This is a genomic window from Pseudarthrobacter sp. NS4, assembly GCF_024758005.1.
Taxonomy (GTDB): Bacteria; Actinomycetota; Actinomycetes; order Actinomycetales; family Micrococcaceae; genus Arthrobacter.
Window position 1 is genome coordinate 1,079,298 of sequence record NZ_CP103288.1, and the last position, 461,373, is coordinate 1,540,670.

The 461,373-nt window shown below is 64.9% G+C and carries 402 protein-coding genes, 5 tRNA genes, 3 rRNA genes, 11 pseudogenes and 3 riboswitches (2 of these 424 running past the window's edge); of the genes and pseudogenes, 250 read left to right on the forward strand and 171 right to left on the reverse strand.

What is annotated here, in order from left to right:
- From NXY83_RS05100 to NXY83_RS05120, 5 genes are all read left to right on the forward strand, one after another.
- A protein-coding gene (locus NXY83_RS05100; RefSeq protein WP_309484121.1) for an ABC transporter ATP-binding protein crosses the window boundary here: on the forward strand, positions 1 to 909 show its 3' end. It extends 1,155 nt beyond the left edge of the window; only the last 909 of its 2,064 coding nucleotides appear in the window; its start codon lies beyond the left edge, outside the window; its stop codon occupies positions 907 to 909.
- A 71-nt stretch (positions 910 to 980) separates the two neighbouring features.
- Positions 981 to 1,397 carry an acyl-CoA thioesterase gene (locus NXY83_RS05105; RefSeq protein WP_258806070.1) on the forward strand — a complete coding sequence of 139 codons (417 nt, stop codon included), beginning with the start codon at positions 981 to 983 and terminating at the stop codon, positions 1,395 to 1,397.
- Positions 1,398 to 1,464: 67 nt separating this feature from the next.
- A complete protein-coding gene (locus NXY83_RS05110) occupies positions 1,465 to 1,698 on the forward strand; it encodes a PLDc N-terminal domain-containing protein (protein ID WP_258805007.1) in 234 nt (77 codons plus the stop codon).
- 106 nt (positions 1,699 to 1,804) lie between these two features.
- Positions 1,805 to 4,036: an McrB family protein gene (locus tag NXY83_RS05115; protein ID WP_258805008.1), complete on the forward strand. Its 2,232-nt coding sequence runs from the start codon at positions 1,805 to 1,807 to the stop codon at positions 4,034 to 4,036.
- Positions 4,037 to 4,064: 28 nt separating this feature from the next.
- Positions 4,065 to 5,258: a 5-methylcytosine restriction system specificity protein McrC gene (locus NXY83_RS05120; RefSeq protein WP_397427592.1), complete on the forward strand. Its 1,194-nt coding sequence runs from the start codon at positions 4,065 to 4,067 to the stop codon at positions 5,256 to 5,258.
- Positions 5,259 to 5,297: 39 nt separating this feature from the next.
- Here NXY83_RS05120 and NXY83_RS05125 read toward each other — a convergent pair whose 3' ends face one another.
- The gene (locus NXY83_RS05125) at positions 5,298 to 6,953 is read right to left on the reverse strand and encodes a sensor histidine kinase (protein ID WP_258805010.1); all 1,656 of its coding nucleotides are present in this window, start codon (positions 6,951 to 6,953) and stop codon (positions 5,298 to 5,300) included.
- Between the two features lie 94 nt (positions 6,954 to 7,047).
- Here NXY83_RS05125 and NXY83_RS05130 point away from each other — a divergent pair, with 94 nt between their 5' ends.
- Positions 7,048 to 7,815: a response regulator transcription factor gene (locus NXY83_RS05130; protein ID WP_258805011.1), complete on the forward strand. Its 768-nt coding sequence runs from the start codon at positions 7,048 to 7,050 to the stop codon at positions 7,813 to 7,815.
- Here the strand turns inward: NXY83_RS05130 and NXY83_RS05135 are convergent.
- The gene (locus NXY83_RS05135; RefSeq protein ID WP_258805012.1) at positions 7,788 to 8,198 is read right to left on the reverse strand and encodes an Hpt domain-containing protein; all 411 of its coding nucleotides are present in this window, start codon (positions 8,196 to 8,198) and stop codon (positions 7,788 to 7,790) included. The two genes, NXY83_RS05130 and NXY83_RS05135, sit on opposite strands and share 28 nt — an antisense overlap.
- A 53-nt stretch (positions 8,199 to 8,251) precedes the next feature.
- The gene (locus NXY83_RS05140; RefSeq protein WP_258806410.1) at positions 8,252 to 8,524 is read right to left on the reverse strand and encodes a hypothetical protein; all 273 of its coding nucleotides are present in this window, start codon (positions 8,522 to 8,524) and stop codon (positions 8,252 to 8,254) included.
- On the opposite strand from NXY83_RS05140, the pseudogene NXY83_RS05145 reads away from it, so the two are divergent.
- Positions 8,418 to 9,171, forward strand: a pseudogene (locus tag NXY83_RS05145) (glycosyl hydrolase). The gene NXY83_RS05140 and the pseudogene NXY83_RS05145 sit on opposite strands and share 107 nt — an antisense overlap.
- A gap of 119 nt (positions 9,172 to 9,290) precedes the next feature.
- On the opposite strand, the gene NXY83_RS05150 reads toward NXY83_RS05145, so the two are convergent.
- From NXY83_RS05150 to bioB, 3 genes and pseudogenes are all read right to left on the reverse strand, one after another.
- On the reverse strand, positions 9,291 to 9,725 hold the full coding sequence (locus tag NXY83_RS05150; protein WP_258805013.1) for a very short patch repair endonuclease: 435 nt from the start codon (positions 9,723 to 9,725) through the stop codon (positions 9,291 to 9,293).
- Positions 9,726 to 9,759: 34 nt separating this feature from the next.
- Positions 9,760 to 10,188, reverse strand: a complete 429-nt coding sequence (locus NXY83_RS05155) for a pyridoxamine 5'-phosphate oxidase family protein (protein ID WP_258805014.1) — start codon at positions 10,186 to 10,188, stop codon at positions 9,760 to 9,762.
- A gap of 322 nt (positions 10,189 to 10,510) precedes the next feature.
- Positions 10,511 to 11,532: pseudogene (bioB, locus tag NXY83_RS05160) on the reverse strand (biotin synthase BioB).
- Between the two features lie 459 nt (positions 11,533 to 11,991).
- On the opposite strand from bioB, the gene NXY83_RS20995 reads away from it, so the two are divergent.
- The 4 genes from NXY83_RS20995 to NXY83_RS05175 all read left to right on the forward strand — a co-directional run bounded on the left by NXY83_RS20995 (position 11,992) and on the right by NXY83_RS05175 (position 16,222).
- On the forward strand, positions 11,992 to 12,621 hold the full coding sequence (locus tag NXY83_RS20995; RefSeq protein WP_397427593.1) for a DUF6318 family protein: 630 nt from the start codon (positions 11,992 to 11,994) through the stop codon (positions 12,619 to 12,621).
- Between the two features lie 189 nt (positions 12,622 to 12,810).
- Entirely contained in the window at positions 12,811 to 13,554 is a 744-nt protein-coding gene (locus NXY83_RS05165; RefSeq protein WP_258805015.1) for a PKD domain-containing protein, read from the forward strand.
- A 267-nt stretch (positions 13,555 to 13,821) separates the two neighbouring features.
- Positions 13,822 to 15,144, forward strand: coding sequence for an ISL3 family transposase (locus NXY83_RS05170; RefSeq protein ID WP_258805016.1), 1,323 nt, complete (start codon positions 13,822 to 13,824; stop codon positions 15,142 to 15,144).
- Positions 15,137 to 16,222 (forward strand): alkene reductase, encoded by a 1,086-nt coding sequence (locus NXY83_RS05175; RefSeq protein ID WP_258805017.1) that lies wholly within the window; start codon positions 15,137 to 15,139, stop codon positions 16,220 to 16,222. Before NXY83_RS05170 ends, NXY83_RS05175 begins: the two co-directional genes overlap by 8 nt.
- A gap of 230 nt (positions 16,223 to 16,452) precedes the next feature.
- Here the strand turns inward: NXY83_RS05175 and NXY83_RS05180 are convergent, their stop codons facing one another.
- A complete protein-coding gene (locus NXY83_RS05180) occupies positions 16,453 to 16,749 on the reverse strand; it encodes a hypothetical protein (RefSeq protein ID WP_258805018.1) in 297 nt (98 codons plus the stop codon).
- Positions 16,750 to 16,912: 163 nt separating this feature from the next.
- Here NXY83_RS05180 and NXY83_RS05185 point away from each other — a divergent pair.
- A pseudogene (locus NXY83_RS05185) lies at positions 16,913 to 19,372 on the forward strand (Tex family protein).
- Between the two features lie 63 nt (positions 19,373 to 19,435).
- Here the strand turns inward: NXY83_RS05185 and NXY83_RS05190 are convergent.
- Positions 19,436 to 20,233 (reverse strand): ZIP family metal transporter, encoded by a 798-nt coding sequence (locus NXY83_RS05190; RefSeq protein WP_258805019.1) that lies wholly within the window; start codon positions 20,231 to 20,233, stop codon positions 19,436 to 19,438.
- Between the two features lie 101 nt (positions 20,234 to 20,334).
- Here NXY83_RS05190 and NXY83_RS05195 point away from each other — a divergent pair, with 101 nt between their 5' ends.
- Positions 20,335 to 20,655, forward strand: coding sequence for a hypothetical protein (locus NXY83_RS05195; protein WP_258805020.1), 321 nt, complete (start codon positions 20,335 to 20,337; stop codon positions 20,653 to 20,655).
- On the opposite strand, the gene NXY83_RS05200 is transcribed toward NXY83_RS05195, so the two are convergent.
- From NXY83_RS05200 to NXY83_RS05210, 3 genes and pseudogenes are all read right to left on the reverse strand, one after another.
- On the reverse strand, positions 20,652 to 21,425 hold the full coding sequence (locus NXY83_RS05200) for a YqjF family protein (RefSeq protein WP_258805021.1): 774 nt from the start codon (positions 21,423 to 21,425) through the stop codon (positions 20,652 to 20,654). The two genes, NXY83_RS05195 and NXY83_RS05200, sit on opposite strands and share 4 nt — an antisense overlap.
- Positions 21,426 to 21,465: 40 nt before the next feature.
- Entirely contained in the window at positions 21,466 to 22,245 is a 780-nt protein-coding gene (locus tag NXY83_RS05205; protein ID WP_258805022.1) for an isocitrate lyase/PEP mutase family protein, read from the reverse strand.
- Positions 22,246 to 22,371: 126 nt separating this feature from the next.
- Positions 22,372 to 23,403: pseudogene (locus NXY83_RS05210) on the reverse strand (DUF222 domain-containing protein); the annotation flags it as partial.
- Positions 23,404 to 23,467: 64 nt separating this feature from the next.
- Here NXY83_RS05210 and NXY83_RS05215 point away from each other — a divergent pair.
- Positions 23,468 to 24,665, forward strand: a pseudogene (locus tag NXY83_RS05215) (IS3 family transposase).
- On the opposite strand, the gene NXY83_RS05220 reads toward NXY83_RS05215, so the two are convergent.
- The 4 genes from NXY83_RS05220 to NXY83_RS05235 all read right to left on the reverse strand — a co-directional run bounded on the left by NXY83_RS05220 (position 24,644) and on the right by NXY83_RS05235 (position 28,031).
- A complete protein-coding gene (locus tag NXY83_RS05220) occupies positions 24,644 to 25,657 on the reverse strand; it encodes a hypothetical protein (protein WP_258805023.1) in 1,014 nt (337 codons plus the stop codon). The pseudogene NXY83_RS05215 and the gene NXY83_RS05220 sit on opposite strands and share 22 nt — an antisense overlap.
- A 104-nt stretch (positions 25,658 to 25,761) precedes the next feature.
- Positions 25,762 to 26,157 (reverse strand): DUF1622 domain-containing protein, encoded by a 396-nt coding sequence (locus NXY83_RS05225; protein ID WP_258806071.1) that lies wholly within the window; start codon positions 26,155 to 26,157, stop codon positions 25,762 to 25,764.
- 98 nt (positions 26,158 to 26,255) lie between these two features.
- Positions 26,256 to 27,116 (reverse strand): NAD-dependent epimerase/dehydratase family protein, encoded by an 861-nt coding sequence (locus NXY83_RS05230; RefSeq protein ID WP_258805024.1) that lies wholly within the window; start codon positions 27,114 to 27,116, stop codon positions 26,256 to 26,258.
- Positions 27,117 to 27,119: 3 nt separating this feature from the next.
- Positions 27,120 to 28,031, reverse strand: a complete 912-nt coding sequence (locus tag NXY83_RS05235; protein WP_258805025.1) for an MSMEG_6728 family protein — start codon at positions 28,029 to 28,031, stop codon at positions 27,120 to 27,122.
- A 157-nt stretch (positions 28,032 to 28,188) separates the two neighbouring features.
- Here NXY83_RS05235 and NXY83_RS05240 point away from each other — a divergent pair, with 157 nt between their 5' ends.
- Positions 28,189 to 28,779: a hypothetical protein gene (locus tag NXY83_RS05240; RefSeq protein WP_258805026.1), complete on the forward strand. Its 591-nt coding sequence runs from the start codon at positions 28,189 to 28,191 to the stop codon at positions 28,777 to 28,779.
- Positions 28,780 to 28,944: 165 nt separating this feature from the next.
- Here the strand turns inward: NXY83_RS05240 and NXY83_RS05245 are convergent, their stop codons facing one another.
- Both NXY83_RS05245 and NXY83_RS05250 read right to left on the reverse strand, forming a co-directional pair.
- Positions 28,945 to 29,592 carry a LysM peptidoglycan-binding domain-containing protein gene (locus NXY83_RS05245; RefSeq protein ID WP_258805027.1) on the reverse strand — a complete coding sequence of 216 codons (648 nt, stop codon included), beginning with the start codon at positions 29,590 to 29,592 and terminating at the stop codon, positions 28,945 to 28,947.
- Positions 29,593 to 29,782: 190 nt separating this feature from the next.
- Entirely contained in the window at positions 29,783 to 32,338 is a 2,556-nt protein-coding gene (locus NXY83_RS05250; protein ID WP_258805028.1) for an excinuclease ABC subunit UvrA, read from the reverse strand.
- 48 nt (positions 32,339 to 32,386) lie between these two features.
- Here NXY83_RS05250 and NXY83_RS05255 point away from each other — a divergent pair, with 48 nt between their 5' ends.
- The 3 genes from NXY83_RS05255 (at position 32,387) to NXY83_RS05265 (ending at position 35,039) form a co-directional block, all read left to right on the forward strand.
- Complete coding sequence (locus tag NXY83_RS05255; protein ID WP_258805029.1) at positions 32,387 to 33,448, forward strand: adenosine deaminase; 1,062 nt, start codon at positions 32,387 to 32,389, stop codon at positions 33,446 to 33,448.
- A gap of 261 nt (positions 33,449 to 33,709) precedes the next feature.
- A complete protein-coding gene (locus NXY83_RS05260; RefSeq protein WP_258805030.1) occupies positions 33,710 to 34,639 on the forward strand; it encodes a glycosidase in 930 nt (309 codons plus the stop codon).
- A gap of 100 nt (positions 34,640 to 34,739) precedes the next feature.
- The gene (locus tag NXY83_RS05265) at positions 34,740 to 35,039 is read left to right on the forward strand and encodes an acylphosphatase (protein ID WP_258805031.1); all 300 of its coding nucleotides are present in this window, start codon (positions 34,740 to 34,742) and stop codon (positions 35,037 to 35,039) included.
- A 58-nt stretch (positions 35,040 to 35,097) separates the two neighbouring features.
- On the opposite strand, the gene NXY83_RS05270 is transcribed toward NXY83_RS05265, so the two are convergent.
- From NXY83_RS05270 to NXY83_RS05280, 3 genes are all read right to left on the reverse strand, one after another.
- A complete protein-coding gene (locus tag NXY83_RS05270) occupies positions 35,098 to 38,739 on the reverse strand; it encodes a TM0106 family RecB-like putative nuclease (RefSeq protein WP_258805032.1) in 3,642 nt (1,213 codons plus the stop codon).
- Positions 38,740 to 38,836: 97 nt separating this feature from the next.
- Entirely contained in the window at positions 38,837 to 40,036 is a 1,200-nt protein-coding gene (locus NXY83_RS05275; protein ID WP_258805033.1) for a TerC family protein, read from the reverse strand.
- Between the two features lie 52 nt (positions 40,037 to 40,088).
- Positions 40,089 to 41,765: a RecQ family ATP-dependent DNA helicase gene (locus NXY83_RS05280; protein ID WP_258805034.1), complete on the reverse strand. Its 1,677-nt coding sequence runs from the start codon at positions 41,763 to 41,765 to the stop codon at positions 40,089 to 40,091.
- Positions 41,766 to 41,954: 189 nt separating this feature from the next.
- Between NXY83_RS05280 and NXY83_RS05285 the strand changes: the two genes are divergently transcribed.
- Entirely contained in the window at positions 41,955 to 44,282 is a 2,328-nt protein-coding gene (locus NXY83_RS05285) for an FdhF/YdeP family oxidoreductase (protein WP_258805035.1), read from the forward strand.
- A 29-nt stretch (positions 44,283 to 44,311) separates the two neighbouring features.
- On the opposite strand, the gene NXY83_RS05290 is transcribed toward NXY83_RS05285, so the two are convergent.
- The gene (locus NXY83_RS05290; protein ID WP_258805036.1) at positions 44,312 to 44,641 is read right to left on the reverse strand and encodes a DUF6457 domain-containing protein; all 330 of its coding nucleotides are present in this window, start codon (positions 44,639 to 44,641) and stop codon (positions 44,312 to 44,314) included.
- Positions 44,642 to 44,936: 295 nt separating this feature from the next.
- On the opposite strand from NXY83_RS05290, the gene fdhA reads away from it, so the two are divergent.
- From fdhA to NXY83_RS05310, 4 genes are all read left to right on the forward strand, one after another.
- Positions 44,937 to 46,154 carry a formaldehyde dehydrogenase, glutathione-independent gene (gene fdhA, locus NXY83_RS05295; protein ID WP_258805037.1) on the forward strand — a complete coding sequence of 406 codons (1,218 nt, stop codon included), beginning with the start codon at positions 44,937 to 44,939 and terminating at the stop codon, positions 46,152 to 46,154.
- A 108-nt stretch (positions 46,155 to 46,262) separates the two neighbouring features.
- Complete coding sequence (locus NXY83_RS05300; RefSeq protein WP_258805038.1) at positions 46,263 to 46,613, forward strand: GNAT family N-acetyltransferase; 351 nt, start codon at positions 46,263 to 46,265, stop codon at positions 46,611 to 46,613.
- Between the two features lie 182 nt (positions 46,614 to 46,795).
- Positions 46,796 to 48,157: an MFS transporter gene (locus NXY83_RS05305; protein WP_258805039.1), complete on the forward strand. Its 1,362-nt coding sequence runs from the start codon at positions 46,796 to 46,798 to the stop codon at positions 48,155 to 48,157.
- 59 nt (positions 48,158 to 48,216) lie between these two features.
- Entirely contained in the window at positions 48,217 to 48,432 is a 216-nt protein-coding gene (locus tag NXY83_RS05310) for a hypothetical protein (RefSeq protein ID WP_258805040.1), read from the forward strand.
- Between the two features lie 31 nt (positions 48,433 to 48,463).
- Here the strand turns inward: NXY83_RS05310 and NXY83_RS05315 are convergent, their stop codons facing one another.
- Positions 48,464 to 49,216, reverse strand: coding sequence for an ArsR/SmtB family transcription factor (locus tag NXY83_RS05315; RefSeq protein ID WP_258805043.1), 753 nt, complete (start codon positions 49,214 to 49,216; stop codon positions 48,464 to 48,466).
- Positions 49,217 to 49,259: 43 nt separating this feature from the next.
- The gene (locus NXY83_RS05320; RefSeq protein ID WP_258805044.1) at positions 49,260 to 50,471 is read right to left on the reverse strand and encodes a mechanosensitive ion channel family protein; all 1,212 of its coding nucleotides are present in this window, start codon (positions 50,469 to 50,471) and stop codon (positions 49,260 to 49,262) included.
- Positions 50,472 to 50,671: 200 nt separating this feature from the next.
- Here NXY83_RS05320 and NXY83_RS05325 point away from each other — a divergent pair, with 200 nt between their 5' ends.
- Entirely contained in the window at positions 50,672 to 51,655 is a 984-nt protein-coding gene (locus tag NXY83_RS05325; protein ID WP_258805045.1) for a phosphotransferase enzyme family protein, read from the forward strand.
- Here the strand turns inward: NXY83_RS05325 and NXY83_RS05330 are convergent.
- Entirely contained in the window at positions 51,652 to 52,893 is a 1,242-nt protein-coding gene (locus tag NXY83_RS05330; protein WP_258805046.1) for an MFS transporter, read from the reverse strand. The genes NXY83_RS05325 and NXY83_RS05330 overlap by 4 nt on opposite strands.
- A gap of 270 nt (positions 52,894 to 53,163) precedes the next feature.
- On the opposite strand from NXY83_RS05330, the gene NXY83_RS05335 reads away from it, so the two are divergent.
- Together NXY83_RS05335 and NXY83_RS05340 are read left to right on the forward strand one after the other, a co-directional pair.
- Entirely contained in the window at positions 53,164 to 54,096 is a 933-nt protein-coding gene (locus tag NXY83_RS05335) for a 2-hydroxyacid dehydrogenase (protein WP_258805047.1), read from the forward strand.
- Positions 54,097 to 54,164: 68 nt separating this feature from the next.
- The gene (locus tag NXY83_RS05340; protein ID WP_258805049.1) at positions 54,165 to 54,632 is read left to right on the forward strand and encodes an SRPBCC family protein; all 468 of its coding nucleotides are present in this window, start codon (positions 54,165 to 54,167) and stop codon (positions 54,630 to 54,632) included.
- Between the two features lie 95 nt (positions 54,633 to 54,727).
- Here the strand turns inward: NXY83_RS05340 and NXY83_RS05345 are convergent, their stop codons facing one another.
- A complete protein-coding gene (locus NXY83_RS05345) occupies positions 54,728 to 55,987 on the reverse strand; it encodes an MFS transporter (protein WP_258805050.1) in 1,260 nt (419 codons plus the stop codon).
- Entirely contained in the window at positions 55,984 to 56,442 is a 459-nt protein-coding gene (locus NXY83_RS05350; protein ID WP_258805051.1) for a MarR family winged helix-turn-helix transcriptional regulator, read from the reverse strand. The genes NXY83_RS05345 and NXY83_RS05350 overlap by 4 nt, the downstream gene beginning before the upstream one ends.
- A 146-nt stretch (positions 56,443 to 56,588) precedes the next feature.
- Between NXY83_RS05350 and NXY83_RS05355 the strand changes: the two genes are divergently transcribed.
- From NXY83_RS05355 to NXY83_RS05390, 8 genes are all read left to right on the forward strand, one after another.
- Positions 56,589 to 56,855, forward strand: a complete 267-nt coding sequence (locus NXY83_RS05355; protein WP_258805052.1) for a hypothetical protein — start codon at positions 56,589 to 56,591, stop codon at positions 56,853 to 56,855.
- 556 nt (positions 56,856 to 57,411) lie between these two features.
- A 16S ribosomal RNA gene (locus NXY83_RS05360) occupies positions 57,412 to 58,938 on the forward strand.
- A 510-nt stretch (positions 58,939 to 59,448) separates the two neighbouring features.
- A 23S ribosomal RNA gene (locus tag NXY83_RS05365) occupies positions 59,449 to 62,574 on the forward strand.
- A 212-nt stretch (positions 62,575 to 62,786) separates the two neighbouring features.
- Positions 62,787 to 62,903 (forward strand): 5S ribosomal RNA (gene rrf, locus NXY83_RS05370).
- Together the 16S, 23S and 5S rRNA genes form the textbook arrangement of a ribosomal RNA operon.
- A gap of 407 nt (positions 62,904 to 63,310) precedes the next feature.
- Positions 63,311 to 63,823, forward strand: a complete 513-nt coding sequence (locus NXY83_RS05375) for a GNAT family N-acetyltransferase (RefSeq protein ID WP_258805053.1) — start codon at positions 63,311 to 63,313, stop codon at positions 63,821 to 63,823.
- A 65-nt stretch (positions 63,824 to 63,888) separates the two neighbouring features.
- Positions 63,889 to 64,215 carry a hypothetical protein gene (locus tag NXY83_RS05380; protein ID WP_258805054.1) on the forward strand — a complete coding sequence of 109 codons (327 nt, stop codon included), beginning with the start codon at positions 63,889 to 63,891 and terminating at the stop codon, positions 64,213 to 64,215.
- A gap of 11 nt (positions 64,216 to 64,226) precedes the next feature.
- A complete protein-coding gene (locus NXY83_RS05385; RefSeq protein ID WP_258806073.1) occupies positions 64,227 to 64,736 on the forward strand; it encodes a mycothiol transferase in 510 nt (169 codons plus the stop codon).
- Between the two features lie 225 nt (positions 64,737 to 64,961).
- Entirely contained in the window at positions 64,962 to 65,348 is a 387-nt protein-coding gene (locus tag NXY83_RS05390; RefSeq protein ID WP_258805055.1) for a VOC family protein, read from the forward strand.
- Between the two features lie 98 nt (positions 65,349 to 65,446).
- On the opposite strand, the gene NXY83_RS05395 is transcribed toward NXY83_RS05390, so the two are convergent.
- The 4 genes from NXY83_RS05395 to NXY83_RS05410 form a co-directional block, all read right to left on the reverse strand.
- Entirely contained in the window at positions 65,447 to 65,881 is a 435-nt protein-coding gene (locus NXY83_RS05395; protein ID WP_258805056.1) for an ester cyclase, read from the reverse strand.
- Positions 65,882 to 66,150: 269 nt separating this feature from the next.
- Complete coding sequence (locus tag NXY83_RS05400; protein ID WP_258805057.1) at positions 66,151 to 66,930, reverse strand: YsnF/AvaK domain-containing protein; 780 nt, start codon at positions 66,928 to 66,930, stop codon at positions 66,151 to 66,153.
- 65 nt (positions 66,931 to 66,995) lie between these two features.
- Complete coding sequence (locus NXY83_RS05405; RefSeq protein ID WP_258805058.1) at positions 66,996 to 67,271, reverse strand: hypothetical protein; 276 nt, start codon at positions 67,269 to 67,271, stop codon at positions 66,996 to 66,998.
- Between the two features lie 210 nt (positions 67,272 to 67,481).
- Positions 67,482 to 68,549: a glycerophosphodiester phosphodiesterase family protein gene (locus NXY83_RS05410; protein ID WP_258805059.1), complete on the reverse strand. Its 1,068-nt coding sequence runs from the start codon at positions 68,547 to 68,549 to the stop codon at positions 67,482 to 67,484.
- A gap of 69 nt (positions 68,550 to 68,618) precedes the next feature.
- Between NXY83_RS05410 and NXY83_RS05415 the strand changes: the two genes are divergently transcribed.
- Together NXY83_RS05415 and NXY83_RS05420 are read left to right on the forward strand one after the other, a co-directional pair.
- Complete coding sequence (locus NXY83_RS05415) at positions 68,619 to 69,845, forward strand: serine hydrolase domain-containing protein (protein WP_258805060.1); 1,227 nt, start codon at positions 68,619 to 68,621, stop codon at positions 69,843 to 69,845.
- A gap of 256 nt (positions 69,846 to 70,101) precedes the next feature.
- Positions 70,102 to 71,031, forward strand: a complete 930-nt coding sequence (locus NXY83_RS05420; protein ID WP_258805061.1) for a glycosyltransferase family 4 protein — start codon at positions 70,102 to 70,104, stop codon at positions 71,029 to 71,031.
- 24 nt (positions 71,032 to 71,055) lie between these two features.
- Here NXY83_RS05420 and NXY83_RS05425 read toward each other — a convergent pair whose 3' ends face one another.
- On the reverse strand, positions 71,056 to 71,745 hold the full coding sequence (locus NXY83_RS05425; RefSeq protein ID WP_258805062.1) for a TetR/AcrR family transcriptional regulator: 690 nt from the start codon (positions 71,743 to 71,745) through the stop codon (positions 71,056 to 71,058).
- A 105-nt stretch (positions 71,746 to 71,850) separates the two neighbouring features.
- On the opposite strand from NXY83_RS05425, the gene NXY83_RS05430 reads away from it, so the two are divergent.
- The 3 genes from NXY83_RS05430 to NXY83_RS05440 all read left to right on the forward strand — a co-directional run bounded on the left by NXY83_RS05430 (position 71,851) and on the right by NXY83_RS05440 (position 74,222).
- Positions 71,851 to 72,246, forward strand: coding sequence for a nuclear transport factor 2 family protein (locus tag NXY83_RS05430; RefSeq protein WP_258805063.1), 396 nt, complete (start codon positions 71,851 to 71,853; stop codon positions 72,244 to 72,246).
- Positions 72,243 to 73,136 (forward strand): SDR family oxidoreductase, encoded by an 894-nt coding sequence (locus NXY83_RS05435; protein WP_258805064.1) that lies wholly within the window; start codon positions 72,243 to 72,245, stop codon positions 73,134 to 73,136. Before NXY83_RS05430 ends, NXY83_RS05435 begins: the two co-directional genes overlap by 4 nt.
- A gap of 141 nt (positions 73,137 to 73,277) precedes the next feature.
- Entirely contained in the window at positions 73,278 to 74,222 is a 945-nt protein-coding gene (locus tag NXY83_RS05440; RefSeq protein ID WP_397427562.1) for a GmrSD restriction endonuclease domain-containing protein, read from the forward strand.
- 12 nt (positions 74,223 to 74,234) lie between these two features.
- On the opposite strand, the gene NXY83_RS05445 is transcribed toward NXY83_RS05440, so the two are convergent.
- Positions 74,235 to 75,809, reverse strand: coding sequence for a serine hydrolase domain-containing protein (locus NXY83_RS05445; RefSeq protein WP_258805065.1), 1,575 nt, complete (start codon positions 75,807 to 75,809; stop codon positions 74,235 to 74,237).
- Positions 75,810 to 75,963: 154 nt separating this feature from the next.
- Here NXY83_RS05445 and NXY83_RS05450 point away from each other — a divergent pair, with 154 nt between their 5' ends.
- The 3 genes from NXY83_RS05450 to NXY83_RS05460 all read left to right on the forward strand — a co-directional run bounded on the left by NXY83_RS05450 (position 75,964) and on the right by NXY83_RS05460 (position 77,625).
- Entirely contained in the window at positions 75,964 to 76,662 is a 699-nt protein-coding gene (locus NXY83_RS05450) for a hypothetical protein (RefSeq protein ID WP_258805066.1), read from the forward strand.
- A gap of 278 nt (positions 76,663 to 76,940) precedes the next feature.
- Positions 76,941 to 77,402 carry a PRC-barrel domain-containing protein gene (locus tag NXY83_RS05455; RefSeq protein ID WP_258805067.1) on the forward strand — a complete coding sequence of 154 codons (462 nt, stop codon included), beginning with the start codon at positions 76,941 to 76,943 and terminating at the stop codon, positions 77,400 to 77,402.
- A gap of 22 nt (positions 77,403 to 77,424) precedes the next feature.
- Positions 77,425 to 77,625 (forward strand): hypothetical protein, encoded by a 201-nt coding sequence (locus NXY83_RS05460; RefSeq protein WP_258805068.1) that lies wholly within the window; start codon positions 77,425 to 77,427, stop codon positions 77,623 to 77,625.
- Between the two features lie 41 nt (positions 77,626 to 77,666).
- On the opposite strand, the gene NXY83_RS05465 is transcribed toward NXY83_RS05460, so the two are convergent.
- Entirely contained in the window at positions 77,667 to 77,858 is a 192-nt protein-coding gene (locus tag NXY83_RS05465) for a lipopolysaccharide assembly protein LapA domain-containing protein (protein WP_258805069.1), read from the reverse strand.
- Positions 77,859 to 78,361: 503 nt separating this feature from the next.
- On the opposite strand from NXY83_RS05465, the gene NXY83_RS05470 reads away from it, so the two are divergent.
- Entirely contained in the window at positions 78,362 to 78,712 is a 351-nt protein-coding gene (locus NXY83_RS05470) for an HPF/RaiA family ribosome-associated protein (RefSeq protein WP_258805070.1), read from the forward strand.
- 207 nt (positions 78,713 to 78,919) lie between these two features.
- On the opposite strand, the gene NXY83_RS05475 is transcribed toward NXY83_RS05470, so the two are convergent.
- Positions 78,920 to 79,213, reverse strand: coding sequence for a hypothetical protein (locus NXY83_RS05475; RefSeq protein ID WP_258806411.1), 294 nt, complete (start codon positions 79,211 to 79,213; stop codon positions 78,920 to 78,922).
- Between NXY83_RS05475 and NXY83_RS05480 the strand changes: the two genes are divergently transcribed.
- A complete protein-coding gene (locus NXY83_RS05480; protein ID WP_258806075.1) occupies positions 79,094 to 79,927 on the forward strand; it encodes a hypothetical protein in 834 nt (277 codons plus the stop codon). The genes NXY83_RS05475 and NXY83_RS05480 overlap by 120 nt on opposite strands.
- Before the next feature lie 82 nt (positions 79,928 to 80,009).
- On the forward strand, positions 80,010 to 80,450 hold the full coding sequence (locus NXY83_RS05485; RefSeq protein WP_258805071.1) for a PRC-barrel domain-containing protein: 441 nt from the start codon (positions 80,010 to 80,012) through the stop codon (positions 80,448 to 80,450).
- Between the two features lie 11 nt (positions 80,451 to 80,461).
- Here the strand turns inward: NXY83_RS05485 and NXY83_RS05490 are convergent, their stop codons facing one another.
- Both NXY83_RS05490 and NXY83_RS05495 read right to left on the reverse strand, forming a co-directional pair.
- Positions 80,462 to 81,466 carry a bile acid:sodium symporter family protein gene (locus tag NXY83_RS05490; RefSeq protein ID WP_258805072.1) on the reverse strand — a complete coding sequence of 335 codons (1,005 nt, stop codon included), beginning with the start codon at positions 81,464 to 81,466 and terminating at the stop codon, positions 80,462 to 80,464.
- Between the two features lie 174 nt (positions 81,467 to 81,640).
- The gene (locus NXY83_RS05495; RefSeq protein ID WP_258805073.1) at positions 81,641 to 83,182 is read right to left on the reverse strand and encodes an alanine/glycine:cation symporter family protein; all 1,542 of its coding nucleotides are present in this window, start codon (positions 83,180 to 83,182) and stop codon (positions 81,641 to 81,643) included.
- A gap of 263 nt (positions 83,183 to 83,445) precedes the next feature.
- Here NXY83_RS05495 and NXY83_RS05500 point away from each other — a divergent pair, with 263 nt between their 5' ends.
- The 7 genes and pseudogenes from NXY83_RS05500 (at position 83,446) to NXY83_RS05530 (ending at position 88,643) form a co-directional block, all read left to right on the forward strand.
- On the forward strand, positions 83,446 to 83,712 hold the full coding sequence (locus tag NXY83_RS05500; RefSeq protein WP_258805074.1) for a hypothetical protein: 267 nt from the start codon (positions 83,446 to 83,448) through the stop codon (positions 83,710 to 83,712).
- Between the two features lie 93 nt (positions 83,713 to 83,805).
- Positions 83,806 to 83,955 (forward strand): annotated as a pseudogene (locus NXY83_RS05505) (dihydrofolate reductase family protein); the annotation flags it as partial.
- An 89-nt stretch (positions 83,956 to 84,044) separates the two neighbouring features.
- Positions 84,045 to 84,938: an EamA family transporter gene (locus NXY83_RS05510; protein WP_258805075.1), complete on the forward strand. Its 894-nt coding sequence runs from the start codon at positions 84,045 to 84,047 to the stop codon at positions 84,936 to 84,938.
- Positions 84,939 to 85,102: 164 nt separating this feature from the next.
- Positions 85,103 to 86,497 (forward strand): OFA family MFS transporter, encoded by a 1,395-nt coding sequence (locus tag NXY83_RS05515; protein WP_258805076.1) that lies wholly within the window; start codon positions 85,103 to 85,105, stop codon positions 86,495 to 86,497.
- Position 86,498: 1 nt separating this feature from the next.
- Positions 86,499 to 86,642, forward strand: a complete 144-nt coding sequence (locus tag NXY83_RS05520; protein WP_258805077.1) for an MFS transporter small subunit — start codon at positions 86,499 to 86,501, stop codon at positions 86,640 to 86,642.
- Positions 86,643 to 86,900: 258 nt separating this feature from the next.
- The gene (locus NXY83_RS05525; RefSeq protein ID WP_258805078.1) at positions 86,901 to 87,797 is read left to right on the forward strand and encodes a diacylglycerol/lipid kinase family protein; all 897 of its coding nucleotides are present in this window, start codon (positions 86,901 to 86,903) and stop codon (positions 87,795 to 87,797) included.
- Positions 87,798 to 87,866: 69 nt separating this feature from the next.
- Complete coding sequence (locus NXY83_RS05530) at positions 87,867 to 88,643, forward strand: type 1 glutamine amidotransferase domain-containing protein (protein ID WP_258805079.1); 777 nt, start codon at positions 87,867 to 87,869, stop codon at positions 88,641 to 88,643.
- Positions 88,644 to 88,720: 77 nt separating this feature from the next.
- Here NXY83_RS05530 and NXY83_RS05535 read toward each other — a convergent pair whose 3' ends face one another.
- From NXY83_RS05535 to NXY83_RS05550, 4 genes are all read right to left on the reverse strand, one after another.
- Positions 88,721 to 89,038 (reverse strand): hypothetical protein, encoded by a 318-nt coding sequence (locus tag NXY83_RS05535; RefSeq protein ID WP_258805080.1) that lies wholly within the window; start codon positions 89,036 to 89,038, stop codon positions 88,721 to 88,723.
- Positions 89,039 to 89,159: 121 nt separating this feature from the next.
- Positions 89,160 to 90,509, reverse strand: a complete 1,350-nt coding sequence (locus tag NXY83_RS05540; RefSeq protein ID WP_258805081.1) for a permease prefix domain 1-containing protein — start codon at positions 90,507 to 90,509, stop codon at positions 89,160 to 89,162.
- Positions 90,506 to 90,868: a PadR family transcriptional regulator gene (locus tag NXY83_RS05545; protein WP_258805082.1), complete on the reverse strand. Its 363-nt coding sequence runs from the start codon at positions 90,866 to 90,868 to the stop codon at positions 90,506 to 90,508. The genes NXY83_RS05540 and NXY83_RS05545 overlap by 4 nt, the downstream gene beginning before the upstream one ends.
- Before the next feature lie 99 nt (positions 90,869 to 90,967).
- A complete protein-coding gene (locus NXY83_RS05550) occupies positions 90,968 to 93,730 on the reverse strand; it encodes a carboxypeptidase-like regulatory domain-containing protein (protein WP_258805083.1) in 2,763 nt (920 codons plus the stop codon).
- 310 nt (positions 93,731 to 94,040) lie between these two features.
- On the opposite strand from NXY83_RS05550, the gene NXY83_RS05555 reads away from it, so the two are divergent.
- On the forward strand, positions 94,041 to 94,892 hold the full coding sequence (locus NXY83_RS05555; protein WP_258805084.1) for a hypothetical protein: 852 nt from the start codon (positions 94,041 to 94,043) through the stop codon (positions 94,890 to 94,892).
- A 225-nt stretch (positions 94,893 to 95,117) separates the two neighbouring features.
- Here NXY83_RS05555 and arr read toward each other — a convergent pair whose 3' ends face one another.
- Positions 95,118 to 95,546 (reverse strand): NAD(+)--rifampin ADP-ribosyltransferase, encoded by a 429-nt coding sequence (gene arr / locus NXY83_RS21000; protein WP_397427594.1) that lies wholly within the window; start codon positions 95,544 to 95,546, stop codon positions 95,118 to 95,120.
- Between the two features lie 78 nt (positions 95,547 to 95,624).
- Positions 95,625 to 96,320: pseudogene (locus NXY83_RS21005) on the reverse strand (alpha/beta fold hydrolase); the annotation flags it as partial.
- Positions 96,321 to 96,410: 90 nt separating this feature from the next.
- Between NXY83_RS21005 and NXY83_RS05570 the strand changes: the two are divergent.
- Positions 96,411 to 97,571, forward strand: coding sequence for a glycoside hydrolase family 28 protein (locus NXY83_RS05570; RefSeq protein WP_258805085.1), 1,161 nt, complete (start codon positions 96,411 to 96,413; stop codon positions 97,569 to 97,571).
- 88 nt (positions 97,572 to 97,659) lie between these two features.
- Here the strand turns inward: NXY83_RS05570 and NXY83_RS05575 are convergent, their stop codons facing one another.
- The gene (locus tag NXY83_RS05575) at positions 97,660 to 98,130 is read right to left on the reverse strand and encodes a hypothetical protein (protein ID WP_258805086.1); all 471 of its coding nucleotides are present in this window, start codon (positions 98,128 to 98,130) and stop codon (positions 97,660 to 97,662) included.
- Between the two features lie 262 nt (positions 98,131 to 98,392).
- On the opposite strand from NXY83_RS05575, the gene NXY83_RS05580 reads away from it, so the two are divergent.
- Together NXY83_RS05580 and NXY83_RS05585 are read left to right on the forward strand one after the other, a co-directional pair.
- On the forward strand, positions 98,393 to 100,213 hold the full coding sequence (locus tag NXY83_RS05580) for a calcineurin-like phosphoesterase family protein (protein ID WP_258805087.1): 1,821 nt from the start codon (positions 98,393 to 98,395) through the stop codon (positions 100,211 to 100,213).
- Between the two features lie 378 nt (positions 100,214 to 100,591).
- Complete coding sequence (locus tag NXY83_RS05585) at positions 100,592 to 101,668, forward strand: methyltransferase (RefSeq protein ID WP_425327183.1); 1,077 nt, start codon at positions 100,592 to 100,594, stop codon at positions 101,666 to 101,668.
- An 80-nt stretch (positions 101,669 to 101,748) separates the two neighbouring features.
- On the opposite strand, the gene NXY83_RS05590 is transcribed toward NXY83_RS05585, so the two are convergent.
- A complete protein-coding gene (locus NXY83_RS05590) occupies positions 101,749 to 103,407 on the reverse strand; it encodes a thiamine pyrophosphate-binding protein (protein ID WP_258805089.1) in 1,659 nt (552 codons plus the stop codon).
- A 118-nt stretch (positions 103,408 to 103,525) separates the two neighbouring features.
- Complete coding sequence (locus tag NXY83_RS05595) at positions 103,526 to 104,029, reverse strand: Lrp/AsnC family transcriptional regulator (RefSeq protein WP_258805090.1); 504 nt, start codon at positions 104,027 to 104,029, stop codon at positions 103,526 to 103,528.
- 93 nt (positions 104,030 to 104,122) lie between these two features.
- On the opposite strand from NXY83_RS05595, the gene hisC reads away from it, so the two are divergent.
- From hisC to NXY83_RS05620, 5 genes are all read left to right on the forward strand, one after another.
- A complete protein-coding gene (gene hisC, locus NXY83_RS05600) occupies positions 104,123 to 105,220 on the forward strand; it encodes a histidinol-phosphate transaminase (RefSeq protein WP_258805091.1) in 1,098 nt (365 codons plus the stop codon).
- A 55-nt stretch (positions 105,221 to 105,275) separates the two neighbouring features.
- Positions 105,276 to 106,688, forward strand: a complete 1,413-nt coding sequence (locus tag NXY83_RS05605; RefSeq protein ID WP_258805092.1) for an amino acid permease — start codon at positions 105,276 to 105,278, stop codon at positions 106,686 to 106,688.
- Positions 106,689 to 107,211: 523 nt separating this feature from the next.
- Entirely contained in the window at positions 107,212 to 107,655 is a 444-nt protein-coding gene (locus NXY83_RS05610) for an SRPBCC family protein (RefSeq protein ID WP_258805093.1), read from the forward strand.
- A 48-nt stretch (positions 107,656 to 107,703) separates the two neighbouring features.
- Positions 107,704 to 108,183, forward strand: a complete 480-nt coding sequence (locus NXY83_RS21010; RefSeq protein ID WP_397427564.1) for a hypothetical protein — start codon at positions 107,704 to 107,706, stop codon at positions 108,181 to 108,183.
- Positions 108,184 to 108,537 carry a type II toxin-antitoxin system HicB family antitoxin gene (locus tag NXY83_RS05620; RefSeq protein ID WP_258805094.1) on the forward strand — a complete coding sequence of 118 codons (354 nt, stop codon included), beginning with the start codon at positions 108,184 to 108,186 and terminating at the stop codon, positions 108,535 to 108,537.
- A 682-nt stretch (positions 108,538 to 109,219) separates the two neighbouring features.
- On the opposite strand, the gene NXY83_RS05625 is transcribed toward NXY83_RS05620, so the two are convergent.
- The gene (locus NXY83_RS05625) at positions 109,220 to 109,969 is read right to left on the reverse strand and encodes a FadR/GntR family transcriptional regulator (protein ID WP_258805095.1); all 750 of its coding nucleotides are present in this window, start codon (positions 109,967 to 109,969) and stop codon (positions 109,220 to 109,222) included.
- Between the two features lie 96 nt (positions 109,970 to 110,065).
- Between NXY83_RS05625 and NXY83_RS05630 the strand changes: the two genes are divergently transcribed.
- From NXY83_RS05630 to NXY83_RS05640, 3 genes are read left to right on the forward strand one after another with little or no spacing between them, the layout of a single operon-like run.
- Positions 110,066 to 110,944, forward strand: a complete 879-nt coding sequence (locus NXY83_RS05630; protein WP_258805096.1) for a carbon-nitrogen hydrolase family protein — start codon at positions 110,066 to 110,068, stop codon at positions 110,942 to 110,944.
- Positions 110,945 to 110,953: 9 nt separating this feature from the next.
- Positions 110,954 to 112,303 carry an APC family permease gene (locus NXY83_RS05635; RefSeq protein ID WP_258805097.1) on the forward strand — a complete coding sequence of 450 codons (1,350 nt, stop codon included), beginning with the start codon at positions 110,954 to 110,956 and terminating at the stop codon, positions 112,301 to 112,303.
- 47 nt (positions 112,304 to 112,350) lie between these two features.
- The gene (locus NXY83_RS05640; protein WP_258805098.1) at positions 112,351 to 113,130 is read left to right on the forward strand and encodes a carbon-nitrogen hydrolase family protein; all 780 of its coding nucleotides are present in this window, start codon (positions 112,351 to 112,353) and stop codon (positions 113,128 to 113,130) included.
- A gap of 48 nt (positions 113,131 to 113,178) precedes the next feature.
- On the opposite strand, the gene NXY83_RS05645 is transcribed toward NXY83_RS05640, so the two are convergent.
- A complete protein-coding gene (locus tag NXY83_RS05645) occupies positions 113,179 to 113,796 on the reverse strand; it encodes a DUF2510 domain-containing protein (RefSeq protein ID WP_258806077.1) in 618 nt (205 codons plus the stop codon).
- Between the two features lie 245 nt (positions 113,797 to 114,041).
- On the opposite strand from NXY83_RS05645, the gene NXY83_RS05650 reads away from it, so the two are divergent.
- The 7 genes from NXY83_RS05650 (at position 114,042) to NXY83_RS05680 (ending at position 123,442) form a co-directional block, all read left to right on the forward strand.
- Positions 114,042 to 114,956, forward strand: a complete 915-nt coding sequence (locus tag NXY83_RS05650; RefSeq protein WP_258805099.1) for a toll/interleukin-1 receptor domain-containing protein — start codon at positions 114,042 to 114,044, stop codon at positions 114,954 to 114,956.
- A 263-nt stretch (positions 114,957 to 115,219) separates the two neighbouring features.
- Positions 115,220 to 115,999 carry a carbon-nitrogen hydrolase family protein gene (locus NXY83_RS05655; RefSeq protein ID WP_258805100.1) on the forward strand — a complete coding sequence of 260 codons (780 nt, stop codon included), beginning with the start codon at positions 115,220 to 115,222 and terminating at the stop codon, positions 115,997 to 115,999.
- A 279-nt stretch (positions 116,000 to 116,278) separates the two neighbouring features.
- A complete protein-coding gene (locus NXY83_RS05660; protein WP_258805101.1) occupies positions 116,279 to 118,927 on the forward strand; it encodes a Z1 domain-containing protein in 2,649 nt (882 codons plus the stop codon).
- The gene (locus NXY83_RS05665; RefSeq protein ID WP_258805102.1) at positions 118,924 to 119,913 is read left to right on the forward strand and encodes a PD-(D/E)XK motif protein; all 990 of its coding nucleotides are present in this window, start codon (positions 118,924 to 118,926) and stop codon (positions 119,911 to 119,913) included. The genes NXY83_RS05660 and NXY83_RS05665 overlap by 4 nt, the downstream gene beginning before the upstream one ends.
- Positions 119,913 to 121,748, forward strand: a complete 1,836-nt coding sequence (locus NXY83_RS05670) for a hypothetical protein (protein WP_258805103.1) — start codon at positions 119,913 to 119,915, stop codon at positions 121,746 to 121,748. The genes NXY83_RS05665 and NXY83_RS05670 overlap by 1 nt, the downstream gene beginning before the upstream one ends.
- Before the next feature lie 91 nt (positions 121,749 to 121,839).
- Positions 121,840 to 122,616: a hypothetical protein gene (locus NXY83_RS05675; RefSeq protein WP_258805104.1), complete on the forward strand. Its 777-nt coding sequence runs from the start codon at positions 121,840 to 121,842 to the stop codon at positions 122,614 to 122,616.
- Between the two features lies 1 nt (position 122,617).
- On the forward strand, positions 122,618 to 123,442 hold the full coding sequence (locus tag NXY83_RS05680) for a DUF6339 family protein (RefSeq protein ID WP_258805105.1): 825 nt from the start codon (positions 122,618 to 122,620) through the stop codon (positions 123,440 to 123,442).
- A gap of 27 nt (positions 123,443 to 123,469) precedes the next feature.
- Here the strand turns inward: NXY83_RS05680 and NXY83_RS05685 are convergent, their stop codons facing one another.
- Entirely contained in the window at positions 123,470 to 124,930 is a 1,461-nt protein-coding gene (locus tag NXY83_RS05685; protein ID WP_258805106.1) for a DNA cytosine methyltransferase, read from the reverse strand.
- 722 nt (positions 124,931 to 125,652) lie between these two features.
- Between NXY83_RS05685 and NXY83_RS05690 the strand changes: the two genes are divergently transcribed.
- The 3 genes and pseudogenes from NXY83_RS05690 to NXY83_RS05700 form a co-directional block, all read left to right on the forward strand.
- Positions 125,653 to 127,839 carry an ATP-dependent nuclease gene (locus NXY83_RS05690; RefSeq protein WP_258805107.1) on the forward strand — a complete coding sequence of 729 codons (2,187 nt, stop codon included), beginning with the start codon at positions 125,653 to 125,655 and terminating at the stop codon, positions 127,837 to 127,839.
- Positions 127,820 to 129,715 (forward strand): UvrD-helicase domain-containing protein, encoded by a 1,896-nt coding sequence (locus NXY83_RS05695; RefSeq protein ID WP_258805108.1) that lies wholly within the window; start codon positions 127,820 to 127,822, stop codon positions 129,713 to 129,715. Before NXY83_RS05690 ends, NXY83_RS05695 begins: the two co-directional genes overlap by 20 nt.
- Before the next feature lie 104 nt (positions 129,716 to 129,819).
- Positions 129,820 to 130,068: pseudogene (locus NXY83_RS05700) on the forward strand (hypothetical protein); the annotation flags it as partial.
- A gap of 286 nt (positions 130,069 to 130,354) precedes the next feature.
- Here the strand turns inward: NXY83_RS05700 and NXY83_RS05705 are convergent.
- Both NXY83_RS05705 and pdxA read right to left on the reverse strand, forming a co-directional pair.
- Positions 130,355 to 131,131, reverse strand: a complete 777-nt coding sequence (locus tag NXY83_RS05705) for a DeoR/GlpR family DNA-binding transcription regulator (RefSeq protein ID WP_258805109.1) — start codon at positions 131,129 to 131,131, stop codon at positions 130,355 to 130,357.
- A gap of 70 nt (positions 131,132 to 131,201) precedes the next feature.
- The gene (gene pdxA / locus NXY83_RS05710; protein ID WP_258805110.1) at positions 131,202 to 133,604 is read right to left on the reverse strand and encodes a 4-hydroxythreonine-4-phosphate dehydrogenase PdxA; all 2,403 of its coding nucleotides are present in this window, start codon (positions 133,602 to 133,604) and stop codon (positions 131,202 to 131,204) included.
- A 190-nt stretch (positions 133,605 to 133,794) separates the two neighbouring features.
- Here pdxA and NXY83_RS05715 point away from each other — a divergent pair, with 190 nt between their 5' ends.
- The 9 genes from NXY83_RS05715 to NXY83_RS05755 all read left to right on the forward strand — a co-directional run bounded on the left by NXY83_RS05715 (position 133,795) and on the right by NXY83_RS05755 (position 141,484).
- Complete coding sequence (locus NXY83_RS05715) at positions 133,795 to 135,420, forward strand: ABC transporter substrate-binding protein (protein WP_258805111.1); 1,626 nt, start codon at positions 133,795 to 133,797, stop codon at positions 135,418 to 135,420.
- Between the two features lie 3 nt (positions 135,421 to 135,423).
- The gene (locus NXY83_RS05720; protein WP_104185496.1) at positions 135,424 to 136,359 is read left to right on the forward strand and encodes an ABC transporter permease; all 936 of its coding nucleotides are present in this window, start codon (positions 135,424 to 135,426) and stop codon (positions 136,357 to 136,359) included.
- Positions 136,356 to 137,276 (forward strand): ABC transporter permease, encoded by a 921-nt coding sequence (locus NXY83_RS05725; protein ID WP_258805112.1) that lies wholly within the window; start codon positions 136,356 to 136,358, stop codon positions 137,274 to 137,276. The genes NXY83_RS05720 and NXY83_RS05725 overlap by 4 nt, the downstream gene beginning before the upstream one ends.
- A complete protein-coding gene (locus NXY83_RS05730) occupies positions 137,273 to 138,121 on the forward strand; it encodes an ABC transporter ATP-binding protein (RefSeq protein WP_258805113.1) in 849 nt (282 codons plus the stop codon). Before NXY83_RS05725 ends, NXY83_RS05730 begins: the two co-directional genes overlap by 4 nt.
- Positions 138,118 to 139,014 carry an ATP-binding cassette domain-containing protein gene (locus NXY83_RS05735; RefSeq protein ID WP_258805114.1) on the forward strand — a complete coding sequence of 299 codons (897 nt, stop codon included), beginning with the start codon at positions 138,118 to 138,120 and terminating at the stop codon, positions 139,012 to 139,014. Before NXY83_RS05730 ends, NXY83_RS05735 begins: the two co-directional genes overlap by 4 nt.
- Positions 139,014 to 139,991: an aldo/keto reductase gene (locus tag NXY83_RS05740; protein WP_258805116.1), complete on the forward strand. Its 978-nt coding sequence runs from the start codon at positions 139,014 to 139,016 to the stop codon at positions 139,989 to 139,991. Before NXY83_RS05735 ends, NXY83_RS05740 begins: the two co-directional genes overlap by 1 nt.
- Positions 139,992 to 140,060: 69 nt before the next feature.
- Positions 140,061 to 140,822, forward strand: a complete 762-nt coding sequence (locus NXY83_RS05745; protein WP_258805117.1) for an HpcH/HpaI aldolase family protein — start codon at positions 140,061 to 140,063, stop codon at positions 140,820 to 140,822.
- Between the two features lie 135 nt (positions 140,823 to 140,957).
- Positions 140,958 to 141,161 (forward strand): antitoxin MazE family protein, encoded by a 204-nt coding sequence (locus NXY83_RS05750; protein WP_258805118.1) that lies wholly within the window; start codon positions 140,958 to 140,960, stop codon positions 141,159 to 141,161.
- A complete protein-coding gene (locus NXY83_RS05755; RefSeq protein ID WP_258805119.1) occupies positions 141,158 to 141,484 on the forward strand; it encodes a type II toxin-antitoxin system PemK/MazF family toxin in 327 nt (108 codons plus the stop codon). The genes NXY83_RS05750 and NXY83_RS05755 overlap by 4 nt, the downstream gene beginning before the upstream one ends.
- A gap of 85 nt (positions 141,485 to 141,569) precedes the next feature.
- Here the strand turns inward: NXY83_RS05755 and NXY83_RS05760 are convergent, their stop codons facing one another.
- From NXY83_RS05760 to NXY83_RS05800, 9 genes are all read right to left on the reverse strand, one after another.
- Positions 141,570 to 141,917 (reverse strand): PH domain-containing protein, encoded by a 348-nt coding sequence (locus NXY83_RS05760; protein ID WP_258806078.1) that lies wholly within the window; start codon positions 141,915 to 141,917, stop codon positions 141,570 to 141,572.
- 77 nt (positions 141,918 to 141,994) lie between these two features.
- Complete coding sequence (locus tag NXY83_RS05765) at positions 141,995 to 142,471, reverse strand: HNH endonuclease (RefSeq protein ID WP_258805120.1); 477 nt, start codon at positions 142,469 to 142,471, stop codon at positions 141,995 to 141,997.
- 195 nt (positions 142,472 to 142,666) lie between these two features.
- Positions 142,667 to 143,896, reverse strand: a complete 1,230-nt coding sequence (locus tag NXY83_RS05770) for a Wadjet anti-phage system protein JetD domain-containing protein (protein WP_309484123.1) — start codon at positions 143,894 to 143,896, stop codon at positions 142,667 to 142,669.
- A gap of 3 nt (positions 143,897 to 143,899) precedes the next feature.
- Positions 143,900 to 147,322 (reverse strand): ATP-binding protein, encoded by a 3,423-nt coding sequence (locus NXY83_RS05775; RefSeq protein ID WP_258805121.1) that lies wholly within the window; start codon positions 147,320 to 147,322, stop codon positions 143,900 to 143,902.
- Positions 147,319 to 147,963 (reverse strand): DUF4194 domain-containing protein, encoded by a 645-nt coding sequence (locus tag NXY83_RS05780; RefSeq protein ID WP_258805122.1) that lies wholly within the window; start codon positions 147,961 to 147,963, stop codon positions 147,319 to 147,321. The genes NXY83_RS05775 and NXY83_RS05780 overlap by 4 nt, the downstream gene beginning before the upstream one ends.
- Complete coding sequence (locus NXY83_RS05785) at positions 147,960 to 149,402, reverse strand: DUF3375 domain-containing protein (RefSeq protein ID WP_258805123.1); 1,443 nt, start codon at positions 149,400 to 149,402, stop codon at positions 147,960 to 147,962. Before NXY83_RS05785 ends, NXY83_RS05780 begins: the two co-directional genes overlap by 4 nt.
- Before the next feature lie 293 nt (positions 149,403 to 149,695).
- Positions 149,696 to 150,145 (reverse strand): DUF4383 domain-containing protein, encoded by a 450-nt coding sequence (locus NXY83_RS05790; protein ID WP_258805124.1) that lies wholly within the window; start codon positions 150,143 to 150,145, stop codon positions 149,696 to 149,698.
- A 168-nt stretch (positions 150,146 to 150,313) separates the two neighbouring features.
- Positions 150,314 to 150,517, reverse strand: a complete 204-nt coding sequence (locus tag NXY83_RS05795) for a hypothetical protein (protein ID WP_258805125.1) — start codon at positions 150,515 to 150,517, stop codon at positions 150,314 to 150,316.
- Between the two features lie 8 nt (positions 150,518 to 150,525).
- Complete coding sequence (locus NXY83_RS05800; RefSeq protein ID WP_258805126.1) at positions 150,526 to 151,251, reverse strand: hemerythrin domain-containing protein; 726 nt, start codon at positions 151,249 to 151,251, stop codon at positions 150,526 to 150,528.
- A 342-nt stretch (positions 151,252 to 151,593) separates the two neighbouring features.
- Between NXY83_RS05800 and NXY83_RS05805 the strand changes: the two genes are divergently transcribed.
- Entirely contained in the window at positions 151,594 to 151,869 is a 276-nt protein-coding gene (locus NXY83_RS05805) for a hypothetical protein (protein WP_258805128.1), read from the forward strand.
- A 33-nt stretch (positions 151,870 to 151,902) separates the two neighbouring features.
- Here the strand turns inward: NXY83_RS05805 and NXY83_RS05810 are convergent, their stop codons facing one another.
- On the reverse strand, positions 151,903 to 152,418 hold the full coding sequence (locus NXY83_RS05810; protein WP_258805129.1) for a GNAT family N-acetyltransferase: 516 nt from the start codon (positions 152,416 to 152,418) through the stop codon (positions 151,903 to 151,905).
- Complete coding sequence (locus NXY83_RS05815) at positions 152,415 to 153,281, reverse strand: ribokinase (RefSeq protein WP_258805130.1); 867 nt, start codon at positions 153,279 to 153,281, stop codon at positions 152,415 to 152,417. Before NXY83_RS05815 ends, NXY83_RS05810 begins: the two co-directional genes overlap by 4 nt.
- A gap of 142 nt (positions 153,282 to 153,423) precedes the next feature.
- On the opposite strand from NXY83_RS05815, the gene NXY83_RS05820 reads away from it, so the two are divergent.
- The 5 genes and pseudogenes from NXY83_RS05820 to NXY83_RS21015 all read left to right on the forward strand — a co-directional run.
- Positions 153,424 to 154,866, forward strand: coding sequence for an MFS transporter (locus NXY83_RS05820; RefSeq protein ID WP_258805131.1), 1,443 nt, complete (start codon positions 153,424 to 153,426; stop codon positions 154,864 to 154,866).
- A 34-nt stretch (positions 154,867 to 154,900) separates the two neighbouring features.
- Entirely contained in the window at positions 154,901 to 155,902 is a 1,002-nt protein-coding gene (locus tag NXY83_RS05825; protein WP_258805132.1) for a nucleoside hydrolase, read from the forward strand.
- 164 nt (positions 155,903 to 156,066) lie between these two features.
- Positions 156,067 to 156,504, forward strand: a complete 438-nt coding sequence (locus NXY83_RS05830) for a nuclear transport factor 2 family protein (RefSeq protein ID WP_258805133.1) — start codon at positions 156,067 to 156,069, stop codon at positions 156,502 to 156,504.
- Between the two features lie 2 nt (positions 156,505 to 156,506).
- A complete protein-coding gene (locus tag NXY83_RS05835) occupies positions 156,507 to 157,136 on the forward strand; it encodes a hypothetical protein (protein WP_258805134.1) in 630 nt (209 codons plus the stop codon).
- 12 nt (positions 157,137 to 157,148) lie between these two features.
- Positions 157,149 to 157,293: pseudogene (locus tag NXY83_RS21015) on the forward strand (MFS transporter); the annotation flags it as partial.
- A 133-nt stretch (positions 157,294 to 157,426) separates the two neighbouring features.
- Here NXY83_RS21015 and NXY83_RS05840 read toward each other — a convergent pair.
- A complete protein-coding gene (locus NXY83_RS05840) occupies positions 157,427 to 157,873 on the reverse strand; it encodes a hypothetical protein (protein ID WP_258805135.1) in 447 nt (148 codons plus the stop codon).
- Between the two features lie 321 nt (positions 157,874 to 158,194).
- Here NXY83_RS05840 and NXY83_RS05845 point away from each other — a divergent pair, with 321 nt between their 5' ends.
- Entirely contained in the window at positions 158,195 to 159,433 is a 1,239-nt protein-coding gene (locus tag NXY83_RS05845) for a S8 family serine peptidase (protein ID WP_258805136.1), read from the forward strand.
- Between the two features lie 28 nt (positions 159,434 to 159,461).
- Here the strand turns inward: NXY83_RS05845 and NXY83_RS21020 are convergent.
- Positions 159,462 to 160,243, reverse strand: a pseudogene (locus NXY83_RS21020) (GntR family transcriptional regulator).
- A gap of 415 nt (positions 160,244 to 160,658) precedes the next feature.
- Here NXY83_RS21020 and NXY83_RS05860 point away from each other — a divergent pair.
- Positions 160,659 to 161,504 (forward strand): hypothetical protein, encoded by an 846-nt coding sequence (locus NXY83_RS05860; RefSeq protein ID WP_258805139.1) that lies wholly within the window; start codon positions 160,659 to 160,661, stop codon positions 161,502 to 161,504.
- A 178-nt stretch (positions 161,505 to 161,682) separates the two neighbouring features.
- On the opposite strand, the gene NXY83_RS05865 is transcribed toward NXY83_RS05860, so the two are convergent.
- Entirely contained in the window at positions 161,683 to 163,503 is a 1,821-nt protein-coding gene (locus tag NXY83_RS05865; protein ID WP_258805140.1) for a DUF7594 domain-containing protein, read from the reverse strand.
- Positions 163,504 to 164,269: 766 nt separating this feature from the next.
- On the opposite strand from NXY83_RS05865, the gene NXY83_RS05870 reads away from it, so the two are divergent.
- Positions 164,270 to 165,520: a S8 family serine peptidase gene (locus tag NXY83_RS05870; protein ID WP_258805141.1), complete on the forward strand. Its 1,251-nt coding sequence runs from the start codon at positions 164,270 to 164,272 to the stop codon at positions 165,518 to 165,520.
- 18 nt (positions 165,521 to 165,538) lie between these two features.
- Here the strand turns inward: NXY83_RS05870 and NXY83_RS05875 are convergent, their stop codons facing one another.
- The 5 genes from NXY83_RS05875 to NXY83_RS05895 all read right to left on the reverse strand — a co-directional run bounded on the left by NXY83_RS05875 (position 165,539) and on the right by NXY83_RS05895 (position 173,308).
- Positions 165,539 to 166,321, reverse strand: a complete 783-nt coding sequence (locus tag NXY83_RS05875) for a GntR family transcriptional regulator (RefSeq protein WP_258805142.1) — start codon at positions 166,319 to 166,321, stop codon at positions 165,539 to 165,541.
- A gap of 169 nt (positions 166,322 to 166,490) precedes the next feature.
- Positions 166,491 to 167,708: a Wadjet anti-phage system protein JetD domain-containing protein gene (locus NXY83_RS05880; protein WP_258805143.1), complete on the reverse strand. Its 1,218-nt coding sequence runs from the start codon at positions 167,706 to 167,708 to the stop codon at positions 166,491 to 166,493.
- Between the two features lie 91 nt (positions 167,709 to 167,799).
- Positions 167,800 to 171,225, reverse strand: coding sequence for an ATP-binding protein (locus tag NXY83_RS05885; protein WP_258805145.1), 3,426 nt, complete (start codon positions 171,223 to 171,225; stop codon positions 167,800 to 167,802).
- Positions 171,222 to 171,869, reverse strand: a complete 648-nt coding sequence (locus tag NXY83_RS05890; protein ID WP_258805147.1) for a DUF4194 domain-containing protein — start codon at positions 171,867 to 171,869, stop codon at positions 171,222 to 171,224. Before NXY83_RS05890 ends, NXY83_RS05885 begins: the two co-directional genes overlap by 4 nt.
- Positions 171,866 to 173,308 carry a DUF3375 domain-containing protein gene (locus NXY83_RS05895; protein WP_258805148.1) on the reverse strand — a complete coding sequence of 481 codons (1,443 nt, stop codon included), beginning with the start codon at positions 173,306 to 173,308 and terminating at the stop codon, positions 171,866 to 171,868. Before NXY83_RS05895 ends, NXY83_RS05890 begins: the two co-directional genes overlap by 4 nt.
- A 171-nt stretch (positions 173,309 to 173,479) precedes the next feature.
- Here NXY83_RS05895 and NXY83_RS05900 point away from each other — a divergent pair, with 171 nt between their 5' ends.
- Positions 173,480 to 174,388 (forward strand): alpha/beta fold hydrolase, encoded by a 909-nt coding sequence (locus NXY83_RS05900; RefSeq protein WP_258805149.1) that lies wholly within the window; start codon positions 173,480 to 173,482, stop codon positions 174,386 to 174,388.
- 9 nt (positions 174,389 to 174,397) lie between these two features.
- Here the strand turns inward: NXY83_RS05900 and NXY83_RS05905 are convergent, their stop codons facing one another.
- Positions 174,398 to 175,528 carry a hypothetical protein gene (locus tag NXY83_RS05905; protein ID WP_258805150.1) on the reverse strand — a complete coding sequence of 377 codons (1,131 nt, stop codon included), beginning with the start codon at positions 175,526 to 175,528 and terminating at the stop codon, positions 174,398 to 174,400.
- A gap of 263 nt (positions 175,529 to 175,791) precedes the next feature.
- On the opposite strand from NXY83_RS05905, the gene NXY83_RS05910 reads away from it, so the two are divergent.
- Entirely contained in the window at positions 175,792 to 176,601 is an 810-nt protein-coding gene (locus NXY83_RS05910; RefSeq protein WP_258805151.1) for an alpha/beta fold hydrolase, read from the forward strand.
- A 162-nt stretch (positions 176,602 to 176,763) separates the two neighbouring features.
- Here the strand turns inward: NXY83_RS05910 and NXY83_RS05915 are convergent, their stop codons facing one another.
- The gene (locus tag NXY83_RS05915; RefSeq protein WP_258805152.1) at positions 176,764 to 177,150 is read right to left on the reverse strand and encodes a TfoX/Sxy family protein; all 387 of its coding nucleotides are present in this window, start codon (positions 177,148 to 177,150) and stop codon (positions 176,764 to 176,766) included.
- Between the two features lie 271 nt (positions 177,151 to 177,421).
- Between NXY83_RS05915 and NXY83_RS05920 the strand changes: the two genes are divergently transcribed.
- Positions 177,422 to 177,625 carry a cold-shock protein gene (locus tag NXY83_RS05920; protein ID WP_009372930.1) on the forward strand — a complete coding sequence of 68 codons (204 nt, stop codon included), beginning with the start codon at positions 177,422 to 177,424 and terminating at the stop codon, positions 177,623 to 177,625.
- A 123-nt stretch (positions 177,626 to 177,748) separates the two neighbouring features.
- Here NXY83_RS05920 and NXY83_RS05925 read toward each other — a convergent pair whose 3' ends face one another.
- The 3 genes from NXY83_RS05925 to NXY83_RS05935 are packed head-to-tail and all read right to left on the reverse strand — an operon-like array spanning position 177,749 to position 179,186.
- Positions 177,749 to 178,126, reverse strand: a complete 378-nt coding sequence (locus tag NXY83_RS05925; RefSeq protein ID WP_258805157.1) for a type II toxin-antitoxin system VapC family toxin — start codon at positions 178,124 to 178,126, stop codon at positions 177,749 to 177,751.
- 8 nt (positions 178,127 to 178,134) lie between these two features.
- Positions 178,135 to 178,401, reverse strand: coding sequence for a type II toxin-antitoxin system Phd/YefM family antitoxin (locus NXY83_RS05930; protein ID WP_258805158.1), 267 nt, complete (start codon positions 178,399 to 178,401; stop codon positions 178,135 to 178,137).
- Positions 178,402 to 178,451: 50 nt separating this feature from the next.
- Positions 178,452 to 179,186, reverse strand: coding sequence for a FadR/GntR family transcriptional regulator (locus NXY83_RS05935; RefSeq protein ID WP_258805159.1), 735 nt, complete (start codon positions 179,184 to 179,186; stop codon positions 178,452 to 178,454).
- 190 nt (positions 179,187 to 179,376) lie between these two features.
- On the opposite strand from NXY83_RS05935, the gene NXY83_RS05940 reads away from it, so the two are divergent.
- From NXY83_RS05940 to NXY83_RS05950, 3 genes are all read left to right on the forward strand, one after another.
- Positions 179,377 to 179,922 carry a gluconokinase gene (locus NXY83_RS05940; RefSeq protein ID WP_258805160.1) on the forward strand — a complete coding sequence of 182 codons (546 nt, stop codon included), beginning with the start codon at positions 179,377 to 179,379 and terminating at the stop codon, positions 179,920 to 179,922.
- Between the two features lie 46 nt (positions 179,923 to 179,968).
- A complete protein-coding gene (locus NXY83_RS05945; protein ID WP_258805161.1) occupies positions 179,969 to 181,372 on the forward strand; it encodes a GntP family permease in 1,404 nt (467 codons plus the stop codon).
- 107 nt (positions 181,373 to 181,479) lie between these two features.
- Entirely contained in the window at positions 181,480 to 182,307 is an 828-nt protein-coding gene (locus NXY83_RS05950) for an SDR family NAD(P)-dependent oxidoreductase (protein ID WP_258805162.1), read from the forward strand.
- A gap of 111 nt (positions 182,308 to 182,418) precedes the next feature.
- Here the strand turns inward: NXY83_RS05950 and NXY83_RS05955 are convergent, their stop codons facing one another.
- Entirely contained in the window at positions 182,419 to 183,831 is a 1,413-nt protein-coding gene (locus tag NXY83_RS05955) for a PLP-dependent aminotransferase family protein (protein ID WP_258805163.1), read from the reverse strand.
- Between NXY83_RS05955 and NXY83_RS05960 the strand changes: the two genes are divergently transcribed.
- The 4 genes from NXY83_RS05960 (at position 183,830) to NXY83_RS05975 (ending at position 187,920) form a co-directional block, all read left to right on the forward strand.
- The gene (locus tag NXY83_RS05960; RefSeq protein WP_258805164.1) at positions 183,830 to 184,765 is read left to right on the forward strand and encodes a DMT family transporter; all 936 of its coding nucleotides are present in this window, start codon (positions 183,830 to 183,832) and stop codon (positions 184,763 to 184,765) included. The two genes, NXY83_RS05955 and NXY83_RS05960, sit on opposite strands and share 2 nt — an antisense overlap.
- A gap of 21 nt (positions 184,766 to 184,786) precedes the next feature.
- Complete coding sequence (locus NXY83_RS05965) at positions 184,787 to 185,413, forward strand: FMN-binding negative transcriptional regulator (RefSeq protein ID WP_258805165.1); 627 nt, start codon at positions 184,787 to 184,789, stop codon at positions 185,411 to 185,413.
- A 147-nt stretch (positions 185,414 to 185,560) separates the two neighbouring features.
- The gene (locus NXY83_RS05970) at positions 185,561 to 187,003 is read left to right on the forward strand and encodes an amino acid permease (protein WP_397427565.1); all 1,443 of its coding nucleotides are present in this window, start codon (positions 185,561 to 185,563) and stop codon (positions 187,001 to 187,003) included.
- 149 nt (positions 187,004 to 187,152) lie between these two features.
- On the forward strand, positions 187,153 to 187,920 hold the full coding sequence (locus NXY83_RS05975) for an IclR family transcriptional regulator (RefSeq protein ID WP_258806081.1): 768 nt from the start codon (positions 187,153 to 187,155) through the stop codon (positions 187,918 to 187,920).
- On the opposite strand, the gene NXY83_RS05980 is transcribed toward NXY83_RS05975, so the two are convergent.
- From NXY83_RS05980 to NXY83_RS05990, 3 genes are all read right to left on the reverse strand, one after another.
- Positions 187,917 to 188,684 (reverse strand): IclR family transcriptional regulator, encoded by a 768-nt coding sequence (locus NXY83_RS05980; RefSeq protein ID WP_258805166.1) that lies wholly within the window; start codon positions 188,682 to 188,684, stop codon positions 187,917 to 187,919. The genes NXY83_RS05975 and NXY83_RS05980 overlap by 4 nt on opposite strands.
- Before the next feature lie 63 nt (positions 188,685 to 188,747).
- The gene (locus NXY83_RS05985) at positions 188,748 to 189,503 is read right to left on the reverse strand and encodes a cyclase family protein (protein ID WP_258805167.1); all 756 of its coding nucleotides are present in this window, start codon (positions 189,501 to 189,503) and stop codon (positions 188,748 to 188,750) included.
- Positions 189,500 to 189,988, reverse strand: coding sequence for a hypothetical protein (locus NXY83_RS05990; RefSeq protein ID WP_258805168.1), 489 nt, complete (start codon positions 189,986 to 189,988; stop codon positions 189,500 to 189,502). Before NXY83_RS05990 ends, NXY83_RS05985 begins: the two co-directional genes overlap by 4 nt.
- Before the next feature lie 55 nt (positions 189,989 to 190,043).
- Between NXY83_RS05990 and mmuM the strand changes: the two genes are divergently transcribed.
- Positions 190,044 to 191,030: a homocysteine S-methyltransferase gene (gene mmuM, locus NXY83_RS05995; protein ID WP_258805169.1), complete on the forward strand. Its 987-nt coding sequence runs from the start codon at positions 190,044 to 190,046 to the stop codon at positions 191,028 to 191,030.
- 34 nt (positions 191,031 to 191,064) lie between these two features.
- On the opposite strand, the gene NXY83_RS06000 is transcribed toward mmuM, so the two are convergent.
- Together NXY83_RS06000 and NXY83_RS06005 are read right to left on the reverse strand one after the other, a co-directional pair.
- Positions 191,065 to 191,283: a hypothetical protein gene (locus NXY83_RS06000; protein WP_258805170.1), complete on the reverse strand. Its 219-nt coding sequence runs from the start codon at positions 191,281 to 191,283 to the stop codon at positions 191,065 to 191,067.
- Between the two features lie 83 nt (positions 191,284 to 191,366).
- Positions 191,367 to 191,918 carry a dihydrofolate reductase family protein gene (locus tag NXY83_RS06005; RefSeq protein WP_258805171.1) on the reverse strand — a complete coding sequence of 184 codons (552 nt, stop codon included), beginning with the start codon at positions 191,916 to 191,918 and terminating at the stop codon, positions 191,367 to 191,369.
- A 208-nt stretch (positions 191,919 to 192,126) separates the two neighbouring features.
- Between NXY83_RS06005 and NXY83_RS06010 the strand changes: the two genes are divergently transcribed.
- Positions 192,127 to 192,636: a hypothetical protein gene (locus NXY83_RS06010; RefSeq protein ID WP_258805172.1), complete on the forward strand. Its 510-nt coding sequence runs from the start codon at positions 192,127 to 192,129 to the stop codon at positions 192,634 to 192,636.
- A gap of 32 nt (positions 192,637 to 192,668) precedes the next feature.
- On the opposite strand, the gene NXY83_RS06015 is transcribed toward NXY83_RS06010, so the two are convergent.
- Entirely contained in the window at positions 192,669 to 194,855 is a 2,187-nt protein-coding gene (locus NXY83_RS06015) for a sensor domain-containing protein (RefSeq protein WP_258805173.1), read from the reverse strand.
- A gap of 173 nt (positions 194,856 to 195,028) precedes the next feature.
- Positions 195,029 to 195,298 (reverse strand): GlsB/YeaQ/YmgE family stress response membrane protein, encoded by a 270-nt coding sequence (locus NXY83_RS06020; protein WP_258805174.1) that lies wholly within the window; start codon positions 195,296 to 195,298, stop codon positions 195,029 to 195,031.
- Positions 195,299 to 195,530: 232 nt separating this feature from the next.
- Here NXY83_RS06020 and NXY83_RS06025 point away from each other — a divergent pair, with 232 nt between their 5' ends.
- Positions 195,531 to 196,397, forward strand: a complete 867-nt coding sequence (locus NXY83_RS06025; protein ID WP_258805175.1) for an HAD family hydrolase — start codon at positions 195,531 to 195,533, stop codon at positions 196,395 to 196,397.
- Positions 196,398 to 196,406: 9 nt separating this feature from the next.
- Here the strand turns inward: NXY83_RS06025 and NXY83_RS06030 are convergent, their stop codons facing one another.
- Positions 196,407 to 197,816: a UDP-glucose dehydrogenase family protein gene (locus NXY83_RS06030; protein ID WP_258805176.1), complete on the reverse strand. Its 1,410-nt coding sequence runs from the start codon at positions 197,814 to 197,816 to the stop codon at positions 196,407 to 196,409.
- Entirely contained in the window at positions 197,813 to 198,970 is a 1,158-nt protein-coding gene (locus NXY83_RS06035; RefSeq protein WP_258805177.1) for a glycosyltransferase family 4 protein, read from the reverse strand. Before NXY83_RS06035 ends, NXY83_RS06030 begins: the two co-directional genes overlap by 4 nt.
- Before the next feature lie 281 nt (positions 198,971 to 199,251).
- Here NXY83_RS06035 and NXY83_RS06040 point away from each other — a divergent pair, with 281 nt between their 5' ends.
- From NXY83_RS06040 to NXY83_RS06070, 7 genes are all read left to right on the forward strand, one after another.
- Complete coding sequence (locus tag NXY83_RS06040; RefSeq protein ID WP_258805178.1) at positions 199,252 to 200,802, forward strand: sugar ABC transporter ATP-binding protein; 1,551 nt, start codon at positions 199,252 to 199,254, stop codon at positions 200,800 to 200,802.
- The gene (locus NXY83_RS06045; protein ID WP_258805179.1) at positions 200,799 to 201,848 is read left to right on the forward strand and encodes an ABC transporter permease; all 1,050 of its coding nucleotides are present in this window, start codon (positions 200,799 to 200,801) and stop codon (positions 201,846 to 201,848) included. Before NXY83_RS06040 ends, NXY83_RS06045 begins: the two co-directional genes overlap by 4 nt.
- On the forward strand, positions 201,841 to 202,929 hold the full coding sequence (locus NXY83_RS06050; RefSeq protein ID WP_258805180.1) for an ABC transporter permease: 1,089 nt from the start codon (positions 201,841 to 201,843) through the stop codon (positions 202,927 to 202,929). Before NXY83_RS06045 ends, NXY83_RS06050 begins: the two co-directional genes overlap by 8 nt.
- Before the next feature lie 59 nt (positions 202,930 to 202,988).
- Positions 202,989 to 204,044 carry a rhamnose ABC transporter substrate-binding protein gene (gene rhaS, locus NXY83_RS06055; protein WP_258805181.1) on the forward strand — a complete coding sequence of 352 codons (1,056 nt, stop codon included), beginning with the start codon at positions 202,989 to 202,991 and terminating at the stop codon, positions 204,042 to 204,044.
- A 129-nt stretch (positions 204,045 to 204,173) separates the two neighbouring features.
- Positions 204,174 to 205,634, forward strand: a complete 1,461-nt coding sequence (locus tag NXY83_RS06060) for an L-fucose/L-arabinose isomerase family protein (RefSeq protein WP_258805182.1) — start codon at positions 204,174 to 204,176, stop codon at positions 205,632 to 205,634.
- Positions 205,635 to 205,863: 229 nt separating this feature from the next.
- Complete coding sequence (locus NXY83_RS06065) at positions 205,864 to 206,718, forward strand: PRC and DUF2382 domain-containing protein (RefSeq protein WP_258805183.1); 855 nt, start codon at positions 205,864 to 205,866, stop codon at positions 206,716 to 206,718.
- Between the two features lie 457 nt (positions 206,719 to 207,175).
- The gene (locus tag NXY83_RS06070; protein WP_258805184.1) at positions 207,176 to 208,489 is read left to right on the forward strand and encodes a DUF6350 family protein; all 1,314 of its coding nucleotides are present in this window, start codon (positions 207,176 to 207,178) and stop codon (positions 208,487 to 208,489) included.
- A gap of 33 nt (positions 208,490 to 208,522) precedes the next feature.
- Here NXY83_RS06070 and NXY83_RS06075 read toward each other — a convergent pair whose 3' ends face one another.
- Positions 208,523 to 208,954 carry a hypothetical protein gene (locus NXY83_RS06075; RefSeq protein ID WP_258805185.1) on the reverse strand — a complete coding sequence of 144 codons (432 nt, stop codon included), beginning with the start codon at positions 208,952 to 208,954 and terminating at the stop codon, positions 208,523 to 208,525.
- Between the two features lie 39 nt (positions 208,955 to 208,993).
- On the opposite strand from NXY83_RS06075, the gene purN reads away from it, so the two are divergent.
- Together purN and NXY83_RS06085 are read left to right on the forward strand one after the other, a co-directional pair.
- Complete coding sequence (purN, locus tag NXY83_RS06080) at positions 208,994 to 209,563, forward strand: phosphoribosylglycinamide formyltransferase (protein ID WP_258805186.1); 570 nt, start codon at positions 208,994 to 208,996, stop codon at positions 209,561 to 209,563.
- A 576-nt stretch (positions 209,564 to 210,139) separates the two neighbouring features.
- Entirely contained in the window at positions 210,140 to 210,652 is a 513-nt protein-coding gene (locus NXY83_RS06085; protein WP_258805187.1) for a hypothetical protein, read from the forward strand.
- Positions 210,653 to 210,745: 93 nt separating this feature from the next.
- Here NXY83_RS06085 and NXY83_RS06090 read toward each other — a convergent pair whose 3' ends face one another.
- On the reverse strand, positions 210,746 to 212,098 hold the full coding sequence (locus NXY83_RS06090; protein ID WP_258805188.1) for an MFS transporter: 1,353 nt from the start codon (positions 212,096 to 212,098) through the stop codon (positions 210,746 to 210,748).
- Between the two features lie 144 nt (positions 212,099 to 212,242).
- Between NXY83_RS06090 and purH the strand changes: the two genes are divergently transcribed.
- Positions 212,243 to 213,928, forward strand: a complete 1,686-nt coding sequence (gene purH, locus NXY83_RS06095) for a bifunctional phosphoribosylaminoimidazolecarboxamide formyltransferase/IMP cyclohydrolase (protein WP_258805189.1) — start codon at positions 212,243 to 212,245, stop codon at positions 213,926 to 213,928.
- Positions 213,929 to 214,019: 91 nt separating this feature from the next.
- Here the strand turns inward: purH and NXY83_RS06100 are convergent, their stop codons facing one another.
- A complete protein-coding gene (locus tag NXY83_RS06100; RefSeq protein ID WP_258805190.1) occupies positions 214,020 to 214,238 on the reverse strand; it encodes a hypothetical protein in 219 nt (72 codons plus the stop codon).
- Complete coding sequence (locus NXY83_RS06105) at positions 214,222 to 215,190, reverse strand: trypsin-like serine peptidase (protein WP_258805191.1); 969 nt, start codon at positions 215,188 to 215,190, stop codon at positions 214,222 to 214,224. Before NXY83_RS06105 ends, NXY83_RS06100 begins: the two co-directional genes overlap by 17 nt.
- A 331-nt stretch (positions 215,191 to 215,521) precedes the next feature.
- Here NXY83_RS06105 and NXY83_RS06110 point away from each other — a divergent pair, with 331 nt between their 5' ends.
- Both NXY83_RS06110 and NXY83_RS06115 read left to right on the forward strand, forming a co-directional pair.
- Entirely contained in the window at positions 215,522 to 217,741 is a 2,220-nt protein-coding gene (locus NXY83_RS06110) for an NADP-dependent isocitrate dehydrogenase (protein WP_258805192.1), read from the forward strand.
- Positions 217,742 to 217,907: 166 nt separating this feature from the next.
- On the forward strand, positions 217,908 to 220,124 hold the full coding sequence (locus NXY83_RS06115) for a catalase (protein WP_309484124.1): 2,217 nt from the start codon (positions 217,908 to 217,910) through the stop codon (positions 220,122 to 220,124).
- A gap of 81 nt (positions 220,125 to 220,205) precedes the next feature.
- Here NXY83_RS06115 and NXY83_RS06120 read toward each other — a convergent pair whose 3' ends face one another.
- From NXY83_RS06120 to NXY83_RS06160, 9 genes are all read right to left on the reverse strand, one after another.
- Positions 220,206 to 220,736, reverse strand: a complete 531-nt coding sequence (locus NXY83_RS06120; RefSeq protein WP_258805193.1) for a hypothetical protein — start codon at positions 220,734 to 220,736, stop codon at positions 220,206 to 220,208.
- Positions 220,733 to 221,959: a serine/threonine-protein kinase gene (locus NXY83_RS06125; RefSeq protein ID WP_258805194.1), complete on the reverse strand. Its 1,227-nt coding sequence runs from the start codon at positions 221,957 to 221,959 to the stop codon at positions 220,733 to 220,735. Before NXY83_RS06125 ends, NXY83_RS06120 begins: the two co-directional genes overlap by 4 nt.
- A gap of 287 nt (positions 221,960 to 222,246) precedes the next feature.
- Positions 222,247 to 223,824, reverse strand: coding sequence for a beta strand repeat-containing protein (locus NXY83_RS06130; RefSeq protein WP_258805195.1), 1,578 nt, complete (start codon positions 223,822 to 223,824; stop codon positions 222,247 to 222,249).
- Between the two features lie 88 nt (positions 223,825 to 223,912).
- Positions 223,913 to 224,863 carry a hypothetical protein gene (locus tag NXY83_RS06135; RefSeq protein ID WP_258805196.1) on the reverse strand — a complete coding sequence of 317 codons (951 nt, stop codon included), beginning with the start codon at positions 224,861 to 224,863 and terminating at the stop codon, positions 223,913 to 223,915.
- A 185-nt stretch (positions 224,864 to 225,048) separates the two neighbouring features.
- Positions 225,049 to 226,122: a Gfo/Idh/MocA family protein gene (locus NXY83_RS06140; RefSeq protein ID WP_258805198.1), complete on the reverse strand. Its 1,074-nt coding sequence runs from the start codon at positions 226,120 to 226,122 to the stop codon at positions 225,049 to 225,051.
- A 165-nt stretch (positions 226,123 to 226,287) separates the two neighbouring features.
- Positions 226,288 to 227,382, reverse strand: coding sequence for a sugar-binding protein (locus NXY83_RS06145; RefSeq protein ID WP_258805200.1), 1,095 nt, complete (start codon positions 227,380 to 227,382; stop codon positions 226,288 to 226,290).
- A 50-nt stretch (positions 227,383 to 227,432) separates the two neighbouring features.
- Positions 227,433 to 228,719: a multiple monosaccharide ABC transporter permease gene (gene mmsB / locus NXY83_RS06150; protein WP_258805201.1), complete on the reverse strand. Its 1,287-nt coding sequence runs from the start codon at positions 228,717 to 228,719 to the stop codon at positions 227,433 to 227,435.
- Between the two features lie 45 nt (positions 228,720 to 228,764).
- Positions 228,765 to 230,321 (reverse strand): multiple monosaccharide ABC transporter ATP-binding protein, encoded by a 1,557-nt coding sequence (gene mmsA, locus NXY83_RS06155; RefSeq protein ID WP_258805202.1) that lies wholly within the window; start codon positions 230,319 to 230,321, stop codon positions 228,765 to 228,767.
- A 131-nt stretch (positions 230,322 to 230,452) separates the two neighbouring features.
- On the reverse strand, positions 230,453 to 231,643 hold the full coding sequence (locus tag NXY83_RS06160; RefSeq protein WP_258805203.1) for an ROK family transcriptional regulator: 1,191 nt from the start codon (positions 231,641 to 231,643) through the stop codon (positions 230,453 to 230,455).
- A gap of 205 nt (positions 231,644 to 231,848) precedes the next feature.
- On the opposite strand from NXY83_RS06160, the gene NXY83_RS06165 reads away from it, so the two are divergent.
- A complete protein-coding gene (locus NXY83_RS06165) occupies positions 231,849 to 232,643 on the forward strand; it encodes a nitrilase-related carbon-nitrogen hydrolase (protein ID WP_258805204.1) in 795 nt (264 codons plus the stop codon).
- On the opposite strand, the gene NXY83_RS06170 is transcribed toward NXY83_RS06165, so the two are convergent.
- Complete coding sequence (locus NXY83_RS06170; protein ID WP_258805205.1) at positions 232,622 to 234,313, reverse strand: PucR family transcriptional regulator; 1,692 nt, start codon at positions 234,311 to 234,313, stop codon at positions 232,622 to 232,624. The genes NXY83_RS06165 and NXY83_RS06170 overlap by 22 nt on opposite strands.
- 110 nt (positions 234,314 to 234,423) lie before the next feature.
- Between NXY83_RS06170 and NXY83_RS06175 the strand changes: the two genes are divergently transcribed.
- Together NXY83_RS06175 and NXY83_RS06180 are read left to right on the forward strand one after the other, a co-directional pair.
- Positions 234,424 to 235,941, forward strand: coding sequence for an amino acid permease (locus tag NXY83_RS06175; protein WP_258805206.1), 1,518 nt, complete (start codon positions 234,424 to 234,426; stop codon positions 235,939 to 235,941).
- Between the two features lie 48 nt (positions 235,942 to 235,989).
- Complete coding sequence (locus NXY83_RS06180) at positions 235,990 to 237,726, forward strand: flavin monoamine oxidase family protein (protein ID WP_258805207.1); 1,737 nt, start codon at positions 235,990 to 235,992, stop codon at positions 237,724 to 237,726.
- 35 nt (positions 237,727 to 237,761) lie between these two features.
- On the opposite strand, the gene NXY83_RS06185 is transcribed toward NXY83_RS06180, so the two are convergent.
- Positions 237,762 to 238,280, reverse strand: coding sequence for a gamma carbonic anhydrase family protein (locus tag NXY83_RS06185; RefSeq protein ID WP_258805208.1), 519 nt, complete (start codon positions 238,278 to 238,280; stop codon positions 237,762 to 237,764).
- Between the two features lie 33 nt (positions 238,281 to 238,313).
- A complete protein-coding gene (gene purU / locus NXY83_RS06190; protein ID WP_258805209.1) occupies positions 238,314 to 239,174 on the reverse strand; it encodes a formyltetrahydrofolate deformylase in 861 nt (286 codons plus the stop codon).
- Positions 239,175 to 239,216: 42 nt separating this feature from the next.
- Positions 239,217 to 239,302, forward strand: a riboswitch (ZMP/ZTP riboswitch).
- Between the two features lie 147 nt (positions 239,303 to 239,449).
- Between purU and glyA the strand changes: the two genes are divergently transcribed.
- The 10 genes from glyA (at position 239,450) to NXY83_RS06240 (ending at position 248,838) form a co-directional block, all read left to right on the forward strand.
- Positions 239,450 to 240,748, forward strand: coding sequence for a serine hydroxymethyltransferase (gene glyA / locus NXY83_RS06195; RefSeq protein WP_258805210.1), 1,299 nt, complete (start codon positions 239,450 to 239,452; stop codon positions 240,746 to 240,748).
- A 3-nt stretch (positions 240,749 to 240,751) separates the two neighbouring features.
- Entirely contained in the window at positions 240,752 to 241,657 is a 906-nt protein-coding gene (locus NXY83_RS06200; RefSeq protein WP_258805211.1) for a bifunctional methylenetetrahydrofolate dehydrogenase/methenyltetrahydrofolate cyclohydrolase, read from the forward strand.
- Between the two features lie 145 nt (positions 241,658 to 241,802).
- Positions 241,803 to 242,786: an ABC transporter ATP-binding protein gene (locus tag NXY83_RS06205; RefSeq protein WP_397427595.1), complete on the forward strand. Its 984-nt coding sequence runs from the start codon at positions 241,803 to 241,805 to the stop codon at positions 242,784 to 242,786.
- Positions 242,779 to 243,624: an ABC transporter permease gene (locus NXY83_RS06210; protein ID WP_258805212.1), complete on the forward strand. Its 846-nt coding sequence runs from the start codon at positions 242,779 to 242,781 to the stop codon at positions 243,622 to 243,624. Before NXY83_RS06205 ends, NXY83_RS06210 begins: the two co-directional genes overlap by 8 nt.
- Positions 243,621 to 244,463: an ABC transporter permease gene (locus tag NXY83_RS06215; RefSeq protein ID WP_258805213.1), complete on the forward strand. Its 843-nt coding sequence runs from the start codon at positions 243,621 to 243,623 to the stop codon at positions 244,461 to 244,463. The genes NXY83_RS06210 and NXY83_RS06215 overlap by 4 nt, the downstream gene beginning before the upstream one ends.
- 62 nt (positions 244,464 to 244,525) lie before the next feature.
- Positions 244,526 to 245,089, forward strand: a complete 564-nt coding sequence (locus NXY83_RS06220) for a hypothetical protein (RefSeq protein WP_258805214.1) — start codon at positions 244,526 to 244,528, stop codon at positions 245,087 to 245,089.
- Positions 245,090 to 245,099: 10 nt separating this feature from the next.
- Positions 245,100 to 245,933, forward strand: coding sequence for an exodeoxyribonuclease III (locus NXY83_RS06225; protein WP_258805215.1), 834 nt, complete (start codon positions 245,100 to 245,102; stop codon positions 245,931 to 245,933).
- 20 nt (positions 245,934 to 245,953) lie between these two features.
- Entirely contained in the window at positions 245,954 to 246,997 is a 1,044-nt protein-coding gene (gene trpS, locus NXY83_RS06230; protein WP_258805216.1) for a tryptophan--tRNA ligase, read from the forward strand.
- A gap of 4 nt (positions 246,998 to 247,001) precedes the next feature.
- Entirely contained in the window at positions 247,002 to 247,718 is a 717-nt protein-coding gene (locus NXY83_RS06235; RefSeq protein ID WP_258805217.1) for a 2'-5' RNA ligase family protein, read from the forward strand.
- 37 nt (positions 247,719 to 247,755) lie between these two features.
- Positions 247,756 to 248,838 carry a YihY/virulence factor BrkB family protein gene (locus NXY83_RS06240; RefSeq protein WP_258805218.1) on the forward strand — a complete coding sequence of 361 codons (1,083 nt, stop codon included), beginning with the start codon at positions 247,756 to 247,758 and terminating at the stop codon, positions 248,836 to 248,838.
- Here the strand turns inward: NXY83_RS06240 and NXY83_RS06245 are convergent.
- The 5 genes from NXY83_RS06245 to sdhC all read right to left on the reverse strand — a co-directional run bounded on the left by NXY83_RS06245 (position 248,795) and on the right by sdhC (position 253,155).
- Positions 248,795 to 249,565, reverse strand: a complete 771-nt coding sequence (locus NXY83_RS06245; protein ID WP_258805219.1) for an alpha/beta hydrolase family protein — start codon at positions 249,563 to 249,565, stop codon at positions 248,795 to 248,797. The two genes, NXY83_RS06240 and NXY83_RS06245, sit on opposite strands and share 44 nt — an antisense overlap.
- A gap of 98 nt (positions 249,566 to 249,663) precedes the next feature.
- Complete coding sequence (locus NXY83_RS06250; protein ID WP_258805220.1) at positions 249,664 to 250,446, reverse strand: succinate dehydrogenase iron-sulfur subunit; 783 nt, start codon at positions 250,444 to 250,446, stop codon at positions 249,664 to 249,666.
- A gap of 1 nt (position 250,447) precedes the next feature.
- Positions 250,448 to 252,247: a succinate dehydrogenase flavoprotein subunit gene (gene sdhA / locus NXY83_RS06255; RefSeq protein WP_258805221.1), complete on the reverse strand. Its 1,800-nt coding sequence runs from the start codon at positions 252,245 to 252,247 to the stop codon at positions 250,448 to 250,450.
- Positions 252,248 to 252,354: 107 nt separating this feature from the next.
- The gene (locus NXY83_RS06260) at positions 252,355 to 252,816 is read right to left on the reverse strand and encodes a succinate dehydrogenase hydrophobic membrane anchor subunit (protein WP_050055919.1); all 462 of its coding nucleotides are present in this window, start codon (positions 252,814 to 252,816) and stop codon (positions 252,355 to 252,357) included.
- 3 nt (positions 252,817 to 252,819) lie between these two features.
- Positions 252,820 to 253,155, reverse strand: coding sequence for a succinate dehydrogenase, cytochrome b556 subunit (sdhC, locus tag NXY83_RS06265; protein ID WP_258806084.1), 336 nt, complete (start codon positions 253,153 to 253,155; stop codon positions 252,820 to 252,822).
- Between the two features lie 311 nt (positions 253,156 to 253,466).
- Between sdhC and NXY83_RS06270 the strand changes: the two genes are divergently transcribed.
- The 24 genes from NXY83_RS06270 (at position 253,467) to NXY83_RS06385 (ending at position 278,535) form a co-directional block, all read left to right on the forward strand.
- On the forward strand, positions 253,467 to 254,600 hold the full coding sequence (locus NXY83_RS06270) for a mannose-1-phosphate guanylyltransferase (protein WP_258805223.1): 1,134 nt from the start codon (positions 253,467 to 253,469) through the stop codon (positions 254,598 to 254,600).
- 106 nt (positions 254,601 to 254,706) lie between these two features.
- On the forward strand, positions 254,707 to 255,906 hold the full coding sequence (locus tag NXY83_RS06275) for an amidohydrolase (protein ID WP_258805224.1): 1,200 nt from the start codon (positions 254,707 to 254,709) through the stop codon (positions 255,904 to 255,906).
- A gap of 77 nt (positions 255,907 to 255,983) precedes the next feature.
- The gene (locus NXY83_RS06280; RefSeq protein WP_258805225.1) at positions 255,984 to 256,418 is read left to right on the forward strand and encodes a MarR family winged helix-turn-helix transcriptional regulator; all 435 of its coding nucleotides are present in this window, start codon (positions 255,984 to 255,986) and stop codon (positions 256,416 to 256,418) included.
- A 43-nt stretch (positions 256,419 to 256,461) separates the two neighbouring features.
- Positions 256,462 to 256,893: an organic hydroperoxide resistance protein gene (locus NXY83_RS06285; RefSeq protein ID WP_258805226.1), complete on the forward strand. Its 432-nt coding sequence runs from the start codon at positions 256,462 to 256,464 to the stop codon at positions 256,891 to 256,893.
- Positions 256,890 to 257,909, forward strand: a complete 1,020-nt coding sequence (locus NXY83_RS06290) for an NADP-dependent oxidoreductase (RefSeq protein ID WP_258805227.1) — start codon at positions 256,890 to 256,892, stop codon at positions 257,907 to 257,909. The genes NXY83_RS06285 and NXY83_RS06290 overlap by 4 nt, the downstream gene beginning before the upstream one ends.
- Positions 257,910 to 258,165: 256 nt before the next feature.
- A complete protein-coding gene (locus NXY83_RS06295) occupies positions 258,166 to 259,272 on the forward strand; it encodes a BMP family lipoprotein (RefSeq protein WP_258805228.1) in 1,107 nt (368 codons plus the stop codon).
- 178 nt (positions 259,273 to 259,450) lie between these two features.
- Positions 259,451 to 261,025: an ABC transporter ATP-binding protein gene (locus NXY83_RS06300; protein ID WP_258805229.1), complete on the forward strand. Its 1,575-nt coding sequence runs from the start codon at positions 259,451 to 259,453 to the stop codon at positions 261,023 to 261,025.
- Entirely contained in the window at positions 261,018 to 262,421 is a 1,404-nt protein-coding gene (locus tag NXY83_RS06305; RefSeq protein WP_258805230.1) for an ABC transporter permease, read from the forward strand. Before NXY83_RS06300 ends, NXY83_RS06305 begins: the two co-directional genes overlap by 8 nt.
- Positions 262,418 to 263,743 carry an ABC transporter permease gene (locus NXY83_RS06310; RefSeq protein WP_258805231.1) on the forward strand — a complete coding sequence of 442 codons (1,326 nt, stop codon included), beginning with the start codon at positions 262,418 to 262,420 and terminating at the stop codon, positions 263,741 to 263,743. Before NXY83_RS06305 ends, NXY83_RS06310 begins: the two co-directional genes overlap by 4 nt.
- A gap of 62 nt (positions 263,744 to 263,805) precedes the next feature.
- Complete coding sequence (locus NXY83_RS06315) at positions 263,806 to 264,156, forward strand: cytidine deaminase (protein ID WP_258806085.1); 351 nt, start codon at positions 263,806 to 263,808, stop codon at positions 264,154 to 264,156.
- Entirely contained in the window at positions 264,153 to 265,469 is a 1,317-nt protein-coding gene (locus tag NXY83_RS06320; RefSeq protein ID WP_258805232.1) for a thymidine phosphorylase, read from the forward strand. The genes NXY83_RS06315 and NXY83_RS06320 overlap by 4 nt, the downstream gene beginning before the upstream one ends.
- A gap of 6 nt (positions 265,470 to 265,475) precedes the next feature.
- Complete coding sequence (locus tag NXY83_RS06325) at positions 265,476 to 266,105, forward strand: DedA family protein (RefSeq protein ID WP_258805233.1); 630 nt, start codon at positions 265,476 to 265,478, stop codon at positions 266,103 to 266,105.
- A gap of 214 nt (positions 266,106 to 266,319) precedes the next feature.
- Positions 266,320 to 267,039, forward strand: a complete 720-nt coding sequence (locus NXY83_RS06330) for a DedA family protein (protein WP_258805234.1) — start codon at positions 266,320 to 266,322, stop codon at positions 267,037 to 267,039.
- Positions 267,040 to 267,081: 42 nt separating this feature from the next.
- On the forward strand, positions 267,082 to 268,218 hold the full coding sequence (locus NXY83_RS06335) for an adenosine deaminase (RefSeq protein ID WP_258805235.1): 1,137 nt from the start codon (positions 267,082 to 267,084) through the stop codon (positions 268,216 to 268,218).
- A gap of 85 nt (positions 268,219 to 268,303) precedes the next feature.
- On the forward strand, positions 268,304 to 268,870 hold the full coding sequence (locus NXY83_RS06340; RefSeq protein WP_258806086.1) for a MazG nucleotide pyrophosphohydrolase domain-containing protein: 567 nt from the start codon (positions 268,304 to 268,306) through the stop codon (positions 268,868 to 268,870).
- A gap of 141 nt (positions 268,871 to 269,011) precedes the next feature.
- On the forward strand, positions 269,012 to 270,292 hold the full coding sequence (gene eno, locus NXY83_RS06345; protein ID WP_258805236.1) for a phosphopyruvate hydratase: 1,281 nt from the start codon (positions 269,012 to 269,014) through the stop codon (positions 270,290 to 270,292).
- A 137-nt stretch (positions 270,293 to 270,429) separates the two neighbouring features.
- Positions 270,430 to 271,158, forward strand: a complete 729-nt coding sequence (locus NXY83_RS06350; protein ID WP_258805237.1) for an FtsB family cell division protein — start codon at positions 270,430 to 270,432, stop codon at positions 271,156 to 271,158.
- A 28-nt stretch (positions 271,159 to 271,186) separates the two neighbouring features.
- Positions 271,187 to 271,858, forward strand: a complete 672-nt coding sequence (locus tag NXY83_RS06355; RefSeq protein WP_258805238.1) for a DUF501 domain-containing protein — start codon at positions 271,187 to 271,189, stop codon at positions 271,856 to 271,858.
- Positions 271,855 to 272,802: a Ppx/GppA phosphatase family protein gene (locus NXY83_RS06360; protein WP_258805239.1), complete on the forward strand. Its 948-nt coding sequence runs from the start codon at positions 271,855 to 271,857 to the stop codon at positions 272,800 to 272,802. The genes NXY83_RS06355 and NXY83_RS06360 overlap by 4 nt, the downstream gene beginning before the upstream one ends.
- Positions 272,803 to 272,807: 5 nt before the next feature.
- A complete protein-coding gene (locus NXY83_RS06365; RefSeq protein ID WP_258805240.1) occupies positions 272,808 to 274,211 on the forward strand; it encodes a S8 family serine peptidase in 1,404 nt (467 codons plus the stop codon).
- A gap of 59 nt (positions 274,212 to 274,270) precedes the next feature.
- Positions 274,271 to 275,755, forward strand: coding sequence for an NAD(P)/FAD-dependent oxidoreductase (locus tag NXY83_RS06370; protein WP_258805241.1), 1,485 nt, complete (start codon positions 274,271 to 274,273; stop codon positions 275,753 to 275,755).
- Between the two features lie 165 nt (positions 275,756 to 275,920).
- Entirely contained in the window at positions 275,921 to 276,865 is a 945-nt protein-coding gene (locus NXY83_RS06375; protein ID WP_258805242.1) for an N-acetyltransferase, read from the forward strand.
- 20 nt (positions 276,866 to 276,885) lie between these two features.
- Positions 276,886 to 276,959: transfer RNA gene (locus NXY83_RS06380), tRNA-Leu, on the forward strand.
- Between the two features lie 217 nt (positions 276,960 to 277,176).
- Positions 277,177 to 278,535, forward strand: a complete 1,359-nt coding sequence (locus tag NXY83_RS06385) for an ABC transporter substrate-binding protein (protein WP_258805243.1) — start codon at positions 277,177 to 277,179, stop codon at positions 278,533 to 278,535.
- Between the two features lie 71 nt (positions 278,536 to 278,606).
- Here NXY83_RS06385 and NXY83_RS06390 read toward each other — a convergent pair whose 3' ends face one another.
- Genes NXY83_RS06390 through NXY83_RS06405 form a run of 4 tightly spaced genes read right to left on the reverse strand, consistent with a single transcriptional unit; the run spans position 278,607 to position 282,738 of the window.
- The gene (locus NXY83_RS06390; protein ID WP_258805244.1) at positions 278,607 to 279,380 is read right to left on the reverse strand and encodes an ABC transporter ATP-binding protein; all 774 of its coding nucleotides are present in this window, start codon (positions 279,378 to 279,380) and stop codon (positions 278,607 to 278,609) included.
- On the reverse strand, positions 279,377 to 280,468 hold the full coding sequence (locus tag NXY83_RS06395) for an ABC transporter ATP-binding protein (RefSeq protein ID WP_258805245.1): 1,092 nt from the start codon (positions 280,466 to 280,468) through the stop codon (positions 279,377 to 279,379). The genes NXY83_RS06390 and NXY83_RS06395 overlap by 4 nt, the downstream gene beginning before the upstream one ends.
- Complete coding sequence (locus NXY83_RS06400) at positions 280,465 to 281,433, reverse strand: branched-chain amino acid ABC transporter permease (RefSeq protein WP_258805246.1); 969 nt, start codon at positions 281,431 to 281,433, stop codon at positions 280,465 to 280,467. Before NXY83_RS06400 ends, NXY83_RS06395 begins: the two co-directional genes overlap by 4 nt.
- Before the next feature lie 9 nt (positions 281,434 to 281,442).
- Positions 281,443 to 282,738: a branched-chain amino acid ABC transporter permease gene (locus NXY83_RS06405; RefSeq protein ID WP_258805247.1), complete on the reverse strand. Its 1,296-nt coding sequence runs from the start codon at positions 282,736 to 282,738 to the stop codon at positions 281,443 to 281,445.
- A 480-nt stretch (positions 282,739 to 283,218) separates the two neighbouring features.
- Between NXY83_RS06405 and NXY83_RS06410 the strand changes: the two genes are divergently transcribed.
- On the forward strand, positions 283,219 to 284,139 hold the full coding sequence (locus NXY83_RS06410) for a Bax inhibitor-1/YccA family protein (protein WP_258805248.1): 921 nt from the start codon (positions 283,219 to 283,221) through the stop codon (positions 284,137 to 284,139).
- Between the two features lie 114 nt (positions 284,140 to 284,253).
- Here NXY83_RS06410 and galK read toward each other — a convergent pair whose 3' ends face one another.
- Both galK and galT read right to left on the reverse strand, forming a co-directional pair.
- On the reverse strand, positions 284,254 to 285,444 hold the full coding sequence (gene galK / locus NXY83_RS06415; RefSeq protein ID WP_258805249.1) for a galactokinase: 1,191 nt from the start codon (positions 285,442 to 285,444) through the stop codon (positions 284,254 to 284,256).
- Complete coding sequence (gene galT, locus NXY83_RS06420) at positions 285,441 to 286,598, reverse strand: galactose-1-phosphate uridylyltransferase (RefSeq protein ID WP_258805250.1); 1,158 nt, start codon at positions 286,596 to 286,598, stop codon at positions 285,441 to 285,443. Before galT ends, galK begins: the two co-directional genes overlap by 4 nt.
- 96 nt (positions 286,599 to 286,694) lie before the next feature.
- On the opposite strand from galT, the gene NXY83_RS06425 reads away from it, so the two are divergent.
- Genes NXY83_RS06425 through NXY83_RS06440 form a run of 4 tightly spaced genes read left to right on the forward strand, consistent with a single transcriptional unit; the run spans position 286,695 to position 290,905 of the window.
- Positions 286,695 to 287,654 (forward strand): aldose 1-epimerase family protein, encoded by a 960-nt coding sequence (locus NXY83_RS06425; protein ID WP_397427568.1) that lies wholly within the window; start codon positions 286,695 to 286,697, stop codon positions 287,652 to 287,654.
- Positions 287,655 to 287,693: 39 nt separating this feature from the next.
- Positions 287,694 to 289,019: an AI-2E family transporter gene (locus NXY83_RS06430; RefSeq protein ID WP_258805253.1), complete on the forward strand. Its 1,326-nt coding sequence runs from the start codon at positions 287,694 to 287,696 to the stop codon at positions 289,017 to 289,019.
- A 3-nt stretch (positions 289,020 to 289,022) separates the two neighbouring features.
- The gene (ilvA, locus tag NXY83_RS06435; RefSeq protein WP_258805254.1) at positions 289,023 to 290,261 is read left to right on the forward strand and encodes a threonine ammonia-lyase; all 1,239 of its coding nucleotides are present in this window, start codon (positions 289,023 to 289,025) and stop codon (positions 290,259 to 290,261) included.
- An 8-nt stretch (positions 290,262 to 290,269) separates the two neighbouring features.
- Positions 290,270 to 290,905, forward strand: coding sequence for a rhomboid family intramembrane serine protease (locus NXY83_RS06440; protein ID WP_258805255.1), 636 nt, complete (start codon positions 290,270 to 290,272; stop codon positions 290,903 to 290,905).
- Positions 290,906 to 290,960: 55 nt separating this feature from the next.
- On the opposite strand, the gene greA is transcribed toward NXY83_RS06440, so the two are convergent.
- Both greA and NXY83_RS06450 read right to left on the reverse strand, forming a co-directional pair.
- The gene (greA, locus tag NXY83_RS06445; protein WP_258805256.1) at positions 290,961 to 291,455 is read right to left on the reverse strand and encodes a transcription elongation factor GreA; all 495 of its coding nucleotides are present in this window, start codon (positions 291,453 to 291,455) and stop codon (positions 290,961 to 290,963) included.
- A 142-nt stretch (positions 291,456 to 291,597) separates the two neighbouring features.
- Positions 291,598 to 292,065 (reverse strand): DUF4307 domain-containing protein, encoded by a 468-nt coding sequence (locus NXY83_RS06450; RefSeq protein ID WP_258805257.1) that lies wholly within the window; start codon positions 292,063 to 292,065, stop codon positions 291,598 to 291,600.
- Positions 292,066 to 292,182: 117 nt separating this feature from the next.
- On the opposite strand from NXY83_RS06450, the gene mca reads away from it, so the two are divergent.
- Both mca and NXY83_RS06460 read left to right on the forward strand, forming a co-directional pair.
- Positions 292,183 to 293,088: a mycothiol conjugate amidase Mca gene (gene mca, locus NXY83_RS06455; protein ID WP_258805258.1), complete on the forward strand. Its 906-nt coding sequence runs from the start codon at positions 292,183 to 292,185 to the stop codon at positions 293,086 to 293,088.
- Between the two features lie 100 nt (positions 293,089 to 293,188).
- Positions 293,189 to 293,527, forward strand: coding sequence for a hypothetical protein (locus tag NXY83_RS06460; protein ID WP_258805259.1), 339 nt, complete (start codon positions 293,189 to 293,191; stop codon positions 293,525 to 293,527).
- 111 nt (positions 293,528 to 293,638) lie between these two features.
- Here the strand turns inward: NXY83_RS06460 and trhA are convergent, their stop codons facing one another.
- Positions 293,639 to 294,382, reverse strand: a complete 744-nt coding sequence (gene trhA / locus NXY83_RS06465) for a PAQR family membrane homeostasis protein TrhA (RefSeq protein ID WP_258805260.1) — start codon at positions 294,380 to 294,382, stop codon at positions 293,639 to 293,641.
- Positions 294,383 to 294,532: 150 nt separating this feature from the next.
- On the opposite strand from trhA, the gene NXY83_RS06470 reads away from it, so the two are divergent.
- Both NXY83_RS06470 and NXY83_RS06475 read left to right on the forward strand, forming a co-directional pair.
- On the forward strand, positions 294,533 to 295,294 hold the full coding sequence (locus NXY83_RS06470; protein WP_258806088.1) for an isoprenyl transferase: 762 nt from the start codon (positions 294,533 to 294,535) through the stop codon (positions 295,292 to 295,294).
- Between the two features lie 239 nt (positions 295,295 to 295,533).
- Positions 295,534 to 296,952 carry a PhoH family protein gene (locus NXY83_RS06475; protein ID WP_258805261.1) on the forward strand — a complete coding sequence of 473 codons (1,419 nt, stop codon included), beginning with the start codon at positions 295,534 to 295,536 and terminating at the stop codon, positions 296,950 to 296,952.
- A 243-nt stretch (positions 296,953 to 297,195) separates the two neighbouring features.
- Here the strand turns inward: NXY83_RS06475 and NXY83_RS06480 are convergent, their stop codons facing one another.
- Together NXY83_RS06480 and NXY83_RS06485 are read right to left on the reverse strand one after the other, a co-directional pair.
- Complete coding sequence (locus NXY83_RS06480; RefSeq protein ID WP_258805262.1) at positions 297,196 to 297,843, reverse strand: GNAT family N-acetyltransferase; 648 nt, start codon at positions 297,841 to 297,843, stop codon at positions 297,196 to 297,198.
- Positions 297,844 to 297,886: 43 nt separating this feature from the next.
- Positions 297,887 to 298,681: a hypothetical protein gene (locus NXY83_RS06485; RefSeq protein WP_258805263.1), complete on the reverse strand. Its 795-nt coding sequence runs from the start codon at positions 298,679 to 298,681 to the stop codon at positions 297,887 to 297,889.
- Positions 298,682 to 298,740: 59 nt separating this feature from the next.
- On the opposite strand from NXY83_RS06485, the gene NXY83_RS06490 reads away from it, so the two are divergent.
- Complete coding sequence (locus NXY83_RS06490; protein ID WP_258805264.1) at positions 298,741 to 299,283, forward strand: prepilin peptidase; 543 nt, start codon at positions 298,741 to 298,743, stop codon at positions 299,281 to 299,283.
- A 27-nt stretch (positions 299,284 to 299,310) separates the two neighbouring features.
- Positions 299,311 to 299,781 carry an NUDIX hydrolase gene (locus tag NXY83_RS06495; RefSeq protein WP_258805265.1) on the forward strand — a complete coding sequence of 157 codons (471 nt, stop codon included), beginning with the start codon at positions 299,311 to 299,313 and terminating at the stop codon, positions 299,779 to 299,781.
- A gap of 175 nt (positions 299,782 to 299,956) precedes the next feature.
- Here NXY83_RS06495 and NXY83_RS06500 read toward each other — a convergent pair whose 3' ends face one another.
- The 3 genes from NXY83_RS06500 to NXY83_RS06510 all read right to left on the reverse strand — a co-directional run bounded on the left by NXY83_RS06500 (position 299,957) and on the right by NXY83_RS06510 (position 302,769).
- Positions 299,957 to 301,378, reverse strand: a complete 1,422-nt coding sequence (locus tag NXY83_RS06500) for a class II fumarate hydratase (protein WP_258805266.1) — start codon at positions 301,376 to 301,378, stop codon at positions 299,957 to 299,959.
- An 86-nt stretch (positions 301,379 to 301,464) separates the two neighbouring features.
- On the reverse strand, positions 301,465 to 302,079 hold the full coding sequence (locus NXY83_RS06505; protein ID WP_258805267.1) for a carbonic anhydrase: 615 nt from the start codon (positions 302,077 to 302,079) through the stop codon (positions 301,465 to 301,467).
- A gap of 9 nt (positions 302,080 to 302,088) precedes the next feature.
- Positions 302,089 to 302,769 (reverse strand): DUF4245 domain-containing protein, encoded by a 681-nt coding sequence (locus tag NXY83_RS06510; protein ID WP_258805269.1) that lies wholly within the window; start codon positions 302,767 to 302,769, stop codon positions 302,089 to 302,091.
- Positions 302,770 to 302,993: 224 nt separating this feature from the next.
- Between NXY83_RS06510 and glpX the strand changes: the two genes are divergently transcribed.
- Both glpX and NXY83_RS06520 read left to right on the forward strand, forming a co-directional pair.
- A complete protein-coding gene (glpX, locus tag NXY83_RS06515) occupies positions 302,994 to 304,016 on the forward strand; it encodes a class II fructose-bisphosphatase (protein WP_258806089.1) in 1,023 nt (340 codons plus the stop codon).
- Positions 304,017 to 304,101: 85 nt separating this feature from the next.
- Complete coding sequence (locus tag NXY83_RS06520) at positions 304,102 to 305,145, forward strand: lipid II:glycine glycyltransferase FemX (protein ID WP_258805270.1); 1,044 nt, start codon at positions 304,102 to 304,104, stop codon at positions 305,143 to 305,145.
- Here NXY83_RS06520 and manA read toward each other — a convergent pair.
- Genes manA through NXY83_RS06540 form a run of 4 tightly spaced genes read right to left on the reverse strand, consistent with a single transcriptional unit; the run spans position 305,142 to position 309,809 of the window.
- Complete coding sequence (gene manA / locus NXY83_RS06525) at positions 305,142 to 306,389, reverse strand: mannose-6-phosphate isomerase, class I (protein WP_258805271.1); 1,248 nt, start codon at positions 306,387 to 306,389, stop codon at positions 305,142 to 305,144. The two genes, NXY83_RS06520 and manA, sit on opposite strands and share 4 nt — an antisense overlap.
- A gap of 36 nt (positions 306,390 to 306,425) precedes the next feature.
- Complete coding sequence (locus NXY83_RS06530) at positions 306,426 to 308,072, reverse strand: LCP family protein (RefSeq protein ID WP_258805272.1); 1,647 nt, start codon at positions 308,070 to 308,072, stop codon at positions 306,426 to 306,428.
- Positions 308,073 to 308,082: 10 nt separating this feature from the next.
- Positions 308,083 to 308,664: a 5-(carboxyamino)imidazole ribonucleotide mutase gene (gene purE, locus NXY83_RS06535; RefSeq protein WP_258805273.1), complete on the reverse strand. Its 582-nt coding sequence runs from the start codon at positions 308,662 to 308,664 to the stop codon at positions 308,083 to 308,085.
- Positions 308,661 to 309,809: a 5-(carboxyamino)imidazole ribonucleotide synthase gene (locus tag NXY83_RS06540; RefSeq protein ID WP_258805274.1), complete on the reverse strand. Its 1,149-nt coding sequence runs from the start codon at positions 309,807 to 309,809 to the stop codon at positions 308,661 to 308,663. Before NXY83_RS06540 ends, purE begins: the two co-directional genes overlap by 4 nt.
- Before the next feature lie 221 nt (positions 309,810 to 310,030).
- Here NXY83_RS06540 and NXY83_RS06545 point away from each other — a divergent pair, with 221 nt between their 5' ends.
- Positions 310,031 to 310,588, forward strand: coding sequence for a GtrA family protein (locus tag NXY83_RS06545; protein WP_258805275.1), 558 nt, complete (start codon positions 310,031 to 310,033; stop codon positions 310,586 to 310,588).
- A 30-nt stretch (positions 310,589 to 310,618) separates the two neighbouring features.
- On the opposite strand, the gene NXY83_RS06550 is transcribed toward NXY83_RS06545, so the two are convergent.
- Complete coding sequence (locus tag NXY83_RS06550) at positions 310,619 to 311,317, reverse strand: TIGR03089 family protein (protein WP_258805276.1); 699 nt, start codon at positions 311,315 to 311,317, stop codon at positions 310,619 to 310,621.
- Between the two features lie 391 nt (positions 311,318 to 311,708).
- Here NXY83_RS06550 and NXY83_RS06555 point away from each other — a divergent pair, with 391 nt between their 5' ends.
- The 3 genes from NXY83_RS06555 to NXY83_RS06565 are packed head-to-tail and all read left to right on the forward strand — an operon-like array spanning position 311,709 to position 317,276.
- Positions 311,709 to 312,242, forward strand: a complete 534-nt coding sequence (locus NXY83_RS06555) for a WhiB family transcriptional regulator (protein ID WP_258805277.1) — start codon at positions 311,709 to 311,711, stop codon at positions 312,240 to 312,242.
- Between the two features lie 29 nt (positions 312,243 to 312,271).
- Positions 312,272 to 315,622: a glycosyltransferase family 2 protein gene (locus tag NXY83_RS06560; RefSeq protein ID WP_258805278.1), complete on the forward strand. Its 3,351-nt coding sequence runs from the start codon at positions 312,272 to 312,274 to the stop codon at positions 315,620 to 315,622.
- On the forward strand, positions 315,615 to 317,276 hold the full coding sequence (locus NXY83_RS06565) for a DUF5719 family protein (protein WP_258805279.1): 1,662 nt from the start codon (positions 315,615 to 315,617) through the stop codon (positions 317,274 to 317,276). The genes NXY83_RS06560 and NXY83_RS06565 overlap by 8 nt, the downstream gene beginning before the upstream one ends.
- A gap of 47 nt (positions 317,277 to 317,323) precedes the next feature.
- Here the strand turns inward: NXY83_RS06565 and NXY83_RS06570 are convergent, their stop codons facing one another.
- Positions 317,324 to 317,836: a metallopeptidase family protein gene (locus tag NXY83_RS06570; protein ID WP_258805280.1), complete on the reverse strand. Its 513-nt coding sequence runs from the start codon at positions 317,834 to 317,836 to the stop codon at positions 317,324 to 317,326.
- Between the two features lie 120 nt (positions 317,837 to 317,956).
- Here NXY83_RS06570 and NXY83_RS06575 point away from each other — a divergent pair, with 120 nt between their 5' ends.
- The 4 genes from NXY83_RS06575 (at position 317,957) to NXY83_RS06590 (ending at position 321,549) form a co-directional block, all read left to right on the forward strand.
- Positions 317,957 to 318,346: a DUF3499 domain-containing protein gene (locus tag NXY83_RS06575; protein ID WP_258805281.1), complete on the forward strand. Its 390-nt coding sequence runs from the start codon at positions 317,957 to 317,959 to the stop codon at positions 318,344 to 318,346.
- A gap of 80 nt (positions 318,347 to 318,426) precedes the next feature.
- Positions 318,427 to 318,663 (forward strand): Trm112 family protein, encoded by a 237-nt coding sequence (locus NXY83_RS06580; protein ID WP_258805282.1) that lies wholly within the window; start codon positions 318,427 to 318,429, stop codon positions 318,661 to 318,663.
- A gap of 105 nt (positions 318,664 to 318,768) precedes the next feature.
- Positions 318,769 to 320,247, forward strand: a complete 1,479-nt coding sequence (gene ahcY / locus NXY83_RS06585; protein WP_258805283.1) for an adenosylhomocysteinase — start codon at positions 318,769 to 318,771, stop codon at positions 320,245 to 320,247.
- Positions 320,248 to 320,310: 63 nt separating this feature from the next.
- Positions 320,311 to 321,549 carry a L,D-transpeptidase gene (locus tag NXY83_RS06590; RefSeq protein WP_258805284.1) on the forward strand — a complete coding sequence of 413 codons (1,239 nt, stop codon included), beginning with the start codon at positions 320,311 to 320,313 and terminating at the stop codon, positions 321,547 to 321,549.
- A 2-nt stretch (positions 321,550 to 321,551) separates the two neighbouring features.
- On the opposite strand, the gene NXY83_RS06595 is transcribed toward NXY83_RS06590, so the two are convergent.
- A complete protein-coding gene (locus tag NXY83_RS06595; RefSeq protein ID WP_258805285.1) occupies positions 321,552 to 322,352 on the reverse strand; it encodes an RDD family protein in 801 nt (266 codons plus the stop codon).
- A gap of 72 nt (positions 322,353 to 322,424) precedes the next feature.
- On the opposite strand from NXY83_RS06595, the gene NXY83_RS06600 reads away from it, so the two are divergent.
- Both NXY83_RS06600 and NXY83_RS06605 read left to right on the forward strand, forming a co-directional pair.
- On the forward strand, positions 322,425 to 323,417 hold the full coding sequence (locus tag NXY83_RS06600) for a stage II sporulation protein M (RefSeq protein ID WP_258805286.1): 993 nt from the start codon (positions 322,425 to 322,427) through the stop codon (positions 323,415 to 323,417).
- A 127-nt stretch (positions 323,418 to 323,544) separates the two neighbouring features.
- Positions 323,545 to 324,738: a TIGR01906 family membrane protein gene (locus NXY83_RS06605; RefSeq protein ID WP_258805287.1), complete on the forward strand. Its 1,194-nt coding sequence runs from the start codon at positions 323,545 to 323,547 to the stop codon at positions 324,736 to 324,738.
- On the opposite strand, the gene NXY83_RS06610 is transcribed toward NXY83_RS06605, so the two are convergent.
- Both NXY83_RS06610 and NXY83_RS06615 read right to left on the reverse strand, forming a co-directional pair.
- The gene (locus tag NXY83_RS06610; protein ID WP_258805288.1) at positions 324,729 to 326,558 is read right to left on the reverse strand and encodes an AMP-dependent synthetase/ligase; all 1,830 of its coding nucleotides are present in this window, start codon (positions 326,556 to 326,558) and stop codon (positions 324,729 to 324,731) included. The two genes, NXY83_RS06605 and NXY83_RS06610, sit on opposite strands and share 10 nt — an antisense overlap.
- A gap of 67 nt (positions 326,559 to 326,625) precedes the next feature.
- Entirely contained in the window at positions 326,626 to 328,368 is a 1,743-nt protein-coding gene (locus NXY83_RS06615; protein ID WP_258805289.1) for a dolichyl-phosphate-mannose--protein mannosyltransferase, read from the reverse strand.
- A 46-nt stretch (positions 328,369 to 328,414) separates the two neighbouring features.
- On the opposite strand from NXY83_RS06615, the gene rsmI reads away from it, so the two are divergent.
- Positions 328,415 to 329,290, forward strand: coding sequence for a 16S rRNA (cytidine(1402)-2'-O)-methyltransferase (gene rsmI / locus NXY83_RS06620; protein ID WP_258805290.1), 876 nt, complete (start codon positions 328,415 to 328,417; stop codon positions 329,288 to 329,290).
- Between the two features lie 180 nt (positions 329,291 to 329,470).
- Positions 329,471 to 330,971: pseudogene (locus NXY83_RS06625) on the forward strand (NAD-dependent succinate-semialdehyde dehydrogenase).
- Between the two features lie 92 nt (positions 330,972 to 331,063).
- On the opposite strand, the gene NXY83_RS06630 reads toward NXY83_RS06625, so the two are convergent.
- The 3 genes from NXY83_RS06630 to NXY83_RS06640 are packed head-to-tail and all read right to left on the reverse strand — an operon-like array spanning position 331,064 to position 336,104.
- Positions 331,064 to 333,544: a transglutaminaseTgpA domain-containing protein gene (locus NXY83_RS06630; protein ID WP_397427569.1), complete on the reverse strand. Its 2,481-nt coding sequence runs from the start codon at positions 333,542 to 333,544 to the stop codon at positions 331,064 to 331,066.
- Positions 333,541 to 335,001, reverse strand: coding sequence for a DUF58 domain-containing protein (locus NXY83_RS06635; protein WP_258805291.1), 1,461 nt, complete (start codon positions 334,999 to 335,001; stop codon positions 333,541 to 333,543). The genes NXY83_RS06630 and NXY83_RS06635 overlap by 4 nt, the downstream gene beginning before the upstream one ends.
- 8 nt (positions 335,002 to 335,009) lie before the next feature.
- Positions 335,010 to 336,104, reverse strand: coding sequence for an AAA family ATPase (locus NXY83_RS06640; protein WP_258805292.1), 1,095 nt, complete (start codon positions 336,102 to 336,104; stop codon positions 335,010 to 335,012).
- A 193-nt stretch (positions 336,105 to 336,297) separates the two neighbouring features.
- On the opposite strand from NXY83_RS06640, the gene NXY83_RS06645 reads away from it, so the two are divergent.
- The 5 genes from NXY83_RS06645 (at position 336,298) to NXY83_RS06665 (ending at position 342,482) form a co-directional block, all read left to right on the forward strand.
- The gene (locus NXY83_RS06645) at positions 336,298 to 337,203 is read left to right on the forward strand and encodes a TatD family hydrolase (RefSeq protein WP_258805293.1); all 906 of its coding nucleotides are present in this window, start codon (positions 336,298 to 336,300) and stop codon (positions 337,201 to 337,203) included.
- A gap of 279 nt (positions 337,204 to 337,482) precedes the next feature.
- Entirely contained in the window at positions 337,483 to 338,664 is a 1,182-nt protein-coding gene (locus NXY83_RS06650) for a resuscitation-promoting factor (protein WP_258805294.1), read from the forward strand.
- Between the two features lie 127 nt (positions 338,665 to 338,791).
- Entirely contained in the window at positions 338,792 to 339,664 is an 873-nt protein-coding gene (rsmA, locus tag NXY83_RS06655; protein WP_258805295.1) for a 16S rRNA (adenine(1518)-N(6)/adenine(1519)-N(6))-dimethyltransferase RsmA, read from the forward strand.
- Entirely contained in the window at positions 339,661 to 340,623 is a 963-nt protein-coding gene (locus NXY83_RS06660; RefSeq protein WP_258805296.1) for a 4-(cytidine 5'-diphospho)-2-C-methyl-D-erythritol kinase, read from the forward strand. The genes rsmA and NXY83_RS06660 overlap by 4 nt, the downstream gene beginning before the upstream one ends.
- A 32-nt stretch (positions 340,624 to 340,655) precedes the next feature.
- Complete coding sequence (locus tag NXY83_RS06665) at positions 340,656 to 342,482, forward strand: ABC-F family ATP-binding cassette domain-containing protein (protein WP_258805297.1); 1,827 nt, start codon at positions 340,656 to 340,658, stop codon at positions 342,480 to 342,482.
- A 487-nt stretch (positions 342,483 to 342,969) separates the two neighbouring features.
- On the opposite strand, the gene NXY83_RS06670 is transcribed toward NXY83_RS06665, so the two are convergent.
- Positions 342,970 to 343,596: a TetR/AcrR family transcriptional regulator gene (locus NXY83_RS06670; protein WP_258805298.1), complete on the reverse strand. Its 627-nt coding sequence runs from the start codon at positions 343,594 to 343,596 to the stop codon at positions 342,970 to 342,972.
- Positions 343,597 to 343,730: 134 nt separating this feature from the next.
- On the opposite strand from NXY83_RS06670, the gene NXY83_RS06675 reads away from it, so the two are divergent.
- The 9 genes from NXY83_RS06675 to sufU all read left to right on the forward strand — a co-directional run bounded on the left by NXY83_RS06675 (position 343,731) and on the right by sufU (position 355,821).
- Positions 343,731 to 343,802: transfer RNA gene (locus NXY83_RS06675), tRNA-Gln, on the forward strand.
- 102 nt (positions 343,803 to 343,904) lie between these two features.
- Complete coding sequence (glmU, locus tag NXY83_RS06680) at positions 343,905 to 345,380, forward strand: bifunctional UDP-N-acetylglucosamine diphosphorylase/glucosamine-1-phosphate N-acetyltransferase GlmU (RefSeq protein WP_258805299.1); 1,476 nt, start codon at positions 343,905 to 343,907, stop codon at positions 345,378 to 345,380.
- Between the two features lie 2 nt (positions 345,381 to 345,382).
- Complete coding sequence (locus NXY83_RS06685) at positions 345,383 to 346,363, forward strand: ribose-phosphate diphosphokinase (protein WP_258805300.1); 981 nt, start codon at positions 345,383 to 345,385, stop codon at positions 346,361 to 346,363.
- Positions 346,364 to 346,663: 300 nt separating this feature from the next.
- Complete coding sequence (locus NXY83_RS06690) at positions 346,664 to 347,269, forward strand: 50S ribosomal protein L25/general stress protein Ctc (protein ID WP_258805301.1); 606 nt, start codon at positions 346,664 to 346,666, stop codon at positions 347,267 to 347,269.
- Between the two features lie 111 nt (positions 347,270 to 347,380).
- On the forward strand, positions 347,381 to 347,971 hold the full coding sequence (gene pth, locus NXY83_RS06695) for an aminoacyl-tRNA hydrolase (protein WP_258805302.1): 591 nt from the start codon (positions 347,381 to 347,383) through the stop codon (positions 347,969 to 347,971).
- Between the two features lie 122 nt (positions 347,972 to 348,093).
- On the forward strand, positions 348,094 to 350,826 hold the full coding sequence (locus NXY83_RS06700) for a LuxR C-terminal-related transcriptional regulator (RefSeq protein WP_258805303.1): 2,733 nt from the start codon (positions 348,094 to 348,096) through the stop codon (positions 350,824 to 350,826).
- A 67-nt stretch (positions 350,827 to 350,893) separates the two neighbouring features.
- Positions 350,894 to 353,473: a LuxR C-terminal-related transcriptional regulator gene (locus NXY83_RS06705; RefSeq protein ID WP_397427596.1), complete on the forward strand. Its 2,580-nt coding sequence runs from the start codon at positions 350,894 to 350,896 to the stop codon at positions 353,471 to 353,473.
- A 551-nt stretch (positions 353,474 to 354,024) separates the two neighbouring features.
- Positions 354,025 to 355,350, forward strand: coding sequence for a SufS family cysteine desulfurase (locus NXY83_RS06710; protein ID WP_258805305.1), 1,326 nt, complete (start codon positions 354,025 to 354,027; stop codon positions 355,348 to 355,350).
- A gap of 21 nt (positions 355,351 to 355,371) precedes the next feature.
- On the forward strand, positions 355,372 to 355,821 hold the full coding sequence (sufU, locus tag NXY83_RS06715) for a Fe-S cluster assembly sulfur transfer protein SufU (RefSeq protein ID WP_258805306.1): 450 nt from the start codon (positions 355,372 to 355,374) through the stop codon (positions 355,819 to 355,821).
- Between the two features lie 70 nt (positions 355,822 to 355,891).
- Here the strand turns inward: sufU and NXY83_RS06720 are convergent, their stop codons facing one another.
- From NXY83_RS06720 to NXY83_RS06730, 3 genes are read right to left on the reverse strand one after another with little or no spacing between them, the layout of a single operon-like run.
- Positions 355,892 to 356,113, reverse strand: a complete 222-nt coding sequence (locus NXY83_RS06720; protein WP_258805307.1) for an SCO4848 family membrane protein — start codon at positions 356,111 to 356,113, stop codon at positions 355,892 to 355,894.
- 4 nt (positions 356,114 to 356,117) lie between these two features.
- Positions 356,118 to 356,615 (reverse strand): DUF2505 domain-containing protein, encoded by a 498-nt coding sequence (locus NXY83_RS06725; protein ID WP_258805308.1) that lies wholly within the window; start codon positions 356,613 to 356,615, stop codon positions 356,118 to 356,120.
- Positions 356,616 to 356,659: 44 nt separating this feature from the next.
- Entirely contained in the window at positions 356,660 to 358,168 is a 1,509-nt protein-coding gene (locus NXY83_RS06730; protein ID WP_258805309.1) for an SDR family oxidoreductase, read from the reverse strand.
- A 233-nt stretch (positions 358,169 to 358,401) separates the two neighbouring features.
- On the opposite strand from NXY83_RS06730, the gene mfd reads away from it, so the two are divergent.
- On the forward strand, positions 358,402 to 362,067 hold the full coding sequence (gene mfd / locus NXY83_RS06735; RefSeq protein WP_258805310.1) for a transcription-repair coupling factor: 3,666 nt from the start codon (positions 358,402 to 358,404) through the stop codon (positions 362,065 to 362,067).
- A 6-nt stretch (positions 362,068 to 362,073) separates the two neighbouring features.
- The gene (locus NXY83_RS06740) at positions 362,074 to 362,886 is read left to right on the forward strand and encodes a metal-dependent hydrolase (RefSeq protein ID WP_258806091.1); all 813 of its coding nucleotides are present in this window, start codon (positions 362,074 to 362,076) and stop codon (positions 362,884 to 362,886) included.
- 124 nt (positions 362,887 to 363,010) lie between these two features.
- Here NXY83_RS06740 and NXY83_RS06745 read toward each other — a convergent pair whose 3' ends face one another.
- From NXY83_RS06745 to nirB, 6 genes are all read right to left on the reverse strand, one after another.
- Complete coding sequence (locus NXY83_RS06745) at positions 363,011 to 363,274, reverse strand: hypothetical protein (protein WP_258805311.1); 264 nt, start codon at positions 363,272 to 363,274, stop codon at positions 363,011 to 363,013.
- A 53-nt stretch (positions 363,275 to 363,327) separates the two neighbouring features.
- Positions 363,328 to 364,044, reverse strand: a complete 717-nt coding sequence (gene deoC / locus NXY83_RS06750) for a deoxyribose-phosphate aldolase (protein ID WP_258805312.1) — start codon at positions 364,042 to 364,044, stop codon at positions 363,328 to 363,330.
- 111 nt (positions 364,045 to 364,155) lie between these two features.
- Positions 364,156 to 365,016, reverse strand: coding sequence for an FAD-dependent oxidoreductase (locus NXY83_RS06755; protein ID WP_258805313.1), 861 nt, complete (start codon positions 365,014 to 365,016; stop codon positions 364,156 to 364,158).
- 208 nt (positions 365,017 to 365,224) lie between these two features.
- Entirely contained in the window at positions 365,225 to 366,373 is a 1,149-nt protein-coding gene (locus tag NXY83_RS06760; protein WP_258805314.1) for a uroporphyrinogen-III synthase, read from the reverse strand.
- Positions 366,374 to 366,387: 14 nt separating this feature from the next.
- A complete protein-coding gene (gene cobA, locus NXY83_RS06765) occupies positions 366,388 to 367,422 on the reverse strand; it encodes a uroporphyrinogen-III C-methyltransferase (RefSeq protein ID WP_258805316.1) in 1,035 nt (344 codons plus the stop codon).
- Between the two features lie 2 nt (positions 367,423 to 367,424).
- On the reverse strand, positions 367,425 to 370,055 hold the full coding sequence (gene nirB / locus NXY83_RS06770) for a nitrite reductase large subunit NirB (protein ID WP_258805317.1): 2,631 nt from the start codon (positions 370,053 to 370,055) through the stop codon (positions 367,425 to 367,427).
- 270 nt (positions 370,056 to 370,325) lie between these two features.
- On the opposite strand from nirB, the gene nirD reads away from it, so the two are divergent.
- Positions 370,326 to 370,697 carry a nitrite reductase small subunit NirD gene (gene nirD, locus NXY83_RS06775; RefSeq protein WP_258805319.1) on the forward strand — a complete coding sequence of 124 codons (372 nt, stop codon included), beginning with the start codon at positions 370,326 to 370,328 and terminating at the stop codon, positions 370,695 to 370,697.
- A 77-nt stretch (positions 370,698 to 370,774) separates the two neighbouring features.
- On the opposite strand, the gene NXY83_RS06780 is transcribed toward nirD, so the two are convergent.
- The gene (locus tag NXY83_RS06780; RefSeq protein ID WP_258805320.1) at positions 370,775 to 372,532 is read right to left on the reverse strand and encodes a phospho-sugar mutase; all 1,758 of its coding nucleotides are present in this window, start codon (positions 372,530 to 372,532) and stop codon (positions 370,775 to 370,777) included.
- A gap of 103 nt (positions 372,533 to 372,635) precedes the next feature.
- The gene (locus tag NXY83_RS06785; protein WP_258805321.1) at positions 372,636 to 373,454 is read right to left on the reverse strand and encodes a purine-nucleoside phosphorylase; all 819 of its coding nucleotides are present in this window, start codon (positions 373,452 to 373,454) and stop codon (positions 372,636 to 372,638) included.
- 102 nt (positions 373,455 to 373,556) lie between these two features.
- Here NXY83_RS06785 and NXY83_RS06790 point away from each other — a divergent pair, with 102 nt between their 5' ends.
- The 3 genes from NXY83_RS06790 (at position 373,557) to NXY83_RS06800 (ending at position 375,769) form a co-directional block, all read left to right on the forward strand.
- Positions 373,557 to 374,972: an NAD(P)H-quinone dehydrogenase gene (locus NXY83_RS06790; RefSeq protein WP_258805323.1), complete on the forward strand. Its 1,416-nt coding sequence runs from the start codon at positions 373,557 to 373,559 to the stop codon at positions 374,970 to 374,972.
- A 152-nt stretch (positions 374,973 to 375,124) separates the two neighbouring features.
- Positions 375,125 to 375,310, forward strand: a complete 186-nt coding sequence (locus NXY83_RS06795; RefSeq protein WP_258805324.1) for a PspC domain-containing protein — start codon at positions 375,125 to 375,127, stop codon at positions 375,308 to 375,310.
- 6 nt (positions 375,311 to 375,316) lie between these two features.
- A complete protein-coding gene (locus NXY83_RS06800; RefSeq protein WP_258805325.1) occupies positions 375,317 to 375,769 on the forward strand; it encodes a flavodoxin domain-containing protein in 453 nt (150 codons plus the stop codon).
- Positions 375,770 to 375,794: 25 nt separating this feature from the next.
- Here the strand turns inward: NXY83_RS06800 and NXY83_RS06805 are convergent, their stop codons facing one another.
- Genes NXY83_RS06805 through NXY83_RS06815 form a run of 3 tightly spaced genes read right to left on the reverse strand, consistent with a single transcriptional unit; the run spans position 375,795 to position 381,059 of the window.
- A complete protein-coding gene (locus NXY83_RS06805; protein ID WP_258805326.1) occupies positions 375,795 to 377,357 on the reverse strand; it encodes an FAD-dependent oxidoreductase in 1,563 nt (520 codons plus the stop codon).
- Positions 377,354 to 379,582 carry a molybdopterin oxidoreductase family protein gene (locus NXY83_RS06810; RefSeq protein WP_258805327.1) on the reverse strand — a complete coding sequence of 743 codons (2,229 nt, stop codon included), beginning with the start codon at positions 379,580 to 379,582 and terminating at the stop codon, positions 377,354 to 377,356. Before NXY83_RS06810 ends, NXY83_RS06805 begins: the two co-directional genes overlap by 4 nt.
- Position 379,583: 1 nt before the next feature.
- Positions 379,584 to 381,059, reverse strand: coding sequence for an MFS transporter (locus tag NXY83_RS06815; protein ID WP_258805328.1), 1,476 nt, complete (start codon positions 381,057 to 381,059; stop codon positions 379,584 to 379,586).
- A gap of 274 nt (positions 381,060 to 381,333) precedes the next feature.
- Here NXY83_RS06815 and NXY83_RS06820 point away from each other — a divergent pair, with 274 nt between their 5' ends.
- Entirely contained in the window at positions 381,334 to 382,746 is a 1,413-nt protein-coding gene (locus NXY83_RS06820; RefSeq protein ID WP_258805329.1) for an MFS transporter, read from the forward strand.
- A 149-nt stretch (positions 382,747 to 382,895) separates the two neighbouring features.
- On the opposite strand, the gene NXY83_RS06825 is transcribed toward NXY83_RS06820, so the two are convergent.
- From NXY83_RS06825 to NXY83_RS06870, 10 genes are all read right to left on the reverse strand, one after another.
- Positions 382,896 to 383,627 carry a glutamine amidotransferase gene (locus NXY83_RS06825; RefSeq protein ID WP_258805330.1) on the reverse strand — a complete coding sequence of 244 codons (732 nt, stop codon included), beginning with the start codon at positions 383,625 to 383,627 and terminating at the stop codon, positions 382,896 to 382,898.
- 68 nt (positions 383,628 to 383,695) lie between these two features.
- Complete coding sequence (locus NXY83_RS06830) at positions 383,696 to 384,133, reverse strand: YybH family protein (RefSeq protein ID WP_258805331.1); 438 nt, start codon at positions 384,131 to 384,133, stop codon at positions 383,696 to 383,698.
- 18 nt (positions 384,134 to 384,151) lie between these two features.
- Positions 384,152 to 385,963 (reverse strand): acetyl/propionyl/methylcrotonyl-CoA carboxylase subunit alpha, encoded by a 1,812-nt coding sequence (locus NXY83_RS06835; RefSeq protein ID WP_258805332.1) that lies wholly within the window; start codon positions 385,961 to 385,963, stop codon positions 384,152 to 384,154.
- Between the two features lie 130 nt (positions 385,964 to 386,093).
- A complete protein-coding gene (locus NXY83_RS06840) occupies positions 386,094 to 386,738 on the reverse strand; it encodes a Maf family protein (protein WP_258805333.1) in 645 nt (214 codons plus the stop codon).
- A gap of 9 nt (positions 386,739 to 386,747) precedes the next feature.
- Positions 386,748 to 389,288, reverse strand: a complete 2,541-nt coding sequence (locus tag NXY83_RS06845) for an MMPL family transporter (protein WP_258805334.1) — start codon at positions 389,286 to 389,288, stop codon at positions 386,748 to 386,750.
- A gap of 18 nt (positions 389,289 to 389,306) precedes the next feature.
- Positions 389,307 to 390,035: a TetR/AcrR family transcriptional regulator gene (locus tag NXY83_RS06850; protein WP_397427570.1), complete on the reverse strand. Its 729-nt coding sequence runs from the start codon at positions 390,033 to 390,035 to the stop codon at positions 389,307 to 389,309.
- A 112-nt stretch (positions 390,036 to 390,147) separates the two neighbouring features.
- Positions 390,148 to 391,584, reverse strand: a complete 1,437-nt coding sequence (locus tag NXY83_RS06855; protein WP_258805336.1) for a dicarboxylate/amino acid:cation symporter — start codon at positions 391,582 to 391,584, stop codon at positions 390,148 to 390,150.
- A gap of 184 nt (positions 391,585 to 391,768) precedes the next feature.
- Positions 391,769 to 393,454, reverse strand: a complete 1,686-nt coding sequence (locus NXY83_RS06860; RefSeq protein WP_258805337.1) for a DUF885 domain-containing protein — start codon at positions 393,452 to 393,454, stop codon at positions 391,769 to 391,771.
- A gap of 62 nt (positions 393,455 to 393,516) precedes the next feature.
- Positions 393,517 to 393,810, reverse strand: coding sequence for an acyl-CoA carboxylase subunit epsilon (locus NXY83_RS20890; protein WP_309484125.1), 294 nt, complete (start codon positions 393,808 to 393,810; stop codon positions 393,517 to 393,519).
- Positions 393,807 to 395,390 (reverse strand): acyl-CoA carboxylase subunit beta, encoded by a 1,584-nt coding sequence (locus NXY83_RS06870; RefSeq protein WP_258805338.1) that lies wholly within the window; start codon positions 395,388 to 395,390, stop codon positions 393,807 to 393,809. Before NXY83_RS06870 ends, NXY83_RS20890 begins: the two co-directional genes overlap by 4 nt.
- A gap of 225 nt (positions 395,391 to 395,615) precedes the next feature.
- Between NXY83_RS06870 and NXY83_RS06875 the strand changes: the two genes are divergently transcribed.
- The 10 genes from NXY83_RS06875 to NXY83_RS06920 all read left to right on the forward strand — a co-directional run bounded on the left by NXY83_RS06875 (position 395,616) and on the right by NXY83_RS06920 (position 405,028).
- The gene (locus NXY83_RS06875) at positions 395,616 to 396,503 is read left to right on the forward strand and encodes an SDR family oxidoreductase (protein WP_258805339.1); all 888 of its coding nucleotides are present in this window, start codon (positions 395,616 to 395,618) and stop codon (positions 396,501 to 396,503) included.
- A gap of 87 nt (positions 396,504 to 396,590) precedes the next feature.
- A complete protein-coding gene (locus NXY83_RS06880) occupies positions 396,591 to 397,499 on the forward strand; it encodes a biotin--[acetyl-CoA-carboxylase] ligase (protein ID WP_258805340.1) in 909 nt (302 codons plus the stop codon).
- Positions 397,492 to 398,091, forward strand: coding sequence for a PH domain-containing protein (locus tag NXY83_RS06885; RefSeq protein ID WP_258805341.1), 600 nt, complete (start codon positions 397,492 to 397,494; stop codon positions 398,089 to 398,091). The genes NXY83_RS06880 and NXY83_RS06885 overlap by 8 nt, the downstream gene beginning before the upstream one ends.
- A complete protein-coding gene (locus NXY83_RS06890) occupies positions 398,081 to 399,205 on the forward strand; it encodes an adenylate/guanylate cyclase domain-containing protein (RefSeq protein ID WP_258805342.1) in 1,125 nt (374 codons plus the stop codon). The genes NXY83_RS06885 and NXY83_RS06890 overlap by 11 nt, the downstream gene beginning before the upstream one ends.
- Before the next feature lie 92 nt (positions 399,206 to 399,297).
- Complete coding sequence (locus NXY83_RS06895) at positions 399,298 to 400,083, forward strand: PP2C family protein-serine/threonine phosphatase (protein ID WP_258805344.1); 786 nt, start codon at positions 399,298 to 399,300, stop codon at positions 400,081 to 400,083.
- A 328-nt stretch (positions 400,084 to 400,411) separates the two neighbouring features.
- A complete protein-coding gene (locus NXY83_RS06900; protein ID WP_258805345.1) occupies positions 400,412 to 400,849 on the forward strand; it encodes a hypothetical protein in 438 nt (145 codons plus the stop codon).
- Between the two features lie 24 nt (positions 400,850 to 400,873).
- Entirely contained in the window at positions 400,874 to 403,150 is a 2,277-nt protein-coding gene (gene ligA, locus NXY83_RS06905; RefSeq protein ID WP_258805346.1) for an NAD-dependent DNA ligase LigA, read from the forward strand.
- Entirely contained in the window at positions 403,147 to 403,986 is an 840-nt protein-coding gene (locus NXY83_RS06910; RefSeq protein ID WP_258805347.1) for an inositol monophosphatase family protein, read from the forward strand. Before ligA ends, NXY83_RS06910 begins: the two co-directional genes overlap by 4 nt.
- A 108-nt stretch (positions 403,987 to 404,094) precedes the next feature.
- On the forward strand, positions 404,095 to 404,598 hold the full coding sequence (locus tag NXY83_RS06915; protein WP_258805348.1) for a GNAT family N-acetyltransferase: 504 nt from the start codon (positions 404,095 to 404,097) through the stop codon (positions 404,596 to 404,598).
- Between the two features lie 46 nt (positions 404,599 to 404,644).
- Positions 404,645 to 405,028: a RidA family protein gene (locus NXY83_RS06920; protein ID WP_258805349.1), complete on the forward strand. Its 384-nt coding sequence runs from the start codon at positions 404,645 to 404,647 to the stop codon at positions 405,026 to 405,028.
- A gap of 4 nt (positions 405,029 to 405,032) precedes the next feature.
- Here the strand turns inward: NXY83_RS06920 and NXY83_RS06925 are convergent, their stop codons facing one another.
- Positions 405,033 to 405,695: a response regulator gene (locus NXY83_RS06925; protein ID WP_258805350.1), complete on the reverse strand. Its 663-nt coding sequence runs from the start codon at positions 405,693 to 405,695 to the stop codon at positions 405,033 to 405,035.
- The gene (locus NXY83_RS06930; RefSeq protein WP_258805351.1) at positions 405,688 to 407,409 is read right to left on the reverse strand and encodes a sensor histidine kinase; all 1,722 of its coding nucleotides are present in this window, start codon (positions 407,407 to 407,409) and stop codon (positions 405,688 to 405,690) included. Before NXY83_RS06930 ends, NXY83_RS06925 begins: the two co-directional genes overlap by 8 nt.
- 209 nt (positions 407,410 to 407,618) lie before the next feature.
- On the opposite strand from NXY83_RS06930, the gene NXY83_RS06935 reads away from it, so the two are divergent.
- From NXY83_RS06935 to NXY83_RS06955, 5 genes are all read left to right on the forward strand, one after another.
- Positions 407,619 to 409,088 carry a CitMHS family transporter gene (locus tag NXY83_RS06935; protein ID WP_258805352.1) on the forward strand — a complete coding sequence of 490 codons (1,470 nt, stop codon included), beginning with the start codon at positions 407,619 to 407,621 and terminating at the stop codon, positions 409,086 to 409,088.
- A gap of 148 nt (positions 409,089 to 409,236) precedes the next feature.
- Complete coding sequence (gene gatC, locus NXY83_RS06940; RefSeq protein ID WP_258805353.1) at positions 409,237 to 409,533, forward strand: Asp-tRNA(Asn)/Glu-tRNA(Gln) amidotransferase subunit GatC; 297 nt, start codon at positions 409,237 to 409,239, stop codon at positions 409,531 to 409,533.
- A 3-nt stretch (positions 409,534 to 409,536) separates the two neighbouring features.
- Positions 409,537 to 411,117 carry an Asp-tRNA(Asn)/Glu-tRNA(Gln) amidotransferase subunit GatA gene (gene gatA / locus NXY83_RS06945; RefSeq protein WP_258805354.1) on the forward strand — a complete coding sequence of 527 codons (1,581 nt, stop codon included), beginning with the start codon at positions 409,537 to 409,539 and terminating at the stop codon, positions 411,115 to 411,117.
- Positions 411,117 to 412,625, forward strand: a complete 1,509-nt coding sequence (gene gatB / locus NXY83_RS06950) for an Asp-tRNA(Asn)/Glu-tRNA(Gln) amidotransferase subunit GatB (RefSeq protein WP_258805355.1) — start codon at positions 411,117 to 411,119, stop codon at positions 412,623 to 412,625. Before gatA ends, gatB begins: the two co-directional genes overlap by 1 nt.
- Positions 412,626 to 412,827: 202 nt before the next feature.
- Entirely contained in the window at positions 412,828 to 413,445 is a 618-nt protein-coding gene (locus tag NXY83_RS06955; protein ID WP_258805356.1) for a DUF5666 domain-containing protein, read from the forward strand.
- A gap of 54 nt (positions 413,446 to 413,499) precedes the next feature.
- On the opposite strand, the gene NXY83_RS06960 is transcribed toward NXY83_RS06955, so the two are convergent.
- The gene (locus tag NXY83_RS06960; RefSeq protein WP_258805357.1) at positions 413,500 to 414,411 is read right to left on the reverse strand and encodes a LysR family transcriptional regulator; all 912 of its coding nucleotides are present in this window, start codon (positions 414,409 to 414,411) and stop codon (positions 413,500 to 413,502) included.
- Positions 414,412 to 414,544: 133 nt separating this feature from the next.
- Here NXY83_RS06960 and tdh point away from each other — a divergent pair, with 133 nt between their 5' ends.
- The 6 genes from tdh (at position 414,545) to NXY83_RS06990 (ending at position 420,946) form a co-directional block, all read left to right on the forward strand.
- Positions 414,545 to 415,591 (forward strand): L-threonine 3-dehydrogenase, encoded by a 1,047-nt coding sequence (gene tdh, locus NXY83_RS06965; protein ID WP_258805358.1) that lies wholly within the window; start codon positions 414,545 to 414,547, stop codon positions 415,589 to 415,591.
- Between the two features lie 8 nt (positions 415,592 to 415,599).
- Positions 415,600 to 416,796 (forward strand): glycine C-acetyltransferase, encoded by a 1,197-nt coding sequence (locus tag NXY83_RS06970; RefSeq protein WP_258805359.1) that lies wholly within the window; start codon positions 415,600 to 415,602, stop codon positions 416,794 to 416,796.
- 40 nt (positions 416,797 to 416,836) lie between these two features.
- Complete coding sequence (locus NXY83_RS06975) at positions 416,837 to 417,937, forward strand: NAD(P)/FAD-dependent oxidoreductase (protein ID WP_258805360.1); 1,101 nt, start codon at positions 416,837 to 416,839, stop codon at positions 417,935 to 417,937.
- Positions 417,938 to 417,948: 11 nt separating this feature from the next.
- Positions 417,949 to 419,160 (forward strand): imidazolonepropionase, encoded by a 1,212-nt coding sequence (hutI, locus tag NXY83_RS06980; RefSeq protein ID WP_258805361.1) that lies wholly within the window; start codon positions 417,949 to 417,951, stop codon positions 419,158 to 419,160.
- Positions 419,161 to 419,257: 97 nt separating this feature from the next.
- Positions 419,258 to 420,046 carry a DeoR/GlpR family DNA-binding transcription regulator gene (locus NXY83_RS06985; protein ID WP_258805362.1) on the forward strand — a complete coding sequence of 263 codons (789 nt, stop codon included), beginning with the start codon at positions 419,258 to 419,260 and terminating at the stop codon, positions 420,044 to 420,046.
- Positions 420,047 to 420,166: 120 nt separating this feature from the next.
- Complete coding sequence (locus NXY83_RS06990; RefSeq protein WP_258805363.1) at positions 420,167 to 420,946, forward strand: CPBP family intramembrane glutamic endopeptidase; 780 nt, start codon at positions 420,167 to 420,169, stop codon at positions 420,944 to 420,946.
- 187 nt (positions 420,947 to 421,133) lie between these two features.
- Here the strand turns inward: NXY83_RS06990 and NXY83_RS06995 are convergent, their stop codons facing one another.
- Both NXY83_RS06995 and NXY83_RS07000 read right to left on the reverse strand, forming a co-directional pair.
- Positions 421,134 to 422,885, reverse strand: a complete 1,752-nt coding sequence (locus tag NXY83_RS06995; protein ID WP_258805364.1) for an HNH endonuclease signature motif containing protein — start codon at positions 422,883 to 422,885, stop codon at positions 421,134 to 421,136.
- 247 nt (positions 422,886 to 423,132) lie between these two features.
- Positions 423,133 to 423,771, reverse strand: coding sequence for a VOC family protein (locus NXY83_RS07000; RefSeq protein ID WP_258805365.1), 639 nt, complete (start codon positions 423,769 to 423,771; stop codon positions 423,133 to 423,135).
- Positions 423,772 to 423,936: 165 nt separating this feature from the next.
- Positions 423,937 to 424,052, forward strand: a riboswitch (SAM riboswitch).
- A gap of 45 nt (positions 424,053 to 424,097) precedes the next feature.
- On the opposite strand from NXY83_RS07000, the gene NXY83_RS07005 reads away from it, so the two are divergent.
- The 4 genes from NXY83_RS07005 to NXY83_RS07020 all read left to right on the forward strand — a co-directional run bounded on the left by NXY83_RS07005 (position 424,098) and on the right by NXY83_RS07020 (position 429,572).
- On the forward strand, positions 424,098 to 425,423 hold the full coding sequence (locus tag NXY83_RS07005) for a bifunctional o-acetylhomoserine/o-acetylserine sulfhydrylase (protein WP_258805366.1): 1,326 nt from the start codon (positions 424,098 to 424,100) through the stop codon (positions 425,421 to 425,423).
- Between the two features lie 118 nt (positions 425,424 to 425,541).
- A riboswitch (SAM riboswitch) is annotated at positions 425,542 to 425,657 on the forward strand.
- 12 nt (positions 425,658 to 425,669) lie between these two features.
- The gene (metX, locus tag NXY83_RS07010; protein ID WP_258805367.1) at positions 425,670 to 426,785 is read left to right on the forward strand and encodes a homoserine O-acetyltransferase MetX; all 1,116 of its coding nucleotides are present in this window, start codon (positions 425,670 to 425,672) and stop codon (positions 426,783 to 426,785) included.
- A gap of 181 nt (positions 426,786 to 426,966) precedes the next feature.
- Positions 426,967 to 428,349 (forward strand): MFS transporter, encoded by a 1,383-nt coding sequence (locus NXY83_RS07015; protein ID WP_258805368.1) that lies wholly within the window; start codon positions 426,967 to 426,969, stop codon positions 428,347 to 428,349.
- Between the two features lie 104 nt (positions 428,350 to 428,453).
- Positions 428,454 to 429,572, forward strand: coding sequence for a zinc-dependent alcohol dehydrogenase family protein (locus NXY83_RS07020; protein WP_258805369.1), 1,119 nt, complete (start codon positions 428,454 to 428,456; stop codon positions 429,570 to 429,572).
- 23 nt (positions 429,573 to 429,595) lie between these two features.
- On the opposite strand, the gene NXY83_RS07025 is transcribed toward NXY83_RS07020, so the two are convergent.
- The gene (locus NXY83_RS07025) at positions 429,596 to 430,495 is read right to left on the reverse strand and encodes a LysR family transcriptional regulator (RefSeq protein WP_258805370.1); all 900 of its coding nucleotides are present in this window, start codon (positions 430,493 to 430,495) and stop codon (positions 429,596 to 429,598) included.
- Between the two features lie 138 nt (positions 430,496 to 430,633).
- Between NXY83_RS07025 and mmsB (NXY83_RS07030) the strand changes: the two genes are divergently transcribed.
- Complete coding sequence (gene mmsB, locus NXY83_RS07030) at positions 430,634 to 431,536, forward strand: 3-hydroxyisobutyrate dehydrogenase (RefSeq protein WP_258805371.1); 903 nt, start codon at positions 430,634 to 430,636, stop codon at positions 431,534 to 431,536.
- Between the two features lie 13 nt (positions 431,537 to 431,549).
- Positions 431,550 to 433,034, forward strand: a complete 1,485-nt coding sequence (locus NXY83_RS07035; RefSeq protein WP_258805372.1) for a CoA-acylating methylmalonate-semialdehyde dehydrogenase — start codon at positions 431,550 to 431,552, stop codon at positions 433,032 to 433,034.
- A gap of 6 nt (positions 433,035 to 433,040) precedes the next feature.
- Here NXY83_RS07035 and NXY83_RS07040 read toward each other — a convergent pair whose 3' ends face one another.
- Positions 433,041 to 433,571, reverse strand: coding sequence for a hypothetical protein (locus tag NXY83_RS07040; protein ID WP_258806093.1), 531 nt, complete (start codon positions 433,569 to 433,571; stop codon positions 433,041 to 433,043).
- Positions 433,572 to 433,710: 139 nt separating this feature from the next.
- Entirely contained in the window at positions 433,711 to 434,580 is an 870-nt protein-coding gene (locus tag NXY83_RS07045; RefSeq protein ID WP_258805373.1) for an SGNH/GDSL hydrolase family protein, read from the reverse strand.
- Between the two features lie 78 nt (positions 434,581 to 434,658).
- Between NXY83_RS07045 and NXY83_RS07050 the strand changes: the two genes are divergently transcribed.
- Positions 434,659 to 435,309, forward strand: coding sequence for an alpha/beta hydrolase (locus NXY83_RS07050; RefSeq protein ID WP_258805374.1), 651 nt, complete (start codon positions 434,659 to 434,661; stop codon positions 435,307 to 435,309).
- A 56-nt stretch (positions 435,310 to 435,365) separates the two neighbouring features.
- Here NXY83_RS07050 and NXY83_RS07055 read toward each other — a convergent pair whose 3' ends face one another.
- A complete protein-coding gene (locus NXY83_RS07055; protein WP_258805375.1) occupies positions 435,366 to 435,596 on the reverse strand; it encodes an RNA-binding S4 domain-containing protein in 231 nt (76 codons plus the stop codon).
- Positions 435,597 to 435,628: 32 nt separating this feature from the next.
- Between NXY83_RS07055 and NXY83_RS07060 the strand changes: the two genes are divergently transcribed.
- The 3 genes from NXY83_RS07060 (at position 435,629) to NXY83_RS07070 (ending at position 439,185) form a co-directional block, all read left to right on the forward strand.
- Complete coding sequence (locus NXY83_RS07060; RefSeq protein ID WP_258805376.1) at positions 435,629 to 436,633, forward strand: DMT family transporter; 1,005 nt, start codon at positions 435,629 to 435,631, stop codon at positions 436,631 to 436,633.
- A gap of 129 nt (positions 436,634 to 436,762) precedes the next feature.
- Positions 436,763 to 438,148 (forward strand): glycine--tRNA ligase, encoded by a 1,386-nt coding sequence (locus NXY83_RS07065; protein WP_258805377.1) that lies wholly within the window; start codon positions 436,763 to 436,765, stop codon positions 438,146 to 438,148.
- A 2-nt stretch (positions 438,149 to 438,150) separates the two neighbouring features.
- Positions 438,151 to 439,185 (forward strand): GNAT family N-acetyltransferase, encoded by a 1,035-nt coding sequence (locus tag NXY83_RS07070; RefSeq protein WP_258805378.1) that lies wholly within the window; start codon positions 438,151 to 438,153, stop codon positions 439,183 to 439,185.
- Between the two features lie 72 nt (positions 439,186 to 439,257).
- Here NXY83_RS07070 and NXY83_RS07075 read toward each other — a convergent pair whose 3' ends face one another.
- Together NXY83_RS07075 and NXY83_RS07080 are read right to left on the reverse strand one after the other, a co-directional pair.
- Positions 439,258 to 440,058: a DUF1295 domain-containing protein gene (locus tag NXY83_RS07075; protein ID WP_258805379.1), complete on the reverse strand. Its 801-nt coding sequence runs from the start codon at positions 440,056 to 440,058 to the stop codon at positions 439,258 to 439,260.
- Positions 440,055 to 440,813, reverse strand: coding sequence for an alpha/beta hydrolase (locus NXY83_RS07080; RefSeq protein ID WP_258805380.1), 759 nt, complete (start codon positions 440,811 to 440,813; stop codon positions 440,055 to 440,057). The genes NXY83_RS07075 and NXY83_RS07080 overlap by 4 nt, the downstream gene beginning before the upstream one ends.
- 135 nt (positions 440,814 to 440,948) lie before the next feature.
- Here NXY83_RS07080 and NXY83_RS07085 point away from each other — a divergent pair, with 135 nt between their 5' ends.
- The 7 genes from NXY83_RS07085 (at position 440,949) to NXY83_RS07115 (ending at position 448,416) form a co-directional block, all read left to right on the forward strand.
- Complete coding sequence (locus tag NXY83_RS07085; protein WP_258805381.1) at positions 440,949 to 442,415, forward strand: YibE/F family protein; 1,467 nt, start codon at positions 440,949 to 440,951, stop codon at positions 442,413 to 442,415.
- 79 nt (positions 442,416 to 442,494) lie between these two features.
- Positions 442,495 to 443,673, forward strand: coding sequence for a tRNA dihydrouridine synthase DusB (gene dusB, locus NXY83_RS07090; protein ID WP_258805382.1), 1,179 nt, complete (start codon positions 442,495 to 442,497; stop codon positions 443,671 to 443,673).
- On the forward strand, positions 443,666 to 444,955 hold the full coding sequence (locus NXY83_RS07095) for a deoxyguanosinetriphosphate triphosphohydrolase (protein WP_258805383.1): 1,290 nt from the start codon (positions 443,666 to 443,668) through the stop codon (positions 444,953 to 444,955). The genes dusB and NXY83_RS07095 overlap by 8 nt, the downstream gene beginning before the upstream one ends.
- A 52-nt stretch (positions 444,956 to 445,007) precedes the next feature.
- Positions 445,008 to 446,933 carry a DNA primase gene (gene dnaG, locus NXY83_RS07100; protein ID WP_258805384.1) on the forward strand — a complete coding sequence of 642 codons (1,926 nt, stop codon included), beginning with the start codon at positions 445,008 to 445,010 and terminating at the stop codon, positions 446,931 to 446,933.
- A 90-nt stretch (positions 446,934 to 447,023) separates the two neighbouring features.
- Positions 447,024 to 447,096 (forward strand) — tRNA-Asn (locus NXY83_RS07105).
- A 122-nt stretch (positions 447,097 to 447,218) separates the two neighbouring features.
- Positions 447,219 to 447,294 (forward strand) — tRNA-Asn (locus NXY83_RS07110).
- 357 nt (positions 447,295 to 447,651) lie between these two features.
- Positions 447,652 to 448,416, forward strand: a complete 765-nt coding sequence (locus tag NXY83_RS07115) for an FAD-dependent monooxygenase (protein WP_258805385.1) — start codon at positions 447,652 to 447,654, stop codon at positions 448,414 to 448,416.
- Between the two features lie 42 nt (positions 448,417 to 448,458).
- Here NXY83_RS07115 and NXY83_RS07120 read toward each other — a convergent pair whose 3' ends face one another.
- The 3 genes from NXY83_RS07120 to NXY83_RS07130 all read right to left on the reverse strand — a co-directional run bounded on the left by NXY83_RS07120 (position 448,459) and on the right by NXY83_RS07130 (position 450,397).
- Positions 448,459 to 448,866, reverse strand: coding sequence for a hypothetical protein (locus NXY83_RS07120; protein WP_258805386.1), 408 nt, complete (start codon positions 448,864 to 448,866; stop codon positions 448,459 to 448,461).
- 70 nt (positions 448,867 to 448,936) lie between these two features.
- Positions 448,937 to 449,125: a hypothetical protein gene (locus NXY83_RS07125; protein ID WP_258805387.1), complete on the reverse strand. Its 189-nt coding sequence runs from the start codon at positions 449,123 to 449,125 to the stop codon at positions 448,937 to 448,939.
- A 48-nt stretch (positions 449,126 to 449,173) separates the two neighbouring features.
- A complete protein-coding gene (locus NXY83_RS07130; RefSeq protein WP_258805388.1) occupies positions 449,174 to 450,397 on the reverse strand; it encodes a multidrug effflux MFS transporter in 1,224 nt (407 codons plus the stop codon).
- A gap of 175 nt (positions 450,398 to 450,572) precedes the next feature.
- On the opposite strand from NXY83_RS07130, the gene NXY83_RS07135 reads away from it, so the two are divergent.
- The 6 genes from NXY83_RS07135 (at position 450,573) to NXY83_RS07160 (ending at position 455,878) form a co-directional block, all read left to right on the forward strand.
- Complete coding sequence (locus NXY83_RS07135; RefSeq protein ID WP_258805389.1) at positions 450,573 to 451,427, forward strand: phage holin family protein; 855 nt, start codon at positions 450,573 to 450,575, stop codon at positions 451,425 to 451,427.
- Between the two features lie 106 nt (positions 451,428 to 451,533).
- Positions 451,534 to 452,157, forward strand: coding sequence for a CDP-alcohol phosphatidyltransferase family protein (locus NXY83_RS07140; RefSeq protein WP_258805390.1), 624 nt, complete (start codon positions 451,534 to 451,536; stop codon positions 452,155 to 452,157).
- Complete coding sequence (locus NXY83_RS07145) at positions 452,157 to 453,065, forward strand: DMT family transporter (protein WP_258805391.1); 909 nt, start codon at positions 452,157 to 452,159, stop codon at positions 453,063 to 453,065. The genes NXY83_RS07140 and NXY83_RS07145 overlap by 1 nt, the downstream gene beginning before the upstream one ends.
- A 113-nt stretch (positions 453,066 to 453,178) precedes the next feature.
- Positions 453,179 to 454,375, forward strand: a complete 1,197-nt coding sequence (locus tag NXY83_RS07150; RefSeq protein ID WP_258805392.1) for a glycosyltransferase — start codon at positions 453,179 to 453,181, stop codon at positions 454,373 to 454,375.
- A 72-nt stretch (positions 454,376 to 454,447) separates the two neighbouring features.
- A tRNA-Ile gene (locus NXY83_RS07155) sits at positions 454,448 to 454,521 on the forward strand.
- A gap of 166 nt (positions 454,522 to 454,687) precedes the next feature.
- On the forward strand, positions 454,688 to 455,878 hold the full coding sequence (locus tag NXY83_RS07160; protein ID WP_258805393.1) for an acyl-CoA dehydrogenase family protein: 1,191 nt from the start codon (positions 454,688 to 454,690) through the stop codon (positions 455,876 to 455,878).
- 31 nt (positions 455,879 to 455,909) lie between these two features.
- Here NXY83_RS07160 and NXY83_RS07165 read toward each other — a convergent pair whose 3' ends face one another.
- Positions 455,910 to 456,476 carry a M23 family metallopeptidase gene (locus tag NXY83_RS07165; protein ID WP_258805394.1) on the reverse strand — a complete coding sequence of 189 codons (567 nt, stop codon included), beginning with the start codon at positions 456,474 to 456,476 and terminating at the stop codon, positions 455,910 to 455,912.
- Between the two features lie 447 nt (positions 456,477 to 456,923).
- Here NXY83_RS07165 and rpsB point away from each other — a divergent pair, with 447 nt between their 5' ends.
- From rpsB to NXY83_RS07195, 6 genes are all read left to right on the forward strand, one after another.
- Positions 456,924 to 457,781 carry a 30S ribosomal protein S2 gene (gene rpsB / locus NXY83_RS07170; RefSeq protein WP_258805395.1) on the forward strand — a complete coding sequence of 286 codons (858 nt, stop codon included), beginning with the start codon at positions 456,924 to 456,926 and terminating at the stop codon, positions 457,779 to 457,781.
- 126 nt (positions 457,782 to 457,907) lie between these two features.
- A complete protein-coding gene (gene tsf / locus NXY83_RS07175; protein ID WP_258805396.1) occupies positions 457,908 to 458,744 on the forward strand; it encodes a translation elongation factor Ts in 837 nt (278 codons plus the stop codon).
- 119 nt (positions 458,745 to 458,863) lie between these two features.
- Entirely contained in the window at positions 458,864 to 459,601 is a 738-nt protein-coding gene (gene pyrH, locus NXY83_RS07180; protein ID WP_258805397.1) for a UMP kinase, read from the forward strand.
- 126 nt (positions 459,602 to 459,727) lie between these two features.
- Complete coding sequence (gene frr, locus NXY83_RS07185; protein WP_258805398.1) at positions 459,728 to 460,285, forward strand: ribosome recycling factor; 558 nt, start codon at positions 459,728 to 459,730, stop codon at positions 460,283 to 460,285.
- On the forward strand, positions 460,285 to 461,208 hold the full coding sequence (locus tag NXY83_RS07190; protein ID WP_258805399.1) for a phosphatidate cytidylyltransferase: 924 nt from the start codon (positions 460,285 to 460,287) through the stop codon (positions 461,206 to 461,208). Before frr ends, NXY83_RS07190 begins: the two co-directional genes overlap by 1 nt.
- Positions 461,209 to 461,286: 78 nt before the next feature.
- Positions 461,287 to 461,373 carry the beginning of a DivIVA domain-containing protein gene (locus NXY83_RS07195; protein WP_258805400.1) on the forward strand. It continues 498 nt past the right edge of the window, so the window shows 87 of its 585 coding nt (coding positions 1-87); the start codon lies at positions 461,287 to 461,289; the stop codon falls past the right edge of the window.

A 461,373-nucleotide genomic window follows, 5' to 3' on the forward strand; every position in this document is an offset into this window, starting at 1 on the left:
CCGCTGGGCCAGATGGCGGGCATGGCCAACATGCTCCAATCGGGCGTGGCGTCCGCGGAACGCGTGTTCGAGTTCCTGGATGCCGATGAGCAGGACCCTGAGACGGCCACCGAGCGCCTTCCGGCCAGGACCGACGGGCACGTGGATTTCAAGGACGTGACCTTCAGCTACACCGAGGACCGGAAACTCATCGAGAACCTGTGCTTCACGGCGGAACCCGGAAACACCGTGGCCATCGTGGGACCGACCGGCGCCGGAAAAACCACTTTGGTGAACCTGGTGATGCGGTTCTACGAGCTGAACTCCGGCGCCATCACCCTGGACGGAGTGGACATCACCCACCTCAGCCGGTCCGAACTCCGGTCCAAGGTCGGCATGGTGCTGCAGGATGCCTGGTTGTTCGGCGGGTCCATCTACGACAACATCCGGTACGGCAACCTCGACGCCACCGAGGAGCAGGTCATGGCCGCAGCCAAGGCCACCTTCGTGGACCGTTTCGTGCGGGCACTGCCGGAGGGCTACGACACCATCATTGACGAAGAGGGCAACAACGTCAGCGCCGGCGAAAAGCAGCTCATCACCATAGCCCGGGCATTCGTGGCCAACCCCTCGCTGCTGATCCTCGACGAAGCCACCAGTTCCGTTGACACCCGCACCGAACTCCTGGTGCAGAAGGCGATGGCGGCGCTCCGCTCGGACCGGACCAGCTTTGTGATCGCGCACCGGCTGTCCACCATCCGTGATGCCGATACCATCCTGGTCATGGAGAACGGCAGGATTGTCGAACAGGGCAACCACAAGATGCTCCTTGCTGCCGGGGACGCCTATTACCGGCTCTACATGTCGCAGTTCGCCGGGGTCGACGCCGGGGAGGTCCCGGTGGATGATTCGACGGCGGTGCACAGTTGAGCGCGCAGGACGGCCACATGGGGCAGGAGAACGGGAAGAACGGCAGCCGGCGGATCGAGGTCCTGGTCCCGATGCGCTGGGGAGACATGGACGCTTACGGCCATATCAACAACGTACAGATCGTCCGGATGCTGGAGGAAGCGCGGATTGGGGCCTTTGGGCCTCCCAAGGGAGCAGGGCTTCCCGGCATCGAACCGCACGTGTCGCTCTTCAACGCTGTCCCGGACGGGACTATGGCGCTGGTGGTGGACCACAGGATCCGGTACGTCAGGACCCTTGATTACCGCAACGTTCCTGCCGTGGTGCAGGTGTGGGTGGGTGCCGTCAAAGGGGCGAGCTTCGACATCCACTACCTCATCCAGGACCCCGTCACCGGGGAGGACTGCGTGAAGGCCAGCACCCATCTGGCCTTCGTGGACGAAACCACCGGCCGCGTGCAACGGCTGACTTCCGAACAGAAGGAACGGTTGGCTCCCTACACTCACTGAACTACCAAGGCAGGGATTGCCCTGCCCGGCCCCACACCTGAAACTGGACACACAACAAAGGAGCATCATGGCCAAGAAGAAGACCTGGAAAGAAATGTCGCCGTCCGCGAAGGCCGGCACCATACTGGTGGGCATCGCGCAGATTTCCCTGTTGGTGGCGGCGCAGCGGGACATTTCAAAGCGCCCGGCGGCAATGATCAACGGTCCCAAGGCTGCGTGGCGGGCGGCGTCCTTCATCAACTTCATTGGCCCCGTGGGTTATTTCACCTTCGGCCGGAAACGGGCTGCCCCGGCCAAGTAAGGCACACTTCGAAGGCCGGGCATCGGGCGGCCAGTACATCCTGCCGGAACTGCCCAACCAGCGGCCATTGAGCAGCCTTCCAGCTTCACCCTGTAAATTTGAATCCATGACCCCCGCCTCCACTGCTGCCATGACCCGCGCCCTCGGCATCTCCCGCGAGATCGAGGACGCGGCATGGTTCGTCCTGGGGCCGGGGCTGCAGGGCAAGCCGTCGGCGTTGGACGGGCAGACGCTGACGTGGACGTCGGAGGCGGCAGCAGAGCTTCTGGAGCGGCTGGAACGCGGCGCGCCGGACTCCAAGGCGCCCATGATGACCAACCTTCGGCATAACTTGGACGGGGCGCCCCGCGAGGTGAAGCAGCTGGCGGTCGAGCTGCTCTTCCTGCAGTCCCTGCCGCTGGCGCACGAGGTGAAGTCCCTCAAGGTCAAACGTGCCCGGGTGGCCGAGGCCGCGTCCTGGCTGCAGCCTCCACTCGAGCTGCCTGGCGAGCTTTACCAGGGCATGACTGACCACGGCGTCATCCGGGACCGGACGGCCGAATTCAACTGGACCATCTGGGACCACCTGAGCTGGCTGTGCCGCTTTGTGCAGCATGTGGACCAGCAGCCGCCGGCAGTCATCACCGGCGCACTGCAGGACCCGTTGAACTTCCACCGCCTTGCCGCGGCCACTCCCGCTGACCAGCCCGCCATCCGCCGAAGCATCGAGTTCCTGGCCTGGCCAAGCTACTTCGAACCCGTGGTGGCGGATGTGGAACGGCAGGAAATCCGTGATGCCTTCGCCTCCCTGATCGGCGGGGCCAAGGGGGACAGCGAAGAGGACATCACCGCCGACATCCACCGCATCCGCCTGCACCTCGATGAGCAGGCGGGCCAGCGCATTGACTGGTACGCCCGGCAGCTGGTCAGCCAGTGGCGCAAAGTGGGCGACCCCGGGCACCGGGCCTGGCTGCTGCGGACCCACGGCGACAACACCGAGCTGCTGACTGCCTGGCAAGGCGAAGAAAAGGTGACGCTCGACGTCGAGCATCTCCGGCTGCTCGGCCCCGGCGTCGCGGCGGGCGTGGTGCAGCACGCCGTGGACGAGGACTACAAGCACCTCGGCTACGTGGAACGCGAGGACACCAAAACCGCTGTCTTTGCCTTCCTCACCGTCATGAAGCCGGGCGACCTGGTGTTGTACCAGCACAACGGCACGGTGCGGCTGGGCGGCGTGCTCGGCGAACCCGACTACAACGATGACAACCGGCGGCTTCGCCGGAAGGTCCGCTGGTTCGACGAAGGACATCCCACCGCCAGCCTGCCCCGGCACGTCCAGCGGCAGCTGGCCACCGCCGGCATCGTGGTGGACGTCACCCGCGTGGCGCAGGCCCTGCAGGCCCTCCTGCCGGCCGAAGCGGAAACAGAACCCGACGGCGATACTGAAGCCGCCGTCGTCGTCCCGCCGGTCCAGGAGGGGTTCCGCCAGCTGACGCAGGAATTCGCTGACTCGCTGCACATGGAGCTGGAACCACTGCAGGAGATTGCCGACCTGCTGGAAGAGAACCGGCAGCTGGTCCTCTACGGTCCGCCCGGTACCGGCAAGACCTACCTGGCGAAGCACCTCGCGGCCGAGCTTGCTGACGACACCACCGATGAGCGCGTCAAGCTGGTCCAGTTCCACCCGTCCTACGCCTACGAGGACTTCTTCGAGGGCTACCGGCCGGACAAGACGGACGAGGGCCAGGTGTCCTTCAAACTGGTCGCCGGCCCGCTCCGCCGCCTCGCTGAGGAGGCCGCCAAGCCCGGGAACGGGAAGAAGCCGTACTTCCTGATCATCGACGAGATGAACCGTGCCAACCTGGCCAAGGTGTTCGGCGAACTGTACTTCCTGCTGGAGTACCGCGACGACCGGATCTACTTGCAGTACAGCCCCAACGAACCCTTCACCCTGCCCGACAACCTGTACATCATTGGCACCATGAACACCGCGGACCGCTCCATCGCCATGATGGACGCCGCCATCCGCCGCCGTTTTTCCTTTATCGAACTCCACCCGCAGACGGAGCCGGTGAAGGGCTCACTGCTCCGGTTCCTGCAGGCCCGCCGGCTGGACACCACCCCGGCGCTGCTGATGGATGCTTTGAACAGTGCCATTGACGAGTGGGACCGTGACCTGATGATCGGCCCGTCCTATTTCATGAAGCAGGCGGCCCAGACGCCGGCCGGGCTGCGCCGGATCTGGAAGTACGAGCTCATGCCGCTGCTGGAGGAGCACTACCACGGCCAGCTCACCAGGGCGCAGCTTGAGGAGCGCTTCGGGCTGGACCGGTTGCTGGGTCGCCTTGCGACCGGGTAGCTCCGGATCTTCCTTGCGGCACCTGGTCCTGGACGAACTGTCCCGTGGAATCGTGGAGCGGCTGGATCCTGCCAGTGCATCCTTCCTGAACTCCAGTGGCCTGGCCAAAGCCTCGCCGATGGGTATGGGCCTGTACCGGATCGAGCCCGTGGGAAAGGTGGGTTCGGTCCGGACACCCACCGTGCAGCTGGACGTGCGCCCCAAGGACCGGCTGGGGCTCAGCCGGCTCCTGTTCCTGCTCAGCTACACCGGCGAGCAGGGCTTCCGGCCGGATGCCGTGGCGGCCGTCGAGGATCTGGACCTTTGGAGCGCCCTTGCTGAATCGTTGGCCCAGTTGGCCGAGCGGGCCCTGGGCCGGGGCGTCCTGCAGGGCTACCTCACCGTTGATGAGTCGTTGCGGACCGTCAAGGGGCGCATCCGGATTTCGGACCAGATCTCCCGCCGGCCGGGAATGCTGGTTCCCCTGGAAGTGTCCTATGACGAGTTCACCGAGGACATTGCGGAGAACAGGATCCTGCGCGCGGCACTTGAACGGATGGGCCAGGTCCCGCGTGTCCGCCCGGAGGTGCTGAGCCGGCTGCGCCTGCTCAAGGGAAAGCTCGACGCCGTCACCCGGCTTCCAGCAGGCGCTCCGCTGCCGCCGTGGAAGCCCACCAGGATGAACCTCCGCTACCACGCGGTGCTCCGGCTGGCTGAACTGATCCTGCGCAACGCCTCAGCGGAGGCCGGCGAGGGGCGACAGCAGACTGCCTCGTTCGTTGTGGACATGGCCCGGGTGTTTGAGGACTTCGTGGGTACTGCCCTGCGCGAGGGAATGGCCGCCTACCCGGGGGAACTCCGGCTTCGGTACGACGCAATGCTCAGCGAAGCGGTGCGGGACGCGGACAGGCTGTCGGTCCGCCCCGATGCGGTGCACCTGCTCGGCGGCCGCCCCGTGGTGGTCTACAACGCAAAGTACAAGGCAGCGTCCGACGCGGGCGCCTCCCTGACAGCCGATCATTACCAGATGCTGGCCCACAGCACTGCGCTGGCCGTGCCCACAGCGTGGCTGGTCTACGCCGGCGCCGGGGAGATGAAACTCCGCCGCATCCTCAACACGGATATCGACATCGTGGAGTACCCGCTGGACCTGTCCATGGCGCCCGCTGACATCCTGGCCTCGGTGAGGGAGCTGGCACGCCAGTCATGGGGAGAGGTTGTCAGGCAGGCCCGGAGCGGCTGACGCCGGACTGGCCCGCCGCCGTCGTACGCATTGGCGGTACTAGACCGGAACCCGGAACGTGAACGTGGTGCCCTTGCCCAGCGTACTGTCCACCTCGATGGTTCCGCCGTGTGCCTCGACGATGGCCTTGCTGATGGGGAGGCCCAGGCCAACCCCTGGAATGGCCGTGCGGCGGACGCTGCTGGTGCGGAAGAACTTGGCGAAAACCTCAGACGCGTCTTCCGGGGTCATTCCCATGCCCGTGTCCGTAACGTGGCACGCCAGGTAGCCGTCGTCCTGGGCAAGCCTGACCAGGACGTTCCCGCCGCCGGGGGAGTACTTGATGGCGTTTGATACGAGGTTGTCCAGAACCTGGGAAATGCGCGGCCCGTCGACGTGGGCCTCGAGCCGTTCTGGTACGTCCGCCTCCAGCACCACGCCGGAGGCAGCCGCCCTGGGCGCGGCTGAGGAAACACTTGCCCGGACAAGTTCCGCCACATCCACCGCGTGCGGGGTGACGATCAGCTGGCCATTGCGGCTGGAAAGCAGGTCGGAAACCAGGGTCAGGAGCCGTTCAGAGTTCCGCCTGACAATCTCCAGCATGTCCCGCTGCGATTCCTCCGGCTCGTCAGCGAGCAGGATCTCCACATAACCGAGAATGGATGTCAGCGGGGTCCGGAACTCATGGGAAACGCTGGAAACGAAGTCGTCTTTGGCCGTCAGGGCATTCACGAGGTCGGTCACGTCGCTGAAGGCGATCACGGAGCCGGCGAACTTGCCATCGGCATCCTTCATTGCCCGTGCAGTGGTGACAAAAGCCCGCTGCTCGTTCTCTACGCCCAGCCAGACCAGATAGTCCGTGAATGTTTCGCCGAGGACGGCACGGCGGACCGGGCGCTCCTCGACGGGAACCAGCGTCTTGCGGTCAGGCCCGAACACCAGGAGTTGCGACTCGTTCGGGTCCTCGATGTCCTTCGGCCGGGCGAGTTCGTGGTTGGCACGCTGCTTCCGGTTCATCAGGACGTCATGGCCATCGGCGTCGACGGCGAGAACGCCAAGGTGGACGGTGTCCAGGACGGTGTTGAGCAGGGACTCCTGGCGCTGGCTGGTCCGCAGGTTGGCCTGCAGCTGGGCGTCCTTGTCTTCGAGTTCACGCTGCTGGCGCATCATGCTCAGTGTCAGGACGCTGACGGACACGCCAATGCCAAGCATCATGACCGGCAGGAGCAGCGAGCGGGCGAAGTCCTGGGCGGTGAAGTTCCCTTTCAGGAACAGCGGAACCCAGATGATGGCCAGAGGAGCAAGGAAGGAAAGCCACAGGGCCACCCTCGGGTAGTAGCCGGATGCGCACCACCAGATGACCGGAAAGACGGCCAGGAGGCTGATGCCGGTAAGGCTTTCCTGTCCGCCCTCGCGGCCAAAACCGATCGAGACGAAGTCGAGCAGGGGGATGGCCAGGAAGCTTGTATAGGGGAGTCGGTCCCACGGAACGATGTAGCACAGGGCCATGAGGGCCAGCTGGGACACCAGGAACGTGACGAAGAACGGGTTGTTCATCGTGGCCGGGAAGAATGTCCACACCAGGAACGCCGTCAGCAGCGTCGTCACGAACAGCGGCATCTGGCTCAGCGCCACGCGGTCCGTCAGCCGGTATTCGTGGAAGGGCCGGCGGAAGAAGCTTAGCCTCCCTGAGGACCACGCCGTGGGACTAGTCATGGCGTGACGACTGACGGGGCAGGGGGTGCAAGGCCATACCAGCAGGATATCCGCAGCCAGCTATACTTCTGACGTTGGCTGCTGAGGGGGCGCTATGAGTGATGCACGTGTGGGGCTGGTCATCGAGGATGACCAGGACATCCGGGAACTGGTTCGCACAGTGCTGAGCCAGGCCGGTTTTGACGTGACCGTGGCCAGCAGCGGTGCCGAGGGTGTGCTGATCGCCAAGAACCTCAACCCGGACGTGATCACGCTGGACCTGGGACTGCCTGACATTGACGGGTTTGAAGTGTCCCGGCAGATCCGTGAATTCTCGGACGCCTACATCGTGATGCTCACGGCCCGCACCGAGGAGTTGGACACCCTCATCGGGCTTGAGTCCGGTGCCGACGACTACCTCACCAAGCCATTCCGCCCCAGGGAGCTGCGCGCCCGCATCGCAGCGATGATGCGCCGCCCCAGGTCAGCTCCGGAGGCAGCCGATACCCTCCCGGCCGAGGCAGCAGCGGACGCCAATGAACGCTCCGAGCATGGAAACTTCAGCCATAACGGGCTGGAATTGAGTTACGCCTCCCGGACCGTCGTGGTGGACGGCAAGGAGATGAACCTGACCCGCACCGAGTTCGAACTGCTCCACGCCCTGCTTGAGGCGGGCCGGACTGTCCGGACCAAGGCGGACCTGGTGCGCCGGCTGCGGGACGAGGATTACGACGTCGGCAGCTACATCAGCGAGGCTGACGAACGGTCCGTCGAGGTCCACATGGGGAACCTGCGCAAGAAACTTGGCGATTCGCCGCAGCAACCGCGCTGGCTGCAGACGGTCCGCGGGGTGGGTTACCGCCTGGCACCCGAAGGGGCCTGAGCCTGCAGCCGGTGCATGGTTTGCCGGCCGCATTGGTTGATGGGACGAAGGAACGTCGCAGCCAACCTGGGCAGGACGACGGCGGCTGCCTCCTCACGCGCCCCGGTGCGGATTTCGCCTTCCAACTCCATGGCCAGCCCGGCGAGGCGCTCGGCCCCCACCATCTGGCTGGATGTCTTCAGGCTCAGGACCGCGTCCACTGATCCCTCCAGGTCTCCCGTGGTCAGGGCCAGCCGGAGGCGGGCGATCCGGTCCGTCAGGCAATTGATGAAGTTCCCCACGAAGACCTTGCAATACCCTTCGTCCTCCTCCAGCTCCTCGCGGAGACGGTCGAGAACGGACTTGTCCACCAGCGGCCGGGGGGCACCATCCGAGGCGCTCATGGCGCTCCTTTCAGCCGGGGAATTCCACTCCGGCGACAGTGCGGGCGGGTGGGTCATTTTGTTGCTTTCAGGTTAGGTGTGACGTCTTTGCCCAGCAGGTTTTCAGACGAGAATTGTGGGTTTCTTGATAAGAGTGCAGGTTTTATCCCAATACTTGATTCAGCGCGTTTTGCACCTAAAAACTTGCGGCTGCAGCCGCCGTCAGCTGGGCCGGCAGCGCTGGTCACGCTGAACCCCGGATCGGGCCCGGCCGGCTCTGCCGTCACGGTCTCCGGTACCGGCTTCAAGGCCTCCACCACGGGCACGGTGACTGTGGGTTCGGCCACCTTCCAGTGGGCTGGCCACGCCGGGCGGTGCAATGGCGGCAGCGGAACTGGACGAAGTGTCCCATTTGGCGGGGGAGAGCCCCTCGATAATCCTGATGTACAAGGGCTTCCTCCAGGCGCCACCGCTGGCCGAGATGGACGCTGTCCGCGCCCGCGGCGCGCTTCCGCTGGTTACCTGGGAACCGTGGGCCTGGGGCGGGGGCGTAAACCAGCCTGCCTACGCTGGACCGGATTGCCGCCGGTGACTTCGATCCGCGGATCCGGGAGTAGGCCAAGCCCCCGCAGTGTGGGGCAAGCCCGTGATGATCCGCTTCGCCCATGAAATGAACGGCGACTGGTATCCGTGGGCGGAAGGGTGAACGGAAACCAGGCCGGCGACTACGTTGCGGCCTGGCAGCACGTCCACGACGGGGTCGCCGCCACGGGAGCAACCAATGTGCAGTGGGTGTGGTCGCCGAACGTACCCTACTGGGGGTCCACCGGCCTGGCCGGGCTCTACCCCGGCACAGCCTACCTGGCTGCCCAGCCGGACGTGATGGGTTTCGTGTGGTTCCACCTGCAGAAGGAGGCAGGCTGACTGGAGGATCAACAGCAGCGATTCTTCGGCTTCCGCGCTCAAGTCCGCGCTGCTGGCGCGGCGTAGTTAGCTGGCAGGAAGGAATTACGCTGCTCCGGACTGTTGGTTGGGACGTCCGCCAATCGGGACAACGGGTTCATCCTTTGGAGCCAGAATCAAGAACCGCGGCGGCAAAGGCTAAAGATTGCCTCAAGATGGTTGCCTGCCTTCCAGGAACTGCACCAGATGGGCTTCCAGCGCCGAACCGTCTTTGAGTTCGCATTCCCAAATGGTGAGGACTTCCCAGCCGGCGTCTTCGAGCTGGTGGCGCTGGCCGGCATCACGCTCCCTCGTCCGGGAGCGCTTGGCAGCCCAGAATTCCGCGTTGGCTTTGGGGGCGTGCTGGCCCACGCGGCAGTCATGGAAATGCCAAAAGCAGCCATTCACGAAGATGACTTTGCGGCGGCCGGCGAAAACCAGGTCCGGGTTGCCGGGCAGCCGGGCGGCGCCGGACCTGCCGTGCAGGCGATAGCGATAGCCCTTGGCATGGAGCAACCTGCGTACCAGCAGTTCGGGCTTCGTGTTCTTGCCCCGGATCCGGGACATGTTCCAGCTGCGCTGCTCAGGAGTGAGCTTGTCCGCCATGCTTCAAGTCTATGAGCCGGGCAGGAACGCGTTGTCAGGGCTCCGGCTGCTCGCCGAGCTGGAAATGGCGCCCGGTCACGGAGAGGGGCTCGATTTCCACATAGAAGTCCTTCAATGTGGGCACCCAGGATTTCAGCCCTAGTTCCTCCACGGCTGCCACTTCTGCCGAATTGCTGAGCACCCTGGCTTTCCCGCGGAGCACCACGGACCAGGCTTCGTCGGACAGGATGCCGTCCGTCTCGAAAAGCACGGTGGCATTGATGGTCAGCTGGGCGAGCTTATTGCCCGGCGCCGTCCGCAGATACAGCTTCCGGTCCGACGTCACATAGTTCACCGGGAAGATGTCCGGCTCGCCTGCCACAGAAACCACCAACCGGCCGTGTAAGGTGCCTTCCAGGAGGCGCCAGGACTGCTCATCGTCGAGTTCCAGGACGGGATTGCCGTCTGCATGTTCAAACATCATGCCGCCATTCTTCTACGTCATGTAGAAACACGCCAGAGGGTGCTGTGGTTGCAGGTGTGAACAGTTCCGGTTCCGGAGGTAGTGATTCCATGCCGGGAGCAGCGCGCCCACCAGCCCAGCGGCGAGACCTGCACCTTGAGCCGTCGTCTGCAGCACGTACAAAAGCGCGGGGGTTCCAAGTCAAGCCTCGCCTCGCATTCCCGGTGGGCGTCCGACGACGGCGCGCTCCCGCGGTCGGACGCTTTTCTTTCCGAGGCCATGCCGCAGAGGCCGCAAAAGCTTCCGGTGGTTGAGCTTGCCGAGCCTGGGGAGCGGTTGGGGATCATAGCGTCTTCTGGAGTTCCTTGATGGGCATGTTGAGGTCTACCAGGAGGTTGAGGTCTGCGGTGGCGGGGCGGCCGAGGGTGGTGAGGTAGTTGCCGACGATGACGGCGTTGATGCCGCCCAGGAGTCCCTCGCGGGTGCCCAGGTCGCCGAGGGTGAGTTCGCGGCCGCCGGCGTAGCGGAGGACGGTGTGGGGCATGGCCAGCCGGAACGCGGCGATGGCGCGGAGCGCGTCCTTGCCGTCCATGATCTGCTGGTTTTCCAGCGGTGTTCCGGGCCGGGGGTTGAGGAAGTTCAGTGGTACCTCGTGCGGTTCCAGGGCGGCCAGCTGGGCGGCGAGTTCGGCCCGTTGCTCCAGGGTTTCGCCCATCCCGATCAGAGCGCCGCAGCACAGTTCCATCCCCGCGTCCTTGACCATGGCGCAGGTCTCCAGTCGTTCCTCGTAGGTGTGGGTGGTGACCACTTCGGGGAAGTAGCTGCGCGCGGTTTCGAGGTTGTGGTTGTAGCGGTGGACGCCCCAGCTGGCGAGCTGGTCCACCTGCCGCTGGGTGAGCATGCCCAGCGAGCAGGCGATGTTGATGTGTCCACTTCCTCGTTGATCCGGTCGATGGCGAACTTGATCTGGTTCATGAGTTTGATGTCGGGGCCGCGGACGGCGGCCACGATGCAGAACTCGGTGGCTCCGGTGGCGGCGGTTTCCTTGGCGGCTTTGACCAGCTCGGGGATGTCCAGCCAGACGCCGCGGACCGGGCTGTCGAACAGACCGGATTGGCTGCAGAAGTGGCAGTCCTCGGGGCAGCCGCCGGTCTTGATGGAGATGATGCCTTCCACCTCCACGTCCTCGCCGCAGTGCCGGAGCCGGACCTGGTGTGCCAGCTCGAGGGCGGCGGGCAGTGCATTATCAGGAAGGCGAAGGACCTCCAGCAGTTGGGACTCTGAGAGGCCGATGCCCTCTTCCAGGACCTGCTGCCGGGCTGTCTCCAGAACTGGGTGCTGCAGGAGTTGGGGGTGCGTCGTCATTGAGGGTTCTTAGGCTCGAGGAAGTTCTCATCCTGACGGTAGTTCTGCATTCCCCGACCGTTTTTGTGGGAGGGCAACAACGCCGGCTCACCACTTTTGTTGACAGCGTAAGTCAACACTTAACGCATTGGAAAGTTCCGTGACGCCGCTGTCTTTCCTGCTGATTAGCCGCACCAGAACGTCCATAAAACGAAAGCGACGCACAGAAATGAGCACCGAACAGAAACAGCGCAGCTGCTGGACCCTGCTTTGCCGCCTGGCGGCCGCCGTCGCACCGGCTTCCTTTATGACTTTTGCCTGTCCTGTCTGGGTGGTAGAACCGGAGATGGCGCCTGTGGATAAGTTTGATCGTTGAATTGTGACGTGGGTTACCCTTAAGGCACTGTCCGAGCAAGCCGTCTTGAAACTACTGGGGGAATAGCGGCCATGACATCTCACAACGTTTCTATGTCCCGTGGCATGCGGTCCAGCGCAGTTGTATTTGTACTTGCCGCTTCCCTCGCGGTGGCTGGATGCGCGGGCGGAGCACCAGCAGATCCGGGAACGTCGTCCCCTGCTGCTACAGAATCAACTTCGCCCAATGCTTCCCCCAGCCCGACCGCGACGCCCAGCGCACCCTACAAACCGGCCGACGCATCCGGTCCAGCCCAAAACGTCCCGGTCCCCGTCCTGCCCGAGGTGGCAAAGACGGAGACGAAGGAGGGTGCTGAGGCGTTCGCAAAATATTGGTTCAATATGCTGAGTTATTCCTATGAAACGGGCGACGTTTCTAACTTTGAAAGTTTAGAACCGCCGTCATGCGTGGCTTGCCAGACAGTCAAAGAGGTCATTGTGAGTTGGCACTCGGATGGTCGCTGGTTGGTAGGGGGTAAGTTATCGACGCCAGTCACAAACACGACTTTCGTCAAGGGCCAGGACGGCAGGTATCAGGTCGCCGTCCAGGTCCATCAGGAGCCCTTGTCGTATATGCGAGCTGATGGGACTGTAGCTAGGACGGACCCTCCGGCGCCCGACCAAGGGAACCTATTATTCCTAGCCTACGAAAATGGGGCATGGTCCGCGGTTGAGCTCGGAAGTATTGTTGGCTAGAAAATGTCCGGTTCCCGAATCCTTTGCCTCATCCTGGCAGCAACGATATCTATCGGGCTAGGTGCAATGCCGGCACAGGGTGACGATAGCAGCGATCCGGAATTCGGTGGCGCATGGAACCCGGGTCTCGGAGTAGGTGGTCACATATGGGACGGTGAACGAAACGAATTTATTCCAGCTGATCCCAAGGTGCCGTCGACTGACCCCAACGAGTACAAGTACGAGCTCCAGTGCCACCTCGGTGGGGGAGACTTCGACACTCCTTGCCTCGCCAGGCAAATCGAATGCAAGGACGGGCCTGACGCCGAAGATGGCATCCCGGTCACCTGGCTCTCGCGGCCCCGGGGAGTGCCAGGTGCTGTGTGGGCGTTCCATTCGGGACCTACCTGCCTCTACGACGCAAAGCCCGAGGACTTGCTGCCGCGCATCGCCGCGGAGATCCAGCGGGAGTTCCAGAACCTGCCGGTGAACGCCGGGTCTGTCGTGGCGCAGCCCAGCCCGCACACGCTTCGAGGTGCCGAGACCAACTTCTACGCCGAGGCCGTCGAGCAGCAGTTCGACATCACCATGTTCGGCCAGCAGGTTCATGTGGTCGCGACGCCCGTCCAATACACCTGGAACTACGGGGACGGCACGGTGCTCGGCCCGCAACCCTCCATGGGTGGCCCGCTCCCGCAGGACCGCTGGGGTGAAAAGACAAGGACAAGCCACGCCTACGGCGATACCGGAGACTTCCAGGTGGTGCTGACCACCACCTTCCAGGGAACCTACTCAGTCAACGCCGGACCGCCCCTGCCCATCCCGGGCCAGGGCCAGTTCAGTGCACCGCCGCAGACCATCAGTGTCTGGCGTTCGCTGACCCGCAACTACGCCGACGACTGCAACGCCAACCCGCAAGGCCAGGGCTGCCCGGGAGTAGCAACACCGCGCTAGAAGCCCGCCGACGGCCCTGTGATTCCCGCCGCATCCGGAATAGTTGCATGCGCGCCCCAGTTGGCACGAGCAGTACGACTTACGCCTTCGAAAGGAACTGCGCATGCTGTTTTCCCGGCCCTTCGCAGATGAGCATGGTTAGGGCCATCTGACGCCGAGGGCAGGAGCGTGTCCTGATGCCGCTGCGGCGTGGTGCGGGAGGAGAGGGGTCAGGGCCTCTTTGAATTGGTAGCGACCAAGCTTCCAAGTAAATAAAGAGACCCTGATATGCCCAATGCTACTTCCTGCCCGGGCGGGCGCTGGTGCGAGCGGGCAGACGCGCTTCTTGGTGTCGACGGCATCCACGTCTGCTCGGTCACGGCGGTCGGGACCGGCCTGGTTCTGCACGTTGAAACATCCGAAACTCTTAGCGGGTGTCCGGACTGCGGTGTCGTCGCGGTCGGGCATGGCCGCCGGCAGGTCCGGCTCCATGACACCCCGTGTTTCGGGCGGCCGGTGCGGTTGCTGTGGGCCAAGCGTGTCTGGCGCTGCCCGGATCCGGACTGCCGAAGAACCACGTTCACCGAAGAGCACCCGTTGGCCGGGCCACGGGCGAAACTGACCGCCCGCGCGGCGGCATGGGCGACGGATGCGCTGCAGCGTTTCGACACCTCGGTATCGGCCCTGGCCCACCAGCTCGGCGTCTCCTGGCACACAGCCTGGGACGCCATCAAGGCAGAGGCGACCCGACGGATCGCAGCGACCGGCCGGCTGACAGGGGTGAACGCGCTCGGCGTCGATGAGCATGTCTGGTCCCACACCGGTCCGCCGGGATCCGGAATGGTGACCGGGATCGTGGATCACACCCGCGACGAGAAGGGCGTGGTGCATGCCAGGTTGCTGGACCTCGTCCCGGGCCGGTCCGGGAAGGCCTACGCCGACTGGCTTAAAGACCGCGGCGAGGAATTCACCGCCGGCGTCAAGACGGCAGCGCTGGATCCGTTCCGCGGCTACGCCAACGCCATCCGCGACGAGCTGCCCGAAGCGATCACCGTCCTGGACGCCTTCCACGTCGTGAAACTGGGATCGGCCATGGTCGACGAGGTCCGCCGCAGGGTCCAGCAGGAGACCCTGGGCCACCGGGGCCGCAAGGGAGATCCGCTCTACGGTATCCGGCGGACTCTGCAGACCGGCGCGGAACATCTGACCGAGAAGCAGGCCGCCAGGCTCGATGCGAAACTCACCGCCGGGGACCACGGCCACGAAGTCACCCTGGCCTGGCAGTGCTATCAGAAGCTACGGAACATCTACCACTCCCGCCCGGAACGCGGCAGGGGGCTCGTCAACGAGGTCATCGCATCGTTCCCGTCCTGTCCGATCCCGGAAGTCGCCCGGCTCGGTCGAACACTCAAACAATGGAAGGCCGCGATCCTGGCCTACTTCGACACCCGCGGCGCCTCCAACGGCCCCACAGAAGCAATCAACGGCGTCATCGAAACCACCCGCCGTATCGCCCGTGGGTTCCGTAATTTCCCCAACTACAGACTCAGATGCCTACTTGCCGCCGGCGGCCACCGACCCTACCGAATCAAACAGACGAACCATGCCTAAATGCGAAGACCCGTTTTCCCCCCTCGCCCTTGGCGAACTTGAGCTTCCCAACCGCCTGGTCATGGCGCCGTTGACCCGGCTCCGCTCAGGTGAGGAAGGCGTCCCCGGCCCGCTCGTCGTCGAGCATTACCGCCAGCGTGCCTCCCTCGGACTCATCGTCAGCGAAGGCACCTACCCCAGCCCGGCGGGACGCTCCTACCCGGGCCAGCCCGGCATCGCCACCGAAGAACAGGTCGCCGGGTGGAAGAAGGTCACCGACGCCGTGCACGCTGAGGGCGGCCGGATGTTCGCGCAGATCATGCACGGCGGCCGCGTCTCGCACCCGGACATCACCGGTGGCCACCCCCTGGTCGCGCCCAGCGCCGTCGCCATCGAAGGTGAAGTCCGCACTCCATTCGGGAAAAAGCCCTATCCCGTGCCGCATGCCCTCACCACCGACGAACTGCCCCAGGTGATCCAGGAAATTGTCAACGCCTCGCTGAACGCCATCGAGGCCGGCTTCGACGGCGTGGAACTGCACTCAGCCAACGGCTACCTCCTGCACGAGTTCCTGGCCCCCAACTCGAACGTCCGCGCCGACAGCTACGGCGGCTCCCCGGAGAACCGTGCCCGCTTTGTCATCGAGACAGTCAATGCGGTGGTGGCAGCGCTGGGTGCGAACCGGGTGGGCATCCGCATCTCCCCGGAGCACAACGTCCAGGGCATCGCAGAGACCGATGCCGCCGACGTCCGCGCCACCTATGAAGTCTTGGTGGACAGCATCGCCCCGCTCAACCTTGCCTATCTGAGCATCCTGCACCACGAGCCGACGGGTGAGCTTGTCCAGGACCTCCGCGCCCGTTTCGGCGGAACCTTCCTGGTCAACACCGGATTCGGGCTGGTCACCACCCGTGAGGAAGCCGTCGACCTGGTGGCTGAGGGGCACGCCGACGCAGTGGTGGTGGGCCGTCCCGCCATCGCAAACCCGGACCTGGCCCGTCGCTGGAAGGAAAACCTTCCAGTGAACCAGCCGGACCCGTCCACGTTCTACGCCGAGGGCGCTGAAGGGTACACGGATTATCCCCTGTACCAGGGCTAAGCACCCTTTTAACTGCGACGACGGCGGCACCCTGCTTTGGGTGTCGCCGTCGTTGGCTGCTCGGTGTGCTGTCCCGGCAGCAGGTGCCACAGGCCATCCGACGACCCTTCGGCATCTATTAATTTGGCCCGCCGGGCCCCTCTGGAAGCCGGCGGTGATCAGATGCTACTCCAGCGAATGGACTTTTGCTAGGGTCCAAATGGACAAGATTTCCAGAGCTAAAACCCCATTTATAGCAGCGCCTCCCGGCCCGTCCCTTCCTTCATCACGAGCCTGCCGTCCTCGATCGAAACGAGCACGCTTTTGGGCTTGCCGCTGACCTTCGTGATCGCTTTCAGGCCGCGGTTGGTGACCTCCACGCCCACGTGCGCGCCCTTCGCCGGCAGCTCCACGGAAACCTCGGACGCTATGCCGAGGAGCGGGTTGGTGGAAACCCCAAGGTCCCGCCACGCCTGCTTACCGTTCACTGTCACGGTGATATTGGCTTCCTCGAACCCCTCCTGAAACACGACAAGCAGTTCGCGCATGGCTGCCTCTTCCTTGAGCTGTGGGTGCCTGTGACGGCACCTCCACTACAGCACTTCCCGGGCGGGAGCGGAATACCCTTGCCGGGCATCATCCGGCCGCCGCGCAACTGCTGCTCGCTCGCCGGCAGTGGAGCCGGGCAGGTGGGTAAGGCAAGATGTTCTGGTGACCCAACTGCCGCAAGCACCCACCTCCGTTCCAACTGTTGCCCCAAAGCCGGACGACGCCATCTACACCCAAATCGCTACAGAACTGGGCGTCAAAGCCTGGCAGGTGAAGGCCGCGGTAGAGCTGCTCGACGGCGGGTCAACAGTCCCGTTCATCGCCAGGTACCGCAAGGAAGTCACCGGGACGCTGGATGACACCCAGCTCCGGGAGCTCGAAGACCGCCTGCGCTACCTCCGCGAACTTGCGGACCGACGTCGTGCTGTCCTGGAAGCGATAGAAGCGCAAGGCCAGCTGACGCCGGAGCTCAGGAAAGCGATCCTCGCTGCGGATACCAAGTCGCGTCTGGAGGACATCTACCTGCCCTTCAAGTCGAAGCGCCGTACCAAGGCGCAGATTGCCCGCGAGGCTGGCCTGGAACCGCTGGCCGAGGCCCTGCTCAAGCGGCCGGACCTCACCCCGGAGCGCGAAGCCGCTAAGTACCTGAACACTGAACACGCCATCGCGGACGCAGCCACCGCGCTCGCAGGCGCCCGCGCCATCCTCGTGGAACGGGTGGCCCAGGACCCCGACCTCGCCGCCACCTTGCGCGAGCGGCTGTGGACGCAGGGCCGGATGGTGTCGCGCGTGAAGAAGGGGAAGGAAGCCGAGGGCCAGAAGTTCGCCGACTACTTCCAGTTCGCCCAGGCTCCCGCCGGAATGCCGTCCCACCGGGTGCTCGCGCTGCTGCGCGGAGAAAAGGACGGCGTCCTTGAGCTCGACCTCGCCGAAGCGGATCCCGCGGACGACGACGCCCTCGCCGCCGCGCGCGCCCGCTACGAGTCAGCAGTGGCCCGGTGCCTCGGGGTTGCCGACCGCGGCCGTCCCGCCGATGCCTGGCTGATGCAGACTGCCCAGATAGCCTGGCGGTCCCGGGTCCTTGCCCGGCTGACGGCGGACCTCCGCGGGAGGATGTTCGCCGCAGCAGAGGATGAAGCGGTCCGTGTCTTCGCAGCCAACCTGCGTGACGTGCTGCTGGCCGCCCCCGCCGGAAACCGAGCCACGCTTGGCCTGGACCCGGGACTCCGCACGGGTGTGAAGGTGGCGGTGGTGGATGGCACCGGCAAGGTGGTGGCCACCGATACGGTGTACCCGCACGCCCCTGCGCGGAAGTGGGACGAAGCCCTGGCCACCCTGGTGCGGCTGGCGCGGCAGCACGCCGTCGAACTCGTGGCTATCGGCAACGGCACCGCCTCCCGGGAAACGGACAAGCTCGCCGCTGAGTTGATCAAGCGGCTGCCGGACGTGGACCGGAAGCCCCAGAAACTTGTGGTGTCCGAAGCCGGCGCGTCGGTATATTCTGCGTCCGCGCTCGCGGCCGCAGAGCTGCCGGGCATGGATGTCTCCCTGCGCGGGGCCGTGTCCATCGCCCGGCGGTTGCAGGACCCGCTCGCTGAACTGGTAAAGATCGACCCGAAGTCCATCGGGGTGGGCCAGTACCAGCACGACGTGACGGCATCGAAACTGGACCGGAGCCTGGACGCTGTGGTGGAGGACTGCGTGAATGCCGTGGGCGTGGACGTCAACACTGCTTCACCCGCACTCCTCAGCCGGGTAGCCGGCGTCGGGCCCCTGTTGAGCGAAAACATCGTGGCCTACCGGAACTAGAACGGCCGGTTCGCCAAGCGTGCCGACCTCAAGAAGGTGCCGCGGCTGGGCGCCAAGGCGTTCGAGCAGTGCGCCGGCTTCCTGAGGATTACCGGGGGAGCGGAGCCATTGGACGCTTCCAGTGTGCACCCCGAGGCCTATTCGGTGGCGCGCAAGATTCTGGTCGCTGCCGGTTCGGCACCGGCCTCGTCCCTGGATCCCCGGGACTTTGTGGACGATACATTCGGCCTGCCCACCGTTACGGACATCCTGGCCGAGCTGGACAAGCCGGGCCGGGATCCGCGCCCTGCCTTCGCCGCTGCGACGTTCTCTGAGGGCATCGAGAAGATCTCCGACCTGAAGCCCGGAATGGTGCTTGAGGGGACCGTGACTAACGTCGCGGCTTTCGGCGCATTCGTGGACGTGGGCGTCCACCAGGATGGCCTGGTCCACGTCTCGGCCCTGGCGAACCGCTTTGTGTCCGATCCCCGCGAGGTGGTGAAGTCCGGCCAGGTGGTCCGCGTGAAGGTTCTGGAGGCGGACCCGGACCGTAAGAGAATTTCCCTTACATTGAGGCTCGACGACGAACCCTCCGCTGGCGGGGCGGCTCCCGGCCGGCCCGGCGGCAGGAACCAGAACCAAAGCGGCGGAAAGGACCAGAACTCCGGGCGTGGGGGTAACCAGTCTGCTGAGCGCGGCGGGCGGCAGGATCCGCAGCGGTCCGGAGGACAGAAGCCCTCGAGCGCGGCAGGAGGCCGCGGCTCATCCCCGAAGCCCGCACCCGTGAACACGGCCATGGCCGAGGCGCTGCGTAAAGCCGGCCTGGGTAAATAGCCGGTTCCGGCTTGCTGGCGGTCTTTACCGGATGGGCGGGGCCCGGCGGTCAGGGCGGCCAGGTCAGGTCAGCGAAAGCACGAAGGCCAGGACGAAGCCTGCTGCAGTGCTGAGCGCGACGGCGGGGCCACCGTGCTCGTAGGCTTCGGGCATCAGGGTGTCGGCCAGGGAAGCGATGACAGCACCGGCAGCGAAAGCCAAGGGTATTGAAATGGCTTCCGGGTCCGTCCCGGACAGCGGTCCTGCACCGACAACTACAGCTATAACCAGTAGGGCAGCGCATCCCAGCCACAGTCCGATGATGCTTCCCGTGGACCGTCCTTGGCTGCGCATGGAGGCTGACCCCACCAGCGCTTCGGGAAAGTTGGAGACAAAGATCGCCGCGAGAAGCGCAAGGCCACCGGTACCTTCGCCCAGCGAGATTCCCAGGGCAACGTTCTCCGGCACGCCGTCCAGGGTGACTGCGGCCAGCAGTGCCAGCCCGGCCGCACCGCGTGTTGAGGCAGACGTGGCACGTTTATCCTCGGCCGCAGCATCCGTATCGAGTTTGGCACTGCCTTGGAATTCGTCAGCAGGTGTGGCCTGCTCCTGCTCTCCTGCTTGTGCCCACCGGTCCAGCAGTGCGCTCAGGACCGTGAACACCACAGCACCGCCCATGAGGCCGATGGCTGCGCGGATGATCCCGCCGTGTTCATACGCGTCTTCGAACAGTTCGAAGGCGAGTGCTGTGATCAGCGCCCCAGCGGCAAAGGCCAGCAGCATGGCAAGGAGCCGTTTAGGCAGTTCAAAACGAACGCCGATGAAGGCACCCAGGACCAACGCGCTGGATGCTATGACGCCAAACCACAGCGACATCATCATCCCGCAAGTATAGGAGTATGGCGTTGACGTGGGAATATGCAATTGGAGCTGCAGGAAGCTCCGACTTTCGGTGAGTGGTGGCTTTCTGCAAAGGTGGGTGCATGACTTATTTCCTGGAGTACACGATTCCTGCAGCGTCCCCTGATGCCGAGTTTGAGTTTCCCCATGATGAGATCAACTCCGGGACCACGATTCCGTTGTCGGAAACCGACGCGGAGGTTGTACATGCCCCGGAACTTCCTGCCAGGACCGGGATCATCGGGGCCACCGTACCGGAAGCAAAGCTCGAAGCCGAACAGCTGATCACTCATAGCCGTGCGTCCGAGGCGTCACTCTACTTTGACCCGTCCAACTCCCTCCAGGCCGGCGTGGGCACGCTTGTCGCCACGTTCAGCGAAGGTCGTGGCTGGCAGGACGCCTAAGTACCAGGCAGCTGGCCGCGGTCTATCACTACCCGCGGACGGCCGAATTGTGTCCGCACGCCTGGTGAATACAGGACCGATTCCGGCGGGCCGCTCACACTGATTCCCGCCGATTTCACCAGATCATCTTGAAAGTCGTGAAGTTCTGCGGCGTACAGCGGCCACGGTTTGTGGGTATTTGGTATATAGAATGTCCGCCCCCCGATATTGCCGTGCATGCCGAACCTCGCCGTCACGTGGATGGACAGTGCGTCCTGTGCCGGGGCGTTAAGCCGGGGAACCACGCTGAACCTGCTGCTGGCTCCACGCCTGTAGCGGCTGACGGCATAGCCCGTGGAGGGGGCCTGCGGGTCCGCGGACTGGAGCTGCCGGTAGTGAATTCGTGACCAGACGTAGGGTACTTGTGCTGCCCGCGCCGCGAGGACCACAGGCAGCCGGTTCGCATCCAGACTCAGGAAGACTACCCCCCTGGTTCCATCGGGTTCCCGCGAGTAGAGCCGCACGTTGACCTCGTTGAAGCTGCCCAGGTACGGAATCCCGGGGCCGCGTCCGATTCCGGCGTTCTTCATTCGGAATCCGACCAGGCCCACCCACGACGTACCGTCGAAGTTGTCCGGCTGCACGCCTTGCGGCATGAAGCGGGCAGCCACGGGTTCCGGTATCCGCCAATGCAGGAAGATTGCGTCGGTCCAGCGCTGGTCAGACATGGTGGGCGAGGGAAGCTCTGGAGGGGCCGGCCATAGGGCTGCTGCATTCAGATGCTTAACCATGGGCAGGGCCCCTCCTTCGCGTCGTGACCGTCCGGAACAGCTAGTTCAGCGCGCGGGTGCCTTCAGGAAGGGTGCCGCCGGAAAGCAGGCTCGCCGCCGTATCTGCCAGTGCTGTCAGGGCCACCCGCTGGGTCCAGGGACCGTAGGAGATGCGGGCGACACCCAACTCCTGCAGTTTTGCGGGAGGCAGGGATCCGGGGACATTGATCACGGAAACCTTGTTCCAGCCGATGCCGTCCACGAGGGCAACCACAGTTGGTTCATTGAGGAGTCCCGGCACAAAGACGGTAGTGGCGCCAACATCAAGGAAAGCCTTTCCGCGCTCGATGGCATCGGCCAGGACGTGGCCGGGCTCGCGGTCTTTGCCCTTCAGGAAAGCGTCGGTCCGTGCGTTCAGGACAAAGTCGATACCCTCTGCCGCTCCAGCTTTGGCTACGGCGGCCATCTGTTCCACTGCCTCAGCCAGGGGCCGCATCTGATCCTCGATGTTGGCCCCGACGATGCCCACGCCGATGGCCCGGCGCGTGGTCTCAGCCGGATTGCCGTAGCCGGACTCAAGGTCGGCGCTGACAGGGAGGTGGGTGGCAGCGGCGATGCGTCCCACAGCCTGGATCATCTCCTCGACAGGGATGTTCTCGCCATCCTGGTATCCCAATGACGCGGCAATGGAGTGGCTCGCCGTGGCCAAAGCCGTAGTTCCCGGCACATCCGTGATGACCTTCGCCGTGATGGCATCCCAGACATTCACTACCTGGAGGATCTCGGGCAATTGGTGGAGGCGAAGCAGCTCTGAGGCTTTGGCAGCCGTGGATTCAGTCATGGGTGAAGCCTAATAGACGCAGGTATTCGACCCAACGAAATCCAGAGGAGCGAGGAGAGTCTCTCAGGGGAGATGCCTGCCATCGCCCGGAGACGCGTAGCGGAAAAGACCGCAACAGGAACCCGTTCATTCCCTGGGGTGGGGTGGTGGTGGGGGTTTGAAGTAGTGGTTTTGTTGGGGTTTTTGGGTGGGGTCGATGTGGGGTGGCGGGATGAAGGTTGGGGTGCCGTGGGTGGTGGTGATGGTCCATTGTTCTTTGTGGATGAGGTGGTGGTGGTGTGTGCATAGGAGTGTGCCGTTGTTTGTGGTGGTGTGTCCGCCGTGTGACCAGTAGGTGATGTGGTGGGCTTCGCACCAGGGTGCCGGGATGGTGCAGTTGGGGAAGGTGCAGCCTTGGTCGCGGGCGGTGATGGCGAGGCGTTGGGCGGGGGTGAAGAGGCGGGTTTTGCGGCCGAGGTCCAGAATTTCGCCGTGGGTTCCGAGGAGGGCGGGGATGATGTCGGCGTCGCAGGCGATTTTGCGGAGGGTGACGGCAGCGACGGGGCCGGTGAACACGAACGCCCCGGTCCCGGCCCCTGTGCCTGTGGGGGTTCGTGTGCCTGTGCCTGTGTCTGTGTTTGTCCCGGCGCCGGCGCCGGCGCCGTTGCCGGGGTCGGGGAGGTGGGGGAGGAGGTCCTGGTAGTTGATGGTGGCGATGATCTGGGGCCGGTTGCCGCCGGTGGTGGGGAGCAGGTTGGTGGTGAGGGCTGCTTTGACGGCGGAGACGATCCCGTCGAGTTGTTGCTGCGGGCGGGTCCGCCGCTCCAGGTCCACGTCCCGCTCCTGGCCCACGTCCCGGCCCAAGTCCGGAGCCTGGGTTGTGCTGGTGGTGCTGGCACTGGTGTTGGGGGTGGTGGTGCGGGGGTTGGTGGCGGTGTTCATGACGGTGAGGAGGTGTTCGTATTGGTCGGTGGTGGCGAAGATTTCCAGGTGGTGCAGGCCGTGGCGGGGTTTGCGGATGAACGCGCCCTGGGTGTGGCGGAGGGCTTCTTCGGTGGGTTCGGTGCCGTCGGCGTCGATGGTGTCGGTCCAGCGTTGGGCCAGGCGGGTGAGGAAGTCGGGGTCGGCGGCAGCTGCGGTGGTGGTGAGGTGGTGTTCGATCCGGTCCAGGGTTTTGGGGTTAACCTCTGTTGGTGGACACCTGAAGTAGCGGGATCCTGGGATTCTGCGGGAAGGTGTTCTTGTGAGCACGACACGACGTAAATTCACTCCGGAGTATCGGCGGGAGGCTGCGCGCCTTGTCATCGATACGGGCAGACCGGTCGCGCCGGTGGCCCGGGAGTTGGGCCTGGGTGAGCAGTTGCTGGGCCGGTGGGTTGCCCAGGAACGGGCCCGGTTGGCGGCTCCTGAGGAGTTCGCGGCGGCTGAGACGGAGAAGTCTGAGCTGGAGCGTTTGCGCCGGGAAAACGCGCAGTTGCGGATGGATAACGAGTTCCTGGGAAAAGCCGCAGCCTTCTTCGCCTCCAAGCAGCAGAATCGGAATGCTTCGAGCTGATGGAGGCCGAGAAGGCTAATTACCCGGTCCAGCGGATGGCCAGGCTTTTGCGGGTGTCCCGCTCCGGGTTCTACGCCTGGCGCCGGCGCCGTGAGTCAGAGTCACCGGCGAGGATGCAGAGCGGGCGGAGTTTGACGCCATGGTACGGAGGGCTCACGCCGAATCGTACGGGACCTATGGGGCGCCGCGGGTGCAGGCCGCGTTGGCCAGGAACGGGACCGGCGTTGACCGGAAGAGTGTGGCCGCCTCTATGCGCCGGCAGGGTCTGGAAGGGATCTCGCCGCGGCGGTTCCGGCCGGTAGCGCCGATCGGTGACGCGCGGGTGCATTCGATCCCGGATCTGGTGGCCAGGAAGTGGGATACCGGGGCCTTGGATACGGTGTGGATCTCGGACATCACCTACCTGCGCACCGGTGAAGGCTGGGTGTACTTGTGTGCTGTCAGGGATGCCTGTTCCCGGCGCGTGATCGGATGGGCAATGGACTCGGTCCAAACCACCAGCCTGGTGGAGCGGGCGCTGCGGATGGCCTACATCCTGCGCGGTGGCGGCCCGGCCGGGGTCGTGTTCCATGCCGACCGGGGCACTCAGTACACCTCGTCCCAGCTCAACGCCGTCTGCTCCGGACTGGGCATCAGGCAGTCCGTCGGGCGGACAGGCGTGTGCTGGGACAACGCGATGCAGGAATCGTTCTGGTCCACCCTGAAGACCGAGTTCTACGACCGGCGCCGGTGGGCAACCAGGCAGGACGCGATCCGGGAAACCGGACGCTGGATCGAGGAGTTCTACAACCGCTCACGGCTCCACTCAGCCCTGGGCTACACCACGCCAGTGGAACACGAACAGTTCCTCACCAGCAATAAACCTCAGCCGGCACAAGCCGCCTGATCAACTGTCCACGATTTGCGGGTAACCCCAGTTTCGGTGCTGGTGTGGTGCTTTAGCCGGTCCAGGGTGGCGGTGATGATGGTCGCGGCGTGCGAGGAGACCACCGGTCCGGCCGGCAGGTCTGGTTCTGTGGAGGTGAATTCCGGCTCTCTGGGGTTGGTGGGGGTCAGGGCGGCGGCCAGGTGCTCGTGTGCCGGTGGGGTGGGTTCGCCGGCGAGGGTGGTGCCGGGCAGTGTCTGGTGGGCCAGGGTGAGGCGGCGGCGGGCTTCCCGGATGGGGATCCGGAGCCGGAGCCGGAGGAACTCGGCGGTGTTCCTGCACCCGTCATCGGCCGGGGATGTCACTGGGCTGCCCAGCTCCGCGCGTGTGGGCTGAGCGGTGGGTGCGGGCCAGTTGGCGTCTGTTTCGTTCAGGGTCTCGACACCGTTGGCGTCCCAGCCGGTCACCCACCCCCGGCCGGTACTGCCCGGTCGACCCGTCCTGCCCTGGCCGGTGCGGGAGGCCGCAGCGGCGGTAATTGCTTGGGTGCGGGTCCGGTCTACGGTGGAGGCGGCGATCAGCTGCAGGTACTCCACGGTACGGGACAGGGTTTCGACCTGCCCGGCGAAATCCGCCGCCTGAACGTAGTCAGCCGATGCCAACGCATCCCCGGCAGCAACAGCAGCGGCCGCCAGTTGGTTTCCGAATGCGGCCAAGTCAGGCCGTTCCCCACGGGCACCAATGGCTGTTGATCTTTCAGCCGCGGCGGTGCCTGCCACCGGTGGGGGCACAGCGACAGCGGGTGAGGTCGCGGGTTCAGCCGCGGCAGCGGCTCCGCCACAGGGCTCGGATTCGCGGGCAGTGACGTTGGCCGGGACGGCGTGAAGGCGACTGGACTGCCTAAGCCGTGCGCCGGCGTCGTGTGCGCCGTGTATGCGATCACCACGAAGGGCGCGGGGAAGCGCAGCGGCGGACCCGCCGAACTCCACAAGCTGATCCCCAATGGCTTCCATAGGACAACTCTGCCAAAGACCACCGACAAAACATCCTGCTCATATTCCTATGTGGAAAACCAGATCAAGTCATATTCCTATGTGGAAAACCCGATAAAGCGCGATTATCCCGCCGCTGCTTTAGCAGGATTGCCGGATTTGCTGGGCTCCTTTTGCCACGGCCACCGCCCGGTAATTTCAAGCTCGAGCGAGAAGCTGAGGAACGTCCGGATCAGCACGATGATCGCCAGGACCCCCACACTTTCGAAGGTGGGCGTGATGGCGACGGTTTTGATGATGTCGGCGGCCACCAGCAGTTCGAGCCCCAGCAGGATCGACCTGCCCAACAGTTGCCGGTACAAGCGGTAGAAGCTCAGCTCCTCGTTGCCGGCGCGAAGCTTCTTCGGCCGGTACCCACGGAGCGCCAAAGGGATGGAAACCAAGGCGCCGATCACCATGACGGCGACGCCGGCAAAATCGACCAACTCCCCAACGGTCTCTATGATGTGCCGAAAATCCATGGCTTCCTGCCTCACTCTGCGCCAAATCCCTGACTCGAATCCGGACCCGAATACCTAAGCAGCCAGCCTAGACGCAGATACGGCCCGGCCGACGTTGGCTAGGGATGACGCACGCCGTTTCCGGCAAGGATGTCCCGGTAGCCCTCCCGGAAGGAAGGAAAAGTGAAGCTGAAACCGCTGCTCCTGAGGAGCTCGTTGCTGCAGCGTTTGTTGCCGCCGCGCGCAGGTCCCGCCGCACCAACAGGCGGCTCGGACAGCCCCATTTCGGCGGTCAGGAAGCGCAGTACCGTGCCGAGCTCGGCGGCGTCGTTATCCGCGCCCACATAGGTTGGAGCAGGTTCCCCGCGCATGGTGACCAGGTGGACGATGGCGGCCGCGGCGTCGTCGCGGTGGATGCGGTTGGTATAGCGGATGTCCTCAGGAACTACTGCCGATCCGGTGCGCACCTGGTCGATCAGGCGCGTCCGGCCCGGACCGTAAATGCCGCCCAGCCGGAGGGACACGGGTGTTGTACCTGTCCCAACCAGCCGGGCCCGGAGAAGTTCCTCCGCTTCTACCAGGACGCGGCCGGAAAAGCCGGTAGGCGCAGGAGCGGTACTTTCGTCGACCCAGCCCCCGCCGGAATCCCCGTAGACCGCCGTCGAGGATACAAAAAGCACCCGCTGGGGCTTGACGCCGTCGCGCTCCAAAGCGTCCAGGACGTGCGTCACCCCGCCAAGGTACGCCGCACGGTAGTCCTCCTCAGAGGGCGAGTCGGCGGCAACGGCTATGACGACGGCGGTGGCGCCCGCCGGGACCGGCGGAAGGCCAGGTGTGCTCAAGTCCGCCGCTGCACCTTCGATCGCGTCGGGCAGCTTTGCGGGTGAGCGGCGCCAGCCCACCACGCGGTGGCCGAGAGCGGCGAAGCGCAGCCCGGCTTCCGTTCCGAGATCCCCGCAGCCGGCCAGGAGGATTGTCATGGGCTACGGCGCTTCGACCGGGAAGAACACGCGCGGATCCTGCAGGAGAGCCGGGTAGGCAAACGCAGACCGGTCGATGATCTCGGTGACCGTGAAGTTCCGGCCGAACCTGCCATCCTCCAGGGTGATGGGGCGGCCCACAACCTGGCCTACGGCGAACTTGGTTCCGTGCTCGAACGGGACGGCCACGGGCGTCTTTCCCGGAAGGGTTGAGAAAGCCTCCTCCTGGGCCAGGCGCTTACGGGTGGGCTTCTTCACCAGTTTCTTGGGCGGCGCCTTCCGCGGCCGGCGCGAGGGGCGGCGGGAACCGTCGTCGAGGTACACGGGGGAGTAGTCATCGTCCATGCCGGCCGCGGCAGCGATGCTGCCATTCACGGGCGGAAGGGCCACGGTGTTCAGTGTCTGGGGATCGACGTCATCATGGGGATCGCGCAGGATCCACATGATGTCGCCCTCTGGCTCCTGCGGGAGGAACTCGTGCTTCGGCTCCGGCCAGATGTAGTCCATCTCCGGAATCGCATCCGTAAAGATGGAGGTGTAGAACTTCGGCTCCTTGCGCACCAGCTTGGAGCGGTGGCTGAGGTGGAAATCGGGATCGCCGAGCCATGGCGGCATGGGAATCTTGGCCACATAATCGGGGTGTGCCGCCTGCGGCGCGAACTCCGTGATGTTGGCGCGGGTATTGTCCGGGTGCCCGCGCTTCGTCCACTCGTCCACCATCGCCAGCCCGTACATGGTGAGTGCCGGCACGTAGCCCATCCACATGCGGATGGCCGGGTGGGTCTGCCAGCCGTATCCGGGAATTACCAGGGCGCGGAGCGTCTGGAGCGCCTCCACCCGCTGCTTGCCGAGCCGGGCGGTGTCCAAGGCTGCGGCGCTTTGCCGGAAATCAGGGTACGGGAGGAAGGTTTGCATTTATTCAGTCTGACGGCAGCAGGCGGATGTTCCAATTGCAGTGCCGGGGACCACAGGGGAACCACTGCGGGTGTCCAAATAGTGGACGCATGCATACGAATGGATGTAAAAACCACTAAGATCTCGGCAACCACCCCAGCGTTCTGGAAGCCCCCTCATGACATTAACACCTGAAAAGACCACCGGAAACACCCACACCAGCGCGCCCCGCTACGGGCAGATGCTGAGTCCGGAAGCAAAGGGCATCCTGGTCCTTGATGAATTTACTATTGATCCCGCCGCAGCGCGCAAGGAACAGCATCGCTTCCGCGACGGCATGGCCGCTGTCGCCCTGACAATGCGCAGGATCGCCGCCCTCCGCATCGTGATTGCGCTTGTGGCCATCGGAAACCTGCCGCTGTTCCTGCTCTCCAGCGGCTGGTGGATCTACGGCGTTTCGCTCACCCTTGTGGTTGCGGTCCACGCCGCCGTCACCTGGCTGAACCGCCACGAGCCGCGGCTCAAGCAGCGCTCAGCTCTTGAGCTGCACAAGCACAGGGAAAGCAGCGCAAACTACCGCAAGGTCCGCGATGCGGTGAAATATATGATCGACACCCCAGCCCGGATGAACGAGCACCTCTACCTGGAGCTGCTCGCCGTCAAACGCGTCGCCCTCAACTTGGCCCACGGCACCGTTGCCCTGCTGGACACCACCGACGACTCCGCCTGGAAGGTGCGGATCGTCCGGGAGATACCAGCCGCCCACTAGCCCGCCCCGGGCAACGGCTTCACAAGGAATTAAAGAACGACGCCGGCACTCCCCTTGTGGGGGCGTGCCGGCGTCGTTCTTGGTCAACGGAATTTGTCTATCGCCGACCTGATTGTAGGGCCCTGTGAAGGCCGGGGCAGCTGGCCTGCAGCTGCATCCGCGCTTCTATGCGGGAAGCTGGATGACCTGGCCCTCGAAGACGAGGTTGGGATCGGCAATGGTGTCCAGGTTGGCGTCCGCAAGATGCTGCCAGCCGCCCTGGATGCCGAGCTTCTCGGCGACGATGCTCAGTGTGTCGCCGGCCTGCAGTGTGTAGGTCTCGCCGGACAAAGCAACTGACGTAACGTGCTTGGCAACCGGTGCCTGGGCAACACTGGCTGCCTGGACCGGAGCGGACTGAACGGGGGCGGTCTGGACCGGAGCCTGCTGGACCGGAGCCTGCTGGACCGGCGCGGTGCCGGTGGCGCCGCCGCTCAAGCCGAGCTGGGCTGAGCAGGAAGGCCATGCTCCCCAGCCCTGCGACGCCTGTACCTGCTGGGCTACGGCGATCTGCTGCTCACGGCTGGCGTCAGCAGGCGAACCCGTGCCGCCGTAAGCAGACCAGGTGCTGGGGCTGAACTGCAGGCCGCCGGCGTAGCCGTTGCCGGTGTTGATGGCCCAGTTGCCACCGCTTTCACACTGCGCCAGCGCGTCCCATGTGGAAGTGCTGGTGGTGGCGTTTGCCGCCGTGCCGGAGAGAGCCAGGCCTGCTGCTGAGATGACGGCTACCGTTGCTCCACGGCGCGCGGCAGTACGGAATGATGTGTTTTTCATTTCGGTGATGCTCCTGAAGGCCACCGGCGCTGGTTCCGTCCCCGGAGATCATCGCGCCACTGCCCGCCCCTGACAAATAGAGGTCAACTTCGGTGGCTGCCGCTGGGCAGTTCTGGTGGAGGCAGCACCTGGCATTCATGCGCCCGCTGGACGGGCATGCCTTTCACGCTAGGACATGACGCTGGCGTTATCAAATCGAGATCTTATCTGGACGTCGGCTGGTGGTTGGCTGACCGAGGGCCGCTGCCAGATAGGGAGCGGTGCGGCTTCGGGTGGATTGTGCGAGGGCAACGGGCGTCCCGGCTGCCATGATCTGCCCGCCTTTGTCCCCTCCCGACGGCCCAAGATCGATAACCCAGTCGGCGCCGGCAACTACTGCCATATCGTGCTCGACAACCACCACGGAATTTCCGGCGTCAACCAGTCCGTGGAGCTGGGCCATCAGGAGCTGCACGTCAGCCGGGTGGAGGCCGGTGGTGGGTTCGTCGAGGAGGTAGAGGCTGTGGCCGCGCTGCGCCCGTTGGAGCTCCGTGGCCAGCTTGATGCGCTGCGCCTCACCGCCGGAGAGCTCAGTGGCCGGCTGCCCCAGGCGCAGGTAGCCAAGGCCAACATCCTGCAGGCTCTTGAGGCTCCTCGCCGCGGCGGGGACGCTGGCCAGGAATTCGGCGGCGGCATCCACCGTCATGGCCAGGACTTCGGCCACGTTCAGGCCGCGATACTCGACCTCAAGCGTCTCAGGGTTGTAACGGGACCCGGCGCATTCCGGGCACGGGCCATAGCTGCCGGGCAAAAAGAGCAGTTCGACGGCGACAAACCCCTCGCCCTGGCAGGTTTCGCAGCGCCCGCCCGCCACGTTGAAGGAGAATCTCCCGGCACCGAAGCCGCGCGCCCTGGCCTGCTCCGTGGCGGCGAATTCCTTGCGGACGGCGTCAAAAAGCCCGGTGTATGTGGCCAGGTTGGAACGCGGGGTCCTTCCGATGGGCTTCTGGTCCACAGTCACCAGACGGTCGATGCGGTGGCTGCCGACGACGGTTCCCAGCTCCAGGGGCTCCGCCGGTTCGTCCTGCTCCACCGGCGTCTTGAGGCTGGAGCCGACCACCCCGCCGAGTACTTTGCTCACAAGGGTGGACTTCCCGGAACCTGAAACACCGGTCACGGCGGTCAGCACGCCCAAAGGGAAGTCAGCATCCAGGCCGCGCAGGTTGTGCCGGGTGATGTCCTTCAACTCCAGCCATTCCTCCGGCTCCCGGACCGGCCTGGCACCGGCACCGCCGCGTGGAACCGACGCGCCGTCGTCGAACAGGAAAGGCCTGGTGACTGACGCCTCAATCCCGGCCAGACCGTCAACCGGTCCGCTGTAGAGCACTTCGCCGCCGCCTTCGCCGGCGCGTGGGCCGACATCCACCAGCCAGTCAGCGCGGCGGACAACGTCCATGTTGTGCTCCACCACGAACACCGAGTTGCCGGACGATTTCAGCTGCTCCAGCACCTCCAGCAGGGGCTCGGCGTCGGCCGGATGAAGCCCGGCTGAGGGCTCATCCAGCACGTAGATCACACCGAACAGGCCGGAACGCAGCTGCGTGGCAATCCGGAGCCGCTGCATTTCGCCGGGCGACAAGGTGGGAGTGGCCCGGCCAAGCGCCAGATAGCCGAGCCCGAGGTCCAGCAGGACAGTGATGCGCCGGAGCAGGTCCCGGGTGATGGCCACCGCCACCTCGTTGGACTCTCCGGATAGCTGCGTGCGGGAGGCCGTGCCGGCGTCGTCCAATTCAGTGGTGGGACGGACGACGTCCGCGAGCTCCACCATGGGAAGCCTGTTGAGTTCGGCGATGGTCCTGCCCGCGAACGTTACGGCCAGTGCCTCTGGGGTCAGTCCTGTTCCTGAGCAGCGCGGGCATGGGCCGGACTCCATGTATGCGAGCACGCGTTCGCGCATGGAGGCGCTCTGTGAATCTGCCAGCGTATGGAGGACATAGCTCCTGGCGCTCCAGAACCGCCCCTTGTACGGTTTGGCCACGCGGTCGCGCTGCGGAGTCACCTCCACCACGGGCTGTTCCTCCGTGAAGAGGATCCAGTCGCGGTGTTTCTTTGGCAGCTTGCGCCACGGGACGTCGACGTCGTAGCCCAGATGGGTGAGGATGTCCCGAAGGTTTTTCCCCTGCCAGGCGCCTGGCCAGGCAGCGATGGCACCGTCACGGATGCTGAGGGACGGGTCCGGGACCAGTGAGGATTCGGTCACGGTGTGTGCGATGCCCAGGCCATGGCACTCCCGGCAAGCACCCGCGGCCGTATTGGGGGAGAAGGCATCCGAGTCCAGCTGGGTGCTGCCTGCCGGGTAGGTGCCGGCCCGGGAGAACAGCATGCGCAGGGAGTTGGAGAGCGTGGTGACAGTCCCCACCGTTGACCTGCTGCTGGGCGCGCCACGGCGCTGTTGAAGCGCGACGGCGGGCGGCAGTCCGCTGATCAGCTCCACCTTGGGATTGTGCCCCTGCTGGATGAGGCGGCGTGCGTACGGCGCTACGGATTCGAAGTAACGCCGCTGGGCTTCGGCGTAGATGGTGCCGAACGCCAGCGACGACTTCCCGGAGCCTGAAACGCCGGTGAATGCCACGATCGCGTCGCGCGGGACATCGACATCCACGTTGCGGAGGTTATTTTCGCGGGCTCCGCGGACCCGGACAAAACCGTCGGCGGCCGAGCCTGGGTCCGGGTACTGCAGGTCATCAGCATGTTGGGCGTTCTGCATTGGGTCGACTCTAGTGGCGATTCCGGTGCTGGGCATTATCCTGACCCGATGGATAACTTTGCGGGCGCCACTGCCGTGCCTGAAACAGAACTGGACGCAGCTGAACTGGAAGCACACGCCCCGCTCCTCCCGGTGGCCGAACTGCATCTGCACATTGAAGGAACCCTGCAACCGGAGCTGATCTTCGCCTTGGCGGAGCGCAACGGCATCACCCTGCCCTATTCCGGGCTGGACGAACTCCGCGAAAGGTACGAGTTCACCGACCTGCAGTCCTTCCTCGATCTGTACTACGCCAATATGGCGGTGCTGCAGACGGAGGAAGACTTCGCGGCCATGACGCATGCCTACCTGGAACGGGCCGCTGCTGCCGGCGTACGCCACGCAGAGATCATGATGGATCCGCAGGCGCACCTGTCGCGCGGTATCCCGCTGGAAACCTGCGTCAACGGTGTTGCCTCGGTATTGGCTACATCCCAGGAGGATTTCGGTATTTCCACAATGCTGATCGCAGCCTTCCTGCGTGACCTTCCCGAGGACTCGGCCCTGGAAGTCCTGGACGGCCTGCTGGCCATGGATGCACCCATCGGAGCCATCGGCCTGGATTCCGCCGAGGTGGGCAACCCTCCGGCCAAGTTCGAACGGCTCTTTGCCAAGGCGCGGGAAGCAGGCCTGCGGCTGACGGCCCACGCCGGCGAGGAGGGACCGGCGTCGTACATCATTGAGGCGCTGGACGTCCTGGGCGTGGAGCGCATCGACCACGGCATCCGCTGCATGGAGGATCCGGACCTGGTGGAGCGCCTCGTTGATGCGCGGACTCCGCTGACCGTCTGCCCGTTGTCCAACGTCCGGCTGCGCGCCGTCGATACCCTGGCTGACCATCCGTTGCCGGCCATGCTCGCAGCTGGGCTGAATGTGTCCGTCAACTCGGACGATCCCGCCTACTTCGGCGGCTACGTGGATGACAACTTTGCCCAGCTCGAGGCCGTGTTCGAACTCTCACATTTCGACAAGGCCCGCCTCGCCGCGAACTCCATTCATTCGTCCTTTGCATCCGAGGAACGGAAGGCGGAGCTGCTGGAGGAATTGAACGGCGGAGAAGTTACGTCCTGACGTGCTGTGTCCGGAGCAACAAGCGCACCGTTGTGCCGGTAAACTGGGTGCCGCAGGCGTGTCTGGGGAGCGCAGGGCGGCACCCATGCCAGCACTTCAGGGGTTGTGCAGCCAGCCCTTCACCCGAGACCCTAGCCTCATTTGTTGCGATGGCCGCTTCATAGTCGGTCACGACACGCAGAGTTAACCAATTAAAGTCGCGCGATTTAACGGGCAGTTGGCAAGATGCCTAAGACCGATCGCTTTCATAAAAGGGGAATCATGGCCAAGTCCACCGCAGAAAACACCTTCCTTCGACTCAAGACCGTTTTGGATGTCCTGACCGAAGGCGTGTGGTCAGGCGATGCACTGAACGCGGGCCAGGTCCTCGCGGAGGCGACGGCCCGCGTGCCGTTCAACGAGCACGAGGCCGAGTTGCTGAGCGGCGGTATTCCCCGCGGCCATAAAACCCTCACCTCTGCAACCGCCAAGCTGGTCAAGGCCGGCTGGCTGGTGAAGGGCCGTTCCGGCTGGACCATCACCGAGGACGGCATGCGCGCCACCGTCGCCTTCCCCGATCCGGTGTCCTTTGCCACCGCGCTGGATACCGGCGCTCCCGTCCCCGCCGACACCCCGGTTCCCACCGCCCCGGAAGGTTTTGTCCGTCCGGTCTCCGCCGCCGCGGCCACGCTGCAGGCACCGGCCAAGGAGGAAACTCCCAAGAAGGCGACGGCCAGGAAGACTCCTGCCAAGAAGGCTGCCGCCGCCGTGGGCAAGGCAGCAAAGGTACTTGAGGACGCAGTCGAGCCGGTGGTCAAGGCAGTGCGCAAGGGCAAGACCCCCGCCGAGGCCACGGCTGCAGCCGAACCTGCCGCTGCCGAGCCGTTTGAGGGCCCGGACGTTGAGACGCACCCGCAGCCCGAGGCCGTCGCCGTGGCAGGCGATTTCAACACCATCCTGGGCGCGCCCGAGAACTGGGCGCCGCAGTACGACGAAGCCCAGATGGAGTTCGACTTCCTGGACCAGCAGTGGAAGAAGAGCGCCGAACTGCCCGCTGGGACCTACACCTTCAAGATTGCGCTGAACCGGTCCTGGGACGAGAACTACGGCGCGTTCGGCACGTTCGATGGCCCCAACCACGAACTGCACCACGACGGCGGCACTGTCACCATCCGCTACGACCACCGCACCCGCGACATCACCATCAACTAACGTCCCCCAACCAGGTAGCAGCAGGTGTCGTTTTGACGCCTCAAAACGACATCAACTGCTACCTGGTTGGAAGAGGCGGCTGATATCCAAGGAGGGCACCATGGCCAGCCATGACGGTTCGCCGCCGGACCTGGTCCGGCTGGACGCGCGTGTGTTCGGCGTGGTGCAGGGCGTCGGCTTTCGCTTCTGGACCATGGGCCAGGCGGAGGAACTGGGCCTGGCGGGCGAGGTGAAGAATCTCGACGACGGTTCGGTGTCCGTGGTTGCCGAAGGTCCCGAACCGCAGGTCCGGAAACTCCTCGACTGGCTCAACTCGGACCGGACGCCCGGGCAGGTGGAGCGGGTGGAGGACAGGTTGTCTGCAGCAGAGGGTGGCTTCCGCGGCTTCAGGGCCCGCTGACACAGTCGGCTGGAACCTGGCCCAGCTGACGATGGCCCGCCGGGCTGGCAGCGTTTGGCTATGCCCGCGGACTGAGGCCGATGAACGCGCCCAGCTCTTCCAACGCTGCAGGTTTGTGCGGCATGTAGCTGGTGAGCCCGGGGGAGCGGATGATGACCGCCCGCCACTGTCCCCGGGACACCGCCACGTTGATACGGTTCCGGTTCAGCAGGAATTCCGCACCGCGGGGAGCCTCCGCCACGGCTGAACATGCCATCGAGACGAACACCACCGGTGCTTCCTGGCCCTGGAACTTGTCGACGGTCCCCACCCGGATCTTCGGCAGGCCGGCCTCTTCCAAGGCTTTCCGGATCAGGTGCACCTGGGCGTTGTACGCGGCCACCACCAGCAGGTCCTGCTGGTCCAGCTGACGTGCCTCGCCGTCCCCACCCGGAACCCATTTCAACCCAAGATGGCGCCTGGCCTGCCGGACCACCTCGGCCGCTTCCTGCTGGGACCCGGTGGTGTTGCCGGTGTGGTCGACGAATACGGTTTCCACGCCGGGCGGCAAACCTTCCAGTTCCCGCAGGGCCGCTGCCGGGGCGGACTGGAGTTTTCCTTCGTAGCTGAGGCGCGATACGGCAGCGCACAGCTCCGGGTGCATCCGCCAACTGTCCGCCAGGAAATAGCCCAGCCGTGCAGGAAGGGTAGCGTGGCCGGCCGCGAGCCATCCGAGGGCAGACTCGTCCACGGGCTCGGGATGCGCCCCTTGCGTCACTTGTGGCAGCTGCTGCGGGTCCCCGAGCAGGAGCAGCCTCGTGGCGGAACGGGACACCGCCAGGGTGTTGGCGAGCGAAAACTGTCCTGCCTCGTCGATGACCAGCAGATCCAGCGAGCCGGCCGGGACTTCCTTGCCGGTCATGGTCCAGGCGGTTCCGCCCACCAGGCACCCTCCGGGGGATGACAGCAGGCTCGCGACGTCGCCGTCGGACGTCAAGCTCCAGGGCACATCGTGGGGCGCGGCCAGCTTCTTGCCCACGATGGCAGGATCAACGCCGCCCGTGTCAATGGCCCGGCACAGCAGGTTCTCGACAACGTTGTGGGATTGGGCTACGACGCCGATCTTCCAGCCCCCGGCCACGAGCTGGCCGATCACGTGCGCGCCGACGTAAGTCTTGCCCGTGCCTGGAGGTCCTTGGACGGCAAGATAGGAATGGTCAAGGTCCCGGAGGGACTCCGCGATGGCGGCGGCGTAGTCGGCTGTACCGTCGTCGCCGTGGGGGACTTCCACCGGGCCGGGCAGCGTGCGGAAACGCGGCGGCTGCTTGCGCAGGAGGTCGAGGCCGGGCTGGGCGGGCAGCGAGGGCACTGACGCTCCCACTGAACTGGCTATGGCCGCTATGGCGGCTTCGATGCTGGCGGTGGACAGCGGCTGATCCTCGGTCAGGGCCACCGGAAGGTGCGGGTAAGCGGCCACCTTGCCCGATTCACGTTCGGCGATGATGATCACGGTGTGCTCGGGATTGTCCGGCGCCGGTGACAGTTCGCTGATCCTGGTGCCAAAGGAATAGGCCCTCGCCCCGGGAGCGGCATCTGGGGCGGCCATGCCCTCCGGTGGGGGAGCGTCGTACAGCCGGCACCAACTGGAGTCAGCCCGGAAATCGGATCCTTCCGTCATGGTGCCCCGCAGCCGCAGGACCCGGGTGCGCATCCGCTCCCGGGGCTTTGCCAGCGCCCAGTCCGAGGAGACTTCCGCGGACTCCACAACAAACACGTTCCGCTGGTCGGACCAGTTTTCGAGGGGTGCTTCAACCCGGTCGAAGTGCTGCCACCAGAACTGCTTCCGTTCGCGGCGGTGGTAGCCGGTGGCCGCCGCCACCATTGCGATGGCCCGTTCGTCGTCCGACCACGGGCGGTTGTCCGGCAACCCCGCCAGGTATTCGCGGAGCCTGGCTTCCTCGGGAGTCTCATCAGCCGCGGCGGGGCGCCCACCCTCGGCGGGACGTTCACATGTGGCAGGACTGTCATCCGCGTCGGCGGCCCCGGGGCGTCCGGCGGACTCAGCGGTCGTTGCAGGCCTGCCCCCGATTTCCAGGAGCCAGTCCCGAAGCCGAAGAGTGGACAGGCAGTCGTACCGGTTGTAGTCGGAGATGGACGTGAGGATCTTCCCAGCCTCGTCCTGGTTGGCGGCGTCCCGGGCCGCACAATACGCGGCGTAGGCCACTACGGATGCCCCGGCATCCTTGACGTCCCCGGAGCGGAGGTTATCGCCCATGTACAGCGGTTCGAGCTTCTTGATGGAGTACGAAGCCTCGGAGATGCGCAGCGAATGCCGGACAGTGGCGTACAGGTCCACCAGCAGGCCCTGCCGAAGCCACTCATCCACTGTGTCCTCACCCGCCTGATGGGCAAGGGAAAGGTTGCGCAGCGCCGTTTTTTCGTAGGGCGCGTAATGGTAGACATGCATGTCCGGGTACCGCTTGCGGCGTTCCTCCACGTACTCAAGAAAGTCCAGGAAGGCCCTGCGCTCGCCATTCCGTGAGTGGGCCCAGAAGGGGTGGAAGACAGGATCGCCGGCGGCTCCGTGCACCGGCGCTTCGATTACGCCGAAAAGGTACTCGATGCCCCATGCACCGGTGGCGGGATCCTGCCAGAGCGGGTCCCCTTCGAAATCGAAAAAGATATCCCCGGGGCTGGGTGCGGGAAGGGATCCTATGGTGTTGTCCGGCAAGACGGTATAGGAGACAGTGTGCGGCTGGCCGTCCTTGCTGAACGTCCGTGATCCGTCTGGTACATCCAGGCCGAGCTGCATCCGGGCCTGGGCGCGGAGCCGGACCACGGAGTTGTGGGCGTCGGCGGCAGGCATGGCGGCCAGCTGGTCGATGGTGGTGATGCCGGCGGTGTGAAGCTTCCTGCGCTGCACGACCGACATGCCCGCAACCATCAGCAGGTCACGGTGTATTTGCACCTGCTCGGCACAGTAGTCGCATCGGCCGCAGTGGACGATTCCGGGCTGCTGCCACACCACGGGGCCATCAGTTTTCCGGTGCCGGGCAGTGAGGTGGCGGAAGCGCCGCCGTCGCTCGCGGAAAACGGGCAGCAGGTCCGGCAGGGACTGGCTGCTGCGCAGCCAGTCGTCGCCCACCCTGGTGCCGAGCACCAGGGTGACGACCGGGGAGGGCTCCAGGCCCATGCCCAGGAGCTGGTCGCCGTAGGCCGCGAGCTGGAGAAGGGCGCCCACCTTGGCATGCCGGGCGAGCTTTGTATCCCAGACTTCATAACGCCCGGGGTTGCCGGTGCCTGCGGCTTCATTGACCAGGAAGTCCGCGTAGCCGAGGAATTCGCCGTCGAAGAAGGTGGCCTGGAAAACCACGTCGGCCCCGGACCTAAGCGCGAGCTCGGTCTCCGCATGCTTTGCCTGAAGCTCACCGCGGAGGTTCTGGCCACGTTCGAGGGAGTAGACACCGGCGCCCCGGCTGGCGTCCCATCTGCCGTACTTGCGGATCAGGCTGGCCAGCACCGTTTGCTCGTGGCGATCGCCAAGCTCGCCAGCGCGGACCCGCATCTCGTCGGGGGGAAACTCTGCCCTGGCAGCCCGGCCCAGTTTTTCGTCCATGATCCGGAGCGTGCGGTACTCACACTCGCTGGCAGCGACCAGGTCGCTGGCGGAAAAAACCAGGTCCGGCGGGGCGCCGGCAGTTGCAGCTTCGAGCAGAAACACGGGGCCTCCCCATTGACAGCCGGGCTGTGATCACAGCCTGAGGAGGGTTCCCCTGGCTTTGATTCAAACGTAGCAAGAGGGGCCGACAAAAGCCGTCCTAGCTCTTTGCGTCTGCACGCACCTGGGCTTTGTCGTGCTCGTTGTGGGCCTTCCGCAGCAGGTCCAGGAACTCGGTCTCGTTGCGGATGAGCCGCTTGTACTTCTCGGGCAGCTTCCGGATCTGGTCCTCTTCGCGGCACATCTTCGCGAAGAGCTTGTCCCGCTCCACCATGTCCGTCTCGTAGTTGAGGTCCAGGTACTCGATGGCGTGGCGCTTGGCCCCGGTTACGGCGTTCTTGGCTTTGCCCTTGGGGCTGAAGATGGAGGCAAGGACCGTGACAAGCAGGACGCCCAGGATTACGCTGAGCGAAACCTCGGTGCTTACTTCCACCACGCTGACGTGTTCGCCGTCATTGATGAACGGGAGGGTGTTTTCGTGCAGCGCGTGCAGGATCAGCTTCACGCCGATGAATCCCAGGATCACCGCCAGGCCATAAGCGAGGAAGATCAGCCGGTCCAGCAGGCCGTCAATCAGGAAGTACAGCTGCCGCAGGCCCATCAGGGAAAACGCCGTGGCGGTGAAGACGATAAACACGTTCTGGGTAAGGCCGAAGATGGCCGGAATGGAATCGAGGGCAAACAGGATGTCCGTGCCGCCGATGGCCACCATCACCAGGAGCATTGGGGTGAGGACCCGTTTCCCGTTCTCCATGGTGAAGAGCTTGTCGCCGTCGTAATGGGCCGACGCCGGGAGGTACTTCTTGGCGAGCCGGACCACCAGGCCTTCGGAGTGTTGGTCGTGGCCTTCCGGCCGGAGCAGGTTGCCGGCGGTGATGAGCAGGATCAGTCCGAAGATATAGAACACCCAGGCGAAGCTGTTGATCAGCGCGGCTCCGAGGAGGATGAAACCTGTGCGGGCGATCAGCGAGAAGACGATACCGAACAGCAGCACCTTCTGCTGGTCTGCGCGGGGCACCCGGAAGCTGGCCATGATGATGAGGAACACGAAGAGGTTGTCCACGGACAGTGCCTTCTCCGTGATGTAGCCGGCGAAGTACTCGGTGCCCATGGTCGGCCCGCCAAGCAGGAACACACCGAGCCCGAAGAGTACGGCGATGCCCACGTAAATGGCTGACCAGATGGCCGCTTCCTTGAGCGAAGGCGTGTGGGCCTTGCGCACGTGGAAGAAGAAATCGAAGGCCAGCAGGCCAACGATTCCCGCAATGGTCAGGGTCCAGACATAGGACGGTACTTCCACGTGGCAGGCCTTTCGTTGGAGTCTCCTTCAAGATTACCCAAGCAGGCCCTGCCTAAGCAGGTTTCAGGAGTGCATGCTCCAGGACGGCGGTACGGGACAGGGTCTTATACCCCTCCTGCTCGAACAGCACGGTGATGACGTCGTCCTCGTGCCGCATCACCAGGCCGGGCCCCCATTCCTTGTGCACCACGGCCGACTGGAGCGGGAACGGCTCGCCGGCAGCGCCCGGGGAAGCGCCGCCGTCGTGCATCCCTTGAACCTGAAGCGTCTCCTGGCCGGCCGCGGCGGCACAGCCGTCGCAGTTCCCGCACGGTCCGGGCAGGTCCTCGCCAAAGTAGCCCAGCAGGAATTGCCGCCGGCAGCCGTCCGTCTCGGCGTAGGCGCGCATCATGGTGAGGCGGGACTGCTCAACCCGTTGGCGGGCCTCGGCGAGTCCGACGGCGCGGTCCACCAGTGCGGGCAGTTTGGCTTTGGAGGCAAGGCGGATGCCGCGCTTGCCTGTGGTGACGGCGCCCGCCTCCTCGAGCTGGTTCAACAAACCGGTGACGCGGCGGGGCGGGAAACCGGTCAGCTCAGCCAGGGATGGCTTGGGTGTGGGCGCACCGGCGTCTTTGAGGACCTTCAGCACCGCCAGCAGGCGCTCCGGATCCGGAGAACCCGTGGTGAAGAACTTCCGCAGCCCCAGGTCCTCGGCACGGTAGTGCAGCACCGCGGAGGCAGGTCCGCCGTCGCGTCCTGCCCGCCCGATCTCCTGGTAGTAGGCGTCCAGCGACTCCGGAATATCCGCGTGCACCACGAACCTCAGATTGGGTTTGTCGATGCCCATGCCGAAGGCAGTGGTGGCCACTACGACGTCCAGCTGGTCATCCAGGAACTGCTCATGGATCCGCTCCCGGTCCGCGGCGGACCGGCCCGCGTGGTACGCCTCCGTCTGCAGCCCTTCCCCGGCAAGCCTGGCGGCGTACTTCTCGGTATCCTTCCGCGTGGCGGCGTAGACGAGCCCCTGCCCGTCACGGGCAAGCCCGGCCACCTGCTCCAGCACGGCGTTCCGCTTGCCCTTGTCCTCCTGGTGCCGGACCACGTCCAGGCTGATGTTGGGCCGGTCGAAGCCACGGACCAGCACCAGCGGATCCTCCATGCCCAACCGCTCCACGATCTCGTCCCGGACAGGCAGGGAGGCAGTGGCGGTAAGGGCGGCCACCGTTGGGTTGCCCAGCCGTTCCCTGACGTTGCCCAGGTTCAGGTAGTCCGGGCGGAAGTCGTGGCCCCAGGAGGACACACAGTGCGCCTCGTCCACGACGAACAGCGAGATGTCCAGGGCTGCGATGCGGTCCAAGGTTTCCTGCTTGGCCAGCTGCTCCGGTGCAAGGAACACGAACGTGGCCTTACCCGATTCGACGGCCTGCCATGCGGACTCCACTTCAGAATCGCTGTGCGAGGAATTGATGGCGACGGCGGCCTGGGCGCCGAGGTCATCGGCCAGGCCGTCCTGCTGGTCCTCCTGTAAGGCAATGAGCGGTGAAACCACGACGGCGGGGCGTCCCGTTTCGGTGTGGAGGTGCTGTGCCGCGACCTGGTAGATGGCGGATTTGCCATAGCCGGTGGGCATAACGGCCAGGACGTCGCGGCCGCCGGCGAGCGCGCTGATAGCGGCCAACTGGCCGTCCCGCAGGTCCGGCAGGGAAAAGGAAGACGCCGCCAGTGCGGCGAGGGCAAGGTCGTCGGGCATAAAGGGCTCCGCACAAGAAGTTCCTGGGGCCGCTTGCTTCAGCCTCGGGAACCAGCCTAGCGCGGGCCGGTCACCGCCGTCGTCCTTCCCTTGACTTCCATGACGGGGTGAATAAGTGTGGGATGAAGCTGGTCCGCCGACGTGTGCCGTCGCTTTTGGGGACCAGGAAAGAGCCGAGGAGTGTGCAGCGTGACGCGGAAGAACCCGAAGGTCGAAGAAGCCGACGAATCTGAACTGGAAGTAACCGGCCACCCCAAAACCTGGGCGGCCGGCGTGCCCGGCGTCTATCACTCGATGCAGCCGGCCATCAAGCACATGGGCGTGGAGCGGTCCCGGAAAACCCTGCTGGCGTTGAACCAGAAGGACGGGTTCGACTGCATGAGCTGCGCGTGGCCGGATCCGGGCCACCGCAAGACGTTCGAGTTCTGCGAAAACGGGGCTAAGGCGGTGACCTGGGAGGCCACGCCTGTTGTCATCGGGCGGGAGTTCTGGGACGAGCACCCGGTCAGCGAGTTGCGGCAGCGGTCCGAATACTGGCTGGGAATGCAGGGCCGGCTGACGGAGCCCGTGTACAAGCCGGCGGGGGAGGACCACTACCGGCCGGTCAGCTGGGAGCAGGCGTTCAGCATCATGGCGGACAAGCTGAAGTCCCTCCCGGATCCCAACCAGGCAGCGTTCTACACCAGCGGCAGGACGTCCAACGAGGCGGCCTTCCTCTACCAGCTGTTCATCCGTGCCTACGGCACCAACAATCTGCCCGACTGCTCCAACATGTGCCATGAGTCGTCCGGCTGGGGCATGGGGCAAACCATCGGCGTGGGCAAGGCAACGGTCTCCTATGATGACTTCGCCAAGGCAGACCTGATCATCATCATGGGCCAGAACCCCGGCACCAACCATCCGCGGATGCTCACCACCCTGGAGGAAGCCAAGGAGGCCGGGTGCAGGATCGTGGCGGTCAACCCCCTGCCCGAGGCCGGGCTGATGCGGTACAAGAACCCGCAGAAGGTGAAGGGCATTATCGGGCGCGGGACCGACCTGGCGGACCAGTTCCTCCAGGTGCGGATCGGCGGGGACATGGCGTTGCTGCAGGCGGTATCGAAGCGGGTCCTCGATGCGGAGGCCGCGAACCCCGGGACGGTACTGGACCACAAGTTCCTTGCGGAGCACTGCGACGGCCTGGAGGAACTTCGAGCCCACCTGTCCCGGCTGGACGACGACGCGGTCCTGGAGGCCACCGGGCTGCGCACCGAGGAGATCGACGAGCTCGCCGACCGCTACCTCGCCGCGGACAAGGTGATCATCACCTGGGCCATGGGCATCACCCAGCAGAAAAAGGGCGTGGCCACCATCAAGGAGATGATTAACCTCCTGCTGCTGCGTGGAAACATCGGCAAGCCGGGGGCCGGCGCCTCGCCCATCCGCGGGCACAGCAACGTCCAGGGCGACCGGACCATGGGCATTTGGGAGCAGATGCCGCCCGCCTTCCTGGACGCCCTCGGGCAGGAGTTCGATTTTGAGCCGCCGCGCGACCACGGACTCGACGCCATCCAAACAGTCCGGGCAATGCGCGATGGCGGCATCAAGGCTTTCATCGCGCTGGGCGGCAACTTCGTTGGAGCCATCTCGGACACGCACGCTGCCGAAGAAGCGATGGAAAAGACTGAGCTTTCCGTCCAGATTTCCACCAAACTCAACCACTCACATGGAGTGACCGGTGCCGAGGCCCTCATCCTGCCCACGCTGGGGCGGACGGAGATCGACCGGCAGGAGTCCGGGCCGCAGTTCGTTTCCGTGGAAGACACCGTCTGCGCGGTCCATGCCTCGCACGGCACCGTTGAGCCGGTAGCCCCCGGGCTGTTGTCCGAGGTGGCCATCGTCTGCCGGCTCGCCGCGGCCACGCTGGGTGACCGGACGTCGGCCGACTGGTCCGGCTTCGAAAAGAACTACGACCTCATCCGCGACCACATCTCCCATGTGGTCAACGGATGCGAGGACTACAACAGGAAGATCCGGCAGGAAGGCGGGTTCGTGCTGCCCAACGGGCCCCGTGATTCCCGCACGTTCAACACCCCCACAGGCAAGGCCATTCTCACCGTCAACGAACTGGAGCATGTGGAACGCCCCGCGGGCACCCTGATCCTGCAGACCATGCGCTCGCACGACCAGTTCAACACCACCATCTACGGCCATAACGACAGGTACCGCGGCATCAAGAAGGGCCGCGAGGTGGTGTTCGTGAACCCCGCTGACCTGACCGAGCTGGGCCTGGCCGACGGACAGCATGTGGACATCCATGGCGTGTACACCGATGGTGTGGAGCGGGTGCTGCGGAACTACCGGGTTGTGTCCTACCCTTCCGCCAAGGGGTGCGCGGCGGCGTACTATCCGGAAGCCAACGTCCTGGTGCCACTGGACAGCGTGGCTGAAGGAAGCCAGACTCCCGCGTCCAAGGCCGTCATCGTGCGGCTCGAGCCCGCTACGGTCCTGGAGGAGGAAGCGACGGCGGCCGGCTAAGCGGGCGGGCTGGATTCGCTCCCCGCCTGCTACTGGGCGGTGTCCGCCCATCCCTTACTGGCGGGGCCGCCGTCTGCGCCGTCGTCGCACAACTGGAAGGCCACCCGGGCCGCCTTCTCCACAGAGGCGCGGGAGGCTTCCCGCGTGCCCGCGCTGCCAGTTCCCGCGTCCAGGCCTGCGGCATAACCCACAAGGAACGTGGTGACCGGCGCCGCCGGGTGGATTACAGATTCCGCGGACTTCCGGGCCAGGTCCAGGAGCAACTCGTTGTCCACATCCATGTCCAGGATCTGCAATGCCTGGGCCAGTCGGTTGCTCCACTGGTCCAATACCCGTGCTTCTTCGTCGCTGACTGCCATGCTTCGCTCCTCGGTTCAGGGGGCCCAACAGGTCCCGGCTGTCTTTTGGTGCCGACACTACAAGGCTTCGCCGCGAAAGTCATCGGAACCCGTGCTGTTGGCACCGCCGGCAACCCTAGACCTTCCTGCCACCCGTGCCTAGACTGGGCGAATCCCCACCCAAAAGGAAGCTGTCCGGTGGCTGGCCAGCATGGCATTCGGAGATCCAGCGAAAGCGCCCTGTCGGCGGGGAACGCATCATCACTCATGAAGCGCGGTAGCTACAGGGTGGACCGCGGGATAACAGGAGACAGAGATGACAGGGAACAAAGCCGTTGCCTACAAAGAGCCGGGCAAGGTTGAACTGATTGACATTGACTACCCCAGCTTCGAACTCAAGGACGGCCCAGGGGTCAACCCGGCGAACGTGGGACGTCCTGTCAACCATGGTGTGATCCTCAAGACCGTGGCCACCAACATCTGCGGTTCGGACCAGCACATGGTGCGTGGGCGGACCACCGCTCCGCCCAACCTGGTCCTTGGCCACGAAATTACCGGCGAAGTGGTTGAGGTAGGCCGTGACGTCGAATTCATCAAAGTCGGGGATCTTTGCTCCGTCCCGTTCAACATTGCCTGCGGCCGGTGCCGGAACTGCAAGGAACGCAAGACCGGTATCTGCCTGAACGTGAACCCGGACCGCCCGGGCAGTGCGTACGGGTACGTGGACATGGGCGGCTGGGTAGGTGGCCAGGCGAACTACGTCCTGGTGCCCTACGCAGACTGGAACCTGCTGAAGTTCCCTGATAAGGACCGCGCCATGGAAAAGATCCTGGACCTGGCCATGCTTTCGGACATTTTCCCGACCGGTTTCCATGGGGCAGTCACCGCCGGCGTGGAGGTTGGTTCCACCGTGTACATCGCAGGCGCCGGTCCGGTGGGCCTGGCAGCGGCCACCAGCGCACACCTGCTGGGCGCCGCCGTCGTCATCGTGGGAGACCTCAACGAGGACAGGCTCGCGCAGGCGAGGAGTTTCGGTTGCGAGACTCTGGACCTGACCAAGGGCGGGCCTGCGGAGCAGATCGAGCAGATCCTGGGAGTCCCGGAAGTGGACTGCGGCGTGGACGCCGTAGGTTTCGAGGCCCGGGGCCAGGGCCACGGCAAGGAGGCAGAGGAAGCACCCGCTACGGTATTGAACTCGCTGATGGACATCACCACTGCCGGCGGCGCCCTCGGCATCCCGGGGCTTTATGTCACAGGGGACCCGGGCGGGATTGACGAAGCCGCCAAGAAGGGTTCGCTGAGCCTGAGCCTCGGCACGGGCTGGGCCAAGTCCCTCAGCTTCACTACGGGACAATGTCCGGTCATGAAGTACAACCGGCAGTTGATGATGGCCATCCTTCACGACCGGGTAAACATCGCCAAGAACGTCAACGCCAAGGCGATCCCGCTGGAAGAGGCGCCACAAAGCTACGCCGCCTTTGATGCCGGAGCAGCCACCAAGTACGTCCTGAACCCGAATGGCTACCTGAGCTAAGGAAAGTGGCGGACGGTGACGCTTCGGGGTCATGAGTTGCGGAAATAAGGGCAGGCCTGCCGGGGTTAGGCTTTGCAGAGCCCCTAAAACCGCATCGAAGGAGATCCCTTGAGTGACATCACCGTCCGCCACAACATCGAGCGCGGGCGCTTCGAGATCCTCGATGGCGGCAACGTGATCGGCAAGGTCGTGTACAAGGAGTACGACGGCGCCGGCTCACCCCAGCGGATTTTTTACCACACGGTGATCAACGAGGAATACGGTGGCCAGGGCCTGGCGGGCCGGCTGGCCACGGCGGCGCTGGATGAGACGGTGACGGCGGGCGTGGGCGTCGTGCCGGTATGCCCGTTCATCAAGAAGTTCCTCAGTAAGCACCCTGAGTACGCGGGCAACACCGTCCGCGTTGCCCCCGCGCACCTCGAGTTCCTGGACACGGCACTTTCGGCACGCACCCGGTAGCGGTCTTTCAGGCAGGTCACATCCTCAAGTGGTTTAAACGTGGCTGAGGCCCGGACTCCCTCAGGACGACGGAGCTCACGCGCGCAGTGTAGGACGCCCTGTTCCCGCTGGCGCCGGCCGGCAAGTAGCCGCTCCGGGTCTCAAAGTCGCGCAGGCGCAGCGCTGTGCACCACACTGTTACCGTGAGCAACAGACCCCGGACTGCCCTGGCCGTCGCCGGTCTCAGCCTGGGCACGGCGCTGAACCCCCTGAACTCCTCGATGATCGCCGTGGCCCTGGTGGTGCTCCGCGCCGACTTCGGGCTCGACGTTGCCGCGGTGACATGGGTGGTCACGTCCTTCTATCTCGCCTCGGCCGCGGGCCAGCCCGTGATGGGCAGGCTGGCAGACCGGTTCGGTCCCCGCCGGATGTTTATGCTCGGCATGGTGCTGGTGGCCGTCACCTGCGCGCTCGCTCCGCTGGCCCCAAACTTTGCCTTGCTCTGCGTCGCGCGGGCGGTGATGGCGCTGGGAACGGCCACCGCCTATCCCAGTGCGGTAGTGATGGTGGGTGCCATAGCCCACCGCGCCGGGGTGGAGTCGGCCCGTCCGCTGGGGCGGCTGCAGATGGCCAACACGTCGGCAGCGGCCGTCGGGCCCGTCGTCGGCGGCCTGCTGGTGAGTTTCGTGGGCTGGGAGGCACTCTTCCTGGTCAACGTGCCGCTGGCGCTGGCCGCGCTGCTGATCGTGCGGCAGGCGGCCCCGCCGGACGAAGCCCGCGAACGGGGGAGTGTTGCCGCGCTCCTGCGGGACTCGGACATTCCCGGCATCCTGGCGTTCGTCGTCGCCCTTCTGCTCGTGATGATGGCCGCACTGAATGTGGCCCCCGGATACCGCTGGTGGATGCTGGCTGTCGGAACCGGGATTGCCGCCGTGTTTGCCTGGCGCGAACTCCGCTTCAACCGGCCGTTCCTGGACCTGAGGCTGCTCGGGCGGAACCGGCCGCTGTTGCTGGTGTACCTGGGCTTCGCGGTGTTCAGCAGTGTCTACTACTTTGTCTTCTTCGGCCTGCCCCAGCTGCTGCAGGAAGCCGGCGGCTACGATCCAGGCGTCGTAGGCCTGCTGATGCTTCCCCTCGCCACCGTGTCCGTCGTAGCCACCCCGTGGGCGGTCAGGGCGATGGGAAGGTTCGGCGTGCGGAGCGTGCTGCTTGCCGGCGTCGTCCTCCTCACCGCGGTGGCTGCCCTGATGTGGCTGCTGACCGGAAGCCTGGCTATTCCGCTGGTGGCAGTGCTCACAGCGCTGATGGGGATTCCGTACGGGACGGTGGCCATCGCCTCGAATCAGGGAATGTTCGTCTCCACCCGGCCGCAGGAGCGCGGGGTCGCGGCGGGCATCTACCAGACCTGCCGGTACGTTGGTGCCATCGCCGCCACGGTAATGATCGGCGTCTTTGCCAGCACCGGCGTGGACCAGGCGAGCTGGGCGCGCATGGTCATCGCCATGCTGATCCTGTGCGCAGTGACGTTCGGTGTGAGCCTTCTGTGGCGGCAGCGCGAACCGTAGGCCGCGCGGTGTTACGACGATCCCGGACAACCGACCGCGGGTGGGTTTATCGTGGAGGGATGGACAATCCAAAGGTGCAGTTGTACCTGGATATCACCGCCAAAGGCCTTTGCCTGCTGGGCGTGGCGCTGATGATCTTCGGCCAGGGCGGATGGTTCTACGTGGGCGTCGCCACCGTGGTGCTGGGCGTCCTGTTCATCGGCGGCTCGCTGGTGGCCACGCGCAACCTGAGGCACCGGAGCTGGGACGGGCGGAACCGGCCGTCAGCCGGATAGTCGCCCATCCCCTCGCCGCCGTCGGCGATCCTCACGTATACATCAGCGACCCGGGCGTGGTCAGCTTTTCACCGGTTTCCAGCCACGTCTTGAGGCCGGAGAGGATCATGGGCCAGCCGCCGTAGAGCTGTTCGTTGGCTCCTTCGCGGAGGTCGCTGTGCGTGACGGTGAGGCGGCAGGAATCACCCACGGGCTCGATATCCCACGTGACCTTGGAGGTTCCCTCGGCCTTGACGTCCTCGCCCCACAGGGCGCGCATGGTCTGGACGAGCCGGCGGGGCGGGTCCACTTCCAGGTTCTCGCCTTCGCCAAGGGGCGCTCCGGCTTTGACGTTGTTCATGGTGAAGCTGCCGCCCGGGGTCCAGTCCGACTCGATGGTGTTCCCGAACTGGTACTTGCTGCGGATTTCACTGTCTGTGATGGCTTCCCAGAGCCGCTCCGGTGTGGTCTTGATGTAGATTTCGAAGATCTTTTCCATGGGACTTTCCAATCTGGATTTGAGGTCGCTGAGGCCAGCGGCCCATGGTTCTGCATATTTGCTCACCCACCGGTCGTGGACGAGCCGGATGGGTACCGGGTTCAGGAAGTGCAGCTTTTCACGCCCGCGACGGCGGGACACCACCAGGCCTGCATCCTCCAGCAGCCGGAGGTGCTTGGCAATCCCGAACCGGGTCATGTCGAACCGTGCCTCGAGCGCACTCAGTGTCTGGCCGTCCTCGCGGAACAGCTCATCGAGCAGGTCCCGGCGGGTGGGGTCGGAGAGTGCCTTGAACACGTCGTCCATGGCTCCAATGATAGGTGACCAAATGGTCACATAACAAGCGGTCCTAGTTCTTTGATGCCAAGGTTCTGTCGCGGTCCTCGAATACCTCGTCACCGGGGCCGGTGAAGGCGCGGGAGCGTTCCACCGCCTCGATGGATCCGGTGAAGAGCTGGGACTCGTGCGGGTCGGCCGGCGGCCGGGCACCGCTGGCTGCGGGTGAACCCAGCCCGCGCAAAGGTGCCTTGCGCTGGGCGGTGGAGCCGCCGTCGGACACTGCATGTTCCCAGCGCTGGTGGGGCAGGGCCTGCGGATGGCCCTGCTGCAGGAACGTGACCATCGCCTCGCGGATCAGGCAGCGCAGGTCAAAGAGCGCCGCACTGTCCGCGGCACTGACGAGGATGCGGACCCGGACGTAGCCGCCGGTGGCGTCGATGATCTGCAGGACGCCCACGCGCTCGTCCCACAGCCCGGTGCCGGACAGGACTCGGCGCAGCTCGGCACGCATGTCCTCCACGGGGGCGCGCCAGTCGAGGTCGAACTCCACCGTACCCATCACCTCGGACTGGCGGCGGGTCCAGTTCTCGAAGGGCGTAGTGGTGAAGTAGGTGGAAGGCAGGATCAGGCGGCGGTCGTCCCAGATGTGCACCACCACGTACGTGAGGGTGATTTCCTCGATCCGGCCCCACTCCTTCTGGACCACCACGACGTCGTCCACGCGGATGGCGTCGGTAAAGGCCAGCTGCATGCCGGCGAACACGTTCACCAGCGACGTCTGGGCAGCCAGGCCCGCGACGATTGAAATCACGCCGGCGGAAGCCAGCAGCCCGGCACCCAGCGCCTGAATCGCCGGGAACGTCAGCATCACGGACCCGACGGCGAGCACCACCACCAGTGCCACGGCGATCCGCCGGGCCAGGATCATCTGCGTCCGCAGCCGCCGCGCCCGCCGGTTATCCGCCACGTCCACGCTGTGCCGGCCCAGCACCACCGCTTCCACGATGAGCAGCACCGCTACGGCCAGCCAGGCGAGGGAACCGATGAGTGCAATCAGCAGGAAATGGTCGACGGCGCCGTGCCAGCTTCCGGCGGAGGCCGTCAGCCCCAGCGCCACCCGGATGCCGATCAGGCACAGGGCCAGCCTCAGCGGCTGGCGTGCCACCCGGGAGGTAGCCTGCAGTTCCGGGCGTTTGCGGTTGAGGCGGAGGACCAGCTTGCGGAGCAGCCAGGACAGGATCAGTCCTGCGGCCACCGCCATCGTCACAGCGAGAAAGGGCATGGCGGGATGAAGTAGGTCTTGCATCCTTTAACGACTATCAAGATGCTGCGGAGGGCTGAAATCGGGAGCGGCGGTGGCGTGTCCGGCCCGTTTCGATGCTTCCCCGCGCTCCAGACGTCGCTGAACGTCGAGTGTGCACGGAACCATCGAAACGGCCAACAACAGCGCCGCATAATCCAGCACCTGCGAGGATGGGCTGCATGCTGCCTTTGAGTCATATTGCGAATGTGCGGAAGACGGTCGACGACGAGTGGCGCTCGCCGGTCGCGGACGCCGTGGGCGAGCGTTGGGGCATTCCCGACGGCAACCTCCGCTTCTGGCGGTCATCCGCGGCCCACGTGTTCGTCCTTCCGCCCGGCGGGGACGCACGCGGCGTGCTGTACGCCCGCTTCGCTCCGACGGACCGGCCCTCCGGGTGGAACCTGGAGCGGGGCGCACGCCTCCATGCCCGGCTTAGCGAGGCAGGTGCCCCGGTGGCCAGCCTGGTCCGATCTCCGTCCGGGCGTGCTGTCGAGCGGGTCAAGACACCTGTCGGTGAGATGGTGGCCTGCGTGCTCCAGCGGGTCGACGGGGAGGAACTGGACCTGGATGAGCTCGACCCGGACCGTGCAACGGCCTGGGGAACGGCGCTTGCCGGGTTTCACCAAAAGGCCGGGGACGCAGCCCAGGAGGTGCTGCCGCCGTCGGACCCTTTTGCACTGCTGGCCGGACATGAGGCGGACGGCGAACTCGCAGAGGCGGCGCGGGTGCTGGGAAAGGTGCCTCGCCAAGAGCCGGCCCCGCTGGTCGTCGGCCACGGGGATTTCGAGCTGGACGACCTGCGCTGGCATGCGCGAAAGCCCACCTGCTTTGACCTGGACGAATCCGGCGTTATGCCCGCAGCTGCCGACGTGGCCTCTGCCGTGCGGGACCTCCTGGGGCCGAGGCCCGGCTCGCCACGGCACCCCGAACTGCTGAGTGCGTTCCTCGATGGCTATCGGAGGACAACAGGCCATTCAATTAGTCCGGAGGACCTCCTGCTGCACCGGGCGGCCTTCGCCGCCCAGCAACTGGCCCAAGCGCCGGCCGTGATGGATGTGGAGCTCGACGGCGGGGGCTGGCTGAGCGGCCTGGCCGCCTCACTGACCCGGCACTACGCGGAACAGCGCGCCATCGTGCTGGCGACTGCGGACGTGATGGGTTAGGCGCTCTCGTCGACCTTCTCCGGAACGGGCCGCGGCTCCAGCCAGACCTGTTCCCGCGGTCCCGGCGGGTACGCGTACTTCTTGCCCGCAAGGGTAATCACCAGGGCGGCCACCACCGGCAGGGCAGCGGCGACGGGGACCAGCAGTGCCCCGCCGGTTACCAGCGCCGCGGAGCCGTAGAGGGCGCCGATGGTGATGCCCAGCTGGATGGTGAGCACTGTGAGGCCGTTGGCCGCCTCCCGGTACTCGCCGCCGGCCCGGAGGATGGCGGACTGGTTGTAGATGCCGATCGCCCCCATACCCGCACCCCAGACCGTCATCAGCACCAGGGCGGCCGGAAGGTTACCCACCGCCAGCGGCAACAGGAACATCGAGACGGCGATGGCCGCCGTCGTGATCAGCAGCGAACGGCGCGGGTGCGAGTCCACGGTGAGGCCTGCCACCCAGATGCCCAGCAGGCCCGAGGCGCCCAGGACGGTGAGGGAGAGGCTGATGGCGTAGTCCGGGAGCCCCGCTTCGCGGACAAACGGCGCGATGTACGTGAACAGCGCGAAGTGGGCAAGGATCAGCAGCGGCCACGCGATGGCCACCGCCTTAACGCCCCGTTCGGCAACCGCACGGCGGAGTGACGGGCGGACGGCGCCGGAAATGCGCTGCACGCGCGGCAGGAGGAAAAACGCCAGGACCGTCAGGAGCAGTCCGAACCCTGCCAGCACCAGGAACGCAGCCCTCCAGCCGAGGAGACCGCCCAGTGCAGTGCCAACCGGTGCGCCGATGGCCAGGCCCAGGCTGTTGCCGCTGAAGACGATCGCCAGGGCCTTGCCCACCTTGTTCGGCGGGACCAGCCTGGTCACAAACGGTGCCATGGTTGTCCACAGCAGCCCATGCGCCAGGCCGCCCACCAGCCGGGCGATCATCGCCGTCGTAAAGTCCGGGGCGAGCCCCACCCACGCATTGCTGGCCGCGAAAGTCAGCACGAGCCCTACCAGCAGGGTGTGCCGGGGTATCCCTGCCAGCAGCCTGGCGGCCGGAATCACCGTCACAACAATGACGGCGGCATAGGCAGCAGCCAGGTAGCCGGCCACCGGCTCGGACACGTTTAGGCCCGCGCTGATCTGCGGCAGCAGCCCCGACGGAAGGAGTTCGGTGGTGATGGCGGTGAAGGCGATGGTAGCCAGGACCACCAGGGCGGCATACGGAAAACGGGCAGGTGCCGGCGCGGAAATCGCGGAAGACATGGGGGAAGGATCCATTCAAGGGGAGGGGTGGAACGCGGCGTTGCTGGCCGGACAAATTCCTCCCTTAAATTTACAGGATCGCGCCCCCTGGAAATGACGCAATTGGTCCTCGGCGAGGGGTCCGCACAGTGGGCAGAGCATTTGCCGGTGTGGGGTCAGCCAGTACGTTGGTACAGGAAGTACAGGACCCGTGCGAGCCGGCCGGGCACCACCACCAAGGGAAGGCGACATGGACGTTTTTGGACTTGCAGTGAAGCTGGTGGTTGCAGCGTGACGGCCCGGTTGCGGGTGTCCCTGCCCGATGAGAATCTGCTGGACGCGCTGGAGCCCATTGACGGCGTCGAGTTCGCTCTTTGGGACCTGACCGGTCCCGCTCCGGAGGGGCGCTTTGACCTTTTGGTACCTGCGTATATGGGCAAGCCGGCCGCGTTGGCCGCATTGGACGGCGTCGAGGTCGGGCTGGTCCAGAGCCAGTCGATCGGGTACGACGGCGTCGCGGACGTTCTGCCCGAAGGTTGCGTTTTCGCCAACGCGGCAGGGGTCCATGAGACGTCGACGGCGGAGCTTGCGTTGGGCATGATGATCGCCAGCCAGCGCGGGATCCCGGATTTCGTCCGGAACCAGGCCGGCGGCACGTGGGACAACACCCAGCGCCCCAGCCTGGCGGACCGGCGCGTACTGCTGGTGGGCTACGGGGGAGTGGGCAAGGCCATCGAGGCACGGCTGCTGCCTTTCGAAGCCCACGTTACGCGTATGGCCAGCCGGGAGCGCAGGGACTCCACCGGAACGATCTACGGGACTGACGCGCTGTACGAGCAACTGCCGCTGCACGAGATCGTGGTGGTCAGCGTTCCCCTCAGCGAGGAGACAGAACAGCTGGTGGATGCCAAGTTCCTGGCCGCAATGCCGGACGGTGCGCTGCTGGTGAACGTTGCCCGTGGTCCGGTTGCTGACACCGAGGCCCTCCTGGCCGAGACCTCCTCGGGCCGGCTCCGCGCTGCCTTGGATGTCACGGACCCGGAACCCCTGCCGGCAGGCCACCCGCTGTGGACCACGCCCGGCGTGCTGATCACTCCGCACGTGGGCGGGGCGAGTTCGGCGATGTTCCCGCGGATGGTGCGGCTGATCAAGAAGCAGATCGGACTGCTGCTTGAGGGCAAAGAGCCGGTGAACATAGTGCTGGGCGGGTCGTCCCGAGACTAAGTCCTGCGGTTAGCCGCCGGCGGTGCGGCAACCTGTTCAGGGGTGGCCCCGGCTCCTAAGCTGAGGCCATGTCCTCTTTTGAAGTCCGCCGCAGCGCGGTCATCCCCGCCCCCGCCGAAGAGATCTTTCCGCTGGTCAACAGCTTCCACGAGTGGACCAGGTGGTCCCCATGGGAGTCCGTGGATCCCGGCATGAGCCGGCGCTACTATGGCCCGGATTCCGGCGTGGGGGCCGGTTATGAATGGAGCGGCAACCGCAAAGCAGGCAGCGGCACCATGGAGATCGTGGAGTCAATTTCACCCAGCTCCATCATGATCACGCTGCAGTTCACCCGGCCCTTCAAGGCCCTGAACCCGACCACCTTCACGTTCACCCCGGTCCAGGGCGGCACGGAGGTCACCTGGCTGATGACCGGCGAGAACAAGGGGGCGGCCAAGGTGTTTGCCCTCTTTATGAATATGGACAAATTGGTGGGCTCCGACTTTGAGCGCGGCCTCAAGTCCCTGGCTTCGGCTGTGTCCGCCAGGAAGAGCTGAGCCTGATGGCGGGCATCGTTGACCACTCCGTCGCCGGCCTGCCCGCCCTGAAGCTGACGCAACGGCGGAAGTCCCGCGCCGCCGTCGTACGTTCCTTAGACAGCGGGTTCGCGCTTTCCGCTGAAGGCGATCAGGAGGGCGCCCCGGAAGGTCAGCCGGCTCCTCCTGCTGACCACGATCACGGCGGCCAGCCCGGTCAGAAGGACCACGATGCCGCCGAAGGCCACGGCCCAGCGCGCCCCGAATTCGCCGGCGATCCAGCCCATCAGGGGCGCACCCACGGCGGTCCCGCCCTGCAGGATGGCCAGGTACAGTGCCAGCACACGGCCGCGGAACTGCGGTTCCACCGAGAGCTGGATGCTGGTGTTGCAGCTGTTCAGGAACGTGATGGAGGCCAGGCCTACAGGGATCAGGACGGCCGCGTAGAGCCAGAACGACGGTGACACGCTGCCCAGCATTGTGAAGGCGCCGAGGCCCAGCGCCCCGCCGAGCAGGAACCGCAGCCGCGGTCCGGCCCTCCGCGCCGCGAGCAGGGCGCCGGCGAGGGTTCCGACGGCCATGATGGAGCCGAGGAGCCCGAACTCGCCCGCCCCTACACCGAACTCGGTGGTGGCCATCAGTGCGTTGGTGATGGGGAAGTTCATGCCGAAGGCACCCAGGATGCCCACCAGGACCATGATCAGCACCAGGTCCGGGCGGCGCCGCACGTAGTTCACGCCCTCGGCCACCTGGTGCTTGCCGCGTCCTGCCTGGGCGGCGGGGGCAAGCTCGGAGGTGCGGATGAGGAACAGGGAGATGATGACGGCGGCGTAGCTGGCCGCGTTGAGCAGGAAAACGGGACCGGTGCCCACCCAGGCGATGAGCACCCCGGCAACGGCGGGGCCGGTAAGCCGGGCGGTGTTGAAGGAGGCGGAGTTCAGGGCGACGGCGTTGGAGATGTTGTCCTGTCCCACCAGTTCGGAGACGAACGCCTGGCGGGCGGGGGCATCTATGGCGCTGGCGATTCCGAGGCAGAGGGCGGCGAGGTAGGCGTGCCAGAGTTGGGCGGAACCGGTGACCACCAGGAGTCCGATGGCCAGTCCGGTCAGGCCCATGGCCAGCTGGGTCCAGAGCAGGATGACGCGTTTCCGGTAGCGGTCCGCGAGCACGCCGCCGTAGGGGCCCAGCAGCAGCATGGGCAGGAACTGCAGTCCCGTGGTGATGCCTACGGCGGCGCCGGAGTAGTTGGTGAGGACGGTCAGGACAAGCCAGTCCTGGGCAATCCGCTGCATCCAGGTGCCGATGTTGGACACCAGGGCGCCGCCGGCCCAGATCCGGTAGTTGCGGTTCTCAAGTGCGCGGAACATGGCACTCACCGGCCGCTCATCTCCTGCATGATGTGGGCGGCGCGGCTGAGGATGAGCCGGTCCTCCTCGCTTAGTCCGGCCACGCGCTGGGCGAGCCATGCGGTCCGCTGGTTGCGCGCTTCGGCCAGGACGTCCTTGCCGGCGTCGGTGATGTCCACCCGGACCTGGCGGCCGTCGTCAGGATGGGCGGACCTGGTGACGAACCCCTGGTCGGCGAGGGCATTCACGATGCGGGTCATGGACGGGGCCTGCACATGCTCGCTTTCGGCGAGGGCACGGAGGGTGCTGGGGCCGTTGCCGTTCAGGAGGGCCAGGACGGTGTACTGCCCGGGAGTGATGACCTCCCCGGTTGCCTCAACGCGGAGCCGGCGGGAGGTGCGCATTACGGCAGTGCGGAGGTCGATGGCCAAGGTGTCGGGCGTGGTGGGGTTGGCCGTCTGGTTCTCTGCTTTGGTGGTGGTCATGGATACGGGTGCGCCTCCTGGCGGTAATACTTAGCGGCGCTAATTAGTCCTGCTAACGATTATGCTCCTGTCCCGGCGGGGCGGCAACCTGTCCTTGTTGTGCGATGTGCGCGAAACTGATGGTCCACAAACGAAAGCAGTTTCCCTTGATTACCCTCCAGCAAGACGCAGACGGCTTCATCCGGATGAACCGGCATTACCCCGCCAGTGTTCGCATCAAGATCGTGTTCACCGACGGCAGTTCCGCTGACTTCCCAGGCCGGGTGCTCAATGACGCCTACGACGCAGCCCTTGCAGATTTCCGGGCGAAGAACGACCTCGACGCCAAGGGATACGACCGGGCGCCCGCAGGCCGGACGAACCCGGGCAACAGGATCGACTTCGTTCCCGTACATCCGGGAATGGGGGAGTAGGCGGGCAGGCCCACCTGCTGTGCTGCAGGACACAAAGACCAATTACGACGGCGGCAGTCGCCAATGTCGTCCGGCGGCCCGTTCTGCCCCGGAATTTGGGGGTTCCGGGCCTTCCGGGATGCGATTTGCCGGGGGCCCGGAGTGGGTGTATTGTTTTCTGAGTCGCCGCCGCTGATGCGGAAAAATAGCGGCCAAACCCCCGAAATCGAAACCAAAATCTGGTGGCTCTTTAGGGCGCTGGAAAGTGGTGGGGATGGTTTTCCTGCCGATGAGAATCCTGAGATATGGGTTTGCGTCGGGGTGGGGGATCGGGTAGGTTTGAGAGGTTGCTCCGGAGCGATCCTGAACGTTGGTTTGGGTGGTGCCGGGTGTGTCTGTTGTTTGAGAACTCAATAGTGTGCCAAGTTTGTTGATACCGATTTGTTTTATGAATTGGTTGAATTGACTGGATCGTCCGCCCCTGTGGGTGGTCTGGTTTTTACAGCTGGTTTCAAATTTTGCAGTGTGGTGGCCGCGTTTTCCCGTGGTGCCATGTTGTGTCTGTTTTTGTTTTACTTCAACGGAGAGTTTGATCCTGGCTCAGGATGAACGCTGGCGGCGTGCTTAACACATGCAAGTCGAACGATGAAGGGAGCTTGCTCCTGGATTAGTGGCGAACGGGTGAGTAACACGTGAGTAACCTGCCCTTAACTCTGGGATAAGCCTGGGAAACTGGGTCTAATACCGGATATGACTGATCATCGCATGGTGGTTGGTGGAAAGCTTTTTGTGGTTTTGGATGGACTCGCGGCCTATCAGCTTGTTGGTGAGGTAATGGCTTACCAAGGCGACGACGGGTAGCCGGCCTGAGAGGGTGACCGGCCACACTGGGACTGAGACACGGCCCAGACTCCTACGGGAGGCAGCAGTGGGGAATATTGCACAATGGGCGCAAGCCTGATGCAGCGACGCCGCGTGAGGGATGACGGCCTTCGGGTTGTAAACCTCTTTCAGTAGGGAAGAAGCGAAAGTGACGGTACCTGCAGAAGAAGCGCCGGCTAACTACGTGCCAGCAGCCGCGGTAATACGTAGGGCGCAAGCGTTATCCGGAATTATTGGGCGTAAAGAGCTCGTAGGCGGTTTGTCGCGTCTGCCGTGAAAGTCCGGGGCTCAACTCCGGATCTGCGGTGGGTACGGGCAGACTAGAGTGATGTAGGGGAGACTGGAATTCCTGGTGTAGCGGTGAAATGCGCAGATATCAGGAGGAACACCGATGGCGAAGGCAGGTCTCTGGGCATTAACTGACGCTGAGGAGCGAAAGCATGGGGAGCGAACAGGATTAGATACCCTGGTAGTCCATGCCGTAAACGTTGGGCACTAGGTGTGGGGGACATTCCACGTTTTCCGCGCCGTAGCTAACGCATTAAGTGCCCCGCCTGGGGAGTACGGCCGCAAGGCTAAAACTCAAAGGAATTGACGGGGGCCCGCACAAGCGGCGGAGCATGCGGATTAATTCGATGCAACGCGAAGAAGAACCTTACCAAGGCTTGACATGGACCGGACCGGGCTGGAAACAGTCCTTCCCCTTTGGGGCTGGTTCACAGGTGGTGCATGGTTGTCGTCAGCTCGTGTCGTGAGATGTTGGGTTAAGTCCCGCAACGAGCGCAACCCTCGTTCTATGTTGCCAGCACGTGATGGTGGGGACTCATAGGAGACTGCCGGGGTCAACTCGGAGGAAGGTGGGGACGACGTCAAATCATCATGCCCCTTATGTCTTGGGCTTCACGCATGCTACAATGGCCGGTACAAAGGGTTGCGATACTGTGAGGTGGAGCTAATCCCAAAAAGCCGGTCTCAGTTCGGATTGGGGTCTGCAACTCGACCCCATGAAGTCGGAGTCGCTAGTAATCGCAGATCAGCAACGCTGCGGTGAATACGTTCCCGGGCCTTGTACACACCGCCCGTCAAGTCACGAAAGTTGGTAACACCCGAAGCCGGTGGCCTAACCCCTTGTGGGAGGGAGCTGTCGAAGGTGGGACTGGCGATTGGGACTAAGTCGTAACAAGGTAGCCGTACCGGAAGGTGCGGCTGGATCACCTCCTTTCTAAGGAGCACCTACAAGCGCCGGCCTCGTGTATGCGGGGTGCGGGGGTTTGTCAGGAGTAATGCCCGTTGCGCAGACGATTGTTCTGCGGCGGGTGCTCATGGGTGGAATATCAACAAATAGGTGCCTGGTGGCACGGACCGGCTTGTTAGTACGGACATTCCTTGTGGATGTTTTGGAACGCGGCTGGTGCGGGTTGCGGGGTAGTGTTTGGCACACTGTTGGGTCCTGAGGCAACAGGACCGGGGTTGCTGCGGCTTTGGCTGTGGTGGTTTCCGGGTTTGTTTGTTTCTGGTTTCCTGGCTGCACCGGTCATGCGCGTTTGTGTGTGTGGGGTGTGTGGTTTGGGGTTGTTGTTTGAGAACTACATAGTGGACGCGAGCATCTTTTATAAGAAGCAATTTCCAAGAATATGAACCTGGATCTGGCTGCGCTGTTGATGCCCTTTGGGGTGTTGGGGTGTGGTTGGTTTTCGTGGTTCTCTCGTGAATTAGTTTTTTGATCTTTTGTGGTCAAGTTTTTAAGAGCACACGGTGGATGCCTTGGCATTAGGAGCCGAAGAAGGACGTAGGAATCTGCGATAAGCCTGGGGGAGTCGATAACCGGACTGTGATCCCAGGGTGTCCGAATGGGGAAACCCCGCCGAGCGCGCGAGTGACTCGGTGACCCGCATCTGAACACATAGGGTGCGTGGAGGGAACGCGGGGAAGTGAAACATCTCAGTACCCGCAGGAAGAGAAAACAATAGTGATTCCGTTAGTAGTGGCGAGCGAACGCGGATCAGGCTAAACCGTTCCATGTGTGATAGCCGGCGGGCGTTGCATGGTCGGGGTTGTGGGACTTTCCATACCAGTTCTGCCGGGCTGGTGGGGTGTGATGTGCGCGCATAGGTGAACGGTCTTGAAAGGCCGGCCAGAGAGGGTGTTAGCCCCGTAACCGTAATGCGTTTGTGCCGCCTGTGAGAGTATCCCAAGTAGTACGGGGCCCGAGAAATCCCGTGCGAATCTGTCAGGACCACCTGATAAGCCTAAATACTCCCTAATGACCGATAGCGGACCAGTACCGTGAGGGAAAGGTGAAAAGTACCCCGGGAGGGGAGTGAAACAGTACCTGAAACCGTGTGCTTACAATCCGTCGGAGCAGCCTTGTAGTTGTGACGGCGTGCCTTTTGAAGAATGAGCCTGCGAGTTAGTGTTACGTCGCGAGGTTAACCCGTGTGGGGCAGCCGTAGCGAAAGCGAGTCTGAATAGGGCGTTGCAGTGGCGTGATCTAGACCCGAAGCGAAGTGATCTACCCATGGCCAGGTTGAAGCGACGGTAAGACGTCGTGGAGGACCGAACCCACTTCAGTTGAAAATGGAGGGGATGAGCTGTGGGTAGGGGTGAAAGGCCAATCAAACTTCGTGATAGCTGGTTCTCCCCGAAATGCATTTAGGTGCAGCGTTGCGTGTTTCTTGCTGGAGGTAGAGCTACTGGATGGCTAATGGGCCCTACAAGGTTACTGACGTCAGCCAAACTCCGAATGCCGGTAAGTGAGAGCGCAGCAGTGAGACTGTGGGGGATAAGCTTCATAGTCGAGAGGGAAACAGCCCAGACCACCAACTAAGGCCCCTAAGCGTGTGCTAAGTGGGAAAGGATGTGGAGTTGCTCAGACAACCAGGAGGTTGGCTTAGAAGCAGCCATCCTTAAAAGAGTGCGTAATAGCTCACTGGTCAAGTGATTCCGCGCCGACAATGTAGCGGGGCTCAAGTACACCGCCGAAGTTGTGGCATTCAAATATTAGCTAAGCCCTTGTGGTTCAGGCGTTTGGATGGGTAGGGGAGCGTCGTGTGGGCGGTGAAGTCGCGGTGTAAACCAGCGGTGGAGCCTACACGAGTGAGAATGCAGGCATGAGTAGCGAAAGACGGGTGAGAAACCCGTCCGCCGAATGATCAAGGGTTCCAGGGTCAAGCTAATCTGCCCTGGGTAAGTCGGGACCTAAGGCGAGGCCGACAGGCGTAGTCGATGGACAACGGGTTGATATTCCCGTACCGGCGAAAAACCGTCCATGCTGAACAGGGGATACTAACTGCCCGATACCTGCCTGACCGCCCTTGTGGTGGAAGGGTTTTGGTGGAGCGCAGGACCTGATCCTGGGAGGCAAGCGTATTAACAGGTGTGACGCAGGAAGGTAGCCAAGCCGGGCGATGGTTGTCCCGGTCTAAGGATGTAGGGCGAACGGTAGGCAAATCCGCTGTTCATGATGCCTGAGATCTGATGGGACCCCCGTTTGGGGGGATTTGGTGATCCTATGCTGCCGAGAAAAGCATCGACGCGAGGTTTTAGCCGCCCGTACCCCAAACCGACACAGGTGATCAGGTAGAGAATACTAAGGCGATCGAGAGAATTATGGTTAAGGAACTCGGCAAAATGCCCCCGTAACTTCGGGAGAAGGGGGGCCCCAACCTTGAACACCACTTGCTGGTGGGAGGGGATCGGGGCCGCAGAGACCAGGGGGAAGCGACTGTTTACTAAAAACACAGGTCCGTGCGAAGTCGCAAGACGATGTATACGGACTGACTCCTGCCCGGTGCTGGAAGGTTAAGAGGACCGGTTAGCCTCACGGCGAAGCTGAGAATTTAAGCCCCAGTAAACGGCGGTGGTAACTATAACCATCCTAAGGTAGCGAAATTCCTTGTCGGGTAAGTTCCGACCTGCACGAATGGAGTAACGACTTCCCCGCTGTCTCAACCATAAACTCGGCGAAATTGCAGTACGAGTAAAGATGCTCGTTACGCGCAGCAGGACGGAAAGACCCCGAGACCTTTACTATAGTTTGGTATTGGTGTTCGGAGTGGCTTGTGTAGGATAGGTGGGAGACGTTGAAGCCCGGACGCCAGTTCGGGTGGAGTCATCGTTGAAATACCACTCTGGTCACTTTGGACATCTAACTTCGCCCGTAATCCGGGTCAGGGACAGTGCCTGATGGGTAGTTTAACTGGGGCGGTTGCCTCCTAAAAAGTAACGGAGGCGCCCAAAGGTTCCCTCAGCCTGGTTGGCAATCAGGTGTCGAGTGTAAGTGCACAAGGGAGCTTGACTGTGAGAGAGACATCTCGAGCAGGGACGAAAGTCGGGACTAGTGATCCGGCGGTACATTGTGGAATGGCCGTCGCTCAACGGATAAAAGGTACCTCGGGGATAACAGGCTGATCTTGCCCAAGAGTCCATATCGACGGCATGGTTTGGCACCTCGATGTCGGCTCGTCGCATCCTGGGGCTGGAGTAGGTCCCAAGGGTTGGGCTGTTCGCCCATTAAAGCGGTACGCGAGCTGGGTTTAGAACGTCGTGAGACAGTTCGGTCCCTATCCGCTGCGCGCGCAGGAAATTTGAGAAGGGCTGTCCTTAGTACGAGAGGACCGGGACGGACGAACCTCTGGTGTGTCAGTTGTACTGCCAAGTGCACCGCTGATTAGCTACGTTCGGATGGGATAACCGCTGAAAGCATCTAAGCGGGAAGCTCGCTTCAAGATGAGATTTCCATACACCTCGTGTGTGAGAGGCCCCCAGCCAGACCACTGGGTTGATAGGCCGGATGTGGAAGCGAGGACTAACGACTCGTGAAGCTGACCGGTACTAATAGGCCGATAACTTACACCACACACCACCCCGCAAACGATCCTTCAAAAGCGTTTGCACCACGGGGTCGGTAAAAAGATAAACAAGACTGCTTGCGTCCACTATGTGGTTCCCAAACAACAAACCAAACCACGGTTCGTTGCCACGGGAACACAACTGAATAACAACACCACAATTGTTGTAACCACAAACTTCCCACACCACCCCCAAGGGGCCGGTGACGGGTCAAAGGGTTACGGCGGTCATAGCGTGGGGGAAACGCCCGGTCCCATTCCGAACCCGGAAGCTAAGACCCACAGCGCCGATGGTACTGCACCCGGGAGGGTGTGGGAGAGTAGGTCACCGCCGGACAACCATTAGGTCGAGAGCCTCCAAACACACGTTTGGAGGCTCTCCCACTTTAACCACCACCACAACCCCCCACCCACACCCCGCCCGGAAAACCCCGGCCCCGCACCCACGACCGGTTAACACCCCGGACCCTCTGGCACATCCCGCCGGAAAAGCCACCACCCTCCCTCACAGCGGGTAACACCCAACGGCAACACCCGCCGTCGAACTCCTTCCCGATGACAGAGCATCCCCCGGAGACGCAAGAGCTGGGAGAGCGCCACCCGGAAAACCGCAGGATCTGACAGAGCGTCCCCCGGAAAACCGCAGGAGGTGAAAGAGCGTCCCCAGGAGTGCTGCAGGAAGTGAGAGAGCGTCTGGAGGCCGCGGCGGCGCGAGTAGACGGGCGTCCCTGATTAGGCTGGGGTATGGATTATGTTCTTCGCCAGGCTGTCCCCGAGGATGCCGAGGCGCTGGTGCGGATGCATACGCTGGCTCACGAGGAGTGCTACACGCACCTGTTGTCCTCAGATTTCTTCCGTGCCCGCCGGGCCTCTGTTCACGAACGGGCGCAACGCCGTCGGGAGTTCCTTGCCGGCTCCGCCCCGCGGATCGTTTGCGAAGACACGAACGGCACCATTGTGGGATTTGCCGACGCAGGTCCAGGCCGCGATGATGACGGTCCGGTACCCCTGGAGTTGTACTCGATCTATACCTTGCGACGGACGTACGGCACGGGGCTCGGCGCGGTGCTGCTGGCTGCCGCGGTGGGGGAGATGCCGGCTTACCTTTGGGTGCTGGAGGACAATCCGCGGGCGCACGCCTTCTATCTTAAGAACGGGTTCAGGCCTGACGGGAGGTGCGCACTGCTGCCGCCGGAATGGGAGAACCTGCCCGAGATCCGGATGGTCCGGGCAGCCGGGCCTACTGGTTCCCTTTGATCGTCCGCCAGCCGAACTCCTTGCGGGTCTGTCACTGGCTGGCCAAGGCTCGTAGGGTGGGAGCCATGGCTGACACTTTTGCATCCCTGCTCGAAGCATTCAAGAACGTTGGCGTCTCCAGGGCCTACGGTTCCCCGGTCCAGCTCGGAGGGGAAGAAGTCATTCCCGTCGCGCTGGTGTCCTTTGGATTCGGAGGCGGCGGCGAGGCAGGGCAGGAGGGCGCCTCCGGCGGAGGGGGCGGCGGCATGGTTGTGCCGCTGGGGGTGTACCGGAAGGTGGGGGACCAGGTAGCGTTCCGCCCCAACACGGTGGTGGCGCTTGTGTGCGTGGTCCCGGTCATTGCAGTGCTGGGCGGCGCCGTGCGCAGGGCCATCCGTGCTGCCAAAGCGTAAGGGGGCAAATGATGAAATCCAATGAGCTGCTGCTGGACGCCTTCGGCAGGATCCGGGAGACAGTGGAAGCAGTTCTTGAAGGGCTCGACGACGGGTCCCTGGGCTGGCGGCCGGCGGGCACGGGGAACTCGATTGCGTGGTTGACCTGGCACCTGGCCCGGGTGGAAGACGCGCAGGTGGCGGATGCCGCGGGCCTGGAGCAGGTCTGGATCTCGCAGGACTTCGTGGGCCGCTTCGGCCTGCCGCTGTCCAGAACTGACACTGGCTACGGCCATTCAACTGACCAAGTGGACGCGGTGCAGGCGCCGGCAGAGCTGCTGATGGAGTACTACGGCGCGGTCCACCGCCAGACCATTGATTTTGTGCAGACCCTTGGCGGTGAGGATCTGGACCGTGTGGTGGACACCCGCTGGGACCCGCCGGTCACCCTCGGCGTACGCCTGGTAAGCACTATCGCGGACTGCCTCCAGCATGCAGGGCAGGCAGCCTACGCCAAGGGCTTGAACCAAGGCCAAAGGTAGTCAGAATCACCTATTTCCGTAGCCGCAATTCGGTTCCATAATGGCCCCATAAGCTTCGGGGACTTTCGCGACGATGACGGCTGGCGTAGTGCAGCAGAGTCCCAGGTGGCCAGCCCGGCCTATGGCGGAAAGGGCGGCCACGCGGCCCCGGACTAGCAATATTCCGGGAACGCAACGGGGGAGAGCATCGCCGCCGACGCGAACAATGCACAAAGGAATTTCATCATGCTCAAGGATTCTGCGGTCATAGCTGTCCTGCCCGCGAAGGACATCAACAGGGCGAAGGAATTTTATCGGGACAAGCTCGGACTTGAATCTTCCGAGGCGATGGGGGAGGACAGCCTCCTGTACCGCTGCGGCAACGGAACCAGTTTCCTGATCTACCAGACTGACAACGCAGGCTCGGCGAAGAACACCCAGTTGGGCTGGAATTCGGAGAACATCGAGCGCGACATGGAGGAACTGAGGAGCCGGGGTGTGGTATTCGAGGACTACGACATGCCCGGGCTGAAGACGGAGAACGGCCTTGCCACGGACGACTGGGGCAAGGCGGCATGGTTCCTGGACAGCGAGGGCAACATCCTTAACCTCTCCCAGCGCACCCAGGGCTGACCCCGGAAGGCAGCGCGGCGGGGACAAGATGCCGTGGAAACCCTTTTCGCAGGGTGTCCACGGCATCCCCCTTTGTTGTTTCTTGGGCGCACAACCCGTCAATGCGAGGACAGCTCCCGCATCAGTCCGAGCTGAGCCAGGAACTCCATCTGGTCGAAGTAGAAGTGGTGAGAGGTGATCTCCCCACCCTCGACCCTGGCGATGTCGCAGCTCCTGACCCTGATCTCTTTCCCGGTGGGCGGCAGGTTTTCTCCGGTGGGCATCATGAGGGAACCGGTGTTGGTCCCGGTGACGATGCCCTCATCAATTGCCACATTTCCGGCTTCGTGCACGTTCACGGCCTCATACTTGACGTCCGGGAAAGCGTCCCAGAAGTGAAAAAGGTAGTTGACAATCGCGTCGCGCCCGGTCAGCTCGCCTTGATCAGGGGTAGAGGCCACTGCGTCAGCGGCGTAGCATCCGGCCAGCGTCTCTCTGTCTTTTTCGTTCATGGCCGTGGTGAGGCGATCCATGACTTCGCGTGCCTGTCCCATTGTGGACCTCCAATTTTTGGGCGGCCTCACGGAAGCGGAGGCCGCTTCGTGGATTGGCTTCGGCTGCTGCTGGAGCCACTTTAATTGCACGTCTGCGGCGGATGGCTGTCAACGAACCGGGCTACCCCTTTGGAACGGCAAGGCCGCAGCCGCGGAGCCCGTGGCCCGGCTGGCGGCGTAGAAAGGCCAGCGGCCCGCCCTCCTGGCTGGAGGACGGACCACTGGCGTTTGGGTCATGCACCGGGAGTAGCCCGGCTTGAGGTGAGGCGTTAGCGGCGGGCGCGGCCGTCGTCGTCGAGCTCGATGTTTTCCTTGCGGACTTCCTCGTTGACGGTGTGCTCTTCGGTCACCGTCTCCTTGTCCAGGCGAACGCGTTCGACGGGGACAGTTTCCTTCTGCACCACGGGGCGTTCCTCGTGGAGGACCACTTCGTGTTCTTCCTCGCTGATGGCAGGCCCGTCCATGGCGTTGCCAATGTTCGCGTCCGTGATGGGCTCGCGCTCCAGGCGGACCTCTTCGCGCTGCACCGGGACGGTCTTGGTGACGTTCTCGGTGACCACGTACTTGCGCAGGCGCGCGCGGCCGGCCCGTTCCTTGCGGGTTCCCACGTGGAGCTGTTCTTCCGAGCGGGTCATCGCGTCGTCGGTGGTGGGGCCGGAAGTGTCGTGGCCAACCGTGCCGCGTCCGGTGGTTTCGTCGGTGTCCCGGCCGGTGCCGGCAAAGGCAGCGCCGCCGTTGAGCCCGTAGTAGGTGTAGAGCTCGTTTTCCTCTTCCGGCTCCAGGTGCCCGTCAGGGGCAACGCGGGGTGCGTCCTTGACCTTGTCCTTTGTGTGCGCAACCACGATGTTGTTGCCGTCCTGGGAAGCGGAGTCCAGCGGCGCGAAGGATTCGTGGGTCCCGAAAAGCCCTGTCTTGACCGTCACCCAGGTGGGTTCGGAGGTCTGGTCATCGACGTAGATCTGTCCGATGGAGCCGATTTTGCTTCCGTCGGAACCTACGACGTGGCCGCCGGCGGTGGTGAGTGCAGAAAGGTTATCAGTGCTGATCATTGCTGTTCTCCTTCTCGTACTGCGGTTGGGGCCTGTGTGGTTTTGGTGCGGCGTGTCTCGGTTGCCTAACCGAGACTGGGCTGGCTGGAGAGGATGTAGTCCAGGGCTGCCGGCCCTGTCACAGCAAGCCCGGGATATCGGCTGGAAGAGCCGCCTCGCCTGGTGTGTCCCAGTTGTTCCATGGCAGCACTGAGCGCACCGTCCGGGCCGGGCTGCTCCCTGTTCAGGAAGCACCAGCTGACGTACACCCCGTACAACTCGTCTTCGGGAAGTCCGGGCTGCCTGCCCGGCGCCGGGACGATGCATTCGGACAGGAACCGGGAGTAGTTCATAACACTCATATCTGTAGTCCTTCTGCCGGTGAAGCTCTACGAACAAGATCACCCCCGGTGTATTGCACCGGGGCTACCGGTAGTTCGGGGCGGTGGCGGGGACGGATCGGCGGGGATTGAAAAAGTTTTAAAGTTTTCAAGCCCGGTTCGCGTAGACCAAGCGGAAAACCCGGCAGCGGCTTGGAAAAGCAGCTGCCGGGCCGGCATCAATGGGAAAAGTCAGCCCTTAACCTCGTAGGCCTTGGGCAGTTTCAGTCCGCGTTCCTCCATGAGGGTGCGCAGGCGGGTGGGGTAGTCAGTGATGATGCCGTCCACGCCCAGGTCCATCAGACGCTCCATGTCAGCGGTGGTGTTCACGGTCCAGGGGATGACGGGCAGGCCCAGTGCATGTGCTTCGGCGACCATTTCCGGGGTGACGGAGCGGAACGCGGGGGAAATGACGTCGTACCCCTGGGCGGCTGCGGCCTTGGGAAGGGAACCGTCGTAGTCGTCGATGTCGATGCCGCCCAGGTTGGGGCTGGCGCCGGGCTGGCCAACGCCCATCCAGGCGTCGCCGGAGGAAAGCGCCACCAGTGGCAGTTCCGGCGCGAGTTCCTTGGTGAGGTTCAGCGAGGACCAGTCGAAGGACTGCAGGGTGGTGCGGTCCGCCATGCCGGAGGCCTGGATTTCTGTCACTACGGTGCGGGTGAGGGACTCCATGCCGGCGCCGCCGATCTGGGTGCTCTCCACCTTGGTCTCCACGTTGAAGCGGACCTTGGCGGCGTTGGTGTCGCGGACCAGCCAGTAGACGTCCTTGAGTTCGGCGATCCGGTTGCCCTCGATGACGTCCTGATCCGGGTAGCCGGGCAGTTGCGCGAAGCCGCAGTTGAGCGTCTTGATCTGCGCGAGGGACAGCTCGGCCACGCGGTCGCCCACGTACGGGAACTCAGGGTCGCCGGCGGTAGCGGGAGCGGTGTCCGCGCATTTGGCGGCCTGGATGGTGTCGTCGTGCCACACGATCACCTTGCCGTCCTCGGTCAGGTGGGTGTCCAGCTCCAGGGTGGTCACGCCCAGCGCCAGGGAGTTCGCGAACGCGGCCAGGGACTCCTCGGTCCATTCGCCACGGCCGCCCCGGTGTGATTGCAGGTCAAAGGAGCCGTTGCGTTCGTTCGTCTTGAGAGCGGATACGGCGGTTCCGGCAGCGTTCGACGACGGCGTGCCGGCTTCAGCGTCAGGGGCGGCGACGGCGGGGGTCGCCATGGCGGCGATCAGGGCGGCGGCTGCCGCGGCGGTCAGGACTGTGCGCATGGGTGGTTTCCTCCAGTGTTGACGGGGACCGGTTGATGGCGGTAGACCCCTCCACGCTAGGGGCGGAAGATGGCAGGAGAGGTGCCGGAAGTTGGAGCGGAGGTTAACGCGATGCAGGCAGGACGTTTCACCCTCTTCCGCACTGTTGCCGCGACTGCCGCCCTGGTGATTCTCGCCGTCGGAGCCTGCACGGCCGCGCCGGAGCCGCCGGCGGGGCAGTCCCCGACGGCGTCCGTCACCGCGACTGCCACCGCCTCGCCTGCTCCGGCTTATGCCGCCGTCCTGGAAAAGTACAGTGAAGACACTCGCGCCAGGGGAGCCACCGCCGTCGTGATCGAACTGAAGTCCCGCATAGGTGACTGGTCCTCAGCCGAGGGTGTCCGGAACCTCGACACCAACGAACCTGTTCGGCTGACCGACCAGACGCACGCCGGGGACATCACCATGACAATGGTGGCTGTGTCGGTGATGAAGCTGGTGGAGGAAGGGAAAGTCCGGCTGGATGACCCCATTCAGGACTACCTGCCGGACTTCGAGAACATCATCAAGCCACCCGGCCCCATCACCATAGGCAGCCTGCTCAGCCACCGGTCCGGCATGCCGCAGTACTGGGGAAACCTCCGCAAGGCGGGTGGTCCGGAGGCTGGCAAGAGGAGCCATCAGGAGCGCCTGGCCGTCGCCGCGACTGATCGATGGACCGGAGGATCGGGCAGCCTTTTCAGTTACTCAAGCACCAACTATTCTGCCTTGGCGCTGCTCGTCGAAAAGCTGCGGGACCAGGAAATCGGGGCTGTCATCCGTGCTGACAGCCTGGAGCCGTTGAGGTTGCACGACACTCTGATGACAGGTGACGAGCCGGGGCCGCAAAAGCTGATCCACGGCTACTCCCGGACGGAAAGCGGCGAGCTGGTGGACAACGCCTTGGCTCCCGTCCACCATGGTTCACCGGACACCGGCCTCATTTCCACCGTTCCCGACCTCAACACGTTCTTCGCCGCCCTGCAGAAAGGGACGCTGCTGGCCCCTGGAAGCGTGGCGGAGATGCACCACCCCAAATACCAGCAGTACGGTCTCGGCCTTTTACGCCACTACGACTCCTGCTCCAACAACGACTACTACGGACACACCGGGGTGGTGCCGGGGTACGCGGTGCTGGCTTTGATCAGCGCTGACGGCTCCCGGCAGATCGCGATGGCCGTGGCCCGCGCCCCGAAGCCGGACCCGGCCGGTTTCGGCGATCCGGAGTCGATGGAGATGGAGCAGGCAGCCGTGGAAGCGCTCAATCATGCGTGCTGACCGGCACCGGCAGGACATATCCGGATTTCAACCACGTAGGACGGAGCATCAGGTGATGGACAAAGGAACTGTCCACTGGCGTGGACGACTTGAAGGCTGCAGCGGATATTCGGTTGAAGGCCGAAGTTTTGTCAGGGTCCTGCGGAGAGCGGGTTACCGCGTCCAGGCAGTTTCGGTTCCTCCCCGTCCGGACAACGGATCAGGACAGGGAACCGACGGGATCCAGCGGTCAGGTTCCGGACTGACTATTGTGCACTTGCCGTGGCACGACTACGGGTGGGAGGACCTCGCCGGACAGGTTGTCTGGCGGGCTATGTTCGAGACCGCCTCAGTGCCTCCGGAATGGCTTCAACGACTCACGGAAGTGGATGAAGTATGGGTTCCGTCCAGCTTCAATGCCCGGACTTTCGCTGATGCCGGTGTGGATCCGGAAAAAATTGTGGTCGTGCCGGAGTTCATGGACCAAGGGTGGCCGAAGAAGAGTGCCGAGGGCTATACGGGCCAGGGAAGATTCAAATTCCTTTCCATCTTCCGGTGGCAGAAACGGAAGGGGTGGGATGTTCTTCTGCAGGCATACCTGGAAGAGTTCACGGCGGACGATGATGTTGAACTTCTCTTGCGGGTTGACCCGTTCGGCCCCCTGACAGCGGATATCGGTTCGTGCATTACCTCGCTGACCCGCCGGTTCCGGCCGTACCGTCCTCCCAAGGTCACATTGCTGCCTTATCCGCTTTCACAGCAGGATATGCAAAAACTTTATGCTTCGGCACATGCCTTTGTTTTGCCTACGCGGGGAGAATCGTGGGGCCGGCCCTTCATGGAGGCCATGGCCTCAGGGCTGATCACCATCGGTACTGCCTGGGGAGGCCAGCTCGATTTTATGAACTTCAATAATGCGCTTCTCATCGACTATGAGCTGGCGAAGGTGCCGGAATCAGCAGCGGTGGAATGGCCCTTTTTCCGCGGCCAGGTGTGGGCTGAACCTTCAGTTGCAAGTGTTGGGGACTGCTTGCGGCGGGCGTACCAGGGAGGTCCTGCCATTGAACGCCTCCGTGCGAACGCGGCTGTTTCAATGCGGGATCACTATGCTCGTGGCCAGGCCGGCGAGGCCATCATCAGGGAGGTGGGGAGGCTTGCGGACGGCCCCAGGAGGGCCGCCGTCGGAAACCGCGACGGCGGCGCCTGACCTTGGGGCGTGATGTTTCAGTGTCTACGAAGGCGCCGTTTGCAGCGGTCCTTCGTGGTGCCTCCCGGGGAGCAGGGAGGAGACCATATAGTGGGTGACGTACTGGGCGAACCGTGACAATGACCAGCCCCGCTTCAACACGAGCAGCTCGTAGAGCTCGGCGGAGCTGCAGACCCAAAGTATGTCGGTTGCCTCGTCCACGGAGACGCCCTCACGGAGGTAACCACGGTCCTTCAGGTAACGGGCGTGGTGCCGCATCCGTTGAAGGCGCTCGCCGTCAATATCATCGAGCAGGGTCGCCATTTCCTGATCGGTGACGGCGGCCGAACGCATCAGCAGCCGAATCGGCGTGACCAGCGAAGCCACTTCGGCAGTCAGGAGACCCCACTCCCGCATAACCGTCATGGGATCGCTCTCGCGTTCCCGCATGGCGTCGGAGCGCTCATATGCAGGGACCGGTCCGGCTCCGGCCAGGCCCCGCTCGTAAAGGGCGCGGACCAGCCCCGCCTTCCCGCCGAAGGCCTTGTAGATGGTCTCGACCGAAACACCGGCTTCCGCGGCGATGGCGGCTATCGTCGCGCCTGCATACCCGCTCTCAACAAGCTGCCGCTCTGCTGCCTGAAGGATGGCATCCCTGTTCCTCCGGGCCTGCTCCACCCGCCCGCTGGAGTCGTAGCGACGCTTACCCTTGACGTTTCCCACTATCCATTCCATGCTTAGATATCAGATACAGCTGACTGTATCAAATTCATTCGGGGAGTCGGAATGATGCCCACAGCAGATGCCGCGGGAAAAGTGTTGGAGCGTTTACTCCTCTCAGTGAACGCCCACAAGCTGGACGAGCTCGTTGCATGTTTTGCCAGCGACTATCTCAATGAGACCCCCGCCCACCCCCAACGCGGCTTCCGCGGACGGGATCAGGTGCGTCAAAACTGGACGGAGATCTTTTCCCGGGTTCCTGATATTTCCGCACGGGTGCCCAGCAGCGTCGGGCACGGTGACGCCCTGTGGACCGAGTGGGAGATGTCCGGGACCCGAACCGATGGGGCTCCTTTCTTGATGCGGGGAGTAGTCATCTTCGCCGTGGCCGACGAGCTCATCTCCTCGGCCCGGTTCTATCTCGAGCCGGTGGAGTATGCCACCGGTGACGTCAACGCAGCAGTCAGCCGTGTGCTGGGCACAGCTCAGGAGTCAAGGGAGAAGGAAACATCATGATTCTTGTCGTCGGGGCCACCGGCCAGTTGGGTGGCCTTATTGCTCAAGCACTCATCGAAAGAGGGTTCCAGGTCCGCATCCTGGTGCGTGAAGGTTCGGCATACGAGGCCTTCGTGAGGGCGGGCGCTGAACCTGTGGCCGGTGACCTCAAAGATCCCGGGTCACTCCTGGCGGCTTGTGCCGGTGTCGACACGGTAGTGACCACCGCAAACTCCTCCGCGCGCGGCGGCACGGACACCGTGGAGTCGGTAGACCGCCTCGGCAACCGGAACCTGATCGAGGCAGCCGGCAATGCCGGCGTCCGTCGGTTCGTCTTCCTGTCCAACCTCGGCGCCAGCCCCGGCAACGCCAATCCCTTCATGGCCGCCAAAGGCGAGACCGAGCAGCTGCTTCGCAACAGCGGGATGTCGTGGACAATAATCCAGCCCAACCTCTTTATGGATAAATTGCCGGTCATTGTGGTTGGATTACCGGCTCTAGCGGGGCAGTCGGTGACCCTCGTGGGGGAGGGCAGGCGTGTGCACTCCCTTGTGGCAATGCATGACGTGGCACAGTACGTGGTTGCCGTCGTGGAGCATCCGGAGCGGGATGGCCGGCTGCTTGTCCTCGGCGGCCCGGAGCCGGTCTCCTGGCGTGATGTCGTGGCGGCCTTCGAGCTCGAACTGGGGCGGCCAATTCCGGTACAAACCGTTCCCCCGGGACAGCCCGTTTCCGGTATGCCGGACTTGCTCACCGGCTTTCTCGCGCTGCTGGAGACATACGACTCAAGGCTGGACATGGGCGACCTCCCTGCAAGCTACGGAGTGGAGCCCACTACCCTTCGGACCTGGGTGCACCACTTCGTACTGGAGTCTTCAGCCGCCCCGGCCAGTGCCTTCGACAAAGCGTGAACCTTCCTGTCCGGGCACTTCCGGACGAGCTCATTGGACCGTCCCTTCACGCCAACGCAGGATCCGCACAGGACTCCAGCAAATTTGCCCCAGTTCCGCTGAAACAGGCACTTTTGGCCGGCTCAGGCCAATAGGCTCATCGTGGCCAAACAAGCCACGGTGCAGCTGCGCCTGCTAATTTTCGTGAACACACAACTGGGGAACCGCATGTCCAACCACACCTCCTTTTCCGGCTCCCGGGCATGGCTGCCCGCGAAAGGCGGCACGGCCGCCGTCGTTCTTGCCATGCTCCTTTCGCTCTTCACGGCAGGTGCGCCAGCCACCGCCCTCACCGCGGTCAGCTCCACGGCAGCTGCCGGGTCCGCGGCCACTACCGAGGAGGCCGCAGAGCTGCTGGCCACCCTGCCCATCAAGGGCCGGGCGCCCAAGACGGGATATGAGCGGGCGCTGTTCGGTCCCACGTGGGCGGACGTTGACCGGAACGGCCGCGACACCCGTAATGACATCCTCCAGCGGGACCTGACTGAGCTGACGTTCACCAACAGCGTGCCGTGCAAGGTCCAGAGCGGAGTCCTCGCGGATCCCTACACGGGCAGCACCATCAACTTCCTCCGCGGCACAACCACCAGCAGCGCCGTGCAGATCGACCATGTGGTGGCGCTCAGCGACGCCTGGCAAAAGGGCGCGCAGCAGCTGACGACGGAACAGCGGACGGCGCTCGCCAACGATCCGCTGAACCTCCAGGCGACGGACGGCCCCACCAACATGCAAAAGGGCGACGGCGACGCGGCCACCTGGCTGCCGTCCAACAAGGGCTTCCGGTGCGAGTACGTCGCCAGGCAGGTCTCCGTGAAAGCGCGGTACAGCCTGTGGGTGACGCAGGCCGAGCACGACGCCATCGCCGGCATCCTCTCCGGCTGCCCCGGCCAGCCTGCGCCGGCAACCGTTGGGTCCGCCGCCCCGGCTCCTGTCTACTACGCGAATTGCGATGCCGTCCGGGCGGCAGGTGCCGCACCCCTGTACGCGGATCAGCCCGGCTACCGGGCAGGGCTGGACGGCAACTCGGACGGGGTCGCCTGCCAGTAGGCGCTGCAGATCCTACCGCTCCCGGGGATGCGCCTTCAGGCGGAGGAGCAGCCACAGGGTCCGGGGGACTGACCAGAAGAGGGCAAGGCCGAGCACCGGCACCAGCATGACGCCGACGTCAGGGAACTGGCGGATGATGACGGCCAGGCCGGTGTCGAACCTGGCGGGGGCGTAGATGAAGCACAGCCACAGGGCGAGGCCGTCCAGGGCGAGCGCTGGCAGGCCCACAGCCGGCAGGCGCCATCTCCCGCCGCCGCCGGATGTTCCACGTGTCGTGAGCAAAACCCGAAGTGCGAGCCACAGGCTGAGCAGCTCCGCCAGCAACAGTGCCAGCGACACTGCCCAGCTGTAGCGCTGCAGCCAGTCCTCCTGGATAACTGCCGGCACCGGAGCCTGCCCGTGGAGAATGCGCAGGATGTTGGTGTCTATCGCCTTCAAGCGGGACGGCGCCGCCGTGTCATTCGCGTTGATGACCAGCGCGACACCCAGGCGGGAGGACGGGACCATCGCCAGGTAGGTGTGCGAGTTGCCCCATTCGCCCTGGTGCTCCGCGAGGAGCGGCAGGGTTGCTTCATTAACGGGTTCAGCGGGTCCGACGGACTCCACGAGCGGGCGGGTAAACCACCCCATCGCGTACATCTTTGACCCGTCCACGGGGACCTCTGGCCGGAGCATGGTCTGTACGCTTTCGGGCTGTAGGACGCGGTGGTCCCGGTACTGTCCCTCGTTGAGGAGCATGATGAGTTCCCGGCCCAGGTCATTTGCCGAGGAATACATGGTGCTCGACGGCATCCCGGTAGTCGGAGCGGGCACCTCCGTCTGCTGCCAGAAGGTGCCGAACCACAGCGAGTACCCGGCGGCGGCACCGTCGGCGCGGGCAGCAAAACGGGCCGGGTGGCTGTGGTCCATCCCCAGCGGCTCGAAGACGTGCTGGCGCATGTAGTCCCCGAACGGCTGTCCGGTCACTTCCTGGACCAGGAGGCCCAGGATGTTGAAGTTTGCGTTGGCGTAGCCGAAGGCTTCACCCGGGACTCCCGCCAGCGGGGAATCGGCGAGGTTGCGGACGCCTTCTTCGATGGCCTCCGGATGCTGCGCGAAAGAGCCTTCGAAGGCCGTGTCCTTGGCGGCCATGCCACTGGCCTGGTGCAGCAGGTGGCGAACGGTGATGCCGGAGGCTCGGCTGTCCCGCATCGTGAACCAGGGCAGGTAGGCCTGCACCGGCTCGTCCAGGCGGAGCCGGCCGGCCTCCACCTGCTGCATCACGGCGATGGCGGTGAGGGACTTGGTGGTCGAGGCGAGCAGTACAGGCGTGTCGGCGGTCATCGGACGGCCCGAATCATCCGCCCGGCCGAACGCGGCGGAGTGGACCTGCACGCCGTCCTGGACCACGACGACGGCGGCGCCCGGGAGGCCGATGGCGTCCAGTTGCTCCTGCACGAAGGCGTCCACCGCTTCAAATGCCTGGTCGGGGACGACAGCGGGCCCGGCTTCCAGCGCCGCGGCCGTCGGCGGCGCAGTGGCGCTGCCGAGAATCCCTACGAGGAGGAAGCACAGCAGCAAGCAGCGCGATGACCAGGTAGTTCGCATGGCTGCACCTGCTTCGGCTGGGCGTCCCTTCACGGTATGGCCTGATGAAACGGAAAACAAACACCTCGTGATCACCCATCCTGGCCGGGCCTGTGGTGCGAATCACTTTGCGACTACTGAACCCATTGGTAGCCCCTGGATAGGGAGCGAAAACATGAAAAGAAAATCGAAACTGGTTCTTGGCGGAGCAGCAGCAGCGGTGCTGACAGCAGTGTCAATGGGTGCAGGCCCTGTCCTGGCCCAGAACGATAAGGGGATGGACAAGCCAGTGACGCTCACAGCCGTCCTTACTGAATTGAACGGTTCCGGTGCTTCCGGTACTGCCACCGCCGTCGTGAAAAACCAGAAGATCGAACACATCGAGGTTCACGCCACTGGCCTGACCCCGGATGCACCCCACGCCCAGCACATCCACTACGGCAACGACGCCCTGAACGAGTGCCCCACCCTGGCCCAGGACGCCAACAAGGACGGACGCATCAATACTGTTGAAGGTGTACCAGCGTACGGGCCCGTGGTCGTGTCGCTGAACACGACCGGGGACACCACGCCTGCCAGCTTCCTGGATGTAGCCCGGTTCCCCGTAGCCCATGACGGCGTCTTCAATTACAGCCGGGACAATATTGAATTCACCGACGTCGCCGGAACCGGCTACCCGGGGGCAGGCGGGCTCGGAACAGCCAAGCAGATCGCCGATTCCATCCGGGACGGCGAAGGCGTCCTGGTTATCCACGGCCTGGACTACGACGGCAACGGGACCTACAACTTCAGTGACCCCGAGGGCGGCAGCGAACTGAGCGACGACCTGCCCGCCGAAGCTACCGACCCCGCAGTGTGCGGCGTCCTCCGCTAATACCTGACCGGACCGGACTGGCCGCAATTGGGGGGGGCGGCCAGATCCGGTTATCCCACGAACCCTGCTGACAGCAATAGATTCAGTCGCACGGCGGTTGCCGACAGGGCGGCGTGCCATTGCCGAGGGCATGGACTCCAGTAACAGGGGAATCAATGACGTCCTGAGGCCTGTTGCATTTCAGTCACGTGTGTTGAACGGGTCCGGAGCCCCGCCTAGCGTGGAACGTGAGTGATGATCGCACGCTACGGCCACGGAAGAGCGATAGGAGCACCACGATGGGACAACATTCAGGCGAACTGGTAAAGCTGGGTGACACGGACAAAACGGTCGCAAGGACGGCAGACGACATCCGCGGCTACACCGTCAGGACCGAATCCGGCGAGGAAATCGGCCAGGTGGAGGAACTCCTGGTCGATGTCGAGGAGGAAAAAGTCAGGTTCCTCATCGTCGCCTCCGGAGGGTTCCTGGGAATCGGCAAGGACAAAACCTTCATCCCCGTGGACGCGGTGACCAACATTCAGGACGGTGTGGTGTTCATTGACCGTACCCGTGAGCACGTTGCCGGGGCGCCGGAGTACGATCCCGAACTGGCTGAAGACCGGTCCTACTACGAACGTGTCTACGGCTATTACGGCTTTTCCCCGTACTGGAACCCGGGCTACGTCTACGGCGGTTTCCCCTATAACCCCGGAACTACTACCCCGGAACGCCCAGGAAGTGAGAGGAAAAAGCCATGAACGCCATCCTGACCAACCCTTGGTGGATCCACTTCTGATCCTGCACAAAGCCGACGTTGCCGGTGCGGAACCAGCCGAAAGGGTCAATGTCACCGGCATCGTCTACAGGGGTTTTGATGCAGCGGAAGTAGAGAAGGAGACCGGGATCGACCTGGATGAAGCCCTTCACCAGCAGTGGGAGGGCGATTCCTACATCGTTGCCTCCGGGGTCAAACCGCAATAGCGCAAGCCGGCCTTTAGCGGTGTCTCTTTAGCGGTGTCTCTTTAGCGGTGCCGGGGACCGCGTTCCCGTGCTGGCGGGCGTGCATCGGGGCGACTGCGCTTCGCGGTCATACGCAGCTGGCCGATGCGGACCGCTCCGGCAATGGCCACCAGGACTCCTCCGCAAACGGCGGCGATCAAGAGAGCCAGACCCAGTGGCAGGGCCCCGGCAAGGCCGAGATACTGGATGCTCACAGAGCCCTGGTTCTGAAGGATGAGAACGATCATCAGAATCAGGAGCACAAGCGTGGCTATTGTCGCGACCCAGATGACACCGGCCCGGGTGACCTGGGGCGGCTCGGAGGTGCCTGTCTTAGCAGCCGGGCGGGGACCTACCGACGGCGGCCTTGCCGGCCTGGGTGGTATTGAATGTTCGGCCACTAGAGGATCGGTTTGCATGTTTCCACGCCCTTCGTCGACTTCCTCACTTTCCACGCTACGCGGACCCTTGAGAGCAGCTCAACACCCGTAATTTGATCGCAACGGCCGTCCTGGGCCTTTTACCGGCCCGTTACTCAGGGGGCGGTGCTGGGAGGTGTTCGGGCTGGGCCTGCTGGCCACACTCCTTCCTCCCACCTAGGATCGAATGACCAGCCAGTAACCAGCCAGGGCCCGCAGGCGAGTACCGGCGGATCGACTCACCCGGTGTTCACGACTTGCCCTGCATGTTGTTGGAAGACGAGAGAAGGAGATCGCCCGTGCAAATTCAGGTCAGCACAAACAGCAGCGTCGACGGCAGTGAAGGATTGACCAGCGAGATCGAATCCACTGTCAGTAATACGCTTTCCCGCTTCGTCGATCAGATCACACGGGTGGAGGTGCACCTTGCCGATGAAAACGCAGACAAATCAGGCGGCGGGGACAAACGGTGCACGATGGAGGCGCGGGTAGCAGGACAACAACCGGTGGCTGTCTCTCATAACGCAGACTCCTTGGAGGAAGCCTACGCGGGAGCAGCTGACAAGCTCTCCAATCTCCTCACCAGCAAGCTGGGCAAGCTGGACAGGCGCAAAGGGAACCAGCCGATGGGAGGGCCCGGGGCTTCGTGACGGCTCCGCCATTCCAGTCAGCCCTCCCAAAGAGCGGCATCGAACGCTTGCCGAAAGGACCCTAAGTTGTTCACGCAAACCGACCTGACCCGACTCATGACCACCAAGTCAGCCACTGCTGTATCGATTTTTATGCCGACTCATCCCAAAGGGAAAGATGTACGGCAGGACCCCATCCGCCTGAAGAACCTCCTGGCCGGCGCCCGGTCAAAGCTCACTGCGGCCGGCATGTCCGAAGCAGACGCCGATACCATTCTTGAGCCCGCCACGGATCTTTTGGATGACCGTGATTTCTGGCAGCACCAGAGCACTGGATTGGCTCTTTTCATCAATGAGAATAGAACAAATGAATACCGGGTGCCCCTTGCCCTCGAGGAACGCGTGGTTGTCGGTGCGAAATTTCACATAAGGCCGTTGCTGCCCATACTGGCGGCCGACGGGCACTTCTCCGTCCTGACGGTCACGGCCGATAAAGCTGCTCTCTTCAGCGGGTCCCGGCACGAATTGGTTGAGGAAAAAACTGCCGGCCTTCCCGAGAGGTCTTCAGTGGAAAACGATTATGAAAACCCGCTGCAGGCAAGCCCTCCCGCGCGTCCAAATGTAGGAGCAGCGAACATTCCGAATGCGCAGGTTTACGGGGACAGCCCACCCGATTTCAAGAAAGCGCGCCTGCTGGAATACGTCGCGGATGTGGCCAAGGCCGTGGAAAGCCGCCTCGCCGCGGACCCCCAGCCCCTGGTACTCGTCGCCGATGCTGAAGTTGGTGGGCACTTCCAGCAGGCGAGCCACCTTGGCCAGCTCCTGGCAGGGGTGGTTGAGATCAATCCGCACGCACTCGCTGCTTCGGCGCTGCACGGCCTGGCCTACCCGCAGGTACAGGAGCGTCTGGACAGCGGACGCGTTGAGGCCCTGGCCAGCGCAGCTGAACTCCTGGGCCGGGGCGACCACACAGCCACGAGCCGTCTCGAGGACATAGTACGGGCGTCACACCAGGGCCGGATCGGCACCTTACTCCTTCACGACGGCGAGCCGGTCTGGGGGCACTACGACAGCGAGGCTGACGCCCTCGAGACAGGGCCCGAATATGAATCCGAGGGGGAGGACCTTTTAGGCATCGCTGCCATGAACACACTCCAAAACGGAGGGGATGTCCACGTTATGTCAGTGGATGAACTCCCCAAGGAAACGGATGCGGTAGCCCTCCTGCGCTACTGAAGAACCGATGTGTCTCCCCATCCTTCGCTGGCCCTGGGAAGGATGGGGAGAGCCGCGACAAGCAGTACGAGAAGGAGAAACCATGATTAGCACCGAGAAACTTTCTGCACTGATCGCCGCCGGCGGCAACGTCGTTGACTCCGACGGAAGCAACATCGGATTCATCGGACAAATTTACCTCGATGACCAGACCTCAGAGCCCACTTGGGTTACGGTCCAGACCGGGCTCTTTGGAAACCAGGAATCCTTCGCCCCACTGGACTCCGCAACCCAGGACGGCAAGGACATCCTTGTTCCCTACAGCAAGGACAAGGTCAGGGACGCGCCCCGCATCGCCCCGGACGGTCACCTGGAGCCGGAGGAGGAAGACCGCCTCTACAGCTACTACGGGCTCAGCGCCGGCGCCGGGAACACGGGCTCCACCACGGATGAGGAGCTGCCCCCCTCGGAAGAGCAGCTGCACGGCGGGACCCGCAAGGAAGAGCCCCGCCGGACACGCCTGCGGAAGTTCGTGGCTGCCTAGACCGTTGGCGCTTACTCCGTAACAGCCACCGGGGCCGGCTCGCCGCCGCGCAGGGCAGGAGCGCTGCGACGGCGCCAGTAAGCCGCCAGCACCGCGCCGGAAACATTGTGCCAGACCGAGAAAATAGCACCGGGCAGAGCTGCTTCGGGAGTCAGATACTGACGTGCCAGCCCTGCTGCAAGGCCTGAATTCTGCATGCCCACCTCAACGGCAGTGGTGCGCCTGGAGGGAATCGGCAGCCGGAACAAACGGGCGGCACCGTAACCGAGGGCGTATCCCAGGCTGTTGTGCAGAATAACGGCCGCGAGGACCAGCAGGCCGGCTGCGAAGATGGCCTTGGCGCTTCCGGCGACCACCGCAACCACCACAACGGTGATGGCGAGTACCGAAATCCAGGGAAGGGCAGGCAGGGCCTGGTTGACGAGGCGCGGCAGGAAGAACCGGATGACAAGCCCCAGCAGCACGGGGAACAGCACGATCTGGACGATGGACCACGCCATCGAACCGGCGTCCACCGGCATGTACTGGCCGGCCAGCCACAGTGCCAGCACCGGGGTGAGCAGGGGAGCGATCAGCGTGGACACGGTGGTCATCGCCACGGACAGGGCGACGTCACCCCTGGCCAGGTAGGACACCACGTTCGAAGCAGTTCCGCCGGGGCAGCAGCCCACCAGGATGACGCCCGCGGCCAGCGCCGGCGGGAGCCCCAGTGCAGCTGCGATTAACCAGCCCAGGAGCGGCATGACGGCGTACTGGGCCACAACTCCGATCACCACCGGGACAGGGCGTTTGGCAATGACGGCGAAGTCAGGGGGAGTAAGTGTCAGCCCCATGCCGAACATGATGAGTCCCAGGAGGGGCGTGATCCAGGGACCCAGCCCGGTGAAGGCTGTTGGGGCGGCAAGTGCTACGGCGCCTCCGGCCAGGATCAGTACGGGGAAAAGTGTGACGGCGATGCGGGCGCTGCGTTCTTCCGCGGCGGATGCCGGCGTGGAAGATTCGGATAAAGAAGACATACCTACCGGATTATCACAGTGCGGGTATGCTCCCGGAATCAGTGCGGGTTGATGACGCAGCGGGAGGTACGACGGCGCCGGGGGCAGTTCCGCGTTTACGTCACCGGCCGTCCGGGTGGCGGTAGGGGGTGACCGTGCGCCGCGTGAACGACGCGGCGCACGGTGCTCTGCGCACTAGATCCGCGCGGATTCCTTCTCGCGGATGGCCGGCTGGTAGGACTCCCAGAAGGTGGCCCCAACGATGCCGAGGGGCTTCGGGTCGAAGACGGGGTCGAGGCCGAGCTTCTGCTGCCGTTCGAAGTCCTTGAGCGCCTTGAATGCGGGCTTCTGCAGGATCAGGATGCCCAGGATGTTCAGCCAGGCCATGAGGCCGACGCCGATGTCACCCATCGTCCAGGCGTCGGCGGCGGTGTTCACGCAGCCGTAGGCCACGGCGATGAGAATCGCCACCTGCAGGGCCATGGTGGTCATGCGGCCCACGCTGACCCGGACGCCGGGAACCAGCTTGTTCGAGGAGTTGCCCACGAGGAAGCGCAGGTTGGTCTCCGCCATGTAGTAGTAGGCGATGACAGTCGTCAGGCAGAAGAAGATCAGCGTGACCGCGATGAACGCGGCGCCGAAACCCGGGAAGACGGAGTCGAATCCGGTCTGCACAAACTGGGGCCCGACGGTGGCCGTGGCCGAAAGCAGGCCGCCCTCCACGAGGACCTCGCCGTCTTCGGTGCCTCCGGAGAAGACACGGTAGGCGCCGGTGGAGAGGATCAGGAAGCCGGTGGCCGAGCACACGAACAGGGTGTCGATGTACACCGCGAAGGCCTGGACGAGGCCTTGCTTTGCCGGGTGCGACACCTCGGCGGCGGCCGCGGCGTGCGGGCCGGTTCCCTGGCCGGCCTCGTTCGAGTAGACGCCGCGCTTGACGCCCCACATCACGGCCAGGCCGATGACGGCGCCGAGGGCGGAATCCATGCCGAACGCGCTGCGGAACACCAGCGAAAGGATTTCCGGCAGCTGGCCGGCGTTAAGGAAGACGACGATCAGGGCAAGGATGATGTAGCCGGCGGCCATGAACGGCACGACGAACCCCGCAACGCTGGCGATGCGCTTCACGCCGCCGATGATGACAAAGGCCAAAAGGATGACGGAACCGACGGCGACAGTCCACGGCTCGAGGGTCCATGCGCCGCTGATCGCGGTGGCCATCGAGTTGGCCTGGACACCCGGCATCAGGGCCCCGCAGGCAAGGACAGTCACGGCGGCGAAGACGTAGCCGTAGACCTTGAAGAAACCGGCGCCCTTGGTGTGGGCGAACGCGCGGGAAAAGTAGTAGGCCGGGCCGCCTCGGTACTCGCCGGTCAGCGGGTCGCGGGTCTTGTAGATCTGGCCAAGGGTCGACTCGATAAACGAGGTGGACGCGCCCAGGAAGGCGACCGCCCACATCCAGAACAGGGCGCCCGGTCCGCCGAAGGCGATGGCGGTGGCGACGCCGGCGACGTTGCCGGTGCCGACGCGGCCGGACAGGGACATCGCCAACGCCTGGAACGAGGAGACTCCGGAGGCTGACTTCTCACCCCGCACCAGCTGCTGGATCATTCCCTTGACGTGCCGCACCTGCAGGAAGCGTGAGCGGACGGAGAAGTAGACGCCGGTGGCGAGACAGAGATAGACAAGCCAGTCGCTCCAGATCACGTTATTGATGGCTGACAGGACATCGCTCATAGGTGTGGGTTCCCTCCATGAAAGAGCGTGGGGCAATGCGGCTGGTGCTGCGCGCGGTCGGGTGGACGTAGTGGCGCGCACCACACCAAAACGTGTGAAGTGTCGCACAAAGTACCGGTGCTAGTCCATTTGGCCGTCTCTTCGGCGGCTTTGCGGCACACTCTGGCGAATAATATGTAGCCTGCCTGGCTGGTGGTTTTGGTATCTGCACGGCGCAATCTGAGCCAGACTGGAGTCTGGCCCCACAACGAAAGCAGACTTCCTTGATCACTCTCCAGCAGGACGCAGATGGCTTCATCCGGATGAACCGGCGCTACCCCGCCAGCGTCCGCATCACCATCAATTTCAACGACGGCAGCACCGGTGAGTTCTCGGGCCAGGCCCTCAACAACGCCTACGACACAGCGCTCGCCGAGTTCCGCGCGAAGAACGACCTCGACGCGCGGGGATACTCCAGGACGCCTGCGGGCCGGTCGAACTCGGGCAACAAGATTGATTTTGTTCCGGTGCACCCGGGCATGGGGGAGTAGCCGGCGTCTTAGCGGCGACAAAGGTTACCCGGTGCTGCGCCGCGAGCACGGGGACTACCAGCGAGTCAGCGCGCGCACCGGGGAGTTTCCCGCGACGAGTATGCGCTGGCCACCTATCCGATCCTGGTGGGCGGCGGCGCGCCGTTCTTCACCGCGCTGGACAGTTGGGTGAACCTGGACCTGGTGGAGACGCGGACGTGTCCCGGCGGCGTGGTCCTCCGCAGGTACGAGACTAGGCGCTGAGCGCGGTTCCTTCCGGGGAACCATCCTCCACGTTGAGCCAAGAACGCGCGCTGGTAAAGCGCCGCGGGTAAGCCATGCAGAATGAAGGTATGCGCACCTCCTCCGTTCCCGCTCCGGTGCTGATGGTCACCGCTGTACTATCTGTTCAGTTCGGTGCAGCGTTGGCCCAGACTCAGTTCGAAGTTGTGGGTCCCACAGGCGCAACGCTTCTCCGGCTGATCTTCGGCGCCCTGATCCTGCTGGTCGCCGTGCGACCGAAGGTCAGCGGATGGACGCGGGAGCAGTGGGCAGCCGCAACAGTGTTGGGCGTCGCGCTGGCTGGAATGAACACCCTGATCTATCTGGCCATCGGTGAGATTCCGATAGGTGTCGCCGTGACGCTTGAATTCACCGGGCCTCTTCTGCTTGCCCTTGTGCAGACGCGGCGCCTTGCCGACGCGGCATGGGCACTGTTGGCGTTCGCGGGAGTTGTTCTCCTGGGGCTCGACGGCGGCAGCGACCTCTCGCTCGCGGGTATCCTTTTCGCGCTCGGCGCGGGCGCCTTTTGGGTTGTTTACATCCTCGCCAGTGCACGCGTCGGCCGGCTGGTGCCCGGCGTCGAAGGCTTGGCAGTATCCATGGCGATCGGCGCGGTCCTCGCGTTGCCTTTTGGCGCAACGGCTGCGATGGGCGGAGCGGTGGCCTCACCGCTGGTGCTGCCGGTCTTTGTGGGTGTGGCGCTGCTGTCCAGCGCGCTTCCCTATGGCCTGGAGATGCTCGCGCTGCGGCGGCTATCCACCCGCGTCTTCGGCGTCCTCTCCGCACTGGGCCCGGCCGTGGCCGCACTCGCCGGCTTGCTGGTGTTGGGCCAGGCGCTTGGCCCCCGCGAGATCACAGCCCTGGTTTTGGTCAGTGCCGCCTCCGTCGGTGTCACGGTGGGCGTACGACGACGGCGCGCCGACAATTCAGCTTCCGTCCTTTCCCAACTCAAGAAAACGGACTAACCGTTCGCCGCGCACTTTCTACCGCCTGCCGCATAGAAGGTAAGTTTGCTGAGCATTTGCATCATGATTGCCGGAGGCCGCGGCGCTATAAGGGGACTTTTTCCTCTGGAGGGGTATGCGCCGGGGCGGCAATAGGACACGCCTTTGAAGAGCAAGGGAGCATTATGGGCTGGCTGGACCGAGAACGAACTGTTGCCCCGCCGGGGTTCAACCGCTGGCTGGTACCGCCCGCGGCGCTCGCCGTCCACCTCTGCATCGGCCAGGCCTACGCCACGAGCGTTTATAAGACGGCGCTGGTCAAGCATTTCGATGCCAGCCTGACCGAGATCGGCGTGATCTTCTCCATCGCCATCGTGATGCTGGGTCTGTCCGCCGCCGTCATGGGCACCTGGGTGGACAGGAACGGGCCGCGCAAGGCCATGTTCACCTCCGCCATGTTCTGGACCGGCGGCTTCCTGATCGGATCGCTGGGCATCTTCACGCAGCAGCTGTGGCTCGTGTACCTCGGCTACGGCGTGGTGGGCGGCATCGGGCTTGGCATCGGCTACATCTCGCCCGTGTCCACCCTGATAAAGTGGTTCCCGGACCGGCCGGGCCTGGCCACCGGCATGGCCATCATGGGCTTCGGCGGCGGCGCGCTGATCGCCAGCCCCGTCTCCACGGCGCTGCTCAAACTGTACGATCCCAACTCCGGCGCCGCGGACTGGGTGGCCAGCGGTGATGCCGTGGGCAGGCTTTTCCTGACCCTCGCCGTCGTCTACCTCGCGTACATGCTGTTCGGCGCCTTCACCATCAAGGTCCCTGCCGAGGGCTGGAAGCCGTCCGGATTCGACCCCTCCAGGGTCAAAGCCGCCAAGCTCGTCACCAGGGAGAACGTCTCAGCAAAGAACGCAATCAAGACCAGGCAGTTCTGGCTGGTCTGGATTGTCCTGTTCTGCAACGTGACCGCGGGCATCGGCATCCTGGAGCAGGCCGCGCCGATGATCCAGGACTTCTTCCGCCAGCCCGACGGCGTCTCCACCGTGAGTGCCGCCGTCGCCGCCGGCTTCGTGGGGCTGCTCTCCATCGGCAACATGGTGGGCCGTTTCGTATGGTCCTCCACCTCCGACATCACCGGCCGCAAGCGCATCTACATGGTGTACCTGGGTGTCGGCGCCGTCCTCTACACCGTGCTGGCGCTGGCCGGCTCCAGCACCTCCGTCCTGTACGTGGCGCTCGCGTTTGTCATCATTTCCTTCTACGGCGGTGGGTTCGCCACTGTTCCGGCCTACCTGCGGGACCTCTTCGGGACCTACCAGGTGGGCGCCATCCACGGCCGGCTGCTGACCGCCTGGTCCGCCGCCGGGGTTGCCGGGCCGCTGATCGTCAACGCCTTCCTGGACGCACAGGGAAAGCCCGGGCAGCTCAACGCTGTGTCCTACCAGCCCGCGCTGCTGACCATGGTGGTGCTGCTGGTGATCGGCTTCCTGGCCAACCTGATGGTCAAGCCCGTTGACGCACGATTCCACGAACCCCGCCCCGACCGCGGACGGGCACACGAACCTGCCTTGGAGGCCTGAGATGAGCACAGCACATACCCCCGGCGCCCAGGCGCGCGCGAAAGTATCTCCCGGCAAACTCACCGTGGCCTGGGCGCTGGTGGGAATCCCGCTGGCCTACGGGGTCTTTCAGACTCTGACCAGGGTTGCGGCGCTGTTCGGATAACGGCATCCGCTCCGGGCTTACGGGAACCATGCCCTGCTTTCAGCCGTTGTCCGTACCTTCTCCGGTGTCCTCCCACATACATCCAGGTTGTGGAAGGTCACGGGTCCGTCGCACAGTGCCGCCATCTTGGCAGCGGACTCCGACGTTTCGGGCCGGCCGGAATTCTCCATCGCCGAGTCAAAGGAATCGAACTCGACGATGGTGAAATGGGTGTGCGCGGCTAGGCTGGACTAAACCACAACCGGGGAGGATGGGCACATGGCTGATGGCCTGGCACCTGCCGTGCCATTTGACCGCGTGGTTCTGATCTTCAATGCGGGCAAAGCCGGAATGGCCACGCGGATTGATGAGTTGCAGCGTGATCTTGCCACTGATCTGCCGGGTCTGCCAATTGAACTGCTGCCGACGGACTTTGCCGGGCACGCCCGCGATCTTGCGCGGTCCGTGGCCGTGAGAGGAGCGCCGCTCATAGTTTCAGTCAGCGGCGACGGCGGATACAACGAGGTTGTCAACGGCGTGATGGACGTTCCCGCCAGCAGGGCGGTGTGCACTGTGCTTCCTGCAGGTAACGCCAACGATCATCACAGGAGCAGGCCGGTAAGGCCGTTTACTGAGGCCATTCGCGGGAGCCACGTCCGTCACATCGACCTGCTGCGCATAACGTTCCGCGGCGCACAGCGGGAGCAGGTCCAGTACGCCCACTCATATGTGGGATTCGGGCTCACGCCGTTGATGGCGATCGGGATCGAAAAAGGCGGGAAGGGGAAAGTCCTCGAACTCCTCTCCGTGGCCCGGACGCTTTCCAACCTGAGGCCGTTTGAGCTCGTGCGGGATGACGGGGCAACTGCGCAGTTCGACAGCCTGATCCTGGCTAACATTTCGAGGATGGCGAAGTATGGAACGGTGAGCGAGTCGCACCACCCGGACGATGGTCACTTCGAAGTGGTGGCGTTGCCCCATGCCGGACTATGGAAGATGGCGCTGATGACCCTTCGGGCCGTCACACTGGGACTGGGGCATCAACCCAGCGTCAGCAGCTATGCCTTCACGACGCGGAATGCTGTTCCGTGCCAGATTGACGGCGAAGTGGTACATGTTCAGGCAGGCACCCATGTTCTGGTGGAAAGTGCCAGGGGCGCCCTCGCCACGATCTGACTCCTGTCAAAGCCGTGGGCCCAGATTGGGCTGGGCGTAGGGTGGGAGGTGGACGAAAAGGAGCACTTCATGAAGAAAATCCTCATGGTATTGACCAGCGTTTCCGAGATCGGCGATACGGGAGAGAAGACCGGCTACAACGTGGCCGAGGCTGCACATCCCTGGAAGGTGTTCAAGGATTCCGGGCATTTCGTCGACTTTGCGTCCATCCAGGGCGGCCAGCCCCCGCGCGACGACGTGGACTCGAAGGATCCCATCCAGGTCGCCTTCACGGAGGATGAGACCACGCGCGCCGGTCTCTACAACACGGCCCGCGTGGACGTCGTTGATCCGGACCAGTACGACGCCGTCTACCTCGTGGGCGGCCACGGCACCATGTGGGACTTCCCGGACAGCGAAGGCCTGCAGAATCTGGTGGCGAGCGTCTACAACAATGGCGGCCTGGTAGGCGCGGTTTGCCACGGACCGGCCGGCCTGCTGAACGTGGAACTGGAGAACGGACTTCGCCTCGTCGAGGGCCGGAAGGTGGCCGCCTTCACCAACGACGAGGAGGTTGCCGCAGGGAAAGACAAGGTCATCCCGTTCTTCCTGGCAGACCGGCTCGAGGAACAGGGCGCAACACACGTCTCCTCTGATGTCTTTGAGGAGAAGGTGGTGGTTGATGACCGGCTGGTGACCGGCCAGAACCCGGCCTCAGCTGCCGGGGTGGCCAAGGAGATGGAGAAGCTCTTCGCCGAGGTCATCCACCAGGAGAAAGCAGAGGAACAGCACGACGCGCAGGCGCTGCGTGCCGAGAAAGACGCCGAAAAAAGCGCCAAGAAGGCCGCCGCAGAAGCGGAGCACTAACCCCAACAAAGCACTGAAACTGACGGCCACCCCTATGACGGGGTGGCCGTCGGACTGACAGCAGCCATGCCCTGTTGCTAGCCGTTTTCCGCACCGTCTCCGGTGTCCTCCCACATGACATCAAGGTTGTGGAAGGTCACGGGTCCGTCGCACAGTGCCGCCATCTTGGCAGCGAACTCCGACGTTTCGGGCCGGCCGGAATTCTCCATCGCCGAGTCAAAGGAATCGAACTCGACGATGGTGAAATAGGTTCCTGGGTGGTCCCTGTCCGCCGTGGCAATAATGCGGCGGAACGTGGCCGGAGTGCTTCCTCCGGTTCTTGAGGGACGGCCCAGCTCTTCGATCTCCTCGATGCGGGAGGTCTTGAATTCGATGATCTGCACAAACCCGGCCATGACGGCTCCTTCGCTGCGGTGGACGCTGGTGCGGATCAGGCTAGTCCCGGCGTCGGGCGGTGCAAAGGGGAGAAATGCCCCTATTTTGCCGCGCCGTGCAGCGGTCCGCTGGGGCAACCGATCAGGAGAAGCCGAACATGGGCGGGAAGGCCACGACCACGATCGCAGCCCACGCGCCGTAGACCGTCAGGTACCGCGTCTGCCAGCGCTCCAGCGCTGTGAAGGGGCGCCGCCGGCGCAGGAATCCGGCGTTGAGCCAGCCCGCCACGGCCAGATGCACCAGCAGCAGGAGGTTCAGGCCGAGGGCGGCGATTTTATTGGGACTGGAACCGAATTCGGCGATGCGGCTAAGCATTGCTGTCAGCATCACGGCGTCCACTGCGAGGGCCGCGACGACGAGCACCAACTGCAGGGCGTCCGGCAGGCCGGGGGGTGTTAGCGGATCGCGGGCGGAAAGTGAGTACAGCAGCAGGCACAGGACCAGCACGAGGATCGCGTCCATGAGGATCAGCAGGTCCCGGTTGACGTCCACGAGTCCTCCCGCGGCCGTGAAGACGCCCAGGAGGGTCAACAGCATGACGATGGTCAGGGGCGTGAACACCCGGGTGAGGACGGGGGCGATGTTCTCAACCACGTTCTGCTTGGCCTCGACGAGCCATGCGGCGATGATGAGCGCCCCCGGCATGGCGAACGGCAGGATCCACTCCGCCAGGACCGGCTCGAGGTCAACCCCTGCCACCTGGAGGGCCGCGAATGTAAGTCCCACCAAAACGGCGCCGCCCAGGGCAAGGAGGGTGTAATAGATACCGAGCTCGCCCGTGAACCGGACGAAGTCCATGCGCTTGCTGCCCGAACGCCACCTTCCTCCCGCATATGCCACCCCGGCCAGCAGCCACAGGACGACTGGGGCGTGCAGGATGGCAAGAAGCTCCGTGGAGCCGCCGGAGGCAAAGGGGTAGGCATTGACCACGATCGCCAGCGCGGCGAAGGGGATGAGGAGCATCGCTGCAACACGCGGGCTGAGCCGACGGGTCCACACGAAGTAGCCTGCGAGGAACGGGAAGACCAGCAGGCCGAGGTTGCGCACCTGGGCTGCGCCGCCGTCGAGCAAGTACAGCCCGGACTTGACCGCGATGCCTGCCCCTACTGCGAAAGCGAGGACCACCGCCACCTCGCGCCAAGGCGTAGCTGCGTTGTCGGCGTCCTCCGGGACGAGCACGAGCTGCTTCCATAGCCTGTCGGAGTGCTCGCGGGCGAACTCGCGCGAGACGGCGTCGAGGTTGCCCAGGCGCTTGATCGCGACGAGGAAGGCCTCCTCGTCGTCGAGCCCGGTCGCCTGGCGGTCGGCGATCTGCCCGCGCAGGTGGTCCTCCAGTTCGTCAATGTCCGCGGCGGAGATCGCTTTCCGGCGCTGGACATAGCCGCGCCACTGCTCGATCTGGGCCTCCAGTTCCGGGTGCGTCTCCATCATGCCCCTCCCGCCGCCAGGGCGGGCGGCTGCCCGGCCGCCTGCCAGACCTGACGCAGTGCGGCAGAGACGACGGACCACTGCACCTGCCGGTCGGCGAGTGCATTCCGGCCCGCCGGCGTTATCGCATAGTGCTTGCGCCGGCGCCCCGCGTCGGAGGTGCCCCACGACGACGACACGTAGTTCAACCGTTCCAGCCGGTGAAGCAGCGGATAGAGCATGCCGTCGGTCCACTGCATGCTTCCGCCGGACAGCTCACCCACCCGCTTGAGGATCGCGTAGCCGTACAGTTCGCCCTCCATCAGGATCCCCAGCACGAGCGGGGTGGCCGAGGCCGCCACTAAGTCCTTATCGATGCGCATGGCGCCTCCCTATACCTATAGCTGTAAGGCATTGGACCATAGCAGCTCTAGGTATAGCAAGAGGCCGCGGTCCCGCCAGCTCCCGCCGTCCCGTGGGCATTACCCCAGGATGTACCCCACCACGTCCACGATGACGTGAGTTTGGTCGCCGGACGTGTTGCGGACGCTGATTTTGCCGTCGGCCCCGATGGGGACGACGGCGAAGTTGGCTACCGTCTGGCCTTGTGAGTAGTTGACGTTTGAGGTGGAAGGCAAAGCCTTGCCCGCGGGATACGCCGTCAGGTGGCCGTACGACTTCGGTTCCGTTGCAGTCAGATTCACCATTGCCGCTTTCGCGCCCGTCGGGATGGTGTTCGCTCCGGCCACGGCCACATGTATGTCCTTGCCTGCACCTACGGGAGCAGGGGTCTGGCGGGTATCGAGCAGGCGTTTGGGTGCCACGGACTGGTAGGTACCGGCGGTGGTGGCTTCGCCGTTCCTGAAGTACCCCATCACATCAACAATGATGCCCACCGATCCGGGTGAGGTGTTGGCAATGCTGATCTTCCCGTCCGCGCTCACCGGAACGACGGCTAGGTTTGGGGTGTCACCGGTGGTCCAGTCGTAGTTCACGTTGGAGGTTGCAGGCCGGGCGGTTCCGGTGGCGAATGCGGTCAAGTGGCCATAACTGGTTTGCGATCTGGGATCCCAGGACCAGACGCGGGCTGCTGTCAGGTTCACCACAACAGCCCCGACGTCACTGGGCATTTTGGACAGGCCCGCCAGCTGCACATCGAACTGCTGGCCGCCTGGAGTCCCGCCCGTACCGCGGCTGTCGGCCGCCCTGAACGGCGTGAGTGGATGGTAGGCCCCGGCGTCGGCTGGTATGCCGCCGGTGAAGTAGCCCGCGACGTCGGCAATCAGGTGGGCAGCTCCCTGCCCTTCGTTGCCGAGGGCAATCCTGCCGTCCTTGATGGGCACAATAACGTAGTTGGGTACGGTTTCCTGCTGGTCGTAGTTGACGTTGGAGGTGTCGGGCGTCAGTGCCCCGAAAGGAACTGCGTAGACGTGCCCGTACGACGACGGCTCGGTGACAGTGAGGTTCAGGGCCACCGCGCTGGCATCGGCGGGGATGCCGGCTTTTCCTGCCACCTCCACGATCCGCTTGGTGTTGGGGCCTACGGGAAGGAGCCTTGTCCGGGTATCGAGGATCCGGGTGGGGGAAACCGGCGTGAACTTGCCAGCGTCCGGGGACGGCGTCCGGCCCGCCGTGGCGTAGGAGAGCGTCCCGGCGTCCACCGGCTGGCCGTTGCGGATGGAGAGTGTCTGGGCCTTTGGGCGCTCACGGACATTTCCGGAATACAGATGGCCGAGAGGGTAGAGGCTGTTGGAATAGGGGTCGAAGTTTGTTTCCAGGATGTAGTCACCGTCGGAAAGCCCGGAGATGGAGAATCTGCCGGCCGTGTCCGTCCAGGCTGAGCGTTCCTCCACTGAACCATTCAGCGAAACTGTGTTGACCGAGTGCGACGCGAGAGGCACGCCCTGGGTGTCGAGGATGAGGCCTGAAATGGCGCCACCCCGGGTCATGGCGGCATCAATTCCAGCCGTTGCCTGTCCTGGGGCAACCGTTACGTCCGCACCTGCGGTGTATCGGGCACCTTCGGCAATTCCCGGATAAAACTGTGGCATCAGTGGTGCCGAGGTGGAGCGGTACCCCACATCACCGAACCGCACCTTGAAGGCTCCCGGCCCGATCCGTCCCAAGACGTACTTGCCGGCGGCGTCGGTCTGGGCTGAACTGACAAGGCGGCCCAGCGAGTCCAGGAGCCTGACTCCCACCGTGGCACCCTCGGTCCCGGAAACGGTCCCGGTGATCGAGCCCGCCGGTGTCATGATGAGTTTCAGGTCTGTACGCGATTCACCCGGTGCCAGGTTGAGCGGTTCGCCTGAGGCAAATTGGCCCGCGGTGGGATACCACATGGAGGCGAAACCGGACTGTGGCGCGCTGCCGCCGAAGGATAATTTGATGGGACCTGGCGATACCTGGGGGAAGTGGAATGCGCCATCGGGGCCAAAGGTAGTCCTGGCTATTTTGTTGCCGTTTTCGGAGTACAGAGTGACGAAGCCGGGCTCAGGCGTCGACCCCGGCGGAAACACGGCAGTGCCGCTGACGCTGGCCGGTTTCAGCATATTTATGTTGATGCCGGAAGTGTCTGTCGCGGTTGCGACGTGCACTGGCTTGGCTGCTTGCTCGTCCGATCCGCTGCCATACCAGGTTTCCAGCAAGGGGTTAGTCCCGGCCTGGACCTGAACGGTGTAGGTATTGGCGCCGAGGCCCGCAATTCGGTAGCTGCCGTCGGGGGCAACTCCAACAGACCGGATGGTGGCTGGAAACGTCGTGCGGTGGGGCGACATGAACTCGCTGGCGGCAACGACGGTCAGGGCAGTGAGGTCAGTACCTGCAGGCGCCGAGACAACCCCGGTGATGGCGGAACCGGAGGACATGACAATGTCCACGCCAGTTACGGTCCTGCCGCCAACAGGAATGTTTGTTGCGTCCTCCTGCCGGGAAACGTTGCCGTACCAGGTGTCGGCCAAGCCGCTGGCACCACCCAGGACTTTGATGTTCGCGTGCTGAAGCCAGCTGTAGGGCGCCCTGTAACGACCGTCTGCTCCAACAGGAACCGCGGTATGTCCCTGGTAGTTCTGGATGTCATGGAGCTGAACCTGGAGCTGGTCGAGCGTGGTGCCGGGCGGGGCAGACACCACGCCCTCGATGTACGCGACAGGATTGTACTGAGCAGCAGCAGGCCCAATGCCGCTGAGTGCGACCAGCGCAGCGGAGATTCCGGCAACAAATTTCAGTGACGCGGTGCGAAACACGCCGCCGCCTTTCAATCACGGCGGCCAAAGCCGCACCCCCAATTGCTGCCTCCCAGAGCAGCAAAACCTAGTCTAGGGCCCAGTAGGGGAGTCCCGCATCAAGTGACAGGAATCGGTTTCACGGAGCGGGTGCACCACAGGTGCAAAACGCCGGTACCTGCTTCCAGATGGTGCATTGACGCGGGCCGGGCCGTGGAGGAAACTGCATGCCCTAACTGTTAGCCGTGGTGACCGCGGAGGCCGAAAAAATGTTCCCGGAAAGTTGCATGGCCACAAAGGCAGATGTGGCGATGGCCCCAGGCGGCGTCCGATGACAATTGCCATCATCGCGGGTTCGGTGCTGCTGTTCCTGGCCGGCATGTGGCTGATCGTCCGTTGGGGCGGCATGGCGATCAAACCGCCCGCCGGCGGCGGGCCATACCGGGATGGTCGAGCCGCCAGGGCTGCTGCAATGCGCCGATACTTCTGGTGGGCGGATCTTTGGTGCTTTGCCGCCTTGATCACCGGTTTGCTCATGACCTGGCCCGGTGGTCGTCTTCTGATGCGGATCCTGGCGGCCACTTCCCCGGATTCGGCGCAGGGCCGCCTAACAGAGGCCCAGGCCAACGTCGGGTTCATTACTTTAGACGGCACTCTGGCGCTGCTGCTGTTCGGTGGAATGCCGACGGCGTTTGTAGCGTCGCTGATCTACCTCACCATCCACCGGTTGCTTCCGCACGGAAGGCTCTCCGGTCCCTTGGCAGGGCTTTTGGGAATCGTCGTGTTCGGGGCGGGTGTTGAACCGTTCAGGACCAGCAACGTCGACTTCACGTTCATCGGCCCGGGATGGTTGTCCGTGCTGCTCTTTATCCTCCTCGCCGTTCTGACCGGGGCAATCGTGGCAGCTGCGGCTGGCTGGTACAGCCAACGGCTGCCGCTGTTCACGCGTCGGACGGTTCCGGCCTACCTGCCGCTCCTGACGATCATCGTCTTTCCGCCGGCGGCAGTGCTGATCCTGCTTGGCGCTTTGCTCGTCTTGGCATGGCCAGGCGTGATGGCGGGTGGTCGAAACAGGATGTTGTCTCCCAGGTATCTGTGGGCTGGGAGGGCGTTCCTCGCGCTGGCCGCCCTCCTGGCACTTCCGGCCTTCGTCGCCGCGGTGTCGTTTGTCATCACGGTTTAGGCGCGGGCCCCTCGGCGCGGGGACGCCCGCAGGACTTTGACTAACCAGCCACCGCCGTCGGCCCCATCAGACGTATCCAGGCCTTCCAGCCGGAGAATCCGGCTCCCATCAGCGGGCTCGAGGATCCTGACCGTTCCCGAGCTCGCATGTTCGTGGCTGATGAGCTGGCCCGTTACCAGCTCGCGTGGAGCGGCGGGGGCAGTGGGGACCAAAAACGCCGTTCCATTAGTCGATGGCCTCGATGCCCTGCCGCTTCAGTTCCTCCAGGTGGTTGCGCATGTGCTGCAGCGCCTCGGGGGAGTGCGGCTGCCAGTCCGGGACCTCGCCGAGCACGCGGAGGGGTTCGCGGGTGCGGTATGACCGGGTGGGGTTGCCGGGGAACTTCTTGTCGGTCAGGTTGGGGTCGTCCTCGAAAGGGCCGGTGGGGTCCACCCGGTAGATCCTGCCGGGCCCCTCGCCCGCACTGAGTTCGGCGCCCCAGGTGGCGGCGTCCAGGGTGGCCGTGAAGTAGATGTGGTTCGCGGTCTTCCGTCCCCCGTAGTTGGAGGCGTAGCCGGGAACCAGCAGGTCCCCGGGCCGCAGGCCGGCCCTGGTGCCGTGATAGAAGGGCCCGGAGTCGTTGGGGCCGGCCGGGATGTTCTCCAGGGCGTGCAGGAAGGCCGCGGCATCGGCCAGGATCCGGTCCGGGCACTCCCACAGGACCAGATGCCCGGCGTCGGGATAGACCGTGAGCACGGCCCCCGGAATTCGCTCCGCCAGGACCTCTTGGTCCTGCCGTGGCAGCAGGTCGTCCTGGCCGCCGTAGAGGATCAGCGTGGGCGTCCGGATGGCGCCGGCTTCGGTGGGCGGGGCGGCGGCCAGCCCGGCCAGGATCTTCTTCCACGCGTGGGCAGGCATCCGGACGCCGTCGCGCACCCGGTCCTCCAAGTACCAGTCCGGAACCGGCTGGTGCAGGGTGAACCAGGAGAGCGACGCCCGGACCCAGTCCTCATCGATGGGGTCGGCCAGCCGGTCCACCTCCTCGGCGAAGGCCGGCCGCCCCTGCAGGCTCAGCGGCGACCCCACCAGGACCATCGCCGCCACCCGCCCGGGATGCGCCACAGCGAGCTGCTGGGCCACGTAACCGCCGCTGGAGGAACCAAGGACGAACGCCGTCTCCACCCCGACAGCGTCCAGGATGGCCGCCGCGTCCTCGGCCTGTTCCGCCAGGGAATAGCCGTCCTCCGGTTTGTCCGCCTCACCCTGGCCGCGAAGGTCCGGGGCATAGACCCGGAAGCCGGTCAGCCCGGGCAGCAGGCGGTCGAAGCAGCGGCGGGATTCGCCCCATGCATGCAGCAGGAGCAACGGTTTCGCGGCCGCGTTGCCCTGGATCAGGCACGGCACCGTGATGCCGGTGCGCAGGGACAGGTTCCGGACCTCGGATTCCATGGCTTCAGGGTACGCCGGGGCGCTGGAAGAGGAGTACGACGGCGGCCGCCGTCGCTGATCAATGTCCTGCCGGCAGACAACGGAAGGTCCATGGAGGGGAGGGAGCCCGGCGCCGTTGCCAGTAACGTCAGGATCGTGGGCAAGGGCGTGGTGGACGGAAACGGCTGGAAGCGCACCACTGCCGGGTCGATCGTGGACGAGGCAGGCAACGAGCTCCCGCAGTACATTGCCAGCAATGCAGGCAAGGTGCTGCAGGACGGGCTGCTGGCCGCCAACCAGTTCCGCAATGCAAAAGAAGACCCGGAATCCCTCACCGGCGTGGTCAACAAGCCGGAAAACCTGCAAGATTCCGTGCTGTACAGCCAGTACCGCTCGAGCCTGATGACCTTTATGGGTGTGGAGAACCTCTACCTCGAAGGGGTCACCGCGGACAATCCGGCCTTCCATGGGGTGATGATCCTGGACAGCGAGAACACCACCGTGAACGCCATGAAGCACACCACCTACAACACCAACAACGGTGACGGGGTTGAGTTCGGGGGAACCCACAACGGCATGGTGGTGAACAACTTCTTCGATACCGGCGATGACCAGGTCAACTTCGCGGCCGGCCAGGGCAAATACGGGGCACAGGGCCGGGCCAGCGAGGATGTGTGGATCTTCAACAACTACATGCGCATGGGCCACGGGGGAGTGGCAGTCGGCTCAAATACCGCCGCCTGGGTGCAGCGGGTCCTCGCCGAGGACAACGTGATGTACAAGGTGGAGACCGGCGGCCTGCGCATGAAGAGCACCTCCGACATGGCCGGAGGCGGACGCGACTTCCTCTTCCGCGACACCGCCATGGCCTGCATGGGCAGCAGCGCGTTCATCATGACGCTCAGCTACAACCTCTCACCCACAGGCTATGTTGCCGCCGATTCCGCCACGTTCAAGGACGTGGTTGTCCGCAACGTGTCGGTGGACGGCAACAATTCGCCCACGTGCGGCATGGCGGTCTCGGACAGTAAGCCGGTTATCGACATCCAGGCAGGACCCGCCCTTGGCGAAGGGACGGCGACGTTGAGCAATTTCACCTTCGACGACGTGGTGTTCCGCAACGTCAACCCCACGAACATTAAGGGTTTGACCAACTCGACGTTCCGCGATGTGGCGTTCGAGAGCGTTCGGAACAACGCCAATCCCTGGCGGTTTGATCAGCATTCAACGGGCAACACTTTTGTGAACGTGACTCCGGCGCCAGCGAAGTAGGATCCGATTCCAGAGCCTGTAGAAAGATGGCCCCCATCCGCGGTACCGGATGGGGGCCATCTTTAGGTCGACGCCGATTGCCCAGGGGTTAGAGGCCGGGGGAAGGAGTAGCCCCGGCCTGCGGGGGCCGGTCCTTGAGGAGGACAGCCGCCGCGATGATGCCCCCGGCTGCGAGGAGGATCAGCGGGCTTTGCATGATCGTGCCCAGGATGGCGAACCCCGCGTCTGCCACGGGTTTTGACGCCGCAAACAGGCACGCCACGTCGAAAGCCAGCGCTGCCGCATAGCCGGCAACGAAACAGAGGAGCAGGGCAGGAGTCCGGTAATCCTTGGTGAATGCCCTGACGGCGACGTCGTAGACGAGGTACTTGAGGCCGACGATGGTGGGTGCGAAGGTCAGAACGAAGAAGACGTCTACGTCCCCGGGAAATTCCCTGAGCGGGACGTTGGCTTTGCCCTGGTAGACCCCGGCCGAATGGAACCACAAGCTGACCAGTTGGGCCGCTATCAGCAGGACCGAGACCACGGCGTACCGCAGCAGCGTTCCACCCCGCGTCATGCCTAATGCCATGGCCCAGTATCGCATTGTCCCTTCTCCGTCTTTGCGGCTGAGCACTGGCGGCGCCGGTGTGCGGGGCAGGCTCACAAAGATGTAAGCACGACGACGGCAGGCGCCTCGTCGGCCATGACTGGCTCGACGAGTGGTTACGTGCATGTCCCCTTCCCGTGGTCTACCGGTGGGCGAGCGTTCACACGGTCCTGTGAGGGTGGACGCGCCGGCTGAAACCGCCGGCAGCATTCACCCGACCCGGAGGATCTTCGTGTACTTGATTGCCAGACCGTCCAAGTTCCATCCCGCCCGGCCTTTGGCCCTGACCGCCAGCACCCTGGCCGTCATTGCCGCAGCCTCGCTCCTGAACCCTTCCACCGGCAACGCCGCCGAGACCCCCGACTGGGCCGCCACCGCCTACCGCGGCAGCGTCAACGTAATCGAAGGGCCTGACGAGAACCAGCAGGTGATCGACGGCGTCGCCTTCGTGGACGAGGACCAGGACTCCGTGCAGGACGGAAACGAGCGCGGCCTGCCGGGGGTGACCGTGTCCAACGGGCGTGACGTCACGAAGACGGACAATCAGGGCCGCTACGAGCTGCCGGCGTTCGACAACATGACCGTGTTCATGACCCAGCCGCGCGGCTACCAGGTTCCCGTGGATGAGGACAACGTGGCCCAGTTCTTCTACCACCACCTGCCGGCCGGTTCCCCGGAACTGAAGTTCGGCGGTCTCGAGCCCACCGGACCGCTGCCGGACCAGGTGAACTTCCCGCTCGCCAAGAGCAGCCTGACCCAGTCGCCCGAACAGCACTGCGTCATCGGCGGCGATGTCCAGACCTACAGCCAGGACGAAGTGGAATACGCCCGCACCGGCGCCTTCACTGACCTGGCCGCACGCACCGACTACGCAGGCTGCGGCGCCCTGTTCATCGGCGACGTGGTGGGTGATGACCTCTCGCTGTACCCGCAGACCCGGGAGCTGGCCGGCATGCTGAACGGCCCGGCCCGCTTCCTCCCTGGGAACCACGACCTTGATTTCGATGCCACCAGCAGCGAGCACACGTTCGACACGTTCAAGGCCAACCTGGGTCCGGAGTATTACTCCTACGACGCCGGCAAGGCCCACGTCGTGGCGCTGAACACGGTGGAGTTCCCCACCAAGCTTCCGGCCGCCAAGGGCGACTACACCGGTTCGCTGGATGAGCAGCAGCTTGAATGGCTGCGCAACGACATCGCCCAGGTGCCGCAGAACCAGCTGATCGTCCTGGCCGCACACATCCCCCTGCTGGACTACGCCGACCAGGGCAGCAGCAAGCACCAGGTGGAGCAGGTCAAGGAAATTTACAAGATCCTCGAAGGCCGCGAGGTGGTCGCGCTGGGCGGACACACCCACAGCATCGAGAACCTCCGGAAAGGCGACTCCCTGGCAGGCTGGTCGGAGCTGTTCGGTATCGACGCTCTGCCGTTCACCCACATCACCGCCGGCGCCATCTCCGGCGACTGGTACTCCGGACGCCAGACCGCCGAAGGTTACCCGCTGGCATACCAGCGCGACGGCGGCCTGCCGGGCGTGCTGACCCTGGACATCAAGAACACCGAGTTCCAGGAGCGCTTCACCGTCCGCGGCGAAGACGACTCACTGCAGATGTCCCTGGGCCTGAACACGCCGCGCTACCGCGAGTGGTTCGCCCAGAACGTGGGCAGCAGGGGCAACGCCCCGCAGTTCACCGACCCGCTGACGGTTTCGCGGGAAGACCTGGCCAACACCACCTGGCTGACCACCAACTTCTGGATGGGCAGCACCGGATCCACGGTGAAGGTAGAGATCGACGGCGGTCAGGCAGTTGAGGCTGTCCGCACCCAGCAGATGCAGGGCGAAGGCCAGCTGGTCGGTGCTGAATACTCCGACCCCGTGGCAGTGCAGGAGCAGCTGGTCAACGGCGGAAGCCTGGCGGACCGCATGATGCACCTGTGGCGGCTGCAGCTGCCCGCCGACCTGGCGGCCGGCGAGCACACCGCCACTGTCACCGCCACCGACGTCTACGGCCGGACCTTCACGGAGACCCTGACGTTCCAGGTCGCCGGATAGCGGCAAAGATCACGGCCCCTTGAGCGGGTCAGCCGCCTGGCGGTAGGGAAGCCCCGGCACGCTGAACGTGCCGGGGCTTTTCCATGTCCCGAACACCACGGGGACATTTAGGACGGCGGCGTCCGATGCCTGGCGGCCGGACAAGGCGGAGCTGATCCTGTTGGCCCCTGTATCCTGACAATGTAGGTCAAGGGCCCCGCGGCCCTCGACTAAGCGCGGTCCGCGGCCGGATGACGGTCTGGAATCTGGGCAGTAGCCGCTGGACGTCGTCGAATCACTGCCGCAATCGTCAGCCTGCGTTCGGCCCTGGAATCTTGGAATGGATCCTTAATCAGAAGCGACAAACCAGCTCCCGTGCCAACGCCGACGCCGGTCCCCTTGCCCGCGCGATGGCGTTCGGCGAACGGCAGACCGGCGCCGACGCGCGTCGAAGTGGTCTCCGACTCTCTGACGGCCGATGATGCGTACCGGATGGCGTCCCAGGGGATCGCGATGCTCTGGCACGGTGATTTCCACAATGCGCGGCAGATCCTCAACGCCCTGGACCGGCGGGTAGGCGCCGGAAAGAAAGAGACCGCAGGAACTCCGGCCGAAAAGTTCTATCGGCATCGCCAGTCCCGCTCGCATCGTGCACGCATTCTCGGCCTGCTGCTGATTCCTCTTGATCCGGGCCCAGTGGTGCCGCTGCGCCGCGCACCGGACATCCGGCAGGCCGCCGCTGAAGCGTACGGTGATATCGGCGAATCTTCGATCGTGTCGCTGCACGAGCTTATCGGGGCAATTGGCGCCCACGAGTGGCGACGGAATGGCGTCTACGTCGGCGCCCTGCAGGACCGCATCCACCCGCACTACGGCACGTTCTTCCCCACCCGGAGTGAGTACGTGGATCTCGTGGCCGCCGCTGCGCTGCCCTCTGACACGCTGGCGTTCGACGTCGGAACCGGGACCGGGGTGCTCGCTGCCGTCCTAGCGCGCCGTGGCGTCCAGCGCGTCGTAGCGACGGACATCGAACCGCGTGCCATCGCCTGCGCCGGTGAGAACTTCCGGAACCTCGGTGTCCAGGACCGTGCTGAAGCTGTCCTGGCCGACATGTTCCCGCCGGGACGGGCGCCGCTCGTCGTGTGCAACCCGCCTTGGATTCCGGCCACGCCGCATTCCACCCTGGACAGCGCCGTCTACGACCCCGGCAGCAGGATGCTGTTCCGCTTCCTGAACGAACTTCCCGACCATCTGGAACCCGGAGGTGAGGGGTGGCTTGTCCTCTCCGACCTGGCCGAGCACCTTGGGCTGCGGTCGCGTGACGATCTGCTGACCGCCATCGCTGCGGCCGGGCTGGCGGTGGTGGAACGGCTCGACACCAAGCCAACTCATCCGAAGGCCTCGGACCGTGACGATCCTCTGTTCGTGGCGCGCGCGGCCGAGGTCACGTCCCTGTGGCGGCTTGTTCCCCGATAGCCCGGGGCGATAGTGCGAAGTCCGGTTTGTCGGGCAGGCCGGCTCTTCGGAGCAGCTGCAGCCGTGTGCCCCTGGCTAAGTTAGCCCGCCACCGCCGCCTTGGCTGCATGGGACGCCTTCATCCACTCGCTCAGCCATGGGGCCCGGACGCTCGACGTGATCCGGCAGTCGGCCACGAAGGTTCCCTGTGCGCCCGCGTCGATCCAGTCCTTGAGCGCGGCCAGGTCCGCCAGTGAACGGATGATCGCCGACTCGGCACCGAGGGCCCGGGCGATGCCGCTGAAGTCCACTTCGGGGATCAGCATGGGCTTTTCGGTCAGGCCCTGGGAGCCGTACTGGTGGATTTCGGCTCCGTAGGCGGCGTCGTTGTAGATCACGACGACCGCGCTGCTCGCCGCGCCAATGAGCGATTCAAGGTCGGACAGGCCCATCAGGAAGCCGCCGTCGCCGGAGGCCAGTACCAGGGTGCGGCCGTCCTCCACGGCCCGGGCTGCCCCGACGGCGCTCGCGAGTCCCAGCCCGATGGACTGGAAGGCGGTCCCCACCATCACCAGGTCCTGCGGCCGGGGGATGTTCCAGTACATGGGTGCCCAGCCAATGAAGTGCCCGCCGTCCTGGACCACCGTGCGGCGCTCCGGCAGCACGGCATCCAGTGCCCTGGCAAGGGAACGCGGATCCAGCCGGCCGTCCGGGGTTTCGTCAGAGCCCAGGTGGTGGGCCGGTCCTTCGGCCAGGCGCTTCCGGGCTTCCGCCCGCCAGGCGTCCGCCGCAGTCTCACCATCAAGCAACTGCAGGAGACGTGCCGCAGCCATCTTCGCGTCTGCGCTGACGAACAGGTCCACCCGGGGGTGCGTCGGCTGCAGTGCGGTGTCGACCTGGATGACCGTGCTGTCCGGGCCGAGCAGGTGCCCGAACCGCATGGTGAAGGGGCTCAGGCTCGCCCCGGCCACTAGGACCACGTCGGCCTCGCCCATGAGCCCGGCCGCGGTGTCCGTGCCGAAGCCGCCGGCGACGCCGAGGTACCCCTCGCCCGGCAGGAGGTTGAGTGCCAGGGCGGTTCCGGCGGTCAGTGCGCCGATCCGGTCGGCGAGTTCGCGGAGTTCCGGGCCGGCGCCGGCGAGGTGCGCTCCGCGGCCAGCCAGGATCAGCGGCCGCCTGGCACCGGAGAGCAGACGGGCTGCCTGCCCAAGGCCGCCGTCGGCGTCGTCCGTCACCTTCGGTGCGTGCGGCGCCGGAAGCTCCTCGTCCCCGGCTTCGAGGGCCGCGAGGTCGTAGGGAATGGCAAGGACGACGGCGGTGCGCTTGGTGAGTGCGTACTCCACCGCCTGCTGCGTGATGGCGCCGGCGGCGTCGCGGGTGACGGTGAAGGTGGCTGCGCCGAGGCCTGCGGCGATGGCCGTCTGGTCCACGTCCTGGGGACGCGCGCCGCTGGTGGGGGCGTCCCCGGTGACGAGCACGACGGGGATCTGCGCCTGGACCGCCTCCGCGAGGGCGGTGAGTGCGTTGGTGTAGCCGGGGCCGTAGGTGGTGGTGCCGGCGGCGAGGCGTCCCGACGCGCGGTAGTAGGCGTCGGCCGCGGCGATGGCGGCGCCCTCATGCCGGACGGGGGTGAAGCGGAGGCCCTGCTTCTCCGCGGCGTCCAGGAAGTAGACGTTGCCGTTGCCCATGACGCCGAAGACGTCGCTGACATAGCTGCTGAGAACCTGCGCCACGCGGCCGGAGACGGTGAGAGTAGTCATGCAGGCATCGTGTGGCCTGCATCTCACATTTGCAACAGCGCCTCATACTGCTGGGACTTTTGGCAGCAGATGCTGGGAGAAGTGACAATTTGCCCAGTTAGGGCCCGTGTCACCCCTCTTAGTCCGAAGTGCGGGATTCCTGCTCTGACAGCCGGCTGATGAGGCCGTCGTAGCGGGGCGGCATGAGTTCCATGACGGAGATGGCGGTGCTGGTCCGCTGAATCCCGTCGATCTCCAGGATCTGGTTGGTGATGCGGTAGAGGTCGGCGGTGCCGCGGGCCACTACCTTGGCCATGAGGTCCGCGTCCCCGGTGGTGGCGTGCACCTCGATGACCTCCGGGATGGCGGCGAGCCCGCTTTCCACCGAGCCGAACCGCGTCTGGCTGATTTCCAGCGAGAGGAAGGCCATCAGTTCGTAGCCGAGTGCGGCGGGGTCCAGCCTGCGGCTGAAGGAGCGGAGGGCGCCGCTGCGCTCCAGTCGTGCCAGCCGGGCATGGACCGTGTTGCGTGCGACGCCGAGCGTCCGGGAGAGTGCCAGGGCGCTGGCCTCGGGGTCCTTGTCCAGGGCAAGGATGATCCTGCCGTCGAGCGAATCGAGGGTGCGAGAGTTCACGATGGTCATATTTTCACCACACACAGTAGAAGTTGAGCAAAAGTCCCAATGGCTAAAGCGTATCTTGCAATGTGGGCCGGCTCACAGTCATGATCGGTCCTCATGACGCCCGATCAACTCCTCACCAGACCGGACGCTGCGCTTCCCACCCTTAGAAGCGCGGTCACCGGCCTTCCGTCCTACGTCCCGGGCCGGCGCAGCGCCGGTGCGGACATCGCTGCCCTTGCCAGCAACGAAAGCCACTACTGCCCGCTGCCCGCAGCCATCACTGCGGTGGCCGAAGCGGCAGGCAGGATGAACCGCTACCCGGACATGGCCGCCGTCGAACTCCGCGAACGGATCGCCCGGCACCTGGGCGTCACCGCCGCAGAGGTTGCCGTGGGACCCGGCAGCGTGGGCGTCCTCCAGCAGATCATCACCGGACTGTGCGACACCGGGGATGAGGTGATTTTCGCGTGGCGCTCCTTTGAGGCCTACCCCATCCTGGTGGAGCTTGCGGGTGCCCGGCCGGTCCGCATCCCGCTGGACCACCTTGAGGGCCACGACCTCGATGCCATGGCCGCGGCTGTCACCGACCGCACCAAGGTCATCCTGCTGTGCACCCCCAACAACCCCACCGGCGTGCCGATCAGCCACGACCGCATCGAGGCCTTCCTGGGTGCTGTCCGCTCGGACATCCTGGTGGTGATTGACGAGGCCTACGTGGAATACGCCGAGGCGGGCAGCGGCCCCGACTCCCTGGCGCTCTACCGCGAGTACCCGAACGTCTGCATCCTGCGCACCTTCTCCAAGGCGTACGGACTGGCTGGCCTGCGCGTGGGTTACGCCGTGGCGGCGCCGGCCATCGCCGAGGGGCTGCGTCGGACCGCCCTTCCCTTCTCTGTGAGCGCGCTGGCCCAGAAGGCGGCCATCGCTTCGCTGGACGCGGGGGAGGAGATGGAAATGCGGGTCGCCGCCGTCAAGCTGGAGCGCGCTCGGATGGCTGCACAGCTGGAAGCCCAGGGCTGGAAACTGCAGCCGAGCCAGGGCAACTTCCTGTGGATCCGTGCCGACGGCCGCCTCCTGGCGAGGCTGGTGAACGCCTTCGACCACGCGGGCATCATGGTCCGGGCGTACCAGGGCGACGGCGTGCGGATCACCGTTGCCGATGCCGCCTCCAACGACCGCGTGCTCCGGCTCCTCGAAGCCCACGTGGCTTGAAACTCTTCGACCCTCAAGCCCCAACCCGTTCCACCTACACATCAGAGGAATCCCCATGGAACCACAGACAATGACGTCTGACCGCGCCCTCGGCGCGGCGCTCAAACCCCGCCAGCTCACGATGATGGGCCTCGGAAGCGCCATCGGCGCGGGCCTCTTCATCGGCTCCGGCGCCGGCATCCAGGCGGCCGGCCCGGCAGTGCTGATCTCCTACCTCGTGGCCGGCACCCTCATCATCCTGGTGATGTTTGCCCTCGGCGAGATGGCTGCCGCAAATCCGGACAGTGGTGCCTTCTCCGTCTACACCGCCAAGGCCTACGGGCCGGTGGCCGGTGCCACGGTGGGCTGGCTGTGGTGGATTCAGCTCGTGGTGGTTATCGCAGCTGAAGCGCTCGGTGCGGCTGGCCTGCTGGCCACCATCTTCCCGGCCCTGCCGGTGTGGCTGATGGCGTTAGTGTTCATCGTGGTGCTCACCGCCGTGAACCTCACCAGCGTGAAGAACTTTGGCGAGTTCGAGTTCTGGTTCGCCCTGCTCAAGGTGGCGGCAATCGTCGGGTTCCTGGCTGTGGGCGCTGCCCTTCTCTTCGGCTGGCTGCCCGGTGTGCAGTCGCCGGGCCTGTCCAACTTCATGGGAGACGGCTTTGCCCCGAGCGGTTTCGCCGGGATTGCGACGGCACTCTTCGTGGTGGCGTTCGCATTCGGCGGCACCGAAATCGTGTCCGTTGCGGCAGCTGAGACCGCCGAGCCCGCCCGCAGTGTAAAGAAAGCAGTCAAGACGGTGCTGTGGCGCATCCTGGTGTTCTACATCGGTGCCATCTTCATTATCGCGGCCGTTGTTCCCGTAGGTTCTGAGGGGCTGAAGAGCCCGTTCGCCGCGGTGCTGGAGGCCGCCGGCATGCCCGGCGCGGCCACCGCCATAACCCTGGTGGCCGTCGCAGCACTGCTCTCCGCGCTGAACGCCAACCTCTACGGCGCCTCACGGATGGCGTACTCCCTCGCGGAACGGGGGGAAGCGCCACGGCTGCTCGCGTTGGTGTCTAAGGCGCGCGTCCCCGTTGTCGCAGTCCTGGCCAGCGTAGCTTTCGGCGTCGTTACGGTTGTGCTGGAGCTGGCGTTCCCCGAGATGGTCCTCGGCGTCCTGCTGAACATCGTGGGCTCGACCTGCCTGCTGGTGTGGACGTCCGCGCTGCTCGCCCAGCTCGCGCTGCGTCTCCGCGCGGACCGCGAAGGGACGGAGCTTCCCCTGCGGATGGCAGGTTTCCCGTTTCTCACGTGCTTTGGTCTCCTCATCCTCGCGGCGATCTTCACGGTGGGCTTCATCGGGGAGGATTCCCGCCCCCAGCTCCTGAGCACCTTCGGACTCGTGGCGCTTCTGGCCGTGGCCAACTGGGTGAACCACCGGAACAGGAAGGTTCCGCCCATTGTCGAAACTTCGGACGGTGACAAGCAGCCGGTGCTCGTCGACTGAGAGCCGACAGGAATCGACCGGGTTTTCGCTGCCCAGGACCAGGCAATAACTGAACCGGCAGAGGCGGGTCCCGAATGGGGCCCGCCACCTGTCAGCGGCGGGCGCCCAGTGCTGCCCACGCCTGGTTCCGGCACTTAGCAAGATCCCGGCGGGCCTCCAGGGCACCAGCAAGGCCTACAGCCAGAAACGAAAGCAAGACGTGGGACGGGCAAAAGGACCAGGCAGGGCCGGCGGCAATGATCTGGGGATCAGTAGCGGCTTGGAACGGTTTAAATTCGTTACCGTGTTCTTCCCGCAGTAGCCTCGCGATCAGCGCCGAAGACGCGAAGCAGTTAACGGTCTTCGTCGCGCCCGCCGCGGAACCGCCGGACAGCGCCTGCCGACGCGGAGTTTCTACTGAACATACGCTGGTATTGACCAGGTTCCTGCCAAGGGCTACTTTGACCCCGCGACGTCCTTTCCCGTTCAGGCGGAACCGGCCCGCATAAAATGGCATGCTTCCGCCACTGAGAGAGGGCAGCTCATGAGAAGATTCCAGCTGGAAACGATCACCGAGCTGCGGGCACCGGCCTCAAAAGTCTTCGACTTCGTCGCGGATAACACGAACGCCCCCAAGTGGCAGAGTGGCATCGACGAGATACGACGCGTCACTCCAGGTCCTCTCGGCGTAGGCACCGAGCATGAACTAACGCGGCGGTTTGCCGGGATGAAGATCGTGGGACGTAACCACTTCACGGCCTATGAGCCGGGCCGCTTCGTCGCCTTTGAGATCCCCTCGGGCAAGATGATCGGAGTAGCCTCCTATCTGGTTGAGCCCACTGGCCCCAACTCCTGCCGCCTCATCAGCAACGTGGATTTCCAGGTGGCGGGCTTGGCCCGGTTCGCCGTTCCCCTTTTGAAGCTGCTCTTCAAACGGGACGACCAGAAGGCACTCGCCAAGCTCAAGGTCCTGATGGAGCGCCCATGATATCCACCCGCACCAGCCGCTTGGTTGCCGGTGTGTCTTCCGCTGCGGATGGCAGGTTTCCCGTGGCTCACGTGCTTTGGCCTGCTCATCCTCGCGGCGATCTTCACGGTGGGCTTCATCGGCGAGGATTCCCCTCCCCAGCTTCTGAGCACTATCGGACTTGTGGCGCTCCTGGCGGTGGCGAACTGGTTGAACCACCGCAACAGGAACGCTCGGCGCGCACTTCGCAATGCGCAGCCCACCTTGAGAACTGGTGCCAAAAGTGGCACCATGGTGCATGTGGCGAGCATCGACAAGATCGAAAAGCAAGCTAGAAACTCACCTGAGAACGTCTCCTACAGTGACATGCTCAAACTCTGTACGCATTACTTTGGTGAACCTAGGTCAGGTTCTGGAAGTCACAACGCAATCTTCAAAATGCCCTGGGCAGGGGATCCCAGGATTAATTTGCAGAACAAAAATGGCAAGGCCAAGCCGTACCAGGTGAAGCAAGCCATAGCCGCCATCGATCGGAGCAAGGAGAAGTAGATGTCCACTCGAAAAGCAGCTGCTGCGCCATCTGCGGTGGCGCAGTATCGGTACTCGGTCCAGTGGTCGCCGGAGGATCATGAGTTTGTCGCCACTGTTCTCGAATTCCCCTCCCTCTCCTGGCTGGACGAGGATCAGTTCGAGGCGCTCCGCGGCATTGAACGGTTAGTGTCCGACGTCATCGATGAACTTACGCAGTCGGGTGAGCCCGTGCCCGAGCCCATCGCGACGCAAAAGTTTAGTGGGCGGCTCAACCTTCGGGTACCCCCGGAACTCCACCGCAAGCTCGCGATTGACGCTGCCAATCACGGCGTGCCCCTCAACAAGTACGCAACGGAGCGGCTGACAGCCTGAGTTCTACGTCTCAGTGGAGTCTCGATTTCGTGGAGAGCTCCGCGATTCTGTCTTGCAGGATGCGCAACTTCAGGCTCTAGCTTGCTAGACGGGATAGAAGCAGCGGGCGGGACGTTAGCCCCTATCGGGGCAGAGTCTCGCTTCCGGTGCGCACGCCCACGCCGCCAGGGCTGCTGAGGAGCGGTTAGCAGGTAACTATTACGGCCCCGGACCGGAGGTGGGTGTCCCACCCGCGGGCGATGAGTTGCTTGACCTGTTCGGAAAGGCGGTTTCCGCCCTCGGTAAGGAGCGCTTCGCATTTGTGGCAGGTGTGATGGGCAGGTGACGAGCCGGCAGCACCTACTGACGGCGGGCATCGTAGTTGGGGAGGGACCCCTCTATCGACTCGGACGCACAGGGGAATCCTGCTCCCTCTGGTCCCGCAATGGAGCTCGACCTTGACGTAATTCGGTTGCATCACTGGTACTCCTTTCCTGCTGGTACTCGTCGAGGTGGGCCCGGACGATGTACACACGGGAAAAGCTAACAGCGGGCTCTGACATTTCCTGTGGGGCTTTGCCGTTTCCCTGGGCAGCGGATCAGTAGCGCATGTTGCTGCTCGGCTCCGCGGACCGCACATGCACCTTGCGGGCGTGCTGCGGTATCCGCTTCTGTCAGTTGCCCAGGGAATGAAGTCGACGGGTTAGGTATCGCCCTGCGCCAGCCCCATAAACATCGTCCGGTGCAGGATGTCCACGTGTTTCCGGGAAACCTCCACTGCCTCCTGCACGTCCCCGGCACGGAGGGCTGCCACGAGGGCGATGTGGTCCTTATTGGACTTGTGCAGCTTCTCGATGGGGTATGGGATGAAGTAGTCGTAGAGCTCGGCGAGCGTCTCCTGATAAACGTGGGCGGCAGTGCCCATTCCTGAGGCGGTCCCCACCAGCTGGTGGAACCGCTCGTCCGCCTGGTGGTAGACGGACCAGTCCGTTGCTTCGGCCATGTCGCGGGTCAGCCGCTCCAGCTCATCCAATTGCTCAGACGAGGCATTAACAGCGGCATAGTGCGTCACCGCGCATTCGAAGAGCAGCCGCCGGTCTACGAGCCGGTTTACGGCCTGGGACTCGGCCGGCGACGCAGAAAGTTCCGCCAAAACATCCGTAGGCGGCGAATCCGCTACAAAGGTTCCGCCGGCCCGGCCGCGCCGGCGCACCACGACACCCTGCTCCGCCAGGCTGGCCAACGCGCGGCGTGCAGTAATCGGGCTGACCGACAGGCCCAGCGCCACGTCCTCCTGGTCGGGCAGCCGCTCGCCCGGCTTCAGGAGCCCCAGGGAAATCGCCATGCCGATCCGCATCCGTACGGCGTCCATCGCGCTGCGGCGCTCCACCCCAGGCATCTTCCCGGCGCCGAGGCGCGGGGGCTCGGCGGTGTCCTCCAGCTGACGGGTCATGTCCGCTACTTTACGGCCCACACCTGCCCCCTTTCCTTTATTAGATCATTCTGATCTAATATAACCCGGATCACACCCCAACGCGGAGACAAACCCATGCAACGCATCCTTCCCCTCATCGCTGCCCAGTCCCGGCCGCGGCTCATCGGCGAACCAGTCTCGGCCTTCGCGGACGAGGTTAAAGAAGCCCTCCAAGCCCAGCCGCACAGCAAGCTGGTCGTCTTCCCCGAGCTGCACCTCTTCGGCGATGAAGACCCGGACCTGCAGCGCACCGAAATGCTCCAGGCAAGTGCCGAACCCCTGGACGGCCCAAGAGTCCAAGAGCTGAAACAACTGGCGAAAGACCTCACCATCTGGCTGGTCCCCGGCAGCGTCTGCGAACGCGGCCCGGAGGGGCAGCTGTTCAACACCCAGCTGGTCCTGTCCCCGGAAGGGGAGCTCGCCGGCTACTACCGGAAGATCTTCCCCTGGCGCCCGTTCGAGCCCTACGATCCCGGCGACCGGTTCACCACCGTGGACCTGCCCGGCATCGGCAGGGTGGGCCTGAACATCTGCTACGACGCCTGGTACCCGGAGGTGTCCCGCCAGCTCGCCTGGATGGGTGCCGACGTGATCCTCAACGTCGTCAAAACAACCACCCCGGACCGCAGGCAGGAACTGATCCTCGCCAAGGCCAACGCCATCGTCAACCAGGTCTTTATGGTCAGCGTCAACTGCGCCGGCCCCACCGGCCAGGGCAAGAGCATCATCGTGGACCCGGAGGGCAATACCCTCAGCGAGGCCAAAGACGATCAGCCGCAGCTGCTCACCGCGGAACTGGACCTTGCCGCCGTCGACCGTGTCCGCACGCACGGCACGGAGAACCTCAACCGCCCCTGGTCGCAGTTCGGCGAGGGGGAACCCGCCGTCGAACTTTCCGTCTACCAAGGCCGGATCAATCCGGCCACCTGGACACCGCCGTCCTACAAGCCGTAAGGAAACACCGTGACAACAACCCTCACCCGCACGCTGAAGCTGCCCTCGCTGGTCCTGTTCGGGCTGGCGTACCTAACTCCGATCATCGTCCTGGGGATCTTTGGCATCATCGCCGAAACCACCGGCGGCGCCGCGCCCGCCGCGTACCTCGTGGCGCTCGTGGCCATGCTGTTCACCGCGCACAGCTACGGCCGGATGGCCATCGCCTTCCCCGTGGCCGGCTCCGCCTACACCTACGTCCGCCGCTCCATCGATTCCCGCGTCGGGTTCCTGGTGGGCTGGGCCGTCCTGCTGGATTACCTCTTCCTGCCCATGGTCATCTGGCTCATCGGCGGCTCCTACCTGAGCGCCCAGTTCCCCGGCATCCCCATCGGCGTCTGGATCGTGGGCTTCATCCTCATCACCACGCTGCTGAACGTCCTGGGCATCAAGGTGGCGGACAAGGCCAACTACGTGCTGATGGCGTTCCAGCTGCTGGTCCTCGTGTTCTTTGTGGCGCTGGCCATCGGCAACGTGGTGTCAGCCAACGGCGCCGGGGCACTGGCCAGCGGGCAGCCGTTCTTCAATGACACCGCCAGCTTCGCCACCATCTCTGCCGGCGCGGCCATCGCCGCGTACTCGTTCCTGGGGTTCGACGCCGTCACCACCCTCACCGAGGAAACCATCAACCCGCGCCGGACCGTGCCGCGCGCCATCATGCTCGTGGCGCTGATCGGCGGCGGCATCTTCGTGGTGGTGTCCTATGTGACCCAGCTGGTCCACCCCGGCGGGGTGTTCGAGGACTCCGCCTCCGCGGCCAGTTCCATCGCGCTGCAGATCGGCGGGCAGCTGTTCGGCGCCGTGTTCCTGGCCGGCCTGGTGGTGGCGCAGTTCGCCTCCGGCCTCGCCGCGCAGGCCAGTGCGTCCCGCCTGCTGTACGCGATGGGCCGGGACTCCGTGCTGCCCAAGGCGGTCTTCGGCCGGCTCAGCGAGAAGTTCCACACCCCGGTGGCGAACCTGGTGGTCACCGGGATCGTGGGGCTGATCGCGATCTTCCTGGACGTGGCCACGTCGACGTCGTTCATCAACTTTGGTGCCTTCACCGCCTTCACGCTGGTGAACGCCTCGGTGGTGTTCCACTATGTGCGCCAGCGCCGGGCCGGGCAGCAGCTGAACCCGATGTCCTACGTGGTGATCCCGGTAGTCGGCGCGATCATCTGCGCCTACCTGCTCTCCCGGCTGGACAGCAACGCCATTACGCTGGGGGTGTCCTGGCTCGTCCTGGGTGTGGTGGTTCTGGCCCTGATCACGCGGGGCTTCAAGGCGGCGCCGCCGGAGATGACCGCCACGGAGAAGGCAACGGTCGAAGCAGCCGCCTGACGCTGGCAGTTAGTCGTGTGGCCGCCGGGCCGAGGGAAGGAACAGCCGTGAGGATAGCGCTGGGACAGCTGGAGTCGGGCGCCGACATCCGGACCAACCTCGCCGCGATCGACGGGTTCGCCGCCGAGGCGGCGCGCGACGGCGCCGCGCTGGTCGCCTTCCCCGAGTACGCCAGCTACGAGAAAAAGAAGGTGGACGCGACCTTCCCTGAGGTGGCCGAGCCGCTGGACGGTCCGGTCTGCCGGGAGCTCGCTGATATCGCCCGCCGCCAGCGCGTCGCGCTGGTGGCGGGCGTGGTGGAAACATCAGACGAGCCGGGCAGGGCGTACAACACGCTGGTGGCTTACGGGCCCGACGGCGGTCGGCTGGCTTATTACCGGAAGATCCACCTTTTCGACGCGCAGGGTTTCGGGGAGTCGACGTTCGTCAAGCCGGGACCGTCCACCGACCCGGTCGTGTTCGAGCACGGGGGAGTGCGGTTCGGGCTCATGACCTGCTACGACCTCCGGTTCCCGGAACTGGCCAGGTCGCTGGCCGACGCCGGCGCGCAGGTCCTGCTGGTCTGCTCGTCCTGGGTGCCGGGCGAGCACAAGACGGAGCAGTGGCTGGCGCTGAACGCGGCGCGGGCCATCGAGAACAGCATCTACGTGGCGGGGGTGTGCCAGGCGCCGCCGGTATCGGTGGGGCGGAGCGTGCTAGTGGACGCAATGGGGGTTGTTGAGGCCGACCTCGGACTGGAACCGGGCGTGCGCACTGTGGATGTTTCGCTGGAGACGGTGGACCGGGTGCGGGAGTCGTTTCCTATGTTCCGGCAGCGGCGGCTGTAGGGCACGAATTTCGCCACCCTTCCAGGAGTCGCCCATTCGGCACGGGTTTCAGTTATCCAATCTGGTTTGACCCGTCCATGACTGCCCGTCCCAGTAGGCCAGAACGCCTTTTGTAGATGTCGGATACCACCCGGCTTGTGATGCCACCTCGGCCCTTGACGGAGGCTGTGGAATTGCCACCTCGGCCTTTTCCTTGGCTAGGGCTTCTTGGACCGAACATACATGAATTGTCCATCTTGTTCCGTTCCACCAGCGTGCAGTGCCTTGGCCTTCGTCGTACCAGCCAGGAGCAGGACCCCTACCAAAGGAATTCACAAGAGATTTGCGAAGCGACGAGGTGACCAGCGAAGAGCTTTGGGGCGGGGGAGCCATACGGTTATGCCACTGCTCCGCCACGAATAACTCGGCTTGCTCTTTGGTCATCCGGCCAGCCTGAAACTCAGCGTCTGCCCACTTGCAGAGGTTGCCGTACTCGTTGGCCAACTGCTGCTGTCGCAAGTGGTTGAGCTGAGCTAACTGCTGCTGGCGGAGCTGGTTGAGCTGAGCAGCAGCAAGTTGTGCCTGAATAGCTCCCTGGGCTGCTAGTTGTTTCTGAATGTCGAGCTGTTGTCGTGACGTGATGAAGCTTCCGACATTGGCTGCCGTGTTGAGACGGTTGCCTTTCATCTTACCCACGGAACTTTCCTTCTAAGCGGCCTACGAAGAGTTGTCCCAGCCCTTGGCGGAAGATTATCGGAGATGGCTCCTCATGACTAGGTCTAGTTCGAGCACATGGTGCTAGCGGTCCTTCTCCCGCCTCGATGGATCGGATACGGAACGGCAAAGGTGGGCTCGAAACGAAGTCAGCCTAGAGGGCCCCTGTTGCTAATGTTGAGCGAAATTACATTCCTTGCAGGGAGCAGGCGACTGTCATGAAGGTATTTCTTAGTTGGTCCGGAGTCGATACGAAGAGTCATGCGGTGGCCCGAGCTCTTGACGAGTGGCTCCCCACTGTTCTCAATGCCGTTGACCCTTGGATTAGTTCACGCGGACTGATGGCGGGCTTGCAGTGGAACCAGCAGTTGGATAGAGAGTTGGACAACACCAACTTTGGCATCATCGTTGTGACTCCTTGGAACCAGCACTCCCAGTGGCTGAATTTTGAGGCGGGTGCTCTTTCGAAACGGGTTGGGGGTCTGGAGTCACGTGTAGCTCCCCTTCTTGTCGACTTCCCTAATGTGGCGAAGTTGACGGGGCCTTTGTCGAGCTATCAAGTCGTGCTGCCCACCAAAGACGGCATTAATCAACTAGTCCTATCGATCAATCAGGCTCTTGGTGAGGAGTCTAGGAAATTCGACGCTTTAGAGCGAGCGTTCGATGTCTGCTGGCCGGCGCTCGAATCGATGCTCAAAAAAATCGACGAGGACCTTCCGAGCGAGGCCGATCCGGCGGCTGCACCGACGCCCCGGCCGGCAGCGGCAGACGAAACCGACATGTTCAGTGAAATTCTTAATGCTATCCGCGGTCTCGCTCGATCCGATGCACGGCTTAGGAATGAAATTCACAAGAGTACAGCTGGCCAGCAGGAACCGACGGTTGTTTACGTCCCCGCTGCAACTGCTGCTGGGGCACCGCACGAGTCTTTAGGCTCGAGGACGGCCCGCGCCGTCGAGAGATTGGGATACGCCACGGTGGCAGTGAGGCGCGGCCCTAGTGGTCGGGTGCGCGTAATTCTTTCTCAGCCGATATCCAAGGAGCAGGAGCAGGAGCTGGCTGAAGGGTTGGACTGGGATGACCTCAAGATCAGAAGTCTCCACGTTGAGCCGTTACTGGAGGAAGAAGATTAGTCTCTCTAGACCACTCTCCAGTGTGGCTTTGCAGGTCAGAACAAGACCTAATGACGCTCGAGTCCCCCTTAGCTGCTGTACGCGATGGGCCGCAACGCTGGGGGTGTCCTGGTTGGTGCTGGGTATGGTGGTCCTGGCCCTGATCACCCCCGGGTTCAAGGCCTCGCCGCCGGAGATAACCGCCACGGAGAAGGCAACGGTCGAGGCCCCCGCCTGAGCCTGTCAGTCTGTTGTTGGTCCGCGGGGCCGAGGGAGGAAGAGCCGTGAGGATTGCGCTGGGGCAGCTGGAATCAGGTGCCGACATTCGGGCCAACCTCGCCGCGATCGACCGGTTCACCGCCGAGGCAGCGCGCGACGGCGCCGCGCTGGTCGCCTTCCCGGAGTACGCCACCTACGAGAAGAAAAAGGTGGACGCCACCTTCCCCGCGGTGGCCGAGCCGCTGGACGGTCCCGTCTGCCGGGAGCTCGCCGCCATGGCCCGCCGCCACCGCATCGCGCTGGTGGCGGGCGTGGTGGAAACCTCGGAGGAGCCGGGCAGGGCGTACAACACGCTGGTGGCCTTCGGGCCCGACGGCGGCCGGCTGGCTTTCTACCGGAAGATCCACCTTTTCGACGCGCAGGGCTTCGGGGAGTCCACGTTCATCAAGCCGGGCCCGTCCACCGCACCGGTGGTGTTCGAGCACGGGGGAGTGCGGTTCGGGCTGATGACCTGTTACGACCTGCGGTTCCCCGAACTGGGCAGGTCGCTGGCCGACGCCGGCGCGCAGGTCCTGCTGGTCTGCTCGTCCTGGGTGCCGGGCGAGCATAAAACGGAGCAGTGGCTGGCGCTGAACGCGGCAAGGGCGATTGAGAACAGCGTGTACGTGGCGGGGGTGTGCCAGGCGCCGCCGGTGTCGGTGGGGCGGAGCGTGCTCGTGGACCCAATGGGGGTTGTGGAGGCCGACCTTGGGCTGGAGCCCGGGGTGCGGACGGTGGAGGTGTCGCTGGAGACGGTGGAGCGGGTGCGGGAGTCGTTTCCGATGTTCCGGCAGCGGCGGTTGTAGCTTGGGGTTGGAAACAACATCGCGGATTGACCCAAACAGTTCGAAAGAAACAAGAGCATGCGGCAAACCATCGCCCACCGAATTTGCGGCAGTCGGTCGGAACGAGCCTGTGAATGTATCCCACATGCACAGCGATCCGAACGGCCCTTTCATTTACGGTGCGGCATTGTTGTTCGGGCGAATCCGGCGGCTACCATCTGACAAGAGTTGCTGAGAACACTCACGGATTATGGGGGAAAGATGGGGTCAACGGAGTATTCCGACAGTGAAGTCGAGAAGATGGCTGACACGCTCGCCACGCTAGTGGCTGGCGGAATGACGATGCAGGGTGCTCAGACGGCGTTGTTGTACGCGCCGGAGGGTCTGGTGCATGCGGGGCGTGTCGCCTACGAAAAACGGCTGAACCTCATCAAGGAGATACCCGATCCTGGCATTCTGGCCGAAAAGGAGCGGAAAGTCGGATTCTGGTACTCCGGTCCTCGCCAGGACGATGTCATTTGGCCGATCCTGAGATCGCGATTGCTACAAGAACTACCGGAAGCGGCAGTCGAGGGGGTAGATTCGGCCTCCTCCAAAGTGATCGGTCTGGGCAGTCCTCCAGGCAAGGAGTCCATCAGCACCCGAGGACTAGTTCTTGGCTATGTCCAAAGCGGCAAAACGACGAACTTCATGTCGGTGGTGGCGAAAGCGGCGGATGTTGGTTACCGACTCATCATCGTCCTCACTGGGACAACCGAAAACCTGCGCACGCAGACTCAGGATAGGCTCAACGATTACTTAATTGAACCGTGCAGTTCAATCTGGCATCCGCTGACTTCTGTCGACATTGACTTCAGTGTTACCACGCCGGCGGACGCGATTCTAAGCAATCCATCCATGCGTTCTATCGCCGTCGTTAAAAAGAATCCCTCCAGGCTTCGGCGTCTTCATAAATGGATCAAAACCGCGTCCGCAACTACTCGTCAGAATTGTCCTATACTCATCATCGACGACGAGGCGGACCAAGCGTCCATTGATGTAGGGACCAAGCGCCAGTCGACCATCAATAGTCTGATCCGAGACCTCCTTGCGAACCCAAAAGCGGCATACATCGCATATACAGCGACGCCATTCGCTAATCTGCTTATCGACCCAAGCGTCGAGCAGGACTTATACCCGCGAGACTTCATTGTGGACCTACCGCGCCCCGCGAACTATTTCGGGGCGGAGCGGATCTTTGGTCAGTTGGAAGCTGAGAGCCTAGAGGATTCCGTGGATGATGGCTTGGACGTGGTGCGCTTGATTTCCGACACGGAGGTTGACGCCGTTCGTCCGCCAAGGAACAAGACGCTCTTGGATCAGTGGTCACCTGAAGTACCCGATGGAATGGACGCTGCTATCCGGTGGTTCCTGCTAGCCACCGCCGCCAGGCGCCTCCGCGCTGGAAAAGTTGCGCATTCTTCAATGCTTATCCATACGTCAATGTTGGCAGGCGCCCATGAGAAGACTGCCGAAGCCGTCGTCGATCATTTGGACGGGCTCACGGCCGAGCTGATAAACGGGGGCCAAAGCGCCGTCGACCTGTTTCGGGAACTCTGGGAGGCCGAATCGGCCCGTGTGAAGGCTGACGCCTTTGGAAATCAGTCGATAGCATTCGACGATCTGATCCCGCAGCTAGTCAAGACAGCCCGGGCAACCAAAGTTATTGTGGATAATTATCAGTCGAACGACCGTTTGGTTTACGACAAAGAGCATCCGCAGACCGCCATTGTCATCGGCGGAAACACCCTGTCCCGCGGGTTGACTCTTGAAGGCCTCACGTCGAGCTACTTCGTCCGTGCCTCAACGGCATACGACACTCTGCTTCAAATGGGACGCTGGTTCGGGTACCGCGTGGGCTATGAAGATCTGATCCGAATCTGGATGACCTCTGAACTGAAGAGCTGGTTCCTCATGCTGTCCATAGTCGAAGCCGAGATTCGTGAAGAGATCCAGGTCTACGAAGCGGAGGGTAAGACCCCGGCTGAGCTTCCCGTCAAGATCCGGACACATCCACAGATGTCAGTAACGTCGGCCGCCAAAATGCGTTCCGCTGTCAAAGCGCAGGTGAGTTATTCAGGTCGTCGGGTCCAGACAATCATGTTCAACGAAGAAGACAAAGACTGGCTGGAAGGCAACATCAAGGCAACCAGAGACTTGTTTGAGCGCCTGATAAGCGAAGGTCATCACGAGCATGAACTTAACGCGGCTCGACGTGGATTCCGTGATGTTTCGGCTGACGAGATTCTGGGCTTCTTGGATAGCTATAGGGTTCACGACGCGGCTAAGTCCATTGATAAAGACGCGATCAGGCGCTACATCGAGAAGGAACGTGCCGAAGGTGATTTGAAGCGCTGGGACGTTGTGCTCATGGAGCCCCTTCACGGTGACGAGGAGCTCGATCTTGGCCTGGTCGGGAACGTCCGCCTTCTGCGCCGCAAAAAGATGTATATCCCCAGCGAGGACGGTACGGCCAATCTGAAGGCAGTCGCATCGACGTCTGACCGGGTTGCTGATCTCGATGTCGGATTGGACTTCATCCGTAAGTCACTGAATCTCAAGTCCACCGATAAAATCACTGACCGCCAGTTGCTCCAATTTCGTCAACTGCGGCAGGCGACGGATCGAAAGGGTCTCTTGTGCATCTATCCGATCGCCAAGAAATCCGACCCTGAGCTAGACGGCTCCGAGCTGAAGCCAGCCGAGAACCGTAGAGTTCCACTGTTCGCGGCGGCTGATGTCATTGGGCTCTGTTTCATGTTTCCAGATTCACGCAATCCTCGATCAGTGGTCGATTATGTGGCAGCGAAGGTGGACACCGAATACTTAGAAGCCTTGGAAGAGGAACTGGAGGCAGCCGACAAGTTGGATGAAGCAAAGGCAATCGAAGACGAGCTGGTGAAAGCATGAGAGAATCCTCGGCTTCCGTCTTTGAGTACCTGGCTAAGGATGTTTCTGCCGCAGGAAGCTTCCATTCCCGAAAATCTGGCATATCTTCAGCGGACGGAGAGGTGCTCTGTGCCGTGGACGCGGGCGGTCGGCCATCGTTGCTAGTGCCAGTGGGAGAAGTAAAGAGAGGTCCTCTCGACTGGCATAGCAAGTCGTTGGCACTGCAGACACTTGAGCTGTCTGTTGATGGATTGAATCAGCCTTTTATGATTCTTCGATGCATCGACCCAATGCTGCACCATCAGTTCGGGTTATTGGCGGACGACGTTCTGCATGCCGTGGAACTGGACCCCGAGACTGCACCAAACGCAGTATTGGCGACCCTGGAGCGTTGGAGAAATCTCTTTGAGGCGGAACGGGGAGCCCTCTTGGGGCCCGCGCAGTTGGCAGGCATAATGGCCGAGCTCTCAGTCCTGCAAGAGTTGGTAAGAACTCATGGACCCAAAGCTCTATATGCGTGGCAGGGACCAAACGGCAATCGACATGATTTCGTATTCGCGGACTGCTCCATTGAAGTGAAAGCGACGACCAATCACAACAATATGGTGGTAACAATCCATGGTGGCCGCCAATTGTCTGCACCAGATCAGGGGGAGCTCTATCTGCTTGCCCTCCAGCTGGAGCGTACGCCAAATGGTAAATCTGTTCCCGCCATGGTTGAGGAACTGATTGATTCAGGTTTTCCCCGGCTTGAGCTTCTGACTTTGCTAGGCAGCGCAAACTATTCCGATGGCGACTCGTCCGCGTACAAGGAAGTAAAGTTTTCAAAGCTTTCCGAGAGCTCATATCTTATTGACGCCAGATTTCCACGAATTACCGGGGAAACTTTAATTCCGTCCGGTACCATCGAGCGGCTCAGTAATATTTCTTACTCCATCGACCTTGGGCACATGAAGGAGACCGACCTCAATCTGTCCACGGTTGTCATAAGGAACGCTGAAGACTGATGTTGTCGCTGTATAGGCAGCAGTACGGTGCCGATGGGGGCTTGGACGCCCGCTCCGCGGACAACGCGATCGGGCGCACTTCGCTCGGGCTGTGGGATCTTGTTCTCCGAGAGTCTCTTCAGAACAGTTGGGATGCGCGAACAGAAAAGAGCGGGAGCATCTCATTTGCAGTGGATGAGTATGAACTTTCGGTAGAGCAAACTCGTATTGTGACACGCGATATCTTTGGCGAACTGCCCCCTCATTGCAAGTCTACTGATCTGCACAAACACATTTTTGATCGCCGAATACGAGTGTTGGTCATCTCTGATACCGGAACACGCGGCTTGGGAGGCCCCATACGAGCCGATGTTTCCGGAGCGTCGGGCGAACGGCGGGACTTTGTCGATTTCGTCCGAAACTTGGGTCGTTCCACTGCTAAAGGCCTCGAGGGCGGAACCTATGGGCTGGGAAAAGGCGTGCTGTATCGAGCCAGCCAAGTCGGCCTCTGCTTGGTCTATTCCCAAGCGCGTTACAACGGCTCGATTGAGCCGCGCCTGATCGGTGTGTCAGGCGGTGATGGCGATTATGACGACGACGGACGTCGGTACACGGGGCGGAACTGGTGGGGGGTACCCGGAGCAGACGGCATTGTAGATCCACTCACTGGTCGCAGCGCCCGGGAGCTTGCAGAGAGTCTGGGCATGCGAATTCCGATGGAGCACGACACCGGCACGAGCATCATGGTTGTAGCACCGGACTTCGCTGGGGTCACGAACGGCCTCGATCGAGTGGCAGCGATCGCTGATGCAGCAATGAAATGGGCGTGGCCACACGCTCTGGATATGGGGAAGGGACCAAATATTCGGTTTGTTTTCACAGCCGACAGCCGTTCGATCCCTAGCCCCGAGCCGCTAGGCCACCCGGTGTATCGTGAGTTTGCTTCGGCATACATGGAGGGCCGTCAGCGGATCTTGAACCTTGGCTATCAAAGCAATTGGCAGACTACGTCCACGCCGATTCGAAGCATGCGGCCAAGTCAAAATCTGGGACTCCTAACGCACCGTATCAGCCACGCCCCTGTGACAACTGGATCGGAACTTGAGAACACGGTTGCCCTTATGCGGGATCCGAGAATGGTGGTCAAATACTTGCCCGTTTCGGCTCAGCCGAATGGTGTGCCCGTCTTCGGGGTATTCATTTCGGCGCCTGACATGAACGAAAAGTTCGCCAAATCGGAGCCGGTGACGCACGACGACTGGGTTTATCAGCAAGCCTCCGTGGGAAAGAACGCTCCGAACCCTGTCAGGATTGCCATAGACAAAATTCGGGAAACGTTCCGGGTGCTATCGGTCCAAGGCGCAAAAGCCGGCAGTGGTGTCGCCTCCAAGGGGGCCTCAAGGGTGTCAGCTGCCCTAGGCAGCCTGCTGTCCGGGTTCGCCGGTAGTGGAGCCGAACGCCAAGAAGCGGCAGCGTCTTATGACCTAGGTGCAAGACGCCCGCGTAAGGCGACCATACGTCAACTCGGTGAGTCCTCATTGGATGTTATGGACGGCGAGATGGTAGTGAGGTATGGGTTCGCTGTCACCGGAGGGCGCCCTGGAAGTGCTGTCGCGGTACGTGTGGAGGCTCGCGTCGTGACGGAGTCTGGGGGAAATGAGTCCGCCAGCCCTGCCGACGCAGAAATGCCGCGTTTCCTAGGGTGGTTGTCCTCAAATGGAACGCTCTCCTCGGAGGACGTTTTGACCATGGCGGTGCCGAGCGAAGATGAAATCACAGCGGTCTTCACCCAGCCTGCCGAAACCGCGATCCGCGTCACGGCCACTGCAGAGGAGCTTGAAGTTGCGAGGAGTTAGCTTCGGGCACCTGACATTGCCAATAGAAGAGGTATCTGCGCTCTCTTGGGACATTTCTGTGGGCGAGACGCCTCTGTCTGCGGGGGAGACCTTGGCTGAAGATTGGACATACTATGACGACATCTTCATCAAATGTTCCTTTAACCTGAAGCTAGAGGATGCCTTGTTGCGGCTGAGACTGCCACAGGACGCTCGTTTAGGAGCGGTCATTATCGCCCGTTCCTCCGGCACGCCTCTAATCACGACGTCGGAGGTAATCGACGTTCGCGGTACGCGCCAGCAGGTATATCTGACTCTTCCAGGAAATCAGGTTGCCGGTACTCTGGCCCTAGAATTCCAGATATCCGTGTTAGCTACCGGGCACGGCGTGGAAAGTTCCATTGCTCCGAAAAGAATAGGCAACACGGTCTTTCGAAGTGACCGCAGAATTGTCCTAGAGGGCACTGCTCCCCGTCTGCCGATGCTTCCGGTGAGTTTTGCTGAGCATGGAATAGCCAGTTCAAGCGCATCGCTTTGGTGGCTCCGGCTAACAACGCGCGACTTGGCTGCGAGTGCCTCGGCCGCAATTTGGCTATGGCTGAATGCAGACAACCCATTCATTTCCAAAATGCTCGAGGACCCACAACCCTCGGAGTCGGACGCATGGCTGCGGTTTCTCCAGGTAGACTTTATGCGCCAACTTCTTCGTGAGGCAATCAGCAGCGACGAGTTGAGCCTGCAAACGGATTATCCGGAGGAATCTCTAGGATACGTACTAAGCAGCGTGGTCCGGCTCTTGGGTGAATCCTTGGACCAAGTCCGACAGCGGTACCGCGAAGATCCCGGTCGCGTTGAGGCTGAGCTCCAATCGAAAGTTGGGGCAAATTAGAGTGGCAGATATTCAAACATTGCTGTGCTATCCACGTATGCCCCTCTACCATGCAGCTCAATCGTGGGAGATGCTTCGCGGGCAGAGTCTGCGAGAGATTGGTGCTGCTATTGACCTTCGCACTGTTCATGCTAATTACTACCCACTTGCCCGACAACGTGCCGGTTCCGCGGAGTTACTTGGCTTGCGCGGGAAGATTCTCGGCATTGCCGAGGAATTTGGATTCCCCTCGACTGTGAGCAGCAAAGTGCTCGTGGAGTTCGATCGATCCGTCGGGCCAGAGCTTCATGCTCAGATGACTATCATGCCTGCCGACGCATCATCGATAGATGTTTGGAATTTCATTAACACTGCAGTTGTACCAGACGTTGTCCTCTGGCGGTATGGACGCTTCCATACTCAAACGAAGAAATGGAACATTTCTGAGGATCGCCTGTTCGACATGACCAGGACCACCATCGGCCGGTTGTGGTGGAGGGTTCACCTCCTTGGTGCCGAACTAGCGCGCAGGCTGGGTGAAGATGAGGTGGTCAACCTGCTGGAGAAGCCTCGGATCGGCGGCTACCCGCCACTCTCCCGTGCTATGGGTGCACGACTGTTGACGTTAGCCTCAGAATCGAACACGGGGAGACGGATGGAACTATTCCGAGATGCCACAAAACGTCTTCTCCGCAAGATGGCAGTCCAGTCCGTGTTCGTGATGACGCCTGAGCAGATTGACGAGTTCGTCACCTTGTTATTCCTGGAGTCCGCGGCCGCGTTGGACATACCCGTGGTGGAAGCCCCCCATGGAAATGCTCGCGCAGGAACGGACTCTTGCTACTGACGGGCCACCCGTCTAGATGGCAATGGCCTACTCTTCAAGGGAACGAAGCATGTCGGCTACTACGTTTCCGATTTGCCTAGAGAGCAAAGGCGGGACAGCGTTTCCCACTTGGTGAAATTGCTGTGTCCTGGAGCCTTCGAAGAAGTAGTTGTCGGGGAAGGACTGGAGGCGGGCTGCTTCGCGTACGGTGAGGCTTCGTGCCTGCTTAGGGTCCGGGTGAATATAATAGTGGCCATCTTTTGCGATGTGGGAGACCACCGTAGTGGCCGGAGCATCCCATATTTGAACTCGGAACCGGTCGGTAAATGGCGTGCTTGCCTTGCCAACATTGCTGTGCTCGGGATGTAACGACGTTGGGAGATCGGTGTACTTCGGACTTTTGCCCAAGTGCTCTGCTAATTCTGCCATCACTCTATATCGGACCAAGTCTGACACCATGTGCATGCGTGGTTGGTGTTGGATCGGCGCGCTAAGCCGTTCCTCATGAAGCCAAGCCTCGTACTCATCAACTGCGAGTGTGCCGGCCTTAACTGGTTCGGGCTTGGATTCCACATCCCTCAGCCGCACCTCAACCAAAGCCTCCTTCTGCACGGCCGGCCAATCGCGATCAATGGTAGGCTGCCGCTTCGACATCCTCGCTTGCAGACCCGGCATCGTTTGAATTGCCGCTCGTACCGTTACTGGCCCGTCTGCTTTGTTTAGAACTCGTCTAGGAAGACTCCCGGTCACGTCACTGCGGACTCCGAGTAGAATCACCCGATGCCGTTTCTGGGGTACGCCGTAATTTTCTGATCGGATAATAAAGTCCGAGGGCTCCAGATCTTGGGGGGCCGCATCAACGACTAGTGAGCGGATCTCGTAGCTGACACCGCTGGGTAAGCGCTTAAGGTCACTCAGAATTGTCTGGAACATGCTGCTATCGCCAACCTTCGATGACAACAGGCCCTTGACATTCTCCATTACGAAAATACTGGGCATAAACTTACTCAAAATGTGCAGGTACTCGCGGTAAAGGAAATGCTTGTGGTCGGCAGCGAACAACTCGTCTCCGGTCCTTCGCGACCGCCCAGCGAGGGAATATGCTTGACACGGCGGTCCGCCGATAAGCGCCCAGTGTCCTCGCTCTTTCTCCGGTCCAAGTTGCTGCTCGATGAAGCTGTCCACAGCCGGGCGGTTGCGCTCTCCTAGTTCGACTTGGTACACGTGAGCTTTTGCAGTTTCATAAGCTCTTTTGAAATCGCCTGTGAGGACAGACTGCCACGTTCTTTTTCCTTCGATGTAATCAAAGTAAGGCCGCAAGTCGCCCTCGGAGCGGACGAGCTCCCGGTAGGTTGCGCGCAAGCGCAGCGTCTGGCAAGCAAACGTGTCCATCTCGAACGACGCCAGTGTCTGGAACGCGAAGTCGCCCCGCTCGTCTCTTACGCTTGAGAACCCCTCATTCAGGCCTCCTGGCCCGGCGAAGAGATCGATAACTGGAAACACTTCCACCCCTTGATGCTTGACACTCAAAGATACCAGGTGCCGCCGACAAATCTGTTGCGGGCGCGATTAAGTACCGCCGTAGGATGAGCCTGGAGTACGCCGTTCTCGGTCTGTGGAGCGACGAACGCAGGAATACTTCGTGGGCTACGTTTTCCGGATGGAGGCCACGGTCGGAGCCGGGCATCCCCTGTGCCCCTTGGATTCGACGGTTTTTCGGTAGCTTCGGGCCGTGTCCCTCGCGTAGTTTTGCGCAGGCCGAGAGGTAGTCGATGAATGAAGGCGGGATCAAGCCCAGATAACTTAGCGGTCTATCCCATCGCTTCATGCTCTGCGGGACTGCGGTAGAGCATCGCTCGAAGCTTTGGGCTATTGCCCCGGCGCAACGAAGGGTAGGGGACAATGCACTCAAGGTTTCGTCAGCTGACCTATCGGGGCATCAGCTCCCCGAGTCGACGCCACACTGAACGAAGGTCGCGTTCCTGAACCTGGGAAGCTTCTTGCTGAGCGAGAAATCATTGATAGGCAGCCCAATGCCCTTACCGGCACTGAGGGCTGCGCAGGTGAAAATCGAATCCCCCCGAACCGCAGAAGGCCGTATTTGTAATGCGTGCTTGCCAGTACGCTTCGGTAAGTGGCCACGGACTTGGGTAACGGCAAAACATTCAGCGATGATGGTAAGGCGACCTCATAGAAAGTCGAGGTAAAACCTGTGGAGGCTGGAGAAGCACATGCATATCAAGAGTTTCCGGATTGGGAACTTCAGGCGCCTGAAGAACGTCAGGGTGGACCTCGAACCCGATCGCACGATCTTCGTGGGTGCGAATAACAGCGGAAAGACGTCGGCGACCCACGTGCTCCAAAAATTTCTCGGACAGCAATCGCGAACTCCTTTTCAAATATACGACTTCTCGGCGGATTGCTGGGAATCTTTCGATTCCTTTGATCCGAGTTTGGGAGACACGAAGGTTGAGCTGCCGCAGATCTCCCTCGATCTCTGGTTCAACGTCGACGATGACAACTTGCACCGCGTGCTGGATCTCTTGCCGAGCTTGGACTGGGACGGAGAACCTGTAGGCGTTCGGATGGTTTATGCACCCCGCGAGGGCGAGAAGCTCGTCGCTAACTACTTAGAGGCACGTGCCACGGCCGAATCAACGTCGAACGGTAATGAAAGCTCTTATTCGCCTTGGCCGCAGAGTATGTTCGAGTATCTGACCAAGCGTCTGCAACAGGAATACGAAATTAAATACTTCGTACTTGATGCTAAACGGTGCACGGAGGATCTCGTTCCCGAAGACGGCTATGTGCCATTTTTCTTGGGCACGAGTAGTAATGGTGCCTCGAGGGTGATCGAATCAATCATCAGGATCGATTTCTTAAACGCGCAGCGGCATCTATCAGACACCGAATCGCCCGGAAGAAGTGAAGAACTTTCGAAGCGGTTGAGTCGGTTCTACGAGCGGAACCTGCAAAAACTCGAAGGTGATCTGGATGCCTTGGGAGCGATCGCCGACTCTGAAGCGCGGCTAAACGCGCATTTTGCTGAAGTATTCGGGGATACTCTCGATCGGCTTGGAGAAGTCGGCTACCCCGGCGTCGCCAACCCAGGGCTGGTTGTCAAGGCATCGTTCAACGCTCATGGCATTCTAAATACGAGTGCGAAAGTCCATTACGAACTACCGACGGTGGCCGAAGGCGGAACCGCGGTCCGGCATACGCTGCCGGATCAGTATAATGGCCTAGGCTTCAAGAACCTTATTTATATGGTGGTTGAGGTTCTCGATTTTCATCAGGCTTGGTCAGCTTCAGCCGGGGACCGTCCGCCAATCCATCTGATTGTTATAGAGGAGCCGGAAGCTCACCTTCACGCACAGCTGCAGCAGGTGTTCATCCGAAAAATTTTAGAAATCTTGCCTGAACCGGAAGTAGCTTTTCACACCCAGCTAGTGGTGACTACACACTCTCCTCACATCATCTACGAGAGCAACTTCAAACCTATTCGGTATTTCTGCCGAGCCACTTCGCTTGACGGATTGCATTTAAGTGACGTTAGGAATTTGTCTACGTTTTATCGAGAAGAAGAAGTCGCGACGCGAGAGTTCTTGCAGCAGTACATCAAGCTCACCCACTGCGACTTGTTTTTTGCCGATGCCGCCGTATTGGTTGAGGGCAATGTTGAGAGATTGTTATTACCACTCGTCATCGAGCGCTTCGTGCCAGGCCTGCGGTCGTGCCACCTGACCATCCTCGAAGTTGGAGGAGCATTCGCGTACAGGTTCGAGAGTCTCTTAGGTTTCCTTGGCCTTCCGACGCTAGTCATTACTGACTTGGACAGCGTCAATGCGCCCTCCGCGGCCCGGGTTGATGATGAGGAAGCAACGGCTGGGTCATCTTGTGAGGTGGACACGGTAGGCGCAGTGACGTCAAACCAGACCCTGAAGCAATGGCTGCCGAAGATCGACAGCATCGAGGATTTGTTAGCTGCTGGAAGTGATGCGAAAGCGCCGGCCACCGAAGATGGATTGCCTGGGCTTGTCCGAGTGGCGTATCAGACTCTAGAAACGATTAGCTGGCAGGGTAAGACCGAGCAGCGGGCAGGGCGGACCCTGGAAGAAGCGTTCGCGCTACGGAATCTTAACTGGACGCAGAGCGCTGACGGCAAGCAGTTGGGCCTGAAGATTCCCAAAGCGACTGATCTTTCGATCAAAGAACTGCATGACAGGCTATTTACCCGGGTCAAGAATTTCGACAAGACGAGCTTCGCTCTCGGCGTCATAGCCACTGCAAACCCAACTTGGGAATCTCCTATGTACATTGTGGAGGGGCTGGAATGGTTGCAGGAGAAACTCGAAGTTGTGGCTCCTGTGGAGGCGCGGGGTCTAACGACGCAGTCTGGTGGTCGAGGTGACATCTAGAACAGACTCTCCAGACACCGATGCTGATCGTGAGCTAAGGGAGATTCTCGACGGTGACCGTTTGACTGGTTTTACGATGGTGGCAGGTGCAGGTTCAGGTAAGACAACGTCACTGGTTAAGGCTCTGGCCCACGTTACGGCGACCCGCGGGCCGTCGCTACGCGCGAAGACCCAGAGGGTTGCGTGCATAACCTACACAGAGGTAGCGGCCCGAGAGATTCATGACGACATCGGGAATGACTCCCTTGCGTCAGTTTCGACGATTCATAGCTTCCTTTGGTCGCTAGTCAAGCCATTTCAGAAGGACATCAGTACCTGGGTTTCAGCGAACATTGAAAAACAGATTGCAGACCTGCTTCTAAAGCAGGAACAATACACATCTCGAACCCGCTCGGCTACGAAGGATAAGGACGCGTCGGATCTAGCCAAACGTCGACAGCAACAGGCCGCCGTTGGTGGTGTGATCAGATGGACATATGGGACTGGCAGTGACTATGCGCGGGGCGTTCTCGGTCATGCAGATATCCTCAAAATGGTTCCGCAAATGATCCTCACCCAAAACCTATTGGCTCGGCTGGTGGCACGTCAGTTTCCATTCATATTCGTAGACGAGAGTCAAGACACTTTCCCGGAAGTCGTGGAGTGCTTGAAGCGCGTTTGGGCATTAGCCGACGGAGAAATGTGTCTGGGATTCTTTGGAGACCCGATGCAGCAGATCTACCAGCAGGGAGTGGTATCCATATCCCTCGAACTTGGATGGCGCAACATCGACAAGCCCGAGAACTTTCGATCGTCTCGGCGAGTCTTGACTTGCATTAACGCGGTCCGCTCGGAAGGCGACACGCTCCAACAAGTAACTGGACTTACAGCGACGCAGTCCGAGGGCGAGGCATTTTGCTTTGTACTTCCGACCGATGATCATAGAAGCGAGAATCTGGAGCGGGTGCGGACTTGGCTGGATGAACATAGCTCTTCAGGAAACTGGACACGGGCAGCCCACGAAGGCGGCTCGCAAGTGCTTATGATCGTGCACCGTATGGCTGCTAGGCGGCTGGGTTTTGATGCACTTTACTCCGCATTCAACGACAATAAAGCCGATAGCCTTGGGGATGCCTTTAACGAAGGTTTGGCGTGGCCATTAGCGCCCTTCCGCGACGTAATCCTTCCGCTTTGTTCAGCTGACGAGCCCAGCTCACCGGAGGTGCTGGCCGTTTTAAAGGAGAACAGCCCTCTAATCAAGAGCGGACGTGCCTCACGGGAAGTCCGAGCCGCGCTGACTGCCGGTTACTCCGCAGTCACGGAGCTAAGGGAACTTGCAGACGGCGCCGAAAAAGCGGCGACGCTCGGTGATATATTGAAGTTTTCGGCTGATCGGCAGCTCCTAGAACTCGACCCGCGTATGGCGGCGTACCTATATCCGCTCAGTGAGTTCCAGGATGTCGTTCTGGATGAGAAAACTACCAGCGTTCTAAACGCTATGGCGCGCTGTACCTTTTCTGAGCTTGAGGGCTACTACAAGTACGTGAATCAAGAATCTCCATACTCTACACAGCATGGAACAAAAGGTTCCGAGTTCGAGCGAGTTGTAGTCGTGCTCGACGACGACGAGGGGACATATCCGCTCTATTCCTATGACAAATTCCTCGGGCTAAGACAACCGTCGACAAGGGACCTTGAGAATCAGGCCCAAGGGAAGGACTCCGCGGTTGAACGGACACGGCGCTTGTTCTACGTGTGCGTCTCGCGGGCAAAAGAGTCTCTGGCGATTGTGCTTTTTGCTGACGACGTATCACAGGCTGTGAATGCAGTGAGCCAATCGTCCATTGGTGAGCACGTCGATATCTTAACGGATACCGACTTGATGACTAGACCCTAATCTTTGTCGCTGCCACCCCGATGACGGCACCATGGGTTGCTCAGCACAGATGGACTTAGGGCAGCGGAACGCAATTTGGGGCTGTTGAAACCGCCCATGGACTAACGCTCTACTCCACTCTGGCCCCGTGTGCCGAGACCATCATTCAGTTCAAGGTTCCGCGCGTGGTGGTGGGGGAAGCGCGGACATCCGACGACGAACCGGAGCTTATGCGGTCTCGCGACGTTGAGGTGGTACTGCTGAATGACCAGCGCTGCGTGGACACGATACGCATGTTCCCGTCTGACAAGCCGGAGCTCTGGGCGGAGGACAACCCGAGTAGCGCCGGTCCCGTCCTGTTGACGGGGGATTGAGACTCAGGGCGAACGGGTGTGGCCGCTTCGTTTCCGAGCACAGTCGTCTACTGGCTGGGATTCCACGACGTGACGACACCGTTGATGACGTAGGGGTCTTCAGCTGCAAAGGCTTTGGCGGCCTCAAGCGGGTTCTCGCCGGTGAAGATCAGCAAACCTTTGAAGAGTCCTTCGCCAATGGCTCATCGTTGTAGCAGCAGCGTACCGACTGGGGCTGGTTTCGCTCCCCACCCGCACCCTAACCTCGCAAGCTTGGCTAGGGAACCCGGCGGCCGTGGGCCCAGACTCAACCACGACCGACCGTGGCGACCTCAACCGTTACCCCCGATTCCCGGAACTTTTGCACCTGCTCCGGGTCGGCGCCGTCGTCCGTCACCAGGGTCCAGGGCAGCGCCAGACGCGCCCACGCGTGGAAGGGCCGCAGCCCCAGCTTGGATGAGTCCGCCAGGACGTAGACTTCCCGGCCGCGGCGGGCCATAAGTTCCTTGAGGCGGGTCTGGGCGTGGTCTGCTTCGCAGATGCCGTCCTCGGCGGTGACGGCGTCGGCGCCCAGGAACACCCGGTCGAAGCTCATCCGCTCCAGGGCGGCCTCCGCCAGCGGGCCTACAAAGCTCTGCGAAACGCTGCGGAGCCGGCCGCCCAGGCAGTCCACCTCGATGCCTTCGGAGTCGGCGAGTTCCTGCATGGTGTTGATGCCCGGGGTGGTTACGGACAGCTTTTCGAAGCCGCGCAGTTCGTGGGCCAGGGCACCGGCGGTGGAGCCGGCGTCGAGCAGGATGTTCTCCCCGGGCCGGATCACGGACGCCGCCCAGCGGGCAATGGCGTGCTTCTGCTCGAACGCCTCGCCGGTGCGCTGCCGCAGCGACGCTTCCGGGTGCGCGCCCAGGGCCATGGCCCCGCCGTAGGTGCGGGCCAGCCGGCCCTGCCCGTTCAGCAAAGCCAGGTCACGGCGGATGGTGGAGGCCGTCACCTCGAACCGGGCGGAGAGTTCCTCCACGGAGGCCAGGCCGGTGGTCACGGCAAGGTGGTAGATCTCCTCGCGCCGCGCATTTGCGCTCAGCATTCCCGGCCTCCTTCCCGTGGCAGTGATAACCATGCTAGTTCCGGCCCCCGCCCAGTCCCCGCAGCAACGCCTACACGGCCACGGCAGGCCGGGTGGCCATCTCCGCCGCCTGGTGCAGCGCCTCCACCATGGACCGGGAATCCGCGATCGCCTTGCCGGCGATGTCGAAGGCGGTGCCGTGGTCCACGGACGTGCGGATCACCGGCAGGCCCACCGTGATGTTCACGCCGGCCTCGATGCCCAGCACCTTCACCGGCCCGTGCCCCTGATCGTGGTACATGGCCACCACCAGGTCGTAGTCGCCCCGGCCGGCCAGGAAGAACAGCGTGTCCGCCGGCAGCGGGCCCGCCGCGTTGATGCCGGCAGCCTGCGCGGCCTTCACGCCCGGCTCGATCTTCTCCGCTTCCTCGCCCTGCCCGAACAGGCCGTTTTCACCCGCGTGCGGGTTGATGGCGCACACCCCGATCTTCGGGTTCGGGATGCCAGCGCGGACCAGCGCCTCGTGGCCGCGGCGGATGGTGCGCTCCACCAGGTCCGGGTTGATCTTGCGGATCGCGTCCACCAGACCGATGTGCGTGGTCACGTGGATCACCCGGATCTTGGGCGTGGAGAGCATCATGGACACTTCCTCCGTGCCCGTCAGATGCGCCAGCAGCTCGGTGTGCCCCGGGAAGATGTGCCCGGCCGAATGCAGCGCCTCCTTGTTCAGCGGCGCGGTGCAGATGGCCTGCACCTTCCCGGCCATCGCCAGCTCGCTGGCCACCCGGATGTACTCATACGCGGCGTGCCCCGCCACGGGGGAGAGCTGCCCCCACGGCAGGTCCTCCGGCAGCAGCGCCAGGTCGATCACGTTCACCCGGCCCGGCGTGAACACCGCGTCCTCCACGTTCTCGATGCTCTGGATGTCCGCTTGGATCCCCAGGACGTCCGCGGCCTGGCGCAGGCGCAGCGCGTCGCCAATCACCACGGGCCGGCACTCGGCGTTGCTCTGCGGATCCAGCACGGCAGCCACCACTACCTCCGGCCCCACCCCGGCGCCGTCTCCCATGGTCACGGCCACGTAGGGGAGTTCCGAGGAATCAGTGTTGTTCATGGGGAGTCCTATTCCGGGCAGGGACGGCCGGGGCGCCGTCGTCAGGGGGAAGCGTGCGGCGGGGGAGAGGTCCGGCACCGCGCGTAGTTTGGGGTAGTTGGCCAATGCAGCCAGGATGGTGCGGAGGCTGTTGCTGTCGCCGAAGCTTCCGGGGCGGGTCACCACCGGGTCTCCAGTGGGGGTGAGGGACAGGACGGCGCCGTGTTCGATGTCGCCGAGCACGCTCAGCTCCTGCACGCCCAGGGCGTCCAGCACTGACCGCGCCGTTTCCCCGCCGGTGAGGATCAGCGGCCGGTCCTTTGCGAGGGGCGCGACTGACCTTGCTAGTGCCGCGGCGATCCGGGACGACGACGCCGGATCCACCGCGGACGCATCCACTGTCACCGCCGCGGCGCCCGACGTGAGGGCCTTCGCCAGCGGAGCCAGCCCGGCAGTTCCAGCGAGCAGATCTGCCGGCGAGAGGGTGATCACAGGGACGCCGTCGTTGGCGAGTGCCTGCAGCTGCTCCCGTGCCGGGCCCGACGCCGAGCCAACCACTAGCAGGGGAAAGCCTTTGGTATTGCGCTCGCCGGGAGAGGAACGTACGACGGCGGCGCCTGCCTTGGGTGCCTGGCCGGCGGTCCGTGCCAGCGCGGCTCCCAGGGCTGAAGCGCCGGCGAACCGGAGGCCCGGAATGTTGAGGGCTGCGGTGGCAATCGCGTCCAGGTCGGCGGACGTTTCCGCATCGCAGATTACCACTGGGTTAGGGCTTGCGCTGGCTTCCTGGAGTGCGGCGCTGAGGAGTTCGGAGCCGCTGCGCACCGTAGCCAGATCCACCAGTACCGTGGGCAGGGGATGCAGGGCGGCAGCGATGCTTTCCGCTGGAGCTGTGGGTTCGGCATGCCACAGTGAGGTCTCATGCAGCGGAACGCCCTGGTGATGGATCACGCCGTTGCTGGTGCTCCGGCCCAGCGGCGGCAGCGCAGGAGCGAGAATCACGGGACCGCCCTCAGCGAGGATTGAAAGCTGGGAAGCCACGGGGCCGCGGAGCAGGGAGTCGACCTTGAGGAAAACAAGCGTGGCACTATCCCCAGCCGCCGGTGAGTCCAGGACCTTGCGCAGACGGATCGCCGCCGCCTCGGCCGGAAACGCCCGGTTATCCGTGTCCAGCACCACAAGGTCGGCGCCGGGCGTGACCCGCTCCAGGGCTGACCCAAGCTCCTCAGGAAGGTGGGGGAGCAGGAAAACCCGCGGGGCGCCGTCGTCGGCTTTTCCCGGGGCAGTACTCCCACTTTGCGCACTTTGCGCACAGGGTTTGATCAAGAATGGCGCCCTCAACAGGGCAGCGGCAGTCTCAGCCGCGCCTGAGAGATCATCAGCAATGGCCAGAATGCGGTGCATCGCTGCCTCCTTTGGCGTTGGCTGAAAGTGGTGCCGGGTCTGGATAGTCGGTCCTGCACAAAACACGCTAACTTACTTGCGCACTTCACGCAATCATGGCATTGTGATCGGAGTAACAACCGCGGCGCCAGTATCAGCAGGATGCAACGCCTCGGCCGGCAGGAGCCGGCCCCTTACTTGGAGGTCAAAGATGACTCGAACGGACAGCGTTGCCGGCGGCAGCGGATTCCTCGGCGAAGTGGCACAGCGTTCCCTCTCCCGGCGTTCCCTCCTCCGTTGGGGCGCCCTGGCCGGAGCGGGCGCCGTGCTGGCCCCCGCCGTCACGGCCTGCGTGGCCCCAAGCGCTCCGGGTGGAGGAGCCACCGGCTCCAGCACCCTCACCCTGGGACTGAACCGCTCGCTGGTGAGCCTGGACAACAAACTCAACCAGTTCGACGCCGCCGTCACCGTCCAGCGCGCAGTCCGCCAGGCACTGACGGAGATCGGGGACGACCTCAAGCCGCGCAATGTCCTGGCCGAAAGCTTCGAACTGACCAGTCCCACGCAGTGGACCGTCAAGCTGCGCGATGACATCAAGTACTCGGACGGTACCAGCGTTGCCGTGGAGGACGTGGCCAAGGCGCTGGAGATGTACAGCCAGGTCAACGGCTCCTTCCTGGCGCCTCAGTTCCCGGAATGGCCCACCGTCAACAAGAAGGACGAACTGACCTTCACCCTGGACACCAAGGCCCCGCTGCCGGTGCTGAATACGCTGATGTCCAACATCCTGATCACCCCGGCGGCGGCCAACAAGCCCGAAGAGCTTCAGGAAGGCGTGGGCACCGGCCCCTACAAGGTGGCCTCCGCGGACCGCGGCACCGGCACCTACAAGCTGGTCGTCAACGAGAACTACTGGGGCGAGAAGCCTTCCGTCAACGAGATCAATGTCCGGTTCATGTCCGAGGAGTCCAGCCGCGTGGTGGCCCTTCGCTCCGGTGAAGTGGACGTCATCGACTCCATCACCCCGGACTCGGTGGCACAGCTGAAGACCGTTGACGGCATTGAGATCGAATCCGTCACCGGCACCCGCTACAACCAGCTCTTCTACAACTTCCGCAAGCCTGCCGACAGCCCGATGTCAGACCCCAAGGTCCGCGAGGCCCTCTCCTACGGGTTCGACAGCAAGTCAGTGGTGGACGGCATCCTGGGCGGCACCGTCACCTCGGCCAAGGGCGTTGTCCCGCAGACCCTGGCCGGCGCGGTGGAAACCGGCGAGTACAAGTACGATCCCGCCAAGGCCAAGTCCATGCTGGCGGACCTGGGCGTCTCCAACCTGGCCGTCAAGGTGATCTGGGAAACCGGCGAGTTCGCCGCTGACGTGTCCATCATGGAGGCGCTGGTGGAAATGATGAAGGAGATCGGGGTGACCGCCGAGCTGCAGCAGTTCCAGCCGGGCGGGGATATCTCCTCCTGGCGCCAGGGCAAGGCGGGCGACTGGGACATCCTGGGCAACGGCTACGGAAACCAGACCGGCCTGGCCCTTACCAACCTGCAGGGCATGTACGCCGGCACCGCGGAGAAGGAAGCCACCCGGGACACCTACCACGGCTTCGTTTTCCCTGAGATCAGCAGCAAGATCATCACCGCCACCTCCGAAACGGACCAGGCCAAGAGCACCGAGCTGCTCACCTCGGTCCAGAAGGACATCTGGGCCCAGTGGCCCTGCATGTGGGCCTTCATCCCCAACGCCGTGCTGGCCCGCCGGACCCGGGTGGAGGGCATCGAGCTGCGGCCCACCAACTCCTACCAGGTGTCTACAGTTACGGTGAACGGCTAGCCAATGCTCACCTACGTCTCCAAGCGGTTGGGGCAGAGCCTGCTCACGATCTTCCTGACCGTGTCCACAGTCTTTGTCCTGATCCGGATGGCTCCCGGCGACCCGGCCTATGCCCTGGCCGGGCCGCTGGCCTCCACCGGAGACCTCGAAAAAATCCGGATCTCCATGGGGCTCAACGAACCCCTGCTGACCCAGTACGGCATCTTCCTTCGGGACCTCGGAGCCGGCAACATCGGCAAGTCCTACTCCTTCCAGGCACCAGCCCTGGAAGTGGTGATGTCACGCCTTCCCAACACCATTTTCCTGGCCGTGCTCGCCATCCTGCTGGCCATCGTGGTGGCGATCCCGCTGGGCGTCTGGATGGCCAAGCGGGCCGACACCAAACGGGAGCTCGGCGTCAACGTGCTGACCATCGCCGGGCAGTCCATGCCGGACTTCTGGATCGGCATCATGCTGCTGACCCTGTTCGCAGTGGTGTTCCCGATCTTCCCGTCCTCCGGCTTCACCAGCTGGTCAGGGGTGGTGCTGCCGGTGGCAACGGTGGCCATCCTGCAGATCGCTCTCGTGTCTCGCATGGTCCGCAGGGAGGTGGGCACCAACATGGCCGCCCCGTACCTGACAGTGGCCCGGGCACGCGGCACCGGCGAGCAGAAGCTGACGTGGGCCTACGCCATGCGCAACTCCTCCATCCCCATCCTCACCGCGTTGGGCACCCGGTTCGCTGGCATGCTCAACGGCGTGGTGGTAGTGGAAGTGGTGTTCAACTGGCCCGGCCTCGGCTCCCTGGTGGTCAGGGCACTGGAAACCCGCGACTACCCGCTGATCCAGGCCACGGTTCTGGTGACCGCAGTCCTCGCCGTGGGCGTCCAGTTGCTGATCGATCTGTGCTACCCGCTGCTGGATCCCCGGGTCCGGCTCGGAAAGGTGTCCGTGGCATGAGTACCATCAACGAAATCCCGCTCGCCGCCCAGGCAATGAAGCGTCCGACGGCGGTCACCAAGCAGCTGCTTCGCCGCTCCTCCGCGGCGCGGCGTGAGCGCTCGGCGAAGGTGAAGATGGTGCTGGGAGGCTTCCTCACCGCCGTCGTGGTCCTGCCCATCGTCCTGGCGCAGGTGCTGCCGCTGCCCGACGTCGACGCCCAGGCCATCACCTCCCGCTTCCTGCCGCCGCTGAGCGAAGGCCACCTGTTCGGCACCGACCAGCTGGGCCGGGACATCCTCTCCCGGGTGCTGCACGGCGGCCAGGTGTCGCTCACCATCGGCGTGCTTGCCGTCGTCATTTCGGGGATCGTGGGCGTGGTGCTGGGCGCCTTGGCCGGCTTCTTTGGCGGGTGGGTGGACGCCGTCGTCTCCCGCCTGATCGAGGCGCAGCTCTCGCTGCCGCTGCTCATGATGCTCCTGCTGGTGGTGGCCCTGTTCGGCCCCTCCGTCCCGGTGATCACCTTCGTGATCGCCATTGCCCAGTGGCCGGAACCGGCCCGCCTCACGCGTTCGCTGGTGCTGGTGGAACGCGAAAAGCCCTATGTGCAGGCCGCCAAGGTCCTGGGCCTGCCCCAGCTCACCACGCTGGTGAAGCACATCATCCCCAACGTCATCAACCAGGTGATCGTGGTGGTCCTGCTGCTCCTAGCGACGGCCGTGCTGATGGAAAGCGCGCTGAGCTTCCTGGGCGCCGGCCCGCAGCGGCCCTTCGCAACCTGGGGCCGGATCATCTCCGACGGCCAGGACTTCATCACCACCTCCTGGTGGATCGTCACCCTTCCCGGGGCCGTGATCGCCACCCTGGTGGTGGGGGTCAACCTGTTGGCCGACGGCCTGCGGGACCGCGTACGCCGCCGGAAGGGAGCAACCGCATGAGCGTCCTGGAGGTTCGTGACCTGTCGGTTGAACTGATGACCACCGCCGGCGTGATCCGCGCCGTGGACGGCATCACCTTCTCCATCGACGCCGGGCAGACCGTCACCATTATCGGTGAGTCCGGGTCCGGCAAGAGTACGACGGCGATGGGCCTCACGAGACTCCTGCCGGACGACCTCGCCGTCATCTCCGGCCACGCCATGCTGGACGGTGTGGACGTGGTGACTGAGCCGAAGAAGTTCGCGAAGCTCCGCGGCCGGTCCGTGGCACTGATCCCGCAGGACGCCATGACCGCGCTGTCCCCGGTGCACACCATCGGCCGGCAGCTGGGCGAAGCGATCCTCCGGAAAGGCTCCGCCTCGAAGGCGGACGTGGCCCGGCGCTCCGTTGAACTGTTGGAGCAGGTCCGCATCCCGGAACCGGCGGTGCAGCTGAAGAAGTACCCGCACCAGCTTTCCGGCGGGATGCTGCAGCGCGTCCTGATTGCCATGGCGCTCGCCGTCGACCCCGTCCTGCTGGTGGCGGACGAGCCGACCAGCGCACTGGATGTCACGGTGCAGGCGGGAATCCTGGACCTTCTGCTGGAACTGCAGGAACGGACCCAGGTGGCCATCCTGATGATCACGCACGACCTGGGCGTGGCCCGGTTGGTCTCGGACCGGATCCATGTGATGAAGGACGGCAGGTTCGTGGAAAGCGGCGAAGTGGAGCAGATCGTGGAAAATCCGCAGACGGAGTACACCAAGAAGCTCCTGGCAGCAGTGCCAAAGCTGGGCCACTGGGACGGCGAACCGCACGCTGCGCAGGATCCCACGCAGGCAAGCCTGGACGGAGCGCGCTCATGAGTTCCCAGTTGGACACTGCGGTTGGTGTTGCCGGGGAGGACCTGGTGCTGTCCGTCCGGAATCTCACCGTGGACTACGCCGTGCACCGCAGCAGCTTCCGGGCCGTAAACGACGTGAGCTTCGACGTCCCGCGCGGCAGTACCGTGGCCATCGTGGGGGAGTCGGGCTGCGGCAAATCCACCATTGCCAAGGCAATCGTCCGGCTGCTGACGCCAACCTCGGGGGAGATCCTGCTCAACGGCCAGGACATCGCCCGGATGCCGGCGCGGCAGCTGCGCCCGCTCCGGTCAAAGGTGCAGATGGTTTTCCAGGATCCCTACGGTTCGCTGGACCCGCACCTGACGGCGGAGGACATCGTGGCCGAGCCGCTGACCCTGCGGGGCATCCGCTCGGGGAAGGAACGCCGGGCGGAAGCGGCCAAGCTGATCGACCAGGTGGGGCTACCATCCTCGGCTCTGGGCCGGCGCCCCGCCGAATTTTCCGGCGGACAGCGGCAGCGCATCGGCATCGCCCGGGCTTTGGCCTCGAAACCGGAACTGCTGGTCTGCGATGAAGCCACCAGCGCTTTGGACGTCTCGGTCCAGGCGCAGGTGCTGGATCTCCTGGCGGACATCCAGCGGGACCGCGGGCTGACCTACTTGATGATCAGCCACAATCTTGGTGTGGTGAGGGAAAGCAGCAGCCACGTGGTGGTGATGTCCAAGGGGAAGATTGTGGAACAGGGTCCTACCGAACAGGTGCTGAGCAGGCCGCGCGACCCCTACACCCGCGCGCTCCGGGCCGCGGCGCTTGACCCGTTGACCATGACCGGACGCAAGCCCCGGGAGCTGGTCTCGAGACTGAACAAGGTGGCGCCGCAGGGCGGACCCGTACTGATGGAGGAAGCAGTTTGATGCAGGGAACCAACGTGGCAGGCCTGGAGCTTCCCATTTCGCAGCTGGCGCTGGGCGCCATGACGTTCGGGGACACGGCGCCCGAAGAGGTGGCAGCGGACATGCTGGCAGCAGCGCTCGACGCCGGAATCACCGTGGTGGATACGGCCAACGGGTACGCCGGGGGTGCCAGCGAGGAAATCCTGGCCAAGCTCCTGCCCGCGCACCGTGACGCCGTCATCCTCGCCTCGAAGGCCGGGATGCCGCACCCCGACGCCGGCGAGCACTCTCCCCTGTCCGGGGAGGGGCTGCGTTTGTCGGTTGAAGGCAGCCTCCGGCGGCTGGCGACGGACCGGGTGGACCTCTTCTATCTCCACCAGCCGGACCGGAAAGCGCCGCTCACGGAGACGCTCGCCGCCGTCGGGCAGCTGATCCGTGACGGCAAGATCCGCGCCTGGGGCGTGTCCAACTTCGCCGCCTGGCAGATTGGTGAGTTGAACGCAGCGGCCGATGCCGCCGTCGTGCCCCGTCCGGTGGTGGCCCAGCAGCTGTACAACCTGCTGGCCACCCGGGTCGAGGACGAGTACCTGGAATTCGCTGAGCAGACCGGTCTGCTGACCATGGTCTACAACCCCTTGGGTGGTGGGCTGCTGACCGGGAAGCACTCCTTTAACGAGTCGCCCACGGAGGGCCGGTTCGGGAATTCCAGGCTCGCCGAGATGTACAAGCAGCGCTACTGGGACCCCCGGCTGTTCGAGGCGGTTCGCCAGTTGGGTGACATTGCCGACGGCGCCGGGTTGCCCCTGCCGGAGCTGTCGTTCCGCTGGCTGCTGAGCAAGCCGGGCGTGGGATCCATCCTGCTGGGCGGCTCCAAGGTTGAGCAGTTGCAGGCCAATATCGCCGCGGCTGCCAAGGGGCCTTTGCCGGAGGATGTTGTGGCGGCATGTGATGCCGTGGCTGCAGAAATCCACGGGCCGATGCCCAAGTACAACCGCTGACCCTCCTGCCCTTACCAACTGATCCGCGGGATAGTCTCCCCGCATTGCCTGAACTGAAGAGGACGTCCCATGAGTGCCGCATCGTTTGCCGCAAAAGCCCGAGCCAATGAACCCGTCATCGGATACTGGGTGGTCCTTGACTCGCCCGTGTCCACCGAGCGGGTGGCGCGGCTGGGCTACGACTACGTGGCGCTCGACGCGCAGCACGGCCTCATGGGGTACTCCGGCTGGCTGCACGGCCTGATGGCGATTGATGCCGCCGGGGCTGCCGGGATCGTCCGAGTTCCATCCAACAATGCCGCGTTCATCGGGCAGGCGCTGGATGCGGGTGCGGCCGGTGTCATTGTGCCGCTGGTCAACAACGCCGAGGAAGCTGCCGCCGCGGTCCGGGCCGTTCGCTACCCGCCGCACGGCATGCGGTCCTACGGCCCCATGCGGTCCGCACTCCGGATCGGACCCAAGCCTGCCGAAGCGGACGCCACCGTGCTGTGCCTGGCCATGATCGAGACGCCTGAAGGCCTGGCCAACGTCAAGGAGATCTGCGCTGTTCCCGGGATCGACGGCGTGTACACCGGGCCTTCGGATCTCTGCCTGGCAGTGGGCGGCAAGTTCCCCAATGATCCGGATGTTGCCGCGGAGTTCAACGCCGCGCTGGTCACCATTCGCGAGGCGGCCGAAGCCGCGGGCGTGATTGCAGCCATCCACACGGCCAGCGGCGAGATCGCCCGTCAGCGCATCGCCGAGGGCTTCACCTTCGTCACGGTGGCATCGGACCTGACGCACCTTGAGATCGCAGCGGCGAGTCACCTGTCCACAGCCCGCGGTGAGTAGCCGCGGCGGGGACACCCCCAAACGCTCTCTCACTTAATGCTGGTTTTCGGCGACGCTCTCGCATTTCCTGCATCATTTCCACGAGCCCTCTCTCACCTCCCGGGCCACAACTGCCGTTACATGTAACAATGGATTATGAGTGTCAGGGACCGCGTTGCACGGCACCGGATTGCTATGCGTGAGCGTGGCCTACGGCAGATTCAGATGTGGGTGCCGGACATCCGTACAGAGGAGTTCAAGCGTGAAGCGCGGCGGCAGGCACTGGCTGTTGCTGCCGCAGACCGGGCTGCCGACGACCAGGACTTTATCGAGGAGATCTCGGAAGACTGGCCGGAGTGAATCGAGGCGAGCTGTGGACAGTCTCAGGCGGAATTTATGCACAAAAGCCCCGGCCAGCGCTGATCATCCAGGACGACCTGTTTGAGGCGTCGGAGTCAGTCACTCTTTTGCCGCTGACGTCCCAACTGACCGACGCCCCGATATTGAGGTTAACGGTTGAGCCAGGTGACCTCACAGGACTGGAGCGCGAAAGCCAGATCATGGTGGACAAATTGACCACCGTACGGCGTGCCAATCTTGGGCAGCGGGTAGGGCAAGTAGATGCCAAGACGATGGCAGCCGTCGAACAATCCCTTGCCGTCTTCCTGGGGCTGGGGAGTTGACCGACGCTTCCCAGCCGCCAGTAGTTGAGCCCGTCGAAACCAGCCAGAGATACAACGTCAGAGGCGGTTACTCAGCCATGCAACCTTAATGCTGCGTGCCGAGGACCGAGTGCGCAATCAGCATGTCGAGGCGCCGGATGTCGGCCTTCTTGCCCACCTTGATCTTGATGTATCCGGCCCTGGTCCATAGTTCAAGCTCCGCATCGAGGTCGAACTTTCCGGCATTTTCAGAAGACCACATATTGATAGCGGAGTAGGGCAGCGAGTAAACCTCAACCTTCTTTCCCGTGATGCCCTGGGCGTCGCGGACGATCATGCGCTTGGTGGTGAAGATGGCGCTGTCGCGGAAGGTCCGGTAAGCCGCCACGGGCTGTTCACCAGCAACCATCAGTTCCATCACGTCATTGGGAATGGGGCATTCCTCGACGAACATCCAGGTTGTTACTGCTGCTGCTTCCAAGGGGATCTCCTTTTCGTTGGAACATCTCGGTGTCAAGTGCTTAGATCAGGCTAGGGAAGTGGCTGCCGTTCGCCCACTGCTACGGCGCCGTCAGGGCTGATATAAGTCCGCCGTCGCCGTTCCAGCCGTTCCTGCTGGCCAGGGGAGGCTGTGCGGGCACCCTTGGCACGGTTGCATCTGCTGCAAGCGGCAACGAAATTTTGCAGGCTCGTGGATCCACCCTTGGACCAGGGGTAGAAATGGTCACCGTGCTCGGCGGGGCGGGAACAGCGGCTCCGAAACGCGGTCTCCATCCCGCACTGGCCGCCTGCCCGGGCCATCCCTTCGCGGCGCTGCTGGCGGGTGAAGCGACGCACTGTATCCCGCCGTCGAACGTCCCGTGCGTTAATGACGGCCGCGGCAATGATGAGGACGACGGCGATCACGCCGAGGAGCATCACCGCACCAAGCACGTCGTCCACCATGGAGCGGAAAACCCCGGCTGCCGTAGACGGTCCGGAACCGGCGTCCAAGTCCGCCTGCGACATGAGCGAAAAATGGCCGAGCCGAACAGCCACACCATGGCGGCCGTAAACGCGAGGCGAAGGCCTCTGCGTGTCCAGTAGATGCGCTTTAGTTCAGGCATTCGGCGGTCCCCCAACTCGTCGGCAGACCGTGACGCCACCGTCTTAGGTCTAAATAGATCGTACAGTCGCGATCTGCGGGGCTTGGTATCGATGGGCTCAACCACCAAGGTGCTTGGTTGCCCAGGCCCAGTTGATCAATTCCTGTTCAAGGCGGACATTAGTTCCGAAGGTGTCGTTTCCAAGCGCTTTGTAGAGCGCCGCCTCAGCCGACGTCAGCCGCGTGAGCGCCGCCCGCGATGGAGCTGATTCCTTGCCCCAAGCCTCGCGATGCGCCAGCAGCGTCTCCTCATCCATCAGCACACTCTCCACGTGCGGATGAACTGCGCGAAGCTGGTCCAGGATACGAAAACCGTGCGTATCGATGTCACCCCAATAAAGGACCCGGCACTCACGCAGCCATGCAGCATCCCGCAGCGAAGAAAACCCGTAGCCGCCGCCGTATAGCACCAGCGCGCCCGGCTGCTCAGGCAGGGCAAGGAAGTTAACCTGGTTCTCCGTGGAAATCACCTTCTCCACCGGCAGACACAAGGAACTAAAGGCCTCAGCGGTGACAGTGATGTCCCGCGCGCCCCCGAACAGCTCAGCTTGCGGGTCCAGCAGCCGGAACCGGACCAGCTCCGGCGGGTGCAGGAAACCATGCCGCTGGGCAAAGCGGCCGGCGGGAGTGCGACCCGCACCGTCTTCAAGGGCACCATCCGTCTCGATAGCCTCTTCCGAGGCAAGGTAGACATGCCCCGCTTCGCCTGGCCCGGAGTCCGGGGTAACGGCGGCCAGCATCTGGTCAATGACCTGCCGGTGCCGCTCAATGAACTTGGTGTGCACTCCGGGCAAACCCAACTGCCGCACGTAGATTCCCGGCGCCGGGTTGTCCCGCAGCCACAACGCCACGCGCGCCGCCGTCAAGGCATCCTGACCCAGCTCCAGCAGTTTCAACGGGCGCCGCGAGGCCCACCCCACGAGCAGCGGATGCATCTCGCCAAGACCCGCAGCGAGGGACCGAAAAACCGCGGCCTCCCGGGCCTTCCCAACAAAGGAAATTTCATCTTCCACACTGACAAAAACCGCAGCCGCCGGAATCCGGTTGGTACCAACAGTTCGCCGCCCCACCTCCACCGTCTCCAACGAATAGGCGGCCGCCCCGGCAGCAAGCTCAGAAGCCCACTCACGGACCGCCGCGTAATCGCTCAACAGCACCGCCGCCGTCGGACGCTTTAACGGGCGCCGCCGCGGATAGGCACCGGATGGCTCCAAAAGCTCCCTGAGCAGCGCGCCACTAGTCCACGCCTTCAAGGACAGCGACCGCACAGCCCCGCCAGCGTGGTCCACGATTCAGCCCCCATTCCGTGCCTTTTCGTGCCGGTCCTTCTCGTCGCGGTACTCCTGGATGGTCATGTTGCGCAGCTGCGAATCGTCGCCGTTGGTGTTGGCCACGAAACCTACGTGCGAAACGAAGGGCTCAATCACGTGGATCTTCTGCAGGGGAGTGACGATCAGCAGCTGCAGCTTCATCCGCTGGAACAGCTCCAGACCGTACCGGGCTGACTCGTCGGAGCCGCGGCCGAACGCCTCATCGATGACCACGAAGCGGAAGCTCCGGCCGCTGCCGGCATTCCTGCCCGCCCCCTTGCCGGACCCCAGCCCGAACTGGAACGCCAGCGCCGCGGCAAGGATGGTGTAGGCCAGTTTCTCCTTCTGCCCGCCGGACTTGCCGCCTGAATCCGTGAAGTGTTCGTACTCCTCGCCGGTTTCCGTCCACTTCTCCGAGGCCGAGAATGTGAACCAGTTCCGCACATCCGTCACCTTCGCGGTCCACCTTCGGTCCAGGTCAGTGAGGCCTTCCCGGCCGCGGAACCGGTCGATCAGCCGCTCCACCTGAAGGTACTTCTGCTCCGAGTACTGGTCCTCGTCGCCGATGGTCCCCTCCGAGCATGCCCGCAGGTCGCTGCCGAACTCCCGGACATCCTGGTCCGACGTGGCCTGCTGCTCCAGCTGGATGTGCCGTCCCGGGTTGTACGGGATGCCCGCCAGGGACTGGTTGATCTCGCCGATCCGCTCAATGATGTTCTGCCGCCGGCTGTCCAGGTACGCGTTGAAGGCCACCACCTCGCGGATGGTGTTCTGATTCAGCAGATCCTTGAACTGGTCCTCGAACCGCGGCAGGTCGTTGCCCACCAGCTGCTCCAGCAGCCGGTTGTAGTCCGCCGCAGCCTCCAGCGATGCGTCGAAGTCAGTGGTCTCGTTCCGGTACTTGTTGCGGAAGTCGGCCATCTGCCGGACCGTGCTTTCAGCCGCCCTGGCAATCCGCTTGGACAGGGCGTCAATCCGGTCCGTAAGGCCGCTCCGTACGGTGCTCTCCACGTTGCCGGTGTTCTTGTACGTGAGCGGCTTGTCGCCGAGTGCCGCATCGGCGAGGTGCCCGACGGCGGCCAGCACCGCGCCGTCGTCCGTCACCGGCGTATCAGCCAGGACTGCCCGGCACTCCTCGATCGCCTCGGCGATGTCCCGCGCGTCCTTCGCGTTGGCGCCGAGGCGTTGCTGCAGCTTGCCCGCCCTGTCCTCCAGCCGCTCCAGCTCGTCCGTGACCTGCCGTTGTTTGGCCATCAGCTGCTGCAGGACGTCGCTGGTGGTCTCCAGGGCGCGCTTCTCCGCCTTGAGGTCCTCAATGCTGCGGGCCGTGGCCTGCCAACTAATCTCACCGAACTCGCTGACGGAGCGGACGATGCCCAACTGCTGGTTGTACCGGCCAAGCGCCCCCAGCTCCCGGTTGACCCGGTCCAGCTGCCCCGCCACCACCTTCAGCTTGCCCTGGATCTCGTCCTGTTCAGCGCGGAACCCGGAGATCTTGTCATGGTTGTCCCAGCCCAGTACGTAGTTGCGGCGGTCAGCAAGGTCCTTGCGGTCGTCCTTCTCGTGCCGGCCGCGGCCGCCCTTGAGCTGGCCGTTGGCCGTCAGAGCCTTGGGATAGCGCCGGAAATCTGCCAGGTTCCCGCAGCAGAAGTAGTCGTACCTGCTGCTGAGCTCATCCTGCAGGAAATCCCGGAACGGGGTGCCCTGCTTGATGGCAATCTTCGCCGCCAGTGTCCCGGATTCTGCAGCTCTGGGCGCGTGCGAATCGCCGACCCGCACGTACACCAGGCGGCCGCGCAGGTTGTTGGCGTCCACCCAGGTGCTGACCGCGGCATAGTGTTCCGAGGGCACCAGGAGCGAGAGTGCGAATCCGCGCAGTGTCCGTTCCGCGGCGCCCTCCCAGACGGCCTCGCCGTCGCGGACCTTGAGCAGCTCGCCAACATAAGGCAGCTCCGTGTCCCGGATCCCGGTGCCTTCACAGAGCCGACGGCGGATGTCCAGCTGGGGGAGCGGGATCAGGTTGCGCCGGGCTTGCAGGCTGGTCAGCTCGGCGACGATTCCAGCGGCCTTTGTCCTGAGCTCGGACTGCTGGATGGACAGGGTGGTGCGGTCCTCCTGCAACGCGTCCGATCTGCGGGCCAGGTCCTGCTCCACCTCCGCGAGGCGTGCCCGGTTGGCATCAAACAGGACCCGATCCTCCGGCGCCTGCAGGCCCAGCCCCGCAGCGGCGGCGGTGTAGGCCTCGAACCGCTGCCGCTGCTCACCCGACTTGGCAGCCAGGGCGGCAACATCGGCGTCGATCGCCGCCAGCCTGCCGCCGCCGTTGGTGCGGATGTCCTCTTCTACCCCGGCCAGGTCCCGACGCAGTTGTTTAATCCCCCGGTTCAGCTGGTCCCAATCCTCCTGCAGCCGCACGCCCGTCCGCTCCAGCTCGCCCTGGTGCTCCAGGCTCAGCCGCAGCTTCCGGTCCGTGAACCAAGGGTGCAGCTGGTCCCGCTGTTTCCGGGCCAGTTCATCCTCGGCGCTGAGCTTCGCATGCTGGGCGGCGCCTTCCTTGATGGGCGTCAGCAGCGCGATCTGGTCCTTGGCGGTGAGGACGGCGTCGTGGGCTTTCTTCAGGTCCTCGAAATGGTGCATCAAGTTGATGATCCGCGCGGCAACGTCGTCCTCCTCCAGCATGTTGCTGCGCACGAACGAGGTGATGTTCTCCACCTGCTTCATGGACTCCGTGCGGTGGAACAGCTCCATGGCCTGGTTGCCACTGATCCCGAATTGCCGCCTGAACGCGGCTGAGTACTGATCAAAGGAGTCATGGACGGACGCCCCGGCGGCCCGGAGTTTCTTTTTCAGCTTCAGCGGGTCCTGCCCAAAGTTGCTGAAGTCCGCCGCAATTGACTGCTCCACCTCCGCCAGCGAGTAGAACCGGTTGGGAGTCCCGGCCTCCTGCGTGGCCCACAGCGTGATGGCAAGAGTGACCGACTTGCCCAGCACGGCGTTGTGGAAAACCCCGAGCACGACGGTCAGCTGCCCGGTCCCACGCAGCGCCACGGGCCTGGAGTACTCGCCACCGGAGCTCCGGGCGCTCTTGTGGAAGCCCCGGACGTACGAGGTCAGCGAGCGTTCCTTCTTCTGCGCTCCCGCCGCTTTGTTGTACTCGATCTTGTGCGCCGGCAGCAGCAGCGTGGTGATGGCATCCACCACGGTCGACTTCCCGGAGCCGATGTCGCCGGTGAGCAGGCTGTTCGCCCCGTTCAACCGGAACGTGCGCACGCCCTGGTGGAACGTGCCCCAGTTGAGCAACTCCAAACGGTGCAGCCGGAATCCCGGGGGAGTCCCGCCGTCGGCTGCCGCATCGTCCAGGCCGAACAGGCTCTCCTGCAGGTCCGTGCCCAGGTCCGCCGTCACTTCTCCTCCCCAACGTCCGCTGCTGCCCGGCGCTCGCCGGCCAGCGGCTCCCCGGCGAGCGTTGCACGGTAATCCGCCAGCCGCGCGTCGAACTCCTCCAGCCACTGCGCGTCCACATACGCCTTGAGGATCCGGGCCACCTCGTAGGCGTCCGCCTGTCCCTTAAGCCTGCGCAGGAAGCCGAGCTCCACCACCTTCTTGATGTCGGTTCCCAGCCGGTCCAGGACCTTGGCTTCATTGCTGGACTCCGGCAGGAACACCGAGACCATGTCCGCGATGTCCTGGTCCGTCATGATGAGCCGGACCTCGCTGCTGTTGATGTCGAACTCCATCATCCGCCGGCGGAGCAGGGCCAGCAGCAGGCTGACGTTGAACGTCAGCGTGCGGCGGGCGACGAGCCGGGGGAGCGTTCCGTCCGGATCCTCCTTTGAGCGCAGGAACGCGTAACCCTCGGCTTCGTCCAGGATGAGGTCCAGGCCCAGCACGGAGACGTAGTCGCGCACGTGCGAGGTCAGGCCCAGCAACGACTGCCACACCTTTTCGTCGTTTTCGGCATACAGCACGCCTTTGAAGAGGCGCGTGACGACGGCGGGCAGCTCCTCCGGTGTGCGGGTGTCCGAGTCAGTGCTGGCAGGGTTCATGCCGGCCTTCCGAAGATGATCTGTTCGATGATGGCTTCGCGGACGGTACCGTCCGGCAGTTGCCAGGACAGCTGCTGGGGCTGCTCCGGGTTGATGGTGGCCCAGTCCGATTCGGTGGCCAGCTGGTAGTACGCCACCACCTCAGCCAGCCCCTGGGAGAGCGGATACGTCTCGGTGATCTCGGCGAGGGTTGCCTGGTCCGCCTCGGCCAGGACGGCGTCAATATTGGCCCGCAGGCGTTCCTTGTCCACGAAGAACTGGTTGAACAGGGCCGCCGGGTCCACGTCCGTGTCCTCGGCGTTCTCCACTGTGTCGTCCACCATCACTTTGCGGCTGGGCTCGTACAGCGGACGTTCGAACGGCAGCACCACGTCCACGGACGGCGCCTCGATCTCCATGAAAGCGCCCGAGGGCGGTGCCTCCCGGGTGCCCAGCGCGGCCACTTCGATGCTCCGGATCAGCTGCATGACGCGCTTGTTCTCCAGGAACACCTTGTCATCGAGCAGCCGGCGCATCTGCTGGGAGAGCTGGCGGACCGTTGCTTGGGTTTGCTCGACGGCGGGCAGCCAGTCCTGGTGCAGGTTGGCCAGGGCATGCAGGCTGTCGCTGTTGGCGAGGGCTTCGATCCGGGTGGCGCGCTGGAGCAGGTCCTGCAGTTCGCTGCGCAGCTGCGGGGACATGAGATAGTCCCAGAAACCCTGGAAGGTACGGCCCTGAAGGGAGCTGCTGATGTCCTGCTGGTTGGCGAAGATCGATTCCAGGAGCTCGCCCTGAGTGCCGACCCACGTGGCAATCTGCTCCCGAACCTGGCGGTCCAGTTTGCGGAAGTTCTGCTCGACCTCGCGGAAATCTGACAGGAGGTCCCTGGCTAAGGCGGTGAGCTGCTGGAGGTGGTCCAGCGCTTCCGGTGCTGTCATCACGCGGATGTTGCCATCCCGGATACGCTGCATCTCGGCATCGATTCCGTCCCTCTGGCGCTGCAGCTCCGCGAGCCGAACCTCGGGATCTGTTTCCGACTGCTGCACAAGCTGCTTGAGCACGGCGAAGATGCTGGTCAGCCGCGACTGCGTGGCAACGAAGTCCCGGCCGCGCAGGGTCTCCACCCAGCGGACCACGTCCTCTGCGGCAGCAGTCAGGTCGTAGTGTGGCTCGTCCTCGCCTGGGACGTAGTACTTCCGCAGCCATTTGCGCTCGTCGGCGGCCCAGTCATCCAGGTACTCGCCCGCGGGCCGGGGGAATCTGTCCTCGCCTTCACTGTCACGGAGGCCGAACAGCACGTCATCCAGGACATCAATGAGCTCCTGCCGGCCCAGGTTGCGCTGGTTGGGCCCGGTGAAGGCGGCCATGAAAAACGTCAGGGCCAACGTGGCGTTCTGGGCACGGAGCAGTGACCACCCCGGGTGGCTCTCGCGCAGCGAATTGATGGCGTAGAAATCCATGGGTCCTCGGGCGAATGTAGAGCAACGGTGCGGTAAGCCTAAACACGCCTAAGCTACACGTTGCCTCGGACAAAGCTCGACGAGCAGAGCGAATTTCCTCTGGATTACGCGCCGGTGTGAAGCCAGCCAATGCGGGCGTGCAGCGTTGCCGCGGTGCTAGGCGTGCAAATGGTGCCTCCCGCTGTCGTGCCGGTGTTGGCCCCCATGGCAATGGCACCGAGGGCAGCGGAAGCTGCACTCGGGGCCATCGGTGTGATGCTGGCGCGGCGGGATTGCCGCCGCGGTAAAACAGCTTAGGCGCGGGCCTTGTGGCCCTTGGTGAGGACCAGTGCCAGGGCCACCATGCCGATGCCGAGCAGCAGGTGCAGGATGTTGTCAAAGCCGTTCAGCGGGACGAAGTTGCCGGCCGAATCCTGGGGGATTACGAGGCCGTAGACGAAGAGCACCAGGTAGATGATGCCGCCGTAGAGGAGGAAGGAACGGGCGCCGGCTGCGGTCTTGGCCAGGGCGATGCCGGCAACGCCGAACAGCAGGTGGACGATGTTGTGCAGGACCGAGACCTGGAAGAGGCCCAGCAGCAGGGCCTCGGAGTGGTGGCCCGCGAAGTGGAGCTGGTCGAAGTTGGCCGTGATGCCCGGGACGAAGCCCAGGACGCCGACCAGCAGGAACACGGCTCCGACAGCCATCGATGCTTTCTGGACGTTGGTGCGGGCTGCCGTTCCGGCGCTTGTGTGTGTGGTCATGGTGATCTCCTGAAATGCGATAGGTGTTTATGGGCCGCAAGTTTTGACCTCCCGACCCAAAGGGTTATGCCTGCTATTCGGGCGTTACCGCAGTTCGGATGGGTGTATTGCCGAAATAGTTCCACGTTCTTTGGACAGTGGCGCCAGCGGGGAGGCCGCCGTCGTGCGTTACAGCTCCAGCCGGAACACCCACAGCAACATGTCCTCGCCCGGCACGTACCAGTCCCGCTCCGGCGCGCGCCGGAAGCCCAGGGACTTATAGAGGCTGTGGGCGCGTTCCATAAACATGGTGCTGGTGATGCTGATAACCTCCCGCACCATTTCTACCGGCCGCCCGCCGTCGTGATGCGCTTGAGGGATGAGGAGCAGCATGATCCTCTCTAGAGTGTTTCGGGAATCGGGCGCCCAGGGAAGAGCGTCGCGTACTGTTTCCGAAACATCCGGCGTCCCACGAGGCGGTACGCAAAGCGGACCGGCGGGGGGATCTCCTTGAACATTTCCTTCTGGTCTTGGCGTGGATTTGTGGACAACACCATCCCGAGGTAGCCCACCAGGAACTTCTTGTCGAGCTGATCGATCCCGTGCTTCCCGGCTTCCTGCATTTCCTTCTCGGTCAGCACCCTGTCCACCACGGGCATCACCTCCGTGACTTCGCGGCGCAGGTGAACGTTGAGGACGGCCTTTAAGTCCTCGTAGCGCTCAGCGAGTTCCCGGCCAGTTTCTGCGTCTGCCGTCTCCATCCAGCGAAGGCGGACCGGCTCGATGCCCTGGAGCCGGTCCGTCACCTGCCGGTGCTGCGCAAGCATTTGCGCTACGTGCAACGCACACGCCGGTGCCCTTTCCGCGAGCTGCGGGTACATGCTCTGGTCCTCGCCCTCGTGGTGTAAATGGAGCACCTTGTCGAAGTTCCCCAGCACTTCGCCCACGTACGCGGCGCGGGCGGTGTCGCCTGCTGCAGCGGAACGGACCAGTCCCGGTGCCTCGTCGTACGCCCACAGGAAAAAGCGGTGGATGCGCCGCATGCCGGCCGTTCCCGTGCAGAGGACGGGTCCCGGTGGCAAAGGCGCTGCGGTCTCGCCGGGCTGCATGGTGAAGAAATCAGTCATTTGGATAGCCCCTAACGCTAATCACTGTGACCTGGACCTCTCCCCGGCAGCATGGTACCGCTGGCCCTGAAGGCGCACAATGACGGGCCGAGCCCGGTGGGGGCGTGCCGGTGTCCGGCAGGGCCAGCGAGCAGGGATTGCCCTCATCCCGGTGCAGCGTTACGCTCTTCGTCCCGGCCGTGGCCCTGGAGAGGATCGATGATGAAAGTCCTGGCCTCAGTTTCGTTAGTGCAGTTGATTGTCCAGCTTGCGGGAGCTCGCAAAGCCATTCGCGATCGGATCCCCTACGAGCTTCCCTTTCGGCAAGGAAAGCCCGAAAATGTCGCGCGTGACATGTGGACTATGGGCAGCGGGCTGTCCGCCCCGTGGCCTTTATTGGGCGCCCATGCGGCAGGTACCGTTCTGCTGCTTGCCCGGCCGCGCCCTTGGCTGCGGCGGGCGGTTGGGCTGCTGGGCGCCGCCTACATCTCAGGCATCCTGGGGGAGCGTGCCACCCGGGAGTCCCTCCGGCACCCGGACAGGGAGACCACCCCGCGCATAGCCTCAGCTCTTGCCCTGCCTGGTGCCATGGCTTTGCTCGGGTTGGCCGGACGAAAGCGCCGCACTGCCGAACGGTAAGGGGGCCCTTCGGCAGGTCAGCAAGCGCTCGTGTCACATCGCCATATCACCGGGCTGCAGCTCCAGCCGGAACACCCACAGCAGCACGTCCTCGCCCGGCACGTACCAGTCCCGCTCCGGCGCGCGCCGGAAACCCAAGGACTCATACAGGGCATGGGCGCGTTCCATAAACGTGGCGCTGGTAATGCTGATCGCCTCGATGCCGGCCAGTTGCCGGGCATGCTCCACCACCTTGCGCACCACTTCACGGCCCACGCCGCAGCCCTGGCACGCCGGGTCCACCGCGAGCATCCGGAACTCCAGCTCGCCGTCCTCGGCGATCTCGCTGTACGGCTGGCCGGCGAACGTCAGCGTCACCGCCGCCACCACCTGCCCGGCGGCCTCCGCCACCCACACCTGCGCGTGCTCGGCACGGTGTTCCACGTCTTCCAGCACGCTCATGTACGGGTGGTCCGCTGAAAAATGGCCGGCGCGGAGGTAAGCGTCGCGGGTGATCCGGCGGACGTCGGGAAAGTCCGACGGCGCCGCCCTCCTCAGCGCGACACTCACCGTGTGCCGTCCAGGGCAGCCGCGGTCCGCCCGACGTAATGGCCCAGCTGTGCCAACTCCGGCTGGGAGGACGGATCTCCCACTGCATCCGCCCCAACCGCGTTGGCCACCGCAAGCGCCCGCTCGTAGTCCAGGCCACTCCGCAGCCCCAGGACCAGGGCGGCGCAGAACGCGTCACCGGCCCCCACGGTGTTCGCCACCGTCACGGCAGCCGACGGCGCCCCGGCCACCTTCGTGCCGTGCACGAACATCGCCGAGCCGTCCCCGCCATACGTCACCGCCACCAGCTTCGCCTCGGCGAGGGCCGGGATCAGGGCGTACTCGCTCTCGTTGACGATCACCAGGTCGCAGCGCTCCAGCAGCTCCGCCGGCAGATCCATGGCCGGCGCCGCGTTCAGCACGAAGTAGCCCTTCGATCGCCGGGCAGCTTCCAGCACCACGGGCAGGCCCACCTCCAGTTGGCACAGCACCGTCTCCTCCGGACCGAACTCCACCCTGTCCAGGGACAGGCCCGAGTTCGCGCCCGGGCACACCACAATCTGGTTCTCGCCGTCGCCGTCCACCACGATCAGTGCCGTCCCCGTGGGTTCGGGCAGGACGCCCACGTCAGTGGTATCGACGCCGGCACCAGCCAGGGCAGCCAGCATCCGCTGCCCCTGCCCGTCGCTGCCCACAGCCCCAATCATCCGGACATTGCCGCCCAGCCGAGCTGCTGCCGCGGCCTGGTTCGCGCCTTTGCCGCCGGGCTGTTCGGAAAGCACGGCGCCGCCGATGGTTTCGCCCGCAGTGGGGAGCCGCTCGGCGGTAGCGATCAGATCCAGGTTGATGCTGCCGACGACGGCGACAGGAAGTCGATTGCTCATGGGAAGTCCTAACGGGGGTGGGGCCGGAAGCGGCCGGATTCAGAAATAGTGTACGGCATGGTTGTACTTGTGCGTCATACATGGTTGTATAACAACTCACATCCCAAAGGCAGGATCCGCCTGCAGAACAAAGGAGTTTGATGTGAACACCCCAACCCCGGCGGCCGCCGCGCCTACCGCGGAAGCCGCATCCGCCGTCGTACTTCCTAGTGACCCGGCTAAATTCGCCGGCCGCCGCGCCGCCCTGCTGATCTCCACCCTGCTGCTCGGCGTCCTGTCCTTCCAGCTCAACGCCAGCATGGTCACCCCTGCACTGCCGCAGATCGCCGCCGAGTTCGGCCAGGGTGCCGAGAGCGCCGCCCCCGTCCAGTCCATGTTCTTCCTGGCCGGCGCCATCGCCGGACCCGTGATCGGCCGGTGGAGCGACTTCATCGGCCGCCGCGCCGCCCTGCTCCTGGTCCTCGGCATCATGGGCGCCGGCACCATCCTGTGCATCACCGCCCCCACGCTGCCGCTGCTGGTGACCGGCCGGTTCCTGCAGGGCGTCTCCAGCGCCGTCTTCGCGCTCGCCTACATCGTGCTCAGCGAAAACCTGCATGCCAAAGTCTTCGGCACCTCCGTGGGCATCATCGCCGCCATTAACGGGGGAGTGGGCGGCGTGGACGGCTACGTGGGCGGGCTCATGGCCGAGACCCTCGGCTTCCGGTCCATCTTCGTCGTCGTCCTGGTCCTCACCGCCATCGCCGCCGCCTGCATCATCAGGATCGTCCCTGCCGGCCGGCCTCAGGGCGTGCGCGGCGCCATGGACTGGTGGGGCGCCGGATCCCTGTCCGTGTTCTTGGTCTTCATCACCTACTTCGTCTCCGGCGGTTCGGCCGCCGGCTGGACCGCACCCGGCACGCTCGCGCTGCTCGCCGGCACCATCGCATCCTTCGCCGCCTTCTGGACGATCGAAAAACGGCGCAGCCACCCACTGATCGCCGTCCACCACCTGCGCTCCCGCCAGGTCTGGCCAGTCATAGCCACCACCGTCCTCACCCTGGCCGGCATCTTCGCCATCATCAACTTCACCGTGGTGCTGCTCAGCCAGGACCCCGACGGCGGCTTCGGGCTGACCGCCTCCATCTCCGCCCTGCTGTTCCTCACCCCGGCCGCGCTCATCGGCGTCTTCGCCGCACCATTGGCTGGCTGGCTGGCCGACCGCCGCGGCTGGATCAAAACTCTCCGCATCGGCACAGGGCTGAGCCTGGCCTGCGCCATCGCCGCCGCCACGTTCTCGGAGAACCAAACGGCGGTGCTGATCGCCGTCGCAGCCCTGGGCATCTTCTACAACGGCTTCTTCCTGACCGCCATCAACGGACTCTCGGTGCTCCTCTCACCCAAGGAAGCCCCGGCCGCCCTGCCCGGCATCAACGGTGCCTCCTTCGGTATCGGGGCGAGCCTCGGCGTCGTCCTCGTGGCGCCGTTCGCCGCCCAGGCCACGTCCGCCGGGTACGCCACCGCCCTCTGGATTTCGGTGGCCATCACCGCCGCCGCCTTCCTCGTCAGCCTCTTCGTCGCCGCCCCCAAGGGCGAGACCGTCTGATCACCCCCGCTTCAACCGAAAGAGAACCACCGCCATGACCACGCCCTCCCCGTTCTACCTGGACTGCGACACCGGGATCGACGACGCCCTCGCCCTGGCCTACCTGCTGGCCTCTCCTCTTGCTTGCGTGAAGGGCATTGGAACCGTCAGCGGCAACGTCAGCGCCGCCGCCGGCGCCCGCAACACCCTGGACCTGCTCCAGCTCGCCGGCCACGCACACATCCCCGTGGCGCTCGGCGCGCATGACCCCCTCGCCGGTTCGTTCGGTGGCGGGGCGCCTTGGGTGCACGGCGAGAACGGGATCGGCGGGGTGTCGCTGACGACGGCGGCTGTTTCCCTTGTGGGGGAGTCCGCGGCGGAGATGCTGGTCCGGCTCGCCCGTACCTACCCGGGAACGCTGCGGGTGCTCGCCATCGGCCCGCTGACCAACATCGCCGAAGCGCTCCGGCTGGAACCTTCCTTGCCGTCGCTGGTGGAGTCGGTCACTGTGATGGGCGGGGCCGCCCTGGCTCCGGGGAACATCACGCCGGTGGCCGAGGCCAATATCTTCAACGACCCCGAGGCCGCCGCCCTGGTGCTCGCCGCCGACTGGGACGTGACCCTGGTGCCGCTGGACGTGACCATGACGTCTGTCCTGGAGGAGCGGCACCGGCAGCAGCTGCTGGTGTCTTCTTCGCCGGTGCCGCGGGCGCTGGGGGAAATGCTGGGCTACTACTTCCGGTTCTACGAGGGCATCTTCGGACGGCCCTGCTCCGCCATGCACGATCCGCTGGCGGCGGCGCTCGCGGTGGGCGGGGTTAAGGCGTCTGTTGCACCCGTGGTCCGGGCCGCCGTCGACACCTCCGACGGGCCCGGCCGCGGGCAGACCATCTGCGACATGCGCGGCTCCTACATGGGCTACCCGCCCGTCAAGGGCGCGCGGTGCCGCGTGGTGCTCTCGCTGGAACAGGACTTTGCGCCGCACCTGGTGGAAACGCTGCTCGGCTTCCCGGAAGGCGCGACGGCGGGAGTGCAGCAGGTGCCGGCGGTGGCCTGAGTCCCACCTTTCTTGGCGGCGACCGCCGTCCTGCAGGGTGTGGTCACGAGAACAGGATTGAGCGTTGCGCCCCGGCCCCGGGCGGCAGAGACTTAACCTCAGTGATGCGAAGGCCCAGGCGCGGGGAGAGCGCGTACGACGCCTGAACTCTGAAGGATGGGCTGATGGGCGACGTTGTGGACAAGTTGGCGGCCGCACTGAATGACCACGACCTCGAAGCGGCAGCGGCGCTTTTCCACGAGCACTACCGAAGCGAACAACCAGCCCACCCCGGCAGGGCCTTTGTTGGACGCGCACAAATGCACGCCAATTGGAAGGCGATGTTCGCAGGCATTCCCGATTTCCGCGCTGAACTGATCCGTTCCGTGGATGACGGCGGCACCACTTGGAGCGAGTGGTCCTGGTCAGGAAATCGCGTTGACGGCCAGGACTTCCGGGTCCGCGGAGTGGGGCTCTTTGAGATTAAGAACGGTCAAATCACCGCCGCCCGGCTCTATCTGGAGGACGTGGAGCGTGAAAACGTAAGTATCGAGGAAGCCGTACAGAGCTTGTCGGGATTGCGGCCGGACCGCGACCACCGGCCCGATCTGTTGGAGGGCTGACCTTGTCGGAAAAGGACTCTCCTCAGGGACGAAGATATACCAATCAATACTTCACCGGAGTCGCGCTGGCCCGACCGCAATTCGTCGCTGCTGCTGCTCTTGCTGGCTTCGCCTTCGGAGCACGGGCCGCGCTGAATGCCTTGGGGGAAATCAGGTACTGGAGTCCGGAGACTCCGCTCGAATACACTGCCGTGGCGCTGCTTTCTGTGGCGATGCTGTTCCTTGGAGCCACACTGTTGGCCCTTGGGAGCTTTTGGGCAACACATGATTATCTGCCCGGCCGGGCGGCAAAGATGAGTTGGGTTGCGGCCCGCGTAGCCGGCATCGCCGCAGTAGTCGTCTCGGTTTCCAACTTCCTGGAGGACTACCTGAGGCTGCGCTGGTTCGGGCTGACTTTCGTGATTGGTGCGATCGCGCTGCTCCTGAGCCTGCTGGTTGCAAGCGGTCTACGGTTAGCGCCACCCCGGGTAGATAAGGTCGAAGGTATCCTGCTTCTGGCGATCAGTGCCGGCGTTCTGCTCCTGTCATTTTCAATGGCCGTGGGCGCCGCAGCGCTTCTGCTGCTGGTCGGGCGTCATACCTGGTTTCGTGATCAGCCTCGTCTTAGGCCACCTGTTGCGAGAGTGATGTAAATCCGGGACGGTGCCTGCCGCCGCGGCTGGATCAAGACCCTTCGCGCCGGCACCGGCCTGAGCCTCGCCTGTGCCATCGCTGCCGCAACCTTCTCCGGCATCCAGGCCGCGGTGCTGATCGGTCGCGGCCCTTGGTATCTTTTACAACGGCTCCTTCCCCCAAGCGTCGGCTCCTTCCCCCAAGCGCCCGCGGCGCCGGCGAAGAAGACGCCAACAGCGACTGCCGGTGCGATGCCTCCAGGACAGACGTCGTGGTCACGTCCAGCGATAGCTGCAGTGCACTGTGCAGGTCATTGGCCCGACCGGTCGGCCGCGGACGCCCAGCGACCTAGCTCCGCTGTGAGCGTTGGCACCAACAGGGGGCGGGACAAGGCCAGCGCCAGCCTTTTGCGAAGATTGGGAGGCATCAGCTCGACGCGCATTTCTACCAATGTCCCCACACCTTCAGGGCGAAGGTCTACGTAGGCTGTCCCGCCGTCGAACAACCCGCCGATGATCCTGTTGACCGTCTTCCTGGGTCGGTCATAGACGAAGTAGTCGGAGACGCTCCGTATGCGGAGGGGGCCAGCTTTCATGACCATCGTGTAGCGGGGTGTGCCATCCGGCCGAAGCTCATAGCCCTCGATCTCAAGCAGTCTGGAAGCAGCGACCGCCTGTCTGAGGCGGTCGCCGAAAATGAAGTCCCAGACCGGGTCCGGGGGTTGGCGAAAATGGGCGGAGACGTTGATCGGCTTCATGGTTGCTCCCGGGAGGTGCTGTCCCTCAAAGGTGCAGGCTAAAGCGTCTCGCGGGTTGCATGGTGAAGAAGTCGGTCATTTGTTCCGCCCCTAACTGGAATCAGGCAAGACCAGCACCTCTCCCCGGCAGCATTTTAAGGTCTGCCCTCATGCCAGACAATGGCCTCGCCGGCAGGCGGTTCCGCCGGGCTTCGGCCGTTTTTGCTCGGCAGCAGTACGACGGCGGTACTCGCCTCAGCAGTTACCGCACCGGTGTAATTAGGTAGGGCGGGTTGGAGGTGTCCCCTATCCAGCAGGAGCAGGTTGGAGCAATATGACACCATGAGAAAGACTTTTTTGGCCGGTATGGCAGCGGCAATGATGGCGTTTGGCGCAATCAATTCAGCAGCGGTGAGTAATGCGGCCCCTGATCCGTCGTACGTGGCGGGCCAAATCATGGTCAAGTTCCGGGACAACGGTGCGGCAGCCGGCGTCCTGCGCCAGCACGGCCTCAGCGAAGGTCCCGGCATCGGCAGCACCGGCGCGCACCTCATTACGGTGCCGGCCGGGAGGGAGCTGCACCTCATCGAAGCGCTAAGCCGGAATCCGGCGGTGGAGTACGCCGAACCGGACCATGTCGTCACAGCCGCCACGGCTGACGAGTACTTCCCTAGCCAGTACGCGCTGCAGAATGACGGCCAGTCATTCACCAACACCGCGGGCACGCTGACAGTAGCTGGCGGGAAGGCGGACGCGGACGTGGACGCCGTTGAAGCATGGGGCGTCACCACCGGTGCCGGCATCAGGGTAGCCGTGCTTGATTCGGGCGTGGCGAACGACAACCCGGACATCCATCCGAAGGTTGTTGCGCACGCCAACTTCACCAACGGGGAAACCGGTGACGACAACTACGGCCACGGCACCCATGTGTCCGGCATTGTTGCCGCCACCAAAGACAACGCCGTGGGCGTGGCGGGAACGTGCCCGGGCTGCAGCATCCTGGACGGCAAGGTGCTGAACGACAGCGGGGTAGGATCCTCGTCCAGCCTTTCGAACGGGATCAACTGGGCCATGAACAACGGTGCCAAAGTGATCAACATGAGCCTCGGCGTCCGGTCATCACGCACCCTGGAATCGGCCGTCAACAACGCCTGGAATAAGGGTGCCGTGCTGGTGGCCGCGGCCGGCAACGGTGGCAATCAGACCAAGATCTACCCGGGCGCGTACGCCAACGTCATTGCCGTCGCCGCGACGGACAACAACGATGCCAAAGCCTCGTTCTCAACGTACGGGGCCAGCTGGGTGGATCTCGCAGCGCCCGGCGTCAACGTTTACTCAACGTTCCCGAACCACAGCTTCGTCCTGGAAAAAAATGGCCGCGCTTGGGGTTACGACGTCGGAAACGGCACCTCAATGTCTTCACCGATCGTCGCCGCCACTGCCGCGCTTGTCTGGAGCTCCAATCCCGGTGCCACGCCAACCTCGGTCCGCGCAAAGGTTGAGACCACCGCCGACAGGATTTCCGGCACCGGCACCTACTGGGCACATGGCAGGGTGAACGCAGACAGGGCCGTCCGGTAGTTTCCCCTTCCTTGCAGTCCCTCCAGCCCTAGGACTGGAGGGACTGCATCACGGAGAGGTGTCCGGCGCGTGCCGCGATCAGGCATTTCGCCAGGTAGAAGGGCTGGTTGCCGTACCTGACGTACTGGGTGAGGACCAGCACGGGGTCGGACGGGCGCAGGTCCAGCAGCTTGGCGCGGCTGGGCCCCACCTGGCTGAGGCCGATCTGGCACTCACCCGGGCCGGGCAGCCGGCCCAGCTGCTTGGTGAGCGTGGAAAGCAGGGTGGCGCCGCCGTCGTCCTTTATGTCCAGGGGCGCGGCGGGGCTGCTGCCGAGGCTGACGGGCTGGGCGGAGACGTTTTCCTGCAGGTGGGCGATGGCCTCGCCGTCGCGGATCAGGACGGATTCCCAGAGCCAGCAGTGGCTGCCGGGCTCAATCCCGATGCCGGGGCCACGAACTCGGAGGCGGCCTGCCGGACCACCTGGGTGCGCTTGACCTGGAGTTGCTGGCCGGGGGTGCCGAGGACTTCCTCGAAGGGGCGGATGCGTTCGATGCCGATGCGGGGGAGTGTGTCCGAGACGAAGCGTCCGACGCCGCGCCTCGCCCTGATCAGGCCGTCCTCCTCGAGCAGCATGAGGGCTTCGCGGACCACGGTGCGGCTGACTTTCATGTCGGCGCCGAGTTCGGTTTCGGTGGGGATCATGGAGCCGGGCGTGAGGAGGCCGTTGCGGATGGCTTCGGCGATCCGGGAGTACACCGCGACGCGGAGGGGTGAGCCGGGCTGGGCGGCCACCGGCTGGGACAGGAACCGGGCGGCGTCCTGGTGCACGTTATGCCTCGCTACGTTGTGGGTCTGGGGATTTCAGCCTACCGGTGTGACGGGTTTGTTGGACAAGCAGACGCCCGGCGGAGCGGGCCGCTGCTCCGCCGGCTTGGCTCATCCAGGCCTCGTAGCGGCTAACGTCACACACCTGATGTGCTAGCGTGCCCATCACGACCTTAAAACAGGTGGTCCGCTAGCACCAGCGGTCCGGCTTCTCGAAAGGTACCGGATGCAGTCAGCACTCCCTCGTCTCAGATCCTTCCGGCGTGTGGCCATAGCCGCCGCAGCCCTTCTGGCGGTCTCTGTTGCGGGTTGCACCAGCGAGCCGGAGCCGCCTGACAAGCAGTCACCGACTACTGGTTCCCCCGAAACGACCGCGACGGCGGGTCCTGGTGATGTTCGGATTGCTGCTGTCGGTGACATGAACGGCGCCAAGAACTCCAAGAGTGACAGCCCGTCCGGCCGGAATGGTGCAGCCATTGCCCGTCTGGTGGAGGACAACGAGATTGACGCGTTCCTGGGGCTCGGGGATTTCCAGTACGACACCGCTTACTGCGATGACTACGTGAAGTACTGGGCGCGGCTGTGGGGTGGCACCATGCCCAAGTTGTATTGGGTGTCCGCCCCGAGCCACGACTGGAAACCCGGCCGGAACGAAGACCTCGAAAAATTCATGAGCGGCGAATGCCCGGGGTCTGAGGCGAAGGCTGCGATCAACCAGGAGCGTGGGTTCATTGGGAACGGGGAAGCGTATTCGAAGGACTTCGGGAACTGGCACTTCGCGTTCCTGTCCTCCGCGCAGTGGCGGTACGACTCCAAGCAGGCTAAGGAGTTGACGAAGTGGCTGGACGATGACCTCGCTGCTGCGAAGGCGGCGGGCAAGCACCTGGCAGTCGTGTTCCACGAACCGTACTTCACGTCGAACACGAAACAACATGAGCGGGCCAAGAACCACAAGCCGTGGATCGACGTGATGTGGAAGCACCGGGTCAGACTGACCCTGTCAGGGTCACAACACAACTATGAACGGTCATGTCCGGTGAACAACGATGACGAGTGCGTCGATGACGGGATGACCGCGTTCCAGGTGTCCACGGGAGGCATCGGTCTCCGCTCCTTTACCAGCAATCCGTCGTACATCGAGAAGCGGTTCAGCGACACTCACGGGTTCCTTCGGATGACACTACGGGAGGACGGGTCTTTCGACTGGAACTTCGTTCCAACGTCGGGATCGGAAACGGACTCGGGCACGCGTTCCGCGCCGTAATAAAAGTCCGACTGCGGTGCTCTCCCAGCGGTGACGAAGTTCCTACTAACGTGGGAGACTTCGGCATGCGCATGCCTGCGCCGTTCCAGGTGCGATGGATGTACAAGGCAGTGCCGGGACCCCCCATCCTCACGGATAAAAAGTCCCGGCACTTGGGTGGTGGGATGCTAGTCGCGACCTACTTCAGGGTGAGGACGAGCTTGGGTGCTGCGGTGGTGCCGGCTTCTTTGGAGTTGAGGTCCAAGCCATCGCTGCTGCTGGAGTCCATGCCCAGTGAGATCTGTTGGCCGAGCTCGCCGGCCACGCCGCTGACCGTCAGCGGAACGTTGTAATTGGTGTTGGTCGTTGTCGGGCCGAGCGTGCCGATGCCGGCACCAAGCCCGGGGCGGTTGCTGTAGGTTATCCCGGTCTCGGTCCAGGTGTCATCAGCGACCAGCTTGACGTTCTGGGTACCTGTTGACCCGCTCCCGGCGCTCCGCAGCTGCAGCGTCGCACTCTCCAGTGTCCTGCCCGCGTATGCGGAGAGGTCGAACTTCAAGTACGTGATCTCCTCCGTGCTGGCGTCTACGCCCAGTACGGTGCTGGTGCCGTAGTTCGTCCCGGTCGCCCCGGCCGAGACGTAGCTGTCAGCGGTGGCAGTGAGCGTGACGGTCTGCGACGTGCCGCCGCCGGACGCGGCAGCCGCGGTGGTGAAGGTCCATACCTTGTCCGCCGCCAGGGCGTTACCGGCAGCATCCTTCACCCCACCGGTGCCGCCCTTGATCGTTGCGGTGTACGTCGTGCCCGCCGCCAGGTCCGCATCCGGGTTCAACGTCGCAACCTTGTTCGTGCTGCTGTACGTCACAGCAGCCGGCACCGTCGTCGTCCCTGCCTTCAACGTGAACGTGGTCGACGTGACCGTTGAGGCATCCATCGCCTCCGAGAACGACCCCGTCACATTCGTCGATGCAGCCACACCGGTCGCACCATCAGTCGGAGTTGTACCGGTCACCGTCGGAGCCGTCGTATCCGTTGTCGTCGCCGTTCCGCTACTGGGCTCATAGAAGTGCCAGTACCGGCTTGTGGCGTTCACGTCGGCCAGCACCAGCAGGCCGCTGTTGGCCGTGCCCCGGGCCGAAGCGTTGAGGTTCTGCTTCGTCGAGGTCACGTTGTGGGCATACTGGTCGGCGTCCACGATACGAGCCGTCTTCGTGGTGGTGAAGTTGATCGTGTCCAGCGGCGTGGACTTCTCGTAGATCGCGCCTCCCGAGCTGGTGCAGGCACCGGCGTTCGTTGTGCCGCTGGGCTTGGGATAGGTAGCGAAGGTACGCAGCCTCTGCGTGCTCTCGTCAATCAGGACGATCACCCGGTTCGGGCACTCGGCCACGGTCGCGATGGTGTGCGCTGACCAGGTCGCTGTCGTTGCGTTCAATGCCAACAGCTGGATCAGCGGCTGGGACGCGGACGTGAACGACGTCTTGATGGCGGCGAAAACCTTATCATCCGTAGAGTCCAGCCACTTCAGGTTCATGTGGTCATCCCCGCTGCGCAGCCCCTTCACCGCCGCGACAGGAGTGGTCCAAGACGTGTTCGACGCTCCATCGACGTGGTAGCTCCAGTACATGCCGTCGGTGGAATCACCGACCTGCCGGCTCCACATCAGACCCACCTTCCCGCCGAACGCGATCACAGCCGAGGTGTCATCCACAGACACGTTGCTCAACGATGAAGGATGCGGGAACGGCGTCCCCCAGGTCTTGCCGTCCGTTCCGGTGACATTCACATAGATCCGGTTCCCCTGCTGCCACGTCGCCCACACCCGGCCGGTCGAGTCCTTATCGATGGTCAGGGCCTCAACGCGGTAGTTGTTGATCTGTGTAGAACCCAGCAGCGAGTACTTCTTAGTGCCCGGGTCGTAGCTGTAACGCCGCATCGTCGTCGGGTAGTTCGGCTCAGCCGGCAGACCGTCATTGACGAACCGATAGCTCGCCACATGCAACGTCTTCCCATCCCACAACACGTCATGATGCGTGCTCGCCCGCGGGTCCGTCGCCACACCGGTATCGACCCACGAACTCGTCGCGGCGTTAAACCGGAAGATATGAAAATCTTTGCTGGCCGTGTCCCACAGGTTCCCCCACCAGATCCCGTCGTTGAACCACAACCCACTCGTCGACCGCTTCGTACCCGTCGGTGTCCCGGTCCCCGAATGGGACGGACCCTCAACCCCGACATCACCCGTAGCAGCCGACGCCCCAACCGGCACCACCAGGCCGGCCAGCGCAACCAGCAGCGCTGTCAGCAGTGCGTGGAGCCGCAGCTTCCGCGACCCGCGGGGACGAAGACCAGCCGGGCCACCGCCTCCCCGTTTTACAAAAAGCTGGGAAGTCCTGGGACCTCGACTGCGCGTGCCTATGTTGAATAGTGGATTTTCCAGCAACTTTACTCCCCGGGTTCAATATCACAGTCAACCCCCAGGTTGTTCAGTTTTAGCGCTGGAAGCATCGAAAGCAATCCCCGGTACCCCCCGATTGTGTTGCCCCTGCAATCCCCTATCGCCGTCATGGCCGGCGGCCTTTTTTAGTGCTGAATGGCGCTGCTGGTGTCCGTTGTCAATCACGGGTGAAGACCCCGTAAAGAAGACCGCACGGAACAGACCCGGTTGCTGAAGCGGCTAGGTACGACGGCGGCGCCCGCCAAGGCGGTTGCGGCACCTGTGTAATTAGGTAGGGCGAGTGGGAGAGGCCCCCTATCCCCGCAGAAGCAGGTGGAGCAAGATGACCCCCATGAGAAGGATCCTTACGGCTGGGTTGGCAGCGACGATGCTGGCTCTTGGGGGAATTAACCCGGCAGTTGCCGGCAACGCGGCGCCCGGGTCACCGCACATCACGGGCCAGATCATGGTCAAGTTCAAGGATCACGGCGCGGCGGCCAGCGTCCTGCGCCAGCACGGCCTGGGCCAGGGGCACGGCATCGGCAACACGGGGGTGCACCTCATCAAGGTGCCGACCGGCAAGGAGCTTGGGTTCATCGAAGCCTTGAGCCGGAACCCGGTGGTGGAGTACGCCGAGCCGGATGCGATCGCGACCGCCGTAACGGATGACCAGTATTTCCCTAGCCAGTACGCCCTGCACAACGTCGGCCAGTCGTTCACCAACACCGCAGGCACGCTGTTGGTAGAGGGGGGCAAAGCGGACGCGGATGTGGACGCCGTCGAGGCCTGGGGTGTCACCACCGGCGACGGCATCAAAGTGGCCGTTCTCGACTCAGGCGTTGATCTCGATCATCCCGACATCACCCCGAAGGTTGTTGCCCGCGCCAACTTTAGCGGCGCGGCAACCAACGACGACATCTACGGGCACGGCACTCACGTGGCCGGCATCGTCGCCGCTACCGCCAACAACGCGACCGGTGTTGCCGGTGTATGCCCAGGCTGCACCATCCTGGACGTCAAAGTGCTGAATGACAGCGGGTCCGGCTCCGCCTCGGCCATTGCCAAAGGCATCGACTGGGCCGTTGCCAACGGCGCCAAGGTCATCAACATGAGCCTGGGGCAGCGCGTTTCATCGCGCACCCTCGAAACTGCCGTCAACAACGCATGGAAAAAAGGCGTGGTCATTGTGGCCGCAGCCGGCAACGCCGGCACGCAGGCGCAAATCTATCCGGCCGCCTATCCGAACGTTATTGCCGTAGCAGCAACCGACAACAACGATGCCAAGGCGTCCTTTTCCACTTACGGCAAGTGGGTGGATATTGCCGCGCCGGGGGTGGATGTCTATTCGACCTTCCCCAACCACGAGTTCGTCATTGGCACCCAGAACAAGCGGTCAATGGGCTATGACATAGCCAGCGGCACCTCGATGGCCTCACCCGTCGTCGCTGCTGTTGCCGCGCTCACCTGGAGCACACCTGCCGGCACCTCAAACACGTCCGTCCGCGCAAAAGTCGAATCATCCGCCGACAAGATAGAAGGCACCGGATCCCTCTGGGATGAGGGCCGTGTGAACGCCTGCAAGGCGGTGGGCTGCGATCCCTAATCCTGGAAACGGTTCAAGTCAGGACTGGAGGGACTGCATCACGGAGAGGTGCCCGGCCCGGGCCGCGATCAGGCATTTCGCCAGGTAAAACGGCTGGTTGCCGTACCTGACGTACTGGGTGAGGACCAGCACGGGGTCGGACGGGCGCAGGTCCAGCAGCTTGGCGCGGCTGGGACCCACCTGGCTGAGGCCGATCTGGCACTCACCCGGGCCGGGCAGCCGGCCCAGGTGTTTGTTCAGCGAGGCAAGGAGGGTGGCGCCGCCGTCGTCCTCTATCTCAAGGGGTGCGGCGGCGTTCTTGCCGAGGCTGACGGGCTGGGCTGAGACGTTTTCCTGCAGGTGGGCGATGGCCTCGCCGTCGCGGATCAGGACGGATTCCCAGAGCCAGCAGTGGCTGCCGGGCTCAACCCCGATGCCGGGGGCCACGAACTCGGAGGCGGCCTGCCGGACCACCTGGGTGCGCTTGACCTGGAGTTGCTGGCCGGGGGTGCCGAGGACTTCCTCGAAGGGGCGGATGCGTTCGATGCCGATGCGGGGGAGTGTGTCCGAGACGAAGCGTCCGACGCCGCGCCTCGCCCTGATCAGGCCGTCCTCCTCGAGCAGCATGAGGGCTTCGCGGACCACAGTGCGGCTGACTTTCATGTCGGCGCCGAGTTCGGTTTCGGTGGGAATCATGGAGCCGGGCGTGAGGAGGCCGTTGCGGATGGCTTCGGCGATCCGGGAGTACACCGCGACGCGGAGGGGTGAGCCGGGCTGTGCGGCCACCGGCTGGGACAGGAACCGGGCGGCGTCCTGGTGCACGTTATGCCTCGCTACGTTGTGGGTCTGGGGATTTCAGCCTACCGGTGTGAGGGGTTTGTTGGACAAGTGCGGGTGCTGAGGAAGCTGCAGCGGTCCGCGCTGCTGCACAGGGTGATTTGTTTTTTTCGATCGTCATTGGACGTGACGAGTTGCTGGAGGACTTCAAGACCTAACCCACCCGGGATCGCAGCCGCTCCAGCGCCCAGTTCCAGCTGATCAGCTCCTGTTCCAAGCGAACGTTGGCCCCATATACATTGCTGCCCAGTGCCTCGTAGAGCTTGTGTTCCTCTGGAGTCAGCCGCGTCAATAGAGCCTTCGACTGCGATGGCTCCTGGCCCCAGGCATCCCGGTGCTCCAGCAGCGTCTCTTCATCCATCAGGACGCTCACTACGTGGGGATGGACAGCGCGAAGCTGATCGAGGATCCGGAAACCGTGGGTATCCAGGTCGCCCCAGTACAGGATGTGGCAATCCCGCAGCCACAAAGCGTCCCGCAGCGAGGAGAACCCGTACCCGCCGCCGTAGACAGCCATCGCCTCAAGCCGTTCAGGCAGGGCCAAAAAGTTCACCAGGTTCTCGGTCATCAGTACCGCTTTTACTGGAAGATTTAGCGTGCAGAAGGCCTCCGCCGTGACCGTCAGATCACGCACGCCGCCCAGCAGCGGCAGGTCAGGATCGAGCATCCGGAACCTGACCAGCTCCGGCGGATGGAGGAAACCATGTTTGGTGGCGAAGCGGGCGGCAGGTGTATTGGCCACCGGCTGACCCAACAGGGATCCCGGCTCCACGGGTTGCTCCGCAACGTTTTCGTCCGAGAAGTCATCTTTGGGAACTTCCGGCAGACTCAGTGAATCCGACATCTCATCAAGCACCCGCCGATGGTTCTCGATGAACTTCGTATGCACTCCCGGCAGGCTCAACTGCCGCACGTAGACCCCGGGCTCGGGATTGCCGCGGAGCCACAGCGCTACGCGTGCGGCCGTCAACGCATTGGTCCCAAGCTCCAGGAGCTTGAGCGGCCGTCGCAGCGCCCAGGCAGTGAAGGCGGTGTCCAAGGCAGCCAGACCGGCCGCAAGTTCAACACATTTCGCCGCGTCCTTGGCTTTCCCAACAAATGCAATTTCGTCATCAGCGGATGCGAACACGGCGGCAGCGGGCAACCGGTTGGGGCCCACCGTCGTCCGGCCCACCTCCGCTGTCTCGAGACTGAACGGTCCAGTGGCGGCGTTGAGCTCAGCAGCCCACGCACGGGCGGCCGCATAATCGCTCAGGAGGCCTGCCGCCGTCGGACGCTTTAGAGTACGGCGGCGGGGGTACAGTCCGCCGGGCTCCAGCAGCTCACGCAGCAGCGCGCCGCTGTTCCAGGCCTTCAGGGACTGCGCCCGCAAATCCGTCAGCGTGGTCCAGCCGGATGGAGAGTCAGCGCGGAGGTCCCTCCCCGAATCCCGCGAGCTCGCTTGGGGCCCCTCGGGACGCCGCTTAGGCACGGCGGTCCCGCTCGTCGCGGTACTCCTGGATGGTCATGTTCCGCAGCTGGGAGTCGTTGCCGTTGGTGTTGGCCACGAAGCCCACGTGTGCCACAAACGGTTCGATCACGTGGATCTTCTGCAGCGGAGTAACGATCAGCAGCTGCAGCCTCATCCGCTGGAACAGCTCCAGGCCGTACCGCGCTGACTCGTCCGAGCCCCGGCCGAACGCCTCATCAATCACCACAAACCGGAAGCTGCGGCCCTTGCCGGTTCCCTTCCCCGCTCCTGCCCCTGCGCCGTGCCCCGCGCCCAGGCCGAACTGGAACGCCAGGGCCGCCGCCAGGATGGTGTAGGCCAGTTTCTCCTTCTGCCCGCCGGACTTGCCGCCGGAGTCGGTGAAGTGCTCGAACTCCTCGCCGTTCTCCGTCCACTTCTCGGAGGCGGAGAAAGTGAACCAGTTCCGCACGTCCGTGACCTTGGCCGTCCACCGCTCGTCCAGGTTGGTGAAGCCGTCCCGTCCGCGGAAACGCTCGATCAGCCGCTCCACCTGCAGGTACTTCTGCTCGGAATACTGGTCCTCATCCCCGATGGTGCCTTCAGAACAGGCCCGCAGGTCGGACCCGAACTGGCGGACATCGAGGTCGGTGGTGTTCTGGTGCTCCAGCTGGATGTGCCGGCCGCGGTTGTATTCGATGGTGGCCAGGGACAGGTTGATCTCGGCGATCCGGTTGATGATGTCCTGCCGGCGGCTGTCCAGGAACGCGTTGAACGCCACCACCTCATGGATGGTGTTCTGGTTCAGGGAGTCCTTGAAGTGCGCCTCGAACTTGGGCAGGTCGTTCTTCTCCAGCTGGTCCAGCAGGCGTTCATAGTCGACGGCGGCGTCCAAAGATGCGTCGATGTCCGTGGTCTCGGTGGGGTACTTGTTCCGGAAATCGGCCATTAGCCGCACAGTGCCGGCCTCAGCCGTTGCCAGCCGCTTGGCCAGCGCGTCGATGGTGGCGGTGAGCCCGGACCGGACGGTGCTCTCAACCGCAGCCGTGTTCTTGTAGGTGAGCACCTTCTCCCCGGACGTCCCGGCGGTGAGGTCCGTTACGGACGCCAATAGCCCGGCGTCGTCCGTTAACGGCTGTTCCTGCAGCAGCGAACGGCACTCCTCGATGGCCTCCGCGATGTCCTTGGCGTCCTTCTCGTTCGCGCCCAGCCGCTGCTGGAGCTTGCCGGCCCGTTCTTCCAGGCGCTGCAGGTCGGCCTTTAGGGCAGCTTCTTTGGCCGCCAGATCCTGCAGGACGTTGCTGGTGGATTCCAGGGCACGGCGCTCGACCTTGAGCTCCTCGATCCGGCGGGCGGTGTCCTGCCAATTGATGTCGGCGAACCCGGACACGGAGCGGACAGTCCCCAGCTGCTGGTTCTTCCGCCCGATGTCACCCAGCTGCCCATCGACCTTGGCCAGCTGTGTTTCCGCAACCTGGAGCTGGCCCTTGACCTCATCCAGCTCGGCCAGGAATCCGTTGATTTTGTCCTGGTTGTCCCAGCCCAGGACGTAGTTCCGCCGGTCTCGAAGGTCCTTGCGGTCGTCCTTCTCGTGCCGGCCGCGGCCACCCTTCAGCTGTCCATTGGCGGTCAGCGCCTTGGGATGGCGGCGGAAATCCGCCAGGGTGTCGCAGCAGACGTAGTCGAACCTGGTGGCCAGCTCGTCCATCAGGAAGTCGCGGAACGGGGTGCCCTGCTTGATGGCGATCTTGGCCGCGAGCGTCCCTGGTTCTGCCAGCCTGGGGGAGTGCGAGTCGCCGATCCGAAGGTAGACCAGCCGACCCTTGAGGTTGTTGGAGTCCACCCAGCCGCTGACGGCGGAGTAATGCTCCGACGGCACCAGCAGGGACAGCGCGAAGCCATGCAGCGTGCGCTCGGCGGCACCTTCCCAGGCGGCTTCGCCGTCGCGGACCTTCAGCAGCTCACCGGCGAACGGCAGCTCCTTCTCCGGCACGCCGGTCCCCTCGCACAGCCGACGGCGGATCTCCAGTTGCTGCAGCGGCAGCAGGTTCCGCCGGGCCTGGAGGCTTGTGAGTTCGGCTTTGAGGTCCGCGGCACGCCCGCTGAGGACGGTGCGCGTCATGGTGACCTCGGTGCGGTCGTCCTGGAGCCTGTTGTATTGATCGGCCAGCCCCGATTCGACGGCGGCCAGCCGGTCCCGGTTCGCATCGAACAGCACCCTGTCCTCCGGTGCACGGAGGCCGAGCTCCGCGGCGGCTGCTGCATAGGTCTGGTAGCGGGCACGCTGTGCGCCGGCCTCGGTACCCAGCCGGGCCACGTCCGCCTCGATGGCGGCAAGCCGGCCGCCGCCGTTGGTGCGGATGTCCTCCACCACCGCGTTGATCTGATGCCGCATGTCATCGGTCCGGGCAGTGAGGGAAGCGGCTTCTTCGCTCAGACGTTTGCCAGTGCTGTCCAGCTCGGCGGCGTGTTCCAGACTCAGGAGCAGGCGCTGGTTGGTGAACCAGGGGTGCAGCTGGTCACGCTGGGCACGGGCCAGCTCGTCCTCGGCAGTCAGTTTGGCGTGCCTTGCTGCACCTTCACGAATGGGGGTGAGCAGGCTGATCTGGTCCTTTGCGCGCAGCACGGCGCCGTGGGCCTTCTTGAGGTCGTCGAAGTGGCTGATCAGCTTGCTGATGCGTGCCTCCACGTCGTCCTCGTCCAGCATATTGGTGCGCACGAAGGAGGTGATGTTCTCCACCTGTTTCATGGACACCGTGCGGTGGAACAGCTCCATGGCCTGGTTCCCGCTGATGCCGAACTGCCGTTTGAAGGCAGCCGCGTACGGTTCGAAGCTGTCATGGACCGTGGCGCCGTCGGCCTTCAGCTTTTTCTTCAGCTTGTATGGGTCCTGCCCGAAGTTGGAGAAATCCTCGGCGATGGACTGGTCCGTCTCCGCCAGGGAATAGAACCGGTTGGGCTGGCCGGCCTCGTGCACCGCCCACAGCGTGATGGCCAGCGTGACGGACTTGTTGAGGACGGCGTTATGGAACACGCCCAGGACCACGGTCAGCGCGCCCGTCCCGCGGAGCGACACCGGCTTGGAGTTCTCACCGCCCGTGCTGCGCGTGCTCTTGTGGTATCCCCGCACATAGGACATGAGCGAGCGCTCTTTCTTCTGCGCACCGGCGGCTTTGTTGTACTCGATCTTGTTGGCCGGCAGCAGGAGCGTGGTGATCGCATCCACCACGGTGGACTTTCCGGAGCCGATGTCACCGGTGAGGAGGCTGTTGGCGCCGTCGAGGCGGAACGTGCGCACGCCCTGGTGGAAGGTGCCCCAGTTGAGCAGCTCCAAACGGTGCAGCCGGTAACCCGGGGGAGTGCCGGCGTCGTCCGTTGTTCCCTGCGCCTCCTGCGGGGTTTCGTCCAGGCTGAACAGGCTGTCCTGCAGGTCAGCTGTCACGGGAGGTCTCCTTCGCTCGTGTCGGCGCCGGTACCGGGTTGAGGTGTTCCGGCGAGGGACGCGCGGTAGTCTGCCAGCCGCGCGTCGAACTCCTCCAGCCACTGTGCATCCACGTAGGCCTTCAGGATCCGCGCCACTTCGTAGGTGTCCGCCTGGCCGCGCAGCTTGCGGAGGAAGCCCAGTTCCACCACCTTCTTGATATTTCCAGCCAGCCTGTCCAGGATTCGTGCCTGGTTGCTGGACTCCGGGAGGAAGACGGCCACCATGTCGGTGATCTCCTGCTCCGTCATGATCAGGCGGAGCTCGCTGCTGTTGGTATCGAACTCGAGCATGCGCTTGCGCAGCAGGGCCAGTAAAAGGCTGACATCGAAGGTCAGCCTCCGCCGTTGGACGAGCCGGGGGAGGTTTCCCTCCGGGTCTTCCCGCGACCGCAGGAACGCGTACCCTTCCGACTCGTCCAGGATCAGGTCCAGGCCCAGCACGGCCACGTAGTCGCGGGTTTGCGATTCCAGCACCAAAAGTGCCTGCCAGACTTTCTCGTCCGACTCGGCGTACACCACGCCGCGGAACAGCCGGGTGACGACGCCGGGGAGTTCCTCCGGCGTCCGGCTTGCGTTGGGTTCCGTGGTGTCGGTTAAGTTCATGCTGGCCTCACAAAGATGATCTGGTCGACGGTCGCTTCACGGATACTGCCGTCGGGGAGCTGCCACTGGAGATGCTGGGGCGACGTGTCATCGATGCTGGCCCACTCCGACTCACTGGCCAGCTGGTAGTATGCCACGATCTCGGCGAGGCCCTGCTGCAGCGGGTGGGCCTGAGTGATCTCCGCCAGGGTGGCCTGCCCGGACTCCGCGAGGACACTGTCCACATTGGCCTTCAGCCGTTCCTTGTCCACATGGAACTGGCTGAAGAGGGCATCTGCGTCCACCTCCGTGTCGTCAGCGGTGACCACACGGTCGTCCACCATCACCTTCTGGCTTGGTTCGTAGAGCGGCCGCTCGAAGGGCAGGGCCACGTCCACGGACTGCGCGGCAATGTCCATAAATTCGCCCGACGGCGGTGCGTCCCGGGTGCCCAGGGCGCCGGTTTCGATGCTGCGTATCAGCCGCATGATGCGCTTGTTCTCAAGGAAGACTTTGTCATCGAGCAGCCTTCGCATCTGCTCGGACAGCTGCCGGACGGTGGCCTGGGTCTGGTCGACGGCGGGCAGCCAGTCCTGGTGCAGCGTGGTCACGGCTTGCAGGCCTTCGACTGCGGCCAGCGCCTCAATTTGGGTGGCGCGCTGAAGGAGGTCCTGCAGTTCCAGGCGCAGCTGCGGCGACATGAGGTAGTCCCAGAACCCTTGGAATGTCCGGCCCTGGAGGGAACTGCTGATGCCTTGCTGGTTGGCGAAGATCGTTTCCAGAAGCTCCCCCTGGCTGCCCTCCCACGTGGCGATCTGTTCGCGGACCTGTCGGTCCAGCTTGCGGAAGTTCTGTTCGACTTCGCGGAAGTCCGCGAGGAGGTCCTTGGCCAAGGTGGTCAGCTGCTGGAAGTGGTCCAGCGCCTCCGGGGCGGTCATGACTTTGAGGTTGCCGTCCCTGATCCGCTGCATCTCGGCATCAATCCCGTCCCGCTGGCGCTGGAGCTCCGTCAGCCGGACCTCCGGATCAGTCTCCGATTGCTGTACCAGGGCTTTAAGAACCGCGAAGATACTGGTCAGGCGGGACTGTGTTGCCACGAAGTCCCGGCCCCGCAGGCTCTCCACCCAGCGGACCACATCCTCGGCAGCGGAGGTGAGATCGTAGTGCGGCTCGTCCTGGCCCGGGACATAGTACTTTCGAAGCCACGCCCGCTCCGTCGCTGCCCAGTCATCAAGGTACTCACCGGCGGGGCGCGGAAATTTGTCCTCACCATAGACATCCCGCAGGCCGAACAGGACGTCGTCCAGGTGGTCGATCAGTTCCTGACGGGCGATGTCCCTTTGGTTGGGGGCGGTGAAAGCCTTGATGAAGAAACTGATGGCCAGCGGGGCGTTCTGGGCACGGAGCAGGGACCAGCCTGGGTGGTTCTCACGCAGTTGGTTGATGGCGTAGAAGTCCATGTCGTCCTCGGGGCGGCGAAGTGATAGGCCTAAGCTACACGGAACCGCCGACAATCCACGTGCCAGAGCGGCGGCCGCAGCCGGTCACTGTGGCAATTGGACCTGACGCACGGCGAAGATTCAACATCAGAATTGGTGACACGTTTACTGCAACAGCAGTACCTTTGGTCCATGCAAGGCACAGTCGCCGCCATGCCGCATCTCGACGGCGTGACTCACCGGTGGATCCACGTGCGCGGGATACGGATGCACATCGCGGAGGCCGGAAGCGGGGAGCCGCTTTTCCTGCTCCATGGCTTCCCTCAGAACTGGTGGGAGTGGCACGGCGTCATTCCCCGCCTGGCCGGACACTACCGGGTGATCGCCGTGGACCAGCGCGGTTTCGGATGGACCGATGCACCCGCCCATGGCTACAGCGCGCGTTCGCTTGTAGCGGACATCATCCAGCTCATGGGCATGTTGGACATCCCGCGGGCGCGGTTCCTCACCCATGACTGGGGCGCCATCATCGGCCAGCTTCTCGCCATCGAAAGGCCCGATCTGGTGGAGGCCCTGATTGTTTCGGGCGCCCCGGACGTACACATTAAGCCAAACGCGCGGCTGCTGGTGCTCACGCCCAAGCTCTGGCACGCCTTCGCGTTCGCAGTTCCGGTGATCGGACCGCGTCTGCAGCGGAACGGAAAACTTATGCGGCACCTCTTCAGGGCTTTCGAACCCTCAGGGGGAGTGGCTCGTGAGGACATTAAGATCTACCTCGCTGTGATGGCCCAGCCCGGCAGGGCTTTCGCAGGATCAGCTCTTTACCGGCGCACGATCCTCCCGGCGTTCATGGGCATCATCTTCGGGACGTACGCCAAGCGCAGGTTCACGGTCCCGACCCTCGTTCTGGTCGGCGCCATGGACCCGTCCGGCGCACTGCAAAAGATGGGCCACCGGTCCGGCCTCGGGGGCAACGTGACCACGGAGATCCTTCCCGGCGAGGGCCACTTCCTCATCGACCACCGGCCGGAGCTCGTGGCGGACAGGGCCCTGCGGTTTTTTGCCCAGGAGCCGGGCAGCGCGGCGCCGTTCAACGGGTAGTAGCGCCAGTCAGCGCACGCGGATGTTGGAGGGCTTCCCTGCAACATCGCTCGGCTCCAGCCCTGCCGCTTTTGCCTGAAGCACACACCATTTACGCAACTGCATGCCGAGCAGCTTTGCCAGTGAACCGTGTTTCTCCTTTACCAACGGAGATCCCGTGGAGCCGAACAAGGAGACACTGATTCCCGTCTCGCCGTGGAGCAGCGGATCGTCCAACACAGCAGCCCAGGCCTTCTCCAATGCCTTTCCTGCCTCGTCAGCGCTTCCGTTAACTCCCCGGAAGCTCCGCGCCAGGTGCGCCTGCATCCGCTGCTGTTCAGTCATGGCCGAATCCTTCTTGGCCGTTGCCTTCGTGTCCGCGGGCTTCGTCGCTGCCGGCTGCGCCTTTGGCCGCGGTTGCGGTTCCGCGGGGTGTACATCGCCACCTGCTGCGAGCAGAGTCAGCTCCGCGAGTTCTCCGTGGAGCGCCGCAATCTGGCGGTGGATTTCGCTGATCCGGTGTACGACGTCGATGCTTGCCTCCTTTTTCGAAGCGTGCAGCTTGGCTTTCACGTCAGCAGGGAAGCTGGTGCGGAACAGTGCGCAGAGCGCGTTTGCGAGTTTGAGGCGCGCTTCGGAGCTGGGCACGAGAAGGGGCGCAGGGCTGGTCGAGTTCGAAATCACGGCCGCCAGTTCTGGAAGGCGGCCGTATACCTTGCCCCAGCGGATGCGTTCTATAGCCGTCCCATCGTCCACTTGCGGGGAGTAGACGCTCTGCATGAGCCGCAACTGCAGCGGCTCAAAAGCCGGAAAATGCTGGGGAAGGATCGAGCTTCGCAGGACTGCCCGGACCGCGTCGAGCTGCCGCGAGACCTGCTCTATCGGATTGGCGACCATCACTCCTCCCTCAAGCAGCCACTGCGTGCCCGTATCGGTCGCCGACAGGACCCTTTGCGGAAAACCCTTCCATTCGCTGACCATGAGCGTCCCGTGCCGGATGTTGTAGAAGAACCAGTCGATCTCTGCAACCGGCTTGCCTGCCGCATCCACCCGGCAGTTGCTGAACGCCCAGACGTCGTCGTCGAGCAGTTCACTGAGCCTCGCAACATCGCGGGCGGACGGTCTGTGCGCAGCCGAATTGGCCGAAGGAAAATGCAGCAACGAAGGCTTTCTGGGGCGCTTAGGCCAGCGAAGGGAACCCCCACCCCTGAGCCGGTCGCGCCTCATGCGCTAGGCCATCATCACCGCCCGTGCGGCCTGATCGCAAGTAGCGTCCGTTCATTTTTCGATAGGTCCGAGGCATTACTTCGCACCCATCAGGATCCACCGTTGCGCCTCGCGGTCCGGCGGCAGAAACTGAGATCACTGAGGTGCGGTGCTGGATGTTTCATCTGATTTGAGAGTGCCCAGCGGAAGGCCAAGTCATGGGAGTGTACGTACAGCGCGGGGATGTAGCTATCTGGACGGAGCAGGTGGGCCAGGGACCGGATGTACTGCTGATCGGAGGCCTGGGCGACACGGTCGAATCATGGCAGTTCCAGATGGATGGGTTGGCCGACGGCTATCGGCTTACTGCCTTCGACAACCGGGGCGCCGGCCGGACAGCCAATCCCAGTGGGCCTCTGTCTGTTGAAGCGCTGGCTGATGACGCGGCCGGAGTCCTCCGGGCGCTCGGCGCAGGTTCTTCCCATGTGGCGGGTTTCTCAGCCGGAAGTGTCATCGCTCAGGAGTTGGCCCTGCGCCACCCTGAGCTTGTCCGGAGCCTGGTTCTGCAGAGCACGTGGACGGTGATGGATCAGTACCTCCGGTCATGGGCGTTGTTCATGAAAGCGCTGGTCAGTGCGGCTCCCACCGAGCGGGTTTTCCTCCAGGGTCTGTTCCTGAGCGTTTACACGCCGCGGGCGCATAACGACGGAACCGTAAACCAGATCATTGAGGAGGCGCTCGCCTTCCCGCATAAGCAGAGAAGCGAAGACGTCGCAGCCTTCATCGATGCCTTCGTCAGCCACGATGCGGCTGAACGTCTCTCGCAGGTGAATGTTCCCACGCTCGTGCTTGCAGGCGGTATCGATCCCATCACCCGTCCCGAGCTCTGCCGAGAGGTGGCGGAGAGGATCCCCGGCTCGGTATTCGAAGTCATGGAGGGTGAGGCCCATCAACCGTTCCAGGAGGTCCCGGATCGGTGGAACGCCCGCGTCAGTGCCTTTTGGCAAAGCGTGGATGCCGCAGTTTGATCACCTCCCAAGCGGCGGGGGCCAGGCGTGCGCGCATGCCGCCCAGTCCGTCCTCGGCCAGGGGGTCCAGCGCCAGGCGGGTCCAGATCACGAAGTTGTCGGGCCACGGCACCCGGAGGCGATACCGGCCCGGATCAGGGATCCGGGTGACAAGTCGAGCGGTTACTTCCTCGCGGCTTTGGGCGCTCTAATCTTCGGCTCCTTCGGCGGCAGGGTGGCAACGTATTCGTATGCCTTGATGACCCACGCCCTCGCCCTCGTATCGTCGCCGTCACCCTCTTCATTCCACACCTCGGGCAGCCCCGCGTAGCCCGCCATGGGCCGCTCGGCCGGCCCGAACGGGAGAGTCCGTTCCGAGGACTCGAGCAAAACACGGTCTTCATCGGAAAGCTTGACACCGATGGTGGATCCGAAAAGGCCGGCGAACATGTTGCCGTTGACGAATGCGCCGAGGTTGCCGAACATCGGCTTGACCACCACATCGGTGGCGGCGGGGACGATCGAGCGGAAGCGCTCCTTGTCGGCCTCGGCGGCTTTGGGCATCTCCATGTTCTTTTCCCCCTTGTATGAATTTCGCTGAATCTGTTGGCAGGATATGCCCGCTTAAGCGTCCCGGTACAGGGTCTACATGACCGAGTGGCTCGCAGTCCCGCCAATCTCATGTAGTGTGGAACCTGTTGTTGTGTTTATGCAGTTGGTAGTTCAGGCAGTACGCGCGGTCGAGAGTCCGTGTTCTTCTGAAGTAGCGGTTTTTGAACACCCCACACCGGAGGGCCCGAAAGTCGGGATTTTCCCTCCACCTTCACGAAGGACAAAAATAATGGCTACTGGCACCGTCAAATGGTTTAACGCTGAAAAGGGCTTCGGCTTCATTTCCCCCGACGACTCCTCACAGGACGTTTTCGCACACTACTCTGCGATCAACTCCAACGGTTTCCGCTCCCTCGAAGAGAACCAGAAGGTTTCCTTCGACACCGAGCAGGGCCCCAAGGGTCCCCAGGCAACCAACATCCAGGCTCTCTAATTTCCTAGAGTTCCGGGACCGTTAGGTTTCTTCAAGCAGGGTCTGCCTTCGGGCAGGCCCTGCTTTTGTTAACCCGCCTGTGCTGAAATGTTCGGGCAGCAACAGCCCTTCCCTCAGTCGTTCTTACTCGGGCGACAGCACGTTGAGGCCAGCCTCGACGGCTGCCGCGAGGAGTTCGACGTCGTACGCCACCAACAGGTCCGACTGCAGCCGAATCGCGGTGGCCAGATGGATCGCATCTGCGCTTCTAAGCCCGCCCGGCAGGGCGGCGGCGTACATGAGGTCTTGCCGTGCGACGTCAATCAAATTTATCCCCGACAGCACTGCGGTAACGCCCGCACTGGGAATTCCGCGCCGGTGTGCTGCGCAATGCAACTCGGTGTACAGCAGCATCGAAGCTACCAGTTGATCACCGCGTGAAGCGGCGCCTGACAAGTATTCGGCAGCACTGGGTGATTGTGGTTCATCGATCAGGAGTTTGAGGACAGCTGAAGTGTCCACATAAACGATCAACGGTCTCCGCGGAGGTCACGAAGGATTTCGTCTGTGCTGATATCTGAGGAAACCCTGGCGACCGTCCGGAAGTCGACCGGACTGCTGCTGGCAGGCCGTACCTGACCTGCCAGCAGCAGGAGTTCAAAGGGGGAAAGCCCCGGAGGAACGAGGATGGCTGCCACCTGGCCGTTGTTGGTGACGTCGATGGTTTCGCCGTTCTTGACCCGCTCGAGTATCTGGCTGCTGTGATTACGCAGCTCACGGTGGGGAATGGTTGTCATTGCTACCTCCGTAGCAAGCGTAGCAACGGTGGTTACCGGAAGGAAGGCCGTTAGCCCAGCCCCATCGCGCTCCGGACCTCGTCCAGGATGTGGTGCATGGCCCGTTCTGCCACCACGGTATCCCCGCGGGCAACAGCCGCGGCAACGTCCTCATGCGCCTGCAGTGCTTCGTTCCGCGGCCTGAACGGCATCAGCCCCTGCTGCGTCCGGCTGGTGAGCACCTCGGCCACCATGCCCTCCAGCGCCTGGAACATCTCATTGCCGCAGGCCCGAAGCAGCAGCTGGTGGAACGCAATGTCCGCTGCGAGGAAACCCTGCAGGTCTCCTGCCTCACCCAACCGCCGCAGCTCGGCACCCAGTGCCACCAGCTGCGCCCGTTCCGCCGCACTGGCCCGGCGCGCGGCCCCTGCTGCGGCAATGGGTTCGACGGCGATGCGCAGCTCGGTCAGGCTGCCGTACTGGATTTCCCGCCGGTCCGAGGCGAGGCGCCACCGCACCAGCTTGGGATCAAAAACGTTCCACAGGCCCGGCTCCTGCACCACGATGCCCACCCGCCGGCGTGAATAGACCAGGTTCATCGATTCCAGGACCTTCATGGTGTCCCGCGCAACAGTCCGGGAAATCCCGTATTCCTGCTGCAGCCCCTCAAGGGTCAGCCTGCTCCCGGGCGGGAGGTCCCCGGACGCGATGGCTACGCCAACCGCCTCCAGAACGCGCTCGTGCATCGCGGGGGAGGCCCCGCCGTCGTGCGCGTTATCCGCGTCCCGTACTGTCGCCGTCGACATTTTTCGCCGCCTCTCTTCGCGCCGAAGCGCCCTTCTAGGATAGGCGAATATTTCCAAAGGTATGACTTATGACATGGGAAGATAGTATCTGTGCATTCAAAAGGTGATACCTTATGGCGTAGCCCACTTCACCGTGGGCTCGCAGCGAGCTTCTTCGAAAGCCAAAGACGTCTTCTCCGGAGGTAAGAACATGCAGTATCCACCCACGCACCTTGTGGTGATGGGCGTTGCCGGGTCCGGCAAATCCACCCTCGCGGCAGCCCTGTCCCGGCAGCTGGGGTGGGCCTGCGCCGAGGCCGACGAGTTCCACCCGGAAGCCAACATCGTTAAGATGACGCAGGGCATTCCCCTGCAGGACGGGGACCGCTGGCCCTGGCTCGGGGAAATCCGCAACTGGATGACCGGGCAGGCCCAGGCCGGCTGCAGCACCGTCCTCACCTGCTCCGCCCTCAAGAAAAGCTACCGCCGTCTCCTCTCCGAGGCCGAAGGCCGCGTCCTCTTCCTCCACCTCGACGGCGGAGCGGACCTGATCAGCCAGCGCATGCAGGGCCGCGAGGGCCACTTCATGCCACCCACCCTGCTTCCGAGCCAGCTGGCCACCCTCGAACCGCTCAGCCAGGAGGAGCGCGACGCCGGCAGCCTCCGCCTGGACATCTCCCGCCCGCCCGAGGAGCTGGTGGCCGCCGTCGTGGAGGCCCTGAAGCTTCCCGCCGGCCAGCCGCCCTGCGAGCCCTAAGCACCCCCCTTAATCCCCAATATCAGTTCTGTTTCAAAGGAGAACCATGACCATCGAAGGATGGACCCAGACGCTGGGAGCAGGCCCCCTGCTGCTCATCGCCGCAGCCGCGATCGTCGCCCTGCTGTTCCTGATCATCAAGCTGCGCGTGCACGCCCTGGTCGCCCTGATCCTGATCAGCCTCGCCACCGCCTTCGCCACCGGCATCCCCGCCAACCAGGTGGTCCCGGTCCTGATCAACGGCTTCGGCACAACCCTTGGCACCGTTGCGCTCCTGGTGGGCCTGGGCGCCATGCTCGGCCGCATCGTGGAAACCAGCGGCGGCGCCAAGGTGCTGGCCGACTACCTCATCGGCGTCTTCGGTGAGAAGCGCGCCCCGTTCGCGCTGGGCCTGGCCTCGCTGATCTTCGGGTTCCCCATCTTCTTCGACGCCGGCCTGGTGGTCATGCTGCCGGTCGTCTTCGCCGTCGCACACCGCCTGGGCGGGGGAGTGCTCCGCTATGGCCTGCCCGCCGCCGGCGCGTTCTCCGTGATGCACATCTTCCTGCCGCCGCACCCGGGCCCGGTATCCGCCTCCGCGTTCTTTGACGCCAACATCGGCCTGGTGACCATCGCAGGCATCATCGTCGCCATCCCCACCTGGTACGTCACCTGCTACCTGTACGGCCTCTACACCGGCAAGAAACTGGTCCTGCCCGTGCCGGAAATCCTGGGCCACGCCACGGCGGAAGCCGAATCGAACCCGCCGCGCTTCCGCACCGTTGTAGGCCTGCTGCTCCTGCCCCTGGCCCTGATCTTCATGAACACCGGCCTGAACACCCTTGCATCCTCCGGAGTGCTGGCCGAAGACACCAGGGACGAGCAGTGGTTCCAGGTCCTGCGGACCATCGGCGAAACCCCGGTGGCCCTGCTGATCGCCGTGCTGGTGGCCATGTTCGTCCTGGGAGCCAAGCGCGGCAAGGACGCCGGCGCGCTGGAAAAGCTGCTGGAGTCCTCCCTCGGCCCGGTCTGCTCCGTCATCCTGATCACCGGCGCAGGCGGCATGTTCGGCGGCGTGCTCCGCACCTCCGGCATCGGCACTGCACTTGCCGACGTCCTGGGCAACCTGGGCATCCCGCTCATCCTGGCCGGCTTCCTGATCTCCTCCATCCTCCGTATCGCCCAGGGCTCCGCCACTGTGGCCCTCACCACCACCGCAGGCCTGATCGCCCCGGCCGTGGCTACCGCCGGACTGAACGGGATGCAGGTGGCCGCCATGGTCCTCGCAGTCGCGGCCGGCTCCGTGGTGGTCTCGCACGTCAACGACTCCGGCTTCTGGCTGGTGGGCCGCTTCTTCGGCATGGACGTCAAGACCACGCTGAAGACGTGGACCGTCATGGAAACCCTGATCGGTGTCATGGGCTTCGCCATTGCCGCGGTCATCTTCCTCCTCGCCGGGCTGGCGGGGTAGCTTTCTCCTGATTCACGACGGCGGGGCGGCGGGTGGGAACACCGGCCGCCCCGCCGTCGTTGTGCCAGAGTCACCCCACCGGGAACCAACCGACCAAAGGACACCCCTTGACCCAACGCACCATCGTGATCACCGGCGCCAGCGACGGCATCGGCGCAGCAGCTGCACGGACGCTGAGCGAGGCAGGGGAACAGGTGGTTGTCGTCGGCCGGTCCGAGGAGAAGACGCGCGCCATCGCCAAGGAACTCAACGTCGACTACTTCGTGGCCGACTTTGCCGAGCTGGACCAGGTCCGCACCCTCGCCGCGCAGCTGGAGTCCGACTATCCGCGCATCGACGTCCTCGCCAACAACGCCGGCGGCATCATGGGCAAACACCAGCTCACGGTGGACGGCAACGAGTCAACGTTCCAGATCAACCACCTGGCTCCGTTCCTCCTCACCATGCTGCTGATGGACACCCTTACCGCCAGCAAGGCCAAGGTCATCAACACCGCCAGCGCCGCCAACGGCATCGGCAAGCTGGACCTGTTCGACCTCAACTCCGAGCACACCTACTCCACCAACCGCGCCTACGGCACGGGCAAGCTCGCCAACATCCTCTTCACCTCTGAACTCCACCGCCGCTACGGCGACAAGGGAATTGCGACGGCGGCGTTCCACCCGGGCGTGGTCCGCACCAATTTCGCGGCCGAGTCCACCAGCCCGTTCCGGCACGCCTACAAGACCTTGCTGAACCGGTTCATGCTCACCCCGGACCAGGGTGCCGACACCCTGCTCTGGCTTATCAATGGCACCCCCGGCGCCGACTGGTTCTCCGGCGCCTACTACGCCAAGCGTGCCCTGGCCAAGGCGAACCCGCAGGCGTACGACGCCGAGCTGGCCCGCGGCCTGTGGGAAAAGAGTGAAGAGCTGGCCCGCACCAAGCAGGGCTGACCCGGAATGCGTCACTTTTGGGCCCACCGTGCGGAGGGCGCCCTGCCGTTCCGGGGCTCCAGGCGTTAGCGCTGCCCATAAGTTCCGCATTTGCGTCGCATGGCCCGGCTTTCAGCAGCCCAACCTGGCCAGCGCTTCGCCGATGATGCGCGCACCCTCCGGATAGGCGCCAGGGTTGGGCCCGGAGTAGTTGAGCCTGACGAACGGCCCCGCGGGCTCGGCCGGGAACCACTCGGTCCCGGCGGCAATCATCACCCCGGCGTCCTCGCAGTCCCGTGCCAGCCTCGGCAGGTCCGTCCCGTCCGGCATGCGCAGCCACAGGTTCAGCCCGCCTTTGGGCAGCAGCTCTATATGGGCTTGCGGAATATGCTCCCGGACGCTGGTAACGAGCAGATCGCGGCGCGACTGGAGCTGCTGGCGCAGGCTGCGCAGGTGCGTTTGCCATCCTGGCTGCGTCACGACATCCAACGCCGCGGCCTGCAGCAGTCCGCTGACATACATCGACTCTGCTGCCCGCTGGGCCAGGATCCGTTCCCGCGCCGGACCCCTGGCGATGACGGCGGCGATGCGGATCGCGGTGGACACGCTCTTGGTCAGCGAACGGGTGTAGATGACGTGGCCGGAATCGTCCCTCGTGGCCACGGGCACCGGGTCCGAGGTGATGCCGAAGTCGTGCGCCCAGTCGTCCTCCACCAGGAACGCGCCGTGAGCACGCACTACGTCAAGGACCTCATCGCCCCGCCCGGGAGCCCATTGCGCGCCGGTGGGGTTCGCGTAGTTGGGCTGCGCATAAAACGCCCGTGCTCCGGTTTCCTGGAAGGCGCGCGCCAGCCCCGCTGGATCAGGTCCTTCCGGCCCGCTGGGTACCGGGACCACCCGGACGCCGGTCTGCGCCGCGGCCAGGATGGCGCCCCAATAGGTGGGTGACTCCATCAGCAGCGTCTGGCCCGCGCCTACCAGCGCCCGGAAGATCGAGCTGAGCCCACTCTGGCTTCCGGGCAGGACAATCACGTCACTCGGGGTCGGGGGAGTGACTCCGGCGGGTGTGGCCGAACCCAATTCCTGCGCGAACCACTGCTGCAGCTCCGGCATGCCGGCGGCGGGCGGCCGGGACAGGGCAGCGTCACCGCGGGCGGCCCGGGTGAGGGCTGCGCGGACCAGGCGTTCAGGCAGGAGTTCACGGTCCGGGTACCCGGAGTGGAATGCGATGACGTTGTTGGGCACGTCGCGCATGGTGCCGGAAGCGGAGGGAAGGGCCGACGGCGGTGCCCCCAGCGCCGCCGTCTGCCAGCCGTAATCGGCGGGCCGCGCCGTCCGGACCGCCCGCACGAACGTCCCCACGCCGGGCCGGCTCTCGATCAGGCCCTGCGCGGCCAAGGTCTGCAGCGCCTTCTGCACCGTCACCGGGCTCGCCTGGTACTCGGCCACCAAGGACCGGGTGGAGGGAAGCCGCGCGCCGGGAGCAGCTGCGGAGATCCACTGCCTCAGTGCCAAAACGATGCGTGAACTGCTATCGTTGTTCATGAAAGAACATAGTAGCGCTACTATCGCTGAACAGCCAGCGATACTGCCCCGGCCAGCCGCCGGAATCTGGTGGGGACTCCTGGGAGTAGCAGCCTTTTCCTTTACCGTTCCCTTCACGCGCGTAGCGGTTGCCGGCCTGTCTCCACTGTTCATCGGCTCCGGCCGGGCCGTCATAGCAGCAATCCTCGCCGCCGCAGCCCTCTCGCTCACCCGGCAGCGGCTGCCGTCCGCCCGCATCCGGGCGCGGCTTGCCCTCGTGGCCGGGGGCGTCGTCGTCGGCTTTCCGCTACTGACCTCCTACGCCCTCACTGCCGTTCCGGCCGGGCACGGGGCCGTGGTGATCGCACTCCTGCCCGCTGCTACGGCGACGGCAGCCGTGCTTCGCACCCGGGAACGTCCGCCGGCCGCCTTCTGGGTGGTCATGGTGCTCGGTTCTCTGGCCGCGACGACGTTTGCCTTCCTGCAGTCGGGCGGATTCGGGCACCTTCACTGGGCTGACCTCTTGCTGCTGGGCGCCGTCGCCTGCGCTGCCGTCGGCTACGCGGAGGGCGGCCTGCTGGCGAGGGAGCTCGGCTCGTGGCAGACCATCGCTTGGGCCCTCGTCCTCGCCTCGCCTCTAATGCTGGCCCTGACGGTGCTCTCGATCGCCAACCAGCCGCCGTCGGCCACGCCCGCCCAGTGGGCCGCCTTCGCCTACCTTGCCGTTGTCAGCATGTTCCTCGGCTTCTTCGCCTGGTACCGCGGCCTGGCCATCGGCCCCATTCCACAGGTCAGCCAGCTCCAGCTCCTCCAGCCGGTCCTCAGCATCTGCTGGGCCGCACTCCTGCTGGGCGAGGCGCTCACCTGGACCACCATCATCGGCGGCCTGGCCGTGATTGCCTGCGCCGGTGCCGCCGTCCGGGTCCGGCTGCGCCGGCCCGCCCTGACCTCCTGACCATCCCGAAAGGACCACGCCATGTACATTCCAGCCCACTTCGCCGCCGATTCCGACGCCGTCCACCGCCTGCTCACCGGGCCTGCTGCAGCCAACCTGGTCACCATGACCGCAGGCGGAGTGCAGGCGACGCTCCTGCCCTTCGTTTATGAGGCTTCCGTGGGGGAGCACGGCGCGCTGCACGCACACGCCGCGCGGAACAACCCGCAGTTTTCCGGCGCCCCGATCGGCGAAGCACTGGCCATGATCGAGGGACCCGATGCCTACATCTCGCCGTCCTGGTACCCATCCAAGGCGGGGCACGGCCGCGTGGTTCCCACCTGGAACTACTCCACCGCCCACGTGTACGGCGAACTGAGGATCCATGACGACGCCGGCTGGCTGGGGCGGCACGTCCGGCGCCTGACCGGGCTGCACGAGTCAGGGCAGGAGCACCCGTGGTCAGTTGATGACGCGCCCGCCGGGTTCATTGCCGGACAGCTGCGCGCCATCGTCGGCGTCGAGCTGGTGATCTCGCGGATCGAGGCGAAGGAGAAGCTGAGCCAGAACCGCTCAGCGGCGGACGCCGAAGGAGTGGTCAGGGGCCTTAGGGCCAGCGGACAGGAAGACAGTGCGGCGGCCGTGGAGCGTAACAGGCGTGCAATATAAGCATGGCTTCATGTGTTTGATGACGGAAATTCAGCGGCCGTGCTACTTTCAGCACTGTCGACGTGCATTTCTTCGTTTCCCGGGACCGGGACCAGGGGAGCTGCGCGCGCCCCCATCGCACCGATCACCCCCATACTGGAGACGCCCGTGGAACCCTCAGGACCGCTCACGCTGGATAAGCACTCAGCAAGTGTGGCAACGCCACAACGGGAGGAGTCAGGGCTCCGCCGGTCCATGGGCCCGCGCCACCTGGTGATGATCGCCATGGGCGGTGTCATCGGCTCCGGCCTGTTCCTCAGCTCCGGCTACACCATTTCCCAGGCCGGTCCGCTCGGCGCCGTGATCGCCTACCTGGTGGGCGCCTTCGTGGTGTACCTGGTCATGGCCTGCCTCGGCGAACTCGCCATCGCCTACCCGGTGTCCGGCGCGTTCCACATCTACGCCGCCCGCTCCATCGGCCCCGCCACCGGATTCGCCACCGCCTGGCTGTACTGGCTGTGCTGGGCCGTGGCCATCGGCTCGGAGTTCACCGCCTCCGGCCTGCTCATGCAGCGCTGGTTCCCGGACGTTGAGGTCTGGGTCTGGTGCCTGGTGTTCGCCGCGGTCCTCTTCGGCTTCAACGCAGTGTCCTCCAAGTTCTTCGGCGAGTCCGAATTCTGGTTCGCCATCGTGAAAGTGGCCGCCATCATCGGCCTCATCGTCCTGGGCGGCGCCGCCTTGTTCGGTTTTCGCCCGCTCGGCGGCGGGGGCGGGCACCCGTTCCTCTTCGAGAACTTCGCCACCGAGGCCGGCCTGTTCCCCAACGGCTTCACCGGCGTCCTGGTCACAGTCCTCGCGGTCTTCTACGCCTTCTCCGGCTCCGAACTCATCGGCGTGGCAGCCGGCGAAACCAAGGACCCCGCCACCAGCATTCCCAAGGCGATGCGCACCACCGTGATCCGCCTGCTCATCTTCTTCGTGGGTGCCATCGCCGTCATCGCCGCCACCATCCCGTACACCGAGGTGGGCCTGGACGAAAGCCCGTTCGTCACGGTCTTCTCAGCCATCGGCCTGCCGTCCGCCGCCGACATCATGAACTTCGTCATCATCACCGCCCTCCTGTCCGCCGGCAACAGCGGACTCTTCTCCTGCGCCCGCATGCTCTACTCCCTCGCCGACGAAGGCCACGCACCCCGCGCCTTCAAAAAGCTGACCCGCCGCGGCATCCCCATGATCGCGCTCTCCGTAAGCATGGTGGGCGGCGTCGCATCGCTGATCAGCAGCGTGGTTGCCCCGGAAACGGTCTACATGGTCCTGGTGTCCGTTGCGGGCTTCGCCGTGGTGGGGGTGTGGATGTCCATCACCGCCTCGCACTTCTTCCACCGCCGCGCCTTCGTCCGCGACGGCGGCGACATCGCCACCCTGGCCTACAAGGCGCCGCTGTTCCCGCTGGTGCCCATCCTGGCGTTCACGCTCTGCGTTGTCTCCCTGATCGGCATCGCCCTCGACCCCACCCAGGCCGCCGCGCTCTACTTCGGCATCCCCTTCGTGGCCGCCTGCTACATCTGGTTCCACTTCCGGCACGGACGCAAGGCTGTGCCCGCCACGTAACGCGGACGACGGCGGCTGCCGGATTAGGTGCGCCGGGCACCTTCCCGGACGGTCGCCGTCGTTCTTTCCAGGAACTCTTCCTGCCCTTCGGAGGGGGAAGGGCCGTGGAAGAATGGGGCGAGGTTACCGGCCGGGAGGGGCAAATACGCGTGGATTCGTCCGCTGAGGCGTCGTCGATGGCGCAGGGGCTCCGCATTGTGCGGCTGGTGGCCGACCGGGAGAAACGGGGCCGCCAACTGCTGGGCGTTTCCCAACTGGCCGCCGAGCTGGACATGGAACAAAGCCGCGTCTCCCGGCTGACCCAGGAACTGTGCGACCTCGGGCTGCTCGAGCGGATGGACCGCGGCCCGTTCCGGACCGGCCGGCGCTTCTTCAGCCTCGCCGCCTCTTTGAACACCGGCTGGGTCCGGGAGGCTAAGACCGAACTTGAGGCGCTGGTGGCCTCGCTGGGGCTGCGCGCAAGGCTCTCGGTCCGGGACGGCTACCGTGTGATATTGGTGCGCAGCTCAAGCAACGATGCAGTTCCTGGAAGCTTCGTGAAGCCGGGCATGGTGACGCCGGTGTGGTGCACGGGCGCGGGCCGGGCGTTGCTGTGGGACCACGACCGCACGGCCCTCGATGCCCTGCTCCAGGACGTGAACTACATCGGCATCGGCGGCCCGGGTGCTGCCCATTCCACCGATGAGGTCTGGGGCCTGATGGTCCGGGACCGTGCCGCAGGGTTCATTGCCGCTGCTGAAGAATTCGAGCACAACGTGGTGGAACTCGCGGTGCCCGTCCGGGACGCCGGCGGTGCCATCCTTGCCTCGCTCAGCGTGCTGGGAAGCCGGGCCGAGGCCGGGTCCGGCGCCGAAGCCGCCTCCGCGGCGCTCACCCGTGCCGCGGAGCGGCTGGGATCCTTCCAGGCGCCGGGCTAGTCCCGCGGCTGGTAGCCGAGCCTGGACTCGAGCCACTCTCCCTGTGCCACCAGCGCCGCCGCGCACGCTTCCCGGCGCGGTTCCAGCCGTTCCTTGATGCCGACGATCTGCAGCGCCGCCACCACGTCGCCCTTGAAGTCCCGGACGGGGACGGCCAGCGAATAGAGCCCGGGTTCGGCTTCCTCGTCAACGACTGAGTAACCCCGCGCCCGCGCAGCCTGGCGGCGGGCCAGGAAGTCATCAACGTCCGTGGGTGTGTTGGGGCCGTGGCGCACGAAGGCCACAGCCGCGAAGACGGTGCGCACTTCTGCCTCCGATGCCTCCCACAGCACTGCCTGCCCGGCATCGCTGCAATAGGCGGGGTAGGGCCGGCCCAGCCAGGAGCCAACCAGGTTGCTGCTGGCCGGAACGCTTTCACCGATGGTCACCGTGCTGTCGCCATGGAGGACCCCAAGGAAGCAGGCCTCGTCAGCTTCACGGGCCAGGTCATCCAATGCGGTGGCACCGTCGGACTGCAGCCGGCGTTCCGTCAGCAACTGCGCATCCGTGAGAATTGACCAGTCCAGGGCGTAGGTGCGCCGGCTGGTGCGGGTAAGGAAGCCCTCCTGCTCAGCGGTGCGCAGGTTGCGCGACACCTGGCTGCGGTCCTTGCCCAGGTCCACGGCGATGTCAGCCACTGTTCCACCGGGATGTCCCGCTGCATGGCGTGCACCTACAGCAAGGACGGCCATGATTCCGCGGCCCATGCTGGAAGTCTTTGACATGGAGTTGAGTCTAGTGGAGCCGCTTTCCTGTTCCTGGCCCTGCCCGGCACCCTGCGCGCAGGTTCAGCAGATGGCAAACACCCTTGCCGGGAAGCCGCTTCCGCCCAGCGGCTTGGCCCACGTTGCGACGACGGCGGCGCCCGCTTCCGGAAGCCCGTCCAGGTTGGCCAGCAGTTCAATCTGCCAGCGGTCCTGTTCCAGGACATAGGTCTCCAGGCTGAAGTCCTGCCGCGACGTTGCGAGGCCCGGGTCTGTGTCCGTCTGCTCGTGGCCTACCGCCGAAACTGAGCGCTCATTGATCAGGAAGGCCAGCACCTCAAGTGACCAGCCGGGCGTGTGGCTCAACCCGGCACTGTCACGGTTGGCCATGGCGTCCGGGTCCGGCCAGCGGCGGCTCCAGCCGGTACGCAACGCCACGAAGGCGCCCGCCGGGATGGTGCCGTTCCGGCTTTCCCAGTCCTTCACGTCCTGCAGGCTGGGCGTGGCATCCGGGTCGCCGGCCACCCGCGAGGTGATGTCCAGGACCACCAGCGGAAGGACCATCTCCTCCACCGGGATCTGGTCCAGTGTCCTGCCGCCGCGGATGAAGTGGGAGGGCGGGTCCACATGGGTTCCCCATTGGCCAACGATCGTGTACCGGTGGGCGGTGAACCCGTCACCCTTCTCCAAATCGAAGAGTGCTTCGCGTTCCTCATCCGGGAAGGCGGCGAAGTGTGGCTGGCCCGGGTGGAAGGCGTGCGTCAGGTCAACGAACTGCCTGCCTGCGAGCACGGACTGCAGGCCCTCCCACAGGGAGGCGGTGGTGGTGGCGTCCGTCATGATGCAGCAGCTCCTTGGGGTGCCAGCGCGCTGCTGGAAACACTGATGGGTCCGGTCAGTTCAATGACCGGGACTTCCCACGGGTGGATGTCCACGATCTGTCGCATGAAGCGTTCCACGGCGGCGTCTTCCAGCGAGGCATCGAAGTAGGTAGTGAACACGAACGTTGGGGAGAGGGTCTGTTCCCCCACGCGGCCCAGTGTGGGGTGGGCGCCTTCGGCGCTGGTGAACCCTTCGAAGCCAAGTCCGGACTCGAACACGTGCTTGTAGTTGCCAAAGTCGCCCAGTTCGCGGAACTGTGTGAGGGCTTGCAGCAGGTTGGCGATGCCCGGATCGTCCCGGAAGGCATCCGCTTCGCCTTTTGCCAGCTGCGCAAAGGTGGTGCCGCTGATGGGCCAGTGCACGCGCAGCTTGCGTACCGGGTGCAGTTGAACGTCCAAGAACCTGTCCTCTTTCCTCCCGCCGGGCTGACGGTTGCCTGCCATCGTGACAGAAAGAAATAATCATTACAAGCATAAGTAGATGCGTATGATGACTAGCATGCCTTCACATGCGCCGCTGTCGTCCTTGCTGGAATCCGGGGAGCACCTGTCCGCCGACGGTGCCCTGGCCACCGAGCTCGAGGCACGGGGCTGCAATCTCGACGATCCCCTGTGGTCCGCGAAGGTCCTGCTCGAACAGCCCCAGGTGATCAAGGACGTCCATCGCGACTACTTCGCGGCGGGCGCCAGGATTGCCACCACCGCCAGCTACCAGGCCACACCCCAGGGGTTTGCGCCGCGGGGGATGAGTGAGCAGGAAGCGCTGGGGCTGGTTGCGCTATCAGTCCGGCTGGCGGCCGAGGCCCGCCGCGAACACATGTTTCTTGCGCCCGACGCCGGGCCTTTGCTGATTGCCGGCTCCGTTGGCCCGTACGGTGCGTACCTGGCGGACGGCTCCGAATACCGCGGGGACTACGTCCTGACACCCGCCGAATTCCGGGACTTCCATCGTCCCCGGATTGCCGCGCTGGTGGAGGCCGGCGCCGACTTCCTCGCGTGCGAAACGCTGCCGTCATTTGCCGAGGCCGAGGCGCTGCTGGCACTCACCCGCGAATACGACGTCGAATCCTGGTTCTCCTTCTCGCTGCGGGATGGCGCACACATCAGTGACGGCACCCCGCTCGAGGCCGTGGCCGGACTCTTCGACGCGCAGCCCCTGGTGGCCGCGATCGGCGTGAACTGCGTGCCGCTGCACCTTGTCGCGCCCGCGCTCGCGTCGCTGCACCAGGTTAGTGACAAACCGCTGGTGGCGTACCCCAACTCCGGTGAAACCTACGATCCCGTGACCAAGACGTGGGGACCTGCCACAGTGCAGGGAAGCACCGGCCCGGGCCCAGCCGACGCCAACAATGGCGCCCGGCCCGGCAGCCTTGCCGGGGGAACCGCGACCTGGCGGGAACTCGGTGCGCGGATCATCGGCGGCTGCTGCCGGACGACACCCGGTGACATCGCCGCCGTCGAACGCGTTCTTTCCCCCACCCAATAAGGCCAAGGGGAGCCGCAGTCCGGCCAACACTGTCCTAACCGGACTGCTGGTCGCCGTCCTCCCCGCTCTGTTCTTCCGCCTTCTCCTTGGCTTCCTGCTGGTGCTGTTCCAGCTTCGCTTCGGCATCCCTGCGGCGGTACCCGATGGCCCGTGCCTGCTCCGGTGTGGGATGGCGGTGCTCCCGTTCCCAGGCGTGGTCATTGACGCCGGTGGTGGGGGCAACCCCGTCCGGCTCGTGACTGTTTTCACCCATTAAGGGATCGTTTCACAGCCGGGCCGCAGATAGAAGCACAGGACCCACCCTTGGCGAAAGAGGGGGGCGCATGGCCCGCCGGCTTAGCCCTCCAGCCGCCCGTACGTGCTGATCACGTTGCCCTTGCTCGTGCGCGTCTGGTCCTGGAGCACCAGCCTGGTTGTCGGGTCGCCGTCCTCGAACAGGCGGCGGCCGGTTCCTGCCACCACGGGATGTGTCATCAGGGTCAGCGAGTCCAGGAGCCCGGCAAACAGCAGCTGCCGGGTCACGGAGATGCTTCCGCACACGGCGATCTCGCCACCGTCGCGCTCCTTCAGCCTGGCCACGAACTCCTCCAGCGGAGCGTCCATGATCTGCGAGTTCTGCCATTCCAGCGGGTCGGTGAGCGTCCGCGAGGCCACGTACTTTTCCACCGGGTTGATGAAGGCGGCGAAGTCCTCGTCCACTGATGCATTCGGCCAGTAGCCGGCCCACTCCTGGTAGCTCACCCGGCCCAGCACCACGGTGTCCACCATTTCCATCATTCGGGTCATCCCTTCGCCGAGTTCGTCGTCAAAGCTGTCGAACTGGAATTTGTACGGATCCGACACCACGCCGTCAACGGAATGGAACAAGCCAGCGGTTACTTTGCGCATTCAAAGCCTCCTGGAAAACGAGTGGACAAAACAACCGTATCGGGGCGCCCGGGGCGGCGGAAGGTGCTCCTGGGAATTGCACGACGCCGCACCGCCAGTTAACTTCATCACTCGCCGCGGCGTCTTGCAGGGTTTCGGCGGGACCGGGCTTCATACTGGGTGTTGATGCGGCCACTTTCCGCAGCCCCGGCCAGGCAGGAGGAAGTGCATGGAAACCCTGAAAAAGATCGCAAGCAACCAGTATTTCCCAGCGGGTGCCGTCCTCACGGCAGTCGTCCTTTTCTGGGCCGTGGGACTGCTGGGCGGACTGTCCCTCCTGCACAACAACCAGCCGCCGCTGGCCACCTTGACCTGGATGCTGTTCGTCTACATGGCCGCGGTGCTCACCCCGATCGCCGGCCTGCTGGCCGCCCTCGACCTGATCCGCCGCTGGCGCCGCAACCGGGCCGCAGCTGCCGTCAGTGTTGAAACCGCCGGTCTTGCTCCCGAAGCGGAACCGGCCACCCCTAATGCCGCAGCGCCGGCGCCTGAGTCCGCCGGCCCGGCACCCCGGGTGCCCGCGGAAGCTGCGGAAACCGGGCAGCCCGCTGAGCCTGCTGCGCCCGCTGGGCCTGCCGCACCTGCCCAGTCTGCAGCGCCCGCCCAGCCTGCCGCAGCCGAAACTCAGCCGGCACGGAAGAAGAGCAGCAAGCACCCGGGACGCAAACAAGCTGCCTAGTCCGCCTTGCCGGGTCCGGTCAGGTCCCCGCCCTACCGGGCCCTAAGCGCGAGCAGCGCTTCTTCCGCGTGACGCAGCGCGTACTCCAGTCTTTCGCCGGGCTCGGGCAGGGAAAACAGATACCCCTGGAGCGAGTCGCACTCCAGCGCCGTGAGGTAGTCCGCCTGGGCGGCCGTTTCGACGCCTTCGGCGGTGACCGTCAGGCCCAGGCTGTGGGCCATGTTGATCATCGAGCTGAGGATGGGCAGCCGCTCGTGGCCGGTCCGCACCATGGAAACGAAGGTCTTATCGATCTTCACGGTATCCACGGGCAGGTCCTGCAGCCTGCCAAGCGAGGAGTAGCCGGTACCGAAGTCGTCAAGGGCCACCCGGGCGCCGGCTTCCCGAAGGGTGCTGAGCTGTTTGATCAGGCTGCAGTCAGCGTCGAAAAATACGCTTTCGGTGACCTCCAGCACCAGCTGGTAGGCACCCACACCGCTGGCCTCCGCGAGGCTTAATACGGACTCGGCGAAATCCGGTTCCTGGAGCTGGACGCCTGAAACGTTGACGGAAAGGGACCGCGACGGGTCCTCGCTCAGCCATTCCGCCAGTTCCACCATCCCCATCGCCATCACTTCCGCCCCGATCTCGTTGATGAGCCCGGTCCGTTCAGCCAGCGGGATGAATATCGACGGCGGCACCCGCTCGCCGCCGCGGTCCCACCGTGCCAATGCCTCGAACTTGACCACCTGGCCCATACGGTGGGAGACGATGGGCTGGAAGTCCACCGAGATCTCGCCGCGGGGCACCGCCAGCTGCAGAGCACTTTCCATGTCCGTCCGTTTTACCAGGGCTGTCATCATGTCCGGATGAAACCGCAGGTAGCGGTTCTTGCCGGCAGCTTTCGCCGCGTACATGGCGATGTCGGCCTGGCGCAGGAGTTCGGACGGGCCCACGCCGTCCCGGGCCAGCGATGCAAGCCCCATGCTCAGGCTGGGCCGCAGCACCGCGCCATCGATGGTCACGGGGACGTGCAGGCAGCGGACGATGCAGGCTGCGATCGCCTCAGCGTCGGGACAGGCAGTGAGCAGCACCACGAATTCGTCGCCGCCCAGCCTGGCCACGACATCGGCGGAGGGCGTGCAGCCGCGCAACCGGCGGGCCACCTCGATCAGCATGTCGTCGCCGGCCTGGTGGCCGAGGATGTCGTTGACCTCTTTGAAGTCGTCCAGGTCCAGAAGCAGTACGTCCACCGACTTCAGCCGCGGCTCCTGCAGGGCAACAGCCACCGCCTCATTGAACACGGCCCGGTTGGCCAGGCCGGTCAGCGGATCCTGGAAGGCCATGGTCCGCAGTTTCTCCGCCTGGGCGGCGAGGTCCAGCATGGCCTGGTGCGCCTGCTCCTGGGCCTTCCGGCGGGGCGTCACGTCCCGGAAGCTCCACACCCGGCCAACGATGTTGTCTCCCACCCGCTGCGGCCGGGAGTAGCGCTCGAACGTACGCCCGTCCTTGAAGTCCAGCACGTCGTGGCTCTCGGCGGCGGGGTCGTCTTCAAGCTCGGTGAGCCGGGCCATGTAGCCGACGGGATCCACTACCTGGCCGACGATGAGCCGCTTGATGGGTGTTTCACTGTCGCCCTCGAGGAGCTCCGGCGGGATGTTCCACATTTTGAGGAACTGGTCGTTGAAGCCGGCGACGCGTCCGTCAGCGCTCATCACCAGGATGCCGTCCGCCGTGGACTCCAACGTGGCGGTCAGCAGTGACATGGCCTCCCGCAAGTCGGCGTCTGCGGCCTGGCGGTGTGAAGTATCCCGGACAGACAGCAGCAGCCGGGTGCCGGCCGGGACGCCGTCGGGGTGCCCTTGCTCTCCATGTGATCCTTGCGGGTCTGCATCCTGCACATTGTCCTCGGGGAGGAGGGCGAGGGCTACCTCCGCGGCGAACTCGGTGCCATCCCTGTGATTCCCGTAAATCTCCCGGGGCGATGGATATCCGGCGGGTCCGCTGATCAGCTCCCGGAACAGGTGATCCAGGCTGTCACGGAAGCCGGCGGCCAGGAGCGCTCGATAGTTGCGGCCCGTCAGTTCTTCCCGGGGAAACCCGAAAAGCCTTGCTGCAGCGGCGTTGGCGAGGGTGATGGTGCCGTCAGTGGTTACGGCCAAAAGGGCGTCAGGGTTGGCATCCAGAATCGCGCCGAATGTTCGTATCGCCAAATTATTGCTGTCGGCCGAATCAGCCATAACAACACCCCCTCGGACATCATAAACGCGAACCCGCCATTTAATCTGTGCGGGAGGAATCGGTTTCCTTGTTAATTACCCGGCAACAGGCGGCTGAAGGGCACCCGGCACAAAAAGCGCCGCCCTCCCGGCGGGAGGACGACGCTCTGTGTTGTTCGAATTCTGTGGTGCTGCTACGCCCCGCGGTGGCTGCGGCTGGTGATCGCGCCATAGACCAGCAGCACGATGACCGAGCCGAGAATGGCCAGCAGCCAGGTGCGGAGGTCGAAGAATTCCGCAAGTCCGCCGCCAAAGATCAAGGATCCGATCCACCCGCCCAGGAGGGCTCCGACAACGCCGAGGACCAGGGTCAGCACCCAGCCTACGCCTTGGCGGCCCGGCAGGATTGCCTTCGCGATGGCGCCGGCGATCAGGCCCAAAATGAGAAATCCGAGAATGCCCATGTTGTCACTCCTTAATCAGTAAGTTGTGCCGGGCCCCCATTTCCGGTGTCCTAATTCAATCAGCGTGCTTACTTCTCTGCAAGGCTTTATTTGTCACAGGATGACTGTCACTTTGCAGGCGGGAATGCGGAACTTTTGCCGGACGAAGCCGTGCAAAACCCTGTGATTCCGGGTATCGCAACAGCCCTTCGATAGGATGGGGTGTCCCCGCAGCAGACCAAGGAGCCCCGGCATGTCCAGCCAGCAAAGCATCCGGCCACGTGCCATCTTCCTCGACATCGACGGCACTTACGCCGACCACGGGCTGGCGCCGGTTGCGCACATTGAGGCTGTCCGGACGGCACGGCGGCTCGGGCACCTGGTCTTCGTCTGCACCGGGCGGCCGCTGGCCATGGTTCCCGGCCACATCCTGGAAGCGGGCTTCGACGGCGTCATCACGGGCGCCGGAGCCCGGGTGGAGCTCAATGGCGAAATCCTGAAGGACACGCGCTTTGAGCCGGACCTGGCCGCCCTCATCGTTGAAACGCTGGATGCCCATGGCGCCGCCTACATCCTGGAAGCACCCGAGGCGCTGCACGGCCGCACGGGCGTGGACCAGCGGCTGAGGGAGGTGCTCGGTCCCGTCTTCGCCGGCCGCCCCCGGCATGATGGAGTCCTCAGCACCGACGTGGATCCCCTCGAAGACATCCTGGGACCAATGCAGTACAGCGACGATCTGCGTTCCACGTCCTTTGCGAAAATCTCCTGCTTTGACTCGCCGGTGCCGCTGACAGCGCTCATGGACACCTTCGGCCCGCAGGTGGGCCTTATTCCAAGTTCCCTCTCAGCGCTCGGTGACCGTGCCGGCGAGATCTACATGGCAGGGACCCACAAAGCGGTGGGCATCCAGGCGGTGGAAGCCCGGCTCGGGCTGGACCGCGCCGATATCGTGGCCATCGGCGACAGCGCCAACGATATTGAAATGCTGGAGTATGCAGGGATAGGCATCGCCATTGAGGGCGGGCACCCCGCCGTGCTGGCGGTTGCCGACAGGATCACTCCGGGGCCTGCCGGCAACGGCGTGGCACTCGCTTTTGCCGAGTTGGGCCTCCTGAACTGACCGGCGGGGTCAGCGGTAGGTCGCTGATGCCGGCCGCATGCCGCTAACGGGCGACGTGCCGCTGACGGGTTGCGTTCCGCCGTGCCGGGTCCCCAGGCCGCGCACCGTCCAGCCCTCACCCTGCCAGGCAGCGGCGTCCAGGGCGTTGCGTGCGTCCAGCACCACCGGGCGCCGGACCAGCGCGGCGGCCACGGCGGGGGAGAAGTCACGGTATTCGTCCCACTCGGTCAGGAGCAGCACCAGTTCGGCACCCTCAAGTGCGCGCAGGATGGAGGCCTCGAAGCGCAACCTGGGATAGCGCCGCCAGGCATGGTTGACGGCTTTGGGGTCCGTCACAGTGACGTGGGCTCCGGCCGCTGCCAGCCGGTCTGCCACATCCAGTGCGGGGGAGTCACGGATGTCGTCTGTTTCCGGCTTAAAGGATGCGCCGAGGACAGTGATTGAACGGCCGGCAAGGCTGCCGCCGCACAACTCTTCGGCCAAAGCAACTGTCCGTGAGCGCTGCCCAAGGTTCACCGAATCCACCAGTTGCATCCAGTCCTCCACAGCGGTGACGCCATGGCCTGCTGCCTGGGCCCGGAAACTGCGGATGTCCTTGGGGAGGCAGCCGCCGCCGAAGCCCAGCCCGGCGTGCAGGTACCGGCTGCCGATTCTGGGGTCCAAACCCATCGCCTCGCTAAGCTCCGAGATGTCCGCACCGGAGGCGTCGCACAATTCCGCCACGGCATTGATGAAGCTGATTTTGGTGGCCAGGTACGCATTCGCCGCGGACTTAATAAGCTCCGCCGTGGCGAAGTTGCAGACAAGCCGCGGGATCCCTGCACGGAGCAGCGGCTCGTACACGGCGTCCAGCGCGGCCGTGACGCCCAGGGGCCCTCCCGACGACGGGTTGAAGGCGGCGGCGCGTCCGCCGTCCACGCCATAGACCAGCCGGTCGGGCACCAGCGAGTCCTTCACGGCGGTGCCCTGCCGGAGGAACTCCGGGTTCCACCCCAGCAGCACGTCCGGGCGGGCGGCCAGCACGCCGCGGAGCATGTCCACGGTGCCTACGGGCACGGTGGATTTGCCGACGACGACGGCGCCCGCCGCCAGGTGCGGCAGCAGCGCCTCCGCGGCGGAGACCAGGAAGGTGAGGTCGGCGGCGTCGGACGTCTTGTCCTGCGGGGTGCCCACGCACAGGAAATGAACCTGCGCGCCCTTGGCATCGGCCGGGTCCGTCGAGAACCGAAGCCGCCCCTTGGCCTGCCCGTCCTGGAGGAGTTCATCCAGCCCGGGTTCATGGAAGGGGGCCGCGCCCTGCCCAAGCTGCTCCACCTTCACAGGATCGACATCGATGCCCAGCACGTTATGGCCCATGGAAGCCAGGGTGGCGGCGTGGACTGCGCCCAAATAGCCGCAGCCGATAACAGAGATTTTCACTGCGCTGCCCCTGCCCGTGAGTCCCTGGCCGGTGTGGCCTGCCCACCAGTGATGACGTCCGCGTAATGGCCCACAAGCTCGCCGCAGAGTGCCGGCCAGGTCCTGTCCTGCACCGAGGCGTGCGCCGCGGCGGCGAACGCGCGGCGTTTGGCGTCGTCGCCCATCAGGTCCAGCACATGGGTGCGCAGTCCTGCCAGGTCGCCGGGTTCATAGAGCCAGCCCGTCCGGGAATTCTCCACCAGGTCCAGGGGGCCGCCGCGGCCGGTGGCCACGACCGGAACGCCCGATGCCATGGCCTCCTGGATGGTTTGGCAGAACGTTTCGAACTCACCCGGATGGACGAACAGATCGAAGGACGCCATGGCGCGCGCCAGTTCTTCGCCACCCAGGAATCCGGTGAAGACGGCGTCCGGCAGGGCGTCCTCCAGGGCTGCGCGCTGGGGGCCGTCGCCGACGATCACCAGCCGGGCGTTGGGCACTCCGGCCAGGGCGGCCAGGTCCTCAACCTGCTTCTCCACGGCCAGCCTGCCCACGTAGCCGATGATCCGCTTTCCGCCGGGCGCCACCGAAGCCCGCCACCCGTCGTCGCGCTTTTCCGGCGAAAACCGGGCAGTGTCCACCCCGCGGCGCCACATCTGCACCCGGGGGATGCCACGGCCGCGCAACTGGTTCAGCGCGAACGTTGAGGGCGCCAGGGTACGGGAGGCGAGCAGGTGGATGTTTTCCACCCGGTTCCAGGCCCAGTTCTCCAGGAACGGAACACCGTACCGTGCCGCGTAGCTGGGGACCTCGGTCTGGTAAATGGCCACGGTGGGGATGCCAAGCTGGTGTGCCGCCTGGGCCGCCCGCCACCCGAGCACAAACGGTGACGCCAGGTGGACCACATCCGGTGCGTATTCGGCAAGGATTCGCTTGACCCGGTACACACCGCCCATCGCCACCCGGACATTCGTGTATCCCGCCAGCGGGACGGCGGGAAGCCGGTGGATATCCGCGCCCTTGACCCGGTCCGGCGCCTCACCATCCTGCGTGGACGGCGCAATGACCAGGACGTCGTCGCCCCGGTCCTGCAGATGGTCCAGCACCCGCAGGATGGAGTGGGTGACGCCGTTCATCAGTGGCAGGAATGACTCAGCAACAATTGCGATCCTCACTCCTCCACGGTGGGCCCCGGGACTGACACGGCGGGGCAGAAAGCGTTACCCGGAGGGAAAAGTTGGGTGAACAGGAGGCGCCTTGCGCAAATGTCCGGGCGTGGCCACCGCCGCTTCTCCACGGCGTTTCCACGGACGGGGGAACACGGATCGGTTACGAAAGTTCCAGTGGGCCCGGATTCTATTGACGGCGATGTTGGGCAGTCCTATGATTCAAACCACAAGGGCGTTCTGAAACGATTCATTCCGAGTTGGTAAACCCCGAAGGCGCGGTTCACTTTATGCAGCAGACTTCGAATTCCCACACGGCTCCCGGCTCAACGGACGGGCCGCGCCCGGCGATACTTTCGCTGACGCATGCAGCCAAGACATTCGGTCCGGTGGTTGCCCTGGCGGACGGCACTATTGAAGTCCAGTCGGGGGAGATCCACGCCTTGGTCGGAGAAAACGGAGCCGGCAAATCCACGCTGGTGAAGATCCTGGCAGGTCTTCACCATCCGGACTCCGGGGATTTCCGGCTCAACGGCGAACCGGTCCATTTCCGGAATGTGGCCGAGAGCAAGGCTGCCGGCATCTCGGTCATCTACCAGGAACCCACGCTGTTCCCGGACCTGACCGTGGCGGAGAACATCTTTATTGGCCGGCAACCGAAAGGATGGTCGCGGCTCATCAGCCGTACCGAGATGCGGCGGCAGGCCGCCGAACTGTTCACGCGGCTGGGGGTGCCCATCGATCCCTCCCGGGTGGCGGAAGGGCTCTCCATTGCGGACCAGCAAATCATCGAGATCGCAAAAGCCATCTCCCTCGATGCCAAGGTCCTGGTCATGGACGAGCCGACGGCCGCCTTGAGCGGGGTGGAAGTGGACAGGCTTTTCGCCGTGGCCCGCGCCCTCCGGGACAAGGGGACCGGGATCCTGTTCATCTCGCACCGCTTCGACGAGGTGTTTGACCTCTGTGACCGGATCACCGTCATGCGGGACGGGCGCTACATCGCCACCCACCGCACCGCTGACGTCACGGTGGACCGGATCGTCCGCGAAATGGTGGGCCGTGACATCGCCGCCCTGTTCCCCAAGACAGAGGCGGAGATCGGCCACACTGTCCTCAAAGTGGAAGGCCTCAGCAGCGCCGGGGTTTTCCGTGACATCAGCTTCGAGGTCCGGGCCGGGGAAATTGTTGCCCTGGCCGGACTGGTGGGAGCGGGCCGCACCGAAGTTGCCCGCGCCGTTTTCGGCATCGACTCCTACGATTCCGGACGGATCGAAGTGGAGGGCAAGCGGCTGAAGGCCCGGGACCCCCAGGCCGCCATCGCAGCCGGCCTTGGGTTCGTCCCCGAGGACCGCCGCAAGCAGGGCCTGGTCATGAACCTGTCCGTCGCACGCAACATCACCCTGACCCTTCGGGAGAAATTCCTGACGGCGGGGCTGATCAATGGTGCCAAGGAGCGGCGCGCTGCCGAGGAGTGGAGCAAGCGCCTGCAGGTCAAAGCCGGCTCACAGGAACACTCGGTCTCCACCCTCTCCGGCGGCAACCAGCAAAAGGTGGTACTCGCTAAATGGCTCGCAACAGAGCCCCGGCTGCTGATCATTGACGAACCCACCCGCGGCATCGATGTGGGGACGAAGAGCGAGGTCCACCGCCTCATCTCCGACCTGGCCGGGCGCGGGATCGCCATCCTGATGATCTCCTCCGAGCTCCCCGAAGTCCTGGGCATGGCGGACCGGGTCCTGGTCATGCGCGAGGGGCGGATAACGGCCCAGCTGGACAGGGAAGCCGCAACTCCGGAGTCCGTTATGCATGCAGCAACATCGTCCACGGGAGTGACGGAATGAGCTCCACCATCGAACATCGGGAATCAAGCACGACGGCCGGACGCGCCGGCGGCGGCCTCCGCACGCTTGGCTCCGTGCTGCGGCTGCGCGAACTTCCCGTCCTGGTTGCGCTGGCCCTGCTGGTGCTCATCACCTACATCAACAACCCGTTGTTCCTGTCCCCGCAGGGCATCAAAGACCTCCTGCTGAACGCGACCATCATCGTGATCCTGGCGGCCGGCCAGAGCCTGCTCATCATCACGCGGAACATCGATCTCTCGGTCGGGTCCATGCTGGGGCTCGTCGCTTTCGGAACCGGGTCCATCTTCGCGGCGATGCCGGACCTGCCCATCATCGCCGTCGTTCTCCTCGGGATTGCGTTCGGCGCGTTGCTGGGTGGGGTCAACGGGCTTCTGGTCACGGTGGCCAAGGTTCCCGCGCTGGTCATCACCCTCGGCACGCTGTACGTGTTCCGGGGCCTCAACAATGCCTGGGCCGGCGGAAAGCAGTACTTCGCCGGAGACCGGCCGGAGGCGTTCGGGGCGCTGTCCGTGGACACCGTCCTGGGCTTCCCCATCATTACGCTGCTGGCCATCGCCGTCGTGGTGGCGGTAGGGGTCTACATGGCCGGCACCCGCCCAGGCCGGGACCTGTACGCCATCGGCTCGGACCCGGAAGCCGCCAAGGTCTTCGGCATCAAGGTCTCCCAACGGGTGTTCCTGGCATTCCTGGCCAACGGTGCCCTGGCCGGCCTGGCCGGCGTCCTCTATGCGAGCCGCTTCAACTCGGTGGGCGCCACTACCGGAAGCGGCATGGAACTGGACGTCGTCGCGGCGGCGGTGGTAGGCGGCGTCGCCATCTTCGGCGGCAGCGGAACTGTTGCCGGGGCCGCCCTGGGGGCACTGCTCCTGACCACCATCACCAGCTCGCTCACGGCCTTGCGGGTGGACAAGTTCTGGCAGCAGGCCATCGTGGGCATCCTCATCCTGACAGCCATCATCATCGACCGCCTGGCCAGCCTGCGGACTGCGAAGAAACTGCGAACAAGCGAGGCACGCAATGTCTGAGACCACTACTCCCAGGAGCAAACCGGCGCCACCGGCCCCGGTTGCGGACAGCACCAAGCCACTTGCGGACGAACCTAAAGGCAGGACAGGGGCGGCCCGGATCCTGGCCAGCCGCGACGCCATCACCATCTATGCCCTCCTGGCGTTCCTCATCTACGCGGCAGTGGCCATCCCACGGTTCGCTTCCCCTGTCACCACAGGCTTCCTGCTCCTGGACGTCATACCGGTCCTGCTCATCGCCATGCCCATGACGCTGATCATCATCACGGGAGAAATCGACCTTTCGGTGGCCAGTACCGCCGGCCTGACGAGCGCCCTTATGGGTGTCCTGTGGGCAGGCGGCATGGATATCTGGCTTGTGCTCGTTATCTGCCTGCTGGCGGGTACGGCGGCGGGAATGTTCAACGGTTTCCTGATCGCCGTCCTTGGCCTGCCCTCACTGGCCGTCACCATCGGCACCCTGGCATTGTTCCGCGGCCTCGCCCTCGTGGTCATTGGGGACAACGCGGTAGCCAACTTCCCAAGGGCACTCACTGCCTTCTTCACCTCAAAACTTGGTGCCACCGGCATCCCGACGGTGATGATCGGCGTCGTGCTGATCATGCTGTTTTTCGGCGTCCTGCTGCATTTCACCCCGTTCGGGCGCGGCCTTTACGCGATGGGCTACAGCAAGGAAGCCGCCACGTTCGTGGGTATTAACGTGGCCCGCAGCAAGTTCTGGCTTTACGTGGGCTCCGGCGTGGTTTCGGCCCTGGCCGGGATTTACTGGACGCTGCGGTACACCAGTGCCCGCAGTGACAACGCGTCCGGCCTGGAACTCGCCGTAATCGCCGCCGTCCTCCTGGGTGGGGTATCCATCTTCGGCGGCAAGGGCACCATTCCGGGCGTCATCGCCGGCGTCCTGCTGATCGGCACCCTCAACTACGCCCTGCGCCTTGGCCGCGTGTCCGACGTCGTCCTGATCACCGTGACCGGACTGCTGCTCATCGCCTCTGTGGTGGCTCCCAGCATTGGTTCGGCCATAAGGGAGTGGCGGCACACCCGCCGGGTGCGCCGCCAATTCTCACAAAACAGCGCCTGAACAGCATCACCCGCCACATCGCGTCCAAGGATCCGACCGCATCAAGGAAAAGGAAAACAATGATGTTCAACCGCAAAAACACCGGACTGGGCAGGCGCACCGTGCCGCTGGTCGCCCTCACGGCTGCCGCAGCGCTGGCCCTGACTGCCTGCAATGGTGGCGCCGGGACGCCCGGCGAAACCGGTGCCGTCGAAGAGCAGACGATCACGTTCATCCCCAAGCAGCTGAACAACCCGTACACGGACGTAGTCCTCAGCGGCGGCAAGAAGGGATCCGAGGAAGCGGGTTTCGCGTCATCCCAGGTGGTCGGCCCGCTCGAAGCGTCAGCGTCCAGCCAGGTGTCCTTCATTAACGCGGAGACCCAGGCGGGGACGGATGTCATCGTCATCGCCGCCAATGATCCCGACGCCGTCTGCACGGCCCTCGGCGAGGCACGCTCCGCAGGTGCCAAGATTGTCGCCTTCGACTCGGACGCAAACCCTGACTGCCGCGATGTCTTCATCAGCCAGGTTGTGGCGAAAGAAGTGGCGCTCATCCAGACCAAACTGATCGCAGAGCAGATTGGCGGATCCGGGGAAATCGCCATCTTGTCCGCCACGGCCAACGCCACCAACCAGAACGAATGGATCAAGTTCATGGAGGAGGACCTCGCCTCCAACCCGGACTACAAGGACATCAAGCTGGTGGCCAAGGTCTACGGTGATGACGACGACACCAAGTCCTTCCAGGAAGCCCAGGGCCTGCTGCAGGCCCACCCGAACCTGAAGGGCATCATCTCGCCGACGACCGTCGGCATCGCCGCCACCGCCCGCTACCTCTCCACGTCGGCCTATAAAGGCAAAGTGGCGCTGACGGGGCTGGGGCTGCCCAATGAAATGCGGCCGTTCGTCAAGGACGGAACTGTTACTGAATTCGCGCTGTGGGATCCGGCCCAGCTGGGCTACGTGGCGGCGTTCGCAGGTAAAGCCCTCGTGGAAGGAAAGATCACCGGAGCCGAGGGCGACACCTTCACTGCCGGGGAATTGGGAGACCGTACAGTCGAAGAAGGCGGAGTGGTCATCGTAGGGCCGCCGACCGTTTTCAACAAGGACAACATCGACCAGTACGACTTCTAGCTCCCCTCACGGGTCCTGTCCGGGCGGGCCGCGTGGGCCCGCCTGGAAAGGACACCTGCTCCACGTTTTTTGGAGTATCTGAATCCCGCATTTTCCGCTGAAGTTTCCAGCCGGAGGGTTGTGTTCACAGTGGCAGATCCGAACCGCTCAGCAGAACTGCTGGAGCCCCACAGGCGCCGGCCCACCCGGATCGGGATGGTATCAGGAGGCCTGGGAGCCTACTGGCCGCAGTTCCCCGATCTCTTGCCGCAGCTGCAGGAATCAGCGCGCTACGTCACTGGCCGCCTCCGGGAACTCGACGCCGAAGTGATCGACGCCGGATTCATCTCCGACCCACCGGAGGCAGCCGCCGCGGGGGAGAAGCTGCGGGTTGCCGACTGCGACCTGATTGTCATTTTCCTGGCAACCTACCTGACCTCATCCATGGTCCTTCCCATCGCACAGCGCTCGCACACTCCGGTGCTGGTTGTTGATCTCCAGCCCACCGAGGCAATGGACCACGCCAGTTTCGACACCGGCAAATGGCTCGCCTACTGCGGACAGTGCCCCGTGCCCGAGGTCGCCAACGTCTTCCGCCGGGCAGGCATCGACTTCCGCTCCGTCTCGGGACACCTGAAACAGGAGTCGGCCTGGGCGCGGATCAACCAGTGGGTCCATGCCGCCGGTGTCCGCGCCCGGCTTCGGAACGCCCGCCACGGCCTGATGGGCCACCTGTACCCGGGCATGCTGGACGTCTCCACGGACCTGACCAGTGTCTCCACAACCTTCGGTTCCCATGTGGAAGTCCTCGAATTCGATGACCTGCGCGAACGCGTCAATACGGTCTCCGATGCGGAAGTCGCAGACCGCCTGGCGTTGGCCAAAGACCTTTTCAAACTCGATGATTCGGTCAACGAGGAGGACTTTGCCTGGGGTGCCAAAGTCTCCGTAGGGCTGGACAGGCTGGTGGAAGACTTCGACCTGGACTCCGTGGCCTACTACCACCGGGGACTGGCCGGAGAACAGCATGAACGGCTGGCAGCCGGCATGATCCTGGGCTCCTCCATCCTCACAGCCCGTGGTATCCCCATGGCCGGTGAGTACGAACTGCGGACTTCCATCGCAATGCTGGCAGCCCAGGCCCTCGGAGCCGGCGGTTCGTTCACTGAAATCCAGGCGCTCAATTTCTTCGACGGGGTAGTGGAAATGGGCCACGATGGCCCGGCGCACCTTGCGGTATCCGCCAGGGAACCTCTCCTGCGGGGGCTGGGCACGTATCACGGCAAGCGCGGCTGGGGAGTTTCGGTCGAGTTCGATGTGCGGCAAGGCCCTGTTACCACCTTTGGCCTTGGACAGGAACGGGACGGCAGGTACATCTTTGTCACCTCCGAAGGCGAAGTGGTCCCCGGTCCGCTGCTGGAGATCGGAAACACCACCTCCCGGCTGGATTTCGGCGGTGACCCGGGACTGTGGGTTGACCGTTGGAGCCAAACCGGCGTGGGCCATCACTGGGCACTCTGCCTCGGGCACCGGGCGGCCGACCTCGGTGCAGCTGCCGCCCTACTTGGAGTGGAGCACAGGCATATTTCCCTGCAGCAGGAAAAACTTTAAGCTGGCCTGCTCCTGCCGAAGGTGCGCCTTACCGCAGCTTCGCCGGCCTGAAGTTCCAGAAAAAATTACTAAGTATGCTTTGCATTTGATGCTAAGCATGCTTACGGTAGAGGGGTACTTAGCGCAAAGCCTCAAGCAGCCGGGGCGGAGGCCGCACCTCGGGAACACCCGGTGGCGGAGCATCCATTGCCAGCTATGCCCAGCGCAACGACACATCCAAGGAGACGTCATGCTCAACAGGGAAAACATTGAAGACCTGCTCAACAAGGGTGGCAACGTCATCGGATCAGATGGCGAGAAGATCGGCTCGATCGGCCAGCTCTACGCGGATGATGACACCGGTGAGCCCACGTGGGTCACCGTCAAGACGGGGCTTTTCGGCACGTCCCAGTCCTTTGTTCCCGTTGAAGGTGCGCACAGCCAGGGCGATGACCTGGTGGTTCCCTACACCAAGGAGCACGTCAAGGACGCCCCGCGTGTAGACGTGGACGGCCACCTTACCCCTGAGGAAGAGGACCGCCTGTACACCTACTACGAGCGCAGTGCCCGTACCTACTCCGACACCCGGAACGATGTGGACGCCCAGGGCGACGCGGACCTTAACGCCGGCACCCCCACCGCCGGTATTGACCGCGACCGCACTACTGACCGCGATACCGTGGGCCACGACACATCCGGACCCACCACGGACGACGCCATGACGCGGTCCGAGGAGCGGCTGCACGTAGGCACCGAGCGCGAGGCTGCCAGCCGTGCCCGGCTGCGGAAATATGTCACCACGGAGAACGTCACCAAGACCGTACCCGTGCAGCGCGAGGAAGTCCGGCTGGAGCGCGAGCCCATCACGGAATCCAACCGCGGCGCTGCCATGTCCGGCCCGGACATCAGCGAAGAAGAGCATGAGGTGATCCTTCACGAGGAACGCCCCGTGGTAGAGAAGGAAGCCGTTCCGGTGGAGCGGGTCCGCCTCGACAAGGACGTCGTCCAGGACGACGTCACGGTCAATGAGGAAGTCCGCAAGGAGAAAATCGAGGCAGACGGCGTGGACCGCGACCGCCGCCGCGACGACGACCGCGGGATCTAATCCAGCAAAACATGCTGTCCTGATGCGCCGATGACACGGAGGCGCAGAGAGGGCGGGGGCGACATATCGCCAGAGCAACCGACGCCGGGAGCCTACTTGGGGGCTCCCGGCGCCGCTGTGCTTGCAGATTCTGTTGTAAATGCTGGTGCAGCCGCGCCGAAGCGGAGACTGCACCAGCCAGTAGGACGAATATCTTCAGAACTTATTGTTCATCTTTCATTCGCGGCTCCTGTTTCCCGGCTTACGGATTCCGGGTCCCTCGCTGGCCCAGCTGTCGCAGGGTGGCCAGCCGCACTTCCTATGCACCATTGCAGGTGTCTGCGCTTTCAGTAAGTCCTATTTTACGGCGGAGCCCTGGAAAAAGCGCCGCGATAGGTTGTGCTAAGTACAGTTTCACGCCGGTCCGGAGCCTGTCGCTTCCGGGCAGAACGGGGCGGCCGTGTCACGATGGAACACGATGAAACTGCGCGCTGATCAGACCGGAGACCGTGGCCTTCCGATGCCCTTGTGGCTGCAGGGCGCCATCGAAACAGCCCAGGCAGCGTTCATTTCCGCCCTGGTGGTGATGATTCCGATCGTTGCCGTCTGGGCGACCGCCGGTTTCCAGAACAGCCAATTCGACGTCCTTGCACGGCTGGGTGGCCAGTCCTGGCTGCTGGTCCACGGCGTGCCGCTGGGACTCACCGCGGCCGGCTCCGACGCGGCGGCCCACGCGGAGGCGGGCCTCCTGACACTGGTTCCCCTGGGCCTGACCCTGATTCCGTTCCTCCTGGCGTGGCGCGCCGGGCGCCGCCTGGCGCGCGCCTCCTATACTGACCAGCTCTGGCAGGCCCTGCTGGGATCGTGGCTGGTCTACTCAGCCTTCGGCGCGGCCACGGGCTTCATCTGCCGGACGTCCGATGTCACCGTCAACCTTGGGCACGCGATGTTGGTCCCCCTGATTCCCTACGCCCTGGGGATGGTGATCGGCGCCCGCCGCGAGGCCGGGTCCTGGAGCAGGCTCATCGGCGTCGACGCAGTGGACTGGATCTCGCGCACCAGCCAGCACTCGCGCTGGGCAGGCTCATACCTGGCCTCGGCCGGGAAAGCAGGCTTTGTCGCCGTCATGTCTGCTGTGGCGATGGCCTCGGTGCTGCTGGGCGTGGATCTGTTCATCCACTGGAACCTGGTGGTCGCCGTCTATGAAGCGCTCGACGCCGGCGCCGTCGGAGGTGCGGCCCTCACCATTGCCCAACTTGGCTACCTGCCAAACCTCGTGGTCTTTGCCCTCGCCTGGACGTCGGGTTCAGGCTTCGCCATGGGGGTAGGTTCCCAGGTGGGTCCACTGGGCACCGCCGTCGGGCCGCTGCCCTCCATTCCGGTATTGGCTGCTATTCCCGGCGGGCCGCTGGATTATGCCTTCATCGCGCTGATCGTCCCCGTGCTGGCCGGCGTCCTGGCCGGCTGGTGGTTCCTGCGCGAGGGCGAGAACCACTTCGATGAGTGGCTTTCCATCAAAATCCGTGTGCGCTGGTTCACGGCAACTGTGTCCACACTGGTGCTCGGGGCGCTGACCGGCCTGGCCGCAGGACTGCTGACCGTTTCCCTCGCCTGGCTGGCCCGCGGCTCAGCCGGCATCGGACGACTGACCGAGATTGGCCCCGACCCCCTCTGGACAGGAGTCTGCGTGGCAGTCGAGGTGGGTGCCGGCGTCGTCATTGGTTACGCAGCCGGACCCTGGCTGGAACGTGAGCGGGCTGCGAAGGACCAGGACGCGGAACTGGTCCACTAGGCCGTTATAAGCGTCCGGCGCCTGCAGGTTGTCCTACGGGATCTGCGTGGGCAGTGAACCCTCAAGCTGCACCCGGCACGCGGTCTGGGCCTGGTCTGTCAGCGCCCGGCCCAGGCACGCCTGGTAGTCGCGCACCTCGTTGAAGAACACCGCGGTAACCAGAATCAGCAGCACCAGGATTGCTGATACCACCAGGCCCGAGATGGTCCCGATGAGGACGAGCTTGGATTCCTTCAACCGTGCCGCCCGGACCAGCAGGACTACTCCCAGGGCCAGGCTGGCGGCGGTGAGGATTGCCGTCAGCCAGAGGTAGCTGACGTCCAGCTGGTAGACGAAGAACGCGCCAAGCACGGAGACGACGAACATCCGGAACAGCGTGTGGGTCCTGGCCAGCGAGGCCTTTGCTGCGTCGCTGAGCGGGGGTTTGGTCCGCTGCTGCTGCGCCGGTTCGGGGGTGCTGTTCATGTTTTCCAGCCTACGCGAGCCTGCCCATAAGCTGGACCAATGCGCATCGTAGTCCTCGTTTCCGGTACCGGGTCCAATCTCCAGGCAGTTATTGACGCGGTCAAGGCGGGGGAGCTCGACGTCGAGATCGCTGCCGTGGGCGCTGACCGCCCGGGGACCTACGGTGTGGAACGCTCCGCCGCCGCCGGGATCCCCACGTTCGTCGTGGATTTCAAGGCGTACCAGGACCGGGGGGAGTGGAACGCAGCGCTGACTGAAGCTGTGGCTTCGTTCTCGCCTGACGTCGTGGTGTCGTCCGGATTCATGCGCATCGTGAGCCCGGAATTCATCGCCGCTTTCAAAGGCAAGTACCTCAATACGCACCCGGCTTTGCTCCCGGCCTTCCCTGGCGCCCATGGGGTCCGGGACGCAATGGCCTATGGGGTGAAAGTTACCGGCTGCACGGTGCACTGGGCGGACGCCGGGGTGGATACCGGGCCGATCATCGCCCAGGAGGCTGTGGCCATCGAGGAGGGCGACACCGAGGAAACCCTTCACGAGCGGATCAAGGAGGTGGAACGCCGGCTGCTGGTGTCCACCCTCGCGTCCCTCGCCGCAGCCTCCTCCTGACACAGCGTCCCGCTCTCCCTCCCCGCCCAACTAAGTAGCAGCAGGTGTCGTTTTGACCGCTGAAAACGACGCCTGCTGCTACTTAGTTGGGCAGGAAACTCCAGGGTGTGGATAACCTCCACAACCAGCCGCAGTTTTTGCCACCATGGGGAAATGAAGACCGCGCAGCCCCTGCCCGAACGGCTGAACCCCATCGCGTTCACTTTTCAGGAGGCTGCCGACGCCGGTGTGTCCCGTCGGCAGTTAAGGCACCATGCGCTCCACGTGCCCAGCAGGGGGATCAGGCGGTCAGGCCAGGGGACCGCCGAGCTTCTGCCACAGGTCCGGCCGCTTACGCTCATCACAGAGTTTTCTGCAGCCTCGCACGCCACAGCCTTTTCTCTTTGGTCATTTCCCGGATATCACCGGGAAGCATATGAAGACGTCGTTCACGTTTCCAGGCCTGACACGGTTGCAATTCCGCGGCGCAGGGGAGTGCGCGGACACCGTGGCCAGTTCTTTGCAGACGAAATCGTGAACCTCCATGGCGCGGTGGTCACTTCCCGCACCCGAACCTGGCTTGATTGCGCCCGTAAAATGAGCGTCGCAGAAGTCACCGTCGTCGCCGACCACCTGCTGCGGGTTCCGCGGCCGGACTTCGAAGCCAGATGCGAGCCTTATGCCACCCGTGCTGATTTGGAGGACATGCTGGACAGGCATAAGGGGACCCCTGGTATTCAGAAGGCCCGCCTCGCCTTGGAACTGGCAAGAATCGGCTCAGATTCCGCCCCTGAGACCAGGCTAAGGCTTGCGCTGGAGGACGCAGGTCTCCCGGAGCCTGAACTGAACGTTCCCACTGAGCTGAGTGTCGGCGTCGTACGCCAACCTGACCTGAGGTATCTGGAACGGAAGGTTGCCGTGGAGTACGAGGGTGAAGGCCATTCTGAAGCCGAACAGATCATCCGCGACATCGCCCGCGAAGAGGACTTCGTCCGGGCCGATTGGATGCTGGTCAGGATTTCCAAACGGCACATGCAGGACGGGTCGCGGGCCGCCGTCGCAAAAGTCAGGCGGGCGTTACTCAGCCGCGGCTGGTCTCCAAGTAGGTAGCAGCAGGTGTCGTTTTCAGCATTCAAAACGACACCTGCTGCTACCTAGTTGGGAAGGAGACAGGAGGGGAGGGGAGGGTGGGAGCTACTGGGTTTACTCGAGGCGGCGCTGCTTGGTTTCCGGGGAGAAGAACGCCATCCACAGCACGGCCAGCAGGACCAGCCCGCCGGCCAGGGCGAAGGAGGTGGCCAGGCCGAGTTCGGGCCAGAAGTAGTTCGCGAAGATCAGCGGGCCAAATCCGGCACCCAGCCTCGAGAAAGTGGACGCCCAGCCAAAGCCGGTACCGCGCAGCTCGGTGGGGTAGAGCTCGGACACATAGGCGTACAGCACCGGGATGGCCACCTGCACCACGAACCCGAACACCAGCAGCCAGAACACCGCTGCAGTGGGGATGTCCACCACAAAAGCGACGATCACCAGGGTCAGCGCGGACAGGGGACCGGTCACGGCCAGGATCCACTTCCGGCCCACGCGTTCCACCAGGAGGGCAGCCACGACCACGCCGAGCAGGCCGACGGCGGCCATGGACGCCGTGGTCACGAATGCCTTGTACTCGGCGAACCCGGCACCGATCAGGATCCGTGGCATCCACGTCAGCGAGAGGTAGTAGACCAACAGGATGCTGAAGAACAGGGCCCAGGCCGTGGCCGTGATCTTCCAGTTGAACTGCCAGACGGAACGCAGCTGGGTCCAGGCGCTGCCGGCGGAGAGCCGCGGCACGTCCTTCGCGTCCGGCAGGCTGTAGGCCCGCGCTTCCGCACCGGTGGCTGACACCAGGCCGTCAATGACCTTGGCCGCTTCCTCGCGCCTGCCCTTGCGGATCAGGAACAGCGGCGACTCGGGCACGCTCCGCCGGACCCAGAACACCAGCAGTGCGGGCAGGACCATCACCAGCATGGTCAACCGCCAGTCGCCGAACACGCCCACGAGGCCGGCGGAGACGAAGCCTGCCAGTGCTGCGCCAACGGGCCACCAGCCGTCCATCGCGGTGAGCACCTTGCCGCGCTGCTTCCGGGGCGTGAACTCACCCACCAGGGCATAATCCACCGGGATGCACCCGCCCAGGCCGAAGCCCGCCATGAACCGGAACACGCAGAACCAGATGAAATCGGGGGAGAAGGCCCCGAGTACGGTGAAGAGCGAGAAGATCAGGAGCGTAGCCGTGAAAGCCTTCTTGCGCCCGATGGTGTCCGCGATGGTACCCCAGATGAAGGCACCAAAGGCCATGCCGATGAGGTTGGACGTGCCCACCCATGCGACCTCGCCCGGAGTCAGTGCCCAGTGGGTGGAGAGCAGCGGAATGAGGATGCCGTTCAGCGTTACGTCCCAGGCATCGAACATGAAGCCAAGACCGCCGATCAAAAAAATCCTGCCCTGGACTTTCCATCGCCATGGCAGTTCCTGGACCACCTGTTCGCCGCTCGGCACAGTGGTGTAAGTATTCATCGCAGCCTCCTGGGAAAACTCTAGCCGCCGTGCCCACCGGTGTTCACACTCCGGCAGACACGCGGGGCAACCTGCGCTTCGCGATAAACTGGCCCTATCCCCACCAACCGCGGCACTGTTCCGCGAGATAAGACGGAGACATTTGTGAGCTTCACGCAGCATGAGCGCGTATCCATTGACCGTGTTCCCATCCGCCGGGCGCTGATCTCGGTTTACGACAAGACCGGTCTGGAGGAGCTCGCCCAGGGCCTGCACTCAGCAGGAGTGAAGCTGGTGTCCACCGGCTCCACGGCTAAGAAGATCGCCGCCGCGGGCATCCCGGTGCAGGAAGTCGAGGAAGTCACCGGTTCGCCGGAGATGCTGGACGGCCGCGTCAAGACGCTGCACCCGCGCGTCCACGGCGGCATCCTGGCCGACCGCCGCGTGCCGGCCCACATGGATACGCTCACCAGCATGCAGATCGAACCCTTCGACCTGGTGGTGGTAAACCTCTACCCCTTCGTTGAGACCGTCAAGTCCGGCGCCGCCCAGGACGACGTGGTGGAGCAGATCGATATCGGAGGCCCCGCCATGGTGCGGTCGGCCGCTAAGAACCACGCGGCCGTCGCCATCGTGGTTGACCCCTCGTTCTATGGCCATGTTGTGGAGGCCGCCGCAGCAGGCGGCTTCGACTTGAAGACCCGCCGCCGCCTCGCGGCCAAGGCCTTCGCCCACACCGCGTCCTACGACAACGCCGTGGCCACCTGGACTGCCAGCCAGTTCCTGGATGAGGACGGCGACGGCGTCATCGACTGGCCCGCCTACGCAGGCGTGTCCCTGGAGCGCTCGGAGGTCCTGCGTTACGGCGAGAACCCCCACCAGCAGGCCGCCCTCTATGTGGACAAGGCAGCACCCGTCGGCATCGCCCAGGCGGACCAGCTGCACGGCAAGGCCATGAGCTACAACAATTTCGTTGATGCCGATGCCGCCCTCCGCGCCGCCTACGACTTCAGCGAACCCGCCGTTGCCATCATCAAGCACGCCAACCCGTGCGGTGTGGCTGTCGGATCCGCGGACGCCGCCGACCCCATCGCCGACGCCCACGCCAAGGCCCACGCCTGCGACCCCGTCTCCGCGTTCGGCGGAGTCATCGCCGCGAACCGCATGGTCACCGCCGGAATGGCCAACACCGTCAAGGACATCTTCACCGAGGTTGTCATCGCCCCGGGCTTCGAACCGGAAGCCGTGGAGATCCTCTCCACGAAGAAGAACATCCGCCTGCTCGCGCTTCCCGAGGGCTACGGCCGCTACCCGGCGGAAATGCGGCAGGTCTCCGGTGGCATGCTGGTCCAGGTCAGCGACAAGGTGGATGCTGACGGCGACAACCCCGGCAACTGGACCCTTGCGGCCGGCGAAGCAGCAGACGAAAAGACCCTCGCAGACCTCGCCTTCGCCTGGACCGCCTGCCGGGCCGCGAAATCCAACGCCATCCTCCTCGCCGCTGACGGCGCCGCCGTCGGCATCGGCATGGGCCAGGTCAACCGCCTGGATTCCTGCCGCCTGGCCGTGGAGCGGGCCAACACCCTGGGCGTAGAGGTCGAGTCCGACGTCGACGGTGCCGGCGGTGCCTCGAACACTGATGCGAGCGGGGCGCCCCAGCGCGCCCGCGGCGCCGTTGCAGCGTCCGACGCCTTCTTCCCGTTCGCTGACGGCCTGCAGATCCTGATCGAGGCCGGCGTCCGCGCCGTGGTGCAGCCGGGCGGGTCCGTCCGCGACGAGGAAGTCATCGCCGCAGCAAACGCCGCCGGCGTGACGATGTACTTCACCGGTGCCCGCCACTTCTTCCACTGAGAAGCCGGACAACCTGGTTTAAACGACGGCGCCTGTCCCCGCGGTGGGGACAGGCGCCGTCGTTGTTTGCCTGCGTTGTTTGTAGAAGTTCCTAGGGAGCCGAGCCTGCCGGGCCGGAGCCCGGTTCTTCAGCGTCCGCGCCCCTCTGCTTGAGACGCGGACCCTCCGCCGGAAGCCGAAGCTCCCGGGGTTTGGCTTCCACCATCCGTTGCTTTGTCCAGTACTCGAGGATCTCCTCGTGCGTCTGGTTTACATCGCCGCGGCTGACCGAATCCTGCCCCGACGGCTCGCCGTCAGGAGATGGCTGCACTGTTGTAGGTGGCCTCGATAATGGAACCCCAGTACGGGCCGTACATCACTGCGGAACTTTTGTAACCGTAGCTGTTGACAGAGTTCTGTATGCCCGAGGAGTCGGTACCGATGAACCACGGACCGCCAGAGGATCCACCGGTCATGTTGCAGGGGATGCCCTGGGTGCCGAACTGCGGGTTGTGGGGATCGTTGGCGGCCGTTCCGGTGCAGCTCTTCAGGGTTTCTCCATCGAAGGGCTTGGCGGCCGGGTAACCGAAGGACTTGTAAGTCAGGCCGTAGGCCTGGTTGAAGGCCACGCCGGAACCGCCCACGACGTCTGTCAGGAGTTGGCCGCTGCTGTTTGGGTTCATCACGGCGAAGGCAGTGTCGTATGCCATGTCCCCGGTGGCGGTCCACTGCGCGGGGGCGTGCAGGGACTTTGCCGTCCACTGGCCGTAGTGTGACGGGCCGTTCTCATAGGCGGGCATGAAGATGAAATTGGTGGCTTTCTGCCCCGGTCCTCCAAAGGCGCAATGCCCGGCGGTGGATACCGTGCTCCTGTTCAGGGAGGACACGGCGTTGCCGGAGCAGACGTAGTTGGAACCGCCCAGGGTGAAGAACACCTTGCCGACGTGCTTGACCGGAGCTTCACTGGCCGCAATCGTGGGCTTGCCCTTGGTGGGCTTGACCTCGCTCTTCTTGCCCTTTTCCACGAGCAGCGCGCTGGAGCGGTTGCCGCGTTCCAGCGCCTTGGCGGCCAGGACATCGCCGGGGATGGCGCTCTTCATCTTCTCAGCCGTCCAGTATTCGGCCACTCCGGTGCTGTCCACGGTGATGCTGACGACGGAAGGATCCTTTTTCCTGTCCTCGGAGGTGGGCGCGGCGGTGGCTCCGCCGGCCGCGCTGAGTGCTAGAACGGCAGCGGCCGAGAGGCTCAGGAGACCGGTGGCCAGAGACCTGGTGCGTGTCATTATTGTCCTGTCTGAAACGAGGTGCGGGCCCCGGGGCGGGCCAAGAGTGACTTAGCGAATTTACCGTGATATGACAAGTTTGTAAATAGTAGTGACGTATCATGTACGGCTTCGGGTGGCCCTGTAGCCGCTGCCCGGGGCGGAGGCATGGCCGGGGCAACGCGCCCGGGCGCGTACCGCCGTCGTCCGTTCTCCATCGCTGTAATCCTGCTCACCGCAAGGGTAATCCAGTGGCGCCGGTAGGGTTCAATTCAGCGTCCTCGGGTAAGTTGTAGTTGGTGAAATAGACCGGATTTCATAACCAAGCCGACCTTCAGGGAGACGCCCGCGCATGTCCAAGATCATCTACACCCACACCGACGAAGCGCCCATGCTGGCTACCTATTCGTTCCTGCCCATCATCGAGGCGTTCGCTTCGACAGCAGGTGTGGAGGTGGAGACCCGTGACATCTCGCTCGCCGGCCGCATCATTGCCGTGTTCGGTGACTACCTCACCCCGGAGCAGCAGGTCGGTGATGCGCTTGCTGAACTGGGTGAACTGGCAAAGACGCCGGAAGCCAACATCATCAAGCTGCCCAACATCAGCGCCTCCATCCCGCAGCTGAAGGCCGCCATCGCAGAGCTGCAGGGCCAGGGCTACGCGCTGCCGGACTATCCGGACAACCCCTCCTCAGATGAGGAAACGGCCATCCGCTCCCGTTACGACAAGATCAAGGGCTCCGCCGTGAACCCGGTCCTGCGCGAGGGCAACTCGGACCGCCGCGCACCCCTGTCCGTCAAGAACTACGCACGCCAGAATCCGCACTCCATGGGCGCCTGGACCGCGGACTCCAAGACCAACGTTGCCACCATGGGCAAGGACGACTTCCGCTCCAACGAGAAGTCCGTCGTCATTGAGTCCGAGGGCACCATCGCCATCCAGCTGGTCCGCGAAGACGGCTCGGTGAAGGTCCTGAAGAAGGCGTTCCCGGTCCTGGCCGGCGAAGTCATCGACGGCACCGTGATGCGCGCCGCTGCCCTGGACGAGTTCCTGAAGGCCCAGGTCGCCCGCGCCAAGGAAGAAGGCGTGCTGTTCTCCGCACACCTGAAGGCCACCATGATGAAGGTTTCGGACCCCATCATCTTCGGCCACGTGGTCAAGGCCTACTTCTCGGAGCTTTTCGAAACCTACGGCAAGCAGCTGGCCGCCGCCGGCATCAGCCCCAACAACGGCCTCGCCGCCATCCTGAGCAGCCTTGAGGACCTTCCCGAGGATGTGCGCGACGGCGTGCAGAACCTCATCAAGAAGGGCCTCGAAGAAGGTCCCGCGCTGGCGATGGTGGATTCCGACAAGGGCATCACCACGCTCAACGTCCCCAGCGACGTCATCGTCGACGCCTCCATGCCGGCCATGATCCGCAGCTCGGGCCACATGTGGGGCCCGGACGGCAAGGAAGCCGACACCCTGGCAGTCCTGCCGGACAGCTCCTATGCGGGCATCTACCAGGTGGTCATCGATGACTGCCGGGCCAACGGAGCCTACGACCCCACCACCATGGGCACCGTCCCGAACGTCGGCCTGATGGCGCAGGCGGCCGAAGAATACGGCAGCCACGACAAGACCTTCGAAATTCAGGAAGCAGGCACGGTGCAGATCGTGGACGGCTCCGGCAACGTCCTGATCGAACACCAGGTCTCCGAAGGCGACATCTGGCGCGCCTGCCAGACCAAGGACCTCCCCATCCGCGACTGGGTCAAGCTGGCCGTCACCCGTGCCCGCGCCTCCCAGACCCCGGCCGTGTTCTGGCTGGACGAGGAACGCGCCCATGACGCCAACCTCATCGCCAAGGTCAACGAGTACCTGCAGGACCACGACACCGAGGGCCTGGACATCCAGATCCTGTCCCCGGTGAAGGCCATCGCGTTCACCCTTGAGCGCATCCGCAAGGGTGAGGACACCATCTCCGTGTCCGGCAACGTCCTCCGGGACTACCTCACGGACCTGTTCCCTATCCTGGAACTGGGCACCAGCGCCAAGATGCTCTCCGTTGTCCCACTGATGAACGGCGGCGGACTCTTCGAGACCGGCGCCGGTGGCTCCGCCCCGAAGCACGTCCAGCAGCTGCTCAAGGAGAACCACCTGCGCTGGGACAGCCTCGGCGAGTTCCTGGCACTGGCTGTCAGCTTCGAGCACCTTGCCACCACGGCGGGCAACGCCCGTGCCCAGGTCCTGGCCGACACCCTCGACCGCGCCACCGGCACGTTCCTGCTGGAGAACAAGTCCCCGAGCCGCCGCGCCGGCGAGCTGGACAACCGTGGCAGCCACTACTTCCTGGCCCGCTACTGGGCCGAGGAACTGGCCAAGCAGACGGACGACGCCGACCTGGCCGCCGCGTTCAGCTCGGTCGCCGGAGAGCTTTCCTCCAAGGAGGAAACGATTGTGGGCGAGCTGGCTGAGATCCAGGGTTCCCCGGTGGACATCGGAGGCTACTACCGCCCCGACGACGCCAAGGCTTCGGCTGTGATGCGCCCGTCGGCCACCCTGAACAAGGTCATCGCCACACTGAACTAGCCCATTGGCAAAGCGGCGTTCCGGATTTCCGGAACGCCGCTTTGTTGTTTCCGGGGCACGGGCGCAAGTTGTGCCCTCAGGAAAAATTGCTAAGGTACTAAGCACGCTTAGCATCTCGGTTTCGGCCGGGGACTGCTAGGTTTTCCTATCCTGAGGAGAAGAATCCGTGCCAGAAGAGAGCAACATCCACATTCCCGGCGTCCCCGCCAGCGAACCTGCCAGCCTGGAAGAACCCACCACTCCACGGGAGCCGCTGCCGCCCAAACCGGACCAGCAAGGACCAGAAGCGGTCTCGCCCACTGGAAGCCCTACCGGCGCGCCGGCCACCGCCCGAGCACAGTCCGGCCAGTACCTCACTACCGCGCAGGGGCTGCGCCTTCGCGATACCGACCACTCCCTGAAAGCCGGTTCCCGCGGTCCCATCCTGCTGCAGGACCACCACCTGCGGGAAAAAATCACGCACTTTGACCACGAACGCATCCCCGAGCGCGTTGTCCACGCACGTGGCGCCGGAGCCCACGGCGTCTTCCGCTCCTACGGGACCGCAGCCAACATCACCCGCGCGGGATTCCTGGCTAAAGACGTTGAGACTCCGGTCTTCGTCCGTTTTTCCACCGTGTTGGGCTCCCGGGGATCTGCCGACGCCGTCCGCGACACCCGCGGATTCTCAACCAAGTTCTACACCGACGAGGGCACGTACGACCTGGTGGGCAACAACATTCCCGTGTTCTTCATCCAGGACGGCATCAAGTTCCCGGACATCGTCCACGCCGCGAAGCCGCACCCGGACCGGGAGATCCCCCAGGCACAGAGTGCCCACGACACGTTCTGGGACTTTGTCTCCCTGCACACCGAGGCCCAGGCGCACACCATGTGGAACATGTCAGACCGGGGAATCCCGCGCTCGTACCGGACCATGGAAGGTTTCGGTGTCCACACTTTCCGGTTCGTCAACGCCGAGGGCAAGACAACTTTGGTGAAGTTCCACTGGAAGCCCAAGCAGGGCGTCCACTCCCTGGTGTGGGAGGAAGCGCAGATCATCAACGGCATGGACCCTGACTTCCACCGCCGGGACCTCGCGGACGCCATCGAAGCCGGCGCTTTTCCCGAGTGGGAGCTTGGCGTCCAGACCTTCCCTGACACCGAAGACCAGATGTTTGAAGGTATCGACCTGCTGGATCCCACCAAGTTCGTGCCGGAGGAACTGGCTCCGGTCCAGCCCATCGGCGTCATGACGTTGAACGCTAATCCCACCAACTTCTTCGCCGAAACCGAGCAGGTGGCCTTCCACCCCGGCCACTTGGTGCCGGGCATCGACGTCACCAACGATCCGCTGCTGCAGGTGCGTCTCTTCTCGTACCTGGATACCCAGATCTCCCGCCTGGGTGGACCCAACTTCGGCCAGATCCCCATCAACCGTCCGCAGGCCCCGGTAAATGACATGCTGCGGGACGGGATGCACCAGCAGGCGGTCCATGGGGGAGTGGCTCCCTACCAGCCCAACTCTCTCGACGGCGGCTGCCCGTTCCTTGCCGGACAGGATGTTGGTGCGTTCATCGACGTGCCGGAGGAATTGGCTGCCTCCATCAAGGAACGGAAAAACCCGGCTTCTTTCGATGACCACTACAGCCAGGTGGGCCTCTTCTTCCGCAGCCTGAGCCCGGTGGAACAGGACCACGTGATCCAGGCCTACACGTTCGAGCTGGGCAAGTGCTACGAGAAGTCCATCCGGGAACGCCAGCTTGCAGCCTTGGCCAACGTGGACACTGGACTTTGCGCTGCCGTGGCCAAGGGTCTGGGCCTGCCCGTCCCGGAGCCCACAGAACAGGTGCCGGAGTCCGACTCCAGCCCCGCACTGTCCCAGGTGGGCAAGACCTGGCCGGTTGCCGGCCGGATCGTGGGAATCCTCGCCGACGAGCGAAGCGATCTTGCTGCCGTGAGCGCGGCCCGAAAAGCTTTGGACGCCCAGGGGATTCTGCCGCTGGTCATCGCTCCGGCGGGCGGTTTCCTGGGATTGGAGAACGACGGCGGGGTCCCCGTCCAGCGGACGTACCTCACTGCCCGCTCCACCGAGTTCGACGCCATTATCGTTGCAGCGGCAGCCGCTCCGGCTCCAGATGCCGCTCCGGGGCTTGACGCCAAGGCCGGCGCCCCTGGGGGAGCCTCCGACCCGCGGGCCGTCCTGATGCTTACGGAAGCCTTCCGGCACGCCAAAGCAATCGGCACCTGGGATTCCGGCACCGAGGCTTTGGCGGCGGCCGGCATTCCACAGGACACCCCGGGCATCGTGTCCGCCGGGGACGCAGAGTCACTGGTGAATGAACTGGCCGGGCTTTTGGCATCCCACCGGGTGTGGGAACGGTTCCCGGCCGCCTCAGCCTAGGCCCAACCGAGGAGAGCTGACAATGGGAGGGGAGCGCCGGCGTCGTACCTGGACGGGCGCTCCCTTCCACTGTGTCCGGCGCTAGTCCTTGCCCTTGCCCTTTTCCTGGTCCTTCTTGTCTGCGTCTTCATCCGGCTCCGGTGCAGGGGCCGGAGCCGGTGCCGGTGCGGGCTGCGCAGCTTCCGCAGCCGCCTGTTCCGCTGCTATCCGCTCCTCTTCCGCTGCCCGTTCGGCTTCAGCCGTATCCTGCGCGGCCTTCTCGGCGGCTGCCGTATCCGCCGCTGCCTTCTGGGCAGCGATGGCATCCTCAAGGTCTGCACGCACGGCCGTAGCGATTGTGGTGATGCTGCGGCGCCGTTCCTCTGAGACCTGGCCGTTCGCTTGGGCCTTTTCCAGCTCCGCTTCAAGCCCCTCAAGGGCGGTCAGGGCGGCGGCGGGATCGTTCTGCGAGGACGCCTGGGTTACCTCGAGCACACGGGCCTGAAGCTGCCTGGCAGCCTCACGTTGCAGGCCGGATTCCCCTAGTCCGCAGCCACTCAGCAGCCCCGCCGCCAACAAGGTGGCGGACCATCCGACGACCAGGCGGCCACCGCCTCCTCGGCTCAGCCTCACGGCTTCACACTCTTCTGGAGTTCCTCCAGATGTTCGCCCAGGACGCCGGTCACGGTGGGATAAGGCACGACGTCGGCGGGATTCTGTACGGACAGGGTCATCATCACGGCGGTCGCCGCCGCCGCAACCACCACGAGGCCGAGGACCAGCGCCAGCCAGAAGCGTTTCGTCCGGGTTTGCGGGCGGAGTTCCTGTGCGGCTGCAGGATTGCCCGAAGACATCTCCACGCCGGTTGCAGGGGCCGGCCCGTCTACGGCTCCGGCCGCTTCGCGAAGCTCATCCACCGATTCCTCCGCTGTAATGGAGGGAGGATGGAACGGCATGGCGGGAAGGACACGGGTAGTCTCAGGCGCCAGTACCCCCGGGGTTGATGCCGGCGAGACCAGCGCCTGCCGCAGCGCGGTCTCAATGTCTGCCGCGGCAGGGCGTTCCAGCGGCTCGATTGCAGTCATGGAGCGGATGAGTTCGGCCCACTCTGAGGGGACATCGTCTGGAATTTCAGGGGCGCGGTGCAGCCGGGCAACCGCGGATTCAACCGCTCCGCCCGGGTATTCCACTGTGCCCTTGATGCACTCCAGGAGCACCAGGCCCAAGGAATAAATGTCTGTGGCGGAGGTGAGGGGCTTGCCCAGGGCCTGTTCGGGGCTGAGATATGCAGCAGTGCCCACCATGGTTCCTGTGGCCGTGAGACGGGTTGCATCGACGATGCGGGCAATGCCGAAATCGGTGAGCTTCGGGCGCAGCGGCTCCCCGGGCCGGATCTGGACCAGCAGGATGTTGGCGGGTTTGATGTCCCGGTGAATAATGCCCAGTCCGTGGACGTAGGCCAGGGCATCGGCAATGCCGGCACCAATTACGGCGAGTTCCTCGAGGGGAACACGGCTGTGCCGGATCCGCGTGCGGAGGTCCTGGCCCTCTACCAGTTCCATGGTGAGGAACGGCCTGGGCTCGTCCGGTATACGTGTGTCGATGCCGGCGTCGAAGAGTGTGACCAAGCCGGGGTGGTTCAGGGTGGCCAGAAGTTGGATTTCTGCTTCCTGGCGCTTCAATTCATCGGCGTCAGGGGCCTGCGGTGCGAAGAGTTTGAGGGCCACGTCGCGCCCCAAATTCTCGTCCCGAGCGCAGTAAACCGATGACATCCCGCCGCGGCCGATAACTTCCCCCAACCGGTAACGCCCGCCGACAACTTCATTCGTGATGGAGCTAGGCGATTCCGCCACCATGTCCCGTTCCTCCCGGTGCGCTGCGGCACTGTCGTACTCAAATTATACCGACGGGGCGGGAGAACTAGCGATTGACCTCGGCTTTGCCTTCACGGCAAACCGACGGTCCGGCGGCGAACTTGGAGTTTTTCGCCACCGGACCACCGGTCACAAGGACATGTGTGCTGAAGACATGTTTTGCGTATTTTTTTGCTTTTCTTCGGGATGGACCTCCTTTCCTTGGCCTGCGGACTGCCGCCGCTTCAGGAGCATGGCGCAGGGGTTGTCAGATGGCTTTCCGGTAGTGCTTAAGACACCCTGCGCTTACGCAGGATCAGGAGCCCGGCCGCCAGAAGGAGCAGGGCGAGCGGGACGAGTGAGGCGTCCATGCCCGTCTTGGCCAAGGAGTTGCCGCCCTGGGCCGTGGTGCTGCGGTTGGTGCTGTCGACAGAAATGGCACCGCCAACTGCGGTGGATCCCGCGGGTGCTACGGAGATGCTGCTGTTACCGGTGCTGCCGTTGCCGGCGCCGTTTCCGCTGTTTGTCCCCGCGGTCCCGTTACCGTTTCCGGTCCCCGGGGCCGATGCACCAGGGCTGGTGGTGCCGGTTCCGGTGCCCTGACCCGTGACGCCGGGATCAAGGGTGCCGGCACCGCCGGCGCTGCCGGTTCCGGTGCCCTGACCCGTGACGCCGGGATCAAGGGTGCCGGCACCGCCGGCGCTTCCGTCGACCGTACCGACAGTGCCCGGGGTTTCGGTGCCCGGGTTCTCGGTGCCCGGGTTCTCGGTTCCCGGGGTCCCGGTGCCATTGTCGTCGCCGATCAGTCCGCTAGCGAGGTCAAGCCCCAGATCCAGTCCGGCGTTGCCGCCGGTGGTGCCGAGGGACCCGAGGCTGAGGTTGAAGTCGGCCGCTGCATCTATGTCGGCGGTGGTGCCGCTGTTGGTTCCGGTGATGGCTCCCAGTCCCACGATCGCGTCTGCGGAGACGGCCAGGTCGGCTGCCGCCGTGTCGGTTCCTGTGGTGCCCAAAGACCCGAGGCCGAGGTTGACGGCGGCTCCAACTTCACCGGAGGTGTCGATGCCTGAAATGGTTCCGAGGCCCAGGGCTGCGTCTGCGGCGACGGCGAGGTCGGCTGCCGCCGTGTCGGTTCCGGTGGTGCCCAGGGAGCCGAGGCCTAGGTTAAGGTCGGCCGCTGCGGCGACGTCGCCAGTGCCGCTGTTGGTTCCGGCGGTGTCCGCCAGTCCCACGGTTGCGTCTGCGGCGACGGCGAGGTCGGCTGCCGCTGTGTCGGTTCCGGTGGTGCCCAGGGAGCCGAGGCCGAGGTTGAGGTCGGCCGCTGCGGCGACGTCGGCAGTACCGCTGTTGGTTCCGGCGGTGTCTGCCAGTCCCACGGTTGCATCTGCGGCGACGTCGGCAGTGCCGCTGTTGGTTCCGGCGGTGTCTGCCAGTCCGGTTGCGTCTGCGGCGACGGCGAGGTCGGCTGCCGCTGTGTCTGTTCCGGTGGTGCCCAGGGAGCCGAGGCCGAGGTCGGCCGCTGCGGCGACGTTGGCAGTGCCGCTGTTGGTTCCGGCGGTGTCTGCCAGTCCGGTCGCGTCTGCGGCGACGGCGAGGTCGGCTGCCGCTGTATCGGTTCCGGTGGTGCCCAGGGAGCCGAGGCCGAGGGCAACGTCTACTACGGCGGTGACGCCCGTTGACTCGGTCGGCGTTGGGTCACCCAGCAGGCCCAACGACGTCGAATCAGCGGACGCCGCCGCCGAGATGAGGGCGGATGCGGAAAGGTCCGATCCGCTGGTGGTATCCGCGGCGTTTGCGGCGGTGCAGCCGAGGGCCAAAAGCCCGCCGGCGAAGAGGCTGCTGAGCAGCCCCCTGTGAAGGGTGGAACTCATGATGATGTCTCCTGAGATAGTTGAAGTCGGGCGCTTATCGGCTGCCCATAGAGCCACGTTCTGCCCGCAACGGGCAGGCGGGCCTCAACTAGTCAGGAGAGGAACCGGGATCGAACGACACCGGTGAGGGGGCATGCTCAAGAGCTTCGCCGGCCAGGACAGGGCGGGTGAAGGGAAGGTTGAAGTCAAAGGGGCTTAGCCAGGCCGTAAAACCAGGGGAGCCTGCCGAGGACGCAGTACTACCCGAACCGGAGCCGGGAACAGCCGGGCTTGGCGCATGGTCGGGTGAAGGGTCTGCAGCACCCGGCCGACCCGCATCCTGGTCGGTTAGGGCCGATGCGGACCGTGAGCGTTCGGAAGTGCCCGCAAAGGCCGCCTCGCCCGCAGAGTCGCTCGGAGCGCCCGGAACGTCAGAAGCCTCGGTGAGTGTAGTGGCCGCAGCAGGTGCTTCCGGTGACGGGCTGCCGGCAGCTTCAGTTCTGTTCGATGCAGGGGTATCAGCCGCAATCTCGGGAAGCTCCTCAGTAACTGCTGTCCCGGGGAGTTCAGGAAGCGGGACGGGCAGCGCGGCGGTTCCTGTCCCCAAGTCGGCAACAGGCTCCAGAACCGGCTCAAGCACCGGGAGATCCTCTGTCACGGGTGGAACGACAACCTCAACCACTGCCGCTGCGGCACCGTCAGCAACTCCAGCCATTGGAGCAGAGACAGCAGACACCGTCCCGGCCGGCACCACGTGGGTCACGACCGGCACGGAGGACACGACACTGTCCGTGAGCTTGGTAACTGGGGCCGCCAGTGGCTGAAGCAGGTTGGACGGTTGTGATACGGCAGGATCCGGTGCCTGCACGGCGGACACCGGCCCGGCCAGCTTGTCCGTGATCGAAGAAACTGAGCTTGTTACGCCGCCCCCAAGGGACGCTGTGTCCGAGAGCGTGTCGGCCGAGGCGGCCGTCGACGAGAGCGTCAGCCAGCTGACAGCAGCAGCTCCAGCGAGGAGTACTGGCCGCAGGGCACGCCAGGGGGAACGAGCTTCACCCATGCGTACCACCCCCAGTACCGTTGCCATCGACGATGCCAACAGCGTAAGACCGAATATTGCAGGAAGTCCAGAGTGATCTAAAACAATTCGACAAAAAAGTAATGCCAAGTTTAAGTCATAACGACTGCTGCTTCACCACGTCACGTTGTTGACGGCCTGGTGGTTGAAAATTCACATGTCAGCTACTACCCGTGACTGTCATTGGGATAGCTGACGCCGAGCTGGGCACGCACCCCGTCAAAAAGGCGCATAGTATTCAGCGAGTCCTCCAGCGGCATTACGGGGCTTTCGGTCAGGCCTTGCTGAATGCATCTGGTCACCTCGCGGAGCTCGTAGGTGTACCCCTTGCCGACGACGTCGAAGACTTCGCTTCGCCGTTCGTCCCACCCCGTTACAACTGTTAGTTCGCGGGGATTGTTGATGGATCCTACGCTTTGAAGGAAGCCGAGACTTCCGGCAACGGTGGCGATCCGTGGGCCGTGGGCCAGCAGCGACGAGGTGAGTTGGACCTGGGCTCCGTGGCTGTAACCGAGGGTCATCGCGTTCTGGGCGTCTACGCCGTCGTCATTCACATAACCGGTGGCACTGACGGTTTGCGGGAAGCCAAGAGTCCCCAGTGCCCAAAGGAGCGGATAGACAGCGATGTCGAGCAACGCTCCGCCGCCGTCCTGTCTGGCCCACAGCCTTGATGTAGGGGAGTAGGGCGCAGGAAATCCCAGGTCGGCGCTGACCCACTGGATCTCGCCAACCTCGCCCGACGCAGCGATATCAAACGCCCGCTGCATGCTGGGCAGGAAACGGCTCCAGACCGCTTCCATCAGGAAGAGTTTTTGGCTCCGGGCGGCGTCTATCAGTTCGCCAGCCTCGCGGGCGTTAACGGTGAAGGCCTTCTCGCAGAGGACATGCTTGCCGGCCTTCAGTGCGGCGAGGACGATCTCATGGTGCTGCGCGTGCGGAGTTGCCACATAGACGACGTCCACCGCGTCGTCGGAGAGCAGCTGCTGGTAGCCATGCAGGCCGCCGTCGTCCCCGTATGCCTTCCCGAAGCCGTACGCCGCGGCAAAAGCATCCGCTGATTCCTGCCCGCGGGAACTGACGGCATACAGCTCTGCGTCCGCCAGCAGGGCCAGGTCCTTAGCGACGGACCGGGCGATGCCACCGGTGGCGATAACGCCCCATCGCAATGTTTTGCCTGTGGCGGACTGCGGATTCTGGTCGGCCTGACTGGAAAGCCATGGCTTGGCGATGGGCGCACTCATGATCCCCATCCTCTCACTGCAGTGAGAGAGGGATGGGGAGTTGACGGCGAAAGGTGAGAGGGCGTTGGGGGAGTGTCGGTGAAAGGTGAGAGGGCGTCGGGGGAACGACGTGGAAAAGCCCGGCCCCTTAATGAAGAGGGACCGGGCTTTTCCGGAAACGCTTGCTTACTTGGTGATCGGTTCGAGTACCGGGTCGCCTTCGTAGGCGGTCTTCACGTTTTCAGCAGTAACAATAACCGGCTCCAGCAGGTACGCAGGAACAGTCTTGACGCCGTTGTTGTAGGAGTTCTCGTCGTTGATTTCCGGCGTCTCGCCGGCCTGGAGATCCTTCACCATGGTGATGGCATGCTCCACGAGCTCGCGGGTGTCCTTGTTGATGGTGGAGTACTGCTCGTCCGCCATGATCGACTTGACCGACTCAACTTCGGAGTCCTGCCCGGTGACGATGGGGAGCTCCTTGCCGGCGGCCTTGACGGAGGTCAGGACTGCGCGGGCCAGGGTGTCATTCGGGGACAGGACGCCGTGCAGGGGCTCGTTGGAGTAGCTGCCGGTGAGCAGGGTGTCTGCGCGGCGCTGGGCGTTTTCAGCCTTCCAGCCCTGGGTCACGGCCTGCTCGAAGTCGGTCTGTCCGGAAAGGACCTTGAGGGTGCCGTCGTCAATCTTCGGCTGCAGCACGCTCATGGCGCCGTCGAAAAAGACCTTGGCGTTGGCATCGTCAGGGGAGCCTGCGAAGAGTTCGATGTTGTACGGACCGGGACCCTTCTTCTCTTCGAGCCCTTCCAGCAGTGCCTGGCCCTGGAGTTCGCCCACCTTGAAGTTGTCGTAGGCCACGTAGTAGTCCACGTTCTCGGTGTTCAGCAGCAGGCGGTCATAGGCGATGACGGTGGCACCGGAATCCTTGGCCTGCTTGAGCTGGGTACCCAGCTGGGAGCCGTCGATGGCGCCCACGATGATGACCTTGGCGCCCTTGGTGACCATGGCGCTGATCTGGTTCTGCTGCTCGGACACGCCGCCGTTGGCGAACTGCACGTCAGGCTGGAAGCCAGCCTCACTGAGGCCTTCGTTGAACAGCTTTTCTGCGAGGACCCAGTTTTCACTGGTCTTTTGCGGAAGCGCGACCCCGATGGGCGAATCCTGGGGGAACCCTGCTGCTTCACCCTCGCCGCCGCCGGTGGTCTCCGACCGTCCGCAGCCCGTCAGCGCCAGTGCTGCGATGGCAGCTACCGCCGCTGCCTTTCCTGCTTTACCAATCATTCGCATTGTTGGTTCTCTTTCTTTGTGGTGGTGTAACGCTATTCAGGCCGGACAGCTCAGGCTTCCCTGGCGATCGCTTCCTTCGTGGAGGTGGTTTCGTCGGGCTGGAGGGGGTTGTTGGGGCCTCCGCTGGCAGGACGGTTGAAGTTCCTGGTCATCAGGCCGATGATCGACTTCTTGCCCTGGCTCTTGTTGTAGACGTCGAACGCGACGGCGATCAGAAGCACCAGGCCCTTGATGATCTGGGTGAGGTCTGCGCCGACGCCCAGCAGCTGCAGGCCGTTGTTCAGCACCGCCATCACCAGGCCACCGATGATGGAACCGACGACGGTGCCCACACCGCCGGTAACGGCGGCGCCGCCGATGAAGACTGCGGCGATGGCGTCCAGTTCCCAGCCCACGCCGTCGAACGGGCCGGATGCGGTGGAACGGCCCACGAAGATCATGCCGGCGAGGCCGGCGAGGATGGACATGTTCATCATGACCAGGAAGTTGACCTTCTTGGACTGGACGCCGGAGAGCTCGGCTGCGTGGCGGTTGCCGCCGACAGCGTAGACATGGCGGCCCAGGATGGTGCGGGAGGCGATGAAGCCGTAGATCAGCACCAGGACGGCCAGGATCAGGCCCGGGATGGGGAAGGACGTGCCCGGTCGGCCGGTCGCGAACAGGTAGGTGGCGTACAGGATGGCTCCGCCGATCAGGACCAGTTTCAGGGCCATCACCCACATCTCCGGAACGTCGGCGCCCAGTGCCTTGGCGCGTGCCCTGGACCGGAGCTCGCCCACCACCACGAATGCCGTAGCGGCAATGCCCAGCAGCAGTGTGAGGTTGTTGAAGCCGGTGTTGGGGCCCACTTCGGGGAGATACCCGGATCCGAGGTACTGGAAATCCGCGGGGACCGGGATGGTGTTGGACTTGCCCACGAACTGGTTGAAACCGCGGAACAGGAGCATGCCGGCGAGGGTGACGATGAAGGCGGGGATTCCCACGTAGGCTACCCACCAGCCTTGCCAGGCGCCAATCACCGCGCCGAGCACCAGCCCCAGGAGTACGCCGACGTACCAGGGAATGCCCCAGTCGCGGATGGTTAGTGCAACGGTGACCCCAACGAAGGCTGCAATGGAGCCGACGGACAGGTCAATGTGCCCCGCGATGATCACAAGGACCATGCCGATTGCGAGGATCAGGATGTAGGAGTTGCCGTTGAAAAGGTTGATGACGTTGCCGGGGGTGAGCGTCCGGCCGTCGGTGGCGAATTGGAAGAAGACGATCAGTGCCACCAGGGCGAAGATCATGCCGAATTGGCGGGTGTTGCCGCCAAAGAGCTGCTTGAGGGCGTTCATGGTGTCAGTCCTTGTGTCCGGAAGGTTCTGGGATGATCCAGAGGATCAGGCGGCTTTACGGGCGGAGGTCATCAGTTTCATCAGGCTTTCCTGGCTGGCCTCATCTTTGTTCAGGACACCGGTGATGGCGCCTTCGAAGATTGTGTAGATGCGGTCGGACAAACCCAGGAGTTCGGGTAGCTCGGAGGAGATCACGATTACTCCCTTCCCCTGGTTGGAGAGCTGCTGGATGATGCCGTAGATCTCGTACTTGGCACCAACGTCGATGCCCCGGGTCGGCTCATCCAGGATCAGCAGGTCAGGATCGGTGAACATCCACTTCGCGAGGACCACCTTTTGCTGGTTACCGCCCGAGAGCTTGGCCACGCCTTCCTCTACCGACGGGGTTTTGGTCCGCAGCGACTTGCGGTACTGCTCCGCCACCGTGAACTCCTGGTTTGGGTCCACCACGGAATTGCGGCTGATCTTCCGCAGGTTGGCGGCCACGGTGGTGGTCTTGATGTCGTCCAGCAGGTTCAGTCCCAGGGACTTGCGGTCCTCGGTGACGTAGCCGAGTCCGGCGTCGATGGCCTGGCGGACCGACTTGAGGGTGATCTCCTTGCCGTCCTTGTAGATCTGGCCGCTGATGAAGCGGCCATAGGACCGGCCGAAAACGGAGCGGGCCAGTTCAGTGCGGCCCGCGCCCATGAGCCCGGCGAATCCAACGATCTCGCCCCGGCGGACGAAGAAGTTGGAGTTCTTGCACACCAGCCGGTCCTGGACGTTGGGGTGGGCGACGGTCCAGTTCTTGACCTCAAAGAACACTTCGCCGATCGTGGGAGTGTGGTCCGGGAAGCGGGACTCCAACGTGCGGCCCACCATGCCCTTGATGATGCGGTCCTCATCCACGCCGTCGGCCTTCACGTTCAGCGTTTCGATGGACTTGCCGTCACGGATGATGGTGATGGAATCGGCGATCTGCTCGATCTCGTTCAGCTTGTGGGAAATGATGATGCTGGTGATGCCCTTGGCCTTCAGGCCGAGCATGAGGTCCAGCAGGTGCTGTGAGTCGGACTCGTTCAGAGCGGCGGTGGGCTCGTCCAGGATGAGGATCTTCACGGACTTGTTGAGGGACTTGGCGATTTCGACAAGCTGCTGCTTGCCCACGCCGATTTCCTTGATGGGGGTGTCCGGGTCCTCGCGGAGGCCAACCCTGGCCAGCAGGTCCAGTGAGCGCAGCCGGGCCTCGGCCCAGTTGATGACGCCCCTCTTGGTGGGTTCGTTGCCCAGGAAGATGTTTTCCATGATGGACAGTTCGGGGATCAGCGCGAGTTCCTGGTGGATGATCACGATGCCGGCGTGTTCGCTGGCCCGGATGTCCCGGAACTGTTGAACCTGTCCCTGGTAGACAATGTCGCCGTCGTAGCTTCCGTACGGGTACACGCCGGAAAGGACCTTCATCAGGGTGGACTTGCCGGCCCCGTTTTCGCCGCAGATGGCGTGGATTTCGCCCGCCTTCACCCGCAGGCTTACGTTATCCAACGCTTTGACGCCGGGAAATTCCTTGGTGATGGACCGCATCTCGAGGATGATCGGTTCCGTTTGCGTGGTCTGGGACGTCATGAACCCTAACCCTCCAATGCAATGACTTCTTTGTCCGGCCGGCAAAGCGCAGGGCCGTCTGATCCAAAAGTAAACTGGATCACTGCAGTTGTCGTCAAGTCTTTAACGCAATTGCCGGATAACGAAACGGTCTAGGTCTTTCTGATCCCGGCATGCTGGAAGACGAGGGCAGCTGCGCCGAGGGCCTCCGCACGGTCTCCCAGTGAGGACATGGTGAGCGTCGTGCTCTCGCCGATTACGGGGACGGCATGCCGTACCAGGCCCCGCCGGATGGGCTCCAGCAGGAGGTCGCCGAGTCCGGCCAGCGGTCCTCCCACCACAATCACTTCGGGGTTGATGAGGTTGGCCACGTTGCCCAGGGCGCGGCCTACGGAGAGGCCCGCGTCATCCACGACGCGGAGCGTGGCGGGGTCCCGGTCCAGGGCTTTCCGCACGATATCCGCCGGCGTCAACGGCCGGTCCTCGCCCCGGCTAAGGAGCTCGATCATTGTGGTGGTGGATGCAATGGTCTCCAGGCAGCCGCGGTTGCCGCAGCGGCACACCAGGCCTTGCTCGTGGATGGTTGCATGGCCGATTTCTCCGGTGATTCCAACGTTCCCGTAATAGGGTGCGCCGTTGAGGATGAGGCCTGCGCCGATGCCGGAACCGATCTTCAGGAACAGCAGGTTGCTGACCCCGGTATGCTGTCCCCAGGTCACCTCGGACCAGGCCCCAAGGTTGGCGTCGTTGTCAACAAACACAGGGATTCTCAAGGTTTGCTCAAGATGCTGAAGAATATTGATCCCCACCCATTCAGGAAGGATCGCGCCTTGTGCCACGGTTCCCGTCCGCCGGTCGATGGGGCCAGGAATTCCGACGCCGGCCCCCACCACTGCGGAGCGGTCGACGCCGCTTTCCTGCAGCAGTTTTTCCAGCAGGACCACTGCGGCCTGGATCCCTTCCTGGGCCTGGTGGCCAAGCGGAAGCATGACGGATTCTTCCGCGATGACGTGGTAGCTCAAGGAGGCCAGGACTACCCGGAGGTGGCGGCGGCCAAAGTCTATTCCCACGGCGACTGCGCCGTTGCTGTTGAGCCTGACGTTGAGTGCGCGGCGGCCTGAACTGGTGATGGGTTCCGTGGATGCAAGCCCGGAGTCCAGCATGATTTTGACGATGTTTGAGACGGTGGCTGTGGAAAGGCCGGTTTGCCGGGCCAGTTCGGCCTGGGTGGAGGGTCCGCCCATGAGGCTTTCGATAATCCGTTGCTGGTTCAGCTGCCGCAGGGCAGACTGTGAACCTGGATTTTTCGGCTTGCTCCTCGTTGAGCGCGGGGTTGCGGACATGCTAAGAAGATTGCCCTATCGCTTACCTTGGAGTCAAGAAGTTAACGCATAAGCCCATTTTAGGTACTCAGGGGTGGGGGTGGGACGAAATGGCCGGGCATGGGGTGTCCGAGGTGCAGATGGCCCCGAAGGGCGTGCCGGCGGCTGGCTAGGCTGGAAGGACGGCCGCATTACGTGGCCGGATCAACGATGGAAGGTGGTAGCAGTGCTGCTGGCACTTCTGCAGGCGAACGCTGCGGTCCTTGATATTGACGCCAACTGTGCCGCCATTGACGCCGCTGCCCGGGCAGCGTCAGCGGCCGGCGCCGCGGTACTGGTGACACCCGAGCTTTTCCCGGTGGGGTACGCCCCGGGCCGCGTCCGCTCGGGGCTGGATCCGGCCATCCTGCCACCGCTTCATGAGCGGCTCGCCGGCATCGCCCGCCGCAACAGCATCGGACTGGTGTACAGCCTTCCCCGCGTCACTGCCGAGGGGGACTGGCAGATCAGCGCCACCTTGCTGGACGCCGACGGCACAGCATTGCTGGGCTACGGCAAGGTTCATCTGTTCGGCCCCGATGAACGCGCGGCCTTCGCCCCCGCAGCGGAGCGTCCCGCCGTCGTCGACTTTCATGGCATGCCCACCTCCATGGTGATCTGCTATGACGTGGAATTCCCCGAGGCCGTGCGTGCCGCGGCTTCCGGCGGCGCCGAACTGCTGCTGGTGCCCACCGCCCTGGCCCACGGATTCGACGACGTTCCCCAGGTCCTGCTGCGGGCGCGGGCGCTGGAAAGCCAGCTGACCATCGCCTACGCCAACCATTCCGGCGTCGAGGACGGCTGCAGGTTCCTTGGCGGCAGCGTGATCGCCGGTCCGGACGGAAAGCTGCTGGCAGCAGCCGGTGAGGAGCCGGAACTCCTCTTCGCCGAGGTGGACCCGGAGGCGGCCCGGCGTGAGCGGGCAACCGTGCCTTACCTCGACGAGCGCCGCCCGGACGTCTACCGGTCCTGGGACGCCTGAGCGCTTCCGGCCACATCATCCAAAGCCGCAGTGCTGCCGGCAAACTGCAGGGCAATCCACAACTCGGCTCGGGAGGACGCCTGTCCCAGGTCCATGTCCAGGAGCTCCGCCAGGGCGTTGACCTGGCGGCGGACGCTGTTCCGGTGCAGGCCCAGGTCCTTGGCCGTGGCATCCCAGTTGCCGTTGGCGGCCAGCCAGGACCGGAGGACCTGGAGCTGGGAGGCCCGGCGCTCGGGTTCCTGGTCCAGCACAGGTGCCAGGAGCCGGGCGGCCAGCATGGCGCCCGCATCGCTGCCCAGCAAACCGGTGACCGACCACGTCAGTTCCTCTTCGCGAACAGATCTGCCGGTGGCCGAAACCCTGGGCCGCAACGCCGTGGCCCTCCGATACGCTGCAGCCAGTCCCGGAAGTTCCGCGGGCTGGCCGACCACCAGCCGCCAGCCCAGCTGCTCCACCTCCGCCAGAAGCTGCTCATCAACCTTCAGCCGTGTTACCGCCGCAAACCCGTACCCGGTCAGTTCCACCATCTTGGTGTCGAACAGCCTCCGCCACTGGAGCAGCTCCCGGACCGGACTGTCTGCCGCTGCCGCAGCTTCCGTCCGGATGCCCTGGATCACCCGGACCGGCCCGGTCCGGGTACCGGAAACACTCTGCGCCAACAGGTCCCTCATGCTGTTCAGCTCCCTGCTGCTTCCGCCTGCCAGGCTTTCCGGGTGCAGCAGCAGGGCGGTGGCCAGCTGGCTGGGAGCCAGGGAGCCGCTGGTCCGCTGCCGGACCAGCAGCTCCAAGAGGCCCACCACTGAGGAGACCACGCTGTTCTGGGCAGGGGTGAGCGGCCGGTCCGCCCCCAGTACCAGGCCGCCGAGCGTGGCATCCCTGCTGCTCCGCAGGGGATGGCCGAACACCAGCGCCGAGCCGGGCACATCGAATGCCTCGGTTTCCACCCGCGGGCCGCTTCCTGCGAGGAGCCTTTTGAGCAAAGGCTGGAGCGTGGAAAGTTCGACGGCGGCACCGGCCCGGGCGCGCATCCTGCCGTCCGCGCCGACCAGGACGGCCCACACGGGAACCCGCTGGGTCAGTGCGGACAATAGCTCATGTTCCGGCCGGGCCGAAAGGACGGCGCGCATGAGGTGCCGGTTGGTTTCCGCGAGCTGCCTGAACACCTGGGCGTTGCCGGACTCCAGCAGCTTGGAAAACTCGAGTCCAAGCGCGGCGAACGGGACGCTTGCCGGCACTTCAACCAGGGTGAGGCCGTGATCGCGGCAGGCGGCCACCACATCGCCGGGCACCGCATCGTAGTAGGGTTCCAGTCCGAATCCCAGCGCCGCGACTCCGGCGGCGACAAGTCGGCGGACGTACTCGTCAGCCCCCGCGCGGCTCCCGCTGCCGTCGCTGCCTGCGGTGTTGCCGCCGTCGTCCTTTCTGCCGGTGCTGCCCTGGCGGAATGGCAGGCCGGCCGTCAGTACGAACTCACCGTCCAGCAGGTACGGCGTGGGGTCCTCCAGCTCGCTCGGTTCCACCCAGCGCAGGGGCGCGTGGCGGTTGCCGGCGTCGTGCACCACGGCCACGTCCGCGGGCAGTGCGGCCAGGAACTGGCCGAGTGTCACGGCGTCCAGCTGGTCGGCCAACTCGGCTGCGCTCCCATCGATGACTGGTGCATTGCGTCTCATGACTGAACACTATAGGTCACTTTGCACACCTCTGAGATACGTCTCACACCCCTACGCTGGGGGAGGGGAAACCAGTTCAACCACTTCACCGACACGAACGGACGTCAACGATGACTGTGCCTACACTCTCCGGCCAGCTACCGGCCCGCCCGGCTGGCCGTCCCGCGCTTGGTGCGCAGCTGCTGCGCCGCAAGCCGATCGCCCAAATGGTCAGCGAGGCCGAAAACAACGGCGGCGGGCCCCGCCTGGTCCGGAGTTTCGGTGTGGTGCAGCTGACCATGATCTCGGTGGGCGCCACGCTGGGTACAGGAATCCTGGTCATCCTGGGTGAGTCTGTTCCTCTGGCCGGCCCGGCTATCTGGATCTCCTTCGCGATCGCAGGCCTTGCCGCCCTGCTGTCCGCCGTTTCCTATGCGGAAATGGCGGGCCTGGTCCCGGCGTCCGGCTCCAGCTACTCCTACACCTACGCCACCATGGGGGAAGGCATGGCCTGGATCTGCGGCTGGTGCCTGGTGCTGGAGTACGCCGTCTCTGTGGCCGCCGTCGCGGTGGGCGCAGGGCAGTATGTCAATGAGACCCTGGCGGTGTTCGGTTCGGTCCTCCCGGACGCGGTCTCACAGCCCCCCGGCGCCGGCGGCGTGGTCAACATACCGGCCATGGTGATCGTGGTCCTGGCAACCATGCTCCTGGTCCGGGGAGCGAAGGAGAGCGCCTGGATCAACACCACGATCGTCATCATCAAGGTGGGCATCCTCCTCTTCTTCTGCGCCGTGGCGTTCACCGCCTTCAACGCGGGCAACTTCGAGCCCTTACTGCCGATGGGTGCTGCCGGCGTCTCGGCAGCGGCCTCCACCGTCTTCTTTTCCTACATCGGCTTCGACGCCGCCTCCACCGCCGGCGAGGAAGCCCGTAATCCAAAGCGGGACCTGCCGCGCGCCATCATGCTGTCCATGCTGATCGTCACCACCATTTACGTCCTGGTGGCAGTGGCGGCGATCGGCGCCCGCCCCTGGGGCTGGTTCGATGGAACCGATGCCGCGCTGGTCCGGATTCTCGAAGAGATCACCGGCCAGCCGTGGATTGTGCTGGTTTTCGCCGCCGGAGCAGTGCTGGCGATTGCGAGCATCGTGCTGATTGTCCTCTACGGCCAAACGCGAATCCTGCTGTCCATGTCCCGCGACGGGCTCATTCCCAAGATCTTCGGCCGCGTTTCCCGCCGGACCGGCACCCCCGTGGCCGGCACGCTCCTGGTGGGCAGCGCCGTCGCACTCACCGCCGGGCTGGTACCGCTTGGTGCACTCGCAGACGCCACCAGCATCGGCACCCTGTTTGCCTTCGCGCTGGTCAACGTCGCGGTCATCTACCTTCGCCGTACGCGTCCTGAACTGGAGCGGACCTTCCGGGTGCCGCTCTTCCCGCTCACGCCGATCCTTGGCGCCCTGATGTGCGGCTACCTCATGGCAAACCTCGGGGCCGACACCTGGGTGACCTTCGCCGTCTGGATGCTGGTGGGCATAGCCGCCTACTTCGGCTACGGACGCCGGAATTCAAGGGTGGCGGCGCTGGGCAACGAGGAATACCTTGAGTTGTCCGCCCCGTCCGCCATGCACCAATCCGCCAAGTCCTGACACCACAGCAACCATCGACGCCCCGAACCAACAAAGGCAGACATTTCCATGACCATCGCCACCGAGCTTCCGGCTTCCGACCCGTCCAGCACCTCCGTACCGGCGCCAGGCACACCCGGGCGGCGCCCCGAAGGGCAGACGGCGCCCATCACCATGCTCAACCCGGATTTTCCGTTCAGCTACGACCACTACCTGGCCCACCCGGACGGGCTGGGCTCGCTGCCGCCGGAACTGCTTGGAACCGAGGTCGCGGTCATCGGGGCGGGACTTTCCGGCCTGGTCACGGCATACGAGCTGATGAAGCTCGGGCTGCGGCCGGTGGTGTACGAGGCGGACCAGATTGGCGGACGCCTCCGCACAGCTGCCTTCCCGGCGGCCCCCGGAGTGGTGGCGGACCTGGGCGGCATGCGCTTCCCGGTTTCCGGCAAGGCCTTTTACCACTACGTTGACCTGCTGGGCCTGGAAACCCAGGACTTCCCGAATCCGCTCGCGGACGCCACGTCCAGCACGGTGATCGAGCTGGCGGGCAAGAAGCACTATGCGGAAAAGCCAAGCGACCTTCCGCCGTTCTTCCGCGAAGTGGCCGACGCCTGGAAGACTGCGGTTAACGACGGCGCCAGGTTCACCGAGATGCAGGACGCCATCCGCGCCCGGGACACGGCCCGGATCAAGGAACTCTGGAACGAACTGCTGCCGCTTATGGACGAGCAGACCTTCTACGGTTTCATCGCTGCCAGCGATTCCTTTAAAAAGGCAGGGTTCGCCCACCGGGAAGCCTTCGGGCAGGTTGGCTTCGGCACCGGCGGCTGGGACACCGACTTCCCCAACTCCATCCTGGAAATCCTGCGCGTGGTCTACACCGACGCCGACGACCAGCACCGCCTTATCCAAGGGGGAGCGCAACGGCTGCCCGAAGCACTCTGGCAGCACGCGCCGTCGGGCATGCGCCACTGGCCCGAGGGAACCTCCCTTGCGTCGCTGCACTCAGGCTCGCCCCGCGGCGCGGTCGGAAAAATCAGCCGGGACCCGGACGGAAACCTGCGGATCCGTGAACGGTGGGGCCGTGAAGCCAGCTACCCCGCTGTGGTGACCACCTGCCAGTCATGGCTGCTGTCCACCCGGATCCACACCGAGGAAGCCCTCTTCCCGGCCGAACTCTGGACCGCCATCGAGCGCTCGCACTACATGCAGTCCTCCAAGACCTTCGTGATGGTGGACCGGCCGTTCTGGAAGGACATCGACCCGGTGACCGGCAACGAGGTCCTCTCCATGACGCTCACGGACAGGCTGAACCGCGCCACGTACCTGCTGGACAACGGGCCGGACCAGCCCGCCGTCATCCTGCTGTCCTACACATGGAACGACGACGCCCTGAAGTGGCTGGCGCTGGACGCCGACGAACGCGTGGAACTCATGCTGCACTCGCTTGAGCAGATCTACCCGGGTGTGGACATCGCCAGCCACATCGTGGGCCAACCCATTACCGTGTCCTGGGAGGCCGACCCCAACTTCATGGGCGCCTTCAAAGCCAACCTGCCGGGGCAGTACCGGTACCAGCAGCGGCTCTTCACGCACTTCAAGCAGGACGCGCTGCCCGCATCCCAGCGGGGGATCTTCCTGGCCGGTGACGACGTTTCCTTCACTGCCGGCTGGGCGGAAGGCGCGGTGACCACGGGCCTGAACGCGGTGTGGGGCGTGGTGAACCACCTGGGCGGCTCGTCCGCCCCCGGCAACCCCGGACCTGGTGAGCTGCTGGACGCGATCGGGCCCGTCAGCCTCGACTGAGCCCAGGCCCACGGCCGCAGGGTGGGAGAGAAGCCCTACCCGTGCAGGTCCCGGTGGGCGCGGGCCAGCTCGACGTAGCGCGCCGCATTGGCCCGCACGCCGTCGTACTCCTCATCGGTAAGTTCGCGGCGCACCTTGCCCGGGACGCCCGCCACCAGCGAGCGGGGCGGGACCACCGTGCCCTCCAGGACCACGGCGCCGGCCGCGACGAGCGAGCCGGCGCCGATCACGGCACCGTTGAGCACGGTAGCGCCCATGCCGATGAGGCAGTCGTCCTCCACTGTGCAGCCATGCACGACGGCGGCGTGCCCCACACTGACGCGTTCCCCAACTGTGCAGGGGAACCCGGGATCGGCGTGCAGGACCACGTTGTCCTGCAGGTTGCTGCCCGCACCCACGGTGATGGCGGCGGTGTCGGCCCGGACGGAGACGCCGTAGAAGGCGCTGGAATCCGGGCCCAGGCGGGCGTTGCCAATAATCGAGGCCGTGGGCGCGACGAAAGCTGAATCATGGACTGCCGGGGACTGGCCGGCGAAAGGGTACAGGGGAGCCATGGGCCCTAGCCTAGGACATCGGTTCCCCGGGAGTCAGTTGAAGACCACGGTCCGGTTGCCGTCCAGCAGCACCCGCTGCTCTGCGTGCCACTGCACAGCCTGTGCCAGGGTTCGGCCCTCCACGTCGCGGCCCATCTGCACAAACTGCTCCGGCGTCCGGGCGTGGTCCACGCGGATGACTTCCTGCTCGATGATCGGCCCTTCGTCCAAGGCTGCCGTCACGTAGTGCGCCGTGGCCCCGATCAGCTTGACACCGCGTGCGTGGGCCTGGTGGTAGGGCTTGGCGCCCTTGAAGGACGGCAGGAACGAGTGGTGGATGTTGATGGCCTTGCCGGTCAGTTCCGTGCAGAGCTCATCGGACAGGATCTGCATGTACCGGGCCAGGACCGTCAGTTCAATGTCGTGCTCGGCAATAATGCCGCGCAGCTTTTCCTCGGCCTGGGCCTTGGTGTCGCTGGTGACCGGGATGTGGTGGAACGGGATGCCGTAAAACCGGGCCAGTCCGGCCAGGTCCTGGTGGTTGGACACGATGGCAGGAATATCAATCGGCAGCGTGCCGGAACGCTGCTGGAACAGCAGGTCATTCAGGCAGTGGGCGGAGGTGCTGGCCATGACCAGCGTCCGGACTTTCTGGCCCACGGCGTTCAGGCTCAACTGCATGGTGAATGCTTCAGCCACCGGTTCCAGTGCGTCGCGCAGCCCAGCCGCGGAGGTCGCCGTCGTCACTTCCACGCGCATAAAGAAGTTCCCGGTGGCGGGGCTGCCGTACTGCTGTGAGTCCGTAATATTGCAGCCTGCCGCCAGCAGGGCGCCGGCCACCGCATGGACAATTCCGGGGCGGTCCGGGCAGGACAGGGTTACTACGTACGCTTGGTTCAGCTGCTCTTCACTCACCGCACAAGCCTACCCGCGCAGCGGGCGACGGTTTTGATAGGCTGGGAGGGTCGCAACTGGCGTTGGGTGGCTAACCACCAGGGAGCGGCAATCACGAAGACCACGGATCGTACGCCTGGGCCGAGGGTCATGTTTTGCCGGAAGTGGAGCTGCACTGCGTCAGTGCTACAGCACCATGCCCTGCGCTTTCACGCGCTGTCATCAACGCGGTACGAAAGTGCGCCAGCCGGTAGCCTGACCTAACCAGTGCCCATATCCCTAGCCAGGAGTTCTCCGTGACTACTACAGCCACCTCAACCACAACCGTCAGCAATCAGCCGCTGGCCGAGCTTGACCCGGAAATCGCCGCAGTCCTTGACCAGGAGCTCGGCCGCCAGCGCGGCACCCTGGAGATGATTGCCTCCGAAAACTTTGCGCCCCGCGCCGTGATGGAAGCCCAGGGCTCCGTCCTCACCAACAAGTACGCCGAGGGCTACCCGGGCCGCCGCTACTACGGCGGCTGCGAGTACGTTGACGTTGCAGAGCAGCTGGCCATTGACCGGGTGAAGGCACTGTTCGGCGCCGAGTACGCCAACGTCCAGCCCCACTCCGGTGCCCAGGCCAACGCCGCCGCGCTCTCCGCCATGATCACCCCCGGCGACAAGATCCTGGGCCTGTCCCTGGCGCATGGTGGCCACCTGACCCACGGCATGAAGCTGAACTTCTCCGGCAAGCTCTACAACGTTGCCGCCTACCAGGTTGAAGAAGACAACTTCCGCGTGGACATGGACAAGCTCCGCGAGCAGGCTATCGCCGAGAAGCCGCAGGTCATCATCGCAGGATGGTCCGCCTACCCCCGGCACCTGGACTTCGCAGCATTCCGCTCCATCGCCGACGAGGTGGGCGCCCTGCTCTGGACGGACATGGCGCACTTTGCCGGCCTGGTTGCCGCAGGCCTGCACCCCAGCCCGGTCCCGCACTCGGACGTGGTCACCTCCACCGTGCACAAGACCCTCGCCGGCCCGCGCTCGGGTGTGATCCTGGCCAAGCAGGAGTGGGCCAAGAAGCTCAACTCCAACGTCTTCCCGGGCCAGCAGGGCGGTCCGCTGATGCACGTCATCGCCGCCAAGGCAGTAGCCTTCAAGATCGCCGGCAGCCAGGAATTCAAGGAGCGCCAGGAGCGCGTCCTCGAAGGTGCCAGGATCATCGCCGACCGCCTCAACCAGGCCGATGTTGCCGAGGCCGGCGTCTCGGTCCTTACCGGCGGCACCGACGTCCACCTGGTGCTCGTTGACCTGCGCAACTCCCAGCTGGACGGCCAGCAGGCCGAAGACCTCCTGCACTCGGTAGGCATCACCGTCAACCGCAACGCCGTTCCGTTCGACCCCCGCCCGCCGATGGTCACCTCCGGCCTGCGCATCGGCACGCCGGCCCTGGCAACCCGTGGCTTTGGCGCCGCCGAGTTCACCGAGGTTGCCGAGATCATCGCCACCGCCCTCAAGGCAGGCACCAGCGCCGACGTCGAATCCCTGCAGGCCCGCGTTGACAAGCTGGCTGCTGACTTCCCGCTGTACCCGCAGCACGAGCAGTGGTAATTCGTGACTGAAGCCACGCAGACCGCGAAGATCCTTGACGGCAGGGCAGCGGCAGCCGCCATCAAATCCGAGCTGACGGAGCGTGTCGCAGCCCTGAAGGCCCGCGGCGTCACTCCCGGCATCGCCACTGTGCTCGTGGGCGCCGACCCTGCCTCACAGCTGTACGTGTCCATGAAGCACAAGCAGTCGGTGGAGATCGGGATGAACTCGATCCAGCGCGAGCTGCCCGCGGATGCCACCCAGGCGCAGGTTGAGGACCTCATTGACGAACTCAATGCGGACCCGGACTGCCACGGCTACATCGTCCAGCTGCCGCTGCCCAAGCACCTGGACACCGATGCCATCCTCGAGCGCATCGATCCCGCCAAGGATGCCGACGGCCTGCACCCGACCAACCTGGGCCGGCTGGTGCTTAACGTCAACGGCGAAATCACCTCGCCCCTGCCGTGCACGCCCCGCGGCGTCATCGAGCTCCTGGAGCGCAACGGTTACAGCCTCGCCGGCAAGCATGTTGTGGTGGTTGGCCGCGGCGTTACCATCGGCCGCTCTATCGGGTTGCTGCTCACGCGGCGGGCCGTGAACGCCACCGTCACCCTGACGCACACCGGAACCAGGAACCTTTCGGAACTGCTGCGGCAGGCGGACGTCATTGTGGGCGCGGCCGGTGCCAAGCACATCGTCAAGGCTGCAGACGTGAAGCCGGGCGCGGCTGTGCTCGACGTCGGTGTCACCCGGGAAACCGACCCCGAGACGGGCAAGAGCAAGGTCCACGGCGACATCGAGCCGGCCGCTGCCGAGGTAGCCGGCTGGGTTTCGCCGAACCCCGGAGGCGTGGGGCCCATGACCGTGGCGCTGCTGATGACCAACGTGGTCGAAGCCGCCGAACGGCAGGCGGGCATCACCCGGTAGTCCGTCTTTTTCAGGCCCGACGGCGGTACCGCACCTTACGCATGAGGCGCGGTACCGCCGTCGGACTTTAATTATTGAACTGACAGTCCTCTTCCACCTGCCCGGCAGCTCTACTAGTCTGCGGAGGGTGCACAACGAAGCCCCCCTGTCCTCCGGCGCCGCAGCCGGTGCTGTCCACCCTGCCCAAGAGCCCCACACCGAAGCCCGCGGCACAGTCATCACGGCAGAGAATCTGACCAAGACCTACGGTGACGTTGCGGCCGTGGACGGCATCTCCTTCACCGTCCCGTCGGGGGAGTCCTTTGGCCTGCTGGGGCCCAACGGCGCGGGGAAGTCCACCACCATGAAAATGATCGGCGGTGTCACCCGCCGCACGTCGGGCAACCTGAGCATCATGGGGCTGGACCCCGATTCCCACGGGCCGGAAGTGCGCGCGCACCTGGGCGTGGTGCCGCAGCAGGACAACCTGGACGAGGAGCTGCGGGTCCGGGACAACCTCCTGGTGTACGGCCGCTACTTCGGCCTGCCCATGAGCTACCTGAAGCCGAAGGCCGATGAATTGCTGGAGTTTGCCCAGCTGACGGACAAGGCAAAATCCAAGGTGGACGCGCTGTCCGGCGGCATGAAGCGGCGGCTGACCATCGCCAGGTCGCTCATCAACGAACCCCGGATCCTGCTGCTGGACGAACCGACGACGGGCCTGGACCCGCAGGCCCGGCACATCCTGTGGGACCGGCTGTTCCGGCTTAAGGAACAGGGCGTCACGCTGATCCTCACCACCCACTATATGGATGAGGCCGAGCAGTTGTGTGACCGGCTGATCGTGGTGGACAAGGGCCGCATCATGGCCGAGGGGTCCCCGGCCCAGCTGATCCGCGGGCATTCCACCCGGGAGGTGGTGGAGCTGCGGTTCGGTTCGGAGCGGAACACCACCATCGCGGCCGCACTTGGCGGCATTGGTGAACGCCTCGAGGTCCTGCCGGACCGGGTGCTGATCTATGCGCACGACGGCGAGGCCGCCCTTGAGCAGGTGGCGGCCCGCGGCCTGCGGCCGCTGACATCACTGGTCCGCAGGTCCTCGCTGGAGGACGTCTTCCTGCGGCTGACAGGCAGGAGCCTCATTGACTGAGCGGTCTGCTCCGGGAGTTGCGCGGGCCCACAGCCCTGAGGTGGCTGCCGCTAAAGCCCGTCGTTGGGGAGCGTTTTACTACGCCGGGCAGGTGCTCCGCGTGATGAAGAGTTATGGCTGGTCCATCCTGATGTACAGCGTGGGCCAGCCGGTGGCCTACCTGTTCGCCATGGGTGTGGGCCTGGCCTCCCTGGTGGACAGCCAGGCCTCAACAGCTTTCGGCGGAGTCAGCTATCTGGCATTCATAGCGCCGGCGCTGCTGGTATCCGCGGCCGTCATGACCGCCGCCAACGAGTTCACCTTTCCGGTAATGGCCGGGTTCAAGTGGCGCCGGACCTATTACGGTCCACATGCTTCGCCGTTGACTCCAGATCAGATCGCGGCCGGGCACGTCATGGCCGTGACCCTGAGGCTGCTGGTGCAGTCGGCCATCTACTTTGCAGTCGTGGCACTGTTTGGTGCATCCCCATCGGGCTGGGCGTGGGCCGGCATCCTGGTGGCCACCCTGGCGGGACTGTCCTTCGGCCTGCCGCTGATGGCGTATTCTGCTTCGCTCACGGAGGACAAGGGCCAGTTCGCGCTGGTGATGAGGCTCATTGTGATGCCGCTGTTCCTGTTCTCCGGAACCTTCTTCCCGCTGGATACCCTTCCGCTGGCAGTGCGCTGGATCGGCTGGATTTCTCCCATCTGGCACGGCACCGAACTGGGCCGGGTGCTCAGTTACGGCTACGAAGAGCCCCCGGTCCTCACCCTCGTCCATGTCGCTGTCCTGGCCGGACTGGCGGTCCTGGGCTGGATCCTCACCAGCCGCAGGTTTACCAAAAGGATGTCCCAATGAGCGCGCCGGTTGGACTGGGGCCAGGGTCCAGCGCCACGGAGGAAGCCCGAAACAGGTCCTTCGGCGCGCTCTACTCACGCAACGCCAGGGCGGTGATCTCGCGCGGGATGAAAGCCACCATGGGCGGTCACTGGCTGGTCATGCTGTCCGGGTTCTTCGAGCCTGTCCTGTTCCTGTTCTCCATGGGTGTGGGAATGGGGGCGATCGTGGGCGCAGTGGAGGGGCCGGACGGCAACCCGATCAGCTACGCCGCGTACATTGCCCCCGCACTTCTTGCCGTCTCGGCGATGAACGGCGCGGTCTATGACTCAACCTGGAACGTCTTCTTCAAGATGAACTTCGGCAAGCTGTACCAGGGCATGCTGTACACGTCCCTTGGTCCGCTTGATATCGCCCTGGGGGAGATTTTCCTGGCGCTCCTGCGCGGGATGATGTACGCCACCGGCTTCACGGCCGTCATGGCGATGATGGGACTCATCACCACTCCCTGGGCGCTGCTGATGATCCCCGCCTCGGTGCTGATTGCCTTCGGTTTCGCGAGCATCGGAATGGGGATCACCAGCTTCATGAAGACGTTCCAGCAGATGGACTGGATTACGTTCATCATGCTGCCCATGTTCCTCTTCAGCGCCACGTTCTACCCGCTCAGCGTCTATCCGCAGTACATCCAGTGGCTCATCCAGGCCATGCCGCTGTGGCATGGGGTGGAATTGCTGCGCCAGATCAGCGTGGGCACCTTCACGGCAGCAATGCCGCTGCATATCGGCTATTACCTGGTGATGACCGCCGCCGGGATGCTGCTGACCACCGTGCGGCTGCGGCAGCTCTTCCTGAAGTAGCACCTGTTCGCCGGGGGTGGAAGGCGGCGGGAGCATACTCCGGCATTTGAGAGAATAGGTGCATGCGATCTCTCGGCAGCTCCAAGTCATCCTCCAAACCCGCCAAGGGCGGATTCTCGATGTTCCGCATCAGCGGTCCGGGACTGATGGTCCTGGTGACGGCGTTTGTTGTGGCCGTCATCTTCGCCGCAAACCAGAACGACGTGGTGGGCTGGGTTGTTGCCGTCATTGCCTTCTTCTGGCTCGCGCTTGCCTGCTTCGTTGTCTTCAGCATCCAGAAGGCGGCGAAGAAGGCCGGCGCCAAGTTGAGCGAAGCCCAGGACGCCTTCAACACGGCTGCCGGGCGGGCGCCGTCGTCCTCGTCCGCAAACCACGGCGGCACCCGCGTTGTGTCCGAGCGCAGCGAAGCAGAGGAGGTCCGGGACCTCAAGCTGGACCACTCCTTCAAGATCGTCCAGGTGCAGGTCCGCGTTGTGGAGGATGAGCGTGCCAAGGGAGCTGCCGCCAACCAGGACACCATCAACCGTGCCCTGGAAACCATTGAGATTACCGCCACAAATGCGAGGGACATGATCAAGTCCTCCGGCGGCAGCGGAGAGCCGGTCACCGGAACCATCATCGACTAGAGTGGAGCGGGTGAGCTCGGCATTGAAGAAGGACCACCTTCGCATCGCATCCGTCAACGTGAATGGCCTCCGGGCTGCCTACAAGAACGGCATGGCTGCGTGGCTGGAACCGCGCGAAGTGGATATCCTCTGCCTGCAGGAAGTCCGTGCCCCTGACGCCATCGTTCGTCAGCTACTGGGCGACGTCTGGCACATCCTGCATGCCGAGGCAGAAGCCAAGGGCCGGGCAGGCGTGGCCATTGCATCCCGGGAAGAGCCCTTGGCCACCCGTAACGGCATAGGTGACGATTACTTCGCCACGGCGGGCCGCTGGGTGGAAGCCGATTTCCGGTTCGCTGACGCTGCCGGACATCCTGTCCAGCTGACGGTCGCAAGCGCCTATGTCCACTCGGGTGAGGTTGGCACTCCCAAGCAGGATGACAAGTTCCGCTTCCTGGATGTCATGAGCACCCGCCTGCCCGAGCTGACCAAGCACAGCGACCACGCACTGGTGGTGGGTGACCTCAACGTGGCCCACACGCCGCTGGATATCCGGAACTGGAAAGGCAACGTCAAGAAGGCGGGATTCCTGCCCGAGGAGCGTGCCTACTTTGACCGTTTCTTCGGCGAGGAGATCGGCTGGCGGGACGTCCATCGCGGGCTTGCAGGCCAGATGGACGGGCCCTACACCTGGTGGTCCCAGCGCGGCAAGGCCTTCGACAACGACACGGGCTGGCGCATCGACTACCACCTGGCCACTCCGGCGCTGGCAGCCTCCGCCATCTCGGCCGTCGTGGACCGCGCGGCTTCGTGGGACACCCGCTTTTCCGACCATGCCCCGCTGGTAGTGGACTACCAGCTCTAAGCCCCGAAAGTTTCCTCCCCATGATTAGCCAGACATCCCCGGCCGCGAAGAAGCGCATCCTTTCCGGAGCCAAGCCCACCGCCGATTCGCTGCACCTGGGCAACTACATCGGTGCTGTCCGCAACTGGGTGGACATGCAGGCTGAGTACGACGCCGTTTTCTTTATCCCGGACCTGCACGCCATCACCGTGGACTTCGATCCCGCCGAACTGGCCAAGCGAACCCGCATTGTTGCTGCCCAGTACATCGCCGCCGGCATCGACCCGGACAAGAGCATCTTCTTTGTCCAGTCCCACGTCCCCGAGCACGCACAGCTGGCCTGGGCCCTGAACTGCATCACCGGCTTTGGCGAGGCTTCCCGGATGACGCAGTTCAAGGACAAGACCCAGAAGTCCGGCGCTGACGCCGCCACCCTGGGCTTGTTCGCCTACCCCACGCTCATGGCCGCTGACATCCTGCTGTACCAGACCGACCTGGTGCCGGTGGGGGAGGACCAGCGCCAGCACCTGGAGCTGACCCGCAACCTGGCCCAGCGCTTCAACACTAAATTCGGTGCCACGTTCACCGTTCCGGAGGCGACCATCGTCAAGGAACGCGCCAAGATCTACGACCTCCAGAACCCCAGCGCCAAGATGTCCAAGACCGGTGAGTCTCCCAACGGTGCCATCCAGCTGCTGGAGGACCCCAAGATCGCGGCCAAGCGCATCAAGTCGGCAGTGACTGATGCCGGCACGGAGATCAGGTTCGACCCCGAAGAAAAGCCCGGCGTATCCAACCTCCTCACCATCTACTCATCCCTGACCGGAAAGTCGGTCGCCGAGCTTGAAGCCGAGTACCAGGGAAAGATGTATGGCCACCTCAAGGTTGACCTCGCCGATATTGTGGTGGAATTTGTCACCCCGCTCCGGAACCGCACCAATGAGCTGATGGCGGATCCAGCCGAACTCGACAGGCTGCTGGCCCACGGCGCCGAGCGTGCCCGGGAAATCGCGTCGGTAACCCTCGGCCAGGTGTACGAACGCATGGGCTTCCTTCCGTCCTTCTCCCTTGCCGGAGTCCGCTAGCGCCATGCCATCCAGCAAAGTCACCGCACGGGAAGGCTCCCGCTCCACCCAGGTGGCGGGAATGTCCGGCAACCCCCAAGGTGACCCAACGGCGGGCACCGGCAGGGAGGGCGCCGCCCCGCCCCGCACCGAACACATCAGCGTGGGCGTCATCCTCGGCTTTCCGCCGGAAGTTGCTGAAGAGCTGCAGCGATGGCGGGCTTCTTTCGGGGACCCTCTCGCGGACGTGGTTCCGGCCCACATCACGCTGGTGACAACCACTCCCACCCGGGACTGGGAGGCCACCCGGGAACATGTGCGGGAGGTGGCGCGCCGTCAAAGCCCCTTTATGGTCACCATCGCCGGGACGGGAACGTTCCGTCCCGTTTCGCCTGTGGTTTTCATCAACGTGGAGGACGGCTTTGAGGACTGCGTTGAACTGCACGAAAAACTCCAGCAGGGCCCCCTCCAGCGCGAGTTGCCCTTTGCCTATCATCCCCACGTCACCATCGCCCACGACGTAGCTCCGGAAAGCCTTGATGAGGCCGAAACGGTGCTGAAAAACTACAAGGCCACCTTCCCCGTGGTTAGCATGGGACTTTACGAGCACGATGCTGACGGCATCTGGCAGCTACGGGAAGAGCTGGACTTTGGGACCGAAACCGACGATCACGCAGTCTGCCCGGACGGCGGCACGGGCACAGTCCCCAAAACGGGCGGACCAGCAGCCACTTCCCACTGAATATGCCCGCCTGAAGCTCGAGGTCATCCAGAAACGCATGGAGTGGAGCAAGGCCCGCAGGTCCAGCGCCAAGTTCGCGGGTTTGCTATCCATGTTCCAGTGGCAGCTGGCCCGTCTCAACGCGCTACGGCCCGTGCGCGCAGTGAGGCACTATAACCTCCAGCGCGGCCCTCTCATGAGCGCCGGCATCGGCTTCAATATGTTTTTCTCCATCACGGGCCTCCTTACCACCGGTTTTTCCATCGCCGGACTGGTCCTGCGGGGGCAACCCGCTCTCTTGGATGTTGTCATTCGCAGCGTTGCCCAAAGCGCTCCTGGATTGCTCAAAATGAACGGCGGCGAGGGCCTGGTTGACCCCCAGGACCTATTGAATCCTGATGGCTTGAGCTGGACAGCGACCATTGCGGCCGCAGTGACGGTCTATACCTCTCTGCGCTGGATTGCGAGCCTGCGGGGCGGCCTCCGCGGCGTCATGGGACTTCCCCCGCTGCTGGTCAACCCGATCGTGCTCAAATTGCGGGATGCCGGAATCCTGCTGCTGCTGGGTGTGGCGCTGGTTATCAGCGGCGGAGCTTCCCTGGTCTTCGGCACGGCGGCGGGCTGGGTTTCTGATCTCCTCGGCCTCGACGAGGCCCTGGCCGGACCGCTGACCACATCGATCAAGATCACAGTGCCACTGGTCCTCAGCTGGGTAACCGCGTTCATCATGTTCCGGTTCGCCGGGGCGCTCAAGCTGTCCCGGCGCGCCCTGCTGGAGGGCATTATTCTGGCTGGGATGGGCACCACCGTACTTCAGATCTTCAGTACCGAACTCCTTGCGGGCGCCGGACGTAATCCCATCCTGGCGCCCTTCGCCATCATCATCGGGTTGCTGATCTGGTTCAACCTGGTCAGCCGTGTGTACCTGATGGCAGCAGGCTGGGCCGCCATTCGGGACGCCGACCTGGGCACCTCGTCCAGCGGCCATGAGAAAGGAACCTGGGGAGCACGGCAGGTCCAGCCGGGGAAAGTACCAATCCAGCCAGGGAAAATGCCGGCGCACGCTGAGGCAGACGCCCCGGCGGCTGCCCCTGCCGCTACTGCCCGGCGTCGAGGTATTGGTCGGCCCAGGCAGCGATAATCCGGGCGGCCCGCGCGGCCTGGCCCTTTCCGGTCAGCAGGTGGTCGCTGCCTTCGAGGGACACGAAGTTCCGCGGATGCCGGGCCGTCTGGAAAATGGTGCTGGCATTCCCGATTCCCACGGTGTTGTCCGTCGGGGAGTGAAGCACCATCAGCGGCCTGTGCAGCTGCTTGATGCAGTCGGTCAGGTCGGCGTTCTCCAGATCCTCGACGAAATGCTTGCGGATCTCCACCCGCTTCCCGCCAAGATCCACCTCGGCACTGCCTTCGCTCAGGATTTTGTCCAGTGCAGCATCGAAGACATGCGCCACGTGCTTGGGTGAGAAGGGCGCTCCGACGGTAGCCACGGCGTCGAGCTCGGGGATCTCCCGCGCGGCCGCCAGCACGGCCGCACCGCCGAACGAGTGCCCTACCAGCAGGGAAATCTGCTTTCCCTCGCTGCGCATGAACTCGGCTGCCTTCACGGTGTCCGCCACCTTGTGGCTGAAGGACCCCGCGGACCATTCGCCGGCGGAGTCGCCCAGCCCCAGGTTGTCGAACCGCAGCATGCCCACGCCACTGTCCGCCAACGCCTTGCACATCCGGGACGCTGAAGGTGCGTCCTTGCCCAGTGTGAACCCGTGTGAGAAGACGCCCCAGCCCTTCACCGGTCCTTCCGGGACGTCGATGATGCCGGAGAGCATCTCGCCGGTGGAACCTGCAAAGGTAACTGTTTCAGAGCGGGACACGGTGTCCCCTTTCTTTTGTACGGTTTAACCGATGAAACAACGACGGCGCCGATCCCCCTTGAGTGGGGGACGGCGCCGTCGTCCGCTAAAATCCTTTGTCAGATCTTGCGCGAGAGGATAGCCTGCTTGACCTCGGCGATGGCCTGGGTCACCTGGATGCCGCGGGGGCATGCCTCCGAGCAGTTGAAGGTGGTGCGGCAGCGCCACACGCCTTCCTTGTCGTTGAGGATCTCCAGGCGCATGTCGCCGGCATCATCACGTGAGTCGAAGATGAAGCGGTGCGCGTTGACGATCGCTGCCGGCCCGAAGTACTGGCCGTCGGTCCAGAACACGGGGCACGAAGACGTGCACGCGGCGCAGAGGATGCACTTGGTGGTGTCGTCGAACCGCTCACGGTCCTCGGCGGACTGGAGGCGTTCCCGGGTGGGTTCGTGGCCCTTGTTGATGAGGAACGGCATGACCTCGCGGTAGGACTGGAAGAACGGCTCCATGTCCACGATGAGGTCCTTCTCCACCGGCAGGCCCTTGATGGGTTCAACCGTGATGGGCTTGGAGGTGTCCAGGTCCTTCAGCAGGGTCTTGCAGGCGAGTCGGTTGCGGCCGTTGATGCGCATGGCGTCGGAGCCGCACACGCCGTGGGCGCAGGAGCGGCGGAAGGACAGGCTGCCGTCCGTCTCCCACTTGACCTTGTGCAGGGCATCCAGGACGCGGTCCGTGCCGTACATGGTGAGGTGGAAGTCGTCCCAGGTGGCCTCCTCGGAGACCTCCGGGTTGTACCGGCGGACGCGCATGTGCACATCGAACGTGGGGATTTCGCCGCCACCGCCGACGCCGGCAGGCAGTTCAATCTTTGAGGCTGGCTCAGCGGTTTCAGCGGTCATCTTAATACTTCCTCACCATCGGCTCGTAGCGGGTAAAGACGACAGGCTTTGTGGCCAGGCGGATGCCGGCGATTGCTTCCGCCGATCCGTCCGCCGGGGCGTGGTCGTCCTTGTACGCCATGGAGTGCTTCATGAATTTCTCGTCGTTGCGTTCCGGGAAGTCTTCGCGGAAGTGTCCGCCGCGGGATTCCTCACGGTGCAGGGCGGCCACGGTCATCACCTTGGCCAGTTCCAGCAGGAAGCCGAGCTCAACGGCCTCAAGGAGGTCAAGGTTAAAGCGCTTGCCCTTGTCCTGGACGTTGATGCGCTTGTAGCGCTCCTCGAAGGAGGCGATATCGCGCAGCACCTGGTTCAGCGTTTCCGCCGTGCGGAACACCTGCATGTTGGCGTCCATGGTGTCCTGCAGTTCCTTGCGGATCTGGGCCACCTTTTCCTCGCCGATGCCGTTGCGGGCAATGTCCAGCAGTTCGGTGGTGTAGGCCACCGGGTTCTCCGGCAGTTCCACGAAGTCGGCGGTTTTCGCGTACTCGGCGGCGGCGATGCCTGCGCGCTTGCCGAAGACGTTGATGTCGAGCAGCGAGTTGGTGCCCAGGCGGTTGGAGCCGTGCACGGAAACGCAGGCGACTTCACCGGCTGCGTACAGGCCGGGGACGACGGTGTCGTTGTCCTGCAGGACCTCCGTGGTGATGTTGGTGGGGATGCCGCCCATGGCGTAGTGCGCCGTCGGGAACACGGGAACCGGCTCCGTGTAGGGCTCTACACCAAGGTAGGTCCGGGCGAACTCGGTGATGTCCGGCAACTTGGCATCGATGTGCGCGGGCTCCAAGTGGGTCAGGTCCAGGAGCACATAGTCCTTGTTCGGGCCGCAGCCGCGGCCTTCACGGACCTCGTTGGCCATGGAACGGGCCACGATGTCACGGGGCGCAAGGTCCTTGATGGTGGGGGCGTAGCGCTCCATGAAGCGTTCACCCTCGGAGTTGCGGAGGATGGCGCCTTCACCACGGGCGGCCTCGGACAGGAGGATGCCCAGGCCGGCGAGGCCGGTCGGGTGGAACTGGAAGAACTCCATGTCCTCCAGGGGGATGCCGCGGCGGAAGGCGATGCCCATGCCGTCACCGGTGAGGGTGTGCGCGTTGGAAGTGGTCTTGAAGACCTTGCCGGCACCGCCGGAGGCGAACACCACGGACTTGGCCTGGAAGACGTGAAGCTCACCTGATGCGAGGTCGTAGGAGACCACGCCGGCAACGCGCTTCTGCTTGTACGGCGTGCCGTCCCCGCGCACTGCGTCCTCTTCGACGGTCAGGAGGTCCAGGACGTAGTACTCGTTGTAGAACTCGACGTTGTGCTTGACGCAGTTTTGGTACAGGGTTTGCAGGATCATGTGGCCGGTACGGTCCGCTGCATAGCATGCGCGGCGGACGGGAGCCTTGCCGTGGTCGCGGGTGTGGCCGCCGAAACGGCGCTGGTCGATCCGTCCTTCGGGCGTGCGGTTGAACGGCAGGCCCATCTTCTCCAGGTCAAGTACGGCGTCGATGGCTTCCTTGGCCATGACTTCGGCGGCGTCCTGGTCAACCAGGTAGTCGCCGCCCTTGACGGTGTCGAACGTGTGCCACTCCCAGTTGTCTTCCTCGACGTTGGCAAGCGCTGCACACATGCCACCCTGCGCGGCACCGGTGTGCGAGCGGGTGGGGTAGAGCTTGGTCAGTACTGCTGTGCGGGCGCGCTGACCGGATTCGATCGCGGCGCGCATGCCAGCGCCACCGGCACCGACGATGACGACGTCGTACTTATGGACCTGCATACCAGATGCTCTTTCTCTCAAAATTCGCTATAAAACAACGGGGCGGCTTCGCCTTCCCCGCAAAACAGGGCCCGCGGTAATACCCGCGGGCCCGGGTGGCGCTGGTGCTAGGCAGGGCAGAAACCGCCAGGCAGGGGAACACCGTCCACGACGGGGCACGGGTCGAAAGTGAAGATGACCAGGGTGCCCAGGACGATGATGACGACCGTGGCCGAGTAAAGGACCGTCTTCAGCCAGCGGCGGGTGGAGTCTTTTTCGGCGTAGTCATTAATAATGGTGCGCACGCCGTTGGTCCCGTGCAGCATGGCCAGCCACAGCATGGTGAGATCCCAGAACTGCCAGAAGGGATCAGCCCACTTGCCGGCCACGAAGCCGAAGTCGATGGCATGGATGCCTTCGCCCACCAGGAGGTTCACGAAAAGGTGGCCGAAAATGAGGACCACAAGGACGACGCCGGAGAGGCGCATGAACAGCCAGGCGATCATCTCGAAGTTGCCACGGCTTCCGCCGGTGCGGCGGTACTGGGGAGCGATCCGCCCGCTGCGGGGACTCTCGATCGTTGCACTCATGGCTTAGTGACCTCCGAGGGCGAGGGAAAGGTGGCGGATGGAGAAAGCGACCATGGTGACAAGCCAGAGTCCCAGGACTGCCCAGAGCATCTGCCGCTGGTACTTGGCGCCCTTCTTCCAGAAGTCGACCGCAATGATCCGCAGGCCGTTGAAGGCGTGGAAGACGATGGCGGCAACAAGGCCGGTCTCGCCAATGGCCATCAGGGGATTCTTGTACGCACCGATAACGGCGGTGTAAGCCTCGGGTGAGACACGCACCAAGGAGGTGTCCAAAACGTGGACCAACAAGAAGAAAAAGATCACTACACCGGTAATACGGTGTCCTACCCAGGACCACATGCCTTCACGGCCGCGGTACAAGGTGCCAGCTGGTTTTGTCGGCACTGATAAACCTCCCTGCAACACAGCGGCGCTGGCATGAGATCCACGCGGGGGGAACGCCTGCTGCGAGAGCACTCGTAGCTCAGGCCTAAATCTAGGCTCCGCTAACAGCTTATTCAATTTAGGAGCTCCTTGGTGCCCAGCAGTGGCGCGGTTTTCCCAAATTTATGAGACAAACACCACACCGGCCGGCGGCATATCCGCTGCAGTGGGTCACGGTGGCGGAGTCAGAGGTGGGCATTTCGGCACGTCGGCTAAAGTAGGCGGTGATGAGTACAGACAAAGTGACAAGCCCGGCATCACCCCTTGACCGCTTCATCGCGGTGATCCCGGCCGGCGGAGTGGGGACCCGCCTATGGCCCCTGTCACGAGCCGCAGCTCCCAAGTTCCTTCACGATCTCACGGGTTCGGGCAGCACACTGCTGCGTGCCACCTATGACAGGCTGCACCCGCTTGCGGGGAGCCGGATGCTGGTAGTAACCGGCCACGCCCACCGTGATGCCGTATGCAGCCAGCTCCCCGAGGTCAAGGATTCGGACCTGGTCCTAGAGTCCGAGCCCAAGGACTCCGGGGCCGCCATCGGGCTCGCCGCCGCAATCCTGCATGAACGGGACCCGGACACCATCATGGGTTCCTTTGCTGCCGACCAGGTCATCAGCCCGGACCACCTCTTCCAGCAGGCTGTCCGTGAAGCGATCCACACGGCCGCCGCCGGCAAGATCGTGACCATCGGCATCAAGCCCACGCATCCGTCCACGGGATTCGGGTACATCCGTTCCGGCCAGGCCCTGCACATCGACGGTGCACCCAGCGCCCAGGACGTGGTGGAGTTCGTTGAAAAGCCGGACGAGGTGGTTGCCCAGCAGTACGTGGACAGTGGCAACTACGTGTGGAATGCCGGCATGTTCGTGGCACCCGTTGCGCTGCTTCTCAAGCACCTGGAAGCCAACCAGCCCGAGTTGTTCCAGGGCCTGCAGGAGATCGCCCGGGCCTGGGACACCCCCAGCCGCGACGAGGTCACGGCACGGGTGTGGCCCTCGCTGCCGAAGATCGCCATTGACTACGCTGTGGCCGAGCCCGCCGCCGAAGCCGGGGACGTCGCCGTCGTGCCCGGCACCTTCCGTTGGGACGACGTCGGGGACTTCGCCTCCGTTGGGCGGCTCAACTCAGCCAAGGAAGTTGACGATGTCACGGTGCTGGGGGAAGGTGCCCGCGTCTTCACTGAGAACTCCAGTGGCGTGGTGGTGACTGACACCAAGCGCGTCATCGCTTTGATCGGCATTCAGGACGTTGTCATCGTGGACACCCCCGACGCGCTGCTGGTCACCACCATGGCCAACTCGCAGCGGGTGAAAGCAGCCGTTGATGCACTCAAGGCCAGCGGCGACACGGACGTCCTTTAACTTCCATCCCGCCGTCGCCATGCCGGGACCGGCCCGCACCGGTACCGGGATGTAACGCGGCGACCGTGATGGCCCGTATTCCAGCCAGCCTCGCTAGAGTGAAGCAGTGCGCAATTACACTACTGAAGCCGAGCCCACCGCCCTGGTGGCTCCGTGGCTCGTGCCGCTCCTGCCGGAACTGATCGACTTCCGCCGGGACCTGCACGCGCATCCCGAACTGTCGTTCAAGGAATTCCGCACCACGGACAAGCTGGCTGACCGGCTCGAGGAGGCCGGCCTGAGCCCGCGCCGACTGGAGGGAACCGGACTCACGGTGGACGTCGGAGACGGCCCCATCGCCACCGCTTTGCGCGGGGACATTGACGCCCTGCCCATTATCGAGGAAACCGGCCTGCCCTTCGCCTCGAAGAACCACGGCGTGACCCACGCCTGCGGCCACGATGTGCACACCACCACCATGCTTGGCATCGCGCTTGTGCTGCACCGGATGCACCAGGAGACACCCCTGGGCGCAACCGTGCGCATCATCTTCCAGCCCGCAGAGGAAACCATGCCCGGCGGCGCCCACTCCTGCATCGAGCAGGGCGTCCTGGACGGCGTGCCCCGAATCCTGGCGCTGCACTGTGATCCCCGTATCGAGGTGGGCAGGATTGGAACGCGCATTGGAGCCATCACCTCGGCGTCGGACACTATCCGGATCGAGCTTTCCGGCCGCGGAGGCCACACCTCCCGCCCTCACCTGACCGAGGATCTGGTGTTCGCCCTGGCCCAGATTGCGGTGAACGTACCCGCCGTCCTGTCCCGCCGCGTGGATGTCCGCAGCGGCGTGTCGGTGGTGTGGGGCCAGATCTCAGCCGGTTCCGCGCCCAACGCAATTCCGGGCACAGGCTACATGGCGGGCACCATGCGCTGCCTGGACCGCGAGGCCTGGCACGCTGCCGGTGAACTCCTGGACGAAGTGGTCCACCAGGTGGCGGCACCGTACGGAGTGGACGTCAAACTGGAGCACACCAGGGGAGTGCCTCCGGTTGTGAACTCCGAGCACGAAACCGCGATCATCGAGGCTTCCGCCCGCGCTGAAATCGGCGAAAGCGCCGTGGTGCTCACGCCGCAGTCCATGGGCGGGGAAGATTTCGCCTGGTTCCTGGCCGAACTGCCCGGTGCCATGATGCGCCTTGGCACCAAGACCCCGGGCGGCGAGGAATATGACCTCCACCGCGGCGACTACATCGTGGACGAACGCGCCCTGGGGCTCGGCATCCGGGTCCTGACTGCGGCGGCCTTGCGCACCATCCGCGATATCTGAAGCGTCCTTGCGTCCGTCTTCAGCTCCAGGCTCCAATCTAAATTGTGCGCAACCTAATTGTCCGCTATCGTTGTCCTGTGACTGAAGCTCCCCGCCTTGACCGCCAAGTGTGTTTCGCGCTCTATTCGGCCTCCCGCGCCGCCACCGCCGTGTACCGCCCGGTCCTCGAGGAGCTGGGCCTGACGTACCCCCAGTACCTCGTGATGCTGGTGCTTTGGGAGAGCGAGCCGCGCGGCGTGAAGGAACTGGGCGAGGAGCTCGGCCTGGACTCGGGTACCCTGTCGCCGCTGCTGAAGCGGCTCGAAGTCCTGGGCCTGGTGGAACGTCGCCGCTCCGGCGAGGATGAGCGCCGCGTTGCCATCCACCTGACGCCGGCCGGAAGGAGCCTGAGCAGCAGGGCCGCTGCCATTCCCCAGCGCCTGGCCGACGCCGCAGGGCTCTCGGCCGGCGAGCTTGAGCAGCTGCGCGAAACCCTGGGCAAACTGACGGCCGCTCTTCACCATGCCGTCTGAAGCCGCCAAAGTCTTACTGATCCTCAACAGAACGGATAACACTGTGAAGCCCCTATACACGGCAGAAGCCCTTGCCTCCGGCGAAGGCCGCGACGGTACCGCACGCACCAATGACGGGAAGCTCGAAGTCAACCTGGCCAGTCCTCTGGAGCTTGGCGGCAGCGGTCAGGGGACCAACCCCGAGCAGCTCTTTGCCGCCGGATATGCTGCCTGCTTCCACTCGGCACTCCGCCTGGTGGCCCGGAAGGAGCGCGCCGACCTCACCGACTCCGCCGTGGCCGCCAAGGTCCACCTCGGCCAGCTGGATGGCGGCGCGGGATTCGGGCTCGCGGCCGAACTGGAGATCGCGCTGCCGGCACTGGATTTGGCCACCGCAGAGGAACTCGTGGCAAAAGCGCATGAGATCTGCCCCTACTCCAACGCCACCCGCGGGAACATCAGCGTGGACATCAAAATCCTGGAGTACGCAGCATGAGCCTCGCCACCCTTCCCGCCACCACCCGTGAAATCCGGCTCGCCTCGCGTCCCGTTGGCCGTCCTTCCGATGAAAACTTCCGGCTCTCCGAGTCATCCCTGCCGGAACTGGGCGATGGCCAGATCCTGGTCAGGAACATCTTCGTCTCGGTGGATCCCTATATGCGCGGACGCATGAACGACGTCAAGTCCTATTCCGCCCCCTTTGCCCTGGATGAAGCGCTCGACGGCGGAGCAGTAGGTGAGGTGATAGCGTCCCGGTCCGCCGCACACCAGGAGGGGGACGTCGTTGTGCACTCCCTTGGCTGGCGGGAATACGCGGTACTGGATGGGGAGGCGGCCACTCCGGCGCGTACCGACCTGGCGCCTGCCTCAGCATTCCTGGGCGCCCTGGGCATGACAGGCCTCACGGCCTACGCCGGACTGCTCAAGGTTGCCGAATTTTCCCCCGGAGACGCCGTCTTCGTTTCCGGCGCGGCAGGTGCCGTTGGATCACTGGTGGGCCAGATCGCAAAGGCGATGGGCGCTTCGCGGGTCATCGGCTCGGCCGGCTCGCCCGCCAAGGTGGCCCGGCTGCTGGAACTCGGCTTCGACGCCGCCTTCGACTACCACGACGGTCCGGTCCGGGAGCAGTTGGAAAAGGCAGCCGGCAATGCGGGCATCGACGTTTACTTCGACAACGTGGGCGGCGAACACCTCGAGGCGGCGCTGGCCGTGCTGAATGTTGGCGGCCGGGTGGCGATGTGCGGTGCCATTGCGCAATACAACTCCACCCAGCCCACGCCGGCGCCACGCAACCTCATGCAGGCTATCGGCAAGCAGCTCACCCTCCGGGGATTCCTGGTGGGAGGCCAGCGCCAGCATGCGCGCGAGTTCGCGGAAAAGATGGCCGGCTGGCTCGCCGACGGGACCGTCCGCTACGACGAAACGGTCGTGGACGGGCTGGAGAACGCCCCGCAGGCCTTCATGGACCTGCTGGACGGTGCAAATACGGGCAAAATGCTCGTCCGGCTTTAGGCCCGGATACCAGCCGGACAGCCGGGGGTGCCGGAGCCGTGCGGCACCCCTACTGGTTGGTAACAACTTGTAAACAATCTCCGGGAACAGTCCTGCCGTGCTATTGGGACGTGGCGCAGGCCACTAAAGTAGGACGCATCAGTGCGCCCCCGGCGCAGTGCTGCGAGCCCTCAGTGACAACAGAATTTCAGTGCAGAAACGGACACTCATTGAATTCGAGCCGTAGCGCCACTCTCTTCATCCTGGAGGAATCTTGATGACATCACTGCGTGCACACCTTAAGCGCGGTTCAGTTGCAGGCCTGGCTACGGTGGGTGCCACAGCGCTCGTACTGGCCGGTTGTGGCGCGCCCCCCGAAGCGGGAAGCAACTCGACAGCCGGAGCCAGCGACTACACCGGCTGCATCGTCTCCGACTCCGGTGGCTTCGATGACCAGTCCTTCAACCAGTCCTCCTACGAGGGCCTGAAGAAGGCAGAGGCTGACCTGGGTATCAAGGTCAACCAGGTCGAGTCCAAGACCAACAACGACTTCGCACCGAACCTCCGCGCCATGGTCACAGCAGGCTGCGACCTCACCGTCACGGTGGGCTTCCTGCTGGGCGACGCCACCAAGGCACAGGCGGAAGCCAACCCGGACAGCCACTTCGCGATTGTCGACTTCGCCTACGATCCACCCATCGCCAACGTCAAGCCGATCATCTACGACACCGCGCAGGCAGCGTTCCTTGCCGGCTACCTTGCCGCCGGTACCACCAAGACCGGCACGGTCGCCACCTTCGGTGGCATGAACATACCCACCGTGACCATCTTCATGGACGGCTACGCCGACGGCGTCAAGTACTACAACGAGCAGAAGGGCAAGGACGTCAAGCTCCTTGGCTGGAACAAGGACGCCCAGGACGGAACTTTCACCGGCGACTTCGAGAAGCAGGACGTGGGCAAGCAGGTCACCCAGAACTTCCTGGACCAGGGCGCCGACATTGTCATGCCCGTCGCCGGCCCTGTAGGCAAGGGCGCCGGGGCGGCGCTGAAAGATGCCAAAGCCGCCGGCAAGGACGTCAAGCTCATCTGGGTTGACTCCGACGGCTACCTCACGGCTCCCGATTACAAGGACATCATGCTGTCCTCGGTCATGAAGCAGATGGGCGATGCCGTGGAAGCCGTGGTGAAGGACGACAAGGAAGGCAAGTTCGACAACACCCCGTACGTGGGCACCCTGGCCAACGACGGCGTGCAGCTGGCTCCCTTCCACGACCTCGATTCACAGGTCCCCGCCGAGCTGAAGTCCGAGCTGGAGCAGATCGAGAAGGACATCGTGGACGGCAAACTGAAGGTTGAGTCCAAGGCAAGCCCGAAGGCCTGATCCGCACCTGTTGCGCCACCGCCCGGCTGGTCGATGACCCGCCGGGCGGTGGCGCTTTTTGTTGACCCCCATTTGCGGGCACCCGCCCGCTCATCCTCCGACTGCAACCACTAGGCTGGTGCTGCAGCCACATATCCCGTCCGGTGGATCACTGGACGCTTCGAGATTGGTCAGAGTTTTGAAACTTGAACTCAGAGGGATCACTAAACGCTTTGGCACCCTGCTCGCCAACGACCACATCGACGTGGTGGTTGAACCCGGACAAATCCACTGTCTGCTGGGCGAAAACGGGGCCGGCAAGTCCACCCTCATGAACGTGCTGTACGGGCTTTATGAGCCCTCCGAAGGCGAAATCCTCATCGATGACAAACCCGTGTCCTTCCGCGGTCCGGGTGACGCCATGGCCGCCGGGATCGGCATGGTGCACCAGCACTTCATGCTGGTTCCCGTGTTCACCGTCGCCGAAAACGTGGCGCTGGGTGCCGAACCCACCAAAGCGGCAGGCTTCCTTCACCTGGACGACACACGCCGCCGGATCAAGGAAATCTCGGACCAGTACGGGTTCGACGTGGACCCTGACGCGTTGGTGGAGGACCTGCCCGTAGGCGTGCAGCAGAGGGTGGAAATCATCAAGGCCCTGGTCCGCAACGCCAAGGTCCTGATCCTGGATGAACCGACAGCCGTGCTGACTCCGCAGGAAACCGATGAGCTCCTGGACATCATGCGCCAGCTCAAGTCCAGCGGAACCTCGATCGTCTTCATCTCCCACAAACTGCGGGAAGTGAAGGAAGTCTCCGATACCATCACCGTCATCAGGCGGGGAAAGGTAGTGGGGTCCGCCGATCCCTCCACTCCCACCACCGAACTTGCCTCCATGATGGTGGGCCGCGCCGTGAGCCTGAACCTGGACAAGGAGCCGGCCAAACCGCAGGAAAAAACCTTCGAGGTCCGGGACCTGACCGTCATCGCACCCAACGGCCAGCACGTGGTGGACGGACTTAGCTTCGACATCGCACGCGGTGAGATCCTGGCCATCGCCGGTGTCCAGGGCAACGGCCAGACCGAACTCACGGAAGCCATCCTGGGACTACAGCAGCGGGTGTCCGGTTCCGTCACGCTGGACGGGAAGGAACTCCTGGGCCGCTCCGTCAAGGACGTCCTCCGGGCCGGCGTCGGATTTGTTCCCGAAGACCGCAAGGTGGACGGCCTGGTGGGCACCTTCTCCGTGGCGGAAAACCTGGTCCTGGACCTCTACGACAAGCCGCCGTTCGCCAGGGGAATCAGCATGAGCCCGGCAAAAATTCTGGAGAACGCAAACGCGCGCATCGGTGAGTTCGACGTACGGACCCCCTCCGCGGCCGCGGCCGCCGGTACCCTGTCCGGCGGCAACCAGCAAAAGGTGGTGATGGCGCGTGAACTCTCCCGCCCCCTGCGGCTGTTCATCGCTTCCCAGCCCACCCGGGGCGTGGACGTGGGATCCATCGAATTCCTCCACCGACGGATCGTGGAGGAGCGTGACAAGGGCACACCCGTCATGATCATCTCCACCGAACTGGACGAGGTGATGGAACTCGCCGACCGCATCGCAGTGCTCTACAAGGGCAAGCTGGTGGGCATTGTTCCCGCAGGCACCAGCCGCGACACCCTGGGCCTGATGATGGCCGGTATTCCGCCGAAGGAACACGCGCACACCGCCCAGGCCGGCACCCGCCCCGCCTCCACCCCCGACGCCGAGGGAGACGACCATGTCTGACAAGCATCCCCCCAAGCACACGGCCGGCGAGCAGCACGGCGGAGAGCACCACAGAAAGCAGCACACCGGAACTTCGCACCATCCGGGCCCTGCTGAGGAGGAAACAACCGCCGCCGTCGCCGTTGATACAGCGGGCGGTGCCATGGAACCGTCCGCCGTGCCTGCCACGGCCCAAAGCGGGCAGCTTCCGGGAGGTCCGGACACCGTGCTCCGCAGGATCTTTGCCGGGAGCGGCATGGTCTCGGTCCTGGCGGTCCTGCTGGCGCTCATCATCGGCGGCCTGCTGATTGCGAGCACGGACAAACAGGTGGCGGCCACCTCCTCGTACTTCCTCGCCCGTCCCACCGACTTCCTCGCAGCGGCCTGGAATGCGGCCACGCGCTCCTACATCGCACTGTTCCAGGGCTCGGTATTCAACCCCCGCGGCAACAGCGTGGCGGCCCAGATCGCGCCCTTCATGGAGACGCTGACCATCGCTACCCCGCTGATCACGGCAGGCCTGGGTGTCGCGCTGGCATTCCGCGCCGGCCTCTTCAACATCGGCGCCCAGGGCCAGATCATCATGGCCGGCATCCTGGCGGCCTGGGTGGGCTTCGCGCTGCATCTGCCGCTGGGCCTGCACCTGCTGCTGGTCCTGGTGGCCGGTATCATCGGCGGTGCCCTGTGGGGCGGTCTGGTGGGTGTGCTCAAAGCCCGCACGGGAGCCCATGAAGTCATCCTCACCATCATGTTCAACTACATCGCGCTGTACTTCCTGCGGTACCTGCTCAACACGCCGGCCTTCCAGCGGCCGGGGGAGTCGAACCCGATCTCGCCAATCCTCGACCCAACCGCCGTATACCCGCAGATCTTTGGCAGCCAATACAGGCTCCACCTGGGCTTTATCCTGGCCATCGGAGCCACGGTCCTGGTCTGGTGGCTCCTGAACCGCTCCACCCTCGGTTTCGAATTCCGGGCCGTCGGCGCCAATCCCAAGGCAGCCCAGACCGCCGGCATCAACGTCTCCCGCTCCACCATCCTGGTGATGGCCATAGCAGGCGCACTGGCCGGAATGTCAGGCGTGGCGCAGGTGGCCGGGACAGAGAAGGTCCTCACCGACGGCGTAGCCGCCACCTACGGTTTTGACGCCATTACCGTTGCGCTGCTGGGACGTTCGACGCCGTGGGGCACGTTTGCCGCGGGCCTCCTGTTCGGCGCCTTCCGCGCCGGAGCAGTCCAGATGCAGATCCAGACCGGAACCCCGATCGACATCGTCATGGTGGTCCAGTCACTGATCGTCCTCTTCATCGCGGCACCGCCACTGGTCCGCGCCGTCTTCGGGCTGAACCCGCGGCGCAGGAAGCCCGCCCGCGCCGCCAAGTCCCGGCAGGCAGCCCCTACCGGAGGTGCAGCATGAGCACAACAGTTTCGTCCCCCCGGCCGGGAACTCCGCAGCCGGACGACACAGGAACGGACGCCGGTGCCCTCACCATGTCCGCCAAACCAGTGAGCTGGAAGAAGCCGGTACTGCTCACGGCCTTCGGGCTGATTGCCTTGGTTTTCTTCGGGCTCCTGGCCCCCAACCAGACCGCAAGCTTCGGTATCTCCACCGGCAGCGACTTTTTCCAGCTGCCCGTCCTGGCGGTGAACGCCGTTGCCGGCGGCATCGTGCTGTCCGTCCTGTTGCTGGGGCTTGCCGCCTACGCCGTTTACCTCAAAACCAAAGGCCGTCCAGCCCCCGGCTGGCTGACCGTGGCCTTTATCGTCCTGTTCGTGGCCGCCTTCCTGATCTGGGTGGTGGGCGGTGCCCGGACCCCCAGCATCTCCCTGGCCGGCCTCATCGCCGGTTCCGTTACCCTGGCCGTCCCGCTGGTGTTCGGGTCGCTGTCCGGCGTCCTGTGCGAACGGGTGGGCGTGGTCAACATCGCCATCGAGGGCCAGCTGCTGGGCGGCGCCTTTACCGCAGCGATTGTGGCCAGCATGACGCAGAACCCCTTCATCGGGCTCCTGGCCGCCGCCGTGGCCGGCGCAATGGTGTCGATGGTGCTGGCGCTGTTCAGCATCAAGTACCTGGTCAACCAGATCATCGTCGGCGTCGTCCTGAACGTGCTCGTTTCCGGCGTCACCGGCTTCCTGTTCAGCACTGTGATGCAGGCCAACAAGGCACAGTTCAACTCGCCCCCCGGGCTGGACATCATCGAGATTCCTGTCCTGTCCGGCATCCCGATCATCGGGCCTATCCTGTTCAGGCAGTCGCTGGTGGGCTATCTGATGTACGTCGCGGTCCTTGTGGTCTGGGTGGGCCTGTTCAAGACACGGTGGGGCCTCCGGGTCCGTGCTGTGGGGGAGCACCCGCAGGCTGCGGACACCCTGGGCATCAACGTGAACGCCACCCGGTTCTGGAATGTCACGCTGGGCGGAGCCGTGGCCGGAATTGGCGGCTCGTTCTTCACCCTGGTGGCCATCGACAGCTTTACCAAGGAGATCTCCGGCGGCCGCGGGTTCATCGCCCTGGCAGCCCTGATCTTCGGCCGCTGGAACCCGATTGGAGCCTTCTTCGCAGCACTCCTCTTCGGCTTTGCCGACAACCTGCAGAGCATCGTCACCATCATCGGGACACCCGTGCCCAGCCAGTTCATGGCCATGCTGCCGTACCTGGTGACCGTCCTCGCCGTGGCGGGGCTGGTGGGCAGATCCCGCGGACCCGCAGCCAGCGGCATACCGTACGTCAAGGGTTGACGGCCGTGGAACCCGCAACCACGGTGGATTGGCAGGCCCTGGAGGCGGCCGCCGTCGCAGCCATGCAGAAGGCCTACGCTCCCTATTCAAAGTTTCCGGTGGGGGCCGCGGCCCTCACCGGGGACGGCAGGATTGTCAGCGGCTGCAACGTGGAGAACGCCAGCTACGGCTTGACCCTCTGCGCCGAATGCGCCCTGGTGGGCAACCTGCAGATGACCGGCGGCGGGCTGCTGCGCGCCTTTTACTGTGTGGACGGAAGCGGCAACATCCTCATGCCCTGCGGCCGCTGCCGCCAACTGCTGTACGAATTCCGCGCTCCCGGCATGGAACTCATGACCACCCGGGGCATCAAGACCATGGACCAGGTACTGCCTGATGCCTTCGGTCCCGAACACTTGGAGGAAACCCGGTGAAAGACAACAAAGCCGAAGCCTTCGACGCGGTGGACATCATCCGCGTCAAGCGCGACAAGGGCACCTTGAGCCCGGAACAGATCGACTGGACCATCGACGCCTACACCCGGGGCGCCATTGCGGACGAGCAGATGGCCGCCCTCAACATGGCCATCCTGCTCAACGGCATGAACCACGCCGAAATCGCCCGATGGACGGCCGCAATGATCGCCTCCGGCGAGACCATGGACTTTTCCAGCCTTCGCAGGCAGGACGGCGGCCTGAAGTACACCTCGGACAAACACTCCACAGGTGGCGTGGGGGACAAGATCACCCTGCCGCTGGCCCCGCTGGTGGCGGTGTTCGGCGTCGCTGTCCCGCAGCTCTCCGGCCGGGGCCTGGGGCACACCGGCGGCACCCTGGACAAGCTGGAGTCCATTCCGGGCTGGCGCGCCTCCCTCAGCAATGCGGAGATGCTTGCCCAGCTCCAGGACATCGGGGCAGTCATCTGCGCCGCAGGGGCAGGCCTGGCACCCGCCGACAAGAAGCTGTACGCACTGCGTGACGTCACCGGAACCGTCGAAGCCATCCCGCTGATTGCCTCATCCATCATGAGCAAGAAGATCGCTGAAGGCACCGGCTCCCTGGTCCTGGACGTCAAGGTGGGCAGCGGAGCCTTCATGAAGGACGAGGCCTCGGCCCGGGAGCTCGCCGAGACCATGGTGGCACTGGGCAAGGACGCGGGCGTGAACACTGTAGCCCTGCTCACCAACATGAACACCCCGCTGGGGCTCACGGCCGGCAACGCCATTGAGGTGGAGGAATCCGTCGAGGTACTGGCCGGCGGCGGGCCCTCCGACGTTGTGGAACTGACCGTCCGGCTTGCGGAGGAGATGCTCGCCTGTGCGGGAGTCCACGACGCCGATCCCGCGGCCGCGCTGAAGGACGGCCGGGCCATGGACGTGTGGAACAGGATGATCGGGGCCCAGGGCGGCGATCCCCGCGCGCAGTTGCCGGTGGCCAGGGAATCCGACGTCGTCTACGCACCGGCGGACGGGGTGCTCGTGGAGCTTGACGCACTGGCGGTGGGTGTGGCCGCGTGGCGGCTGGGAGCAGGCCGCGCCCGTAAGGAGGATGCTGTACAGGCAGGGGCCGGTGTCCGGATGCACGCAAAACCCGGCGCGGTGGTCCGGGCAGGAGAGCCGCTGATGACCCTGCTCACCGATACCCCTGAACGGTTCGCACGGGCCAGGGAAGCGCTGGAACACGCAGTTGTCATCGCACCAGAAGGATCGAGGCCGGCGCAGCGCCTGATCATGGACCGAATAGCATAGGGACTCATGCAGGCCATCAATGACTTCATTCTCGCCGCAGCCGGGCAACCCTGGGTGCTTGTCCTGGTGCTGGCGTGCTGCATCATCGATGGATTTTTCCCGCCCATTCCCAGCGAGTCCGTGGTGGTGGGACTGGCAGCGGTGGCAGCAACAGCGGACGTCCCCAACCCCTGGGTCCTGATGCTGGTGGCTGCCCTGGGTGCCTTCTCCGGAGACAACATCGCCTATCTGATCGGACGCAGGGTAGGAACCACCAGATGGTCCTGGATGCGCGTACCCCGCATGCAGAGCGCTTTCCGGTGGGCCGGCGGGGAGCTGCGCAAACGCCCGGCCTCATTGATCCTCGTGGCCAGGTTCGTGCCGATCGGCCGCGTCGCAGTCAACCTCACCGCGGGCGTGACGCGTTACCACCACCTGCGTTTCGTCGGCCTGACTGCACTCTCGGCCGTCCTATGGGGCGCCTACTCTGTGGGCATCGGGCTGTTCTTTGGGCAGTGGTTCGAGGAGAATCACCTGCTCGGAGCGGCCATCGCCATTGTGTGCGCCGTGGCGCTCGGCATCGTTGTGGACGTCGTGATCAACCGCATCCGGCGCAAAACCCCCGTCGTGGAACGCATGCGGGAACCTGAAGCCTGACCCGGGCGGGTTTCAGCCCCCGGGAGGAGGGCGGAAGGCCCGAATATCACCCGCACGGACGACGACCCGGCGACGCCCGCAAGGATACCGTGAGGAAGGTGTTCCCGGGGCCGGGGCGTAGCGAACGACACCCTGGCCATGGGACACTTAGGAACGATTTCCGCTACGGCAGCGCCGCTTTGGCCGCGTCTTTTTTGTCTAGGAGCAAGACCGCGTGGAGTTTATTAATGAGGCTGTGCTCCATGCAGCGGGCCAATGGTGGATATACCCGGTCCTGCTGGTGTTTTTCTTCGTGGACGGCTTCGCGATGGTGGTTCCCAGCGAAACCCTTATCGTGGCACTGGCGGCCTTCTCCCGGCACAGCGGCGAGCCCAACCTGTGGATCCTGGGAACAACCGCTTTGGTCGGAGCCATCGCCGGCGACAACATGGCATTCATGCTGGGGCGCCGGATCGGGGTGGACCGGTGGAAATGGATGCGCCGTCCCAAGGTCAAGAAGATTTTCGGCTGGGCCCGCTACGAACTGGACAAGCGTGGCGCTGTGCTGATCTTCACCGCACGCTACATTCCCTGGGGCCGGGTGGCCGTCAATTATGTGGCTGGAAGCACCGGTTTTCCGCATCGCCGGTTCTTCCTGCTGGACGCGTTCGCCTGCATCACCTGGGTGGGCTACTCCATCGGCATCGGCCTGCTGGCGAGTTCTTTCCCCTGGCTGCACAACAACCCGCTGCTCAGCGCCGGCATAGCGGTGGTGTTCGCCATCGTCCTGGGAATCCTCATCGACCACCTGCTCCGCTGGTGGCACAAGCATCTGGCGCGCAACGACGCCGAAGAAGTCGACGAATGGCTCGACGGCGGTCCGTCCGGCGCGCGCGGCGGCCAGGCCGGCTCGACCGTCCTGGCCCCGTCTGCAGACAGCGGTCCGGCCGCTTAGCAGTGGCTGGCTTTGAGCCCCTGCCCACCCTAAGGTGGGAACGTGACTGAGCCTATTGTTGACGCTGCCCCTGCCCTCGATTTTGACCTGAAGAGCCTGCCCAAGGTTTCACTTCACGACCACCTGGACGGAGGCCTCCGTCCGGCCACCATCATCGAACTGGCCGAGGCCGTTGGCCACACGCTGCCGTCGACCGACCCCGTGGCATTGGGCCAGTGGTTCCGTGAATCGGCTGACTCCGGTTCCCTGGTGCGGTACCTGGAAACGTTCGACCACACCGTTGCCGTCATGCAGACCTCCGAAGGCCTGTTCAGGGTGGCCAAGGAATTCGTTGAGGACCTCGCAGATGACGGGGTGGTGTACGGCGAAGTCCGGTGGGCACCTGAACAGCACCTCCAGAAGGGCCTCACACTCGACGAAGCAGTGGAAGCGGTCCAGGAGGGACTCGAGGCCGGCGTCGAAGCGGTAGGCGAGAGCGGGCGGGAAATCCAGGTGGGCCAGCTCATCACGGCCATGCGCCACGCCGACCGCGGCCAGGAGATTGCCGAGCTCGCCGTCCGCCACCGTAACCGGGGTGCAGTGGGCTTTGACATCGCCGGAGCTGAAGATGGCTTCCTGCCGTCCCGCTTCAAGGATGCCTTCACCTACCTGGCACAGCAGAACTTCCCCGCCACCGTGCACGCCGGCGAGGCCGCCGGACTGGAGAGCATCCAGTCCGCACTGGTGGACGGCCGGGCGCTGCGGCTGGGGCACGGCGTCCGCATCGCCGAGGACATCATGGTGGAATTCGACGACGATGACGAGACTGAGGACACCGTCGGCCTGGTCACCCTTGGCGATCTCTCCAGCTGGGTTCGCGACCGCGGCATCGCCCTGGAAATCTGCCCTTCCTCCAACCTCCAGACCGGAGCGATCTCCGGGTTCGGCGACGGCATCGAAAGCCACCCCCTGGACATGCTGTACCAGCTGGGCTTCAACGTCACCATCAACACGGACAACCGGCTGATGAGCGGCGTCACCCTGACGGACGAGTTCGACCTCCTGGTGGAAACGTTTGATTATGACCTCGACGACCTGCTCGAGCTCACCCTGAACGCTGCCGAAGCTTCCTTCCTGCCCCTGGAGGAGAAGGAGGCGCTGGTGGAGTACATCAACGACGCCTACGCAAACCTTGGCTGACCAGCACGCCGCGGACGGCTCCCCACTTGGGGAGCTTGGGGAGCTGTTGGGGATAATCGCTTCCCTGCGCGAGCACTGTCCGTGGATGGAGGCGCTGACCCACGCCTCGCTGGTGGAATACCTCCTCGAGGAGGCCTATGAAGTCGCCGAGACCATCGAATCCGGGAATCCCGACGCCGAACTGCAGGGCGAGCTGGGCGATGTCCTGCTCCAGGTGGTGCTGCACGCCCGCCTCGCCGAGGAGCGCGGGGCCTTTACGTTCGACGACGTCGCCCGCGGCCTGGGTGCCAAAATGATCCGCCGGAACCCGCACGTCTTCCGGCCGGACGGTTCCCTACAGGAGAGCTTTCCCGCGACCGTTGACGAGATCGTTCGGAAATGGGATGCCGTCAAGCGTGCAGAAAATCCGGCACGCACCAATAGCTTTGAGGGGATTCCGCAGGCGCTTCCGGCCTTGGCCCGGGCCCGGAAGTCAGTGGACCGCGCAGCCCGCGCGGGCATGCCGCTGCCTCCGGCAGTGCCCATCCCTGAAACGGAGGAGGAGCTCGGTGAGCAGCTCCTCGCCGTCGTACGTTCAGCCCATGAGGCTGGACTGGACGCCGAGCGCGCCCTCCGCGGCGCTGTGCGCCGTTACCAGCAGGGGACACCCTAGACCCAACAGCCCACCATCATGACGTCCGGGGGCTGGATAGGTTTCCGTAACCCCGACAACTCTCGACTACGCTGGTCCGTGACGAGTACGTCGAGTTTTCTGCTAGATTCCCCCCGTTAATCGCCCATAAGGAGCAAATTCATGGCGCTTATCGATGCCATCCACGCCCGCGAGATCCTCGATTCCCGTGGCAACCCGACCGTAGAAGTTGAGGTTCTGCTCTCCGACGGCCAGATCGGCCGCGCAGCCGTTCCCTCCGGCGCTTCCACTGGTGAGCACGAGGCAGTCGAACTGCGTGACGGCGACAAGGGCCGTTACCTCGGCAAGGGCGTCCAGAAGGCTGTTGACGCCATCATCGACCAGATCGCTCCGGCCCTGACCGGTTTCGACGCCACCGACCAGCGCAGCATCGACCAGGCCATGCTGGACCTGGACGGCACCCCCAACAAGGGCAAGCTGGGCGCCAACGCGATCCTCGGCGTTTCCCTGGCCGTGGCGAATGCAGCTGCCGCTTCCGCGGACCTGCCCCTCTACAAGTACCTGGGCGGCCCCAACGCCCACGTCCTGCCCGTCCCGCTGATGAACATCCTCAACGGCGGCTCGCACGCCGACTCAGATGTGGACATCCAGGAATTCATGGTTGTCCCGCTGGGTGCAGAGACCTTCTCCGAGGGCCTGCGCTGGGGCGTGGAGGTCTACCACGCACTCAAATCTGTCCTGAAGGAAAAGGGCCTGGCCACCGGCCTCGGCGACGAAGGCGGCTTCGCGCCGAACCTGCCGTCCAACCGCGCAGCACTGGACCTGATCCAGGAAGCCATCAAGAACGCCGGCTACACCCCGGGCAAGGACATCGCCCTCGCCCTGGACGTGGCCTCCTCCGAGTTCTTCACCGATGGCGCCTACCAGTTCGAGGGCAAGTCGCTGAGCTCCGCCGAGATGAGCGCCTACTACACCGAACTCGTAGCCGATTACCCGCTGGTGTCCATCGAGGATCCGCTGGACGAGAACGACTGGGACGGGTGGAAGACCCTCACCGACGCCATCGGCGACAAGGTCCAGCTGGTGGGCGACGACCTGTTCGTCACCAACCCGTCCATCCTGCAGCGCGGCATCGACACGAAGACCGCAAACTCGCTGCTGGTCAAGGTCAACCAGATCGGCTCCCTGACCGAGACGCTGGACGCCGTCAGCCTGGCCCAGCGCGCCGGCTACACCACCATCACCTCGCACCGCTCAGGCGAGACTGAGGACACCACCATCGCCGATATCTCGGTAGCCACTAACGCCGGCCAGATCAAAACCGGCGCACCGGCACGCTCCGAGCGCGTTGCCAAGTACAACCAGCTGCTGCGCATTGAAGAGGAACTCGATGACGCCGCACGGTACGCGGGCCGCAGCGCGTTCCCGCGTTTCAAGGGCTAGTAGCCGCGTAAGCCAATAAACGGTGGCTATGGTTGAAAGACCATAGCCACCGTTGTTGTTTCAGCAGCATTTGCCAGCCCGGTTGTTGTTCAGCCCAGACAGTGGCGGCCGAATGCGGGCCGCGTTTCAGGAGTGTCATGGCTACCCGCCGTCCCAAAGTCCCCAAGGTTGCCCCCGCCCGCCCCGCAAAGGACAACGACGACGGCGGTGACGTCATCGAGGCGGATTTCGGCTCAGGCAAGGAGAAAGCAGGTCTGGGAGTCCATCCAGGCCGCGGCGGGAGCAATGAAAGCGGAAGTGCCTCTTCCGGAAGTGCCTCAGCCGGAAGCGCCAGGACAGGCAGCGCCGCGGCGGCCAAGGACGGTGCAGGCCGCCCCGGCGGGCCCGCCCGTCCGAAGGCCCGTACGGCGGCCGGTGGCAAGGGGAGCAGCGACGTCACCGGTGCCGGCGACCCTTCAATGGATGAGGATCAGCTACCCGTTCCGGCGAAGGCGTTTTCAGGCAGGATGCTGGCACTGGCCGTGGTGATGGTCGCCATCACCATCATGCTGGCGCCCACCGTCAAGATCTTCTTTGATAAAAAGGCCGAAATTGACGCGCTGAACGCCGACATCGCCGCCCGCGGGGCGGAAGGCGACGTGCTCCGCCAGCAGGTTTCCCGCTGGCAGGACCCCAACTACGTGAAACAGCAGGCCCGCGACCGCATTAACATGGTTATGCCGGGCGAAACCGGCTACTGGGTCTTCGGCAGTGATTTGCCCGCCGGGGAAACCAGTGGCCACACCGGTGCAGCAGCACAAGACCCCGCCGATCTGCCGTGGGTGGATTCCCTGTGGGAGTCCATCACGCGCGCGGCCACAGACTGAACCGCAACAGGAAGGACGGCCCGCGACAGTGGAACACAACACGGCAGCCGCCCGGGAGGAATCCCGCCAACCATCACCAAAGGATCTCGAAGTACTGAGCCGGCAGCTGGGGCGGCCGGTGCGTGACGTGGTGGAAATTCCTGCCCGCTGTGTCTGCGGCAACCCGCTCGTGGCGGCCACCGCTCCGCGCCTCAGCAACGGCACCCCGTTCCCCACCACCTTCTACCTGACGCACCCCGTGATCACCTCCGCGGTGTCCCGCCTCGAAGCGGCGGGCGTCATGAATGACATGAACGAGCAGCTGGCAGCGGATCCTGAACTCGCTGCCGCGTACCGGTCCGCCCACGACGCCTACCTCGCCGCACGTGACGCGATCGGCCAGCGGTCCGGCATCGGCGCAGTCCCCGAAATTGACGGCATTTCCGCCGGGGGCATGCCCACGCGCGTCAAATGCCTGCATGTCCTGGTGGGGCAATCCCTGGCGGCGGGCCCTGGCGTTAACCCGCTCGGGGACGAAGCGCTGCTTCAGATCCAGGAATGGTGGACCGCAGACAGGTGCTATTGCGGCGGTGCCTGGGACACCACCGGTGAGGCACCTTCCAGGGACCTTAGCCGGCACGGACCGCAGGGCCTGCCGGATATCGTCGGCCGCCCCGCACCCGTCCGTAAGTCCGCCAACCCTGCCGAGGCGGCACAATGACCCGGGTAGCAGCCATCGACTGCGGCACCAACTCCATCCGCCTCCTCATTGCCGATATCGACCGCAGCAACGGCACCGCCAACCTCACCGACGTGGTGCGCGAAATGCGCGTGGTCCGGCTGGGCCAGGGTGTGGATGCCACCGGCGAGCTCGCCCCTGAAGCGCTGGAACGGACCTTCGCGGCAACAGCGGATTACGCGCAGCTGATCCATGAACACGGGGCGAAAGCTGTCCGGTTCGTAGCCACCTCCGCAAGCCGCGATGCCCGGAACCGGGACGTCTTCGTGGACGGCATCCGCAACCTGCTGGGAGTGGAACCGGAAGTGATTTCCGGGGACGAGGAAGCGGCGCTGTCCTTTGCCGGAGCCAGCAGTGTCCTGCCCATCCTTGACGGCCACGAAGTCCTGGTGGTGGACCTCGGCGGCGGAAGCACCGAGTTCGTCCTGGGCACGGCAGAAGGAGTCACGGCAGCGAAGTCGGTGGACATCGGATGCGTGCGCCTGACTGAACGGCATTTGCGGGACGACCCCCCAACCGCCGAACAGATAGCCGCTGCAGAAGCCGACGTGGACGCTGCCATCGCCCGTGCAGGACAGGACGTTCCCCTGGAACGCGCCACCGCCGTCGTCGGCGTTGCCGGCTCCATCACCACCATCACTGCCCACGCCCTGCGGTTGCCGGAATACCGGCCGGACGCGATCCACGGCACCGAACTGCCCCTCGACACCGTCCGCGCAGCCTCCACGGACCTTCTTGGAATGGTCCGGTCTCAGCGCGCCGGTCTGCCGTACATGCACCCGGGGCGGGTGGACGTTATTGGAGCCGGCGGACTGGTCTGGCGCCGGATCCTCGAGCGCCTGGGTACCCTCAGCGACGGGCGGATCACCACCGCAACGGCCAGCGAGCACGACATTCTCGACGGCATCGCCCTGAGCATCGGCTGACGCGGATGCAAATCTTCACTCAACCCGTGCTGCAGAGGACAGGGTCAGCGGCGCTTGCCCTCCTCCTCGCTGCCTGCTGCCTCAGTACCGGTCTCTTTTCCGCGCCCGCAGCCCACGCGGACGAATGGCGGGACAAGCAGTACTGGCTGGCAGAATCCGGCATCACTAAGGCCTGGGAGGTGTCCAAGGGTGCCGGCGTCAAAGTAGCCATCATTGACAGCGGCGTGGACGCCAGGCACCCGGACCTCAAGGGTGCGCTGGCAGGGGGGTACGATGCGTCGGGCTCGGGCCAGCCGGACGGGCAGAAAAGCGTGGGTATCAAGCCCGAACACGGCACCCTGGTGGCCACCATGCTCGCAGGACGCGGACACCAGCCTGCAAGCCCCACACCCACTCCCACCCCCACGGCCAGTCCCACTCCCGGATTGGCCGGACTGGCCGGGCTGGCGCCGGATGGGATCATAGGTGTTGCCCCGGAGGCACAAATCCTCTCGGTGTCCACCTGGCTTGGCTCACCAAACCCCTCCGGGAAAAGCGACCAGGACCAGATTCCCGAAGCCGTCCGGTGGGCGGTGGACAACGGCGCCAAAGTCATCAACATCTCGCTCGGCAGCACCACGCCGCAATGGCCACAGAGCTGGGACGCTGCCTTCCTCTACGCCGAGCAGAAAGACGTGGTGATCGTCGCCGCCGCCGGCAACCGGGTGGGCGGAAACACCCAAGTGGGCGCTCCGGCAACCATCCCCGGAGTCCTAACCGTCGCGGGCCTGGACCGCAAGGGGGCGGCCAGTGTCGACGCATCCTCGCAGGGCATCAGCATCGGCGTAGCAGCCCCGGCCGAAAACCTGTTGGGCGGCCTGCCCGGCGGCGGCTATGCCGAATGGGCGGGAACATCCGGATCCGCACCCATTGTTGCCGGCGTCGCGGCACTGATCCGGTCCAAGTGGCCCGACATGACCGCCAAGCAGGTCATCAACCGGATCGTGTCCACGGCCAAGGACGCGGGAGTGCCGGGCAAGGACCCCCTGTACGGCTACGGCATCCTGAATGCTGAGGCCGCGCTCAAGGACGACGTCCCGGAAGCCAAAAGCAACCCGCTGGGGTCCATCGCCGAATGGATCCGCGTCCACAGGCGCGGCAACCTGGCCACACCCGTCCCGCTTCCCACTGCTGAGGTGCCGAGCGCGGTGCCAACGCTTCCGGAAGCAACGGTGCCCGCGGCGGAGCCGCCTTCGCAGCGGGACAGCGCCATCGGCGCCGCCGTCGTGATCGGATTCGCCCTGCTTTTCGTGGCAATCATCGAGGCGGCGGCTATCCAGCTGCGGAGGGCAGCCAGGAACCCCGCCCTCGCCGGTGAGGACCCTGAAACGGGCGTCATCGAAGAGGTTAATTCGGGGCAGAAAAGCTAGCTTCACGGGCCGTCGCCACAGTTAGTGAAGATTTTCACAAACTACGCTATCCTTAAACTATGGCAACCACCCCAGAGCTCCAGGACCGTCCCAGGGTACTCGTCGTCGGCGGCGGGTACGTCGGCCTGTACGTAGCACTCAAACTGCAGAAGAAGATCGCGAAGGCAGGTGGCATCGTCACCCTCGTGGATCCACTGCCGTACATGACTTACCAGCCCTTCCTCCCGGAGGTGGCCGGCGGCAACATCGAGGCCCGCCACGCGGTGGTGTCCCACCGCCAGCATCTCAAGCAGACCGAACTGATCCAGGGCCGCGTAACATCGATCGACCATGCCAACCGCACGGCTGTGGTGGCTCCGTCGGACGGTGGAGAGAACTTTGAGGTTCCCTACTTCGACGTTGTCCTTGCCGCAGGCGCCATCACCCGCACGTTCCCCATCAAGGGCCTCGCGGACAAGGGCATCGGCCTCAAGACCATTGAGGAAGCTGTGGCATTGCGCAACAAGGTCCTGGAGCGCATTGAGGTCGCCTCCACCATGACCGATCCCGCAGCTCGCGCCAAGGCCCTCACGTTTGTGGTGGTCGGCGGTGGCTTCGCCGGCATCGAATGCATCACCGAGATGGAAGACCTCGCCCGCGCCGCGGTCCGCAACAACCCCCGCATCAAGCAGGAGGAAGTCCGCTTCGTCCTGGTGGAAGCGATGGGCCGGATCATGCCTGAGGTCACCGCAAAGCAGGCCGAATGGGTTGTGGAGCACCTGCGCAGCCGCGGCATTGAGGTTCTGCTGAACACCTCGCTGGACAGCGCCGAAGGCACGCTCAAGCTCATCAACCTCCCGGACAAGTCCCCTGCCCAGGAGTTCGAAGCTGACACCCTCGTGTGGACCGCCGGTGTGCAGGCCAACCCCATGGTCCGCTCCACCGACTTCCCGCTGGAGCCCCGCGGACGCGTCCGCGTCCTTCCGGACCTGCGCGTTGGCGGCGACGAAGGCATCGTGGACAACGCCTGGGCAGCCGGTGACATCGCCGCTGTTCCGGACCTCACCGGCAAGGGCCTGCCGGACGGCACCTGCGTCCCCAACGCCCAGCACGCGCTGCGCCAGGCCAAGCGCCTCGCGAAGAACCTGTGGGCCTCGCGTTGGGAGAAGCAGCTGAAGGACTACAAGCACAAGAACCTCGGTGCTGTGGCCGGCTTCGGCGAGTGGAAGGGTGTCGCCAACATCAACCTGGTGGGCAGCATCGGACTCAAGGGCGGCCTCGCCTGGCTGGCCCACCGCGGCTACCATGGCATGGCCATGCCCACGTTTGAACGCAAGTTCCGGGTGATCATCAACTGGATCATCAGCTTCTTCGCCGGACGCGACACCACCCAGCTTCTGGACCTGGACAATCCGCGCGGTGCGTTCGTCGCTGCCGCCGCTCCGGCTCCCAAGCCCGCCCCCGCCCCCGCCCCCGCGCCTGCAGCCCCAGCCGTCCCGGCCACCGGCGGTAGCGGTTCCACGGCAGTGAAATCGAAGGAAGCAGTCACGGCCGAGGCCAAGTAGTACCAGACGCCCGACGGCGGCTGTCCCCTTACAGGGGCAGCCGCCGTTTTGTATTTCCGCCACGTCCCCGGGCGGCGGTACTGTTTGGTCCGCCTCGGCTGTCCAGTTTCCGGCGATGCTGGTCCCGCCTGCAGGAGCGGCCGGGACCGCCCCTAGACTGGCCTTATGACTGCTGAAAAGAACCTGCAGGCACTCCTGGCAGGGATGCATCCCATTCAGCGTGACGGTGAATACGTCTACGCGCTGTGGCCGCATGGACGGCTACTGGCAGCGGGTATTGAGGCCGCAGTCCGCGAAGCGGAAGGGCTGACAGTAGTGCTGCCGCGTGCTGAGGCGGACAGGCAGGGGCTCACGTACGACTTCGTCGGTGCCTGGATCACCCTTGAGATCCACTCAGCACTTGAGGCGGTTGGCCTGACCGCCGCCGTCAGCAGGGCGTTGACCGAAGCCAGGATCAGTTGCAACGTGCTCGCCGGTTTCCACCACGATCACCTGCTGGTACCGGTGGCGGATGCGCCGCGGGCCATGGAGGTCCTTGCTGAGCTTTCCGCGCACAACAGGCAGGCGCCGCGCCCGGAGCTGTTGTTGCGCAGTGAGACGCCGGAGGACCGGGACGCGATCATTGCCCTGGCTGCAGACGCCTTCGCCATGTCACCGGCCACGGGGCTTCCCGCAAAGGGAGAGCCGGTGGAGGCGAAAGTGCTGCGTGCACTCTTTGGCGCCAAAGAGTATCTCCCAAGGTTCAGCCTGGTGGCGGTCCTGGAGGGGGAGATCGTTGGCCATGTCATCAGTTCCCGTGGATGGGTGGGGGACCACGAACTCCTTGGCCTCGGACCCATCGGCGTAACTCCCAGGCTCCAGCGGCAGGGGATTGGGTCCGCCCTCGTGAACGAGACCATCGCGAGGGCGAACGCCGCGGGGGAGAGTGGAATCGCCCTGCTGGGCAGCCCTGACTACTACTCCCGGTTCGGCTTTGTTCCTGCTGCCTCCCTCGGTGTGCAGGCACCGGAAGCTGATTGGGGCGACCATTTCCAGCTGCTGCCCCTGGCACTCTGGCCAGGTGGAGTCCGCGGGATGTTTCGGTATGCCGAACCATTCACGCTTCTCTGACGGGATACCATTGACCCGTTGCCCCAGTAGCCCAATTGGCAGAGGCAGCGGACTTAAAATCCGCGTGTTGTGGGTTCGAGTCCCACCTGGGGTACATCGGTTGCACGGTCATCGGAGGAATGCCGGCCAGGAAGCCGCCCGCACTGCGGGCGGCTTCCCCCGTTTAATTCCACATATGCAACGACTGTTATAAGGATGTGACCTCAGTCACTTATCTTCGCCGGGGATATGCATTAGCTTGAAGCTAAATCAGGAACACCTGATTTTTCGTGTCAAAGGCCGTTCGCACCTTTAGATCGAGGAGCTCGTAAATGACTTTATTCCCCCAGGTGGGAACCCGTGCTGCCAAGCTGACAGCGCTTGGCATCGGCGTCGCCTTCATGGCAACGGCTTGCGGCGGTTCGTCCACACCAACGGCAACCGAATCTCCCACCACCGGATCAGCGGCAGGAATTGCATGCCCGGCACCCGAAGGCGGCGGCGGAGGCGCAGCGGCCAGCCAGCCTGCGGAGATCACCTCTGTACCCCCGGCAACAACCACTACGGAAACCCCGCTGCGGATTGGTTCGCTCCTTCCCACCACCGGGTCGCTGGCCTTCCTTGGCCCGCCCGAAATTGCCGGTGTCAACCTTGGTATCCAGGAAGTTAACGAGGCAGGCGGCGTCCTGGGCAAGCCGGTCGAAGTGATCCACCGTGACTCCGGAGACACCAAGACCGACATCGCCACCCAGTCCACGTCCGCGTTGCTGGGCCAGGGGGTCAGCGCCATCATCGGTGCGGCATCCTCCGGCGTGTCCAAGACGGTCATCAACCAGATCACCGGCGCGGGGGTCATCCAGTTCTCCCCGGCGAACACCTCCCCGGACTTCACTACCTGGGATGACCAGGGGCTGTACTGGCGTACAGCACCCTCCGACGTTCTCCAAGGCAAGGTCCTCGGCAACTACATGGCCACCTGTGGCGCGCAGACCGTGGGCATGATTGTCCTGAACGACGCGTACGGCACTGGCCTGGCATCCAACATCAAGTCGGCCTTTGAGGCGGCAGGCGGCCAGGTTGTGGCGGAGGAACTCTTCAATGAGGGCGACACGCAGTTCAGCAGCCAGGTGGACAAGATCATTGCTGCCAAGCCGGATGCCATCGCCCTGATCACCTTTGACCAGGCTAAGAGCATCGTCCCGCTGATGACGGGCAAGGGTGTCAAGCCCACCCAGATGTTCCTGGTGGACGGCAACACCTCCGATTACAGCAAGGACTTCCAGCCGGGCACCCTGAAGGGCGCGCAGGGTACCATCCCGGGCACCTTCGCCCAGGAAGAATTCAAGGAGAAGCTGCTCGCCATCGATCCAGCACTCAAGGACTACAGCTACGCCGGCGAGTCCTACGACGCAGTGAACCTCATTGCGCTGGCTGCTGAGGCGGCGCAGAGCACCAAGGGCGTGGACATTGCCGGCAAGCTCAAGGAAGTCTCCGAAGGCGGCGAAAAGTGCACGTCCTACGCCGCCTGCGTCACGCTGATCAGGGAAGGCAAGGATGCTGACTACGACGGCCAGTCCGGTCCCATAACCTTCTCCGAGGCCGGGGACCCGACAGAGGCCTATATCGGCATCTACGAGTACCAGGATGACAACACGTACAAGGCGGTCAAGGAAGAGTTCGGCCAGCTCTAGGAAACCTTCCTGAACAGCTAAGGAGCCCCCGTCCGACAGGACGGGGGCTCCTTTGTCTTTTGTTCAGGAAACTACTCCACGGTGTCGGCCAGGGTGCCGAGGTAGAGCTGAATGACCTTAGGGTCCTTCATCAGCTCACGGCCGGTGCCGGTATAGGCATCCCGGCCCTGGTCAAGGACATAGGCCCGGTCGCAGATCTGCAGGCAGCGCCGCGCGTTCTGTTCCACCATGATGACAGAGACGCCTGCGCGGTTGATCTCATGGACGCGCAGGAAGGTTTCGTCCTGCTTGACGGGGGAGAGGCCGGCGGACGGCTCATCCAGCAGCAGCACGGCGGGATCCATCATCAGTGCACGGCCCATAGCCACCATCTGCCGTTCACCGCCGGAGAGGGAGCCGGCACGCTGGGCCCGGCGCTTGCCGAGGTCAGGGAACAGGCTTGTGACAAAGTCGAACCGCTTTGCGAAGTCCTTGGGGCGCTGGAACATCCCCATCTGCAGGTTTTCCTCAATGGTGAGCGTGGCGAAAACGTTGTTGGTCTGCGGGACGAAGCCGACCCCTCGCGACACCAGTTTGTTCGCCTTCAGCCCGGTAATGTCCTGCCCGCGCACCACCACTGTTCCGGAATGCACCTTCACCAACCCGAACATGGCTTTCAGGAGGGTGGACTTGCCGGCACCGTTAGGGCCGATAATGCCGATCAGCTCACCCCTGCGTGCTTCGATGCTGCAGCCGTTGAGGATGTTGACCCCCGGCAGGTAGCCTGCAACAAGGTCGGTGACCTTGACTACCGGGTCGCCGTCGGTGACTGGCTGGGCGGCCGGTGCCGCGCTGGTGCTGCTCATTGGCTGTCCTTCTCTGTGCTGCCTGTATCCGTGCTGCCATGGCGGCCCTGCGGCCTGTCGCCGCCGGGCTGGTCCCCGCTCCGGCGGTTCCGGTCCGCTTCCGCTTCCAGGACGTCGATCGAGATGATTCCGGCGTTTTCGGTTCCGACGATGGATTCCTCGTCGGCCACAAGTTCGGCCGCAAGTTCCTTGAGGCCTTCGGAGTCACCGAGGTCCACGTCATGGTGGGCGCCCAGGTAGGCGTCGATGACCGCGGGGTTCTTCATCACTTCACCCGGCGGGCCTTCCGCGACTACCTTTCCCTCAGCCATCACCACTACCCAGTCGGCGATATGCCGGACCATGTGCATGTCGTGTTCAACGAACAGGACTGTCATGCCTTCCGCTTTCAGGTTCTTGATATGGTCCAGCAGCGACTGCGTCAACGCCGGGTTGACCCCCGCCATCGGTTCATCAAGCATGACCAGCTTGGGCTTCACCATGAGGGACCGCGCCATCTCCAAGAGTTTGCGCTGGCCGCCTGAAAGGGAGGCAGCGTAGTCGTCCTTCTTGGTGTCAAGTTTGAACTTCTCCAGGAGGACATCCGCCTCGGCAGTAATCTGCTTCTCCCTGCCTCCCCAGATGCCCTTGAAGAGTGCCTTAGCGAGGCTTTCGCCGGGCTGGTTTGCAGCGCCGAGGCGCATGTTTTCCATAACGGTCAGCTTGCCCATGACCTTGGTGAGCTGGAAGGTGCGCACCATACCCATCCGTGCCACCTTGTAGGGGGACACCCCGGCCAGGCTCTTGCCTTCGAACTGCCACTTGCCCGTGTTCGGCGTATCAAATCCGGTCAGCAGGTTGAAGAGCGTGGTCTTGCCTGCGCCGTTGGGGCCGATCAGTGCGGTGATCTTATGGCGGGGGATTTCGAGGTACTCCACGTCGACGGCGTTGATGCCGCCAAAGCTCCGCGTGACGTTCTCTGCCACGACGATGGGATCCCGCTTCTTGCAGCCGGGGCCGGCCTCGCCCACCGCGATGGGCCGGCTGTCGGTCATATGGTCCAGCCCGTCCGCCCCGGCGGGTGTGGGTTCTTCACTCTGCGTGCTCATGCGAACGCCAGCTCCTTCTTGTTTCCAAAGACGCCCTGGGGCCTGAAGATCATCAGCAGCATCAGGGCCACGCCAACCAGGATGTAGCGCAGCTGCCCGGCCTGGACCGTATTCAGCCACGTGACGGCCCCTGATTCGATCAGGCCATACAGGATGCCCTGGGTCAACGACAGGACAACCCAGAAGATCATGGCGCCGATGACCGGACCGAGGACGGTGCCCAGGCCGCCGAGCAGGAGGCAGGTATAGAGGAAAAACGTCAGTTCCGTGCCGTAGTTGGCCGGCTGCACCGCTCCTCGCGGGAGGGTGAAAATCATGCCGGCAAGTGCTCCGAGAACACCGCCGATGATGAGGGCCTGCATTTTGTATGCGTAGACGTTCTTGCCCAGGGACCGGACAGCGTTCTCGTCCTCGCGGATGCCTTTGAGGACACGTCCCCAGGGGCTGCGCATCAGCAGCCATACCAGGAGGCAGCAGAGGGCCACGAGCCCCCACCCCACGATACGGATGAAGAAGTCGCGGTTGTTCATGCCGAAGTAGGAGCCTTCAGGGAAGGGATTCATGCTGTAGAAGCCGCCCTCGAAGGCTGCCAGACCGTTGGCGGATCCCGTCACCGAGGTGAGCTGGTTGGTGGTCACGATGTACCGGACAATTTCCGCCGAGGCGATGGTCACGATGGCAAGGTAGTCCGCCCGGAGCCTCAAGGTGGGAATGCCGAGCAGCAGGGCAAAAATGGAGGAGGCGATGATGGCAATGAGCAGCCCCAGGAAGAAGGGAACCCCGAAGGTGAGCGTGGAGATGGCGAAGCCGTAGGCGCCCACCGCCATGAAGCCTGCCTGGCCGAAGTTCAGCAGGCCGGAGTACCCGAAGTGCACGGCGAGGCCTAGCGCGGCCAGGGCGTACGCGGCCGTCGTCGGGCTGAAAATTTCACCGGCAGCGCTGGCAAGGATGAATCCAAAGTCCATGGCTGTCTCCTAACCCACGCGCTCGCGCCGGCCCAGGATTCCCTGTGGCCTGAACAAAAGGACAACGATCATGATGAAGAGTGCTCCCACGTACTTGAGGTCCGCGGCGAGGCCGAATACGGTGGTCAGCTCCACGAAGATGCCCACGATGACGGAACCGATCAGCGCGCCGAAGACGGTACCGAGGCCGCCGAGGGTAACGCCTGCGAAGATCAGCAGGAGGATGGCCGATCCCATGTCGAACGTGACGCCGGGCCGGTAGTAGGCCCAGAGGATGCCTCCGAGGGCGGCCAGCATGCCGCCGGTGATCCAGACAATCCGGATGACGGAGTCGACGTCGATGCCGGAGGCAGCGGCAAGTGCAGGATTGTCCGCCACCGCGCGGGTTGCTTTGCCTAGCCTGGTCTTCAGCAGCACGATGCCGATAATTGTGATCACTACCGCACTGATACCCAGGGACCAAAGGTTGTTGGGCGAGATGGAGACCGGGCCCAGCTGAATCTCAGGGCTTTGGGCGAACGGCAGCTGCTGGGTGGCTCCGCCGAAGTAGAACTGGATCACGTAGCGGACGGCCAGGGCCAGGCCGATGCTGACGATCATCATGGGCACCAGGCCGGTGCCGCGGCGGCGCAGCGGCCGCCAAAGTCCCCTGTCCTGGGCATACCCGAACAGTCCGCCGCCGAGCAGGGCCAGCAGGATGGCGAGCCAGAACGGCAGGTTCATGGCGCTGAACGCAAACACCAGTACGGCGCCCAGTGTGACCATCTCGCCGTGGGCAAAGTTGGTCAGGCCAGTGGTACCGAAAATCAGCGACAGCCCGACCGAAGCCAGGGCGAGGAGGAGCCCGAAGCTCAAGCCTGCCACCAGGCGGTTGAGCAGGTTCTGCCCAAAGTCCTGCTGCTGGACCACGATGCCTTTGCCAAAGGCAAAAATTACCGACAGGTTGGAGGTCTGGCTGAATGTGACGTCGCGCGGGTTTTCCTGACCCTCAGCCAGGGTGATGCCCTCGGGCAGGGTGGATTCGTCCAGTTCCACCGTGTACGTGCCTTGCTCGGGCACGCCGATATTCCAGGAACCGTTCTCGGTTGACGTGGCAGTTCCGGTGAAGTCGTCCTTTTTGGCCGTGATGGTTACGCCAGCGAGGGGTGCGCGGGTGTCATCACGGAGGAAGCCGCTGATGTTGTTCTGGAAGGTCTGGTTCGACGGGGATGGTGTCGGTGACGGGGAAGCGGCCAGGGTTGCCGGTGCGGCCACCAGGAGGAGTGCCAGAACGGAAGCGCTGATGGCTCCCAACAGGCCCAGCAACCCTCGGCGTCCTCGGGCCGGCGGGCCTTGCGGTGTACTTCTCAAATTGAATAACCTCCACTTGGGGGCGGTCTCGGCTGCGCCATGGCAACCGCTGCGAACGGACGCAGGGCGGGGAGGCGCCATGTGGCCCGGCGCCGTCACGGTTGTGAGTTCCGTCACCCTGCTTGGCTTATGCTACAGCGCGCGGGAACCCCCATATGCCGTGGTCCGGGCCTCGATGGTAGCGATCAGATAACAACTGTCCGCTCCGCCGGGCAGGGACGGGTAGATCTTCTGGAGAAACCTTTGTTGAGTCACGGTATTTCTCATCCGTCCCCTCACCCGACGCTTGCTTACGCGCAGTCTCTCCCGGAGTTCCAGGGGTCACATTTGCGTTGCACAGCGTGCCTTTAGGGAACTTTGAGCGGTCGATCCTCGTGGAAATTGGTAGCGTAAACCTTAAGGTTCACAAAACACCCACAATGGAGGAATCCCGCAATGGCACTTGGCGGCAACCCGATCTTCAACGGAAAGAGCTTCCGTGGAGCCACCCAGGCACCGCCTGTACCGCAGGCTCCCTACGGCCAGGCTCCTTACGGCCGGCAGCCACACGGCCAGGCCCCGTACGGGCAGGCGCCCTACGGCCAGCAGGGCTGGAACACCCAGCCGCAGAACATGACCGATGAGCAGCTGCAGCAGATGTACAACCAGCCTGCGGCCGGCCCGGCGGACACCGGACGGATGACGTTCGATGACGTTATCGTCAAGACCGCTGCCTGCCTTGGCGTCGTGGTTGCCGGCGCCGCCGTGACCATGTTCGTCAGCATGGGACTCGCAGCGCTGCTGATGATTGTCGGAGCCCTCGGCGGCTTCGTCCTGGCACTGGTCAACACTTTCAAGAAGCAGCCGTCGCCGGCCCTCATCCTGGCTTATGCCGGACTGGAAGGCCTCTTCCTCGGCGGCCTGACACGGATACTGGACGCACAGTTCCCGGGTGTTGGCCTGCAGGCAGTGATCGGCACCCTGTCCGTGTTCGCCGTGACCCTCGTTCTGTTCAAGAGCGGCAAGGTACGCGCCACGCCGAAGGCCATGCGGTTCTTCATGATCGCCATCATCGGTTACGCCCTGTTCTCGGTCATCAACCTGGTGATGATGTGGACCGGCGCGGTCCAGTCGCCTTTCGGCCTGCGTACCGAGGTCGAAATCTTGGGCATTCCGCTGGGTGTCTTCGTCGGCCTGCTGGCCATCGGCCTGGCGGCCTTCTCCCTCATCATGGACTTCACCAGCATTGAGGCGGGCGTCCGCAGTGGCGCTCCGCAGCGGTTCTCCTGGACGGCCGCCTTCGGCCTGACGGTCACGCTGGTCTGGCTGTATGTGGAAATCATCCGCCTGCTGGCCATCTTGCGCGGAGACGAATAACCGCCAAGGCGGCCCCGCCGTCGTCCGTTCCTGCATAACAAAAGGTCCCACCGCAAGGTGGGACCCTTTCGTTTGTCTTTACCCAAGTGCTTTGCGTGCCTTTGGCTATGTGCCTTACGCGATGCGCATTGCCCCCGCGGCGGGTGACACCGTGAAAATGTCCGGAGCGGTAAAGCCAGCCTGCGCAAAGGCCCTTACGACGGCGTCGCGCACCTTTCGTTCCGCGTCTGCGGGGGTGAGGGCGATCGCCGCGCCGCCGAAGCCGCCGCCGGTCATCCGGGCGCCAATTGCGCCGCTGGCCCGCGAGGAGTCCACGGCGAGATCCAGTTCCGGGCAGGAGATTTCAAAGTCGTCGCGCATGGATGCGTGGCTTGCATCCAGCAGGTGGCCGATGGCAGATGGTCCCTGCCGGCCGAGGAGTTCCACGGTCTGGAGTACGCGGTCGTTTTCGGTGACCACGTGCCGCACCCGCCGGAACGTCACTTCGTCCAGGAGTCCGCTGGCTTCCTCAAGGTCCCCAACCTGAACGTCCCGCAAAGCCTTGGCGCCCAGGACTTCGGCGCCGAGCTCGCATGATGCACGCCGTGAGGCATAACCGCCATCGGCGTGCGAATGCGAAACCTTGGTGTCGATGACCAGCAACACCAGGCCCGCCGGTTCTGTCTCAAAGGGAACCAGGCGCGCGTTCTGGTCCCGGCAGTCCAGGAATACTGCGTGGCCGTGTGACCCCCGCAAGGACGCTGACTGGTCCATGATTCCGGTGGGGGCTCCCACGAAGTCGTTTTCAGCCTGCTGGGTGGCCAGGACCATCTCCTGTGCCACCAGTCCCGCGCCTGTCAGTTCATTCAGTGCTGTTATGACGGCGCACTCGATGGCGTGGGACGAGGAGAGCCCCGCCCCGAGGGGGACGTTCGAGTCCAGCAGGAGGTCGATGCCCGGCACATCGATACCGCGCTGGCGGAGGCTCCAGATGACGCCGAGCGGGTACTTGGTCCAGCCCTTGGCGGACCCGGGTTCCAGGGATTCAAGCGAGGTGGTGACAACACCCTGGTCACCGTAGGTGGACAGCAGCCGAATGGTGGAATCGGAGCGCACGCCTACCGCCACCCTGGCGGTCCGGTCGATGGCAAAAGGCAGGACAAAGCCCTCGTTGTAGTCGGTATGCTCACCGATCAGGTTCACCCGTCCGGGCGCCTGCCAGACGCCGGCGGGAACCCCGCCGAACTCCTGCGTGAACCTGGCGGCGGCGAGATCGCCGGCACCGGCCGAAGCGGAAACGGCCAGGGGATCAGGTGCGGTGCTCAAGCGGAGGCTCCTTCGGTCGCGGCGGCCAGGACGGCCCGGGACGTGGCGGACGGCGGGACGGTTACGGCACGCAGGCGTTCTGCCACGCTTTCCGGGGTGGTGTCATTGATGAAAGCGCCCATGGCGGCCTCTGACCCGGCCAGGTACTTCAGCTTATCTGCAGCCCGCCGGGGCGACGTCAGCTGCAGGTGAAGATACCCGGCGGGACGCAGCGCGGCGTCCAGGGGAGCCTGGTGCCAGGCAGAGATGTACGGCGTGGGCGTCGGATAAAGGACATCCAAGCGCTTGAGCAGGTCGAGGTAGACGTGCGCCAGCTCATCCTTCTCTTCGCCGCTCAGTGCGGCCAGGTCCGGAACATGGCGGTGCGGAACCAGATGGATTTCCAGGGGCCAGCGGGCCGCGAACGGGACATAGGCGCTGAAGTTCTCACCCTCCATGACCATCCTGCTGCCATCCTCGCGCTCCGCCCGCAGCAGAGATCCGGTAAGCGTCTCCCGGCCGTCCTGCGCGTCGTAGAACCTGCGGGCCGCTGCGCCCAGCACGCCTGCCCGCGGCGTGACATAGGGGTAGGCGTAGATCTGGCCGTGTGGATGGTGCAGGGTGACGCCAATGTCCGCACCGCGGTTTTCGAAGGGGAATACCTGCTTGATCCCGGGGAGCGAGCTCAAGGCCGCGGTCCGCTGCGCCCACGCCTCAATTACCGTACGGGAGCGGATCTCGCTGAGTGCGCTGAAGGATCCCGTGTGCTCGGGGGTGAAGGACACCACCTCGCACCGGCCATAGGCAGGACCTGTTGTTCCCCACGAGGCATGGTCAGGGACGTGGCCGAGGGCCGGCCCGAGTGACGGGAAGCGGTTTTCGAACACCACCACGTCGTAGTCGGCAGCCGGTATTTCAGAGGGGTTGCTGCTGGTGGTGGGGCAGATGGGGCACTGGTCTGCCGGCGGCAGGTGGGTCCGCGCCTGGCGGTGCGCCGCTACGGCTACCCATTCATCCGTCAGGGCATCGAAACGGACTTCTCCCGGCTCCCCTCTCGGAGGTAGTCCGCGGTTGTCGGTGGTGAACCCGGCTGCCCGCGAGGTGCTGGTGCCGGCGTCATCGAAATAAATCAGCTCCCGGCCGTCGGAGAGTCTGGTACTGGTGATCCCTGTCATAAAAAAAGTTTCGCACATTCGATCAAAAAAGAATAGTTAACAACAAAAGTCAACATAGCCTGCTGACTTCCCCTTTGGTAGGGGTACGGTATGCCCATGACATCCGCTCCCGACAAGGATTCCCTTGCCGGTCCCGGTACGCAGGCATACGCGACGGGCCGGCAGTATGAGCTGCGGCGTGGTGATGCGGTGACCGTGGTCACCGAACTTGCCGCCGGCCTACGCTCGTTCAGCAGGGGAGGCCTCCTTCTCACGGAGACCTACGGCGACGACCAAATCCCGCCCGGAGCAGCCGGAATCACGCTGGCGCCGTGGGCCAACCGCGTGGAAGACGGGACATGGTTCCTGGACGGCAGGAAACAGCAGTTGGATATCACCGAAGTTGCCCGGAACAACGCCAGCCACGGCCTGCTCCGCAACACCGCCTACGCCCTGGTTGAGGAGTCACAGCACTCGGTTTCCCTGGAAGCCACCATCTTTCCCCAGCACGGCTACCCTTTCCTTGCACGGCACCGCGTCCAGTACCTCCTGAATGGCGACCTGGGGCTGATGGTGCGCCAGACCCTGACTAACCACGACAAGGCCTCCAGCCCGTTTGTCCTCGGTGCCCATCCGTATCTTCGCCTCGGTGACACACCCATTGACGAGCTGGTGCTGACGGTTGCCGCCGACACCCGGCTGCTGGCGGACGAACGACTTATTCCCCGCAGTGCCGCTCCCGTAGAGGGGGACACCGACTTCCGCGCCGGCAAGCACATCGCTGACCTCAGCGTCGACGTGGCACTGACCGATTTAGTGCGCAATGCAGGCATTGCCCGGCACACCCTTGCTGCCGCCGACGGGCAAAACGTCAGCCTCTGGCAGGACGAATCGTGCGGGTACGTCCATGTCTTTGTGAGCACCCAGTACCCGGGCCGCAGCCGCGCAGTGGCCGTCGAACCGATGACCGGGCCGGCAAACGCCTTCAACTCCGGAGATGGCCTTCGCTGGCTGGCGCCCGGCGAATCCTTCACCATCGAGTGGGGGATTGATTACAGTCCCGGTGCTGCTGGATAGCAGTTTCCCATTAGGGGACGGCTGCGCAAGTATTAGGCTATGACTCCAACCGGGGATTCCGTACAACCCACCAGCCCAGCCCCACCGCCACAACAGCCCGCTTCTGCGCCGCCGGTGCGGGTGCGTACGGACCGTGAACTGGACGAGGACATTCCCTATGGCGTGCGCATCGCCGCGTCCTGGGCATGGCGGCTTGGACTCATCCTCCTTGTGGGCGGTGTCCTGGTTTGGCTGCTGAGAGGGATCAGCTTCCTCATCATCCCGATCATGGTGGCCGCTTTGCTGGCCGGCCTCCTGAACCCGGTAGTGGGCTGGCTCAAACGCGACCGGGTGCCCGCAGGCCTGGCGGTGGCCATCACGGTGCTGGGCTTCCTCGGCCTGATTGGGGGATCACTGGCACTGGTGGGCAGGCAGCTCATCGCCGGTTTCGGGGAACTCTGGTCCGAGGCGCTGACCGGCATACGGCAGATACAGAACTGGCTGTCCGAAGGACCCCTCCACCTGACCGCCGACCAGATCGACCAGTACCTGCAGGAAGCAAGCACCGCACTGCAGGACAACAGCAGCAGCATCCTCAGCGGCGCCCTGTCCTTCGGCAGCACTGCAGGACATTTTGCTGCCGGGCTTATCCTTGCGCTCTTTATCCTCATCTTCTTCCTGCTGGAAGGAGCCAGGATCTGGGCGTTCCTGGTGCGGCTGCTCCCCAAAAAAGCCAGGGCGGCAACCTATGGGGCCGGGCGCAAGGGCTGGGCATCCATGGTGAACTATGCACGCATCCAGATGTTCGTTGCGTTTGTGGACGCGGTGGGCATCGGTGTGGGCGCGGCGATCATCGGCGTTCCGCTGGCGCTTCCGCTCAGCGTGCTCGTCTTTATCGGCTCATTCATCCCGATTGTTGGCGCCCTGGTGACCGGCGCCATCGCCGTCCTTCTGGCGCTGGTGGCCAATGGTCCCATCAACGCCCTGGTCATGCTTGGCATCGTCCTGCTTGTCCAGCAGTTGGAAAGCCACATCCTTCAGCCCCTCGTCATGGGCAAGGCGGTGGCACTGCACCCGGTGGCCGTAATCCTGTCCGTGGCGGCCGGATCCTACCTGGCAGGCATCCCTGGGGCGCTGTTCTCGGTGCCCATCCTCGCCGTCGCAAACTCAGCCATTCGCTATATTGCCGCCAGAACGTGGGAACATGAACAAGTGCCGGCAACGCTGCTGGCGGCCGGCGCCCCGGCGGACAACACCATCCAGGACGTTGACTCTCCGGTGGTGCTCCAGGGCGGCAGGGACGCCGCAACCGGCACTACAGCAGAACATCCTGATGCCCGCACCTCCGTGGAGCGGGGCCCCAGGGACAAACCCAGAGGAGAATAGTCCGTGAACATCCTTGAAACCCTTCCCGTCACCCTGGACGATGTCCTGGAGGCGCAGAAGCTGCTTGACGGGATTATTGAGCGCACTCCAGTGGAATCGTCAAGGGCCCTGGGAGCCATGGTGGGCGGGGCCGTTTACTTCAAGTGCGAAAACCTGCAGCGCGCCGGATCGTTCAAGGTCCGTGGCGCCTACGTCCGCATGGCCAGGCTGTCCCCGGAAGAGAAAAAGCGTGGGGTAGTGGCCGCTTCGGCCGGTAACCACGCCCAAGGTGTTGCCGTGGCCGCCAAGAGCCTGGGCATCAAGGCCCGCATCTACATGCCACTTGGAGTTGCCTTGCCGAAGCTTGCTGCCACCCGCAGCCACGGCGCCGAGGTTATCCTGCATGGGCACAATGTCGACGAAGCGCTCGCAGAAGCCCAGCGGTACAGCAACGAGACGGGCACCGTCTTCGTCCACCCCTTTGACAATGTGGATGTTGTTGCCGGCCAGGGCACCCTGGGCCTGGAAATCCTTGAGCAGATACCCAACGTTGACACCGTCCTGATGGGCGTGGGCGGCGGCGGGCTCCTGGCCGGTGTTGCCGTTGCCATCAAAGCCCGGGCAAAAGAACTGGGCCGGGAGATCCGCATTATCGGGGTGCAGGCAGAGAACGCCGCCGCCTACCCTCCGTCACTGGCGGCAGATGCGCTGGTACCGCTCAAGAAAGTGTCCACCATGGCGGACGGCATCGCCGTGGGACGTCCCGGCCAGCTGCCGTTCAGCATCATCCGTGAGCTGGTGGATGATGTGGTTACGGTCAGTGAAGACTCCCTGGCCCGGGCGCTGATCTTCCTGCTGGAACGCGCCAAGATGGTGGTGGAACCGGCCGGGGCCGTGGGTGTGGCAGCACTCATGGATGGCAAGATCGAAAATCCGGGAACCACTGCTGTGGTCCTCTCCGGCGGAAACATCGATCCGATGCTGATGCTCAAGGTCATCCAGCGCGGCCTTTCGGCGGCGGGACGCTACATGACTGTCCGCATGATGCTGGACGACCGGCCCGGTTCGCTGGCCACCATCGCCAGGATCATCGCGGAAAACGATGCCAACGTCACGGGCCTTGACCACACAAGGGTGGGCGGCTCCATCAGCATGGGGGACGTTTCCATCACGGTGAACCTGGAAACCAAGGGTCATCAGCACGGCGAGCAGGTACTCAGCGCGCTCCGTGCCGAAGGTTTCCAGCCAATCGTGGTGCACTAGGACGCCCCGTGGCAGGACTGATGGGAAACGGCAGCTTTGGGCAGCGGCGAACCGCGGCCGCCAGGGCAAAAGGCGGTCTCCTGGTATTGGTCACCTTTGTGGTTCTGCTGTTTGTCATTGAACTGTTCAACATGGTGATGCTGCGTTCGCTTAACACCACGTTCGGCCTCAGGCCCCGAAGCGCCGACGGTCTGCTGGACATCTTCACGTTTCCGCTCCTGCACGCAAACCTGAACCACCTCCTGTCCAACAGCCTTCCGTTGATCATCTTTGGCTTCCTGGTTTTCCTCTCGGGTCTCCGGGTGTTCCTGACGGCTCTGGCATTCAGCTGGTTGGGGTCCGGCCTTACTGTGTGGCTGATCGGCGACGGCGGCATCACAGTGGGATCCTCGGGCCTTGTTTTCGGGCTCTTCTCATTCCTCCTTGTTCGGGGGTTTTTCAACCGCAGCTGGCGCCAAATTCTCCTGGCGGTAGTCCTCTTTACGGGCTACGGGAGCATCCTGCTGGGTGTCCTGCCCCTTGCGGCGGGCTACGTCTCGTGGCAGGCCCATCTGGGCGGTGCGGCCGGGGGAGTGGTGGCTGCCCTGCTGCTGCGCCCGCGTGGCAGCAGGGCTCCACAGCGGGCCTCCCGGGAAGCCACTTAAACGCAGAGCGCCGGCCGTCCCCAGGGGGCGGCCGGCGCTCTTTGTGCGTTCGGGACTATGCTGCGTAGGGCTTGGCGGACAGGATCTCCACCTTGATGTCCTTGCCGTTGGGTGCCACATAGCTCAGTGAGTCGCCTTCCTTGTGACCAAGGATGGCTGCGCCCAGTGGCGACTTTTCGCTGAAGACGTCCAGGTCGGAGTCGCCGGCAATTTCACGAGACCCGAGCAGGAAGGTCTCTTCGTCACCGGCGATCCTTGCGACGACGATCATTCCGGGCTCCACGATTCCGTCGTCTGCAGGAGCCTCGCCCACGTGGGCATCACGGAGGAGCGCCGTCAGCTGGCGGATGCGGGCTTCAATCTTGCCCTGTTCCTCCTTGGCCGCATGATAGCCACCGTTCTCTTTAAGGTCCCCCTCTTGCCGGGCTGCTTCAATCTTCTGGACGATCTCCGCCCGGCCAGCGCCGGAAAGGTGGTCCAGCTCTGCCTTCAGGCGGTCAAAAGCTTCCTGGGTGAGCCAGGCTGCAGATGCGCTGTTGGTGGTAGACACGGACTTCTCCTCTTATGGTCCTACAAGCAAAAGACCCCGCCACGGTGGCCACTTGTGGAACAGTAACCAGCTCAGCGGGGTAAAGGTATCGCTTCATTGTAGTCAATGCTGTGGACTTAACCCAATAAGGAAGCGGCGCGGGTCACATCTTCTGGCCGGACCCATCAGCTATCCAGCAGCTGTCCACCACACCGGACACGGAAAGCGACTCGGTGCGCAGGGCCACCCGCTGGGAAACTGTCCTGCCGCCGTCGGCCGTTTCTTGCGCAGCACCCGGAGGGATATCCACGACCTTCCAGCCGACCACGGCGTACTTGGAGTCCAGCGCCTTGACTGCGCACTTTACGGGTGTTCCCGGCTCGCGGGTTACCTGGAAGTCCACCTCGGCAAGAGTGGCATCAGGAGTGGTGTAGCCCACATCCTTGAAGGTTACGTCCGTCAGGGAGTTGGAGGTCGAAACCCAAGCCATAAAGCCAATTCCTCCGGCCAGTGCCACAGCGGCAAGGGTGCGCTTGACGGCAGGCGTGAGCCCGCGCTTTTTAGCACCATAGCGATTGGCTAGGCTAGTGTCTGCGGGCGCGGTTGGAGCCTGCTGGTCGGGGGAAGTCACCAGACCAGTTTAGTGCCCTTTCCGCCGGGGCCGGTTGTTGCGGTTTCCGGACTCAGCCCGCACCCCGTTTCCCGTTCAGCAGCCAGAAGCAAAAGATGAATTAGGAGCCGTCCTTCCATGACAGCGTCCAGCAACTCCCCGGCACCGCTAAGGCTGCTCGCAGTCCACGCCCACCCGGATGACGAATCCAGCAAGGGCGCTGCGACAATGGCCAAGTATGCCGCCGACGGCGTGAACGTCCTGGTTGTCACGTGCACGGACGGGTCCCGCGGGGACATCCAGAATCCTGCGGTGGAAGATGAACCCCATCCCAAGCGGGACATGGCAGGGGCCAGGCGGCTGGAAATGGAGCGTGCCGCCGCCATCCTGGGCGTCAGGCAATGCTGGCTGGGTTTCGTTGATTCCGGGCTGCCGGAAGGGGACCCCTTGCCTCCGTTGCCGGCCGGTTCCTTCGCCACCCTGCCCCTGTACCAAGCTGCAGCGCCCCTGGTCCGGCTGGTGCGGTCCTTCAAGCCGCATGTCATCCTCAGCTACGACGAAAACGGCGGATATCCGCACCCGGACCACATCATGGCGCACCGGATTGCCGTTGAGGCCTTCGATGCCGCCGGTGATCCTGCGCGCTACCGGGATGCGGGAGAGCCCTGGGAGCCCAGCAAGCTCTACTACGACCGGGCCTTCAGCCCGGAGCGCTTCCGGGCCCTGCACTTCGCGCTGGAAGAGGCGGGCCTGCAGTCCCCGTACGCCGAGCGGCTCGCCGCCTGGCTGGAGTCCGACGCCGAGGGGCACACCCCGCCGCCTGCTCCCCACCCCACCACCACCCAGGTGGACTGCGGGGATTTCTTCGAGGTGCGCGACGACGCCCTCCGTGCCCACCGGACGCAGGTGGATCCGCTGGGGTTCTTCTTTGCGGTCTCAGCTGACATGCAGCGGCGCGCATGGCCGTGGGAAGACTACTCCCTCATCCGCTCCCGGGTGCCCTCCGAGCTCCCGGAGAAGGACCTGTTCGCGGGGCTAAGATAGAACGGCAGGTAATTTCTATGCCGTGTAGAAGATAGGTCCCGGCCCCTTCGGGCGGTGCCATCCGCTGCCTGCTGCAACCCGTTCCACAGAAGGTATAAACATGCATCGTCTGCTCCTCAGCCTGGCCACTACCCCAACACCGCTGCCCACTCCCGCCCTGCGGGAAGGTATCTCCGAGGATCAGGTAACGCCGGGCCTCCTGGGCTTCATCATGACGGCTTTCTTTGTGGTGGCCACCGCCCTGCTGATCGTGGACATGGTGCGGCGGATCCGGAGGGTCCGGTACCGCGCCCAGGTTGAGGAGGAGCGGATTGCTGCCGCTGCTGCTGCCGACGTGCAGGCTGCTGATGCCCAGGACGGCCTCGATGCTTCTGATCCCGGGCGGGCCGACGGCGACGGGAACGGTATCGCCCCAGGCCAGTCACTGCCGCGGGACTAGCGGGCCGGGTTCCCGGTTTTCGGCGCGGTCGCGCCGCGCGGGCGCCGTCCTGAGAGGGGGCGGTTCTGCGTGCCGGCCGCAGGCGAACGGTATTCCCGGTTTTCCCCGGGCTCAGCCCAGGACTGCCGTGGCGATGGCCGTGAAGTGGGCGGCGAAGGCAAAGACCGTAAATGCGTGGAAGAGTTCGTGGAAACCGAAGTGGTGATAGCTGAAGTTCGGTTTCTTCATGGCGTAGAAGACTGCGCCGGTGATGTACAGCGCGCCACCGACGCAGATGAGGACCGCTGCCGGGATGCTGGCCTGGAAAAACTGCGGCAGGTAGAACAGTGCGCCGCAGCCCAGGGCTATGTAGATCGGGACATAGAGCCAACGGGGCGCGTCCGTCCACAACAGCCTGAACAGCACCCCCAGGATGGCGCCTGACCAGATTAGCCACAGCAGGATGACAGCCTGCGGCCGGTCCAGGAGGGTCCAGGCGAGGGGTGTGTAACTGCCGGCAATGACCAGCATGATGTTGGTGTGGTCCAGCCGCTTGAGGACCATTTTCACGCCGGGGGACCAGTTGCCGCGGTGGTAAACCGCGCTGACGCCGAAGAGCAGCACCCCGGTGGCCGCGTAAATGGCGGATGTGACCTTGCGGTCCAGCGTTGGGGCCAGCGCCACCAGGACGATTCCCGCAATGAGGGCCATCGGCGCCGTGACGGTGTGGATCCAGCCGCGCCACTTCGGCTTGATCATCAACAGTTCAGCGAGCCGTACAGCGGCGTCGTCAATCGCGTTTGTTCCGGGGTTTGCTTCCGCCGGATTTCCCTTTGGGCCCGGGGTCTGCGGGCCCTTCCGAGAGTCACTGTTCATGGCTCCAGAATAACTTACGCACCGGTAAGTTACTGACGGGTAATGTCGCCCCGTTCGGGTGCTGGGGCGTCTCCGGACGGCCCGTGCCCGCGCGGGCGGTAGCCTAGGATGTGCAAGTACGTACAGCAAGGAAGTCAGGTGAGTGGACGCGTGGAGTTGCCCGTGTTCCTCTACGGCTTTTACGAGCGCAGGCTCCTCAAGGACCTCTCCCGGGACCGCATCCCGCGCCACATAGGCGTTATGGTGGACGGCAACAGGCGATGGGCCAAGCAGTTCAACGCTCCCACCAGCCAGGGCCACCAGGCCGGCGCGGACAAGATCCATGAGTTCCTCGGCTGGTGCCAGGAACTGGGGGTTAAGGTCGTTACGCTTTACATGCTGTCCACGGACAACATGAACAGGTCCAGTGAAGAACTGGACCTGTTGATGGGGATCATCGCCAACACCCTGGACCGGCTCGACGGGGACTCAAACATCTCGGTCCATGCCATGGGGGCACCGGAGCTGCTTCCGGATTACCTGGCTGAGCGACTCAACAAGCTCACCGCCCGCACGCCCGTCCGCGAGAAAATCCATGTCAACGTCGCCGTGGGCTACGGCGGGCGCCGGGAAATCGTGGACGCCGTGCGCGAGCTTCTCCATGACGCCGTGGCCAAGGGCACCGACATCTCCCGGCTCGCCGATGACCTCTGCGTGGACGACATCTCCCGTTTCCTCTACACGCGGGGCCAGCCCGACCCCGACCTGGTGATCCGGACCTCCGGCGAGCAGCGCCTCTCCGGTTTCCTGATGTGGCAGAGCGCCTACAGCGAGTTCTACTTCTGTGAAGCGTTGTGGCCCGCTTTCCGGAAGGTGGACTTCCTGCGCGCCCTGCGTGACTACGCCGGAAGACAACGCCGCTTCGGCACGTGACGTCCCTCCTTCATCAGAAGTTCACCCGGGCGCAACAGGAATCGCCGCGTAATGGTTGCGGAAATTACTTGGAGTGGATTTACGTTATATCCATCAGCAGGCAAAACCGCCGGCTGATCGGGGAGGCCAATACATGGAGCGAAACATCGCACCGGTTGTATGGGAGGCCGGACCCGGCCTCGTGGCCGAGCCGCCTCACCAATAACAAATCCGGGCTTGCGCCTGGGGCTGGAGTCGATGTGGCTACTTCTGAACAACTGCCCGAGGTCCTTTTCGACCAGGGAGGGAAAGCTGCCTCTCGCGCCACGCGAGCCACCACACAAACCGGCGCAGCAACGGATGCTGCCGCCGGTTTTGCCGTCTCCGGAAGGGAAGCCGACATCCACACCTTCGTGATCGACACGTCAGTCCTGCTGTCCGACCCCCTCGCACTGCTCCGCTTTGCAGAGCACGAGGTCATCGTCCCTGTGGTGGTCATTACCGAACTTGAGGCCAAACGGCACGACCCTGAGCTCGGTTACTTCGCACGAAAAGCCCTCCGGCTCCTTGACGACCTCCGGGTGAAACACGGCGGACTTAACCAGCCGATTCCCATAGGGAACGACGGCGGCAGCCTCATGGTGGAGCTCAACCACATTTCCTCAGAGGTACTGCCCCTGGGCTTCCGCAGCGGAGACAACGACAGCCGCATCCTCGCGGTAGCCAAGAACCTCTCGAACGAAGGCCGGGACGTCACGGTGGTTTCCAAGGACCTGCCGATGCGGGTCAAAGCCTCCGCCATGGGGCTCACGGCCGACGAGTACCGCAATGAACTGGTCAAGGACTCGGGATGGACGGGCGTGGCCGAGGTTGAAGCCAACGAACAGGAAATCTCCACCCTGTACGGCCATGAGCCCGTCTTCATCCCCGCCGCAGCCGAAATGCCGGTCAACACCGGACTCGTCCTGCTCTCGAACCGTGGGTCGGCCCTCGGCCGGGTGGGCCCCGACAAGCAGGTCCGCCTGGTGAAAGGTGACCGTGACGTCTTCGGGCTCCACGGCCGTTCCGCCGAACAGCGCCTTGCCATAGATATGCTGATGGATCCCGCCGTCGGCATCGTATCCATTGGTGGCCGGGCCGGCACCGGCAAGTCCGCCCTGGCCCTGTGTGCAGGCCTGGAAGCGGTGCTCGAACGCCGCGAGCACCGCAAGGTGATCGTCTTCCGCCCCCTCTACGCGGTGGGCGGGCAGGAACTGGGCTACCTGCCCGGCTCGGAGTCCGAGAAGATGAACCCCTGGGCCCAGGCGGTCTTCGACACCCTCGGTGCACTGGTCAGCCAGGAAGTAGTGGAGGAAGTCATTGACCGGGGCATGCTCGAGGTCATGCCGCTCACCCACATCCGCGGACGTTCCCTCCACGACGCATTCGTCATCGTCGACGAGGCCCAGTCCCTTGAAAAGAACGTGCTGCTCACCGTCATGAGCCGCATGGGCCAGAACTCCAAGATCGTGCTGACCCACGACGTCGCCCAGCGCGACAACCTCCGGGTCGGACGCCATGACGGAATAGCCGCCGTCGTCGAAACCCTGAAGGGACACCCGCTCTTCGGCCACGTCACCCTGACCCGCTCCGAACGCTCACCAATAGCAGCCCTGGTAACCGAGCTGCTCGAAGGCTAGGTGAACTAACCCGGTTGGCAGGTGCCCGGGGCACCCTTCCTCTGCGTGCTGGCTCCTTCGTCGCCTTTGACGCACGCTGCCGGAAGGCTGCCCCGCGCACAAGCCGGGTCATGGTCCTTCTCGTAGGAGCGCATCGCAGCGCATCGGGTGCTGTAGGTCGCCCGCGACCGTAGGCGCCCCTATGTGACGTGTCTAAGCGACGGAGAAGGGCCATGGGCTGGCGAACTCAACCTCGCGCGGCGGTCAGCTAACCTTCAGGTAGTTCGCCGCGGCTTCGTGGCCTTTTACCTGGAGGATCCAGTCGGGGCGTTTGAAGCTCTGCGGCGTGAGGCGGACGTGCTGTACTGTCTCGACTTTGGTGCCCCACGCCTTCCGGGTGGTTCCGTTGAACTCGTAGCCGAGGGAGCGCGAAACTCCCAGGGAAGCTTCGTTCCAGTCTGCCGCTTCGGACTCGGCTACTTCTGCCCCCAGCCAGTCGAACGCGTAAAGGGCGACGGCGGCGCGCATCTCCTTGCCGAAGCCGCGGCCCTGCACGGACTGCTTGAGCCAGGACCCTGTGGTGACCGTCTTGAGCGTGGCGAAGTCCTTGGCACCGACGTCCTGGCAGCCGATGAACCCGCCTTCGTGCCAGACGCCCAGGAGCAGCGTCCAGGATTCGGGCGTGCACTCGGCGCGGCACCGCCAGTACCAGCGGGCCATGTTCGGGCCCAGTTCCTCTGCCGGCAGCTCCGCCCAGGGGGTACTGAACGGGTTCTTGCCGGGCTCATGGATGCCGGTGCAGGCGGAGGCCACAGCACTTGGGATCTCTTCATCCATGATGGGGCGGAGTTCCAGGCGGGGCGTGGCCAGCGTGAGGTCGAAGAGTGGCCAGACTGAGCTCAGCGTAGTCATCAGCGAAGCCTAGCGGATGAGCCACCGCTGGTGCCTGTCACACTCAGGCGGGAATGTCCCAGCTGATGTGCTGCCGCACGTCGGTGAGGTTCATTGATTCGGCCAGGAACAGGTCATCGAGCATGTATTCATCCACGGCGATGATCCGGATCCAGTGCCCGTATTCATCGGTTCCGGGCTCCAGCGACTGGCTGGCTACACAAACACCCGTGCCCAGGTCAACGCGGATACGGGAGCGCCCAGGAAGGCACAGGGGAGCCGCGGGATCACCGGGACGGTAGGCCGCCGTGGGCGTTACCTGCGCCTCGAACGCCGGCCTGCCCTCGTGGTCGACAACCCGGAGTTCCTCCACGTGGACCGCGTTGCTGCCGGGGAACTCCAGGGGAACTGGAGCGTTGCCCGCGAGTTCCACAGGGTCCAGTGCTGCGGAGAAGCGGGCGTTGCCGAACCCGGGCTCACCGTAGGCTGCCTCGGGGCGGCGCTTCACCAGTCCTGCGTCGTCGTAGACGGGGTTGACCAGGTGGGGCGGCAGCAGCCAGGATTTCCGGGTGGAGCTGACATAGAAACCATCCCGGGAGTCGTTGATTCCGGTGGTGCTGTGGAGGACCAGTCCGTCCGGGCTTTCCAGCCGGAGCGCTCCGGGGCGCCGCAGCCACGCCCGGACCAGCGGTGCGGCGGGAGAAGGAGCTTCCGTGAAGGGTTCATCCCAGTACTCAAAGCGCAGTGACTGCCACTTCCAGGGCGAGGACCGGCACAGGTTGCGGAACGTGGTGATCGGATCTGCGGGCGATGCACCGCTGTTTGGATCCGGCCGGCGCCGGGCATCCCATGTCGCCATATCCACAGTTTACGCGGGCGTGGTAGGGCGGGCCGGGTAATTCCAGTAGCATCCGGAGGGTGATCGGACGACTGGGCGAACTGTGGCAGCACAACCCTGTGGCTTTTTGGCTGGTGCTCGCAGCATGCCTGTATTTTGCGGTGATGGCCGTCCGGCTTACTGTGATCGACGTCCGGCACCACCTCCTGCCGAACCGGATTGTCTTTCCGTCCTACGCGGTGGCTGGTGTCCTCCTGGTCGCGGCAGCGGCCCTCGCCGGGGCCGGTGAGATGGTTAACGATGCTCCACTGGCCGCATTGCTTGCCGTTCCCGCACGGGTGGTGGCCGGAGCCGCGCTGCTGTGGCTCTTCTACTTTGTGCTCAGGCTGGTCTATCCGCCGGGTATGGGTTTTGGCGACGTAAAGCTGGCCGGGGTGCTGGGGATGTACCTTGGCTATCTGGGCTGGGGGCACCTGTTTGCCGGCACCTTCCTGGCCTTCCTGCTGGGCGGCTTGTGGTCCGTTGCCCTTTTGGCGGCGCGGCGTGGAACGCTGAAGTCCTCCATCCCGTTCGGACCCTTCATGCTCGCGGGAACGGCCGCGGCCATGCTGCTGCCGGCTTGAGCCGCGGGCACTGGATAGGCTGGCGGTATGCCTGCGCCTGACTACATCCTGAGTTTGCGGAAGAAAATCGGTAATGACCCGCTCTGGGTCCCGGGGGTCCGGGGAGTGGTGGTGGACGATGCCGGGCGGATCCTGCTTGCCCAGCGGGCAGATAACGGCCAGTGGGCGCTGGTCAGCGGAATGCTCGATCCCGGGGAGCAGCCTGCCCGGGGCCTGGTCCGGGAGATCTTTGAGGAAACAGCCGTGGTGGCAGAAGCCGAACGCGTGGTCTCTGTTGGCGCCGTTGGCCCCTTTACCTACCCTAACGGCGATGTCTGCGAGTTCCTCGACGTCGTCTTCCTCTGCCGGTACATCAGCGGGACCGCGAGGGTCAATGATGACGAATCACTCGCGGTGGGCTGGTTCACCGTGGACGAGCTTCCCGAACTCATGCCGGGACACCTGGCCAGCATCCGGCACGCTTTGGCACCTGCGGAGGCGGCTCACTTCGAGCCCTGACCGGACGGCCACGCAACAGGATGCCGCAATCGCAAGATTGCGGCATCCTGTCGTTCCGGCCGGATGTGCCCGGGAGGCCTGATGCCGATGAAGGCGTAACGGCCGCGGCCGCCCGCCTTCGCTGGGAAGGTGGACGGCCGCCGTCGTACTTATTGGAACGAAGCCTGCTTTGGAACTAGGCCTTGTGCGGAGGGCGCGTCATGGACATGACGTCCAGGGCGGTGTCCAGCTGCTCTTCTGTGAGCTCGCCGCGTTCCAGGAAGCCCATGGCCACTACCGTCTCACGGATGGTGAGGCCCTCGGCAACCGCCTTCTTGGCGATCTTGGCCGCGTTCTCATAGCCGATGTACTTGTTCAGCGGCGTCACGATGGACGGCGATGCCTCGGCCAGGAACCGGGCGCGGTCCACGTTGGCGGTGATGCCGTCAATCATCTTGTCTGCCATGACGCGGCTGGTGTTGGCCAGCAGACGGACGGATTCGAGCAGGTTGGCGGCCATCACGGGGATGCCAACGTTCAGTTCGAAGGCGCCGTTGGTGCCGGACCAGGCGATGGCTGTGTCGTTGCCGATGACCTGGGCCGCAACCATGATGGAGGCCTCGCAAATGACCGGGTTGACCTTGCCGGGCATGATGGATGAGCCCGGCTGCAGGTCCGGGATGGCGATTTCGCCCAGGCCGGTGTTGGGGCCCGATCCCATCCAGCGGAGGTCGTTGTTGATCTTCATGAACGAGATGGCAATGTTGCGCAGCTGGCTGGACGCCTCGATGAGGCCGTCACGGTTGGCCTGCGCTTCAAAGTGGTCGCGGGCCTCGGTCAGGGGCAGCCCGGTGTCCGTCGCCAGCAGTTCAATAACGCGCTCCGGGAACCCTGCGGGGGTGTTGATGCCGGTTCCGACAGCTGTACCGCCGAGGGGAACCTCGGCCACGCGGGGGAGCGAGGCGTTGATCCGCTCAATGCCGTAGCGCACCTGCGCCGCGTAGCCGCCGAATTCCTGGCCCAGGGTTACCGGGGTGGCGTCCATGAGGTGGGTGCGGCCGGACTTGACGACGTCCTTGAACTCAACAGCCTTGCGCTCCAGCGACTCGGCGAGGTAGCCCAGGGCGGGGATGAGGTCGTTGATCAGGGCCGAAGTTGCGGCCACGTGCACGGACGTGGGGAACACATCATTGGAGGACTGGGAGGCGTTGACGTGGTCGTTCGGGTGGACAACCTTGTCGCTTCCGGCCGCCTTGAGGGCGCGTGAAGCCAGCTCGGCGATGACCTCGTTGGTGTTCATGTTCGAGGACGTGCCCGAGCCGGTCTGGAAAACATCGATGGGGAAGTCGCCGTCGTACTTGCCGGTGGCTACCTCGTCTGCCGCGTCTGCGATCGCCTTGGCCAGCTCGCCGTCGAGCACACCCAGTTCAGCGTTGGCCTGGGCCGCAGCCTTCTTGACCCGGGCCAGTGCCTCGATGTGGGCACGTTCCAGGGTCTTGCCGGAAATCGGGAAGTTCTCCACTGCCCGCTGCGTCTGCGCGCGGTACAGTGCGTTCACGGGGACGCGGACTTCGCCCATCGTGTCATGTTCAATGCGGAACTCTTCAGTGGAAGTCATGGGGCTAGCTTAGGGCGATCAGCCACGCCTTCGAAAACCGTGAAGGGCATGCTAAGGGTCCCGGCCGGAGCACTCCTAGCGGCCTCCTAGAGCTCGCCGATTCCCGAAACAAGGTTCGCATGACCCTCGGCGAGGCTGTACGAAAGGCCGATAACAGCCGAATGACCTTCCTCGATTGCGGCGGAAATCACACGCGAACTGTCCACGAGCCGCTGCGAAGTCTGCTTGACGTGCTCCACCACCATGTCATTGACCTCGGTTTCGTCATTGCGCAGCGACGTGAGTACGGACGGAGTGATCCGTTCCACCAGATCCCTGATGAACCCCGTGGGCATCTGCCCTGTCTCGACTGCAGACTTGGTGGCGCTCACTGCACCGCAGCTGTCGTGCCCGAGGACCACGATCAGGGGCACCCCCAGCACGCCGATGCTGTACTCGAGTGAACCCAGGACAGCGTCGTCAATCACCTGGCCCGCGGTCCGCACCACGAACACATCGCCCAAACCGACATCGAAGATGATCTCGGCTGCCAGGCGGGAATCGGAGCAACCGAAAATCACGGCAAAGGGATGCTGGTTTTCCACGAGCGAGGACCGGCGTGACGCGTCCTGGTTTGGATGGGAAGTTTCACCATTGACGAAGCGTTCATTTCCTTCACGCAGACGGCGCCAGGCAAGTGCAGGAGTCAGGTAAGTAGCCACGCAACTACGTTACGGTGCAGCAGGGCCTGATGGTGAAACTGTGACGGAGGGGTTGCTGTCCAGGGACTTCACGACGGCGTCCGCCAGGGTCCCGAATTCGTCCAGCTGGGCCTCGCCGGACAGGACAACGGTGGTCCCGCGGTAGTCGAGCACCAGCGATTTCCCGCCCTTGCCCGTGTCCCGGAGCTCCCATTCCTGGCCCCCGGCATTCCGGGAACCCGTGACAGGCGCGTTGCGCGTCTGTTGCAGCAGCCACGTGGGGTTGGCCTTGCTGGTCTGGACCAGGGCAATAAACGAATCCTTGGGCGTCAGGAAACCGACTTCCCATGTAGGCACTCCATTGCCCGTCCCCGCCTCCCACCGTGCGTAGTTGGGCCGGAAGGAGCCGCCGGTATCAGGCGCTGCCGGTGTGAATCCCGCCACATCGGCGGCGTTCCGCGAGGCTGCCGCTACGTCGATGTCCGGGCGGTAGCCGTCGCTCTTGGGCAACGGATTCATGAGGATGATCGGCAGGAACGCCGCGATGCTCACCACCAGGGCGATGATCATGCCGATCACCGACGCGTTGGCTCGTTTGGCTGCAGCCGCCGGAATGACAGGCTTAACCGGGGCCTCTCCGCCCGTTCCGCTGGAACCCTGACTGCCTGCGGATCCGGCCGGTTCGGGGCTGGGACTGGTCTTTTCCTGCATGTCATTCACCCCTCTATAGTCGCCCATGCCGGCCCGCAACTTCTATTCGGCCGCCTCCCGCACCCCTCCGCTTGTCCCCGCACATTGCGCGCCTGCGTCATCCGCCGTCCCACGGGCGGCACCACGACTATGATCGATAGCAGAGGAATCACCGCGCTGCTGAACCGGCGTGGCGGGTTCAATGATCGCCACTCGAAGAAGAGGTTAACGTGTCACAAGCGTCCATGACCCAGAAGTACTCCACGATCTCATCGTCCCTGGCAGTGGGCAACGACGAGCCGGACCGCAACCTTGCCCTTGAGCTTGTCCGCGTCACCGAGGCAGCGGCAATTGCCGGCGGGCACTGGGTGGGTTTCGGCGATAAGAACACGGCGGACGGCGCAGCCGTTGACGCCATGCGCTCCTTCCTTCAGACTGTCCACTTCAACGGCGTTGTGGTCATCGGCGAAGGCGAAAAAGACGAAGCCCCCATGCTGTTCAACGGCGAACGCGTCGGTGACGGTACGGGCCCCGAATGCGATGTTGCGGTCGACCCCATCGACGGAACCCGGCTGACGGCGCTGGGCATCAACAACGCCCTGGCCGTTTTGGCCGTGGCCGAACGCGGTTCCATGTTCGACCCGTCAGCGGTGTTCTACATGGAGAAGCTCGTCACCGGCCCCGAAGCCGCGGATATGGTGGACCTCCGCCTGCCGGTAAAGCAGAACCTGCATCTCATTGCCAAGGCCAAGGGCGTGAAGGTCAACCAGCTCAACGTCATGATCCTGGACCGCGACCGCCACCGCCCGCTGGTGGAGGAAATCCGTGAGGCCGGAGCCCGCACCAAGTTCATCATGGACGGGGACGTCGCCGGCGCCATCGCTGCCGCCCGGTCCGGCACCGGCGTCGATGCCCTCATGGGTATCGGCGGAACCCCCGAGGGCATCGTGGCGGCCTGTGCCATCAAGTCCCTCGGCGGTGTCATCCAGGGCCGGCTCTGGCCCACCAGCGACGAGGAAAAGCAGAAGGCAATCGACGCCGGCCACGACCTGGAACGCGTCCTGTCCACCAACGACCTCGTATCCAGCGACAACTGCTACTTCGCGGCCACGGGCATCACCGATGGTGACCTTTTGAAGGGCGTCCGCTACTCCAAGGACAAGGTCCTGACCCAGTCCATCGTCATGCGTTCCAAGTCCGGAACCATCCGCTTCGTGGATGGCGAGCACCAGGCCAGCAAGTGGGAAGGTTACGCCCGCAAGAGCTGATCCCCAGCCACGCCGCCAGACGTCGCCCCGGACCGCCCAGCGCTCCGGGGCTTCGGCGTTAATGCGTTGGTATAGGGTTTAAGCCATGATTCCAGCTGTTGTGCCCTGTACTGACCGCGCCCTTTGGGACGAACACGTCGACCGGTTCCAGGGGCACCCGCAACAGCTCTGGGGCTGGGGCGAGACCAAGGCCATGCACGGCTGGTCCGTTGACCGGGTGCTTTTGAACGAAGGCGACACCACCATCGGCTGCGCACAGCTGCTGATCCGGCGGCTTCCCTTCCCGTTCCGCGCGCTGGTCTACATCCCCAGGGGTCCGATGTGTGCGGTTGAGGACACTCCCGCCGTCCTCAGCAGCCTTGCCGACCATGCTGCCACCCGCCATCGCGGTGTCGTCCTCAGCATTGAACCGGACTGGGACCAGGACTCGCCCTACGCGGCCGCGGTGTCGGGCGCGGGTTTCCGGGAGTCCGCCAATACCGTGCTGATCCCGCGCACGCTCATCCTGGACCTCACCAGGTCCGATGACGAGCTGATGGCGGAGATGTCCAAGTCCACCCGCGCCAATATCCGCAAAGCGATGCGCAGCGATGTGGAATTCCGGAAGGTCAAGAACGACTCCGAGCTTGAGCAGGTACTCGCCATTTACCATGAGACGGCGGAACGTGCCGGTTTCGGTATCCACGAGGACCAGTATTACCGGGACATTTTCCGGAACATGGGAGACGGTTCCCCCATCATCGGGGCATTCGACGGCGAGCAGATGCTCGCGTTCGTCTGGCTGGCCCGTAGCGGCTCCACCGCGTTCGAACTTTACGGCGGCGTCTCCGCCGAGGGGCAGAAGCAGCGCGTCAACTATGGCGTCAAATGGGCGGCGCTGCAGGCCATGCGCGAGGACGGCTGCTCCAGGTACGACTTCAACGGGCTGCTCAATGACGGTATCTCGGACTTTAAGAAGCAGTTCGCCAAGCATGAAAACATGCTCCTGGGCACGTGGGAAAAGCCGCTGTCCCCGTTCTACCCCGCGTATGCCAAGGCAATGCCGCTGGCGCGGAAGAGCCTCCAGACGGCGCGGCGGCTCGTGAAGACTGCGTCCGGGCGCGCCCGGACAGTCCTTCGGCGCGGCTAGAGGCCGGTAGTCACCGCAAACGCCAGTGCCGGCTCCGTGCTGCCGGCGACAGGGTGGACGTTGACGGGAGCCTCGGCGGCAGCAAGGAACGCACTGCTGCCCCGGGAAAGCTGCAGGTCGCCCTTGGGTGAATCGAGGTAGACCTCGCCGGCCACCACAATGACCACGGCGGCACCGGACTGCGCAAGCGGGACAGGACCGTCATTCGGCCCGATCTCGATGCGCTGCAGCTGGAACTCCTCGAACGGCGGCCGGTACAGCTCCTGGCCCAGCATGGTCTTTTCGCCGGCAAGCATGGGGACAGCCACGGGGTGGAAGTCGACGGTGCGGAGAAGTTCGGGGACATCCACGAATTTGGGGGTCAGTCCGCCGCGCAGGACGTTGTCCGAGGACGCCATCACCTCCACCCCCAGTCCGTGCAGGTAAGCATGGACGTTTCCCGCAGGCATGTAAACGGCCTGGCCCGGCTGCAGTGAGATCCGGTTCAGGAGCATGGAGATCAACACGCCGGGATCGCCCGGGTACTTCTCGTTGAGGCTGATCACCGTTCCCAGCTCCGCTTCGTACGGTGCAAGGGACCCTCGGGAAAGGAGCGCCTCCACGACCTGGGCGGTGGCCTCTGCCACGGCCTCTCCACCAGTTATGAGGCGTTCGAAGGCCTTCCGCAGGCCGGCTCCTTCATCGCCGTCCTCCAGGGCCTCCAGCAGGGCAGGAACCAGGGCAGGCACCCGCCCCTCCACGGAGTCAAAGGCCGAGGCCACGTACAGCAGGATTTGCCGGGTTTCCGTTGCCGGCCGGAACCCGCACAGGGCTTCAAAGGGCGTCAGCGCGAAGATCATTTCCGGCTTGTGGTTGTCATCCCGGTAGTTCCGGTGGGGCGCATTCGCCGCGACGCCTTCGGCGTTTTCCCGCTCAAATCCAGCCCGCGCCTGTTCCAGGCTCGGATGGACCTGGAGGGACAGCGGCTGGGCAGCAGCCAAGATTTTTGCCAGGAACGGAAGCCTTGGGCCAAAGCAGGCCACGGATTCGGCTCCGAGGAAGTGCTCCGGATCGCTGGCGATCAGGGCATCGAGGGGCGTGTCAGTGCCGTTTTCGGGAACGTGGGCCACGGACGGCGAATCAGCGTGCGCGCCAATCCACAGCTCGGCCTCGGGCCTGCCGGATTCGGGCCGTCCAAGGAGTGATGCGATAGCCGTCGTTGAACCCCAGGCGTAATCCCGGAGGACGTTCTCAATCTCGTACAAGGCCGGTTCCGTTTCTTTGCTGTGGTTGCGTAGGGGCTAGAGCGGTGCGCAGAGGCCGTTGGTAGCCACCAGTTCGCGGATAGCCTGCTCGTTACCCTCGCGCTTGAGCTGGTTCAACATGGCTTCCGTGATCGGCTCGCCGTCCGGCGTTGTGGTCACAGGGGTAAAGTCCGACGGCGTGGATTGCCGGGGCAGGCTTCCTGCCCCCGCCAGGGAGGTAATGGGGGAATGGACGCCGGACGCCTGGATGTGCCCGCCGCCGGCAGCGGGTACGGCGATGGCGTCGTCAGCAATTCCGGCTGACTGTGCGGATGACGCCGAGGCCAGCAACTGGTCCACGCGCTCGTGGATCTGGTCGAAGTCCGGGACCGTGGAGAAGGAAGCATCGAAGTCCGGAGGGCCAATGGTCAGCCGCTTGACGTCCTGGCCTTTGGCCTTCACGGCGAGGTCAACGAAACTTCCAAGCTGCGAGGAGGAGATATTGGAGTCCACCACTTTGGTTCCCGCGTTGGCTATGTCCTCGAACTTGGACAGCAGCGTGCCAGGGTCCAGCTGCTTGAGCATGGCCTGCTGCACGCACTGCTGGCGCTGGATGCGTGCGTAGTCGTCCACGAACTCCCGGGACCGGCCATACCAAAGCGCCCGATCACCGTCGAGTGTCTGTTCGCCGGCGGGTATCCACCCGAGGGGCATGCCGTGGGTTTGGGTGTAATCGTCAAAGTAGCCGCTCATGGGCACCCAGCCGCCGGCCTTGATTTTGATGCCGCCCATGGCATCTATGAGCCTGGCAAAGCCCTCCATGTCCACCAGGACGTAAGCCTGGACAGTGAGGCCGAGTGTGCCCGAGACAGCCTCCAGCGTAGCCTGCGCGCCCGGATCGGCGACGCCCGGGTAAAGGTCGGCGTACTCGTTGGTGACCTCGGTATTGATCGCGTTGATCAGGCACTCGTCGCCACAGTTGTAACCGTCCGGGTAGATGGCCCGCATGGGCGAGTCCTCGCTGAACTGGGCGTTCTGGAGGTTCCGGGGGACCGAGATGATGGCGGTGCTGCCGGTTTCTGCGTCAACGCTGAGGACGGAGAGGCTGTCCGGACGTCTGCCGGTACGGTCGTCACCGGCATCCCCGCCCATCATCAGGAAGTTGTAGCGGCCGTCCACAGGATCGATGGCAGGACCTGAGGAGAAGATGCTGCCGATTGCATTGCGCCCGACGTTCAGCAGGTAAGCGAGGTAGCCGAGCGATCCGCTGCCCAGGACCAAAGCCAGGACCAGGGAGATTACGACGGCGGGGCGCGCTGACGGTGCCAGCAGTACCGGGCGGATGAGCCGCAACGTATTGACGAACAGCATCGCCCAGCCTGCGGCCAGTGCGACGAGCAGGATGACGATGGCCAGCGACGCAAACGGGTTGGTAATGATGTTGATGAGCAGTGTCCGGTTGAGCAGCAGCAGGAGCACTGCCAGGACAACGACTGCCCAGACGCACAGCGTGACCCGCAGTGCTGCACGCCCCAGCCTCCTGTCGCCCGCTACCAGCTGTGCACTGCCGGGGACCAGCAAAGTCAGCAGCACCAGCACAAAGCCCCTTTTGGTGCGCACCGGGGAGGAAGCACTGACGGGGTACCGGACGGGATCGGTCAGTGCCGTATCGGATGCGGAGCGGGGTACTTTGCTGCTGGTCATGCCGCCGGTCCTAACGGCTGCCCCGGAGGGTGTTGCCTTCAGCGAAGACCTCGGCGACTTTTTGCCGGAGTGTTGCTCCCTTGCGGCTTGCTACGGCATTGAGGTCTGACGCGAACTCGAGGAGGTCTGCACGCAGTGAGGATGCAAGCTCATCGGTCCCGGCGGCCAGCATGCGGACCGCCAGTAGTCCGGCGTTGCGGGCCCCGGCGATGGACACGGTGGCAACGGGGACGCCGGCCGGCATCTGGACGATCGAGAGCAGGGAGTCCATGCCGTCAAGGGTCTTCAGCGGGACGGGCACCCCAATCACCGGCAGGGGAGTGACGCTGGCCAGCATGCCCGGCAGGTGGGCTGCGCCGCCGGCTCCGGCGATGATTACCCGCAGTCCGCGCTCGTGGGCCGTTTGCCCGTAACGGATCATCTCGGTGGGCATCCGGTGGGCGGACACCACGTCGGCTTCGAACGCAATCCCGAATTCGGCCAAGGCCTCCGCTGCGGCCTCCATGACCGGCCAGTCGGAATCGGAGCCCATGACGAGGCCCACCAGCGGGCTGGCCGCCGAACCGGCGGCAGGGGTTGCTGGGGCGCTCATGAGTTCTCCTCGAAAGTTTGTGCCGATTCTTCCGCCGGTACCCGGCCGTCGCGGATGATGCTTGCCACCATGGTGGCACGGCGCCGGACCGAATCCACGTCCGCCGTGGACGTGGCCGCCAAATTCACGTGGCCGATCTTCCGGCCCGGCCGCACCGACTTGCCGTAACAGTGCACCTTGGCTGCCGGTTCGCTGGCAAGCGCCAGCGGGAATGCTGAATACAGGTCCTGGTTGTCGCCGCCAAGGAAATTCTTCATGACGGTGACGGGAGCCAGGGCATCGGTAGCTCCCAGCGGGAGGTTAAGCACCGCACGCAGGTGCTGCTCGAACTGGCTGGTCACTGCACCGTCCTGGGTCCAGTGACCGGTGTTGTGCGGGCGCATGGCCAGCTCATTGATCAGGAACCCGGGCCCCATTCCGGGAGTTTCGAAGAGTTCCACGGCCAGGACGCCGGTGACTCCCAATTCGCCCGCTATCCGCAGGGCGGCGTCCTCGGCGGCGGCGGCAACCTCCACGGGGATCTCCAGGGCAGGAGCGATCACTTCGTCGCATACGCCGTCCACCTGGATGGTGTGTACTACCGGCCACGCGCGCGCCTCACCGTCGGGTGTCCTTGCCACCAGGGCCGAAAGCTCACGGGTGAAGTCGACTTTTGCCTCGGCCAGGAGGGGGCTCATGGCCGCAAACCACTCCTCGGTGCCGGCTGCTTCTTCGGCTGACCCGACGATCCGCACGCCTTTGCCGTCGTATCCGCCGCGTGGCATCTTAAGGACTACCGGCCATCCGATATCGTCACCGAACCTCACCAGGGCCGCGACGTCGTCCACCGAGGCCCAGGCGGGGTTGGGAAGTTCGAGCCGGTCGATTGCGGCACGCATCACAAGCTTGTCCTGCGCATTTACCAGCGCGTCAGGCCCGGGCTGGACGTTGACGCCGGCCGCCTGCAGGGCCCGGAGATGGTCCGTGGGCACGTGCTCGTGATCGAAAGTCATCACGTCCAGGCCGTTGGAGAAGTCAAGCAGTGTCTGCAGATCCTTGTAGTCGCCTACCGGCGAAGTTGATACCGCCGAGACTGCTGAAACATCGTCGCCCTCGGCAAGGACGCGGAGTTCGAAGCCGAGGGCAGTTGCGGCTGGGGCCATCATGCGGGCAAGTTGGCCGCCGCCAACTACACCTATTACTGGAAAAGTCACATGGGCCAGCCTACCGAAGACCGCCCCGTAAACCGCCTTCCGGCCGCGCCGGGCGCTGAGATTTTAGGTAAACATGTTCTGCGGGGAAGGTCCCCGACAGGCTGGCCCGGAACTTTGGGGGCTAAAATAGGCCTCTGGCCGTGTGGCCCATCATTCAACGGCCATGGAGGGTCATGTTTAGTTCACTTGCAGATCGCATCCGGGGGCTGGCCTCGCTTTTTTGGCGCGAAGTGGCCAAATTCGGGGCTGTCGGCGGTGTTGCGTTCGTCATTGACTCTGCGGTGTTCATTTGGCTTTTCACCGGGCCGATGCACGGCAGCGAGGTCTGGGCAAAGGCTCTTGCCACCGTTGTGGCGAGTATCTTCTCCTGGGTGGCCAACCGCTACTGGACCTTCAGGCACCGCAAGCAGGCCAATGTGATGCGCGAGGCTGTGCTCTTTGCCTTGATGAACCTCGTTGGGCTCCTCATCGCCTCCGGCTGCGTTTGGTTCGCGAAGTACGTGCTGGACCTCAACGACAAGCCGTCACTCTTCATCGCGGGAAGTGTAGTGGGACTGGTTCTGGGAACCATCTTCCGGTTCTTTGCCTACCGCTTCTGGGTCTTTAACGAGGAGCTGGACCAGGAACCGGAGTTCTCCCACGACCACGAACTCATCGAACTCCACCACCACAAGGAACACGCGGCTGCCGTGGAGCGCGAGCCCTCTGCGGAAGGGCCGGCCAAGCCATAGCGCCTTAGGTCAGGCCCAGGCGGGGGCACCTTAGTTGCCGTGGATTCGCTCAGCGGCAAGCAACTTGTCCGTCAGCTCCACATCAGGATGGGTCAGGACCACGGAGCCGCCCTGCTTCCATGCTCCAAGGGCGTTCGCCAAAGCCGGCTCCAGGCCATCGCCTGCAGGTATGTGCAGCCGCACGCCCTCGTCGTGGGAAACGGCGAAACTGTCGAGCAGTTCCCGGTGGAGGTGCCCGCGGCCGGTCCCGTCCACGAGGGCGCACGCTGCAGGATCGGCGTCTGCATGCGGCATGAAGACGTCACCGTGGGCGCGCACCTCCGCTGCGTAATCGATACAGCCCTTCGCAAGCTCCCCTGGCCAGCGCATGGCGAGGGCGGGCAGCGCGACGGCAATAACGGCGTCGTACTTTCCATCAACGGAATCAGGGTCTGCCGTGACCAGGAAGTCAGCTGTGTTTCCCTCCAGCACGGTTTCCAGGCCGAGCTGCCAGGCAGCCAGGGCCCACACCATTGCCTTCCAGTGGGCCGGCAACTCCAGCCGAAGCCGCATTCCCGGGGCGGCGTCCACTTCGTCCTGCAGCAGGTTGCTGGTCTTGGCGACCCAGTTGTCCAGGACCCGGCCGGAGAGTTCCACGCGCTCCGTGTCCGGGCCATACCAGGTGAGGCGGGGCGACGTGGAGCTTCCTGAGCGAAGGCTGGCCATCAGATCTTGGGCGGGAGTAGTCATGGACCCATCCTGCCACCGCCGCCACACAGGGTCACCGGTTGCTTGCACGCCGCTGGAAATTCCTGTCACCGGAGTGACATTTATCACATAGGATGCTAAGCGTGCTTGCTATTAATCCGAAATCCGGGTATTTTCGCGCCAGCACGGCAATTTTGAGGGTGTTTTGGCCGCCGGCGCCGGTTCTGCCGGCCGTATTCCTGCCGGCCCGGGAAAATTCCCGGGCGTGGCGTACGCAATTTTGCGGAACCCTAGTGATTATTATCCCGGCTGCGGCTTGACTCGCCCAAGTTACACACGTGTAATTAGGTATCTAAAGCGACTGCGTAAATACCGGCACACAACCGAGTGTCCATGTATCCAGGCAGAAGGCTGCAACATCAGGAGGGTCGCCGTGGGGCAAGCAGAGCGTATCCAGGAAGATGCCATCGTGGCCGGTCAGGCAACGGCAAAATACCGCGCGCGGGGGGTGCCGAGCGACTGGTACGTGGACCCGGCTGATCATGAAGCCGCGGAGCGATACAACCGGAATACCGGCGGCATCCTGGAGGACCAGGCGACGGCATTCCTTGCTGCCCATGAGGCCCTCCTGGGCGGCGGCGGGGACCACGAAGACGACCTCGACCCACCCATGGAGCTGCCCGCGGCCGGCGCAGCGCAGCCCGTCTGGATCGGACTGCCCTTCCAACAGGATTTCGACGACGAAGGCGAGCTGGGGTGGCAGACTGACGCCTTGTGCGCCCAGACGGATCCCGAGGCATTCTTCCCGGAGAAGGGTGGCTCCACCCGCGACGCCAAGAAAGTCTGTGGAGCCTGCAATGTACGGTCGCAATGCCTGGAATACGCGCTGGCAAACGACGAACGGTTCGGCATTTGGGGAGGCCTTTCCGAGCGTGAGCGCCGGCGGCTGAGGAAGCGAGCAATCTAATTCACCAGGATGTTCATGTCACTGCCGTTGTGGTTGCCCACAACGGTAGTGACTATCTGCCCAGAACCCTGTCGGCATTGGCGGACCAGACCCGGTCCGTCGATCGCGCCATCGGCGTCGACACCGGTTCCCGAGACGACTCGCTGGTCCTTCTTGAACGGGCCTTGGGTGCAGCCAACGTCGTAAGCCATGATCGCGGGAAAGGCGGCATGGGGGCCGCGGTTTCTGCGGGACTTGCCGGACTGGCACCCTCCAGGGGCGGCAAGGCGGATAGCAGGGCCGAATGGATCTGGCTGCTGCATGACGATGCGGCCCCCGCCCCGGAAGCTCTTGCCGAGCTGCTCGGCGCCGTGGAGCGTGCGCCTTCCGTAACCGTCGCCGGCTGCAAGCAACTCGACTGGCATGAGGAACGGAAGCTGATCGACGTTGGCCTCTCCACGAGCCGTTGGGCCGAGCGGCTCTCCCTGATTGATGCCGACGAGCTTGACCAGGGGCAATACGACGGGCGCAGCGATACATTCGCCGTGAATTCTGCAGGCATGCTGGTGCGCCGCGACGTCTGGGAGCACCTGGGCGGTTTCGATCCCGCCCTCCCGGGCAGCGGAGACGACGTCGACTTCTGCTGGCGCAACCGCCTCGCCGGCCACCGTGTGGTGGTGGTCCCGGCAGCCCGGATGTTCCATGTGGCCCACCGGCCCCACGCGCTGGGCACCCCGGCAGCGGCACGAAAAGCCCAGGTTCACCTGCGGCTTAAGCACTCACCGCCCTGGATGGTTCCGGTCCATGCTGCGGGCGCGCTGCTCGGCAGCCTCTTCAAGCTGGTCCTGAGTATTGCGGTCAAGGACCCGGGCCACGGCATCTCCCAGCTCATTGCTACCGTTGCTGCATTAAGCAGGCCCAGAGCAGTAGTCCGGGCCAGGCGGGCGGCGCGGCAGACGCGGCGGATACGCCGGTCCGTGATCCGCAAACTCCAGACACCCCGGCGGGAGGTCTGGAGCCACAGGCGGTCCCTGATGGAGGCGATCGGATCCGACAACAGCCCGGCGGACGACCTTGAGCAGGACCCGCTGGCGCACCAGCCCACTGGCGACGCTTCCGATGATTTCGCGGCCCTGGCCACCAGCAAGCGCGGGTGGGTGGGCAACGGAGCCCTCGCGGCGGTCATCATCGCGTCCATCGCATCCCTCCTGGGCCTGGCAGGGCTTTTCCGCGCGGACGCCGTCGTCGGAGGCGCCCTCATCCCCGTTTCAGCGGGTCTCGGGGACATCTGGCACCACGCGTCCAGCTGGTGGGTAAACCTCGGCGCAGGGCTTCCGGGGAGGGGAGACCCTTTCGGCTACGTGCTATGGATCCTGGGTGTCCTCGGCGGCGGGGATGCCAACGCCGCCATCGCCTGGCTGCTCCTCCTTGGCGCCCCGCTGTCCGGCCTTACCGCGTGGTTTGCTGCGGGAGGACTGACAGTCCGGCGCCGGCTCCGGTTTGCCGCGGCCATCTTCTGGGCCGCTGCCCCCGCACTTCAGGTGGCCTTGAACCAGGGGCGGGCCGGTGCCCTGATCGCCCACATCATGATCCCGCTCCTGGTCCTGGCCCTGCTGCGTGCCACCGGCTCAGCTGTGGGACACGGACGTTTCATGCTGCCCGGGCCGGGTGACCGCCGGAGAGACCGTCCGCCGGCCCGTCCCGGCGTCAACGGCATGCCGTCCTGGACAGCGGCTGCAGCAGCCGGCCTGGCGCTGGCGGTTGTGGCTGCATCTGCTCCGTCCCTCCTGGTTCCGGCAACAATAGTGATCGTTCTGTGCGGGCTCCTGCTGGGCCGCCGCGGCCGGACCGTATGGTGGGCCCTGCTTCCAAGCGCCGCGCTGTTTATTCCGTTCGGCCTGTCCGTACTGGACAAGCCGAGGGCACTTCTCGCGGACCCGGGACTGCCGCTGGGTTTCGATGCCGCTCCGTTGTGGCAGCAGCTCCTGGGCCAGCCGTTGGCTTTCGGCCTGGACGGGGGCCTGGACGGGCTTCCCTACTTCCAGGACGGATCCTTTCCGTGGGCCCTGCTGCTGGCACTGCTCGTGGCCGTGCCGGTCCTGATCCTGGCTGTGACGGGACTCTTCAGCACGGGACGACGCGCCAGGATGGCCAGGTCGTTGTGGATGGCGGGGCTGCTTGCCTTGGCAGGTGGCTGGCTGGCCTCCCACGTGGCCACCGGGATGAACGCCGAAACATTGGTAACTCCTTTCACCGGACCAGCAGTTTCCGCTGCGGCGTTCCTCCTGCTGGGGGCGGGACTCCTCGGGGCGGAACAGCTTCTCGGTGTCGCTGACCAGGCTGTTGCCGGTCCATCAAAGCAGCGGACCGCGGCGCGCGCGGCCGTCGCTTTCGGGATGGTGATCCTGCTCATTGGCCCCTTGGCCGGGATGGCCGCCTGGTCCGCCCGCAACCTGCTCCGTCCCGCAACTGTTTCCACGGCCGGCCCTGCTGTTACTACGGGTGCTGCAGACTCCCCGGCCCCCGGGCTGGGTACGCCCCGGCTTGTGGAGGCTGCCAACCCGCGCACCCTGCCCGCTACGGCGATTGACCGGGGAACAGGGCCCGAGCAGACGCGCACACTCCTGATCGGCACTCGGGACAATGGCACCTTTGACGCCTCTCTCATGCGTGGTGCCGGCACCACTCTGGACAGCCTTTCGGCCGTTGCATCCGCCAGGAACATCATCGGCGCTCCCGGCGCCGAGGCGGTCCGGGACGATGATGACGTCACAGCCGCGGTCCGCCGGGTCGTAGCCACCCTGGTGGCCGGTCAAGGCGTGGATCCCCGCAAGGACCTCGAACAGCTGGGAGTGGGCTTCGTGGTACTCCGTTCCACGGATACGGCAGCCCAGTTGACTGCCAGCAGGATGGATGCGGTACCGGGCCTCGTGGCGGTCGGGCAGACCGACGTCGGGTGGCTTTGGCGCATCACCCCCCTGAACCAGCCTGTTCTGCAAGCAGCGGATGTTGCCCACCGGGTGCGCCTCGTGGACACCAACGGCTCAACAGTCTCTCTGGTGCCCTCCGCATACAACGACGTCGACGCCCCTGTTCCCGACGGGCCCGAAGGGCGCCTGGTGGTTCTGGCCGAACGCGCCGATCCGGGCTGGAGTGCCTGGCTTGACGGCCGAAGGCTGACATCGACCACCTCCGGGTGGTCCCAAGCGTTCACCCTCCCCGCCTCCGGCGGCCAGTTGACCGTCCGTTACGAAAACCCGTGGGCAGTTTGGGCAGGAATTGCCCAGGTCACGGTGATCGGGCTGACTGTCATGTTGGCTGTCCCCATGCCGGCACGGAGGCCGCGGGCCGGTCTTTCCCGGGACGAGGGCTCCCTGCGTAAGGAACAGCAGAATGCATGAGCACACCATGTCCACCAAGGTGCCGGATCCCGCTGGGCGGGATGCCGGAACGGCCTCCGGCGAGGCCGGCAGCCAGCGCCCTGCAGGCAAACGCCGCCAAGGAGCCCTGGCAAGTTTCGCCGGCGCAGCACTCGTCCTCGGGGGCGCAGGCGCACTGGTGGCTGCCGGGTCCATGCTCCCCGGGCCGGAGTCGAGCCGGAGCCTGCCTGCCGCGGTTGCCGTTGTGCCTGCGGGAGAAAGCCTGGGCGTGTGTCCCGGTCCAGCCCGGCTGCTGGAAGGCACCGAGGCCGGCACTGATCCGCAGTTCAGCCCCGAATCCGCCACCGCCGCCACTAGTGTGACCGCCGCCGTCCTCGGCGCTTCAGGCGTGCTGCCCGCCAGCCGGCTGTCCCTGCTGGACGGGACCACCGCCGTCGAAATTGCCGAAGATTCCGGCGCGCCCCCTGCCGAGGGGGCCCGCCAGGAGCTCCTGGCGGGCGCAGTGGCGAACCGGTCGGTGGACCAGGTGACCGTCCTCAGCGCCGATGCCGTGGCAAACCAGAAAGCGTCCGCTGCAGCCGCCATGAAGTTCACGGCAACAGACGGCGATCTTCAGGGAACGGCGGCAGCCAGCTGCGCGCAGCCTTCCAACGACCAGTGGCTGGCAGGGGCAAGTACCACTGTGGGCCGCACCTCGGTGCTGGTCCTGAGTAACGCTTCCACCACTCCGGCCACGGTCAGCCTTGAGCTGTTTGGCCAGGGCGGACAGATCCAGGCGCCCGGCAGCCGTGGCCTGTTGGTGGCGCCAGGCGCTACGCGGTCGGTAGTGCTGGCTGGCCTGGCGCCGGGGGAGCCGCAGCTGGGTGTTCACGTCCGCAGCGCCGGGGGGCCCGTCGCGGCCGCCATCCAGCAAAGCGCCCTGCGCGGCCTTACACCCGGTGGCGTGGACTTCATCGTGCCCGGTGCAGCCCCGGCCGTTCGCCAGGTCATGACCGGCGTGGACATCCAGGATCCGGGCGGAGTTGCTGCCCTGACAGGCAACTCCGGCTACGAGGATGCCGGGCCGGCCCTGCAGATCACCGTGCCGGGTCCATCGGATGCCGTCGTCGAGGTCAAACTGTATGGACGCGACGGCCAGAAAGCGCTGCCCTCCGGCGGGGTGGTCACCGCCAAGGCCGGCTCTGTCACGGAAGTTTCCCTTGCGGGCGTCCCGGCGGGGCACTATACGGTTTCTGCAGCATCCGACGTTTCCTTTGTTGCAGCCGCACGCATCAGCCGGGGGACCGAGGAGGGCCAGCCGTCCGACGTCGCGTGGGCTCCCGCCGGGGTGCGGCTTGGCAGCCAGCACGTGGTTCCGGTTCCGCAGGGCGGCATCCGGCAACTGGTCTTCGGTGCCCTTGATGCGCGGGCCACCATCACCTACGCAGCGATCACTGCCGACGGGAAGGTCCGGGCACCCTCCACCGCCGACATCGCCGGCGGAACAACTGCGTCCATCGCTGTTCCGGATAAGGCGGACGACGCCGACGTCGTGGGCTACGTCGTATCCGCGTCGGGCGACGCCGCCTTCGGCGCCGTGCTGCTGCAACAGGACAGCCGGAACGATGTGGCCTCCCTGGCGTTCCAGCCCGCGGCAGCCGGGCAGGAAACGGTACCGGTCACCATCAGCTACTGAGGCGGATGTCCAGCCGGACCTGCTGCCGCACGGTACGGGCGGCTGCATCAGTAGCGGCGCCGGTACACGGGGTCGAGGGTTTCAGGGGCCACGCCGAGCATCTCCGCGGTGTGTTCCACCACCACGTCATGGACCAGGTCCTGGAGTTCCTCGACGCCGGGGCACGCCTGTTCCACCACCCGGCGGTATACCGTGATCATGGGCCCGTCTTCACCGGCGGCCGGCGTGTACGAGCCCATCGGTACGGGGGCGGAACTGGTAGCCAGCTGCTCCAGGTCCGGCGGAATCTCATCCACGCCAAACCGTACGCCGTCCAGTGTCTTGCCCCAGATGTCGTGCAGCCGCTGGGCCGAATCCAGGACCATGTCATCGAAGCGGTCCGACCGCGTCCGGTAACCCGGATGGGTGGGAAGCATCACCTCACCGCGCAGCCCCCGGCCATGACGGTTCCGGCGGCGCTGCATAAAGCTCCTGCCCCCGGACTCCCCGCCCGGCTCCGCAGGGGCGTCCGGGTCAGCCAACCGGACCGTAAAGCGTGATTCATGGTTCGATGACTGCATACATCGACTGTAAACCCGCGACATGATTTACGCGATAGATTCCCCCTGCAGCGAAGGGCGCGTCCCGCCCACGGCGCCAATGCGCAGTTTTGGCGGGGACACAGAGTAGTCTGTGATGTCGTGGGAGCTATCCGTCAGTGTTCAAGATCTGCCTGCCGCCAGTCGGCGGTAGCCACCCTGACGTACGTGTATGCAGACTCCACGGCTGTCCTTGGGCCGCTGGCCACCTACGCAGAGCCGCATTGTTACGATCTTTGCGAACAGCACGCTGGTTCACTCACCGTCCCCAGGGGGTGGGAGGTCCTGCGGCTGGCCATGCCGTCCACACCGCAACAACCCGGCCCGGATGATCTGTTGGCCCTCGCCAACGCGGTCAGGGACGCCGCCGCGCTGCCGGCAAAGGCTCCGCAAACGCCCGCCCAGCGCGGTCCCCATTCGGCGCTCGAAGCTCCGGCAGGCACCGAAGGCACCCGGAGGGGCCACCTGCGCGTCCTGCGCGAACCGTCCTGACGGGCATCTGGCGGTACGCTGGAAGCTGCACATCATTTCCGCTACCGGCGCGAGCGCGCCCGCCAGGGAGCATAAACCACATGCCAAAGATCAGTCCTGAACTGTTGTCCGTCCTGCGCTGTCCCGTGACGGGTTCACCCCTGGTCCAGGACGGCGAGGAACTGGTGGCCACCACCGCCGGCGAAGCAGGCGTGAAGCCGCGCTATGCGATAGAGGACGGCATTCCCCTTCTCCTGCCTCCGGAACTGCTGGCAGCAGCTACATCGGCGGGCTCCGACCAGCACGATTCAGTGCCGGGTACTGCCCAGGCCGGGTAGCGGCACACCAACTTATCCGCAGACCAGAACACTGGCGCCGCAGGCGCCGTTGAATGCGCCGTTCTTCACGGACACAGCAGTACCGGACACAGCAAAGGACCACCCATGACTCTTGATTACAAGATTGCCGATATCTCCCTGGCGGAAGCAGGGCGCCACCAGATCCGCCTGGCCGAGCACGAGATGCCGGGCCTCATGTCGCTGCGCGAGGAATTCGGCCCCACCCAGCCGCTCAAGGGTGCCAGGATCGCCGGCTCGCTGCACATGACCGTGCAGACGGCCGTGCTGATCGAAACCCTCACCGCGCTGGGCGCAGAGGTCCGCTGGGCCTCCTGCAACATCTTCTCCACGCAGGATGAGGCTGCAGCGGCCGTTGTGGTGGGCAAAGGCACCATAGAGGACCCGCAGGGTGTTCCGGTCTTCGCCTGGAAGGGCGAAACGCTTGAGGAATACTGGTGGACCGCCGAGCAGATCCTGACCTGGCCGGGTGCGGAGTCCAACCCTGAACTGGGTCCCAACATGATCCTGGACGACGGCGGCGATGCCACCATGCTGGTGCACAAGGGCGCGGAATTCGAGGCCGTAGGAAACGTCCCCTCCGCCGGCCCCACGGATTCTGAAGAGTACGCCATCTTCCTTGACGTCATCCGGCGCTCCATGGCAGCAGACCCGCAGAAGTGGACGCGCACCGCCTCCACCATCAAGGGCGTCAGCGAGGAGACCACCACGGGCGTCCACCGCCTGTACCAGCTGGCGGAACAGGGCAAGCTGCTGTTCCCCGCCATCAACGTCAACGACTCCGTCACCAAGAGCAAGTTCGACAACAAGTACGGAATCCGGCACTCGCTGCCGGACGGCATCAACCGCGCCACCGACGTGCTCATGGGCGGCAAGGTCGCCGTCGTCTGCGGATACGGCGACGTCGGGAAGGGTGCCGCGGAAGCGCTGCGCGGCCAGGGCTCCCGCGTCATCGTCACGGAAATTGACCCGATCTGCGCGCTCCAGGCAGCCATGGACGGCTACCAGGTGGCGAAGCTCGAATCGGTCCTGGCGCAGGGCGACATCTTCATCACCACCACGGGCAACAAGGATGTCATCATGGCCGAGCACATGGCCGGCATGAAGAACAAGGCCATCGTGGGCAATATCGGGCACTTCGACAACGAGATCGATATGGCCGGCCTTGCCAGGACCCCGGGCATCAGGAAGGTTGAGATCAAGCCGCAGGTCCACGAATGGGTCTTGGATGAAGGAACGGAATCAGAGCGTTCCATCATTGTCCTGTCCGAAGGCCGCCTGCTGAACCTGGGCAACGCCACCGGACACCCGTCCTTCGTGATGAGCAACTCCTTCGCCAACCAGACCATCGCCCAGATTGAGCTGTGGACCAAGAAGGACCAGCCCGAAGGCGAGCGTGAGTACGAGAACCAGGTGTACGTCCTGCCCAAGGTCCTGGACGAAAAGGTGGCCCGCCTGCACCTCGACGCCCTGGGCGTGGAGCTGACGGAACTGACCAAGGACCAGGCCGAGTACCTGGACATTGACGTCGCCGGTCCGTACAAGCCCGAACACTATCGTTACTAAGAAGTAAACCGCCCGGGTGCCCACCGCACCCGGGCTGTTACTTCCAGCCCCTAGGATCTGTACATGGAGCCCGAAGTCCAGCCGCGTCGTCCGCGGACCCTGAAAAAAATTCTCATCGTTGCCGTGGTGTGCCTCCTGGCCGCAGCGGTCGGCGTTTTCGCCGCCGTGGCGCCGGGCCTCGCCAATGGCGCCCTGGAATCCGAGGCCGGCTCAGCCATACGCACCTCGCCGGGCATTGCCTCCCCGGTGATCGCACCGGTGAAGGCCGAGGCCGTACCGGCCAACGGCGCCAAGCAAGTGAACCCTGCCGCTCCTGTTTCCCTCAAGGTAAGCAACGGCACCATTGAGCGCGTCACCCTGACCAGTACCTCCGGCGAGACGGTGGAAGGCCGGATCGACCCGGAGGGCACCGGCTGGTCGGCGTCCGGGCCGCTCACGTTCAACACCGACTACAGCTACACGTATGTGCTCAAGGACGGCGCGGGACGCGAAACAAGCACAACGCAGTCCTTCAGCACCGTCTCCAGCTCTCAGGAGGCCGACGCCGCCATCTACCCGCTTGACGGTATGAAGGTGGGGGTTGGGCAGCCGCTGCAGGTCATCTTCAGCGAACCCGTGCTGAACCGCGACGCCGTCGAAAAGGCCATCACGGTCACCAGCAGCGCAGGCCAAGTGGGCGCCTTCCACTGGTACAGCGACAAGATGGTCCGCTACCGGGCCGAAGACTTCTGGGCCGCCAACTCCACCATTTCGATGGACATGCAGCTCTTTGGCGTGGACCTGGGCAACGGACAGATCGCCAACTTCAACAAGAAGATGAGCATATCCATCGGCGACAAGAAGGTTGCCGTGGCTGACGCCGCTGCGCACACTTTCACGCTCAGCATCAACGATCAGCCCGTCAAGACCCTGCCGGTCAGCATGGGGGACCAGCGCTTCCCGTCCGCCCGCGGGTACGGGGTGCTGATGGAGAAGAAGCGGTATGACCACTTCCGGGCTTCAAGCATCGGGCTGAAGCCGGGTGATCCGGCCTACTACGGTGACGTGGACGTGGAGTACACCATCCGGCTGACGCTCAGCGGGGCCTATATCCACCAGGCCCTCGAATCGGCCTACCCCTTCATTGGCAACAAGAACGTCTCCCACGGCTGCATCGGGTTTGCTCCCGACGGCGCTGCCTGGGTCTTTGACAATATGGGCACCGGGGACGTGGTGCAGATTATCAACACCGAAGGCGACTACGCCGCCCACGATGACGGCTTCGGCGACTGGAACATTCCCTGGAGCGAGTACGACAACTGACGTCAGCTGCCGAACGGCAGCCGCTGCAGCCGCTCGCCGACTTCGGTACTGCGCCGCCGCTGCTGCGCCAGCCTGGTGAGCTCGCGGTTCCGGCGTTCGGCGACGACGGCGGCAAGGAAGTCGTCGGGGCTGGTCCCCGGCGGCGGGGCAGGAGCCACGTGGGCGGATAGTTCCGTGGCGATGGACGCCGCCATTCCGGCGCGTGACATCGGCGCCATGCGGCCTGCCTGGCGGATGAACTGGGCGGCCCTGCGTGCGGTCGCATCGGGGATTCTTCCGATGTCCGCCGCTGATGCCCAGGCCCGAAGCCGGGGTGGTACGAAGACGGGAACAGCCTGTTCGACGGGTACCCGGCTTCGGATGGCATAGGTGCCTGCCAGCAGGTCGCCGAGGCGCCGGGACCTGTCGTTGAAAAGGGCCACGGTCAGCGCCAGTCCGCCGAGGGTCAGGTAGATTTCGAGGAACCCGGTCAGGCCGCGGATGACGGCGTGCCGGAAACGGATGGCGCCGCCGTCGTCCCGGACCACGCGCAGGCCGGTAGCCAGTTTGCCGAGGGAGAGGCCACGGCTCAGCGTCTCCACCGCTACAGGCACGATCACCAGGCAGAAGACAACGCTGGAAAGCACCAAGGCCCGCATGGCTGCCTCGTCCAGGTCTTCGCCTGCTGCGGCCAAGCCGACCAGGATCGCCACCAGCAGCACGGCGTTGAAGAGGACATCGAGGATGAGACCCAGGGAACGGGCCGCGAAGGAAGCCGGCCGCAGTTCCAGGACTACCGCCTCGCCGGTGACTATCGAACTCACGGTACGTACCCATTCCTCGCGGCTCATGGTGCAGACGGTCAAAGTCTAGTGCTGTGACGCTAGGCTGGTCCCGTGGATATGGACGCCTTCTCCGCCGTCAATGCGGACAAGTGGTCACGGCTGCACGAACTCGCCTCAAAGGGCAGGCTCAGCGGACGTGAGGCCGATGAACTGCTGGCGCTCTACCAGTCCACGTCCTCACATCTGTCACTGATCCGCTCCATTGCCCCCGAAAGCGGCCTCTCCGCCTCGCTCTCGGCCACGCTGGCCCAGGCCAGGACCCGCTTCACCGGTGCCCGCTCCAATCCGATGGCAGACCTCGCACGGTTTTTCGTGGTGGCACTTCCGGCGGCGTTCTACCGGCTTACGTGGCTCACCCTGGCGTGCGGGGCCGCGTTCATCATTATCGGTGCCGCCTATGCGCTCTGGATCGGAACCTCGCCGGAAGCGCTGCGGGCTGTGGCATCGGAAGCAGCGGCCAAACAGTATGTCGAGGAAGACTTCATCGACTATTACTCCGAGAACCCGGCCGCATCCTTCGCGGGCGCTGTCTGGACCAACAACGCCTGGATCAGCGCCCAGGCGGTTGCCCTCGGCATTACCGGAGTCTGGGTGCCGATGATCCTGTTCAGTAACGCGCAGGGTGTGGGAGTGGCGGCGGGCGTTTTCGCGGCCGCAGGCAAGTCCGACGTCTTTTTCAGCTACATCCTGCCGCACGGCCTGATGGAGCTTACTGCCGTCTTCATAGCCTGTGCGGCAGGGCTCCGGATTTTTTGGGCCATGGTGTCGCCCGGGCCACGCACCAGGGGCCGCGCGGTAGCCGAGGAAGGCAGATCGCTGATTACAGTTGCCCTCGGCCTGGTCCTGGTGCTGTTTGCCTCCGGACTCGTGGAAGGATTCGTCACCCCAAGCCCGTTGCCGGTGTGGGCCAAGATCACCATAGGTGCCGCGGTGCTGGGGGCTTACTGGGTTTACGTCCTGGTGTGGGGCAGGCGCGCCTACCTGTCAGGGGAACGTGGTGACCTTCGCCGCGAGGATGCCGGCTACACGGAAATCGCTGCCTGAATCGTTGTAATTCCGCCGGGGTGGTTCCTCGCCCAGCCCAACACCCGGACTGTAGGCTCGTCAACAGATAAAGCGCCGCGCCTGGGGTCCTTCCGCGGCGCGGAAACCCAACGGAAGTGACGCTGCTGTGAAAGACGAAACACCGGCCCGCGCCAAAAGCTCCGCGCCGCAGCCGGAACCTCTCCTGGACACGTCCGCGGACTCCGACGAGCCCGCTTTTTCCTGGCTGACTCCTGCGAAGAAGGGCGCTGCCGGGCCTGACGCCGGCAATTCGCCCGCCGGGGCTCCGTCCGGTCCGGCGGGCTCTACACCCGCGACGGGTTCTTCCCCATCAACCGGGTCCTCCCCTGTGATGGGGGAATCCGAAGCGGGGGAGCCGAAGCCGCGCATGAGCCCCCAACCGGAAAGCAGGGCGGACCGGAAAGCCGCGGAGGCCGCCGCAGGGCCCTCCGGCGTGGTCCCGCCCTCGGAGACTGTCCCGCCGTCGAACTCCGGGTCTTCCAGCCATGACCGTTCACCGGTCTTCAGAGAGCCGCTGCCCACATCCGCGCTGCACGTACGCCCCCCGGAGGAGGAGGTGGAGCGCCGCAACGCCGAGCGCGAGAGCGCCGCCAACGCCAAACCGGTCGCCCCGCGCGTCATGCAGGTCCTGCTCGCCATCTCCTTCCCCGTGGTGCTCCTGGTCCTTGCCGTGCGGGCAGTCACCAGCCCGCTGTTCCTGTGGGTGGAATACAACCGCCCCGGTTTTCCCGGGGACGGGTACGGCTTCAGCACGGACGACCGCATGACCTACGGCTCCTACGCCGTCGACTACCTCAGCAACTGGGCTGGTCCCGGGTATCTTGGGGACCTGGTAAACCGCGGCGGGGACAAACTGTTCAAGGACGCTGAAGTCAGCCACATGGCGGACGTCAAGACCGTGATCCTCTCCAGTTTCGGCGCCGGTGCGCTGTTGCTCCTGCTGGGCCTCATCGCCGTCCTGTACCTTCGGAAGCGGAGCACGGGCGGGGTCCGCAGGGGCCTGTTCGCGGGTTCCATCATTACCCTGGTCCTCATCCTGGGTCTCGGGACTCTGGCAGTACTGGGCTGGCAGCAGTTCTTTACCGAGTTCCACCGGATCTTCTTTGCGGACGGATCCTGGACCTTCAGCCTGGACGACACCCTGATCCGGCTGTTCCCCGGCCAGTTCTGGATCGACGCCGGGATTGTCATCGCGGGCCTGGTGCTGCTGACGGCGCTGGTGACACTGGTCCTCACCTGGCCCACGCGGCGCCGCCGTGGCCTGGTGCGCGAGGAGCCAGTGGAGGCGGATCAGGCGTAAAGCCTGGCGATGTCCGCCTGGAAGTCCTGCAGGACGGCGGCCCGCTTCAGTTTGAGCGACGGCGTCAGGTGGCCGGACTCCACGGTGAACTCGGCGTCCAGGAGCGAGAAACTGCGGATGGATTCAGCTTTGGACACCAGCAGGTTGGCCTGATCCACCGCTTCCTGCACAGCTTTGGTTACCTCAGGATCGGTCATCGCTTCCCGGAGGGGGAGAGGCGGCAGCCCGCGCTCCGAGCGCCAATCGGCCAGGCCCTCCGGGTCCAGGGTCACCAGCGCCGAGACGAACGGCCTGCCGTCGCCCACCACTACTGCCTGGTCTACCAGCTGGTGGGACCGGATGGTTTCCTCCAACGGCCCGGGGGCCACATTCTTGCCCCCGGCGGTGACCAGCAGGTCCTTCTTCCGGCCGGTAACGGTGAGGAAGCCATCCGGGTCCAGCCTGCCGAGGTCTCCTGTGCGGAAGAAGCCGTCCACGAAGGCTTCTGCGTTTGCGGCCTGGTTCCCGTGGTAGCCCTTGAAGACGCCGATGCCCTTGACCAGGATTTCGCCGTCTTCGGTTACCCGGACGGTGGTGCCCGGGATGGGGATGCCCACCGATCCCACCCTCGTGTGTGACGGGGTGTTGACCGTGCACGGCGCGGTGGTCTCGGTGAGGCCATACCCCTCCAGCACCGGAATGCCCGCACCGCGGAAGAAATGCGCATCCTCAGGTGCCAGCGGGCTTGCACCGGACACGGTATATCCCACCTGGCCGCCCAGGGCCTGGCGGAGCCGGGGATACAGCAACCGGTCAAACAACCCGTGCCGGATCCTCAACAGCAGGCCGGGGCCGGTGCCCTCGCCGCGGCTTTTCCTGTCCAGTTCCCGCGAATACCCAATGGCGACGGCCGAGGCAGCCTTGAACAGGCGGCCCTTTCCGGCCACAGCAGCCTTGTGCCCGGCCGTGGACCGGACTTTCTCGAAGATCCGCGGGACCACCAGGAGGAAAGTGGGCCGGAAGGTTCCCAGGTCATCCAGGAGCTGCGCCGCTCCCGGGGTGTGCCCCAGCGTGGCCCCCGCCGTCAGGCAGACCACCTGGACTGCCCGTGCCAGGACGTGGGCCAGCGGCAGGAACATCAGTGTGCGCGCCTGGTCCTTGCGCAGCAGTTCAGGAAGGAACGCGACGATGTTCCTGGCCACCAGGGCGAAGTTGCCGTGCGTGATTTCGCACCCCTTGGGGTTGCCCGTGGTGCCCGAGGTGTAAACAACCGAGGCGACGTCGTCCAGCCCTGCCCGGCTCCGGTGCCGTTCCAGCTCGGCGTCGCTGACCCCGGCCCCCGCAGCGGCGAGGCTGGCAAGGTTGGGGGCCGCGCCGTCGTCATCCATCCTGACCACGTTCACAAGACGGTCGCGGAGCGGGGCGGAGCCGGCAACAACGCCGGAAACCAGCTCCACCGTGGCCCTGTCCTGCGCAAAGACCCGGCGCACCCCGGCGTCGCGGATGATCCACTCCACCTGTCGCGCGGAAGACGTTTCGTAGATGGGAACCGTCACCCCGCCGGCAAACCAGATGGCGAAGTCCACTAACGTCCACTCGTAGGATGTAGCGGACATGACCGCCACGGTGTCGCCCGGTTCCAGTCCGCCTGCGATCAGTCCCTTGGCCAGCGCGCTCACGTCCTGCAGGAACTTCCCGGCCGGAACATCCACCCAGCCGTTGGGCCCTTTGCGCCGGTAAAGTGCATGGGCAGGGTTGGCCGCGTGTTGTTCCAGGAGCAGGTCGGTGACGTTGCTGCCGGCATCCAGCTCAACCAGCAGTTCAGTGCTCGCTTCTCTCACAGCATGTCTCCGTTCCGCTGCCAGGCCGCGGGAGCGGCTTCGATCGGGGGTCTGGTGCAATCCTGCCCTAGATCCAGGACGGCATCCACATCCGGACTTTCCAGTCCCCGTAGGGGATGGTCTCGGCAGCCCAGACCGGGTAGAAGAAAGCTGAGAGCAGGACCGCCGCCGCCACGAACAGCACCACGAGGTAGAGGCCGGAGCGCCGGCGCCAGGCCGGGTCTGCGGCGCTTCCCAGAACGAGCCCCAGGCAATAGACCAGCGCCAGGACAAGGAAGGGCTCGAAGGACACTGCGTAGAAGTAGAACATGGTCCGCTCGGGGTAGAGGAACCACGGGAGGTAGCCCGCGCCGACGCCCGCCAGTATCGCCCCGGCCCGCCAATCCCGCCGGCCCGCCCACCAGAACAGGAGCACCACCAGGGAGATGGCGGCAGCCCACCAGATCAGGGGGTTGCCCACGGACAGGATCGCGGACGTGCATTTGTCTACGTCACAGCCGGGAGTGCCTTGCTGCGGGGTCTCATAGAAGAACGACGTAGGCCTGCCGAGCACCAGCCAGCTCCAGGCGCTGGCCTCGTACGGGTGGTCGGACCCCAAGCCCTGATGGAAGGTGTACGCCTCCCGGTGGTAATGGGCCAGCGACCTGACAGAGTCGGGCAGCCAGCCCCATCCAGGGGAAGGGTTGCTTTCAGCCCAGTGGCGGAAGTAGGCATCCTCCGAGCGGAACCAGCCTGTCCATGCGGCTGCGTACGCCATGCCGGCAACCGGGACAATGCTAAGGAAGGCGGGAATGCCGTCCTTGATGATGCCGCCGCTGACCCAGCCCCGGATACCAGCCACCCGCCGGGCACTGAGGTCCCAAAAGACTGTAAGGAGCCCAAAGCCGGCCAGGAAGAACAACCCGGACCATTTGGTGCCGACGGCGAGGCCCAGGCAGATGCCCGCCATGACGCGCCACCAGCGGACCCCCAGCCAGGGCCCGGACAGCAGTACGGCAGCAGGCGGCATCCCGCCGTTCCGTTCTGCGGCCTGTGCCAGCCGGCTGGCGAGCCGGCGCCGGCCGTCGTCCCGGTCCAGCAGCAGGGCGCCGAATGCTGCGAGGATCCAGAACATCAGGAAGATGTCCAGCAGGGAGGTCCGCGACATCACCAGGTGATGCCCGTCCACCGCCAGGAGCAGGCCGGCAGCCCCGGCGAGCGGCAGCGACCGGAACAGCTTAAGGGCAATCAGTGACAGAAGCAGGATGGAAAGGGTTCCGGTCAGGGCCGCTGCAAAGCGCCAGCCAAAGGAATTGTCAGGGCCAAAGAGCCACATCCCGGCGGCGATCATCCACTTGCCCACCGGGGGATGGACCACGTACTCGGGAGAGGAGAGCAGGACTGCGGGGTTTCCCGCGTTGAAGGAATCGTTCGCCTTGTCCGGCCAGCTGCGTTCATAGCCGCTGACGAGGAAGGAGTAGGCGTCCTTGACGTAGTAGGTTTCGTCGAAGACCAGCTTGTGCGGGGTGTCCAGCCGAACAAACCGCAGGATTCCTCCGGCGGCCGCCGTGAGGACCGGGACCAGCAGCAGCCAGAGACGCAGCGACGGCGGATAGTCGCGCCACGCCCTGGCGCCTCCCAGAAGCCGTGCCTGCAGCGATTCAATGGTGAAAGCCTCTTCCGGGCGGCTTATCCAGGGCCGGAGTTTGCGGCCTCGTGCCTGTGCCCCACCACCGCTGTCCGCCGCCTCCAACGCGGTCTTGCCGGATGCGGCGGGAGCGGTGTTTCCGGCTCCGGGAGGCCGCGTCGAGGTCTGCGTCACGTGCCCCATGCTACCTTTTGCGGCTGGCAGTCCTCCTCAGCAGTAGGCTGGTGGCGTGGACCCTAACCCCAGCACCCTTCCAGAATCCGGCCCGGCATCGCCAGGACGAATTGTCCTTGCCGCCACTCCGATCGGAAATACGGGGGACGCTTCCGCGAGGCTCGTGGAACTGCTGGGAACCGCAGACATCGTGGCAGCGGAGGACACCCGCCGCCTGCACCGGCTGGTTCAAAGCCTTGGGGTTACGGTGGCGGGCCGCGTGATCAGTTACCACGAGCACAACGAGGCAACCAGGACGGCGGAGCTTCTGGACCAGGTGCGGACCGGAAGCACCCTGCTGATGGTCACCGACGCCGGCATGCCGTCCGTGTCGGATCCCGGCTTCCGGCTTGTTGAAGGTGCGGTCGCGGCGGGACTGACGGTCACGGCGGTGCCTGGACCGTCCGCTGTGCTCACTGCACTGGCACTGTCCGGCCTGCCCACCGACCGTTTCTGCTTTGAAGGATTCCTTCCCCGGAAAGCGGGGGAACGGGCATCGCGCCTGGCCGATCTCGCCGGGGAACGGCGGACCATGGTGTTCTTTGAGGCACCGCACCGGCTTGAAGCCATGCTGCGGGCACTGAGGGAGCGGTTTGGTGCGGAGCGTCCCGTCGCCGTATGCCGGGAATTGACCAAGACGTATGAAGAAGTGATCCGGGGATCCCTGGGCGAGCTGGTGCAGTGGGCTGAATCGACGGAGGTCCGGGGCGAGATCGCGGTTGTGCTCGGCGGCGCGCCCGAACAAAAAGCGGGTACGCCGGAGGACCACGTGGCCGCCGTCAACGAGCTGGTGTCGCAGGGCATACGCCTCAAGGAGGCGGTGGCTGCTGTGGCCGAAGACGTGCGCGTGAGCAAAAGGGAGCTCTATTCGGCCGTGCTCGCAGCCCGTTGACCACGTGCAAGGCTACGGGTTGTGCTGTGCAGCTGCACAGCACAACGGCATTTCGGCAGTGCGCAGAGGCGTAGACCCGGGCGAACGCCCGCAGTAGTCTGACAGTTAATCAGCCTGATGAGCCCGGTCACTCCGGCCGCGCCGCAGGGCTGCAACAACCCTACTGACGAGGGAGTCATCGTGACTGTCACTGCACAGCCAGCCGTTACCGCGGACCGCGAAAGCCGGCTTCTTGCCTCTGTTCCGACCGGACTGCTGATCAACGGTGAGTGGCGCGACGCCGCTTCGGGCCAGACGTTCGACGTCGAGGATCCGGCCACCGGGAAGGTCCTGCTCAGCATCGCCGATGCCGGCGCTGAGGACGGTGCCGCGGCCCTGGACGCAGCCGCCGCTGCCCAGGAGTCCTGGGCAAAGGTCCCGCCGCGTGAACGTGGCGAGATCCTGCGCCGTGCCTTTGAACTGGTGACCGAACGCGCCGAAGACTTCGCGCTCCTGATGACCATGGAGATGGGCAAGCCGCTGGCCGAAGCCCGTGGCGAAGTCACCTATGGTGCCGAGTTCCTCCGCTGGTTCTCCGAGGAAGCCGTCCGCGCCTTTGGCCGCTACTCCGTATCCCCGGACGGCAAGTCCCGACTGCTGGTCACCAAGAAGCCGGTAGGCCCCTGCCTGCTGATCACGCCGTGGAACTTCCCGCTGGCCATGGCCACCCGCAAGATCGCACCCGCGGTGGCCGCCGGCTGCACCATGGTCCTGAAGTCCGCGAACCTCACCCCGCTGACCTCCCAATTGTTCGCCGCCGTGATGCAGGAGGCCGGGCTGCCCGCGGGCGTCCTGAACCTCATCCCCACCTCCACGGCCGGTGCCACCACCGGACCGCTGATCAAGGACCAGCGCCTCCGGAAGCTCTCCTTCACCGGCTCCACCGAAGTGGGCCGCCGGCTGCTGGCCGACGCGTCGGAAACCGTACTGCGGACCTCCATGGAACTCGGCGGGAACGCCCCGTTCGTTGTCTTCGAGGACGCGGACCTGGACGCCGCCGTCGCAGGGGCAATGCTCGCTAAGCTGCGGAACATGGGTGAGGCCTGCACCGCTGCCAACCGCTTCATCGTCCACGAATCAGTTGCTGCCGAGTTCGCTGAGAAGTTCGCCGCGAAGATGAAGGAGATGACCACCGCCCGGGGCACCGAACCGGAGTCCAAGGTAGGCCCGCTCATCGATGCCAAGAGCCGGGACAAGGTCCATGAGCTGGTCTCCGACGCCGTTTGCCTCCGGCGCCAGGACGGTCCTGGGCGGCGGGCCGGTGGAGGGCCCGGGCTACTTCTACCAGCCCACCATCCTTTCCGGCGTCACCGAAGGAACCCGGATCCTCTCCGAGGAGATTTTCGGCCCCGTCGCCCCGATCATCACCTTCAGCAGCGAAGACGATGCCGTGCGGCTGGCCAACAACACCGAATACGGGCTGGTGGCCTACGTCTTCACCAAGGACCTCAACCGCGGCATCCGGATGGGCGAACGCCTGGAAACCGGCATGCTGGGCCTGAATGCCGGCGTCATCTCCAACGCCGCCGCACCTTTCGGCGGCGTCAAGCAGTCAGGCCTGGGACGCGAAGGCGGCCTCGAAGGCATCGAGGAATACCTCTACACCCAGTACATCGGCATCGCCGACCCCTACGCCGGATAGCCTGCCGGGTTTGCGGGCCCGGCAGTCCCCGGCCGGCAACTCCTGCAGACACCGGCTGACTTCGCCGGGCCGGCTCCAGCCGTCGTCCGCCCCTACCGTGAAAAAACGGACCAGGAGCGGGCGGCGGCTCTTGCCGTTGCAGCCATGGCCCGGCCGGCAGCCCTGAACGGCGCAGCAAGGATCCGCCCCAGGCGTCCCATGACCGACGGCGGAAGCCAGGCTGCCCGGAGCCGCTGGGGGAGTGTGGCATTGGCCCGCAACGAGAATTCCAGGGCAGCGAGCTGCGCTGCAGCGTCGGCGCCCTTTGCGTCGGTCCCCGTTTGGCGGCCGTCAGCAGCTTCCGTCCCGGCATCTGCGGGAACAGGGGGACCGTACCTGTGCCGTTCGAAACCTGCAGTAAGTGCGGCCGCGGCCCGGTGCGCCGCTCCGTCCATCCCGCCGGGCTCCCCCAAATGGCCGCGGAGCCTGGCCGAATAGGCCCGCGGGGTCTCACTGGAGTCCGGGGATACGCCGTAGTCGGTGCCAAGGTCCAGCATTTCGCTCCATGCCAGGGGAACAGCGTCTCCCTGGTCCCTTGGCCGGAGGCGCCGGACCCGGACGGCGGCGCGGACCAGGTGCGGCGAAGCGGCCAGCAGGGCAACGCCCAGGACGCCACCGGCGCCGAGCAGCCACGGCAGCACCTGAACGCCGGCGTCACCGCTGCCGCCTGTGCCGGGAACGGGAAGCGGCGTGACACTGGGCGCAGGGGTGGGAGCCGGAGAAGCCCCCGGAACCAGGCCGTCATTATTTTCGGCTGCACCCGGGGAAAGCGGCGCAGATGATTCGGAGGCGTAGTCAGGGACCACGCCCCGTGAGGGAGTGGGCTCGAACGGTACCCAGCCCAGGCCCTGGAAGTACAGTTCCGGCCATGCGTGGGCATCACGGGCGTCCACCTCGTACTCGGGCAGCGGCCCCTGGCCAGGCACCATGACTGTTTCCCCCGTCAGCCTTCCCGGAGCGTAGCCGACGGCGATGCGGCTGGGGATCCCTTCCAGCCGTGCCATAACTGCCATTGCCGATGCGTAGTGGATGCAATAGCCGCTCTTCTGCTCCAAAAAGTCGGCCAGGACGGAGAGGCCGTTTCCGTCGTAACCGCCCTGCACAGGTGACTGCAACGAGTAGGTGAACTCCGCCGAACGGAGGTACCGCTGGATGGCCATGGCCTTTTCATACGAAGTGGTGCCGGAACCGGCCACCGCGCCGGCGGTGGTCCTGACGATCTCCGGAACGTTGCCCGGAATCCTGGTGAAATCCCCGGGGATGTCCCGCACTGCGGCGGAGGACCGGGCCAGCAGCCCGGCCGAGAGCTTCGGCACCGAGGACGTGACAATGTACTCCTGCCGCCGGGACGTGGTGTCGGCCCCCTTGATGCTTAAGGTGGCCGGATCCCACGTCCACCGCCCGTCCAGCCCCCGCACCGATTCGGGGGCGTACGGCGCTGGAAGGTAGGGGCTGTTGAACATCCCGGCGTCGATCGCGGTGACCTGCTGCTGCTGTTCCTCCGCCAGGACGGCATAGCCAGGATCGATTTGCCCACCCAGGGGGAGCCGCGACGCATTTCGGTCATCCGGGCCCCAGGATTCGCCGTCGAAATGGTCCACGGTGACAGACCTTAGGTACAGCGGGACGTGGGCATTGGTGGCATAGGTAATCCTCCCGCTTCCGTCCGGCGTCCGCAGGCTGTTCCCAAGCGTGATCATCGGGTTCAGGCCTGTAGCGGTACCCCATGGGTTAAGCCGGGAGCCCTGCGGGAACGTGCCCCGGTCAAAGCCGGGGATGGCCAGCGGCACCAGCAAGGTGGCCACCAGCGCAGCCGACCCTGTCAAGGCCGCCCGCCGGACCTGCCCGGGGGTGCGCGCGGAATCTGCCTGCGTCCGGGCATCCGGGGCGAACCACTGGCTGTACGCAAGGATCATGAGATATCCGGCAACGGCGCCGGTGAATCCCCAGAAGCCCACGCTTTGCGGCTTGATCATGGCCGGCACCACCAGGATGGCCAGCAGCCCCACACCGGTGGCGGCGGGCATGCCGAGGGGTACCGCCAGGGCATCCACCAGGATGACCGCCAAACCAAGGACCGCGCAGATCACCATGACGATCCCCACGTTGGGCGCCACCGGTGCGGTTTCTGAAAGAACGGTTTCACTGGCGCGGCGGATCAGCCGCTCCAGTTCGGTAAAGGTGCCGCCGGTGGGGATGATCCCCAGAAGGCTGGTTCCGCGGAAGAATGTCAGGGTCAGGACGGCGCCCAGTGACAGGAAACCACCGGCGGTCACCAGCAGGGGTTGGGCCCGCAGGGCACGCATTCCGGCCAGCGTGAAACTCACAACCAGCACCGTGGTGAGCACAGGCCAGTACCAGCCCCAGCCCCGTAACACACCGTTCAGTGCGAGGGCGGCACCGCAAACAGCCACGGCAATGGCCGCAGCCATGGCCCACGGAAATGCACCCACCCTTGCCCTGCCTGCAGGCGTCCCTGCCGGTGCACCAAACTGTTGCCCGGTCCCCGGAGTCCGGGCCGGAGCCATCGTCACCGCGCCACCCCCGCTCCACGCCGCACTTCGGCTGCCGGGGCCGGCAATGCCACGTCCTGGTCGAACTGGCCCCAGGCGGCAGCCACCGGGACCGACGGCGGAACAGCCACTGCCCGCCACCCACCCTGCCGGAGGGCCTCAAGGACAGTTGAGAACTCCGCAGGCTTCTCTGCGACGATGATGGCAAAGGCATTGGTCCCGTATCCGGCGGCGGGGGCCAGGGCCAGCGCTTCCTCAGGCGAAATCCTTCCGAGCACGGCAATCAGTGGGCCGCGCATGCGGTGTGCGGACAACTTGTCCATCAGTTGGTCGTCAAAGGACGGGGGGCCGGAGTCCTGGCCACTGCCGTGCCGGGAACCGAAAACCTCCAGGGCCGGGACGTCGCGCGCCACGATCTCCCTGAGCCTGCTGTCGCGCCGTTGGTGGGGGCCGCTGAGCTGGATGGCGGCGAGGCTCTCGGCAATGGACTGGAGCCCGAAAGCGCCGCTGTATTCCTCCGTCTCCGGTTGCGGGGCCGACGGCGAGTGCAGGAACGCCGGCTCCCCCCGGGTGTCCAGAAGCCGCAGGCCATAGTTGCGGTCAGCGAGGTGGGCGCTGATGGACATGGCGGCCACGACGGACCATTCGAAGGTTTCGCTGGTGACCATGGCATGCCCGTCCTGCGCGGCCAGTCCCGCCGAGGCAGCAGCCGACCCGCCGGAGAAGGCCGCGAACCTATGGTCCACGATGATCGTTGCCTCGGGCGTGGTGACGGATTCCTCCTGGCGCACCATGAGGGAACCATGGCGGGCTGTGGCGGCCCAATGGACGCGGCGCATGGGATCCCCGTGGCGGTACTCACGGGTCATGACGTCGTCGTCGCTGGGGTTCGCCCGGATCCTGGTGGCAGTGACACCATCGTTTCCCCGTGCTCCGGCAAGCCCTGTCAGGGGAAGAACGACGGCGGCGGGCGTCACGGTGAGTGTGTCGCCGTCGTCAATGGCCTGGCGGTGCAGCGAAAGCCCGAACGGATCCGTGAACTCGGCCGTGACAGGCCCGATCCGGAACTGGCCCCGCTGGGCCGAGCGCAGGTGGTATTCGTACCGGCTGGTCCCGCCGGCAGCGGAGCGGGACGGGAAACGGAAGACGGGAGACTCGCCAAAGCGGGGCGGCAACCGTTCCTCCATGGTGGCCCGGCCGCTGGCGGTTCCCGTCCGCGCCACCATCAGCCGCACAGTAGTGGGGGAGGAGGTTTCCACGGGGGAAGGATTGAACTCGCGGTAGACGCGGAAGCGGGGTTTCACGAGGCGGATGCCGGCCAGGGACACCAGGGGGAGGACCAGCAGCAGGACACTGAGCGTCAGGAGGTCCCGCCGCCCCATGACGGATGCGGCGGCCAGCGCAGCAACTCCAGCCCCCAGCATGCCCCAGCCGCGAACGGTGAAGAGGTGTCGAGGCAGTCTGTCCAGCAGCGCCATGGGATCGCCTAGCGGTTCCTGCCCAGACCGGCCACCGGGGCAGTGCTCCTGCCGGCGGTTGCGGGCACCCGGATGGCGTCGGCGGCGTTCTGCGGAACGGGCAGCCGCGACATAATGCCCCGAAGGACACTGTGCGGCGTCTCGCCCGCGCCGGCGGCCTTTCGGTCCAGGATGATCCGGTGCGCCAGGACGGCCTCGGCGATATGGCCCACGTCGTCGGGCAAGACGAAGTCGCGGCCGTCAAGGGCGGCGGTGGCCTTCGCGGCCCGGAGCAGTTGCAGCATGGAACGGGGGCTCGCGCCCAAGCGAAGCAACGGGCTTTCCCTGGTGGCCCTGCCCACGGACACGGTGTACTCCTTGACTGACTGCGACACGTAGACCTGCTGGACAGTAACGATCATGGCCGCTACGTCAGCCGTGGCGGCCACTGCCGAGACCCTTGTCAACGGCGAGGCGGACTGATGGGTTTCGAGCATCTCGATCTCGGCGTCCTTGTCCGGATAGCCCATGGAAATGCGCGCCATGAAACGGTCCCGCTGCGCCTCCGGCAACGGATAGGTCCCTTCCATCTCAATTGGGTTCTGGGTGGCGACAACCATGAACGGCTCATCCAGCTTGTAGGTATTGCCGTCCACCGTGACCTGGTGCTCCTCCATGCATTCCAGGAGCGCAGACTGGGTCTTGGCGGAGGCGCGGTTAATTTCGTCGCCGATGACGATGTTGGCAAAGACGGCGCCGGGCCGGAATTCGAACAACCTGGACGCCTGGTTGTAGATGGATACGCCAGTTACATCGGAGGGCAGGAGGTCAGGGGTGAACTGGATGCGGTTGACGGTGCAGTCAATGGTCCTTGCCAGAGTCTTGGCCAAGAGCGTCTTCCCGACTCCCGGCACGTCCTCGAGCAGCAGATGGCCCTGGGCCAGCAGGACAGTCAAAGCCAGTTTGGCAGCATCCGATTTCCCGTCGATCACCGTGTTAACCGTTGTCAGGATGCGCTGGCTTGCAGCATGGAAAGACTCACCGTCCATCGCCGACGGGCGGTGTCCATTCAGGTGGCTCACGGGATCGGGAAGGCCCGCCAGGCTACCGGTAGCAGCGCTCATATCATTGGCAGTAAGTCCGTGGGATTCCATCGGCAACCTTTCAGCCCGGGTTTCACCTGGACGGGACAGCAAGCCTGCCTTCGCCCGTCGGTGGGCGTTCGCATGTGTTCGTACCAGAGTACTAACACAACTGCCGCAGCTGACAGAGAGTTCCGACAAATATGGGGGTACCAGCCACGGTTAGGCTGGACGGATGTGCAATCCGCTGATTCCCGACGCTTACCGCAGCCCCCTTGCCGATGATTCCACGGACGAAGGTAACGGCCGGAAGCGGGAGTTCCCGCCCGCCCCGGAACCCCTGCCGGTACCCGTCATGGACAACCACACCCACCTCGACTTTCCCAACGGGAAGGCGCCCGTAGGAATCCAGGCCGCCCTCGATGCGGCGGCTGCGGTGGGCGTCCAGGGAGCCGTCCAAGTGGGGTGTGACCTCGAGTCCTCCCGTTTTACAGTCCAGGCGGTGGACCAGGACCATCGGCTCCTTGGGGCCGTGGCGCTGCACCCCAATGATGCCCCCCACTATGCCGCCCGGGGAGAGCTGGAAGAGGCGCTCGCCGAAATCGAACGGCTGGCAGCCCACCCCCGGATCCGCGCCATTGGTGAAACCGGGCTTGACTTCTTCCGTACTGAAGGAGAAGGCCTGGCCCACCAAAAGCACTCCTTCCGGCGCCACATCGACATTGCAAAGCGCCTGGACCTCACACTGCAGATCCACGACCGCGATGCGCACAGTGAGGTGGTGCAGGTCCTGCGGGAGGAGGGCGCGCCGGAGCGGGTGGTGTTCCACTGCTTCTCAGGCGATGAGGAACTGGCCAGGACCTGCAACCAGGAGGGCTGGTGGATGTCTTTTGCCGGGACGCTTACCTTCCGGAACGCCGTGAACCTGCGTGCTGCCCTCGCTGTCGCGGATCCCGCCCTGGTCCTCGTGGAAACCGACGCTCCGTTCCTTACCCCCCACCCGCACCGGGGCCGCCCGAATGCAAGCTACATGGTTCCCTACACTGTGCGTGCAATGGCCGAGTTGACAGAAACCGACCTCGGCTCGCTCTGCGCCGGAATCAGCGATAATACCGTGCGGGCCTACGGATCCTGGGTGTAACGAAGCGGCTTTCCCGTAGCGCGTGGCGAATACCTGGTATGCAAATTTGTTGGTCCATTTATAACGCTACGGTTACAGTGGACAACTATTAGCCGGGGTCGGGGAAGGCCATCGGGTAATTTCACTTCTTCTGCAGCACTCGTGCCGGGACCTGGTTCCGGCCTGGCCCCTGCGCGGAGTGTGGCGGCGCAACGGTGCCCGGACTGCCTGTTCACGGTGGTACCGGGCATTTTATTGCGCGATCCCCGTGCCCGGACAGACCTAAAGTTATGGGCAATCGTGGTCAAGTTCTTCACAACGGACGGCAAGTTCAGCTTTATCAAGGTTGGCGCCCAGCTCCTGGTGCTTTGCGCGCTGGTTGTGGGGCTCGTGGCCTTCGTCGGTAATAACAAAACCGTCACGCTCAATGTCGATGGCAAAGTCACATCACTGCAGACTTTCGGTGGCACCGTAGGCCAGGTTGTGAAGAGCGCCAACCTGGAGCTCAAGCCCACCGACCGGGTCTCCCCGTCCATTGACGCTTCGGTCCAGAACGGCACCGTCATCAACGTCAACCAGGCCAAAGAGGTCAAGGTGAGCCTTGACGGGGCGGAAAAAACAGTCAACACCACCTCCCAGGACGTAGCCGGCCTGGTGACTGAGCTCGGCGTGGCCAGCGCATCCTCGATATCCGTTCCCAAGGATGCGCAGCTGGCCGTGACCGGCTCATTTGTTTCCATATCCACCCCCAAGACCGTCAGCATCGTTGCCGACGGCAAGGTGGACACCGCCACCACCACGGCAGCCACCGTGGGCAAGGTGCTGGAAGACAGCGGTCTCACCCTCGGCGCCAACGACCGCACTTCCCAGCCTGCCAACGCACACGTGGTGAACAACATGGTGATCAAGGTCTCCCGGGTGGACAACGCCCAGACCGCAGTGACCACCGAGGACATACCCTTCGAGAAGGTGACCACGGAAAGCGCCGAGCTGCTGAAGGGTGAAAAGGAAGTCATCCAGGCCGGTGCCGCCGGCAAGGTGGAAAAGACCTTCAAACTGGTCCTGGTGGACGGCCGCGAAGCCTCCCGCACACTGGTTTCGGAGACTGTCTCGGTGCAGCCTGTAACTGAAAAGATCACGGTGGGCACCAAGCCGAAGCCTGTCGCAAAGGCAGCTCCCGCTCCCGCTGCGGCTGCCGCTGCGGGCACCAACACCGGCGCAGCTGCCCCGGCCATGATGAACGAGGCCATGTGGGACAAGATTGCCCAGTGTGAATCCGGCGGGAACTGGAGCATCAACTCGGGCAACGGTTACTACGGCGGCCTGCAGTTCGACATCCAGACATGGATCGGGGCCGGCGGCGGAGCCTATGCCCCCAACGCCAGCCTTGCATCAAAGGCCCAGCAGATTGACATCGCCAACCGCGTCTATGCACAGCGCGGCCTGCAGCCCTGGGGCTGCGGCTGGGCAGCGAGCCGCTGACCAGGAGCTGCCACCACGCACGCTGCGGCCGGGCCCGGATTTTCCGGGCCCGGCCGCAGCCGTTAACAAGGAGGGCGGTGACCGTCGGCCGACCGGGCGGATCCGGCGCGCGGGATAGGATACCTAGGTGACTGAACCAATCCCCGCCGCGCCCGCACCGTTGTTTGGTGCCTCCGACATACGCCGGCTGGCGGAGGAAATCGGTATCCGGCCCACTAAGACCCTGGGCCAGAATTTCGTCATCGATGGCAATACAATCCGCCGGATTGTGGCTGCCGCAGGCGTCGGGCCGGAGGAAACAGTGCTCGAGGTGGGACCCGGGCTCGGGTCCCTGACCCTCGGGCTGCTCGACGCCGCAGCCTCCGTGGTCGCCGTCGAAATCGATCCGGTGCTCGCTGCAAAGCTCCCCGAAACGGTGAAGGAATGGCGGCCGTCCGCGGCAGGCACCTTCCACCTGGTCCACGCCGACGCCATGAAGGTCACCGCACTCCCTGTCCAGCCCACCGCCCTGGTGGCGAACCTGCCCTATAACGTTGCGGTGCCAGTGGTACTGCATCTGCTGCAGTACTTCCCCAGCCTGCAGCACGGACTGGTCATGGTCCAGAATGAGGTCGCGGACCGCCTGGCCGCAGGGCCCGGCTCGAAAACTTATGGCGTCCCGTCCGTGAAGGCGGCGTGGTACAGCCACATGCGCAAGGCCGGAGTAATCGGCATGAACGTTTTCTGGCCGGCGCCGAAGATCCACTCCGGCCTCGTTGCCTTCACCCGACGCGAGCCGCCGGTCACCACTGCCACCCGCGAACAGGTCTTCGCGGTGGTGGACGCCGCCTTTGCGCAGCGGCGAAAAACGCTCCGCGCCGCCCTGGCCGGCTGGGCCGGGGGAGCGCCCGAGGCTGAGCGCTGCCTGGTGGCGGCCGGCGTCGACCCCACTGCCCGCGGCGAGGTTATTGACATTTCCGCGTTCGCCAGGATCGCCGAAGCGAAGGAAGCCAGGCCGTGAGCGCCGCTGCAGGCCGGTTCACCGCCCGGACGGTCCGGGTCAAGGCACCGGGCAAGGTCAACGTGTCCCTGGACGTCGGCCCGCTCCGTTCCGACGGCTACCACTCGGTGGCCAGCGTCTACCTGGCGGTCTCCCTCTACGAAGAAGTGGCCGCCACCAGCACTGAAACGCCTGGAATAACGGTGAGCCTTAGTCGGGACAGCACCCTGGACCTGGACTCGGTCGACGTACCCCTGGACGGCAACAACCTGGCCTGCAAAGCAGCCGCCATCATGGCCGATGTCTCCGAACACGCCACCGGGGTGCACCTGGAGATCACCAAGCGGGTGCCCGTTGCCGGAGGCATGGGGGGCGGCTCGGCTGATGCCGCCGCGACGCTCCTCGCCTGCGACGCCCTGTGGAACAGCGGCCTCTCCCGGGAGGAGTTGGCCCATCTGGCCGCCGAGCTCGGCGCCGACGTCCCCTTCTCCCTCCTGGGCGGCACGGCAGTTGGCCTGGGCCTCGGCGACAAGCTGTCCCCGGCGCTGGCGAAGGCGCAGACCCACTGGGTCCTGGTGACGACGGATTACGGCCTGTCCACTCCAGAGGTGTACCGCACCCTGGACCGGCTGCGCGAGGCTGAAGGCGTCACGGCCGCCGAACCCACCGGCGTGGATCCCGCTATCCTTACGGCTCTGCGCAGCGGCGACGCCGAAGCCCTGAGCCGCGTCCTCGTCAACGACCTCCAGCGTGCATCCATTAAACTTGCGCCATCGCTGCGGGATACGCTTGGGATTGGCGAATCCCACGGAGCCATCGCGGGCATTGTGTCGGGTTCCGGCCCCACTGTGGCGCTGCTCACGGATGACTCCGTAGCCGCGGACGGCCTGGCAGGAGACCTGCGGCGCTACGGCCTGGATGCCATCGCCGTCCACGGCCCGGTTCCCGGGGCACGCATAGTCTCCGACACCCATATCTAGCAACGTTCCATCCCATCAGAAAGCAGTTCCCTTTGGCACACCTTCTTGGCGGCGAAAACCTCACGGTTTCCTACGCAACCCGCACCGTCCTGGACGGCGTCACCCTGGGACTCGAGGAGGGTGACAGGATCGGCATGGTGGGCCGGAACGGCGACGGCAAGTCCACCCTGATGAGGCTGCTGTCGTTGCGTTCCACCCCCGACTCCGGACGCGTCACCAAGCGCGGCGACGTCAACGTGGGCTACCTGGACCAGAGTGACGTGCTCGACGGCGACCTGACCGTCGGGGCGGCGATTGTGGGGGAGCAGGCGGATTATGAGTGGGCGCGGAACCCGCAGATCCGAGAGGTCATGGGCGGACTGGTGTCCGATGTCGACTGGCACGCCAACGTCCACGCCCTCTCCGGCGGGCAGAAGCGGCGGGTAGCCCTGGCCAAGCTCCTGATCGAGGACCACGACGTCATCATGCTCGACGAGCCCACCAACCACCTCGACGTCGAGGGTGTTGCCTGGCTGTCGCGGCACCTCAAGACCCGATGGCGTGCCAACCAGGGGGCTTTCCTGGTGGTCACCCACGACCGCTGGTTCCTTGACGAGGTCTGTACCAAGACCTGGGAAGTCCACGACGGGATCGTTGACCCCTTTGAAGGCGGTTACGCCGCTTACGTCCTGGCCCGCGCTGAACGGGACCGCTCGGCATCGGTCATGGAAAGCAAGCGGCAGCAGCTGGTCAAGAAGGAGCTCGCCTGGCTCCGCCGCGGGGCTCCGGCCCGTACCGCGAAGCCGAAGTTCCGGATCGAGGCCGCCAACGCCCTGATTGCGGACGTTCCCGCCCCCAGGGATTCCATGGCCCTCAGCAAGATGGCCACCGCCCGCCAGGGCAAAGACGTGCTGGACCTTGAGCACGTGTCCCTGAACTTCCAGGGGAGCGACGACGGCAAGAAACTTTTCGACAACATCACCCTCCGGCTGGCTCCCGGCGAACGCCTTGGGCTGGTGGGTGTCAACGGTGCCGGCAAGACCACCCTCCTGAAGCTCCTCAACGGTGAAATCCAGCCCGACGCCGGCAAGGTCAAGCGGGGCAAGACGGTTGTCACCGCAGTGCTCACCCAGGAGGTCAAGGAGCTCGACGACGTGGCCGACCTGCGCGTCATCGAGGTCATCGAGCGCGAGAAGAGGTCCTTCAACGTGGGCGGCAAGGAATTCACCGCCGGCCAGCTCGTGGAACAACTCGGTTTCACCAACCAGAAGCAGTGGACGCCCGTCAAGGATCTCTCCGGCGGTGAGCGCCGGCGCCTCCAGCTGTTGCGGTTGCTCGTGGGCGAGCCGAACGTGCTGATGCTCGACGAGCCCACCAACGATTTGGACACCGATACCCTCGCAGCAGTGGAAGACGTCCTGGACGGCTGGCCCGGCACCCTGGTTGTGGTCAGCCACGACCGCTACCTCCTCGAGCGGGTCACCGACCACCAGATGGCCCTGCTCGGCGACGGCAGGCTCCGCGGCCTGCCCGGCGGCGTGGACCAGTACCTGGAGCTGCGTGAGTCGGCCCTTGCCGGCTCCACGGTCACCGGCGGCGGAAACCCGGTCACCAGCGGCAGCGCGGCGGCAGCACCGGCTCCATCAGGCCCGTCAGAGGCGGAGAAGCGGGACGCCCGCAAGGCCAAGAACCGGATCGAGCGCCAGCTGGGCAAGCTCGAGCAGGCCGAGAAGAAGCTTCACGACCAGATGCTGAAAAGCACCGAGGCGTCCGACTTCGACGCCCTGGCCGAACAGAACAGGCAACTCAAGGACCTGGCCGGCGAACGCGAAGCCCTCGAACTCGAATGGCTCGAAGCAGTAGAGGTCCTCGGCGAGTAGTCCCTTTTCCCTCCTCCTTGGTTAGGTTCCGGAGGCGGTCCTTCGACGTCGCTTAGACACAGGACATAGGGAGCGCTCCGGTCGCTGGGCGACTCCGCGTTCCGATGTCCCGCGATGCGCGACTTTCCGAAGGACCGCCTCCGGAAGCTAGCGTCCGCTCCCAGCGTGATCACGTCTGGAACGAAGGAACGGCAAGAGTCGTGCGGGTCCTTCCGACAGGACCGCCTCCAACGACGGTACGTCACCTTATCGCCTGGGAAACAGGAGGCGTCCCAACCGCGTAGCCAGACGCCGAACGGAAGATGGGCAATAGCGGGGCAGGGGGCCTTCGTGTAGTCGCGCATCGTGGCGTGGAGGTCGCCCAGCGACCGCAACGACACCTATGCGTTGTGTCTAAGCGACGGCGAAGGGTCTCTGCCCTGCGAACGTGACCACGGCCGACCGCGAAGGTGACCGTACGCCTGCACTGCGAAGGCCGGGGGAGTACTTACCCCTCAGACTTAAGCTCAGGGTCTTTCTTGAGGCCGGTGAGGCCGTTCCAGGCCAGGTTGACGAGGTGTGCGGCGACGGTGTGCTTGTCGGGCTGGCGGCTGTCCTGCCACCACTGGCCGGTCATGGCCACCATCCCTACGAGCATCTGTGCATACATTGCGCCGTCCTCGCCGCTGAAGCCCCGGCGGGAGAACTCATCGGAGAGGATGTGTTCCACCCGGGCTGTGACGTGGGAGAGCAGGGTGGAAAAGGCGCCCTCGGGTTGCGACGGCGGTGCGTCCCGCATCAGGATCCGGAACCCGTCGGTGCGGTCCTCGATGTAGGTGAGCAGCGCCAGTGCCGCCCGTTCCACCAGGACGCGCGGCTTGGCCTCCTGGGTAAGGGCAGCATTGATGGCGTCCAGCAGGATATGGAACTCAAAGTCCACCACCTGTGTGTAAAGCCCCTCCTTGGAGCCGAAGTGCTCGTAGATGACCGGCTTGGACACTCCCGCGCAGGCGGCGATTTCCTCGATGGTGGTGCCATCCAGTCCACGGACGGCGAAGAGGCCGCGCCCGACGTCGATCAGTTGGCTCCGGCGCTGAAGTCCGGTCATCCGCGTCCGCGGAGGGTTGTTGCTCACATTTCCATCATGCCTTACCGGTCCGGAGCGGGATTCCGGGGCCACGGACAGGGTGCGGCGGGCCCGTGTCGCGCGGCGCCTTGAACACATGGCAAAATAGGGACTTGTGCCCGGGCCTTACGCCTTCGGCATGGTCCGCTCTGGTGTAATGGCAGCACCCCGGCCTTTGGAGCCGTGGAGTATAGGTTCGAATCCTATGGGCGGAACTGCTGTGCGAGGAGTTCAGTAGGATGACACTCGGTGCCGCGCCGGCAGACTGGCCGGACACCGCAAGCGCCAGCGTAAACCGATGCAAGGAGAGCCCGTACGTGATCCCCGAGAAGGCCCCGGCCGCCGTAATCGTTCTGGCGGCAGGCGCCGGCACCCGGATGAAGTCACGTACCCCCAAGATCCTCCACGAGATTGGTGGCCGGTCGATGGTCGGGCATGCAATCCTTGCAGCCCGCAGCATCAACCCCCGGCAGCTCGCCATTGTGGTCCGCCACGAACGGGACCTGGTGGCGCGCCACCTCGCCGAACTGGATCCGGCGGCCGTAATCGTTGACCAGGACGAGATCCCGGGCACCGGCCGTGCTGTTGAAGCGGCGCTCCAGGTATTGGATGCCGAAGAGTTGCTGACGGGCACCGTGGTGGTGACCTACGGCGACGTCCCGCTGCTCTCCGGTGATTTGCTCGCTGAACTTGTTGCCACCCACGAGAAGGAAGCCAACGCTGTCACCGTCCTGACGGCCGTCCTGGAGGACGCCACCGGCTACGGCCGCATCCTGCGCGGGGAAGACGGCACAGTAACCGGCATCCGTGAGCACAAGGACTCCTCCGAAACAGAGCGGCTTATCCGGGAAGTCAATTCCGGCATCTACGCCTTTGACGCAGCCGTCCTCCGCGACGCGCTGACCCATGTCACCACGGACAACTCGCAGGGTGAAAAGTACCTGACAGATGTGCTGGGCCTGGCGCGCGAAGCAGGCGGCCGGATTGCCGCCGTCGTCACTGCTGACCGCTGGCAGGTGGAAGGCGCCAACGACCGCGTCCAGCTCTCCGCCCTTGGTGCCGAGCTGAACCGCCGCACGGTTGAGGCGTGGATGCGGGCCGGTGTCACCGTGGTGGATCCGAAAACCACCTGGATCGATTCCACTGTGACGCTCGACGAGGACGTCCGCCTCCTGCCCAACACGCAACTCCACGGCACCACCAGCGTGGCGAGGGACGCCGTCGTTGGCCCCGACACTACGCTCACGGACGTCACCGTGGGCGAGGGCGCCAAGGTGCTCCGCACCCATGGTTCCGGGTCGGTGATAGGCGCCGGCGCCGCCGTCGGCCCGTTCACCTACCTCCGTCCCGGCACTGTCCTGGGCGAAAGCGGCAAGATCGGTGCCTTCTACGAAACCAAGAACGTGACCATCGGACGCGGCTCTAAACTGTCCCACCTCGGCTACGCCGGCGACGCCGAAATCGGCGAGGACACCAACATCGGCTGTGGAAACATCACCGCCAATTACGACGGCGAGAAGAAGCACCGGACTGTGATCGGCTCCGGCGTCCGCACCGGCTCCAACACCGTTTTTGTTGCCCCGGTCACCGTGGGGGACGGCGCCTACAGCGGCGCCGGCGCGGTGATCCGCAAGGACGTGCCGGCGGGAGCGCTGGCGCTGAGCGTCGCAGCGCAACGCAACACCGAAGGCTGGGTGCCCGCCAACAGGCCGGGAACCCGCTCCGCGGAACTGGCCCAGGCGGCCAGCACAGATTCCTCAAGTACCCCGGCATCTACAGAAGAGGGCAAGTAATAATGAGCGAGATTACGGCGCGCGGCGAAAAGAAGCTGGTGCTCGCCTCCGGGCGGGCCCACCCCGAGCTGGCCCGGGAGATCGCCAAGGAACTGGGTACTGAGCTGCTGCCGGTGGATGCCTACGACTTCGCTAACGGTGAGATCTACGTCCGCGCCGGGGAAAGCGTCCGTGGCACCGATGCCTTCGTCATCCAGGCGCACCCGGCACCACTGAACAACTGGCTGATGGAACAGCTGATCATGATCGATTCCCTCAAGCGTGCGTCCGCCAAGCGCATCACTGTCGTATCGCCGTTCTACCCCTACGCCCGCCAGGACAAGAAGGGACGCGGCCGCGAACCTATCTCCGCCCGGCTTGTGGCCGACCTCTACAAGACAGCGGGCGCCGACCGCATCATGAGCGTGGACCTGCACACCTCGCAGATCCAGGGCTTCTTCGACGGCCCGGTGGACCACCTCATGGCCATCCCGTTGCTCGCTGACTACATCCGCACCCGCGTGGACGCCGAAAACGTCACTGTTGTCTCCCCGGACACCGGACGGGTCCGCGTCGCGGAGCAGTGGGCCGAGCGGCTGGGCGGCGCGCCGCTCGCCTTCGTGCACAAGATGCGCGACCTTACCGTGCCGAACCAGGCCGTTTCCAAGACCGTGGTTGGCCAGATTGAGGGGCGCACCTGCGTTCTGATCGACGACATGATTGACACCGGTGGAACCATCTCCGGTGCCGTCCAGGTGCTGAAGAACGCCGGAGCAAAAGATGTCATCATCGCGGCCACGCACGCAGTCTTCTCCGATCCCGCTGCCAAGCGCCTCTCGGAATCCGGTGCCCGTGAAGTAGTGGTCACCAACACCCTTCCGCTCACCGGTTCCCAGCGGTTCCCACAGTTGACGGTGCTCTCCATCGCCCCGCTGATCGCGCGCGCCGTCCGTGAAGTGTTCGACGACGGTTCCGTCACCAGCCTGTTCGACGGCAACGCCTGACGCCGTTGTCTGCGATGGGCCCACGCCGGCAGGGTTCCCTGGGCGAGCTTGCGAGGCCAGGGAACCGGTGGGGACGTTTTCAGTAAACGGGCCCGGCGCTGGTAAGCTGTTCACCGATACCTTGGCGAGGGAGAGCAACCGGGAAACCGGCTGGCAGGTCTCCGTTATCGACTGGGTCTGATCTGCCCTTCATTCGAAGGGCTGCCTTCTTGAAAGGGCCGCCTCCGGGCCGCCCGGCGTTGAAGGTCGCAACAGACCTCCGCCCTTGCTGAACACCGTTTAGTTTTCAAGGAGATTTCCATGTCTGAGCAGAAGCTCGCAGCAGAACTGCGCACCGAATTCGGCAAGGGCTACGCCCGCCGCGCCCGGATGGCCAACCTGATCCCCGCCGTGATCTACGGCCACGGCGCAGAGCCCATCCACGTCACCCTCCCGGCCAAGGCCACCACCCTGGCTGTCCGCACCGCCAACGCCCTGCTGTCCCTGGACATCAACGGCGAAGGACACCTGGCCCTGGTCAAGGACGTGCAGCGCGACCCGATCAAGCAGATCATCGAGCACATCGACCTCCTGACCGTCCGCAAGGGCGAGAAGGTTACCGTTGACGTTCCGGTTCACGTTTCCGGCGAAACCGCCCCCGGCACCGTTCACAACCTCGAACTGACCGTCGTGTCCCTCGAAGCTGAGGCAACCCACCTGCCCGAGGCCGTCGAGGTCAGCATCGAAGGCCGCGGCGCCGGCGAGCACATCCACGCCTCGGACCTGGTCCTGCCGAAGGGCTCCGCCCTGCTGACCGACGCCGAGGCACTCGTGATCAACATCTCCGAGGCCACCGTCGCGGAAGAAGAGACCGAGGGCGCTGAAGGCGCCGAGGCTCCCGCCGCCGGGGAAGCCGCAGCCGAGTAGTCAGCCGGTACATTCTGGCAGTGGCCGGATCCCCCAGGGATCCGGCCACTGCCATGTCCACCGCCTTTCGGCGGCGGCGCATCCCGAAACCGCCCACCTTAGGATTGACCCATGACTGACACCTGGCTGATCGTCGGCCTCGGAAACCCCGGAGTCCAGTACCAAGGCAACAGGCACAATGTCGGCCAGATGGTGGTTGATGAACTCGCAGGCCGTATCGGGGCCAGATTCAAGACCCACAAGGCAGGCGCCCAGGTTGTGGAAGGGCGGCTCGGGATTGGCGGGCCCCGCGTGGTGCTGGCAAAACCAATGACGTACATGAACGTCTCGGGCGGGCCGGTCTCGGCGCTGGCCAGTTTCTACGGAATCACGCCCGATCACGTGGTGGCCGTCCACGACGAAATCGATATCCCGTTCAACACGGTGAAGCTCAAGATCGGCGGCGGGGAAGGCGGCCATAACGGGCTGCGGGACATCTCCAAAGCACTTGCGACGAAGGAGTACCTTCGGGTCCGCGTAGGGGTGGGCCGCCCTCCCGGAAGGATGGAGACCGCCGACTATGTGCTGCGGGACTTCGGCACCGCCGAGCTAAAGGAGCTGCCCTTCCTGTTGGACGAAGCAGCCGATGCAGTTGAAACCCTGGTGTGTAGTGGCCTGACCGCGGCACAGCAGAAGTTCCACCCCGCGAAGTCCGAGCGTTAGCAACACGGAAACTTAAAGGCCTTTGGGCCTGTTTCCTTGTCTCTGCCCCGGGGTAGTCTTCTACCTATGCGGGGGAGCAATGGGGCTACATCCCGCTATCGCGGGATGTAGGGGAAAAGTTCATGTCAATCGAGCCACTCAGCTGGGGACGTGGGTCAGCACCCCACGACGGTGGGCTACGCACGCATAACTCCGGAGTGCCCGGGCAGCAATGGTCGGCGCCCGCCCGGAGCGCCAATCTGGAGGCTGTCGGAACGGCGCTCACCAGTGAAAACTCTTTGGGCGTCGTCATTACCGGCGGCCGCGGGGTAGGAAAATCTTCCCTGGCCCGTGCCGGAGTCGCAGACCTGGGGCCGGACTTTTGGTCCCTGCAGCTCCGCAGCGGGCCCAGCGGATCCACCACACCCTACGGCTGCCTCTCCTTCCTGCTGGCCCGGCTTCCGCAGGCTTACATGGGGTCGCCCACGGCCATCCTCCGCGGCATCACGTCGCTGATCCGCAGCGACGCCGCAGGCAGGCCCTGCGTCATTACCCTTGACACGACCGGCAGCATTGATGACATGAGCGCCGGAGTGCTTTTGAACGTACTCCTGACCGGAACGGCAAAGATCGTTGCGGTAGCGCCGAATATCAGTGACCTGCCGGCCGATTTCCATTGGCTGATCACGGAGCGGCGCCTGACCGAGGTACGGCTAAGCAACCTCAACGAGCTACAGACCCGCCAGGTCCTGCTTTCACTGCTGGGCCACCGGGTTTCGGCCTCCCTGGTCAATACTTACCACCGCATGGTGGGCGGTAATCCGTTGCTGCTCAAGGCACTGGTCACCGAACAGCAACTGTCCGGAAACCTCGTCCTGTCAGACTCCGTGTGGACGCTGCGTGACAAGGTGGTGCTCGATGGCGCTGCCAGCCTTGATGACATTGTCCGGTCCCGCTGGTCGCGGGAATCGCCGGAAACCCGGGAAGTCATCGAAATGCTGTCGTGTGCGCGCCGCGTGGAGCTGTCCCGGCTGACCACAATCTATGGTGCCAACGTGGTGGCGGACATGGAAGACGGCGGCCTGCTGGAGGTTGACGACTCCGATCACCGCTGGGTGTCATTGCGCGAGAAGTACATCGGCGATGTCGTGCGGACGTGGCTGAGCATCGCCCGGCGGCGGGAACTGCGTGGCGTGCTGCTGGCGGGGGAGGAACCCAATCCGGCCGGCATGACGGTTGAAGAGCTGATGGCCTTCGCCGCCTGGACGCACGAATGCGAGGCCGAGCTCAGCCCCGCCCTGGCTCTCGCGGCTGCGGAAGCCGCAGTCCAGCTGTTTGATCCCCGGTTTGCCCTGAGCTACGCGGAGATGCTGCAAAGGACGGACCAGCAGTGGGTGCCCGCCCAGCGCCAGAAAGCTGCCGCGTACCTTCAGCTGGACATGCCGGCTCAGGCACTTGCGGCCCTTGACGGGATCTCCAGGCCGGAACTCGAGGCTTTGGACCTGAAAGAGTACGCCCACGTCGTCGCCGCGAAAGCGCGGGTCATGATGTGGTTGCCCGAGCGGGCAAGCGAAGTGCCCAGCCTCCTGGAGGAGGCCCGGAACAGGGTGGCGCCCGCCGGGAGGAGTGCGTCGTGGCCCGAGCCGGCTGCTGTGGCCGCGAACCTGGTCTCCCTGAGCGGGTTTGAATACCGGGCATTTGTGGGGGACTATGCCGCCTTGATTCCCGCCCTGGAGGCAGCGTCGGATCCGGCCAGGAACCCTGACGCAGGATACCGGATGCATTCGGCCATCATTTTGATGACTGCACTGGCCCTGACGGGCCGGGAAATGGATGCGCTGAGCTTGATGCGGCAACTGGGCGGCCAGATCAGCGATGCCTCCCACGTGGTGGGCCTGCGCGAGCGGTACACCAGGGAGGCCTACCTGGTGCTGTTGATCGCCGGGCAGTGGCGGCGATGCATCGATCTTCTGGGGCCACAAAGCGTCGAGGAACCATACCGCTTGCCGTACGGGAGTGCCGCAACCGAGCTGGCGGCCGGTATAGCCTATGTCTATTCCGGCCGGGGCGGTGCAGCCCTGGATCCGCTGATGTCCGCCGCGGCGCAGCTGGAACTGCAACCCGTGCAGACTGCACTCCGGTTCGCCTATGCGTCCATAGCCCTGGCGCATGCACAGACCGGTAACGCTGCCCAGGCCCGCAAATACCTGGGCAAGCTGCAAACGGTGCCCGGCACGTCCGGTTTCGCCACCGACAGCCTCATCAGTTTCTGTGCCCTCGTGGCGGGACGCTGGCTTGGCGACGCTGACGCCGTCAGCCGCCTGAAGCAGTCGGCCCGCCGGAACATGGAGGCGGGACGGTACACGATCGCGGGCATCGAACTGCTTGCGGCCACGGTTAACGGAGGCGACGCTGACTTCCGGCTGCTGGAGGAGATAGCCGCCCACCGGCAGGGACCCCTGGCAGAGGTCTCCCGGTTCATTGCCCTGGGCAGCCGGACCAAGGACGCAAAGACCCTCCTTGCCGGCGGGGAACTGGCCGCCACGCTGGAACTGGACGCCGTGGAGGCCAGATGCATGGCCTTGGCAGTGGACTTTGCCCGGCAGGACGGCGATTCACTGTCCGCCCGGACGGCCCAGGCCCGTCTTGACATACTGGCCGCCACCGTAGCCAACCTTCCCATCGTGCCCAGCAGTGGCAGCCCACTGCTTACCAGCAGGGAGCGCCAGATTGCGCGTCTTGCAGGGCGAGGTGCATCAAACCGTGACATCGCTCTGGAAATGGGCGTGTCAGTCCGGACTGTGGAAGGCCACCTGTACCAGGTGTTCACCAAGCTCGGCGTAACTTCCAGGGGTGATTTGACTGGACTCGTCTAATGGACACAAGCCCGCACCGGCGCACCGGCTCACCGGACGCCGCGAACCGCTGGACCGGATCTGCAACATTGTCCGGAACCGTACAAGCCAGGCTGTTTTCGTCATGGCCGGAGCCGGGATCGGCAAGTCCTCCTTGACGGAGGCCCTTGCCGAGCGGCTCACCGGCGAACTGAATATCCTGCAGATCCATGGCAGTTCCGCCCTCGCTGCCGTGCCATTTGGAGTCCTTACCCCCTATACGGGAGACCTGACAGCCGAGGAATCAGTCTCGCCCGTAGCGGTGCTGCGTTCCATGTGGACGTATTTTGAGACGCTCAGGGAAGGAAGCAGCAGCAGCCAGGTGCTCCTGCTGGTGGATGATGCCCACTATCTGGATGAGGCCTCCGCGGGCGTGATAGCGGACTTGATTTCTGCTGGCTGGGCAACCGTGGTGGCTGCCGCCCGGCCCCGGCCCGGACTGCCGCAACCCCTGGACCAGCTCTGGTACGACGGCCTTGCCGAACGCGTGGACCTGCGGCCGCTAAACCGGGAACAGATCGAAGAAGTCCTGGCCCATATCCTGGACGGGACCGTTCCTGACGCCACTGTTGATGCAGCCTGGAGCGCGTCCGGCGGCAATCCCCGCATCCTGGACGCGCTGCTGCATGACGCCGCTGAAGCCGGCATCCTGTCCAAGAGCAACGGGATCTGGATCCTGCTGGGCTCCTTACCGGCAGATGGTGCCCGGCTCGCGGCAGTAGTGGCCAAGGACTACCTCCGGCGGCGGCCCGAAGAACAGGAAGCTTTGAAGCTCATTGCCCTGGCGGGGCCAGTGGGCCGGAAGGTCATAGAGGACATCTGTGGGGCCCCGGTGGTCCGGTCCCTTCTGGACCAGCAGATGGTGGTTGAATCCGTCGGCATCCCGTCCGAACTCCTCCTGTGGAACCGCCTTTTCTCCAATGCGATAAGGAACTCTATATCCGTATCGCGCAGCCTTCAGCTGCAGGAAAAAATCCGTGCACACCAGGACGGAACTGTGCTCCGCGGCGAAGGCCGGCTTCGTTTCGTGGAGTGGTCACTGGAGTGTGGCGTCCGGGTATCCGACGCAGATCTGCTTGAGGCCGCGCAACAGGCGCTCGCGCTGTTCCGCAATGACAGCGCCAGGACTATCGCAGCCAGGGTACAGGACAGCGGGATGGCACCCCTGGCCCGTGCCATCCAGGCACGGGCCCTGTATAACGTAGGCGCTTATCCTGAGGCTGCTGCCCTGCTCGACAGCTGCTGGCTTCAGCTTGCCGATGATCCCCAGGGCCCGGCAGTCCTCCTCCTGCGGGTGTCGGCGCATCAGGCGGCCGGACATCAATTGGCAGCGGTGGCGGAGGACGTCAAGGACCACGCCGGCCGGGCTGCAGACGGGTCCCTGGCCTGGCAGGAGGAGATCCTCCAGCTGCTTCGGTCAGGCGCAGATGTGGATTACCGGGCGCTTGCGGCAGAAGTGGACACCATCAGGAACCGCTCCTCCACGGAAGCGAAAGACGAGCCCATCACTGCCCTGGCGGAAGCCCTGCTGGCCCACGCACTAACAGCGGCGGGGCGCCCCGCCGAGGGACTCGACGCCGCGCTCCTGGCGGCTTCCGAACTGCCGCCGCTGGAAGACAGCCTGTTTTTCTTCCCGGAGTTCGTGCTCGGCCGGCTCGTCATCAGCTATTTGGCAATGGGCGAATGGGAATCAGCGGAGCGGGAGCTCAACAGCTACGCCGCCGGGCACGCCGCGGGTGCGGCAACCTTCGGTGGAAGCCTGCAGATGCTCCGGGGTTATTCGCTGCTGAGGCAAGGCCGGATGGAGCGCGCCTACCAGATGCTGCTGCCGGCGGTGGAAGCACTGAGGCTTAACGATCCGCTCCAGTTGTTCCGGTTTGGTTCCTCACTGGGCTTCTACGTTGCCGCAAGGCTGGGAGACGCCGCGCAGGCGAAGCGCCTGGAACAGGACCACAAGGACGCCGTCGCCGGAGGGCCGGCGCATGATTTCCTTGCCGGTGCCTACGCCGCCGCGGCCGCCGAATACTTGTCGCGCGACGGCAAGGGCGTCGCCTCGCTGCATACGATGCTGACAGCTGCTGAAGCCTCGGGAAGGGCCGGTCACCGGCTCGAACTCCTGGCTCTTTGCTGGGACTTGGGGGACCCTTCGGTGGTTCCCATGGTGCAGGAGGCCGCCAGCGGCGTGGAGGGACGCTGGGCGGACGCAATGCTGACCCTGGCCACCAGTTGGGAAGCCGCCGGCGGGGATTCTCTGATGGAAGCGGCGGCATCCCTGGAAGGGGCCGGCTTCGTCAACCTTGCCCGGGAGGCCTATGCCCGCGCCAGCGCGGTGCTGGAGCAGACGGGGGAGCGCAGACGCTCCAGGCAGGCCGTGGCGCAGCGCGAAAGATGCGACCACGAACTGGGCGAACGGTTCCGGGAAGGCCGGTTTATCGCCGCAGCTCCCGCCGTCCACCTCACCCGGCGGGAGCAGGACATTGTCGAGTTGGCAGTGCAGGGCCTCACTGACCGGGAAATAGCCCAGCGGCTGATGGTTTCCGTCCGTACCGTTGAGGGGCATCTGTACAGGACCTACGTGAAGCTCGGTGTGCGCAGCAGGGACGAGCTGGAGTCCGCGCTCCCCAAGTAGCAGGCCGCCCGCGGCAAACAATGCCGGCCGCGGGGCGCCCATCAAGGGATGGATACGTCAGGCGCCGTGCATCGGCATGAGCAGGCGAGGGCAGATCAAGCGCCTTGACAGTGTCCTTCTTGCCATGCCCGTGTGGCTGCGGGCTGATGCCCGCGTCTTCCAAGGCTCCTACGCGTCTTCCAGGGCTCCTAGGCGTCTTCCAGGGCTCCTAGGTAGTGCCCGGCCGTAGAAATCGAGTACACCCTACTCGTGTACCGGAGGGCGCCCCGGTCTTTACTTAAAGAGGCAAAGGAGCGGCAGACAGGAAGCTGCAGACGTTGCCGGCAGGACATCAAGGCCTCTATCAACTTCCGGTCCCACGGGGCCGGGCCGAGACGGGGCCGGCGACGTCAGAGTCTTCTGAGACCGAGACTCTCCCCCCAGCCGTCGCCGGCCCTCCACTCCGCGGGCTGAAGCCCGGAGCGACTGTGGCGGCTGCCCCTTCGGGCGGCCGCCACAGCCGTGCTGTGGGACAATTGAGTGTCATCCGTTGGCATCTCAAGGAGATTGTTTTGGCCGTAGTAACAACGCCAGCCACACTGGAGCAGGCCCTCCCGGTCATGGATAACGCCGAGGTCCTGCGCATCCGCAATGATTTTCCGGTCCTGGATCAGCTCATCAACGGCCGCCCACTGGTTTACCTGGATTCCGGAGCCACCTCGCAGAACCCCTCGAGCGTTATTGAAGCCGAGCAGGAATTCTATGAGCAGCGGAATGCAGCCGTCCACCGCGGCGCCCACCACCTGGCGGTCGAGGCCACGGAGGCGTTCGAGGACGCACGTCAAACGGTGTCGGACTTTGTTGGTGCTGGCTACTCGGAGACCATCTGGACCTCCAACGCCACTGAAGGACTCAACCTCCTCTCCTACTCGCTGTCCAATGCGGGACTTTGGGCTGCCCAGGGCCGGGGCGACGCCAGGCTGGCCGATCTCGCCTTGCGGCCCGGCGACGAGATTGTGGTGACCGAAATGGAGCACCACGCGAACCTCATACCCTGGCAGGAACTGGCATTCCGCACCGGCGCCACCCTCCGCTACATTCCCATCGATGAGGCCGGAAGCCTCCAGATGGACCAGGCCAGGGATATCATCGGCAGCCGGACCAAGGTACTCGCGTTCACGCATGCCTCCAATGTCCTGGGCACCATCAACCCGGTCCGCGAACTGGTTGCCCTGGGCCGGGCGGCGGGTGCCCTGGTGGTCCTGGATGCATGCCAGTCCGCACCGCATATGCCGCTGGACGTCAAAGAACTCGATGTGGACTTTGCCGTCTTCTCGGGACACAAGATGCTCGCCCCCACCGGCATTGGCGTGCTGTACGGCAAGCAGGAATTGCTGGACGTCCTGCCGCCCTTCCTTACGGGCGGTTCCATGATTACCACCGTCACCATGGACAGGGCCGAATACCTGCCGGCGCCCCAGCGCTTCGAGGCCGGGACGCAGCGGATCTCCCAGGCCGTGGCCCTGGCCGCCGCGGCCAACTACCTGACGGAAACCGGGCTGGACCGGATCCACCGGTGGGAAGCGGAACTCGGCGGACGGATGGTGGCCGGCCTCGAATCGATCCCCGGCATCCGCGTCCTGGGTCCTGCCGCGGGTGAGGAACGGATCGGCCTTGCCGCCTTCGACGTCGAAGGCGTCCATGCCCATGACGTGGGGCAGTTCCTGGACTCCAGGGGAATCGCCGTGCGGGTGGGCCATCACTGCGCCCAGCCGCTGCACCGCCGGCTGGGGCTGACGGCAACTACCCGCGCCAGCGCCTACCTCTACAACACCACGGACGATGTGGACCAGTTCCTGGATGCCGTATCCGGCGTGCGGGCCTATTTCCGTGCGTAACCGGAAGATCGAAGGTAAACCATGAGCCTGGACCAGCTGTACCAGCAGATCATTCTCGACCATTCCAAGGCCCGCCACGGCAGTGGCCTGGCCGGGACCGCGGCGCCGGAGGGCGCCTCCACCGGGCAATCCCACCAGCTCAATCCTGTGTGCGGGGATGAGGTGACCCTGCGGCTGGCGGTGGAGGACGGCAAGGTTGCCCAGGTTTCCTGGGACGGGGCGGGCTGCTCCATCTCCATGGCCTCGGCTTCTGTGCTCACTGAGCTGGCGGAGGGGATGACGGTGGCGGAGCTGCATGAAGTCATCGACAGCTTCCGTGAAGTCCTTCGGTCGCGCGGCAAAGTCCATGCGGATCCGGACCTGCTCGGGGATGCCGCTGCCTTCGAAGGTGTTGCCCGGTACGCGGCACGCGTGAAATGCGCCATGATTTCCTGGGTTGCCGCGGAGGACGCGCTGAACCAGGCCGCCTGACGGCTCATACCCACGGACGGCGAAAGGCCTTCCTCCCGCCGGGAGGAAGGCCTTTCGGTTTAACGCGTGATTACCCGAACAGCCCCATCAGGCCGATGACGGCCGTGGCCGCGCCCAGGACCATCGAGACACTGACAAGCACCACATGGACCGTAAGGAACCTGGTGGCTTTGCCGGCAGCATCACGTGCCCGGGGGTCCTTCAGCACCCGGCGCAGGAACTGCGGCCAGACCACCAGGGACCAGACGCCGGCCACGATCAGGACCAGCGCAGCGAAAACGGGCAGCTCCACGGAACTAGTGGCTTTCCAGCCAGGCCTGCGCCTGCTTGGCCTGCAGGTTCAGTGCCTTGGCAATCATGGGCTCGGCAGCGTCGGCGATCTTGCCGCCGAGGAAAGGCACGGAGGACTTGACCTCGCCTTCGAGCTCAACACGGGTTCCGCTGGCCTCAGCCACCAGGCGCTGGACGGCGGTGACGTCCACGGGTGCGCCGGCGATCTTGAGGGAGATGTTGCTCCGGCGGGAGCCGTCCGCGGCGGGCGCGTCCCAGCTCTCCACCTGGGTGACCTTCAGGTGCTCGCCCACGAACTTACGGGCGATCTCCGGGAGCCGTGTGGTGGGAAGGGTCCGCACCGACGTGGCGCTGAAAGCCCCGGCGATGTCACCGTCAACAGTGAAGGACTCCAGGCTTCCACCCACAAGCTGGCTGACGTGGCGCTGGAAATCCTCGTTCACCAGGACAGCTGCAACGCTGTCGACGGAATGCGGAAGGGTGGTGGTTGCGCTCAGGGCCATGTGTCCTCCTGGGACGTTGGGGAACGGATTTAGCTCAAAACATCCTACGGTGTCCCGGCCGGGCGCTCCGCATCGACGAGTTTCTGCGCGGCACTGGTGATGTTCCGGGCCATGGCGGGGAAGATCAGGCTGTGGAAGGGAAGGACCGCCAGCCAGTACAGCCGGCCACTCAATCCCTTGGGGAAGAAGATGGCGCGTTGCCGGTAGCGGCTGCCCGCTCCGTCAGGTTCCACGGACAATTCCAGCCAGGCCCGCCCGGGGGCCCGCATCTCGGCCCGCAGCCGCAGCAGCGTACCGCGGTCGATCCGTTCCACCCGCCACCAGTCCACCACTTCTCCGGCGGCCAGCGTGTGGGGGTGCCGGCGCCCGCGCAGGAGTCCAGCGCCGCCGGTCAGCTTGTCCAGCCAGCCGCGCACCTGCCACGCGAGTGGCAGCGAGTACCAGCCGTTCCGCCCGCCGATTCCTTCGATGATGGTCCATACATGGGCCGGATCGACGTCGCCATGGAACGTCCGTTCGTCGATGTACACCTTGTGGCCGGACCAGTCGGGGTCGCTGGGCAAGGGATCGGACGCCACCCCTGCGTTGGCCCAGGTTGTTTGCACCTGGCCGTCGCGTTCCCTGCCCAGCGCCAAGGCGACGGCGGTACGGTAGAGGGTCAGGCCGCCGACCGGCTGCGGAATGAAGCGGTCGATGTCATGCTCGTTGGAGACTGCATCATGCTGCAGGGACTGGACCAGGGGTACCGCCATGGAGAGCGGGATGGGCGTGGTCAGGGCAACCCACATGCCGGCCAGTTTTGGTGCCGGGACGGGCAGGGCCAGCACCACCCGGTAGGGCAGGCCGGCCTCCGCGGCGTACTCCTTCATCATCCCGGCGTAGCTGAGCACCTGGCGGCAGCCGACGTCGAACGTCCGGTTGATCCGGCCGTCCAGGGACGCGGCGGACACCAGGTAGTACAGGACGTCGCGCACGGCTATCGCCTCGATCCGGTTCCGCACCCAGCTGGGTGCCGGCATCAAGGGCAGGGTCTCGGAGAGATGGCGGATCATTTCGAAGGACGCCGAGCCGGAGCCGATCACCACGCCGGCCTGGAAGACAACGGCGTCCACCGGGCTGTCCAGGAACACCTGGCCCACGGCTTCCCGGGAACGCATATGGGTGGAGAGCTGCACGTCCTTCGGGTGCAGGCCGCCCAGGTAGACAATCCGGCCCACGCCCGCATCGGCAGCAGCCCCGGCGGCAGTCCGGGCCATAGCCTGCTCCTTCGCCTCGAAACCTGCACCGGCGGCCATGGAATGCACGAGGTAATAAAAGACATCGACGCCGGCCAGCGCCTTCCGCAGCGCTTCGCCGTCGTCCAGGCTGCTTTCCACAACCTCCACCCTGTCCCGCCACGGCACCCCTGCGACTTTGTCCGGGGAACGCACCAGCACCTTAACGGCGTATCCCGCCTCGAGGAGCTTGGGCACCAGCCGGCCGCCGATGTAACCGGTGGCGCCGGTGACCAGGACCGTCTTCGGGAAAGGCTCCACACTCTTGTTTCCGCTCATGCTGTCTCCTTTTCGTCCCCAGCAGTTCGGAGCGGCAGCCGCTCCGGACGGCTGCCCCGAGTGGGTGGGCCGGTTCCGCCAGCCTAGCTGCTGCCAATATCACCGGCCCCGCTTCCGGACCCGACGGAACGCCATGTCACCGGTGCGCGGTAGGCTGGGGTTACCCGGGATTCGCAGCGAATTTCGGGTTTTCGCGCTGCCTGCGATCCAAGAACACCACAGGAGCTTCTGCCATGAGCCTTCCCGGCCCATCCACCGCCGGCCCATCCACCGCAGGCCCGTCGCTGGACGGCCTGCGCCGCGCCCTCGCCTCGGACCAGACCTTCGCCCGCGTCCGCGCCGAGGCCACCCGGGGATTCTCCGTCCGCGGCCAGGATTACCAGATCAGCGCGCCTGCCGGGCTGCGTGCCGTACTGCTCGCCGAAATGGCGGACGGGCTTACGGCCTCCTCCGACGGTGCGGAACCCGGAGTGGTGCTGGCCGTCACCGCCACCGGCCGGGAAGCCGAGGACCTGGCCGCCGCACTCCGCGCCTATTTGCCGGCCGATGCCGTGGCGGAGTTCCCCAGCTGGGAGACCCTCCCGCACGAGCGCCTTTCACCGCGGTCCGACACCGTGGGACGGCGGCTTTCCGTCCTGCGCCGGCTGACCCACCCGGAAAGTTCGACGGCGGGACGCCTCCGGGTAGTAGTGGCCCCCGTCCGGGCAGTGGTCCAGCCCATCGTGGCCGGGCTGGGCGACCTGGTGCCGGTCACGCTGAAAGTGGGACAGGACGTTCCCTTCACGGAAGTGGTGCGCAGTCTCTCCGATGCGGCCTACGCGCGCGTTGACATGGTGACGCACCGGGGCGAGTTCGCTGTCCGCGGCGGTATCATCGACGTCTTCCCGCCCACCGAGGACCACCCCATCCGGGTGGAGTTCTTCGGCGACGAAGTGGACCAGATGCGCTGGTTTGCCGTCGCAGACCAGCGCTCGCTGTCCGCCCCCGGCGTCCATCACCCGACGGAACTGCATGCACCACCCTGCCGCGAAATCCTCATCACACCGTCGGTGATGTCCCGCGCCGCAACACTCAAGCCCCAGCTTCCGGCCGCCGCCGACATGCTGGAAAAGATTGCCGGCGGCATCGCGGTGGAAGGCATGGAATCCCTTGCACCGGTGCTGGTGGACTCCATGGTTCCCTTCGTGGACCAGTTGCCCGCGGACTCCATTGCCGTGGTTATTGAACCCGAAAAGGTCCGTACCCGCGCCCACGACCTCGCCGCCACCAACGAGGAGTTCCTTGAGGCGGCCTGGTCCACGGCGTCCGACGGCGGTGCAGCGCCCCTGGACCTGAGCTCGCAGGCCACGGCGGCCCTGCACTCGGCCAGCTTCCGTTCCCTGGCGGAAACCCGCATGGACTCCCTGGAGCACGGCGTGTCCTGGTGGTCCATCACCTCGCTCGCCCAGGATGAGGAACTCCTCCCCGAAATCGATGTCCTGAACCTGCACGCCCGCGAACCACGGGGCTACCAGGGCGACGTGGCGGAAATGATGGACTTCATCGGATCCCACGTACGCGATCAGTGGCGGATTGTCGTGGCCACGGAGGGCCCGGGCCCGGCCCAGCGCCTGGCCGAACTCTTCCACGACGCGGACATCCCCTGCGCCCGCGTGGACAGCCTGGACCACGAGCCCCAGGCCGGCATCATCGAGGTGACAACTGCCGCCGTCGGACGGGGTTTTGTGCTGGACGGCCTGAAACTGGGCCTGCTCACCGAGGCCGACCTCCTGGGCCGGACCTCGGCCGGATCCACCAAGGACATGCGCCGGATGCCGTCCAAGCGGCGGAACGCCGTGGACCCGCTCCAGCTGGTGGCGGGGGACCACGTGGTCCACGAGCAGCACGGCATCGGGCGTTTTGTGGAGCTCATCCAGCGCAAGGTGGCCGGCGGAGGCGACGGCGTGCGGGAGTACCTTGTCCTGGAATACGCGCCGTCCAAGCGCGGCGCACCCGGAGACAGGCTGTTTGTTCCCACGGACCAGCTGGACCAGGTGACCCGATACGTGGGCGGTGACACCCCGGTCCTGAGCAAGATGGGCGGCGCGGACTGGGCCAGCACCAAGTCCAAGGCCCGGAAGGCCGTCAAGGAAATCGCCGGTGAGCTGATCCGGCTGTACTCCGCCCGGATGGCCTCACGCGGACACGCCTTCGGTCCGGACACGCCGTGGCAGCGCGAACTGGAGGAAGCCTTCCCGTATGTGGAGACGCCCGACCAGCTGACCACCATCAACGAGGTCAAGGCGGACATGGAGCGGGAAATCCCGATGGACCGCCTCGTGTCCGGTGACGTGGGCTACGGCAAGACCGAGATCGCAGTACGGGCCGCCTTCAAGGCGGTGCAGGACGGCAAGCAGGTGGCCGTGCTGGTGCCCACTACGCTCCTGGCCCAGCAGCACTACGAAACCTTCACCGAGCGGTTCTCCGGCTTTCCCTTGCGCGTCAAGCCGCTGTCCCGCTTCCAGGCCGGCAAGGAGGCGAAGGAAACGGCGGAGGGCGTCAAGAACGGCTCCGTGGACGTGGTGATCGGTACGCACAGGCTGCTGTCGAAGGATTTCGAGTTCAAGGACCTCGGCCTGGTGATCGTGGACGAGGAACAGCGTTTTGGCGTGGAGCACAAGGAAGCGCTCAAGAAGATGCGCACCAACGTGGACGTGCTGGCCATGAGTGCCACGCCGATTCCCCGCACGCTGGAGATGTCCCTCACCGGTATCCGCGAGACGTCCACCCTGGCCACACCGCCGGAGGAACGCCATCCCGTGCTCACCTACGTTGGCCCCTACACGGACAAGCAGGCCTCGGCCGCCATCCGGCGTGAGCTGATGCGCGAAGGCCAGGTGTTCCTGGTCCACAACCGGGTTTCCACCATTGAACGGACCGCGGCCAAAATCCGGGAACTGGTCCCGGAAGCCCGTGTGGAGGTGGCCCACGGCAAGATGTCCGAGAGCCGCCTGGAGCAGATTATCGTCGACTTCTGGGAACGGCGCTTTGACGTGCTGGTCTGTACCACCATCATTGAAACGGGCCTGGACATCTCCAACGCAAACACCCTGATCGTTGACGGCGCGGACAAGTACGGACTGTCCCAGCTTCACCAGCTCCGTGGCCGCGTAGGCCGTGGCCGTGAACGCGCGTATGCCTACTTCCTGTACCCCTCCGAAAAGCCGCTGGGCGAAGTGGCGCTGGAGCGGCTCAAGGCCGTGGCTGCCCACAACGAGCTCGGCGCGGGCATGCAGCTGGCCATGAAGGACCTGGAAATCCGTGGCGCGGGAAACCTGCTGGGCGGTGAGCAGTCCGGCCATATCCAGGGCGTGGGCTTCGACCTGTACATCCGCCTGGTTGGTGAGGCTGTGGCGGACTTCCGCGGCGAGGCCGAGGAAAAGGCTGCCGAGATGAAGATCGAGCTTCCGGTCAACGCCCACCTCCCGCACGACTACGTGCCGGGTGAGCGGCTGCGGCTGGAGGCGTACCGCAAACTCGCGTCGGCGGTCACCAATGAGGCCATTGACGAAGTCCTGGCCGAACTCGTGGACAGGTACGGCGAGCCGCCGTTGCCTGCCCGGAACCTGGTGGACGTTGCCCGCTTCCGGGTTGGGGCGCGGGAAGCCGGCCTTTCGGATGTGGCGCTGCAGGGCAACTTCATCAAGTTCTCGCCCGCGCAGCTGCCGGAGTCGAAAATCATGCGGCTGAACCGGATGTACCCCGGTTCCCAGTCCAAGCCGGCACTCGATGCCGTGCTGATTCCCAAGCCGAAAACGGCGAAGATCGGCGGCCGGGACCTGCAGGACGCCGAGATCCTGGAATGGGCCAACGGAGTCATCCGCAACATCTTTTCCGACCAGCCACTGACAGTGGCCTGACGGATGATGGGAGGACACCACGCCGCGTCGGGAGCCGCGGCCTGGGTAGCTGTTGCGTCCACCGGCCCCTACACCCTGGGCTGGTACCCCCTGGATCCCACTGGGATCCTCATCGGCGGCATGGCCACCGCCGGAACGGCCCTGATCTGCGACTGGGACCATCGGTCCAGCACCGTCGCCCATTCCCTGCCGCCACTGTCCAACGCCATCGCCCGCGGGATCGAGAACGCCAGCGGCGGGCACCGGCAGGGCACGCATTCGATCCTGGGTGCCGGCGTCTTCGTGCTCCTCGCATTCCTGGCGGCCCAGTTCCAGATGGAAACACCCTGGGGACTCCTGTCCGTGGGCGCCGGGCTGCTCTGCATGTTCCTGATCAATATCGCGGTGAAGGCCCTGAAGCTGTTCCCCAAGAGCGGGTTCCTGATCAACTGGGTTTTCGCGCTGGCCATGGCCGGCCTGGTGACCGTGCACGCCCCGGAGCAGTGGACATGGCTGCCCATGTCCATGCTGATCGGCGTGGTGGTGCATATCGTGGGTGACCTGGTGACAACTGGGGGAGTGCCGCTGCTGTGGCCGCTGGTGATCCGGCCGCCGAAGCTGCTGCGCAAGGTTCCGCTGCTGCGGAACGTGTGGCGGCCCAACGGCGCACTGTCGCTGCCGCTCCTGGGGAGGGCGGGTTCCAAGCGCGAATGGCTGGTGCTGATTCCCGTAAGTGCCTATGCCATGGTGGGGCTCAGCGTGGCCGGCTGGTCCATTGCGCAGAACCAGTGGACCCGGGTGGCGGACGCGGCCGTGGCGTGGACCAGGCTCTGGTTCTAAGGGTGCGCAGAAAGACCCCCTGAACAGCGTCCAGGGGGTCTTTCGTTGGTTTCAAGCCCCGACTGGGTAGCAGCAGGTGTCGTTTTGCGGGTTCATAACGACACCTGGTGCTGCCTGCATTGGGTCAGTGCTCGCCGGCGGAGTCCGAGCGGCCCAGGACGGCCTGCGGAATCCAAAAGGCCAGGGCGAACAGCACCAGGCAGACCGCCATCGGCCAGGGGTTGTCAAGCGTGAGGAAGGACAGTGAGTACACGGATCCGAGGAACAGCGCCATCATGATCACGAAGAGCACAATGCTGCCTGCCAGCTTGTTCTCATTCTGGGGAGTGCGGACAGTGCCCTGGTTCGATGATGAGTCCTGGTTGGACGCGGTAATCTTGCTGGACATTCGTTCCTCCTCGGCCCCGCGGGGCTCAATCTGTGGCTGTCCCCGGCCGGCCGTCAGTAGGTGGATGAACCCTGTTCACCCTTGACGATGGCAATGCCGGAGCTGGCACCAATACGTGTTGCACCTGCAGCAATCATAGCGTGCGCGTCTTCGAGGGAGCGCACGCCGCCGGAGGCCTTGACGCCAAGCCCCGGACCAACGGTCCGACGCATGAGGGTGACGTCCTCTACGGTGGCGCCCCCGCCGTTGAACCCCGTTGATGTCTTCACGAAGTCCGCGCCCGCTTCCACGGCCGCTTCGCAGGCGAGGACCTTCTGGCCGTCCGTGAGCAGGGCGGTTTCGATGATCACCTTCAGGATGGCGCCGCTGGCGTGGACCGCTTCAGCCACGGATGCGATGTCCTCGGCCAGCGCGCCCTTGTCCCCGGCCCGTGCGGCGGCGATGTTGATGACCATGTCCACCTCGTCGGCGCCGTCCAGGACCGCGCCGCGGGCTTCAAACGTCTTGACGTCCGTTGGGGTGGCGCCCAGCGGGAAGCCGACGACGGAGCACGTGAGGACGCCCGAGCCTTTGAGGGCGGTTTTGACGGTCTTGACCCAGATGGGATTGACACACACGGACTTGAAGCCGTATTCGGCAGCCTCCGCACAGACCTTGAGGACATCTGCCTCTGAAGCCTCAGGCTTCAGCAGGGTGTGGTCGATGTAGGAAGCGATGCTCCCGGCAGCAACGGCGGCTGGTTGAACGGAAGGGGTGGCTTCGTTGCTCATGGTGGTCCTCTCCAGGGGCTTTATGGGCCCCGGCGCGTCCTTGGCTGGGTTCGGAAACCATCTTGTCACACGCCGGACCACACCCCAGGCCCTGAAAAGCCGTGCCGGGGATCAGGCGGCTGCCTGCAGGACCGGCCCGGCCGAGGACGCCGTCAGGAGCTGCGTGGCACAGGCTCCGGCGGCGGAAGCCGCAGCGACCAGCAGGCCCAGCCGGACGCCGTCGAACGCTGCTGCATCCCCGATCGCCCAGATGCCGGGAACGGAGGTCCGGAAGTCCTGGCTGATGACGATTCCTCCGCCGGCAGCCGTCTTCAGGGCCGCAGTGGCGGCGAGATCGTCCCGGGCAACCCGCTCTTCAGCGAGCACCACCAGGTCCCCACTCATGCTGCTTCCGTCCTCGAAAATCACGGTGGATGCCGCCAGCCCGGACGCGGCCTTCCCGGGGACGACGGCGGCGGGGCGGGCAGTGGTGCGGATGGGACGGACACCCTTGGCGCGCAGGACTGCCTCCGCCTGGCCGGCGGCTGCACCGTTGCCCACCAGGATGCCCAGCGGACGCCTGCCCAGCCCGCGGGTCACTTCGCCGACGGCCTCGGCAATCCGCGCGGCGTCATCGATGGTGGAGTAGCTCAGGCACTGGCCAGCACCCTCCACGGGATTTGCCACGGGAGCGGATCCCGTTGCAATGACCAGGTGGTCGTACGCGAACTCCATGCCGTCGGCCGTGGCCACGGTCCGGTTGCCGGCGTCGATGTGGCTGGCCGGCTGGCCGAAGCGGATGGAGACCTGCGGGAGCAGGGCCAGCTCCAGCAGTTCTTCCGGGTTGTCGTCCCGGTTGCTCAGCACGGTAATGCTGCCGGCGAACCGGGCGCGGTCCAGCTGGCGCACGAGGGCCTGGGCGGCCGGGCCGGCACCTGCGATAACGATGCGGGTAGCTGAGGAGGTGGACGTGGAGGATGCCGGAGCGGACATGTGCTGGCCCTTTCGCTGGCGGCCGTGGAACGGCCGGAACTGATGGAACCAGCGTAGGGGCCTGCCTTTACCGTTGTGTTTCCCGGCTGTTGCCGTTGCGGGAGGGGGGCGTTAGCCAGTTTTTACCGGCCGGTAACAGAAACCGTGACGCACCTCTCATTCCGCCGGCAACGGACACATTCGGCTGCGGACCGGCACTCCGTGAAGGTCAGACGCGGATCCGGTAGCCCCTTTTCACCACGGTTTCCACGAGGCGCCCGTCCGGCAGCGAGGACCGTAGCCGGCTCACGGTCATGTCCAGGGCGTGGACGGAGCCGCGCAGTTCCAACAGGTCGGACAGCGATTCGCGGGACAGGACCGCACCCCCGGCGCCGAGCAGTGCCCGGAGCAGCAGCAGGGGAGCGGGTGCCAGTTCCACGGGCTGGCCGTCGATGCGCAGGCTCCGCCCGCGCAGCTCAATGTTGCCGGACCGGGTGTCGAGCCGGCGGACGTGGTTCAGGGCCAGGTGTTCGCAGACCAGCCGGATGAGCGCGCCCATCCGGAAACGCTCGGGAATCAGCGGTGTCACGCCGGCATCCAGCAGTGGCTGCGCCGTGACCGGACCCACCACGGCCGTGGTGACGTTTGTCTTGAGGCTTTCAATTAGCTGTTTGTAGACGCCCATCTCGTGCGCCGTGCTCCACATGGCGTCGACGGCGGGCGCGCTGGTGAAAGTCAGGACGTCCAGGTTGCCGGTGCAGGCGGCGTCGATGAGCCGGGGAAGCTTGTCCTCGCCGTCGGGCTTCACCCAGCGGTAGGGCGTGACGGTCAGAACGGTGGCGCCGGACATGCGCAGCCGCTCCAGTTGCCGGACGTCAGTGTAGCCGTGCAGCTGCACGGCGACAGTCTTGCCGCGCACGCCTTCGGTAAGCAGCATGTCCACCAGGGTGGCCGTGGTTTCGTCACTGCTGATTCCGACGTCGGCAAGGCCGGCCGCGCGCACGGCACCGCGGGCCTTGGGTCCCCGGACGAACATCCGGCAGGCGCCCAGCGTTTCCAGCAGTTCGTCACCGATGCCAAACGAATCCGCGGCCTCGCACCAGCGGCGCATTCCGTAGGCGGTGGTGGCAATGCAGAGGTCCGGCCTGGCCGCGATGATGGCCCGGGTGTCCTCGATGAGGCGCATGTCCTCCTGGACGGGGGCGATCTTCAACGCCGGGGCGTGCAGCACTTCGGCGCCGCGGCGTTCCAGGGCCTCAATGAGGTCTCGGGAGCGCCGGTGGGAGGTCACACCAATGCGGAAACCCTCAAGGGGGGACCCGGCGGCGTCGGGGGCTTCTTCAACCTGCGACGCTTCGGCCGGTGCAAGTGTGTTCATGGGGGTCAATCCTTTCACGAACCCAGCAGCGAGGCCGCCAGCCTGTCCAGGTCGGCGGCGGCCTCAGCATGCCCGCGGTTGGCTTCCGCCACCCGAACCACCTCGCCAATCACCAGGACTGCCGGGTTGCTGCACCCGGCCGCGGCGGAGGCAATGGTGCCGAGGTTCGCGATGGTGGTCCGCTGCCCGGGGCGGTAGCCGCGTTCCACCACGGCCATGGGCATATCCGGGCGCATGCCGGCCTTGCGGAGGCCGGCAGCCAGCTGGTGCAGGGTACCAATGCCCATCAGGACAACTATCGTTCCGCCCAGGCCGGCCAGGTGCATGTGTTCCTTGTCGGTGAGCGGGGCGTGCCCGGAGACCACGGTAAACATGTGGCTGACTTCGCGGTGGGTGACGGGGATGCCTGCCGCGGCCGGTACGGAGATGGCGCTGGTGACACCGGAAACGACGTGGACCTTGACGCCGGCGGCCACGCACGCGGCAACTTCTTCGCCGCCGCGGCCGAAGACGTAGGGATCCCCGCCCTTGAGCCGGACCACGTTGTTGCCCGCCAGGGCGCTTTCCACCATGAGTTTTTCGATGTCGGACTGGCTCACCTTGTGGTGGCCGGGCTTCTTGCCAACATCAACCAGTTCGGCGGAGGTGAGGGACGGCAGCTCCTGGTAGGGGGCGAGGCGGTCATAGAAGACAACATCGGCGTCCCGCAAGGCCTTGACGGCGGCGACGGTGAGAAGTTCGGTGGTGCCCGGTCCGCCGCCCACCAGGGTGACGTGGCCGGCGGCTCCGGCTGCGGGCTCGGCGGCCACGGGGATTCCGGTTTCGCGGCACCTGCCCAGCAGTGCCTCCCAGCCCGGCTGGCCGTCGTCCACTGCGGCCACGAGGAAGGGGTGCTCGGGCAGCGGGCCGTCATGCCCCGCACCCTGCGGGGTGCTCAGGCGGTAGACGACGGCGCCCGCGGCCTCGTAGCGGCGTACGGCCTGCCGCGCTGCGGCATCCGATCCGGTGACCAGTACGTCGCGGCCGGTGAGATCAATGCTGAGCTGCATGCCTATACCTCGTTCTCGTTGCTGGGGCGTACGGGGATGGAGGCGCCGATGAGGACCTTGCCCTTTTCCTCGGGCGTGGCGGGGCGCATCTGGCCGCGCTCGTCCGGGACGAAGGTGATGGAATCGTCCTTTTGGTCCGGCGCGTTCACGAAGGAACGGAACCGGCGCAGGCGCTCGGGATCCTTGAGGGTGTCGGCCCACTCGTCGATGTAGGTGTCCACGTGCTTGGCCATGGCTGCTTCGAGGTCCGCAGCGATGCCCAGGGTGTCCTTGACCACAACGTCCTCGACGTGCTTGATGCCGCCGTCGAGCTCTTCCTGCCAGCGGGCCGTGCGCTGCAGGCGGTCCGCCGTGCGGATGTAGTACATGAAGTAGCGGTCGATGTACTTGATCAGCGTTTCGTCGTCCAGGTCCTTGGCCAGCAGCTGGGCGTGGGCGGGGGTGGCACCGCCGTTGCCGCCGACGTAGAGGTTCCAGCCGTCCGCGGTGGCGATCACGCCCACGTCCTTGCCGCGGGCCTCGGCGCATTCGCGGGCGCAGCCGGAGACGCCCATCTTGAGCTTGTGCGGGCTGCGCAGGCCGCGGTAGCGCAGTTCCAGCTGGATGGCCATGGCCACCGAGTCCTGGACGCCGAAGCGGCACCAGGTGGAACCGACGCAGGACTTCACCGTGCGCAGGCTCTTGCCGTAGGCCTGCCCGGATTCGAAGCCGGCGTCCACCAGTTCCTTCCAGATTTCCGGGAGCTGCTCCAGCCGGGCACCGAACATGTCGATCCGCTGGCCGCCGGTGATCTTGGTGTACAGGTTGTACTTCTCGGCCACGGCGGCGATCACGCCGAGCTTCTTCGGGGTGATCTCGCCGCCGGCAATGCGGGGGACCACCGAGTAGGTGCCGTCCTTCTGCATGTTGGCAAGGGCGCGGTCATTTGTGTCCTGCAGGGTGCCGCGGCCCGCGTCAAGGACGTAGGCGCTGTTCTGGCTGGCCAGGATGTTGGCGATGGTCGGCTTGCAGATGTCGCAGCCCGCTCCGGTGCCGTACTTGGCCATGATCTCTTCGAACGAGGTCAGCTCCAGGACCCGGATGGCGTCGAAGAGTTCCTGGCGGGACAGCCCGATGTGCTCGCAGAGGGCCTTGGAGACCTCGACGCCGGACTTGGTCAGCTCGGTTTCCAGCAGCTTCTTCAGCATCGGCACGCAGGAGCCGCACTGGGTGCCGGCCCGGGTGCAGCCCTTCAGCTCGCCCAGTTCCTGCACGCGGGCGTTGCCATCGCAGGCGCCGCAGCCGTTGATGGCGTCGCGGATGCTTCCGGCGGTGACGTTGTTGCAGGAGCAGAGGGTGGCGTCGTCCGGGAGTTCGGTTTCAGGAGCGTCGCCGCCGCCGGCAGCGGTGAGGTAGGCGCCGGGTTCTGCGCTGAGTTCGCGGCCCAGCAGCGGACGAAGGCTGGTGTAAGGGGTGGCGTCGCCCACGAAGATGCCGCCCAGGAGCGTCTTGGCATCGTCGGTGGTAACAATCTTCTGGTACACACCGCGGGCGGGGTCGGCGTAGACAATTTCGAGGGCATGCTCGGTCTTGCCGAAGGCGTCACCGAAGCTGGCCACGTCGACGCCGGACAGCTTCAGCTTGGTGGCGGTGTCGAAGCCCGGGAACGTGGCTTCTCCGCCATGAAGGCGGTCGGCAACGATTTCCGCCATGGTGTTGGCGGGGGCCACCAGGCCCAGGCACATGCCGCCGAAGTTGGCCACCTCGCCGATGGCCCAGATGCCGGGTACTTCCGTGGCGCAGTAGTCGTTGATGACCACGCCCCCGCGCTGGCCGAGGCTGAACTGCTGCTCCTCGCCCTCTGCCGCGCGGAAGAGTTCGTCGCGTGGCCGGACGCCGATGGCGACGATCACGAGGTCTGCGTCGATGACGCGGCCGTCGGCCATCAGGACTCCGGTGACCTGGCCGTCGTCGTCAGACAATACTTCGGACGGGAAGACGCCGCCGTGGACTTCGAAGCCCTTGGCCTTGATAAGCCGGCCCATGGCCTGGCCCGCGCCTTCGTCGAGCTGGGTGGCCATCAGCCACTGGGAACCGTCGATGACGATCGGGTTGGCGCCCAGCTGCTCGGTGCCGGCGGCCGACTCGAGGCCAAGAAGGCCTCCACCGATGGTCACTGCATTGACCTTGCGGCCCAGTTTCTTCGTGAGCTCCGTAATGGCCTCGTTGATGGCCCATACATCTTCGAGCGTGCGGTAAACATGCGTGTGCTCGGCACCGGGGATGGGCAGGCGGGCGGCATTGGAGCCGGTGGCAACCACCAGTTCGTCGTATTCGAAGGCGTTGCCGGCTGCGGTTTCCACTGTCTTGGCTTCGGCGTTGATCTTGACCACGCGTTCGCCGGTTTTCAGCTCGAGGGAAGGGTGGTCCCACATGGACGCTGTCCCCAGGGTCAGGTCCACGTCTTTCCGGGTAAGTGCTTTGGACAGTGCCACCCGGTCATACGGCAGGTGGGCTTCCTCGGTGAGGACCGTGACCTGCCAGCCATCGAGGCCACGGGCATGCATTGCGTCCGCAAAACGGTGGGCCGCGGGGCCGCCGCCGGCGACGACGATGCGGCGCGGAGTCTCTGTGCTTGAAGTCTGTTCGGTCACTGTGGGCCTTTCGCATGGGCCGCAGTGTTCCTGCAGCCTTCTCTGTCGAGCTGTCCATCCAGACTAGGGACGGGCAGTTTCGCTTCAGTTTCCCGATTGTTTCGTCAACTTAACTTCTGCATCACGAACGCATTTCCGGCTGGGTTAGGTGTCTTTTACGAGCCGGACACATTTACTGCACGCTGACGAAACACCTGCCTCTTAGCGTTGATCCTGGCCGCAAAGGTGGTCGCAACGCAGGGACAACCAGCACAGGGAGAGGAGCCGGACATGACGGCAACACTGGAACTTGGGGCACTCGAAGCCGGAACTGAGACCACTGCCGGATGGCATCGCGTATGCCGGGTGGACGACCTGGAACTCTCCTGGGGTGAAGCCGCCCTTGTTGCCGGACGCCAGCTGGCGCTTTTCCGCACCGGCCCCGGTGAAGTCTTTGCTGTGGCCCACGAAGATCCGGCCACGGGTGCGCACGTTATGGCCCGCGGGATCCTCGGATCACGGGGGACCCGCCCCACCATCGCCTCGCCCCTGCATAAAGAGGTCTACGACCTGGAAACCGGGGAATGCTTCAGTACCCCGGGCCTGGGCCTGGCAACCTTCAGCACGCGCATTACGGACGGATTCGTTGAGGTGGAGCTGTAACCGCCGGCACAGGCTCAACCACCACAAAAAGGGGCGCCCCCGGATGAACTGCTCCCGGCGGGCCGCCCCTTCTGTGGTTAAAGTCCCAGCGCCTCGCTGACATCGCGCAGCACGTCATCCAGGGCAGCCCGCGCCGCCTGCCGGGCTGCCGGCAGTTCTGCAGCGGAGCCCGCCTGGTGGATGACTTCCAGGTAGCACTTGAGCTTCGGCTCTGTGCCGCTGGGCCGGATGATCACCCTGGTGAGGTTGCGGGTGACGTAGAGGAGCCCGTCCGTTGGCGGCAGCTGGTCCGAGCCCTCGGCCAGGTCGGTGAAAACCTCCACGGTGGAGGACCCGAATGATTCCGGCGGCGAGACTCGCAACCGGTTCATCATCGCGTCCAGGAGCCCCAGGTTGGCAACCCGGATGCTGAGCTGGTCGCCGGCATGCAGGCCGTGCTGCAGGTACAGCTCGTCCAACGTGTCGAAGATGGTCTTCCCGTCGGCTTTGGCCGCGGCGGCGAGCTCCGCGATGAGGACGGCGGCAGAGATGCCGTCCTTGTCCCGCACGAGGTCGGGTGCGACGCAGTAGCCCAGTGCCTCTTCGTAGCCGTAGACCAGTCCGGGCACCCGGGAAATCCATTTGAAGCCGGTCAAGGTCTCTTCATGGGCGTAACCGGCCGCCGCTGCAATGCGTGCCAGCAGCCGCGAAGACACGATCGAATTCGCGAAGACCCCCGTGGTGCCCTCCGTATCGTCGCCGGACTCCGCGTCACCCGCGGCGAGCCGGGCGGTGACGTGAGCTCCCAGCAGGGCCCCCACCTCGTCGCCGCGGAGCATCCGCCAGGCATCGGTGTCCGGGTCCTTGGCGGCAACGGCAGCACGGTCGGCGTCGGGATCATTGGCTATCACGATGTCCGCGTCCAGCCGGGCAGCGGTTTCGAGGGCGAGGTCCAGGGCCCCGGGTTCTTCCGGGTTGGGGAAGTTGATGGTGGGAAAATCCGGATCCGGTTCTGCCTGTTCCGCCACCAGGGTGACGTCGGCGAAACCGGCAGCGTTCAGCACCGCCAGGGCGGTTTCGCCGCCCACGCCGTGCATGGGGGTCAGGACAATGCGCAAGTCCCGTGCCGGAAAGTGTTCCTTGCGGGCAAGCGCAGCGGTTGCCCTCTGGTATTCCCCGGCAATGGATCCGTCAAGAACGGTCCAGCCCTCCGGCGCCAGCGCGATCGAGTCCAGTGACCCTGCGGCGCTGATCCTCGCCGCGATTTCGGCATCATAGGGCGTGACGATCTGGGCGCCGTTGCCGCTGTCCGCCACGGCGTGGCGGCCCAGGTAAACCTTGTAGCCGTTGTCCTGCGGCGGGTTGTGGCTGGCAGTAACCATCACGCCGCCGTCGCACTCCAATGACCGGACAGCGTAAGCCAGCAGGGGCGTGGGCAGTGCGGCAGGCATCAGGAAGGTTTCAATTCCAGCGGCAGTGAAGATGGCGGCGGTTTCCTCCGCGAAGACGTCCGAGTTGTAGCGGGCGTCATAGCCGACGACGGCGCGTGGCCGGGACCCTGGGGATGCCTTGCCTACCGCATCGGCCAGGAAAGCGGCGAGGCCGGCAGCAGCGCGCCGCACCACCACGCGGTTCATCCGGTTGGGTCCGGGGCCGAGGGCAGCGCGCAGGCCGGCGGTACCAAACTGGAGGGTCCCGCGGAAGCTGTCCTCCAGTTCCTGGCGCGAGGCAGGGTCACCGTCTTCGACCGACCTGACCAGCTCAAGGAGGGAAGCCGACGTTGCGGGATCCGGATCTTTGGAGGCCCACTCGCGGGCTTCGTTGAGCAGGCGGGAATCGGCATCGGAAGACGTCATGGGCATAAACCTATCGCTATTGCTCCCTTACTGACTGCACCGCCGGGTCAGTTACGACCGGAAAAACGCTCCCGCCGGGGCCGGAAATGACCGCGTTGCTACTTCAGATTTTGGCGATGATGTCCGCGAGCAGCCTGGAGATCCGGGGTCCGGCGGCCTGACCTGACTCGATGACTTCCTCGTGGCTGAGCGGGTGCGGGCTGATGCCGGCCGCGAGGTTGGTGACCAGCGAAATGCCGAACACCTCCATCCCGGCGTGCCGCCCCGCGATGGCCTCCAGCGCCGTCGACATGCCCACCAGGTCGGCGCCGATGCGCTTGGCGTACTGCACCTCCGCCGGCGTCTCGTAATGCGGTCCGGTGAACTGGGCATATACCCCTTCATCGAGGGTCGGGTCCACCTCGCGGGCGAGGGCCCGGATCCGGGAAGAGTAAAGATCTGTCAGGTCCACGAAGGTGGCGCCCTCAAGGGGTGAAGCCGCGGTGAGGTTGATGTGATCTTTGATGAGTACCGGGGTGCCCGGTGCCCAGTTTTCGTTGAGCCCCCCACATCCGTTGGTGAGGACCAGGGTGCTGCATCCGGCGGCTGCCGCGGCCCGGATTCCGTGCACCACGGCGCGCACGCCCCTGCCTTCGTAGTAGTGGGTCCTTGCGCCCAGGACCAGGGCACGCTTGCCGTCCCTGGTGAGCACCGAGCGGATGGTGCCCACGTGCCCCACCACTGCGGGTGCGTGGAAGCCAGGTACCTCCTCAGCCGAGAGAGTGGCTGTGGTTTCGCCGATGAGGTCCGCAGCCGCACCCCAGCCGGAGCCAAGCACCAGGGCGACGTCGTGGCTGTCCACTCCTGTTTCCTCGGCAATGTAGTCTGCCGCGGCGCGTGCGGCGGCGAAGGGATCCGTGTTCAGGAAGTCTGTTGTACTCACGGGTACAAGTTATCCTGCCGGCCCTGCTGCGCCCACCACAGACTGTCCCGGCGGCACCGGAATTCTTGGTGCTGCGGCGGGGATAAGCGAGAATGATTCATTGTGACTACGCATCCAGATTTCAGTTCACCCCGGATCGCAATCCTGGGAGGTGGTCCTGGCGGGTACGAAGCTGCCATGGTGGCCGCCTCACTGGGGGCGCAGGTCACCATCATCGAGCGTGCCGGGCTGGGCGGATCCGCCGTGCTCACGGACGTTGTGCCGTCCAAGACCCTGATTGCCACAGCAGACCTGATGACGCGGGTGGCTGAAGCCGGCGAGCTGGGAGTGAAGTTCGACGTCGACGGCGGCGACTTTGTGCCGGTGATGCGTGCCGACCTCAAGCACATCAATGACCGACTGCTTAACCTGGCCCGCAGCCAGTCGAAGGACATCCATGACGGCCTGGAGCACCAGGGCGTGCGCATCCTTGCCGGCTCCGGCCGTCTCCTGGACAACCACACCATCGAGGTCGTCACGGTTGACGGCACGGAAATCGTTGAGGCGGACACCATCCTGCTGGCGGTGGGCGCCCATCCGCGGGAGCTTGCCACCGCACGGCCCGACGGGGACCGGATCCTGAACTGGACGCAGATCTACGATCTGGATGAGCTGCCCGAGGACCTGATTGTTGTGGGGTCCGGCGTGACCGGTGCCGAGTTTGCCTCGGCATACAACGGACTCGGATCGAAGGTGACGCTGATTTCCAGCCGCGACCGGGTGCTTCCCGGCTCGGACGTCGATGCAGCGGTAGTGCTGGAAGAAGTGTTCGAACGCCGTGGCGTCCGGGTGCTGTCCCGTTCCCGCGCCGAGACCGTGGAGCGGAGCGCGGACGGGGTGGTGGTCACGCTCAGTGACGGCACCAAGGTGACCGGCAGCCACTGCCTGCTTTGCCTGGGATCCATTCCCAACACGGCAGGCATCGGCCTTGAGGAAGCCGGCGTGGCCCTCGGTGAAGGTGGCCACATCAAGGTGGACGGGGTCTCGCGGACCTCGGCGCCCAACATTTACGCTGCGGGCGACTGCACCGGCGTCCTGCCGCTGGCCTCCGTGGCAGCCATGCAGGGCCGGATCGCCGTGGCGCACTTTATGGGCGACACCGTCACCCCGCTCAAACTGCACCAGGTGGCCTCCAACATCTTCACGTCGCCAGAGATTGCCAACGTCGGGGTGTCCGAAGCGGAGATCGACTCCGGCAAGTACCAGGGCGATGTCATCAAGCTTTCGCTGCGCAGCAACGCCCGGGCCAAGATGCGGAACCATAAGGACGGGTTCGTGAAGATCTTTGCCCGCAAGGGCTCCGGCACCGTCATTGGCGGCGTGGTGGTGGGTCCCAACGCGTCCGAGCTGATCTTCCCCATCGCCATCGCGGTCAAGCAGAAGCTGCACGTGGACGACGTCGCCAGCACCTTCACCGTGTACCCGTCCCTCACAGGATCAATCTCGGAAGCCGCACGGCGCCTGCACGTCCACCTGTAACGATTGGGGCCGGGGGAGGCAGCAAAGTCTGGACCCTGCCGGTGCCACCTGCATAGACTCCTTCAAGGACCGGCCGGGGATTTCATCAAGGAATTTCCCGGCCGTCCCTGCACCAGCCGTCGACGCGATTGAATCCTAAGGGGACAGAAACCATGACAACAGCACTCGTTCGGCCACGCAGCGGCAAGATCCTGGGCGGGGTGTGCGCAGCACTTGCGGCCCGCTTCGGACTCCCGAAGTTCCTGGTCCGGCTCGCCTTCGTCATCTTCGGCCTGGTGGGAATCGGTGAGCTGGTCTACATCGTGCTGTGGATCCTGATTCCCAAGGCTCCAGCGTAAGGAAGGTTGGCCCCGGCAGCCGGGCACAGCATTCCGGACGGGCAGGACGGTGTCATCGTGGCCACGTCAATCCATGTGGGCAAGCACGAGGCCTACGTTGCCGACTTTGTCCGAAGGAACCGCGGCCAACTTGAGCGCCTGCCTTCCGCGTTTGTCTCGGTGAGCATGGCCGCCCATGGCGATGAGCCCAGTGCCGAAAGTTACGTAGCCAAATTCGAGGAGGAGACCGGCTGGCGTCCCCGCCATGTCGCGATGTTTGGCGGCGCGCTGCTTTACTCCCAGTACAACTTTCTGAAACGCCAGTTGATGAAGAAGATCGTGAAGGACAAAGGATCCCGGGACCTGGACACGTCCCGCGACTACATCTACACCGAGTGGGACGGCGTAAAGCACTTCACGGAGGAGTTCCCCGAAGGGATAACCGTGGCGGGCAGCCAGCAGGCCGGCCGGGCGGAGTAACCGGCCGGTGGACCGGGGACGCCGGTCAGGAGGCTGAGACCGCCTTGAAATGTTTTTCGATCAGCCCCTTGATGTCCTCGTGGCAGCCGCCGCAGCCGGTCCCGGCCCGGGTTGCCTTGGACACTTCCGCCACAGTGGAGCAGCCGCCCTCCACAGATCCCTGGATGGCTGCCCCGCTGACGCCCGCGCACCGGCACACCGTGCTTGCGGGGTCGGAGGATCCGCTTCCGGGCAGCTGGTCCGGTCCGTCCAGGCGCAGGAGAAGGGAGCGATCCGCCGGCAGCTCCGCGGAACGCTCGAAGAGCCCCACAAGCTCGGCAGCCGTGCGTGGCATTCCCACCGCAACCAGCCCTTCCAGGACGCCGCCGCGGGTGGTCATCTTCACGTAGCGGCCATGCTCCGGATCGGCCCATTGGGCAATCTGGAGGCGTGGCCGCCCGTTCACGGCCCCTGATTCAAGAATCTCTTCGTCCCAGGGCTCGGCGCCGTTGTCCCCGGCTACTGCCATGTTCATGCCGCGGGCCTTGAGGACAATGACACCCGGCTGCTCGGCGGGAAGTTCCGGCAGCAACTCTGCGTCGTCCGGTGTGCCTGTTGCAAGGACGGTGAGGTATTCGGCCAGCCACTCTGCCTGCTTCCAGCCCGGTCCGACCAATCCGGAGGGTCCCTTGGCGTTCCGGCAGGCTGCACAGTCCGGCTCCGGGCAGCGAACCTCGGCGCAGTCGCCGATGGCAAAAATGTGCGGCTCGTGGTGCGCCCGGAGCCGGTGGTCCACCAGGATCCCGGCGGCCGTGGAAAGCCCGCAGCCCTCGGCGAGTTCGGTGCGGGGACGCACGCCGCACGAGATGACCAGGAGGTCCCCGTCAATCGCCGAACCGTCGTCCAGCAGCAGTGCCGAGAAGCCGCCGTCGGGGGCGTTGTGCTCCACGCCCGTGGACCGGGCATTGCCGGCCATCCGGACGCCGCAACGGCGCAGGCCTGCCGCCAGGACAGCACCGCCGCCGCGGTCGATGTTGCGTCCCAGCGGGTGGGGGCCGTTGTGCACCACCGTGACCGTGGCGCCTTCCTCGGCAGCGGCGAGGGCTGTTTCCAGGCCCAGGACGCCGCCGCCCAGGACTACCACGCGCTTGCCGCTGTCCACGGCGCGGCGCAGCACGTCTGCGTCCCGGAGGTCACGCAGTGCCGTCACGCCCGCAGGAAGGACAGGGGAGGCGGGGTCCGGGTTGATACCGGTCAGGTTGGGAATGACCGGGCGCGAACCGGTGGCGAACACCAGCCGGTCGTACCGGACGGTGGAGCCGTCGGACAGGAGGATCTGCTGCCGGGCGCGGTCCACCCGGCGGACCCGGACGCCCAGGCGCACGTCCACGCCGTCGGCAACCAGGGCGGCGGCGTCCGACATGGCCAGCGCGTCAGCGGTGGTGCGTCCCACCCCGAGGTCGGCCACCAGGACACGGTTGTAGGCTGCTTCTGCTTCCTCTCCCACCACTGTCAGGCCAACGTGGCCCGCCCGTACTGTCGGCAGCAGCTCATCGACCAGCCGGGCCGCCACCGGGCCGAATCCCACAATGACAATGTGCTCGCTCATGAGGCCTCCGTCGTTTGAAGCACGTTGCTGGAAAGGGGCGCGGCCACCGGCCGGACCCAGACTTTGTTGAACTTGAATTCGGGCATTCCCGATACGGGGTCCGTGGCGGCCTCCGTCAGGCGGTTGGCGCTTTCTAGTTCGGGAAAGTGGAAGGGGAGGAAGACCGTCTCGGGCCGGATGGCTGTGCTGAGTTCCGCCCGGCACACCACCTCGCCGCGCTCGTTGGCCACCGACACGAAGGACCCGGCGGTGATGCCCATTGATTCCGCCGCCGCCGGGTGGATCTGCATTTTCGCTTCGGGCTGCGAGGCCAGGAGCTCGGACACCCGCCGGGTCTGGGCGCCGGACTGGTAGTGCTCCAGGAGCCGGCCGGTGATGAGGGTCATCGTTTTCGCGGCCGGGTCCGGGTTGGCAGCGGGAGTACGACGGCGGCGCGGCGTCACCGGGGTCATCACGGCCTTGCCGTCGGGATGCGCAAACCCGTCCCGGAACAGGCGGGGCGTTCCGGTGCTGCCGGCGGGGTAGGGCCAGTAGGCAGCCTCTCCGCGGTCCAGCATGGCGTAGTCGATGCCGGAGTAGTCGGCCAGGCCGCCCGCCGATGCAAGGCGGAGTTCCTCGAAGACGGTTTCCGGGTCTTCGCTGTACGTGGAGGGGGCGCCCAGCGCCTCGGCCAGGCGGGCCATGATCCAGAGCTCGCTGCGGGCACCTGCCGGCGGGGTCAGCGCCCGGCGGCGGCGCAGCACCCGTCCTTCGAGGTTGGTCAGGGTGCCTTCCTCTTCAGCCCACTGGAGCACCGGGAGGATGAGGTCCGCCTCCGCCGCAGTCTCGGACATAAAGAAGTCGCACACCACCAGGAAGTCCAGGCTGCGAAGCCCGTCGATCACGGCGTTGGCATCAGGGGAGGCCACTGCGATGTTAGAGGCGTGGACGAAAAGGCAGCGGACGCCGTCGGCCTTTCCCAGGGACTTGAGCAGCTGCACTGCCGGCAGTCCGGGGCCGGGGATCAGTTCTTCCGGGACGCCCCAGACGCCGGCCACGTGGGCGCGGGCGGCGGGATCGGTGATCTTGCGGTAGCCGGGCAGCTGGTCGGCTTTTTGGCCGTGCTCGCGGCCGCCCTGGCCGTTGCCCTGGCCGGTCAGCGTGCCGTAGCCGCTGCGGGCCGAGCCGGGCAGGCCCAGCAGGAGGCTGAGGTTGATGGCGGCCGTGGCGGTGTCGGTGCCGTCAATGTGCTGTTCAACGCCCCGCCCGGTGAGGATGTAGCTGCCGCCCTTGCGGGCACCGTCGGCGAGCCTGCGGGCAGTTTCCCGGATAAGTTCGGCGGGGACACCGGTGAGGGACTGGACGCGTTCAGGCCAGAAGGAGTTGACGCTGCGGACTACGGCGCTGTAGCCCGAGGTGCGCTCCCCGATAAAGGCGGTGTCCACCAGGTTTTCATGGATGACCACGTGGGAGATACCCAGCAGGAGGGTGAGGTCGGTGCCCGGCAGCGGCTGGAGGTGGATGCCGCCGCCGTCGGCCGTGAAGGCCGCGGTGGCCGAACGGCGCGGATCCACCACGATCAGTCCGCCGGCGTCGCGCGTTCCTTTAAGGTGCTGGACGAAGGGAGGCATGGTCTCTGCCACGTTGGAGCCCAGCATCATGATGGTGCTGGCGGTGTCCAGGGCTTCCAGCGGGAAGGGGAGGCCGCGGTCCACGCCGAAGGCCCGCATGCCGGCAGCGGCTGCGGAGGACATGCAGAAGCGTCCGTTGTAGTCGATGCGGGACGTGCCGAGTGCCAGGCGGGCGAACTTGCCCAGCATGTAGGCCTTTTCGTTGGTGAGGCCGCCGCCGCCGAAGACGCCGACGGCGTCCGCACCGTAACGGGCGCGGGCGTCTTTCACGGCAGAGGCGGCAAGGTCCAGGGCATGCTCCCAGCTGATGGGGCGGTGAACGCCGTCCGGGCCCTTCAGCAGGGGTTCGGTGACCCTTCCCGGGTGGTTGAGGAGTGATGCCGAGGTCCAGCCCTTGCGGCACAGGCCGCCGCGGTTGGTGGGGAAGTCGCGTCCCTGGACCTCAAGGGGCGCCTCGAGGGCAGGGGGAGCCGCAGCAGGGGATTCCAGGGCAGGCGGTGCAGGCACGGGGACTGGCCCCGGCTGGGGAGCCGGGGCCAGTTCCGCTGGAGACGTGAGCGTCATGGCGCACTGCAGGGCGCAGTAAGGGCAGTGCGTGTCGGCGCTTTTTGTCATGTTAGACGTGTCCCATCGCATTTCGGTTGGCGTTGCGGATGTAGCAGAACCAGCAGACAGCCAGCATCAGGACGTACGCCCCAACGAAGCCGTAGAAGGCCGGTGTGTAGGAACCGCTGGCGGAGTTGGACGCGTTCAGCACCTGCGGGATAACGAACCCGCCGTAGGCGCCGATCGCCGAGATCAGGCCGAGGGCGGAGGAAGCCAGTCGCTGGGTGGCCACCGAGCTTGCCCCGTTGCGGGCAGCCCGGCTTGAGGTGGCGAAGATGACCGGGATCATGCGGTAGGTAGCACCGTTTCCGAAGCCGCTGGCGGTGAAGAGCATCAGGAACAGGACCAGGAAGAGCCAGAAGTTCTTCAGCGGCAGGGTCCAGACCATGGTCAGGGTGATGACAGCCATGGAGGCGAAGGCAGCCACTGTCATGCGTGCTCCGCCCATCCGGTCTGCCATGCGTCCGCCGTAGGGCCGGGCCAGGGAACCCACCAGGGGGCCCAGGAAGGCGAGCGACAGGGCTACGGTTCCGACGCCGATCGAGGAAAATTCGGGGAAGTAGTCCTTGATGAGCTTCGGGAACACGCCGGCGAAGCCGATGAAGGAGCCGAACGTGCCGATGTAGAGCAGCGCCATGATCCACAGGTGCGGTTCCTTGAGCGCCGCAACCGAGCCGGCAATGTCGCCCTTGGCGCTCGTGAGGTTGTCCATGAACTTGAAGGCGCCGAAGGCTGCGAGCAGGATCAGCGGAACCCACATCCAGCCGGCCATGGGCAGGTTGACGCTTCCTGCGGCCAGCAGCGTGATGGCAATGGGCACGGCGAGCTGTGCGACGGCGGCTCCCATGTTTCCGCCGGCGGCGTTCAGGCCCAGTGCCCAGCCCTTTTCACGGGCCGGGTAGAAGAACGTGATGTTTGCCATGGAGCTGGCGAAGTTGCCGCCGCCGAAGCCGGCCAGGGCGGCTACGAGCAGCATGACGCCAAACGGCGTTTCCGGGTTGGAGACACACAGTGCCAGGCCAACCGAGGGGATCAGGAGCAGCAGGGCGGACACGATGGTCCAGTTGCGGCCGCCGAAGCGGGGGACCATAAAGGTGTAGGGGATGCGGAGGGTGGCACCCACAAGGCTGGGCATCGAGATGAGCCAGAAGATTTCCGAGGTGGTGAAGGTGAATCCTGCAGCGGGCAGCTGGACCACCACGATGGACCAGAGCTGCCACACCACGAAGCCGAGGAATTCGGCGAAGATGGACCAGTTCAGGTTGCGGCGGGCAATGGAGCGGCCGGCGGATTCCCACTGTTCCTTGTTCTCGGCATCCCAGTTGGCGATCCAGCGGCCGGGGCGGAATTCAAGGGCGGGAGAGTCTGTGGCGCGGGTAGAGCCGGGCTGCGCGCTGGCGGATGCGGCAACGGTCTCCGGGCCTTTTGAATCGTCAAGGTCCAGGGAATTGCCGGTGCCGGCATCAGCGGTGCGGTCAACAGTCACGGGTTACCTCCTTCGGGGGATGTTGTTCCTCCAAGGTAGGTAAGGCGCGTTTCGCGGACCGACGCCGTGTGTTAACGCGCTGTGACATTTGCCTATCGGCGCCGTTTCGCTGTCGTTAGGCAGGGATAGGGGCCAAAAGTGAGACACACCGCACAGGTCCGAATACTGGACCATTCGTCCATTGACTGGACGGCGGGAACTAATATCGAACTCTAACTATTTCGAGCCGGGCGCAATGCCGGCGTCCGGCCGGTTCTAGCGAAAGCGTTTACCTATGTCATCCACCGATACAACCACGGAGCCAGGCGCCGCAAAGCCGTTGAACTCCAAGGGCAAGGTCATCTTCGCCAGCCTCATTGGCACCACCATCGAGTTTTACGATTTCTATATCTATGCCACAGCGTCCGTACTGGTGTTCCCGCGGCTCTTTTTCCCCGAGGCCACGGAAATCAACGCTCTGTTGAGCTCTTTTGCCATCTTCGGTGTCGCCTTCATCGCCCGTCCCGTGGGTTCCGTCCTGTTCGGCCACTTCGGTGACAAGTTCGGCCGCAAGGGCACCCTGGTTGCATCGCTGTTAACCATGGGCATCGCCACCTTCCTTATCGGCCTGCTGCCCACGGCATCGTTGCCTGGCTGGGCTATCCTGGCGCCCCTGATGCTCGTGGTCCTACGGTTCGCCCAGGGCCTGGCCCTGGGCGGGGAGTGGTCCGGCGCTGCGCTGCTGGCCACGGAAAACGCCCCGAAGGGCAAGCGGGCCGTCTACGGAACGTTCCCGCAGCTTGGCGCACCCATCGGCTTCATCCTCGCCAACCTGTTGTTCATCTGGCTCAATTTCGCGCTGTCCCCCGAGGCCTTCCTGGACTGGGGCTGGCGCGTCCCGTTCCTCCTGAGCGCGGTTCTGGTCATCGTGGGCCTCTACGTTCGGCTGAAGCTCGTTGAGAGCCTCTCCTTCCAGAAGGTCCTGACCGAGGAAAAGGTTGCCAAGGTCCCCTTTACTGCCACCTTCAGGAACCACTGGCGCCCAGTGCTGGCCGGAACCTTCATCATGTTTGCTACCTACGTCCTGTTCTACGTGATGACCTCCTTCACCCTGACGTACGGCACTAAGCCAGCCAGCGTGGAGGCGGCACAGGCGGCCGCTGAGAAGGCCGGAAAGCCGATGTCAGCTGCGGAAATCGCGGGGTTCGTCCCGGGACTCGGCATTCCCCGCGGTGACTTCCTCTGGATGCTGATCCTTGGCGTCGTTTTCTTCGGCATCTTCACCCTCGTCTCCGGCCCACTGGCCGAAAAATGGGGTCGCCGCAAATTCCTGCTCTCTGTCACGGCCGGGATCTTCGTCTTCGGGCTCCTCTGGTTCACCATGTTCGGCCCCGGCACGGCCGCCGCCATCATCGGACTCATTGTGGGCTTCACGCTGATGGGACTGACATTTGGACCGATGGCCGCGATCCTCCCGGAGCTTTTCCCGGCCAATGTCCGTTACACCGGCTCGGCCGTCGCCTACAACCTGTCCAGCGTGATCGGTGCGGCTCCGGCGTCGTTCGTTGCCATTGCCCTGTGGCAGGCTGCGGGCGGAAGCACTTGGCTGGTGGGCCTCTACATGGCCGCCGCCGCAGTGCTGACGTTCATCGCCTTGTGGATGACACGCGAAACGAAAGACACCGACTACGACAACAACGTGGCCTGATATTCCGGTCGTGCGCTCCAGCCCGGTTAGTGGCTAAGGTGCCCGGCGCGTTCCCCGTCAACAGGGGAGTGCGCCGGGCATTTTTGTGTCCTTCGGCGGAGTAAGCGGGCGGGAAGGGACGACGGCGGCGGCTTCGACCGTCCGACGCGTCACCTGGCGTGGGTGGCCACGAAGTTCCGGAGCACGTTCATGGGCTCCGTGACGGTGAACTGCCGGGCGTTGTCCATCAGCTCCTCCGCGGACTCCGGCGGGAAGTAGCCTGCATGCCGGTAGATGTCGATGCGGGTGACCAGGCCATCAACGTCCAGTTCGGGATGGAACTGTGTGGCGTACAGGTTGCTCCGGATCCTGAACATCTGAACCGGGCAGGGAGCGGACCGGGCCAGCAGCACTGCATGTGTCGGGAGCGTGCTGCAGGCCTCCTTGTGCCCGGTGAAAGCCGTAAAGGTCGGGGGCATCCCCTTCAAGACAGGGTCCGCAAGGCCTTCCTCCGTCAGCTCGATCTCCACGCCGCCCAGCGGTTCGCCGTAGGTACGGTCGATGACGGCGCCCTGGTGGGTGCCAAGGGTTCCCACGCCGTAGCAGGCACCCAGGAACGGGAAGTCCCGCGCCACCAGCTCGTCCAGGAGCACTGACAGTTCGCGTTCCACCCGGCGTTGCACCTGGGTCTTCTGCGATACCGGGTCGCTGGAGGTGAAAGGGCTGCCGCCTACGATCACGCCTGAGTAGTCGGAGAGCTCTATGCCGGGCAGCGGGGCTGCCTCCAGGCGGACCCTGTGCAGCTCCCTCTGCTCCAGGCCGCCGTACCGGAGGTAGGCGGCGTACTCGTCCTCGGCGGCGGCGTCCTCGGCACGGGAGGCCAGGAGCAGGAAAGGCTTCATCCGCTAAGTGTGCCTTTTCCGGGGCGCCCTGTCAGCAGCCCGGGCGGTCGCTGGAACCGGGCTGCCGGTCAGCTGGTGGCGGGCTGGGTCAGGGAACGGCGGGACTGGGGCCGGGCGGCCGGATCGGCATGCCGGTGCACGAGCTTCCAGTAGCCTTCCTCGCGCCGGAAAATGCTGGTCACGCGGAGCGCGAACTCCTCCACAGCGCCACCGTCCAGGCGGGCACGGAAGTGTTCCGTCTCAACCAGGTAGGCGGTGTCCCGGGCGGTGTAGGACGTGATGGTGTCGAAGCCGAGCATCTCCCCGTCCTGGAACTGCCGGGCCGCCTGGTCAAGCCGGGCTTCCACCTGGGCCCAGCCCCGCGCGACGCCGCCGAACGGGTTCGCAAGGGTGACGTCGTCGAGCTGCGAATACAGCTCCTTGATGGGCGCAGGGTTGCCCTGGGTGATTTCGGGTACCGCCAGGTGGTAGCGGTCCACTTCTTCCTGAAAGCTGGGTGCGAGCATGGGGGCCTCCGGGCCTGGCTAGTCTTCGATGGTGGCAATGACGGCGCCGGCGGACACCGTTTCGCCGGATTCAGCGTTGAGGCCGGTGATGGTGCCGGACCGGTGTGCGGTCAATGGCTGTTCCATCTTCATGGCCTCCAGGACCACCACCAGGTCTCCCTCGGCCACCACGTCACCGTCAGCCACGGCAACCTTGACGATGGTGCCCTGCATGGGGGAGGTGAGGGCGTTTCCGGTGGCAGCTGCCGGGCCGCCGGAGCGTGCCCGTTTCTTGGACTTGCCGGACTTGGCCGCTGTGGGAGCCCCGCTTCCGAGGGACCCCAGGGACGCCGGCAGCACCACTTCAAGGCGCTTCCCGCCTACCTCGACCACCACGCGCTGGCGGTCCTCGGCGGCTTCATCGGCGTCGGCGGCGCCGTCCGGGACCCAGGAGGGCAGGTTGTTGACGAATTCGGTTTCGATCCAGCGGGTGTGTACCGTGAACGGGCCCTCGGCCGGAGCGAACGCAGGATCGGTAACAACTGCAAGGTCGAAGGGGATGACGGTGGGGATGCCCTCCACCACCATTTCCTCCAACGCCCGGCGGGACCGTTCCAGCGCCTGCTGCCGGCTGGCTCCGGTGACAATGAGCTTGGACAGCATGGAGTCGAAGTTGCCGCTGATCACATCACCCTGCTCGATGCCGGAATCAATGCGGATGCCGGGCCCGGTGGGGTTTTTCAGGACACGGACGGTGCCCGGAGCGGGCATGAAGTTCCGGCCCGGATCCTCACCGGTGATGCGGAACTCGAAGGAGTGGCCGCGTACCTCGGGGTCTCCGTAGCCGAGTTCCTCACCGCGGGCCAGCCGGAACTGTTCCCGGACCAGGTCGATTCCGGTGACTTCCTCGGAGACACAGTGCTCCACCTGGAGGCGGGTGTTCACTTCGAGGAAGGAGATGGTGCCGTCCTGGCCCACCAGGAACTCACACGTGCCGGCGCCAAGGTAACCGGCCTCCTTGAGGATGGCCTTGGAGGATTCGTAAAGGCGGCGGTTCTGGTCCTCAGTCAGGAAGGGGGCGGGGGCTTCCTCCACCAGTTTCTGGTTGCGGCGCTGCAGGGAGCAGTCACGCGTTGACACCACCACCACGTTGCCGTACGCGTCGGCGAGGCACTGCGTTTCCACGTGGCGCGGGGCATCCAGGAAGCGCTCGATGAAGCACTCACCGCGGCCGAAGGCGGCAGTGGCTTCACGGACGGCGGACTCGAAGAGTTCGGGGATTTCCTCCCGGTTGCGCGCCACCTTGATGCCGCGGCCACCGCCGCCGAACGCCGCTTTAATGGCGATGGGCAGTCCGTGCCGGTCCACGAAGTCCAGGATTTCCTCGGCGGACTCAACCGGATCTGCGGTGCCTGGCACCAGGGGAGCGCCTACCTTTTCGGCAATGTGGCGTGCCTGGACCTTGTCGCCGAGGGCCGAGATGGCTTCCGGGGAAGGGCCGATCCAGGTGATGCCGGCCTCGATAACCCGGGCGGCGAACTGGGCGTTTTCGGCCAGGAAGCCGTAGCCGGGGTGGATGGCGTCCGCGCCCGACTCGCGGGCGGCGTCGATGATTTTGTCCATCAGCAGGTAGGACTCGGCGGCGGTGTTGCCGCCCAGGGCGTAGGCCTCGTCAGCAAGGCGGACATGCAGGGCGTCGCGGTCCGGGTCTGCGTAGACGGCCACCGAGGTGATTCCTTCATCACGTGCTGCGCGGATGATGCGCACGGCGATTTCACCGCGGTTTGCGATCAGCACCTTTGTGAGGTTCGACTGGGTGGGACGTGCGGACTGCTCCAAATTTGCTGACAAGGCGTCTCCTTCTTTCCTTCAGGGAGCCTAGCGCGGTTTTGAGGGTTCCGCCGATATTACTTGCGGAATCCGCGTGTAAACGGCCAAGGGTTTGTAGGGAAGCTACAAGTCGCGCCGAAAAAAGGAGCTTTTATTGCGACGCCCACAGGTCTGTAATGCGCACGTTCGCGGACGCGAGCAGGCCCCGGAGGGTAGAGACGGAAAGCCCGACGACGGCGTGCGGGTCGCCGTCGACCTTGTGGATGAAGGCCCCGCCCAGGCCGTCAATCGTGAAGGACCCGGCGCAGTGCAGCGGCTCGCCGGTAGCGATGTAGGCGTCGATTTCGTCAGGTTCCATCTCCAGGAAGGAGACCTCGGCGGAGGCGACCGCCCCCAGCGTTGCGCCGGAGCCGGCTTCGCCGCCGTCGTCGGGATCCGTGTCCCGGCAGTCCACCAGCCAGTGCCCCGTGTGCAGTACCCCGGCGTTGCCGCTCATCCGGAGCATGCGCTCCCGGGCGACGGCGGCGGTGTACGGTTTGCCGTGCGCCTCGCCGTCGAACTCGAAGACGGAGTCGCAGCCCAGTACCAGCGCCCCCTCGGCCTCGGGCAGCGCCGCCACCGCTTCAGCCTTGGCCCGGGCCAGCAGCAGCGCCGTGTCGTGCGGATCGGTGATTCCGTAGTGTGCCTGGACGGCAGCCTCGTCAACGTCCGAAACCAGGACCGAGTGCCTGATGCCGGCCTCGGCCAGGAGCTTGGTGCGGGCGGGGGACTGGGAGGCAAGAATCAGGCGGACCACGGCTCCAGCCTAGTGGACCGGTCCGGCCTGGTGGACCAGTTCCGCGGCGGCCGGAGCGGACTCGGTCCGGTTGAGCCTGGCCCCTTCCACATCCACGTCCGGCAGGATCCGGTCCAGCCAGCGCGGCAGCCACCAGGACTTTTCGCCGAGCAGGTACATCACGGCCGGGACGATGGTCATGCGGACCACGAAGGCATCGAGCAGCACACCGAACGCCATCGCGAAGCCCAGCGGCCGGACCATGGTGAGGTGGCTGAAGATGAAGCCGGCGAACACGCTCACCATGATGATCGCGGCCGCAGTCACCACGGCGGCGGCATGGCGGAAGCCAAGCCGCACGGCCTCCTTGGCGGACGAGCCGTGCATGTAGGCCTCACGCATGCCGGAGGCGATGAACACCTGGTAGTCCATGGCAAGGCCGAACAGCACGCCGATCAGGATGATGGGCAGGAAGCTCAGCACCGCGCCGGGGTTGGCGACACCGAAGACGTTGCCCAGCCAGCCCCACTGGTACACGGCCACCACGGCACCGAAAGCGGCGGCGAGGGAGAGCAGGAAGCCGCCCGTGGCCAGCAGCGGCACCACGATGGAGCGGAAAACGAGCAGCAGCAGGATGAGGGAAAGGCCGACGACGATCGCCAGGTAGGGCGGCAGGGCGTCACCGAGCTTGGTGGAGACATCCACGTTCCCGGCGGTCTGCCCCGTCAGGCCCATCGCCACGTTGTATTCGGACTGGATCTCGTCGTTCAGGCCGCGCAGTTCGGACACCACCTGGACGGTGCTGGCGCTCGCCGGTCCTTCCTCGGGAATGACCTGGAAGACGGCGGTCCGGCGGTCCTCACTCAGGGCGACGGGGACGGCAGCCACCACGTTGTCCACTGCCCGCAGCTTGTCAGCCACGTCGTACTGCAGGGTCTGGGCCTGCGCTTCGTCCAGGTTGGCGGGGAACTCACCCACGGCCACGATGGGCCCGGTGACGCCTTCCCCGAAGCTGCGGGCGGTCAGGTCGTAGGCCTGGTAGGCCTCGGACTCCACCGGCTCGGAACCGCCATCGGGAAGGGCAAGCTGCAGTTGGGTGGCGGGCAGTGCCAGGGTGCCGAGCAGGGCGACGCCGGCGATCAGGGCCAGGACGGGGTGCCGGGTAACCAGGCCGCCCCAGCCGCGGGTGCTGTGTTTGCGGTCCGTGGCCTCGTCTTCAGCCTCATGGCCGGGCTGTGCGTTGTGCGCCTCAGCCTTGGCCCAGGCGCGCCGGGAAATGATGCGCCTGCCGATGAGGGACAGCATTGCCGGTGTGAGGGTGATGGCCACGAGTACCGCCACCGCCACGGTTCCGGCGGCGGCGAGGCCCATTACGGTGAGGAACGGAAGGCCGGGGACCACCAGCGCGGCCAGCGCGATGATGACGGTGAGGCCGGCGAAGACCACCGCGTTGCCTGAGGTGCCGGTGGCGCGCGCCACCGATTCTTCCGGGTCCATTCCCGCAAGGAACTGGGTCCGGTGCCGGTTCACGATGAACAGGGAGTAGTCGATTCCCACGGCCAGGCCGAGCATGAGGGCCAGCATGGGGGAAATGGAACTCATATCGAAAAGGCCGGACAGCGCAAACGTGATGCCCACGCCGACGCCCACGCCTACTACCGCCATCAGCAGTGGCAGCCCGGCGGCGATGAGGGTGCCCAGCATAATGATCAGGACCAGGGCCGCCACGGCGATGCCAATAATCTCGGCTGCGCCGAAGAGCTCGGAGATGTCCTCGGTGATCTCCTTGCTGGCCAGGGCCGTGACACCCGATGCGGATGTTTCATGCGCTATGTCCTGGACCTGCTGGCGGACCTCCGGGCTCAGGCCGTTGATGGAGGTGTTGAACTGCACCTGTGCCACGGCCGCGCGTCCGTCCCCGGAAACGAACCGGATGGCAGAGGAGGCGTCCGCCTGGCGCTTGCCCAGCTCAAGCTCTGCCTTGTTGGCCTCCAGCTCCTTTGTTCCGGCCTCGAGGCGGGCCTCTCCTTCCGCGAGCGTGGTCTTTTGCTGTCCGAGCTGCGCTTCGACCAGGGCTGCCGGGGCTCCGGCGGCACCGAGCTGCTGTTCCGCTGCGGCGAGCTGTGCCTTGCCGGCCTCAAGCTCCGCCCGGGAGGCAGCCAGCTGGGCCTCGCCGGCCGCGAGCTGCTGCCCGCCGGCGGCAACGGCCTGGCCTGCCTGGTCCACCTGGGCCTGGGTGGCGAACGGGTCCACCGTGCCGCGGACGTCCGGCAGGGTCTCAAGTTTCCGGAGCGCATCCGTGACGGCGGTGCGGCCTTCTTCGGTGAAGCCGCCTTCGGGCGCTTCGAAAACAATCGTCGCGGTACCGCCGGAGGCAGATGGAAGCTCCTCTTTCAGCTTGTCCGCAATCCGTTGGGTCTCCGTGCCCGGGATCTGGAAGTTGTTGGAGAGGGTGCCGTGGAACGCGGCGGCGGAGCCGCCCACTGCCACAAGGGCCGCCAGCCACAGCGAGATGACCAGCCAGCGCCGGCGGTAGGAGAACTTGCCAAGTCGGTATAGGAGCAGTGCCATGTGGGGGAACCGATCTGATCAGGAGGAGCGGGAATCTGAAGGCGTGGTGGGGGCCGTCTGTGCTGCGGCGGGATGCTGCTCGGCGGTAGTGTTCCGCGGGCTGTTGAAGCCGGCGCCCAGTAGTGCCATGGCGTCGATGAGCAGTTGCCGCAGCTCGGTGAGGGATGCCGTCGAGAGGTCCGGCCCACGGCGGCTGAACCAGACCTCCATGGCAGCCTTGCCGCAGGAGATGACTGAACCGGCCAGGGCGTGGACATACAGGTCATCCTGCTCCCCGGGCGTGTCCGCTACCCGTTCACGCGCCACGGCAAAGACCTGCGCCCTGCAGTGGTCCCACGCTTCAAGTTCGGTATGAGACATGAGCGGGCTCTGCTGGGTCAACGTGAACAGTTCCGCGAGCGGAGCCACCGCCTTCGGGTCGGCGAGGGCCATCAGGGCAGCCTGGGCTGACTCCAGTACCGGTTCATCTGCCGGCCGGAGCCTCAGTTGCTGGATGGCATTGTCCAGGAAGGCGTGGGTGATGGAGGCCAGGGCTGCATCAGTGCTGCTGAAGTAGTTGAAGAACGTCCGGCGGGAGATCCCTGCTGCGTCGGCGATGTCCTCGACCGTGAAATTTCCGGGGCCCTTGGCACGGAGGAGTCCGAGAGCTGCATCGGTGATCGCCTGGCGCGTGGCGGCCTTGTTCAGCTCCCGCCGGGAGGGGGCAGCGGGTGCCCCCGGGGCGTCGATTGGGGATGGCATGGGCATGCTCTTACACTATGTGCAATTTTGCACTCTGGGCAAGCTTGGCTGGTAAAGCCGCAAACGCAAAGGAAGTCCCCGGGATCTCCCGGGGACTTCCTTCAATCAAGTGCGGCTGCTAGGCCTTCGCATCCTGCAGTTCGCGGGGTGCGGTGTCGGTGGTGGTTCCGTCCGACGGCGCGGCCGCTGCGTCACTGTCATCCACGAACGGCGTGCCGTTGCGGGGTGCGTTGTACAGCGACTCGTCCAGGATGCCCTGGCGCTTGGCCACGATGGTGGGGACCAGGGCCTGGCCCGCGACGTTCACCGCGGTACGGCCCATGTCCAGGATCGGGTCGATGGCCAGCAGGAGGCCAACGCCGGCCAGCGGCAGTCCCAGCGTGGAAAGGGTCAGCGTGAGCATAACGACGGCGCCGGTGGTTCCGGCAGTTGCCGCGGAACCCAGGACGGATACCAGGGCGATCAGCAAGTACTGGCTGAAGTCGAGCTGGATGCCGAAGAACTGGGCCACAAAGATGGCGGAGATGGCCGGGTAGATGGCGGCGCAGCCGTCCATTTTGGTGGTGGCGCCCAGCGGCACGGCGAAGGAGGCGTAGGCACGGGGGACGCCCAGGCTGCGTTCGGTGACCCGCTGCGTGAGCGGCAGCGTGCCAACGGAGGAACGGGAGACGAAGGCCAGCTGGACGGCAGGCCAGACCCCTGAGAAGTACTGCTTCACGGAGAGGCCGTGGGCGCGGACCAGGATGGGGTAGACCCCGAAGATCACCAGGGCGAGGCCAACGTAGATGGCGAAAGTGAACTTGCCCAGGGATCCAATGGTGTCCCAGCCGTAGACGGCTACCGCGTTGCCGATCAGGCCAACGGTGCCCAGCGGAGCGATGCGGATGATCCACCAGAGGACCTTCTGGATGACGGCCAGGGCCGAGGCGTTGAGCGTCAGGAAAGGTTCTGCTGCCTTCCCCACCTTGAGGGCGGCGACGCCAACGGCGATGGCGATCACGAGGATCTGCAGGACGTTGAAGCTGACGGAAGTGGTGACTGCACCGGACTCGGCCACGGTGGAGCTGGCACCCAGGCCGAGGAAGTTCCTGGGGAACAGCCCAATCAGGAAGGCCCACCAGTCACCCACCTTGCTCGGCGCTTCGCCTTCACCCGTGATCCCCGTGTTGGAGCCGGGCTGCAGGAGGACGCCCAGGCCGATGCCGATCAGCACGGCGATCAGCGAAGTGATGGCAAACCACAGCAGCGTGTTCCATGCCAGCTTCGCCGCGTTGGACACCTGGCGAAGGTTGGAGATGGAGCTGACGACCGCGGTGAAGATCAGGGGAACGACGGCGGTCTGCAGCAGGGACACGTAGCTGGAGCCGATGGTCTGCAACGTGGCGCCGAGGGCGTTGGGGCTGGCCTTTGTGCTGCCGGTGTACTTTGCCAGCAGGCCGAGTCCGAGGCCGACGATAAGGGCGGCGATGATCTGGAAGCCGAACGAACCAGCCCACGTGGGGAGCTGGAAGCCGGTCTTTCCTGCGGAGGAGGGGGTGCTTGTCTGAGTGCTCACCAGAATACGGTAGGGGCACCGCACATATCACGACGAACGAACATTGAGAAATATTACGCACCCAAAGTTCCGGCGCCCGAGAAAATTCCGCGTCAAATCAACGGTTTCAGCCAGCTTTATTACTTATTCCCGGCAGGAGTGTGGCATATATCTCGCTCAAAGTGGCCGCAAGGGGACCAGAAGCTCATGCCAGCAGCGCCCGCCTCAGGGTGTCCAGTCCGACGGATCCGATGTTCAGTGCCTTGGTGTGGAATTCCTTGAGGTCGAACCCGGGCCGGGCCTCGAGTTCGGCGCGAATCTGTTCCCACAGGCGCTGCCCCACCTTGTAGGAGGGTGCCTGGCCGGGCCAGCCGAGGTAGCGGGTGAATTCGAAGTTGAGCTGCCCTTCGCTGATGGGAAGGTTCTGCTTCAGGAATCCGTAGCCTTTCTCGGGCGTCCAGGTTCCGGACCCCCAGCGCTCCGGAACCTCGAGTTCCAGGTGGACGCCGATGTCGAACACCACGCGTGCTGCCCGCATCCGCTGCATGTCGAGCATCCCCATGTGGTCGCCGGGGTCGTTCAGGTAGCCCAGTTCCTGCATCAGTTTCTCGGCGTAGAGTGCCCAGCCTTCGCCGTGCCCGGAGGTCCAGCAAACGTTCCGCCGCCACTTGTTGAGCACTTCCCGCCGGTAGGTGGCGGTGGCCACCTGGAGGTGGTGGCCGGGGACGCCCTCGTGGTACACGGTGGTGGTCTCTGCCCAGGTGGTGAAGGTGTCTTCACCTGCCGGTACGGACCACCACATGCGGCCCGGCCGGCTGAAGTCGTCCGATGGCCCCGTGTAGTAGATGCCGCCCTCATCGGTGGGGGCGATCAGGCATTCCAGCTTCTTCATGACGTCCGGGATGTCGAAATGCACGCCGGCGAGTTCGGCCACGGCCTTGTCGGAAATTTCCTGCATCCATTCGCGCAGTGCCTCAGTGCCCTTCAGTTGGCGGGCAGGATCGTTATTGAGGATTTCCTTGGCCTCGGCGATGCTGGCGCCGGCTTTGATGGTGGCGGCCACCTTCTCCTGTTCGGCGATCAGGCGGTCCAGTTCGTCCACGCCCCAGGCGTATGTCTCCTCCAGGTCCACTGTGGCCCCGAGGAAGGAGCGGGAGGCCAGGGCGTAGCGTGCCCGGCCCACGGCGTCTTTTTCGGGCGCCGCGGGAAGCAGTTCCGTCTGGAGGAACTCCGCCAGTTCTGTATACGCACGGCGTGCTGCGACGGAGCCCGCCTGGAGCTTTTGCCGGACGTCTCCGGCCAGCGGTCCCTCCTCGGTGGCGGCTCCGGCGGCCAGCTTCGCGAAGAAGCCGTCCTCGGCTGCGTATTTCGTAACCTGCTCGATGACGATGTTGACCTGGCGCGCGGCGGACACGCGGCCGGAGTCACGAGCCTGCCTGAGGGAATCGATGTACCCGGCGATGGCACCTGGGACGTTGTGGGCGCGGCCTGCGATGTGCGCCCAGTCCTGGTTGGTGGCCGTGGGCATGAGGTCGAAGATCGCCCGGATGTCCTGGGCGGGGGAGGCGATGTTGTTCAGGTCGGCGTACTCCCAGCCGGAGGCGTGGATCAGCAGTTGCAGGCCCAGGCGCTCCTGCATCGCATCCAGGGTGACAGCATCAACGTCGTCCCCGGGCGCCAGGCCCTGAAGATCGGACAGGGCCTTCCGCGCGGCTTCGGCGAACTCCGCGATGCCCGCCGGGGAGAAATCCTGGTACTCGGTTTCGTGCCCGGGCAGGCCCAAGGTGGTGGCGAACGACGGGTTGAGCCGGATGAGGGTGTCAGTGTACTCGTCGGCGACGGCGTCTATGCGGGTCTTCGGGCGGGCGGCAGGAGCGGTGTCGGTAGTCACCCTCCGAGACTAACGGGGCCCTGAAGGTTCCGAAAGGAGGTTAGGGAGGCGGTGGGGGAGGCTCAGCCCCGGCTGCGCTTCCATGCGCCGGGCCCCGGGGTGGGGGCAAGGCGCAGCTGCTGCCGGCGCACCCAGTGACGGACTGTCGGCGTGTTGGCCGGGGCAGGCGCCGCACCGCCCAGTGACAGTACGACGGCGGTCAGCGCCGCGAGTTCCTCGGCGCTCGGCTGCCCTTTAACAACAGAGAGCAGCGGAGCGGCGGGTGCGTTGCTTTCGTCAGGCTGGTCATCTGCAGGGCCCACGCCGGCGAGGGCCCCGGCCTGAGCGTGCGAAGGTAGGGGGCGGGTGGGGATCATAGCGGGATGTTTCCGTGCTTCTTGGTGGGGAGGCTGGCACGTTTGTCACGCAGGGCGCGCAGCCCCTTGATGATCTGCACCCGTGTGTCGGACGGTGCGATGACGGCGTCAACGTAGCCCAGCTGGGCTGCCTGGTAGGGGTTGAGGAGTTCCTCCTCGTACTGGCGGATGACCTCCGCGCGCCGGGCCTCGACGTCTCCCCCGGCTTCCGCCACTGCCACGAGATCGCGGCGGTAAAGGATATTGACAGCACCCTGGGCGCCCATGACACCGATCTGGGCCGTAGGCCAGGCCAGGTTCAGGTCCGCGCCGAGCTTCTTGGAACCCATCACGATGTAGGCGCCACCGTAGGCCTTGCGGGTAATGACCGTGAGCTTGGGGACCGTGGCCTCGGCGTAGGCGTACAGCAGTTTTGCGCCGCGGCGGATGATGCCCTGGAACTCCTGGTCCTTGCCCGGCAGGAAGCCCGGCACGTCCACCAGCGTGATGATGGGGATGTTGAAGGCGTCGCAGTGGCGGACGAAGCGGGCAGCCTTCTCCGAGGCCGCGATGTCCAGCGTTCCGGCGAACTGCAGCGGCTGGTTTGCGACGATGCCAACCGTGTGGCCTTCCACCCGGCCGTAGCCAATCATGACGTTGGGTGCGTACAGCGCCTGCATCTCCAGGAAGTGCCCGTCGTCCACGACCTGTTCAACAACGGTGCGCATGTCGTAGGGCTGGTTGGCGGAATCCGGGATCAGTGTGTCCAGGGCGAGGTCGTCGCCGTCGACCTCCAGTTCCTGCTGGTGCTCCAGCACCGGCGCCTCGGAAAGGTTATTGGAGGGCAGGAAATCCAGCAGTTCGCGGACGAACTCGATGGCATCACTTTCGTCGGAGGCAAGGTAGGTGGATGTGCCGGTGGTGGCGTTGTGCTGGCGGGCCCCACCCAGTGTCTCCATGTCCACGTCCTCGCCGGTGACCGTCTTGATGACGTCGGGGCCGGTGATGAACATGTGCGAGGTCTTGTCCACCATGACTACGTAGTCCGTGAGTGCGGGGGAGTAGGCCGCCCCGCCGGCGGAGGGCCCCATAATCAGCGAAATCTGCGGGACAACGCCGGAAGCGTGGACGTTGTTGCGGAAGATGTCCGCGAACATTGCCAGCGAAGCGACCCCTTCCTGGATGCGTGCGCCGCCCCCGTCCAGGATGCCCACCACCGGGCAGCCGCTGCGCAGGGCGAACTCCTGCACCTTGACGATTTTTTCCCCGTTGACCTGGCTCAGCGAGCCGCCGTAGACCGAAAAGTCCTGGCTGTACACGGCTACCAGGCGGCCGTCCACGGTGCCGTAGCCGGACACCAGGCCGTCGCCAAGGGGCTTTTTCTTGTCCATGCCGAACGCGGTGGAACGGTGCACGGCCAGGGCGTCGAACTCGACGAAGGAGTCTTCATCCAGCAGAAGGCCGATGCGCTCGCGCGCAGTGTTCTTGCCTCGCGCATGCTGCTTTTCGATGGCTTCGGGGCCGGAGGGTTGTTCGGCACGGGCCTGGCGGTCGCGGAAATCGGCAATCTTTCCCGCTGTCGTGGTCAGATCGTGGCTCATCAAGTGTCTCCGGCTCTGTTGCAGGTTGGTTCTGTGGCGCTCTGGTTGCTGGCGGGCTAAGTCTTGCCGGAGCTTAAGTAGCTTCCACACAAAAGACGAACCCTGCTGGCAAGTCTAGTGACGCTTTGGGCACCGGCAGCTGTAGGGAACCTACAATTTTCTGCCGTGCCCCCGCCTAAAACATATTGTTACTCGTCGGTAACTTAGTTGCGTTACAGTGTTCCCATGACTTCAAGCAACGACGCTTTGCATGCCCCTGCAAGCCCCTACCGGGCCACAGGTTCCCTCAAGGGGCAGACCATTCTTATGTCCGGCGGAAGCCGCGGCATAGGGCTGGCCATTGCCGGCCGGGCCGCCCGGGACGGGGCCAACATCGTCCTGATGGCCAAGACGGGTGAGCCGCACCCCAAGCTGGCCGGCACCGTTTACACGGCGGCCCAGGAGTTGGTGGACGCCGGTGGCCAGGCGCTGCCGCTGGTGGGCGATGTGCGCCGGGACGAGGACGTTGCCCGTGCCGTGGCAGCCGCAGTGGAGCGCTTCGGCGGCATCGACGTCGTTATTAACAACGCGTCAGCCATTGACCTGTCCCGGACCGATGACATGGACATGAAAAAGTACGACCTGATGCAGGACATTAACGTGCGCGGTACGTTCCTGCTCTCCAAGCTTGCACTGCCTGCGCTGCGGGCATCCGGGCGGGGGCGGATCCTTACCCTCTCACCGCCCCTGAACCTCGATCCGTACTGGGCAGGTAAGCATCTGGCCTACACCATGGCGAAGTACGGCATGAGTCTGACCACCCTTGGGCTCGCGGAGGAACTCAAGGCGGACGGGATCAGCGTCAACTCGCTGTGGCCGTGCACGCTGATTGACACCGCCGCCATCCGGAACATGCCGCACGGCGAGGTGATGGCCCAGGCGGCCCGAGGACCCCAGATCATGGCGGATGCCGCCCATGCCATCCTCACCGGCAGCAACCTTTCTTCGGGCGGCGCGCCCAGCGGCAATTTCTATACGGACGAGCAGGTCCTGGCAGGGTCCGGCGTGACTGATTTCCATCCCTACAGCCTCGGGGCGCCCGAGGATGTGCTGGTTCCGGACATCTTCCTGTAGGGCCGCAGCGGTGCCCCGCGCGCGGCGGGCGGGGGCAGGGCAGGAGAGCGCTCCTCCTGGGCAGGTTTAGCTCGCTAGGATTTAGGCATGGATGACGCACATAACCCGGGCACCCCTTTGAACCGAAAGGATCTGGATGACCAGCGCTTCCTGTCCGCAACCGGCATCCCGAGGATCGAGGTGGTGGACTCCACCGGGTCCACCAATGCCGACCTCCTTCGCTCTGTCACCGTGGAGCCGCAGGCCTGGCCGGACCTTTCAGTCCTGACCGCCGAGTACCAGACCGCTGCGCGCGGCCGCCTGGACAGGCATTGGGAAGCGCCGCCGCTGAGCTCGGTTTCGGTCTCGGTGGTCCTGCGTCCTGCGAATGCCGAAGGCAGGCCGCTGCCCACCCAGAGCTACTCGTGGCTCTCGCTGATCGCGGCGCTGGCCCTGCGCGAAACCCTCCTGGAAACGGCCGGCCTTCCCGCCGAACTGAAATGGCCCAACGACGTCCTGGTACGCGGCCGGAAGATCGCCGGCATCCTGGCACAGCTGGGTCCCATGGTGGACGGGACCGTGCCCCCGGTCATCCTGGGTACGGGCCTGAACGTCACCCTGTCCGAGGCAGAGCTGCCGGTGCCCACCGCCACCTCGGTTGCGCTCGAGGGCGCACAGACGGCAGACCGCACCCTGCTGCTGAAAAGCTATCTCTCGCACTTCGCCCGCCTGTACCGCAGCTTCTGCAACGCCGACGGCGACCCGGCGGCCGGCATGGCCGGCGGACCCTCCCTGCACAAGCGGGTGGAAGCCGCCATGGCCACCCTGGGCAAGCAGGTCCGTGCGCAGCTTCCCGGCGACCACGAAATTATCGGCCACGCCTCGCGCCTTGACGACTACGGGTCACTGTTGGTGGTGGACAGGGAGTCGCGGGAGCATGTGGTTACTGCCGGGGACGTTGTGCACCTGCGCCCCTGGTCTTCCCCCGATGACGCCGGCCAAGGCGGTTATGCGTAAAGACCTCGTTCCGGGTGAACAGGTGATTGTCACCACGCGCCCGCAGCCGAGGAAGCTGGCAGGAGCCGCGCTGGCCTTTATTGTGTCCCCGGCGCTGGCGGCGTTTGCTTCCGCCTGGATCATCCGCGGCGAGGCGCGCCGCCATATGCCATTCCTCGCCGCACAGTGGACGCCCTGGCTGGTAGGCGGCTGCATCGCGGCCGCAGCTTGGGTATGGCTGGGCTATTGCCTGCCCAGGCTGCTGCGCTGGCACAGCACGCGGTACACCCTTACCAGTCGAAGGATGGTGGCCAGGTACGGCAGGCTGAAGCGGCGGGACCAGCAGGTCAACCTGGCCTCGGTCCGGAACCTGACTGTCCACGAGTCGGTGCTGCAACGCCTCCTGCGCTCCGGGAATATATCCTTGGAAACCGGGTACCAGGGCGTGGTGACATTTCAGGACGTGCCAGAGATTGCCAGGTTCCGGGAATTCATCCTCGATGCCATCGAGGAATTGCCGGACGAACGTGATGCCCAACCGGGCGGAACAATGCACAATCCTGCCGAAGCTTTGCCGTGGGAAATGAGAGAAGGTGGACGGGATGACCGATGAGGACCAGCAGGAACGCGTCGAATCCATCGCGCCCGCGCCCGCGGCGGATCCCCACCCTGCCACCGGCACCCTGTCCGCCGAGCGGCTGGCAATGAAGGCGCTCGAGGCCCGGTTGTTGGGTGGGGAACGCAAGCTCCGCCGTCGTGAAGTTGCTGCCGGGGCCGGACTGTCGCTCCTGTCCGCGCGCAAACTCTGGCGCGCACTGGGCTTTCCCAACTTTGGCGATGAAGACGTCGCCTTCACCGAACGCGACCAGGCGGCCTTGTCCACCGTGGTGGACCTGGTCCGCTCCGGCAAGCTCACCGAGGAAGCGGCCATCTCAGTCACGCGTTCCATCGGCCAGATGACGGACCGCATGGTGGTCTGGCAGATTGAGGCCCTCGTGGAGGACATGGTCCACGAGCAGGGCGTCACCGACGCCGTGGCGCGCAAACGCCTGGTCAATGAACTTCCCGCCTTGGTGGACGCGCTCGAAGAAATGCTCGTTTACTCCTGGCGGCGGCAGCTTAACGCCGGCGTCCAGCGGCTCGCCGTCCGCGCCGAGGCCGGCCTGCAGGCAAGTGAAGAGGGCCGTGAAGGGGACGAAGACGACGCGCCGCTGCCGCTGGCGCGTGCCGTTGGCTTCGCCGACCTCGTTTCCTACACCAGCCTGTCCCGCCGCATGAACGAAAAGACGCTGGCCCGCCTGGTCCAGCGCTTCGAAAACAAGTGCGCCGAAATCATTTCCGTCGGCGGCGGCCGCCTGGTCAAGACTGTGGGAGACGAAGTCCTCTACATTGCCGAAACGCCCGCAGCCGGCGCGGAGATCTCGCTGGCGCTCGCCCAGGCGTTCACTGAGGATGAAATCCTGCCGGAAGCACGGGTGGCCATGGTGTGGGGCAGGATCCTGTCCCGGCTGGGGGACATCTACGGGCCCACCGTGAACCTTGCCGCCCGGCTTACCACCCTCGCTGATCCGGGAACCGTGCTGGTTGACTCCATGACCGCCTCCGCTCTTGAACACGATGAACGGTTCGTCATGGTGCCCCAGCCGCCGGAGAACGTCCGCGGTTTCGGTGAAATCCGTCCCGTGCGGCTTGAGCGCGGGCTGGGCAAGGGGCTCGTCCTCGACTAGCATCGCGAACTTTGCCGGTGGCGAACCAGTGCTGTCCCGCGGTGCAAATAACCCATCGTTTCCGAGACTGAACCTCCTACCTAGGGACACGCATGAATCACCCAACGGCCAGTCTTTCCGCCGCATCCCGGCCGGGCCTCATCCTTACCAGCGGTCATGGGACCGACCGGGGACTGCGCCGGGAGCTGAACGAGGATTCCTTCATTGCCACGGACCCCGTCTTCGCCGTTGCTGACGGGATGGGCGGCCACGAGGCAGGTGAGGTTGCCAGCTCCCTCTGCGTTCAAGCCCTGAGGGCTATCCCCCAGGTGGCCACAGGTGAGCGGAGTGTCACCGCCTCCCTTCTTCAGCAGTATTTGGTGCGCGCTGACAGCTCCATTCGTGCGGCAATTGGCGCAGTTGCGGGGACTACCCTCACCGGAGCGGCCATCATGGAACAGCTGGGTGTGCCGTACTGGCTGGTAATGAACATCGGCGACTCCCGCACCTATCGGCTTAGCGGTGGCTGCCTCGAGCAGATCACGGTAGACCACTCCGAGGTCCAGGAACTCGTGGATGCGGGTGAAATTACTCCAGAGCAGGCCACCACTCACCCGAGGCGTCATGTCGTGACCCGTGCGCTTGGCACCGGAGACGAGACCGAGGCGGATTACTGGCTTCTGCCGATCGAGGAAGACGACCGGATCCTCGTCTGTTCGGACGGGCTCACCGGCGAACTTTCGGACGACGAGATATTCAGGATCATCAGCACAGTGCACCATCCCCAAGATGCCGTGGATTCCCTCATCCAAGCGGCGCTGCGCAGCGGCGGAAGGGACAATATCACTGCGATTGTGGTCGATGCCCGGTTCCCCCCGGCCGCTGCAGCGACCTCCTGAGACAACAACAAGGCCTGAACTATTTGTAGCCGGAGGGCCACATTCGATGGATTTGCCGCCCTCGGACGTGTTGTAGAAGACTACCGGGGACACCAGAAAGCCGCGGCGGGGGGACTGCGCGCATCGAAAGGTAGCAATGACTCCGTCCCCACGGGTTCTCCGAGTTGTCTCGACGACGGCATCAGCAGCGGTTCTGGCGATTTCCGTTGGACTCTTTCCGGGCGGGCCCGCAGCCGCTGATTCTTCGGAACCCTCAGCCGGCACCACAACATCCACGCAGGCTCCTGCCGGATGCCAGCTTCTGTGCCTGCCCGTCCTCGGGGAAGAGATGCCACCTCCGGAGACGGAGCGGCCGCGGAAGGCGAAGGAACCGGCAGCCCCGCCCGGCCAGCCTTCAGCACGGGCACCGGAGGCCCCCAATCAGCCCGCGGCGCCTGATGCGCCTCCGGCCGTAACTGTTCCCGCTCCAGCCGCCCCTGCCGCGGCTACAGTGCCGGAAAAGGCCGATTCCAACCAGGCGGCCCCGGAGACCACCGCACCGGCCCCCGGCACTCCGCCGTCGAACGGGACTGCCGCCGGCGCATCCAACTGGACCACTCCCGTTACCAGGTCCGCCAAAGCCACGCAGGTGGCCGCCGTTACCCAGGTTGGTGGTCCCCGCTCGGATAATCCAGCGCCCCTGCCGATCATCGCCGGCGTCCTGCTGCTGGGAGCGGCGGGCGTCGCCTTCGCCTGGTGGGGCAGGAACCGCCTCCGGGCACACTGACTGCCCGTAAGGCAAGATAGGTCTGTGAGTACAGGACCAGGCCCCGCAGAAAAGACAGCCACCCGGACCACCGAACCCAACGGTCCGGACGCCACCCCTTCAGAATCCATCCGCGAGGAATACGAGAACCTGGCGGACCTGGTCAGGAAGTACCGGTTCGCGTACTACCAGGAAGACGCACCCCTGGTCCCGGACGCCGAATTCGACGAACTCTTCCGCCGCCTTGAAGAGATCGAGGCGCTCCACCCGGAACTTGTGTCCAACGATTCACCCACCCAGGAGGTGGGCGGGGAAGTCTCGGCTGCCTTCGCGGCGGTGGAACACCTGCAGCGCATGTACAGCCTCGAGGATGTCTTTTCCCTCGACGAACTGGAAGCCTGGCTGAACAGGGCAGAGGCAAGCATCGAAAAAATCGGTGACGGCTCGGCCAAAGCCGCCTGGCTCACCGAGCTCAAGATTGACGGCCTGGCAGTCAACCTGTTGTACCGGGATGGAAAGCTGGTGCGTGCTGCCACGCGCGGCGACGGAACCACGGGCGAGGACATCACCCACAACGTGCTCACCATCAAGGAGATCCCGCAGCAACTGAGCGGCGGCGGCTTCCCCTCGGAAATGGAAGTACGGGGTGAGGTCTTTATCCCCTCCAAGGCATTCGCCGAATTCAATGAAGCACTTATCGAAGCCGGCAAGGCGCCGCTGGCCAACCCGCGGAACGCGGCAGCGGGTTCCCTCCGGCAGAAGGATCCGGCCGAGACGGCCAAGCGGCCGTTGAAGATGTTCGTGCACGGCATCGGCGCCCGGGAGGGGCTTGAGGCGCGGAGCCAGTCTGAAACCTACGCGCTGCTCAAGGGATGGGGCCTTCCCGTCAGCCCGTATTTTGAGGTGCTGGAACGCCGGGAAGACGTCCTGGCCTTCATCAAGCGGTACGGCGAACAGCGCCACAAACTGCTCCACGAAATCGACGGCATCGTGATCAAGGTGGACGACTTCGCCACCCAGCGCGCCCTCGGCTACACAACCCGGGTACCGCGCTGGGCCGTCGCCTACAAGTACCCGCCGGAGGAGGTGCACACCAAGCTGCTGGACATCCTGGTCAACGTTGGCCGGACCGGCCGCGTTACGCCGTTCGGGATGATGGAACCGGTCAAGGTAGCCGGCTCCACCGTGGAAATGGCAACACTGCACAACCAGGACGTGGTCAAAGCCAAGGGCGTGAAGATCGGCGACATCGTCATCCTGCGCAAGGCCGGCGACGTCATCCCCGAAATCGTAGGCCCGGTCCTGGCACTGCGCGACCAGCAGGATCCGCCCGTCCGGGACTTCGTTATGCCCACCGAATGCCCCTCCTGCGGGACACCGCTGGCCCCCGCCAAGGAAGGGGATGTGGACATCCGGTGCCCCAACGCAAAGTCCTGCCCTTCGCAGCTCCGCGAGCGCGTGTTCCACCTCGCCGGCCGGGGCGCCTTCGACATCGAGGCCCTGGGCTGGGAAGCCGCCATCGCGTTGACCCAGCCGGCCGAGCCGGAAGTTCCGCCGCTCACTTCTGAAGCAGGCCTCTTCGACCTGACCCCTGATGCGCTGGCCGGTGTGAGGATCCGGCGCGAGAAGCGGTCCAAGGGTGTGGGAACGGGTGAATACGAGCTGGTGCCCTACTTCTACAGCAAGGGCATGGCAAAGTCGCCGTCGAAGCCTACTGCCACCACGGAAAAGCTGTTCAAGGAGCTGGAAAAGGCGAAGACCCAGCCGCTGTGGCGCGTCCTGGTGGCGCTGTCCATCCGGCACGTGGGCCCGCGGGCTTCCCGGGCGCTTGCGCAGGCCTTCGGCACCATGGACGCCATCCGGGCAGCCTCCGAGGAGGAACTCGCCCATGTTGATGGCGTGGGACCCACCATCGCCGCTGCACTCAAGGAATGGTTCGCGGAGGACTGGCACCGGGACATCGTCGACCGCTGGGCAGCGGCCGGCGTCCGGATGGAGGACGAACGCGACGAATCCATGCCGCGGACCCTGGAGGGGTTCACGGTGGTGGTCACCGGCTCGCTGCCCAACTTCAGCCGGGACGAAGCGAAGGAAGCCATCCTGGCCCGGGGCGGGAAGGCTGCGGGTTCGGTCTCAAAGAACACCAGCTACGTGGTGGCCGGCGAGAGCGCCGGCACCAAGTTGGACAAGGCCGAACAGCTGGGCATTCCCGTGCTGGATGAGGACGGCTTCCGGCAGTTGCTCGCGGGTGGTCCGGAAGCGCTGGCGGACGGGACAACGGGCAGGACTGAGGAAGCTGACACAGTGGAGGAAAGCGCATGACCGGCGCCGGGGCGTTTTCAGGCACGGGGGCTGCTGCAGACGAGCTTCTTGCTATCGCAAAGGACGCTGCCGCGGCAGGAGCGCGGGTCCTCGCCACGAGAAACGGCGACACGCTGGACGTCAGCAACAAAGGCGAGGCCGGCGACTGGGTCACCGCCTTTGATGTCGCCGCCGAGAACGCGGTGCGCGGGGTCATTGCAGCGGCCCGCCCTAACGACAGCATCACCGGCGAGGAACACGGCACCACCCGGCCGGAGGCCCCCACCGGGTACCGGTGGTCCATCGATCCGCTGGACGGCACCACCAACTTCATCCGGAACATCGTTTACTACGGCACCTCGGTGGCAGTGGCCGATGCCGACGGCGTCTGGCTGGCCGGCGTCGTCAACGCCCCTGCGCTGGGCCGCGTCTACTACGCTGCCCGCGGCCAAGGTGCCTGGCTGGAGGAAAACGGCGCCCTGACCCGGCTTGAGGGGCCGGTCCTGGGGCGCAAGGGCCGGATCCTTGCCACCGGATTCAACTACGACCCCCAGGTCCGTTCAGAGCAGGCAGCGCAATTCGTCGAACTGATGGAGGGCTTCGCTGACGTCCGTCGCCTGGGCTCCGCTGCCCTGGACCTGTGCCTGGTGGCGGACGGCACGCACGACGCGTTCGGCGAGCGGGGGCTCAACGAGCACGACTTCTCGGCAGGGGCATTGATTGCCGAGGAAGCCGGCTGCTGGGTCCGCCGGCCCCGGCTGACCAGCCCGCTTGACGGCGGCCCGACCGACCAGGAACGGCTGGAGGCCTGGACCTGCGCAGGGAGCCTTGAGCTGTCCGGCAAATTCCCGCTCTGAGGGCGGCGCGGTTGGGCCCGGGGAGGCGGGCCGTTCCGGGGTGATAGTTCAATCACGGAAAGCACGATTTTGCGCGCGGTTACTGGCTGGTACCACTACCATTGACGGGTGCATCCGCAGATAACTGTCCGTCCCGCCGTCGAATCCGACTTCGACGCCGTTGCCCGCATCACCAGGAATTCCTACCTGGCTGCCGGGTACTTTGACGACGCCGACCACCCCTATATGCGCAAGGTCCAGGACGTGGCGCTCCGGGCCGGCCAGGCCACCGTCTGGGTGGCCGAGCGGGCAGGGCAGGTGGTTGGTTCGGTCACGCTTGCCCGGGCCGGGGAACCTTACGCGGACATCGCCCTTGACGATGAGCTCGAGTTCCGGATGCTGGTGGTGGACCCGGCCGTGCAGCGCAGCGGGGCGGGAAAGGCCATGATGGCGGCGATCCTTGAACATGCCAAGGAATTGGACGGGATCAAGGCTGTGTCGCTGACTACCGGGAGCACCTGGGAAAGTGCCCGCAGCCTGTACTACAAAACCGGCTTCGCCAGGGCCCCGGAAAGGGACTGGTTCGTGCCCGGGACTGACATAAAACTGCTGGTTTACCGGCGGGATCTGTAGCCGCCCTAAAGTGGTGCCGACCCGCTCCAGCTTTGAAAGGCCCACCATGCGCAAAACCTTCGGCACCGGCTCCATCTGGGAACAGACCCTCGGCTACTCCCGCGCCGTCCAGGTGGACAACACGCTCTACATCTCGGCCACCGCAGCAAGCGGCGGGGACGGCGTCGTGGGCGACGATTTCTACAGCCAGACCCAGTACATCCTGCAGAAACTCGGCAAGGTCCTGGCTGACGCCGGCTTCGGGCTGGAGGACGTGGTCCAGTCCAAGCTGTACCTGACGGACATCAGCCAGTGGGAAGAAGCCGGCCGCGCCCACGGCGAAGTCTTCGGCGACATCCGCCCCACCCTGTCGCTGGTGCACGTCCTGCCGTTCCTGGACCCGAAGATGCTCGTCGAAATCGAACTCGTGGCGCAGAAGAGCGCCGGCTGACCTATCAACCCGTGGGCAGGCCGTAGCGGTGCTCCGGCCTGCCAGTGGTCCCGTAGCGCAGCTGGATGTCGACGGCGCCGTCGTCCGCGAGCGAGGACAGGTACCGCTGCGCCGTCGCCCGGGACACGCCCACCCGGCCCGCTACCTCTGCCGCCGAATACTGCTCGCCGGGAACCAGCGATTCCAGCACCGCGGCTTCCGTCGCCGACCGAGGCCTGGCCGACGGCGTGGCATCGCCCGGGATCAGCGAACGTTTGGCCCGCTCCACCGAGTCCTGGTCCAGCGCGCCGGGCTGGGCCAGGAGGCGCCGGTACCGGGCATAGGACCGCAGCTGCTGTGAGAGTGCGTCCGCCGTGAACGGCTTCAGCAGGTATCCCAGGGCGCCGCGGCGGAAAGCCAGCCGCACAGACGCCGCATCCGAGGCCGCACTGAGGATGATGGTGTCCACGTCCAGCTGCTGCAAAAGGTCCAGGCCCGAGGCGTCCGGCAGGTACACATCCAGCAGCACCAGGTCAGGCCGCAGGCTGTGGATGGCCTGCAGCGCCAGCGAGGCGGTGCCCACCGGCGCGAGCGCCAGGAACCCCGCCACCGAGTCCACGTAGGCGGCGTGGAGCTTGGCCACGTGGAAGTCGTCGTCCACGATCAGGACCCGAAAATCCTCAGCCATCGTTGTCCTTTCGAATCGTCCCCGGCGTCTTGGCGGCGGAGCTTCCCGCCGTGGTGTGTGGCAATGTGGCCATAAAAACTGCGCCGGGCCCGCCCCTGGTGCCGGGAGCCAGCACCTTGACGTCACCGCCGCGGCGCCGTGCCAGCTGGCGGGCCAGTGCGAGTCCGAAGCCCTGACCTCCGCCGGCGCGCACGGGCCCGGTGGCGGTGGTGAACCCTTCGGCGAAGACAGCCTCCGCATCCGTTCCGTCAGCCAGCCCGTCACCCGAGTCCGCGACCACCACGTGCAGGGTGCCGCCGTCGTCGCCCGGCTCATCCAGCACCTCCACTTCAACCCAGCGGTCAGCTGAGGTGCCGGCCACGGCGGCGTTGACGGCGTTGTCGATCAGGTTCCCCAGCACCGTGGTGACATCCTGGGCCTCGGTGACGTGGCCGCGGACCAGTGTCTCCGGCCCGACCCGCAGGGCGACGCCGCGTTCGTCGGCCTCCACGCCCTTGGCTCCGACGAAGGCCTGGAGGTACGGGTCCTGGAGGAGTTCGGCCTGGTCCACGGGAAACTTGAGCGGCCCGGTGGCAGCCAGTTGCGCCAGGTACTCCCGCGCCTGCTGGTGCTGCCCGATGCTCATGAACCCGGCCAGGGTATGCAGCTGGTTCGCGAACTCGTGCCGCTGGGCGCGCAGCGCTGTTGACATGGTCCCCACGGCGTCCAACTGCCTGGTGAGCTCCTGCAGTTCAGTCCTGTCGCGGAGCATCACCACCCAGCCCAGGTCTTCCCGCCGGTGCAGCGCCTTGCGTGCGTTGGCCACCAGCACCCGACCGCCCGCCACGATCTCCAGGGCGCCCGTGCCGGCGTGCCCGGGTCTGGTGAGGGACTTCAGCTGGTCCGGCACCGGGGCGTCCTCCCAACGCGTTCCCGCCAGGTCAGGCAGGCTGAGCAGTCGCTGTGCCGCTGCGTTGAAGACCGTGATCCGGCCGTCGGCCGATATGCCGACGACGCCGTCGTCCACGCCCTGGAGCACCGCCACCTGGTCGTGGACCAGCGTGCTGATCTCCTCCGGCTCCAGTCCCAGGGTGAGCCGCTGCAGCCGGCGGCGCAGCAGGAAAGATCCCAGCACCCCGGCCAGCAGGGCGCCCGCGGCCGTCACTGCCACCGGCCCGATATCGCGCGCCACGCTCTGGGCGACGGTTTCCATCGAGTAGCCCACGCTGACCTCGCCCACCACGGTGGTGCTGCCCGGGGCGTAGACGGGCACCTTTGCCCCGGCGGAGGGGCCAAGAGTTCCGGTATTGCGGGTGGTGACCTCCCGCCCGGCCAGCGCCTCCGACGGGTCAGTACTCACCTTTTCGCCGAGCCGCTGCGGATCCGGATGTGCCAGCCGGAGGCCCGTTTCGTCCGTGATCACCACGAACAGCGCGCCGGTCCGCGACCGTGCAGCCTCGGCTTCCTGCATCAGGGGGCCGGCCGCGAGTTCGGACTGCGGGGGAGTGCCTTCCTCTTCGCTGATGGCCAGCACGTCCGCGCGCACGGACGGGTCCGAGGCCACGGTCCGGGCCAGGGTCAGCGCCTGGTTCTCCGCCTCGCTGCCCACCCTGTCATAGGTAAGCCAGGCGTGGACGGCCGCGCTGAGCAGGACCACCAGCAGCACCACGGCCAGCTGCAGCAGGAGTGTCTGGGTGGAGAACCGCAACGGCGGGCGGCGCGCGGAACGCTGCATGGTCCTCCTTGACGTGTTCGGCGGCTGCGGGCGCGGCCCGCAGCAGTTGCTTTCAGCAAAATTGGGCGGGTGAGCACAATGAGCAAAATGCTCCCAATAAGCAGTATGCCAATCAATTGAGCCAAAGGCACGGCCGTGACGGCCGCCACCCTACAGTCTGTAGCACGCGTCACACCGCTGTGCCGCTGTTCACAAAGAAGGAGCCGGCCGTGCTGGTATTACTTGGATTCGCAATGATCGCGGTATTCATGGTGCTGATCATGACGAAGAAGTTGACGCCAGTGCTGGCGTTGATCATCGTCCCCACCGTTTTCGGACTTTTCGCCGGTGCCGGCCTCGGCATCGGTGACATGGTCCTGGACTCCATGAAGTCCATGACCTCCACCGCAGCCCTGCTGATGTTCGCCATCATCTACTTCGGCTTGATGATCGACGTCGGGCTGTTTGACCCGCTGGTGCGCTTCATCCTGCGCAAGCTGGGCAACGACCCCGCCAAGGTGGTCCTGGGCACCGCCCTGCTCGCTGCCGCCGTATCCCTCGACGGCGACGGCTCCACCACCTTCATCCTCACCACCGCGGCCATGCTGCCGATCTACCTCCGGCTGAAGATGAGCCCCGTGGTCCTTACCTGCGTGGCCGGCCTGGCCAACGGCACCATGAACATCGTCCCCTGGGGCGGCCCCACGGCCCGCGCCGCAACCGCCCTGAAGATCGACGTGAATGACGTCTTCGTTCCGATGCTCCCGTCGCTGATCGCCGGCGTCGCCGTCGTCTTCGCCTTCGCCTGGCTCCTCGGCCTGCAGGAGCGCAATCGCCTCCGCGCCACTGCCCCTGAGATCTGGGGTGTGCCGGACACCGCTGAAGCGTTCGACGGCGGCGCTGCCGCCGGCGTTGCCGGCGGCACCGGAACCGGCCGCGGACGCAAGGGGGCCAACCCCGGCGGAGCAGCCCCCGCCGTCGGCGGATCAGGCGTTGCCGTGCTCGAACGTACCGAACCCCTGGTGGACGAGGACGATTCAGCGATGGCTGGCACCGCCCTGGACCCCAACCGCAGCACCCTGCGCCCCAAGCTGTTCTGGTTCAACCTGGGCCTCACCGTGGCAGTCATGGGCATGCTCATCGCCGATCTCGTGCCCCTGCCGTACGTCTTTATGGTGGGCTCCGCGATCGCCCTGCTGGTGAACTTCCCCAACGTCAAGGACCAGGGCACCCAGCTCGTGGCCCACGCAGGGTCGATCGTCGCCGTGGTCAGCATGGTCATGGCTGCTGCAGTCCTGACCGGCGTCCTCACCGGCACCGGCATGGTGGAAGCGATGTCAGCGTGGCTGGTACAGATCATTCCCGCCTCCATGGGCCCGTTCCTGGCCGTCATCACCGGCGTCCTGAGCATCCCCATGACGTTCTTCATGAGCAACGATGCCTTCTACTTTGGCGTCCTGCCGGTCCTCAGCGAGACCGCCGCCCACTACGGAATCAGTGCGGCCGAGATGGCCCGGGCCTCCATCACCGGCCAGCCGTTCCACATGCAGAGCCCGCTGGTTCCCGCCATCCTGCTCCTGGTGTCGCTGGCCAAGGTCGATCTCGGCGACCACCACAAGAAAGTCCTGTGGCGCAGCGCCGTAGTATCCCTGGTCATGCTGGGAATTGGCATGCTGACCGGAGCCATCGGGATCGGTTAGTCTGTAGCTGCCGGCGGTGCTGCCCCCTGTGGGCGGCAGCCCGGCATGAAGGTGCCCGTCTGACGCCCGCTGGGGGCCGTCAGACGGGCATCATCGTTTCCCCACTAGAATGGATCGGAAATCAATTCAAACTTTGCAGGGGAGATCCATGGCTGCGATCAACCGTGACGACGTTGCGCATCTCGCGCGGCTCGCTCACATCGAGATGAGTGCCCAAGAGCTGGACAGGATGGCCGGAGAACTGGCCGTCATCGTTGATGCGGTCAAATCCGTCAGTCAGGCCGCCGGTGATGATGTCCCGGCAACGTCCCACCCCATTCCGCTGACCAACGTGTTCCGCGAGGACGTTGTGGGACACACCTTTACTGCGGAACAGGCACTCTCCGGTGCCCCCGATTCCGACGAAAACCGTTTCAAGGTCCCGGCAATCCTGGATGAGGCATAACCCATGACTGACTCAAACGAACTCATCCGCCTGTCCGCGGCGCAGCTGGCCGAAAAGCTGGCTGCAGGCGAGGTCACCTCCGTCGAGGTCACCCAGGCGTACCTGGACCGGATCGCCGAAGTGGACGGCGGCGAACGCGGCGTGAACGCGTTCCTGCACATCAACGCGGAGGAAGCCCTCGCGGTCGCCGCCGAAGTCGATGCCATCCGCGCCGCCGGCGGCGCCGGGGCGGAGGCCCTGCACGTCCTGGCCGGTGTCCCCATCGCGGTCAAGGACCTCATTGTCACGGTCGGCCAGCCCACCACGGCGGGATCCAGGATCCTCGAGGGCTGGCACAGCCCCTACGACGCCACAGTCGTGGAACGCCTGCGCGCGGCGAAGATGCCCATCCTGGGCAAGACCAACCTGGACGAGTTCGCCATGGGCTCCTCCACCGAGCACTCGGCCTACGGTCCCACCCGCAACCCCTGGGACCTGGACCGCATCCCCGGCGGTTCCGGTGGCGGCTCCGCTGCCGCCGTCGCCGCATTTGAAGCACCCCTGGCGCTGGGTACCGACACCGGCGGTTCCATCCGCCAGCCGGGTGCCGTCACCGGCACCGTCGGCGTGAAGCCCACGTACGGCAGCGTTTCCCGGTACGGTGCAATCGCCATGGCTTCCTCGCTGGACCAGATCGGCCCGGTTTCACGGACGGTCCTGGATTCCGCCCTCCTGCATGAGGTCATCGGCGGGCACGACCCCCGCGACTCCACCTCGCTGCCGGACCCGCTGGCAGACCTCGTGGCCGCAGCCAAGACCGGCAACGTCGAGGGCATGCGGATCGGCATCATCAAGGAACTCCACGGTGAGGGCTACCAGGCCGGCGTCGAAAACCGCTTCAATGACTCCCTGGCGCTGCTCGAGGAAGCCGGCGCGGAAATCGTTGAGGTCTCCTGCCCCAACTTCCAGTACGCACTGGGCGCCTACTACCTGATCATGCCCTCCGAGGCGTCCTCCAACCTCGCCAAGTTCGACGGCGTCCGGTACGGCCTGCGCGTCCTCCCCGAGGACGGACCCATGACCATCGAACGCGTCATGGGCGCCACCCGCGCCGCCGGCTTCGGCGACGAAGTCAAGCGCCGTATCATCCTGGGCACCTACGCCCTGAGCGCCGGTTACTACGATGCCTACTACGGATCGGCACAGAAGGTCCGAACCCTCGTGCAGCGCGACTTCGACGCCGCCTTCACCGTCGCGGACGTCCTGATCTCACCCACGGCCCCCACCACCGCCTTCCGCCTCGGCGAAAAGCTGGACGACCCGCTGGCCATGTACCTCAACGACGTCGCCACCATCCCGGCCAACCTGGCCGGCGTCCCGGGCCTGTCCCTGCCCGGCGGCCTGGCGGACGAGGACGGACTGCCCGTTGGCATCCAGCTGCTCGCCCCCGCCCGTGAGGACGCACGGCTGTACCGGGTGGGCGCTGTCCTGGAATCGCTGCTTGAAGCGAAGTGGGGAGGCCCGCTGCTGCAGAGCGCACCGGACCTCGCCGCAGCGGTGGCGGAGCCTGCCCAGACCCTTGTTGGAAGCCAGGAGGCAAAATAATGAACACCGAGACAATCCTGAGCTTCGAAGAGGCCATGGAGAAGTACGATCCCGTCCTGGGGTTCGAGGTCCACGTGGAGCTCAACACCAAGACCAAGATGTTCTCCTCCGCGCCGAACGTTTTCGGTGACGAGCCCAACACCAACGTCAACGAAGTGGACCTCGGCATGCCCGGCGTCCTCCCGGTGGTGAACAGGACCGCCGTCGAATCCTCCATCAAGATCGGCCTGGCACTCAACTGCAAGATCGCAGAGAGCTGCCGGTTTGCCCGGAAGAACTACTTCTACCCGGACACCCCCAAGAACTTTCAGACGTCCCAGTACGACGAACCCATCGCGTACGACGGGTACCTGGACATCGAGCTGTCCGACGGCACCGTGTTCCGCGTGGAAATCGAGCGCGCCCACATGGAAGAGGACGCCGGAAAGCTGACCCACATGGGCGGGGCCACGGGCCGCATCCACGGCGCCGACTTCTCGCTGGTGGACTACAACCGCGCCGGTGTTCCGCTGGTGGAAATTGTCACGAAACCCATCGAAGGAGCCGGCTCCCGGGCGCCTGAACTGGCCAAGGCCTATGTGGCTGCGGTCCGTGAAATCGTGAAGAACCTTGGCGTGTCCGACGCCCGGATGGAACGCGGCAACGTGCGCTGCGACGCCAACGTTTCGCTCCGTCCGCACGGCCGTGAACGGTTCGGCATCCGCTCCGAAACCAAGAACGTGAACTCGCTGCGCGCCGTCGAGCACGCCGTCCGCTACGAGATCCAGCGCCACGCCGCCGTCCTGGACGCCGGCAACCCCGTGGTGCAGGAAACCCGCCACTGGCACGAGGACACCCGCACCACCACCTCGGGCCGTCCCAAGTCCGACGCCGACGACTACCGCTACTTCCCGGAGCCGGACCTGGTTCCCCTTGTCGCCTCGCGCGAATGGGTCGAGGAGCTCCGGGCCACCCTGCCCGAGCCGCCGGCCGCCCGCCGCAAGCGCCTGCAGGCCGACTGGGGCTACTCCGACCTGGAATTCCGCGACGTGGTGAATGCCGGCGTCATGGACGAGATCGAGGAAACCATCGCCGCCGGTGCGTCCGCCTCCGTGGCACGCAAATGGTGGATGGGCGAGATCGTGGGCCGCGCCAAGAACGCCGACGTGGACCCCGGCCAGCTCGGCGTCCGTCCCGCCACCATCGTGGAACTGTCGCGCATGGTGGAAGAGGGCAAGATCAACAACAAAATGGCTTCGGAGGTGCTGGACGGCGTACTCGCCGGCGAAGGCACCCCGGAGGAGATCGTCGAAAAGCGCGGCCTCGCCGTCGTATCCGACGACGGCCCCCTGCTGGAAGCCATCGACGCCGCCCTGGCCGCGCAGCCAGGCGTCGCCGACAAGATCCGCGGCGGCAAGGTACAGGCCGTCGGCGCCATCGTGGGCGGCGTCATGAAAGCCACCCGTGGCCAGGCCGACGCGGGGCGGGTCCGCGAGCTGATCCTGGAGAAGCTGGGCGTCACCGTCTAACCACCCCCCAACTGGGTAGCAGTTGATGTCGTTTTGAGCGGTCATAACGACATCTACTGCTACCCGGTTTTTGTTAAGTAGTACTCGCTTCCCGGCAGCCGCAGACTACTCGTGTGCGGCGCTGCCGCCCCGCTCTACACTGAAGCTCCAGGGCGCCGTTTCGCGGGAGAAGGGCCCTGCCGTTGCTGTGGGAGGTATGGAGATGCCGGTAAGGGAACCGCTGGGATTCCGCAAGGCCGCGCTCGGTGGAGCCGTGGCACTCGCGCTGACCGGGACCGGGGTGGCGTTCGCGTGGTCCGCCAGTGACTCGCTGCCGCCTGCTCCGTCGTCGTCAACGTCCGGGCCCGGAAAGTCCGGCAAGGCTCCTGGCCAGGCCAAATCCGGGCAGGACAAGCCTGACAAGTCACAGCGCCCCCAGCACCTGCACGGCGAGAGCGTGGTCAAAAAGGCCGACGGGACCTTCGAAACTGTGCTGGGCCAGCGGGGAACGGTCGAGTCCGTCAGCGACACCTCCATCACCGTCAGGAGCGACGACGGCTACACGCAGACGTACACGGTCAATGCCGAAACGAGGATCACCAGGATCCCTTCCGCGGCCGCGGACGGCGGCCCGGCAAGGGGCGACGACGGCAAGCGGCTTAAGCCGTCAGACGGAACCATCGCGGACATCGCCGCAGGGGAGGTTGTCCGGATCTCCGGGGTCAGGAACGGTGGCCAGGCCACGGCGGAGCGGATCGCAGAGGGTGCCGGAGATGCGCCGGGGCTTGGAATGGGACGGGGCAACGGCCAGGGCAAGGGGCATGGCAGCGGAAGCAAGTAGCAGCAGGTGCCGTTTTGGGCAATCAAAACGACACTTAGTGCTACCTGGTTGGGGTCAGCCCTGCTCCACAAGCCCCGCCATGATGTCCTGCAGCGCCTCGCACACGATCATGACCGAGCGGCGCTTCAGGTTCTCCGGCCGGGCAAGGAGGTCGATCCTCCGCCGGGTGCTGATGCCGGCAAGTGGCCTGAGCACGATGTCCGGGTTGAGGACCGGTCCGGCCGTGTACCGCGGCAGCAACCCCACCACCCCGCCGGCAGCCACCAGCGCCGCGACGGTGGAATAGTCGTTGATGCGGTGGACGATGTTCAGCTCGCGGCTGGACACGGCAGCGACGGCGGACAGTACATCGGCGGGGGAGTAGCCGGCGTGGCTGGTCACCCAGGCCTCACCGCCGACGTCGTCCGCTGTCACCGCCGGCTTTCCCGCCAGCCGGTGCCCGGCAGGCAGCGCCACATCCAGCGGTTCGTGGGCCAGCGGGATCACCGTCACCCGTTCCGCGGGCCACCGGGGACTGTGGTCCATCCGGTGCGCGAGGACCAGGTCATACCGCGCCGTCAGGGCCGGAAAGTCCTGCTGCGCCACGTCCTCGTCGGAAAGTTCGACACGCGGCTGCCCGGGGGCGTCCAGCACTTTGGCCAGTGGCGCGAAGACCGCCTGCCCGGCACTGTGGAAGCCGCTGAGCGTCACCCTGCCGGCAGCCGATCCGTGATAGACCCCGATCGCACTCCTGGCATCGGCCATGGCGCTGACGACGGCGGCACCCGCGTCCGCCAGCACCTGCCCTGCCTCGGTAAGCACCAGGTTCCGGCCCTCCTTGCGGGTGAGTGGCACGTCCACGGTGCGCTGCAGAAGTGCCAAGTGCTGGGACACGGCCGACGGGGTGACCATAAGCGTGTCGGCCACCGCTTTGACGCTGCCCAAAGCGCCAAGTTCACGCAGGATTTCGAGCTGGTGGATCTCCATCCAGCCAGTCTACGCATTAGCTGTAACTACATCGTCGATTGAGAAATTTGCTGTTGTGCTAAAGCTTCTTCCCCGCTCTAATGAGGAGGGCAGCGTCCTGCAGAAGAAGCCGCGACAAGGAGTAAGGAAGCGAATGAAGGCTCTGTACAAGGCCGGCCCACAGGCCGGTTTCGAGCTGGTGGACCGCCCGGAGCCCGCAGCAGGTCCGGCCGACGTGAAAATCCGCGTCATGACCACCGGGATTTGCGGCACCGACCTTCACATCCAGTCCTGGGACTCCTGGGCACAGGGCATCATCGAGGCACCACTGATCGCCGGGCACGAGTTCTACGGTGAAGTGGTGGAAACAGGCGGGGACGTCCGGGACGTCAAGGTAGGGGACCGGGTATCCGGCGAAGGCCACGTGGTGTGCGGAATCTGCCGGAACTGCCGTGCGGGGCGCCGCCAGATGTGCATCCACACGGTCAGCGTGGGCGTGCAGCGCGATGGTGCATTTGCCGAATACGTGGTCATCCCGGAAACCAACGTGTGGGTTCACCACGACCCGTCGGTGACCCCTGAGCTGGGCGCCATCTTCGATCCGTTCGGCAATGCGGTGCACACGGCTTTGAGCTTCCCGCTGGTGGGTGAGGACGTCCTGATCACAGGCGCCGGACCCATCGGACTGATGGCCATCGCCGTCGCCCGGCACGCCGGTGCCCGCAAGATCGCGATCACGGATGTCTCCCGTCCGCGGCTGGAGCTGGCCCGCCAGCTCGGCGCCGACATTGCCATCGACGTCTCCACCACGCGCGTCCGGGACGCCCAACGCGAACTGGGCATGCGGGAAGGCTTTGACATCGGCATGGAAATGTCCGGCCACCCGTCCGCCCTGCCGGAGATGATTGACAACATGAACCACGGCGGCCGGATTGCCATGCTGGGCCTGCCCAGCCAGGACATCACCATCGACTGGGGCAAAGTGGTCACCCACATGCTCACGCTCAAAGGCATCTATGGCCGCGAGATGTACGAAACCTGGTATGCCATGAGTGCGATGCTCTCCTCAAACCCGGTGCTTCACGCGGCTGTCTCCGCCGTGGTCACCGATACGCTCCCCGCCATGGAGTGGGAGAAGGGCTTTGACATTGCCCGCAGCGGCACGGGCGGCAAAGTTGTCCTCGACTGGACCCAACTCTAAGGAACACCATGTACACCTCCATCAAGGACCAGCTCCGCAGCGAGCTGGAGGACATCCGCACCGCCGGACTCTACAAAACCGAACGCAGCATCAACTCCCCGCAGTCCAGCCACATCACGGCCGGCCGGATCGGTGCGGCCGGTGCCGACGTCCTGAACTTCTGCGCCAACAATTACCTTGGCCTGGCGGACCATCCCGAGATCATCAATACGGCAAAGGCCGCGATGGATGAGCGCGGGTTCGGCATGGCCAGCGTGAGGTTCATCTGCGGCACCCAGGACCTGCACCTGGAACTTGAAGCCCGCGTCTCGCGCTTCCTGGGCACCGAGGACACCATCCTGTTCTCCAGCTGCTTCGACGCCAACGGCGGCGTCTTCGAGTCCCTCTTCGGTGCGGACGACGCCGTCATCTCCGACGCACTCAACCACGCGTCCATCATCGACGGCATCAGGCTCTGCAAGGCGCAGCGGTTCCGTTACGGCAACCAGGACATGGCGGACCTGGAGGCAAAGCTCGTGGAAGCGAAGGACGCCCGGCGCAGGATCATCGTCACCGACGGCGTGTTCTCGATGGACGGCTACCTGGCTCCGCTGGAGGCCATCTGCGACCTCGCCGAAAAGCATGACGCCCTGGTCATGGTCGATGACTCGCACGCGGTCGGTTTCATGGGGGCCACCGGGGCGGGTACGCCCGAACATGCAGGCGTTGCGCACCGGGTGGACATCTACACCGGCACTTTTGGCAAGGCCCTGGGCGGCGCGTCCGGCGGCTACGTCTCCGGGCGTGCCGAGGTAGTGGCCATGCTTCGGCAAAAGGCCAGGCCCTACCTCTTCTCCAATTCCCTGGCTCCGGCCATTGTTGCCGCCACCATCAAGGCGCTGGACCTGGTCGAAAATTCAGCGGCCCTGCGGCGGCGGCTCTTCGAAAATGCCGCCCTGTTCCGCCGGCGGATGACGGAGGAGGGTTTCGACCTCCTGCCCGGCGAACACGCAATTGTCCCGGTCATGTTTGGCGACGCCGTCCTGGCCGCCCAGCTGGCTGACCGGATGCTGCAGCACGGCGTCTTTGTCACCGCTTTCAGTTTCCCTGTGGTTCCTCGCGGCGCCGCGAGGATCCGGGTGCAGCTGTCTGCCGCGCACTCCGCGGACGACGTCGAAGCCTGCGTGGGTGCCTTCGTCGCCAGCCGCGCCGAGGTGACCTCCTGACCACGCCGGTGTTCCGCTGCGACTCTGCAAGGATGGAAGCATGGCAGCACATTACGATGTCCTGATTGTGGGCGGCGGCATCGCCGGATTGTCCCTGGCGTCCAGCCTGGCGGGCCGGTGCAGCGTGGCGCTGCTGGAGGCCGAGCAGGAGCTGGCCTACCACACATCCTCCCGCTCGGCCCGGCAGCTGATTCCCAGCTACGGCCCGCCGGTTGTCCAGGAGCTTACGGCCAGGACCCTGGAGCTGATGGCGGCCCGCGATGCCGAACTGCCCGAACCGGTCCTGACGCCGCGGAGCTTCATGCTGATCGGGAGCGAAGCCGACGTGGCGGCGGAGGCCAGCGGTGCCATGCAGCCCATTACCCATGCCGAAGCTCTTGAGCTCTGCCCGGTGCTGGTTCCGGAATCCTTCTCCGCAGCTGGCCTGGACACCGGGTCGTTCGGCTCCAACGCGCCCCTGCTGCTTGCCGACCACCGCCAGCGGGCGGAAGCCGCCGGGGCAGACATATTCACCGGATACAGGGTCCATTCCGCCCAGCGGCTGGGCTCCGGCTGGCAGGTGGGCGCAGGCACCGAAGCCTTCCAGGCGGGCGTCCTTGTCAACGCCGCCGGCGCGTGGGCCGACGAACTCGCCGTTATCAGTGGCGTGGAAAAGTTGGGTCTTCAGCCGTACCGGCGCACTGCGGCGATTGCCGCCGTCGGACATCCCCTGCCGGCGGGCAGCCCGATGGTGGCGGCCGCGGACAGCACGTTCTACTTCCGGCGGGAGGGCAGCGACGTGCTCATCTCGCCATCGGAGACAGTGCCCAGCGGGCCGGAGGACGCCCGGCCGCGGGCGGGCGATGTGGAGCGGCTCGTGGAGCGGCTGAATACGGTGACCACGCTCGGAATCACGGCGGTGCGCAAGGCCTGGACCGGACTCCGGACCGAAGCTGCCGACGGCGTCCCCGTGGCGGGGTTCGATGCTGAAGCATCGGGCTTTTACTGGCTCGCGGGGCAGGGCGGCTACGGTTTCCAGACCTCGTCGGCCATGGCAGAACTGGCGGCGGAGCAGATTCTGGCAGGCCAGTCCGGGGGTGCCCGTCCGGAATCCCGGACAGCGCAGGCGCTGGCGGCCACCCGCTGGTCCGTCCGGCGCTGAAGAATGGACCCATGAGCACCCTGATCACCAATATTGCCGAGCTGATGACGCAGGACCTTGAGCAGCGGGTCCTGAAAGACGCAGCGGTGGTGATCGAGGGGGAACGCATCGCGTGGATCGGGCCTGCCGCCGACTCTCCTGCCGCGGACGACGCCGTTGATGCCGGCGGCCGGGCCCTGCTTCCCGGGTGGGTGGACTCGCACACCCACCTGATGTTCGCGGGTGACCGGACCGCAGAGTTCGAGGCGCGAATGGCGGGGGAGCAGTACGCCGCCGGTGGCATCGCCGTCACCATGGATGCCACCCGCGCAACCTCGGACTTCGACCTCACGCGCCTGGCGCTCGGCCGGGTGGCGGAAGCTGTCTCCCAGGGCACTACCTACCTGGAGACGAAAACGGGCTACGGCCTGGATGTTGACCACGAAGCCCGCAGTGCCCGGATCGCCTCCACCACCGCCGACCAGGTGACGTACCTGGGTGCCCATCTGGTTCCCGGCGGCCAGGATCCGGACGCCTACACGGACTTGGTGTGCGGCCCCATGCTGGCTGCGGTCCGCCCGTACGTCCAGTGGGCTGACGTCTTCTGTGAGGAAGGGGCCTTCACGGCCGAGCAGTCCCGCCGGGTCCTGTTGGCTTGCCGTGACGCAGGCCTGGGGCTGCGCGTCCACGGCAACCAGCTCGGCGAGGGGCCGGGCGTGCAGCTTGCCGTGGAAGTCGGTGCTGCGAGCGTGGACCACGTGAACTACCTCGCTGACCGGGATGTGGAGGCCCTCGCAGGAACCTGGTCGGGCTGGGACGCCGCCGGCGGGACGGGTGAACGCGGGACGGTGGCGACCTGCCTGCCGGCCTGTGACCTCTCCACCCGCCAGCCGCTGGCCCCTGCCCGTGCACTGCTTGACGCCGGAGTCCAGGTGGCCCTCGCGTCGAACTGTAACCCGGGCACGTCCTACACCAGCTCAATGGCATTCTGCGTTGCCACCGCTGTGCTCCAAATGCGCCTCAGCGTGCACGAGGCGGTCCGCGCCGCAACGTACGGGGGCGCCCTCGCCTTGCACAAGGACACCGGAAACGACGCCGACGGCGAACGCGCCGTCGGTTCCATCGCCGTCGGACACCGCGCGGACCTGCACATGCTCAACGCCCCCTCGGCCACGCACCTCGCTTACCGGCCGGGCATGCCGCTGACGTACGCTGTGTGGCGGGCCGGAGTCCGGGTGAGGTAACGACCCGTGGTACTTTTGACGTTAGGTGATCATTTCGCATCTGTTATGATCAGAAAACGTCATCCAAAGCGATGGCCGTAGTACCGAGAGGCCCTGCATGACCCGCACTGACCGGCTCACCGCCATCCTTGACCTGCTGGCAAAGACCGGCCAGGTGGAGATTGATGAAATCGTCAGCACCCTTGGAGTCTCGCCCGCCACGGCGCGGCGGGACCTCGATAGCTTGGCCAAGCGCCGGCTCCTCACCCGGACCCGCGGCGGGGCCACCACCGGTGCCTTGGCCTACGACCTTCCCGGCCGTTATAACCGGGACGACCATGCCGAGGCCAAGGAACAGATCGCCCAGGCAGCATCCGCGCTGATCACGCCAGGAGCCGTCATCGGACTCTGCGGCGGCACCACCAGCACCGCGCTCGCGCAGATTCTGGCCACCCGGGAAGACCTGAACGCCCCCTCCAACCAGTCCACCCTCACCGTGGTCACCAACGCCATCAACATCGCCGGGCAGTTGGCCGTCCGGCCCAACATCAAAGTCATGGTCACCGGCGGCATCCTCAACCCGCGGTCCTACGAGCTGGTGGGCCCTTACACGGACATCATCATGCAGAAGGTGGTGCTGGACATTGCGTTCATCGGCGTCAACGGCATAGATCCCGAGGTGGGGCCGACCAACACGGGGGAGGGGGAAGCGTCTGTCAATGCCCTGCTCGCCAGCAGGGCTCGGGTGTCCTACGTGCTGGCTGACTCGTCCAAGGTCGGGGTTCGTGCCTTTGCCACCATGGACGGCTACAACTTCACCCGGCTGATCACGGATTCCGGAATCTCGGCGCAGGACAAGGCGGCCTTCGAGGCCAACGGCACGGAAGTGATCGTCGCGCCCAGCTGATTGTCGCTGCCCCTTCGATGCTTGGAGGCTTCGGATCCTTCGCGGGCAGCGGTGCCGGTGCCGGCGGGACACTGGCAGGGTAATCAGCCCTGGTCCAGAAACTGCAGGCAAGATGGGTACATGCTGGTTCCCTCCCGACGCCGCCTGAAGTTCGAAGTCTGGCTTGTCCTGGGCCTTTCCCTTGGCCAGTCCGCCGTGTACTCCGTGGTGCAGCTCCTGGACAAGATGACGCGCGCGCCGCTGGCCGAGGGCACCTCAACGCTGAACCGCTCCCAGAGTACGCGCGAGTATTTCGACCTGACCTACCAGCTGCTGGACATCATCTTTGCGCTGGTGCCGGTGCTGCTGGTGATCTACTTCCTCACCGACCAGCGGCAGGGGTCGCCGGGAGAGGTCGGCAACCCGGGCTCGGCGTTCCGGAAGCTTGGCTTCAATTTCGCGCATCCGGGAAAGGACATGCTGCAGGGACTGGGGCTGGCAGCCCTGATCGGGATCCCGTCGCTTGGCCTCTACGCCGCTGGCAGGGCGCTGGGCATCACTACCGCAATCATTCCGAGCGCACTGGATGCGTACTGGTGGACGGTGCCTGTCCTCGTCCTGTCCGCCATCCGGCATGCGGTGGTGGAGGAGGTCATTGTGGTTGGCTACCTGCTCAACCGCTTCGGCAAGTTCGGCTGGAGCGTTCCCGTGTCCATTGCTGCCAGCTCGCTGCTGCGCGGAAGCTACCACCTCTACCAGGGCTTCGGCCCCTTCATCGGCAACGTGGTGATGGGGGTGCTCTTCGCCTGGCTGTACACCAAAACAAGGCGCGTTATGCCCCTTGTCATTGCCCATGCCCTGCTGGACATTGTGGCGTTTGTTGGCTTCAGCCTGTTCGGCAGGGCTGTGGGGTTGGGCTAAGGCGCGCAAGGCGACGGCGGGCGAGGCGACGGTGGGCATGGCAAACCATCACGGCGGGCGAGGCGACGGTGGGCATGGCGACCCACCACGGCGGGCGAGGCGACGGCACGTTGAGGCCGCACCCCTGCCGTTTCAAGCACCAGGTAGCTCCTGACGCACAGAGGACACTGCTCAGGGGTACCTCTCCCTAAACAGGGACGGCCGACTCCAAGGTCAGGAACAGCTCCCAGTCCGGAAATGGGTCTTGAGGCAGAGACTGGTCCGGCAATTGGTCTTTGTCTCGAGGCCAATAATCGGGCGGGTAGCTATAGGGGTCCGGTTCCGGTTCATCGAGCGGTTGATGAAGCCATGCCAACTCGGGCAGGGGATCGAGGGGAGCCTGTTGTTGAGGGAGCGGCTCCTCGTCTGCAGGCCTGATTCCGCCAGGTTGTTGAAGCTCAATCCGGTCCAGGATCTCGTCTGGCCAGTGTGGTGGTTCCCAGTCCTGGTGTTCGCTTTTGTAGTGCCGGCCCATGGGGGAGATCCAGCCTGGTGGTTCGTTTTTGGTGGTTCGTGTGGGTTTCCAGGCGCTGGTGTGTCGGAGCTTGTGGTGTTTGGGGCAGGGCTGGCCGAGGTTGCTGATCCCGGTGGTACCGCCCTTGTGCCAGGCGAGGAGGTGGTCGGCGTCGTTGTCGAGGGAGTGGTTGCTGCAGCCGGGGAACGGGCATTTGCCGTCCCGCATCTGCAGCCAGTTCCGCATGGCTTTGGTGACCCGGTAACTGGTACGGCCGATTTCCAGGGGCGCGCCGTCCCTCGGGTCCACCAGCACCCGGTGGAAGGAGTCCGCACCCCCGGCGACGAGGTCCCTGGCCATCGAGGCGGGGATCGGCCCGTACCCGTCGAGGGTCGCCGACTCGTCGGTCAGGCCCAGCAGCGAGAACACGGGAACGGTGACCAGCACCTGCGGCCGGATCGAAGATGATCCCCCGGGACCTGCGCATTCCCCGCCGCCGCCGTCGCCGTCGGCGTTGGCACCGGCAGCGGCAGCGCGGGCATTGTTTCCGCCGGTATTGTTTCCGCCGGTATTGTTTGCGCCGGTGAGGAGTGTTGAGGAGAATTCGTCGGCCCGCAGCTGGGAAAGTGTGCGGTGCTCGTCAGGTCCCTGCATTCCTCTGGAGAGGGCCGTGAGCCGGTTCCAGATCGCTTCGGCGGTGACCGCAGGCAGGCAGGCTGAGATCCAGGCCATCCCGTCATGGTCCGGGCAGTGTTCCACCCGCCGGTCAGCGACGGACCTGGCGTGGCGCTTCTCCAGGCTCTCCGGGTGGTGGCGTTCGCGCCAGATCCTGGCTTTGGCCTTGAAACGGTACGCCGGCATCTGCCCGACCGGACACCCGCGGGCGGCGTTGGGCGCCTCGGGGTCCAGGAAGTGCGCCTCCAGGGCGGCGGCCGCGGCAGGGCCAAGGCTCAGGGTTTGCTCGACCATGGTCCGGGCATGCTGCCAGGAGATCGTCCCGGCCTGCAGGGCGGCCAGCGTGCGGGGCAACGACGTGGTCAGGGCATGGGACTCGCCCAGCAGGGCACCCGCGGCCCGGTCACCGATGGCCAGTACGCACCCGACCTCGGCCACCAGGCTCCGCTCCTGCGCCGTGGCCTCCTGCGGCGACCGGGCTGGAGAATTCAGCGACCTGGTGGCCTCGGCGAGCACCGCCACGGCCTGCGCTTTTACTGCCGCCAGCTTCGCTTCCGACCGGGCCACCCCGGCAAGGACATCCAACGCCCCATCAGCAAGACGCTGCAGCCCATCATTGGTCCCGACCGCAGCCCAGCACCCGGCTCCCTCATCAGGTCCGCCAGCAGCACCGGACGGGGCAACCTCCCTGCCCGTCAAGACAGCAGCAAAGGCAGCGACCGAAGCCTCAACCGCTTCCTCCGCCTCCACCACCACCGGGTTCATTTCCATACCCAAAGCATCCCAGGAGGGTCTGACAAAAAGGCCGAGCACATAGCTCCCCGGGGCCAAGGGACAAAGCGGTCGCCACTCGGACTGGATCCCACTCGGGCTGCCAGTAAGAACCAGGCAACCCGGGACATAGATTCGGCCGCCGTCGGCAGGTGACGTCATTGTCACCGGCTGATGGCGGCCGACGCTGTTCCGGGCAGGGCGCCCAATTGTGGTGATCCGGCATTGCCGGACCACCACAAGGAGGTCAGATGGTGACGGCCCCGTTGGCGGTTTCGAAGGTGACGGACAGGATGCCGGGCGTTCCGTGCGGAGCCACCCACTCCACGGCCACGTCTTCCAGCGGCTTTTCCACCGGCTCACCCAGCCATTCCGTGACCCGCGCAGCGGATCCGGCAATGGTAAGGCAGCTCATCTTGACGTTGCTCTCGTAGGCGTTGGACGGGTGCAGCGAGGGGTCGCCATCCCACTTGAGCATGTAGGGCACCTGAGGATCAGCAATGAGGCCCAGGATGCCGATCTGCTTCCACATCAGTTCGCGGCCGTCCGGGAATTTCCGGTTGCCGTTCACTGCGGCGCGTCCAAGGCGTTCTTCGAAGGGGGCGAGGTCGTCCACTTCGACGCACCAGCCCATCCAGCCGCCGCCAGCCGCCGAGCGGGCACGCACTGCCTGCCCAAACGGTGCCTTGTCGGATGCTGGGTGGTCCAGGACCTCCACGACCTCAAGGTATTTGTGGCCCGCGAGCGGGATGATCATATTCCGGGTTCCGAACCGGGGGTGCACCCCGCCCTTCACTGCCTCAACTCCGAGGGCAGAGGAAATACGTTCGGTTGTGGCCGCCAGGCCATCGTGTTCACAGGCGTAAGAGACGTGATCCATGCGCATGCCAACATCTTGGCACTTTGTGATCGGGCTCTCAGCTAAGGGTTGCCTTACTGGGAATTCCAAATATCAGCCCCTTCATTTACTGCCTCGGCCAGGGTGAAACCTGCAGGACCATGTTCGTCACATGCTGTCCTGTGCTGCAGCTCGGTTCCTACACTGAACCCAGGTCATGAGTGCCAGCGCCAAGCCCCGGCTCGCTGGCCGGCAACCCTCCATCCGCGGTGGGGTGCCCCGGGTGAGGACCTGGCTGTCCGGCAACGGCCGGATGGCAAGCGCGGCCCGTGGTGCTCCCAGCCTGCCCCGGGCCCATGTTAAAGGAGCCTTGAATGTCCAACGGATGGTCCTTCGAAACCCGCCAGATCCACGTAGGGCAGGAGCCGGACATTGCCACGGGCGCCCGTGCATTGCCCATTTACCAGACCACCTCCTTCGTGTTCCCCAGCGCTGAGAGCGCCGCGAACCGCTTTGCCCTGGCAGAACTGGCGCCCATCTACACGCGCATCGGCAACCCCACCCAGGACGCTGTAGAGCAACGGATCGCCAGCCTCGAAGGAGGGCTGGCGGCGCTGCTGCTCAGCTCCGGACAGGCGGCAGAAACCTTCGCTGTCCTGAACATCGCCGAGGCCGGCGACCATATCGTGGCCAGCCCCAGCCTCTACGGCGGAACGTACAACCTCTTCGCCCACACCCTGAAGAAGTTCGGCATCACCGTCACGTTCGTGGAAGACCCGGACAACCTGGACCAGTGGCGTGCAGCCGTGCAGCCCATCACCAAGCTCTTTTTCGCCGAGGTGGTCTCCAACCCGCGGCAGGATGTCCTGGACATTGAAGGCGTTTCGGAGGCCGCCCATGAGGCCGGCGTGCCGCTGATCGTGGACAACACACTGTCCACCCCGTACCTGATCCGTCCACTGGAATGGGGTGCGGACATCGTGGTTCACTCAGCCACGAAGTACCTGGGCGGCCATGGCACTGCGATCGCGGGAGTCATCGTGGACTCCGGCAAGTTCGATTTCAGCAAAGACCCGGAGCGGTTCCCCGGCTTCAACACCCCGGACCCCACCTACAACGGGCTGGTCTACGGCCGCGACCTCGGCGAGGGCGGTGCCCTGGGCGCCAACCTGTCCTACATCCTCAAGGCACGCGTCCAGCTCCTGCGGGACCTGGGCTCGGCGGTGTCGCCGTTCAACGCCTTCCTTATTTCGCAGGGCCTGGAGACCCTGAGCCTGCGCGTGGAACGCCACGTGGCCAACGCCGCCGAAGTGGCACGTTGGCTCGAAGCGCGTGACGACGTCGAATCGGTCGCCTACGCGGGCCTTCCGTCAAGTCCCTGGTACGAACGCGGCCGCAAGTACGGCCCCAAAGGCACCGGCGCCATCGTCTCCTTCAACCTGGCGGGCGGCGCCGAGGCGGGCAAGCGGTTCGTGGACGCCCTGGAGCTGCATTCGCACGTGGCCAACATTGGTGACGTCCGCTCCCTGGTCATCCATCCGGCGTCCACCACCCACAGCCAGCTCTCCCCGGAGCAGCAGGCGGTGGCCGGCGTGACCCCGGGGCTGGTCCGCCTTTCGGTGGGCCTTGAGCACATCGACGACATCCTGGCCGACCTCGAGGCCGGCTTCCGTGCCGCCAAGGACGCCTCGGGCGCCTGACCAGGACCAAAGGATGACGACGGCTGCCGGCCAGGAAGGCTGCCGGCGGCGGGGCGGGGAAGTCACAACCAGTCACACTCTTGGCCCGGGGCGGGTGGTGTTTCGTACACTCGAACCAGGTCATGAGTGCCAGTGACAGCCCCGGCTTGCTGGCCGGCAACCCTCCTTCCGCGGTGGGGTGCCCCGGGTGAAGACCTGGCCTGCCGGTCATTCGACGGTGGGCAAGCGCGTAGAAGAGGTCTTGCCATGACGGTTACCGTCACCCGTACCACCGCTCCCGAACACGGGATTGTCCGTTACGCCTCCATTGGAGGGCTGGAACTCGAAGCCGGCGGGTACCTGCCGGAGGTCACGCTCGCGTACGAAACCTGGGGAACCCTCAACGCGGACGGCAGCAACGCCATCCTGATCGAACATGCCCTGACCGGCAGCACCCATGTGACCCGGGGTGACACCGACGAGCCGGGCTGGTGGGAACAGCTGGCCGGCCCCGCCGCGCCCGTCGACACGGACCGGTTCTTCGTGGTGTCCATCAACATAGTGGGCGGTTGCTACGGCTCGACGGGGCCGTCGTCGCCCGCCCCGGACGGGAGCCCCTGGGGTTCCCGTTTCCCGCTGGTGACGTTGCGGGACAGCACCGTCGCAGAGGCCCGGCTGGCAGACCAGCTCGGCATCGGCAGCTGGTTCGCGGTCCTCGGCGGCTCCATGGGCGGGGCCCGCGCCCTGGAATGGGCTGTCACCTACCCCGAACGCGTGCAGCGCTGCGCCGTCATTTCCGTGGGAGCAGCCAGCACGGCTGAACAGATCGCTTTCGCCCAGGCGCAGACCCTCGCCATCCGCCAGGACCCGAATTTCAATGGTGGCGACTACTACGGCGGCCCTTTCCCGGAGGACGGGCTGGCCCTGGCAAGGCGCATCGCCCACATCACCTACCGCTCAGCCGCTGAACTCGAAGGCAGGTTCGGCCGCGCCCCACAGGCTCTGGAATCACCCCTGCAGGGCGAGCGCCTTGCGGCCCGCGGACGCTACCAGGTGGAGAGTTACCTGGACCATCAAGGCACCAAACTGGTCCAGCGCTTCGATGCCAACAGCTACATCGCCATCACCGAGGCGCTGATGAGCCACGACATCTGCCGGGGACGCGGGTCCCTCGCCCAGACCCTGTCCGGTGCCAAAGCCCGCTTTTTCGTCGCCGCCGTGGACTCGGACCGGCTCTACTTCCCGTCCCAGTCGCGGGAACTGGCACGGGCACTCCCTGGAGAGGTGGACGTCCACCTCATCGAGGCGCCCATCGGGCATGACGGGTTCCTCACCGAAATCGGCCAGCTGGGATCGCAGCTCCGGGGGCACCTTTCGGCATAACACCACGCCCCAGACGGCAGAATATGTGCAATTATGCAGATAGACTCTGCATGATTCGCCGTTGAGCTGGGCGTATAGGCAGACCATACTCAATGGGACCCGGCGGTTCGTGGCCACAATCACGTGTATCCGCCACAGCCTGTCCCAGTGGTGTCGAAGACGACGCCGAAGGAGTTCACTCATGAGTACGGAAAGCTCCGCCGCACGGCGGCCCGAGGAAACCGACGTCAAGGCCTCAGGCCTGAGGAAAGTCGTCACGGCCTCCATGGCCGGCACTGTTGTTGAGTGGTACGAGTTCTTCCTCTATGCCTCTGCCGCCACCCTGGTGTTCGGCAAAACGTTCTTCCCCAATTCAGGGACCGAACTGGACGGCATCATTGCCGCCTTCGTCACCTACGCCGTAGGCTTTGTGGCCCGCCCCATCGGCGGCATTGTCTTTGGCCACTTCGGCGACAAGTTCGGCCGCAAGCAGTTGCTGCAGCTGAGCATCGTCCTGGTGGGCGTCGCCACCTTCCTTATGGGATGCCTGCCCACGTTCGCCCAGATTGGCTACTGGGCTCCGGCCCTCCTGGTGTTCCTGCGCTTCGTGCAGGGCTTCGCCGTCGGCGGTGAGTGGGGCGGAGCCGTCCTGCTGGTTGCCGAGCACAGCCCGAACAAGTCCCGCGGGTTCTGGTCCAGCTGGCCACAGTCAGCGGTACCGATGGGCAACCTCCTGGCCACCGGCGTCCTCTTCACCCTTTCGGCCACGCTTTCCCCGGAAGCATTCCTCAGTTGGGGCTGGCGCGTCGCCTTCTGGCTCTCCGCCGTCATCGTGATCGTTGGTTACTACATCCGCACCAAGGTCCAGGATGCGCCGATCTTCATCGAAGCCCGCAAGGAAGTCACGGTGGAGAAGAAGGGCTATGGCGTTGCCGAAGTCTTCCGCCGCTACCCCCGCGGCGTCTTTACCGCCATGGGCCTGCGTTTTGCCGAGAATATCCTGTACTACCTCGTGGTGACCTTCTCCATCACCTACCTGAAGATCGTCGTCCAGACCGACACCTCCCGCATCCTCCTGCTTCTGCTCGTGGCGCACTTCATCCACTTCTGCGCCGTCCCGCTGGTCGGCAGGATGTCCGATGCGTTCGGCCGGCGGCCGGTCTACATGGCAGGCGCCATCCTCGGTGGCACCTGGGGCTTCTTCGCCTTCCCCATGATGGACACCGGAAACGACATGGTCATCCTGGCCGCCATCACCATCGGCCTGCTGTTCCACGCACTGATGTACGCGGGCCAGCCGTCCATCATGGCCGAAATGTTCCCCACCCGGATGCGGTACTCGGGCGTTTCCCTGGGCTACCAGGTGACCTCCATCGTCGCCGGTTCGCTGGCACCGATCATCGCCACTGCGCTGCTGGGAACCTTCAACTCCTCCACTCCGGTGGCGCTCTACCTGCTGGGAGCCTGCATCGTGACCGCAATCTCCGTGCTCTTCCTCCGGGAGACCCGCGGCATCTCGCTCCACGACGTGGACGCGGCCGACGCCCAGGGCACCGCCGACCTGCTCGCGGCCGCAAAGAAATAGCACTGGCAGCACAAGAGCCAAACAGCACACCGACTGCCCGGGCCCGCCACCACGCAGGCCCGGGCAGTGCGCCGTCAGCACCTTCGACGAAGTCAGGATTTCCCATGAAAGCAGCCGTCCTTTACTCCACGGTCCCGTCAGGAACCAGCTACACCGAAGCGCGGCCCCTTCGGGTCGAGGAGCTTGACCGGCCGGAACCCCGCGCCGGTGAGTTGGGCATCACCATCACCTACTCGAGCCTCTGCCATTCGGACCTGTCCGTGGTGGACGGCTCACGCGTCAGGCCCCTTCCCATGGCGTTGGGGCATGAGGCAGTAGGACGGGTCGCCGCGGTGGGTGAAGGCGTCACGGATGTTTCCCCCGGGGACCATGTGGTCCTCGTCTTCGTCCCCAGCTGTGGTGACTGCCGTGCGTGCCGGGCGGGCCGCCCGGCGCTCTGCCACCGCGCGGCGGAAGTCAACGGCTCCGGAGACCTCCTGCATGGCGAGGCCCTGCTGCGGACGCCTGCGGGGGAGCGCATCAACCACCATTTGGGCGTTTCGGCGTTCGCCGATTACGCCGTGGTGGCCCGGGAATCAGTGGTGGTCATAGATGACGACGTCCCCGGCACTGTTGCGGCAATGTTCGGCTGCGCCGTACTCACCGGCATGGGAGCCGTCCTCAACACGGCGGCTGTCCAGCCCGGCCAGTCCGTAGCCGTCTTCGGACTCGGCGCCGTGGGGCTTTCAGCCGTTATGGCCGCGGCGCTCGCCGGTGCTTCCTCCGTGATCGCCATCGATCCCAATGCCGGCAAGCACGGGCTCGCCCTGAAGTGCGGGGCAACAGCCGCGGGAACCCCGGACGAGGCTTCCCGCCTGATTGCAGACGCCGCCGGGGACGGCGTGGATACCGCCATCGAAGCCGTGGGATCGGCCCGGGTCATCGCATCATGCCTCGGGCACGTAACGCGTGGCGGCGCCGTGGTCTCGGTAGGGCTGCCGCATCCCACAGCGGAACTGACAGTGCCCGCGCTCCAGTTCGCCGGGGCGGGCAAGCGGCTCTTGGGCTCATATATGGGCGACGCCGTTCCGGGCCGGGACATCCCCCTGTACCTTGGGTACTGGCGCGAGGGCAGGCTTCCCGTTGAGCTGCTGCACACCGACACCCGGCCGCTTGGCGAGATCAACGAAGGCCTTGACGCACTCGCCGCCGGGCAAGTGGTGAGGCGGCTCTTCCAGGCCTGACAACGGCTCCGGACAGCCGGGGATCAGGCTGCCAGCAGATCCTGGCGTCCCGCCACTTCTTCCTTCAGCGCAGCAATCACGGCCCGGACCCGGGCGGACCGGAGCGATTCCGGCCGCGCCACCGCCCAGATGGGCACCTGGCGCTGGAAGGCATCAGGGAGCACCGGAACGAACTCCGGATCCCGCGCCACCATGAAGTTCGGAAGCAGCCCGATGCCTGCGCCACGGCGCACCGCCTCCACCTGCGCAAAAATGCTCGTCGCCTGGAAGCTGGACTTCGGCATCGGCAGCTGCGAGGACCGGTGTCCCAGTTCGGCAACCTGGAGTGCCGACTCGACGTAAGAGACGAAGCCGTGCTGCCCCACGCCGTCGGGTGTCTCCGGCAAGCCCCGTCCGGCGGCGTAGGCGGGGCTGGCATAGAGCCGGAGGAAGTAATTGGTCAGGAAGATGGCCTGCGCGTTGCTTACGTCCGTGCGGCCAACCACCACTTCCAGGTCCACGCCGGAGCGGTTCTGGCTGACCTTGCGCGTGGCACTGAGCATCTCCACATTCAGCATCGGGTGCCGCTGCTGGAGACGGACCAGCGCCGGGGTCACGAATTCAGCGCCGAAACCGTCGGAAGTGCTGATGCGCACCATGCCGGCGAGGGCGTCCCGGTCCTGGCCCATGACGGCGGCCAATGACCCCAACGTTTCCTCGATTCTTTCCGCCGCAGCGACGGCCGAAGCCCCGAGCTCCGTCAATTCCCAGCCGTGCGGGCTGCGCTCCAGCGTCCGGCCGCCCAATTGCTTGTCGAGGGCGAGGATCCGCCGCGAAATGGTGGTGTGCGTGGTGCCCAACGTTTCGGCGACGGCGTTGAAGCGTCCCAGCCGGGCAACAGTGAGCAAAATCAGCAAGTCGTCCGGACTCGGAAGCTGCGCCACCCGGTGCCCTCTCCATCGTGTGCATCGGTGCACATACCATCTGTGATTTTTCCCCTTGAATGCACTGTAGCAGCGTGTGACGGTGGACACAGACCTTCCGGCCGCCCTCGGCCGAAGCACAGCAAAGGAGCTTATGCCATGGCAGTAGTCGGTTGGATCGGTTTGGGAAACATGGGCGGTTCCATGTCGGGTAACCTCGCGCAGGCGGGTCACGACGTACGGGGATTCGACCTCAGCCCCGCCGCTCTCGCCGCCGCCGAGGCCGCAGGGGTGAAGCCGGCAGGGAGCATCGCCGAAGCAGTGGCGGGAGCCGACGTGGTGTTCACCATGCTTCCGAAGGGCGAGCATGCCAAGGCCGTCTACCTGGGCGGGGACGGGGTGCTGGCGCACGCGGATACGGGCACACTTCTGGTTGATTCCTCCACCATCGATATCGCCGCCGCGACGGAACTGCACGACGCCGCTGCTGCCGCCGGCTTCCGCTTCGTCGATGCCCCTGTCTCGGGCGGGATGAGCGGTGCCCAAGCAGGAACGCTCACGTTCATGGTGGGTGGAGAAGCGGACGCCGTGGCCGATGCCACCCGCTACATCGGGCCGATGGCCGCCAACATCATCCCTACCGGCGGAGCCACCACCGGCCAGGCGGCCAAAATCTGCAACAACCTGATGCTCCTGATCAACCTGGCCTCCACTGCCGAGGGTGCCGTGCTGGCGGACCGGCTCGGATTGGACAAGAAGGTGTTCTGGGACATCGCTTCAGTGTCCTCCGGGGACAGCTGGGCCCTGCGCACCTGGTATCCCGTTCCCGGTGTGGTCCCCACCGCGGCATCCAACAACGACTTCGCGCCAACGTTCACAGCCGAACTGGCGAACAAGGACATCGGGCTGGCCATCAGCGCTGCCGAGGACACCGGCACGCCGCTCGAGATCGGCAAACACGTTCAGCAGCTGTACCAGCGCCTGATCGATGCGGGGGAGTCCGGCAAGGACTGCTCCATGATCATCAAGCTCGCTGACGGTTCCCTCGATTCAGCAAAGTAGAAGAGAGACAAGCATGCAAACCATTCCGCATTACATCAACGGCAGCCGCGTTGCCGACGCCGAGCGTTTCGGCCCGGTCTTCAACCCTGCCACCGGAGAGCAGGAAAAGCAGGTGGCACTGGCCTCCGCGGCCCGCGTAGAGGAAGCCATTGCCGCCGCCACGGCAGCGCTGCCGGCCTGGCGGGCAACGAGCCTTGCCAAACGGACCAACATCTTCTTCCGCGTCCGCGAAATCCTCACGCAGCGCAAGTCCGAACTCGCCGCCATCCTGACCAGCGAGCACGGCAAGGTACTCTCCGACGCCGAAGGGGAGATTTCCCGCGGACTCGAGAACATCGAGTTCGCCACGGGGCTGTCCCACATGCTCAAGGGGGAACGCTCCGAACAGGTCTCCAGCGGAGTGGACGTCCACTCCGTCCGGCAGCCAGTGGGCGTCGTTGCCTGCATCACCCCGTTCAACTTTCCGGCCATGGTTCCGCTCTGGATGATCGGCAGCGCGTTGGCTTGTGGCAACACCGTGCTCCTGAAGCCCAGTGAAAAGGATCCGTCCCCAGCCGTGTTCATCGCGGAAGTATTCGCGGAAGCAGGACTGCCGGCCGGTGTGCTGAACGTGGTCCAGGGCGACAAGGAAGCGGTGGATGTCCTGCTCGAACACCCGAACGTGAAAGCCGTCAGCTTCGTGGGCTCAACGCCCATTGCGCAGTCCATTTACAAGCGCGCCGCAGACCACGGCAAGCGGGTCCAGGCCCTGGGCGGGGCCAAGAACCACATGGTGGTCCTGCCGGACGCGGACCTGGACATGGCAGCCGACGCCGCCATTTCGGCCGCCTATGGTTCGGCAGGTGAGCGCTGCATGGCGGTCAGCGTGCTTGTCGCTGTCGGCGCCATCGCTGATGACCTCGTGGCGGCCATCCGGAGCCGGATGGCTACCCTGACGATCGGCCCGGGCACCGACCCGGCATCACAGATGGGCCCGCTGATCACCGCCGAACACCGGGAGAGGGTGGCCTCCTACGTGGCAGGCGCCGAAAACGAAGGTGCCGCGGTGGTCGTCGACGGCCGGTCGCAGCAGTTCGATTCAAACGGGTTCTTCATCGGGGTCAGCCTGGTGGACCACGTGAAGCCGGGCATGAAGGTGTACGACGACGAAATCTTCGGCCCCGTCCTGTCCGTGGTCCGGGTGGATACCTACGGCGACGCGGTCCGCCTGGTCAACGACAACGAGTTCGGCAACGGGGTTGCCATCTTCACCCGGGACGGCGGCGCCGCCCGGCAGTTCGAGTTTGACGTCGAGGCGGGCATGGTGGGCGTCAACGTGCCGATTCCGGTGCCGGTGGGTACCTTCTCCTTTGGGGGCTGGAAGAACTCCCTGTTCGGTGACACACACATGTACGGGCCGGACAGCATCCGGTTCTACACCAGGGGCAAAGTGGTCACCACCCGGTGGCCTGACCCGGCTACGTCTGTCATCGACCTGGGCTTTCCGCAGGTGGACTGAACCAGGTCAGCCGTTCATGATCTCGCCGCGGCGGGTCATGTACTCCTCCACGGAAAGTTCCCCGTTGCTGTACTTCTCATCCAGTTCCGCGAGCTTGCGTGCGCGGTAGCCCTGCGGGGCCGACGGCGGCGGGGGAGTGGCAGGGGCGGCAGGCTTTTCAGGGGCCGGTTGTCCGGGGACCGGGTGCTGCCCGCCGGGATGGTGGAACGGCGGCTGTTGCGGAGCCCAGGTATCGCCGCCAGGCATCGGCTGCTGGGGCGGCTGGCCGTACTGGTAGGGCAGCGGCTGGGGATCGTTGATGGGCTGCGGCCGGTCAATCTGGCGGAATCCGCCGGCAAAGTAATCCTGCTGGGTGTATCCGTCGCGGGGCTGCTTGCTCTGGGGTCCGGCGGATCCGGGGAATTGCCCGGCGCCCGGGAACTGCTCCGGATAGCGCCCGGAGAAGCTCTGGTCATGGTTCCTGCGGGCCACGGATTTCCGGTACATCCGCATGGCCACCGGGATCAGGAGTGACAGGATGATGATCCAGAAAAACATGTTGCTCACGGTGCTGCGCCTCTCATGTGTGTCCTTCCAGCTTATCCCCGGACTGCGCGCGAACGGCCGGGAGCCGGTGAAATGGGTGTACCGGTGTACCGGTGCACCGTATCCTGAACTGCGGCGGAAGAAACCGGCGTCAGTTCCGGGACGCTTCGGTGGTCCCCAGCGGTCCCTCGCCCGAACCCAATGGAACGCCCGGGCCGAAGACGGGACCCGGCGTCGGACGTTTCGCGGTGATGCCGTCCCCGGAGGACTGGTGGCGCAGCCGCCGCAGCACCCAGGGAACAAAGTATTCGCGCGCCCACACCAGGTCACCGGACCGCGCCTCGCGCCAGGTCCGGGGCGGGAGGGGCTTGGGCTGGAGCGGTTCCAGGCTGTGCTCCACGTTAAGCGCATCCAGCACCATGGCCGCGATGGTGTGGTGGCCCAGCGGGGAGAAATGCAGCCGGTCCTGGTCCCACATCTGCGGATCGCTGAGCTGCCGGAGGGACCACATGTCCGCGATAATGGCGTCGTGCCGGGCTGCGACGGTGCGCAGGTTCTCGTTGTAGATGGCCACCTTGCTGCGGATCCTCCCCAGCACCGAGGAGCCCGTGTCAGGCCCATTAAAGAGGACAACGGTGGCGCCGCCCATGGCAAGGATCTGGACGACGGAATCCAGCTTTTCGGCGAGCGCGTCGGGGTCGCCGCCGGGACGGATAAGGTCATTTCCCCCGGCGGACAGAGTGACCAGGTCCGGCTTCAGCGCGAGGCAGGGCGCCAGCTGCTGGTCCACGATCTGCTGCAGCAGCCTGCCCCGCACGGCCAGGTTGGCGTAGGCGAAGTCGGGCTGCGTACGGCCCAGTTCCTCCGCCACCCGGTCCGCCCAGCCGCGGTAGCGGCCGGGGCGTGAGGGCTCGGGGTCGCCGATGCCCTCGGTAAAGGAATCGCCCATTGCCACGTACCGGGTCCAGGGGTGGGATCCGGTGCGTGCAGGCGGGGTTTGGATAGTACTTGTGTCAGTCACGGTCCTTATCCTGCCTTCCGGCTCTCTGGCTACGCGAACGTAGGTTGCTGCCTCCGGGTAGCTGTAACAATGGAAACCATGACTGAAGCCGATGTATTTCCTGCCCCTGTTGTCCTGTGGTCCCATCCGGAGGACCAGCGCGACGGAAAGCCGCTGCTGGTGCTGCTGCACGGCTACGGCGCCAACGAGCAGGACCTGCTGAGCCTGGCGGACCTGCTGCCTGGGGACTTCGCCGTCGCCTCCGTGCGGGCGCCCATCGCCATGGGCCCCGGCTTCACCTGGTTCCCGCTCACGGCCTCCATCGACTACTCGCTGGAGGGCGTGAAGAAGGCGTCGTCGTTCATGCTCGACTGGATCGACGCCATCAAGGTCGGCCATCCCTCGGTGTCCCTGCTTGGTTTCTCCATGGGAATGGCCATGGCCACCACGCTGCTGCGGCAACGGCCCACGGACTTCGCAGCCGTCGTCGGCCTTTCAGGTTTCGTGGTGGACGCCGGTGACGATCCCGCCTTCCGGGACGCCGAGCTGGACGGGACCATTCCCATGTTCTGGGGGCGGGACCAGCAGGATCCGGTGATCACGCCGGACAAGATCGATTTCACCATGGCCTGGGTCCGCAAACACGTCAAGCTCACCAAAGTGCTGTACACGGGCATGTGGCACGGCATCAACCAGCAGGAGATCGGGCATGTGGGCGAGTTCCTCACCCATGAGGTCCTGAAGAAGTAAGGAGTACGACGGCGGCGCCGGGCGGGGTGCGCGGCGCGCGGCGCGCGGCAGCAGCGTCAGGCGTCGGGCGCGACGACTTTCACGGTCCGTCCGTTGACCGTGACGGTGTCGCCATTGCGCAGCTGGCGGCCGCGCCGGTCGTCGATTTCGCCGTTGACCTTCACGAGGCCGTTCCTGATGAGCTCGGCGGCTTCCACGCCGTCCTCCACCAGGTTGGCAAGCTTCAGCAGCTGGCCCAGGCGGATCATGCTGTCGCGGATGGGGACGTCGTCAACGGGGTTGCTCATGTAGCAATAATGCCTGACGTAAGGTGGATTCAATGACCTCCACCTCCCGACTGCCGCTGCTGGCAGGCCTTCCGCTGGCGGTGGGCGCCGGCCTTGCAATCCCTCTCCAGGGCCGCATTAACGGAGCGCTCGGAGTCCGGCTCAACGACGGAATCGCCGCAGGGGTGGTGAGCTTCAGCACAGGCCTGGTGGTCATGATCCTCATCTCACTGCTCCTGCCCCGCGGCCGTGCCGGACTGGCACGGATCCTGCCCGCGGTCCGTACCAGGGCCTTCCCGCGCGTGTATGTCCTCGCCGGCGGCATCGGGGCGCTGTTCGTCTTTGCCCAGTCCTCGACGGTCGGCATCCTGGGCGTGGCCCTCTTCACCGTTGCCACGGTTACCGGGCAGACCGCCAGCGGACTGCTCGTGGACCGGCTGGGTCTTGGCCCGGCCGGCAGGAAGCCGGTCACCGCCATCCGGATCATCGGCTGCGTACTCACCATTGCCGCCGTGGCATGGGCTGTGTCGCCGCGGTTCGCTGCGGGCGCCGGGTCAGGTGGCGGCTCCGACGGCGGCCCTGCCGCTTTGCTGCTTCCGCTCCTGCTCCCCGTGGCCGCGGGCTTCCTCATGAGCTTCCAGCAGGCCATGAACGGCACCGCCACCGTCCACTATGGAACCCCCATCGCTGCCACACTGGTCAACTTCATGGCCGGCTGCCTGGTGCTCTGGACCGCGCTCGCCGTCAAGGTGGCAGTGGCAGGGCCGGGCACTCCGCTGCCGGGTGAGTGGTGGTACTACCTGGGAGGTCCCATGGGCTGCGTCTTCATTGGCCTCGGCGCGCTGCTGGTTCGCAGCCTGGGCGTCCTGGTGACCGGACTGGGAATGATCGCGGGCCAGTTGCTCGGGTCGTTGGCCCTGGACGTGGTTCTGCCCACTCCCGGAACCGTGGTGGCGCCCGCCACCGTCCTGGGCACCATCCTGACGCTCGCCGCCATCATCCTGGCGACGCTGCCGTGGCCGCGGGGCGCACTCCGCAGGCAGCGGCCGGTAGGCTAGGACACGCAGCTTTACGCACCCCCTTCACCCGCCCCGTCCGGCCGCCGGAAGTGCCATACCTCTGGTGATGCCCGGGGCCTGAAAACGCGGACCGCACCCAGCGGCCCTGTAGAAACTGGAGTTACACCCATGGCAGCAAAATCCGTTCTCGACCAGGTCATTTCCCTCTCCAAGCGGAGGGGCTTCGTGTTCCAGGCCGGTGAGATCTACGGAGGTTCGCGTTCTGCCTGGGACTACGGGCCCCTCGGAGCCGAGCTGAAGGAAAACATCAAGCGCCAGTGGTGGCAGTCCATGATCCGCGGCCGCGAGGACGTAGTGGGCCTGGACTCCTCCGTTATCCTGCCCCGCCAGGTGTGGGAAGCCTCCGGCCACGTGGAGGTCTTCTCCGACCCCCTGGTGGAGTGCCTCTCCTGCCACAAGCGCTACCGCGCGGACCACCTCGAGGAAGAATACGAGGAAAAGAAGGGCCGCCCGGCCGAAAACGGCCTGAAGGACATTGCCTGCGCCAACTGCGGCACCCGCGGTGAATGGACGGAGCCGCAGGAATTCTCCGGCCTGCTCAAGACCTTCCTGGGTCCCGTTGCCAATGAAGAAGGCATGCACTACCTGCGCCCGGAAACGGCGCAGGGCATCTTCGTGAACTTCAACAACGTCCTCACCACCTCCCGCAAGAAGCCCCCGTTCGGCATCGGCCAGATCGGCAAGTCCTTCCGCAACGAGATCACGCCCGGCAACTTCATCTTCCGCACCCGCGAGTTCGAGCAGATGGAGATGGAGTTCTTCGTTGAGCCCGGCACCGACGAGGAATGGCACCAGTACTGGATGAAGGAGCGCATGGCCTGGTACACCGGCCTGGGCATCAGGGAAGAAAACCTGCGTTTCTTCGAGCACCCGCAGGAAAAGCTCAGCCACTACTCCAAAGGCACCACGGACATCGAGTACCGCTTCGGCTTCCAGGGTTCCGAGTGGGGCGAGCTGGAAGGCATCGCCAACCGCACCGACTTCGACCTCTCCACCCATGCGAAGGCGTCCGGCACCGACCTCAGCTATTTCAACCAGGCCACCAACGAGCGCTACACCCCGTACGTCATTGAGCCCGCGGCCGGCCTGACCCGTTCCTTCATGGCCTTCCTGGTGGATGCCTACACGGAGGACGAGGCCCCCAACGCCAAGGGCGGCGTGGATGTTCGCACGGTCCTGAAGCTGGACCCGCGCCTGGCCCCGGTGAAGGCCGCCGTCCTGCCCCTGAGCCGCAACGAGGACCTGTCCCCGAAGGCCAAGGACCTCGGCGCCCAGCTGCGCAGGAACTGGAACATCGATTTCGATGACGCGGGTGCCATCGGCCGCCGCTACCGCCGCCAGGACGAAATCGGCACACCGTTCTGCATCACCGTGGACTTCGACACCCTTGAGGACCAGGCCGTGACCATCCGCGAGCGGGACACCATGAGCCAGGAACGTGTTTCCCTGGACAAGGTGGAAGGCTACCTGGCCGCACGCCTGATCGGCGCCTGAGCATGGCAATCGAATACCGCGAATGGCGCGAAGGCGACGACCTGGCACTCCTGGAGATCTGGGGCGGCCCGGAAACCTCCCAGGCCCGCCAGTTCCGCGGCGCCCTCGCGCCGTCTTCGGCCGGGACCGGCGGGAACCCGTGGCGCCGCTGCATCGTGGCCGAGGATGTGATCGACGGCGTCGGAATCCCCGTGGCCGCCGGTGTGGTCTACGAGGCTTCGCTGCACCCTGAGCGGCTGTGGACGTATATCGAAGTGGCGAAGGACCACCGCCGCGCCGGCATCGGGGCCAGCCTCCTGGCCATGCTGCGGCGGGAGACTGAACGGGCGCCGTCGGGCGTCACCAAATTGCGCGCCAAGGTGGAGCCCGGCACGCCTGGCGCGGCGTTCGCCGAAGCCCTCGGGCTTTCGCCCATCCAGCGTTCCCGCCTGGTGGTTGTGGAGCCGGGCGCCTTGCGGCTTCCCGTGTTTCCGGCCAAGGACGACGCCGGCCGGCCAGGCAGTGACGAGAATGCCGGCTCCGATGTGGTGATGGACCTGGCCACCGGATCCGTGGAACTGACCGACGTGGTGGGGCGGTACTACACGTCCATCCATGGCTGGGATTCCCCGGGCGTGCTGACAATGGGGCAGGTGCAGAAGCTGTTCCTGGACGACCTCACCGGGGCGCACGGCGCCATCGTGTTGCGGGCACAGCCGGAATCGGCGTTCGGCGGGGGAGTGGTGCCGAGCAAAAAGGGCCGCATCCGCGCTTTCGCAGTCAGTTACGCGGCGCCGGCCAACCCGGACCCGGCGCAGGGCGCGGAGCCGGACGGTGCCGACGTGCCCACCGATGTCTTCGTGGGCCATGAACCTGCGCTGGACGCTGACGACGCCGCCGGGGCTGTCCGGGACATGCTGGCCCTCATCGCGTACCAGCACCCGGTCATGCTGGAACTGGACGATTCGATGACGGCCCTCCGCACCGCCGTCGAGCCGCTCCTGGAAAGTGGGAAAGCCAGGCTTGCGGGCCCCGAAACGCTGGTGGTCTCCGACTGAGGGCGGGCAGCCCGGCGCTTGCCGGGCTGCCGCAGCGTCGGTGGTTTGACCGCCGCCGGATGCTGCCGCATGTCAGGCCCGTTTGGGCGGCCACGGGATGAAGCCGCTGGTGGATTCAATATACTCGCGGTAGCCGGGCCGGCCGGACATGGCCTTCTCCGTCAGGGGTTTGCCAGTCTTCCCGGCGAGGGTCCACACCATCAGTGCCGGGCAAAGGATGGTCAGGATGCCCGGCCAGGATTCGGCAACAACCAGGAACAGCCCCGTCCAGACGGCCGCATCGCCGAAGTAGTTCGGATGCCTCGTGTACCGCCAGAGGCCGGTGTTGAGCACGGTTCCCCTCCGTCCGGGATCCTTCTTGAACTGCGCCAACTGCCAGTCGCCGACCGTCTCGAAGAAGAATCCTGTCAGCCAGAGCAGCACCCCCGCCAGGGCCAGCCAGCCCAGCGGTCCGGTGGCGAACATGCCCACCTGGATGGTCAATGACACGAAGAACATCACCAGGCCCTGCGGCAGGTAGACGCGCCTGAGGGCGTAGGCATTCCTTGATGCAGAAGCGTTGCTGAGCATCGACTGGTACCGGGGGTCCTCATGGCCGCCGCGGGCCCGCCGGCCGATGTGGATGCCGAGCCGCAGGCCCCACAGCGCAGTCAGCAGGAGCAGGAGCAAGCGCCGTGCAGGGTCGCCCTCACCGGCCGAAACCAGCCATGAAATGCCGGCGACAGCAACGAACCCGGGACCCCAGGCCACATCCATTACCGAGTGCCGGCCCTGGCGGACGGCCACGGCGAACGTTAGGGCGAGAACCACGACGACGGCGAGCGCCGTCCAGGGGAGGACTCCCAGGAACTGTGCCCAGGGAAAGGGGCTCACAAAATTACCTGGATTGACGATTCCGGCAGGAGCTGGCCAAACGCCCGGGACGGCCTGGCGCCGGCGCCGGTGCTTTCACTGAACGCCTGAATGACGAACCCGGTGGCCAGGGTCTGCCACAGGCGGACTTTGCGGAGCATGAAGTGACCGGCCCCTTTCAGCGCAACGTACTGCATGCTGGCAGCTTCCTCCGATGCCCGCCGGGCGAACGCCAGCGACTGGGAAGGGCTGGTCCAGCGGTCCATGGTCCCGTGGACAACCAGGACCTTCTTGCCGGCCACGCCCGAGACCGGCGTCTGTGGGCTGAGCCAGGGAGCCAGCGCCACCACCGCTTCAACCCGGGGATTGTCCGCCGCGCAGACGGCTGTCAGCCCGCCCATGGAATGGCCTACCAGGAATACCGGCACACCCGGGTGCTGGACTTCAATTTGCCGCAGCGCCCAGCGGGCGTCCTGCAGCGGGGACATATCCGGACCGTTCCATCCGCGGACGCTGTTGCGCAGCGACCATACCGCCAAGCCGTGCTTCCGGCCTGCGCGGTGCAGGTGCCTGGCGAAGGGCACCATTCGGGCCGGGCTCAGGTGCCGGGCTTCCACCGGTTCCCGGCTGTGGGACTTCCCGCCATGCAGTATCAGGGCGACGCCCGTGGTGGGGCCCGACGCCTCCAGCACGCTCAGGACGGCCTGGTGGCCGGGTGCCGCGGGGATGCTGCCGGCCGGCAGCCTGCTGCTGTCATCAGTGCTCCGGTTGGTCACGCCTGGTACCTCCCAATGGTCCATTTATCAACCCTATGGTGCCGGACGTAGAGTTCAACGTATGAGGTTTCACTGCTGATGGGCGCCGGCCATTCCCACGCTTCTACAGGTCATTCGGAGCCGACGCCGCAGGCGATGGCTGCCCGAAGGAAGGCCAACCGCATCCTGGCGGCGGTGCTGATTCCCATCACCCTGCTGACCTTGGCCGGCATGGCCATGCTCTGGCCTTCCGGGAGCAACGAAGGTATCTCGCTGGCCAACCCATACTCGGCTGCCCCGGGGGTCACCTTCGATACGGGCAGCATCCAGAGCGTGACGACCGAAAACTGCATGCAGGGGGCCACGCAGCAGAACCAACCGCAGCAGGCCCCGAGCCAGCAGGCTCCAACACAGCAAGGTCCGGCCCAACAGGGATCGGACTGTACCTTCGCCCTTACGGAACCGGACAAGGGCGGCAGCCCGGTGAAGGTGGTCATCAACCCGGACGTGGCCAAGTCCCACGGCGTCAAGCCCGGGGACCAGATCCGCTACCTGAACCTGTCCAGCGCCCAGGGGGCCTCGGCTTCCCAGGGTTCGCCCGCCTATATTTTCGTGGACTTCGTCCGGACCCTGCCCATCGTGCTGCTGGCCCTGCTCTACGCGACGGTGGTCATCGCCGTCGCCCGATGGCGGGGGCTCAGGGCACTGATCGGACTGGTCGGCGCCTACTTCGTACTGGCCAGCTTCATGCTTCCGGGCCTGGTGGAGGGGAAGCCGCCGCTGCTGCTGGCGCTGGTGGGGTCCACGGTGATCATGATCGGGGTCCTGTACTTCGCCCACGGGTTCTCCGCGCGGACATCCACCGCGCTGCTGGGCACCATCTTCGGTCTGGGGATCACGGCACTCCTGGCTGCCTGGGCAACGAACGCGGCCAACCTCGCGGGCGTGGGCAACCACGACGCCACCACCCTGGTCAACACCTCGGCAAACATCTCCATCTCCGGGGTGATCCTGTGCGGGCTCATCATCTCAGGCCTGGGCGTCCTGAACGACGTCACCATCACCCAGTCTTCGGCGGTGTGGGAACTGTATGAATTGGCCCCGGCCAGCAGCGCGCGGAAGCTGTTCACCTCGGCCATGCGGATCGGCCGGGACCACATCGCCTCCACTGTTTACACCATCGCCTTCGCCTATGCCGGGGCTGCGCTGCCCATCCTCATTATCGTCATGCTCTACGACCGGCCGCTGGGGGAGACGCTGACCAGCGCAGAGCTTTCAGAAGAAGTAATCAGGACATTGGTCGGTTCCATCGGGCTGGTCCTGGCCATTCCGGTCACCACCCTTATCGCGGTGCTGGTGGTTAAGGCGACCGGCATCAAATCGGGAGCGCCCGCCGTCGAAACCCCGGCCCCGGCCGGAGCCGGTGCATCCCTTCCACGGGGTGCCGGCATCCGGCGGGGCCGTGGGGACCACAGCCACCTGGACGACGTCGATGACAACGGTGCGCTTGCAGCGGCGGCGCTGCAGGGACGCGCCAGGCTTGCCGCCGGGGATGCCGATAGCGGCGAAGATCCGGACGGGACGCCGGCTACCCGGCGCGGACGGCGGGCCGACCGGCGCTGACCGGGACCGGGAAAGGGTGCCCGGCGTGGCTGAATCCAGCCCGGCCACCCGATTTGCCCGGCTTTGCAACAATGGACAGGTGACTGTTGCAGCAACTCCTCCCGCTCCCAAGCTGGAACTCCCGCCCCTGAAGCTGGGTCCCATCACCGTGGACACGCCCGTGATCCTGGCGCCCATGGCAGGGATCACCAACTCCGCCTTCCGCAGGCTCTGCCGTGAATACGGCGGCGGCATGTACGTGGCGGAGATGGTCACCTCCCGCGCCCTGGTGGAGCGAACCCCCGAATCCCTCCGGATCATTTCGCACGACGAGGACGAGAAAGTCCGTTCCGTCCAGCTGTACGGCGTGGACCCGGTCACCGTCGGCCAGGCAGTGCGGATGCTCGTGGAAGAGGACCGCGCGGACCACATTGACCTCAACTTCGGCTGCCCCGTGCCCAAGGTCACCCGGCGCGGCGGCGGCTCGGCCCTGCCCTGGAAGATCGACCTCTTCACTTCCATCGTGCAGACTGCAGTCAAGGAAGCTTCCCGCGGCAATGTTCCGCTGACCATCAAGATGCGCAAGGGCATCGATGACGACCACCTGACGTACCTCGACGCCGGCCGCATTGCCCGCGATTCCGGCGTGGCCGCCGTCGCGCTTCACGGCCGCACGGCCGCCCAGTTCTACTCGGGACAGGCGGACTGGTCCGCCATCGCACGGCTTCGCGAAGCCCTGCCGGACATCCCGGTGCTGGGCAACGGTGATATCTGGTCGGCGGAGGACGCGGTCCGGATGGTCCGCGAAACCGGTGTGGACGGCGTGGTGGTGGGCCGCGGCTGCCAGGGCCGGCCGTGGCTGTTCGGCGATCTGCAGGCAGCCTTCGAAGGCAGCGACACCCGTTACCGTCCCAACCTGCGCCAGGTGGCCGAGGGCGTTTACCGCCATGCTGAGCTGATGGTGGAGACCTTCGGTGACGAGGGCAAGGCGCTGCGCGAGATCCGCAAGCACATCGCCTGGTACTTCAAGGGCTACGTGGTGGGCGGCGAGCTGCGCACCCGGCTGGCGCTGGTCACCAGCCTTGAGGTGCTGCGCGACACCCTAACCGAGCTGGACCTCGAGTCGCCGTACCCGGGCAGCGACGCGGAGGGACCGCGCGGCCGTGCCGGGTCGCCCAAGAAGCCCGCCCTGCCCAAGGACTGGCTGGAGTCCCGTGCACTGAATGACGACCAGTCGCGGGATATCTCCGCGGCGGAACTGGACGTTTCCGGTGGCTGAAGCCCGGACCGCCCCGCTGGTGCTGCCGGGTTACACCACGGACGATTCCGCCCGCTGGGTGGAAGAGCCGCCGAAGACCAGTTACCGCTCCGACTTTGAGCGTGACCGGGCCCGCGTCCTGCACTCCTCGGCCCTGCGCCGGCTGGGTGCCAAGACCCAGGTGGTGGCGCCGGACACCGACGACTTTGTCCGGACCCGCCTGACGCACAGCCTGGAGGTTGCACAGGTGGGCCGCGAACTCGGCCGCGCCCTGGGCTGCGACCCCGACGTTGTGGATACCGCGTGCCTGAGCCATGACCTCGGGCACCCGCCGTTCGGGCACAACGGAGAGTCCGCGCTGAACGAGGTGGCGCATGCCATCGGCGGATTCGAGGGCAACGCCCAGACCCTCAGGCTGCTGACCCGCCTGGAGCCCAAGGTCCTGACGGAGAACGGCCAGCCCGCGGGGCTGAACCTCACCCGGGCAAGCCTCGACGCGGCGGCCAAGTACCCCTGGTCAGCGCTGGAGGCCCCGGTCATCCACGGCCAGCGGACCAGCAAGTTCGGCGCCTACGAGGACGACCTGCCCATCTTCAACTGGATCCGGCAGGAAGCCCCGGAGCGCCGGTCCTGCCTGGAAGCCCAGGTCATGGACCTCGCGGACGACATCTCGTACTCCGTCCACGACGTGGAGGACGCGATCGTTGCCGGGCACTTCCAGCTTCGCTGGATGGACAACCCGGACCACCGCGCCCGCGTGGTGGGCTATGCCAAGCAGTGGTACCTGCCGCACAACGACCCAGCAGCAATCGACGCCGCCCTGGCAAGGCTGGAGGCCACCGACGTCTGGGTGCGGGAGGCGGACGGCAGCCGCAAATCCATGGCGGCGCTCAAGAACATGACCAGCCAGCTGATCGGCAGGTTCTGCCAGAGCGCACTGGAGACCACCCGCGCGGTGTACGGCCCGGGCAGGCTCACCCGCTACAACGCCGAACTGATGGTTCCGGACGAGACGGTGATGGAAATCGCCGTCATGAAGGGCCTGGCCACCACTTTCGTGATGACCACCGAACACCGGCAGCCCATCTACGAACGCCAGCGAGAAGTCCTGCACGCGCTGGTGACCGCCCTGAGCGCAACCGGGGACCGGAACCTGGAGCCGATGTTCGCCGCTGACTGGCGGGACGCCCCCGACGACGGGGCCCGGCTCCGCGTCGTGATCGACCAGGTGGCGTCCCTCACGGACGGGTCGGCCCTGGCCATGTACGAGCGCCTGGTGGGGAGCCTGCCGTCGCTGTGGTGAGGAGCGCCGTGGGGTGGCAGCCGCCGTCGTACCTCAGCATTAGGATGGCTCTGTGGCTGGCCTGATCAAACGTGAAGATATCGACGAAGTACGCCAGCGCACGGACATCAAGGAAGTGGTTGACGGCTACGTCACGCTCAAGGGCGCCGGCCTGGGGACCTTCAAAGGCCTGTGCCCGTTCCATGACGAGCGCTCGCCGTCGTTCACGGTCCGCCCGCAGGTGGGCCGCTACCACTGCTTTGGCTGCGGCGAGGATGGCGACGTCATCGCCTTCGTCCAGAAGCAGGACCACAGCTCCTTCCAGGAAGCCGTTGAGAAGCTCGCCGCCCGTATCGGCTATGAGCTGCGGTACGAGGACGGCGGAACCGGGCCCAACCGGGAGGAAGTAGGGCGCCGCCAGCGGCTGCTGGACGCGCACAAGATTGCGGATGAGTTTTTCCGCGCCCAGCTCCTGACGCCCGGCGCGGCCGAGGCGAGGACTTTCCTGCATGGCCGCGGCTTCGACCGCGCGGCAGCGGAACACTTCGGCTGCGGTTACGCACCGCAGGGATGGGACGCGCTCCTCAAGCACCTCCGCGGCCGCGGCTTCACGGACGCGGAGCTGAAGCTTACCGGCATGTTCTCCGAGGGCAACCGCGGCATCTACGACCGCTTCCGTGGCCGCCTGATCTGGCCCATCAAGGACATTGCCGGGGACACCATCGGCTTCGGGGCGCGCAAGCTCTACGAGGACGACCAGGGCCCCAAATACCTCAACACCCCCGAGACCGCGCTGTACAAGAAATCCCAGGTCCTCTACGGGATCGACCTCGCCAAGCGCAGCATTGCCAAGGACCGCCAGCTGGTGGTGGTGGAGGGCTACACCGACGTGATGGCCTGCCACCTGGCCGGAATCACGACGGCGGTAGCCACCTGCGGCACCGCGTTCGGCACCGAGCACATCAAGATTGCCCGGCGGCTGCTTTCCGACGACGGCACCGGGGGAGAGGTCGTCTTCACCTTCGACGGCGACGCCGCCGGCCAGAAGGCCGCGCTGCGTGCCTTCGAGGAGGACCAGCGCTTCACTGCACAGACGTACGTGGCCGTGGAACCCACTGGTGCCGATCCGTGCGACCTTCGCCAAAGCAAGGGCGACGAAGCCGTGCACGCGCTGGTGCAGTCCCGCCGGCCACTGTTCGAATTCGCCATCCGCACTACCTTGAAGCAGTTCAACCTGGATACCGTGGAAGGGCGTGTGCAGGGCCTGAAAGCTTCGGTCCCGGTGGTGGCGGCCATTCGTGACGCCTCCACCCGTACAGGCTACTGCCAGGCGCTGACCGGCTGGCTGGGCATGCCGGATCCCAACGAGGTGCTGCGGCTGGTCACGGCAGCCGTCAAACGGGGTGACCAGGGAGGGGCTCCTGCCGTCGGCGCGGGAGCAGCCGCCACGTCCGGTCCGTCGGCAAGGGCAGGGTCGCCGGGAGTGGCTGCAGGGCCGCCGTCGGGAGCTGTACCGTCCTACCATCGGCCCGACCCCCGGGACCCGGTGGCCTCCATGGAGCGGCAGGCGCTGGAGGTGGCCTTGCAGGAACCGTCGCTGCTTGGCGGCGGCATCTGGGAGCGTTTTTCCGCTGCACGGTTCGTCACCCCTGCCTTCCAGGCTGTCCATGATGCGATGCGGGCCACGGACCCCGCCCTCACCGCTGATCCCGTCCGGTGGGTGGAGCAGGTGATGCATGAGGTTCCCGAACCGCTGCGGCCCCTGGTCTCCGAGCTTGCCGTGGTTCCGTTGCCCGCCAGCACCGAGGAAGCCGTCCAGAAGTATTGCCGGGACATCCTCTCAAGGCTGTTCGAACTTCAGATCACGCGGGTCAAGGCGGACAAGATGGGCCAGCTTCAGCGGCTTGACCCCACGGCTGATCCCGAAACGTACCAGAGGCTCAACCGTGAACTGATGATGCTGGAGATGGAACGCCGGGCGCTGCGCCCGGATGCCTGACCCACCCCGTCCGGACGAGCCGGATGGTTCGGGATCGTTTGCCGATTTCGCTTCCAGCCAGTGCGTTTGCTAGGCTGATACCCGCTTCATTCCTCCTTAGCTCAATTGGCAGAGCATTCGACTGTTAATCGAAGGGTTGCTGGTTCAAGTCCAGCAGGAGGAGCTGCCAATCCCCGTTCCGTACTCCGGAACGGGGATTTTTTATGCCGGGAACGGCGCCAGGGCCCGGAAATCCGCCGATTTCACTTTCGCCGGAATCCTTTGCTAATGTCATACCTGCTTCATTCCTCCTTAGCTCAATTGGCAGAGCATTCGACTGTTAATCGAAGGGTTGCTGGTTCAAGTCCAGCAGGAGGAGCCACACAGAAATATCCCCGTTCCTTTGCTGGAGGAACGGGGATTTTTCTTTCTGCCCCTCCGTCCGGTAACGCCTCTTCTCATGCCACCTGGCTGAGTGCATGATGGGGGAGGACGGATGCTGGTGCCGTGCCGCCGACGAGGAGTGGGATCATGACAGGCTCAGCCACGCGCCAGGCGATCATCATCGGCGCAGGCATTGGCGGGCTGACCGCCGGGCTCGCCCTGGCGGGCAGGGGCTGGAACGTTCAGGTCCTGGAGCGGACGGCGGCACTCCGGCCGGTGGGGTACGCACTGATCATGGCGCCCAACGCGCAGCATGCACTGGATACCATCCCTGGCCGCATCGTGGAACAGATCCATGCCCTCGCCACGCTACAGGGGGAGGCTGCTGGTGGCGGCGGACGGCATCCGGTCAGCAGCCAGGACAGCACTCTTCCCGGGGCATCCTGGCCCTGCCTACGCGGGGCTGACAGCCTGGCAGGCACTCGTGCCGTCGGACGGCATCGACTACCTGATGGGCACCACATGGAGCCGGTGCGGCGAGTTCGGCATGTTGCCGATGAAGGACGGGCGGCTGTACGTCTTTGCTGAGGCCGCCGTGGACGAACCGATGCCGCGGCGGACCGGAGCCGATGAGAAAGCTGAACTGATGCGCAGGTTTGGGAACCTGCGTCCTCCCGTCCCCGACGTCATCGGACGGATCGATGCAGAGGCGGTCCTGCGCGCGGATATCCACTCAATGCGGGTCCCGTTGCCGGCCTTCCACCGCGGCAAGGCAGCGATTCTGGGCGATGCAGCGCACGCCATGGCTCCCAATTTGGGCCAGGGGGCATGCCAGGCCATAGAGGACGCCGTCACCCTTGCCTATTGCCTGGACGGGTCGGGCACTATAAGTGACGGCCTGGCGGATTACACCGCGGCCCGGATGCCAAGGACCTCGCTCATTGTCCGCCGGTCCGAACAGGTTGCCCGGTTCGCCACGATGCGGAACCCGGCCGGGCAAGTGCTTCGAAATGGAATGCTGCGGGCCATGGGACTGCTCGGCAGCTCGGCTGCCCTCCGACAGGCCGACTTCGTGATGCGCTGGGACCATCCGGCCGTGGCGGCTCCTCCCCGTCGCTGAAACGGGGTGCGGGACACGGGCACCGCAGGCTTTCCGCGTGTTTCAGACGAAGTCCATTTCCACCTGCAGGAACCTCTCGGCTTCCACAATGGCAGCCTCGAAGGCTTCCTTTTCGGTGGGGGACTTCCGGGGCTGGCGCGGGTTCCATTCGTGCGGTGCCGAATGCACCCTGACGAAGCCGGTATCCGGGGGTGCGTAGAAGATTCCAAAACGCTGCACCGGCCACTCCGGTGAAGTCTCGGGCGCAACGAGCAGTGCCGCGTTGAACGCGGGGTTGAACCATTGTGCGATGGGCCGGCGGCGGTCTTCGGTGAACAGTCCGGCGGCATAGAGGGCGGCCGACTGCTGGCCGGTCTGGGCGCACAACCGGTCCCACCACAATGGCAGGATTCCGGTATCGCATCGTTGCCATGTGGCCGGAAGCGGCGGTTGGTCCTGCCAGCTGGGCACAGACACCATTTTATCGCGGTAAAGGCTTCGAGTGGCAGACTGGCGGCGCGTTGCCCACAAAGGTGTTGCTTCAGGGACGCTTCCACGGGCCGGGGTTGACCCTGTACAGCAGGGCCGCGCCGGCCAGTACGCCAAGCACGATCCCCATGGCCGGATTTCCGAGGACGCGCCCTGTGAAGTAGCCCACGACGGCGCCCAGCACCGCTCCCAGGAAGAGTCCCCGCCCGTTCCGGTGCGGCCTGCGCTTGCTGCTGTTCATTGGACCTGCCTGTTCATCTGGATTGCCCGGTTCATTGGAATTGCCCGGTCAATGGATTGACGGAACCGTGCGGGGCCGGACCACCAGCCAGAGCGCCCCGATTGCCAGCAGGATGCATGCTGCCTGTACCGCCCCCATGGGCGTGGCGCTTGTAATGCCCAGCCAGCCCACCACGGGTGAGATCAGGCCGGCCATCGCGAAGGTGGCCGCGCCCAGCAGCGAGGCAGCGGTTCCGGCCTGCGAGGCGTGGCTGGCGAGGGCCAGCACCTGGACGCAGGGGAACATAAAGCCGGTTCCCATGATGTAGAACCACAGCGGAACCATCACGCCCCACAGGCCCAGGCCCAGTTGGTCGAACACCACGATCAGCATGGCCATCAGGAACATCCAGGCTGTGGCTCCGGCCAGGATCCATTGCGGCGGAACACGCCGGATCAGCCGCGAGCTTGTCTGCACACCGGCCACGATGCCCAGCGAGTTGACGCCGAAGAGAAGCCCGTACTCCTGTGCGGAAAACCCGAATACGTCCTGGAACAGGAATGGCGAGGCGGAAAGGTAGGTGAACAGGCCGCCGAAGTTCAGCCCAGCCACCATCAGAAGGCCCACAAAGATCCGGTCACGGAAAAGCACCCGGTAGCGCTGCCGGACCGTAAGGCCGCTCTGCCCCCGTTTTTCCGGCGGAAGGGTCTCGCGCACCAGGAACAGCGCCGCGACAATGACCAGGGTGCCGTAGGAGGCCAGGAACACAAAGATTCCGGGCCACTGCATCACCAGCAGGAGCTGGGAGCCGATCACGGGGGCCAGGATGGGTGCCAGTCCATTGACCAGGCTCATGCGCGAGAACATCCGCACCATGGCGTATCCGGAGAACAGGTCCCGCACCATCGCCATGGCCACCACACCGCCGCCGGCTGCGCCGACCCCCATCAGCACACGGAAGATGCCCAGTGTTGTGATGTCGGTGGACAGCGCGGCTCCCAGCGATGCGGCGATGTGCAGTGCCGTCGCCAGGATCAGCGGGTTCCTGCGCCCGAACTTGTCGCTGAAGGGACCCACCACCAGCTGGCCGAAAGCAAAGCCCAACGTTGTGCCGGCCAGGGTCAGCTGGACCTGTGCCTGGGTCACTCCGAGGCCCGCCTCGAGCGCCGGAAACGCCGGAAGGTACAGGTCGATCGTGAACGGACCCAGGGCGGTCAGGGCGCCAAGAAGGAGAATGTACAGAAGTTTCCGGCGTCGGCTCAGCAAATCGCCCGGATTGGAGGGAGTGGTCACGGATGTCCATCCTAGGCCCGGTGCCAGCCATTTTTGCAGCGTTGTAGGCCGTGCCGTCCGGCAAGCCCCGAAGTTCGCCCTGAACCTGAATGATAGTTTTGTGGCGGGGACTGTGCCGACGCACTTTCCCGCAGCATACGGAAGCCGGATCGACATGACCAGTAAGGCGGAACCGATGAGCGGACGTCACAGCGGGCGGACCAGCCCGGGATTGCGCATCGCCGCGCTCCCAGGGACGCTTAAACTCCTTTTCCGGCTGGCTCCGCGCCAGCTGAACGACGAGATCGCGTTCGCCAAGATTGAGCTCAAGCGCAAGGGGATCCAGCTCGGAGTGGCCGCCGCCTTCTTCGCCGTGGCCCTGGTTTTCCTCCTCTTCCTGGTGACCGGACTCATCGTGGCGGCCATCATGGGACTGGCCACCATCATGCCCGCGTGGCTGGCCGCCCTCCTGGTGTCAGCGGCCTTCCTGTTGATCGCCCTCATCGGCGGCCTGATCGGCCTCCGCAAGTTCAAGAAGGCCATGCCCCTGATGCCCGAGGAGACCATCCGCGGGATTAAGCACGACGTCGGCATCGCCAGGGAAGGTTCCGCCTTCAACCCTGCCGTCCTCGACCCGAACAGCCCGGAAGCTAAAGCTGCCAAGGCCGCCAAGGAAGAGGCCGCAGCCAAGGCCAAGGCCGAGAAGGCAGCGAAGGCAGCCGAGCACGACAAGGAATTCCCGCACGCCTCCGAACCTGAGCTCGCCCGCCGCCTTAACCAGCGCCGGCACCACCTCACGGAGGTCCGCGACGAACTGGGAACCGAACTGGACGTTAAGACACAGGCGCGGCACCTCCTCGCTGCCGCCCAGGTCAAGGTGCGGCAGGGCCAGGTCCTCGCCGTCCAGGGGAAGGACATTGCCAGTGAAAAACTGGCTGGCCTGTCCGCGTCCACGGGTGAACTGCAGAAACGCTGGAAGCCGCTGACGGCCTTCGTTGCCGCCGGTACCGTCCTTGTGGTCCTGCTCCGGAAGTTGCTTCGTACCTACTAGCATCGGCCGGCCAGGCTGCTGACCGGCAGTTTGCACCGGGCCAGGAACCACGGGCCAACAACTGCAGGACCGCGCCGACCAGGCAGCAGGAAGGAAAGGGGGACGGGTGAAGTTCATTGGTGCCGGCGCCCGTCCCGGCCGCCCCCAGGTGGACCATGACCTGGTGTTCACCATCCCGAACCTGCTCACGGTGGTGCGGTTCATGGGAGTTCCGCTCTTCATCTGGCTGGTCCTGGCGCAGAAGGAGTACGGGGCCGGTGTTGTTGTCCTTGCCGTCATGGCCAGTACCGACTGGATTGATGGCTACATTGCCCGCCGCTTCGACCAGGCTTCCAAGCTGGGCCGGGTCCTGGATCCCATCGCCGACCGGCTTGCCCTGATCGCCGTCGCCGTCACCCTGGTGATTGCCGGCGTCGTCCACTGGCTGTACCTGGCGGCGTTGGTGATCCCGGACGCCGTGCTGCTGGTCCTGACGCTCTCGCTCTTCCGCGGCCATCCCGACCTTCCGGTCAGCATGGTGGGCAAGGTGCGGACCGGGCTGCTTCTCCTGGGGACACCGATGCTGGTTCTCTCCAGGTTGGATACCGGGTACTCGTTCGGGTTGTTCGTGACCGCCTGGATAGTGCTCGGTTTGGGCCTGGTGGGCCATTGGATCGCCGCCTACAACTACTTCTGGGCCATCCTGCGCAAGGGCAGGATGCGCAGCGGGCCCGACGGCGGGACCAGCTGATGGTATGGGTGGCCGTTTTCCTTGCGCTGCTTGGAGCCTTCTGCCTTGCCCTGGGTGCCCAGCGGCAGGGAAGCGCCGTCAAGGCCGACACGGGCGGTTTGGCACTCAGTTCGAACAGCTTCCTCCGCCTGCTCAGGAACCCGCGCTGGGTGTTCGGCCTCCTGCTGCTGTGCGCCGGCATGGCCATGAACGCGGTGGCGCTTGTGTCCGCCCCGCTCACTGTGGTCCAGCCAATTGGCGCCATCGCGCTCGTCATCACAACCATCATTAATGCCAAGGACCAGGACCTCACCATCAACCGGGCAACGGTGGTGGCCATCGCCGCCTGCGTGACGGGCTCTGCGCTCTTTGTGCTGCTCGCGGTGAACGTCACCCGGGAAAACCACCATGTGAGCCTGACCGATGAGCTCACGATCGTGCTGCTGCTGGCCCTCGCCGTCGGAGTCTTCGGCACATTGGCCGTCATGTTCAGGCACCGGATTAACGCTTTCGTCTACATCCTCGGCGCAGGGGTCCTTTTTGGATTCGTGGCAGTATTGACGCGCATCATCGGCAAGAACCTGCTCGATCCGAACGGTCTGTTCCTGCTGAACGTTCAGTGGTACTCGGTAGTGGCCCTCATCGCCGCGGGAGGGCTGGGGTCATGGTTTGTCCAAAGCGCCTACTCCGGAGGTCCGCCCGACCTCGTGATCGCGGGACTCACTGTGATCGATCCCCTTGTGGGGATAGCCATCGGCATTGTTATCCTTGGTGAGCTCCGCCCGGACGTCCATGCCGTTATGGCGATTGCCATGGGAACGGCCGCTTCCCTTGCTATCGTTGGGGTTATCGCCCTTTCCCGGCACCATCCCGAGGTCACCAAGCGCAGGAAAGACGCGCGGAAGGCCGCGGGCAGGCCGTCCCCCTAGACCCCGTTCCCGCCTACCAGATCCAGCAGTTCCACGAACCGGGCGCTACCATGCCGGGCCAGCCGTGCTGTCAGTCAACGCTGTCCGCACCGTGACCATCAGGAGTTCTCCACGTGACCACGCCAGCCGACCAGCCGCCACTGACCATCCTGATCGCCGCGGACACCTATCCGCCCCACATCAACGGCGCAGCCCAGTTCGGCTACCGCCTGGCCAAGGGGATGACCGGCCGGGGGCACAACGTGCATGTCCTGGCCTGCCGCGCGGATAACGGGAAGAGCTTCACCGAGTTCCGGTCAGAAGCCACCGTGCACCGCCTCCGCTCCCACGCCGCCCCCACCCATGAGTACTTCCGCCTTTGCTTTCCCTGGGAAATCAAGAAGGAGATCAGCCTCCTTTTTGACCGCGTGAAGCCGGACGTCGTCCACATCCAGAGCCACTACATGATCGGCGAGCACGTCCTCTACGAGGCCTTGAAGCGGGGTGTCCGGATCGTTGCCACCAACCACTTCATGCCGGAAAACCTCAACCCCTTCCTGCCGTTTCCCCGGTGGTTCAAGGACATCATCGGGCGCATCTCCTGGAAGGACATGGGCAAGGTGATGGGAAAGGCGGACGTGGTCACCACGCCAACACCGCTGGCGGCCAAGGCAATGCACGAGCACGCATTCCTGCGCAAGGTCCTGCCGCTCTCCAACGGCATTGATTCCACCGCGTACGAGCTCCAGCCCGGTGAGCAGGTTGAACCGCACCCGTATCCCACCGTCATGTTCGCCGGCAGGCTCGCGGAAGAAAAGCACGTGGACGTCCTCATCAAGGCGATCAGCAAGACGCCGCCTGAGCTGAATGTGCACCTGGAGATCGTGGGTGGCGGCGAGGTGCGTGCGGCCCTGGAGGATCTGGTGCAGCGCCTTCGTTTGGGCAGCCGGGTGAAGTTCCTGGGCCTCGCCAGCGACGAGGACCTGCGGAAGGCCTACATCCAGGCAGATGTTTTCTGCATGCCGGGCACGGCGGAGCTGCAGTCACTGGTGACCCTGGAAGCCATGTCAGCCTCCACCCCGGTGGTGCTTGCGGATGCCATGGCGTTGCCGCACCTGGTGCGCGATGGCGAAAACGGCTACCTCTTCACTCCGAACGACAGCGACGACCTCGCCAAGAAGATCACCCAGATCCTGGAGCTTCCGAAGGACCAGCGGCAGGCCATGGGCCAGGCGAGCCGCAAGATGGTGGAGCCGCACAGCATCCAGGGCACCCTGCAGACCTTTGAGGACCTGTACCGCGGCGCGGGCTTCGAGGACAAAGTGGTCTAAACACGTTCCGGGGTTTGCTAGAGTGTTTTTGCCCTGCCGCCGCCCACCAGCATGGGAGGTCCGGGGCACTAAGGGGCTATAGCTCAGCTGGTTAGAGCGCGGGACTCATAATCCTAAGGTCCTCGGTTCAAGTCCGAGTAGCCCTACCCTCCGCCTTTGCCGCGGCCGATATTATCGGCCGCGGTTTTTCTTTGCCTTCAGTCGTCTCTGTTTCTTTGCCGGACGGCCGAACTGCGGTAAGTTACTGACCAGTAACATACCGTGCCCCGTCCTGGAGTGTCCCGGTCACCGATGATCAACTGTGAGGTAGCCATGTCCACATCCGCTGCAGAACTCAACGACCTTCCGTACGCTGACGGCGATTTCTACGCCTTTGAACAGCTGCTGACCGCCAAGGAACAGGACCGGCTGGCCGAGGTCAGGGACTTCCTGGCGCGGGAAGTGCGGCCCATCGCCGTGGACTGCTGGAACCGCGGGGAATTTCCCATGGACCTCATTCCCAAGCTCGCCGATATCGACCTGGTCAGCCCGGTCCGGCGGCAGGGGCACTCGAATCTGTTTGCGGGCCTGCTCCACGCCGAAGTAACGCGGGCAGATGCGTCCATCGCCACCTTTCTGGGCGTCCACGACGGGTTGTTCACCGGTTCCATAGAAGTGCTTGCCTCCCGGGAGCAGAAGGATGAATGGCTTCCCGACATTTACGCCCTGAAGAAGACAGGCGCCTTCGGCCTGACAGAGCCCCTTGGCGGAAGCGATGTGGCCGGTGGTACGCGCACCACCGCCCGGCGTGAGGGCGGCAGCTGGATCCTGAACGGCGCCAAACGCTGGATAGGCAACGCCACCTTCTCGGACTGGGTAGTCGTTTACGCCCGGGACGTGGAGGACAACCAGGTCAAGGGATTCCTGGTGGACACAAAGCTGGCAGGATTCAGTGCCACAAAGATCGAGAACAAAATCTCGCTCCGCACGGTCCAAAATGCCGACATAACCCTGGACAACGTGGTGGTGCCGGACTTCTTCAAGCTTGAGCACGCCAACAGCTTCCGCGATGTCAACAAGGTCCTGAAAGTCACAAGGCTCGGCGTCGCCTGGCAGGCCGTAGGGCAGCAGTTGGCTGCCTTCGATGTTGCCCGGCGCTATGCAGTGGAACGCCACCAGTTCGGCCGGCCGCTGGCTTCCTTCCAGCTGATACAAAGCCAGCTGGTCAGGATCCTGGGCAATGCCGTCAGCTCCATGGGCATGATGGTGCGGCTCTCCCAGCTGGAGGACGCAGGCCTGGCCAAGGACGAACAGTCGGCCCTGGCCAAGGCGTTCACTACCGAACGGATGCGGGACAGCGTATCCATCGGCCGGAGTATCCTGGGCGGCAACGGGATCGTGACCGACTTTGAGATGGCAAAGATCTTTGCCGACGCCGAGGCGATTTACTCCTATGAGGGAACTGCCGAAATCAACACTCTGGTGACCGGCCGCGCGATCACCGGCATATCAGCCATCGTCTGACCGCCTGCCGGCGCCGGCCGGCGCCCGTGCTTTACGGCGGGCCGCCCAGCGGCAGCAGGATGGAGGGCCGGAGGTCCATGACGAACTGCAGGGGATTGACATAGTCGTCGCCGCGGCGGACGCCCCAGTGGATGCAGGCTGATACTCCGCAGTGGCCGGGGAGGGCCGTGCCGATGTCCTGGCCCGCGGCAACCATGCTGCCAACCGCCAACGTACTTTCAACCGGTTCGAAACTGCTGCGCAGCCCGTTGCCGTGATTAATGGTGATCACCGGCCGGTCCACCACCACACCCACGAAGCTGACAGTTCCCGGCGCGGGCGAGGTGACCGGCGCGCCGTGGTGCGTTGCTGCCAGGTCCACGCCCCTGTGCCCGCTCAGCCAGGGCTTGGGCGGGGGATGAAAATCCAGCAGGACCTTTGGCCGGGGTGTAAGGGGCCACTTCCACGTGGGCGCCGCCACATCCGTACCCGCCTGCCCGGACGCCGTCGTCATGGCTGCCGGGCCGGAGGAGAGGTGGGTGTAGGGCAGCGGCTGCGTGGTTGAAGCCACTGACGCTGGCAGGAGCAGGAGTGTTGCCAGGAGAAGCGGGGGTTTCATCTGCCCAGCATGCGCCATTGAAAAAGTAGTCCGGCAGGCCGGTTTGGACCTATGTGGATAAGGCGCGGAACGCAGCATCGCTGTCAGGCGGACGCAGGTGCCTGTAGTACACTTGGTGGAGCAGTTTGCTGCGCCCTCAACGCTTCCCGTCCCAGTGGTTCACCTCCACGGTGTATTCCCCTGTCCGGATTGCGTCGGCACATCTCATTCAGGAGTGTGGGGGAGCAGCAGCTGACTACGCGCATCCAGCCCTCCACAAGGCGAAGCCCCGGCGACGTCTTCGAGGATCGCGCCTCCTGCGGTCCGTGCCACGAGGCACGGATGGGAAGTGTGATGGATGCCAGGAGCACGGCCCGGCCCGGGCCACGCTATTAAAACCGTCAACTATTGGCAGGGTAAGAAGCCTCCGGGCTCTCTCATGAATGACCTGCCGGAAGGAGCGTCGGCATGCCCGTCGTAACTATGCGCCAGCTGCTTGACAGCGGCGTCCACTTTGGACACCAGACCCGCCGTTGGAACCCGAAGATGAAGCGCTTCATCTTCACCGAGCGCAACGGCATCTACATCATCGACCTTCAGCAGTCGCTGTCCTACATCGACCGCGCCTACGAGTTCGTCAAGGCCACCGTCGCCCACGGCGGCACCGTGCTCTTCGTCGGCACCAAGAAGCAGGCCCAGGAAGCAATTGCCGAGCAGGCAACCCGCGTTGGCCAGCCCTACGTGAACCAGCGCTGGCTCGGCGGTATGCTGACCAACTTCCAGACTGTCGCCAAGCGCATCCAGCGCATGAAGGAACTCGAAGAGATTGACTTCGACGACGTCGCCGGTTCCGCATACACCAAGAAGGAGCTGCTGCTCCTCAAGCGCGAACTCACCAAGCTCGAGTCCAACCTCGGCGGTATCCGCAACCTGACCAAGGCACCGTCCGTGCTCTGGATCGTGGACACCAAGAAGGAACACCTCGCCGTTGACGAGGCCAAGAAGCTGAACATCCCGGTTGTGGCCATCCTGGACACCAACTGCGATCCCGACGAAGTCGACTTCCCGATCCCGGGCAACGACGACGCCATCCGCTCCGTGAACCTCCTGACCCGCGTTGTTGCCGACGCCGTTGCCGAGGGCCTGATCGCCCGCAACCAGCGTGCAACCGGCACCACCGAAGCTCCGGAAGAGCCCCTGGCTGAGTGGGAGCGCGAGCTCCTCGAAGGCAGCAAGGCTGAGGAAGCTGCTGCAGCCCCTGCTGCTCCGGCAGAAGAAGCTGAAGCCCCGGCCGCTGCCGAGGCTCCCGCAGAAGACGCCAAGTAAGACAACTAAATCCGGATTCTCCGCGCTGTCACCAGCCGGAGCTGCTGACAGGATGGCAGCCCACCGCGTGGGCTGCCGTCCTGTCGGTCCGTACACCACATCAAATTTCTAGACAGAGGGGTTCACATGGCGAACTACACTGCCGCGGACATCAAGGCCCTGCGCGAGCGCACCGGTGCCGGCATGATGGATGTCAAGAAGGCTCTTGACGAGGCCAACGGCGACGCCGAGAAGGCCATCGAAATCATCCGCATCAAGGGCCTCAAGGGCGCTACCAAGCGTGAAGGCCGCTCCACCGCTGAAGGCCTCGTTGCCGCCAAGGTAAGCAACGGCGTCGGCGTCATGATCGAGGTCAACTGCGAGACCGACTTCGTTGCCAAGGCTGACAAGTTCATCCAGCTGGCTGACAAGGTCCTGGCCGTCGCCGTTGAGTCCGGTGCCGCCGATCTTGAGACCCTGCTCGCCACCGAGGTTGACGGCAAGCCGCTGTCCGAGGTCGTCGTCGAAGAAGGCGCTGTCCTCGGCGAAAAGGTCGTTGTCCGCCGCATCTCCCGCGTTGAAGGTGCCACGGTCGACGCTTACCTGCACAAGACCTCCAAGGACCTCCCGGCCCAGGTTGGCGTGCTGTTCGCTGTCGACGGTGAAGGCGAAGCCGCTGCCACCGCCGCCCACGACGTCGCCGTCCACATTGCCGCCATGGCCCCGAACTACCTGAGCCGCGAGGACGTTCCGTCCGACCTGGTTGAGTCCGAGCGCCGCATCGCCGAAGAGACCGCCAAGGCTGAGGGCAAGCCCGAAGCTGCCCTCACCAAGATTGTGGAAGGCCGCGTGACGGGCTTCTACAAGGGTGAGGTCCTGGTTGACCAGGCTTTCGCCAAGGACGCCAAGAAGTCTGTGGCACAGGTCCTCCAGGAGGCCGGTGTCAAGGGAACCGCGTTCACGCGTTTCCGCGTCGGCTCCTAGTCGAAGCTGTGAGGGGGTGGCCACTTCGGTGGCCGCCCCTTTTGCATGCAACGGGACCGGTATCGAGCACCGGCCCCGGCAGGATAACCTTTTTTCAGACTCTTCAACGGGAAGGCATCATGGAAGCCGTCAACACTGTAATCCAGCCAGAGAAAAGCAGGCGGCGGGTCCTCCTGAAGCTCTCCGGCGAGGTCTTCGGCGGCGGGAAGCTGGGTGTTGACCCTGAGACCGTCCGCGACGTTGCAAAGCAGATCGCCGCAGCCGTCCCGGAGGTGGAGGTGGCCATTGTTGTGGGCGGCGGCAACTTCTTCCGCGGCGCCGAACTGTCCCAGAGCGGCATGGACCGTTCCCGCGCCGACTACATGGGCATGCTGGGAACCGTCATGAACTGCCTGGCACTCCAGGACTTCCTGGAGCAGGCCGGCGTGGAAACCCGTGTCCAGAGCGCCATCACCATGGGCCAGGTGGCGGAAGCGTACATCCCGCGCCGTGCCATCCGGCACATGGAAAAGGGCCGCGTGGTCATCTTCGGTGCCGGCGCCGGGCTGCCCTACTTCTCCACGGACACGGTGGCCGCCCAGCGTGCCCTTGAGGTCCACGCCGACGTGGTCCTCATGGCCAAGAGCGGCGTGGACGCCGTCTACACGGCCGACCCCAAGAAGGACCCGGCGGCCGAACGGCTCGAGACCCTCAGCTACGACGACGCCCTTCGCCGCGACATCCGGGTCATGGACCAGACGGCGATGACCATGTGCAAGGACAACAACCTCTCCATGGTGGTCTTCGGCATGGAGGGTGAGGGCAACGTCACCCGCGCCATCCTGGGCGAAAAGCTGGGCACACTGGTCAGCGCCTAGCTGCGGCTAGGATGTTTTCAGGACAGTTCCGTCCCCGCCCCTGATGGCGGGGGCGGAAGCAGCAACAGAACCACGTGTGTGCATGGAGCCTGTGCTCCGGACTGCACCAGAATCTGAGGAGAGACCGTGATCGAAGAAACCTTGCTCGAAGCCGAAGAAAAGATGGACAAGGCCGTAGAGGTAGCCAAGGAAGACTTCGCTTCCATCCGCACCGGCCGCGCCAACCCGGGCCTGTACAACAAAGTCCTGGTGGAGTACTACGGTTCGCCAACCCCGCTTCAGCAGCTGGCCTCCTTCGCCATCCCGGACGCCCGCACCATCCTCATCACCCCGTTCGACAAGACGGCGCTGCGCGATATCGAGCGCGCACTGAGTGACTCGGAAGTCGGCGCGAACCCCTCCAACGACGGCAACGTCATCCGGATCACCATCCCGGAGCTGACAAAGGAACGCCGCAAGGAATACGTCAAGATCGTCAAGACCAAGGGCGAGGACGCCAAGGTTTCCATCCGCAACATCCGCCGCAAGGCCAAGGAGACCCTGGACCGCCTGGTCAAGGACGGCGAAGCCGGCGAAGACGAGGGCACCCGGGCCGAGAAGGAACTGGACAGCCTCACCAAGGCCCACGTCGACGGCATCGATGAGCTGCTGAAGCGCAAGGAAGCAGAGCTGCTCGAAGTCTGATGGGGGAGGCAGATCAGGCCCCCGCAGCACGGGCGCGCATACGGGGGAAGCAGCCCAGGAGCAACCCGACGCCGAAGGCCGGCCGGAACCTGCCGGCCGCCGTCGTGGTGGGCCTGGCCATGTTGTTCGCCGTGCTGGGCGGGCTGTTGTTCCTTCCGCTCGGATTCGTCGCCATAACCACCGCCTTCGCTGTCTTCGGTGTCTGGGAGGTATACCGGGCCCTCGAAGCCAACGGAACCAGGATGCCCATCGTGCCGGTCATGACCGGCACCGTCGCCATGCCCTTCGCGGCATATCTCGGCGGCATCGAAAGCCTCCTGTTTGCCATGCTGCTGAGCTCCGTGGCCGTGCTGCTCTGGCGTTCCATCGAAAGTGCCGCCGGCTCAGCCAACAGCATCTTCGCGGGAGTCTTCACCCTGGGCTGGGTGCCGTTCTTCATCAGTTTTGCCGCTCTGCCGCTGCACGCTGCCGGCGGTGGGTCCCCACTGGGGTTCTGGCCGGGTGGGACCATCCCCGAGGGTGCCTGGCAGGTAGCGATCCTGCTCCTTCTGGTGGTCTCGAACGACACCTTCGGCTACCTGGTGGGCGCGTCCCTGGGAAAGCACCCAATGGCCCCGAAAATCAGTCCCAAGAAATCCTGGGAGGGCTTTGCCGGTTCCGTGGGCGGCGCCGTAGTCATCGGCATCCTCGCCTGCCTGTTCATCCTGGACAAACCCTGGTGGGTGGGGGTGGTGCTGGCGGTCGGCACCGTAGCCGCCTCCACGGCCGGTGACCTCGCTGAATCAATGGTCAAGCGCGAGCTGGGTGTCAAAGACATGAGCAGTATCCTGCCTGGACACGGTGGAGTCATGGACAGGCTCGACTCCATCGTTTTCGCATCACCGGTGGTATTCGTCCTCTACGGACTTTTCGCCGGGGCCTGACACAAACCCCCGCCGGGCATGGGCGCCCATAAAATGGTGGCAACAGCGCTACGGCTGAAGAGCATTGAAGGAAACAAAGTGGCATTGGACATTCATCGGCAGATCCCTGCCTCCTTTGAGCGCGTGCAGCGCAGTGAGTATGGCTACAACGCCAAGCAGGTGGAC

Coding starts and splice junctions, on each gene's coding strand:
- NXY83_RS05105 (WP_258806070.1), top strand. CDS start 981: ATGCGCTGGGGAGACATGGACGCTTACGGCCATATCAACAACGTACAG.
- NXY83_RS05110 (WP_258805007.1), top strand. CDS start 1,465: ATGGCCAAGAAGAAGACCTGGAAAGAAATGTCGCCGTCCGCGAAGGCC.
- NXY83_RS05115 (WP_258805008.1), top strand. CDS start 1,805: ATGACCCCCGCCTCCACTGCTGCCATGACCCGCGCCCTCGGCATCTCC.
- NXY83_RS05125 (WP_258805010.1), bottom strand. CDS start 6,953: ATGACTAGTCCCACGGCGTGGTCCTCAGGGAGGCTAAGCTTCTTCCGC.
- NXY83_RS05130 (WP_258805011.1), top strand. CDS start 7,048: ATGAGTGATGCACGTGTGGGGCTGGTCATCGAGGATGACCAGGACATC.
- NXY83_RS05135 (WP_258805012.1), bottom strand. CDS start 8,198: ATGAGCGCCTCGGATGGTGCCCCCCGGCCGCTGGTGGACAAGTCCGTT.
- NXY83_RS05150 (WP_258805013.1), bottom strand. CDS start 9,725: ATGGCGGACAAGCTCACTCCTGAGCAGCGCAGCTGGAACATGTCCCGG.
- NXY83_RS05155 (WP_258805014.1), bottom strand. CDS start 10,188: ATGATGTTTGAACATGCAGACGGCAATCCCGTCCTGGAACTCGACGAT.
- NXY83_RS20995 (WP_397427593.1), top strand. CDS start 11,992: ATGCGGTCCAGCGCAGTTGTATTTGTACTTGCCGCTTCCCTCGCGGTG.
- NXY83_RS05170 (WP_258805016.1), top strand. CDS start 13,822: ATGCCCAATGCTACTTCCTGCCCGGGCGGGCGCTGGTGCGAGCGGGCA.
- NXY83_RS05175 (WP_258805017.1), top strand. CDS start 15,137: ATGCCTAAATGCGAAGACCCGTTTTCCCCCCTCGCCCTTGGCGAACTT.
- NXY83_RS05180 (WP_258805018.1), bottom strand. CDS start 16,749: ATGCGCGAACTGCTTGTCGTGTTTCAGGAGGGGTTCGAGGAAGCCAAT.
- NXY83_RS05190 (WP_258805019.1), bottom strand. CDS start 20,233: ATGATGATGTCGCTGTGGTTTGGCGTCATAGCATCCAGCGCGTTGGTC.
- NXY83_RS05195 (WP_258805020.1), top strand. CDS start 20,335: ATGACTTATTTCCTGGAGTACACGATTCCTGCAGCGTCCCCTGATGCC.
- NXY83_RS05200 (WP_258805021.1), bottom strand. CDS start 21,425: ATGGTTAAGCATCTGAATGCAGCAGCCCTATGGCCGGCCCCTCCAGAG.
- NXY83_RS05205 (WP_258805022.1), bottom strand. CDS start 22,245: ATGACTGAATCCACGGCTGCCAAAGCCTCAGAGCTGCTTCGCCTCCAC.
- NXY83_RS05220 (WP_258805023.1), bottom strand. CDS start 25,657: ATGGAAGCCATTGGGGATCAGCTTGTGGAGTTCGGCGGGTCCGCCGCT.
- NXY83_RS05225 (WP_258806071.1), bottom strand. CDS start 26,157: ATGGATTTTCGGCACATCATAGAGACCGTTGGGGAGTTGGTCGATTTT.
- NXY83_RS05230 (WP_258805024.1), bottom strand. CDS start 27,116: ATGACAATCCTCCTGGCCGGCTGCGGGGATCTCGGAACGGAAGCCGGG.
- NXY83_RS05235 (WP_258805025.1), bottom strand. CDS start 28,031: ATGCAAACCTTCCTCCCGTACCCTGATTTCCGGCAAAGCGCCGCAGCC.
- NXY83_RS05240 (WP_258805026.1), top strand. CDS start 28,189: ATGACATTAACACCTGAAAAGACCACCGGAAACACCCACACCAGCGCG.
- NXY83_RS05245 (WP_258805027.1), bottom strand. CDS start 29,592: ATGAAAAACACATCATTCCGTACTGCCGCGCGCCGTGGAGCAACGGTA.
- NXY83_RS05250 (WP_258805028.1), bottom strand. CDS start 32,338: ATGCAGAACGCCCAACATGCTGATGACCTGCAGTACCCGGACCCAGGC.
- NXY83_RS05255 (WP_258805029.1), top strand. CDS start 32,387: ATGGATAACTTTGCGGGCGCCACTGCCGTGCCTGAAACAGAACTGGAC.
- NXY83_RS05260 (WP_258805030.1), top strand. CDS start 33,710: ATGGCCAAGTCCACCGCAGAAAACACCTTCCTTCGACTCAAGACCGTT.
- NXY83_RS05265 (WP_258805031.1), top strand. CDS start 34,740: ATGGCCAGCCATGACGGTTCGCCGCCGGACCTGGTCCGGCTGGACGCG.
- NXY83_RS05280 (WP_258805034.1), bottom strand. CDS start 41,765: ATGCCCGACGACCTTGCCCTCGCCGCACTGGCGGCGTCTTCCTTTTCC.
- NXY83_RS05290 (WP_258805036.1), bottom strand. CDS start 44,641: ATGGCAGTCAGCGACGAAGAAGCACGGGTATTGGACCAGTGGAGCAAC.
- fdhA (WP_258805037.1), top strand. CDS start 44,937: ATGACAGGGAACAAAGCCGTTGCCTACAAAGAGCCGGGCAAGGTTGAA.
- NXY83_RS05310 (WP_258805040.1), top strand. CDS start 48,217: ATGGACAATCCAAAGGTGCAGTTGTACCTGGATATCACCGCCAAAGGC.
- NXY83_RS05315 (WP_258805043.1), bottom strand. CDS start 49,216: ATGGACGACGTGTTCAAGGCACTCTCCGACCCCACCCGCCGGGACCTG.
- NXY83_RS05320 (WP_258805044.1), bottom strand. CDS start 50,471: ATGCCCTTTCTCGCTGTGACGATGGCGGTGGCCGCAGGACTGATCCTG.
- NXY83_RS05325 (WP_258805045.1), top strand. CDS start 50,672: ATGCTGCCTTTGAGTCATATTGCGAATGTGCGGAAGACGGTCGACGAC.
- NXY83_RS05330 (WP_258805046.1), bottom strand. CDS start 52,893: ATGTCTTCCGCGATTTCCGCGCCGGCACCTGCCCGTTTTCCGTATGCC.
- NXY83_RS05340 (WP_258805049.1), top strand. CDS start 54,165: ATGTCCTCTTTTGAAGTCCGCCGCAGCGCGGTCATCCCCGCCCCCGCC.
- NXY83_RS05350 (WP_258805051.1), bottom strand. CDS start 56,442: ATGACCACCACCAAAGCAGAGAACCAGACGGCCAACCCCACCACGCCC.
- NXY83_RS05375 (WP_258805053.1), top strand. CDS start 63,311: ATGGATTATGTTCTTCGCCAGGCTGTCCCCGAGGATGCCGAGGCGCTG.
- NXY83_RS05380 (WP_258805054.1), top strand. CDS start 63,889: ATGGCTGACACTTTTGCATCCCTGCTCGAAGCATTCAAGAACGTTGGC.
- NXY83_RS05385 (WP_258806073.1), top strand. CDS start 64,227: ATGAAATCCAATGAGCTGCTGCTGGACGCCTTCGGCAGGATCCGGGAG.
- NXY83_RS05390 (WP_258805055.1), top strand. CDS start 64,962: ATGCTCAAGGATTCTGCGGTCATAGCTGTCCTGCCCGCGAAGGACATC.
- NXY83_RS05395 (WP_258805056.1), bottom strand. CDS start 65,881: ATGGGACAGGCACGCGAAGTCATGGATCGCCTCACCACGGCCATGAAC.
- NXY83_RS05400 (WP_258805057.1), bottom strand. CDS start 66,930: ATGATCAGCACTGATAACCTTTCTGCACTCACCACCGCCGGCGGCCAC.
- NXY83_RS05405 (WP_258805058.1), bottom strand. CDS start 67,271: ATGAGTGTTATGAACTACTCCCGGTTCCTGTCCGAATGCATCGTCCCG.
- NXY83_RS05410 (WP_258805059.1), bottom strand. CDS start 68,549: ATGCGCACAGTCCTGACCGCCGCGGCAGCCGCCGCCCTGATCGCCGCC.
- NXY83_RS05415 (WP_258805060.1), top strand. CDS start 68,619: ATGGCAGGAGAGGTGCCGGAAGTTGGAGCGGAGGTTAACGCGATGCAG.
- NXY83_RS05425 (WP_258805062.1), bottom strand. CDS start 71,745: ATGGAATGGATAGTGGGAAACGTCAAGGGTAAGCGTCGCTACGACTCC.
- NXY83_RS05435 (WP_258805064.1), top strand. CDS start 72,243: ATGATTCTTGTCGTCGGGGCCACCGGCCAGTTGGGTGGCCTTATTGCT.
- NXY83_RS05445 (WP_258805065.1), bottom strand. CDS start 75,809: ATGCGAACTACCTGGTCATCGCGCTGCTTGCTGCTGTGCTTCCTCCTC.
- NXY83_RS05450 (WP_258805066.1), top strand. CDS start 75,964: ATGAAAAGAAAATCGAAACTGGTTCTTGGCGGAGCAGCAGCAGCGGTG.
- NXY83_RS05455 (WP_258805067.1), top strand. CDS start 76,941: ATGGGACAACATTCAGGCGAACTGGTAAAGCTGGGTGACACGGACAAA.
- NXY83_RS05485 (WP_258805071.1), top strand. CDS start 80,010: ATGATTAGCACCGAGAAACTTTCTGCACTGATCGCCGCCGGCGGCAAC.
- NXY83_RS05490 (WP_258805072.1), bottom strand. CDS start 81,466: ATGTCTTCTTTATCCGAATCTTCCACGCCGGCATCCGCCGCGGAAGAA.
- NXY83_RS05495 (WP_258805073.1), bottom strand. CDS start 83,182: ATGAGCGATGTCCTGTCAGCCATCAATAACGTGATCTGGAGCGACTGG.
- NXY83_RS05510 (WP_258805075.1), top strand. CDS start 84,045: ATGCGCACCTCCTCCGTTCCCGCTCCGGTGCTGATGGTCACCGCTGTA.
- NXY83_RS05515 (WP_258805076.1), top strand. CDS start 85,103: ATGGGCTGGCTGGACCGAGAACGAACTGTTGCCCCGCCGGGGTTCAAC.
- NXY83_RS05520 (WP_258805077.1), top strand. CDS start 86,499: ATGAGCACAGCACATACCCCCGGCGCCCAGGCGCGCGCGAAAGTATCT.
- NXY83_RS05525 (WP_258805078.1), top strand. CDS start 86,901: ATGGCTGATGGCCTGGCACCTGCCGTGCCATTTGACCGCGTGGTTCTG.
- NXY83_RS05530 (WP_258805079.1), top strand. CDS start 87,867: ATGAAGAAAATCCTCATGGTATTGACCAGCGTTTCCGAGATCGGCGAT.
- NXY83_RS05535 (WP_258805080.1), bottom strand. CDS start 89,038: ATGGCCGGGTTTGTGCAGATCATCGAATTCAAGACCTCCCGCATCGAG.
- NXY83_RS05540 (WP_258805081.1), bottom strand. CDS start 90,509: ATGATGGAGACGCACCCGGAACTGGAGGCCCAGATCGAGCAGTGGCGC.
- NXY83_RS05545 (WP_258805082.1), bottom strand. CDS start 90,868: ATGCGCATCGATAAGGACTTAGTGGCGGCCTCGGCCACCCCGCTCGTG.
- NXY83_RS05555 (WP_258805084.1), top strand. CDS start 94,041: ATGACAATTGCCATCATCGCGGGTTCGGTGCTGCTGTTCCTGGCCGGC.
- NXY83_RS05570 (WP_258805085.1), top strand. CDS start 96,411: ATGGAGGGGAGGGAGCCCGGCGCCGTTGCCAGTAACGTCAGGATCGTG.
- NXY83_RS05575 (WP_258805086.1), bottom strand. CDS start 98,130: ATGACGCGGGGTGGAACGCTGCTGCGGTACGCCGTGGTCTCGGTCCTG.
- NXY83_RS05590 (WP_258805089.1), bottom strand. CDS start 103,407: ATGACTACTCTCACCGTCTCCGGCCGCGTGGCGCAGGTTCTCAGCAGC.
- NXY83_RS05595 (WP_258805090.1), bottom strand. CDS start 104,029: ATGACCATCGTGAACTCTCGCACCCTCGATTCGCTCGACGGCAGGATC.
- hisC (WP_258805091.1), top strand. CDS start 104,123: ATGACGCCCGATCAACTCCTCACCAGACCGGACGCTGCGCTTCCCACC.
- NXY83_RS05605 (WP_258805092.1), top strand. CDS start 105,276: ATGGAACCACAGACAATGACGTCTGACCGCGCCCTCGGCGCGGCGCTC.
- NXY83_RS05610 (WP_258805093.1), top strand. CDS start 107,212: ATGAGAAGATTCCAGCTGGAAACGATCACCGAGCTGCGGGCACCGGCC.
- NXY83_RS21010 (WP_397427564.1), top strand. CDS start 107,704: ATGGCAGGTTTCCCGTGGCTCACGTGCTTTGGCCTGCTCATCCTCGCG.
- NXY83_RS05620 (WP_258805094.1), top strand. CDS start 108,184: ATGTCCACTCGAAAAGCAGCTGCTGCGCCATCTGCGGTGGCGCAGTAT.
- NXY83_RS05625 (WP_258805095.1), bottom strand. CDS start 109,969: ATGACCCGTCAGCTGGAGGACACCGCCGAGCCCCCGCGCCTCGGCGCC.
- NXY83_RS05630 (WP_258805096.1), top strand. CDS start 110,066: ATGCAACGCATCCTTCCCCTCATCGCTGCCCAGTCCCGGCCGCGGCTC.
- NXY83_RS05645 (WP_258806077.1), bottom strand. CDS start 113,796: ATGAAAGGCAACCGTCTCAACACGGCAGCCAATGTCGGAAGCTTCATC.
- NXY83_RS05650 (WP_258805099.1), top strand. CDS start 114,042: ATGAAGGTATTTCTTAGTTGGTCCGGAGTCGATACGAAGAGTCATGCG.
- NXY83_RS05660 (WP_258805101.1), top strand. CDS start 116,279: ATGGCTGACACGCTCGCCACGCTAGTGGCTGGCGGAATGACGATGCAG.
- NXY83_RS05665 (WP_258805102.1), top strand. CDS start 118,924: ATGAGAGAATCCTCGGCTTCCGTCTTTGAGTACCTGGCTAAGGATGTT.
- NXY83_RS05670 (WP_258805103.1), top strand. CDS start 119,913: ATGTTGTCGCTGTATAGGCAGCAGTACGGTGCCGATGGGGGCTTGGAC.
- NXY83_RS05690 (WP_258805107.1), top strand. CDS start 125,653: ATGCATATCAAGAGTTTCCGGATTGGGAACTTCAGGCGCCTGAAGAAC.
- NXY83_RS05705 (WP_258805109.1), bottom strand. CDS start 131,131: ATGCTGAGCGCAAATGCGCGGCGCGAGGAGATCTACCACCTTGCCGTG.
- pdxA (WP_258805110.1), bottom strand. CDS start 133,604: ATGCACCGCATTCTGGCCATTGCTGATGATCTCTCAGGCGCGGCTGAG.
- NXY83_RS05715 (WP_258805111.1), top strand. CDS start 133,795: ATGACTCGAACGGACAGCGTTGCCGGCGGCAGCGGATTCCTCGGCGAA.
- NXY83_RS05720 (WP_104185496.1), top strand. CDS start 135,424: ATGCTCACCTACGTCTCCAAGCGGTTGGGGCAGAGCCTGCTCACGATC.
- NXY83_RS05725 (WP_258805112.1), top strand. CDS start 136,356: ATGAGTACCATCAACGAAATCCCGCTCGCCGCCCAGGCAATGAAGCGT.
- NXY83_RS05730 (WP_258805113.1), top strand. CDS start 137,273: ATGAGCGTCCTGGAGGTTCGTGACCTGTCGGTTGAACTGATGACCACC.
- NXY83_RS05735 (WP_258805114.1), top strand. CDS start 138,118: ATGAGTTCCCAGTTGGACACTGCGGTTGGTGTTGCCGGGGAGGACCTG.
- NXY83_RS05740 (WP_258805116.1), top strand. CDS start 139,014: ATGCAGGGAACCAACGTGGCAGGCCTGGAGCTTCCCATTTCGCAGCTG.
- NXY83_RS05745 (WP_258805117.1), top strand. CDS start 140,061: ATGAGTGCCGCATCGTTTGCCGCAAAAGCCCGAGCCAATGAACCCGTC.
- NXY83_RS05750 (WP_258805118.1), top strand. CDS start 140,958: ATGAGTGTCAGGGACCGCGTTGCACGGCACCGGATTGCTATGCGTGAG.
- NXY83_RS05760 (WP_258806078.1), bottom strand. CDS start 141,917: ATGTTCGTCGAGGAATGCCCCATTCCCAATGACGTGATGGAACTGATG.
- NXY83_RS05765 (WP_258805120.1), bottom strand. CDS start 142,471: ATGTCGCAGGCGGACTTGGACGCCGGTTCCGGACCGTCTACGGCAGCC.
- NXY83_RS05780 (WP_258805122.1), bottom strand. CDS start 147,963: ATGAACCCTGCCAGCACTGACTCGGACACCCGCACACCGGAGGAGCTG.
- NXY83_RS05785 (WP_258805123.1), bottom strand. CDS start 149,402: ATGGATTTCTACGCCATCAATTCGCTGCGCGAGAGCCACCCGGGGTGG.
- NXY83_RS05790 (WP_258805124.1), bottom strand. CDS start 150,145: ATGACCACACACACAAGCGCCGGAACGGCAGCCCGCACCAACGTCCAG.
- NXY83_RS05795 (WP_258805125.1), bottom strand. CDS start 150,517: ATGCTGCTCCTCATCCCTCAAGCGCATCACGACGGCGGGCGGCCGGTA.
- NXY83_RS05800 (WP_258805126.1), bottom strand. CDS start 151,251: ATGACTGATTTCTTCACCATGCAGCCCGGCGAGACCGCAGCGCCTTTG.
- NXY83_RS05805 (WP_258805128.1), top strand. CDS start 151,594: ATGGGCAGCGGGCTGTCCGCCCCGTGGCCTTTATTGGGCGCCCATGCG.
- NXY83_RS05815 (WP_258805130.1), bottom strand. CDS start 153,281: ATGAGCAATCGACTTCCTGTCGCCGTCGTCGGCAGCATCAACCTGGAT.
- NXY83_RS05825 (WP_258805132.1), top strand. CDS start 154,901: ATGACCACGCCCTCCCCGTTCTACCTGGACTGCGACACCGGGATCGAC.
- NXY83_RS05830 (WP_258805133.1), top strand. CDS start 156,067: ATGGGCGACGTTGTGGACAAGTTGGCGGCCGCACTGAATGACCACGAC.
- NXY83_RS05840 (WP_258805135.1), bottom strand. CDS start 157,873: ATGAAGCCGATCAACGTCTCCGCCCATTTTCGCCAACCCCCGGACCCG.
- NXY83_RS05845 (WP_258805136.1), top strand. CDS start 158,195: ATGAGAAAGACTTTTTTGGCCGGTATGGCAGCGGCAATGATGGCGTTT.
- NXY83_RS05860 (WP_258805139.1), top strand. CDS start 160,659: ATGAACGGCGCCAAGAACTCCAAGAGTGACAGCCCGTCCGGCCGGAAT.
- NXY83_RS05870 (WP_258805141.1), top strand. CDS start 164,270: ATGAGAAGGATCCTTACGGCTGGGTTGGCAGCGACGATGCTGGCTCTT.
- NXY83_RS05890 (WP_258805147.1), bottom strand. CDS start 171,869: ATGAACTTAACCGACACCACGGAACCCAACGCAAGCCGGACGCCGGAG.
- NXY83_RS05895 (WP_258805148.1), bottom strand. CDS start 173,308: ATGGACTTCTACGCCATCAACCAACTGCGTGAGAACCACCCAGGCTGG.
- NXY83_RS05900 (WP_258805149.1), top strand. CDS start 173,480: ATGCAAGGCACAGTCGCCGCCATGCCGCATCTCGACGGCGTGACTCAC.
- NXY83_RS05910 (WP_258805151.1), top strand. CDS start 175,792: ATGGGAGTGTACGTACAGCGCGGGGATGTAGCTATCTGGACGGAGCAG.
- NXY83_RS05915 (WP_258805152.1), bottom strand. CDS start 177,150: ATGGAGATGCCCAAAGCCGCCGAGGCCGACAAGGAGCGCTTCCGCTCG.
- NXY83_RS05920 (WP_009372930.1), top strand. CDS start 177,422: ATGGCTACTGGCACCGTCAAATGGTTTAACGCTGAAAAGGGCTTCGGC.
- NXY83_RS05930 (WP_258805158.1), bottom strand. CDS start 178,401: ATGACAACCATTCCCCACCGTGAGCTGCGTAATCACAGCAGCCAGATA.
- NXY83_RS05935 (WP_258805159.1), bottom strand. CDS start 179,186: ATGTCGACGGCGACAGTACGGGACGCGGATAACGCGCACGACGGCGGG.
- NXY83_RS05940 (WP_258805160.1), top strand. CDS start 179,377: ATGCAGTATCCACCCACGCACCTTGTGGTGATGGGCGTTGCCGGGTCC.
- NXY83_RS05945 (WP_258805161.1), top strand. CDS start 179,969: ATGACCATCGAAGGATGGACCCAGACGCTGGGAGCAGGCCCCCTGCTG.
- NXY83_RS05960 (WP_258805164.1), top strand. CDS start 183,830: ATGAAAGAACATAGTAGCGCTACTATCGCTGAACAGCCAGCGATACTG.
- NXY83_RS05955 (WP_258805163.1), bottom strand. CDS start 183,831: ATGAACAACGATAGCAGTTCACGCATCGTTTTGGCACTGAGGCAGTGG.
- NXY83_RS05965 (WP_258805165.1), top strand. CDS start 184,787: ATGTACATTCCAGCCCACTTCGCCGCCGATTCCGACGCCGTCCACCGC.
- NXY83_RS05980 (WP_258805166.1), bottom strand. CDS start 188,684: ATGTCAAAGACTTCCAGCATGGGCCGCGGAATCATGGCCGTCCTTGCT.
- NXY83_RS05985 (WP_258805167.1), bottom strand. CDS start 189,503: ATGACGGACGCCACCACCACCGCCTCCCTGTGGGAGGGCCTGCAGTCC.
- NXY83_RS05990 (WP_258805168.1), bottom strand. CDS start 189,988: ATGGCAGGCAACCGTCAGCCCGGCGGGAGGAAAGAGGACAGGTTCTTG.
- mmuM (WP_258805169.1), top strand. CDS start 190,044: ATGCCTTCACATGCGCCGCTGTCGTCCTTGCTGGAATCCGGGGAGCAC.
- NXY83_RS06000 (WP_258805170.1), bottom strand. CDS start 191,283: ATGGGTGAAAACAGTCACGAGCCGGACGGGGTTGCCCCCACCACCGGC.
- NXY83_RS06005 (WP_258805171.1), bottom strand. CDS start 191,918: ATGCGCAAAGTAACCGCTGGCTTGTTCCATTCCGTTGACGGCGTGGTG.
- NXY83_RS06010 (WP_258805172.1), top strand. CDS start 192,127: ATGGAAACCCTGAAAAAGATCGCAAGCAACCAGTATTTCCCAGCGGGT.
- NXY83_RS06015 (WP_258805173.1), bottom strand. CDS start 194,855: ATGGCTGATTCGGCCGACAGCAATAATTTGGCGATACGAACATTCGGC.
- NXY83_RS06020 (WP_258805174.1), bottom strand. CDS start 195,298: ATGGGCATTCTCGGATTTCTCATTTTGGGCCTGATCGCCGGCGCCATC.
- NXY83_RS06025 (WP_258805175.1), top strand. CDS start 195,531: ATGTCCAGCCAGCAAAGCATCCGGCCACGTGCCATCTTCCTCGACATC.
- NXY83_RS06040 (WP_258805178.1), top strand. CDS start 199,252: ATGCAGCAGACTTCGAATTCCCACACGGCTCCCGGCTCAACGGACGGG.
- NXY83_RS06045 (WP_258805179.1), top strand. CDS start 200,799: ATGAGCTCCACCATCGAACATCGGGAATCAAGCACGACGGCCGGACGC.
- NXY83_RS06050 (WP_258805180.1), top strand. CDS start 201,841: ATGTCTGAGACCACTACTCCCAGGAGCAAACCGGCGCCACCGGCCCCG.
- rhaS (WP_258805181.1), top strand. CDS start 202,989: ATGATGTTCAACCGCAAAAACACCGGACTGGGCAGGCGCACCGTGCCG.
- NXY83_RS06065 (WP_258805183.1), top strand. CDS start 205,864: ATGCTCAACAGGGAAAACATTGAAGACCTGCTCAACAAGGGTGGCAAC.
- NXY83_RS06070 (WP_258805184.1), top strand. CDS start 207,176: ATGAAACTGCGCGCTGATCAGACCGGAGACCGTGGCCTTCCGATGCCC.
- NXY83_RS06075 (WP_258805185.1), bottom strand. CDS start 208,954: ATGAACAGCACCCCCGAACCGGCGCAGCAGCAGCGGACCAAACCCCCG.
- purN (WP_258805186.1), top strand. CDS start 208,994: ATGCGCATCGTAGTCCTCGTTTCCGGTACCGGGTCCAATCTCCAGGCA.
- NXY83_RS06085 (WP_258805187.1), top strand. CDS start 210,140: ATGAGCGTCGCAGAAGTCACCGTCGTCGCCGACCACCTGCTGCGGGTT.
- NXY83_RS06090 (WP_258805188.1), bottom strand. CDS start 212,098: ATGAATACTTACACCACTGTGCCGAGCGGCGAACAGGTGGTCCAGGAA.
- NXY83_RS06105 (WP_258805191.1), bottom strand. CDS start 215,190: ATGACACGCACCAGGTCTCTGGCCACCGGTCTCCTGAGCCTCTCGGCC.
- NXY83_RS06110 (WP_258805192.1), top strand. CDS start 215,522: ATGTCCAAGATCATCTACACCCACACCGACGAAGCGCCCATGCTGGCT.
- NXY83_RS06125 (WP_258805194.1), bottom strand. CDS start 221,959: ATGGTGGCGGAATCGCCTAGCTCCATCACGAATGAAGTTGTCGGCGGG.
- NXY83_RS06130 (WP_258805195.1), bottom strand. CDS start 223,824: ATGAGTTCCACCCTTCACAGGGGGCTGCTCAGCAGCCTCTTCGCCGGC.
- NXY83_RS06135 (WP_258805196.1), bottom strand. CDS start 224,863: ATGGGTGAAGCTCGTTCCCCCTGGCGTGCCCTGCGGCCAGTACTCCTC.
- NXY83_RS06140 (WP_258805198.1), bottom strand. CDS start 226,122: ATGAGTGCGCCCATCGCCAAGCCATGGCTTTCCAGTCAGGCCGACCAG.
- NXY83_RS06145 (WP_258805200.1), bottom strand. CDS start 227,382: ATGCGAATGATTGGTAAAGCAGGAAAGGCAGCGGCGGTAGCTGCCATC.
- mmsB (WP_258805201.1), bottom strand. CDS start 228,719: ATGAACGCCCTCAAGCAGCTCTTTGGCGGCAACACCCGCCAATTCGGC.
- mmsA (WP_258805202.1), bottom strand. CDS start 230,321: ATGACGTCCCAGACCACGCAAACGGAACCGATCATCCTCGAGATGCGG.
- NXY83_RS06160 (WP_258805203.1), bottom strand. CDS start 231,643: ATGTCCGCAACCCCGCGCTCAACGAGGAGCAAGCCGAAAAATCCAGGT.
- NXY83_RS06170 (WP_258805205.1), bottom strand. CDS start 234,313: ATGAGACGCAATGCACCAGTCATCGATGGGAGCGCAGCCGAGTTGGCC.
- NXY83_RS06175 (WP_258805206.1), top strand. CDS start 234,424: ATGACTGTGCCTACACTCTCCGGCCAGCTACCGGCCCGCCCGGCTGGC.
- NXY83_RS06180 (WP_258805207.1), top strand. CDS start 235,990: ATGACCATCGCCACCGAGCTTCCGGCTTCCGACCCGTCCAGCACCTCC.
- NXY83_RS06185 (WP_258805208.1), bottom strand. CDS start 238,280: ATGGCTCCCCTGTACCCTTTCGCCGGCCAGTCCCCGGCAGTCCATGAT.
- NXY83_RS06215 (WP_258805213.1), top strand. CDS start 243,621: ATGAGCGCGCCGGTTGGACTGGGGCCAGGGTCCAGCGCCACGGAGGAA.
- NXY83_RS06220 (WP_258805214.1), top strand. CDS start 244,526: ATGCGATCTCTCGGCAGCTCCAAGTCATCCTCCAAACCCGCCAAGGGC.
- trpS (WP_258805216.1), top strand. CDS start 245,954: ATGATTAGCCAGACATCCCCGGCCGCGAAGAAGCGCATCCTTTCCGGA.
- NXY83_RS06235 (WP_258805217.1), top strand. CDS start 247,002: ATGCCATCCAGCAAAGTCACCGCACGGGAAGGCTCCCGCTCCACCCAG.
- NXY83_RS06240 (WP_258805218.1), top strand. CDS start 247,756: ATGGAGTGGAGCAAGGCCCGCAGGTCCAGCGCCAAGTTCGCGGGTTTG.
- NXY83_RS06250 (WP_258805220.1), bottom strand. CDS start 250,446: ATGACCGCTGAAACCGCTGAGCCAGCCTCAAAGATTGAACTGCCTGCC.
- sdhA (WP_258805221.1), bottom strand. CDS start 252,247: ATGCAGGTCCATAAGTACGACGTCGTCATCGTCGGTGCCGGTGGCGCT.
- NXY83_RS06260 (WP_050055919.1), bottom strand. CDS start 252,816: ATGAGTGCAACGATCGAGAGTCCCCGCAGCGGGCGGATCGCTCCCCAG.
- sdhC (WP_258806084.1), bottom strand. CDS start 253,155: ATGTGGTCCTGGGTAGGACACCGTATTACCGGTGTAGTGATCTTTTTC.
- NXY83_RS06270 (WP_258805223.1), top strand. CDS start 253,467: ATGAGTACAGACAAAGTGACAAGCCCGGCATCACCCCTTGACCGCTTC.
- NXY83_RS06290 (WP_258805227.1), top strand. CDS start 256,890: ATGAGCCTCGCCACCCTTCCCGCCACCACCCGTGAAATCCGGCTCGCC.
- NXY83_RS06295 (WP_258805228.1), top strand. CDS start 258,166: ATGACATCACTGCGTGCACACCTTAAGCGCGGTTCAGTTGCAGGCCTG.
- NXY83_RS06305 (WP_258805230.1), top strand. CDS start 261,018: ATGTCTGACAAGCATCCCCCCAAGCACACGGCCGGCGAGCAGCACGGC.
- NXY83_RS06310 (WP_258805231.1), top strand. CDS start 262,418: ATGAGCACAACAGTTTCGTCCCCCCGGCCGGGAACTCCGCAGCCGGAC.
- NXY83_RS06315 (WP_258806085.1), top strand. CDS start 263,806: ATGCAGAAGGCCTACGCTCCCTATTCAAAGTTTCCGGTGGGGGCCGCG.
- NXY83_RS06325 (WP_258805233.1), top strand. CDS start 265,476: ATGCAGGCCATCAATGACTTCATTCTCGCCGCAGCCGGGCAACCCTGG.
- NXY83_RS06340 (WP_258806086.1), top strand. CDS start 268,304: ATGGAGGCGCTGACCCACGCCTCGCTGGTGGAATACCTCCTCGAGGAG.
- eno (WP_258805236.1), top strand. CDS start 269,012: ATGGCGCTTATCGATGCCATCCACGCCCGCGAGATCCTCGATTCCCGT.
- NXY83_RS06350 (WP_258805237.1), top strand. CDS start 270,430: ATGGCTACCCGCCGTCCCAAAGTCCCCAAGGTTGCCCCCGCCCGCCCC.
- NXY83_RS06360 (WP_258805239.1), top strand. CDS start 271,855: ATGACCCGGGTAGCAGCCATCGACTGCGGCACCAACTCCATCCGCCTC.
- NXY83_RS06365 (WP_258805240.1), top strand. CDS start 272,808: ATGCAAATCTTCACTCAACCCGTGCTGCAGAGGACAGGGTCAGCGGCG.
- NXY83_RS06370 (WP_258805241.1), top strand. CDS start 274,271: ATGGCAACCACCCCAGAGCTCCAGGACCGTCCCAGGGTACTCGTCGTC.
- NXY83_RS06375 (WP_258805242.1), top strand. CDS start 275,921: ATGACTGCTGAAAAGAACCTGCAGGCACTCCTGGCAGGGATGCATCCC.
- NXY83_RS06385 (WP_258805243.1), top strand. CDS start 277,177: ATGACTTTATTCCCCCAGGTGGGAACCCGTGCTGCCAAGCTGACAGCG.
- NXY83_RS06390 (WP_258805244.1), bottom strand. CDS start 279,380: ATGAGCAGCACCAGCGCGGCACCGGCCGCCCAGCCAGTCACCGACGGC.
- NXY83_RS06395 (WP_258805245.1), bottom strand. CDS start 280,468: ATGAGCACGCAGAGTGAAGAACCCACACCCGCCGGGGCGGACGGGCTG.
- NXY83_RS06400 (WP_258805246.1), bottom strand. CDS start 281,433: ATGGACTTTGGATTCATCCTTGCCAGCGCTGCCGGTGAAATTTTCAGC.
- NXY83_RS06410 (WP_258805248.1), top strand. CDS start 283,219: ATGGCACTTGGCGGCAACCCGATCTTCAACGGAAAGAGCTTCCGTGGA.
- galT (WP_258805250.1), bottom strand. CDS start 286,598: ATGACAGGGATCACCAGTACCAGACTCTCCGACGGCCGGGAGCTGATT.
- NXY83_RS06425 (WP_397427568.1), top strand. CDS start 286,695: ATGACATCCGCTCCCGACAAGGATTCCCTTGCCGGTCCCGGTACGCAG.
- NXY83_RS06430 (WP_258805253.1), top strand. CDS start 287,694: ATGACTCCAACCGGGGATTCCGTACAACCCACCAGCCCAGCCCCACCG.
- mca (WP_258805258.1), top strand. CDS start 292,183: ATGACAGCGTCCAGCAACTCCCCGGCACCGCTAAGGCTGCTCGCAGTC.
- NXY83_RS06460 (WP_258805259.1), top strand. CDS start 293,189: ATGCATCGTCTGCTCCTCAGCCTGGCCACTACCCCAACACCGCTGCCC.
- trhA (WP_258805260.1), bottom strand. CDS start 294,382: ATGAACAGTGACTCTCGGAAGGGCCCGCAGACCCCGGGCCCAAAGGGA.
- NXY83_RS06480 (WP_258805262.1), bottom strand. CDS start 297,843: ATGACTACGCTGAGCTCAGTCTGGCCACTCTTCGACCTCACGCTGGCC.
- NXY83_RS06485 (WP_258805263.1), bottom strand. CDS start 298,681: ATGGCGACATGGGATGCCCGGCGCCGGCCGGATCCAAACAGCGGTGCA.
- NXY83_RS06495 (WP_258805265.1), top strand. CDS start 299,311: ATGCCTGCGCCTGACTACATCCTGAGTTTGCGGAAGAAAATCGGTAAT.
- NXY83_RS06500 (WP_258805266.1), bottom strand. CDS start 301,378: ATGACTTCCACTGAAGAGTTCCGCATTGAACATGACACGATGGGCGAA.
- NXY83_RS06510 (WP_258805269.1), bottom strand. CDS start 302,769: ATGCAGGAAAAGACCAGTCCCAGCCCCGAACCGGCCGGATCCGCAGGC.
- glpX (WP_258806089.1), top strand. CDS start 302,994: ATGACCCAGAAGTACTCCACGATCTCATCGTCCCTGGCAGTGGGCAAC.
- NXY83_RS06520 (WP_258805270.1), top strand. CDS start 304,102: ATGATTCCAGCTGTTGTGCCCTGTACTGACCGCGCCCTTTGGGACGAA.
- NXY83_RS06530 (WP_258805272.1), bottom strand. CDS start 308,072: ATGACCAGCAGCAAAGTACCCCGCTCCGCATCCGATACGGCACTGACC.
- purE (WP_258805273.1), bottom strand. CDS start 308,664: ATGAGCGCCCCAGCAACCCCTGCCGCCGGTTCGGCGGCCAGCCCGCTG.
- NXY83_RS06540 (WP_258805274.1), bottom strand. CDS start 309,809: ATGATGGCCCCAGCCGCAACTGCCCTCGGCTTCGAACTCCGCGTCCTT.
- NXY83_RS06545 (WP_258805275.1), top strand. CDS start 310,031: ATGTTTAGTTCACTTGCAGATCGCATCCGGGGGCTGGCCTCGCTTTTT.
- NXY83_RS06550 (WP_258805276.1), bottom strand. CDS start 311,317: ATGACTACTCCCGCCCAAGATCTGATGGCCAGCCTTCGCTCAGGAAGC.
- NXY83_RS06565 (WP_258805279.1), top strand. CDS start 315,615: ATGCATGAGCACACCATGTCCACCAAGGTGCCGGATCCCGCTGGGCGG.
- NXY83_RS06570 (WP_258805280.1), bottom strand. CDS start 317,836: ATGCAGTCATCGAACCATGAATCACGCTTTACGGTCCGGTTGGCTGAC.
- NXY83_RS06580 (WP_258805282.1), top strand. CDS start 318,427: ATGCCAAAGATCAGTCCTGAACTGTTGTCCGTCCTGCGCTGTCCCGTG.
- ahcY (WP_258805283.1), top strand. CDS start 318,769: ATGACTCTTGATTACAAGATTGCCGATATCTCCCTGGCGGAAGCAGGG.
- NXY83_RS06590 (WP_258805284.1), top strand. CDS start 320,311: ATGGAGCCCGAAGTCCAGCCGCGTCGTCCGCGGACCCTGAAAAAAATT.
- NXY83_RS06615 (WP_258805289.1), bottom strand. CDS start 328,368: ATGGGGCACGTGACGCAGACCTCGACGCGGCCTCCCGGAGCCGGAAAC.
- NXY83_RS06635 (WP_258805291.1), bottom strand. CDS start 335,001: ATGGCGCTGCTGGACAGACTGCCTCGACACCTCTTCACCGTTCGCGGC.
- NXY83_RS06640 (WP_258805292.1), bottom strand. CDS start 336,104: ATGAGCGCTGCTACCGGTAGCCTGGCGGGCCTTCCCGATCCCGTGAGC.
- NXY83_RS06645 (WP_258805293.1), top strand. CDS start 336,298: ATGTGCAATCCGCTGATTCCCGACGCTTACCGCAGCCCCCTTGCCGAT.
- NXY83_RS06685 (WP_258805300.1), top strand. CDS start 345,383: ATGAGCGAGATTACGGCGCGCGGCGAAAAGAAGCTGGTGCTCGCCTCC.
- NXY83_RS06690 (WP_258805301.1), top strand. CDS start 346,664: ATGTCTGAGCAGAAGCTCGCAGCAGAACTGCGCACCGAATTCGGCAAG.
- pth (WP_258805302.1), top strand. CDS start 347,381: ATGACTGACACCTGGCTGATCGTCGGCCTCGGAAACCCCGGAGTCCAG.
- NXY83_RS06700 (WP_258805303.1), top strand. CDS start 348,094: ATGTCAATCGAGCCACTCAGCTGGGGACGTGGGTCAGCACCCCACGAC.
- sufU (WP_258805306.1), top strand. CDS start 355,372: ATGAGCCTGGACCAGCTGTACCAGCAGATCATTCTCGACCATTCCAAG.
- NXY83_RS06725 (WP_258805308.1), bottom strand. CDS start 356,615: ATGGCCCTGAGCGCAACCACCACCCTTCCGCATTCCGTCGACAGCGTT.
- NXY83_RS06730 (WP_258805309.1), bottom strand. CDS start 358,168: ATGAGCGGAAACAAGAGTGTGGAGCCTTTCCCGAAGACGGTCCTGGTC.
- mfd (WP_258805310.1), top strand. CDS start 358,402: ATGAGCCTTCCCGGCCCATCCACCGCCGGCCCATCCACCGCAGGCCCG.
- NXY83_RS06740 (WP_258806091.1), top strand. CDS start 362,074: ATGGGAGGACACCACGCCGCGTCGGGAGCCGCGGCCTGGGTAGCTGTT.
- NXY83_RS06745 (WP_258805311.1), bottom strand. CDS start 363,274: ATGTCCAGCAAGATTACCGCGTCCAACCAGGACTCATCATCGAACCAG.
- deoC (WP_258805312.1), bottom strand. CDS start 364,044: ATGAGCAACGAAGCCACCCCTTCCGTTCAACCAGCCGCCGTTGCTGCC.
- NXY83_RS06755 (WP_258805313.1), bottom strand. CDS start 365,016: ATGTCCGCTCCGGCATCCTCCACGTCCACCTCCTCAGCTACCCGCATC.
- NXY83_RS06760 (WP_258805314.1), bottom strand. CDS start 366,373: ATGAACACACTTGCACCGGCCGAAGCGTCGCAGGTTGAAGAAGCCCCC.
- cobA (WP_258805316.1), bottom strand. CDS start 367,422: ATGCAGCTCAGCATTGATCTCACCGGCCGCGACGTACTGGTCACCGGA.
- nirD (WP_258805319.1), top strand. CDS start 370,326: ATGACGGCAACACTGGAACTTGGGGCACTCGAAGCCGGAACTGAGACC.
- NXY83_RS06780 (WP_258805320.1), bottom strand. CDS start 372,532: ATGACGTCTTCCGATGCCGATTCCCGCCTGCTCAACGAAGCCCGCGAG.
- NXY83_RS06795 (WP_258805324.1), top strand. CDS start 375,125: ATGACAACAGCACTCGTTCGGCCACGCAGCGGCAAGATCCTGGGCGGG.
- NXY83_RS06805 (WP_258805326.1), bottom strand. CDS start 377,357: ATGAGCGAGCACATTGTCATTGTGGGATTCGGCCCGGTGGCGGCCCGG.
- NXY83_RS06810 (WP_258805327.1), bottom strand. CDS start 379,582: ATGACAAAAAGCGCCGACACGCACTGCCCTTACTGCGCCCTGCAGTGC.
- NXY83_RS06820 (WP_258805329.1), top strand. CDS start 381,334: ATGTCATCCACCGATACAACCACGGAGCCAGGCGCCGCAAAGCCGTTG.
- NXY83_RS06825 (WP_258805330.1), bottom strand. CDS start 383,627: ATGAAGCCTTTCCTGCTCCTGGCCTCCCGTGCCGAGGACGCCGCCGCC.
- NXY83_RS06830 (WP_258805331.1), bottom strand. CDS start 384,133: ATGCTCGCACCCAGCTTTCAGGAAGAAGTGGACCGCTACCACCTGGCG.
- NXY83_RS06845 (WP_258805334.1), bottom strand. CDS start 389,288: ATGGCACTGCTCCTATACCGACTTGGCAAGTTCTCCTACCGCCGGCGC.
- NXY83_RS06850 (WP_397427570.1), bottom strand. CDS start 390,035: ATGCCCATGCCATCCCCAATCGACGCCCCGGGGGCACCCGCTGCCCCC.
- NXY83_RS20890 (WP_309484125.1), bottom strand. CDS start 393,810: ATGATCCCCACCCGCCCCCTACCTTCGCACGCTCAGGCCGGGGCCCTC.
- NXY83_RS06870 (WP_258805338.1), bottom strand. CDS start 395,390: ATGAGCCACGATCTGACCACGACAGCGGGAAAGATTGCCGATTTCCGC.
- NXY83_RS06875 (WP_258805339.1), top strand. CDS start 395,616: ATGACTTCAAGCAACGACGCTTTGCATGCCCCTGCAAGCCCCTACCGG.
- NXY83_RS06880 (WP_258805340.1), top strand. CDS start 396,591: ATGGATGACGCACATAACCCGGGCACCCCTTTGAACCGAAAGGATCTG.
- NXY83_RS06885 (WP_258805341.1), top strand. CDS start 397,492: ATGCGTAAAGACCTCGTTCCGGGTGAACAGGTGATTGTCACCACGCGC.
- NXY83_RS06890 (WP_258805342.1), top strand. CDS start 398,081: ATGACCGATGAGGACCAGCAGGAACGCGTCGAATCCATCGCGCCCGCG.
- NXY83_RS06895 (WP_258805344.1), top strand. CDS start 399,298: ATGAATCACCCAACGGCCAGTCTTTCCGCCGCATCCCGGCCGGGCCTC.
- NXY83_RS06900 (WP_258805345.1), top strand. CDS start 400,412: ATGCCACCTCCGGAGACGGAGCGGCCGCGGAAGGCGAAGGAACCGGCA.
- NXY83_RS06910 (WP_258805347.1), top strand. CDS start 403,147: ATGACCGGCGCCGGGGCGTTTTCAGGCACGGGGGCTGCTGCAGACGAG.
- NXY83_RS06920 (WP_258805349.1), top strand. CDS start 404,645: ATGCGCAAAACCTTCGGCACCGGCTCCATCTGGGAACAGACCCTCGGC.
- NXY83_RS06925 (WP_258805350.1), bottom strand. CDS start 405,695: ATGGCTGAGGATTTTCGGGTCCTGATCGTGGACGACGACTTCCACGTG.
- NXY83_RS06930 (WP_258805351.1), bottom strand. CDS start 407,409: ATGCAGCGTTCCGCGCGCCGCCCGCCGTTGCGGTTCTCCACCCAGACA.
- gatC (WP_258805353.1), top strand. CDS start 409,237: ATGGCTGCGATCAACCGTGACGACGTTGCGCATCTCGCGCGGCTCGCT.
- gatA (WP_258805354.1), top strand. CDS start 409,537: ATGACTGACTCAAACGAACTCATCCGCCTGTCCGCGGCGCAGCTGGCC.
- gatB (WP_258805355.1), top strand. CDS start 411,117: ATGAACACCGAGACAATCCTGAGCTTCGAAGAGGCCATGGAGAAGTAC.
- NXY83_RS06955 (WP_258805356.1), top strand. CDS start 412,828: ATGCCGGTAAGGGAACCGCTGGGATTCCGCAAGGCCGCGCTCGGTGGA.
- NXY83_RS06960 (WP_258805357.1), bottom strand. CDS start 414,411: ATGGAGATCCACCAGCTCGAAATCCTGCGTGAACTTGGCGCTTTGGGC.
- tdh (WP_258805358.1), top strand. CDS start 414,545: ATGAAGGCTCTGTACAAGGCCGGCCCACAGGCCGGTTTCGAGCTGGTG.
- NXY83_RS06970 (WP_258805359.1), top strand. CDS start 415,600: ATGTACACCTCCATCAAGGACCAGCTCCGCAGCGAGCTGGAGGACATC.
- NXY83_RS06975 (WP_258805360.1), top strand. CDS start 416,837: ATGGCAGCACATTACGATGTCCTGATTGTGGGCGGCGGCATCGCCGGA.
- hutI (WP_258805361.1), top strand. CDS start 417,949: ATGAGCACCCTGATCACCAATATTGCCGAGCTGATGACGCAGGACCTT.
- NXY83_RS06985 (WP_258805362.1), top strand. CDS start 419,258: ATGACCCGCACTGACCGGCTCACCGCCATCCTTGACCTGCTGGCAAAG.
- NXY83_RS06990 (WP_258805363.1), top strand. CDS start 420,167: ATGCTGGTTCCCTCCCGACGCCGCCTGAAGTTCGAAGTCTGGCTTGTC.
- NXY83_RS06995 (WP_258805364.1), bottom strand. CDS start 422,885: ATGGAAATGAACCCGGTGGTGGTGGAGGCGGAGGAAGCGGTTGAGGCT.
- NXY83_RS07000 (WP_258805365.1), bottom strand. CDS start 423,771: ATGCGCATGGATCACGTCTCTTACGCCTGTGAACACGATGGCCTGGCG.
- NXY83_RS07005 (WP_258805366.1), top strand. CDS start 424,098: ATGTCCAACGGATGGTCCTTCGAAACCCGCCAGATCCACGTAGGGCAG.
- metX (WP_258805367.1), top strand. CDS start 425,670: ATGACGGTTACCGTCACCCGTACCACCGCTCCCGAACACGGGATTGTC.
- NXY83_RS07015 (WP_258805368.1), top strand. CDS start 426,967: ATGAGTACGGAAAGCTCCGCCGCACGGCGGCCCGAGGAAACCGACGTC.
- NXY83_RS07020 (WP_258805369.1), top strand. CDS start 428,454: ATGAAAGCAGCCGTCCTTTACTCCACGGTCCCGTCAGGAACCAGCTAC.
- mmsB (WP_258805371.1), top strand. CDS start 430,634: ATGGCAGTAGTCGGTTGGATCGGTTTGGGAAACATGGGCGGTTCCATG.
- NXY83_RS07035 (WP_258805372.1), top strand. CDS start 431,550: ATGCAAACCATTCCGCATTACATCAACGGCAGCCGCGTTGCCGACGCC.
- NXY83_RS07040 (WP_258806093.1), bottom strand. CDS start 433,571: ATGTTTTTCTGGATCATCATCCTGTCACTCCTGATCCCGGTGGCCATG.
- NXY83_RS07050 (WP_258805374.1), top strand. CDS start 434,659: ATGACTGAAGCCGATGTATTTCCTGCCCCTGTTGTCCTGTGGTCCCAT.
- NXY83_RS07055 (WP_258805375.1), bottom strand. CDS start 435,596: ATGAGCAACCCCGTTGACGACGTCCCCATCCGCGACAGCATGATCCGC.
- NXY83_RS07060 (WP_258805376.1), top strand. CDS start 435,629: ATGACCTCCACCTCCCGACTGCCGCTGCTGGCAGGCCTTCCGCTGGCG.
- NXY83_RS07065 (WP_258805377.1), top strand. CDS start 436,763: ATGGCAGCAAAATCCGTTCTCGACCAGGTCATTTCCCTCTCCAAGCGG.
- NXY83_RS07070 (WP_258805378.1), top strand. CDS start 438,151: ATGGCAATCGAATACCGCGAATGGCGCGAAGGCGACGACCTGGCACTC.
- NXY83_RS07085 (WP_258805381.1), top strand. CDS start 440,949: ATGGCTGCCCGAAGGAAGGCCAACCGCATCCTGGCGGCGGTGCTGATT.
- NXY83_RS07115 (WP_258805385.1), top strand. CDS start 447,652: ATGCCCTCGCCACGCTACAGGGGGAGGCTGCTGGTGGCGGCGGACGGC.
- NXY83_RS07125 (WP_258805387.1), bottom strand. CDS start 449,125: ATGAACAGCAGCAAGCGCAGGCCGCACCGGAACGGGCGGGGACTCTTC.
- NXY83_RS07135 (WP_258805389.1), top strand. CDS start 450,573: ATGAGCGGACGTCACAGCGGGCGGACCAGCCCGGGATTGCGCATCGCC.
- NXY83_RS07145 (WP_258805391.1), top strand. CDS start 452,157: ATGGTATGGGTGGCCGTTTTCCTTGCGCTGCTTGGAGCCTTCTGCCTT.
- NXY83_RS07160 (WP_258805393.1), top strand. CDS start 454,688: ATGTCCACATCCGCTGCAGAACTCAACGACCTTCCGTACGCTGACGGC.
- NXY83_RS07165 (WP_258805394.1), bottom strand. CDS start 456,476: ATGAAACCCCCGCTTCTCCTGGCAACACTCCTGCTCCTGCCAGCGTCA.
- rpsB (WP_258805395.1), top strand. CDS start 456,924: ATGCCCGTCGTAACTATGCGCCAGCTGCTTGACAGCGGCGTCCACTTT.
- tsf (WP_258805396.1), top strand. CDS start 457,908: ATGGCGAACTACACTGCCGCGGACATCAAGGCCCTGCGCGAGCGCACC.
- pyrH (WP_258805397.1), top strand. CDS start 458,864: ATGGAAGCCGTCAACACTGTAATCCAGCCAGAGAAAAGCAGGCGGCGG.
- NXY83_RS07190 (WP_258805399.1), top strand. CDS start 460,285: ATGGGGGAGGCAGATCAGGCCCCCGCAGCACGGGCGCGCATACGGGGG.